This is a genomic window from Alistipes sp. Marseille-P5061 (genome assembly GCF_900290115.1).
Taxonomy (GTDB): domain Bacteria; phylum Bacteroidota; class Bacteroidia; order Bacteroidales; family Rikenellaceae; genus Alistipes; species Alistipes excrementigallinarum.
Genome location: NZ_LT985748.1, coordinates 115,344 through 576,716, shown reverse-complemented (window position 1 = coordinate 576,716; position 461,373 = coordinate 115,344). Strand labels below are relative to the sequence as shown.

Sequence of the window (461,373 nt, the reverse complement as noted above, 5' to 3'; positions counted from 1 at the left end):
TCGACGATGGCGTAGTGGTGCTTGCGCTGCACGAGGTCCTTGGGCGACGAGGCCATGTTGTCGCGCAGGTAGTCGAAGCCGTACTCGTTGTTGGTACCGAAGGTGATGTCGGCCATGTAGGCGCGGCGGCGGGCCGGCGAGTTGGGCTGCGTGTCGTCGATGCAGGCCACCGACAGTCCGTGGAACTCGTACATCGGGCCCATCCACTCGGAGTCACGCTTGGCCAGGTAGTTGTTGACCGTCACCACGTGTACGCCCTTGCGGGCCATGGCGTTGAGGAAGACGGGGAGCGTCGCCACGAGGGTCTTGCCCTCACCCGTGGCCATCTCGGCGATTTTGCCCTTGTGGAGCACCACGCCGCCGAAGAGCTGGACGTCGTAGTGGACCATGTCCCACTTCACGTCGTTGCCGCCCGCCTGCCAGTGGGTGGCGTATATGGCCTTGTCGCCGTCGATGGTGACGAAGTCCTTCGTGGCGGCCAGCTCGCGGTCGAAGTCGTTGGCCGTCACCACGACCGTCTCGTTCTGGGCGAAGCGGCGGGCCGTATCCTTCATGATGGCGAAGGCTTCGGGGAGGATTTCGTCGAGCTTGACCTCGATTTTGTCGTCGATGCGCTTGGTCGTATCGTCAATCTCCTTCGAAATCTTCTCCTTCTCGTCGAGCGAGATTTCGGGCTTCTCCAGCTTTGCCTTCAGCTCCACGATGCGGGCTTCGTCGTCGGCGATGTAGTCGGCAATCTGCTTCATGAGCCCGGCGCTGCGGGCGCGGAGTTCGTCGTTCGAGAGGGCCTCGATAGAGGGGTAGACGGCCTTGATTTTCTCGATGTAGGGTTCGATTTGTTTGCGGTCCTTGTCGGCCTTCGAGCCGAAGACGAGTTTGATTAAACTGGCAAGTATATCCATAAGAGTTTTGTTGTTGTTTTCTGTTGCGTGTGCGGTTATGACCGTAAATCCTACAAAAGTACACATTTTTCGCGAAAAGCGCAAACCTACGGACCAAACTCTGCGAATATCTTTGCGTTTGCCCCTTCGGACGGCCGGCGGCAGCGGCTCTCGGCCGCCGGGCTGTTCCCGCCCGGTCCGCGGTCCCGGAGCGGGCCGGGAGGCCTTTCAGGACAGGATGGAAAGAGCTCTGAGAGCCCTTTGATAGTGGGGCGGAAGGGCTCCGGGGAGGCCTTGCCGGAAGAGGCTGAAAGGGCGTCGGGTAAAAATTTCGGGCCGTGGCGACCGTTTGCCGCCACCTTTCACTATCTTTGTTCCACGATGATACGCAAGGCAAACTGCAAAATCAACCTCGGGCTCGACGTGTTGCGCCGCCGCGAGGATGGATACCACGAGCTCGAGACGGTGATGTTTCCCGTGCGCGGGCTCTTCGACGAGGTGGAGGTCCTCCCCTCGGCCTCGGCCTTCACGCTGCGGAGCGAGGGGCTGACGGTCGACTGCGACCCCGAGGAGAACATCTGCATGAAGGCCTGCCGCCTCATGCAGCGGCACTACGGCATCGCGGGTGCGGAGGTGCGCCTTAGGAAGCGGGTCCCCTTCGGGGCGGGGCTCGGCGGCGGCTCGTCCGACGGCACGGCGGTGCTGCTGGCCCTCGACGAGCTCTATGCCCTTCATCTCTCGGAGGAGGAGCTCATCGCCCGGGCCGCCGAGCTGGGGAGCGATACGGCCTTTTTCGTGCGCAATACGCCCCAGCTCTGCACGGGTCGCGGCGAGGTGATGCACCCCTTCGCGGTCGACCTTGCGGGGCTGACGCTTCTGGTGGTGAAGCCCCGGGAGGGGGTTTCGACGCGCGAGGCCTATGCCGGCATCCGTCCCCGGGTGCCCGAAACGCCCCTTGGCGAGCGGCTGCGGCTGCCCGTTGCGGAGTGGCAGGGGCGCGTGACCAACGACTTCGAGACGACGGTCTTCGCCCGCCATCCCGCCATCCGTGAGGTGAAGGAGCGGATGCTTGCCGCCGGAGCACTCTACGCTTCGATGTCGGGGAGCGGCTCGGCCGTCTTCGGGCTCTTCGAGGAGCCGGCGCCCGACTTTCCGCTGCTCGAGGGCGAGTTCCTCCACCGCGAAACGATTCGCTGAGGCGGCCGCACGCGGCAGACGGAGGCGCTGTCGAGGCTTCGTTCCGTCGCGATAAAAAAGGCGGATGACCTTCCGTGAGGGTCATCCGCCTTTTCGTTGGCTTTCGGGCGGGGTGGAATTACTGCTCCTGCTTCGGAACGGGAATCTTGTCGATGCGGCGCTGGTGGCGTCCCCCTTCGAACTCGGCCGAGAAGTAGGCGTCGAGGATGGCTACGGCCTCGTCGTTGGTGATGAAGCGGGCCGGAAGCACCACGATGTTGGCGTTGTTGTGGCGGCGGATGAGTGCCCCGATTTCGGGAGTCCAGGCCAGACCGGCGCGGATGCCCTGATGCTTGTTGAGCGTGATGGACATGCCGACGCCCGTGCCGCAGAGTGCGATGCCGAGGGGCACCTGACCCGACTCGACGGCCTCGGCCAGCGGGTGGGCGTAGTCGGGGTAGTCGACGCTCTCGGGCGAATCGGTCCCGAAGTCGAGCACTTCGTAGCCCTGGGCACCCAGGTAGCCCACCAGAAACTCCTTCATCTCGTAGCCGGCGTGGTCGCTGGCGATTCCTATTTTTTTCTCCATAATCGTGTGGTGAGTTTTTTTATCGAAGACAAATATAGCAATTATTGGCTCTCGACCGAGGGTCGGGCTCCTGTTTTTTTCGACACGTTCTCGACATGCCGCCGCCCGGCGGGGAGGCCGCCGGACGCCGGCCGACCTCCGGCTTCGTCTCCTTGTGCCCGTTATTTCCGGGTTATCAGCTCGTTGAGGAGCGCTCCCCGGCCGGGACAGCACCGCTCGAACCATGCGGCGAAGTCTTCATACGCGAGCGGATGCCTGCCGCAATATTCCCGGTAGAAGCCGGCGATGGCCTCCGTGAGCCTGTCGTATCCGATGTGTCGGGCGAGGCGGTCGAGCAGCAGCGGCCCCTTGCGGTAGACGACCGTATTGTTGTCGTTGCGGACCATCGCGATGAGCGGCTCGTCGCCGGGCGTCCCCTCGATTGCGCGGTACTCCCGCTCGCACCGCTCCAGCTGTGCGCGGTAGGCCTCCTCCCCGAAGTGGTGGCGGATGAACATCAGGGTCATGAACTCGTTGAGCGACTCCTTGATGAAGTAGGCGCCCGGCTCTCCGTCGTCGATGAGCAGCGTCCATTCGCCCAGCCAGCGGTGGCCGATTTCGTGGACCAGCGGATAGATGTCGGGGTAGGTCGAGAACTTCTCCTGCGAGGCGGAGATGAAGCCTATGTTGTAGCGGTTGCTGAAGCCCTTGCCGTCGTGGAAGAGGAAGGTCGGGAGCGAGGGGATGTTCCTCTGCGGCGCGCGGTACGTTTCGCCGTATATCCGGCCGAAGTAGTCGGTGGCGGCCTGCGTCAGCGTGAGCAGCTCGTTGCGGCGCTCCGGTGTGCACTCCATGCCGGCGAGCTGATAGATATCGATGTCCCCGCCGGCGGTTGCCTCGGCGGAGTGCGTGTAGGCCTCCATGCGGAAGAATGCCAGCGAGAGCGACTGGGCCAGCATCCCCTTCACCGTGCAGGCATGGCGGCCCGCGTCGATGCGTCGGAGCGGATAGGAGCCGAGCAACGAGAGCGAGTCGGGAGTGCGCACTTCGAGGGTTAGCTCCATCCGTCCGTTTGTCGGGATGGGGTAGTAGAACTCGCCGTAGCTGGTCTCCCAGAGCTCGGCGTTACCGGCCCCGTAGATGAAGAAGGCCGACAGGTTCGTGTAGTTGTAGCTCATCCTTACCGGCACGCTTTGCGCTCCGCTTCTGCGCAGAAGGAGCCGTTTGTCGGCCGCGTCGTAGCGCGCTTCGAGCCGGGGGTTCGCTCCGAATGTCAGGTGCTCGACGGAGAGCTCCGGGTCGCCGCCGAAGGTGAGGGCCACGCTGTCGGCCTCCTCAAAATCGAGCCTGAAGGAGCAGTCGACGCGCATGTTGGCCGCATCGCAGCCTCGCTTGTCGATGATGAGCGTGTAGTCGCTGATTCTCTGTGCCCGGGCCTCCGGCAAGGTGCCGAGGGCTGCAGCCAGAAGCAGTGCAAATGCAAGTTTTTTCATCGTGGCCGTTCTCAGGTGTCGAATAAAGATAGGAAAAAATTCCTTCGCACGGAGGGCGCTTCGGCGAAAAGTGTTAATTTTGCCGCAGCCGCCTTCGGGCCGCCGTCGCAACCCTTGCGCGGTTTTTGCCGCGTGAGCCGCCGTACCGAACCGCATGAAAACCCTGCTGGCCATACTGGGCGCCGTGTCGCTTGCGCTGGGCATCGCCGGAATCTTCCTTCCGCTGCTGCCTACCACCCCCTTTCTGCTGCTTTCGGCGGCTCTGTGGGTGCGCAGCTCGCCGCGCCTCTACGCCTGGCTGCTCGCCCATCCGCGGATGGGCCCCTACATCCGCGACTTCCGCGAACACCGCGCCATTCCCCTGCGGGCGAAGCTCCTCTCGCTCACGCTGCTCTGGCTGACCTTGGGGTTCTGCGCCCTCTTCGTCGTGGCGCCGTGCCGTTGGGCGCAGACGGGGCTCCTGCTGCTTGCCGGCGGCATCACGTGGCACATCCTCTCCTACCGGACTGCAAAAAAGAGGTGATTTTTTCGCTCAATATGTCCCGAAAGTTGGTTCGATTTGTCTGCCTCCGTGTCGCAGGTACGGAAATTTCGCTTATCTTTCGTATACCATCAAAAATTAACCCTTAGCCCTATGTATGTACAGCTCTCTCTTTGCAGGAGGCTTGTGCTTTCTGCCTCTGCGCTTCTGCTTTTTGGCTCCTGCAGCGATTCGGACGACTCCGCTGCGGAGCAGCCGCTGAGTTTCCAGGTCTCCGTCTCCGACGCGACGATGACCGGTGCCACCGTCACGGTCGACCCCTCGGGCGAAGGCACCTACTACGTGTCGGTCGACAACCGTGCCGAGGTGGATGCCCTCTGCGCCACCGACGAGGAGTATATCGCCATGAAGCTCGACTTTATCCGCGTGATGGCCGGTGTGAACAAACTCTCGGTCGAAGAGTACCTCCGACGCGAGCTCCGCAGCGGCCGCTCCGTCATTCAGGAGACTGACCTCTACTACGATACGGAGTACTGTGTCGGGGTCTTCGGCCTTGATGCCGACGGTACGGTGACCACCGGCCTGGCGCGCTCCTACTTCCGCACCGAAACCTTCGCCCCCTCGGCCGAGTGTCAGTTCATCATCCAGGAGGTTGCGTGCACCGCCTCGTCGATTGAGGTCGAGGTGGGGGCCTCGGACGCCTCGGTGCGCTACTACGCCTCGGTGATGAGCGCCGACGAGTTCTCTTCCTACGATACGGTGAACGAGGCGGTCTCCGACATCATCTTCTCGGCCGAGCTCTTCGACGACGTCGACTGGTCGGACCCCTCCTATACCCACACGGGCCGCAACCGGCTGCTCTTCGAGGGTCTTGAGGCGTCCACGGAGTATGTCGTCATCGTCTTCGGCATCAGTTCGGAGGGCGAACAGACGACCGAAGCGGCCACGGCGACCTTCTCGACCACGGCCGCATAGGCGCCGCAGCGTTTCACAACGCATCTCTCTCCGGCTTTCTCCATTTGCCGAAGGATGTACCGTCCCAACTCCTTCGGTCCAAACCCCTTCGGCCCAACCCCTTCGGCCCGGCGTACGGCTTCGCATCCGGCTCCATGAACGGAACGGCATGGAACGATGCGGAACAGAGAGGGCTGCCCGACAATTCGGGCAGCCCTCCGTTCTATTTTCGTTTCAGACCGGGCTGATTGGCTGGGAGGCTTCAGCTTCCTTCCATACCTCACCTCTATATCTCTTTACTCCTCCTCGTTTTCGTCCCGGTCCTCCCATCGTCCCGGTCCTCCCATCGCTCCGGCCCTCTCTTCGCTCCGGAGCCTCTCTCCGGCGGCATGTCGGTCGTCGTGGGCCTGCATTACATCCGTTACAACTGGGCGTCGGTCACGTCGAGCAGTTCGAGCATCGTGTACTTTACAACGAAGCGGCCCGGCTCCTCCGGCGCCGGGGTTACCGAGGTACCGATGCGCAGCCGGTAGATATGCCCCTCCTCGTAGTCGAAGCCGTCGATGGGCCACGGCCAGGGCTGCCACTCGGTCACTACGCCGTAGTCGGGCAGGCGGACGCTCAGATAGTCCACCCCGTCGACGTGCGAAAAGCTGGTGCCCACCTCCATCGTGAATTCGGGATAGTATTCCGTCGGGATATTCGAGGAGGCGGGGCGTTTTTCGTAGAGCTCGACCAGTGCGTATTTGGACGACGGAGCGTCGGCCATCGGCTCGGCCACGGGATTGATGCGTACGCGGATGCGGTACTCGTAGCCCGGCTCGTAGGTGAACCCCTCGATGTTGTCGAACATCGGGCGCCAGGCGGCCGACTCGTCGGTGCGAATCATCAGCGCCGGCTGGAGGTTGAAGACTCCGTGGGCAATGCCCATCTCGGAGGCTACGGTCCAGAGCTCGACGCGCTCCTCGTCCCTGGCGCACGAGGCGAAGGCGAGTGCGATGAGCGTGGAGCAGAGTATCAGGATTCGTTTCATGGGCGCGGTTGTTTTTCGGGAAGGCGTGGCCTTGCGTCTGTCGTTAACGTGCTTCTGTCGTTAAAACGCCGGGCCCACTCCCATACTGCGTAAAGATACGAAAAAAACGGGAGAAATCCCGTTTTTTTTCTTGTTTTTAGCATGTTGGACTCTTTTGCCGTCGGTCCGGACGCTTTCGTGTGACCCCCGTCTCCATCGCCGGGTCGGCAGCCCTCCGTGCAGTCCTTTTGCCTCCGCTCCGCCCTTTCTGACGCCGCTCACAGGTAGCGCTCGGCCACGCTGACCAGAAATCCGAGCAGCAGGGCGTTGAGGAGCAGCAGGGGAATCGTCTTGCGCTCCTTGCCCGCCAGCGCGAAGAGCGTCGGGAGCTGCAGCATGAGCATGATGGCCATTCCGTCGGCCCACCAGGGCAGGTAGGGCAGCTTGGCGTAGAAGGTCAGCACCGAAGCGAAGAGGCAGACCAGAAAGGCCGCGATGGCTGCGTGTGCCGCCGCCCGCTGGTAGAACATCGGAATGACGGTCAGTGCGCCGGCCACGGCTCCGACGACGAGCGAAAGGGTGAAGTGGTCCATCGCCGGTTCCTATTTGGCGGCCCGCTTGCGGTCCACCTCGTGCAGCAGAATCTTGCGCAGACGCATGGCGTGGGGCGTCACCTCGACGTATTCGTCCTCCTTGATGTACTCGAGCGCCTCCTCGAGCGTGAAGACCTTCGGCGGCACGATGACCGCCTTGTCGTCCGAACCCGAAGCACGCATGTTGGTGAGCTGCTTGGCCTTGGTGACGTTTACCGTGATGTCGTTCTGGCGCGTGTGCTCGCCGATGACCTGGCCCTCGTAGACCTGTTCCATGGGGGAGATGAAGAAGCGGCCGCGGTCCTGCAGCTTGTCAATCGAGTAGGCGTAGGCCGTACCCGTCTCGCTCGAGATGATGGAGCCGTTGGTACGCATCTCGATGTCGCCCACCCACGGCTCGAAATCCTTCAGACGGTGGGTCATCACCGCCTCGCCGGCCGTGGCGGTCAGCATGTTGGAGCGCAGGCCGATGATGCCGCGCGAGGGGATGTCGAACTCCAGCCGCACGCGGTCGCCGTTCGACTCCATGTTGGTCAGCGTGCCCTTGCGCTTGGTGGCCAGCTCGATGACCGTACCCGAATACTGCTCGGGGCAGTCGACCGTCATCTCCTCGATGGGTTCGCACTTGCGGCCGTCAATCTCCTTGATGATGACGCGCGGCTGGCCCACCTGCAGTTCGTAGCCCTCGCGGCGCATCGTCTCGATGAGCACCGAGAGGTGCAGCACGCCGCGGCCGAAGACGTTGAACGAGTCGGCCGTCGGGCCGGGCGTTACGCGCAGCGCGAGGTTCTTCTCCAGCTCGCGGTCGAGACGCTCCTTGATGTGGCGCGAGGTGACGTACTTGCCGTCCTTGCCGAAGAAGGGGGAGTTGTTGATGGTGAAGAGCATCGACATGGTCGGCTCGTCGATGGCGATGGGGGGCAGCGGCTCGGGGTTGTCGTAGTCGCAGATGGTGTCGCCGATTTCGAAGCCCTCGACGCCCGTGATGGCGCAGATTTCGCCGCACGGCACCTCGTCGACCTTCTTCTTGCCCAGACCCTCGAAGACCATCAGCTCGCGGATTTTGGTCTTCTGCATCGTCACGCCGTCACGGCTTGCGAGCGTAATGTTCTGGCCCGCACGCAGCGTGCCGCGCGTGAGCTTGCCCACGGCGATGCGGCCCGTGTAGGGCGAGTATTCGAGCGAAGTGATGAGCAGCTGGGGAGTTCCCTCGGCCACCACCGGTTCGGGAATCTCGTCGATGATGGCGTCGAGCAGCGGGACAATCGAATTCGTGGGTTCGTTCCACTTGTGGGACATCCAGCCCTGCTTGGCCGAGCCGTAGATGGTCTTGTAGTTGAGCTGGTCCTCGGTGGCGTTGAGCGAGAACATCAGGTCGAAGACCTGTTCGTTGACCACCTCGGGGCGGCAGTTGGGCTTGTCGACCTTGTTGATGACGACGATGGGCTTCTTGCCCAGCGCCAGCGCCTTCTGCAGCACGAAACGCGTCTGGGGCATCGTCCCCTCGAAGGCGTCGACGAGCAGCAGCACGCCGTCGCACATGTTGAGCACGCGCTCCACCTCGCCGCCGAAGTCGGCGTGTCCCGGGGTGTCGATGATGTTGATTTTGTAGTCCTTGTAGATGACCGAAACGTTCTTCGAGAGAATCGTGATACCGCGTTCACGTTCCAGGTCGTTGTTGTCCAGAATCAGTTCGCCGGTCTGCTTGGCGTTGTCGCGCAGAACGTGTCCGGCAAGTATCATTTTGTCAACGAGCGTGGTCTTTCCGTGGTCCACGTGTGCAATAATGGCGATATTGCGTAGTTTTTGCATAGCTATGGATTTAACGCTGCAAAGGTAGCAATTTCTCGGTAAAATATGCTACTTTTGTTTTATTGATGATAAACGGGAATGCGCATGAAGCCAGCTTTTGAAATCCGTGAACGCAGCCGGGTCTACGTGGGACCCGTCGGCGACCTGCTTGCCGGAGCGCTGCCCGAGGGGCGCGTGGTGGTGGTGACCGATGCCACGGTCGAGCGCCTCTTCGCGCCGCTGCTCGCCCCCTACGAGCGGCTGTTAGTCGGTCAGGGCGAGGCCTCGAAGACGCTCCGCACGGTCGGCGAACTCTACGAGCGGCTCATCGACCTGGGGGCCGACCGTTCGACCTTCATCCTGGGGGTCGGGGGCGGCATCGTCACCGACGTGGCGGGGTTCGTTGCCTCGACCTACATGCGCGGCCTGCGCTTCGGCTTCGTGGCCACTACGCTGCTGGCCCAGGTCGACGCGAGTGTCGGCGGCAAGAACGGCGTGAACGTGGCCGGATACAAGAACATGGCGGGCTGCTTCGCCCAGCCCGACTTCGTTGTCTGCGACCCCGCGATGCTGCGCCCGCTGCCCGACCGGGAGTTCCGGGCCGGACTGGCCGAGATGGTCAAGGCGGCGCTCATTGCCGACGGCGACCTCTTCGCCGCGCTCGAGCGGAGTTCCTTTGCGGCGCTGCGCGAGGCTCCGGAGCAGCTCCGCGACCTCATTACGGCCGCCATCCGGGTCAAGGCCGACATCGTCGGACGCGACGAGCGGGAGCGGGGCGAGCGGCGCAAGCTCAATCTGGGCCATACGCTGGCCCATGCCATCGAGAAGTGCTCGGACCGCATGAACCACGGCGAGGCGGTGGCCGTGGGAATCGCCCTCATGGCGGGTGCCGCCCGGCAGCTCGGGCTGCTCGATGCGGCGCAGTGCGACCGCATCGTGAGGCTGCTCGAACGGCTGGGGTTCGACCTGCAGCCCCCCGTTCCTCTGGAGCGGCTGCTCCGCGAGGCGGGACACGACAAGAAGAACGAGCAGGGGACGCTCCACATCGTGCTTCCGGCCGGTATCGGCGACTGCGTGGTGCGCGACATCCCGACGGCGGAGTTTGCGACGCTCTTTACGGATGCCCGGTAGCGAAGGGCTGCCGGGGCTCCGAAGCATGGATGCGCCGGCAAGGGGGCATTGCGAAATATGGAAAAGAGGTCCGGCCGGCACGCATGCCGGCCGGACCTCTTTCTATCCGAAATGTTGTTGCGGAGCCCCGTTCACGAGGCCCCCGTTGAGGCTGCCTACTTCGCTCCCGCCGTCGCTTCGCCCGCAGCCGGCTCTTCGTCCGCGTCGGCATGCCGGATGGCAATCAGCTCGCTGCTGCTCTCCAGCTTCCCCTTTTTCGTCAGCTCCTCCTCGCGGACGACACCGATGCCGGGTGCGTACCAGGCTACGCGCCGGGACGCAAAGCTGAAGAAGAGGAAGCGGAAGCTGAATTTTTCCTGCAGTTTGAAGCAGGAGAAGCGCCCGGCGGGGGTCTCCAGCTCCTCGCGGGCGAGCACCTTGCGGTCGGTGATGTTGATGCGGAAGGAGAGTGACTGCTCCTCCTTGCTCACCTTCAGTTCGAGCCGTATGTCGGGGAGCTCCTCGCCCGGCGTCATGGCGAAGGGAATGCTGTAGGCATCGCCGCCCATGCCGAGGGTCATCCCCTGCAGCATCGAGGGGTCGATTCCCCGCAGCATCTCGTCCAGTTGCAGCACCATGTCGTTCTGCCGGACGAGCGTCGATGTGCTGAGGGCATTGCCGGAAGGTGTGCCCGAAGGGTCGAGCTCCTCTTCGGTGGTGTAGACCTTCAGCCCCTCGTCGGTCTCTTCACAGGAGAGGGCGAGCGTGCGTGTCTGGCCCGTGCGTGTGCCTGAGGCGTCGTATTGGGCATAGGTGAGTTCCGTTCCGGCCTCGGTGCAGCAGAGCGGTTGGGCCGAAGCCGCGGCGGCGAAGAGCAGCGCGGCCGTAAGAAGCAGCAGTCGTTTCATGCGGAGGCGTTTTTCGGGTATTGTGTCGTTTGAAAAACAAAGATAACAAAATGTGCCGGTTTTTCGGGCTGCGGTGCCTCTTTTTTACAGGATTAGCCTATGGCTCCGGCCTCCTGTACGACACGAGGGGCGCTGCCGCACGCGTGCGGCAGCGCCCCTCGGCTTTTCATCCGCTCCGACACTACCGGAGCAGGTCGGCCAGTTCGCGTTCGTAGGCCTTCCAGTCGGTGACGGGCTTCCGGGCCACACCCGACTCCATGGCGGCGCGGGCCACGGCCGTCGAGACGCGGACGAGCAGCCGCGGGTCGAGCGGCTTGGGGATGAAGTATCCGCGGCCGAATTCAAGATGGTCGATGTCGTAGGCCTTCAGAACCTGTTCGGGGACCTCCTCGCGGGCCAGTTCGGCCAGTGCGCGGGAGGCGGCGAGCTTCATCTCGTCGTTGATTTCCGAGGCGCGCACGTCGAGCGCCGCCCGGAAGATGTAGGGGAATCCCAGCACGTTGTTCACCTGGTTGGGGTAGTCCGAGCGCCCCGTGGCGAAGATGATGTCGGGACGCGAGGCGAGCGCCTCCTCGTAGGAGATTTCGGGTACGGGGTTGGCCAGCGCCAGCACAATCGGGTTCTGGGCCATCGTGCGGAGCATGGCTGAGGTTAGCACGCCCGGAGCCGAGACGCCCATGAAGACGTCGGCGTCGAGCAGCGCCTCGGCCAGCGTGGTGATGCGCCGCGAGGTGGCGAACTCGCGCTTCATGGGGTTGAGGTCCGTGCGGTAGGTCGAGACTACACCCTTGCTGTCGCAGAGGATGAGGTTCTGGGCCGGAATGCCCAGCTTGAGGAAGAGCCGCGCCGAGGCGATGGCCGCCGCACCGGCACCGTTGATGACCACGCGCAGCGCCGTCGTCTGCTTGCCGGCGATGCGGGCGGCGTTCATCAGCGCGGCGACGGCGATGATGGCCGTGCCGTGCTGGTCGTCGTGCATGACGGGGATGTCGAGTTCGCGGTGCAGCCGGGCCTCGATTTCGAAGCACTCCGGAGCCTTGATGTCCTCGAGGTTGATGCCTCCGAAGGTGGTGGCGATGTTCCGTACCGTGCGGACGAAGTCGTCGGGGTCGGTCGTGTCGACCTCGATGTCGAAGGAGTCGAGCCCCGCGAAGGTCTTGAAGAGCATCGCCTTGCCCTCCATGACGGGCTTTGCGGCCGCCGCTCCGATGTTGCCCAGCCCCAGAACGGCCGTTCCGTTGGAGATGACGGCCACCAGGTTGCCCCGGCCCGTATAGCGGTAGATGTCGTCGGGCGCGGCGGCGATGGCGCGGCTCGGGGCCGCCACGCCGGGCGAGTAGGCCAGCGCCAGGTCGTGCTGCGTGGTGTGGGGCTTGGTCGGCACGATGCCGATTTTGCCGGGTCTGGGTTCGCTGTGGTAGCTCAGAGCCTCGGCGTCGAGGGTCGTATCTTTTGCGTTCATCGTAGTGTGCGTTTTTTGAATTATATTTATTGAATATCACATAACGTGCCGGAGCCGAATTTATTGTGCGCTCCGTGTCGTTGCGGGAAAGCGCCGCAGCCGCGGCTGGACATCCCTCCATAAATTAGGAAAAGACCCGGAATCCCTTGCGGCCTTCGGCGGGCCGGGCGGGTTTTCCGGGTCATAAGATGCGGCGGACAACGTCGTGGGGGCGTTCCGCCGGGAGCTTTGCGCTGCATTGCGGAGCTCTTCGGAAGGAGCTATCCCCGCGTGCACCGCTCAGAAGAGCGAGGCGTCACCTCCGTGCGAAGAGGCGATGCCGAGGTGTTCGTAGGCCAGCGCCGTGGCTTCGCGTCCGCGGGGCGTGCGCTTGAGGAAGCCCTCCTTGATGAGGAAGGGTTCGTAGACCTCCTCGACCGTGCCGGCCTCCTCGCCGACGGCCGTGGCGATGGTGTTCAGCCCGACCGGACCGCCGTTGAACTTCTCGATGATGGTCCCCAGGATGCGGTTGTCCATCTGGTCCAGCCCGCGCGAGTCGATGTTCAGCGCCGAGAGGGCGAACCGCGTAATGGGGAGGTCGATGTGTCCCTCGCCCTTGACCATGGCGAAGTCGCGGACGCGGCGCAGCAGCGCATTGGCGATGCGCGGCGTGCCGCGCGAACGCAACGCCACCTCGTTGGCGGCCTCGTCGTCGATGGCCACGTCGAGGATGCGCGCCGAGCGTTTCACGATGCCGGCCAGCACCGGAGCGTCGTAATACTCCAGGTGGCACTGGATGCCGAAGCGCGCCCTGAGGGGCGAGGTCAGCAGTCCGCTGCGCGTCGTGGCGCCGATGAGCGTGAAGGGGGCCAGCTCAATCTGGATGGAGCGTGCCGAGGGTCCCTTGTCGAGCACGATGTCGATTTTGTAGTCCTCCATCGCCGAGTAGAGGTACTCCTCGACAATGGGGCTCAGGCGGTGAATCTCGTCGATGAAGAGCACGTCGCCCGGGTTGAGGCTCGTGAGCAGCCCGGCCAGGTCGCCCGGCTTGTCGAGCACGGGGCCCGACGTGACGCGCAGCTGCGCCCCCATCTCGTTGGCGATGATGTTGGCCAGCGTCGTCTTGCCCAGACCCGGAGGGCCGTGCAGCAGCACGTGGTCGAGCGAGTCACCCCGCATGAGCGCCGCCTTGATGAAGATGCGCAGGTTCTCGACGATTTTGTCCTGACCCGAGAAGGCGCCCAGCTCCTGGGGGCGTATCTTGTTCTCGAATTCGAGGTCGCTTTCGGTATTGCGTACGATAGACATGTCGCAAAGATACGAAAAGGTGCGCGCAAAGGCAAACACCGGGCAAAGTTTTCGCGCGGGGGGCTTCGTCTGAAGGCTTGTCCGCACTGCCGGTGGGGATAAGGTGCGGATAACGGGTGCGGATAAAAAAGCGGGCGCGGAGCACGGCTGCGGCCGAACTTCGCACCCGGGATGGTGCGCTGCCTCTCCGAAGAGGTCCCTGTCAGGGCGGTTATCGTCCCGTTCCGGTCGTTTCGGGCTCGATGCTGATGTACTTCACGTCGCCTTCGGGGGTGCGGGTACGCAGGTAGATGCCCTTCCGGCCGGTCGTCTGCGGGTCGAAGTCGCCGAGCCGGAACGAGGCGTACCCGTATCCGTAGTGGCCGTCGAGGTCCTTGCGGGCGTTGTGGCGGAACTCCAGCCCGACATACCCCTCGGGCGCCTCTTCGCCCGTCGTGGCCTCGTTGTTGACCAGATGGACCACGTGGGTCGTGAATCCCTGCGAGCGGAAGGCGAACTGGAGGGTCAGGTATCCGCCTCCGAGCTGCCAGCCGACCAGCTGAATCGGGTCATCGCCCATGAGGGCCAGGTCGGTGGGGGTCGTTACGGTCTCGACCTCCTTGGTCAGGATGTTCTCGATTTTGTAGAGCTCCACGTTGTAGTCGTAGCCCTCGAACGCTACGGGCAGGTAGTTGAACCAGATGAAGGCGCGCTGCCCCTCGACGGGCTCGTAGGCGATGATGCGGCTCTTGTCGCCGGCGTAGATGCTCCGGTTGCTGTCGGTGGTGAAGTAGTAGTTGTTCTCGCCGAGCGGATGGACGGTGGCCACGGCCCAGTAGCGTGCATAGTCGCCGTCCGAGTCGTTGCAGCCCTGAAGCGTCAGCGTCAGGGTGGCGACGAGCAGAAGTGCGAATCGTTTCATGTCTTTCAATTGTTTTTTCACCCCTATAACGGGACTGGGGGCGGAATACTGCATGTCGGATGTACGAAAATAGGAATTTTTTTCGGGACCGCGCAGTATTTTTGCCTCCGAAGCGTTTATTCCATTGGAAAAAGGAATGAAGACCGGGGAGCAGATACTGGCCGAAGGGTGCGGCAGGGGAGACAATGCGGCCCGCAGGGAGCTGTACGACCGTTACGCCGCTCTGCTGCTGGGGCTCTGTCAGCGTTATGTGGGCGACCGCGCGACGGCCGAGGATGTGCTCCACGACGCCTTTCTGAAGATTTTCGGCGCCATCGGCCGCTTCCGCTACCGGGGCGAGGGGTCGCTGCGGGCATGGATGGAGCGCATTGCGGTCAATACGGCGCTCGAGCATCTGCGGCGCGAACGCCGTCTGGGCGAGGTGCGGCTCGAGGAGAGCCGTGCGCTGCCCGCGGCCGCGGAGCCCTCAGACGACGAGGTGGCCCGCATCCCGCGCGAGGTGCTGCTGCGCCTTGTCGGCGAGCTTCCCGACGGCTACCGGACGGTCTTCAACCTCTTCTGCATCGAGGGATACCCGCACCGCGAGATTGCCGCCATGCTGGGCATCAACGAGAAGAGCTCCTCGTCGCAGCTGGCCCGGGCCCGGGCGCTTCTGGCGCGGAAACTCCGCGCGTGGTTGGATACGCATGAACTATGAAACGGAACAGGGATTGGACGGATGAACTGCGGCGCAGCGTGCGCGAAGCGGGGGTGCAGCCCTCCGAGGAGGTGTGGGCACGGTTGGAGCGTGAGCTCGGAGCAGCCCCCCGCCCCTTCGCGCCGGCGGACCTTCGGGACGCATCGGAGCGGAGCGGCCGCGGCGCCGGAGGCTCTCTGCGATGGCTGCGCCCGGCGGCTGCGGCCGCACTGCTGGCGCTGCTGGCCGGAGGAGGCTGGCTGCTTTACGACCGGAGCGGAGCATCCCGAGGCTTGCCTCCCGCATCCGGACCTCGCGACGGCGAGGTTGCGGCACTCGTTGCGGAGCCGGTATCGGGTTCGGCATCCGACGTCCGGTCGGTGCGGGGCGGAGCGGACGGGCAAGAGGATTCGAACCGGGACGTGATGATTTCTGCTGCGGAACGGAGCCCTTCAACGGGTCGGAGCAATCCGTCGCGGCAGGCTGCAGGGGCCGTAACATCCCGGAATGCCGGGATGGCGGAGCGCCTCCGTGCGGCTCTGCATTGGCCCGGGAGCGAGACGGAGTCCGTGCCGGCAGAGGGGGCACACGCGGAGAAGCCGCTTGGGACGGGGAGAGCCCGGGCTGAGCGTTTCATGGAACGGTCCCTCTCGAAGAAGCCGCTTTTGGCCGTGATGAGCCGCGTGGAGGCGCCTGTCGTGGAGCCGCTGCCGGCGCTGGCCGTGCGGAAGCAGGGTAGTGCCGCTTCCCCTGCAGTCTCTCCTGCAGCCTCTCCTGCGGCGGTCCCGGTTGCGGTTGGCCGCCCGACGCAGACGCCTCTGCGTTCCGAACCCTCCCGACGCGTGGAACCGTCCCGTCATCGGGAGCCTGCGGCGGACGGCAGGTCGGGGTATCCGCCCCGGCAGGAGGCGGCGTGGACGGAGCGGGATGCGGCCGCCGAGCGCGGCTCCCGCCGCATGTCGTTCGGCGCCTTTGCCTCGGGTGCGCCCGAGGCTGCCCGGACCACCGGTGCGGCTCCGCTCCCCGCAACCTACGCAGCACTGGTTGCTCCGGTGAGCAACGACGTGGTGTTGGACCACCGTTTCGAATACCCCGATAACTCCACATGTTCGTTCCGCCACCATCAGACGCTGAGCTTCGGCCTCTCGTTCCGCTATGCGCTGCCTTACGGGCTCTCGCTCGGCAGCGGAGTCAACTACTCGCTGCTGCGCTCCGACGTGAAGCTGCGCATCAGTTCGGAGGATGTGGGCCAGCAGCTTCACTTCATCGGCATTCCGCTGCGCCTCGACTGGCGCTTCCTCCAGCGCGGCGGCTTCTCCTTATATATTGGTGCGGGGGTGATGGCCGAGATGTGTGTCGCCGCCCGTTTTGGCTCGACGGCGGTGCACGAACCCGGCCTGCAGTGGTCGGTCGGCGGCGCCCTGGGTGCGCAGTATGACCTGAGCCGCCGCGTGGGGCTCTACTTCGAACCCGACCTGGCGTGGTACCTGACCCGGACGCGCCTTACGACCGCGAGGACCGATTCGCCGCTCGACCTCACGCTTCGTCTGGGCTTGCGCTTTTCATTCTGAAACAGCACACTTGCGTTTCCTTATGCTTTGCACCCCGTCTTCACAGGAGGCGGGGTGTCCGTTTGTGCTTATGATGTGTAAGAAGAGACGAGCAAACCGTACCGAAACTGTTACGGTTCGGATTAAAATTGATATTTTCTATTGCCCGTTCGATTTTTGTTATTATTTTTGTCGTTATAACATACGAAAGAGGCCATAAACGAAAAGCAGGCACTCGAAAGCGCCTGCTGTGTAGTCCCGAAAGGAATCGAACCTTTATCGTAAGAACCGGAATCTTATATTCTATCCATTGAACTACGGGACCGGGACTGCAAAGATGCAAAAAAAATTTTAATTACGCGAAAAAAATGCGAGAAAAAGAAAATAATTGGGAGCGTATCGAAGCCGTCATCAAGTGGGCGAACATGACTACCAACTATTTCGCCCGCTACATCGGCCTCGCGCGCGGAGAGAATCTCTACCAAATCAAGCGGGGCAACAACGGCATCTCGTTCGACGTGGCCAACCGCATCGTGGCCAAGTTCCCCCAAATCGACAAACTGTGGCTGCTTACGGGTGAGGGTCAGATGTTTGCCGACTCGCGCGAGCGGGGCGCCCGGATTCCCTTCTACGACGTCGATGTCGAACAGGGGCTCGCACAGCTCGCGCGGCTCAAGAGCGACGAATGGCTCTGCCTGTCGTTCGCCCGTCCGGTCGAGAGCGACTTCGCGATGGTCTACCGCGGTCGCGCCATGGGAGACTCCATCCCCCCCGAAACGGTCGTTCTGCTCAAGCGCATCGACCCCGAAGCGATTATTCCCGGCGAAGAATATGCGATTGTAAGCCGAAAAATTGTAACTTTGCGCATAGTACGTGCCGCCGAGCAGGAGGGTAAGCTCCGCCTGGTGGCCGTCAACCGCGCGAATTACGACGACATGCTCGTCGACATGAACGATTTGGATGCCGTTTATCGCGTGAACGGCAAGTTGATAATCAATTATTGAGCAAGATATGTTTTCAGGCATAGTGGAGCGTACGGCCGAGGTGGTTGCCATCCGCACGGACCGTCAGAACAAGGACTTTACGCTGCGGGCCGACTTCTGCAGCGAACTCAAAATCGACCAGAGCATCGCCCATAACGGCGTATGTCTGACGGTTGTGGACATCAAGGAGGACACCTATACCGTAACGGCGATGAAGGAGACGCTCGACAGGAGCAACCTCGGGCTGCTCCGTGTGGGTGATTTGGTCAACCTCGAGCGTTCGATGAAGCCCGATGCACTGCTCGACGGCCACATCGTTCAGGGACATGTCGACCAGACGGCCGTCTGCACCGAAAAGAGCGATGCCGACGGCAGCTGGTACTTCAAGTTCGAATACAAGCCCCAGGGCGGCGGTCTCTGCACCGTCGAGAAGGGTTCGGTGACGGTCAACGGCGTGAGCCTGACGGTCTGCGACTCGACCCCCACGTCGTTCCGCGTGGCGATTATCCCCTATACGTTCGAACATACGAACTTCTGCCGTATCGAGCCCGGTTCGGTGGTCAACCTCGAGTTCGACATCATCGGCAAGTATATTGCCCGTCTCATGCAAAACTACATGAAGTCATGAAAATCTGCATCAAAACCAAGGAGGGCGCTTCGCTGATTATTGGTCTGATTTCGGCCCTCTGCGTCGCCGCGTGCATGCTTCTGCTGCACGGGGTGTGGTGGATGGCGCTCTGCGCCGCGCTGATTGTCTTCGTGGTGATGGCGCTGCTGGCACTCTTCATCATCCGCAAATACGTCGCCTACAAGCTCAAGCCGATTTACTCGATTGTCCTCTCGCGCGACGTCCATACGCGCGAGGTGCTCTCTGAACTGCGCGACAAGCACGTGGAGAACATCGGCGAGGAGCTCACCGCCTGGGCCGACACCAACGACAAGGAGATTGCCCGTCTGAAGGAGGCCGAGCGCTTCCGCAAGCAGTATCTGGGCAATGTGGCCCACGAGCTGAAGACCCCGATTTTCAACATCCAGGGCTACATCTCGACGCTGCTCGACGGCGGGCTGGAGGACGAGCTGATTAACCGCAAGTACCTCGAGCGGGCCGAAAAGAGCATCGACCGGCTGATTAACATCGTCAACGACCTCGATACGATTTCGAAGCTCGAGAGCAACATGACGCGCATGAAGATGGAGCAGTTCGACGTGGTGGCGCTGGCCAAGGAGATTGCCGAGCAGGCCGAAATGGAGGCCGACCGCAAGCACATCCGCATCCAGGTCAAGGGGGCCGACAACCTCCCCTCGCCCTTCTGGGTGCTGGCCGACAAGCACTTCATCGGTCAGGTCTTCGTCAACCTGATTATCAACTCGATTCACTACGGCAAGGAGGGCGGTCTGACGCGCATCCGCTTCCGCGACATGCTCGACAAGATTCTCATCGAGGTCGAGGACAACGGCACGGGCATCGCCCGCGAGGACATTCCGCGCGTCTTCGAGCGCTTCTACCGCACCGACAAGGCGCGTTCGCGCGAGCAGGGCGGCACGGGCCTCGGACTGGCCATCGTCAAGCACATCATCGAGGCGCACGGCGAGCGGATATCGGTGCGCAGCGAGCTGGGCGTGGGCAGCACCTTCTCCTTCACGCTCAAGAAGGTCGATGTCTCGGACGTGAAATAAATCGTGCGGGAGCCGGGCGGCGGAGCGCTCCCGAGCTCCCGTTTCCGCAATCTGTCTGTCGGGGGACGCTGTCTCCCTTCTGGATGCGGCCCTTGACGCCGGCCTTGGCCGCAGTCGGGCCTGCGTCCCGCAAAAAAACTAATGTAGCAACTCTAAAACCCCGTTTTCTGTCGTGTTGAGTATCGTTTGGGATTTCAATCCCGTCTTCTTCCGGATTGGCGATTTCGATATCCGGTATTACGGACTGATGTGGGCGCTGGCAATTCTGGTCGGCGCCAAGCTGTTCGACAACTTCTGCAAACGCGAGGGGCTCCCTTCGAAGGTCTCGGAGTCGATTTTCATCTACGGCACGCTGGCCACCATCATCGGTGCACGCCTGGGCCACTGCCTCTTCTACGACACGATGGAGTATCTGAGCCGTCCGTGGACCATCATCACCGGCTTCCGCGACGGCGGCATGGCCAGCCACGGCGCCGCCATCGGCCTGCTCATCGGCTTGTGGCTCTTCTCGCGCAAGAACAAACTGCCCTACATCTGGTCGCTCGACCGCATCATGATTGCCGTGGGCATCGGCGGTGCGATTGTCCGCATGGGCAACCTCTTCAACTCCGAAATTTTCGGCACGGCGACCACCCTCCCGTGGGGCTTCGAGTTCGTGCGTTCGGCCAAGTGGGTGAACGAGTTTGCCCCCCAGGCGGTCCATCCCACCCAGATTTACGAGGCGCTCTGCTATGTGGCCACCTTTGCGCTGCTGGCATGGCTCTACTACCGGCGTGATTTGGTGCGTCGCCGTCCCGGGGTGCTCTTCGGCATCGGTCTGCTCGGCATCTTCCTCACGCGCTTCCTCATCGAATTCATCAAGACCGAGCAGGAGTCCTTCGAGGTGGGCTGGGCGCTCGATATGGGACAGTGGCTCAGCATCCCCTTCATCCTGCTGGGCATCTACATGATTTACCGCGGCTATTCGCGTCCCGAGGTGACGGTGCAGTCGACGAAGAACCCCGCCGCAAAGAGCGCCGCGGCCAAACCCGAAAAGAAGCATAAGCGATGAACGGCAATTCGATGGTCGAGCAGGTCAACCGCCTGGTTGGCAATCTGCTCGCGGCAAACAGCGTGGTCTGGCTTCCCGATGTGGGCACGCTCCGCGTCGAACGTCAGGCGGCCCGGCGGCTCTCGCGCCGGGAGGTGCAGCCCCCCGTGCGGCTGGTCAACTTCTCCTCGCAGCGCAGCGGTGAGTCGCTCGTCGATGCCATTGCCCGTGCCGCCCGGTGCGACCAGGCGACGGCCGAGGATATCTATGCGCGCTGGCTCTCCCGCGTGCGGACCGAGAACGGAGTGGTGATGGAGGGGGTCGGCGAGTTGAAATTCAAGAACTTCACCCCCGACGAAGCCTTCGACCGCCGGCTCAACCCCCAGGGCCGCAGGCCCATGCGGGTCCACACGCCGCGCCGGCTCGACTGGAGCGTCTGGGTGGGGCTCGTTGCGGCGGTGCTGGCCGTCGGAGGGCTCGTCTACCAGTTCGGTCTGGAGCGCAATCCGCTCGATGAGCCCGAAGCGGAGTTCGTCGAGGCCTCCGTGCCGGCCGCCGGCGAGGCGCTCGCTGCCGGCTCCGTTGCGGAAGATGCAGCTGCCGGCGAAGGTGGGGTAGTTGCCACCGGGAACGATGCCGCTGCCGCAACCGGCAATGCTGCCGGAACGAATGCCGCCGTGGCACCCGCCGATGCGGCTGCAAAGGGGGCTCCGACCGGGGCTCCGGCTCCCCGTCCGGCCGAAGTGGCCAACCCTTCGGTTTCCGCACCTGCCGCATCCGCACCCGCCGCATCCGCACAGCCCTCTGCGCAGGTAGCTGCCGCGCCGGAGCCCGCTGCACCGGCCGGCGAGCCGCTCCGCATGACCTCGAAGCGTCACTATGTGGTGCTGGGTGTCTACTCGACGCTGGAGAATGCCGAACGGGCCGCCGCGATTGCCGCCAAAAAGGAGCCGGCCATGCGTTGTACGGTCTATCGCTTCGGCGGCAAGTTCATGGTTTCGCCCTTCGAGTCGGATGACGTCGAGGCGAGCCGTCAGTTCATGCGCGCCGGCCGCAGCGCCTTCCCGGAGATGTGGGTATACTCCGCAAAATGAGCCTTTCGGAGCTGATAATCAAAGTTGTCGACTGGTTTTACGTGAAGCCGGTCGCGGCGATTCTGCCCCGGCAGACCTACCGTTATGCCGTCTGCGGCGCAGTCAACGTCGTCTTCGGATGGGGATGCTACTTCCTGGCCTACAACTATCTGTTCGACAAGCAGCTGCTCGATTTGGGGCTCGTCGTGCTCACGCCCCACGTGGCCACGATGTTCTTCATCTTTCCGTTCACCTTCTTTTCGGGATTCTGGCTCAACCGCCACGTCGCCTTCCGCCGCTCGCCGCTGCCGCGGGACACGCAGCTCTTCCGCTACCTGCTCTCGGTGCTGGGCTCGGTGGTGGTCAACTACCTCTGTCTGAAACTTTTCGTGGATGTGTGCGGCTTCTGGGCAACCCCTTCGCAGATGCTGGCCTCGCTCATCACGATGGTCTACAGCTATCTGGCGGCCAAATACTTCACCTTCCGCCACGCCGCCGAGGAGTGACCTCCTCGCGGCTTCCCTTCTGATCGGATGATTAGGGCCGGTACGACGCGTCGGCCGCCGCTTTAGTGGCTCTTCCGCTCCTCGCGCAGCTTCTGCAGTTCGTACATCCGGTCGCGGAACTTCGCCGCAGCCAGGAAGTCGAGCGACTTGGCCGCCCGCTCCATGTCCGCCCGCGCCTTGTCAATCAGCGCGTCGATGTTCTCGCTCGCCGCGTAGCTCTTCTGGATGTCGGCCGCACTCATGTAGTGCTCCTCCGCAATGGGGTAGACCGTCGGCGTCGATTCGCCCGTGGTTCTGCCCGCCAGCAGCGTGCTCTGTCCCGAGCCGCTCTTCTGCGCCTTGCGGGGCAGCATGCCGTGCTCCATGTTGTAGCGCACCTGGATGTCGCGGCGGCGGTTGCTCTGCTCGATGGCGTAGCGCATCGATTCGGTGCAGGTGTCGCCGTACATGATGACGTTGCCCTGCGCATGGCGGGCGGCGCGGCCCGCAATCTGCGTGATGGAGCGCACGTTGCGCAGAAATCCCTCCTTGTCGGCATCGAGAATCGCCACGAGCGCCACCTCCGGCAGGTCGAGCCCTTCGCGCAGCAGGTTGACACCCACCAGCACGTCGAACATGCCGGCCCGCAGGTCCTCGAGAATCTGGATGCGCTCCAGCGTGTCGACATCCGAGTGGATGTAGCGGTTGCGCACACCCACGCGGTCGAAGTATTTCGACAGCTCCTCGGCCATCCGCTTGGTGATGGTCGTCACGAGAATCTTGTCGTCGTGCTTGACCCGGCGGTCAATCTCCTCCAGCAGGTCGTCTATCTGGTTGAGCGTCACGCGGACCTCGAGCGGCGGGTCCACAAGCCCCGTGGGGCGAATCAACTGCTCGACGACCACACCCTCGCTCTTCATCAGCTCCCAGTCGGCCGGCGTGGCGCTTACGTAGATGGTGGTGCCCTGCAGCTGTTCGAACTCCGAGAAGGTCAGCGGCCGGTTGTCCTTCGCCGCCGGGAGCCGGAATCCGTATTCGACCAGATTCTCCTTGCGGGCACGGTCGCCGCCGTACATGGCGTGCACCTGCGGCAGCGTGACGTGGCTTTCGTCGACCACCATCAGGTAATCCTGCGGGAAGTAGTCCAGCAGACAGAAGGGGCGCGTTCCGGCGGCGCGGCCGTCAAAGTAGCGCGAATAGTTCTCGATGCCGGGGCAGTAGCCCAGCTCCTTAATCATCTCCACGTCGTACTCCACGCGCTGCTTGAGCCGCTGCGCCTCGACCATGCGGCCCGACTGCTCGAAGAATTCGACCTGCTTGCCCAGGTCGAGGTAGATTTGCTGCACGGCCGAGTTGATGCGCTCCTTCGTGGTCACGAAGAGACTCGTGGGGTAGAGCGTCAGCGAGTCGAGCGAGTGGATGCGTTGTCCCGTGACGGGGTCGATGCTCTGGATGGCCTCCACCTCGTCGTCGTAGAACATCACCCGGAAGCACTGGTTGCCGAACTCTCCGAAGGCGGCCATGATGTCCACCGTGTCGCCGTTGACGCGGAACGTGGCGGGCTCGAGCTCCCGCTCGGTGCGCGTGTAGAGCGCCTCGACGAGCTTGTAGAGGAAGTGCTTGTAGCTCACCACCTGACCCACGCGGATGTTGATGGCCGTGGCGTGGAAGTCGGCCGGGTTGCCGCAGCCGTAGAGGCACGAGACGCTCGAGACGACGATGATGTCGCGCCGCCCCGAGAGGAGCGTGGCGACGGTGTTCAGACGCATCTTCTCAATGTCGGCATTGATGGAGAGGTCCTTTTCAATATAGGTGTCCGTCGAGGGGAGGTAGGCCTCCGGCTGATAGTAGTCGTAGTAGGAGACGAAGTACTCGACGGCATTTTCGGGAAAGAAGTTCTTGAATTCGCCGTAGAGCTGCGCCGCAAGGGTCTTGTTGTGGCTGAGCACCAGCGTCGGACGGTCGAGCCGGGCGATGACGTTCGCCACGGTGAAGGTCTTGCCCGAGCCGGTGACGCCGAGCAGGGTGTTGTGCTTCGAGCCGTGCTCGATGGCGCTCACGAGTTGGTCGATGGCCTCCGGCTGGTCGCCCATGGGGGCATAGTCCGATACAAGGTTGAAGTTCATGGGAGCAAAGTTAGTGAAGAATTCATAAAACGGAGACTCGCGCCCCATTATTTTGTCCGCGGCGCCCTCCGGACGGGGCGTCGCAGACGGCGGGCGCAAAGAAATCGGGAGCCGACGGTCGAGCTTTCTGAATTGTTTCGTATCTTTGCCGGTATGATTGACAGGGAAACGGTAGACCGTATCTATGCCGCCGCCAACATCGTGGACATCATCGGCGACTACGTCACGCTCAAACGCAAGGGTGTGAACTATACGGCGTGCTGCCCGTTCCACAACGAGAAGACCCCCTCGTTCATCGTCTCGCCGGCCAAGGGGCTCTTCAAGTGCTTCGGCTGCGGCAAGGGCGGCAATGCCGTCACCTTCCTCATGGAGCAGGAGGGCATCTCCTATCCCGAGGCGCTGAAGATGGTGGCCAAGCGCTACGGCATCGAGGTGCACGAGAAGGAGCTGACGGAGGAGGAGGTGCGGCGCAACGACGACCGCGAGTCGATGTTCGCGCTCAACAGCTGGGCCGCCGCGTACTTCGCCAATTACCTCCACAACGAGCCGGAGGGGCGCAGCGTCGGCTTGAGCTACTTCCGTCAGAAGCGCGGCATGACCGACGCCACGATTCGCAAGTTCGGGCTGGGCTTCTGCCCCGCCCGGGGCGACCGCATGTCGAAGGATGCCCTGGCGGCGGGCTACAAGCGGGAGTTCCTCCTCTCGACGGGCCTTTCGCTGGCGCGCGAGAGCGACGGCTCGCTCTACGACCGCTTCCGCGACCGGGTCATCTTCCCGGTTCACAATATTTCGGGACGCATCGTCGCCTTCGGCGGCCGCACGCTGCGCACCGATAAGCAGGTGGCCAAGTACCAGAACTCGCCCGAGAGCGAAATCTACAGCAAGAAGCGCGAGCTGTACGGCCTCTACTTTGCCAAGAAGGCGATTCAGCAGCAGAACTTCGCCATCATGGTCGAGGGCTACACCGACGTGATTTCGATGCACCAGGCCGGAGTCGAGAACGTCGTTTCGTCGTCGGGCACCTCGCTGACAACCGACCAGATTCGGCTGCTGGGGCGCTTTACGAAGAACATCACGGTCATCTACGACGGCGACTCGGCGGGCATTCACGCCTCGCTGCGCGGCATCGACATGATTCTGCGCGAGGGGATGAACGTGCGGGTGGTGCTGCTGCCCGAGCCCGAGGACCCCGACTCCTTCGCCAGGAGCCATACGGCCGAGGAGGTGCAGGGCTACATCCGCGACCACGAACGCGACTTTCTGGAGTTCAAGGCCGAGCTGCTGCTGAAGGATGCCCAGGGCGACCCCATCAGGAAGGCGGCGCTCATCGGCGACATGGTCACCTCCGTAGCCCAGATTCCCGACCCGATTCAGCGTTCGGTCTACATCAAGGAGTGCGCCCGCATCATGGACATCGACGAGAACCTCCTCATCTCGGAGGTGGCGCGCAAGCGCATCTCGACCACGGGCGACCGCGAGGCCGACGACTTCCTGCGGCGGCAGAGCGCGCGGCAGCGCTCCGAACAGGAGGTGCAGCCCGAGGTGCAGTATGTCCAGCGCGTCGAGGCGGGGAGCAGCACCGAGGCGCTCGAGCGCGAGCTGGTCAAGTACCTGCTCAAGTACGGCCACTGCTCGTTTGACTTCAAGGAGGGGCGCAACATGGTCCCCTGCAACGTGGCCGAGGTGATTTTCGCCGAGCTCGATGCCGACAACCTGAGCTTCCGCAACCCGCTCTACAACCAGATTCTGGCCACCTACCGCGAACACTGGCAGGAGCTGGGCACGGGGGTCGAGGTGCCGGTGCACTACTTTCTCAACCATCCCGACCCGGAGGTGTGCAACGCCTCGGTCGACATCCTCACCTCGGACGACAACTACGTCGCCTCGGAGTTGTGGAAGCGCAAGGAGGTGCATGTCGAGAGCGAGGCGGAGATGCTGGCCGTGGGGGTGCCCAAGGCGGTGATGCTCTACAAGTCGAAGGTTATCGATGGGTTCATCAAGGAGCTGCGCGCGCAGCTGGAAAAGGGAGACCTCAGCGAGGACGAGACCTCCGAAATCATGCAGCGCATGACGCGGCTCAATGCGGCAAGGGTCTCGATTTCCCACAAGTTGCAGCGGACGATTTTGTAGACGGAAGGCCGGGGTGATAAAAAAGGGGCGGAGGCCCGGCGGTGCATGCATTGGAGCACGCGACGTGTGCAAACAGAATAGATAAGGGTAGGACATGTACGGAACATATCCGGTGGGGAGCAGACTCCCCGGGCCGGACATCCGCCCCGAAGTAAAAATGACAACAATTGTGCCGATATGGCGGAACAGAAGAAGATAAACATACGCAACAAGCGCGCGACGTTCGACTACGAGATTCTCGAGGAGTGGGTTGCGGGTGTCGTGCTGGTGGGCACGGAAATCAAGTCGATTCGGGCCGGCAAGGTCTCGATGACCGACTCCTACTGTTATTTCGACAAGGGGGAGCTGTGGATTCGCGGCGTCAACATCGCCGAGTACGACTGGGGCACCTGCAACAACCATGCGCCGCGCCGCGACCGCAAGTTGCTGCTCACGCACCGCGAGCTGGAGAAGCTCGCACGTGCGTCGCAGGACCGCGGACTGACCATCGTCGGGCTGCGGCTTTTCCTCAACGAGCGGGGGCTTGCGAAAATTGTCATCGGACTGGCCCGCGGCCGCAAGTCCTACGACAAGCGCGAATACCTCAAGGAGAACGATGCGCGCCGCGAGATGGACAAGGCGATGAAGGCCTACAAACGGTAGCTGCGCCGCGCGGCGGCGGGGTGCACCCGTCGTCCGCGCGCACGGATGACGACACGGACAGGAAAGGATGACGGAAGATAGACGATTCAAGGCTCTGTTTTTCGATGTCGACGGAACGCTGGTGAGCTTCCGCACGCATCGGGTGCCCGACTCGGCCCGCGAGGCGCTGTGCGAGGCGCACGAGCGCGGCGTGAAGCTCTACATCGCCACGGGACGCGCGGCGAAGGACCTCGAGGTGCTCGAGGGGATTCCCTGCGACGGCGTGGTGGCGCTCAACGGTTCGCACTGCGTGGCGGGCGACGGCCGTACGGTGGGCAGCGTGCCCATCCCCCGCGCGGATTTCGAGCATGCGCTCGCCCTTGCCGGGCAGTGGGGCTTCTCGCTGGCCTTCGAACTCGACGAGGGGCTCTTTGTCAACCGCCTTTCGTCCGCAGCCGAGGAGTGGGCCCGCCTGGTGGCCCATCCCGTTCCGGTGGAGTGCGACCTGAGGGAGCTCTTCGAGCGGTGCGAATGCCGCCAGATGTGCTTCTTCTTCGATGTGGCGACCGAGCGGCGGGTGATGGCCGAGCTTCCGGGACTGGTGGCTTCGCGGTGGTGCCCGATTTTTGCCGACATCAATGTCGCGGGGACCAGCAAGGCGACTGGGCTCGAGCTCTTCGCCCGTGTCGACGGGTTCACCCCGGCCGAGACGATGGCCTTCGGCGACGGGGGCAACGATGCGGCGATGCTGCGCGCGGCAGGTGTCGGCGTGGCGATGGGCAACGGCTGCGAGGAGGCGCTGCGCGCAGCGGACTACGTGACCGCGTCGGTCGACGACGACGGTCTGCGCCGGGCCTTCGAACACTTCGGCATCATCGGCCGGTAGGGGCCGGCGAGTCCGCAACAAAAAAGTGTGAATGAAAACGAAACAATGAATATATGGCACTGATACTCTGTATTGAAACCGGTACCGACATCTGTTCGGTCGGAATCGCCAAGGATGGCGAGTTACTGTCGCTCCGCGAGAGCGACGAGGGGCGCGACCATGCGCGCAAGGTGGGCCTCTTCGTCGATGAACTGCTGCGCGAAACGGGCATTGCGCCCGACGAACTCGATGCGGTGGCCGTCGGCAAGGGGCCGGGCTCCTATACGGGGCTGCGCATCGGCGTCTCCTTTGCCAAGGGGCTCTGCTACGGATTGCAGATTCCGCTGCTGGCTGTCGGTTCGCTCGATGCTCTGACTGAGGTGGCCCGCGAGGATTACGAGGCGGGCATCATCCGGGTCGACGACTGGGACCGTGCGCTGCTCTGCCCGATGGTCGACGCCCGGCGCATGGAGGTCTATGCGCAGGTCTTCGACAGCGAGGGACATCCGCTGAGCGAGGTCTCGGCCGAGGTGGTCGGCCCCGAGAGCTTCGCCCGCTTCCGCAGCGAAGGGCGCCCCTTCGTCATCTTCGGCAACGGCGCCCACAAGTGCGTTGAGGTGCTGCCCGATGCCCGTCTGGTGGAGGTGACCCCCTCGGCGCGCGGCCTGGCGCGGCTGGCGCAGCAGGCCTTCGACGAGGGCCGGCGGGAGGATGTGGCCTACTTCGAGCCCTTCTATCTGAAGGATTTCGTCGTGACGACCTCGAAAAAGAAGCTCTTCTGAGTGCGCAAGCCGGGGCGACGGGCGGACGAGGCTCGGTCCGGAGCGGCGGTAATCCTGCCGCAGGAAATCAAACAAGCGGGAGCAAAACCCATCAGGGTTTTGCTCCCGCTTGTTTATCTGCCGGCTCCGGCTATTCGAGGTCGCTCAGCTGGGCCTTGAGCCGCTCCTTGAACGCTGCGCCGATGTAGGGCAGCGAGTCGACCTGTTCGAGCAGCTGCGCCTTGTTCTGCTCGTAGGCGCGCAGGTGCTCCGCGGCCCGTGTCGGCTCCTCGACGATGAAGTTCGGCGTCTGCGAGACGGTGAGGTACTCGGTGGGAAGCATGATGTAGGGCTCCTGGCGGCCCTGCTCGGCCTTGAACTCGACCGTCAGCGCGAGGCAGCGCCTGAAGATGCCGCTCTTGCCGTAGAGCTCCTTCTGGCGTGCAAGGTCCTGGGGGGCGAACTGCAGCTCGACCGCGAGCGGTTCGCTGCAGGCGACCTCGCCCGTATGGATGACCGGTGCGAGCGTGTAGGGGTCGTAGCTCCAGGTGCCGGCTTCGGGGAAGCGCGAATAGGGGAGTTCGCGTTTGCCGATGCGCACCTTGGCGGGCGGGAACTGGGCCGGGAAGCGCAATTCGTAGCTCCGGCGTGCGGGGGCACCGTCGTAGCTGCCTCGGCGTGCGCCGATGAGCACCCGTATGCCTTGTTCGCTCTGTCTCTGAAGGATGTGCGTCGTGGCGTACTGCCCCTCGGTGTAGGCCGTGCTGTTGCCGTCATCCTCGTAGTAGTCCAGCTCGCCGTCGGCCCCCGGGATGAACTCCAGCACGAGCGTGTCGCACGGCTGCTGGAGGTTTCGGACCGTCGGGGGATTCATCGGCACGATGGACCCGGCGCGGAGATACCACGGATTCTCGGCGAGCGTGTAGTGGAGCGTGTCGCGGCGGTTGCCCTCGTGCATGGCTCCGGTGGCGCAGTCGTACCACCGCCCTGCGGGGAACCAGACCGTGCAGCGCGCCAGCCCCGTGACGCTGTCGACGGGTTCGGTGACGGCCGTGGCCAGAATGTCGTCGCCGAACATGTACTGCCCGCGGGCCCGGTAGGCCTCCTCCTCTTCGGGTGAGTCGTAGTACATCGGGCGGCAGATGCCTACGCCCGTGTCGTAGTTCTGGCGGGCGGCGTTATAGATATAGGGTGCCAGCGTGTAGCGCAGCCGGATGGCGTCGCGCATGGTGAAGAGGTAGTCGGGGAACATCCAGATGCAGCGCTCGATGCGGGAGTCCTTCGTGGCGTGGGTCTTGAAGATGGGGGTGAAGACGCCGTACTGCAGCCAGCGGGTGTAGAGCTCGGGGTCGGTGGCTTGCTGGTTGCGGTGGAACATGTGGCCGCCGATGTCGTGGCCCCAGTATCCGTAGTTGACGTTCGAGGCCGTAGCCGTGAAGTAGGGCAGGTAGGCCAGCATCTGCCACGTGGCGTAGGTGTCGCCCGAGAAGGCCAGCGGGTAGCGGTGGCTGCCCAGCCCGCCCCAGCGGTGGTAGATGAAGGGGCGCTGCGCGGGGTGTGCGAGCCGTGCATGCTCGAAGAAGGTGTGGTTGAGCCAGAAGGTGTTCGAAAGCCCCGGCGTGAAGCGGCTCTCCTTCCACTGCTGCCAGTCGAGCCACCAGAAGTCGACGCCGAGCCGCTCCATCGGCTCCAGCACGCACTTGAAGTAGGTGTCGGCCCACTTCTGCTCGTCGATGTGGAAGGGAATGCCCTTGCCCGGCTCCGTCCAGCCGTACTCCCGGGCAAAGGCGTCGTAGACCTCCTCGTTGGGCTGGATGCCCGACGCCGGATGGAGGTTGAGCGCCGTCTTCAGCTGCTCGCGGTCGGTCCAGCGGAGGAAGTTCTGCGGCGAGGGGAAGAGTTGCTTCTGCCACGTGTAGCCGGTCCAGCCTACCCGCTGCCCGTACTCGTCGAGCGTGGGGTCGTTCTTGCGCAGCCCCCAGGTCTCGTGCCAGTCCATGTCGACAATCAGCACGTCAATCGGGATGTCCAGACTGCGGAGCTTCTGCACCAGGTCGACGAACTCGTTGTCGGAGTACTGCCAGTAGCGGCTCCACCAATACCCGAACGTATACCTGGGGGGCATCGGCGCACGGCCGGCGACGAGCGCATAGTCGGCCAGCGCCTGACGATAGTCGTGGCCGTAGGCGAAGATGTAGAGGTCCTGCCGCTCGCCCTCGGGACGGGGGGCCACCCACCGGCCCCAGGCCGAACTGTCGGGCGTCAGCACGTGGCGTTGGCTGTCGTCCACCACGGCCCAGCCCGAGCGCGAGAGGATGCCCTGCTCGAGGGGCTCCTTGAGGCGGTCACCGTCCGCGCCGTCGAGCGTCCGCGCCGTACCCATCAGGTTGAGCGAATCCTCCATGCCGGGGTGCCAGGCCACCTCCTTCTTGCCGATGCGGAAGGCCACCTCGAGGTTGTCGGCCGTAAAGGGGCCGTCGTCTTTGAGGTAGGTCAGCCGCAGGGCCGAGGTGATGAGCGTGAGGCGCTTCTTGCTCTCGCGCACGTTGAAGTCGGGCACCTTCGTCTCGCGGTTGACGAAGGTGAGCGTGGCGCGGTCCTCGAAGCGGCCGTCCTGGCTCCACTCCATGCGGATGAGGCGGGGTGTGAGCACCGTAAAGCGGGCATTGCCGCAGACGACCACGGCGTTGGGGTCGGCCTTTGGATGCTCGGCCGCCGAGGCTCCAGGCAGGAGCGCCAGCGTGGCGGCAAGCAGAATAAGATGCAGGGGTTTCATGTCGGGAGTATCATTTATCCCTACAAAGATACGAAAAAATAGAAAACGAAACGCATCGCTGCACGTAATTTTGCAGCGATGCGTTGCTGTCTGCCGGTGAAAAGCGGCGGAGCTACCCGCGTTGGGCCGGGTCGGCGTGCGAAGCCTCGTCGGGCAGTGTGCGGAGCTCCTCGTCGGCGGGCTGCTCCTCGTCCGTAGCGCCGGCTGCCTCGAGCGTGCGGGCCGACTGCCGCCGCTTGGTCGGCAGCCCCAGCCGCCGCAGCCGCTCGCCCGTGCGGACGATGTTGTCGTTGCCCGTGTGGAGCCGCTTGTAGGCGTCGTCGTAGGCCTCGCGCGCCTTGCCCAGCGCTGCACCGACCCCCTCGAGCGACGTGGTGAAGGCGACCAGCTGGTCGTAGAGCTTGGTGCCGTAGGTGACGATGTCGGCCGTGTTGCGGCTCTGGGCGTTGCGCTTCCAGAGGTCGTCCACCAGCTTGAGCAGCGCGAAGAGGTTGGTCGGCGACGAGATGATGACCTTCTTTTCGTAGGCGTCCGCCCAAATCGTGGGGTCGTTCTGCAGCGCCGTGAGGAAGGCCGGCTCGTTGGGAATGAACATGATGACGAAGTCGGGCGACTCGACCGGGGGCTGCACCTCCCGGCAGACGAGCCGCTGGTACTCCTTGCGCCCCAGTTCGGTGACGTGCTGCCGCACCGAGGCCAGATGGGCCGCCAGGTGGCGCGCCCGCTCGGCCTCGCTCTCGGCCGAGGTGTAGTTGACGAAGGCCGTCAGCGAGACCTTCGAGTCGATGACGATGCACTTCCCCTCGGGCAGCCGCAGCACCACGTCGGGGCGGCGGTTGTTCCCCGCCTCGTCCTTGATGTTGAGCTGCGTCTGATAGTGCACGCCGCGGATGAGGTTCGAACTGTCGAGAATCGTTTCGAGAATCACCTCGCCCCAGTCGCCCTGCACCTTCGAGTTGCCCTTCAGCGCGTTGGTCAGATTGGTGGTCTCGGTGGTGATGCGGCGGTTGAGCTCCATGAGGTTCTTCAGCTCGTTGTGCAGCGCGCCGCGCTCCTCGTTCTCGTGGCTGTAGATGCGCTCGACCCGCTCGCGGAACTCGGCGATATTCTCCTTGAAGGGCTTGAGCAGCAGGTCGAGCGATTCCTTGTTGGTCTCCTTGAAGCGGCGCGACTGCTCGCCCAGCACCTCGTTGGCCAGGTTCTGGAACTGGAGGCGGAGCCGCTCCTCGCTCTTCTCGCGCTCGGCCTGCTCGGCGGCGCGCTCCTCGGCCGAGCGGCTGCGCAGGGCCTCAATCTCGGCGGCGGCACGTTCGCGTTCGGCCGCAGCCCGCTCGCGCTCGGCGGCCAGCGTGGTTTCGACGCGCATGCGCTCCTCGAAGCGGGTGCGCGCTTCGGCTTCGGCACGGGCGCATGCCTCGAGTGCCTCGGCCTTCTCGCGGTGCAGCCGTGCGACGTCGCGCCGCAGCAGCAGCACCGCCACGGCCAGTGCTCCGGTGGCCAGGCAGAGCACGACGATTGCAATGACAAGTATGGTGTTCATACATGCAAAAGTAGTGAATATTTCGCTTCGGCAACCCCCTCTCCGCCCCTTTTTGTCGCCGCCTCGGCTCCTGTCTCGAGCCTCGGCCTCTACGGCACGCCGGAGCTGCCGCATGCTCTTCGCCGTCGGGCGCAGGTGACCGGTTCGGGTCGTGCAGCTGCCCGAGCTGCACCTTTCCGCCCGCCGGCGGCGGAAAAGCCGGGCGAATCGGGCGGCCGGCACTTGCAGAGCCGGATTTGTTCGCTATCTTTGTAGCAGCAACCTTAAAAAACGACCAACCATGCAAAGAATCATAGCACCCTCGATGCTCTCGGCCGACTTCGGCCATCTGGACCGCGATACGCGGATGATAGACCGCAGCGCCGCCGAGTGGGTCCACATCGACGTCATGGACGGGGTCTTCGTCCCCAACATCTCGTTCGGATTTCCCGTGCTGAAGGCCATCCGCAAGGCCACGGGCAAGTTCCTCGACGTCCATCTGATGATTGTCGAGCCCGAAAAGTACGTTGCCCGCTTCGCCGAGGCGGGGGCCGACCTGGTGACCTTCCACTACGAGGCGACGTGCGACGTGCACGGCTGCATCGAGCAGATTCGCCGCAGCGGCGTTCGGGTGGGCATCTCCATCAAGCCGGCCACCTCGGTCGACGTGTTGTGCGACCTCCTGCCGCTGGTCGACGTGGTGCTGGTGATGAGCGTCGAGCCGGGCTTTGGCGGACAGTCCTTTATCCCCGAATCGCTCGACAAAATCGCCCGCCTGCGCACGCTGGTGCAGGAGCAGGGGCTCGAGACGCTTATCGAGGTCGACGGCGGCATCTCGTCGCGCAACGCCCGTGCGGTGTTCGATGCCGGTGCCGAGGTGCTCGTGGCCGGCAGCGCCGTCTTCGCCGCCGCTGACCCCGAGGCCGAAATCGAGCGGATGCTCTGCGTCTGAGCCTGCATCCCGCCTGCCGGCCTCCGGCCCCGCCTCTCGTTTTGTCGCCTTGCGGGGTGATTTCCGCTTCGCCGGGGGCGGATTGTCGGGAGAAATCGCTACCTTTGCGCTGTTTTTATTCCGATTATGATTTCGCTGGACAATCTTACCGTAAGCTACGGGGGCTGGACCCTCTTCGACAATATCTCGTTCCTGATTAACCCCAAGGACCGCATCGGTCTTGTGGGCAAGAACGGAGCGGGCAAAACCACGCTGCTGCGCATCATCACCGGCGAGCAGCTGCCCACCTCGGGTGCCGTGACCATCAACGGCGAGTGCACTATCGGCTATCTGCCCCAGACGATGCGCGTGGCCGACACCACGACGCTGGTCGAGGAGACGGCCAAGGCCTTCGACGAGGTGTTGCGCCTCGAGGCCGAAATCGCCTCGCTCACGCGCGAAATCGCCGAGCGCACCGACTACGAGAGCGCCGCCTACGAGCAGCTGCTTCACCGGCTCAACGACGCGCAGGACCGCTACCACATCCTCGGCGGCGAGACGCGCGACGCCGACATCGAGAAGACGCTGCTCGGTCTGGGCTTCCGCCGCGAGGATTTCGGCCGCGCGACGAGCGAATTTTCGGGTGGCTGGCGCATGCGCATCGAGCTGGCGAAGCTGCTGCTGCGCCGCCCCTCGATATTCCTGCTCGACGAGCCGACGAACCACCTCGACATCGAGTCGATTCAGTGGCTGGAGGAGTACCTGCGCAACTACAACGGCGCCGTGCTGCTCATCTCGCACGACCGCGCCTTTCTGGACAACGTGACCACGCGCACGGTCGAGCTCTCGATGGGCAAAATCTACGACTACAAGGTTCCCTACTCGAAATACGTCGTCCTGCGCGCCGAGCGCCGGGCGCAGCAGCTGGCCGCCTACGAGAACCAGCAGCGGATGATTGAGAAGACCGAGGAGTTCATCGAGAAGTTCCGCTACAAGCCCACCAAGTCGAACCAGGTGCAGTCGCGCATCAAGCAGCTGGACCGTCTGGAGCGGATTGAAATCGAGGAGGAGGACCTCGCGACGCTCAACATCAAATTCCCGCCCGCCCCCCGCTCGGGGCAGATTGTGGCCGAGGTCCGCGACGCCGGCATGTCGTTCGGTTCGAAGCATGTCTTCAGCGGCGCCAACTTCACCATCGAGAAGGGCGACAAGATTGCCCTGGTGGGGCGCAACGGCGAGGGCAAGACGACCATGGCGCGCATGCTCATCGGTCAGCTCACGCCCACCGAAGGCTCCATCCGTCTGGGTGCCAACGTCAACATCGGCTACTATGCCCAGAATCAGGACGACCTGATGGATGGCGACTTCACGGTCTACGATACGCTCGACCGCGTGGCCGTGGGCGATATCCGCACCCGCCTGCGCGACATCCTGGGCGCCTTCCTCTTCCGCGGCGAGGATATCGACAAGAAGGTCAAGGTCCTCTCGGGCGGCGAGCGGGCGCGTCTGGCCATGGCCCGCATGATGCTCGAACCGCGCAACCTGCTGGTGCTCGACGAGCCGACGAACCACATGGACATGCGCTCGAAGGATATCCTGAAGAGTGCGCTGATGAAGTACGACGGCACGGTGGTGGTTGTTTCGCACGACCGTGAATTCCTCGACGGCATGGTTCAGAAGGTCTACGAGTTCCGCGACGGCGGCGTGAAGGAGTATCTGGGCGGCATCTACTACTTCCTCGAGAAGCGCAAGCTCGAGTCGCTGCAGGAGATTGAGCGGCGCGACGCGCCGGTGGCGAAGACGGTGGCAGCACCCAAAACCGCGAAGGGAGGAACGGAGCCTGCCGCGGCGCCGCTCTCGGGCAAGGCCTCCTACGAGCAGCGCAAGGAGCAGGAGAAGCTGCTGCGCAAGCTGCGCAAGCAGGTGGAGGGCATCGAGGCGGAGTTGGCCGACATCGAGCGGCAGATTGCCGAATACGACGCCCGCTTTGCAGCCGGCGGCGCGTACAACGAGGCCGACTTCAAGGCCTACAACGACCTGAAGGCGCGCTACGACCACCAGATGCACGAGTGGGAGAAGGCCTCCTACGAGCTGGAAATTACCGAAGGCGAGTAGCTCCGCCGGGGGCGCTCATCCCGCACCGCCGCATGCTGCAGGCATCGGAGCGGGCCGCCCCGGAAACTCCATATCCCGAAACCGCGAAAAACACCAAACGACGATGGAAAATATCATTTTCGGAATACGCCCCGTGGCCGAGGCCATCGAGGCGGGCAAGCAGATAGAGAAGCTCTACATCCGCAAGGGTGCCGAGGGGGCGCTGATGACCGAACTGCGCGACCTCTGCTTCCGCCACCGGATTCGGGTGCAGGAGGTGCCCGTCGAGAAGCTCAACCGGCTGGTGCGGGGCAACCATCAGGGGGTCGTGGCGCAGATTGCCGCCATCGAGTATGTCGAGCTCAACGACATTCTGGAGCGGGTGCCCGACGACGAGACGCCGCTGGTGGTCCTCTTCGACGGGGTGACCGACGTGCGCAACTTCGGCGCCATTGCCCGCTCGGCCGAGTGCGCCGGGGCCCACGGCCTCATCGTGCCGCTCAAGAATGCGGCGCCGGTAAATGCCGAGGCGATTCGCTCGTCGGCCGGGGCGCTGACGACCATCCCGGTCTGCCGCGTAGGCTCCATCCGCAATACGCTCAAGCTGCTCCAGACGGAGGGCTTTCAGGTGGTCGCCGCCACCGAGAAGAGCCGCAAGCTGCTCTACGACGCCGACTTCCGCCGTCCGACGGTCATCGTCATGGGGGCCGAGGATACGGGCATCTCGAAGGAGGTGCTCAAGCTCTGCGACGAGCAGCTGGCCATCCCTCTCATCGGCCACATCGAGTCGCTCAACGTCTCGGCCGCGGCTGCCGTGATGCTCTTCGAGGTGGTCCGCCAGCGCATCGGCCAGTAGCCGTTTCCGCGTGCGGACAGTTCGCGTGCGCACGCTTTCGGGTGAGGCCCTTCCGGGTGTATCCTGCCGCTGCGGAGCTGTTGCGGGTAGCAGGGTAGCACACCCATGTGGGCGAGGGCTGTGTATCCCGCACACGAACAGAACATCCGATAACCCATAACCCAAGTGAATATGGAGCTGAAGCAGAAATTCCGAAACGGGCTGAAGGCGCTCCGCGAAGGGGCTGTCTCCGTCGTTCGCCGCCATCCGGTGGAGCTGGTGCTCTTGCTGGCACTCACCGTTACGATGCTTGTCTATCTCGAGCGGGAAGATACGCCCGCCTCGTGGGTGACCCTTCTGGGGTGGAGCGCGCTCGTGCAGCTCATTGTCAACCTGTTGGTCGGGCAGGGCCCCTGGCGCCGCATCTACTGGGTCGTCTGGCTGCCGTTCGTGCCGCTGGCGCTCTGGCCGGGGCTCCCCGAGTGGCTGACCACGCCGCGGGGACTCGTCACGCTGCTGGTGCTCACGCCGCTGGCGCTGCTCGCCTGCCGCCGTGCGCGGGAGAACCGGCAGTTTGTCTCCGACGTGGCGGTCTACCTGCGCTCGGCGGTTCTGGCGATGCTTCTCGCGTATGTTGCATACGGACTCTTCGAGGCGATTCTCTGGTCGACGGTCGTCATCTTCGGCTTCTCGTCCGATTCGGACGCATGGGTCGCCCGCCTCTCCTTGTGGCTCGAGATACTGAACCAGTTCTTCGTGGTGCCGGTGCTCTTTATGATGATGCTCGACCGCTGGCTCCATCGCGGCGTCTCCGGGGGGCGCATCCTTGAGGTGATGCTCAACTACATCTTCACGCCGGCCGTGGTCGCCTATGCGGCCATTCTTTACCTCTACCTGCTCAAGATTCTCTTCACGTGGCGGCTGCCCGACGGCGGTGTGGCCTATCTGGTCTTCGGCTTCACCATTGCGGCGCTGCTGGTCAAGGCGCTGCGCGAACTGCTCGCGCGGCGGACGCTCGACTGGTTCTACGACCGCTTCAGCTTTCTGTCGCTGCCGTTTGTCGCCTTGTTCTGGGTCGGCGTAGCACGGCGTGTGGGTGAATACGGACTGACCGAGATGCGCGTCTGGCTGCTGGCAAGCGGTGCGGTGATGTCGTTCTGCGTGCTGCTCTTCCTTTCGCGCCGGGCGGGACGCTACCTGTGGGTTGTGCTGGCGGCCATGGTCACGGCGGCCATGCTGCTCTACATTCCGCCCCTCGAACCTGCACGCCTTGCCGTTCGTTCCCAGACGCAGCGCGCCGAGCGTGCCGCTGGGCGGCTGGGCATCCTCACCGCCGGGGGACGCATAGACCTGGCCCGGTTTGAGGCCGACACGACGCAGCGCCGCACGTGCCGCGACCTTTACGAGGCGCTCGATTACCTCGAATACCGCGATACGCTCGCCATGGGCCGCTTCGGGGTCACCCCCGACGAGTTCCGCCATGCGGTTCCCTTTGCCCTTGAGGAGGAGTACGTGACGGAGGCCGGAACCGGAGAAGAGGAGTGCTGGGTGACGCCGTCGTCGAGCCGTCGGATTGAGGGAATTGACCGTTTCAGAACCTTCTATGCCGATTTCGACTATGCGAACGGCAGCTCCGGAGGCTTCTTTGTCCAGGATACGCTGCGCCTCGCCTTCGGCGATGACCGTCCCGATTTCCGGATTACGGGCGGCGCGTTGATGGAGCAGATGCTCCTGCGGGTGCACCTCGATGCGGCAAGCGCTACGGAGGAGGACTTCGAGCGTGAGAAGGACCGCATGCTCTTCTACGAGGATGACGACATTCTGATTCTCTTCTCGAGTGCCTGCTTCCGCCGCGATTCGGTCTGGAGGCTCGACCATGTTGCGGTCGACTGCGCCATGACCCGATAACCCTCCGACAACCAGACCGTCCGATGACCGAGCAGTGCACCATCATCCATCCCCGTCTGGGCGAGGTGACCCTCGCCCGCACCTCCCGTGCGCGGCGCGTCACGCTCTCGGTGCGGCCGTCGGGGGCCGTGCGGCTCTCCTATCCGTGGCGTTTCGCCCAGGCCCGGGCGCTTGAGTTCCTCGAGTCGAAGGTTGCGTGGGTCGAGGCGGCGCGCGAGCGGATGGCCCGCCGGCAGCCGGCCCTGTCGCCCGAACTGTCGGACGAGGAGCGTACGGCGCGCATCGAGGAGCTGCGCCGCGCCGCCCGCGAGGACCTGCCGCCGCGCATCGAGCGCTGGTCGCAGCTCACGGGCCTCCGCTATACGAAACTTACCATCCGCGCCTCGCGCTCGAAGTGGGGGAGTTGCACGGGGCAGAACCACATCTCGCTGAGCCTCTTTTTGATGACCCTTCCGGAACATCTGCGCGACTTCGTCATTCTCCACGAACTCTGCCATACGCTCCACCACAACCATTCGCCCCGCTTTCATGCGCTGCTCGACCGTCTGGTCGGCGGACACGAAAAGGCCCTCAACCGTGAGTTGAGGGCCTATACGACCGGTCGTTGAACCGACCCGGCCGGTCTCCCTCCGCCTGCCGGGCCGACCGGCAGGCGGATTGTCTGTTATCGGGTCGAATCTACCGACATCTTTTCGCGGCGCCAGGTCGTTGCGCAGAAGAGCGTGGCGAGCAGCGAGCCGATGACGAAAATCCAGAAGGTGGCGTTCCAGCCTCCCGCGCTGCTTTCGGCCACCGAGCCGATGACGATTTTGGCCAGCAGTGCATCTCCGAACAGATAGCCGAAGAGTCCGACGAAGCCGGCAGCCGTACCGGCGGCATTCTTCGGTACGAGGTTCAGCGCCTGGATGCTCACCAGCGCCACGGGGCCGTAGATGCAGAAGCCGATGACGCAGAGCGCCACGTAGACAATCGTGCGGCAGATGGCCGTCGGGTCGCCTCCGAAGCCGCCGGCGAGCAGCTGGGCCACGGCGGCAGCCTTCCAGTAGAGGAGGATTCCGAGCAGCACCAGCACCATGTAGAGCACGTTGGCCGGAGCGCAGCGCCCCTTGAAGAAGCGGGCCGAAATCCAGCCGCAGATGAGCGTGCCCGGCACACCGGCATAGTTGTGGAGCGAGAAGGCGAGGTTGCTCTGCGAGGCGTCCATGATGTTCATCTCCTGCAGGTAGACCGGAGCCCAGTCGCTGATGCCGTAGCGTACCAGATAGACGAAGGCGTTGGCCAGCGCGATGAGCCAGAGAATCTTGTTCTTGAAGATGTAGTCGACGAAGAGGCGGCGGAAGGGAATCTTCTCCTCCTCACCCTTGGCTGCCTTGACGGGCGAGTAGTCGTTGCGGTACTCGTCGATGGACGGCAGACCACACGACTGCGGCGTGTCGCGCAGCGCCCACCAGCAGAAGAGCGCCAGCAGCAGGGCGATGCAGCTCGGGAAGATGAAAGCGGCGCGCCAGGTGTCACCCCAGCCCAGCGCCACGAAGAGCCCCACACCCAGCGTGACGAGCAGGCCGAGCGACCCGCTGCCAATCGTGTGCGAGGTGTTCCAGACCGACATCTTGAAACTTCGCTCGTTTTGCGAGAACCAGTGTGCCATGATGCGGCCGCAGGGAGGCCATCCCATGCCCGAGAGCCAGCCGACGGCCAGCATCAGGATGAAGACCACCGTGACGTTGAGCCCCGGATTGGTGTGGCTGTAGGGGAAGAGTCCCGTGCCAATCATCAGCAGCGAGGAGAGAATCAGTCCGACGACCAGGAACTTGCGGGCGTCGGAGCGGTCCGAGAGGCTTCCCATGATGAACTTGCTGAAGGCGTAGGCAATCGAGATGGCCGAGCCGGCGATGCCGACGCTTGCCTTGTCGAGCAGCCCCGCCTCAATCATGCCGGGTGCGGCCAGCGAGAGGTTCTTGCGGACCAGGTAGTAGGCTGCGTAGCCGATGAAGGCGCCCAGAAAGACGCGCAGACGCATCTGGCGGTAGCGCTTGTCGATTTTGTCGGCCGGAAGAAGAGGCTTGGCGGCCGGTGGATTGAAAAAGCTGAACATGAGTCGGGTTTTCGTTCGAACGGGTCCGGCGGAACAATCCGGCGGACCCGTATCGGTTAATCGTTAATTGTAGAGGTACGGAAAGGTCGGTTATTTCTGCTCAAAGATATAACCTTTTGCCAATTCCGTAAACTTTTTCACCTGCTCTTCTTCCCAGGCCTTGTCGCGACCCAGCTCGCGGGCTACGACGGCGGCAACCTTCGGAGCGGCAGCCATCGCCTCGCGGGCGTCGACGAAGAGCATGCGCACGCGGCGTGCCAGCACATCCTCGAGCGTCATGGCCATCTCCTCGCGTACGGCCCATACGACCTCGGCCATCGTGTAGTCGAACTTGGGCGAGAGCTTCTCGCCGAGCTCGGGATTCTGACGAATCAGCTCGAGAATTTTCGGCTCGTCGCTTCCGTAGACATACATGTGGTCCTTGAGGTTGGGTTTCGGGCGGTAGCCGTGGATGTGGAGCTTCTTGGTGACGCACTTGCGGGCGGGAAGTCCCGCTACCTCGATGGCGTGGTCGACCGTATCCTCGGCCATGAGGCGGTAGGAGGTCCACTTGCCGCCGGTGATGGTCACCAGACCGTTGTCCGAGACGATAATCTTGTGGCTGCGCGAAATCTCCTTCGTGCTCTTGCCCTCCTTCTTGGGTGCGGCCAGCGGGCGCTGTCCGGCAAATACCGAGAGGATGTCCTTGTAGGTCGGTGCGGGGTTCATGTAGAGGCCAGCCGTTCCCAGGATGAAGTCAATCTCCTCCTTGAGCGGACGGGGCTCCTCCTCGGCCTTCGGGCGCACGATGTCGGTCGTACCCACGACCACCTTGTCGTGCCAGGGCACGGCGAAGAGCACGCGGCCGTCCGAGGTCTTGGGGACCATGATGGCGTAGTCGCTCTTGAGGAACTTCATGTCGAGCACCAGGTGCACGCCCTGGCTCGGGGTCACCATCTTGCGGTGCTCGGGGCTGTCCATGTGCATGATGTCGTCGACGAAGCAGCCGGCGGCATTGACCACGCTGCGGGCATTGAGCTGATAGCTCTCTCCCGTGAGGTTGTCGGTGAAGGTCACTCCGCTGACGCGCCCCTCGGCGTTGTGCAGGATGCCCGTCACGGTTGCCTGGTTGACCACCACGCCGCCCTGCTCGATGCAGGTTTCGGCCAGGTTGACCGCCATGCGCGAGTCGTCGAACTGACCGTCGTGATAGACGACGCCTCCCTTGAGACCCTTCTCGACCGAGGTGGGGAGGTACTTCATCACCTTCTTGGCCGAAATGAACTTCGACCGTCCGTATCCGAAGCCGAACGAGAGCATGTCGTAGAAGGTCAGACCGCAGAAGTAGAGGAAGTTGTCCCAATAGCTGTAGTTCGAGATGACGAACGCCTGGTCCTTGACCAGATGGGGTGCGTTGGCCTTCATGCGGCCGCGCTCGCGCAGCGCCTCGAGCACGAGCATGACGTCGCCGTGCTGCAGGTAGCGGACGCCACCATGGACGAGCTTGGTGCTCCGGCTGGAGGTGCACTTTGCAAAGTCGGTCTTCTCGAGCAGGGCAACGCTGAAACCGCGCGATGCGGCGTCCACTGCGACGCCCAGGCCCGTGGCACCACCGCCCACTACGACCATATCCCAGATTTTTCCTTTTTCGGATAATTTTTCGAGTTGGGTTGATCTTTTCATAGGTTTATGAATTTCGTTTCGGAACAAAAGTAGCTATGATTTTTTATATTTCAAAATATTTGCCCTTTTATTTCAAAATGAAACTGAATTTTATTCCGAAATGTCCGAAGTGTTGTTAATTTTGCTCCCGATGCTTCCATTTCCGAATATATTTTCGTATCTTAGCGTAAATAATCAACGAAAAACGCTTTTGAATGAATAATCAAGTCGGTGAAGAGTCCCTGCTGAGCCTGCCCGAACGGCACAGCCGTATTCTGGCGCTGCTGCAACAGCACGGGTCGATTTCGGTCACGCAGCTGGCCGAGATGTTCAAGGTCTCGGAGGTGACCATCCGCAAGGACCTCTCCTACCTCGAATCGCAAAAGAAGCTCTATCGTACGCACGGCAGTGCGATTCTCATCAGCCCCTACATCAGCGACCGCCACGTCAACGAGAAGGAGAAGCGCAACGTGACCGAGAAGCGTGCCATCGGAGCCGAGGCTGCGAAGCTGCTCGAACGGGACGATTCGGTCATCATCGCTTCGGGTACTACGGTGGCCTTCCTGGCTCATGAAATCAAACCGGTCGGGCGGCTGACCGTCATCACGGCCTCGGTGCCCGTCACCTCGATTCTGTCGCAGAAGTCGAACATCGACGTAATCCAGCTCGGCGGCATCACGCGCAGCAGTTCGGTATCGGTGGTGGGCCCCTTTGCCGAGGAGATGCTCAAACACTTCAACTGCAGCAAGCTCTACATGGGCGTCGACGGCATCGACCTCGAGTGCGGACTGACGACGACCAACCTGCTCGAGGCGGCGCTCAACGGCGTGATGATTAACTCGGCACAGAAGGTCATCGTGCTGGCCGACAGCTCGAAGTTCGGCCGTCGGGGCTTCAGCCGGATTTGCAGCCTCGATTCGGTCGATATGATTATCACCGACAGCGGGGTGCAGCCCCATATCCTCAAGGAGCTTCGCGAGCGGGGCATCGAGGTGCGCGTGGTTGAGGTCTGAACCGCCTCCGTTCCGTCGGAGCGGGTGGTGGCCGCCGCTTTGTGCCGGCCGTTGTGTGCACCTGTCGGAGCGCGCCGTGGGGCAGCTCCCGGATAGAAAAGCAGAAGCGCGTTGCCGACATGCGGCAACGCGCTTCTTTCGTATCGCTCCCGGCCCGGCGCTGCGACGCCGGGGTGCTGAGCTATTTCTCGCCGATGAGCTGCTGCAGCTGCTCGGGGTAGTTGGTGGTGATGTAGTCGACACCCAGGTCGATGAAGTAGCGCATGTCCTCCTCCTTGTCTACGGTCCAGACGTTGACCTCGAGGCCCAGCTTGTGCGCCTGCTCGACCCATTCGGGATGCTTGCGCAGCGCCTCAATCGAGTAGTCGATGCCGGCCAGACCGAGCTTCTTGATTTTCTTGGGCGTGAGGTCGCCGTCGAGGTAGTAGATTTTCGAATCGGGCAGCAGCTTCTTGAAGGCCAGGCAGGCGTTGAGCGAGAAGGCGATGATGTCGGTCCGCTCGACAAGGCCGTACTTGCGCAGCGCCTTGACGATTTTTTCGGCGGCGAGGTCCTCGCGGCTGAGGTCCGAGAGCGACTTCATCTCAAGCACGAGCCGCGTGTCGGGTTTCGTCGTCACCAGCTTCAGATAGGCGTCGAGCGTCGGGATGTTCTCGCCGTTGGCCAGCACGATGTTGCAGATATCGCGCTGTGTCGAGCGCTCCATGTTGATGTCCGTCCCCTTGAAGACGCGGTCGTGGTTGACGATGAGCCGGTCGTCGGCCGTGAGCCATACGTCGATTTCCGAGGCGAAGACCCCAATCGAGTCGGCCTTGGAGAACGAAGCGAGCGAGTTCTGGGCCGAGTTGGGGGCTTTCCAGTAGCCTCGGTGGGCGATGACCTTGGGCTGGGCCAGAGCCGAGCCGGCACCGGCTGCCAGGAGGATGAAAAGAAGCGAAAGTTTTTTCATGGCATTCAGGTTTGAGTGATTACAAAACGAAACTTAAAACAAAGATAGGGAAATTTTGCCAACCTGCAACAAAAATTCTTCGGCCCGGCCGACGTTTCATGGTTTTGTCATCGCCCCGGTTCTTCCCCGTTTCCGCCCGCGGTTCTCTCTATGGCCCTATTTCACCCTCTGTTCTTTGCTGTTCCCGGCCGCCTGCGTCTGCCGTTTTCGCGGCCTGCGGACCTTTCTCTCCACGGTCGGTTACCTTATACTCCACACGTGTACGGGCAGCAGGGTAGGGTGGTGACGGCGGAGCGGTGTGACGGATGCATGAAGCGTAAGTTTTGCGGCTGCCGCTTTCGGATTTCGGAAAAAATGCCTATCTTCGTAAAGTTTGAATCCAACCAAAATATTGACTTATGAATAAGAATATGAAGGAGCAGCTTCTCGCCAAGTTCCGGGAACTCTACGGCGAGGGGGCATCGCTCTTCACGTCACCTGGACGCATCAACCTCATCGGCGAACATACGGACTACAACGGTGGCTTCGTCTTCCCCGGAGCGGTGGACAAGGGTATCATGGCAGCCATCCGTCCCAACGGCACGGAGCGCGTGCGGGCCTGGTCGCTCGACATGAACGAGGCCTCGGAGTTCGGTCTGGGCGAGGCGGACAAGCCCGCACAGTCGTGGGCGCGCTACATCTTCGGCGTCTGCCGTGAGGTGCAGAAGCGCAGCGGCCGCATCGGCGGCTTCGATACGGTCTTTGCGGGCGACGTGCCGCTGGGTGCGGGCATGTCTTCGTCGGCGGCGCTCGAATCGACCTATGCCTTTGCCCTCAACGAGTTGTGGCAGTGCGGCATCGACAAGTTCGAACTGGTGAAAATTGGCCAGGCGACCGAGCACAACTACTGCGGCGTCAACTGCGGCATCATGGACCAGTTCGCCTCGGTCTTCGGCAAGCGGGGCAATCTGATTCGTCTCGACTGCCGCTCGCTCGAGTATGAGTACTTTCCCTTCGACCCGAAGGGATACCGTCTGGTGCTGCTCGATTCGCGCGTGAAGCACGAGTTGGTGGGGTCGCCCTACAACGACCGCCGCGCTTCGTGCGAGCGGGTGGCCCGGGTGCTGGGACAGGAGTTCCTGCGCGGCGCCACGATGGAGCAGCTCGATGCCGTGAAGGGGCAGATTTCGGAGGAGGATTACAAGCGTGCCCGCTACGTCATCGGCGAGGAGTGCCGTGTGCTCGATGTCTGCGATGCGCTGGGGCGGGGCGACTACGAGACGGTCGGCCGTCGGATGTACGAGACGCACTGGGGTATGTCGAAGGATTACGAGGTGTCGTGCGAGGAGCTGGACTTCCTGGTCGAGGTGGCCGAGGCGTGCGGCGTCACGGGTTCGCGCATCATGGGCGGCGGCTTCGGCGGCTGCACCATCAACCTGGTGAAGGACGAACGCTACGACGACTTCATCGCAAAGGCCCGGGAGCAGTTCGCTGCCCGTTACGGCCACGAGCCGAAGGTCTACGACGTAGTCATCTCGGACGGTTCGCGCCGGCTGGAGTAATTATATATATTGGTGAAAAATCCCGCAACCGAAAGGTCGCGGGATTTTTTGTGTCTTGTCGCTGTGTCGGGTCGGGTGGAGCCGTGTCGGGCCCCGGATTGGATGCCCGTTTTGCTTGGGGTGGCTGCACGTCCGGTGCTCCGCATCCGCCTCAGAGCATGCGCTGGAGCATCACCTCGTCGCAGAACCCTTCGGAGCTCCAGAGCCAGTCGCGGCGCGTGCCGGTCTCGATGAATCCCGCCCGGCGGAAGAGGGCCAGGCTGGCCTTGTTGCCGGCGGCGACGCTGCTCCACAGCTGGTGGAGCCCCAGCACCTCGCGGGCGTACTCCGTCAGCAGCTCGAGGGCCTCCGAGGCGTAACCCAGACCCCGGAGCTCCGGGTCATGGACCAGAATGCCGACGCCGGCACGGCGGTGCTGCGGCTCGAATTCGAAGAGGTCGAGCGCTCCGACCGGGCGTCCCGTCTCGAGCGCCTCGATGATGAGGCGCATCTGGCGCGTCTGGTAGATGTCGAACTGCTGCTCGTCGACGAAGCGCTGCAGCTGATGGCGCGAGAAGGGAGCCAGCGTGCCGCTGACGTGCCAGACCGCGGGGTCGTTCTCCCAATGGTACATCGGCTCGACGTCGTCGGGTTCGACGGCGCGCAGGCGGATGAGTTTGCCTTCGAGTCTCATGTTTTTCGATTCGGTGCGGGTCGCGGGGTGCCCGCTGCCTCCGGATGAGCTTTACAGTCCGATGATTTTGTTGCGGATGAGCATCGCTACGCCCCAGGCGTTGGCATTGTCGCTCATCTTCGACAGGCGGAACTTCGTATCCTTGTAGACCAGGTTGAGCGAGTATTTGTTGGTCGAGGATTTGAGCGGCAGCATGATGTAGTCGCCCGCTGCGGCCAGGTTGCCGCCCACGATGACCGTCTCGGGGTTGAACGTGTTGATGAGGAAGGCCACCGCCTTGCCCATCTTCTCGCCCGCCTCCTCGATGAGCTCGATGGAGAGGTTGTCGTCGTTTTTGGCCGCGGCGATGATGTCGTCGATGTGGATGCTCTTCTGCTGGTCGTACTTCTCCTTGAGAATCGTATTGCGCCCGTTCTCAATCAGATGGCACATCTTCTCCTCGATGGCGATACCCGAAACCTCGGTCTCGAGGCACCCCTTCTTGCCGCACGAGCAGATGATTTCGTTGTCGAAGAAGGGGATGTGGCCGAACTCGCCCGCAAAGCCGCTCTTGCCGTAGTAGAGCTTGCCGTCGATGACGATGCCGATGGCCACGCCGCGGCCCAGATGGAGGTACAACACGTCGCTGTCCTCCTTCGATTTGCCGCAGGTGTACTCCGCATAGCAGCGGGCTCGGGTGTCGTTCTCGAGCAGTACGCGGATGCCGATGCGCGACTCGAGAATGTCGCGCAGCGACTGCTCGCTCGTGGTGAAGTACTTGTAGCTGCGCCCCGTGGCGGGGTTGACGCGGCCCGTCATGCAGACGCCCACGCCGAGAATCTTGCTGCGGTCGATGCCGCACGTGGCGATGAAGTGCTCGATGTTGCTGCAGATGCGCTCGAGGCACTGCGGGCGGTCGAGCAGCTCGAACGTGTTGTCGTACTCCTCCTTGATGATGTTGTTCTGCAGGTCGGTAATCAGGAAACTCATCTTGTCGCGGTTGACGCTCACTCCGGCGAAGTAGATGGCCGAGTTGGCCAGGCCGAAGATGTTGGGACGCCGTCCGCCCGGGGTCTCCACCTTGCCCAGGTCCGTCACGATGTTCTCGTCGACGAGCTCCTGGACCAGTTTGGTGATGGTCGGTACGCTGATATGCAGCTCCTTGGTCAACTCCGACAGCGTGCATTCGCCGTTGATGGCCATGTGAGCGATGATGTTACGTTTGATGATGCTGTTCTTGTGCGTGATGCCCTTCAGCTCATCGTCCTCGTGCTTGTTGAAGAATTCTGTCAGCGATGCCATTCCTTTATCTCATTATTTAACCGAACTTCGGCAAATATAATAAGAATTATTAAAAACGCCAATATATTTTAATAAAATTTAATATATTTCGTTCCAAACGGCACAAAAAAAGAGGAAGGGACTGAAAAACAACCCCTTCCTCCTGTGCCGTGCAGTGGTACTACAGCGTCGATTTCGATTCGACAACAGCCTCCTTGTCGACCTTCTTGATGAGGCCCTGGAGCACCGTGCCGGGGCCGAGTTCGGTGAACTCCGTCACGCCGTCGGCGAGCATGTTCTTGACGATGTAGGTCCAGCGTACGGGGGCCGTCAGCTGGGCAATCAGGTTGGCCTTGATGCGGGCGGGGTCCGTATAGGGCTTCGCATCGACATTCTGGTAGATGGGGCAGCTCGGCGTCTGGAAGGGAGCCTCCTCGATGGCCTTCTGCAGCTCCTGCTTGGCGGGCTCCATCAACGGCGAGTGGAACGCACCGCCCACGGGCAGACGCAGCGCACGGCGTGCACCGGCCTCCTTGGCCTTCTCGCAGGCAGCCTCGACGGCCTCGACGGCACCCGAGATAACCAGCTGGCCCGGGCAGTTGTAGTTGGCTGCAACGACCACGCCGTCAATCGACGAGCAGATATCCTCGACAACCTTATCCTCCAGACCGAGGATGGCGGCCATCGTACCGGGCTGCGCCTCGCAGGCGGCCTGCATGGCCATGGCACGTTTCGAAACCAGCTTCAGACCATCCTCGAACGAGAGGGCTCCGGCAACTACCAGTGCCGAGAACTCGCCCAGCGAGTGGCCGGCAACGGCATCGGGCTTTACGCCCAGCGCCTTGGCCATGATGACCGAGTGGAGGAATACGGCGGGCTGCGTCACTTTGGTCTGCTTGAGCTCCTCGTCCGTACCGGCGAACATGATGTCGGTGATGCGGAAGCCGAGAATCTCGTTGGCCTGCTCGAAGAGGGCCTTCGCCTCGGGTACGTGTTCGTAGAGGTCCTTGCCCATGCCTACGGCCTGAGCACCCTGACCCGGAAATACGTATGCGTGTTTCATGATTTCCAAATAATTTTTGTTTGCGTGGGCAAAGATACGAATTTATTTTCTAAATTTGCACCGCAATGGTTCACAAAGAGTTCACAACCACTCCGCGTGATTAAATGGGAATGCCGTGAAATTCGGCAGCAGTTCCCGCTGCTGTAAGTTCCTCAATGGGCGCAATACTCTTTGCCACTGGTCCTTGGGACCGGGAAGGCATTGCGTTCGGAACAAGCCAGAAGACCTGCCTTGCATCCTTCGGAAGAGGACTCTTTTTCGGACACGTTCTGCGGCGAACGGAGGTGTCGGACATCAGGTCGTTTCATCGTTCGATGTCGGATAGGCCGGCGGTCCCGGGTGCGGTCGGAAAAAGGTTCGTTCTCCGAGTGCGGAGGGGCGGAGCCTGCGCTTCGCGTGCGGTTTGCCGAGCATATGTTCAACCAAAATAACAAACAATGATGAAAAAACTTTTCTATTTGGCTTTTGCCGCTCTGGCCTTTGCTGGATGCTCCGATTCGAACGACGAAGAGGTCCCCGGAGCGAAGACGACCGTGATTGATTTCGAAGGTGCCAACCTCGGCGCGGAGGGTTACATCTGGGGCAAGCCCCAGGCCCGTCTGCTGACCGATGACGACGCCGAGAGCGAGACGTTCGGTGCCGGTTCGCTCTTCTTCTACGACGCGCTCTACACCGAGGACGATGCCTCCATCTTCACCTTCTACACGGACTATGCCGGACTGGATTGGAACACCGATACGTGGAACGGATTCGTCATCTCGAACCACACCGACATGACCACGCCGGGCTATGTCAACGACAAGAGCGTCTATGCCACCAGCGGAGCCGACGGTTCGTCGCAGTTTGCCGTTGCCTACTACGGTGCATGGACCGGCGCCCCCTACGGCATTCCGCTCGTGCGCTTTGCAACGGCCGTCCGCCCCAAATCGATTGCCGTAGCCAACACCGCCTATTTCTACCTCTATTATACGAAGGAGGCGACGTCGGTTGCCGACGTGAAGGGTGTCATCACGGGATACAACGGTGAGACGAAGAGCGGTGAGGTGAAGTTCGTGATGGCCGACAAGGCATCGGGTACGGTGCAGTCGGGCTGGGAGACCCTCGACCTCTCGTCGCTGGGAACGGTTACGAGCATGACCTTCACGGTCGAGAGCGAGGATACGATGTGCCCCTACTACTTCGCCATCGACAACCTTGCCTACGAGAAGTAGCCGTGCGATGCCGCCCTGTGGCGGTATCTCGACGGTCCTGAATAGACTCCTGCCGCGTCGGATGCGGCGGGAGTCTTTTTTTGTGTCCGTGCGGAGGGTGCTTTGCCGGGCGTTTTTTGTCCGCTCTGGTGCGGCTCTCATCTTCCTGCGCAGGCCGTGCCGCCGCATCCACTTGAACGTGCGTATTCCGCAGGATATGGCAAAGGCCCCTTTCTTTCTGCGAAGAGAAGGGCCTTTGCTATTTGAACTTGAACGCAGCGAGGCGGCTGCCATCGGCAGCCGCCTCGCTGCTGTGAAGGTGTACCTCCGGGGCGTATCCGCTCGCCTTAAATCAGCGTATCCTTCTCGATGTCCTTGAAGTAGCGGTAGGTCGAGACGCGGAGCTCCTCGGCGGCCGCATCGTCGCAGACGATGATGCCGCTGGGGTGTACCTGCAGCGCCGAGATGGTCCACTGGTGGTTGTAGCCGCCCTCGACACCGTGGCGTACGGCGCGGGCCTTCTTGTGGCCCGTGGCGAGGATGACGACCTTCTTGGCCGAGAGCACCGTCGCTACGCCCACCGTCAGCGCCGTCTTCGGAACCAGACGCGTATCGCCGCCGAAGAAGCGGGCGTTGACCTGAATCGTATCGGTGGTCAGCGTCTTGATGCGCGTGCGCGACTGGAGCGACGAGAAGGGCTCGTTGAAGGCCAGGTGGCCGTCTTCGCCCACGCCGCCCATGAAGAGGTCGATGCCGCCGGCCTCCTCGATGCGTGCCTCATAGTCGGCGCACTCCTTGACCAGGTCCTCGGCGTTGCCGTTGAGGATGTTGACATTCTCGGGAATGATGTCGATGTGGCGGAAGAAGTTGTTCCACATGAACGAGTGGTAGCTCTCGGGATGCTCCTCGGGAAGACCCACATATTCGTCCATGTTGAAGGTGATGACGTTCTTGAACGACACCTCGCCCGCCTTGTAGAGGCGGATGAGCTCCTTGTAGGTCTCCAGCGGCGTCGAGCCGGTCGGAAGGCCCAGTACGAAGGGTGACGAGGTGAGCTTGCTCTTGAGCCGAATCTGCTCGACGATGTAGCGAGCCGTCCACTGCGCTACCTGCTGCGGGGTGTTTTCGATAATTACTCGCATGGTGTTTCCTGTTTGTGGCGGTATGGCCTTTCTGCCGGTGTCCTCCTTCGCATCTTGCCCGTCGGGATGCCGCACGGCACCCCGACGGGGTCCGACGCTGAGGGGTTGCACTCCGGCGGAAGACCCTTCCGCCCGGTTATTAATTGTTTTTTACGTTCGCTTCGGCGGCGCTCAGAACATCTTGACGAAGACCTCGATGGCCTGATACTCGGCCATGCCCAACTGGTCGTAGAGACGTGCCGTGTGCTGCGTACGCTCCTCGGCCCGCTGCCAGAATTCGCGGGTATCGCTGCCCGGGAAGGGAACGATGTCCTTCTGCGAAAGGTGACGGTAGATGGCATGACGCTTCTTGATGAGCTCGTCGGGCGACAGAGGCACGGCCATGTCCACCATGCCGAGGTCCCACTCCATCCAGGCGCCCCGATAGAGCCACAGATGGCAATCTTTGAGCCAATCGTCGTCCTTGACAATCTCCAGCGCGCCCAGAACCGCCTCCATGCAGGTGCGGTGCGTTCCGTGGGGGTCGGCCAGGTCACCGGCGGCGTAAATCTGATGAGGCTTGATTTCACGCAGCAGGTTGACGATGATGTTGATGTCCTTCTCGGTGAGCTGTCCCTTCTTGATGCCGCCCGTCTCGTAGAAGGGCAGGTTGAGGAAGTGGGCGTTGGTGTCGGGGTTCAGACCGAACGAACGTACGGCGGCGCGGGCCTCGGCGCGGCGAATCGAACCCTTGAGGTCGAGCAGTGCGCGCGGCTCGGGCTCGCCCTTCTTCTTGCCGGCGATGATGCGCTTCACCTCCTCGAGGTGGTCGGCATAGCCCAGCTCGCGCGAGGTGTCGATGTTCTGGACCACCACGTCGTCGTGTACGGCCACGTTGCCCGACGTCTCGTAGGCTACGTGTACGTCATGACCCTGCTGTACGAGCCGGATGAAGGTACCGCCCATCGAGATTACGTCGTCGTCGGGGTGGGGCGAGAAGATGACCACGCGCTTGGGGAAGGGCTTCGACGAGACGGGGCGCGTCGAGTCGTCGGCGTTGGGTTTGCCGCCGGGCCATCCCGTGATGGTGTGCTGCAGGTCGTTGAATACGTCGATGTTGATTTGGTCGTAGGTGCGGCCCTGTTCGAGCAGCTCGCCCAGCGAGTTCTCGATGTAGTCCTTGTAGGTGAGCTTCAGAATCGGCTTCTTCACCTCGCCGCAGAGCCATACGACGGCCTTGCGGACGAACTTCGGCGTCCAGTTGCAGGGACCCACCTTCCAGGGGGTCTGCTCGCGGGTGAGCTGGTGGGCCGCATTCTCGTCGATGACTACCTCGATGTTGGGGTGTGCCTGCAGGTTCGAGGCGGGCAGCATCGGGTTGATGTCCCCTTCGACAACCTTCTGGATGACATCGGCTTTGTCCTCGCCCCAGGCCATGAGGATAATCTTCTCGGCGTGCATGATGGTGCCGATACCCATCGTGATGGCCATCTTCGGGGTGTTCTCCAGTCCGAAGAAGGCACCCGACTGCGTCTTGCGCGTGTCGTAGTTGAGCTGTACCAGACGCGTGCGCGACTTGGCGTAGGAGCCCGGCTCGTTGAAGCCAATCTGGCCGTTCTCGCCCACGCCGATAATCATCAGGTCGATGTGGCTGGCGGCGCTGTCGTACGAAGCGCAGTACTCCGAAACCTTGTCCTCGGGAATCGTGCCGTCGGGAATGTGGATGTTCTCGGGCAGGATGTCGATGTGGTTGAGGAAATCCTCATGGATGCGGTAGTTGCGGCTCTGCTGCTCGCTCGACTTGATGGGGTAGAACTCGTCGAGGCTGTAGACGGCCACGTTGCGGAAGCTGACCTCGCCCTCCTCGTAGCGCTTTACCAGCTCGTGGTAGAGGCCCAGCGGCGTGCGGCCGGTGGTCAGACCCAGCACGAAGGGTGCATTCTCGTCGTAGACCTCGTTCGAGCAGTGGCTCTCGTTGTAGTTGCGAATCATCTTCACGATGACGTCGGCGACATACTTTACACCCAGATATTCGTTCTCGTAGACCGAGGTGCGAATCTTCTCGTAGCGATGGATGATGTCGCGGGGGGCGGAGCTTTCGATGAGTCCGCCGTCCTTCGGAAGTGAATACTTGCTGTTGTTCATGGTTGTGACTATTTATGCAGTAACTTTTGTTGTCGTTCTATTGCTCGAACTCCACCTCGGCGAAGAAGCGGGGCAGGTGGAAGTCCGGTTTGGGGTTCTCAATCGGCTGCCACGAGAGGAAGTGCGGGTGGGAGAGCTCGTCGCCGCACTTGTAGAGGTTGGCCGTGGCCCGCACGCCGTTCCACCGCTTCAGCTGGTGGCGGAAGAGGACGTCGGCCGGGATGGCCAGCACGGTCGACCAGCGGTTGTCGCCCACGCGCTCGGCAAAGGGCTCGCGCCCGAGCGAAGGGTAGCGGCCGACGCGGGCGAGCAGCTCCGGTGTGGCATGGGTCGGATGCTCGCGCTCCTTGCGGAAGGCGAGCAGCAGGCGTCCCGTGCAGGTCGTCTCGAAGTTGTAGTAGCCCGTATCGTCGAGCGCGATGAAGAACTCCACGCAGGAGTCGGTCCATACGCGGCCGTTGTCCTCGGTCACTTCGCCCTTGGTGTAGCGCTCCTCCACGTCGAAGCGGAGCCACAGCGTTTCGCCCGTATGGAAGATGCGGAACGAGACCTGCGGCCGGTAGGGGTAGGTGTCGGGCCAGTTGCAGCAGGCTATCGGCTGCGGCTCGATGGCGGCGAAGGCCTCCTCCATGGCCCGGAGGTCGGTCGTGTCGAACGGTTTGAGGTGTCTTATCTTCTTCATGGTCATGTTCAATGTTTCGTTGTTGCGTATCGGTCGGCCAGCCTGCGCACCACGTCGCACATGGCGTCGTATTGCTCCTCCATGCTTTGGAGCAGCCGGTACTGGGCGCGGGTGCGCACCAGGTTGTGGTCGGCGCTGCGGGTCTTGTAGTAGGTGTCGCCGTCGAGGTAGTCCATCAGGAAGCGGAGCACCTGCTCGTAGGTAATATAACGTGCCGAGAAGGCCAGATATTCTCTTTCGGACGGAGAAAGTTCGCGGGCGTGCTGCGAGAGATAGCCCTCCGTGTAGGCCGTGAAGAGCTCCATCGACATTCCGACGCGCCGCAGGTCGCGGTCATCCTCGGCCCCCGTGTTGGTGTAGGTGCGGATGGCGTCGCCGAAGTCGTTGAGCGACGTGGAGTTCATCACCGTGTCGAGGTCGATGACACAGAGCACGTTGCCCGCTCGGTCGAAGAGAATGTTGCTGATTTTCGTGTCGTTGTGCGTCACGTGGCGGGGTATGACCCCCTCCTCGACCAGCCGCCAGAAGGCGAGCATCTCCTCGCGCCGCGATTCAATCCATCCAATCTCCTCGGCTGCGCTGCGGCAGCGGCCCGCGGCGTCGCGCGCGAGCGTCCGGTCCCACTGCGCGAAGCGGTGGCGGATGTTGTGGAAGCCGGGAATGGTCTCGGCCAGCGGCTCGTCGAAGTCGGCCAGCTGCGACTGGAAGTGCCCGATGCCGATGCCGCCCTTGCGGGCCAGCTCGGGCGAGTCTGCGCGGTCGTAGGTGACCGTGTCGTCGATGAAGAGCGTTGCGGCCCAGTGCTCGCCCGACTCGTCGCGGTGCGAGAGGCTGCCGCTGCGGGTGGGAATGACGCGCAGCACTTCGCGGTCGGGGTCGCCGCCCGCGGCAAGCACCTTGCGGCGGATGTGGTCGGTCACCTTGCGGATGTTTTCCATCATGGCCGGAACATCCTTGAAGATGTTGCCGTTCTTGCGCTGGAGGATGTAATCGGGCGTACCGCTTCCGGTGCGGATGCGGTAGGTGTCGTTGATGAAGCCCTCGCCCACGGGGGTGATGTCGAGGATTTCACCGTCCAGTGCAAATCGCGACGCGATTGCTGCAAGTCTTTCTTCCATGCGCTCTTACTCTGTTTGGTTCTGGTTCCGGCGCGGCCCTCACGAGCCCGCACCAATCCGGATTGTCGTTCGCCGCTTCGTACGGGCACTCCTCCCGTATCTCCTTGTTGCGGACATATTTGCGAAAAATCAGCCCGGAGCCTTCCCCGTTCAGGGAAGGTCGAGCTGATTGTAACGCTCTGCGGTTCCGGTCGCTCCGGAAGGAGGGGTTGCAATCCTGTCGTCGTCGGCCGCGCATCTCCGCATCGGGCAGCGGCCCGATGCCCCGGGAACGGATTGCTCCGCGGTGCGGATGCCCTTCGTGCGACGAATCGTGTGGAGGCCGGTGGCAAGACTATCTTTCATCGTTCAATCCCCTTTGGACTCTAAAGATAGCCTTTTTCCGACACTTTACCAAAAATGCGTCCTGTTTTTATGCAATCCAGCTGGTCAGGAACTTGAGTTTCCCTTCCGGCTTGACGCGCAGCGAGCGGGTCGTGGCGGGCAGCAGCAGCGTTTCGCCCTGATGCACCTCCAGCTTGTGGCCCTCGTTGTCCTCGACCGTGCCCCGGCCCTCGACGCAGATGAAGACCACGAACGAGTCGAGCGATGCGAAATCGAAGGTCTTCTCCTCGTCCAGCTCGCAGAGCGAGGTGGTGAAGTAGGGGCAGGAAATCAGCTCCGTGAGCTCGTTCTTCTCGGCCTTGTAGTGGGTGCGGTAGTCGGGCAGCACGGTGTAGTCGATGGCACCCTTGGCCAGCTCGGTATGCAGCTCGCGGGGCTTGCCGTCGGCGCCCTTGCGGTTGAAGTCGTAGATGCGGTAGGTGATGTCCGACGTCTGCTGGATTTCGGCGATGAACGAACCGGCGCCGATGCTGTGCACGCGGCCTGCGGGCAGGAAGAAAAGGTCGCCCGGGTGCACCTCGTAGTCCTTCAGGATGTCGGTGATGGTGTTGTCGGCGACGCTGGCCTCATACTCGGCCGGGGTCACCTGCTTGGCGAAGCCCGAGCGGAGGTGCGCCCCCTTGTCGGCATCCACGACATACCACATCTCGGTCTTGCCCTTCGAGTGGTGGCGCTCCCAGGCCAGCTGGTCGTTGGGGTGCACCTGAATCGAGAGGTCCTGACGGGCGTCGATGAACTTGATGAGCAGCGGGAACTCGTTGCCGAAGCGTTCGTAGTTGGCCTTGCCCAGCAGACGCTCCTTTTCGCGGGCCAGCAGTTCGGGCAGGGTCGTGCCGGCCAGCTCGCCGTTGGCAACGACCGATTCGTTGCCCTTCACGCCCGAGAGCTCCCAGCTCTCGCCGACCTGCTTCTGGTCGGATTCAATCTGCTTGTAGGGAATTATCTTCTCACCGCCCCAGAGTACGGTCTTGAGAATGGGTCTGAATTTGAACGGATACATGGTTTTCTCCTATTGGGTTGTTCTGTTATTGTTCGTTGTTGGTGTCCAGCTGATGGAGCGCATAGGCATAGGCGCCCACCGAGATGGCCTTGCTTGCACCCAGCTTCGAAATCATCACGCCGATGCGCTTCATCGGGTCGTAGGCCACGTAGCGGTCCGTGCCGTAGACCTTCAGCGGACGCTGGTTGCCCTTGGCAAAGGCCTTGAACTCCTCCTCGTTGTCCAGGTCGAAGACCTCCATCTGGACGCGGTTGAGCGTCTCGCCCGAGAGGGTTCCGATTTTGCCGCGCAGCTCCTTCAGAAGGCTCGGCATGATGTACTTGCGTGCTGCGGTGATGCCGCCGCCGATGACGATGAGTCCGTCGATGAGTGTCACGGCCGTAGCCATGGCGTCGCCGGCAACCTCGCCCAGCTCTGCGAAGGCCTTCTTGGCCGCCTCGACATTGCCCGGACGCGTCCCGTCGGCGATTTCGCAGATGTCCTTCGGCTCGAAGTGGTGGTTCACGTCGCCTGAAGCCTCGCCGTAGACGCGCTTGATGGCGCGCACGGCCACGCCGTCCTCGACGATGATGTTGGGCATCTTCTTGTGGCGCAGGCAGAAGGTCTCCACGCAGGAGTTGTCGCCCGTATGGAGCTGGTTGTCGTTGGTGACGATGCCGATGCCGAAGCCCGTGCCGAAGGTGTAGCCGATGAGGTTGTGGTAGCGCTTCGAGCTGCCGAGCGCCTCCAGTTTGGCGTTGACCTCAGGCAGCGCGCCTCCGAGCGCCTCGCCGTAGGCGAACAGGTCGCCGTCGTTGTTGATGAAGACGGGGATGCCGAAGGTGTATTCGAGGAAGGGGCCCAGCGCCACGCCGTCGCGGAACGACGGGAAGTTGGGCAGGTAGCCGCCGATAACCCCGTTGCGGTAGTCGGCCGGGCCGGGGAAGGCGAAGCTGATGGCCACGGGCTTGGTCTCCAGCTTGGAGATGACCTGACGGAAGCCCTCGACCATCGTGGCGAGGCATTTGTCGAGGTCCTGGGCGTTCGACGGCATCGTGATGGGGTCGACGATGAATTTGTTGGCCTGCATGGCGCCGAAGACGAAGTTCGTGCCGCCTGCGTCGAGGGTGATGACCACCCGGCTGTCGTATCTGTACATGCTGTTCCGGTTTTTTGTAGTCGGTTTCGGGGTCGGCGGGCGCTCGTCGCACAAATGCCCGCTCCGGCGTCGCGCGGGGCGGGTGGCCGCCGTGCGGTATCGGACGCGGAAGAGGGGCGAAGGACTCGCTTACGCGCCTTAAGGCGCAACGAAGATACAAAAAATTTGCGAAACGGCCGAGCCTCGTCGGAAAAAGTGGAACGGATTCGTTCCAAAGCGTCGTCGGATTGGTTCAAACGGCAGGATTTTGTTACCTTTGTTCTACGGAATGAACCCGATACAAAAATCGAAACGATGATGAAACGCCTGCTGCTGTGGGTGCTGCTTCTGGGCGGCACGCTGGGAGCGACGGCCCAGCAGATGACCGTCGCCACGTTCAACGTACGTTACCGCAACGAGGGGGATGCTGCGGCCGGAAACGGCTGGGAGCGGCGCCTTCCGCACGTGTGCGGCATTGTCGAGTCACAGGGCTTCGACATCTTCGGCGCACAGGAGGTGCTCGACGACCAGTTGCACGACATGCTCGACCGGCTGCCCGACTATGCCTATATTGGCGTCGGCCGCGACGACGGGGCGACGCAGGGGGAGTATGCCCCGATTTTCTACCTCCGCGAGCGCTTCGAACTGCTCGATGAAGGCCATTTCTGGCTCTCGGAGAGTCCCGGGCGGCCGAGCGTGGGGTGGGATGCGGCGCTGCCCCGCATCTGTACGTGGGGCAGGTTCCGCGACCGGCAGAGCGGCGTTGTCTTCCACTTCTTCAACCTCCACCTGGACCATGTCGGCGTCCGGGCGCGCGCCGAGAGCTGCCGTCTGGTCCTTGAACGCATCCGCTCGATGTGCGCGCCGGGCGAGTGCTGTTTCCTTACGGGCGACTTCAACGTCGACCAGACCGATGCAATCTATGCGCTGCTGGCCCGCTCCGAGGCGCTGCGCGATGCGTACGAGGCGGCCGAACGACGCTACGCCCCCAACGGCACCTTCAACAACTTCGACCCCGAGGCCATGACCTCGAGCCGGATTGACCACATCTTCGTCTCCCCCTCGGTCGAGGTCTGCTCCTACGGGGTGCTGACTTCGACCTACCGCACGCCCGTCGAGGGGAGCGACCAGGAGCTCAAGTCGGGGGCCTTCCCGCGCGAGGTCTCCTTCTACCGCTACAGGGCGCGAACTCCGTCGGACCACTTCCCGGTCTTTGTCCGCGTGAAGCTGGCGACGCCGCTGTCGGAGTGACCCTCCGCTTGCGGTCCGCATGAAGCTCAGGCCGTGCAGCGACGAAAAGCCCCGATGCATCACAGGATGCATCGGGGCTTTGACTTGCGGCGGGGACGGCATGTCGGCCTGTGTCGGGCGAGCTCCGGGTTCCGGATACCTCCCCGCGGGACATCAGTAGGTGAACTCGACGGGCGACTTCTTGAAGCGCAGCAGGCGCGTGTCGTTGTAGCCGGCGGCGTTCTTCGTCATGTAGAGGTTGCCCATGCCGCCGGTGATGTACCATCCACCGCCGTCGGGTGCATGGACCGAGAAGAGCATGTTGTTGTAGTGGCCCGAGTGCTTGATGCCGTCGGCGTTCCACTGTGCTCCGGGGCCGTACCAGGTCACCCCCTCGAGGTCGGGGAAGTCGGGGCTCGTCAACGCTACCGAGAGCAGGTCCTTGACCGCGACCGAGCCGACCGTGAGGTCGTTGCGCCGCTGCTGCGTGCGCCGTACGGTGGCGTGTCCCTCCCAGGGGTTGCGCAGCTGGTGCGAACCGGTCCACATCATCCAGATGTAGTCCGTGGCGTCGAACATCCGGTTGAACTCCTCGAGCAAGGGCAGCTCGTAGCCGTCGGGCGAGAGCGCATCGGCCGGCAGGCGGTTGATGTGGGCCGTGTTGGTGTTGGTGAATCCGTCCATGACCAGCACCCCCTCCTTGTCGACCACGCGCTGCCCGATGCCGCTGTCGCCCTGATAGGCCCAGCACCAGAGTTCGTAATACTCCTCGGGCGAGCAGGTGGCCAGGTAGTTGAAGAGGCTCTTGCCGGCCAGCGCCGCGGGGTCGGTCGAGGGGAGAATCTGGTCGGCGAACTCGCGTGAGCGTCCCCGCGAATTGTACTTGCACCACCATACGCCGTGGAACCACGTGACGGGCAGCCCCCAGTTGCGGCGCATGACGGTGTACTCCTCGCGCTGTGAGTGGTCCGCGGCGTTGCGAATCACCAGCCGCACGGACTGCTCGCGGCCGTCGGCCTTGGGGTCGTTGGGGCGCCAGCCCGCCACCACGCGGGTGAATGCCGGCTCTTCGGTGTCGGGAATGATGCGTACCCAGGGGTCCTCGTCACCGTCGAACTCGGCGATGAGCTCCTTGCCCGGAGCCAGCGCGAAGCGCCCCAGTTCGTTGTCCACGTAACGACCGAAGTCGTACGAGTAGCCGGGGCTCGAGAAGGCGAACGGGCCCTCGATGGCGGTCGGGTTGGCCTCGAGGTGGAGCACGATACAATCCTCGGGGTAGTCGTTGCCGAGCCCCTTGCGGTGGAAGCGCAGCTCGACGCGGTCGGCCGGCATGCCGGGGGCATAGAGCGCCTTGCGGATGCGGAAGCGGTTCATCCCCTCGATGCCGCCGTTGTTGGCCAGAGGCTCGACCGTCAGCGGATAGCCCGCGAGCGGAAGCAGCTCCAGTTCGTCGTTGCAGTCGACGGCGAGCACCATCTCGCTCCGGTAGTAGGGGAAGGTCACCTCGGTGCGTTGCTCCGAGACGGAGACCTCGTCGGGAATCTCCGAACGCTCGAGGTCGACCGTCGGCAGAGCGTCCAGGTCGGGCTCCAGCTCCGTCGAGCCGCCGTCGCGCCACGGCTCGACGGTCAGCTCAACGTCGGCGTCGACGATGTCGCGGCGCAGCGTTACGGTGTAGACCGTATTGCGGCGGATTTCCGCCGGGAGGCTCTTCTCGAAGGTGCAGGGCTTGCCGTCGATGAGCGCCTCGACGCGGAGGGTCAGCTCGGGTGACGCCTGCTCGTGCAGCAGGGCGACGGCGGGCGTGCTGACGGTGAAGGGGCGGTCGGGACGAACCTCCACCTCGCCGGTCGGCGCCCCAGCGGGGGTTGCCACCTGCTCCCCCGGGAAGAGGTAGGCCTCCCGGGCGGCGGAGGTGAAGAGCAGCCGCTCGACGGCCGCCTCGCCCGCCACCAGAATCCGCAGGTCGAAGCGGGCATAGCCGCGTCGGAGCGATACGGGCAGCGTGGTCGTGCCGGAGGGAAGGCTGCCCAGCTCGATGGTACCGGTGAGGTGGCGGGGCTGCGCTCCGTCACCCGACAGGATGCTCCGCGCGAGCCATTCCTGCTCGGAGAGCCCCTCCTCGGGCGTGCCGATGGCCTCCGCCCCGGCGTTGGCCACCAGATAGAGGCGGCCCGAGAGCTGCCCGAGCTGCAGGGCGAAGCCGTCGCCTGCGGCCGTCAGCCCCTCGAAGCGTGCGCTCAGCCGTCCCTGCTCGAACAGGTAGGCGTCGAGCCGGTCGACCGACTCTTCGCCCTGTGCGGTCTGGGCTCCGTCGGCGAATGCCTCGAGCTGCGGGCGGAGCTTCCGAACGCCGGCGCCGGGTGCTGTCGTCCCGTCGTCGGGCGACGTGCAGGCGTGGAGCGTGCCGCCGACAAGCGCAAGTGTCGGGATGAGGCGTATGAAGGTGTTGCGTAGAATCATCGTTTTGGGGTGAATGGTCTGTTTCGGGATAAAGGCTCCCGACTGAAGCCGGGAGCCCTGAAGGGTGTTTGTCGGGTGGCCCTACCGGCGGGCGGGGGTGAGCTCCGTGTCGCCGCCCTCTTCCCACTCGTCGAAGGAGTGGCTGACCTCGACGTCGATGACATCCTTGCGCACGGTGAGCGTGTAGACGGTGTTGCGGCGGATGTCCCCGTCGATGGCCTTCGAGAGGCTCTTCTCCACGCCGTCGATTTCAGCCTCGATGGTCACCTCGAGACCCTCGTTGCTCTGCTCGTAGAGGTACATCACACCCTGGGTGTTTGCCGTCAGCGGCTCGTCGAAGCGCACGCTGCTCTCGGCGCGCTCCACACCCTCAGGCGAGAGGCTGCCGGCGTCGGAGGTGAAGAGGAGACCCTTTCCGGCGGTATTCTTCATCGTGATGCTCTTGATGCGGGCTACGCCGGCGGTCTTGACCTGCAGGTCGAAGCGAGCCACACCGCGCTTGAGCGTAACGGGAATCGTCGTCTGCGAGGAGGACATTTCGTCGAGCTTCACGCTGCCCGTGAAGAAGTGAACGGGTGCCTCGCGGTCGAGCGCCATGGTCTGCTTGAGCCACGTCTGCTCGTCGAGCGACTGGCTCTGGAGCTCGTGGAGGTCAATCTGGTCGCCCGTGTTGGCCAGGACGTAGAGCGTGCCCGAGTGGCTGTCGAGCTGGAGCGCATATCCCGAGCCCGATGCCTGAATGTTGTCGTAGATGTGCGTCATACGGCCCTCTTCGAAGATGCAGGCCTTGAAGTCGGTGATTTCGTTCTCGCCGGCAAGGCTCTGTCCGGCGCCTTCGTAGTCGGCCATGCGGAGCGAGAGCACGGTGCCCGCGGCGGGCATGCCCGGAGTCTGCTCCTTTTCGGCGCAGGCTACCAGGGCCAGGTTCGAGATGAGAAGTGCTGCGGTGGTTGCTTTTGCAATCGTGTTCATGGTCTTTGTTCCCCTTTTTTGAATTGATTAGTACTGCTTTGTATTCCAGGTTTCGGTTCGGATTTGTCCGGTTCCGTTCCGGTTTCTCTTGGTCGGGCGCTTCGGCTGCCGCTAATCGTAGATATACTCCACGGGGGTCTTGATGCAGCGGATGGAGCGCGTCTTGGTGGCGTTCTGACTCACATACTTGAGCCAGTTCTGGTTGGGGCGGTCGCTCTGGGCATAGCCCTCCATCGACCAGGTCTTTCCGCTGTTGCCCCAGGTGGCCATCAGCAGGTTCATGCGGGCGATGTTGCCCGGAGTGGTGTTCCACTGGTGCCCCAGTCCGCAGAGCACCCAGTGGTTGGTGCCGTCGGTGAACTCATAGAGGGAGACGGTGCCGTAGGTTGCCCCGAGAAACTCCGCCTCGCGCTCGATGATGCGCACCCAGACGCGGTCCTGCGTGCGGTTCCAGAAGGGGCGCTCGCCGATGCCGCCGAGGTTGAAGTTGTCGTTGGCGCTGAAGTAGCCGTAATCCGCATGGTCGGGAATCCGGTATCCGTCGGGCGCCATCGCGGTGGGGTCGAGCGTTCCGAAGTTGCCGGCCGTCTCCTGCATCCCTTCGTGGTAGAAGGCCTCGCCGTTGTGGCGCAGCGGGAGCCTGTCGGGGTTGCCGCCCTGGTACTGCTCGCCCATGAGTGCCAGCAGCTGCTCGTTGTCGCATGCGGCCAGGAAGTCGGCCAGCTCGGCCTCGGTGGCGGGGTCCTCCTGAATCGTGACCTGCTCCTCGAAACGCTTCACGTTGCCCCGCAGGTTGTACTTGCACCACCAGTTGCGGCCGATTTCGACCACCGGGAGGCCCCAGTTGCGGCGGCGGATGGTGTAGCGCTCCTCGGGGGAGCCGTCGTTGAGGTCGACGATGAGGCGCGCCTCCTGCACGCGGCCGTCGGCCTTCGGGTCGTTGGGCTTCCAGCCCCCCAGCAGGCGGTATTCATCCTGCGCGGGCTCGAGCTTCATCCAGAGCGCCTCGTCGGCATCGAACTCGAGCCGGGCCTCGGCCCCCTCGGGGAGCGAGAGGGTGGCCAGTTCGCCGTCGATGTAGCGGTCGAAGTCGCAGACTCCCTCGCTGTCGAAGGTGATTTGCCCCCTCATCCGAATCGGGTTCTCCTCGAAGATGAGGACGACGCGTCCCGAGCGGAGGTTGCCGCGCAGCAGGTCGAGGCAGAGGTATCCCTCGCCTTGGCCCGGCATGAAGAGCCGCTTCTCGACCGAGACGGCCGCCACGCGTTCTACGCCGCGGGTCAGCTCTTCGGGCGTTGCCGTGACGCCGTCTATATGCCCCTCGATGCGGAGCTCCGAGTCGGGCTCGGCCAGCAGCACCAGCCGGAAGCGGTTCTCGGCGTGCGCGATGCGGACCGTGTCGCGCAGTTCGTTGACCCGGACGCCGTCGGGCAGCTCCGAGGCCTCGAGGTCGATGAGCCCCCGCAGGTCGGGTCGGCTCTCGACGCTGTCGCCCGTCAGCCAGCCGTCGGCCTCAATCTCCACGCGGAGTTCGCTCCCCTGGCCGCGCACCTGCAGCGTGTAGGTGGTGTTGCGGCGGATTTCAGCGGGCAGTGCCGCCTCCATCCGGTGCCAGCCTCCGCCGAAGCGGACCACCACCTCGGCCGTGAGTGCCGCCTCGCTCTGTTCGGCCAGATAGAGCAACGTCTCGCGTCCGTTGACAAGCGGCGTGTCGCCGTATTCGCGGCGGAACTCCGTCGTCGAGGCCGTCGGCGGCGTGGTCACATCGCTCCGGCCGTTGACGTAGCCCCGGTCGGCCGCGCCGCGGAGCACGATGCTGTGGACCTCCACGCCGGCATCGGTCGATGCGAGGTCGAGCCGGGCCACGCTCCGCGTCAGAGCGACGGTGAGCGTGCGCTCCGCAGCCGAAAGTTCGGCCGAGCCGGTCATCGTGAGGCCGTCGGCCGTCATCGCCGTGACGGGCGCCTCGGCGGCGAGGAACGCCTCGAGGGTGGTCACGTCGGGCTGCATCTCCTCGAAGACTTTTGCCGGCGGGTTGGCGACGAAGTAGATGCTCCCCGAGCGGGCCCGCAGGTGGAAGGTGCGGCTCGAGCCGGTGAATGTCGCCTCGCTTGCGGCGATTTCCCGAAGCCGCCCCTGCTCGAAGCGGAAGCCCACAACGGTACCCAACTGCATGTCGTCGGCCGTGGCACGGGTGGTGCCGAGCGGTGCGGCGGTCGATGCTGCGGCCTCGAAGCGGACCGTCACGCCGCCTGCGGCGCCGTCGGGCGTCGCGAGCTCCTGCCCCGTGTGGCAGCCCGTCAGGAGCGGGAGCAGAAGGCCCCGGAGGGCATATTTCATAAGGGTCGTTTTCATCGTGCGTATCAGTATAGATTCGGGTTCTGCGAACTGTTGAGGTACGAGGGCGAGTCGATGGGCATCTGGTCGATGTGGCTGACGTAGAAGTGGTTCATCAACTCCTGGGCCCACGGGCCGTAGGTGAAGGAGCTGCTGTGGCTGTAACCCATCACGTGGCCCAGCTCGTGGAACATGATTTCGCAGGAGTAGGTGTTGAAGTAGTGCTGCAGCCACGCCTGCTGGTAGGCTCCGAAGGCCGTGCCGCCGCCCAGTCCGACGATGCCGTTGCCCGGGTATACGAGACCGACACTCAGCGTCCGGGCCTGGCGCATCTGGCGCAGAACGGTTTCAGCCGTCACCTTGTCGTTGACGCCGCCGTTGCCGTAGAGACGGTCCTCGTTGGCGCGGAGAATCTCCTCGTGCTCGGGCATGTCAATCATGTAGGTGAAGTTGAGGAAGAGGGCCACCACTTCGCGGCAGTGCACCGGGCGGATTCCCATCCAGTTGCCGTCGGGACCTCCGTCCGGACGGTCGGGGTCGCCGCCGTAGAGTCCGAAGCTGATATTCCAGCCGTGGATAATCCCCTGGAGCTTGGCCCAGTAGGGGTCACTCGATACGATGCGGTACTCGATGGCGGCCAGCTGTTCGGGCGTCATCCGCTCGACGCGCATCAGCCGTCCCGACTCGGAGCGGAAGATGCAGGCGCGCTGCGTGAGCGGCATCTCGCCGTAGAAGTCGGCAAAGGCGGGGATGTGGTCGAAGTAGGCCAGGTCGAGGTACTCGCTGCCGGCTCCCGGAATGAGCGCCCGGACCGTCACGTCGCTCAGCGGGCGGGGCGAGTAGAAGCGGGCGTGAAAGCGCCCGTCATCCGAGACCGAGAGCTGAAGCGGCGCCGCGGTGTTGAACTTGCGCTGGGCCGGGTCGGCGTAGACGCTCTTGGGCTCGTCGTCCTGGAGGATGAGCGAGTGGTCGCTCGTGCGGTAGTACTGCTCCGAGACGAACATCGTGCCCGAAGGGTCGTCGGGGTGGATTACCCCGGTGTGAATCGGGCCGATATGGTTCGCCTCGAGCCGCTCGAGTTCGAAGCCGAAGGTGCGGCGCACCTCGTAGCCCAGATAGTTCCGCGTGAAGAGCTCGATGGTACCGCGCAGCGGCTCCCCGTCGACCGTCGGGGGGAAGAGGTACGACTGCTGCTCGTCGAGCGTCAGTGCGATGTCCGCCCCGTCGCTCTCTCCCGAGAAGGCGCCGCCGCCCGAGAACCGCGTGCGGAAGCGGGGAGCCTCCACCTCGGCCTGTTTCTCAAGGACCGCGGCGGCGACGTAGGGGTTGTTGTAGGTGAACGAGAAGTCCGTGCGGCCGATGATGCGGCGCTGTACGGGCGTCTGCTCGACGACGGCCTCCTGCACCTGGCCCGCGTCGGTCGTCCGCGAGATGACGCTGAAGGGGCTCTGCGAGTAGAAGTATTCGGCCTGAAGCGGGCGGTCGAGCGTCTCGGGGAAGCTCAGCCAGAGGTCGTCCATATGACGCATGCGGTGGAAGCGTACGCCGTCCCGGTCGCTGTTGCCGCGGATGCCCAGAATCAGCAGTTGGTACTCCCCCTCGCGGAGCCCTTCGATGCGCATCTGCGAAGTGGCGGCGTCGTAGATGCCCTTGAGCTCCCCGACGATGTTGCCGTCGCTGTCCGCCACGCCGAACTCCACGCGGTCGTAATCCGTTGCGCGGAGCGATGCCGCACGGCTCTCCGCCGCGGCATACTCCTCACACTGCAGCTCGAAGACCACGCCGCCGCTCTGCTGCGGACGCGGTGCCGGCTGCGGCTCTTCGCTCTGGCACGCGACCAGCATCACGAGGCCGGCCAGAAGGATGGTTATTCTTTTGCTCATTTGTCCTTTTGTTGCGCTGTTTGGTGCGTCGGGCAAAATTTCGGGTCGGGGTTCGTTTCGGCGTCGTACTTTTTCGTATCTTTGCCTCTGTTCCCGGACCCTCTTCCGAAGCGGGTTTCTCCGCTGCGGCGAGCCCTCCGATTCCATTTCGACCGCAAAACTACGACCACGATACGACGAAATCCGTAACAAATGTTACGAAGGGTGTCAAGTTGTTGTAAACCATATTGATATGGAACAAAAAATTTCCGATATGCCTCTTTTCCGCGGCAGCGACCCGGCCGTGGTCACGCGTATTCTCCACGAACTGCCCGGCCGTCTGGCCTCCTACGCCAAGGGCGACCTGATTGCCCTGCAGAACAGCGTCTGCCGCTCGGTCTTCCTCCTCTGCGAGGGGAGCGTCTACGCCCGGATGACCAACGACGAGGGCAAGGAGTTCACGCTCGATGCCCTGACGGCTCCCGACGTGCTGGCCTCGACCTTTGTCTTCGGCACCGAGAGCATCTTTCCCGTGACGATTATCGCCAATTCGGACTGCAAGTTGTGGGTGATGAGCCGCGAGTGTCTGCTCGAACTCATCGAGCAGGACAAGGTCGTGCTGCGCAACTTCCTGACCGTGCTGTCGGACCACAGCCTCTTCCTGAACCGGAAAATCCACGAATTCGCCCTGCAGAGCCTCTCGTCGCGCGTGGTGGGCTACCTGCAGCGCAACCGCGTGATTCAGAATCTGCAGGAGGTGGCCTTCATCCTCGGCGTTGCGCGCCCCTCGCTCTCGCGCACGGTCGCCCAGATGGTGGCGCAGGGGACGCTCCGCAAGGCGGACGACGGGTATGTGCTGGCACGCGGTGTCGGCGCCGGGCACATGGCCGTAAAGTGACCCACCCCTTCAGCCGCGCCATCCCTCGGTTGAAACAAGGAAGCGCATCTCCCCAAAGGGAGGTGCGCTTCCTTGTTTTTGTTCGGTCCGGGTTATTGGGCTGCCGTGCGAATCCGGTAGCTGCTTACCGGGGTGGTGCGGGTTCCCGTATCGCTGTCGTATCCGAAGATGAAGTAGGTGTACTCCGTGTCGGCCTGAAGACCCGAGAAGGGTTCGTCCAGAATGCCGTAGTGGATGTAGAGCGAGATGTACCACGCCTCGTCAATCATCTTCCGGGTGATTTCCTCCTCCGTGAGCCCTTCGTAGTCGGACGACAGTTTCAGGTCGGAGAAGTACCGCATCTGCTTGTCGGCCGGGATGACGTGGATGTCGGCCGAATCGGAGGTGAGGTTCGAGTGCGAAATCTTGAAGAGCTGGCTCGGGTCCTCCCATTCGGGCGAGGTGAAGGTGAGCGTAAAGGGCTTGGTGGTCGGCATGTCGTGCTCGTAGCCGAAGGCTATGGCCGTATATTCGGTCCCGGGCGAGAGCTCCGCGTCGAAGTCCAGCGTTCCGCAGTCGACAAAGGCCAATGCGTAGCCCGGCAGCGAGAGGGCCTTCTCAATCATCGCGTCGTCGTCGAGTCCGGCGAATTCGGCCGAGGGTGCCACGTAGGAGAAGTAGTAGGCCTCGTCGTTGGTCGGGGTGAAGGTTACGGTGGCGGTGTCGGAGGTGAGGTTCGAGACCTTGATGTCGATTCCGAGTTCGGGAACGTCGAGGTGGCCCGAGCGGAACTCGTTTCGGAAGAGCCCCGTGGTAACCTGCATCGAACCGTATTCGAATCCGAAGGCGAAGGCAACGTAGTCCATGTCGGGGTAGAGGTCCTGACGGTAGGCCTCGTCGCCCGAGGTGAGGTAGAAGCTCAGCAGTCCGCTCGCCTTGGCGTTGGCTACGGCCCGGGCGATGAACTCTTCGTCCGTGAGCCCCTCGAATTGGTGAGCCGGCTCGACCGAATAGAAATAGGTGGCGTTCTTGTCCGAAGGGATGAATGCAACCTGTGCCGTCTCGGGGGTGATGTCCTCGACGGTGATTTCCACGGTGAGCTCCGAGAACTCGCGGGCGCTCTTGAAGACCTTGCGCGAGAGCGAGGTGAAGGCCTGTTGCGACTCGGCGTCGTATCCGAAGGCGAAGAGCAGGTATTCGGTATCGGGCGTCAGCATGTCGAAGGTGCGGGTGGCGTCGCCCTTCAGCAGCGATGTGCCGTCGATGCCCTCCTTGACCAGCTCCTCGACCAGCTTTTTGAGGCACTCCTCGTCGCCCAGCTCGAGGTATGCGGCAGCCGGACGCAGCAGTGCGGCATATTCGATGTCGCCGTCCTGCGGTGCGAACGACGCCTCGACCGAGGTGGTTTCAATCGTTCCGAGCGTGATGGCTATCTGGGGCGTCTCGTTGCTCAGCGTGCGGAAGGATTTGCGCACCAGGTTCGAGGTCACCGTGCCGTCGTTGCGCATGCCGTACCCGTAGACGCAGTAGGCCGAGTTGGGGGAGAGTGCCCCCGAGGTGGTGACGGTCGTCCCCTTGTCGAGCCGCAGGTCGAGGTATTCGCTCAGCGTGAATCCGAGCGTGCGGGCCTCCTCCTCGAAGAAGGCGCGGTCGGCGGCGCGGATTTCCTCGTCGGAGCGGCCGTCGACCTGGTCGGCCGAGCTGATTCTCAGGTAGTAGGTCTCCTCGGTCTGCGTCGACGAACTTTCGACCTGCACGCCGATGTCGCTGATGTGCAGAATCTTGATGCTGAGCACATCCTCCAGCCTCCGTTCGCCGGTCGTGAGTGTGATTTCGCTCCATTCCGACGGCAGCAGGCTCTTGTTTTCGGCCGCCGGGCAGGCTCTGACGCGGAGCGTATAGGATGTCGAGGGGGTAAGGTCCGAGGCGAAGAAACTGTGGTTGGTCGTCTCACCGCTGGTGCCGTTGAACTCCCACTCGTAGTGCGCGGCCCGTTCGACCGCCTCCCAGCGCACTTCGAGCGAGGAGTTGGTCGTCTCCCCGGCCGTGAGCACCGGGGCCTTGAGTGCCGTGGGGTCGGGTTCGTCGCTCTTTTCGCACGACGGGGCAGCCAGCATCAGCATCGGCAGCGACAACAGGAATACACTCCGATACGTCAGGGTACGGAGAATTTCTTTGAAAAAGGTTTTCATAGGTTGTTTTTAAGGGTTTATGGGTGAAATCAAATATAGACAAAAAAATTGCTTCGATGCATCACCGGACCTTTCAGCCTATTTTCCCCTCTTTATCGGCATAAAAAATCCCTGCCAGAGACTCTCTGACAGGGACTGCATTTGGCGGGAAGAGTATGGGCTACTTCTTCTGGGCCATGTAGTTCTTCACATAGTGGTGGTGCGAACCGAAGCGCTCGAATGCGGCGCGGTCGAGCTCCTCCTGGGCCGAGGGGTGTGCCACCGAGATAATCAGGCGGGCACGCTCCTGGAGCGTCTTGCCGTAGAGGTCCACGGCACCGTTCTCGGTGACGAACCAGTGGATGTGGTTGCGCGTGGTAACCACACCGGCACCCGGCGTCAGCACGGGGGCAATCTTCGAAACACCCTTGTTCGTAATCGAAGGCATGGCGATGATGGCCTTGCCGCCCTTCGAGAGCGAGGCTCCGTAGACGAAGTCAATCTGACCGCCGACGCCCGAATAGAACTTCGTGCCCAGCGAGTCGGCGCATACCTGACCCGTAAGGTCAACCTGCAGCGCCGAGTTGATGGCCGTCACGCGGTCGTTCTTGGCGATGATGTAGGGGTCGTTCGTGTAGCCGACGTCCATCATCAGCACGCCCGGGTTGTCGTCGATGAAGTCGTAGACGCGCTGCGAACCCATCAGGAAGGTCGATACCATCTTGCCCTTGTCGATGTTCTTAGCCTCGCCGTTGATGACACCCTTCTCAACCAGCGGCAGTACGCCGTCGGCGAACATCTCGGTGTGGATACCGAGGTCCTTGTGGTTGCCCAACTGTGCCAGCACGGCGTTGGGAATGGCGCCGATACCCATCTGCAGCGTAGCGCCGTCCTCGATGAGCGCAGCGCAGTGCTTGCCGATGGCCGTCTCAATCTCGTTGGGCTCGGTGAAGTGTGCCTCCATGAGCGGCGTGTCGTCCTGAACGAAGAGGTCGATTTTCGAGACGTGAATCATCGCGTCACCGAAGGCGCGGGGAACGTGCTTGTTCACGACGGCAATGACGTGCTCGGCCGTCTCGACGGCAGCCAGCGTGGCGTCGACCGACGTGCCCAGCGATACGTAGCCGTGCTTGTCGGGGGCCGAGACCTGAATCATGGCCACGTTGCAGGGAACCACTCCCGAACGGTAGAGACGCTGCGTCTCGCTCAGGAAGATGGGAATGTAGTCGGCATAGCCGCTCTGGGTCACCTTGCGGACGTTGCCGCCTACGAAGAACGAATCGAGCTGGAAGACCCCCTCGAACTTCGGGTCGGCATAGGGTGCCGGGCCCTCGGTGTGCAGGTGGTGGATGTGTACATCCTTCAGCTCGCCCGCCTCGCCGCGTGCGCACATGGCGTTGATGAGGCACTGGGGTGCCGATGCTACGGAGCTCAGGTGGACGTGGTCGCCCGACTTGATGACCTTGACGGCCTCCTCCGGTGTCGTGAATTTGATTTGGGTGTTCATTGTGTGTGTAAATTTTTGGTATTAGGCCTTTAGTTTTGGTTGTTGCCGTTTCCGGGGTGCGGTTCCCGCCGGCGCTGTGCCGCTCCGATGCCCGCTGCACATGCTTGCGGAGTCGGGCGGGGGAGCGCTCTGCGCCGGGTCGGTGCCGCTATTCTCTCTACACGGGTTACTTGGTCCGTTTTACCTCGACCTGCTCGTATCCCTCGATGATGTCGCCAATCTTGACGTCGTTGAACGATTCGATGTTCAGACCGCAGTCCTGACCCGAGGTGACCTCCTTGACGTCGTCCTTGAAGCGCTTGAGCGAACCCAGCTTGCCGGTGTAGATGACGATACCGTCGCGGATGACACGAATCGGGGTGTTGCGCGTGAGCTTGCCTTCGCGGACGATGCAGCCCGCAACGGTGCCCACCTTCGAAATCTTGAAAATCTCCATCACCTCGACCGAAGCCACAATCTCCTCCTTCATCACCGGCTCGAGCATGCCCTCGATGGCATCCTTGATGTCGTTGATGGCGTCGTAGATAATCGAGTAGAGGCGGATTTCAATCTCCTCGCTCTCGGCCAGTTTGCGGGCGGCGGCCGACGGACGCACCTGGAAGCCGACGATGATGGCGTTCGAGGCGGCGGCCAGCAGCACGTCGGACTCCGAAATCTGACCCACGGCGGCGTGGATGACGTTCACCTGGACGCTCTCCTTCGAGAGCTTGATGAGCGAACCCGACATCGCCTCGACCGAACCGTCCACGTCGCCCTTGACGATGATGTTCAGCTCCTTGAACGAGCCGATGGCGATGCGGCGGCCGATTTCGTCGAGCGTCACGTGCTTCTGGGTCATGATGCCCTGCATGCGCTGCAGCTGCTCGCGCTTGTTGGCGATTTCGCGGGCCGAACGGTCGTCGTCCATCACGTTGAATGAGTCACCGGCCTGCGGCGCGCCGTTCAGACCGAGCACCTGGACCGGCGTCGAGGGACCGGCCTCGGTCACCTTCTTGCCGTTCTCGTTGAACATCGCCTTGACACGGCCCGTGTAGGTTCCCGACAGGATGACGTCGCCCACGTGGAGCGTACCGCCCTGCACGAGCACCGTCGAGACGTAGCCGCGCCCCTTGTCGAGCGTCGACTCGATGACCGTACCGACCGCCTTCTTGTTGGGGTTGGCCCTCAGGTTGAGCATCTCGGCCTCGAGCAGCACCTTCTCGAGCAGCTTGTCGAGGTTGATGCCCTTCTTGGCCGAAATCTCCTGGTCCTGATACTTGCCGCCCCACGACTCGACCAGGTAGTTCATCTGGGCGAGCTGCTCCTTGATGTGGTCGGGGTTGGCACCCGGCTTGTCGATTTTGTTGATGGCAAAGACCATCGGCACACCGGCCGCCTGGGCATGGTTGATGGCCTCGATGGTCTGCGGCATGACGTTGTCGTCGGCCGCCACGATGATGATGGCGACGTCGGTCACGGCGGCGCCGCGGGCACGCATGGCGGTGAAGGCCTCGTGACCCGGCGTATCGAGGAAGGTAATCTTCTGTCCGTTGAGCTCCACGCTGTAGGCACCGATGTGCTGCGTGATACCGCCCGCCTCGCCTTCGATGACGTTCGTCTTGCGGATGTTGTCCAGCAGCGAGGTCTTACCGTGGTCGACGTGACCCATCACCGTCACGATGGGCGGACGCGGAACGAGGTCCTCCTCCTTGTCCTCGTCGTTGTGGATGGCCTCCTGAATCTCTACCGATACGAACTCGACCTTGAAGCCGAACTCCTCGGCGACGACCACCAGCGCCTCGGCGTCGAGCCGCTGGTTGATGGATACCATCAGACCCAGGTTCATGCAGGCGGTGATGACCTCCGTAGGCGATACGTTCATCATCGTGGCCAGCTCGCTCACGGTGACGAACTCTGTCACCTTCAGCGTCGAACGTTCCTGTTCCTCGCGTTCGAACTCCTCGTTCATGCGCTCGGCGACCGCCTCGCGCTTGTCCTTGCGGTATTTTGCGCTCTTGCTCTTGGCACCCTTGGCCGTCAGTCGGGCCAGCGTATCCTTGACCTGCTTCGATACCTCCTCGTCGCTCACTTCGGGACGGACGATGGGTTTCGGAGCCTTGTTGTTCTTGTTCTTGTTGCGGCGGCCTTCGCCCGGCTTGGGCTGATTCTGCTGGTTCTGCTGGCCGCCCGGACGGTTCTGGCCGCCCTGACCGTTGCCGCCCCTGTTACCCTGGGCATTGCCGCTCTTCTGGGCGCTCTTCGTCACGTCGACCTTCTCCTTCTGCAGGCGCTTGCGCTTGTGGCGTCCGCCCGGAACGAAGCCCGAGACATCCATCGTGCCGAGCACCTGAGGTCCGGCCAGCGGCGTGATGGTCGGACGGAAAACGTTGTCCTTCGGAGCCTCGGCCGGAGCCGCTTCGGCAGCCTTGGGCGCCGTTTCGGCCGGCTGGGCTGCCGGCGTTGCTACGGCGGGGCGGGGTGTTTCGACCGCCTTGGGTGCCGTTTCAGCGGCGGGGGCAGGGGCCGGTGCCGCAGCCTCGCTCTTCTCAACCTTCGGCTCGGCGGCGGGTGCGGCCGGCTGTGCGGGAGCGGCCGGTTTCGGCGCCTCGGCCTTCGGCTCGGCGGTCTGTACGGGACGGTTTGCGGCAGCGGCAGCCGTTGCCGCGCCTTGTGCAGGCTCGGTATGGGCGACCTGAGCCTTCGGTTTGGGATTCAGGTCGATTTTGCCGAGGAACTTGGGCTGCGGAATCTCATCCTTCACGCTGATGACGTGGCTCTTGATGACCACCTCCTTCTCCTCCTCGCGCTCCTTCTGCTTGGCCGCCTCCAGAGTCACGGTGCCCTGTTTCATCGAAATCCGTTCGCGGACACTTTCACGGGCGTTGCCGGCGTTGCGGTTGGCGCCGAACTCCTTCTCCAGCACGGCATAGGTCTCCGCGTCGACCAGCGTATTGGGCGACCCGTCGCTTTTGATGCCCTTCTTCTGCAGGAAGTCCGTGATGGTGTTGAGCCCCACCTTGAACTCCTTTGCAACCTGAATGAGCCTTAATTTTCTTTCGTTACCCATAATATCTCTTCTCTCCTTTCTTGCTTTAAGTTACTCTTCGAATTCGGCCTTGAGAATCTCGACGACCTTCTGTGCCTGCTCCAGTTCGAGGTCGGCGCGGTTGGCAATCTCCTCGACGGGGAGCTCCAGCACGCTCTTGGCCGTATCGCAGCCGGCGGCCTTCAGCGCGTCGATAATCCATCCGTCGATTTCGTCGGCGAATTCCGTGAGGGCGACGTCCTCCTCCTCGACTTCGCGGTAGACGTCGATGTCGTAACCCGTGAGCATCTTCGAAAGGCGGATGTTCAGACCGCCCTTGCCGATGGCCAGCGAGACCTGGTCGGGCTTGAGGTATACCGAAGCGGTCTTCTTCTCCTCGTCGATGGTAATCGATGAAATCTTGGCGGGGTTGAGTGCGCGCTGAATCATCAGCTGCGGGTTGGAGGTGTAGTTCACCACGTCGATGTTCTCGTTGCGCAGCTCCTTGACAATCGAGTAGATGCGCGAGCCCTTCATGCCGACGCATGCGCCCACGGGGTCGATGCGTTCGTCGTAGGACTCGACGGCCACCTTGGCGCGCTCGCCGGGGATGCGGACAATCTTCTTGATGGTAATCAGACCGTCGAAGATTTCGGGCACCTCCTGCTCGAAGAGCCGCTCGAGGAACTGGGGCGCCGTGCGCGAAAGGATGATGCGCGGCTGATTGTTGTTCATCTCCACGCTCTTGACAATGGCCTTGATGGTGTCACCCTTGCGGTAGAAGTCGTTGGGAATCTGCTCGGCCTTCGGGAGGATGAGCTCGTTCTCCTCGTCGTCGAGGACCAGCACCTCCTTCTTCCATACCTGGTAGACCTCGCCCGTGACGATTTCGCCCACCTTCTCCGAATACTTCTCGTAGAGGTTGGCCTTCTCGAGGTCGAGGATGCGCGAGGCCAGATTCTGACGGAGCGAGAGCACCGTACGGCGGCCGAACGACGAGAGCTTGATTTCGTCGGCATACTCGTCGCCGATTTCGTAGGTCGGGTCGATGGCCTTGACCTCCGAGACGGCAATCTGCATGTTGGGGTTCTCCACGGCGCCGTCCTCGACGACGGTGCGGTTGCGCCAGATTTCGAGGTCGCCCTTTTCGGGGTTGATGATGACGTCGAAATTCTCGTCGGTTTCATACTGCTTCTGCAGCGCGTGGCGGAAGACGTCCTCCAGCACGCCAATCATCGTGCTCTTGTCGATGTTCTTCAACTCCTTGAACTCGGCAAAGTTGCTGATAAGGTTGAGATTGTCCATTGTCGTTCTATGTTTTTTTGTTTTGTTTCCGATTTAGTCTTCATCCGCCTCAATCCGTCTCATGGAGGCGCGGCGGCTCCGGCGCTATTTGAAATCGAGATACTCCTTGGTGTATTTGACCTCGGTGAAGGGGTAGGTGCGGCTCACCGTGACGCTCTGCTTGCGCTTCTTGCCCTCGACGGCCTGCTTCTCCTCGTAGGAGAGGGTGATGCCCTGGTCGTCGGCGGCGTCGAGCCGTGCAAGAATCTTCGTGCCGTTGAGCAGCAGCACCTCGACCGAGCGGCCGATGAGCTTGCGGTACTGGCGCAGCTGTTTGAGCTCCGAGCCGATGCCGGCCGAAGCGACCGTGAGCGAGAAATCCTCGTTGTCGCGGTCGAGCACCTCCTCGATGGCGCGGTTCAGGTCGGCACAGGTGTCGATGTCGACCGACGTGTCGCTGTCGATGAGCAGTTCGATGTCGTTGCCCGCCGTGCAGGTGCAGCTCACCACGAACATGTCCGTTCCAGCGAGCCGGCTCTCGGCCAGTGCGATGATTTTCTGAGTATCTATCATAGTCTCTTGTTGTGCTTCGTTCGGTTTCGGTTTTTCCGCCGGTCTCCCGGTCCATCGGTCTTCCAGCCCCCGGTCCATCGGCCCTTCGGTCTTGCGGTCCTTTGTTCCCCCTGTTTCTCTCGCCCCCCCCTGGCTCCCGTGCTCGCATCCTCCTCCTTGTTCGCTCCGGCCTTGCCCGCTCGGCCTTCTCATTTTTTGTCCGTGCCTGCGGACGCCTCATCGGCCGTTGGGCGGTGGCCCTTTTTCGGGGCGAAAGCCCGGATGGGGTGGGGTATTACTACGAAATAAGGGGACTTTTGCGTCCCCTTACTGCGTGCATTCGTCTTTCGACAATGCAAATATAGGATTAATTTCCGAAGAAACCAACACTTTCTTCGAAAAAACCGTGCAAACTATGCTTTTTCCGCATCGGCCGCATAGGGCTTGATGATTCCGCGCTGCGACGAGCGGATGAATTGCAGCAGTGCGTCGCGGTCGTCGCTCTGGGGAATCTGACGCTCCACCTCCTCGCAGCCGGCCAGATAGTTCAACCCGCTCTGGAAGAGGATGCGGCAGGCGTCGTGGATTTCGCCGATGCGCTGCGGCGTGAATCCGCGGCGCGAGAGACCAATCTTGTTGATGCCGGCGAAGCGCAGCGTATCGTTGCGGACGATGACGTAGGGCGGAATGTCCTTGCCTACCAGCGCGCCGCCCTGGACCATCGCATGGGTGCCGATGCGCACCCACTGGTGTACGGCCACGTGGCCGCCGATAACGCACCAGTCACCCACCTCGACCTCGCCGGCCAGCGAAACGCGGTTGGCGATGACGCAGTGATTGCCCACCACGTCGTCGTGGGCGATGTGCACGTAGGCCATGATGAGGTTGTGGTCACCCACGACGGTCTTGCCGCGCGAGGCGGTGCCGCGGCTGATGGTCACATACTCACGGATGTCGTTGTAGTCGCCGATTTCAGCGGTCGTGACCTCTCCGGCGAACTTCAGGTCCTGCGGCAGGCAGGCAATCGAAGCGGCCGTATGGATTTTGCACCCCTTGCCGATGCGGGCGCCGTCGTGAATCACGGCGCCGGGGCCAATCCAGCAGTCATCGCCGATGACCACGTCGCCGGCAATGCAGGCAAAGGGCTCGACGGTGACGTTGGCACCGAGTTTTGCGTCGGGATGTACGTATGCTAACTTGCTAATCATATATAGGAATATCGTCGTTTGTCCGGCAGCGCATGGAGGCCGGGTGACGGCAGAGGGCCTCCCGCAGCAACCGGCTGCAGAAGGCCCCTCCGTACGGGTTTTACTTCTTGTTCTTGACAATCTGGGCCATCAGCGTAGCCTCGCAGGCGAGCGTCTCGCCGACGAAGGCCTTGGCCTCGACCAGAGCGACACCCCGGCGGATGGGCTCGAGCAGATGGATTTCGAACTGCAGCGTATCGCCGGGAACGACCTTGTGCTTGAACTTCGCGCCGTCAATCTTCATGAAATAGGTCGAGTAGTTCTCCGGGTCGGGAACGCTGCGCAGCACCATGATGCCGCTGCACTGGGCCATCGCCTCGACAATCAGCACGCCTGGCATGACGGGCTCCTCGGGGAAGTGTCCCACGAAGAAGGGCTCGTTCATCGTGACGTTCTTGATACCGGCCACCGACGTGCTGTCGCAGTGGAAGATGCGGTCGATGAGCAGGAAGGGGGGACGGTGGGGCAGCATGCGGCGGATGTCGTTGATGTCGTAGAGCGCCGGCTTGCGGCAGTCGTAGTAGTAACGCGGCTTCTCGCCCGCCTTGCGGATGGTGTGCTTGAGCTGGCGCATGAACTCCGTGTTGGCGAAGTGGCCCGGGCGGGTGGCCCATACGCGACCCTTGATGCGCTGGCCCAGCAGGGCGAAGTCGCCCAGCAGGTCGAGCAGCTTGTGGCGTGCCAGCTCGTTGTTGAAGCGCAGCTCGAGGTTGTTCAGATAGCCCCCCGTGATGCGGATATCGGGTTTGTTGAAGATTTTCTTGAGGTGCTCCAGCTGCTCGTCGGGTACGGGATTCTCCACCACGACGATGGCATTGTCCAGGTCGCCGCCCTTGATGAGGTTCATCTTCATCAGCGGCTCGAGCTCGTGCAGGAAGACGAAGGTGCGGCAGGGGGCGATTTTGGCCGTGTAGTCGTCACCGGGGTTGAAGGTGGCGTACTGGTTGCCGATGATTTTCGAGTTGTAGTCGACGTGGAGCGATACGGAGAATTCGTCGTCGGGGAAGAGGATGATGGCCACGCCCTTCTCGGGAATCGTGTAGACCATCTTCTCGGTCACCTGGAAGTATTTGCGTTCCGCCTCCTGCTCCTCGAGGCCCGTCTGGCTGATGGCCTGTGCGTATTCGCGTGCCGAGCCATCCATGATGGGGGTCTCCGGGGCGTCGATGTCGATGACGGCATTGTCCACACCCAGTGTCCAGAGGGCCGACATGACGTGCTCGATGGTGCTGACCCGGTTGCCGGCATGCTCGATGGTCGTGCCGCGCGAGGTATCCACTACGTAGTCGCAGAGCGCCGGAATCTCGGGGCAGCCCTCGAGGTCGATGCGCCGGAATACGATGCCGCGGTCGGCCTGAGCGGGACGGATGGTCATGTTCACGCTGACGCCGGTATGTAAGCCCTTTCCCGAAAAGGAGATGGGAGCCTTGAGCGTTTGTTGTTTGGTAGACATAGGCGGTGAATTTGTTGTATATTTGCGCGCAAATATATTAATTTTTCGTTAAAAAGCGTTATTTTTGCGGACAAATTTCAGCACAGCGAATGACTCCCAGCCGACAGAATAATCCGGTCGAACCCTCCTCCGGTCGTGAAGCCGCCCCCGCTCCGGAGCGCGGAAAGGGTCCCGCCGGACGGCGTCCCCGGCTCAACCTGCCCTTCGACAACCGGCGCGAGGATGCGGGGTCGTGGGCCTACGACCATCGCGTGGGTCTGTGCGTGACGCTCATCGCCTATCTGGTGGTGATGATTGTCTTTGTCAGCTCGAAAATCGTCATCGGACAGCGTGCCCAGACGCAGGGGATGTTCATCGACCTGCAGACGCTTTCCGAGCTGGAGGAGCAGCGCGAGCAGCTCGAGGAGGAGGTGCGCCAGCGGCAGCAGGATGCGGCCGACTGGGCGAGCATCCGCAACCGCATGTCGAACGAGAATGCCGCGGAAGGGGAACTGCGCGACGACCGCGGCACCGACATGCGTGCGCTCGACGAGGCGGCCTCCGACGCCGAGGAGCGGCTGCGGGCCAACCGCGAGGCCTACGAGCAGGGGCTGGCCGAGGAGCGGGCCATCCGCGAGCGGCGGGGCGGCGGCAAAACGGGCGAGAGCAGCGACGTGAAGGTCAAGGGACGCGTGACGGTCTCCTTCTCGCTGAAGAATCCCGTGCGGACGAAGCGCTACCTCGAGGTGCCGGCCTACCGGTGCGAGGGCGGCGGCGAGGTGGTGGTCGAAATCACGGTCAACCGGGCCGGAGAGGTGACGGCCGCCCGTGTGCGGTCGGGCGGTGACGCCTGCATGCGCGAGATGGCCGAACGTGCCGCGCGCAACTCGCTCTTCAACATCGACGACTCGGCTCCCGCACGTCAGACGGGAACCATCACCTACATCTTCATTCCCCAGTAGCATATCCGGTCCGGGCTTTGCCGCGCAGGGTGTGTCTTGGCATGCCCCGGCGAGCAGCATGCCCTGGCGTGTCCGGAAATATTCCGGCATGCGGGGCGGTGCGCTCCGCACGAACTGTTCGACGGTTTGCGCCCTCTTTTCTTGTCGCCTTTCGCTATCCCGGCTCTCGTTTGCTGTTTGCGAAGGCAGCTTCGGCCGGGCGTTTCACAGGCGGGAATCTCTCCGCAGCGAGACGCCGCTCTCTGCTGCAGGCGGATGAGGACCGCCTTTTCCATTTTTCCCGATTGCTCTCCCATTTTTCGCCAACGACGGGCTTTTTCGGAGCGGGAGCAGCCTCTGGCGGATAATTTTTCCTATCTTTGTAACGTTCCGATGATGCGGTTCCGTCGGGAAGCCGGTCCGGGTGCCTCTTTGTCGGAGGAACCTTCGTCTTGCACCCGGTTGCGCCTCCGCATCGGCGGAGCTGTCTGCGCCGGCTGTGGGACGGCGGAAGACGGCGTGAACCGCAGGCGGGGCACTATGGCCTGAGTTGTGCATCAGTCGGTTATGGCCCGTTTTTTGCGCGCCGCGCCGTGCACGCGGGCGGCATGACCCCGACGGCGGGGCCTTGCCGATGTGGATTTCCGAATTGTAACAAACGAATATCGATGGTTTACTTCAGTACCGAAAATATCGTCTTGATTGGCGCCCTGCTGCTCTTCGTGGCGGTGATGGCGGGCAAGCTGGCCTATCGCTTCGGCGCACCGGCGCTGCTACTCTTTCTGGGGGTCGGCATGCTCTTCGGGTGGCACTTCATCTCGTACCGCTCGCTCGACATGACGCAATTCATCGGCATGATTGCCCTCTGCGTCATTCTCTTCACGGGCGGCATGGATACCAAGTTCTCTGACATACGTCCGGTTATCGGGCCCGGAGTGCTGCTGGCGACGGTCGGTGTGATTGTCACGGCCTTCATCGTGGCCGGTCTGGTCTGGTTCATCGCGCCGTGGCTCGGCATCGAGATGCCCTTTGCCCTCGCGCTGCTGCTCGCCTCGACGATGGCCTCGACCGACTCGGCGTCGGTCTTCTCGATTCTGCGAACCAAAAAGCAGGGGCTGAGCCAGAACCTGCGTCCGCTGCTCGAGCTCGAGAGCGGCTCGAACGACCCGATGGCCTACATGCTTACGGTGCTGCTGGTCGGGGTGCTCACCTCGCCCGATGCCGGCGGTATGGGCATCGGTTCCGGACTGCTGATGCTGGTCGTTCAGTTTGTTGTCGGAGCCCTTTCGGGCTATCTTATCGGACGGCTGGCCGTCTGGACCATCAACCGGATTAATCTGACCAACACGTCGCTCTATTCGGTGCTGCTGCTGGCCTTCATCTTCTTCTCCTTCTCGTTTACCGACCTTTTGCGCGGCAACGGCTATCTGGCGGTCTACATTTCGGGACTGGTCGTGGGCAACTACAAGCTGACGCAGAAACGGACGCTGACGATTTTCTTCGACGGCTTCACCTGGCTGGTGCAGATTGTGATGTTCCTCACGCTGGGCCTCTTCGTCAACAGCCATGAACTCTTCGAGCCGCGCGTGCTGATTTTCGGCGTGGTGGTGGCCGCCTGCCTGATGCTGGTGGCGCGCCCCGTTTCGGTCTTACTCTGCATGGCCCCCTTCCGTCGCTTCTCCGCCAAGGCCCGGCTCTACGTCTCGTGGGTGGGGCTGCGCGGCGCCGTGCCGATTATCTTTGCCACCTACCCGCTCATGGCGGGCGTCGAGCATGCCGAGCTGCTCTTTAATGTGGTCTTCATCGGAACCATCATCTCGCTGCTGGTCCAGGGAACGACCGTGAGCGGCATGGCCAACCTGCTCGGCCTGGCCTTCAAGGAGCGCAAGCCGTCGTTCGACGTCGACATGCAGGACAACATCCATTCGGTGCTCACCGAGGTCGAGGTGAACGAGGGGATGCTCGAGAACGGACATACGCTCAGCCGGATTATTCTGCCCGACAATACGCTGGTGATGATGGTCTGCCGCGACGGTGAATATTTCGTGCCGCAGGGCAAGACCGAGCTGAAGGTGGGCGACAAGCTGCTGGTGATTTCGGACCGGGGCGAGGAGCTGGCCACCACCTACAAGGATATGGGGATAGACGATGTCATGAAGCTCTGAGCGACGTCGTCCGGGAGAGCTGGAGGCAGCCCCGATGAGAGGCGGCCGTCTGTCCGGTCGTGCGCGGTTCCGCAGCGGAGCCGCGCTTTTTGTTTGAGCGCTCGGCCGGTGACTTCTATGTTTCAGACAAAAAAGAGCGGGACACCCTGTGGGGCGTCCCGCCTTTTTTGCAGCGCGGCGGCAAGTTGCCTTTCCGACGCGGCTGCGGTGAACTCGCCGGGCTCAGGCCCGACCGTGCTATTTAACTGCATTAACTATTGCTTCGAATGCCTTCGGCTCGTTCATTGCCAGGTCGGCCAGAACCTTGCGGTTGAGGACGATGCCCTTGGCGTTGATTTTGCCGATGAATTGCGAATAGGTCATTCCCTGCGCGCGGACGGCAGCGTTGATACGCATAATCCACAGCGAACGGAATGTCCGCTTCTTGAGTTGACGGTGTGCATAAGCATACTGCAGACCCTTCTCGACCGTGTTTTTGGCAACGGTCCACACATTTCCCCTTGAACCAAAGTTACCCTTGGCAAGTTTCAAAACCTTTTTTCTTCTTGCGCGAGACGCAACAGCATTAACTGAACGTGGCATAGTGATTAAAGTTTTTGAGAGCTGTCAGCGACGTGTTTCTCTCACGTTCTTCGGGGCTGATTCGCTCTTGATTAGTAAAATTCCGCAGGTCAATTACTTGACGAGCAGGTTCTTGATTTTAGCCTCATCGGCTGCCGAAACGATACCCGAATAGCAGAGGTTACGCTTCTGTTTTTTAGTCTTTTTGGTCAGGATGTGACTGTGATAAGCGTGCTGACGCTTAATCTTACCTGTGCCGGTGAAGGTGAAACGCTTCTTCGCAGCGGCATTAGTTTTCATTTTTGGCATGGTCGTAAACAGTTAATTCGTTAAACATAGCCTGCAAAGATACAAATTTTTTCGTGGAACAATACGTTCGGAACAAATTTTTCGTATTTCGGACGCAAAATCTCCTGCCGGCAACCGCCGCAGAGGGGGTAGGGCGGGGTGGAGCCTGCGCCGTGAGGGTCATATCCCCCCGCAGTAGCCGGCGGGGGTTGGCCGTCCGGCTGTTTTGTACTATATTTGTAGTACGGAAGGGGCTGTCCGTGACGGGGCCTGCCGAGAGGCCCGGCCTGAAGGGCGCGGTTGCTCAGGTGCGAAGAGCTTCGGTGGCGGATGCCTCTGCCGTCCTAAAATAGTGGAAGAGCACATCATGGAGTGGAATTTTGTCTTGAGGCTCTGCGTGGCAGGGCTCTGCGGAACGGTCATCGGACTCGACCGCGAATATCGGGTGAAGGATGCAGGTTTCCGCACCCATTTTCTGGTGGCGATGGGCAGTGCGTTGATGATGCTCGTCTCTCAGTACGGTTTCAGCGACATTCTTTCGGCCGTGCCCGAGGTGAAGCTCGACCCGAGCCGCATCGCCGCACAGGTGGTGAGCGGCATCGGCTTCATCGGTGCCGGTACGATTATCATCCACCGTCAGCTGGTCCGCGGCCTGACGACCGCCGCCAGCCTCTGGGCCTCGGCCGGCATCGGTCTGGCTTCGGGCGCCGGAATGTATCTGGTTGCCGGAGCGGCGACGGTCCTCACGCTGATTGGTCTCGAGGGGCTTAACCTCGTCTTCCGCCGCCTGGGGCAGCGGCGCATCATGCTCGTCTTCTCGGCTGCCGACCGCAACGTGCTCAACGAGGCCTTCAACCGCCTCAAGTCCGAGGATTATACGGTCCTCTCCTACGAGGTGACGGCCGAGCGGAGCGGGGAGGGAATGCTCTACCGCGCGACGCTCGTCATTCGGGCCAAAAGCTCGGCGGGTGAAGACCGCTACCTGGCCGTGCTGCAGAATGACCCCGATATCACGGTCGAACGGATTGTCTGAACGCCCTTTGTCCCGGCTTTCGGCCGTTATCTGTCTCTGAATCTGAAGAAGTGGCCCGTGATGCGGAGTGCGCTGTCGCGTGCCATCTCGTTGGGGTTGGTTCCCGGCACACCCTCCGGCACCTCCTCGCCGAGCCGCTCGTAGAGCTCCCTCCAGTAGCGGGGCAGTTCGCCCTGTTCGTCGCGGAAGTTCATCGGCCGTGCCGGGAAGATGCGCTCGCCCGACGGCCGGCGGTAACTCTCCCATACCAATTTGCTGCAATACATCTTTCCGTTGTCGGGCCGGTACGAGTAGTCGTAGGGCTTGCCCAGATGCTGCCGTGCGCGGTTAAGTGAGGCGGCAAGCCCCGATGTATCCCTCAGTCGCGCTGCCGTGACGGCCGGGGCCCCGTCGATGCGTGCCGCCCCCTCCAGAAACTCTTCGAGCGTCGTCATCCGCACGCCGCCCTCCGAGGTCGCCTCAAGTACCGAATCGGCCCCGCCGTTCACCACGGCGATGCCCACATGGGTGTAGGAGAGCTCCCGAGCGGAGCCCGTTGCCGAGCGAATTGCCTCGCTCATTGCCGAGCCGGCTCCCGCCTCAAAGAGCAAATCGCCGCTCTGAAGCTTCGGCCGGGCCGGGGTACAACTGGCAGCGGCACATGCCATACCTATATATATTAATAAATGTTTCATGCACTTCTCTCTTTGCAGGACAAAGATAATGCTTTCCATGTCATTTTGAAATCTCGCTGATAATCTGTCGATTGCATTTTCGGGTGTAAAAAATCGAAAAAAAGTTGTGAAAAGTTTGTAAAAAAGCTAAAAAAGTCTTTATCTTTGCACCCGCTTTGAGAGAGAAACCCACGAGGGTTTGGAACTTGAGGCGGGAGCAAGGTTCTTTCGAATATCCGGTCTGATTCGGGGTTTGAAAAAAACATCGAAAAAGATTTGGAGGTTTCAAAAAAAGGAATTACCTTTGCACCACTTTCCCACTAAAAACTGGGACGGTTCACCGAGGGGCCGACAAGGCCGGCGGGGGACTGAAAAAAGAGAAAGTTCTTTATAGCAATATAGGAACGGTGTTCTTTGAAGTATTTGAGCAGCTAAAGTTTATCCACTCTTCGGAGTGATTTCAAACAATACCTTTGAGATAGAGCTAAAGATTTAACAAAACATTTTTTACAATGGAGAGTTTGATCCTGGCTCAGGATGAACGCTAGCGGCAGGCTTAACACATGCAAGTCGAGGGGCAGCGAGATTGAAGCTTGCTTCAATTGTCGGCGACCGGCGGACGGGTGCGTAACGCGTATGCAACCTACCCATAACAGGGGGATAACACTGAGAAATTGGTACTAATACCCCATAACATCTCGAGTGGCATCACTTGGGGTTGAAAGCTTCGGTGGTTATGGATGGGCATGCGTTGTATTAGCTAGTTGGAGAGGTAACGGCTCACCAAGGCGACGATACATAGGGGGACTGAGAGGTTAACCCCCCACATTGGTACTGAGACACGGACCAAACTCCTACGGGAGGCAGCAGTGAGGAATATTGGTCAATGGACGGAAGTCTGAACCAGCCATGCCGCGTGCAGGATGACGGCTCTATGAGTTGTAAACTGCTTTTGTACGAGGGTAAACCCGAATACGTGTATTCGGCTGAAAGTATCGTACGAATAAGGATCGGCTAACTCCGTGCCAGCAGCCGCGGTAATACGGAGGATCCAAGCGTTATCCGGATTTATTGGGTTTAAAGGGTGCGTAGGCGGTCAGATAAGTTAGAGGTGAAATTCCGGTGCTTAACACCGGCGCTGCCTCTAATACTGTTTGACTAGAGAGTAGTTGCGGTAGGCGGAATGTATGGTGTAGCGGTGAAATGCTTAGAGATCATACAGAACACCGATTGCGAAGGCAGCTTACCAAGCTATATCTGACGTTGAGGCACGAAAGCGTGGGGAGCAAACAGGATTAGATACCCTGGTAGTCCACGCAGTAAACGATGATAACTCGTTGTCGGCGATACAATGTCGGTGACTAAGCGAAAGCGATAAGTTATCCACCTGGGGAGTACGTTCGCAAGAATGAAACTCAAAGGAATTGACGGGGGCCCGCACAAGCGGAGGAACATGTGGTTTAATTCGATGATACGCGAGGAACCTTACCCGGGCTTGAAAGTTAGTGACGGACTTGGAAACAAGTCTTCCCTTCGGGGCACGAAACTAGGTGCTGCATGGTTGTCGTCAGCTCGTGCCGTGAGGTGTCGGGTTAAGTCCCATAACGAGCGCAACCCCTACCGTTAGTTGCCATCAGGTAAAGCTGGGCACTCTAGCGGGACTGCCGGTGTAAGCCGAGAGGAAGGTGGGGATGACGTCAAATCAGCACGGCCCTTACGTCCGGGGCTACACACGTGTTACAATGGTAGGTACAGAGGGCAGCTACCCTGCGAAGGGATGCGAATCTCGAAAGCCTATCTCAGTTCGGATTGGAGGCTGAAACCCGCCTCCATGAAGTTGGATTCGCTAGTAATCGCGCATCAGCCATGGCGCGGTGAATACGTTCCCGGGCCTTGTACACACCGCCCGTCAAGCCATGGGAGCTGGGGGTGCCTGAAGTTCGTGACCGCAAGGAGCGACCTAGGGCAAAACCGGTAACTGGGGCTAAGTCGTAACAAGGTAGCCGTACCGGAAGGTGCGGCTGGAACACCTCCTTTCTGGAGCTTGTTTCAAAGGTAAGCTGCTCTGAACTTCAAAGACACGCTACAACAGCACCGCTTTAGGCGTAGGTTCGAACCGAGTGCTGTTCATGAGGAACGCAAGTTCCGAAGTTCTTTGACATGATTGAGGTTATGAGATAAGGCCTCCCGAGAACGCAATAGGGTTTTCGGGAAGGAAGAAAGAAAGTAATGAAGGGCGTATGGGGAATGCCTAGGCTCTTGGAGGCGACGAAGGACGTGGTAAGCTGCGAAAAGCTCCGGGGATTTGCAAACAAGAATTGATCCGGAGATCTCCGAATGGGACAACCCGGCAGGTAGAAGACCTGTCACACGAAAGTGGGCCAACCCTCTGAACTGAAACATCTTAGTAGGAGGAGGAAAAGAAAGAAACATCGATTTCCAAAGTAGCGGCGAGCGAAATGGAAGGAGCCCAAACCGTATTTGTTACGGCAAATGCGGGGTAGTAGGACTGCAATATTCAAGTGACTGAGAACTGGAATGATTTGGAAAGGTCGTCCATAGAGAGTGAAAGGCTCGTACAGGCAATCAAGTCATGCGATAGCGGTATCCTGAGTAGGGCGGGACACGAGGAATCCTGTCTGAATTCGCCGGGACCACCCGGTAAGGCTAAATACTCCCAAGAGACCGATAGTGAACCAGTACTGTGAAGGAAAGGTGAAAAGTACCCCGAACAGGGGAGTGAAAAAGAACCTGAAACCATACGCTTACAACCTGTCGGAGCGGCTTTGTGCCGTGACGGCGTGCCTATTGAATAATGAGCCTACGAGTTACTAATCACTGGCGAGGTTAAGTGACAGGAGTCACGGAGCCGAAGCGAAAGCGAGTCTGAACAGGGCGGCTAGTCAGTGGTTGTAGACGCGAAACCTTGCGATCTACCCTTGAGCAGGATGAAGGTTGGGTAACACCAACTGGAGGTCCGCACGAATAAGCGTTGAAAAGCTTCTCGATGACTTGAGGGTAGGGGTGAAAGGCTAATCAAGCTGGGAAATAGCTCGTACTCCCCGAAATGCCTTTAGGGGCAGCGTTGTAATTGAGAGTCTACCGGAGGTAGAGCTACTGATTGGATGCGGGGGCTTCACCGCCTACCAAATCCCGACAAACTCCGAATGCCGGTAGTATGATTTACAGCAGTGAGCGGCCGGGTGCTAATGTCCGGTCACAAAAGAGGAACAACTCAGACCAGCAACTAAGGTCCCCAAGAATATGCTAAGTTGAACTAACGATGTTTTGTTGCAGAGACAGCTAGGATGTTAGCTTGGAAGCAGCTATTCATTCAAAGAGTGCGTAACAGCTCACTAGTCGAGCGACAGAGCGTGGATAATAAACGGGCATCAAGCATATCACCGAAGTTCTGGACACGAAAGTGTGGTAGGGGAGCATTCCATTCGCGTTGAAGTCGGTTCGTGAGAATCGGTGGAGCGTATGGAAAAGCAAATGTAGGCATGAGTAACGATAATGCGGGAGAGTAACCCGCACACCGCAAGACCAAGGTTTCCTGATCAACGCTAATCGGATCAGGGTTAGTCGGGTCCTAAGGTTAAGCCGAAAGGCGATATCGATGGACAATCGGTTAATATTCCGATACTGACATGTGCCTCGATGGAGAGACGAAGGAACGTAAGTGCCGCCACCTGACGGAATAGGTGGTTAAAGGGTGTAGGTATAGGGACAGATTAAGAGTTAGTTCCTGCTGAGACCTGACAGTACGGAGCGGCTACGGCCAATCCGATAGTGCACCCAAGTCGACTTCCGAGAAAATCTTCTAAGTTATAGTGCATGTCACCCGTACCGTAAACCGACACAGGTGGTCGAGGAGAGTATCCTAAGGTGCTCGAGTGAATCACGGTTAAGGAACTAGGCAAATTAACCCCGTAACTTCGGGACAAGGGGTCCCTACGCAAGTAGGGCGCAGCGAAGAGGTCCAGGCGACTGTTTATCAAAAACACAGGGCTCTGCAAATTCGAAAGAAGAAGTATAGGGCCTGACACCTGCCCGGTGCTGGAAGGTTAAGAGGGGATGTCATCGCAAGAGAAGCATTGAATCGAAGCCCCAGTAAACGGCGGCCGTAACTATAACGGTCCTAAGGTAGCGAAATTCCTTGTCGGGTAAGTTCCGACCTGCACGAATGGTGTAACGATCTGGACACTGTCTCAACCGTGAGCTCGGTGAAATTGTAGTCCCGGTGAAGATGCCGGGTACCCGCGACGGGACGAAAAGACCCCGTGAACCTTTACTATAGCTTAACGCTGAATTTGGGTACACAATGTGTAGGATAGGCCGGAGGCTGTGAGACGGGCACGCCAGTGTTCGTGGAGCCGACGTTGAAATACGGCCCTTTGTGTATTTGAGTTCTAACCCCGCAAGGGAGACACCGTTTGGTGGGTAGTTTGACTGGGGTGGTCGCCTCCAAAAGAGTAACGGAGGCTTCCCAAGGTGCCCTCAGTACGAATGGTAACCGTACGAAGAGTGCAATAGCATAAGGGCGCTTGACTGTGAGACCTACAAGTCGACCAGGTACGAAAGTAGGGTATAGTGATCCGGTGGTTCTGTGTGGACTGGCCATCGCTCAAAGGATAAAAGGTACTCCGGGGATAACAGGCTGATCGCCGCCAAGAGCTCATATCGACGCGGCGGTTTGGCACCTCGATGTCGGCTCGGCACATCCTGGGGCTGGAGAAGGTCCCCAGGGTTCGGCTGTTCGCCGATTAAAGTGGCACGCGAGCTGGGTTCAGAACGTCGTGAGACAGTTCGGTCTCTATCTGTCGCGGGCGTAGGAAGATTGAGGGGTCCTGACTTTAGTACGAGAGGACCGAGTTGGACGAACCTCCGGTGTATCGGTTATGCTGCCAAGTGTACCGCCGAGTAGCCGCGTTCGGTTTGGATAAGCGCTGAAAGCATCTAAGCGCGAAGCCATCCCCGAGATAAGTCTTCCCTTGAGGGGCGTAGGAGACGACTACGTTGATAGGCTGCAGGTGTAAAGACAGTAATGTCAAAGCCGAGCAGTACTAATTACCCGAGAGGCTTTCTTTCGCGCACTTTATCTCATAACCGATTTATGTCAAACTTATACCGGGTGCGACGGGTTGTACCGAGAGGTACTCGCACGTAAAAACGTTCTTTTAGGTGGTTATAGCAGTGAGGTTCCACCTCTTCCCATTCCGAACAGAGAAGTTAAGCTCACTTACGCCGATGGTACTGCGGTTCTCCCGTGGGAGAGTAGGTAGCCGCCTCTTCAAGGTCAGACTCACAGGGTCTGACCTTTTTTTGTGCCCATAGGCGAACGGCGCGCGGAAGGCGGGCGTTGGTCTTCGGTCTTCGGTCTTCGGTTTCGGTGTAAAGTGTAAAATGCTATCTTTGCACTCTGTTTCTATCAGTTTTTAGACTTGTATTGATTTAGCATACATGAGCATGAAGCCTATTTTCTATGCGGCGGTGCTGCTTGCGTTCACGACGCTCAGACTGAACGCGCAAAGCTTTTCTGATGTGGCAGATAGCTGCTATTTTTATCTTGAACAGGGCGATACTGCTTCGTTTGGCAGAACCTGCGACCGATTGCCCGATGCGTATGAGAGAACCTATAATGCCGAATTATATTCCATCGCCATGGAGTTGACCGGGATAAGAAACATGGACCAGGGAATTCGGTTGCTGCTGCTCGATGCCCGGAAGAAGGACAGGGATGTCTCCCAAATCAGGCGGATGATGGAGCAGATAGACTGCCGAAATGCCAGCCGTGTCGCTGAAATTATTGACCAATACGGTTGGCTTGCCCCTGAGGAGGTCGGCTATGAAGCCAACGAGGCTCTGTTCCTGTGTATACAGCACACTCAGGACTCGTTGATTCAAAATAAGTACCTGCCGGTTCTGAGAGAAGCGGTCCAAAGCGGTGCGGCCGAGGGGTGGCAATACGCCTTTCTCACGGACCGATGTCTCATGAATCGGGGCGAGCGGCAAATCTATGGAACTCAGCGGATAACCAGAGATGGGGTCGATTATCTGGTGCCGTTGCAGGATGCAGAGCGGGTTGATTCACTGCGTGCGAGCTTAGGTATGGAGCCCTTGCAGGTGTATATGTCGGATTGCGGCTTGGAGCAGGGCTGGAGTATGGAGTACTACAAAACCCATTTGCAACTGCACGAGTCAATCTTTGACTCATGGTACAGGCACCGGCGCGATGCTGTGCGGACTGATAAATAGTCTGCTTTGTGGCTCGTTTTCGGGGGGGGGGGCGTTCGGCTGAATTTGTTGCTGGAACCGCTCTGGAACGAGGAGTCGAGCCGGGGAGTGGTGCAGCTAGCTGGCAGGCGAACGGATGGTCACTGGCCTTTAGGTGCAATTGCTGCTTGACCTTGAAGAATTAATGTGCCACCATGTGTGTAGATAGCCACACCAAACAAGGAGGAGTTTCCGATTAACCGGAGACGAACCGCAGGTCAGATTCACAAGGTCTGATTTCTTGGGGCCAGACATGGGTGCCTCGGTATTTGTTTTGATGATAAAATATCCGTAATTTTACACTTTATTCTTAGAATATGCGAAGCCTTATGCCATGGGCTTGAGCACTTGTCCGTTGTAGTTGTGCTTTGCTTAACAGATATTTGATGAAAGTAATAGAGTTATTCGCTGGAGTTGGTGGTTTCAGAGTCGGTTTGAATCGGGTAGATGAGAACTTTTTTGATACGGTGTGGAGCAATCAGTTTGAACCTGCAACGAAAAGGCAGCATGCATCGGAGGTTTATGTAGCTCGTTTTGGCTCTAAGGGCCATGTAAATGCGGATATTGCAACGGTAAAGACAGAGGATATCCCTGACCATGATATGTTGTGTGGAGGTTTCCCCTGTCAGGATTATTCCGTTGCTCGAAATCTTGGACAGGCTGCAGGACTTGTGGGTAAGAAAGGTGTTCTCTGGTGGGAAATTGAACGGATTGTGCGAGAGAAGGGGGAGCGCGCTCCGCAGATATTATTTTTGGAGAATGTCGATCGCTTGCTGATTTCTCCAGCAATGCAGCGCGGGAGAGACTTTGCCGTGATATTGCAATCTTTGGCGGATAATGGCTACGTAGTTGAGTGGCGAGTGATTAATGCTGCGGATTATGGAATGCCTCAGCGGCGTCGGAGAACCTATATTTTGGCATACAGAAAAGGCAGTCCGATAGCTTCATCTATTGTTGATTCTGCGTCCTGGCTTTTTCGCGATGGAGTATTTGCTTCGGCTTTTCCGGTTGTGAATAAGGATGTTAACGGGTTGTTTGGGGCGCAGCTATTCCCGTTTCGACTGAAAAAGGATGGTGATGATTTGGCTGATTTGAGTCAGAAATTTAATGCGGAGAATAAACTCAGACCATTTGAAAATGCTGGGATTATGATTGATGGTCAAGTATGGTCTGTCAGAGTGGAGAGCAGTTATTCAGGGCCGTATACGACTTTGGGGGATATTTTGGCGTTGGGAAAGGAACACGCTTTGGTAAAGGACGAGTTCTACATTCCTGAGCAGGAATTGTCCAAATGGGAATACCTGAAAGGCGCAAAACATGAAGTTCGCAGGACCAAGGAGGGGTTTGAATTTACTTATAATGAGGGGGGGATGGCTTTCCCAGATGCTTTGGATAAGCCTTCGCGAACTATTATAACGAGTGAGGGCGGTGCTACGGCTTCCCGTTTCAAACATGTAATTCGCGACCCTGAAAATGGACGGCTGAGGAGGCTGATTCCTCTGGAATTGGAGCGATTGAACATGTTCCCCGATGGCCATACCGAAGGTCAGAACGATACAAAGAGAGCATTCCTTATGGGAAATGCTCTCGTGTGTGGAATTGTTACAAGGATAGGAGCAGAAATTTATCGTCGATTGAAATAGAATGAGTTGTGCTGTGTGGTGGTCGTATTTGCCCTATAAGTATTGGTCGATAATTTGGGTAATGGATATTGGCGTCGATGCTGCTGACCTGACTCTTCTCCGACGCTCATTGCATTCAATACCCAATTCAGGGAAAAAGGATGCCATCTCCTGATTGGATATGGGTGATACGCCATAGCTCCTTATTAGTTTGTATATGAAATCAGCCCAGGATGTGTGACCGAGCAGACAACATGCATCGTGTGTATAGGTCTTCATGTTGTTTTCCCGCCCAATGCCGGTCTTCTTTTGTAATTTTCCCTGAGTGAAATATTTGACATCCTCATTGAATCCTATGGCATCCAGGAAATGGATATATACTTCCATCGGAATTCCTTCGTAGGAAGATATTGATGAGCAAATCAGGTCGAGCAGTTGGCGGGGTGGTTCGTAAATATAGTAGTGCTTGTTGTCTATGTTGTCTATGCGGTGGTCAATTAGTAGTGCGTTCCTATAGAAGAGAGTAGCAAAGGCAACCAGGAGGTCTTTGCTGTTTGGCTTTGAAAGACAGGATTCCATGAGGCGGAAAATGTCATCGAATCCACCTCGTACGGAATCAATCACAACACCATCCTTTAGTACTGAAGGGCGCATGTCGTTACAATTCTTCTGATTATTGCCGGTTTGACCGGATTCATAGAACTCTTTTCCGTACTTTCCCAAGCTGACTTTATAGCTTGAATCTTGCGCGTATTCCCATATGTTGTTGAAAATCATTGTGCCTTCTGTCGCCGAACCGGGCCATCCGAGTGCAATGTCAATTAGGTCTAACTGCTTCTCGTATACTTCGCGTTTGAAGGCAGGAGAATCGACCTTTACATTTAGAGCATAATTTGTAAGATTAATCATATAAGGTCTTGTTAAGGATTGGTAATGAGTAAAAAGGGGCTTTCAAGCCCCTTTTTTGTTATTCATGGTCCGGGCAGCCGTCGCCGGGATGGTGCTCGAGCACCGTGTGGGGAACGACGCCGTGGGTCAGCAGCTGAATCGGGCAGTCGTAGTTGCGCAGTTGCTCCTCGGTGATGCGGTTCGAGTGGTGGCGGTGCACCTGACGGTTGACGCAGGCAATCTCCTTGACGACGCTTGTGATGGTTCCGATGTCGTGCGAAACCATCACAATCGCCATGCGGCTGTTCAGCTCATGGAGCATGTGGTAGAGCTCCTTTTCGAACTTGTTGTCGACGAAGTTGGCCGGCTCGTCGAGTATCAGCAGCCTCGGGTCGGAGATGATGGCCCGGCAGAGCAGCGCCCGCTGCATCTGTCCGCCCGAGATTTCGCCAATCGGGTGGTGCGCCACCTCACCGATGCCCGCAGCCTCGAGCAGCGCAAGGGCCTTGGCCCGGTCTTCGCGCGTGTAGCGGGAGCGGAAGCCGCGGCGCCCCTGGAGCCCCGAGAGGGTCGTTTCGACCACCGAAATGGGGAATGAGCGGTCGAAGTTCGAGAGCTGCGGCATGTAGCCAATCAGCCGCTCCTTGCCGTGGAAGAGCTCCGGAGCCAGCGTGATGGTGCCGCGATAGGGTACCGTGCCGAGAATCGCCTTGACCAGCGTGGTTTTGCCGCCTCCGTTGGGGCCGATGATGCCGATGAAGTCGTCGTCGGCGATGTCGAGGTTGACGTTGCGGAGCGCCTCGTAGCCGTCGTAGCTGACGCTCACGTTGCGCATGGAGACAAGGTTCATGGGCGGGCGGTGATTTGGTCGGTGATTTCGGCGATGTTCGCCAGGACATCCTCGCGCAGCGGGTCGATGGCGACGCTCGTGGCATTGAGGTCGCGGGCGATGATTTCGACGGCCGATGCCGGGAACTGGCTCTGGTAGAGGATGCGGGTGATGCCGTCGGCCCGGGCCTGTTTGATGATGCGGGTCAGCTCTCGGGCCGAGGGCTCCTTGCCCTCGTTCTCGATGGCCACCTGGCGGATGCCGTAGTCGCGGGCGTAGTAGGTGAGAGCCGGATGGTAAATCAGGAAATAGCGCGTTCCGGCCGCCTTGAGCCGACTGCCCACCTGGCGGTCGAGCTGTTGCAGGGCCGCCTGCAGTTTGCCGTAATTAAGCGTGTATTTTGTCGAATCGGGATAGGCGGCATGAATGGCTTCGTAGGCGTTTGCTGCCATCTGCTGGAGTGCGCGCGGCGAGGTCCAGATGTGGGGGTCGACGCCGAGGGCATGTTCGTGGCCGTCGTGGTGGTGTGCACAGCTGCCCTCAATCAGCTCGATGCCGCGGCTCAGGTTGACGACGCGCTGGGGCTCCTCGAGCTTCGAGAGCAGCGAGTTCTCGAAGTCGATGAGTCCCACGCTGAAAATCTGTCGTGCGCGGTTCATGCGGGCGAACTGGCGCGGCGTGGGTTCGAAGGTTTCGGGGCTCGCTCCGGCGGGAACAAGCACCTCGATGTCGAAATCAGAGCCGACGATGCCGCCGATGATAGTGCGCAACGGCAGAATCGAGACGACCATCGTGCGGTCGTCCGTCCGGGGTGTTTCGCCGCACGCGGCCAGCAGCAGGGTAGTGACGAGTAGAAGGAGGTATTTTCTCATGGTGGATGTTTCTTGCGACAAAGATAAGAAAAAACCGCGGTTGCCGCACTCCGGGTTGCGTATGTCTTCCGGTTGCATCGCTGGTGTCCCCGGTTTGTGCGCATAGGGTGTAGGTCCTCTTCAATTTCGCCGCGGCTGTGTTTCATGCGGTTGGCGGGTGGGTTCGTGGCGGCTGGCTCCGACGGCGCTCAGTATCAGCCACGGCTCGACGAAGAGGTTGATGAGCACATGTGCCGCCACGGCAGGCAGCAGATTGCGCCCCGCTGCGACGTAGACTACTGCGAGCAGCAGGCCCAGTGCCGCGGTCGATGCCGCCGAGGCTGCCCCTGTACGCAGGTTCCCGCCCAGGAGCGACCACGAGAGGTGTATCAGGCCGAAGGCAAGGGCCGAGAGCACGATTTGCATCAGCGCGCACGCTCCGTTGCCCTGGAGCCAGTCCATCAGTATCTGACGGAAGAGGGCCTTTTCGACGATTCCGCCCGCAAATCCGGCATAGATGCCCAGCCATTTGAGCAAACCTTTGAAACAGAGAAGATTCTGCCGGACTTCGGGAATCATGCGGGCCGTGTAGGCAATGTAACCGGCGGCCGTTGCCGCGGCCAGGAGCCAGGCGTGGGGTAGGACCTCTCCGGAACGGCTGAAGCCCAGATAGTTCAGGAATTTCTCGGGTCCGTTCACGCACCAGATGACAATGAATGTGGTCATGAAGGCCGCTGTTGCAGCGAGTACAATGGCTGCGGTTCGTCTTTGTCGGTTGTCGTTCGATTTTTCCATTTTTTATCGCAATTCGGTGATTTGCTGTGTGGTCCGGTCTTTATGCGGGGTTCAGGTCGCATTCTTATTCGCTAATATAAATAAGTTTATAATATAAACCAAAACATTTTGCTTTTTTTGTTTGAAAGGGGTGTTTTTGTGCTTGCAGCAGCCCTTTGCGCGGTTGGAGAGGGAGCTTTTGCAAGTGAGGACACTCCAGCTCCTTGAGTTTGAACCGTGTAATGCTCATTGTTGCAACCGGGCGCTGTTGAGCGTATAATGGCGGCGTATGTTGCTGTGGATGAGTCTGTTTTGAGCTGTGAGGATTGTGGGGCTTTACCTGTCCGCGGCTGGCGCCATATTTTATACGCGCAATGCTCCTTGTATATATGTGTCCGTCAGCCGTTTTGCGCGATTACGTTCGGGCAAAAAAGTGTTGGTTTTCAATGCATCGGGTTCTCTGCACCTGGTTTGCCAATCCGGAGGGACCGGTGTCGGGTTCGAGTAGGCTATTCCCTATTTACCCGTTAATAATTTAACATAATGTAAATATTAATTCATTCCTCGTCTGCTGCGAATCCCTCCGGCGTTCCGTTTTTGCCGAATCGCATTGTCCCTGGCTGTTGCGTCTCCTGCCAAATATGACATATATTTGTGTATGGATGTTAAATATCCTTGGATTTCTTTTGGCATGACTCTTTATCTTCAACAGCAATAATTCCGACCAATGAAAAGGAACCTGTTTACATCTTCGGCCGTATTTCTCTTTTCGGCTTTGACCCTTGCATGCTGTGGCGGCAGCTCCGTTCAATCGCCTTCGACCGAGGAGGCCCGGGCTGCGTTGGTACTCCCCGAGGCGCCCGACAGCGCGCAGCGCTCCGCGGCGGTACAGGCCGCCCGGATATGGGGCTTTGTCAAGTACCACCATCCGGCATTCGCCAGGAAATCGCTGAATGCCGATGCCGAGTATTTCACGCTGCTGAACCGTATTATAAATGCGCCGGACTCGGCTCGCAACGCGGTGTTCGCGGAGTGGATTGCCGCATTGGGACCTGTTTCCATGCGTTCCGACAGCAGCGTGAAGTGCGAAGTCTTCAACGATTTCGCATGGATTTACGACACGCTGCAGCTGGGTGCGCCCCTGAGCCGCATGTTGGCTGAAATCCGTCAGGCGGAGCCGGGCAAAAACAGATATGTGGAGCAGACCTCCGTCAACGTCTCATACATCGAGCCGGAATATACGGATATTCCGGACGAAGACATCGCATACAGACTGCTCGGTGTGGCTAAATTCTGGAACGCCGTCGACAGCTACTCCCCGAACCGCAATCTGACGGACCGCCCGTGGGACGAGGTGCTTCGCGACTATACGGCCATGGCATTCGACTCCTCGGTCGACTTCATGGCGCTCTACTCCCGCATGGTATCCGAACTGTGCGACTCGCATGTCAATTCGTGGTTTATTCCGCTCTTCGGGGGCCGCTTCGTCCCCGTCGTGTGCCGCTTCGCCGGGGAGCGACTCTTCGTTACGGACACCTGTACGCTTGTGCCCAATGATTTCCGCGTCGGGGACGAGATTCTCCGTATCGACGGCAAAAGCCCGGTCGAACGTTTGGCGGAACTCGCGCCCTACATGTCCTGCTCCAACCGTGCTGCGCTCATGCGCGACGGCTCCTATGCATCGCTGCTCACGGCGAAGGAGGAGGTGCAGCTCGAGTATCGGAGCCGCGGGGAGCTCCGCACGTCGACCCTCTCCACGGTCGATGGCGAGCATTTTGTCGGACGGATATACGCGAATCTGTATTCGCCCCAAAAGCCGACGTTCGAAGAGGTGGCCGACGGCATCGCCTGCATCCGTATCGGCTCGCTTACGTGCGACGATGAACCCGAGCTTGAGGAGCTGCTGAAGAGGTACGACAAGCTGATTATCGACCTGCGTGCATATCCAGCCGAGTACGATGTAATCCACAAGCTGCTTCCGGAGTATCTCTTTCCCGAGGCCCGGGAGGCAGTTGCCGTGCTGCTGCCTCAGGCCGACACTCCGGGAACCGTCGTACGTCGGGTCGAGTCGACGGAGCGGAGCTCCGATTCCGGTCGGCTTTTCCGGGGGCAGGTCGTGCTGTTGGTCGATGCCAGCTCGCAGTCGATGTCCGAGTATTTCACAATGTTCCTGCAGACCATTCCGGGCGTCGTGACCATTGGCAGTCAAACGGCCGGCGCCGACGGAAACGTAACGCGCATCCAGCTGCCCTATGCGTCATTCAGCCTCACCGGTCTCGGTGTCTGCTATCCCGACGGGCTGAACGCTCAGCGTCGCGGTGTGAAGATTGACCGTGTGGTCGAACCGACTGCCGAGGGGTTGATGCAGGGTCGGGACGAACAGATGGAGGCGGCAATCGACTGTCTGAACGGGGCTCGTATCTGAAAAGTGCGCCCGTAACCATAAAATGAAAAGGAGGGAATCATTTCGATTTCCTCCTTTTTTATTATCGCCTCCAGATTGCACCCATCCTGTACGGATTGATGCCTGTACCGTTGTGAGCCGATGTCTGGCCTGCATGAATTTTCTGCCCGGATAATCAGGATGTAACGGGGTTCTTTCCCTGTTTTCCGCCCGATTTTAACCCTCCGTGTTTGCGATATTCAGAGTCGTTCCGACCGGTTGCCGGAATTATCGCTCCGACGGCGTGTAACTTTCGAAGGTGTGGTCGTCGTAGAGGATAACGATGCGGCGCACCGATCCGTGTCCGCGCAGGGCAACCTGCTGCAATGCCTCTGAGGTGAGGGCAGCCGACGATGCTCCGGCTGATGCGGTCGATGGCGTTGCGATGGAGGCGTCTCCAGCCGCCGGACCGAAGAGCGTTGTCCCGGCCGGACTCTTCGCCCTGGTCTGACCGGCCGCTCCGGCTCCTATTCCTGTCCCGACTCCAACTTCGGGCGACCCGCCATTCACCGCCGCATCCGTTGCTGCGGCGGTCGTGTCACTCCGGTACATCGGCCCCTTGTCGAGCAGAAGCCAGTCGGGGCTGAGCCGGGGAAATTTCAGCAGCATCTTTTGCAGAAAATCGAAGCTGGGCTTGTTGCGCCCGGCCAGAATGTGGGAGATTCCCGCCGGATTGATTTCGAGTCTTTCGGCCAGCTGGCTTGGCTTCAAACCTTCACTTTTCATGATATCGAGCAATTTCTCCCTCATCAGCGTAATTTTTTACAAATATAAACACTTTTCATTTGTAAATCAAGAAAATTTGCTATTTGTAAAATGTCAATAACTGTTGATAATGTTTACAAATGGAAACAAATAAATTCCGTTAAAAGTTGCCCTTCGTTGTTACGTTTGTTTTTACTTTATACTGTATTAATTAAAATACTCGTTTTCAGTGTAATATCAATGATAAAACCTTGTTGTGCGCCCTCTACGCCGGCGTGCTTGCATCTTCTATTGTTTTGGTTTATCGTTCGTTGATGTAAATTTCGTAAAATATTGATATTATGAAGTATTTAATGGTGCATGTTTAGTGGTTTAACAGCGGTTGTAGCCGAGAAATTGCACCCGGATGAGCGTTTATCGATAATTTACAAATGTATATTATTAACAGGGCAAGCAGCACTATTCTTTTTACATATGTAATTACAACTGGAAAATATCCCTCTCCCTAATCTTTACAATTGTAAAATAAGCACCTCCCTACCCTACTTTTTGACCGTTTTTGGCGTATTCCGCTCGGCTGTTCATATCTTTTGTTTACAACTCTGTTTGCAGCTCAGATTATGTTAAATAATAAAGAAGCGGAGCAGGATAAAGATATCCTACTCCGCTCAGGAATAATCAGTTACCTGTTTGTTAACAACCTACTCCCTGGAGAGCTTTTCCGCAATTTCGCGGAACTCTTCCGGAGTCAGTTGGAGCTTTTCGCGGTGAAAATCGACGTCGTTTTCGCTGTTCATCGGTATCAGATGGATGTGTGCATGGGGAACTTCGAGTCCCAACACCACTACTGCCACCTTCCTGCAGGCGGTTTCCCGCTTGATTCGGGCTGCAACCTTCTTGGCAAAGAGCATCATGCCGGCAAGGGTCTCGTCATCGAGGTCGAAGATATAGTCGACCTCCTTCTTGGGAACGACGAGCGTATGCCCTTTGGCCAGCGGATTGATGTCGAGGAATGCGTAGTAGCGGTCGTCTTCAGCGACCTTGTAGGAGGGAATCTCCCCCGCAATGATGCGTGAAAAGATGGATGCCATAATCTGAATAGTGTTGAATGTTATCGTTTCTGTTGTCTTGATGCAGTACCGGGCCTCTACTCCCGGCATCTGTCCGGTGCGGTTCGCTCCGGCCGGGGCGGTTAGGCGCGTCGTGTGCTTCGTGTGCCTCTATGTGTTGCCTCTCTATGGGACGGTTTTGTGTCTCGCTTAACGGCTTCTTGCCGCGGGAGATTCTTCGCCGGTCCATCAGGTCGAAGGTCGGCAACCGGGGCTGTAGAAAAGCCCGTGGGCACCTCCCTGCCGAATCATCGGGTGCCGGTCAGCTGCAGGGTGCCTCGCCAGGCGTCGGCGCGCATCCCATGTCTGCGAGCCTCGGTTTTCCGCGCTTCATTCTTCCCGGGCGGTGCACCTCGTTGTTCGCTTCGCTCATCGAAGTCATGTTCATATAGACAGTATGTCCGCGGCTCGGTTGTTTGGTGTTATGTTACTCCTCGAATTTGGGCTTCAGAATCTCGGCGTAAATGACCGCTTTGCGCAGGTCGAACTCCGCGACTATCTCATTGGCCGTCTCCTCCGTTTCCGGCAACCGTACGGGCTCCTTTTCGCGCATTGCCGCCATAACCTGCGGCTGGGCGGCCGATACGCTGCTGTGCCTGCGTTGGAGGCTTTCGCCCGCGTGCTGCAGTCCGTGTTGGGGAGATGCTGTTGCCGGCGTCTGCGACCGCGACGCAGCGGCCTGTTGTGCGGTCGCCCGTTGTGCAGCGGTCTGTTGCGTAGTGGATTTTGCGCCTCCGGTCGAGGGCGAAGTGGCCGGCCGACGGCTGCGTTGTTGCGGCAGAGGAAAACCCTCCGGCAGACCGCTGCCCGGGGTCGGATAGCGTGGAACGGTCGGATGGCCCTGCCCGGCGTTGCGCTCCTGCCCCTCTTCGGTCTCGTCGGCTCGCCGTGCAGCCCGCTTGCGGGCCTTGGAGAGCGCCGAAAAGCCCATCGATACGACGATGAACAGCAGCCAGAGTATGGGCGCGTAGTCTTCCATGGTCTCAGTTCATGGCTCGTTTGACGGTTTCGATGCCCTTGATTTGGCGGATGCGGTCCATGACGGCATTCAGGCCCTCGGCGTCCTTCACGTAGAGGCTGACGCTTCCCTCGAAGATGCCGTCGTGGCTGTGGATGTTCACCTCGCGGATGTTGATGTTGAAGTCGTCGCTGACGACCTTGGCCAAATCGAGCAGGATGCCCATCCGGTCGATGCCGCGGATTTCGGCCGTCACCAGGTAGGACATCGCCTTGTGTTGCGACCACTTGATTTCCTCCTTGACGATGTTGTTGCCGAACTGGCTGGCCAGCCGGTTCAGCTCGTCGCAGGTTGCCTTGTGGACGATGATGTCGCCGCTGGCCGGGTCGCGGTAGCCCACGACCTTGTCGCCCGGAATGGGTTTGCAGCACTCGGCGATGCGGAACTGTGGTTCGGCCTCCACGTCGGGCGAAGGCTGTATCTCACCCGGCGACACGGGAGCATCGCCCTCCTCGGGCTCCTCCTTCTTGGGGATGAAGAGGGTCCAGAACTTGAGTATCTTGCTCTTCGAGTCGACCTTGAGGGTCTTCTCCAGCGTGTCGATGGTGACGATTCCCGCGCCGATTTTGCTGTAGAGCTCCTCCTTGTTGCGGCAGCCGTAGGCCGGGACGATTTTGCGCAGCACGCGGCCGCTGAGCTTGATGTTGAGCTCCTTCATCTTGTCGTCGAGCATCTGCATGCCGTGCTCGATGTTGTGCTGCCGCTCGCGCTTGAGGAAGCTCTTGATGGCCTGCTTGGCCTTGGCCGTCGTGACGATGTCGAGCCACTCAGGCTTGGGTCGGGCGTTGTCGGCCGTGATGATTTCAATCTGGTCACCGCTGTTGAGCGTCGTGGTGATGGGCTCCAGCTTGTGGTTGATTTTGGCGCTGATAGCGTTGTTGCCGATTTTCGAGTGGATGTCGTAGGCAAAGTCGAGCGCCGTGGCGCCGAAGGGCAACTTACGTGATTCTCCCTTTGGTGTAAATACCACTATTTCACTGGTGTACAGCGATAACTTGAAGTTGTCCAGGAAGTCGACGGCATTCTCCGTCGGGCTGTTCAGCGCCGCCCGAATCTGCTTGAGCCACTTGTCGAACTCGTCCTCGTCCTGCGAGATGGTCGCATGCTTGTACTTCCAGTGGGCGGCGAATCCCCGTTCGGCAATCTCCTCCATGCGCTGCGTGCGGATTTGCACCTCGACCCATACGCCGTCAGGGCCCATGACCGTCGAGTGCAGCGCCTCGTAGCCGTTGGCCTTGGGCATCGAAATCCAGTCGCGCAGGCGGTCGGGTTTCGGGGTGTAGGTGTCTGTAATGGAGGAGTAAATCTGCCAGCACTGCGTCTTCTCGGAGGGGAACGGAAGCGGCTTGAAGACAATCCGGATGGCGAACAGGTCGTAGACCTCCTCGAAGGGTATCTGCTTGCGCTGCATCTTGTTCCAGATGGAGTAGACGCTCTTGACGCGGGCCGATATCTCGTAGTTGATTTTGTCGCGGTTGAGCGCCGCGATAATCGGGGCGTTGAACTTGTCGACGAACTCCTGGCGCGAGGCCTCCGATTCGCTCAGTTTGCGGGTGATTTCGGCGTACTCCTGCGGGAAGCGGTACTTCATGCAGAGGTCCTCCAGCTCGCTCTTGATGGAGTAGAGCCCGAGCCGGTAGGCCAGCGGCGCGAAGAGGTAGATGGTCTCGCTCGTGATTTTGATTTGCTTGTTGAGCGGCATCGAGCCGAGCGTGCGCATGTTGTGCAGGCGGTCGGCAATCTTGATGAGGATGACCCGCACGTCGTCCGAGAGGGTCAGCAGCACCTTGCGGAAGTATTCGGCCTGCTTCGAGGTGTCGGCGTTGAAGACGCCCGACATCTTGGTAAGGCCATCGACCATCGAGGCGATTTTGGGGCCGAAGATGCGCTCCATGTCCTCGACGGTGTACTCCGTATCCTCCACCACGTCGTGCAGCAGCGAGGCGACGACCGACTTGACGCCCAGGCCAATCTCCTCGATGACTATTTTGGCTACTGCAATAGGATGCAGGAGATAAGGCTCGCCGGAGCGGCGCCTTACCCCCTGATGGGCCTCTTTGGCGAGGAAAAATGCACGTTTAATCAGATTCCAGTCTTCGTCGTTCTTGCATATTTTGGTGCACGAGAAGAGCAGGTCGTCCCATTTCTCCTTTATTATGAGTTCATCCTCGGCAGTATAATCCATAAGCAAACACTTGGGGTATTACTCCTTTTTCTCCTTCATGGCCTCGCGGACCTTGGCCTCAATCTCGGCGCTGAGCGCTTCGTCCTTCTTGAGCAGCTCCTTCACCGCATCGCGGCCCTGGCCGATTTTGCGGTCTCCGTACGAGAACCACGAGCCGGCCTTCTTGATGATTCCGTAGTCGACGCCCAGGTCGATGATTTCGCCGATTTTCGAGATGCCCTCGCCGAACATGATGTCGAATTCGGCACGCTTGAACGGGGGCGCCACCTTGTTCTTCACCACCTTGACCTTGGTGCGCGTTCCGAGCTGGTCCTCGCCGTCCTTGATGACCGACATGCGGCGGATGTCGATGCGCACCGAAGCGTAGAACTTCAGCGCGTTGCCGCCCGTCGTGGTCTCGGGGTTGCCGTAGACGACGCCAATCTTGTCGCGCAGCTGGTTGATGAAGATGCAGACGGTCTTCGTCTTCGAGATGCTCGACGTGAGCTTGCGCAGCGCCTGCGACATCAGACGGGCCTGAAGACCCATCTTGGCGTCGCCCATCTCGCCCTCGATTTCGGCCTTGGGCGTCAGCGCCGCCACCGAGTCGATGACGATGATGTCGATGGCGCTCGAGCGAATCAGCGAGTCGGCGATTTCGAGCGCTTGCTCGCCGTTGTCGGGTTGCGAGATGAGCAGGTTGTCGACATCGACGCCCAGCTTCTGGGCATAGGCGCTGTCGAAGGCGTGCTCGGCGTCGATGAATGCGGCAATACCGCCCGCCTTCTGCGCCTCGGCGATGGCGTGGATGGCCAGCGTCGTCTTACCCGACGATTCGGGACCGAAAATTTCGATGACACGTCCCTTGGGGTATCCGCCCACGCCCAACGCCATGTCGAGCGTGATGGAGCCCGTAGGGATGACGGGGATGTCGGCAATCTCCGTGCTGTTCATCCGCATGATGGAGCCCTTGCCGAAGTCCTTCTCTATCTTTTCCATAACCGCGTTGAGCACTTTGAGCTTGTCCGCGTTCACCTGAGCTTTTTCTGCCATTGTGTGTAGTTCGTTATCTGAATAAATTGTTCGTTCTTTTTGTTGTTGTGCGCCCCGTTTCGGGGTGCCGTTTCGGGGAGCGCGCTCCCCTGCTTTTGCTTTCGCGGCTGCGTTTGCCCTGGTCTTTGCCGCTGTTTGGAGCTGCGCCGGCTTGCGGGGGCGCCCACCTTCGGCACAACTCCGTTATCGGGGCCTCCTTTGGACGTTTCCCGCTTTCGGACCGTTTCCGCCCACCTTCGGGTCTTCGCGTTTCTGCGCTTTTCCTCGGGTCTTCGGGTCGTTTCCGTTTTTGGGTCGTTCCCGCCCCCCCCCGGAGTCTACCGCCGTGATTTGCGGAGTGCGTCGCGACGCTGCTCAGCCAGCGGCCGCTTGTCGGGACGCATGTCGCGCGGCAGCGGCATGCGGATGATGCGGGCGTCGAGCCAGCGGTCCTCGTAGGGACTCCAGTTGTTCATCGGGAGATACCCTACCGTCATCCGCCACCGGAACCCGGTGCGGTTGACCAGGTCGTTCGACAGGCGCGGTATGGAGAGCACCGAAGCTCGGGCCCGTTCGCGCATCTGCTGCAGCTGCTTCTGCTCGCGCTCCTTCCGCGCAAAGGGGTTGCCGCTTTGGCCGAGCCAGTCGCCCGGAAGGGTCAGCGGCTCGCCGTAGAGCAGCTCCATGAGCGCCAGCGAGTCGTCGAGCGGCCGAATTTCATCCCCGCCGTGCTGTGCGCCGCCCCACTGCGGAGGCTCGCCCTGCGCCGGGAGGGCTTCCCGAGCGGGATGTTCTCCCTGTGCCCGGAGCTCTTCCTGTGCAGCAAGAGGCTGTGGCGCCGGCGCCGGCTGTGGAGTCTGGGCGCCAGGCACCCCGATGCCGCAAAGCAGGCTCATGCCGATGGTAAGCAGTCTCGTCTTCATGTCTCCTCCTTTTGCTTTGTCTCCGTTTATCTCCCTTGAGCTCAAGGGTTCCCGTTACCGAGTATTTCTGCCATTCCGGGGTGTTCCCTACTCCCCCTGGTTCTCCCTCCGTCCGGATGTTCGCCTCCGGATGTCTCCGTCAGCCGTCTCCGGGCGGCTGCGGGTCACTTGTCGTAGGCCTCCAGAATCTGCTGGTAGTGGTCCTTCGTGCGCACCTTCTCGAAAATTTTCTCGATGCGCCCCTCGGCGTCGATGATGAAGGTCGTGCGCAGAACGCCCATGTACTTGCGCCCGTACATCGACTTTTCAGCCCAGACGCCGTAGGCTTCGCAGACCGAGTGGTCGGTGTCGGCCAGCAACGTGAAGTTCAAATCGTGCTTTGCGCAGAAGTTGCGGTGCGACTGCTCGCTGTCGGGGCTCACGCCGATAATCCGAAACCCCCGACGGGCCAGTTCGTCGCGCCCGTCGCGCAGGCTCTTGGCCTCGAGCGTACACCCCGAGGTGTTGTCCTTGGGGTAAAAGTAGAGGATGATGCGCTGGCCGCGAAGGTCCGCAAGCGACAGAGGTTCACCCTCTTGCGTGGTCGATTTGAAGTCGGGAGCCATATCCCCGGGTCGTAATGCAATCATAGGTTTCTCAACGGATGAAATTACCTTTCAAAATTAATATAATTCCGCGGATTTCCATGCATGGGCCCCCACTTTTTTTGCGCCTCAGTCCCACGTGTAGGTCACCTCCACCTGCTCGTTGAACTCTTCGGGCGAGGTGTTCAGCCGGCGGCGGCAGGCCGGGCAGCGGATGGCCGTCTCGGTCTCGACATAGCCTCCGTCACCGCAGCCGATGCAGGAGGGCAGCATGCCGAAATAGGGTTGCGTCGAGTGTTCGAACTGTGCGCCGCAGTGTTTGCAGCGGATTTTGTAGGCTGTTCCCATGGTCGTTTTCTTTTAGGTTCACGATGCAAAGGAACAACCTCCGAGTGACAACTTGTGACACAACCCGAAAGTGCGCAAAAAAATCCTGCCGCCGGGGGCTCCGCTACTGAATCGGCCGCAGTTCGCCGGTGGTCGAGTCCATGATGTACCCCTTGACCACCACGTCGTCGGGGATGAGCGGATGGTTGCGGACCAGGTCGACGGTCTCCAGAACGGCCGCCTCGGTATCGTCGAAGCCGTGGAGCCAGGCGTCGAGGTCGATGCCGCAGTGCTTCATGAGCGTGATGTGCTGCTCGGGAATCCCCCGCTGCTTCATCAGGTGCTGCATCTCGGCGCTGTCCATCCCCTGCACGCCGCAGTTGGTGTGTCCGATAATCATCACCTCGGTGACCCCCAGCTCGTAGATGGCCACCAGCAGGCTGCGTACCGTGCTGTCGAAGGGGTTGGTGATGGTGCCGCCGGCGTTCTTGATGATTTTCACGTCGCCGTTGCGCAGGCCGAGGGCTACCGGCAGCAGCTCCACCAGACGCGTGTCCATGCAGGTGACAATCGCGATGCGCTTGTTGGGGTATTTGTCCGTAATATACCGCTCGTAACCCTTTTCGGCCACGAAGCGGCGGTTGAATGCCAGAATTTCGTCAATCATTTTTCGTCGTGTGTTTTATCCAGATTTTCAGTAATATATCGTCTTATGTATTCGCTCAGCTCCGGGGTGTCGACGATGCGGATATCGTCGAGCAGCCCCACCACGAAGCGGCCCACGCCGGCGTAGTTGGCCACCTCGGTGTCGAGCAGCCAGCGCCCCTCGCCTGCCGGGCGGATGTCGCGTTCGGCGAGCGGGTACTCCTCGCAGAGGAGGTTTCGGGCCAGCATGCCCAGCTCGAGCCGTACGCGGTGCCGCTCCTCGCCGTGCATGCGGAAGGGGTCGATGAAGCCCTCGGCGTGGTCGTCGGCATGCTGCCAGGGTCGGCCGGTCGGAATGACCGACCCGATGCGCGCCGTCTTGAAGAGCTTGCACCGCCCGTCCTCGAGGTCGTAGCACCACACCTGCACGTAGTTGGTCGTGAAGGCGAAGGGCTCGACCTGCCGGTCGCGGACGACTCCTCCGTGGCCCGACTGGTAGTCGCGCAGCGTCACCTGCTGCTGCTCCTCGATGGCCTCGACCAGCCGGCGGATGTTGGGGGCGTTCTTGCCGCGCACGACCGTGTCGGCCAGCGTGCGGTTGTCGTAGACCGAGTAGAGCTTGCGTTTGAGGTTCTGCTTCAGCAGGTTCGTGTCGTCGATGTTCTCGATGGCGCTCTTCAGGATGTGGGCCTCCTCCTCGGTGAAGTGGACCAGCTGCGAGATGTCGCGGAAATGGGGCGACGCCTTGTCGAGCCGGATGCAGTCGCCCGTCTTCTTGATGACGAAGCCCGCCTCGCGGAAGGTGTCGATGTAGCGGTAGATGGTGCGGCGCGACATCTGGAGCCGTTCGGCCAGCTGGTCGACGTTGTAGGTGGTGTTGGCCGTGAGCAGTTTCATGAGGCGCAGCAGCCGTTCGAGCTTGGGTTGGTCCATGTGCGGAGGTCGTTTTTGCCCGGCAAAGATACGAAAAAGCCGTGACATGAGCTGTCACGGTCAAGTTTTGTCTCCGTTGGTGGATGGCGGTCGGCGCAGGTCTATTGCTGCCGTGCCTCTCCCCTTGCTGCGAGGTACTCTTCGAGCACGTGTTCCAACTGTCCGGGTTCTGCATCGAGCAGGCGGTCGTTGATTGTGTACGGCGTGTCGCAGATGCGCAGCGTTAGAGCGATGTTGGCCTTCTCCAGCATTCCGGAACTGTCGTATCGCTGTGCGAGGTCGCGGACATGGATGGCAAGGAGTTCATTCCCGGCAATCCGTTCCCGGCGGAACCCCTCAATCGACTTCCAGGGAAAGAAATAACCCTTTGTCGGTCTGAAAATCGTGTTGACCCGGAGCCCTTCGGGTGATACGACCACCAGCGGGCAGCGCCTGCGGAGTACAAGCAGAATGAAGAGTCCGACGCCGCAGGTGCCGAAAAAGAGGATTGACAGCCACCCTATGGCGGGGATGACGTAGCGGGCTGCCCACGACGGGTCACTCTGGGCGTGGAGAATCATCCATGCCCCCGCGCCGACAAAGGCGATGCTTCCTGCCAGCAGGGGCAGGATTTTGCGGAGGCTGAGGTGAAAAAGGCAGGTTTCGTATTTCGGATTCACGGCGTATGGAGTTGGGTGTATACAAAGATATAAAAAAATCGCGACGTGAGGCTTTGCCGCTTTTCATGTGAAAACCGGAGGGAGGGATGCATGAATCGCATCCCTCCCTCCGGTTTCTCTTTCATCTCTGCCTTCCGGCTCTTTTCTCTGTCCCTCTTTCCGGCTCTTTTTTCTGACCTTCTTTTGCCCTTCTTCTGTCCTTCTTCTGCCCCCCCCCGGCTTCCGGGCTACTGGGCCAGCACCAGCTTCTCAATCTCCTCGACCTGGCGGCGGAAGTTCTTGTCCGTCTCCATCAGATTGGTTACCGCCTTGCACGAGTGGAGCACCGTGGCGTGGTTGCGGCCGCCGATGGCTGCACCGATAGCCGTCAGCGGGGCCTTGGTGTGCTGCTTCGAGAGGTACATCGCAATCTGTCGCGCCTGGGCAATCTCGCGCGTCCGCTCCGTGGAGTTGAAGCGCTCGAAGTCGAGGTTGAGGTACTGGCAGACCACCTCGATGATGTGCTCGATGGTCACCTCCTTCTGGTAGAGCTTCACGTAGGCCTTCAGAATCTCCTTGGCCAGCGCCACGGTCATCTTGCGGCCCAGGAAGGTGGTATTGGCCGCAAGCGACGAGAGGGCCCCCTCGATTTCGCGGACGTTGGCCGAGATGTTGTCGGCCAGGTAGGCAATCACCTCCTCCGAAACCTCCGTGCCGAGCTTCTGCGCCTTGGCGCGGATGATTTTCACCTTCGTCTCGCGGTCGGGCGTGTCAATCTGGGCCGAAAGACCCCACTTGAAGCGCGTCAGCAGCCGCTGCTCGATGTCCTTCAGCTCGACGGGCGGCTTGTCTGAGGTGAGGACGAGCTGCTTGCCGGCCAGCTGCAGGTGGTTGAAGATGTTGAAGAAGGCGTTCTGCGTACCGGTCTTTCCGGTCAGCTCCTGGATGTCGTCGATGAGCAGCACGTCAATCATCTGGTAGAAGTGGATGAAATCGGGGATTTCACCATTCTTGTAGGCCGTCTGGAACTGCGCCTGGAACTTGTTCATCGAGACGTAGAGCACCTGCAGTTCGGGATGGCGCTGGCGCACCTCGTGGCCGATGGCCTGGACGATGTGGGTCTTGCCCAGCCCCGAGTTACCGTATATATACAGCGGGTTGAAGGGGTTGTTGCCCGGATTGAGCGCCACGGACATGCCTGCCGAACGGGCCAGCCGGTTACATTCCCCCTCGATGAAGGTCTCGAAGGTGAGCGCCGGGCTGAGCTGCGGGTCGATGATTATCTTCTTGAGTCCCGGAATGACGAAGGGATTCTTTATATTTGCGGTGTTGGTCTGCGTGCTGAAGTGCGAAATGGCCGTCGTGTCGGCTTCGGGCGGAAGCGGCATCGAGGGCTTGTTGGATTTCGGCACGGCGTAGTGCAGACGGGTCTGCTGCCCGTAGAGCTGCGAGATGATGGGACGCAGGAAGGGGATGTAGTTCTTCTCGATTTGGTCCACATAGCTCGCATTGGGTACGCGCAAACGCAGCGTCGTGCCGTCGAACTCGAGCGGGACGATGGGCAGAAACCACTTGGCAAACTCCTCCTCGGTCGTCTGCTTTTTGATGCGGTCAAGACAGTTCTGCCATATATCGCTATATGCCTGCGCGTTGTTTAACATGGTACGGGTTTGTGACATTTTGACGAGACAAAGTTGTGAATAATTTTGTAAAAAGATTCCCGGATTTTGGTTGCATATTTCCTTTTTTTATATATACGAAAATAGACGTCGGCGGGGTGCGAATTTTAACTCGCTGATATTGAATTGTCGAATAATTTTTCTTATATTTGCGTATAAAATTTTTGGATGTTTTACGAATCAAACTATAAATAAAACAGATAAGCAACTATGGCAAACGAACTGGAACAAATGGTACTGCGCAAGGCGCAGGCATGGCTCGACGGTCCCTACGACGAAGAGACCAAAAAACAGGTCAAATACCTGATGGACAACGATATGAAGGAGCTTGTCGAAAGCTTCTACAAGGACCTTGAGTTCGGTACGGGCGGCCTGCGCGGCATCATGGGCGTGGGTACGAACCGCATGAACGTCTATACGGTGGGTGCCGCCACGCAGGGGCTTTCCAACTACCTGAAGAAGAACTTCGCGGGCGAGCAGATTCGCGTGGCCGTGGGGCACGACAGCCGCAACAATTCGCGCATGTTCGCCGAGCGTGTGGCCGACATCTTCGCCTCGAACGGCTTCACGGTCTACCTCTTCGACGCGCTGCGTCCGACGCCCGAGCTGAGCTTCGCCATCCGCGAGCTGAAATGCCACTCGGGCGTTGTGGTGACGGCCTCGCACAACCCCAAGGAGTACAACGGCTACAAGGCCTACTGGACCGACGGTGCGCAGGTGACGCCGCCGCACGATACGAACATCATCGCCGAGGTGGAGAAGATTACCGACATCAACATGATTCAGACGGGCGCCCACCCCGAGAACATCCACATCCTGGGTCAGGACTTCGATGAAATCTACCTGAACCGCGTGCATGCCCTCTCGCTTTCGCCCGAGTGCATCAAGCACCACCACGACATGAAGATTATCTATACGCCGCTCCACGGCTCTGGCGTGCGTCTGGTTCCCGCCTCGCTCCGCAAGTTCGGCTTCACGAACGTCAAGCTGGTTCCCGAGCAGGCGGTTGTCGACGGCAACTTCCCGACGGTCGAGTCGCCCAACCCCGAGGAGCGCAAGACGATGTCGATGGCCATCGACCTGGCGGCCCGCGAAGGTGCCGACCTGGTACTGGCCACGGACCCCGACTCGGACCGCATCGGTGTGGCGCTGCGCAACAAGAAGGGCGAATACGTGCTGCTGAACGGCAACCAGACCCTCGTGCTGCTGCTCAGCTACCAGCTCACGCGCTGGGCCGAGCTGGGCAAGCTCGACGGCAAGCAGTATGTGGTGAAGACCATCGTGACGTCGCAGATGGCCAATGCCGTGGCCAAGTTCTTCAACGTGAAGTGCTACGACTGCCTGACGGGCTTCAAGTACATTGCCAAGATTATCCGCGAGAACGAGGGCAAAGCGCAGTACATCGGCGGCGGCGAGGAGTCGTTCGGCTATCTGGCCGGCGACTACGTACGCGACAAGGACGCCGTATCGGCCTGCTCGATGGCGGCCGAGGCTGCCGCATGGGCCATGGATACGATGGGCCTGACGCTCTTCGAGTGGTTGCAGCAGCTCTACGTGAAGTACGGTTTCTACCGCGAGGGGCTCGTTTCGGTGGTCCGCAAGGGCAAGGAGGGCGCCGAGCTGATTCAGAAGATGATGGTCGACTTCCGCGAGAACCCGCCCAAGACGATTCTGGGCTCGCCCGTGGTGCGCATCAACGACTTCAAGACGCTCGAGACGCTCGACGTGAAGAGCGGCGTGAAGACCCCCATCGTGCAGGACAGCAGCAACGTGCTGCAGTGGTTCACCGAGGACGGCACGATTGTTTCGGTACGTCCGTCGGGTACGGAGCCCAAAATCAAGTTCTACTTCGGTGTGAAGGCTCCGCTGCGCTCGGTTGAGGAGTACGACAAGGTGCTTGCCGAGCTCGACGCCAAAATCGAGGGCATCAAGAAGGACCTCAAGCTGGAGTAGTCATCTGCTCTACGGCTTTCGGCTCAGCCCCGGAACTTCCCGCAGGGAGGTTCCGGGGCTTTTTTTGCCGAGTCGTCTCGTGGGCTTCTTCATCTCACGCACCTGAGTACTGGGTTTCCGGGCTTCTTCCGTCCGTTTTGCAGCCCGGCTCTCCCCGGCTCTCCTCAGCTCTCCTCGCCTCTGCTTTGTCCGGTTATCGCTGTACGTTGTTCTTTCTGTTCGCTCCAGTTCCCGCCCCTGCTTTTCAGTCCCCGTCCCTGCTTTTCAACCTCGCTCCTTACCCCTTGTTTGCCCTTGTCATGCCTCTGCCCTGCTCCTGCCTCTCCTCCTGTCTCCACGCCCCACACTTGTCTTCGTCCCACGCCTGTCCCCACTTTTGTCTCCGCGCTCGCCTTACCCTTGTCTCTACCCTTGTCTCTACCCTGCCTCTTCCCCTGCGCCTTTCCCTGCCTCTGCCCTTGCTCCCGCTCCTCGCGCGCCCCTGCCTCTGCTTCTCCCCCCTGTCTTCCCTTACTGTCCCTTTTTCTCTGTCCGGCGTGAGAATTATTGTATTTCTAAATTTTTAGTAGTACATTTACGAAAAATTTAGAACGTGATTCGAAAATCGACTTTGACCCGAATTATTCTTCTGCTGGCCGCCCTCGTGCCGGGTCTGTGGAGCGCTTCGGCGCAGGAGCCCGGGCAAGTGGAGGCGGTGCTGCGCTTCGACCAGGCGCAGCGCGATACGGTGGCCGATGCTCCGGCCGCCCTGCCGGTGCTGGCGGACACCACAAGTCGTGTTGCCTGCAAGCTCAACCGCCGGCGGGTCCCCTTTTCGGATGCTTACGATGCCGTGACACTCTGGAATGTGCGGCGCGTGAAGGTCAAGAGGCGGTGCATGCGACTCTCCGACTCGACGGGCCGCGAGCAGGTCCGGTTGCTGAAGTTCCTGACCGAACGCAACCGCCGTAAAGCCGTTGCTCCCCATCTGGTCGGCAACGTGGCCGGGTATACATGGACGGGCGGCGAAGCGACCGACCGGCGTACCGGCAGGCGGCGTTACGAACCGGTGCGGATGAATACCTATTCGCTGCGTGTCGATTACGACTCGCTGCGGCGGCGGGTGGGCTATGTGCAGGTGTCGTGGGAGCCGGAGGGCATCTGGCGCGGCCTGCCGAAAGATGCGGTTTACCTGCTCGACGGCAAGTTCGTTCCGGGGGCCGTGCTCCGCTTTATCGAGGGGCTGACTCTGCGGCGTCTCGATGTCTGGAATCCGGCCGACGGCGTGGAGGCTGCGGCAAGGGCCTCCGCCCTGCTCGATTCGTTGAAAGGGGTTGTGCCGCCGTCCGCTGCTGCACGGCGCGCGGTGGTTGTGGGTGAAACCTACCCCGAGCGGGTGCCGCTTGTCCTGCTCGACGGTCATTTTACGACGGTTGACGCATGGCTGGCGATGTGTCAGGCCAATGCCTTCTCGACAAGCGCCGAGGTCCCGATGTACTACTATTATATTTTACCGGCCGAGGCCGTTCGGCTCTACGGGCCTCGGGGACGCTACGGCGCCGTTTACATCGACCTTGCGGAGTGAGCGCCGGTTGTACGCTCCTCTGCACCTCGGTCTTTGTCCGGCGTGGCGTGTCCTGCCGGATGACACCCCAAGTTCTGTTTTGTAGCGCTGGCGGGTCCATGAAGGAGCCCGCTTTTTTCCTGTCTTTCCCCGTTCGGATATCGCCACCTCTGGGCTACCCTTTCCCGCTTTGACCGACCTTTTATGAAAATAACTAAGAATTTAGTTGTATAATTAATAATTTAGTTATATCTTCGCCGTAGAGAGAACAACAAAATGTATAGTTATGGCGGAAATCGTTAAAAACAGGCCGCAAGAGCTGACGCGGGCCGAACTGGAAATCATGCAGGCGCTCTGGGCGCGGGGGGCCGCCGTGGTCCACGGCATCCTCGACGGGATGGAGGAGCCCAAACCCGCCTACAACACCGTCTCGACCATCGTGCGGATTCTCGAAAAAAAGGGTTTTGTCTCGCACAAGGCCTACGGCAAGACCTACGAGTACTTCCCGCTCGTAACGCGGGACGAGTATGCGCGGCGTTACATGGACGGTGTGTTGAAGAACTTCTTCGGCGGTTCGCTCAGCCGCCTGGTATCCTTCTTTTCGGAGCAGAAGGCCATCTCGCTCGAGGAGACCGACGCGATTCTCCGCATGCTGCAAAACGACACCTCGCAAAACGACGTGAAACAATAGGACGCCATGAAACCCCTGCCGCTCTATCTGCTCGAAGTGCTCTTCTGCAGCGGTCTGCTGCTGGCCTTCTACCACCTGATGCTCGTGCGACGGGTTGCTTTCGTCCATTGCCGGCGTTTTCTGGTGATGGCCATTCTGCTCTCGGCGGCACTTCCGCTTCTGAACATCCCCCTCTACCCTGCCCGCACACGCATCGTTACGGCTACGTTGGTCGGCGAGCCTGCGCCGATAGCTGCTGCGGAGCGCTCTCCGGAGGTTGTGTCTCTGCAGCCGACGGGTGGGGCTGCTCCGAAGCCAGCAGCGGCGGAACCGGACCCCGCGCGGACCATGCGTGCGGTGGCATGGGGACTTTACGGCACGGTGACGGCTCTGCTGCTTCTGGCTCTGCTCCGGCGCATGGTTGCCATCCGGCGGCTGCGGCGTCGTGCAAGGGTGACCGACCGTGGGGATTGCTTCGTGGCCGAGAGCGACGAGGTCGAAACCCCCTTCTCGTTTTGGCGGACGGCCTATCTGGGGTCAGGATACGATGCGGAGGAGCGTGAGGCGGTGCTCGCTCACGAGGCGAGCCACATCCGTCACCGCCATTCGGCCGAATTGCTCGTTGCCGAGCTGGCGCGCTGTCTGCTGTGGTTCAACCCCTTTCTCTGGCTGCTTCAGCGGGCTCTGCGCGAGGTGCAGGAGTGGGAGGCCGACCGCGACGTGCTCGACCGCGGATACGACCTGAACCGATATCGTCAACTGCTTTTCCGTCAGCTTTTCGGTTATAATCCGGATATAACCTGCGGGCTGAACCATTCATTCACCCAAAACCGATTCGTTATGATGACACGACCTGAAACGCATCGCCATGCCCTGTGGCGGCTTGGTGCTGCCATCCCCGTGGTGGTGGGGATGATGATGCTCTGCAGCTTTACCACCCGCGAATCCTCCCCGGCGCCGGACGCCCCTTCGGCTGCCACCTCTTCTGAATCCGCTCCGCAGCGGAGCGAAGTCCGCATTTCCGACGGCAAAATCTGCTTCAACGGGCGGGAAGTCACGGCCGAGGAGCTGCGCACGGCCGTAATTGCATGGCGCGACAGCCTCTCCAGGGAGGAACGTTCAGGCATGACGGTCGTCATCCGCGCCGCCCGCGCGGTGCCGATGGGCTCCGTTACCGATGTCAAGGATTTGCTGCGCAAGGCTGCTGTGCTGCGTGTACGCTATAAGACCATGGAGGGCGAGACCGAAGTCGAGCGGCTTCTTCCGCCCCGAATCGAGGCGCTGCCCGAGGGTGTTGAGGCGGTAACCCCTTGGGAGCGGGTTCCGGGCAATTCGCACTACCCCGATTCGTACCGACTGCGTATGGCGGAGCGCAACTACTTCATGGTGCAGGTCAATGCCCGGGGGACAATCCTTGCGGGAACGCAGGGCAATTTGGAGCAGTGCGGCGTGGAGGAGTTGAAGGCCCGGGCCCGGGAGTTCGTGCTCAACCCTTCGCACGACCCGTCCCTCTCCGAGAGCCGGCAGATGGAGATTGACCTGCCCGACGGCCGCACGGAGCGTTATGAGACGAGCCGGGGCCTTTTCGGCATTCATCTCGCCCGCGAAACGCCCTATGCCGCCTATGCCGAGGTGCAGCAGGCGTTGTCGGAGGTCTATGCCGGCCTTCGCACGGAACTTTCCCGTCGTTGGTTCGGCCGGCCGTTCGAGGAGCTGGACGAGGCGCAGTGCATCCCGGTGCAGCGTGCCCTGCCGATTCGGATTTTCGAGGCCGATTTGCATGCGAGAAATGCACAGCCCGATGTCGCGCACCTCTCCGACGCGCACTGACGTCCGATAAACGGCGTTCTCCCATGAGCCTCCCCCGTGCCGGGCTTGTCCATGCTCCCGGCACGGGCATTTCCGGTGCGGTTGCCCCGCGATGCCAGGCCACAGAGGACGGTATCTTACGAATATGCCCTGCGTTAAGGCTTCCTGCGAGCCGCCGCGCGGGGCTTTTCGTGCGGTGCTGGAGGGGAAAAGGTGCCGCGCGGATGCAGCGCTTCGGGATGGAAAACCGGCAGCGGAGGTTGCCCCGTCGGCGCTTTTTTCGTATCTTTCGGACGCTTAAAATCGCTTGAACAATGGAATTGAAGGAGTTGCAGGAGCGCGTCGACGGGTGGATTCACCAGTACGGCGTGCGCTATTTCAGTGAGTTGACCAACATGGCCGTTCTGACGGAGGAGGTGGGCGAACTGGCCCGCATCATGGCCCGCACCTACGGAGACCAGTCCTTCAAGGAGGGCGAGAAGAGCAACCTTGCCGACGAGATGGCCGACGTGTTGTGGGTGCTGGTCTGCCTGGCCAACCAGACGGGGGTCGACCTCACGGCCGCCATGGAGGCCAACTTCGCCAAGAAGACTGCGCGTGACCACGACCGCCACCGCAACAACCCGAAGCTGTAGAGGCGGCGCCGACGTCGTCGGACGCTGACGGATACTACCCTCTTTGCATGTCGATGCGGCCGATGCGTGTGCCGCGACCGTTTCATGCCGGCCGCGGCACACGTGTCAGGCCCCGGCGCACACGTCGTGCATCCTACCCGACTACTCCTTTTTCAGCACCAGCCGGGCGTTGAAGGCGCGCGAGCGGGCGTCGATGAACTTCCGGTAGTCGTCGAACATCTCGGGGGGATAGAGTCCCGCATGCATCCGCGTGCGGAGCACGACGGTGATGCACCCCTCTTCCGTGGTGATGTGCGTCGAGAAGCTCCCGAAGGGTGACGTTCCGGCGCTCTGCTTCGGTACGGATTCGACGGTCATCCCCTCCGGGATGCGGAGCCGTATGGTCGTGACGTCGTCGTACCCCTCGGCGCGGTAAATCGGATTCTGTCGCTCCCTGTCGGCGAGTGTCCCGTAATCCGCGAAGGGGGTCAGCGGTACGAAGAGCCGGTTGCCCGACAGGGTGCCGTATTTCGGGGCGTCGATATCGTAGGCGAATTCGATGGCGGGCAGCGCCTCCTTCAGCTCCGTGCAGGCGATGTTCGCAAGCCGCACGAGCGGCAGCTTGCGCAGGTCGCTGAGCAGAAAGTCGCTGCGGCGCCGTGCGTCGAGCTTCGCAAACGTCATCACCGATTCGTACTGCCCCACTTCATAGCGCTCGGCGATGTGTCCCCTGGCGCCGCCCCGGTCGTCAAGCGTCACTTCGACGGTCTGCTCCATGCGGTTGAGCGAATCGGCGTAGGTGGGCAGCGTGACGAACTCGGCCGTGTTGTCGTGGAAGGCGATGGCGTCGTGGCCGGCAATCGTATTGTGTACATACCCGAACGGAATCTCGGGATTGGTGCACTCCAGCCAGAGGGTGTCGCCCTCGAGCGGGACGCGCAGAATGACGTGGTCGGCCTGGGCGGGCGAGGCGAAGTCGTGGAACATGCGCGGCCGCTGGGTGTGAATCATCGTGTAGTCGGAGGCGATGCCGCACTCCGCAAGCATGGCCTTCAGGTAGTTGCTCAGCGCCTTGCAGTCGCCGAACTTCGTGCGGAAGACCTCCTCGGCCGGCATGGGCTGCAGCCCTCCGATGCCGAGCTGGATGCTTACGTAGCGGGTCGTTTCACCCAGATAGTCGTAGAGCGCCCGGACCTTTTCGCGAGGTGTGCCGAGCGCGTCGGTGCGTCGGTGCACCTCGGCCCGCAGCTCCTCGGGCAGCAGGTCGCGCCCTTCGAGCAGGCTGCATTGCCAGCGGCCGTAGCTCTCCCAGTTCTCCATGCTGCCCTGCGTCTTCTCGTATTCGAACCGGTGCGGCACGGCGTAGACGACGGGCACGAGGTCGATGAGCGGAGGCGAGGAGGTTTCGCTGCAGACGGCCGGCACCCCCTCCAGCCTCCAGCGGTAGGTCTCGGTCTCCTCCGTCGAGTCGTGCTCGGGCTCGCCCGCACGCAGGCTCTTCCACCCGAAGGGGGTGTTGCGCGGGAGCGTGATGGTGTAGCTTCCGCTGAGCAGCGCCGTTGCCGTGCTGCTTTGAGGCAGGAAGACGGGAAAGGTCAGAATTCCGTTCCGGTGGGCGATTTCATGCTCGAAGCGTACCGTGTAGCAGCTCTGCGGCACGTCGACCTGCAGGTAGTAGACGGCGCCGTCCTGTGCCAGGCTGGAACTCGAGTATTCGGTATACTGCAGGTCCGAGCGCTTGAGCTTGCGGATGAGTTTTCCCTGCTCGTCGTAGACTGCGCCGCTGAAGCTGCGGAGGCTTCTCGTGCGGTCGGTGTAGCAGCTGAAGTAGCTCTTCGAAGCCCCCGATTTGTTGAGAATCGTGATTTCCTGAATGCATTTTTTCGTCGGCCGACGTGGGTGAATGGTAGACGAACTCCTGGTCGTAACGTCGTACCACGGCGTCGCTGTTGCGCAGCAGCGAGTCGGGAATCCCGCCCGCGGGCTCTGCCCGGAGCAGTTGCAGCGTGCCCGTCAGCGCAACGAGCAGCAGTATGTGGCGTCGGAACAAGGCGCTTAGATTTTCTTGAGTACGATTTGACTGTTGCTCAGCTCGGTAACCATGCCCATGAAGGTGTTCAGGTCGGGGAACTCCGTGGCCGGATATACGATGCGCGCAAGCGTGTAGGAGAAGTTGAACTGGATGAGCCGGCCCGTCGTCTGAGCGATGTAGCGGCAGCGAATCCCGTTTTCACACGAGGACATGGCGATGTTGCGCGGCAGCTCCTCGACGGTGTACCCCTCGGGTACCTCCAGCGAGCAGCGGATGTTGTAGGTCTCCGGATAGGAGAACTCGACCGTCAGCTTGCGGTTTTCGGTGTTGAGGCTGTTGGTGCTCATGAAGGGGATGATGGTGGCGTTGAGGTAGAGCATGTCGTCCGTTCCGTCAATCCGTCTGGTCATGTCGTACTGCATGGTCACGCGCGGAGAGCGCTGCCCTTCGATTTTGAAGTTGCTTATCTCCAGGTCGTTTTCAGTCGCAAGTTTGCGGATGAACTCCTCTTCGCTCTGCTCGTCGGCCCACGAGCGGCTCAGCTCGAAGGCCTTCTGGCCATTGGCCGTATCGGTGATGCTGCCCGTAACGACGCCCTGCTCGGGGTCGATGCGGAGAACCATGTTGGTGATTGTTGAGCTGGCCGTGAGCTGCGTGAGGTCGCACCACCCCGAGTCGCCGTTGATGCCGTAGATGCGGGCGCGGTCGGTCAGCAGCTGCGTCGGCAGCAGGTTGGGATACGAGCAGTCGTCGGTGCCGTCCACCACGACGCTCTTGCCGTCGTAGTCCACCTTCACCACGAAGGAGTTGATGCGGCTGATGGTGGCATGGGTATAGGGAAGGCGTCCGAACGAGCGCGGGTTGAGCAGAATGGGGGTGACGGTGAATCCTGCGTCGCGCAGTGCGGCCATCAGGGCGAAGTTGATGTCCGAGCTGCTGCCCGTGCCCTTGTTGGCAGCGGCACGCGGCTGCTCCGAGAAGAGCGTGTAGGAGCCGTCCCACGTGATTTTCGACTGGATGAGCCGCAAGATGGCCACCAGCTTTTCGTCGTTCGTAAGCTGTCGGGCGACAATCTCATCGACCTCCTTGCGGAAGGGGTTGCCCATCCGGCAGTGGCTGTCGAAGGAGGTCTTGCGCAGGGCGTCGTTCACGTCGGCCCACGAGGTCGAGTAGCTCTGGACGGGCTGCATGGGGAAGGCAATCTGCGAAAGTTCGAATTCGAGCATAGAACGGTAGTCGTTCAGACACCATACGTAGGGCTCGCGGCGCAGTGCGGGCAGGTTCTCTCCCGTGCAGACGATGTTGCGGATGGTGTACGTGTAGGGCATGCCGCCCGTGTCGGGAATCGAAGCCGAGGAGAGCGACTCCGAGATGTTGATGCTCAGATACCCCTTCAGCGAGCGGTTGAAGCGGAAGAACTCGGGAATCGCGGCCTTCGCGCTGCAGTGCATGACGGGAATGTCGTGCTGGAAGACGAGCGAGGGGATGGAGGTGACGTAGTCCGACGTGAGTCAGTAGCGGTATTCGATGACCGTGCCCTCGCGGACTTCGGGAATCGAGAACTTGACCACATGGAGATTGTCGCTCACCTGTTCGTCGAAGATGTACTGCTTCTTGAGCGGTGTCTTGACCACCTTGCCGTCGACGAGGTTGTAGGCCGCCGCATTCAGCCCCGAGATGCTCTCCTTCATGGAGGGGGTTGACGTGTAGTCCAGCTCGACGTCGGCCACATCGGTGCCTTCGGGGCGGAGCACCTTGATGCGTACGGTGTATTCGTATATCAAATCGATGCCCGTGGAGATGTCGTACCAGAGGTAGGTATCCTCGTTGAGGATGACGGCCCGGGCCTCGGGGTCGGGCTCGTAACTGCTCATTTCGAGCTCCTCTTTCGATACTTTTCCGAATTTGTAATCGGGAGCTGCAGCAGCAGCAACGGGCTCGCGAGAAGAGCGAGCAGGGCCAGCAGGGTTCGATTTTTCATGGGGCGGTTGGTTTGGGTAGACCAAATATAGCGATTTTTTCGCTGTTTGGTACCGACCGGGCCCGGAGAAGATGGATTTTCAGGGCTTTTTGCCTCGTCCGAATCCGATGTGTGGCCTCCGATTCCGGTTTACCGCACCCGAATCAGATTCAATCCGTCGCGCAGCGGGACGATGACGTTCTCCGTGCGGGGGTCTTCGACCACCATGCGGTTGAATTCGAGCAGCGCCTGCGTGTGACGGTCGTTGTGGGCCACGGGCTGCACCACCTTGCCCGACCAGAGGATGTTGTCGGCGATGAGCACCGAACCCGGGTGGACCAGCGCCGGCGTTCCGCTGTCGCCCATCAGCATCCGGTAGTAGGCCGGATATTCGCGCTTGTCGCCGTCGATGAAGACCAGGTCGAAGCACTCGCTCAGCTGCGGGGCGATGTCGAGCGCCGACCCGATGTGGAGCCGGATTTTGCGGCCGTGGGGACTGCGGTCGAAGAAGGAGCGGGCGAACGACTCCAGCTCGTCGTCCACCTCGATGGTGTGCAGCACCCCGTCGTCGCCCAGCCCGGCGGCCATCGCCAGCGCCGAGTAGCCCGTGAAGGTGCCGATTTCGAGGATGCGGCGGGCCCCCGTCATCCGGACGAGCAGTTCGAGCAGTTTGCCCTGAATGTGGCCCGAAATCATGCGGGGCTGCACCACGCGCAGGTTGGTCCGCCGGTCGAGTTCGTGCAGCAGCGGCTCCTCGGCATCGCTCATCTTGTGGATGTATTGTTCAATGGGCTCCATTCTCTTCACGTTTGGTTGGGGTGAATGTTTCGTTGTCGGGACGCTGCAGCAGGCAGCCGTGCGGGTCGCGGCGGAGCATCGCCGGACGGAACAGCTCCTCGGGGTAGCGCACGTCGCTCAGGAAGAGCCCCTGTGGGGGCGCTCCCCCACTCGACCTGGAGAGATTGCGGCTGCGGACGATTTCGCCGAACTCCTCGGGCGTGTAGCGTCCGCGGCCCACGTCGACGAGCGTGCCGACGATGGACCGCACCATGTTGCGCAGGAAGCGGTCGGCTCGAATCGTGAAGCAGAGCGTTCCCCACGGCTCGACCTCCCAGCGGGCGACGCTCACGCGGCAGATGTTGGTCCGGTTGTTCGAGTTGAGCTTGGCGAACGAGGTGAAGTCGCGCTCCGTGAGCAGCACCTCCGCCGCACGGTTCATCCGCTCGATGTCGAGCGGCACGTAGTACTGCCACGACATCTGGCGGGTGAAGGGGTTCTTCTGCGGCTCGATGTAGTAGCGGTACTCCCGTTCGCGGGCGCTGAAGCGGGCGTGCGCCAGCTCCCGAACGGGGGTCAGCCCCCCGGCTGAGATGTCGTCCGGCAGCAGGAAGTTGAGCTTGTAGAGCGTCTGGGCGGTATCCTCCACGGCAGTCGTCACGTCGAAGTGCGCCACGTAGTAGGAGGCGTTGACCCCCGTGTCTGTCCTCCCGGCGCCCGTCACCTCGACGGGTTCGCGCAGCAGGGTCGACAGCGCCTTTTCGAGCGTCTGCTGTACGGAGGGCATGTCGGGCTGCCGCTGCCATCCGCAGTAGGCGCCCCCGTTGTACCGGAGTTCGATGAAATAACGCATGGGTTGCTCGGTTCGTTCCGGCGACAAAGATACGAAAAGCGAAGCGCAGAGGCAAGCCGGAAACCGAAGTTTTCAGCCTCGCCTCTGCGCTCGGGGTTTTCGCTCAGAGAGGGATGCGGCGGGAAATCAGCGCCGGGGCTTGATGCCCAGCTTCACGGGGCGAATCATGTTCTCGGGCTTGAGTACCTCGTCGAGCTCCTCGCGCGTCAGAATGCCGTGCTCGAGCACCAGTTCGTAGACGCCGCGGCCGGTTTCGAGCGCCTCCTTGGCAATCTTCGTCGAGTTCTTGTAGCCGATAATCGGGTTGAGTGCCGTCACCACGCCGATGCTGTTATGGACATACTGCAGGCAGCGCTCGGCGTTGGCCGTGATACCCTCGACGCAGCGGATGCGCAGCGTGTCGAAGCCGTTCATCAGCAGCTCGGCCGACTCGAAGCAGCACTGGGCCATGACCGGCTCCATGGCGTTGAGCTCCATCTGTGCGGCCTCGTCGGCCATCGTCACGCAGAGTTCGTTGCCGATGACCTTGAAGGCAATCTGGTTCATCACCTCGGGAATCACCGGGTTGACCTTGCCGGGCATAATCGACGACCCGGGCTGACGGGCCGGGAGGTTGAATTCGCCCAGACCGCAGCGGGGACCCGACGAGAGCAGACGCAGGTCGTTGCAGATTTTGTTCATCTTCGAGGCGATGCGCTTCATGGCCGACGAGTAGCCCACCATGCAGACCGTGTCGGAGGTGGCACCCACCAGGTCGTCGGCCAGCTTGACGTCCCACCCCGTGATTTCGCGGATGGCGGCCGTGCAGCGCTCGGCATAGCCCGGCTCGGCGCAGATGCCCGTACCGATGGCCGTGGCGCCCATGTTGATGGAGAGGAATTCGAGCGCTGCGTGGTCGAGGTTGTCGACCTCGCCCTGAAGCACGCTTGCAAAGCCGTGGAAGGTCTGCCCGAGGGTCATGGGAACGGCATCCTGCAGCTGCGTGCGACCCATCTTGAGCACGTCGGCGAACTCCTCGCCCTTGCGGTCGAACGCTTCGATGAGGGCCACGAGGTGCTTCCGCAGTTCGAGGTGCGTGGCGTAGAGTCCCAGATGGATGGCCGACGGATAGGCGTCGTTGGTCGACTGCGAGCAGTTGACGTGGTCGTTGGGCGAGCAGTACTGATATTCACCGCGGTGGTGACCCATAATCTCCAGCGCACGGTTGGCAATCACCTCGTTGGCGTTCATGTTCGTCGTCGTGCCGGCGCCGCCCTGAATCATGTCCACGGGGAAGAACTCGTGGAACTTGCCCGCGCGGATTTCGCGGCAGGCCTGGGCAATGGCTTCGAAGAGCTCGTCGGAGAGCAGCCCCATCTCGTGGTTGGCCATGGCGGCGCCCAGCTTCACGACGGCCAGTCCCTCGATGAAACGGGGATAGTCGCACAGGTGGAACTTGCTGATGGCGAAGTTCTCCAGTCCGCGCATGGTCTGCACGCCGTAGAGCACATCTTCGGGGACCTCCACGCTTCCGAGCAGGTCGCTCTCGGTGCGGGTCTTCTTTTCGTCGGTTTTCATGGTAACGGTTTTTATGGTTTTTGCCTTGATTCGTTTCGGATTGGAATCAATTTCTTCCGAAAGATAATAATTTTTTCGTGTTGTCCGCCTTTTTTTTGAAAAAAGTACGTTTTTTTCTGCGGTTCGCGAACGCAGCCTCCGGCCGCGCCTCTTTCCGGAGTGAAGTCACGGTTGGGGACGCTTCGCGCCGCAGCGCTCCCGAAGGGACAAAAATCGGGTCGGACGTTGTTTTTACAGCGGCGATGTATTATCTTTGCGCACATATATTATAGACACGAAAAAGATGAAGGCAGCAATCATCGGTTACGGCAAGATGGGCCGTGAAATTGAAAAGATACTTCTGGAGCGCGGCCACCAGGTCGCGCTCGTCATCGATGCGGAGAATGCCGCGCAGCTCGACGCGGCCCACCTGGCGGGGGTCGACGTGGCGCTGGAGTTCACCACGCCGGCCACGGCCTGCGACAACATCCGCACCTGCATCGCATGCGGCGTTGCGGTGGTGAGCGGCACGACGGGCTGGACCTCCCGCCTGGAGGAGCTTCAGGCATTCTGCCGCGAGCGCGGCGGCGCCTTTTTCTACGCCTCGAACTACAGCCTGGGGGTCAATCTGATGTTCCGGCTCAACCGCCAGCTCGCCGCGCTGGTCAACCGCGTGGGCGGCTACGAGGTCTCCATCGAGGAGGTGCACCACACGCAGAAGAAGGATGCGCCCAGCGGTACGGCCATCACGCTGGCCGAGGGCATCATCGCCGAACTCGGGACCAAGCACGGCTGGGTGAACGACGCTCCGGCCGCCGCCGACCAGATTGAAATCCACTCCGTGCGCGAAGGAACGACGCCCGGCATCCATACGGTGACCTACGAATCGGAGGACGACCGCATCGAGCTGCGCCATACCATCAAGAACCGCCGCACGCTGGCGCTGGGCGCCGTCGTGGCGGCCGAGTTCCTCTGCGGGCGCCGCGGCGTCTACTCGATGGAGGACCTTCTGAAGTAACGAATAACGCAACCTCCCGCCGGAGCGGCCTGCGGCGCACTCCGCCGTAATGGCTTCGGGGCTGCCGGAGCTGCCGCCGGAGGGGAGCCAACCGAATCTCAAGATGAAAAGACTCAAGGCGATTCTTCGCAACAAGTGGGTGGGCTTCACGCTCGCCTCGCTGCTCTACACGCTCTGGTTCGTCGTCTGGACGGGCAACCTGTGGCTGCTTCTGGGCCTCGTGGTGATTTACGACTTCTACATCTCGCGCCTCTTCTACCGCTACGTGTGGCACCGCAACGCCGAGCTCTGCCGCAAGAGCCGTTGCTACAAGACCATCTACGAGTGGGTCAACGCCATTGTCTTCGCCACGGTCGTGGCGTCGCTGGTTCACATCTTCATCTTCCAGATGTATGTGATTCCCACCTCGTCGATGGAGAAGTCGCTGCTCATCGGCGACTACCTCTACGTGAGCAAGGTGGCCTACGGTCCCCAGATGCCCAATACCCCGCTCTCGTTTCCCTTCGTGCACCACACGATGCCCTTCTCGACCACGCGCAAATCCTTCTCCGAGGCGGTGAAGTGGCCCTACCACCGGCTCAAGGGGCTGGGGCGCGTGCGCCGCGGCGACGTGGTGGTCTTCAACTTCCCGGCCGGAGACACGGTGCTGCTCGAGAAGCAGAACGTCACCTACTACGACGAGCTGCGCGCCTACGAGCAGGCGTACGGCAGGAAGGAGGGACGCCGCCGCCTCTTCGACGAGTATACGGTCATCACGCGCCCGGTCGACAAGCGTGAGAACTACATCAAGCGCTGCGTCGCCCTGCCGGGCGATACGCTCTCGGTGGTCGACGGAGCCGTGTACATCAACGGCCGCGAGACGGACGACGTGCCGGGCAAGCAGTACATGTATCTGGTGCAGACCTCCTCGCCGCTGACCAAGTATGCGCTCGACAACCTCGGTGTGACCGAATACAGCGGCAACGGCTCGGTTTACTACATGACCCTCACGGCCGAGGCGGCCGCCGAGCTGGGCAAGCTGAACAACGTCCTCTCGCTGCGCCGCTATGTCTACGCCCCCAACGACGACGTCTTCCCGCAGTGGGGCGATGCGCGCTGGAGCCAGGACAACTACGGCCCGGTGTGGGTGCCGGCCCGCGGGGCGACCGTCGAACTGACGCCCGAGAACCTGCCCCTCTACCGCCGCATCATCGAGACCTACGAGGGCCACGAGCTGGATGTGCGTGACGGCCGCATCTTCATCGACGGTGCCGAGACGACGCACTACACCTTCGCCATGGACTACTACTGGATGATGGGCGACAACCGCCACAACTCGGCCGATTCGCGCTTCTGGGGATTCGTGCCCGAGGACCACATCGTCGGCAAGGCGTCGTTCATCTGGCTGTCGCTCGACGCTGCCAAAAAGTTCCCGTCGAACATCCGCTGGGAGCGAATCTTCACCAAGGTACGCTGATGGAACAACCTTCGGACAGCTATCGGACCATCGCCGCGCCGGCCGAGAGCCACAGCCGTGAGCGGAGCAGCAAGTTCCTCGCCTTCGCCTATCCGGTCCAAAGCGAGGAGCAGATTCGCACGCTGCTCGATGAGCTGCGCAAGCGTTACTACGACGCCACGCACCACTGCTATGCCTGGCGGCTGGGATCCCGCGGCGAGAGCTACCGCGCCAACGACGACGGCGAGCCCTCGGGAACGGCCGGGAAGCCCATCCTCGGGCAGCTGCTCTCGTGCGAGGTGACGGATTGCCTGGTGGTTGTGGTCCGCTACTTCGGCGGAACGAAGCTGGGCGTGCCGGGGCTGATTGCCGCCTACCGCGAGTCGGCGGCCGAGGTGCTCGCGGCGGCCGAAATCGTCGAGCGGACGGTCGACCGCACGCTGCGCGTCGACTTCCCCTATGCGGCGATGAACGGCATCATGAAGGTGGTCAAGGAGGAGCAGCCGACCGTCGTCGCCCAGCGCTTCGACAACCTCTGCACGCTCGAACTACGCATCCGTGAAAGCCGCGCCGAGCGGCTCGTGGAGCGGCTGCGCAAGGCCGAGGGGAGCGTGGTCGACGAGCCCTGAGCCGTCGGGGGTGCATGACCTCCGCCGCCTCCCGCGTCACGCGACTCGGCCGGGAGGAGGGCGTTTCTTCGGGGCGGAGCCTCCGCCCTGCAGAGCCGCAAACCGAAACGAACGAAATGCAGGAACATTCGATAATCATCAAGGGGGCGCGCGTCCACAACCTCAAGAACATCGACGTGGAAATCCCCCACAACGCGCTGGTCGTCATCACGGGTCTCTCGGGCTCGGGCAAGTCGACGCTGGCCTTCGATACCATCTTTGCCGAGGGGCAGCGGCGCTACGTCGAGAGCCTTTCGGCCTATGCCCGCCAGTTTCTGGGCAAAATCGGCAAGCCCGACGTCGACCTTATCTCGGGCATCGCTCCCGCCATCGCCATCGAGCAGAAGGTCAACACGCGCAACCCGCGCTCGACCGTCGGCACGACGACCGAAATCTACGACTATCTGAAGCTCCTCTTCGCCCGCGTGGGCCACACCTTCTCGCCCGTTTCGGGCCGCGAGGTGCGCTGCTACGGGGTCGACGAGGTGGCTGAGCGGGTGCTGGAGCTCGAAGCGGGGAGCCGTGTGGCCGTGGCCGCCCCGCTGCTGCTCGACAAGGGGCAGGGGCTCATCGAGAAGCTGACGCTGCTGCTGGCCGACGGCCTGCTGCGCCTTCATGTCGACGGGCGGACAATGCTCATCGAGGATTTCCTGCCGACGGTCGATGAGAAGAGCTCGGCCGAGGGGCTGTCGGTGGTCATCGACCGGTTGAAGGTCTCCACCGACGACGATGCCCAGACGCGTCTGCGCGACTCCATCGCGCGGGCCTTCTCCTACGGCGGAGGGGTCTGCCGCATCATCACCGACGCCGGTGTGGAGGAGTACTCCTCGCGCTTCGAGGCCGACGGCATCGAGTTCGAGCCCCCCACCGAGCACCTCTTCAGCTTCAACAACCCACTGGGAGCCTGCCCCCGCTGCGAGGGCTACGGCAAGGTCATCGGCATCGACGAGGACCTGGTCATCCCCGACAAGGGCAAGAGCATCTACGAGGATGCCGTGGCCTGCTGGCGCGGCGAGACGATGCGCCGGTGGAAGGACCAGCTGGTGGCCAACGCCTCGAAATTCGACTTCCCGATACATACGCCCTACTACGAGCTGACGCCCGAGCAGAAGCTGCTGCTGTGGCGCGGCAACGAGTATTTCCACGGGCTCGACGACTTCTTCGCCTACATCGACTCCGAGCGGCGCAAGATTCAGTTCCGCGTCATGAAGGCGCGCTACACGGGCAAGACCACCTGTCCCGAGTGCGGCGGCAGCCGCCTGCGCCGCGAAGCGCTCTACGTGCGGGTCGGCGGCCGCAACATCGCCGAGCTGGTGCGCATGCCCGTCGATGCGCTCATCGACTTCTTCGCCGGACTGGAGCTGGACGAGCACGATGCGAAGACCGCAGCCCGGATTCTGGTCGAAATCCGCAACCGTCTGCAGTATCTGGCCGACGTGGGGCTGGGCTATCTGACGCTCGACCGCCTTTCGTCGACCCTTTCGGGCGGCGAGAGCCAGCGCATCAACCTCTCGACGTCGCTGGGCAGCAACCTCACGGGGTCGCTCTACATCCTCGACGAACCCTCCATCGGCCTCCATCCGCGCGATACGAACCGCCTGATTAAGGTGCTCCGCCAGCTGCGCGACCTGGGCAATACGGTCATCGTCGTCGAGCACGAGGAGGAGGTCATCCGCGCGGCGGACTACATCGTCGACATCGGCCCCAAGGCGGGCTACAACGGCGGCGAGGTGGTCTTCAGCGGAACCTACGACCAGCTGCTCCAATGCAAACGCAGCCTGACGGCCGACTACCTTACCGGACGCCGCCGCATCGAGATACCGGCGTCGGAGCGCGCGTGGCGCAACTCGATTCTCATCCGCGGCGCCCGCGAGAACAACCTCCGCAACATCGACGTGCGGATTCCGCTCGGGGTGATGTGCTGCATCACGGGGGTCAGCGGCAGCGGCAAGTCGTCGCTCGTCAAGGGGATACTCTACCCGGCGCTGCGCCGCCGTCTCTTCGACACGGGGCTCAAGCCGGGCGATTTCGACGCGCTGGAGGGCGATGTGGCGATGCTGCGCTCGGTCGAGATGATTGACCAGAACCCCATCGGCAAGTCGACCCGTTCCAATCCGGTCACCTACATCAAGGCCTACGACGAAATCCGCAAGCTCTTCGCTGACCAGCCCTATGCCCGCCATACGGGCCTCACGCCGGCCCACTTCTCGTTCAACGTGGCGGGCGGCCGCTGCGAGGAGTGTCAGGGCGAGGGGGTCATCAAGGTCTCGATGCAGTTCATGGCCGACGTCGAGCTGGTCTGCGAGTCGTGCGGCGGCAAACGCTTCAAGGACGAGGTGCTCGAGGTGAAGTACCGCGGCAAGTCCATCTACGACGTGCTCGAGATGACCGTCGACGATGCGATTGCCTTCTTCGGCGAGGAGTCCGGGGATGCCACCTGCCGCCGTATCGTCGAGCGGCTTCAGCCGCTGCAGGACGTGGGGCTGGGCTACATCAAGCTGGGGCAATCCTCGTCTACCCTCTCGGGCGGCGAGAGCCAGCGCGTGAAGCTGGCCTCGTTCCTCACGAAGGACGATGCGCAGGGGGGCGTGATGTTCATCTTCGACGAGCCCACCACGGGACTCCATTTCCACGACATCTCGAAGCTCCTGGCCGCCTTCGACGCCCTCATCGAGCGGGGCCATACGGTGGTCATCGTCGAGCACAACATGGATGTCATCAAGTGTGCCGACTGGGTCATTGACCTCGGTCCCGAGGCGGGCGACCGGGGCGGAGAGCTGGTCTACGAGGGCACGCCCCGGGGGCTCGAGTCGTGCGCGGCAAGCCATACGGGCGAGTTCCTGCGGCTGCGCACCAAACTCTGACCCCGGCGCGGGCAGAACCAACGCGGAGGAGCGACTCCGCACCGATGAAGAATCTACCATGCAACGTGAATTTCATACCTACCGTCTCCCCAACGGCATTCGGGGAATCCACCGCCAGGTGAAGGGCAACGTGGCCCACTGCGCGCTGGTGGTCAATGCGGGGAGCCGCGACGAACGTTCCGACGAATACGGACTGGCCCACTTTGCCGAGCACGCCTTCTTCAAGGGGACGCAGCGGCGGCGTGCCTGGCAGGTCAACTGCCGGCTGGAGAATCTGGGCGGCGAGCTCAACGCCTTCACCACCAAGGAGGATACCACCATCCACGCCACGACCCTGCGCGGCGACTTCGCCAAGGCGGCCGAGCTGCTCGCCGACGTGGCCTTCCGCTCGACCTTCCCCGACCGCGAGCTGGAGCGCGAGAAGGAGGTTATCTACGACGAAATCAACACCTACAAGGATTCGCCCGCCGACCTGATATACGACACCTTCGAGGACATGCTCTTCGAAGGCTCCGAGTTGGGTCACAACATCCTGGGACGCAAGGCCGCACTGGCGCGCTACAACGGCGATGCGATTCGCCGCTTCACCGCGCGGACCCATACCACCGACCAGATGGTCTTCTCGACGATTGGCAACCTCTCGGAGCGGAGTGTCGAGAAGCTGGCGCAGCGCTACTTCGGCGACTTCCCGGCCACCGCGCGCAGCTTCACGCGGGCCGTTCCCGCCCCCTGCGCCCCCTTCGAGCGGCAGGTGACCAAACACACCCACCAGCTCCACTGCATCGTCGGCAGCCGCGCCTACGGTATCGACGACCCCCGGCGGCTGCCGCTGGCGCTGGTGACCAACATCCTGGGTGGTCCGAGCGCCAATTCGCTGCTCAACGTCTCGCTGCGCGAGCGGCACGGCCTCTCCTACAACATCGAGGCGAGCTATACCCCCTACGGCGACTGCGGCATCGTGGCCATCTACTTCAGCTCCGACCATGCCAATGCCGACCGCTGCCTCGAGTTGCTCGATGCCGAAATCGACCGGCTGCGCCGCACGCCGCTCAGCAGCCGCCGGCTGTCGATGGCCAAGAAGCAGTTCGTCGCCCAGCTCGCCATCTCGATGGAGAGCAACGAGGGCTACATGCTCGGTGCCGGCAAGAGCTTCCTGACCCACGACGAGGTGGATACCATGGAGCGGGTCTACGCCAAAATCGAGGCGCTCACCGCTTCGCAGCTCACCGAGGTGGCCGAGGAGATTTTCGCCTCCCCGTCGCGTCTGATTTACCGTTAGCGCAGCATCCGGACGGCGCCTCTGCTGTGTCCGGGGCGCGTTACCTGGGTTTCGGCTTTTCGGAGAATAAGAGCTTCTGTGATTATCGGAAAGATACCCGGCCGTACGGCATAATTGTCGTGCGGCCGGGTATCTATTTTGCCTGGAGCTGCTCCGGTTGAGGAGAGCATGCTTAATGCACTGATACGGTGACTGCTGGTTTCGGGTGAGTTCTGTTAAACCATATCGTCGCCCGCCTTGGCGTAGCGTACGCGGATGGTCTTGTGGAAGGGAATGAAGCGCGAGATGACGGCGATGACCAGCGAAACGACGAAGAGCCACCCCAGAATCTCCTTCAGCGCCAGCAGCAGGGCCTGTTGCTGGAGGATGGAGTTGAGCGACGTGACGGCCATCTGCGCCGCCTCCGAATAGCCGTGTCCCTGTGCCATGTAGGAGCTGAGCGCCTGGTTGTAGCGCGCGGCGGCCAGCGGGTCGACCAGCGAGAAGTTCTCCGAGAGCGTATGCACGTAGTGCTGCTGCAGTCGGTAGAGCAGGTTGCTGTAGAACGAGGTGGCCATGACGGGGGCCAGCACCGAACGGAACAGAATCAGGAAGAAGGCGTTCGAGGGGAAGTACTTCGGGTTGAGCTCCTCGACGGCGAAGAGCGCGAAGGCGATGATGAGCGTCAGCATGCCCAGTCCGCGGATGAAAATCGGGAAGAAGAGCATCTCGTAGGTGCTGTCGGGCGAGATGCCGAAGTAGAGCATCCCGAAGAAGAGCGCAAAGCAGGACATGCCCCCGGCGATGAGGAAGCGGAAGCGCCACCGCTGCCAGCGGAACCACCAGAAGCAGATGAAGGCGCCGAGCGCGTAGCCCGGGAGCAGGTAGATGTAGAGCACGTAGGTGCGTGTGGCGTCGACCTGCAGAATCGAGGTCATGTAGTTGGTCAGCAGCGTGGTCGAGGTGCTGAAGAACATGACGAGCATCATGTAGAGGTAGCCGACGATGGCCTTGGGCTGGTAGAGGGGCGCCAGATTGACGTAGGGCGTGCGCGAGTGGTACTGCAGCCAGATGAAGAAGGCGATGAGCATCGGTGCCAGCGCAATGTAGAGGCAGATGCGCGGCGAGGCCATCCAGTCGAGCACCTTGCCGTAGTTGAGCACGTACATGAGCATCAGCACGCCCGTCGAGATGACCAGCATCTCGCGGATGTGCAGCTCCTTGAGGGGGACGCTCCGCAGCGGCTTGTCGTTGCGGAAGCAGATGGCCACGAAGAGGATGGCCAGCAGCAGCAGCGACATCATGAAGTAGTACATGTACTTCCAGTCGTAGTGGTAGGCCAGCTCGGCGGTGATAATCATCGAGAGTTGTCCGCCGCCGTAGACCAGCGGATAGAAGTAGGCGTAGAATTCGCTTCGGACGTTGTTGGGGCTGAACATCTTGTGCATCCGGTGGATGCCCCACATCATGAGGAAGCCCTTCAGAAAACCGATGAAGAAGCTGCAGACAATCAGTACGTCGGCGCTCTGCGAGCGGGCGCAGAGCCAGCTGAGCAGAAACTGGAGCGTCAGGTCGACGAGCAGCATGAGCTTCGACGAGATGACCTTCATCACCTTGGGGATAATCGGATAGGCCATCGCCATGCCGGCCGACGTGGCGTAGAATCCCATCGTGATATCCTCGCTGTTGGTGCCGAGCGTGCTGGAGACCTCGAGCATCGAGCCGGTGTAGGAGCCGTTGAGCATCGTGACGGGCAGGATGACGGCGAACATGCTCACCACACCCAGCCAGTCCGGCACCCACTTGCGCACGGGCAGCTCGAGTTCGGCCATCGTCATCATCGGCGCAGCGCTTCGGTTTCAACCATCATGCCGGCCCGCAGCAGAGCCATCTCCTCGTCGGTAACTCCTTCGAATTCAATCCGCACGGGGATACGCTGCTGCACCTTCACGAAGTTTCCGGCCGAGTTGTCGGTCGGCACGAGCGAGTATTTCGAGCCGGTGGCCTCCGAGATGGCCGTGACGCGTCCGCGGAAACGGCGCCCGGGCAGCGCATCGACCTTGATGATGACCTCCTGCCCGATGAAAATGTGGGCGATTTGCGTCTCCTTGTAGTTGGCCGTCACCCACTTGTCCTTGCTGCGGACCAGATAGGAGATGGTCTGTCCCGACTGTACATACTGCCCCGGTTCGAGCGTGCGGCGGCCGATGTAGCCGTCGTAGGGGGCCGTCAGCACCGTGTAGGAGAGGTTCAGACGGGCGATGTCGAGGCTGGCCTCGCAGCGGAGGATGTTGGCCTCGGCGCCGATGGTACGCTTGCTGGCCTCGGTATATTGCGATACGGCGGCGTTCTTCTGGGCCACCAGCGCGTCGTAACGGGCCTTAGCGGCGTCGTAGGCCGCCTTGGCCTGCTCGTACTGCTGGCGGGGTACCGACTCGTCGCGCATGAGCCGCTCGAAGCGGTGGTAATCCTGCTCCAGCTGCCAGAGCTTGGCCTTGGCCTCGGCGATGTTGGCCTCCTGCACGGCGACGTTCGTGTGCGAGGTCTCGACCCCCGAGTGGATGACATCCTGCGTGCCGTGGGCGTCGAGCAGCGCCGCCTCGGCCTCCTTGACCTTGATGATGTACTCGCGGTTGTCGAGCACGAGCAGCGTGTCCCCCTTGTGGACATATTGATGCTCGCGGAAGCGCACCTCCTGGATGTAGCCCGACACGCGGATGTTGATGGGGGCCACATACTGGTCGACGAAGGCGTCGTTGGTTATCTCGTAGTTGATGTGGCGGCGGAAGTAGTTGAACGTGAACCAGAGTCCCGAGCCTGCCAGAAGGATGCAAATCAGATTCAGTACGATGTTGCGGAGCCGGTGTTTGCGGAGTTTCCGTCGTTTTTCATGCCATTCGTTCATGTTCCTTGCGTGTTGTCAGAGCCGGCCGCAGGCCTTCTGGAGTTGATAATAGGTATAGATGACGCGCGTGCGGGCCGCCGTGAGCTGCAGCTCGACGTTGAGCCGCACGCTGTTGGCGTCGAGCAGGTCGGTCAGAATCGCCAGCTGGTTGAGGTAGCGGTTCTGCATGATGCGGTAGTTCTCCTGGGCCTGTCGGACCGAGAGCTTGAGTGCCTCGACCTGCTGACGCGCCTCCTGGTGCCGCAGGAAGGCGGTGCGCACGCGCACGCGGATGCGCTGCATCTCCTGCTCCTCGGCGTTGCGGCGCAGCGAGACCGCAATGCGGCTTTCGCGCACCTTGTAGCGGTTCTTGTAGAGCGCGAAGAGCGGCACGGAAATCTGCAGTCCGACGTTCCAGTTGTTGTTGTAGAGATCCTCGAGCGTGCGGGCGATGGGTCGGGCCAGCGTGTTGGAGGCGTAGAGCGAGAGTGTCGGAAGCGAGGCCGAGCGGGTCAGCCGCACGTCGTTCTGCGCCAGTTCGGTCTGCATGCGCAGCTGACGCATCGTGGGGTCGTTGGCATAGGCCTCGGCGATGTAGCTCTCGTAGCTCTCCATCTCCAGCCGGCTGTAGAGCAGCGTCGAGTCGGGACGCAGCAGCAGCGTCTCCTCCAGCCCGAGCAGGATGTCGAGCTGCTGCGAGGCCAGCTCGATGCTGTTCTGCGTCTCGCGGAGCGAGAGGCGGTCGTTGGTCAGCTGCATCTCGCTGCGCAGCACGTCGTTGTTGGTGATGAGCCCCTCCTCCTTCATCCGGCGGATGTCGCGCAGGCGGAGCTCCGACTCCTCGATGTTGCGCGTGAGTACCTCCTGCTCGCGGTAGAGCGTGAAGAGCTGCAGATACTGGTCAAGCAGGCTCAGCTTCACCTCGGCGCGGTCCCCCGAGGTGCGGAGCACGGCAAGCCGCTTCTCGAGGTCGGCCTTGCGGATGGTGTAGCGGATGCGTCCGCCCTGGTAGAGCGGCTGGGCGAAGTCCACCACATAGTTCTGCGACCAGTCGGGCGAGTCGGGACGGTAGGCCCCCGTGAGCCCGTGCCGGAAGACGACGGGCTGGCCGACGAAGCCCCCCTTGAGTCCCACCTGCAGGTCTGGATAGCGCTCGGTGCGGGCCGTGCGTTCGCGCTCGCCGGCCGCCAGCTCCTCCATGGCGTCGGCCTGAAGCTGAAGGCTGTGGAGTACACCCTGCTCGAAGAGCTGCTCGACACTCAGAAAGAGCGAGTCGCGATGCTCGATGGCCGCGGTGTCCGCCATGGCCGCCGCGACGGCGCGGTCGTATTCCGTTGCGGCATCCGCGGCCGGCTGCGGAAACGGCTCCTGAGCCCGGCACGCAAGGCCTGACGACAGCAGTGCCGCGAGGATGATTGCTGAGTTGAGTGTTTTACGCATTTTTCAGTATGTTGTGTATCTCTTCCAACTCTTCGGAGAGCGTACGGATGCGTTCCGGTCCGATGATTTGCTCCGCCTGGTTGTAGACGTCGTCGAGAATCGGAAGGAGCCGCTGCCAGAGAGCCTCGCCTGCGGGGGTGAGGTATACCAGCTTGTTGCGGCGGTCCGACGCATCCTCGCGGCGGCAGACGTAGCCCTTGCGCTCGAGGTTGCTGAGCAGATTGCTCAGACTCGCCTTGTCCTTGATGATTCGCTCGGCGAGCGTCTGCTGAGCGATGCCCTGGTCGCGCCACAGGCAGCTGAGCACCTGCAGCATCTCGAAGGTGATGCCGATGCCGTGCTCTTTCAACGTGCGCTGAATGTAGCGGCGGAATGCCATGCGGGCACGTACGATGAGCAGTTGTAGATTCCGGAAATCGGAGCCTGGCCTGTTCATGGAGGAGAGTGTTTGCGGCTGCAAAGATAGCAAATCGCCTGCAAATGGTCAAATATTTGACTAATTTGCGCCCATCGGGGCTCATAGCGAGACCTTTGCGGCGAGTGTCTGCCTCTTGCCGGGTCCTCTTGCCGGCCCGTTTGCTGATAAAATTGCCCTGCGGGCCCTTTCTGCTGCATGCTGTCGCCTTTTTCCCGCTTTGCGCCGTGCAATAAAAGGGGGCTTTTCCCCGTTATAACAGCAGATGCGGCCGGGGTGCCCTACCCCTTCGGCGGGACTCTTTTCCGTAAGGCGGCCGCATGACGTCTGGTGTTGCATGAAATGTGTAGAATGATGTTTAAAATGAAACGTGGAAAAATGTTGTTGGCATTGATTCTGATGCTGGCATTGAGCTTCGGCGCGACGTCGAGTGCACGCGCCGAATCGCCGGCACCGCAGCAGGAGGAGTTGACGCGGGCCCAGAAGCGCAAGGTCCGCAAGCAGCTCGAAGCGATTCAGGATTCGGTCGACTATGCCCAAGCCGTGCAGGCGCTCAACGACCGGAACTTCATACTGGCGGCCGACCAGCTGGTCTTTAAACGGGGCGGAACGGCCTTCGTCACTAATACGACGAACTTCGTCTCGCTCACGAATGACGATGAGGCCGTCGTACAGATTGCCCCCTTCAACAGCGGCGGTCCGAACGGTGTGGGGGGCATTACGGTCGAGGGCAAGGCTTCGAGCGTGAAAATCGAGAAGGACCGGCAGGGTACGACGCTCTTCACGATGACCGTGACGGGAGTCGGTATCTCGGCCATGGTGACCATCTCGCTGCCCGAGGGGACGAACCGCGCCTCGCTGCTTGTCGAGTCCATCTACCGCTCGCAGCGGATTACGCTCAACGGGCGGCTGGTCCCCTATGACCGGCGTCAGGTAGTTCAGGGCGCGTCGCTCTGATGCGCGGCGGAGCGGTTGCGTGACGCGGTCCGCTGTTTAATGTTTGATAAGATGAATTTGCTCCCGGCTGCATCGAGCGGCCGGGATTTTTTATGGTATTTTCTACTCAGATTGTCCGCCCTCTTTGAAAAAAGGCCCTAAAAAACCGTCCCTCCCCCACATGAAAATATTTTCCACTGGAAAATTTGTTCGATAGGAAAATATTATTACCTTTGCTTCCGAATTGATTTGGGATTATGGAACGGATTTGTGTTATCAAGGATATTTATAAGGCGTTGTACCGCTTCGAGCGCGATTTTGCCGACGAGCACGGCATCACCATCAACGAGGCGATGGTGCTCTGCGCCCTCAGGGAGGGAGAGACCCGCACGGCTGGTGCGCTGAGCGAGTATGTCGGTCTCTCCAATTCGCGGGTTTCGAAGGTCATCACGGCGGTCGAGAACAAGGGCTACGTGCGGCGGGAAATCGCTCCGCACGACAAGCGGCAGATGGTCTTCTCGCTCACCGATGAGGGGCGTGCCAAGATTGAGGGGACGATGGCCTCGGGTCTCCCCTGCAAGGCGCTCTTCGATGCCCTCAGGCGTTCGATGGAGCAGGCCTGAGACGCTCTTTTTTACCCGAATATTTTCCAGTAAGAAATATGTATATTGTCAAATAAACAACAAAAAACGAAGACCAACATGAATTATCTGATTGTCGGGGGCGTGGCGGGCGGAGCCACCGTTGCGGCCCGTTTGCGCCGAATGGACGAGCATGCGAACATCGTGCTTTTCGAGCGGGGGAAGTATGTCTCCTATGCCAACTGCGGACTGCCCTACTACATCGGCGGAACGATTGCCGACCGCAACAAACTCTTCGTGCAGAGCGTCGAGGGGTTCACCCGACGCTTCCGCATCGACATCCGCACCGAGCAGGAGGTGGTGCGCATCGACCGTGAAAAGCGGCTGGTCGAGGTGCGGCGCCTGGCCACGGGCGAACTCTATACGGAGCCCTACAACAAACTGGTGCTCTCGGTCGGTGCCGAACCGCTGCGTCCGCCCATCGAGGGCATCGACGACCGGCGCATCTTCACGCTGCGCAGCGTGCCCGACACGGATGCCATCAAGGAGTATCTGCTTCGCGAGCGGCCCCGGCGTGCGGTGGTGGTCGGCGGCGGGTTCATCGGTCTTGAAATGGCCGAGAACCTCCACGAGGCGGGTCTTCGTGTCGATGTGGTCGAGATGGCGCCGCAGGTGATGGCTCCGCTCGACTTCTCGATGGCGGCCATCGTCCACCGTCACCTCCAGGACAAGGGCGTGGGCCTTCGTCTGAGTGAAGGGGTGGTCCGCTTCGAGGATGCGGGGGCCGCCGTTGCGGTGCACCTTCAGAGCGGTGCCCGCATCGAGGCCGACATGGTGCTGCTGAGCATCGGCGTACGGCCCGAGAACCGGCTGGCCCGCGAGGCGGGACTCCGGCTCGGCGCCCGCGGCGGCATCGTCGTCGACGACCGCATGCGGAGCTCCGACCCCGATATCTATGCGCTGGGCGACGTGGTCGAGGTGCTCAACCCCGTGACGGGACGTCCGACGATGATTCCGTTGGCCGGCCCGGCCAACAAGCAGGGCCGCATCGTGGCCGACAACATCGTCTTCGGCGACAAGAGCACCTACTCCGGCTCCATCGGCACCTCGATTGCCAAGGTCTTCGACCTGACGGTGGCCACGGCCGGCATGAATGCCCGCCAGCTGCAGCGCGAGGGCATCCCCTACTGCTCCTCCTATACTCACTCCTCGTCGCACGCCGGCTACTACCCCGGTGCCGTGCCGATGAGCATCAAGGTGGTCTTTGCCCCCGACAGCGGGCGGCTGCTGGGCGTGCAGATTGTCGGTTACGGCGGTGTGGACAAGCGGATTGAGATGGCTGCCCAGGTCATCCAGCGGGGCGGCACGGTCTACGACCTCACCGAGCTCGAACACGCCTATGCACCCCCCTACTCCTCGGCCAAGGACCCCATCAACATGGCCGGCTACGTGGCCGAGAACATCCTCACGGGCAAGTGCCGCACGCTCCACTGGCGCGAGGTGGCCGGGCTTCCGGAAGAGACCGTGCGCATCGACGTGCGGACGCGGGCCGAATACGAGCTGGGCTCCATCCCGGGCTTTGTCAACATTCCGCTTGACGAGCTGCGCGAGCACCTCGACGAACTGCCCCGCAACCGGCCTCTGGTCGTCACCTGCGCCGTCGGCCTGCGCGGCTATCTGGCCTCGCGCATCCTCACGCAGCATGGATTCGACGACGTGCGCAACCTCTCGGGCGGTTACCGGACCTGGTTCGCCGCCACGGCGCCCCTCACCCCTCCCAACGGCGGCGGTGAACAGGGCACGTCGCGGCGTGCGGCCGAAGCGGCTCCGGTCTCGGAGGATGGCTCGGTGGGCAGTGAGGCTCCGGCAACCTCCGCAGCGTGCGGCTGCGGCGAGGTGGTTGAGGTCGACGCCTGCGGGCTGATGTGCCCCGGGCCCGTCATGCAGCTCAAGCGCTGCTACGAGGGTTTGTCGGTCGGCGGACGGCTGCGGATTCGCGCCACCGACCAGGCCTTTGCCCGCGACGTCGTTTCGTGGTGCCGGATGACCGGGGCCCGGCTCGAAGGGGTCGAGCAGCACGGAGGCATCGTCGAGGCGACGGTGAGCAAGGGCGAGGCTGCGGCCGCTCCGGCATGCTGCGGCGCCTCCCCCTCACCCTCCGGTGCGGCTGACGGCAAGACGCTGATTGTCTTCAGCGACGATTTGGACCGGGCGCTGGCCTCCTTCGTGATAGCCAACGGGGCCGCGGCGGCCGGCAAGCATGTGACGATGTTTTTCACCTTCTGGGGACTGAACATCATCAAGAAGCAGCAGAAGCCCTCGGTGGCCAAGGACCTCTTCGGCCGCATGTTCGGATGGATGATGCCTTCGGACAGCCGTCGGCTGAGCCTCTCGAAGATGAACTTCTTCGGACTGGGCAGCCGGATGATGCGCCACGTCATGCGGACGAAGCGCATCGACAGCCTCGAGCAGATGATGCGTCAGGCGGCCGATAACGGTGTGGAGATGATTGCCTGCACGATGAGCATGGACGTGATGGGCATCCGCCGCGAGGAGCTGCTCGACAACGTCACGCTGGGCGGCGTGGCCGCCTACCTCGAGCAGGCCGAGCAGGCGAACGTCAACCTCTTTATCTGACGTTCGGGAGCGGTGCCTGCCGCCGTGCATGAAAAGAGGGCTTCCCCGGTCGGGGAAGCCCTCTCTGTGTTTGGTGTGCAGAGGCTTTACAGCTCCAGCGGCTCGTAGGGAAGTCCCCAGGCCTCGGCAACGGGCTTGTAGACCACCTTGCCCTGTACGACGTTGAGGCCCAGCTCCAGCTCGTGGTTCTCCTTGCAGGCGCGGCGCCACCCCTTGTCGGCCAGCTGAATGGCGTAGGGCAGCGTGGCATTGGTCAGCGCCAGCGTCGAGGTGTAGGGCACGGCGCCCGGGATGTTGGCCACGCAGTAGTGGAGAATGCCGTCGACGTAGTATACGGGCTCCTCGTGCGTGGTGGGATGCGACGTCTCGAAGCAGCCGCCCTGGTCGATGGCCACGTCGACCATGACCGTGCCGGGCTCCATGAGCTTCAGCATGTCGCGCGTCACCAGCTTCGGGGCCTTGGCGCCCGGAATCAGTACCGAACCAATCACCAGGTCGGCCGTCTTGAGTTCCTCGCGGATGTTGTACTCCGACGACATGAGCGTCTTGACGTTCTGCGGCATGACGTCGGCCAGATAGGTCAGACGCGGCAGCGAGATGTCGCAGATGGTCACGTCGGCACCCATTCCGGCGGCCGTACGGGCTGCAGCCGTGCCGACCACGCCGGCGCCGATGACGAAGACCTTTGCAGGCTTCACGCCCGGAACGCCACCGAGCAGCTTGCCCTTGCCGCCGCGCGGCTTCTCGAGGAAGTAGCATCCCTCCTGGGTCGACATGCGGCCGGCAACCTCCGACATGGGAATCAGCAGCGGCAGCGAACGGTCCGGACGCTCGACGGTTTCGTAGGCGCAGCAGACGGCGCCACTCTCAATCATCGCACGGGTGAGCGCTTCGCTGCTGGCGAAGTGGAAGTAGGTGAAGACCAGCTGGTCCTTGCGAATGAGTTTGTATTCGGGAGCAATCGGTTCCTTGACCTTGATAATCATCTCGGCCCGGGTGTAGACCTCTTCGATGGAGGGCAGAATCTCCGCACCGACAGCTACATAGGCCTCGTCGGGGAAGCCGCTGTTGACGCCGGCCGTAGCCTGAATATATACCTTGTGGCCCCGTTTGGTCAGTTCGTGGGCACCTGCGGGGGTAAGAGCAACGCGGTTCTCGTTGTTCTTAATCTCTTTGGGAATACCGATAATCATTGTAGATAGTAAGTTTTGGTTTTTTGGTTACTCTAAATTATAAAAAATTAGCCAAAAGCTCCAAATTCGGCGCAAAAATTTAATATTTACTTAAAATTTGTAAGAGACCGTAAGGTAGAACGTGCGGGGATAGATGTGTAGAAGACGAGTGTCGAACGGCGTGAAGACCTCCGTGTCGCCGCTGTAGCTGCGCCGCACGCGGAGCGATTCGTAGGCCGAGTATACGGCGTTGCGTCCGCCCAGCAGGTTGTTCAGCATGAGCGAGATACTCAGACGCGAGCGGGTGAAGTAGAAACTCTTGAAGAGCGAGGCGTCGAGCGAGCAGACGTCGCCGAGCCGCTCCTGTGTGGTGAAGCGTTCGTAGAGCTCCTCCGAGAGGGCCCCCTGCCGTGCCACGCGCTCCGTGCGGCGCACCTCCGAGGGTTCGACATAGCGTGCGCCGATGTAGCTGCCCGAAAGGCGGAAGCCCCAGCCCCGCGGCCCGAAATAGCGCACCTGGAGGCAGCCGCTCAGTTGCGGAGCTCCGCCCGGCACGCAGCCGCCCATGTGGCTCTCGGCATGGTCGTCGACGAGCCTGTTGTCCACGTCGGAGTAGAGTGTCACGCGCGGATTGCGGATGTACTTGTAGCGTGCGGCCGCCGCCGCGAGCGAGAGGCTCCAGCGCCGGGACATCCGCCACTCGAGCGCCGCCTCTGCTCCGGCCGAGAGGGTCCCGATGCCCGATACGACCAGGTCGCAGTAGGTGGCTGCCAGGTCGTCGTAGTAGCGCCGGGTCTTCAGCCCGTCGAACATCGCCACGGCGAAGAGCGACGCCTGCAGCGAGAGGTAGCGCCCCGTGCGGCGGTAGTTGAGTTCGATGGCATGGAACTGCTCCGTCGAGGGGTTGTCAACCAGGCGGTTGTTGTACTGCGGCTGGAGGAAGAGCGCCTCGCTCTGCGGCGAGCGGGCTCCGGTGGCGAGCACCAGCTCCAGATAGCTGCGCGGCGAGAAGGCCCAGCCCGCGGCTCCCTTGAGCAGATAGGGCGTAAAGCTGCATTCGCGCGAGCGGCCGTAGGAGCCGCTGCCCGCGAAGAGCTCCTTTTCGCAGTATCCCTGCCGGAAGTGGAGGTCGTAGCCCAGCGAGGCGTGGAGCCGTGCCGTCAGCCGGTCGGTGCGGTACTCCGCATCGATGTGGGCGCGGATGCGTTGCGCCTGGAGCGCATAGTCGTATCCGAAGCGGTCTCCCTCGCCGATTCGGCGGTCGGGATGACGCAGGTCGTTCTGCAGCAGGTTGCTGTATGTGTCGTCGTCGACCAGATACTGGTCGATGTCGGTCAGATAGCGGGCGCCGAGCAGGTCGCGCATCCGCTTGTAGTTGCGCCGGTTGTCGATATCCGCGCTCAGACCGTAGCGCAGCGTCAGGCGGGAGTCGACCTCGGTGGTCAGCCGTAGCTCCAGCTGCATGCGGGCCGTGCGCGTCATGCGCTCCTCGAGTGCATAGACGGCCTCGCCGTCGGCCAGCCGGTTGCGGGCGATGAGGCCGTCCCAGTCGATTTGCGTGTAGCGCGTCTCGTTGCGGCGCCAGGCCTCCTCGGTGGCGCGGTCGCCGATATAGGAGGGCAGGTAACGGTAGTTGTCCGGCAGCGGCGTGCGGGCGTTATACCACCCCAGCGAGCTGTAGGACTGCCAGCCGTAGCGCAGACCGAGCGTCGCCTCGAGGCGGGTTGCCCCACTCAGACGGCGCCGGTAGATGGCGGCGGCGAAGGGTTCGAACTGACGCCGTACGTGCGAGTTGCGCACCTTGCCGTCCTGAAAGCCCCAGGCCGGGTTGTAGAGCGGGTCGCCCGTGAGGGTGAAGGCCTCCTCGGTCGACGGGGAGCGCAGCCCCCGCATCGAGGGCGCCGCCACGAGCAGCAGCGTGAGCGAGTGCTCCTCGCCGAATCGCTTCGCGGTCCTCACGCCAATCGACAGCCCGTCGGTGAAGACCCCTTCGGCCCTCAGGTCGCGCCCCGTGCGGTAGTGGAGCGCCGCGGCTCCGCTCCAGCCATGACCCAGCTGCCTCCCGGCCGCGATTTTCGCACCGAAGAGGTAGTTGCGCCCGGTGAAGGTCACCGATGCGCGGTGCCACGGGGCGCTCTCCTCCTCCGGAAGCCGCATCTTGCGGCTGCCGTTCACGGCATCGCCCACCGTGGCCGACATGTGGAGCCCGCCCGTGCGCAACTCCTCGGCCCCCAGATTCCGCAGCGCCGAGAGCGCATCGTAATCGAGCTCGATGCCGTGGAGCGTGTTCCGCTCCGTATCCCACGCCAGACCGCGCCGCCGGTAGCGGACGAACGAGAGGCGGAAGTCTGTGTTCAGACCATAGAGGTCCTCGGCAAGCGCCACACCACGGTAGAACAGCGTCGAGTCGGGGCGGAGCATCGGGCGGGACTCCTCCTCGTAGTCGGGCTGTTCGTAGGGATAGTAGTTGTCGAGCGGCTCCTGGGCCGAGGTTGTTCCGATGAGGAGCAGTCCTGCGGCCAGAAGCGCCGTGTGGCTCCGCTTCATGGCGTGTGGCGGCTTTTGGGGGACGGAGGGTTCGGTTGTCGGGAACGGGCGGCGGGCGAAACCGGCGGGGCGACCTCCCGACGGAGGTCGCCCCGGAGATTCGCCCCTTGGGGCTCAGTGCGTCAGAGGTTCTTCATCACCTCGAGGAGCAGCGCCCAGAACTTGCCGACGGTAGCAATCTCGAGCCGCTCGTCGGGCGAGTGGACGCCGCGGAGCGTCGGTCCGAAGGAGACCATCTCCAGGTCGGGATACTTCTCGAGGAAGAGTCCGCACTCCAGTCCGGCGTGGATGGCGCGCACCTTGGGCTCGGTCGAGAAGAGCCGCTCGTAGCTCTTGACCGTGATGTCGAGCAGCCGCGATTCGGGGTTGGGCGCCCAGCCGGGATAGCCGTCCGAGTGTGCCACGTCGGCGCCTGCCAGCGTGAAGACCGACTCGACCATCTGCATGACGTAGGTCTTGGCGCTCTCGACCGACGAACGCTGCGACGAGGTGACCACGATGCTCTCTTCGCCGACGAACTTCACCGATGCGAGGTTGGTCGAGGTCTCCACCAGCCCCGGAACGGCAAACGACATGGCGATGACGCCGTTGGGCACACCCACCAGCGAGTAGACGAGTCCGGCCTGCGTCCGTGCGTCGAGCACCTTGTCCACCTGCGGCATCTCGTTGAGCGTGATGCGGAGGTTGGGCTCGCGGAAGCGAAACTCGGCCTTCATGTCTTCGGCAAAGAGGGCGAAGCGCTTGCGGAACTCTGCGGCAAAGCGCGTCGGCACGCCGAAGATGGCATAGGCCTCGCGCGGAATGGCGTTGCGCAGATTGCCGCCATTGAAATAGCTGAGTTTCAGCTCGAAGCTCTGCATCCCCTCCCACAGCAGGCGGGCCACAATCTTGTTCGAGTTGGCGCGGCCCTTGTCGATGTCATCGCCCGAGTGTCCGCCCAGCAGGTCCGACACGTCGACGCGGAAGAAGGTGTAGTTGAGCGGCGCCTCCTCGGCGTGGTAGTGGAACGTGGCGATGGTGTCGATGCCGCCGGCGCAGCCGATGAAGAGTTCGCCCTCGTCCTCCGAGTCGAGGTTGATGAGGTATTTGCCCGTGAGCATCCCCTCGCCCAGCTCGAAGGCCCCCGTGAGGCCCGTCTCCTCGTCGACCGTGAAGAGCGCCTCGACGGGTCCGTGCTCCACCGAGGGGTCAATCAGCACGGCCAGCGCAGCCGCCATGCCGATGCCGCAGTCGGCGCCCAGCGTCGTCCCTTCGGCCTTGACCCACTCGCCGTCGATGTAGGGGCGGATGGCATCCTTCTCGAAGTCGAACTCCACGTCGGAGTTCTTCTCGCAGACCATGTCCATGTGCGACTGCAGCACGACGGTCGGCCGCTGTTCGAAGCCCGGAGTGGCCGGCTTGCAGATGACCACGTTGCCGATGGCGTCCTTGCGGTACTCGAGTCCGTGGCGCTTGGCGAAATCGACCAGAAAGGCGATAATCTTGCCCTCCTTCTTCGACGGACGGGGAATTTGCGTGATGGCGTCGAACTGCTCCCAGACGATGCGGGGTTCGAGAGTGGTGATAGATGACATAGCGAATCTGTTTTATGTTGTTTTTCGGTTGTTTCCGTTTCTTCGGACGGACTGCTCCGTTCGGGCGGTCACTCCACGTAAATCATCTTACGGGTCATGCCGCCGTCGACGGTGATGTTCTCGCCGTCGATGAAGTCGTTGGCCTCGGCGCAGAGAAAGAGGCAGAGGCGGGCGATGTCCTCGGGGCGTCCCACGCGGCCCGACGGGGGCTGCGCATGGTCCTCGGGGCGGAGCCCTTCGTAGTTGGCATGCTCAATCCATCCCGGGGCAATAGAGTTGACCGTCACGTGCAGCGGGGCAAGCGAGAGGGCCAGGGCGTGGGTCAGCGAGCGGATGCCCCCCTTCGAGGCGGCGTAGCCCTCGCTGCCGGGTTCGCTCATGAGGTAGCGCGTCGAGGCGATGTTGATGATGCGTCCGTAGCGATTCGCCTGCGGGTGGGCCGTCCGGTGGCGGGCCAGGGCCCGCGAGGTGATGAATGCCGGGCGCAGGTTGGTGGCCAGAATCCGGTCGAACTCCTCCACGGAGGTCTCCACAAGCGGTGAGAAGCGGCTGATGCCCACGTTGTTGATGATGACATCCAGGTCGCCCCACGCTTCGAACAGCTCCGCGATGCAGGCCTCCAGTGCCTCTCCGTTGCAGACGTCCACCTCGGCAAAGCGGGCTCCCGTCTCTGCGGCGGTACGGGCTCCTTTCACCGTATCGATGTCGCAAAAGGCCACCCGGGCGCCGGCCCGGCAGAAGGCTTCGACGATGGAGCGGCCGATGCCCCGGGCACCGCCCGTGACGAAGACGCGCCGCCCCGGAAAGCGGTATTCGACCTGCTTTGTGAGTGGCTCCGTGCCGCGGCCCGCAGGTTGCGTTTCGGGCCCCCTCTCCTCGTTCTGATGTATTGCCATGTGGTCCGGACTCTTTGTTGTATCGTACAAATATAAGAAAAAGTTTGGAATATGTGCACCGTCCGCGGTGTTTCGCCGCTCGGACTGAGGCGGCTCCGCGGCGGAGCTTCGTGCCGTGCGGTGAAAAAGCGGCCCGTCACCGCGTGGATTCCGCTGCAAGTTCGTATCTTTGTTCCGGAATGGACGGAGGTGCGGCTGGCGTGTTGCTGCGCGGTAGCCCCTCCGCAAAAAAAACTGTTTGAAAGATGACGGATTTCAGAATCGGACACGGATACGACGTGCATGCCCTCGGTGAAGGGCTGCCGCTGGTGCTGGGCGGCGTGCGGATTGCCCACACGAAGGGGTGCATCGCCCACTCGGACGGCGATGTGGTGATACACGCCCTGTGCGATGCGCTGCTGGGTGCGGCGGCGCTGGGCGACATCGGGCTGCACTTTCCCGATACGTCGGACGACTATGCGGGCATCGACTCGAAGATTCTGCTGCGCCGCGTAGCGGCGATGCTCCGCGAGCGGGGCTACGAAATCGGGAATGTCGACTGCACGATTTCGATGCAGCGTCCCAAGCTCCGTCCCCACATCGACGCCATGCGTGCGGCGATGGCCGAGGCGATGGGCGTCGACGTCGACCGCGTCTCGGTGAAGGCGACGACGACCGAGCACCTCGGCTTCGAGGGGCGCGAGGAGGGGGTTTCGACCTCGGCCGTGGCGCTGATTTACAAGGCCTGACCCCACGCCGGACGACCTCGGAGCGGGAAGAGGACTACCCTGCCCTGCCCTGCCCCGGCGCTGCGTCGGATGGCGCGGGCGTTGCCCCGCCCCGATATGGAAATCTCCGCGCCCCGATGCGGAAACAAACAAGAGAGAACGCCGTTCATCATGCGTGAACGGCGTTCTCTTTTTCGTGCGGTTTGGTCGGATGGCGACCGCAGACAGCGGCTCAATAGAGCTGCGAGAGCGTGCCGGTGTACTGTACGTCGCTGTACCAGGGGTTCGAGATGGTCAGGTTGGCACCGCCCGTGCGGCTGAAGATTTCGAAGGTGAAGGTGTAGTTCGAGGCCGAGAAGAGCGGCGTCGAGAAGGTCACCATCCACCCTTCGTTCGTCTGCTCGGTGGTGTAGCCCTGCAGGTTGCCCACCGTGTAGTTGAGGATGGTCGTGTAGTAGGGAGGCACATACCCCTTGACGTAGGGAAGGCAGATGTCGGCCGTACCGTCCCAGATGTTGACGCTGAAGTTGGGGTTGAGCAGCTGGCGCAGCGGACCGGCCGGCTGACGCTGCATCGTCTGGGGGTTGAACTGGAAGTTGCGCGAGAGCACGAGCGAGTCGGTCGACTTCTCGAATTCGGCCAGCCGTTCGGCGCGCCGCTTTTCGCGTACTTCGCGTCGCTCCTCCTTGGGCGACAACACTTTCTTCTGACCGATGACGGTCCATGCCGTGACGCAGAGCAGCGCTCCGGCAACGATGAGGATGACTTTTTTCATGGTATATGGGGTTTATGCCCCACTCCCATGCAAAAGCGGTGCCTAAATCCCCATCCGCCGCAAAAATTCTCCGGTGTAACTGCCTTGCGTGCACGCAATTTCATGCGGAGTGCCTGCAGCGACGATTCTTCCGCCCGCAGCGCCACCCTCGGGGCCGATGTCGATGATGTGGTCGGCGACCTTCACCACGTCGAGGTTGTGTTCGATGACCACCACCGTGTTGCCCCGGTCGACGAGCTTGTTGAGCACCTCGAGCAGCTGGCGGATATCCTCGAAGTGGAGACCCGTCGTCGGTTCGTCGAGGATGTAGAGCGTGCGTCCCGTGTCGCGTTTCGAGAGTTCGGCCGCGAGCTTGATGCGCTGGCTCTCACCTCCGGAGAGGGTTGTGCAGGGCTGCCCGAGGGTCAGGTAGCCGAGCCCCACCTCCTGGATGGCGCGCAGCTTCTGGTGGATGGCGGGAATGTTCTCGAAGAACTCCACCGCCATGTTGACCGTCATGTTCAGCACGTCGTCGATGTTCTTGCCCTTGTAGCGCACCTCGAGCGTCTCGCGGTTGTAGCGGTGGCCGCCGCACTCCCGGCAGCGGACGTAGACGTCGGGCAGGAAGTTCATCTCGATGGTCTGCACACCGGCGCCGCGGCACGTCTCGCACCGCCCGCCCTTCACGTTGAAGGAGAAACGGCCCGCCTTGAAACCGCGAATCTGGGCGTCGGGCGTCATTTCGAAGAGCTTGCGGATGTCCGCGAAGACGTTCGAATAGGTCGCCGGATTGCTGCGGGGCGAGCGCCCGATGGGCGACTGGTCGACGACGACCAGTTTGTCGACATGCTCGATGCCCTCGATGGAGTCGTATTCGAGCGGCTGGTCGTAGGAGCGGTAGAGCTCCCGCGCGAGGATGGGACGCAGCGTCTCGTTGATGAGCGTCGACTTGCCCGAGCCGCTGACGCCCGTCACGCAGATGAACTTTCCGAGCGGAAACTCCGCCGTGATGTTCTTGAGGTTGTTGCCCCGTGCGCCGCGGATGATGATGCTCTGCCCCGTCCCCTTGCGGAGCGTCGCGGGAACCTCGATGCGGCGGCGGCCGGTCAGGTAGTCGGCCGTGATGGAGTTGGACTTCAGAATGTCGTCCAGCGTGCCGGCGGCGACGATGTGCCCGCCGAGACGGCCCGCCTTGGGCCCCACGTCGACGATGTAGTCGGCCGCGCGCATCATCTCCTCGTCGTGTTCGACCACCAGCACCGAGTTGCCGGCGTCGCGCAGCTCCTCGAGGCTGTGAATCAGCCGCTGGTTGTCGCGCTGGTGGAGTCCGATGCTCGGCTCGTCGAGGATGTAGAGGACGTTGACCAGCTTCGAGCCGATTTGCGTGGCCAGGCGGATGCGCTGGCTCTCGCCGCCCGAGAGCGAACGTGACGAACGCGCCAGCGAGAGGTAGCCCAGCCCCACGTCCATGAGGAAGCGCAGCCGTTCGCGAATCTCCTTGATGACCTCCTGTCCGATTTTGCGCTCCTTCTCCGACATGTGCTCCTCGATGTGGGCCATCCACTCCGAGAACTCCTCGATGGACATGGCCGAGACCTCGGCGATGTTCTTGCCGCCGATGCGGAACTGCAGCGCCTCCTTCTTGAGCCGCGTGCCGCCGCAGACCGAACACTTGCGGTAGACGAGGAACTGCTCGCGCCACTTCTGGCCGCGTTTCGAATCCTCGTCCTCCGTGCGGCTGATGTACTCGGCGACGCCCTCCCACGAAATCAGGTGGTTGCCGCCTGCCGAGGAGAACTCCGCCAGGTTGACCGTGAGGGGCTCGGAGTCGCCGTAGAGGATGGCGTTGAGCCCCTCCTCGGAGATGCTCTCCACGGGGTCGTCGAGCGTGAAGTCGTAGCGGCGGCCCAGCATCTCGAGGATGGCGAAGAGCATGTTGTTGCGGTATTTGCCCAGCGGCTCGACGGCCCCCTGCCGGAGCGAGAGCGAGCCGTCGGGGATAATCTTCCTCAGGTCGAAGACCGCCTCCTCGCCCAGTCCGTTGCAATGGGGGCAGGCCCCCTTGGGCGAGTTGAACGAGAAGGTATGGGGGGCGGGGTCCTCGAAGGCGATGCCTGTCGAGGGGCACATCAGGTGGCGTGAAAAGTAGCGCAGCTGTTCGGTGCCGTAGTCATAGACGGCCATCGTCCCCTTGCCCTGGTGCATCGCCTCCTTGAGCGAGGCCATCAGCCGGTCGTCGAACGCCCCCGTGATGCTGAGCCGGTCGACGACCAGGTCGATGGTGTGGATTTTGTAGCGGTCGAGCTTCATGCCGGCCGTGATTTCGCGGATTTCACCGTCGATGCGGGCGTAGATGTAGCCCTTCTTGGCCAGGCTCTCGAAGAGCTCGCGGTAGTGGCCCTTGCGCCCCTTGACGACGGGGGCCATCAGCGCAATCTTCCTCCCGGCGAACCCCTTGGCAATCAGTGCGGCAATCTGTTCGTCGGTATAGTGGACCATCTCCTCCCCCGTGACGGGTGAATAGGCGCGCGAGGCGCGGGCGTAGAGCAGACGCAGGAAGTCGTTGATTTCCGTCACGGTTCCTACCGTCGAGCGGGGGTTCTTGTTGGTGGTCTTCTGCTCGATGGCCACCACGGGGCTGAGGCCCGTGATTTTGTCGACGTCGGGACGCTCCATCGTGCCGACGAACTGGCGGGCATAGGTCGAGAGGGTCTCCATGTAGCGGCGCTGCCCCTCGGCATAGATGGTGTCGAAGGCGAGCGACGACTTGCCCGAGCCCGAAAGTCCGGTTATGACCACCAGCTTGTTGCGCGGAATCTCCACATCCACGTTCTTGAGGTTGTGGACCCGTGCGCCGAATATCTGAATCGTGTCGTTTTTCATCTTTGCGGACGAGCCGCCGCACGGTTTTCGGTGCGAGCAGCGGCAATCGTGCAAAGATACGACATTTTCGCGTGATAGCCGATTTTTTCAACGGGAAAAGAAGCTTTGCAGATTCCGAGACGGAGTGCATGTCTCGATGATTCGTCAGTCGTTTTCATGTGCTTATCTTGTTGAAGGGGCATATCTCGGGATTGAATTGGGTTCGGATATGGTTTTGTGCAGCGTTCATTTTTACAAAAAAACACCAGAGTACATTGGATGCATCAAATAATTCACTATTTTTGTAATGATAAAAAAGACTGCCTATGAAGAAATGACCTTGTAAATTAGGGACATATTGACATAAAAAGCGTTAGCTTCTATTCTTGTTTCTGAAAATCGCCAAATTAAAGAAACTCCCAAGAGTAAAAGTTGATGCTCACGTTGTTTACCAACGTGGGCTTTTACTTGTTTGGGAGTAAGGTGTTTGGCGATACCTCAGAAACAAATGAAGTTAAAGGTCCGCGTTTTTTATTTGTCCGAGCCCCTTCCCGAAAACTGCAACGGACCGGAAAATAAAATGAAAACAAAATCAAAAGACAACGTATGAAACGTATTATATTTACTGGAATCATTGCAATTATTTCCCTGTTTGCATTTTCAAGTTGTTCGACATTGGGCAAAACCTGCGCTTCTGCGCCCTTTGCCTATACGGAAGTGCACCCTAACGAGATTCGAGCCGATTTGAATTTCAATACATCCGAAAAGTTGGAAGGAACGGTCCGTGTCGGATATCTGTTCGGCATAAAGGTCAGCGGCGGGCGTAAATATGCCGAGGTCTTGACTACCAACAACAGCAAGTCCATTTTTGGTCTGCGTGGCAAGCGCATTCGTTCGATGGCCATGGCGAAAGCGTTGGAAGGAACGGATTATGATATGGTCATAAATCCGCAATATGAGACCAAACGCAAGAGAGTTCTATTCGGGTTGTGGACTCGTTATACCGTTACAGTCAAAGGTTATGGCGCCAAGGTTTCTCGGCTTTATCAGGCGGATGAACCTTCTGTAAGGCAGGATATTCCTCTGATAAGAGACTAAAGCAATCAAAAACTGCCGCATCCGATGGCGGGGATTCCGCTGACGGATTGTACGCAGTGATTATACTTTGAGTTGGAAAAACCGGGCGCGTGCATTTGCACGCGCCCGGTTCGATTTGGAGGTTGCACATGTTTGTATCGCCATAATGCTGCAATCCTGTGGGTTCTCTTGTAATGCAGGAGCCGAATCTCCCGGATACAACACAGCCCGGAACGGGCCTCAGGCTCGTCCCGGGTGTATCTTTTTTTGCGCGGCACTCCGGCCTCGGGGCGGTGCCTTTGCCCGGCACCCGGCTTCGGGTCAGCGCAGCTCGAAGTTGTCGGCGTCAATCCAGGCGGGGAACTTCTCGCGGAAGGCCGCCATCTGCTCCGTGTCGAGCGTGGCCGTGAGGGTTCTCTCGCTGCAGCCGGCGTCGACCAGCGTCCGCCCCTTGAAGTCGATGATGGCCGAATCGCCCGCATATTCGGCGTCGGGGTCGCGTCCCACGCGGTTGACGCCGATGACGTAGCACTGGTTCTCGATGGCGCGGGCCCGCAGCAGCGTGCGCCACACCTCGCGGCGGTCGTCGGCCCACGAGGCGCTGTAGATAATCGCGTCGTAGTCGCCCCGGTTGCGGCTCCATACGGGGAAGCGCAGGTCGTAGCAGACCAGCAGCAGGAAGCGCAGCCCCATGTACTCCACGATGACGCGCCGTTGGCCGGGTTCGTAGTCGCGCGCCTCGCCGCCCGGACGGAAGAGGTGGTGCTTGTCGTACCAGGTCATCTTGCCCGAAGGCTCGACGAAGAACTGTCGGTTGCGGAAGAGACCCCCTTCCGAGATGACGGCGCTGCCGACCACCGCCTTGCGGTATTCGCGCGCCCAGCGGAGCATCGTGGTCACCACTTCGCCATCCATCGGCTCGGCCACCACGGCGGGCCGGAGCTTGAATCCGGTGGCGAACATTTCGGGCAGGACGACGATGTCGGCCTTGGCCTCGGCAACGGCAGGTTCGAACCGGGCAAGGTTGCGGGAGGTGTGCTCCCACTCCATATCAACTTGGCAAATTGCTACATCTACTTTCATGGTTACTGTTTGTGTGCTAACACAAATATAACAAAAATTCCTGCCGATGGTATCTGTAGCTTAAAAAATAGATGATATTGTGCCGTTTGTTTTAATAAATGAAACCCCCTGTTTTGAAAAATATCGGGTACGGAGCCCCTTTCTTCCCGCCCTCTTGCGTTAATCGTTCGCGACACGGAGCGTAACCGACGAGGCGCGCCCCCGCTCGTGGAGCAGCGTCACCTCGCAGGGCAGAAACTCCTCCGGCCGGCAAGTCCACGGGTTGACGAACTGCTGCGGGCTGCGCTCGGCGAGCGGGAACCATGAGCTCTGCACCTGCACCACGATGCGGTGGCCGGCGCGGAAGGTGTGCACGGCGTCGGGCATCGTGAAGCGCACCTCTTCGACCCGTCCGGGGCGGAACGGCTCGGGGCGGGAGAAGCTGTGGCGGTAGCGTCCCCGCATCACGTCGCCGCGCACCAGCATCCGGTAGCCCGGCAGCGAATCCCCCTCGGGAAACTGGTCAGAGAGGCGGACGACGAAGTCGGCGTCGGTGGTCGAGAGCGTCGCATTGAGCGTCACCTCGACGGGGCCAGCGAGCGTCAGCTCCTCGGCCAGCGGCTCCGAGACGAAGGTGAGCACGTCGCGGCGGCCGTCGGTGAAGCGTTGGTCGGCCACCATGTAGCGCTTGTCGCGTTTGCGGCCGAGCGGCTCCATGTAGGGCACCGGGTCGTTCGGGTCGGAGCGGTAGCTGCTTCGCGAGCGGCGGGCCGTGGGGCGCAGCGTGTCGAGCGCTCCGCCCTCGTGCAGGTAGAGGGTCATCTCGCGTGATGCGGCGGGCGGCCAGCGGTCGAAGCCCTGCCACTCGTTGCGTCCCGGAACGTAGACCCGGACAGCCTCGCTGTCGGACGGAAGCGAATCCCGGACCTCCTCGCGGCCGCGCAGCCAGTGCTCGAAGAAGGGCAGCTCGAAGTGTTCGACGTAGTAGCGTCCCGATGCCTCCACTCCGAAGTCGAAGGGACCGAGCCGGCCGTCGCCGCTGCGCCAGGCGCCGTGCGACCAGGGGCCGATGACGAGTCGGCACGTCGTTGCGGGGCTCTGGCTGCGGATGGTCCGGTAGAGGTTCCATGTGCCGTAGCAGTCCTCGGCGTCGTAGGTGCCGCCGACAATCAGCACCGCGGGGCGGATGTCGCGGCAGCGTTGCCGCACGTCGCGCGCCTGCCACCAGGCGTCGTAGTCGGGATGGGCGGCCATCTCCTCCCAGAAGGGGGTGGGCGGCAGCATCCGGCTGAGGCTGTCGAGCGTGGCGATGCGCAGGAAGAATTCATATTCGGTCATCCCTTCGGGGCAGGTCGGCTGCCCTCTCGAGGGCATGCGCTCGGCCGGGGTATGCTTCCCGGGGCGGCTCATGCCGGGGATGAAGCGGTAGGAGTCGGTGAGCATCAACACGCCGTTGTGGTGCGTGTCGTCGCCCATGAACCAGTCGACCACGGGGGCCTGCGGCGAGACGGCACGCACGGCGGGATGACCGCACAGGGCGCCCATCAGTGCGTAGAAGCCCGGATAGGAGCTGCCGGCAAAGCCCACGCGGCCGTTGTTGTGCGGCACATGACAGACGAGCCACTCCACCGTGTCGTAGCTGTCGGTCGTCTCGTCGACAGCGCCCTTGCCGGCGGCGGGACGGACGTTGACAAACTCCCCTTCGCTCATGTAGCGCCCCCGCACGTCCTGCAGGACGAGGATGTAGCCCCGGTCGAGGTAGGTGCGCAGATAGCCCTCCTCGAGCGACGAGGGGAAGCGCCCGGGGCCGTAGGGGGCGCAACCGTAGGGGGTGCGGAAGATGAGGATGGGGGCCGGTTCGGCGCTGCGCGGCGCGTAGACGGTCGTGTGGAGCCGTACGCCGTCGCGCATGGCGATGCGGTGTTCGGTTTTGGTGCAGAGGCTGTCGAGCGGCTGGGCCGGGGCGATGCGGAGTGCGGCCAGCGCGACGAGCAGCAGCGGTATGAATCGTTTCATCGGAGCGTAGGATGGTTCAAACAGTGGTGAAAGGTAGCAAAAAATAGATGAAAGCGGCAAAAAACGGAGCGAAAAGAGGCAACAGTCGCGAAAAAGACGTATTTTTGTTTGTCTTTTCAACCCATCCCTACAACCTGACTTTGTCATGAAAAAATCGCTGCTTCTGCTCTTTCTGCTACTGCTCTTTGCCCCTGCCGGGGCCGCCGAATCCCGCCCGCGCGAGGTGGTTGAGGCCGAGCAGGTGATTCGCCGCACGTTCGGCCGCCTGCCCGAAGAGCTCCGTCTGGTTCTGACCGCACCCGACGCCTCGGGCTGCGACGGCTATGCCGTGAGCGTCGACGACGGGCTGCTCCGCATCGAGGGGAGCAGCTGCGTGGCCCTCTGCCGCGGATTCTACGACTACATCCTCTCGCATGGATACGGCGTGGCCAACTGGTCGGGCAACCGCCTCGAACTGCCCGACCGTCTGCCCGACATGAAGCGGCGCGAGACCCGTTCGCCCTTCCGCCACCACCTCTATATGAATGTATGCACCTTCGGCTATACGACCCCCTTCTGGGACTGGAAGCGGTGGGAGCAGGAGCTCGACTGGATGGCACTCCACGGCTTCGACATGCCGCTGGCACCGGTGGCCACCGAGGCTATCCTGGCGCGCGTATGGCGCAAAATGGGGCTCACGCAGGAGGAAATCGACGCCTACTTCACCGGTCCGGCCCACATGCCCTGGATGCGCATGGGCAACATGACGGGGCTCGACGGCGCCCCCTCGCAGGAGTGGCAAGAGCGGCAAGTCGAGCTGCAGCACCGGATTCTGGAGCGCATGCGGGCGCTGGGCATGAAGCCCGTCTTCCAGGGCTTTGCCGGCTTCGTGCCCGACGGCATGCGGCGCCTCTACCCCGACCTGGCGCTGACCCGTACCCGCTGGTCGGGATTCGAGAGCAACCTCCTCTCGCCGCTCGACACGCGCTTTGTCGAAATCGGTGCGGCCTTTGTCCGCGAATGGGAGCGGGAGTTCGGCCCGGGCAAATACTATCTGGTCGACTGCTTCAACGAGCTGGACGTCCCCTTCGGCAAGAAGGGTTCCGACGAGCGTGCAGAGACGTTGCGCCGCTACGCGCGGACGGTCTACAGCTCGCTCTCCGAGGCGAATCCCGACGCCGTGTGGATGATGCAGGGGTGGATGTTCGGCTACCAGCGCACCATCTGGGACCCCCACAGCGTCGAGGCGCTGCTGAGCGGCGTTCCCGACGGGCGGTTGTGCATCATCGACCTTGCGGTTGACTTCAACGACTACGTCTGGCGTTCGGAGAGGAGCTGGGACTACTATTCGGGCCTCTACGGCAAGGAGTGGATATACAGCACGGTGCCCAACTTCGGCGGCCGCTCGGCGCTGACGGGCGTGCTCGACTTCTACGCCAACGGCCACCTCGGGGCGCTCGCCTCGCGCAACCGGGGCGAACTGGTCGGTTACGGCACCTCGCCCGAAGGAGTCGAGAACAACGAGGCGGTCTACGAGGTGATTTCCGCCGCCGGATGGAGCTCCCGCCGCATCGACGTGCTGCGGCTGCTGCACGACTATTCGCGGGCCCGCTACGGCAAGTCGGTGCGGGGCGTCGACCGCTTCTGGCGCGGCATGCTCGGCTCGGCCTACGGCGAGTTTACCAACAACGCCCGCTTCCGCTGGCAGCTGCGGCCGCTCTCGCGCCGCATGGCGACGATGGGGGTCAACGAACATTATTTCGAAGCCATCGAGGAGTTCCTCGGCGCGGCTTCCGAACTGGGCAAAGCGCCCAACTACCGCACCGATGCCATTCAGTATGCGGCCTTCTACCTCGCCGGCAAGGCCGATATCCTGCTCGATGCCGCCGTGTGGGCCGCCATGCACGGTGAGACGGAACAGGCTGCCCGCTGCGAGCGGCGCTTCCTCGCCCTGCTGCGCGAAGCTGACCGCCTGCTGGCCTCGCATCCCCTGTTGAGGCTGGAGCGCTGGAATGAGCAGGCCCGTGCGGCGGGCTGTTCGGAGGAGGAGCGCGACCGCTTCGTGCGCGAGCAGCGGCGCCTCATCTCCGTTTGGGGCGGCCCGTCGCTGAGCGACTATTCGGCCCGCATCTGGTCGGGCCCCATCCGCGACTTCTACATTCCGCGCTGGCGTAACTTCTTTGCGGCGCTCAACGAGGGGCGCAGCTTCGACTTTCGTTCGTGGGACGAGGGGTGGCACCAAACCGACACTCTTTCGCGCGTGAAGCCCTTTGCCGAGCCGCTTACGGCGGCCTGCAAGCTGGTCGAAGCGACCCGCGACATCTCGCCCGAGATGGTGCAGCGCCCCGAGCGGGCGGTCTGCTGCTGGCTGCCCTTCGACTTTGCGCAGGAGCGCACCCGGGTCTCCTTCACCATCGGACACGAGGAGTTCCGCCGCATGCGGGGGCTGCGCTTCACCACGCTGCGTGGCTCCGAGCCGGTGACGCTCGAAAAGCTCCGCATCACGGCCAGCCGCCACTGCTGGGCCGAACAGGAGCCCGCGCTGCGGATTGAGCCGGGCAGCGACGGCGTGACGCTCCGTGTGGAGAAGCGCGACGTGGAGGCCCCTCTGGCCAAGGAGTTCACCGTGACGCTCACGCTGCACGGCCGTCCGGCTGCCGACAACTATACGGCTGTAGAGCTGCTCTACTGACCTTCCGCCGGCCGCCGCTCTTATCCGTCCTCGTTTTGCCGGGCTTCGTCCCTCGCTCCTTGCGGCCGGAAAGTTGCACGGCGTGAAAATAAAACGTATTTTTGCGGCGCAAATCCATCGAATACCGAATTTTCGTATGCTCAGAGCCGGACATGTTCAGCAACTCACCGTGAGCCGCATCTCGGAACACGGACTTTTTCTGGCGGACGAGGAACAGCAGGAGGTGCTGCTGCCCAACCGCTATGTTTCGCTTGCCGACAAGGTCGGCGACACGAAGGAGGTCTTCGTCTACCACGACTCAGAGGACCGGCTCGTCGCAACGACCGAAACGCCTCTGCTCAAGGCCGGTGAGGCGGGTTACCTCAAGGTGGTTGACAAGACCGAACACGGCGCCTTCCTCGACTGGGGACTCTACGGCAAGGACCTCTTCCTGCCGAACCGCAACCAGCAGGGGGGCGTGCTTCCGGGACGGAGCTATATCGTCTACCTCTACGAGGACAACATCACGGGCCGCTGCGTGGCGACCATGAAGCTCAAGGGCTTCATCAACAACGATATCATCACCGTGGCTCCCCGCCAGGCGGTCGAGCTGCTCGTTGCCTCGGAGAGCCCCATCGGCTACCGGGTCATCGTGGCCAACCGCCACTGGGGCATGCTCTACCGCAACCAGCTGTTCCGTTCGGTGTCCATCGGCGAGCGGCTGCAGGGCTACGTCAGCCGCATCACCGACGACAACCGCATTGACGTGAGCCTGCAGCAGACGGGGCTGGCCCAGGTGAAGAGCTCGGCCGAGACGCTGTTGGCGCTGCTGCACGACAACGGCGGCTTCCTGCCGCTCAACGATGCGAGCGCACCCGAGGAGGTGGCCGCCCGCACGCAGATGAGCAAGAAGGTCTTCAAGCGTTCGCTGGGCATGCTGCTCAAGCGCGGCGAGGTGGAGATGACGGAACGGGGAATCAAACTGCGCAAGGGAAAATGAGCCGAATCAATACCGCGGAACGGGTCTCGCGTGAGACCTCGGACAACTTTGTCTTCCAGCGCTCGCTGCTGGCCTACCACGCCGCCGCGGAGCGCGTTGGCGGCGACACGCTCGAAATCGGCACCGGTTCGGGCTACGGCATCGAGGTCATTGCTCCCCGTGTCGACCGTTTCGTGACGCTCGACAAGCATGTTCCGGCGCCCGAACTGCTGCAGGTGCCCAACGTGGAGTTCCGCCGGGCGACGGTTCCTCCTCTGCCTTTCGCGGACGAAAGTTTCGACTGCGTCATCTCGTTCCAGGTCATCGAGCATATCAAGGATGATGCCTTGTTCGTGCGCGAGGTGGCCCGCGTGCTGCGTCCGGGCGGCTGCTTCGTGGTGACGACGCCCAACGCCCCGATGTCGCTCACGCGCAATCCGTGGCACGTGCGCGAATACCGCCCCGAAGAGTTGCGGCGGCTGCTCGCGTCCTCGTTTGGCGAGGTGGAGCAGCTGGGCGTCTTCGGCGACGAAAAGGTGATGGCCTACTACGCCGAGAACCGCCGCAGCGTCGAGCGGCTGCTCCGCTTCGACCCGCTGGACCTCCAGCACCGCCTCCCCCGCCGGCTGTTGCAGCTCCCCTACGACCTGCTCAACCGGCTCAACCGCCGCCGGCTGCTGCATGCCAATACGGAGCTGACCACCTCGATTCGCATGGAGGACTACCGCATCGCCCCCGTCTCGGAGGAGTGCTTCGACCTCTTCTACATCGCCCGCAAATAGTCCCGCAGGGGGCTCCGGAAGGTTGCCGCGGAACTTCTAAAAAGGCTGCCGCCGGACAAGTGCGGGATTGCCGCGGCGTCCTTTTCCCGCGTTGCGGCGTCTCGATTCCCGCGCGCCGGTGTGCCGGGTTCCGCCCTCTGGCACCCAGTTTTCCGCGCTCCTGCCCTCCGTTTCCCGCACTTCGGTGTGCCGTCTGCCGCATTGGGCGTCAGGCTGTCCGGGGCCGCGCTCCGAAAATAGGGGGCGGAATGTTTCCCCGTCTCGCCTGCTTTTCGTAAATTCGCAGCCGATAACACCTTTTTCCATGCAACAACGCAGAGTCAATTTCCATACACTCGGCTGCAAGCTCAATTTCTCGGAGAGTTCCACCTTCGCCCGCCAGTTCGAACAGGGGGGCTACGTGCGTGTGGCTCCCGATGAGGAGGCCGACATTTGTGTCATCAACAGCTGCTCGGTCACGGAGCATGCCGACAAGAAGTGCCGCAACCTGATACGCAAGCTTCATCGCCGCAATCCGCAGGCAATCATCGCGGTGACGGGGTGCTACGCCCAGCTCAAGCCGCAGGAGATTGCCGCCATCGAGGGGGTCGACCTCGTGCTGAGCAACAACGACAAGGGCGAGCTCTACCGTCGCGTGACGGAGCTGGCCGGCAAGGGACGTGCGCAGGTCTACAGCTGCGAGACGGACGAGCTGACCAACTTCTTCGCCGCCTTCTCGAGCGGCGACCGTACGCGCGCCTTCCTCAAGGTGCAGGATGGCTGCGACTACTGCTGCTCCTACTGCACGATTCACTATGCCCGCGGCTCGAGCCGCAACATGCCCATTGCCGACCTGGTGGCCGAGGCGCGGCAGATTGCCGCCGCCGGGCAGAAGGAGATTGTCATCACGGGGGTCAACACGGGTGACTTCGGCCGGACGACCGGCGAGAAGTTCATCGACCTGCTCCGCGCGCTCAACGAGGTCGAGGGCATCGAGCGCTACCGCATCTCCTCCATCGAGCCCAACCTGCTGACCGACGAAATCATCGCCTTCTGCGCCGCGTCGCCCAAGTTCCAGCACCACTTCCACATCCCGCTGCAGAGCGGTTCGGACCGGATTCTGGGTCTCATGCGCCGCCGCTATACGACGGCTCGCTTCGCCGAGCGGGTTGAGGCCGTGCGCCGGCTGATGCCCGACGCCTTCATCGGCATCGACGTCATTGTGGGCTTCCCGGGCGAAACGGAGGCCGACTTCCGCACGACGTACGACTTCCTGGAGCGGCTCGCTCCCGCCTTCCTCCACATCTTCCCCTTCTCGGAGCGTCCCGGAACGCCGGCCGTCGATTTCCCCGGCAAGGTGCAGTCGTCAGTGGCGACCCGCCGCGTGGAGGAGCTGGAGGCCCTCTGCGCGCGGCTGCATGGCGATTTCTGCGCCCGCGGAACGGGCACGGAGGCCGACGTGCTGTTCGAAAGCACGCGCCGCGGCGGCATGATGTTCGGCTTCACGGGCAACTACCGCCGCGTGAAGGTCCCCTACGATGCGGCGCGCGTCAATACGGTCTGCCGCGTCCGGTTGGGAAAAATGGATGATTCGCACGACCTCGAAGGGGATATTCTGGGTTAAAATTCGTATATTTGCACTAAAAGTGAATAGGAAGCTATGATGACAGGTTTGCGCAAACGGGTGACCACGGGATTCGTGAGCATCGTCTGCCTGCTCTTCTTTTCGGGTATGGTCTCCTTCCTCGAGCTCAGCCACCTGAGCCGCGATACGGAGGATATCCTCAAGGCCAATGCCCGCAACATCGAGCTGGCCCGCGAGATGCTCGATGCCGCCCACGAGCAGAACATCGCACTGGTGCACCTCTCGGTCTTCGGCGACCGCGAGTATGACTCGCTGTGCCGTGCGAGCATGGAGCGGCTGGAGAGTGCGCTGCTGGTGGCTCAGACCGAGGCGCTCGACAAGTCGTTCCTCGATTCGCTGGCCTTTGCCACCACCGAGCTGCGCCTTCTGACGGACAGCTACCTGACGTGGGCCGAGGAGGCTCCCGCGGGAAAGCCCGCCACGGCCTCGGGACCCGATTCGCTGCGCCACGGCTGGTACGACGGCGAGTACGAGGCGTTATACGGGCGTCTGACCTCGGCCATCAAGAACTACATGACCTCGACCCAGAGCTCGCTGGCGCCCCGTGCCGAGCAGATGAAGAAGAACGCCTACCGGGCCGTCACGCCGGTGCTCATCTCGCTGGCAGTGATGATTGCCATCGTGCTGATGCTCTCCTACTTCATGAACCTCTACTGCGTCGACCCGGTGCTCAAGATGAACAAGGGGCTGGGCGACTACCTCGCCTACCGGGTTCCCTTTGTTGCCAAGGGGGACTTCAAGGACGAGATGCTGCAGCTCAAGGAGAAGATAGATGCGCTCATTGCGCTCTCGAAACAACAGAAAAACTGACGCGCCATGCGGATGGATGTAGTCTTGCGGTATGTGGGCAGCGTGATGCTTTTCATCGCGCTGTTCATGCTGCTTTCGGCCGTAATCTCCTACGTCAGCGGCGTCGACTCGTCGTTCTATCCGCTGCTGCTCTCCTCGCTGCTGACGGCCCTGCTGGGGGTCTTCCCGCTGATTTTCGTCGAGAAGAGCGAGCAGATTACCACCAAGGAGGGCTTCTGCATCGTCGTCGGCTCGTGGCTAGTGGCCTGCGTGGTGGGGATGTTCCCCTACCTGATTTGGGGAGGCGAGTTCAGCCTGGTCAACGCCTGGTTCGAAAGCGTCTCGGGCTTCACGACCACCGGCTCGTCGATTCTTACGGATGTTGAGGCGCTGCCGCGGGGCCTGCAGTTCTGGCGCTTCTCGTCGACGTGGATTGGCGGTATGGGCGTGGTGATGTTCGCCCTGCTGATTCTCCCCTCGCTGGGACGCAGCAAGATGACCCTCTCGAACGTCGAGCTCTCGTCGATGGCCAAGGACAACTACCGCTACCGGACGCAGATGATTGTCCAGGTTCTGCTGGTGGTCTACGTCGGACTGACGGTGCTGTCGACCCTGCTGCTCAAGATGGCGGGCATGAACTGGTTCGATGCGTTGTGCCACGCCATGTCGGCCTGCGCCACGAGCGGCTTCTCGACCAAGAATGCCAGCATCTCGTTCTACAACAGTCCGGCCATCGATACGATTCTCATCCTGGTGATGGCCATTGCCGGTATGCACTTCGGACTGATTTATGCGACGGTGACCGGCAAGCGCAGCAACCTGTTCCGCTCGGAGGTGACGCGTTTCTACGTCGGGATGCTCCTCTTCTGCAGCCTGGCCATCGCCGTGAGCCTCTATGCGGCGGAGCTCTACCCCACGTTCGGCACCTCGTTCCGCCACGCCTGCTTCCAGTTCGTCACGGTGGCCTCGACGACGGGCTTCGCCACGGCCGACTCCAATACGTGGACCTCGTTCGCCATCATCACGCTTCTGTTCGGGTCGATGGTCTGCGCCTGTGCCGGTTCGACGGCCGGCGGTATCAAGGTCAACCGTCTGGTGCTGGCGCTCAAGATGCTGCGGGCACAGTTGCGCCAGCAGCAGCACCCCAATGCGGTGATTCGCTTCAAGCTCGACGGCGTGATGCAGGAGCGCGAGACGCTCCACGCCGTGATGACCTTCATCTTTGCCTACCTGTTGCTGCTGCTCATCGGTACGGTCTTCAGCACGGCCTGCGGGGTTGACCTGCTGACGAGCTTCTCGTCGTCTGTTGCCTCGCTGGGCAACGTCGGCCCCGGATTCGGCGAGGTGGGTTCGCTCGACAACTATTCGGGACTGCCCGCCATGGTGAAGGTTTCCAATACGCTGCTGATGTTGCTGGGGCGTCTCGAGATATTCGGTTTAATCCAGTGGTTCTTTATCAAATGGTGGAGATGATGTTACGTAAGATGTTCAAATACATGTTGTCTGCGGTGGCTCTGTGTACGGTCGGAACGCTCTGTGCGCAGGAGGTGGCCCCCCGCATTGCCGGTCTGGAAGGCAACGAAGAGTACATGTCGCTGCTGCGCGAGGATGCGCGGCTGCAGTTCCGCGAGGACTCCGTCACGCGGGTGATTGAAGAGTCGCGGCGTCTGCTGCGCGAGGAGCCCGAGACGCGGGCCGAGCGTTCGCAGCAGATTCTGGCGCTTGAGAGCGAGGTCTTCGAAATCCGCAGCGCCAAGGGTCGTCTCATCGACCGAATCAATACCATCGAGCAGGATTGGATTCTCTCCAACCTCGGCTCGGAGCCGACGCCCGAGAGCGAGCAGCCGGCGCTGCACGTGCGCAGCGGCCGGGTGCGCTATCTGGTCCAGAGCCCCTATTTCCGCGAGCAGCTGCCCCAGGCCGACTACGCCGCGCTGCAGCAGGCCCAGCGCGAAGAGTATGCGGCGGCGGAGGATGTGCAGCGCTATTTTGAAAACTACCGCGCTCTGGCCGACTCGGTGCAGGCCTACGAGAAGGTCGACAACGAGCAGGCTGCGACGTCGCTTTACGAGCACTGCACGGTGCTGCAGCAGCTCAACCGGACGCTGGCCGATTCGCTCTCGAAGCGTTGGAACTACATCTTCGACAACAAGTCCTACGCCTATTCCTACGTGCTCGAGACGCTGGGCCGCGAGGAGGCGCTGGCCCGCGAAGAGGAGCTGCTGGCCAAGGCAACGCGCCGTCTTGCCGCACTGAAGGGCAGGACCGAATCAGACGAGGTGGTCGACTACTTCCTGCGCAAGGAGGTGCTGCTCGACTACGAGGTCTCGGTGGCCGAGGCGCTCGGACTCGATGCGGCGCGCGACTCGCTGCGTCAGGCCGGCGTCTGGCTCAACGGCGCCGAGTTCCAGTTGCCGAAGATAGAGCTGCGCGAGCGTTACTTCCTCGACTACGACAGCATCACTTTCGCGTCGACGCCCCGCTATACCTACAAGAACCCGATTCCCGAGTGCCCGGTCTATACGAACGGCACCATCTACCGCATCCTGCTCGGAACGTTCAACACCAAGCGGGCCGTCTCGACCTTCCGGGGTGCCGAACCGCTCTTCTATCTGGTCAACGACGAGCACAAGTGGTGCTACTACGCCGGCGGCTTTGCAACGCGCGAAGAGGCGGAGGCTGCCCAGGCGCTGCTCAAGGAGCACGGGTTCCTCCGTCCCGAGGTGGTTGTCTGGGTCGACGGCGTCTACCGCAATCTGGCCCGCGACCCCCAGCCCGCCCTCTCCTATAGGGTTGAAATCGCCGGATTGCCGGCGCTGCCCGACCCCGTAAAGGAGGCGATTGCCGCGACGGCAGGCGGCCGCGAACTCTCGCGCGTGGGTCAGCAGCTCTTCGTCGTGGGGCTCTTCGACGACCGGGCCGAGGCCCAGCGGGTGGCCGACGCCGTGGCGCAGGCGGACAACGCACTTGAAATAAAAGTGGCCGAAATCGCCCAACAAACGGAATAAAGCGTTAACTTTATAGCAGAACCAACAAGCCTCATCCGCCATGTTCTACATCATTCTGCTCATCGTGCTGGGACTGCTGTTCCTCGTTGCGGAAATCGTGCTGCTGCCGGGCGTCTCGGTCGGTGCACTGCTGGCGCTGGTCTGCGATGGAAGCGCCATCTACCTCGCCTTCCGCTACCACGACACTCCGACGGGCATCGTCGTGGTCGTGCTCATCGTCATCCTCTCGCTCGTGGCGACGATTCTCTCGCTGCGCGCCAAGACGTGGCAGCGCTTCTCGCTGCGCCAGAAGATTGACTCGTCGAGCATGCCTTCGCCCCAGACGCGGCTTCGCGTCGGCGAACGCGGCGTCACCCTTTCGCGCCTGTCGCCCATGGGCCGGGTCGAAATCGGAGGCGAACTCTACGAGGCCAAGTCGCTCGATGCCTACGTCGACCCCAGAACCGAGGTCGAGGTGGTCGGCTTCGAGAACTTCAGCGTCATCGTCAAACCAATCCCAAAACAATAACCGTAAAACTCCTCTCTGACCATGGATTTGCAATCGGGTATCATCATCCTCATCGTATTCGTCTGCCTGCTGGCCATCTGGCTGGTTCTCTACTTCATCCCTGTGGGGCTGTGGTTCTCGGCTCTGGTGTCGGGCGTGCGCATCAGCCTGCTGCAGCTGATTCTGATGCGCTGGCGCAAGGTTCCCCCTTCGACAATCGTCTCCTCGATGATTGAGGGGACGAAGGCGGGGCTGCATCTGGACCCCAACGAGCTGGAGGCGCACTACCTGGCCGGCGGCAACGTCACGAATGTTGTGCACGCGCTCGTATCGGCCCAGAAGGCCAACATCATGCTCGACTTCAAGATGGCGACGGCCATCGACCTGGCGGGTCGCGACGTCTTCGAGGCGGTGCAGATGTCGGTCAACCCGAAGGTCATCAATACGCCTCCGGTCGCCGCGGTGGCCAAGGACGGCATCCAGCTCATCGCCAAGGCGCGTGTCACCGTGCGTGCCAACATCAAGCAACTGGTCGGCGGTGCGGGCGAAGAGACCGTGCTGGCCCGTGTGGGCGAGGGTATCGTCTCCTCGATTGGCTCGGCCGAGACGCACAAAATCGTGCTGGAGAATCCCGACTCCATCTCGCGCGTGGTGCTGGACAAGGGGCTCGATGCCGGAACGGCCTTCGAGATACTCTCGATTGACATCGCCGACATCGACGTGGGCAAGAACATCGGCGCCCAGCTCCAGATGGACCAGGCCGAGGCCGACAAGAACATCGCCCAGGCCAAGGCCGAGGAGCGGAGGGCCATGGCCGTTGCGCTCGAACAGGAGAACAAGGCCAAGGCGCAGGAGGCCCGTGCCAAGGTGATTCTGGCCGAGGCGGAGGTGCCGCTGGCCATGGCCGAGGCGTTCCGCAACGGCAATCTGGGCATCATGGACTACTACAAGATGAAGAACGTGATGGCCGATACCGCCATGCGGGAGTCCATCGCGCGCCCCGAGACCAAGAAATAGGCCTGCTGGACCATCGACAGCAAAACGCCGGGCGGATGAGGAGAATCATCCGCCCGGCGCTTTTGTTACGGGCTTATTTGGGCTGCTGTCCGAGTGGACAGCCGCTTTTAGTTGGGTAGCCGGGCCGCTGCCTTTGGGCTGGTCGCTCCGCCTGTCGGCCCGGTTGGCTGGCTGCCATTTTACCGGCAGCTGTCTTTGGACCGGCACGACCGGCACGACAGTCCTGCCCTTCCGCTACCCTTTCGTCGCGGGCTCCAGAACGCGCTCTTCGAGCCCGTCCCGCCATTTGACGGTGGCGTGCGTGCCGTCGCAGAAGGGTTTGTCGGCCGAACGTCCGCAGCGGCAGAGCACGACGCGGTTGCGTGCGGCGTAGGTGCGCCCATCTTCGCGCCGGAGCGTAATGCTGCCGCGCAGCCACAATCCGCCGCTGGCCCCGATGGAGGGGGCCTCAATCAGCCCGAGACTCGGCTCGTAGTGGATTTCGAAGGGCTCGCCGCTCTGACGGTCGCGTGCCGTGAGGCGGCCTCCGGGGCAGAGCTCTGCCTCGTGGATGGCTCGCCGGCGGGACTCCGGCTCGTCGGAGCGCCCGACAAGCGAGCGCACGTCGCCCTCGGCTTGGCAGAAGCGGGCCAGCGTGCAGCGGCGCGGATTATCCTCGAGCGTGAGCGTCGCCCCCTCGATGACGGTGCGTCCCGCCGTGGTCTCCTGCATGGGAGCTGTGAGCGTCGGGTCCCAGGCCGTCGTGGCGTGCGTGCCGTCGCAATAGGGCTTGCGGCGCGAGGCGCCGCAGCGGCAGAGCGCCGTGGGGTCGGTCCGCATCTCGAAGCGGGTCCCCTCTTCGAATCCGGGACCGCCCGGACGCGGCCCGAGGCGGATGCTCTGCAGGTTCAGAGGCGGCCGTCCATAGACCAGATAGGGCCCCTTTTCCGTCACCACGACACCGTAGCGGTCGGCCGGGTTGTCTTTTTTCGTAGGTTCAATTTTGTGGTCCGACATACTATGAGGATTTAGAATTCGTTAGAAGAGAGGCGGCAATAATTGTTCCCGAATGCAAATATTCGGAAGGGGCAGTAGGAAATACGCCGCTTTTTGGTATCTTTGCGTGAATTTTCGAAGTTGAAAAATGATTTTTCCAACGCACATGAAGAGTTTTTTCGAACAGAGTATCCGATGGGTCGTACTGCTTGTCGTTGCGGCGGCATCGTTTGTCTCCTGCAGCAAGGATGGTGATTCGGGCCGTATGGTCCTCAGCCAGTCGGCGCTTTTCATCGAGGAGCCGGGTGGCACCGGAACGGTAGGCCTCACAACCTCGAACGTCAGCTCTATCTCATTTTCCAACCTCCCGGGCGGCTGGACGGCCGAGGCCGACCTCTCGACCGGGACGCTGCACGTGACCGCCCCGTCGGTCATCGACGAGGAGCATGTCGAGTCGGGCAACCTCATCCTCTCGGGTCGTACGACCGGCGGAGGGTATGTCTCGGCGACGCTCTACGTGGCGATTGCCGCTACGGAGGACCTCTCGACGCAGCAGGCCAACTGCTTTGTGGTGACCCGGCCCAATACCAACTACTCGTTCGATGCGACGCTGCGCGGCGAAACCTCCGAGACGATGCCCACGGCCAAGGTGGAGGTGGTCTGGCAGACCGAGTCGGGGCTGCTGCAGTACCTCAATCTGCGTGACGGCAAGGTGAGCTTCTACGTTGGTGCGGAGGACGATGACGAGACGCAAATCAAGCAGGGCAACGTGCTGCTCGGCGCCTACGATGCCGCGGGAACGCTGCTATGGACGTGGCATATCTGGATTACCGGCTACGACCCCGTGGGCAAGGCCGTCACGCTGGCCAACGGTACGACGGTCATGGGCAGCAATCTGGGCGCCATGAACAACTCCAACGCGACGACGGACGAAATCCTTGAATCCTACGGACTCTACTACCAGTGGGGCCGCAAGGAGCCCTTCATCGGCCCGAGCGCCTACAACTTCTCGATGGGCAGCAGCGAGGCGATGTATGACGGCAATGCTAAGCGCGTCTACAATGCGTTCGAAGCCTCCGATGCAACGAAGGGAACGCTGGATTATGCCTCGCGGCAGCCGCTCTGCTTCCTGCTCGGTGTCGAGCAGTCGCGCTACGACTGGCTCTATGCCTCGCACTCCGAGGAGCTGTGGAACTCCTCGTCGAAGAGCCTCTACGACCCCTGCCCCAAGGGGTGGCACGTCCCCTCGGCCGATGCCTTTGCGGGACTTTCGATTGCCGACAAGTCGGGCTCTGCCACGGATTACATGGATAAATACGGCTGGGAGCTGACCGACGGCACGGCGACGATGCTCTTCATGGGCGCCGGACGCCGCGTCTATACCGACGGCAAGTTCCAGAATGTCTACAACCCGCTGCCCGAATCGCGCAACGAGGCGCTCGAGGCGCAGCCCTGGGTGGGTCTCTACTGGACGGCCGATGCGCTGACCAATGCCCAATCGGCGGCCTTCTATTTCTACTTCAACAAGAAGGATGTGGCGGCGAGCGGCGTGGAGCCTTCGGTGGCCCACTACCGTGCCAACGGCATGCCGGTCCGCTGCGTGAAGGAGCAGTAGCCGCTCCGAAGCGACGGAATCGGACAAAACGACGCGGAAGCGGCCCCATGGGGCCGCTTCCGCTTTTTGGTATGACAGTTGCGGTTACGGCCCGAAAATCCCGCAACCATGAAAATCCGAACCGGCAAAGGGCCCATTCCGCTCTCGGCGCTGCTTGCCATCTGGTCCGTCTCGGCCGTCGCCTCGCTGCCGGGGCTGGCCGTCTCCCCCATTCTGGGCGACATGAACCGCATCTTTCCCCATGCCACCGACCTCGAGATTCAGATGCTCACGTCGCTTCCGTCGCTGCTCGTCATCCCCTTCGTGCTGCTGTCGGGTAAAATTTCCGAACGGCGCAACAAGTTCACGCTCCTGGCCACTGGGCTTGCGCTCTTCTTCCTGAGCGGCGTGGCCTGCCTCTTTGCAGGGAGCATGACCGAGCTGATTGTCATCAGTTCGCTCCTGGGCGTGGGTGCCGGCATGGTGATTCCCCTCTCGACGGGACTTGTGGTCGACTACTTCACGGGCGACTACCGCGTCCGGCAGTTGGGTTACAGCTCGGCCATCAACAACCTGACGCTCGTGCTGGCCACGGCGCTGGCCGGCTATCTGGCCAACATCGAGTGGCACCTCCCCTTTCTGGTCTATACGCTGCCGGGCATCTCCTTTGCGGCCGTCTTTCTGCTGCGCCGCACACCGGCGGCCGCCGAGCCGCCGCAGAGCGACCAGCTCAAGCACACCTCCATCGACTGGCGCAAGCTGGCCGGGGTGATGGCGCTCTACTTCGCCATCACCTTCCTGGTGCTTACGGTGACCTACTACGTCTCGTTTCTGGTCGAGGCCCGCGGGCTGAAGGATTCGCTCTCGGGAGTGCTCATCTCGTTGTTCTTTCTGGCCATCATGCTGCCCGGATTCCTGCTCAGACGGACCATCCAGCTGCTTCGGCAGCGGGCCAACGTCGTGTCGCTGCTGCTTATTGCCGTCGGTCTGGCCTGTATCGGCAGCTTCGGCAGCCGGGCGATGCTCGTGACGGGCTGCCTGCTTGCCGGTTTCGGCTATGGGGTGATGCAGCCGCTCATCTACGACAAGGCGGCCATCGTCGGACCGCCCCGCACCTCGACGCTCGCCTTGTCGCTCGTCATGGCGATGAACTACCTGGCCGTCGTGCTCTGCCCCTTCGTGATGGACCCCCTGGAGCACCTCTTCGGGCTCGTGCATCTGGGCGGAGAGCGCTTTCCCTTCCTCTTTAGTGCCGTCGTGGCGGCGCTGCTTGCCGGTGCGGCATGGCGGTGGCGCGACAGCTTCGCCCTCGGCCTCGACAGCTCCTACTACGCAAAAAGGCAGCCCTGAGCCGTCTGTCGCACAACGGAGACAAGGGGGCGGGAATCCCGGTTGTGGATTCCCGCCCCCCTCGTCCGTTTCAGAGCCGTGAGGTGTCCGCCCCACGCTGGCCCCGCAGGGGTCAGTTGTTCTGGAAGAAGAGCGGAATGTTGGCCATGAAGACATCGTGGCCGTTGAGCTGCTCGCGCTTGCGGAGCAGCTCGGCGAGCGTGACGTCGCCGATGACGTAGCTGCTCTCGGCGCAATAGTACTCCTCGTGAATCTTCTCGAAGTCGAGGATATGCGGGATGTTGGTCTCCGAATAGCGGACGTAGATGCGCAGCGGGATGTCGGTCGTGTATTCGGGCAGCTGGAGGTAGTTCTGCTTCTTGTACTCGTAGCGGTAGTCGTGCTGCCGGGCCATGATGTCGCTCAGAATAGACGAGGCGGTCGGAAGGCTTCCCGCTCCCTTGCCGAACATGAACTGGCGGTCGTAGCACTCGCCGCGGATGACCACGCCGTTGTACTCGTCGTCGACGCTGTAGATGTACTTGTCGGGGGTGACGAACTCCGGCATGACGAACATCGTGAAGTGTTCGTCGCTCACCTTGACCACCTGGGCCACCAGCTTGATTTTGACCCCCTTCTCGCGGGCGTAGCGGATGTCCGACTCGTGAATGGTCGAGATGCCGTAGGTGAAAATCCGCTCCGGGGCGACGTAGACTCCCAGTGCGTGGACCGTGATGATGACCAGCTTGAAGAGCGAGTCGTAGCCCTCGATGTCGAACGAGGGGTCGCTCTCGGCGAAGCCGAGCTCCTGGGCCTGCGCCAGCGCGTGGGCGTAGGTGTCGCTGTGGTCGAAGACGCGCGAGAGGATGTAGTTCGACGAGCCGTTGAGAATGCCCTTCACCTCGAGCAGCAGGTCGTTGTCGTAGTACTCCTCGAGGTTGCGGATGACGGGAATCGAGCCGCACGACGAGGCGTCGTAGAGCAGCGCGACGTGGTGCGTCTTCTGGATTTCGATGAGCTCGGGCAGGTGGTGCGCCAGCATCGTCTTGTTGCCCGAGACGACGGGAATCCTCTTCAGCAGCGCCGACTTGACGATGTCGTAGGCAGCCGCCGGGTCGTCAATCACCTCGACGATGAGGTTGATGTCGGGGTTGGAGAGAATCTCGTCGGGCGAGTCGGTGAACCAGGAGCGCTCGATTGAGCGCGGCTTGTCGAGCGAGCGGACGCAGATTTTGACAATCTCGGCATTGGCGTTCTTCGCCTTGCGGACCACCTCGTAGATGCCCTGTCCGACCACGCCGAAGCCGAAGAGTCCGATGTTGATTTTTTTCATATCGTTCTGTTTTTAATTGTTTACAAATGGATAGAGCAGCGCGTTGAGCTGTTCGTGCTCGACCAGAAAGCCGTCGTGGCCGAACTCCGAGACGATTTCGCCGTAGCGGCTGCCGGGTATCCGGTCGGCCAACCAGTGCATCTCGGCGGGCGTGAATACGAGGTCGGTCGTGATGCCGACCACCAGCGTCCGGGCCTTGATGCGCGCAAGGGCGGCCTCTACCCCGCCCCGTCCGCGCCCCACGTCGTGCGTGTCGAAGGCATTGAGGATGGCGTGGTAGGAGTAGGCGTTGTAGCGGCGGCAGAGCTTTTCGCCCTGATAGCGCTGGTAGGTCGAGGCGCGGTGCGGCAGGGTCGTCCCGTCGGGGTCCTGCTGCGTGCGGTTGTAGCCGCTGCCGCCCCGGTAGGTGAGCAGCCCGATGGCGCGGGCGGCCGCCATGCCCGCCCGTCCGGCATCGTCGCGCGGCTGGCCGAACGTCGGGTCGGCCTCGATGGCCATGCGCTGCGTCTCGTCGATGGCGATGCACCACGGCGAGGCCTTGGCCGCTGTGGCTATCAGCGCGAGCCGCTCGATACGCGACGGCTCTTCGACGGCCCACTCCACGGCCTGGAAGCCTCCGACCGAACTGCCGATGAGCGCTGCGATGCCTCCGATGCCCAGCGCATCGGCCAGCAGCCGGTGGGCGCGGACCATGTCGCGGATGGTGAAGTTGGGAAACGTGCCGTAGTAGGGCCGGCCGGTTGCGGGATTTGTGTGGAGCGGCCCCGTCGTGCCGTAGTGCGACCCGAGGATGTTGGCGCAGACAATGAAGTGGCGCGACGGGTCGAGAAAGCGCCCCTGCTCGACCGTGTGGGGCCACCAGTCGGCTACCTCGGAGTTGGCCGTCAGGGCGTGGCAGACCCAGATGACATTGTCCCGCGAGGGAGAGAGCTGCCCGTAGGTGTGGTAGGCAATCGTCAGCCGGGGGAGCGTTGCACCCGACTCCAGCGTGAAGGGGGCGTCGTATTCGAAATGCAGGGCTTCCATCAGAGGTGCTTGAGGGCTTCGTTCAAATCTTCGCGGATATCCTCGACGTGTTCGATGCCGAGCGAGAGGCGCAGCAGGTTGGGATAGACGCCCGAGGAGACGAGCTCCTGCTCGTTGAGCTGCGCATGGGTGGTCGAGGCGGGATGAATCAGCAGCGTCTTCGTGTCGCCGACGTTGGCCAGATGGCTGATGAGATGGAGGTTGTCGACGATTTTCGCCGCCTGCGCCGCATTGCCCCGTACACGGAAGGTCAGTACGCCGCCGAAGCCGTTGCGCAGGTATTTGCAAGCAAGCGCGTGGTATTTGCTGCTCTTGAGTCCCGGGTAGCTCACCTGCTCGACCTTGGGATGGCGCTCCAGCCACGAGGCGATTTCGAGCGCGTTGTCCACGCAGCGCTGCACGCGCAGCGAGAGGGTCTCCAGCCCTTGCGTCAGCAGGAAGGCGTTGAAGGGGCTGATGCAGGAGCCGATGTCGCGCAGCCCCTCGCAGCGCGTCCGCACGGCGAAGGCCTTCGGTCCGCATTCGCGCCAGAAGTTGTAGCCGTGATACCCCTCCGAGGGCTCGCTCAGCGCCGGGTAGCGGCCGTTGCCCCAGTCGAAGTTGCCGCCGTCGATGACCACGCCGCCCAGACTCGTGCCGTGGCCCCCTATCCACTTGGTGGCCGAGTGCGTTACGACGTTGGCTCCCCACTCGATGGGCCGGCAGAGGTAGCCTCCGGCGCCGAAGGTGTTGTCGACCACCAGCGCGATGCCGTGGCGGTGGGCCAGCTCGGCAATCGGCTCGAAATCCGGAATGTTGAATTCGGGGTTGCCGATGGTCTCCAGATAGATGGCCTTCGTACGCTGGTCGATGAGCGAGGCGATGCTCTGCAGCGAGTCGCCCGAGGCGAAGCGCACCTCGACGCCCATGCGTGAGAGCGTATGTTTGAACTGGCTGAAGGTGCCGCCGTAGAGGAACGACGTGCTGACGATGCTGTCGCCCACCTCCGCCAGATTGGCCAGGGCGAGGTACTGCGCCGCCATGCCCGACGCGGCCGCCACGGCATCGGTTCCCCCCTCGAGTGCGGCCATGCGCCGCTCGAAGACCTCGGTGGTGGGGTTGCTCAGGCGGGTGTAGATGTGGCCCTCCTCCTTCAGCGCAAAGCGGGCTGCTCCCTGCGCTGCGCTGTCGAAGACGTAGGAGGAGGTCTGGTAGATGGGCAGGGCGCAGGCTCCCGTCGTCGGGTCAGGCCGTTGGCCGGCGTGCACCTGCAGGGTTTCGAATCGGTAGTTTTGCTTGGACATGGCGTGTCGTTTTTGTGTTTGCAAAAAAATATCCGGCCTTTTCGGGGCCGGATGTTATCGTTCATATGGATATGCGAACAACCTACCCCCGGCACCGTCGGCGGAACATGCACATCGAGTGCATCATCATCGAGCGCATTCGGAGTGCGCTGCCGGTCGTAAGGTTCGTACGCATGGTTTTTCTCTTGTTTGTTGACAAAGATACTCTTTTTTTGGTATGATTGTCCACTTCGGAGCATTTTTTTGTCGCGAAGCCCCGAAAAACAGCGTTCCCGGACGGAATCAAATCCGTCCGGGAACGCTGTGTCCGGTATGTCGGAGCATCAACTCCGGTCGATGAGGTCGATGCCCTCCTGCGTGGCGACGCCCCGAAGCAGGGCCCGGCAGATGAGCTGCAGCTCCTCGCGCGATGCCTGGTTGATGCGCATCTCGTAGAGCGAGCTTACAAGCCTTCCGGCAAAGGCCTCGGCATTGAGGTCCGTGAGGATAAATCCGTCCTGCTGGCAGCTTTCGAGCATGGAGGTCAGCTCCTTGTCCCAAACCACGCGGTGTTCGGCATACTGCTCGGCATAAGCGAGCTTCTGCTTCACGTCGTTCAGGAAACAGCTGTCCACCAGGTAGAGGCTGTCGATGTATTCGTTCGTCAGGCGGAAGGTCTTCTGGAGCGACGTGGCGCGCAGCCGTCGGTAACCCGAGATGCGGCGCCGAATCGAGCGGCCCATCTCGTCCAGACAGGCGTTGACCAGTTCGTTCTTGTCGGCGAACATGGTGTAGAGCGTCCGTTTCGAGATGCCGAGCGTCTGCGCAATCTCATCCACCCGCACGGCACGGATGCCGTTGCGGGAGATGAGTTCCTGCGTCGTGCGGATGATTTCCTCTCTGGTAGCTCCCCGCTTCATGACTACTCCTCCTCGGTGAGGTCGCGGCCGCCACCAAGTGCCTGGTAGAGGTTGACAACACCCTGAATCTCATCGAAGCGGTCGGCAATCTGCGAGAGCTGGGCCGACAGCAGCGACTGCTGTGCGGTCAGCACCTCGAGATAGGTCGTCGAGCCGTGCTGCATGAGCAGTTCGGTGCTCTCCACGGCGCGGGCCATGGCCTCAATCTGGTTGATGCGCAGGTCGGTCTTTGCCCGTGCGTTCTGATACTGCGTCAGGGCGTTGTTCACCTCGGCACCGGCGTTGAGCAGCGTCTGCTGGAACGAGAGCTTGGCCTCCTCCTGCTGTGCCTTCATGATTTTCACCTGGGCGCGGTTGGCTCCGGCGTTGAAAATCGGCTGGAGCAGCGAGCCGGCTGCCGTGAGCAGCAGCTTGCCCGGGTTGACAATCATGGCACCGGCGCTGTTGGTCCAGCCGGCCGTACCGCTCAGCGTAATCGACGGGTAGAGGGCCGAACGGGCCTGGCTCGTTGCGTAGTAGGCCTGCATGAGGGCATACTCGGCGCTGCGTACGTCGGGACGGTTCGAGAGCATCTGAACCGGAACGCCGACGACAATCTGCTCGGGAAGCTGCTGTGCGTCGAGGCTGCCGCGCTCAATCTGCTGCGGGGCGATGCCCAGGATGGAGCAGAGGCTGTTCTCCGTCTGACGAATCGAGGTCTCGATGTCGCGCAGCGATGCCACCACGGCGAAGTAGTTGCCCTCGTACTGGGCAACGCCCGCCTCGTTGGTCATGCCGGCAGCCTTCAGCGCGCGCATCGTCTCGACGCTCTGCTCCCACTTCATGGCCGTCTCACGCGTCACCTCCTGCTGGCTGTCGAGCATGAGCAGCGTGTAGTAGAGGTTGGCGATGTTGGCGATGAGCTGCGTCTTGACCGCCTGCTCGTACTGCTGGCTCTGGGCGTAGAGCGCCTTGGCCTTGCGCTTGGCGTTGGTCAGACCGTTGAAGATGTCGATTTGCCAGCTTGCCGTGACGGGGATGCTGTAGGTCTTCGTCGTATTCTGGTTGTCGAAGCTGCTGATGCTCCCCTGCGGTGCGAAGTTGAACGACGGCAGGTAGGCCAGGCGTGCCGACTTGAGCGTCGCCTCGGCCTCCTTCACGCGCCACTGTGCCGACTGCAGGTCGGTGTTGTTGGCAAGACCCTCCTCGATGAGGCTCTGCAGGGCCGGGTCGGTGAAGACCTCCTGCCAGCGGAGATTGCCCAGAGTCATCGTATCGGCGCTCTCCGCGTCGCCGTAGAGTCCGTCGGTCTGGATTTCGGGACGGGTATAGGGCTTGTAGATGCCGCAGCCGGTCATGGCGACTGCCAGGCAGATGATAACTATCTTTTTCATGTGTTACTCCTCCTTCTCATTTTTGACCTCTTCCACTTCGGCGCGAACGGACCACTGCGGATCGGGATCGAGCTCGAGGGGTTTAACCTTCTCCTGAAGGGTTTCGAAGACGATGAACAGCGTCGGTACGAGGATCAGCAGCGCCAGCGTACCCACAATCATACCGCCTACGACACCCGTACCGAGGGTCGCGTTACCGTTGGCACCGGCACCGGTCGAGAATACCAGCGGGAGCATACCCAGCACGCAGGTGAGCACCGTCATCAGAACCGGGCGCAGACGGGCCTTGGCGGCCGATACGGCGGCCTGCGTGAGGCTCATGCCGGCGCGGCGGCGGTCGGCGGCGTACTCCGTAATCAGGATGGCCGTCTTCGACAGCAGACCAATCAGCATGATGATACCCGTCTGCAGGTAGATGTTGTTCTCGAGACCCATGATTTTGGCGAGAAGGAACGAACCCATCAGACCGCACGGTACGGCCAGGATGACGGCGAACGGAATCAGGTAGCTCTCGTAGAGGGCGCTCAGGATGAGGTAGATGAACAGAAGGCAGATACCGAAGATGATGAGCGTGTTGCTCGTCGTCTGGGCCTCCTCGCGGGTGATACCGTCGAACTCGTAGCCGTAGCCCTTCGGGAGCACCTGGTCGGCAACCTCGCGGATGGCGTTGATGGCGTCACCCGACGAATAGCCCGAGGCGGCGGTGCCCTGTACCGAGATGGCGTTGTAGAGGTTGAATCGGTTCAGCACGTCGGAGCTGTAGACCTTCGTCAGTTCGACGAACTCTCCCACGGGCGCCATCTCACCGCTGTCGGTGCGGACGTAGATGTTGTTGAGCGACTCCACGTCGAGTCGGTCCTCGGGACGGGCCTGCAGCGTTACGTAGTACATCTTCGAGAAGCGGTTGATGTACGATGCGTACTGGCCGCCGTAGTATCCCGCGATGGTCGACAGAATCGTCGAGGGCGAGACGCCGGCACGTTTGGCCTTCGCCGCGTCGATGCTTACCATGTACTGCGGGAAGTTGATGTTGAACGACGAGTAGGCTCGCTCGATTTCCGGACGCTGGTTGAGCGTGCCGATGAACTGCTGGAAGATGCCGTAGAAGTCGGTGAGCTCACCGCCGGCGCGGTCCTGCAGATACATCGAGAAACCGGACGTCGAACCGTAACCCGAAATCATAGGGGGTGCCACGGCGAAAATCTGGGCATTCTTGATGTCGGCCGTGCGGGCGTAAATCTGACCGATGACGGCGTGTACCTCGTCCTCGGGATTCGGACGCTCGTCCCAGTTCTTCAGCTTGACGATACCCATGGCGTAGGAGGAACCTGCGGCCGAGGCAATCATGTTGAAGCCGGCGGTCTCCATGGCGTTCTCCACCTGCGGAATGTCCGCGATGCGGTTGGCAACCTGCTCGAGCACCTTGTAGGTCTCCTCGAGCGACGTACCGGGCGAGGTGGTCACGTTGACCATGATGGTACCCTGGTCCTCGTCGGGCACAAGACCCGTCTTGGTCGAGTTCATCAGCAGTACGAGCGCCGCAATGGCGATGGCGAAGGTCGACCACATCAGCCACTTGTGCTTGATGAAGACCATCACGCCGCGCTTGTACTTGTTAATCAGTGCATTGAAAATCGTATTGAAGGCCTTGCGGAAGCGTGCGGCGAAGTTGTCGCGCATCTCGCCGTTCTCATCCAGGTAGGGCTTCAGCAGCAGGGCGCAGAGGGCCGGCGACAGCGTCAGTGCGTTGATGGCCGAGATACCGACGGCCACGGCCATCGTAATACCGAACTGCGTGTAGAAGACACCGGACGTACCGCCCATCATGGCCACGGGGATGAACACCGCCATGAAGACCAGCGTCGAGGTGATGATGGCAGACGTAATACCCGACATGGCGTCGATGGTGGCCATGTACGAGGATTTGTAACCGGCATCGAAGCGCGCCTGCACCGCTTCGACCACAATGATGGCATCGTCGACGACCGTACCGATTGCCAGCACCAGCGCGAAGAGCGTCAGCAGGTTGATGGAGAATCCGGCAACGGAGAGGAAGGCGAAGGTACCGATGAGCGACACGAAAATCGAGACCGTAGGAATCAGCGTCGAGCGTATATCCTGCAGGAAGACGTATACCACCAGCACCACGAGGATGATGGCCTCGATGAGGGTCTTGATCACCTCGTTGATGGAGGCGAAGAGGAAGTCGTTCACACTGTGCAGGTGGGCGATGGCTATGCCCTTCGGCATGTCGGCCTCCACCTCGTCGAGCAGCTCGTTGATTTGGTTGACGACCTCCGTAGCGTTCGAACCGGCCGTCTGGAAGACCATGGTGCTGACGCCCGGGTGGCCGTTCGTCTTGCCGACGTAGGCGTAGGACTCACGACCCAGCTCGATGTCGGCGACATCCTTCAGACGGAGAATCGTACCGTCGTCCTGAGCCAGGATGACGATGTTCTCGAACTCCTCGGGCTGCGTCAGACGACCCGTATACTTCATCGTATACTGGAAGGCGTTCTTCGAGTTCTCACCCAGCGAACCGGTCGAGGCCTCGAGGTTCTGCTCGGCCAGCACGGCCGTAATGTCCGAAGGCATGAGGCGGTACTGCGCCATGACGTCGGGCTTGAGCCAGATACGCATCGAGTAGTCGGCGCCCAGCGTGAAGGCCTCACCTACGCCCGGGATGCGGACGATACGGGGCTCGATGTTGATTTTCGAGTAGTTGGCCAGGAAGCCTTCGTCGTAGGTGTCGTCGGGGCTGTAGAGCGAGAAGATTTTCACCATCGAGGTCTGGCGCTTCATGGTGGTCACACCAATCTGCGTTACCTCGGAAGGCAGCTGTCCGGTGGCCGTCGAAACCTTGTTCTGCACGTTCACGGCCGCCATGTCGGGGTCGGTGCCCTGCTTGAAGTAGATGGAAATCGAGGCGGAACCTGCGGCGGCGGCCGAGGTGATGTAGGTCATGTCCTCCACGCCGTTGATGGCCTCCTCAAGCGGGATGACAACCGATTTCTGAATCGTTTCGGCGCTGGCGCCCGGGTACGAGGCATGCACCATCACCGTCGGAGGTGCAATGTCGGGATACTGCTCGACCGGAAGCGTGGCCAGGCCGATGATACCGGCAATGACAATGACGATGGAGATGACCGACGCCAGTACGGGCCGTTCTATGAAATTTTTGAGTGTCATGGGTTATTCCTCCTTTGCATTTTGGGTTTGGGCGGCAGCCTCTTCCGTCTGGGCGGCCGTCTGGTTCATCTCGGCAGCCTGTCCGTCCTCCGTCGTCTGTGCGGCGGCAGCGGCAGCCTGGCCCTTCGGCACGACGGGCGTACCCTCGCGCATCAGACCTACGCCCTCGGTGATGATGACCTCACCCGGCGTCAGACCGGCGGTGACGATGTACTCCCGACCGTTCGAAATCTTCTCGACCTCAATCATCGACGAGGTGGCCTTGCCGTCCACGAGCTTGTAGACGTAGACCTTGTCCTGAATCTCGAAGGTGGCCGTCTGGGGAACGACGATGCAGTCCTTGTAGAGGTTCGGCATGATGATGTTGCCGGTGCTTCCGCTCAGCAGCAGACCGTTCTCGTTGGGGAATACGGCACGCAGCTGGACGCTGCCCGTCGAGGTGTCAACCACGCCGCTGATGGACTCCACGCGGCCCGTCTGGTCGTAGACCGTACCGTCGTTGAGCTGCAGCTGCACGTCGGGCATGTTCTTGAGCGTCTCGGCAATCGAGCCGTAGCGGCGCGTCAAGTTGAGCTGCTGCTTGGCCGTCATCGAGAAGTAGACATACATCGTCGAGTTGTCCGATACGGTGGTCAGCGGCTGGGGAATCGAAGCGCTGACCAGCGCGCCGACTCGGTACGGCAGCGTGCCGACCACGCCGTTCGACGGAGCCTTGACAACCGTATAGGAGAGGTTGTTGGCGGCGTTGACCAGGGCGGCGTCGGCCTGGGCGAGCTGAGCCTTGGCCGTCAGCAGGCTGTTCTCGGCCGTCGAGAGGTCATACTGCGAAACGACGTTGCGCGAGAAGAGCTCCTTCTTGCTGTCGTAGGTCAGCTGTGCGGTGGCTACGGCAGCCTTGGCTGCTTCCACATTTGCTTCGGCCGTGCGCAGGGCGGCCTTGTAGGGCACCTGGTCGATGATGAAGAGCGTCTGACCCTTGGTCACGCGCTGACCCTCGGTGATGCAGACCTGCGAAATCGTACCCGAGACCTGCGGATAGATGGCGATGTCCTGCCGTCCCCGAATCGTTGCCGAGTAGTTGGTCGGAATCGTACGGTCGGTCGTGGTGATGGTTTGCACGGAATACTCCGCGGCTCTTTGCTGAGTCGGTGCCTGTCCGCACGAAACGACTGCCATACAGCAAGCGACGAGCGCTGCCTGTACAAATGTTTGCTTCATAGTTTCTTCTTATTTTATACTAAAAAACTTTTTCAGGTGCAAAAGTATCGTATTTTCTTCCGGTTTATCCTTATATATTGCGAATAGTGTTGGTACTTTTCGGAACAACAAGGCGCGTATATGCTTATTTATCCCTATTTTTGTTCGAAAAAAGCAACGAACCCCATGCCTGCAACAAATCCCATTGTCACTACCGATACCGAACAATTCGTAGTCGGAGACTCCGATTTGCGCTACTTTTACAACTACCCCGCGCGCTGCGAATGCGGAGCCATCATCCTCTGCCGCAGCGGAAATGCCGAGGCGACGGTTAATCTGCGCCGGGGGCGCATCGAGCCCAATACGATTCTGCTGATGCTGCCGGGCAGCATCCTGATGCTGACAGACGTGTCGGACGATTTCCAGGTCACCTACTGCGCCTATTCGCGAGACATCTTTGCCGAGGCGAGCTTCCGCATGGAGCCTGCCTTTTTCCGCTTCCTGAGCGAGAATCCGATTTGCTACCCGCACGGGAACGAGAACGGCATCCACATCTGGTTCGACATTGCCACCTATACTTATCAGGACCGCGAGAACATCTTCCGCAACACGATTATCAAGAACCGGGTTCAGAACATCCTACTCGAAATCTACGACAAGCTCCAGCGCTTTGCCGAGCGCGACCGCCCGGCTCCCGGAACGACCAACCGTCAGGCGGAACTTTTTCACCGCTTTCTGGCTCTGGTGCACGACCATTGCTCCGAGCAGCGCGACGTGGCCTTCTATGCCGACAAGCTCTGTATCTCGACGCGCTACCTGTCGACCATCGTGCAGAACGTCTCGCATTCATCGGCCAAGGAGCTGATAGACAAGTCGGTCATCCTTGAAATCAAGATGATGCTCCAGTCGACCGACCTCTCGGTGCAGGAGATTGCCTATCGTCTCCACTTCCCCGACCAGTCCTATCTGGGGCGCTATTTCAAGAAGCGTACGGGGGTCTCGCCGACGGGATACCGTCGAAAATCCTGAGCCGTTGCATACCATGCGCTCCCAAACGTGCGTTTGTTGTATCACAGGACTAAAAGGACAAAGGGATGAAAGTAGTATTTTTCGGAACGCAGCCCTACGACAGGGAGTCGTTCGATACCATTAATAACAACGGAGCCTATGGCTTCGATATTGTCTACCACCACAGCCATTTAACCCCCGATAATGCGGTTTTGGCACGCGGAGCCGAGGCCGTATGCATCTTCGTCAACGATACGGCCGATGCTGCGGCCATCCGGCGGCTGGCCGACGAGAGGGTGCGGCTCATTGCGCTGCGCTGCGCGGGCTTCAACAACGTCGACCTCAAGGCGGCGGCCGCGTGCGGCATCGGCGTGGTCCGCGTACCGGCCTATTCGCCCCATGCCGTGGCCGAACACGCCGTGGCGCTGCTGCTGGCGCTCGACCGCAAGGTGCACCGGGCCTACTGGCGGACGCGCGACGGCAACTTCTCGCTGCACGGACTGCTGGGCTTTGACCTTTACGGCAAGACGGCGGGTGTCGTCGGCACGGGCCGCATCGCCCGGGCGCTGATTGGCATTCTGAAGGGGTTCGGCATGGAGGTGCTGGCCTACGACATCTGTCCCGACGAGGAGTATGCCCGGACGGCGGGCATCACCTACGTCACGCTCGACGAGCTGTACCGCCGCTCGGATGTCATCTCGCTCCACTGCCCGCTGACCGAGCAGACGCGCTACATGATTAACGCCGACTCGATTGCCCGCATGAAGCCGGGGGTTGTGCTGCTCAACACGGGCCGCGGACAGCTCATCCATACCGAGGCGCTCATCGAGGGGCTGAAGCAGCGGCGCATCGGTGCGGCCGGTCTCGATGTCTACGAGGAGGAGGCCGCCTACTTCTACGAGGATACCTCGGACCGCATCATGAGCGACGACGTGCTGGCGCGTCTGCTGTCGTTCAACAACGTGCTGGTGACCTCGCATCAGGGCTTCTTCACACGCGAGGCGCTTGACAACATCGCCCGCACGACGCTCGACAACATCCGCACCTTCGCTTCGGGGGCTCCGCTGGTTAATGAGGTGCGCTTCGAAGCCTGAGTGCCGGGTCGGGATTCGCTTCAAGGTGGCTGCTCCTGTTTTCGTCGGGACGGGCCCGGCGGCTGCGGGACGACTGCTTTTGGATGCGTTTGAGGTCCGCAGCTCTTGCAACAGAGAAAACCGAATCAATCGAAACGGTATGAAAAAGATACTGGTGATATCGTCGAATCCGCGTCGGGACGACAACTCCGACACGCTCTGCGCCCGGTTCCGGGCCGGGGCGGCCGAGGCGGGCCACGAGGTGGCCGAGGTGCTTCTCGGCGACCTTCGAATCGACCCCTGCCTGGGGTGCGGCAACTGCAGCTTCGAAGGCGGTGTCTGCCCGCTGCAGGACGATATGGCCCATCTGGCCTCGCGGATGGTCGACTCGGAGGTCATCGTGCTCGATACGACGCCGCGGGCCTGCGCAATGGGCGGCCCGATGAAGAACTTCATCGACCGCTGCTGTGGCTGCCGTCACGAAATCCGTGCGAAGGAGTTCTGCATCCTCCTTACGGCTGCGGGGCGGGATGTGTGGCAGGCGGAGCGCACCGTCAATCGGCTGCGTGGCTTTGTCGGCAGTTTCGACTCTTCGCCTCTGAAGGGGATAGTCTGCGACGCCGCCCGGCAGCCGGGAGCCTCCGGGTCGGAACAGCTTCTGCTGGAGGCCTGCGAGCTGGGTCGGAGTTGCTGATTGGCAGTCTCTGCCGGACATAACAAAGCAAGCCGCCGCAACGGAATTTTGGAACCGTTGCGGCGGCTTCTTTTTTGGAGGGGCGCTACCCTGCTGCTCCTGCCCTTAGGCGGCTTTGGCCGTAGAACCGGCAACCCTGCCGGCAGAGCTGCCCGCCCTGTCGGTTACTCTTCGCTGTCTTTCTTGTCGGGAATGGGATATGGCAACTCGGCCGCTTTGTCGCCCATCTGCTCGAGATAGGCATCGTATATGTCGAGAATCCAGGCGTCGTTCTCCTCGGCCTCCTTCTTGTGGACCTTGCCTTCGGAGCCCTTGAACCACATCTTGCAGAACTCCTTCAGACCGGGATAGCGGTCCTTCATCAGCACCGAGTTGACCAGCATGTAGGGATAGACAATCCCTTCGGGGTCGTTGTGGAAGCGGACGCCGTAGTTGGTCTGGAGCGAGCGGCCCATGCCGTTGAATCCCGATGCGACCCAGATTTTCCACCAGTAGGTTGTGGCGTTCTTACCCACCTTGTCGACGCAGAAGAGCCTCTGCATCGTGTGGTAGCGGCTTGCAAAGTTGGGCCGGGCGAGCGGATGCGACTCCCAGCGCAGACCGTCGGGATGGTCCGCCGTGGTCTCCACGTAGTCGATGCTCACCACATCGTCGGCCGTATATTGAATCGGCTCCTTGTCATCGGGTGTCCGGGTCACCTTGAACGAGTAGTTCTCCTTCTTGAAGACCGAATTTTCGGCATGCCAGCCCCTGTGGACATAGCAGTCGACCTTTTCGCCCGACTTGAGGGTGACAATCACGTGGTCCGACTCCGCATCCGCGGGTTTCCGGGCTTCGGCATGCGTCGCGATGCCGACGGTGGCCGCCAGGGCCAGCGCACAAAGGAAAAACGATTTCATACGGCACTATTCTTTTACAGGTTTTTCTTCGTCTGCGGGACGGTAGTTTTCGAGCATCAGAATCGTCCGGCTGCGGTCGCGGCTCTCCGACCGGAGAATCTCGGCGGACAGTGCGGGGTCATCGGCCACGTAGGCGGCCACCGACTCGCGGAAGCGCCCCTTGCCCTGACGGCTGGCCGACCCCGCGTCGTAGAACTCCTCCTCGCCTGCCTTGCGCAGGTAGTAGGCCGTGCGCGAACGGCTCAGCGAGCGGTACTTGACCAGCACCTCGATGCCTCCGTTCGAGTCGATGCCGTAGCCCTTCTGCGCAAAGACTCCGACGCAGATGTACGGCGTCTCGAAGTAGACCCACAGCCAGCCGACCCCGGGTGCAGGAATGAACTTCTGCCGGTGTTCGGGCGCCGTGGCGTGCCAGCAGACCATCGAGTCAATCTCCTCGTAGCGGTAGACCTCCTTGCTCTTGTCCTTGTAGAAGGCACGACGCAGCAGTTTGACGTCCTGTGCGTGTTTGGGGAGCTTGATGCGGTCTTTTTCACCGCATTCGATGATGCGTCCGTCCTTGAGATAGATGCGCCCCTGGACGGTCGAGGCGGCGTTTACTGAACTGATTGTAAGGACGCTAAGAAGCGTCAACAGCGTGATGCGAAAAATCCGGATGTTCATGGCTTGACGTGTGGTTGGATATCGGGTCGGTCGAGGCGTCGGGTGTGGCGGCAGCTCTCTGCAGCTGCGGATGCACCATCCGTCTGGGTGCGGCGTTTCGGCCGATACGTAAAGATAGAAAAAAATGAGTATTTCGGCAAGCCCGACCCCGCATAATTTTACTGCCGGGCGGTTTTTGCCGGCCTGCCGCTGCTTTGTCGGGCTTGGCTTTGCGGCTTGGGGATGGTTCTTGCGTGGTGTCGGACCCCACACAACCACTGATGCAGAAAAAAGGAGGAGCATCCCCTTTTTCGGGAAAACTCCTCCTTCTGGAGCGGAAAGCGGGATTCGAACCCGTGACCCTCAGCTTGGGAAGCTGATGCTCTACCGACTGAGCTATTTCCGCATTCGGAGTACAAAGATACTCCGATTTTCCGATATTTCAAGCATTCCGCGCCGGAATTTTCATCATCCCAGCACTTTTTGCAGCGAGGCGAGGTTGCGCTCGTTCTGAAGTTTGCGCCCCTCGGCCGTATAGAGGTAGTCGATTCTGTCGCGGAAGTGCTCCTCGACCTTGCCGCGGACAACCTTCATCGTGCTGTTGACCAGTCCGTTGCGTTCAGTAAAGGGTTCGTCGACAATGGCCAGACCCGCCGGAAGCCACCGCTCGGGGAATTCGCCTGCGAAGATGCCGCCCGAGCGGTAGCGGTCGATTTCCCCGCCGAGAATCGCGGCCGCGGTGGCGGCCCGCTCGGCTGGAGCCGTGCCGCGCGCCTCCAGCTCGCGGAGCAGCGCGTCGCGGTTGGGCACGACGATGGCACCCGTGAAGGGGCTCTGGTTGTTGTAAATCAGAATCTGGTCGATGAAGGGCGACTTGTCGACGATGGCCTCCTCCATCCCCTCGGGACTGTACTTTTCGCCGTCGGAGGCGATGAGCAGGCTCTTGAAGCGTCCCAGCACGTAGAGGAACTCGTCCTTAGAGACGTAGCCCATGTCGCCCGTGTGGAGCCATCCGTCGCGCACGGTGGCGGCCGTCGCCTCGGGATTCTTCCAGTAGCCGGCCATGACATTCTCGCCGCGGATGATGATTTCGCCCTTCTCGCCGTGCGGAAGCTCGTGCCCCTGCTCGTCGACGATTCTCAGGTCGAGCGGGATGAGTATCTTGCCCGACGAGCCGAAGCGGTGCCAGTGGTATTTGGGCGAGTTGGTCGAGATGACGGGCGTCGCCTCCGAGAGGCCGTAACCCTGGAACATCGGGATGCCGATGGCGTAGAAGAAGCGCTGCAGCTCGGCGTCGAGCAGCGCACCGCCGCCGACGAAGAACTTCAGGCTGCCGCCGAAGGCCTCGCGGACCTTGCGGAAGAGGAGCAGGTCGAAGAGCTTGACCGCGGGCCAGAGCACGAAGCGCCACCCCTTGCCGCGGCTGTAGCCGTCCTGGTTGTAGCAGTAGGCCGTGCGGAGCGCCAGTTCGAAGAGCCGCTCGGCGGCGGGTCCCTTGGCGCGGATGGAGCTCTCGATGTTCTTGCGGAAGTTCTTGGCCAGCGCCGGTACCGAGAGCAGGAAGTGCGGCCGCACCTCGCGGATGTTGAGCGGGATGTTCTTGAGCGTCTCCATCGGCGTGGCGCCCACCTGTACGGTAGCTACCGAGGCGCCGCAGGCTATCATGATGTAGAATCCCACGACGTGGGCGAAGCAGTGGTCCAGCGGCAGGATGATGAGCGTGCGGTACCACGACGGGATGTCGATGCGCGAGAGCGACTGCTCGACGTTGGCCGTATAGTTGCGGTGCGTCAGCACGACCCCCTTGGGGTCCGAGGTGGTGCCCGACGTATAGGTGATGGTGGCGTAGTCGTCGTTCTGGATAGCCTGCCCGATGGCAAGGAAGCGGTCGCGCTGGTCGGCCAGGTAGGCGCGGCCGAGCCGCTTGAGGGTTCCCAGCGCCATCTCCCCCGCTTCGAGCGGAATGTGGCCGAAGACGATGATGTGCTGCAGCTCGGGCAGCTGGCCGACGATGCGGCGGATTTTCGGCAGCTGGTACTTCGAAACGAAGATGGTCTTCACCTCGGCGTGGCGCAGCCGGAACAGCAGGTCGTTCGACTCCTCGAGCTTGACCGAGAGCGGCACGCTGATGCAGCCGGCATAGAAGAGGCCGAGCTCCGAGATAATCCAGGCGTTGCACCCCTCCGAGAGGATGGCTACCTTCTCCTTGGGACGGATGCCGATGGCGGCCAGGCCGGCTCCCACCTCGAGTGCCTGCTCGCGGGTCTCGGCATAGGTCGTCGGTTCGAACTTGTGGTGGCGCTTCTCGAGCAGGAAGGTCTTCTCCCCGTACCGGGCGACCGATGATTCAAAGAGGTCGATGATGGTTTTCTTCATGGGGTTAATCCATTTTGAGGACGGCGAGAAAGGCCGACTGGGGAACCTCGACGTTGCCGATTTGACGCATGCGTTTCTTGCCTCGCTTCTGCTTCTCCAGAAGTTTGCGCTTGCGCGTGATGTCACCGCCGTAGCACTTGGCCGTCACATCCTTGCGCACCGCCTTGACCGTCTCGCGGGCGATAATCTTGGCGCCGATGGCCGCCTGGATGGCGATGTCGAACTGCTGCCGGGGGATGAGCTCCTTGAGCTTTTCGCACATCTTGCGGCCGAAGTCGTAGGCGTGGTCGGCGTAGATGAGCGATGAGAGGGCGTCGACCGGTTCACCGTTGAGCAGGATGTCCAGCTTGGCCAGCTTCGAGGGCTGGTAGCCCGTGCGGTGGTAGTCGAACGACGCGTAGCCTTTCGAGATGCTCTTGAGCTTGTCGTAGAAGTCAAAGACAATCTCCGAAAGCGGCATGTCGAAGTTGATTTCCACGCGGTCCTGCGTGATGAAGGTCTGGTTCTTCATCACGCCGCGCTTGTCGATGCAGAGCTTGATGACGTTGCCCAGGAAGTCCGCCTTGGTGATAATCTGGGCGAGGATGTAGGGCTCCTCGATTTTGGCAATCTTCGTGATTTCGGGCAGTCCCGAGGGGTTGTGCACCTCGAGCACCTCGCCTTGCGTGGTGGTGATGCGGTAGGAGACGTTCGGCACGGTGGTGATGACGTCCATGTCGAACTCGCGGTAGAGCCGCTCCTGGATAATCTCCATGTGGAGCAGTCCGAGGAAGCCGCACCGGAAGCCGAAGCCGAGCGCCAGCGAGCTCTCGGGCTCGAACGTCAGTGAAGCGTCGTTGAGCTGCAGCTTCTCGAGCGAGGCGCGCAGGTCCTCGTACTGGTCGGCCTCGACCGGGTAGACGCCGGCGAAGACCATCGGCTTGACATCCTCGAAGCCGGCGATGGCCTCGTGGGCGGGGTTCTCCACCGAGGTGATTGTGTCGCCGACCTTGACGTCGGACGAGGTCTTGATGCCCGAGCAGATATACCCCACGTCTCCGGCGCAGACCTTGTCGCGGGGCTGCATCTTGAGCTTCAGTACGCCCACCTCGTCGGCGTCGTACTCGCTGCCCGTGTTGAAGAACTTGACGTGCTCGCCCTTGCGGAGCGTGCCGTTGAAGATGCGGTAATAGGCGATGATGCCGCGGAAGGGGTTGAACACCGAGTCGAAGATGAGCGCCTGCAGCGGGGCATTCTCGTCGCCCTTGGGGGCGGGAATGCGCTGGACGATGGCTTCGAGCACCTCTTCGATGCCGGCACCCGTCTTGCCCGAGGCGAGCAGAATCTCCTCCTCCTTGCAGCCCAGCAGGTCGACGACCTGGTCCTTCACCTCGTCAATCATCGCCGACTCCATGTCGATTTTGTTGAGCACGGGGATAATCGTGAGGTCGTGCCCCACGGCCAGATAGAGGTTCGAGATGGTCTGTGCCTGGATGCCCTGCGTGGCGTCGACGACCAGCAGCGCCCCCTCGCACGAGGCTATGGCACGCGAGACCTCGTAGGAGAAGTCGACGTGCCCCGGCGTGTCGATGAGGTTGAGCGTATAGAGTTCTCCGTCGCTGGCGCAGTACTCCATCTGGATGGCGTGGCTCTTGATGGTGATGCCCTTTTCGCGCTCGAGCTCCATGTCGTCGAGCACCTGGGCCTGCATCTCGCGCTGGTTGAGCGTGTTGGTCTTTTCGAGCAGGCGGTCGGCAAGCGTACTCTTGCCGTGGTCGATGTGGGCTATGATGCAGAAGTTGCGGATGTTTTTCATGTCGTGGCGGAAAAATTCATGCAAATATACGAACTTTTTCGGAAACCGAAGGGACTCCGTGCCCGCAGCGGCGCGATTTTCGGCGGCTTGTTCGCCGTGCAGGGGCTTTTTGCGGGTCGGTGGTGTCGGAACCGGTGTCGGAACTGGTGTCGTGCGGCGGGCGGAATCGGTGCGGCCGGCTTCGCGGCGGAGGGTCGGGGCTGGGAGGCTGCGGAAAGGTTTGCGGGACGGAAGCGTGGATTTTGTCGTCTGAACGGAATTTTTTATCTTTGCCCTTCGGTTAAGGTTAAACAGGTTAATTAAATCACATAACATGCTGAGCAGACAGATTGCTCCCCGGCTGAGGGAGTTCGAGACCCCGTTCTATCTCTACGACATCGCGCTGCTGCGTCAGACGCTAGAAAGCGTCGTCTCGGAGTCGAAAAAATACGATTACAAGGTTCACTACGCCATCAAGGCCAACTACGACGACCACCTGCTTGCGGTCATCCGCGAGTACGGGCTCGGCATCGACTGCGCCTCGGGCAACGAGCTGCGCAAGGCCGTAGAGGCGGGCTTCGACCCCCGCGGCATCGTCTATGCCGGCGTGGGCAAACGCGATAAGGAGCTGCGCTACGCCATCGAGCAGGGCATCATGGCCATCAACTGCGAATCCATCGAGGAGCTGGAGCTGGTCGACCTGCTTGCGGCCGAGGCGGGGCGTGTGACCGACGTGGCGCTGCGCATCAACCCCGACATCGACCCCAAGACCAACCACTGCATCGACACGGGACAGGCCGACAGCAAGTTCGGCATCTCGTACGAGGAGGTGCTGGCCCATGCCGAGTGGATTAAGTCGCTGTCGCACATTAGCATCGTCGGCATCCACCTGCATATCGGCTCGCAGATTCGCGAGCTGCACGTCTTCGAGAACATGTGCCACAAGGTCAACGCCATCGTGGCCAACCTCGAGGCGCAGGGCTTCTCGTTCCGCTTTGTCGACGTGGGCGGCGGCCTGGGCATCAACTACGACGTGCCCGAGAACGAGCCGATTCCCAACTTCGCCTCCCTCTTCTCGATTGTCCACACCCATCTGCAGGTGGGCGGCCGCGAGGTGCACTTCGAGTTCGGCCGTTCGATTGTCGGCGAGTGCGGCGAGTTGATTACCTCGGTGCTCTTCAACAAGACCACGGCCACGGGCCGCAAGCTGGTGATTGTCGACGCCAGCATGACCGAACTGATTCGTCCGGCGCTCTATGGCTCCTACCACAACATTGAGAACGTCACCTCCGAGGCCGAGACACGCGAGAAGTATACGGTGGTGGGTACGGCCTGCGAATCGACCGACGTCTTCGACGAGAACGTGACGCTGCGCACGACCCGCCGCGGCGACCTGCTCTCCATCAAGTCGGCCGGCGCCTACGGCATGTCGATGGCCTCGCGCTACAACCTGCACGACCTGCCCGGCGCGGTCTATAGCGACGAACTGTAGCCGGGACTTGTAGCCGGTCGGCCGAATCGACCGGGCGCCTGCTACCCTGCCGGGCCGCCAGTTCTACCGTCGGTCCGCCCGCTGCCCCGCCGGCAGCCGGCTCTTTTGCGGGTGGTCGGCTCTCCTGCCGGTGGCCTGCTTCATGTCGGCCTCACCCCTATCGGCGGCCTGCTTTTTCTGTCGGGTTGCCGGCTGAACTCCGGCCGGTGACGTAATCCGACCCCAAAACCGTGAACGAATCATGTGGCTGACTCTTGCCTTTACCTCTGCCGCCCTGCTGGGCCTCTACGACGTGGCCAAAAAGCGGGCGCTGACGGACAACGCCGTGTTGCCCGTCCTGCTGCTCAATACGCTCTTTTCGAGCCTGCTCTTCGTCCCGGTCATCGTGGCTGCGGAGTGCGGTCTGGGATGGTTCGACGGGACGTTGCTCGAGAGTGTCCCGGGTGATGCACATGCTCACGCGCTGGTTGCGCTCAAGTCGGCCATCGTGCTGGTGTCGTGGGTATTCGGATACTTCGCCATGAAACATCTCCCGCTCACCATCGTGGGCCCCATCAACGCCACGCGTCCCGTCATGGTGCTCGTCGGCGCGATGCTGCTCTTCGGCGAGCGGCTCAACGGCTACCAGTGGGTCGGTGTGGCACTGGCGCTGCTGTCGCTCTTTCTGCTGAGCCGTTCGGGACGGCGCGAAGGGGTCGATTTCGCCCACAACGTCTGGATACTCTGCATCGCGGCCGCCGCAGTCATGGGGGCCGTCAGCGGTCTCTACGACAAGTACATCATGGCGCGGCTCGACCCGGTCTTCGTCCAGAGTTGGTACAACTTCTACCAGCTGCTGATGATGGGCACGGTGGTCGGCCTGCTCTGGTGGCCCCGCCGCCGCACGACCACCCCGTTCCACTGGAGCTGGGCCATTCCGCTCATCTCAATCTTCCTCTCGCTGGCCGACTTCGCCTACCTGACGGCGCTGGGCGAAGAGGGGGCGATGATTTCGGTGGTCTCGATGGTGCGCCGCGGCTCGGTGGTGGTTTCGTTCTGCTGCGGGGCGCTGCTCTTCCACGAGCGGAATCTGCGGGCTAAGGCGCTCGACCTGCTCTTCATTCTGGTCGGCATGTTCTTCCTCTGGCTCGGCTCGCGCTGAGCGGAGCGGTGACCGGACCGTTCGCCGGCGGACAAAAAAAGTGAGCGGACTGCCTCGGGGCGGTTCGCTCACTCATTTTGTTGTTAGAGGTGCTCTTCAGATGAGCTTCTCCAGCTGGGAGAGGGTCTTCGAAATCTCGGCATCCGAGGGCGAGTAGTCCTTCAGCGCTCCGGCCAGATACTGCTCGTAGGCATAGAGGTCGATGACGCCGTTGCCCGAGAGGTTGAAGAGGATTGTCTTTGCGCGCCCCTCCTCCCTGGCCCGAAGGGCTTCGCGGATGGTGGCGGCGATGGCATGGGTCGACTCCGGAGCCGGGATGATGCCCTCGGTTCGGGCGAAGAGGATGCCGGCGGCCAGCGTCTCGTTCTGCGGAATGGACTGGGCCTCGATGAGCCCGTCCTTGAGCAGCTGGCTGACGATGGCTCCTGCACCGTGGTAGCGCAGTCCGCCGGCGTGGATGTCCGAGGGCTGGAAGTTGTGCCCGAGCGTATACATCGGAATCAGCGGCGTGTATCCGGCCACATCGCCGAAATCGTACTGGAATGCTCCGCGGGTGAGCTTCGGGCAGCTTTCGGGTTCGACGGCGATGGCCCGTATCTTCTTGCCCTCGACGAAATTCCTGCGCAGGAAGGGGAAGCTGATGCCGGCGAAGTTGCTGCCGCCGCCGAAGCAGCCAATCACCATGTCTGGCTCGGCGTCGGCCATCTCCATCTGTGCGACGGCCTCCTGTCCGATGACCGTCTGGTGGAGCAGCACGTGGTTCAGTACGCTGCCCAGGCAGTAGCGCGTATCCTCGGGGCTGCGCAGCGCCACCTCCACGGCCTCCGAGATGGCCAGTCCGAGGCTTCCCGAGCAGTCGGGGTCGCGCTTGAGGGCGGCCCGGCCCGATTCGGTGAGCGTCGAGGGCGATGCCACGCATTCGGCGCCCCACGTGTTCATCATCAGCCGTCGGTAGGGCTTCTGGTTGTAGCTGACCTTGACCATGAAGACCCGAAGGTCGATGCCGAAGTGCTTGGCCGCGAAGGCGATTGAGGCTCCCCACTGTCCGGCTCCGGTCTCGGTGGTCAGATGCTTGATGCCCTGCTTGTGGTTGTAGTAGGCCTGCGGTACGGCCGTGTTGGGCTTGTGCGAGCCGGCCGGCGAGACGCTCTCGTTCTTGAAGTAAATCCTGGCGGGGGTGTCGAGGGCCTTTTCGAGCGCCGTGGCGCGGACGAGCGGCGTGGGTCTCCAGATTTTATAGATTTCCTGCACCTCTTCCGGAATATCGATGAAGCGCTCGGTCGACATCTCCTGGTCGATGAGCTCTTCGGCGAAGATGGCCGACATCTGCTCCTTGGTGACGGGCTCCTTGTTGACGGGCTCCTTGGTGGCGGGATTCAGGGGCGGCAGGGGCTTGTTGGGCATGTCGGCCACGATGTTGTACCATTGGGTGGGCATTTGACGCTCGGAGAGGCAGATTTTTTTCGTTTCCATGGCGTTGAAATTTTAGAAGATTTTGAGATTGAGTTTTGATACGGATATGAAAAAACCCGTTGCTTACGATTCGTAAACAACGGGTTTCAAGTGTGTATCCTTGGGGTTTCACCACACATGCGACGGGGCGCACTCATTGTTCACGAGCGTCAACGGGTGCCACCACCAAGCCTGTATGTTGAAATTGCAGAACATTCTTTCGAATTGCTTGAAACAAAAGTAATGTTTCGAAACGAAAAAAGCAACCGTTTCGCGGATTATTTTCGCAAAAAAAGCAGACACCTATTTATAGAATTTGTGGCAGGAGGCGCTTATGCCCCACCTTTGGACCGTATCCGCGGCGGTCGCGGATGTTGACGCCTTCTGCAGCGGGCGGATTGGCGTCCGGACCGCGCGTGACGCTGCGCGACGGAGGGGTTACCTGCTCTCGGAGAACTGTTTCCGCGTGAAAACTGCGGAAAAAGCCGCCGAGTTCCGGAAAAATTTGTATTTTTGCATGATAATCTGCAAAATCAAAACACAACGATATGAATATTTCGTATAACTGGCTTAGACGTTACCTCGACACTTCGCTGACGGCGGAGCAGATTTCCGTGATTCTGACGGACATCGGCCTCGAGGTCGAAGGGTTCGAGAAAATCGAAACCATACGCGGCGGTCTGAAGGGCGTCGTGGTCGGCGAGGTGCTGACCTGCGTCGACCATCCCGATTCGGACCACCTCCACATAACGACGGTCGACGTGGGAAGCGGCGAGCCGCTCCAGATTGTCTGCGGCGCCGCCAACTGCCGTGCGGGGCTCAAGGTGCTCTGCGCCACCGTAGGTTCGGTGCTCTACCCCAACGGTGGCGAGGAGGAGTTCAAAATCAAGCGCAGCAGGATTCGCGGCGTGGAGTCGCTCGGCATGCTCTGTGCCGAGGACGAGCTGGGTGTCGGCTCGTCGCACGCGGGCATCATGGAGCTTCCGGCCGATGCCGTCGTGGGTACGCCGGCCAAGGAGTTCCTCCACATCGAGGATGACTATCTGATTCAGATTGGTCTGACCCCCAACCGGGTCGATGCCGCCTCGCACATCGGCGTGGCACGCGACCTGGCGGCCTACCTGCGCAGCCGCGGCGAACAGGTCGAGGTGAAGTGGCCCGACGTTTCGGCCTTCGCTCCGGACAACCACAACCTCGAGATGCGCATCCGCGTCGAGAATGCGGAGGCGGCCCCCCGCTATGCCGGCGTGACGGTGACGGGATGCAAAATCGGCCCCTCGCCCGAGTGGATGCAGAACTGCCTCCGCGCGGCGGGCATCAACCCCAAGAACAACCTGGTCGACATCACCAACTTCGTCCTCTTCGAGCTGGGGCAGCCGCTGCACGCCTTCGATGCCTCGAAAATCGAGGGGCATGAAATCGTCGTGCGCACCTGCGCCGAAGGGACCCCCTTCGTGACGCTCGACGGCGTGGAGCGCAAGCTCACGGCCAACGACCTGATGATTTGCTCGGCCGAGCGCCCGATGTGCATCGCCGGCGTCTTCGGCGGTCTGGATTCGGGCATCAGCGAGACGACGACTGACGTCTTTATCGAGAGCGCCTACTTCAACCCCGTATCGGTGCGCAAGACTGCCAAGCGGTTCGGTCTGAATACCGACTCGTCGTTCCGCTTCGAGCGCGGCGTGGACCCCAACCTGCAGATTTATGCAGCCAAGCGCGCCGCCCTGCTGATGAAGGAGCTCGCCGGCGGCACCATCTCGAGCGACATCACGGACATCTGCCCCGTTCCGGCCCGCGACTTCACCTTCGACGTCTCCTTCGCCCGCATCAATGCGCTCATCGGCAAGGAGCTGTCCGAGGAGACGGTCCGCACGATTCTCGATGCGCTGGAGGTGAAGATTCTCGCCGAGCACGACGGCGTGATGACGGTGGCCGTACCGCCCTACCGCGTTGACGTGCAGCGTGAGGCCGACCTCATCGAGGATATTCTCCGCATCTACGGCTACAACAACGTCGAGATTCCCGCACGCGTGCGCTCGACGCTCTCCTATGCGCCCAAACCCGACCGCAACCGGCTGGTCAACCTGGCGGCCGACTTCCTGACCGACCGCGGCTTCACGGAAATCATGTCCAACTCGCTCACGAAGGGGGCCTACTACGAGGGGCTGACGAGCTATCCGGCCGAGCACTGCGTGCGGATTCTCAATCCGCTGAGCACCGACCTGAACGTGCTGCGTCAGACGTTGCTCTTCAACATGATGGAGGCCATCCAGCTCAACGTCAACCGCAAGAACGGCGACCTGAAGCTCTACGAGTTCGGCAACTGCTACTTCTACGATGCGTCGAAGCGCGGCGGCGAGCAGGCGCTGGCCCCCTACTCGGAGGGTTACCGCCTGGCGGTGGCCGTGACGGGTCTTGCCACGGAGCCTTCGTGGAACGTCAAGGCGGAGCATACCTCCTTCTTCACGCTGCGTGCTGTGGCCGAGTTGCTGCTGCGCCGCTTCGGCATCGACATCTACACGCTGAAGTGCGAGACGCTCGACAGCGACCTCTTCAGCGAGGCGCTGAGCATGTCGCTCAACGGCAAGGAGCTGCTGCAAATCGGTTCGGTGAGCGCCCGGGTGCGCCGCGCAACCGACGTCAAGCAGCCGGTCTACTTCATGGAGCTGAACTTCGACCTGCTGGTCAAGTCGACCCGGAAGCATCGCATTGCAGCCGAGGAGCTGTCGAAATACCCCGAGGTAAAGCGCGACCTGGCGCTGCTGGTCGACAAGTCGGTCACCTTCTCGGCGCTGCGCGACGTGGCCTTCGCTGCCGAGCGCAAGCTGCTCAAGAGCGTCTTGCTCTTCGACGTCTACGAGGGCGACAAGCTGCCCGAGGGCAAGAAGTCCTATGCGCTGAGCTTCTTCCTGGAGGACAAGAGCCGGACGCTCGACGAGAAGAGCATCGAGCGGGTGATGACCACCCTCGCGAAGCAGTTCGAGCAGCGGTGCGGCGCGCAGATTCGCGCCTGAAGCCTCTGACCGGGGCGGCGGCTCCGGCGGCCGTTCCGCGGTCTAGCGGGCCTCTGTCCGAAACAGTCCAAGAAAAAATCCTGTCGCAGATGGTGCGGCAGGATTTTTTTGTGTGCATGGATGCACGGCCCTCTTCCGGCTGAGGGGTCAGAGCACCGGCTTCACGACGGGCGGCTGGATGACGACGAAGGGGGTGCTGTTACCGCGGCAGGTCGCCACGAGCCGCACGGCCCTCACCGGCCGGTTGGGACGGAGCGTGATGCACCCCTTGTCGAGCGCTCCGGCCCGCTCGAAGCGTACGCCGTCGTAGGAGACCTCGGCATAGCCCGTGACGATGTGGGCGTTGGGCAGCTGCCGGTATCCCGTCTGGAGGAAGAGCTCGCGGCAGCGCAGCGGCATGTCGAAGGTGTAGAGCAGCCAGTCCTTCGGCCGGCAGGTGCGGCTCGTGCGGCTCATGCCGCGGTAGTGCTCGGCGTTTGAGGCCGGGAAGCGCTCGCTCAGGGGCATCGACGAGGTGAGCTTCCACGAGGGGGTAACGGTGCGGTAGAAGGAGCGGTCGGCCGCCTCGGGGCTGCGGCCCGTGCCGCGGCGCGTGAAGAAGCGGTAGCGGTACGGCTGCGTGGTGGCGATGGGGCCGGTATAGGAATGCTCCTCGGGCGACGAGTCGACGAGGTAGCAGAGCGTCGAGCCGTCGTCGGTCGAGGCCGTGAGCTCGCCGTTGCGGCAGGAGACCGTCGGCGGGAAGAGGCGGAAGCGGATGCCCATGGCCGTCATGCGGTCGTAGTGCTCCCCGACCAGTTCGCGGTAGTAGGACTCCCACCCCTCCTCGTTGCCGCTCCAGGCCAGGCGCGAGAGGGCGCACAAGCGAGGGAAGGTCATGTAGTCGAGGTAGTCGGGCTTTTCGGGCTCGTGCGAGACGTAGGCCTCGCTCCAGAAGGCCGACTCGAGGCCCTCTACGTGGCGCATCCGCTCGGCATTGAAGCCTTCGCGGGCGAAGTCGAAGTTGTAGGTGGTGCGGGCATCGAAGACGGCGGCCCAGCTGTGGCCCTCCTCGTGGGGCGACTGCCGCATGTCGAAGTAGAAGCTCGTTGCGGGCATCACCACCGTCGGATACCCCTTGTCGACGGCATCGAGGCAGGCCCGGACGCTCTCCCAGCCGTGGACGCGGCTCGTGCGCGCCGGTCCGCCGCGCTTGACCGCTTCGTTCCAGAGTGCCGGCCTCTTGCCGTGGGCGGCGAGGATGTCGCTCATGCGCTGCATGAAGATATCCTCGAGCCGGTGCGGGTCGGTGATGCCGCGGCGCTCCATCAGCGCCCGGCAGTCGGGACAGCGCTCCCATTGCGAGGCATCGACCTCGTCGCCGCCGATGTGGATGTAGGGCGAGGGGAAGAGCGCGCAGAGCTCGCCGAGGATATCCTCGAGCAGACGGTAGTTCTCCTCGCGGGCCACGCACCATGCCGAACGGTAGTCGTAGCCGCATGTCGAGACCGTATCGGGACGGTAGTTGCAGCGAATCTCGGGATGGACCGAGGCGATGTTGCGGCTGTGTCCCGGAAGGTCGATTTCGGGGATGATTTCGATGTTGCGTGCCGCGGCGTAGGCAATCAGCTCGCGCATCTGCTCCTGGGTGTAGTAGCCGCCGTACTTTTCGTCCCACTTTCCGTAGATGGGCCGCACGGGCGAGTCGCCGCCTCGGAAGCCGCCGATTTCGGTCAACTCGGGGTGCGATCGGATTTCGATGCGCCACCCTTCGTCATCGCTTAGATGAAGGTGCAACTTGTTTATGTTATGATACGAAAGCAGGTCTATGTAACGTTTCACATGAGGTGCATCCACCCACGTGCGGGCTACGTCGAGCATCATGCCCCGGTAGGCGAAGCGCGGAGCATCCTCGATGTGCAGCGTCGGCAGCCGGAGCGGCAGCGTGCACTCCCGGGCATAGACCTCGGGCGGCAGGAGGCGGAAGAGCTGCTGGATGCCGTTGAAGACGCCGCCGTAGGCGCCGCCCTCGATGGCGATGTGGTCGGGGAGGATGTCGAGCCGGTAGGCCTCCTCGCCGAGCGAGGGGTCGAGCGCCAGCACGAGCGCCGCGTCGGAGGCGTACTGCTCGCTTGCGCCCGCCAGCGGGAGGTACGAGCGCAGGTAGTCGGCCAGCGCCTCGAGCCCCTGTTCGTAGGTGACGAGCGTCGCTCGCGTGAGGAGAAACTCGCCTCCGAGGTCGGTACGGTGGGCCGGTGCGGGTTGTGCCTGGGCCGTCAGCGTGAGGAACCACAGGGCGGCCGCAGAGAGCAGATGACGTATTTTCATGGGGAAAATGGGTGTTTTTGTCTCGTGCAAAGTTATATTTTTTCCGCCGAATTCGTAACTTTGCCTCAATTATGGAGCGAAGGAGCGCTCCGGCCGTCATGCGGACGGCAGCCGCACGGAGACCTCCCGGCGGAGTGCGTCCGGATGCGGACAGGAAGTGTGAAACAGACGATTCAAAGATATTCAATCCTATGGAAGACAAACGTTTGGAGGCCACGGCCCGGCTGCTGGAGGTGATGAACACCCTGCGCCGCGAATGCCCGTGGGACCGCGAACAGACATTCGATTCGTTGCGGAGCAACACGATTGAGGAGACCTACGAACTGGCCGATGCGATTCTCGACCACAACATGGAGGGCATCAAGGAGGAGCTGGGCGACCTGCTGCTCCACGTGGTCTTCTACTCGAAACTGGGCGAGGAGCAGGGCGCGTTCGACTTTGCCGACGTGGCCAATGCGCTGTGCGACAAACTCATCTACCGCCATCCGCACGTCTACGGCGACATCCACGCCAATACGCCCGACGAGGTGAAGGAGAACTGGGAGGCGCTCAAACTGCGCAAGAAGAAGCGCAAGAGCGGCACGCTGGGCGGCGTGCCCCGTTCGCTGCCGGCGATGGTCAAGGCCTACCGCGTGGGCGAAAAGGCCGCCGCGACGGGCTTCGACTGGGAGCGCCGCGAGGATGTCTGGGCCAAGGTCAAGGAGGAGACCGCCGAGGTCGAGGCCGAAATCAACTCGAAAGACCACGAACGGCTCGAGGGCGAGTTCGGCGACCTCTTCTTCGCGCTCATCAACGCCTGCCGTCTCTACGGCGTCGACCCCGAGGCGGCGCTCGAACGGACGAACAAGAAGTTCATCCGCCGCTTCAACTACATGGAGGAGCACGCCGCCGCCGAGGGCCACATGCTGCACGACATGACCCTCGACCAGATGGAGGCGCTCTGGCAGCAGGCCAAGAAGGAGGAGTAGTCCGCTACCCTGCCCGATGCGGCCGGGCCGCCCCCCTCCGAAAGACATGAAACGAAACACGTATACAAAAACGACATTTTCAATATGGCACTGATTCGAAAAGTACGCGGGCACGAGCCCGTCATTGGCGAGAACACCTTTGTGGCCGAGACGGCCGTCATCCTGGGCGATGTGACCATCGGTCACGACTGCTCGATTTGGTACAACACCGTGCTGCGCGGCGATGTGAACAAAATCGTCATCGGCGACCGTACGAACATCCAGGACGGTGTGGTGCTCCACACGATTTACGACAAGGCGAAGCACCCCTCGCAGACCATCATCGGCAACGACGTCTCGGTGGGTCACAACGCAACCATCCACGGAGCCATCATCGAGGACAACTGCCTCATTGGCATGGGCTCCACCATCCTCGACAATGCCCACGTCCCCTCGGGCTGCATCATTGCGGCCAATGCGCTGGTGCTCTCCAACGCCCAGCTGGAGCCCAACTCGGTCTACGCCGGTGTCCCGGCCCGCAAGGTCAAGGAGGTGACGCCCGAGCAGCGTGACGAAATCATCCGCCGGACGGCCCACGACTACATGCTCTATGCGTCGTGGTACACGAAGGAGGAGTAACCCCGCAGACGGAACGACATGGGGCTCCATCCGAAATATTCGGCCGTGATTCTCAACCTGCTGGTTGCTGTGGCAATCAGCCTGGTGGTCAATTTCTCCTACCTGCTGCTCTATCTGGTCGACCAGCGCGAACTCGGCAAGCCGCAGCCCGGCAAGGCGCGGATTGTCGAGCGGCGCGAGACCGGACGGCTCTCGGTGAGCCCCGACGGACACGGCTATCTGGTCTATGAAAACGGCGACAGCGTCTACGTGCCGCAGACGCGCATCCGGAGGCTCGGGCTCGAAGACGGCGACCGCATCGTCGCCGACCTCTCCGTCCGGGGACGCGAGGGGGGCCATCCCCTCATCTCCGACATCCGCTACCGCAACGGCGTGGAGTTCGACTACAGCGCGCTGTTCAACCGGCCGTCGCGGACGGTCGAGATGCTGCTCCAGCTGCTCTACTACCTGGTCGTGTCGTTCATCCTGCTCTCGATTCTCACCTCGGCCCGTCACCGCTACACCTCGCGCGGCTTTGTCAAACGCTCGCTCTGGTGCCTCGTGGCGGCGGTGCTGCTCTACCTGATTGCCCCCGTCACGCAATGGCATACGGGGCGCATCATGTTCAACTTCATGAGCGGGCGGATGCTCGACTACCTGCTGCTGCTCAAGTGTTCGTTCGCCGTGGTGGTCTCGGTGCTCTACGGCCGCATCTACGTGCTCATCTCGCAGCGGCAGGCCGTCGTGCTGGAGAACGAACGGCTGAAGAACGAGAATCTGACGACGCGCTACAACATGCTCGTTGGTCAAATCAACCCCCACTTCTTTTTCAACTCGCTCAACTCGCTGGCCATGCTCGTGCGCGAACGCGACGGAGAGAAGGCGCTGACCTACATCGACCAGCTCTCCTATACGTTCCGCTACATCATCCAGAACGGTCAGAGCACGCTCGTGCCGCTGAGCGAGGAGCTGCGGTTTGCCGAGGCATACGGCTATCTGTTCAAAATCCGCTATGCCGACAAGCTCTTCTTCGATGTCGACGTGGCCGACGAGTACCGCTCGTGGCTGCTGCCGGCCCTCTCGCTGCAGCCGCTCATCGGCAATGCCGTCAAGCACAACGCCATCACGCGCAACCGACCCTTCCACATCTCCATCCGCACCGAAGGGAGCGTGCTGGTGGTGTCGAATCCCCGCATCCCGAAGCTCGAGCAGGAGCCCTCGACGGGCATCGGTCTGCGCAACCTGCGCAGCCGCTGGATGCTCATCACGGGGAGCGACATCGAAATCATCGAGACCGAAGCGGAGTTCACCGTGCGTCTGCCGCTCCGCAAAAACGAGACAAAGGCATGAAAACACTCATCATCGAAGACGAAACCGCCGCGGCACGCAATCTGGAGGCGATTCTTGCCGACATCGAGCCCGACGCCGAGGTGCTGGGTGTGCTGGAGAGCGTGAGCGAGAGCGTCGAGTGGCTGCGCACGCATCCGTCGCCCGACCTGCTCTTCATGGACATCCACCTGGCCGACGGCGACTCGTTCCGGATTTTCGAGGCGGTCGAAGTGACCGCTCCGGTGGTCTTCACTACGGCCTACGACCGCTATGCGCTCGAGGCCTTCAAGGTCAACAGCATCGACTACCTGCTCAAGCCGCTCAACGAGCGGGACGTCCGCCGGGCGCTCGACAAGCTGCGCCGGCTGACGGGCGACGAGCGCCGCGCCTACGGCTCGCGTGTGCAGCGGATGGCTGACCAGCGGCGCGAGGATGTCTTCCTGGTTCATGTCCGCGACCGCATCATCCCGTTGCGTCGCGAGGAGATAGCCTTCTGCTACACCTCCAACGAGCGGGTCACGGCCCATACGTTCGGCGGCGAGGTCTACACGCTCGACAGGACGCTCGAGGCGCTGCAGGCGCAGCTGCCCGGTGACAACTTCTTCCGGGCCAACCGCCAGTTCATCGTGGCACGCCGCGCCGTGAAGGACATCGTCGTCTGGTTCGGCAGCCGGCTGGCGCTCAACCTGCAGGTGGAGACCCCCGAGCGAATCATCATCTCGAAGGCCCGCGTGCCTGAATTCAAGGCGTGGCTCACGTCGGCTCACCCCGCCGGGTAGTCGTTTTGCCGGCGCAAAAAGGCGTTTGACCAGCTGCCCTGCCCTCAATCTTTCACTCTGGCCCTACCTTTGCACTGTGACGAACACGGAAACAGTAACCGGCCGCACGGCGGCCCCAAAAAACAAAGGAACCATGAAAAAGAGATTATTTGCAGCCCTCGCAGCAGTTTGCATGCTGGCCGGCACGAGCGCATTCGCGCAGCAGACCGAAGCTCCCCGCACCAAGGCCAAGCAGCGCCCCACTCCCGAGCAGATGGCTCAGCGCATGAGTGACCGCATGGCCCAGCGCTACGAGCTGACCGATGCCCAGAAGCAGCAGGTCTACTACCTGAGCCTGCAGCAGGTGCAGAGCATGCAGGAGCACCGCCGTCAGATGGTGGCCGAGCGCAAGGCCGCCGACGAGAAGATGAAGGGCATCCTCACCGAGAAGCAGTACAAGCAGTGGAAGGAGGACCAGGCCAAGATGATGCGTTCGGCCAAGCACGACCGCGGTGCGAAGCATGCCGGGAAGCATCATGGCGACAAAAAGTAGCTCTTCGGAGGAAAATCCTCGTCGATGACGCCTTCTGCGTCGTACGAAAAGAGGTGTCGGCAGTCGGCTGACACCTCTTTTTTGTCGTTTCACCCCCGCGGGATGGGAAATCCGAAATAAAAGCGTTAATTTCGCATGCGATACGTGCAAACGACGCAAAATAGAAATACTCGAACCTCTACACACAAACATGAAAAGAATCATACTGACCTTACTGTCGAGCCTCCTTGCGGTAGCGGCCTTTGCCCAGAAGGGAAGCGTCACGGCGACGATTGTCGATGCCGAGACGGGCGAAACCATCCCGGGCGCCGTGCTGCAGGTCTCTCCGACGAAGTCTCCCGATACGAAGAGCTTTTTTACATCGGGCTACAAGGGTGCGGTGACCATTTCGGGGCTCTCCTACGGGGAGTACAGTGTCGAAGTCTCCTTCCTGGGTTATAATAACGAAACGCGTACGTTCACCGTCTCGTCGGCGCGCCAGAGTCTGGGCGAAATCGCGCTGAAGGCCGGTGTGCAGATTGCCACGGTGGTCAAGGAGGCGAAGGCGCTCCGGACCTCGCAACGGGGCGATACGCTGAGCTACAACGCCAGCGCCTTCAAGGTCGCGACCGATGCCGACGTCGAGGGTCTGCTCAAGAAGATGCCCGGTATCACGATTTCCGACGGCGCGGTCGAGGCCCAGGGCGAGGAGGTGCAGAAAATCTTCGTCGACGGCAAGGAGTTTTTCGGCGAGGATGTCACGACGGCCATCAAGTCGCTGCCGGCCGAGGCCGTGAAGAGCATCGAGGTCTTCGACAAGCTGAGCGATGCGGCCGAATTCTCGGGCATGGACGACGGCGAGGGCTACAAGGCCATCAACATCGTGACGCACGAGAACATGCGTCAGGGCCAGTTCGGCAAGTTCTACGGCGGCTATGGATATGAACCCGACGCCCAGACCGGCACCTCGCACAAGTACATCATCGGCGGCAACGCCAACATCTTCAGCGGCGACAGCCGTGTCTCCGTCATCGGCCTGTTCAACAACGTCAACCAGCAGAACTTCTCGTTCGAGGATATCCTCGGCGTCTCGGGTTCGACGGGCGGCGGCGGTCCCCGTCGGGGCGTGGGCCAGTACATGGTGCGCCCTCAACCGGGTGTCGCGCGGGTTAATGCCATCGGCGTGAACTACTCCGACACGTGGGGCAAGCGCGACCAGGTCTCGTTCCAGGGCAGCTACTTCTTCAACAATACCCGCACCATCAACCATGCGACGACCGACAAGTGGTACGAGGCTCCCATGCCGCTCGATACCCTCGCGACGCGCGGCTACTCCAACACGCTGGGCAACAACCACCGCTTCAACGCCCGCATCGAGTGGAAAATCTCGGAGAACCAGAACCTGATGATTCGTCCGGGCTTCAGCTATCAGGCCAATGACCCCTACAGCTGGACGCGCGGCTGGCAGTACGGAGCTCCGGCCGACGGCGGCAGCGGATACAGCTATACGAACAACCTCGAGGATGCGACGCGTCAGGGCTACAATGCCCGCCTGTCGGCCGTCTACCGGGCCAAACTGGGCAAGGCGGGCCGTACGATTACGCTCGACGGCAGCGCCAACTATTCGAGCCGTACGGACGATGCGGACTCCTATTCGAACGTGCTGCCCACCAGCGACATCCGTCCCGAGGTGGACCCCGAAACCGGGGAGTGGAATCCCGACGACTACATGCGTCTGCGCTATCTGCGCGACGAAGCCCCTTCGAGCAGCTACCGCCTGCGTGCGAACTTCACCTATACGGAGCCCATCTCCAAGATTTCGCAGCTGAGCCTCCAGTACCGCTTCAAGTACGACTTTCAGGAACGCGACAAACGCTCCTATGCGGGCTATACGCTGGATGACCTCGAGTTTGATAGCGACCTTTCAAACTCCTACGAGAGCGGTTACCAGACCCATGCCGTCGGCCCGGGCTTCCGTCTGGCCAAGGAGCGCAACACGCTGGTGGCCAACGTCTACTACCAGCGTTCGATGCTCGACGGACAGGTGATTCACGGGCAGAGCGACAAAATCAGCCACGGGTACGACAACGTGACCTACTTCCTGATGGGTCAGTTCAACTTCAACCGCGAGAACTCGCTGCGCATGTTCATCTCCTCCTATACGGACAACCCCCAGATTACCTCGCTGCAGAACGTGCCCGACGTGACGGATGCGCAGAACATCACCAACGGTAACCCCGACCTCAATCCGTCGTACAACCACCGCATCCGGCTTCACTACGTCAATTCGAACGTGACGAAGGGGCGCACCTTCATGTGGATGTTCATGATGAACGCCACGCAGGACTACAACGCCACGCACATGGTCGCCTCGCCGGGTACCATCACCCTCAACGGCCAGAGCTATACGCCCAACTACTACTCGCGTCCGGTCAACATGGACGGCTACTGGAACCTGCGCACCCACCTGAGCTACGGCTTCCCCATCGGTTTCCTGAAGAGCAACTTCAACGTGATGGCGGGTCTGACCTATACGCTCACGCCGAGCATGCTGGGCGGCGTGGTGCAGAACGACGGCTCGATTACGGGCGGTTCGCGCAACGATACGAGCACTATAGGCTACGACTTCAACGCCGTGCTGGGCAGCAACATTTCGGAGAACGTCGACTTCACGCTCGGTTGGAACGGAACCTATTCCGAGGCGACCAACTCGCTGGTTGAGGGGGGCTCGAAGAACCGCTACTTCAACCACTCGGCCATTGGCAACATGAAGTTTGTCCTGCCGCTCGGCTTCACCTTCACGGCAGCGGTCTCCTATACGCAGTACCTCGGTTTCACGAACGACTACAACGACTCGTTCCTGCTCTGCAACGCCTACATCGGCAAGAAGGTCTTCCGCAACCAGCGCGGCGAGATAAGCGTCGGTGTGAACGACATCTTCAACCAGAACAAGGCCTTCGTCCGTACGGTGGGCTCGGGCTGGACGCAGAACGCCACCAACAGCGTCATCGGGCGCTACTTCATGGTGCAGTTCACCTACAACCTGCGTCGCTTCGGCAAGAAGGGCTCGCGCAACATCCAGGATTACGAAGGTGTCGAGCAGCCGCGCCGCCGCGGTCCGGGCATGATGCCCCCTCCCCCGCCGGGATTCCATTGACGGCCGGGGCGCGCACCTGAAAAGAACGGGCGGGAAAGGTTTGTGAACCTTTCCCGCCCGTCGTTTGTTGTCCGTGGGGCGGTTACTCGCCGAGCGTGCGGCGCGTGTCCTCCATGAACCGCTCGTATTGCGCCCGGACGGCGGGTGCCATCGGGAGCGTGTCGCCCACCTCGGGCGGCACAATCCGGTAGCCGGGGTGCAGCACCCAGACGGGAACGGGCCTTGCCGTGTAGCTCATGCGGCCCGAGGGGCGGCGCGTTGCCGTCACCTCGGCCATCAGCCCGCCGTCGGAGTAGCGCCAGCGCTGGTTCGAGACGAAGTTGCCCAGCGAGTAGAAGACGGCGTGGAGCGAATCGGCCCGGAAGGGCTGCACCACGTGGGGGTGGCTCCCGATGATGATGTCGGCGCCGTGGCGGCGCAGCAGGTCGGCCAGGTGGCGCTGCGAGCCGTTCTCGCGCCGTTCGTACTCCACGCCCCAGTGGATGCAGACAATCGTGCAGTCGACCGAGTCGCGGCGCACGCGTTCGAGGTCGCGCACCATGAGGGCCGAGTCGATGCGGTTGACGATAACCCCTTTGGGAACGGGATTCCCGTTGGTCGAATAGGTGTAGTTGAGCAGGGCGAAGCGGATGCCGCGCCGCTCGAAGAGGAGCGGGTTGCGCGCCACAAAGTCGATGCTGTCGGCGAAGACCCCCGTATGGCGGATGCCGCAGCGCTCCAGCTCGCGGGCCGTGCGGCGGATGCCCCTTTCACCGGCGTCGCAGCAGTGGTTGTTGGCCAGCACGGCCATGTCGACCCCCGCGTCGCGCAGCGCATCGGCCATCGAGGCCGGCGTGCGGAAGCAGGGATAGCCCGAGAAGGGGGGCTCGGGAGAGAGCGTCGTCTCGAGGTTGACAATCACGGCGTCGGCCTCGGCGAAGCGGGGCTTGAGGTAGGAGAAGACGGGACGGAAGTCGTATTGTCCGTCGGCCGTGCGGGCGGCGGTGAGCTGCGGTGTGTGGGCCATCACGTCACCGGCAAAGAGCAGACGCACGCGGACGGGACGGGCCTCGGACGGTGCCGTTGCCGCGTCGGCCGCCGCGCCGTTTTGAGTCGGTGTCGCGCATCCGGCCAGCACTGCCGTGCAGCAGAGTGCGGCCACCCAGCGGCGAAGCCCCGAAAGGTGCCGCACGCGGGGTTGCATCCGGATGTCGGTCGCAGTCCGGGTGCTGTTGTGCCGAGCCGGGTGCGGCGTGACAATGTGGCGTGTTCCGGCCTGTTGCCGTGCAGCGAGGCGCGGCCTTGCGGCCGGGAAAATGTGCAGCGGGTGTTTCATGGATGAGGGTCAGAAGTTGTATTGGACCTGCAGGCTTACCCGGTTGGCCGCCCCTGCGGCTCCGTCCATGTTCCGGCGCGTGCCGTGGAGGTATTCGGCGGCAACGCGGCAGAGCGGCGTCAGCGTGCAGAAGATGTTGCAGAAGATGTACTGCCCCTGCCGGTATCGGTCGGCCGGGAGGGGGCCGTTCTCATGCTCGACGCGGACGGTCGAGTAGCCGCCCGTGACGGAGAGGCGCTTCGAGAGGTCGGCCTGCAGGGCTGCCTGTCCGCCCCACGTGGGAATGGTCCGCATGCGGTCGGGATTTGCGGGGTCGGGTGCGAAGTCGAGCCCCGAACCAATCAGGTCGAGGATGTAGGGGGTGATGCCGCGGCCGTAGACACCGTTGAAGAAGAGGCGCAGGGGGCGTCCCATGCGGATGGTGCCGCTCAGCTGGGCGCCCCACCCCGGCAGCGAGGTGTTGTTGCCCGTGCGCAGGTTGTGCAGGTAGAGGTTGCGGACGATGCCCGTGGCGCGGATGTGGCTGCTGCGGTCTGGACCCCAGGCATAGAGCAGGTAGAACGGGAAGTCGGGCATGCGCTGCGGAATCGGGGCGAAGCTGTCGTTGTAGGTGCCGCTCACCCGCGGAAGTTCGCACGCCAGGCCGAAGCGCATGTGGTTGCGGGCGAAGTCGACCTCGTAGCGGAGCACCGTCGCGAAGTCGAAACTGTAGGCGTTGGGGCACTGGAAGTCGATGGTCGTCGGGGCGGCCTGCAGGTCGCAGAAGGTCGTCACGTCGCGTCCCAGCGTGAAGCCCAGTGCCGAGACGTGGGCCGTGCGGATGCGGGGCGTGTAGCTGCCCGGCGCGCCGCCGCGGAAGTCGGCGTCGATGGTAATCGTCACGGGGCCCAGCTTCGGGGAGCGTGCCACGGCCTTCATGATGATGTGCGACGTGGAGGCATCCATCGAGATTTTCTGGCGGGAGGCGTAGTTGCCCGGAACGGGGATTTCATAGGGAATGAAGTCGATACTGTTGACCACGCCCTTGAAGTCGTAGCTGCCGCGCACGATGAGCGAACCGCCGAACGAAAAGGTGAAGCGTTGGTTGGGCGACGTATAGCTCACGAGGGCCTTTTCGGCCTGCTGGAATCCGGCATGCTGCGTCTCCGTATAGTCGGCAAGGGGCTCCTCGGCCGGCGGAGCTGTCCAGTGTAGCTGTGTTGTATCCGTTCGGCCGGGCGGCATATCCCGTACGGCGGAAGTCTCCTCCGCATGCGGCATTTCACCCATGGAGGGCCGCTCCGGCGACGGAGGAGCTCCGTAGCCGGTCAGCACCGCTGCACAGCAGAGTGCCGAGGTCCACATGCGGAGTCTCATGAGCGTCGGCGTTTCGGGTTTTCGGGAAACCAGCCGCGGGCAACCCGCTTGCGCTGCTCGAACAGCTCGCCGATGCTCCAGAGCGAGGAGGCGCCCCAGACGGCCAGCAGCGTCGACCAGAGGATGTGGCGGATGGCGATGGAGGCGGCAATGGCGGCGAGGCCCATCACGAGGAAGACCCACCAGCAGCGCGTGCCGAAGTGGTATTCGCCCTTGATGACCAGCGGATGGAAGAGTCCGATGATGAGGAAGGTCGCGATGCCGATGACGAGCCCCGTGAGGTTGTAGTGCGAAAGAAATTCCATAGGCTGAAACGGACGCACCGTATGGGGCGCGCTGTGTCAAAGATACGATAAAACCCCGAACCGAACAAGCAAAGCGGCGGAGAACTCCCGCAGGAGTCTCCGCCGCACGGTTCCGCAGTCGGACGGAACCTTAGAAGTTGTACTGTACCAGCAGGTTCATCCGGTTGGCCGTTCCTTCGATGCCGTCCATGTTCTCGCGCGAACCGCGGAGGTATTCGGCAGCGATGCGGCAGCGCGGCGTCAGTGCGTAGAAGATGTTGCCGAAGATGTACTGCCCCTGGCTGTACTCGTTGGCCGAGATGTAGCCGTTCTCCTTCTCGACGTGGACGGTCGAGTAGCCGCCCGTGACGAAGAGACGCTTCGAGAGGTTAATCTGCAGCGCGGCCTGCCAGCCCCACATGGGCATTGTCTGCATCTTGGCGGGGTTCTCGGGGTCGGGTGCAAAGTCGAGGCCCGAGCCGGTCAGGTCCTGTATGTAGGGGGTGATGCCCTCGCCGTAGACGCCGTTGAAGAAGAGGCGGAACGGACGGCCCATGCGGATGGTACCGCTCAGCTGGGCGCCCCAGCCCAGACGCGAGGTGTTGTTGCCCGTGCGCAGGTTGTGCATGTAGAGGTTGCGGATGACGCCCGTGGCACGGATGTGGCTGCTGCGGTCGGCGCCCCAGGCGTACTGCAGGTACATCGGGAAGTCGGGCATGCGCTGCGGAATCGGGGCGAAGTAGTCGTTGTAGGTGCCGCTCACGTTCGGAAGCTCGCACGCCACGCCGAAGCGCATGTGGTCGCGGGCGAAGTCAACCTCGTAGCGGGCCACCGTGGCGAAGTTGAAGTTGTAGGCGTTGGGACCCTGGAAGTCGATGGTCGTCGGGGCGGCCTGCAGGTCGCAGAAGGTCGTCACGTCGTGGCCCAGCGTGAAGCCCAGCGCCGAAACGTAGGCCGAACGCAGCCGGGGCGTGTAGCTGCCCGGCGCGCCGCCGCGGAAGTCGGCGTCGATGAAGATGACCACGCGTCCGAGGGCTCCCGAATGGGCGATGGCCTTCATGAAGAGGCGCGACGTGGAGGCGTCCATCGAGATTTTCTGGCGGGTGTCGTAGTTGCCCGGAACGGGGATGTCGTAGGGCACGAAGTCGGTGTTGTTGACCACACCCTTGAAGTCATAGCTGCCGCGTAGGGCAATCGAGCCGCCGAGCGAGAAGGAGAAGCTGTTGTTGCGCGTCGTGAAGACGAACTGCGGCTTCTCGGCCTGCTGGAATCCGGTGCGGTGGGTCTCCATGTAGTCGTTGATGGCGTTGTCGACGGCCGCCTGGTTCATGGCCGCGAGCCTCTGCGCCGCGCCGCAGCATTCGTAGACGGTGTCCACCTCGCGTGCCGAGACCAGATAGACCGTCGGTGCGTACTTCTCGCTGCGGGCGTTGCCGCGGTAGCGTTGCGCCGTCGCAGAGGTTGCGAGCAGCAAGGTTGCAATCAAAAGTTGGAATGTTTTTTTCATAAGCCGAATAGATTAAAAAAGATGTTTACTTGTTCAACATGGCTGTTTCGGAGAGCAATCCGTTCATTTACCGCCGAATCAAGCAAGGAGTATGCCAAAAGCCGCCGGAAGGCGCTGCGATGGCCTGTGTGCGTGCGCTGGCCGATGCAGGGGGCGTTGGAGCGTAATCGGAGTATAATCGGACCGGAATCGGGAGCGGGACGGAAAACCGCGTCGTGCATTTGTGCCGGCCCGCTCCTTTTCGTATCTTTGCAGCGTATCGCCCTCCGGACCCGACGGAGGCTGCAATCTTTTATAAATAGGTATGCTGATAACCGTAACCTTTCTGCTGACGCTCGGCACGATTGCCGCCGATATCTTCGTGTGGCTCCGGCGTGTGCGGCGCAGCGGCTCCGTCCTGCGTCGGCGGCTCTTTGCCGCGTGGTGCATTCTTTCGGACCTGCTTCCCTTTGCCATTGCCGTTGTCAACTGGACGAGCAGCGACAATACTACCCCGGTGATGTCCTTTTCGATGTGGTGCTTCTGGCTCTACCTGCTGCTGGTGCTGCCGCGTCTGCTCTACTACGTATTCCGCCTCTGCCGGCTGCCGCGCGTGGGTGCGGTTGCGGGCGTGGCGCTTGCGGCAGCACTCGTATGGGGCGCTACTTACGGACGCACCACGCTGGTCGTCAACCGGGTGGCGGTGCGGTCGGAGCGGCTGCCGGCATCGTTCGACGGCTTCCGCGTGGCGCAGTTCTCCGACGTGCATGTGGGGTCGATGGTGCATCCCGAACGGGAACTACGCCGATTGGTGGCGGCACTCAACGCCCTGCAGCCCGATGTGGTGCTCTTCTGCGGCGATTTGGTCAACATCCGCTCCACGGAGCTGACCGACAGCGTGCGGAGGATTCTCTCCGGGCTGAAGGCCCCCTGCGGCGTCTACTCCGTCACGGGCAACCACGACGTGGGGGTCTACATCCGCAACACGCTCTCGCTGCCGGCGGACGAGAATCTGCGTCGTCTGGTGGCGGCCCAGCGCTCCATGGGCTGGTACGTGCTTGAGGATACGACGGCCTACCTCGTCCGCGGAGGGGACAGCATCGCCCTGACGGGCATCTCGTTCGACAAGGAGCTGCAGGAGTTCCGCCACTCGTTCCACCTCCCGACGCTCGACCTCTCGGATGCCTACCGCGGCGTTCCCGATTCGCTCTTCAACATCACGCTGAGCCATCTGCCCCAGCTCTGGCCCAACATCACGGCGCTCGGCCGCGGCGATTTGACCCTCTCGGGCCATGTCCACAGCATGCAGCTCCAGCTGCACCTCTTCGGCCGCCGCTATTCGCCCGCGCAGTGGCTCTACGACCGCTGGAGCGGCCGCTACGACTGCCCGGGCAGCACGCTCTACATCAACGACGGCATCGGCTATGTCGGGTACCCGATGCGTCTGGGTGCCTATCCCGAAATTACCCTTTTCACCCTCACGCGATGAACATCTACGCATCTGTTGCCGTCACGGCCGACGGCTATATGGACGACGCCTCGCCGGAGCGTCTCATCATCTCGACGCCGGAGGACTTCATGGAGGTGCAGCGCCTCCGTGCCGCCTGCGACGCCATTCTGGTCGGCGCCGAGACCCTGCGCCGCGACAACCCGTCGCTGCTCGTGCGCGACGAGTCGCTGCGCGCCCGGCGCCGCGCCGAGGGCCGTCCGGAGGATATCGACAAGGTGACCTTCACCGCCTCGGGGCGGTTAGACCCCTCGATGAACTTCTTCACGCAGGGCGCCGGCCGCAAGTTCGTCTTCTCCACGCGGCCGCTGCCCCAACTGGCCGGGGTGGCCGAGGTCGTCGTCCCGGAGGAGCCGCTCACGGCGCAGCTGCTCGTCACCGAGCTTGAGAAGCGCGGCATCGAGCGGCTCCTTGTCGAGGGCGGTCCCCGCACGCTGCGCCTCTTCGCCCGTGCGGGGCTGATTGACACGCTGCGGCTGGCTGTCAACCGCAGCATGCGGCTCGGCGTGGAGGCCGACGCGCCCCGTCTCTGCTTCGACGAGGGGTATCTCGACGTGCCGCACACCGATGCGATGCTGGACGACCGGATGGAAATCCGGACGTGGCGGTTCCATCCCAACACGCGCGAGGAGGACCTCTGCCTGCTGCGCCGGGCCATCGAGCTGAGCCTCCAGTCGCCCCCCAGTCCCACCTCGTACCGGGTCGGGGCCGTGGTCCGCACCGCGCGGGGCGAACTCTTCACGGGTTATACCCACGAAACATCGCCGACGCACCACGCCGAGCAGGAGGCTGTCGCCAAGGCGCTGGCGGCGGGCGCCGAACTGCGCGGGGCGGCCATGTACTCTTCGATGGAGCCCTGCTCGCGCCGCAGCAGCGAGCCCGAGAGTTGCTCGACCATGATGCTGCGGCTGGGCTTTGCGCGGGCGGTCTTCGCCCTCTACGAGCCCGACCGCTTCGTCTGCTGCCGCGGCGCGCTCAATCTGCGCGAGGGGGGTGTCGACGTGCGCGCCTACCCTTCGCTCGGCGGCGAGGTGCTCGCTGTCAATGCCCATCTTTTCCATTGAATGTTGCGGCTGGTCCCCGAGGGTTGGAAAAACGGGCCTTTTTATGCACCCTTTATACCTAATATTGGTCTAAATAACCTTTTCGGCGGACAACTTTGCGGGAATACGTTTATATTTGCCGCAAAAGTTGTTTCGTCATGAAAATCGCACCCCGGATTTTAGCTGCCGCTCTGCTCCTGTCGGGCCTTTCGGCCTACGGGCAGCAGGCCAAGCAGACGCTTTCGTTCGACGAGGCGCTCGCTGCGGCTCTTCAGAATAACCCGGCGCTCGAGGCGGCCGTCTACGAGGAGAAGGCCGCCATGCAGGAGCGCCGCGCGGCCATCGGTCTGCGCATGCCCCAAATCAACCTCTCGGGCGCCTATGCCTATCTGGGCAAGGACATCGGACTGGACCTCAACGACAAGAAGGGAGCCCTGAAGGGGGCTGCAGAGACCATCCTCGGCAGTGGCGTGGTGCCGCCCGAGATGATACCCACCATCAGCGGACTCATCAACCCCCTGTTCAGTGCCGACTGGAAGCTGACGCTGCAGGACCGCAGCCTGGGATTCATCGGCGGCGAGGTGACCCTCCCGCTCTATCTGGGCGGCAAAATCAATACGGCCAACCGCGCGGCCCGCATCAACGAACAGACGGCCGTCGAGCAGAGCAACCAGACGCGCAACGCGCTGGTTTCGGAGCTCGTCGAGCGCTACTTCGGTCTGACGCTGGCGCGGCAGGTGGTCGAGGTGCGGCAGCAGGTGGTCGACGGCGTAAGGCGCCATCTGGAGGATGCCGAGGCGCTCGAGAAGAGCGGCATGATTGCCCACAGCGAGCTGCTCTACGTGCAGTTCAAGATGACCGAAGCGGAACGCGAATTGCAGAATGCGCGGCTGCAGGCCGAGACGGTTGCCTCGGCGCTCAACAACACGCTGGGCGAGGAGACCGCATGCCAGCCCGTGACCTCGATGTTTATCCTCGACGAGCTGGAGGGGGTCGCCTACTACCAGGACCTGGCCCGGAAGTACAGCCCGCTGCTCAACCAGGTGTCGCTCAAGCGGAAGCTGGCCGAGGAGGGGGTGAAGCTCCAGCGTTCGGCCTTCCTGCCGCAGGTGGCGGCCATGGGCGGCGCCATGTTCTACAACTACCAGGTCTCGGGGCTCGTGCCGCGCTGGGCCGTGGGCGTGGGGGTCAACTTCAAGCTCTTCGACGGTCTGAACCGCGAATACAAGTACTCCGCCGCGCGCCATACGGCCCGCCGCGTCGGGGCGCTCGAGCAGAAGGCCGGGCAGGATATCGCCGTGCTGGTCGAGAAGCTCTACAACCAGATGGAGAACTACCGCAACCAGATGGCCTCCATCGACGCCTCGCTGGACTTCGCCTCGGAGTACCTCAAGGTGCAGAACGCCGCCTTCCTGGCCGGAATGGCCTCCTCGTCGGAGCTCATCGACGCCGAACTCAACCTCGCGAAGGTGCGCACCGAGCGGCTGCAGGCTGCCTACAACTACGACCTGATGCTGGCCCGGCTGCTTGAGGCGGCGGGCGTCAGCGACGAGTTCGCGAGCTACATCCGCCGTCCGGATGCCCGTCAGGTGCTCTTCGTCCGTGAAAAATAAAAGCCATACGATATGAAGAAGAATTACGTCATCGGAATCATTGCCGCCGCCGTGGTCATCATCGCCTCGGTGCTGCTCATCAGCTGGTACATCACCCGCAAGACCCCCACGCTGATTCAGGGTACGGTCGAGTGCACCACCTACAAGGCCTCGTCGAAGGTCCCGGGAAGGATTGTCGACATGCTGGTCGAGGAGGGTGACTCGGTGGCCCTCGGACAGCTGCTCTATACCCTCTCGACGCCCGAGCTCGACGCCAAGCTGCGTCAGGCCGAGGCGGTCCGCAGTGCCGCTTCGGCAATGGACCAGGCGGCCATTGCCGGTGCGCGCGTGCAGCAGATTGAGGCCGCGATGAACATGTGGCAGAAGGCTCAGGCCGGGCTGGAACTGGCCCGCAAGACCTACGAGCGGGTGAAGGGCCTCTACGAGCAGGGCGTCCTCCCGGCCCAGAAGCTCGACGAGGCGACGGCCAACTTCCACGCCATGGAGGCGACGGCACAGGCCGCCAAGGCGCAGTACGACATGGCGGCCGACGGTGCCCGCAAGGAGGAGAAGGAGGCTGCGGCGGCCCGCGTCCGTCAGGCCGAGGGGGCCGTGAGCGAGGTGGAGTCCTACATCAGCGACGCGATGGTCTATTCGCCCGTTGCGGGCGAGGTCTCGACGATTGTCGCCGAGCAGGGCGAGCTGGTCGGAAGCGGCTACCCCGTGGTGGCGATTCTCGACATGAGCGACATGTGGGTCACCTTCAACATCCGCGAAACGCTCCTGCCCCGCATCCGGATGGGGACGCGCATGCAGGGCTACGTTCCGGCGCTCGACCGTACGCTGACCTTCCGCGTGAGCTACATCGCCCCGCAGGCCGACTTTGCGACCTGGGCCGCAACGCGTACGCAGGGCGGCTTCGACATCCGCACCTTCGCCATCAAGGCCCGTCCCGAGGGGGAGACCTCGGGGCTGCGTCCCGGCATGAGCGTTCTGGTCGACTGGGATAAAATCGAGTAGTCATGCCGTCGCTGCTGCACCATACGGCCGCCGTGCTGCGGCGCGAGCTGGGAAGAATCGCCCGTCAGCCCATGTATGTGGTGCTGATGCTGCTTCTGCCCGTGCTCTCCTTCTCGTTCTTTGCGCTGCTCTTCGAAAAGGGGGTGGCGCACGACATCCCCATCGCCGTATTCGACGAGGACGGAACGACGCTCTCGCGCAAAATCGTCGACATGATTGACGCGACGCCGACGGCACTGGTGGCCTACGAGGTGCAGGACATGCCGCAGGCCGAGCGGCTCATGCGCGAGGGGCGCATCATGGCCATCGTGCAGGTGCCCGACTTCTTCGAGAAGAACATCCTGAGCAACCGCCAGACCCACGTCGAGGCCTACATCACGGGTACGAACATCACGGTCAACGGCCTGCTCGCACGCGACATCCAGACCGCCGTGACCACCTTCTCGGCCGGCATCCAGCTCCAGCTGCTCACCAAGCAGGGGCTGACCGACCGCCAGGCCATGGCGCAGCTGATGCCCGTACGCTTCAGCAAGCACGTGCTCTTCAACCCCTACACGAACTACGGCTACTACCTCTCGCCGAGCTTCATGCCGATGATGCTGCTCATCTTCGTCATCATGACGACCATCTTCGCCGTGGGCACGGAGCTCAAGCGCGGCACGGCCGGCGAGTGGCTCGCAACGGGCGGAGACTCCGTTGCGGCGTCGGTGGCGGGCAAACTGCTCCCCATCACGGTGGTCATGTTCCTGGTGGCGATGGCCATGCTGTGCATCATCTTCAAGGTGGTGGGCGTGCCGCTCAACGGCTCGCTGTGGGTCATCCTGCTCGCCACGCTGCTCTTCATCGTCAGCTATCAGGCCATCGGACTCTTCATTGTCGCGCTGCTGAGCAACCTGCGCCTCTCGCTCTCCATCGGCGGCGGATACTCGGTGCTGGCCTTCACCTTCTCGGGACTGACCTTCCCCGTGATGGCCATGTGGCCGGCGATGCAGTACCTCAGCCGCCTGTTCCCGTTCACCTACTATACCGACATCTTCGTCGACCAGATGCTGCGGGGCGCCCCCGTCGTCTGCTCGCTGCCCGACCTGGGCTACATGTCGCTCTTTATTCTGTTACCGTTCCTCTGTCGCCGGCGTCTGCGCCGCATCTGCACGGAGGAGAAATTCTGGGGGAGACTTTGACATGACGCGCCTTTCACGACAAATACGCTCCTACTGGCACCAACTGCTCGTCGTCATGCGCAACGAGTACCGCACCATCTTCACCGATGCGGGCGTGCTGCTCATTCTGGTGCTGGCCATCTTCATCTATGCGACGCTCTACTCGAGCGCCTATGGTGCGCAGGTGCTGCGCAACGTCCCGATTGGCGTGGTCGACGAGTGCCGCACGCCGACGAGCCGCAGCCTGATTGACCTCTTCAACGCGGGTCCGAACACCTATGTGGCCTACGAACCCACCGACATGGAGGCGGCGCGGCGGCTCTTCTTCGACCGCAAAATCTACGGCATCGTCTACATCCCCTCCGACTACGAACGGCATCTGCTCGGGGGCGAGCAGGCCAACGTGGCGATATACGTCGATGCCAGCTACTTCCTGATGTACCGCCAGGTCTTCCAGGAGGTGGTCACCTCCATCGGCGCCACGGGGGCGATGGTCGAGTTTCAGCGGCTGGTGGCCAAGGGGGCTAACATCCCGCAGGCGCAGGCCACCACGCAGCCCGTGATTTACGAGTCGCACAACCTCTTCAACCCCTATCTGGGCTACGGCACCTTCGTCATGCCGGCCATCATCATGGTGATTATCCAGCAGACGCTGCTCATCGGCATCGGCATGATTGGCGGCACGTGGCGCGAGTTCGGCCTCTACACGAAGCTCTGCCCCGAGGGGCGCTGCCGGCTCTCGACCCTGCCGGTCGTCATGGGCAAGGGGCTGGTCTACGCCAGCATCTACGCCGTGACGTCGCTCTACATCCTCGGACTGCACTACCGGCTGTTCCACTACCCGATGAACGGTGCGACGGGAACCCTCGTGCTCTTCATGGCAGCCTACCTGGCGGCCTGCATCGCCATGGGCATCGCCGTCTCGACCCTCTTCCGCTACCGCGAAAATTCGCTGCTGCTGTTGCTCTGGACCTCAATCCCCTTCCTCATGCTGAGCGGCGTTTCGTACCCCGCCGAGGCGATTCCCGGGTGGCTGCTCGACTTCGGGCGGATTCTCCCCTCGACGCACGGCGTCAATGGCTTCATCCGCATCCAGAGCATGGGGGCTTCGCTTGCGGAGGTGCTGCCCGAAATCAAGATGCTCTGCATCCTCACGCTGCTCTACGGCGGTCTGGCCTGCATCAGCACCCATCTGGTCATCGGACGCGAATGGCGCATGCAGCAGAAGCGGCGGAGCGATGCCGAAGAGCCCTGTTCGTGCGACGGCAGCGGTAGGTGATGCGGTCCGGCGGAGGGAGGCTGCTGCTTCCGTTCGGAAGGCCGGGACGGGCGCGACGGTCGACTCTCTCCTCTTCGGCTGGCTGGGACGGACGAGGCTGCCCGGCGGTTTAGTTAGATGGTTTAAATGGCTTCCGATAGTTTCGGACCGCACTATAAGTCCGACAAATAACGCTATCGGAAAAAACGATGGAATTTTTGTTGGAAGGATGCGGAATTTGCATACCTTTGCCTCAGACGAAAACCTCATTAAACAATACAACCATGAAAAGCATCAAGGGAACCAAGACCGAGCAGAATCTGCTCAAGGCATTTGCCGGCGAAAGCCAGGCCCGCAACCGCTACGTATTCTTTGCAAGCGTGGCCAAGAAGGAGGGCTACGAACAGATTGCAGGCGTCTTCACTGAGACGGCCGAGCAGGAGAAGGAGCATGCAAAGCGTTTCTTCAAATTCCTCGAGGGCGGCGAGGTGACCATCACCGCCTCCTACCCTGCCGGAAAAATCGGCACCACGCAGGAGAATCTGCTGGCTGCGGCCAAGGGCGAGAACGAGGAGTGGGACGTGCTCTACCCCGAGTTTGCCCGCGTGGCCGACGAGGAGGGCTTCCCCGAAATCGCCACGGCGTTCCGCATGATTGCAACTGTCGAGGCTGAGCATGAGAAGCGCTACCTGAAGCTGCTGAGCCGCCTGACCGACGGCAACTTCTTCAAGCGTGACGGCGAAATCTGGTGGCAGTGCCGCAACTGCGGTTATGTCTGCAAGGCTTCGGAGGCTCCGCAAATCTGCCCCTCCTGCAAGCATCCGCAGGCCTACTTCGAGCCCAAGAAGGAGAACTATTAGTCGGTTTACCGCCGCGACCGGGCCGTGACGGATAACCTGCAAGCCATCGCCCCGATGCCTCGAGCATCGGGGCGATTTCGTTTTGTTGGACGCGCGGGCGGAGGCGAGCGTGAGCTGTGGCCGGATGGATGGGCAGGGAAGACCGACAGAGAGCGGGCGGCGGACAGAAATTGCAGACGATTTCTACCGCCCGTGCGGCGGTGCGCGGGCGGAGGCATTCGGCGGCGAGAATATGCCGGCGGCAAGGGGCTTGCCCGGTGGATTCAGAACCCCGTCTGGGCGCTCTCGTGGTCCGTTCCTTGGGGCAGAACGGAGCGGGCAGGCGCCTCCGAGTGTTAAAATTATCGGCTTCGGTGCGGCGGAGGCGGATTCTCGGCGAAAAATTCGTATCTTTGTCGAATCATGCGAAACTAGTAAAACCCCAAATATGGCAGACGAAAAAATCATCTTCTCGATGGTGGGTGTGAGTAAGACCTTCACCAACCAGAAAAAAGTGCTGAACAACATCTACCTCTCCTTCTTCTACGGAGCCAAAATCGGCATCATCGGTCTGAACGGCGCCGGAAAGTCGACCCTCATGAAGATTATTGCCGGCATCGACAAGAACTTCCAGGGCGAGGTGGTCTTTTCGCCCGGCTATACGGTGGGCTATTTGGAGCAGGAGCCCAAGCTCGACGATACGAAGACCGTCCGCGAGGTGGTCGAAGAGGGGTGCGCCGCCACGGTAGCCCTGCTCAAGGAGTACGAGGATATTAACATGAAGCTCTGCGAGCCGATGGACGACGACGCGATGGCGCGCCTCATCGAGCGCCAGGGCGAGCTCTACGAGCAGATTGACCACGTGAACGGCTGGGAGTTGGACAGCGTGCTCGAGCGTGCGATGGACGCCCTGCGCTGCCCCGACCCCGACCAGTCGGTCAAGGTGCTTTCGGGCGGTGAGCGGCGCCGCGTGGCGCTGTGCCGTCTGCTGCTGCAGCAGCCCGACGTGCTGCTGCTCGACGAGCCGACGAACCACCTCGACGCCGAGTCGATTGACTGGCTCGAGCAGCACCTCCAGCAGTACAAGGGTACGGTCATCGCCGTGACGCACGACCGTTACTTCCTGGACAACGTGGCCGGTTGGATTCTGGAGCTCGACCGCGGCGAGGGCATCCCCTGGAAGGGCAACTACTCGGGCTGGCTTGAGCAGAAGACCAAGCGTCTGGAGATGGAGGAGAAGCAGGAGTCGAAGCGCCGCAAGACGCTCGAACGCGAGCTGGAGTGGGTGCGCATGTCGCCCGCCGGCCGCCACGCCAAGTCGAAGGCCCGACTGTCGGCCTACGACAAGATGCTCAACGAGGATGCCAAGCAGAAGGAGGAGAAGCTCGAAATCTTCATCCCCAACGGTCCGCGTCTGGGCGACGTGGTCATCGAGGCGCACGATGTCTCGAAGGCCTTCGGCGACCGCGTGCTCTACGAGCATCTGAACTTCTCGCTGCCGCCCGCCGGCATCGTCGGCGTCATCGGCCCCAACGGTACGGGCAAGACGACCCTCTTCCGGATGATTATGGGGCTCGAGCAGCCCACGTCGGGAACCTTCCGCGTCGGGCCGACGGTCAAGCTGGCCTACGTAGACCAGCAGCACAAGTCGATTGACCCCGAGAAGACGGTCTACGAGGTCATCTCGCAGAACAGCGACCTCATCACGCTGGGCAACCGCCAGGTCAACGCCCGCGCCTACGTGGCCCGCTTCAACTTCACGGGTGCCGACCAGGAGAAGAAGTGCGGCATGCTCTCGGGCGGTGAGCGCAACCGGCTCCATCTGGCCATCGCCCTCAAGGAGCAGGGCAACGTGCTGCTGCTCGACGAGCCGACGAACGACATCGACGTCAACACGCTCCGCGCGCTGGAGGAGGGCCTCGAGAACTTCGCCGGCTGCGCCGTGGTCATCTCGCACGACCGCTGGTTCCTCGACCGCATCGCCACCCACATCCTCTCGTTCGAGGGCGACTCGAAGGTGGTCTTCTACGAGGGCTCCTACAGCGAGTACGAGGCGTGGAAGCGTGCCCAGGGCGGCGATACGACGCCCCACCGCGTGAAGTACAAGAAACTGATTGAAAACTGACGGAGCGCCTCGCGTTGCCGCGAGCGCCTCTCCGTTTGAACCAGAGACAGAATTCAACAAGATACGGTTATGCAGAAACCTTCGATTCCCAAGGGTACGCGCGACTTCTCCCCCGCGGAGATGATGCGCCGCCAGTATATTTTCGACACCATCCGGGGCGTCTTCCGCCTCTTCGGCTTTGCGCCACTCGAGACGCCCGCCATGGAGAACCTCTCCACGCTGCTGGGCAAGTACGGCGACGAGGGAGACAAGCTCCTCTTCAAGATTCTCAATTCGGGCGACTACGCCGCCGGACTTTCCGACGACGAGGTGCGCCAGGCCTCGCGCATCTGCGAGAAGGGGCTGCGCTACGACCTCACGGTCCCCTTCGCCCGCTACGTCGTGCAGCACCGCGACGAGCTGTCGTTCCCCTTCCGCCGCTACCAGATGCAGCCCGTATGGCGGGCCGACCGTCCGCAGAAGGGTCGCTACCGCGAGTTTTACCAGTGCGACGTCGACGTCATCGGCACCCGCTCGCTGCTGTGCGAGGTGGAGCTGGTCGAGATTGTCGAGCGGGTCTTCCGCGCATTGGGCATCCGCGTGGTGCTCAAGATGAACAACCGCAAGATTCTCTACGGCATCGCCGAGGCCATCGGCCATGCCGACAAGATGATGGACATCACGGTGGCCATCGACAAGCTGGAGAAAATCGGGCTGGAGCAGGTCAAGGCCGAGCTGCTCGAGCGCGGTCTTACGGAGGAGGCCGTGGCACGGCTTCAACCGATTCTCGAGCTGAGCGGAGATAATGCTCAGAAGCTCGCATCGTTGCGCGAGGTGCTCTCGGCATCGGAGACCGGTCTCAAGGGCATCGAGGAGATGGAGACCATCTTCGGCCATGTGGCCAGCCTGGGGCTGGAGCTGCCCGTTGAGCTGGACCTCTCGCTGGCGCGCGGTCTGAACTACTATACGGGGGCCATCTTCGAGGTCAAGGCGCTCGATTTCGCCCTCGGCTCGATTTGCGGAGGCGGCCGCTACGACGACCTGACGGGCATCTTCGGCATGCCCAACACCTCGGGTGTCGGCATCTCGTTCGGTGCCGACCGCATCTACGACGTCATGACGGGGCTCAACCTCTTTCCCGAAGGGGTCGGCTGCTCGACGCGCGTGCTCTTCGTCAATCTGGGCGAGGCCGAGCAGGCCGCGTCGCTCGGTCTGCTCCGCACGCTGCGCGATGCGGGCATCGCCGCCGAGATTTACCCCGAGGCTGCCAAGATGAAGAAGCAGATGGAGCACGCTAACCGCCGTGCGATTCCCTACGTGGCGATTGTCGGCAGCGATGAGCTTGCACGCCGCGAGGTGACGCTCAAGGATATGCGCTCGGGCGAGCAGAGCTCGGTGCCCTTCGGTGAATTGGTTTCGCACATCCACTGAAACGCAGGGAACGGATGATGAGCCGCGCGGTCGCATGTCGCTTTGTGCTGCTGTTGCTTGCAGCCTTGTGGGGGCTTGTGTCGTCGGCGCAGGCCCAGGCCCAGGGGGATGCCGTTGTGCAGCAGCAGAAGCTCAACCGGGTCTACCAGCTGCTCGAGCGGCTCTACGTCGATGACGTGGAGATGGCTCCGCTGGTCGAGAGCGCCATTACGGCCATGCTCGAGGAGCTTGACCCCCACTCTGCCTACCTCGGCGCCGAGGAGATGAAGGGGGTGCAGGCGAGCTTCGATGGCGAGTTCAGCGGCATCGGCGTGGAGTTTTCGCTGTTGCGCGATACGATTGTCGTGGCCAACACCATTGCGGGCGGTCCGGCCGAACAGGTCGGCGTGCTGCCCAACGACCGCATCGTCCGCATTGATACGCTCGATGCCGTGGGGATGCGCATGGGCGATGTCCCCCGCTACCTGCGCGGTGAGCGTGGTACGAAGGTCGGAATCGACGTGATGCGCCACGGCGTGGCCGGGCAGCTGCACTTCGTCATCACGCGCGACCGCATTCCGCTCAACACGGTCGATGCCGCCTACATGCCGGCCGAAGGCATCGGCTACATCAAAATCAACCGCTTCGGGCGGACGACCATGACGGAGTTTCTGGAGGCCTTCCACGGCTTCGACCGCTGCGAGGGGCTGATTGTCGACCTGCGCGGCAACGGCGGCGGCCTGCTCGAGCAGGCCATCCTGCTGGCGGAGTTCCTGCTTCCCCGCGGTTCGACGATTGTCTCGACCGAGGGGCGCGCCGTCACTCCGACGAGCTTCGAGGCGCGCGGCGGCGAGAAGTTCCGCGGAAATCTGGTGGTGCTCATCGACGAGTCGTCGGCCTCGGCCAGCGAGATTGTCTCGGGTGCGGTGCAGGACTGGGACCGCGGCGTGATTGTCGGCCGGCCGAGCTTCGGCAAGGGGCTCGTGCAGCGGCAGATTCCGTTGGGTGACGGCTCGACGGTCCGCATCACCATCGCGCGCTACCACACCCCCTCGGGCCGCGTCATCCAGCGCCCCTATGAGAACGGCAAGCGGCGCGAGTACTACCTCGACCATCTGCGGCGCTACGACGACCGGGTGCGCGACTCGCTTGACGCCGGGGCTCCGCTCTATGAGACGCTCCGGAGCCATCGCACGGTGCGGTGCGGCGGAGGCATCACTCCCGACGTGATTGTTGCCGAGGATACGACGGGCGTGACGAACTACTATGCCGAGCTGGTGCGCCGCGGTGTGGTGAACGAATTCGTGCTCTCCAGTCTGGATGCCCGCCGGGCGGAACTTGAACGCCTCTACCCCGATTTCGAGACCTTTGCGGCGCAGTTCGAGCCCGACGAGGCGATGCTCGACGAGCTGGTGACGCTCGGCTGCGGGCGCGGTGTACCCTACGACGATGCTCAATACATTGAATCGAAGTCGTTTATCCGGCTCCACCTCAAGGCGCTCCTCGGACAGCGTCTCTACGGCGTGGGGGCTTTCTACCGCGTGATGAACGAGGGACGGCCTGGAAGTTACTCGCGGGCGCTCGAGATTTTGAGCGATTGGGAGACGCAGGGCCGCTTGTTGCTTGATATCAGAAATTAAGCACTCTTTTTTTGCATAGTCGTCGTTTTTGTATACCTTTGTGGGCGAAATCAATCCCTCGTAAAGGTATATAGGTTATGACATCTCAAACCTCGTTTCGCAAAGAGAATGAAGACTTTGGCGAACAAATCATGACGAAGGCCGTGAAGGCGGGTCGTCGTACTTATTTTTTTGATGTGCGTGCCACACGCGGTGACGATTATTTCCTGACCATCACCGAGAGCCGCAAGAAGAGCAATCCCGACGGGACGGTGGTCTTCGACCGCCACAAGATTTTCCTCTACAAGGAGGATTTTGTCAAATTCAGCGACGGTCTTGCCGAAGTGATTGCCTTTATCCGCAAGGCCAAGCCCGAGTTCTTCGAACAGCAGGAGCGCGCCGAAGAAGAGCGGGTAGCGGCAGAGTTGTAACGCGGCGGCGGTTTGTAAATCCTTTGGGACGGGGTGCGTGGCGTACCCGGGAAACGCAGCAGAGAACAGGAGAGCGAGCGTGGAGTGGATGGAGAACGGACGATGAGAGGGAGAAAGAGGATGAAGGGATGATGGAGGAAGAGATGATGAGAGGTGCGAGGTGAAGAAGGAGCGATGAATGGCAGAGAGATGAAGGAGAGAGGGGACGGATGAAGGATGAAGACGGGAGCGTGAGGCGTGAGATGGAGGATAAGCGAGGATGCAGAGAGAGAATGCAGAGAAGAGTGAGGAAAAGCGAGAAGGTGCAGCGAGGAAGAGAGTGAGAGGAAGAGGAGGTGAGAAGTGGAAGTGAGTGAGGATGCTGTTCCCAAATAAGGATTTGTCAAATCGTATGCGGTTGCCCGTGGGCAGCCGTTTGTCGTATATGGCCGGTCCGGTTGTGCGTTGAGTGGCAGCCGGCCCGGTCTGTCTGCTGTATTAAGGCCCGGCCTGCCTGCTGCGGTACGGGCCGGACGGGCAGCCGGTGGCGGATAACAGGGCGGGTGCGGTCTCGGAAGGCGGCAACTCGCTCGATTTTATTGCGCAGACAGCTCCTCCACAAGGGGCATAATCCCGAATTTTGCGTAAATCTGTATAAGGAATATACCTCGTTGAAATTAAGAGAGTTAGAATAATTACCTCGTTTTGGAGTAATGAGTTGGCAACCGTTCCAATTGCCGTGGTCTGCATCGCTTTGCTTGTTCGGGAAACTCTTACGGTACAAAGGTATGAAAAATATTCAGACTGAAAGGATCATTCCAAAAATTATTTTAGTCAGAATATTGAGCATTCATCCTTATGCAGTCTTGGTTGGAAGCAATTAACGAACAAGGAAGCCACGGTAAAGGCAACTCCTACTCCTACCACGCCTGCCCATCCGTAATGTTGCCAAAACAGACTTGAAACGAACGTACCAGCAGAACCGCCCAGAAAGTAGATGGTCATATAAACGGTATTGACTCGGTTGATGGCGGATGCGTCAAGGGAGACCACGCTGGTCTGATTTGACAAATGGATGCATTGCATTCCTGCATCAATCAAAAGGATGGCGATTATCATCCACAAGTAGCTGTCATTTCCAAAAAATGCCAACAACCATGCAGCCAAGATAACACATCCCCCGACAATGGAGAAGAACCTTACGCCGTACTTCTGGATATAGCCGCTAATGAATACAACCGTAGACGCACCTGCCAATCCGCACAAACCGAGTGCCCCGATAATATCGTCATCCGCAAAGAATGGCTCTTGCTTCATCCGGAAAGCAAGGCAACTCCACAACGCAAAGAACGAGCCATAAGCCAATGCCGCCCTCAACGAAGCGATACGCAAGTACGGGTATTGGGAGAGCAGACGCAACAAGGATTTCATCAGCCCTGCATAACTTTCTTGAGAGCGGGCAGACAGCACGGGCAGCATCTTGTAAATCATCAGAAAACATCCGAGCATAAACACGCAAGCCACGAAATAGACGGAACGCCATCCCCACACATCAGCCAGAAAGCCACTGAAGACCCGCGAGCCGAGAATGCCTATGAGCAAGCAGGATTGTATAATGCCCACATTGCGCACCTTGTGTGCAGGTGCTGAATGGTAAGACACCAACGGGATGAAGAACTGCGGCATGACCGAAGATGCGCCGGCAAGCAAGGATGCGCCCCACACCCAGTAGATGTTCGGGGCAAGGGATATGGCAAGCAAGGCGCACGCAGAAACGATATAATTGGTCAATATCAGCTTCTTTCGTGAAACCAAATCACCCAGTGGGATGACAAATACAAGTCCGGTCACATAGCCTATCTGGGTCAATGTCGCAACCATGCTGGCAGAAAAGTCGCTTACCCCAAAATCCTTTGCCATGCTGCCCAACAAAGGCTGGTTGTAGTAGCAGTTGGCAACGGAAAGCCCGGTAGCGACTGCCATCAGAGCCAGCAGAGGTGCCGGAATGCCGTGGTTTTCTCTCAATTCATATTTCATCATTTATTCCTCCTTTCAGTATGACACAACTTTCAATCCAATCAAGGAGGCAATGAGCGTGAACAGGAAGAAAAGCCGTATGGGAGTGGCCGGCTCTTTGAAAACGAATATCCCAATCAAGACCGTGCCGACCGCTCCGATACCCGTCCAAATGGCGTATGCCGTGCCCAAAGGCAAAGTCTGAACCGCTTTGGCAAGTAATGCCATACTCAATACCGTGGAAGCCAAGAAACCGCTTCCCCACAGATAAAAACCAATACCTGATGCCTCTCTCGTTTTTCCCAAGCAGAATGTAAGGCTTACCTCAAACAATCCTGCCAAAAATAAAATTATCCAATTCATACCTATGATTTATTAAATTCGGGTGCAAAAGTAAGCAAGTAATTTCTAACCGTTTTTTACATTTGGTAAAAACGGATTTTGCATTTGACAAAAAAACAGCCGTTAGCAGCTGTTTCTGTGCGCTATTTTATAATTTTGTACCACAACAAAATGACTTATGGATATAAAGGAAATCATCAACCAGAGATATGCCATGCCGGATGCGTCTTTGGACAAGTTGCGGCAATGCCTGACGGAAGTCTCATACCCAAAAGGATTCCAAGTGTTGGAATATGGCAAGATAGAAAAAGACATCTTTTTCATCAAGAAAGGCATTGTCCGCGCCTATACTTCGGTAGAGGGGAAAGAAATTACCTTTTGGGTCGGCAAGGAAGGGGCGACTATTGTTTCCATGAAAGGATATGTGAATGACGAACCGGGGTATGAAACAATGGAGCTGATGGAAAATTCTGTCTTATATGTATTGGAAAGGAAAAAACTGAAAGAGTTATTCTTGAAGGATTTGCACATAGCCAATTGGGGACGGCGTTATGCGGAAATGGAACTGCTTGCTGCCGAGGAACGGCTGATTTCCATGTTGTCAGCCGTCGCCTCGGAACGGTATCACGAGTTGTTGGAGAAAGAGCCTGATTTGTTACAGCGGTTGCCGTTAGGAAGTATCGCCACCTATTTAGGCATCACACAGGCAAGTTTGAGTAGGATTCGGGCACAAATAAAATGACGTTTCACCTAACGAAAGCCAAAGCATTTGTCTGTCTTTTCGCAAGCACAGCCTTTCCAGCAAGACATTACGCACTCTTGCGGCATTGGATGTGTTGATACGGAAAGCCAGTGCCATTACCATTGGCAGCGCATACACTTCCAAATAATAACCGTTTGGCAGCCTGATGCGCCTTTCCACTTCGCAAGATTGCAACACTCCGCTCCTATACACGGCTCGGACAGCGGCACGGAGTGTCGGGGCGATTACATCAAACAGCGTTACCAACTCCATTTCGCTCATCCACACATTGGCTATATCGGACGGTACGGCAACCCTGCCGCTTCCGTCCATCGTGATTGTTGCCCGTTTCATATCCCTGCCACCTTGATGTTACCGAATGACTTGCTCAACTTGTCGCCCAGCATCGTGAGGTCGTTATCCAGCTTCTCCACGGTTATCTTCGCATAGATTTGGGTCGTTTCGATGTTCGTATGTCCCAAAATGCGGCTTACGCTCTCTATCGGCATACCCTTGCAGAGAGCCAGGGTTGCGAATCCATGACGTGAGCAATGGAAGCTGATGTCCTTATTCACGCTGCATTCCCGTATCATCTTCTTCAACGGCTTGCAGATTGACCAATAGTTCAGATTGGGGAATACGAAGTCGTTTTCTTGGAACGGTCGGTAACGCTCGATTATCTGCAAGGGGATGTCCAGCAGCTTCACTTGGAAAGGTACGCCCGTCTTGTGACGCTTGGAGATAATCCACTTCTCGCCGTTCACCTCCACGATTCGGTCGTTGGTCAGTTCCTTGATGTCCACGAAAGAGAGGGCGGTGAAACTCGCAAACACAAACAGGTCACGGATATATGCCAGTTTCGGGTCTGAGAACTCGTGCGTCATCACCGCCTTCAACTCATCCTCCGTCAGAAACTCACGCTCCTTGACATTCGGGCTGATGTGGAATTGCGCAAACGGGTTTCTCGGTATCAGTCCGTTGAAGTGCGCACGCATCACCACGCCTTTCAGCCACATGCACTTCTCCCATATAGTGCCGTTGCGCAATCCCGCTTCCGTGGAGAGATAGACCGCAAACTCCTTGATGAAGTCGGGCGTAAGTTCCAGCATCGACATGTCGCTGCGCTTGTAGAACGACTTGATGAATGCCGCCACATAGTTCCTTGCCACTACCCTTGACTGATAGGTCGCCAACTTCCTGTCCTTGCCGACACGCTTCTTGAACACCTCGTTCTCACGGTCGAAGGCTTTGAGCAGCGTTTCATACTCGCCGCCTATGCCCTGATAGGCGTTGCGTACCATCTCTGCCGTCACAAACGCCTCACGGTCGGAAATGCGCTGGTAGTGCTTGATGATTTGCGCCTTGATGTTGTCAAGCGCAAGGTTCGTCTCCCTCGCTTCCACGCTCTTGCCTTTGGCACGGTTGCCCTTTGCATCCCAAAGCTCCTTTGTGATGCTCCGCTTGCAACTGAACTGCGCTACCGTCCCGTTGATTGTAACCCGTCCCATGATGGGGACAATTCCGTTCTTCTCCTTGCTGCCGTTCGTATAGAACAGCACGCGAAATGTGCTCCTTGTCATACTCGTCCTTTTTTGGTTGCAAAACTATAAATCAACGAGTTAAACCTTGACAAGCAAACCTATGCAGAACGGCACAAACGGGACGAAAAGTGTTAAATCTGCATTTCTGACGGGTAACGAATAGGAAACCGTTCTCTTTCTCCAATCCGCTTTGAAACGCTATTCAGCCCTCTATCCAACTTCCGCGATTTTCTCCTAACTACTTAATTCACAGATTACATTGCGTTAATCTGCCGAATTTTGGAGGTTTTTCCATAGATTTTGATTAACTTTGCGCAAATTCTGCTGACGATGAAATTTCATCAATACCTTATTCTGACCCTCAAGGGGTGTGCCATGGGAATGGCCGATGTCGTTCCCGGTGTCTCGGGCGGAACCATCGCCTTCATCTCGGGCATCTACGAGGAGCTCATCGACTCCATCAAGAGCATCAATATGCAGGCGCTCAAGCTGCTCTTCACCTTCCGCCTGGCCGAATTCTGGCGCCACATCAACGGCCGCTTCCTCTGCGCCGTGCTGCTGGGCATCGCCATCTCCATCTTCTCGCTCGCGCGGCTGATGATCTATCTGCTCACGCACCACCCCATCGCCATCTGGTCCTTCTTCTTCGGACTGATTGTCGCCTCGGCGCTGCTGGTCGCCCAGCAGGTGGGCAAGTGGAACGTGCAGAACGTGCTGTCGATGCTCGTCGGCGTCGTCGTGGCGTGGTGGATTACGGTTGCTTCGCCCACGGAGACGCCCGATACGTGGTGGTTCATCCTCCTCTCGGGTGCGATTGCCATCTGCGCGATGATTCTGCCCGGCATCTCGGGCGCCTTCGTCCTGCTGCTGCTCGGCAAGTACCAGTTCATCATGCAGGCGGTCGGCGACCTGAACATCCCCGTGCTGCTGACCTTCGCCGTCGGCGCCGTTGCGGGCATCATCAGCTTCTCGCACCTGCTCTCGTGGCTGCTCAAGCACTGGCACGACATCACGGTGACGTTGCTCATGGGCTTCATGCTCGGGTCGCTCAACAAGGTGTGGCCCTGGAAGGAGGTGACCGAGATGTATGTCGACAGCCACGGCGAGCTGCAGCCGCTCGTCGAGCGCAACGTCCTGCCGGGCCGCTTCGAGGCGCTCACGCAGCTCGATGCCCAGGTGGCCGAGGCCGTCGTGCTCTGCATCGTGGGATTTCTGCTTATCTATGCCATCGAACTGGCGGGCCGCATCATCATGAAGCGGCAGGGAAAGGAGGAGTAGCCCCATGCGACGCTTCGGACTGGTCGGGCGTACCCTCGCCCACTCCTTTTCGGCAGCCTATTTCGCGGAAAAGTTCCGCCGCGAGGGGCTCGACGACTGCTCCTATGCGCTTTACGAACTTCCGTCGGTCGACGGGGTGCGCGATTTGCTGGAGCGCGAGCCGGAGCTTTGCGGCTTCAACGTGACGATTCCCTACAAACGGTCTATCCTCCCGCTGCTCGACGAGCTCAGCTTCGAGGCGCAGTGCATCGGAGCGGTCAACTGCGTGAAGCGCACGGCCGGGGGTCGGCTCTGCGGCTACAACACCGACGTGGAGGGGATATATGCCTCGCTGACGCAGCTGCTTGACGGCGAGCTGCCCGACGAGGCGCTCGTGCTGGGTACGGGCGGGGCGTCGCAGGCCGTACAGTATGCGCTTGCGCAGTGGGGAATACCCTACCGTCTGGTGTCGCGCGATGCGGCGCGGGGTGATTATACGTATGATAATCTTCCGTGTGAGGTGGTCGAGCGTTCGCACTTGATAATCAATGCAACGCCTGTAGGCACCTACCCTGCCGTCAACGAGGCTCCGCGCATCCCCTACGGCTATGTAACGCCGGCGCACCGCCTCTTCGACCTGGTCTACAATCCCCCGCTCACGCAGTTTCTCGATTACGGCCGCCAGCGCGGGGCACGGACGCTCAACGGCGAGCTGATGCTCCACGTGCAGGCCGAAGCCTCGTGGCGCATCTGGAACGAGTAGACGTGGTCGGGCCCGGCCCGCGGCCGGGGTGAACGATAATAATGATGTAGCGGGTGCAAACGATGACGCCGGTGCGGCCCGAGACCGGGCAAATGCGGAGAACGAATCAAACCATCACAGGTACATGAACTTGAAAATTCGGATTTCGATTCTGGCGGCGCTGCTCCTTTCGGGCGGTGTCGTGACGGCGCAGCAGACTGAAGCGTCTGCTCCCGAGCAGACGCCTCCCCTCTTCCAGGGGACGGCTCCCCAGCGCTTTATCGTCCGTCTGGTGAGCGAGGCCGAGCAGATTGCGCTGGCAGAGGAGGTCAAGGCGGCCGACCTCTCGCCGGTGGTCTACGTGCGGACGGTCATCGATACGACGGGGCGTCCGACGGCGTGGCGCTACATGGACCGGACGTGCCAGGGGCGCGATTTCCGCGACGTGGAGCCGGCTACGGAGGCTACGCGCCGCGTGCTGGAGCAGGCGCTCGACAGCCTCGAGGCCTGGACCCCCGCAACGCGCGGCGGCCGTCCGTGTGAGGCGGAGCTGGGGCTGCAGCTGCGCCTGCCCGTCGAGAAGATTGCCCGCAAGCAGGATGGCGACCCGCTGCTCTTCATGGGAGAGACGCCCGACAAGAGCTTCCATCAGTGGGCGCGCACGCACATGCGTTACTTCGCCAATGCGGGTTCGTCCAAGGCCGAAGGGCAGCTCGTGGTTCGCTTCCGCGTCGAGTCCGACGGTCGCATCACCATCCTCGAGGCGTCGGATTTCCCCGACCAGAAGCTGGTGCGCGACGTGGTGCGCGTCATCCGCAAGAGCGAGGGCAAATGGACGCCGCGGCGCATCGACGGCAAGCCGGTGGCCAGCGAGTACTCCTATCGGGTCTATTATACGGGCAGCTGATGGAACGAACATCGAGGGCGGAGGGCCCTCGACGCGATATCCCGCCGGCGGAGGCGGGCTGAAACGACGGCGGGACGGGGGCAAACAGCGAACCTTCGCCCCGCCGTGCGCAATACGGGGCGTGTCGGAGAGTGCCGGTCGCGCCGTGAAGTGTGAAGGGAGCCGTTCACTGCAGAACGGCTCCCTTGGTCTGTGCGGCTAACGGTGGCGCAGCAGGTCCTGCGCCCGCTCGAAATCCTCCTTGCGGACGACGAGCTGGGCGGGCATCGTGCCGATGGGATAGATGGTCGACATGTATTCGTTGCGGATTGTCGACTCGATGCCGGCACTGTCGAGCATTGACTTGGCTATTTCGGCCTCCATGAGCGTGTTGTACTCCGCCAATACAATCTGCGATTCCTCTTTCATGGCTGTTCGGTTTTAGGTTTGCTGCCTTTTCGGCTATTTAAAGATAAGCAATTTGTTGATAAAATGCAACAGCGGCTCCCGATTTTGTCGGGAAAATGAGTTATCTTTGTTCACGAAAAATCTGAAGTGAAATGCCCCAGTTCGTCCATCTGCACGTACACTCCCAATATTCGATTCTCGACGGTCAGGCGAGCATCCAGCGCCTCGTTGACAAGGCCATGGCCGACGGTCAGCCCGGAATCGCCATCACGGACCATGGCGACATGTTCGGTATCAAGGAGTTCTACAACTACGTCAAGAAGGTCAAGGGCAAACTCAAGGACAAGGCTGTCGAGTGCGAAAAACGTTTGGCGGAGCTTCGCGAAGGGACGGCGGAGGCGGCCGGCGGCGACGCTTCGGCCGAAATCGCCGCGTGCGAGCGGCAGCTCGAGGAGCTGCACCGCAAGATGGCCTTCAAGCCCATCATCGGCTGCGAGGTCTACGTCGCGCGCCGCCGGCTGAGCGACAAGGAGGGCAAGCCCGACCAGAGCGGCTACCACCTCATCCTGCTGGCCAAGAATCTGAAGGGCTACCACAACCTGATAAAAATCGTCTCGAAGGCGTGGACCGAGGGTTTCTACATGCGCCCGCGTACCGACCGCGCCGAAATCGAGAAGTACCACGAAGGGCTCATCTGCTGCTCGGCCTGTCTGGCGGGCGAGGTGCCGCGCGCCATCACGGCCGACGATTTCGAGAAGGCCGAGGAGTCGATTCGCTGGCACAAGGGTGTCTTCGGCGAGGACTATTACCTCGAGCTGCAGCTGCACAAGGCCACCGTCGAGCGCGCTAACCACGAGGCCTACCCCATGCAGCTGAAGGTGAACGAGCATCTGCGCCGCCTGGCGGCCAAGTACGGCGTGAGGATGGTCTGCACGAACGACGTGCACTTCGTCGACGAGGACAATGCCGAGGCGCACGACCGCCTCATCTGCCTCTCGACGGGCAAGGACCTCGACGACCCCAAGCGCATGCTCTACTCGAAACAGGAGTGGCTGAAAACGACGGCCGAGATGGCCTCCATCTTCGGCGAGAGCGACCCCGAGGCGATGGCCACGACGGTCGACATCTGCAATCAGGTGGAGTGCTACTCGATTGACCACGCCCCCATCATGCCGACCTTCGAGATTCCGGCCGAATTCGGTACGGAGGAGGAGTACCGCGCCCGCTATACGGAGCAGGACCTCTACGACGAGTTCACGCGCGACGAGCACGGCAACGTGGTGATGTCGGAGGAGGAGGGCCGCAAGAAAATCGAGAAGCTGGGCGGCTATGACAAGCTCTACCGCATCAAGCTCGAGGCCGACTATCTGGGCCATCTGACGATGATTGGCGCCCACAAGCGCTACGGCGAGCAGCTGACCGACGAACAGTCCGAGCGGCTGAAGTTCGAGCTGCACATCATGAAGACGATGGGTTTCCCGGGCTACTTCCTCATCGTGCAGGACTTCATCCGCGCGGCGCGCGAGGAGCTCGACGTATCGGTGGGTCCGGGCCGTGGTTCGGCGGCCGGTTCGGCCGTAGCCTACTGCCTCGGCATCACGCAGATTGACCCGATTGCCTACGACCTGCTGTTCGAGCGTTTCCTCAATCCCGACCGTATCTCGCTGCCCGATATCGACGTCGACTTCGACGATGACGGCCGCGGCCGCGTGCTCAACTGGGTGACCCAGAAGTACGGCAAGGAGAAGGTGGCCCACATCATCACCTACGGTACGATGGCCACCAAGCTGGCCATCAAGGATGTGGCGCGCGTCGAGAAGCTCATGCTCGCCGAATCGGACCGTCTGTGCAAGCTGGTGCCCGACAAGACGCCCGACGGCAAGGCGGTCAAGAACCTCTCGCAGGCCATCGAGCTGGTGCCCGAGCTGAAGGCGGCCGAGCAGTCGGACAACCCCGTGCTGCGCGATACGATTCGCTATGCCAAGATGCTCGAGGGCAACGTCCGCAATACGGGCGTGCATGCCTGCGGCACCATCATCTGCCGTGACGACATCACCGACTGGGTACCCGTCTCGACGGCCGACGACAAGGTGACGGGCGAGAAGATGCTCGTCACGCAGTACGAGGGTTCGGTCATCGAGGATACGGGCCTTATCAAGATGGACTTCCTCGGTCTGAAGACCCTCTCCATCATCAAGGATGCGCTGGAGAACATCCGCCAGACGAAGGGCATCAAGGTCGACATCGACGATTTCTCGATTATCAACGACCCGGCCACCTACAAGCTCTACAGCGAGGGCCGCACCGTCGGCACGTTCCAGTTCGAGTCGGCCGGCATGCAGAAATACCTGCGCGAGCTGCAGCCCTCGACCTTCGAGGACCTCATCGCCATGAACGCCCTCTACCGTCCGGGCCCGATGGACTACATTCCCGACTTCATCGCCCGCAAGCACGGACGCAGCCCGATTGTCTACGACATCCCCGTCATGGAGAAGTATCTGAAGGATACGTACGGCGTGACGGTCTACCAGGAGCAGGTCATGCTGCTGTCGCGTCTTCTGGCCAACTTCACCCGCGGCGAGTCGGACACGCTGCGCAAGGCGATGGGTAAGAAGCTCAAGGACAAGCTCGACGCGCTGAAGCCCAAGTTCATTGCCGGCGGTACGAAGAACGGCCACGACCCCAAGGTGCTCGAGAAAATCTGGGCCGACTGGGAGAAGTTCGCCTCCTACGCCTTCAACAAGTCGCACGCGACGTGCTACTCGTGGGTCGCCTTCCAGACGGCCTACCTCAAGGCCAACTACCCGTCGGAGTACATGGCGGCGGTGCTGAGCCGAAACCTGGCGAACGTCGACCAGCTGACCATCTATATGAACGAGTGCAAGCGGATGGACATCCGCGTGCTCGGGCCCGACATCAACGAGTCGATGCGTACCTTCTCGGCCAATGCGGCGGGCGACGTGCGCTTCGGCATGGCGGCCGTGAAGGGTGTCGGCGAGGCGGCCGTCGACAGCATCATCGCCGAGCGCGAGGCGAACGGCCGCTTCAAGGATATCTACGACTTTGTCGAGCGGGTCAACTTCAGCCTGGTCAACCGCAAATGCCTCGAGAATCTGGCCTATGCCGGAGCCTTCGACTCGATTTCGGGCTTCCCGCGCTGCAAGTTCTTCGGTGCGGATGCCCGCGAGAGCAGCGGCATGACCTTCCTCGAGCAGCTGATGCGCTACGGACAGCGCTTCCAGGTCGAGAAGAACAACGCCCAGCAGAGCCTCTTCGGCGGGGACGACCATGTCGACATACAGCATCCGCTCGTGCCGGCCTGCGCCGACTGGAGCCAGCTCGAGACGCTCAACAAGGAGCGCGAGGTCATCGGCCTCTACCTCTCGGCCCATCCGCTCGACGACTACGCCATCATCATGCGCAACATGTGCAAGACGCAGCTCTCGGAACTGCAGAACCTCGAGGCGCTCAAGGGGCAGGAGATTGCGGTGGCCGGCATGGTCATCAGCGTGCAGAACCTGCTGACGAAGAACGGCAAGCCGTGGGGCAAGTTCACGCTCGAGGACTACAACGGAACGCACGAGTTCGCCCTCTTCGGCAAGGATTACGAGAATTTCCGCAAGTACCTCTATACGGATTACTTCCTCTTCATACGGGGCAAGGTGCAGCCGCGCCCCTACAACGACAAGGAGCTGGAGTTCAAGATTGTCTCGATGATGCAGCTCTCGGAACTGAGCGAGTCCATCAAGGAGATGCACGTCCAGCTGCCCGTCGAGGAGGTGACGCGCACGCTCATCGACGAGCTGGCGGCGCGTGTGCGGGAGTCGAAGGGGCAGACCGTCCTGCGGCTGAACCTCTACGACCGCGAATCGCAGGTGTCGCTCAACCTCTTCTCGAAGAGCTACAAGGTGGGCATCACCCGCGAACTGGTCTCCTATCTGGATGACCACAGCATCAGGTATTCCATTATGTAAACAAACCGATAAAACTAAAATTCATACAGTTATGGCATTAGCAATCAACAAGGAGAATGTTCAGGAAGTTCTCTCTTCGGAACTTCCGGTAGTAATCGATTTCTGGGCCGAGTGGTGCGGTCCCTGCCGCATGATGTCGCCCATCGTCGACGAACTGGCCGCCGCATACGAGGGCCGCGTGCTCGTCGGCAAGTGCGACGTCGAGGAGAACGACGAGCTGACGATGAAGTACGGCGTGCGCAACATCCCGACCATCATCTTCCTCAAGAAGGGCGAACTGGTCGACAAGCAGGTGGGCGCCTGCTCGAAGGAGGCGCTGGCCGCCAAAATCGAAAAGCTGCTCTAGGCGATGCTGCGCTGTATCGACTGGCACGGGCTGCAGGCCGTGGAGTTCGGCAAGGGCGACTACGAGGCGCTGCTCATTCCGGGCTTTGGGGCCAACCTTGTGCGGCTGGCCAACGTGCGGCTCGGCGTGGAGATTCTGCGTACCCCTGCGGCCGATGAAATCGAGACCTTCAAGGGGCGTCCCCACGTCTTCGGCCTGCCGGTGCTCTTTCCGCCCAACCGCATTGCGGACGGCACCTTCACCTTCGGCGGACGCACCTACCACCTGCCCATCACGCAGGTCAAGGAGCACCATTACCACCACGGAATCCTCAAGAGTCAGCCCTTCGCCGTCTCGAAGGCGTGGGAGACGGACGAGGAGGTATTCCTCGAGTGCCGCTACTACTCCAATGCGGGCAACGACGCGATTTTCCGCGACTTCCCGCACGAGTTCAAGTGCAAGATATCCTTCCGCCTGACGGCCGATGGCCTCGAGCAGGAGGTCTTCTTCGCCAACCGGAGCCGGGAGGCGATGCCCATAGGTGTGGGGTTCCATACGCCGATGCGGATTCCCTTCGCCGACGGCGGAGCCGAGGATTACGTACTCCGCATGGCCGTCGGCGAGCAGGTCGAGCTCAACGGGCGCAACATCCCGACGGGGCGCACCTTCGCCCTTCCCGAGAACTTTGCCCGGCTGCGCAGCGAAGGGCTGCGCGTGACGGAGTGCGACCCCATCGAGGCTGCATTCACCGTGCGTGAAATCGACGTCGACGGACGCCCCTTCCGCGGAGCGCTGGTCGAGAACCTCCGGACGGGGGTACGGACCTTCTACGAAGCCGACGAACAGACCATCTACTGGACGCTCTGGAACAACGGCGGGCATGTACCCTACTGCTGCCCCGAGCCGCAGTCGTGGTGGACCGATGCCCCCAATGCCGCCAATCCGGCCGAGCACGGCTTTCGGGCCATCGAACCCGGCGGCAAGTGGCGGATGCGCTTCCGTCTGTGGGCCCGGTAGTCGGTGTGAGCCCGTATGGTAATTGACCGCCCGGCAGGAGTAACGGCCTGCATCGGGTCGGACCCCGGCAATCAAACGCAAACCCCGCCTTTCTGGAAAGAAGGCGGGGTTTGTTGCGTTCTGATGCTGCGGCGTGCGGCTTATTTCGCGCCGTAGGTCTCGTGGAAGACCGTTTCGCAGAGCGGCTTGCGCGTCTGGTCGTGCCGTTCAGGAGAGGCCGGCTCGCCGGCTCCGTAGCCGATGAAGAGGATGTTGACCGGCTCGACGTGGGGCGGCAGCGCAAACTCCTCGCGCACGGCGTCGGGCTTGAACATGCAGACCCAAAGCGTGTCGAGGCCGAGGCTCGCCGCCATGAGCATCATGTGGTCGGTGACGATGGAGGCGTCGATGTCGCCGATTTTCTTGCCGTCGTATTTGCGGCACCACACCTCGTCGGTGTCGGCGCAGACGATGATGGCGCAGGGGGCCTTGAAGTCGCGCGTGCAGCGCGCCAGGTGCTCCATGCCCTCGGCCGATTCGACGACGATGAGCCGCTGCGGCTGCCGGTTGGCTCCCGTAGGGGCGACGCGGCCCGCCTCGAGAATCGCCTCGAGCTTCTCGGGTTCGACCTTCCGGTCCTGATATTGGCGGCATGCGTACCGCCGTTTGGCAATTTGCAGAAAATCCATGGTCGTATCGTTTGATTGGGTTGTCATGCAAAGATACTCGTTTGTTCGCATCCGGTCAATATGCTGTGCGCTTTTGGCAGTCGCGGCTGACATTCTGTCATGGAAAGGCTGCTGGCATACAGTTTGAAGCATGTCGGGTCGACGAAAAAAATATAATTCAACGATAAAGCTATGAAAAACGGAAAAATCGGAGTTACGACGGAAAACATATTCCCCGTAATCAAGAAGTTCCTCTATTCGGACCATGAAATCTTCCTGCGCGAGCTGATTTCCAATGCGGTGGATGCCACGCAGAAGCTCAAGACCCTCTCGTCGATTGGCGAGGTGAAGGGTGAATTGGGCGATTTGACGATTCGCGTGGCGGCCGACAAGGCGGCCAAGACCCTCACGGTAACCGACCGCGGCGTGGGCATGACGGCCGACGAGGTCGAGCGCTACATCAACCAGATTGCCTTCTCGGGCGCCGAGGAGTTCATGGAGAAGTACAAGAATCAGGCGATTATCGGTCACTTCGGACTGGGCTTCTACTCGTCGTTCATGGTGGCCGACAAGGTCGAAATCTTCACCCGCTCCTACCGCGAGGGTGCCAAGACCGTGCACTGGAGCTGCGAGGGCTCGCCCGAGTTCGAGATGGAGGAGACCGACGAGCAGCGTGACCGCGGTACGACCATCGTGCTCCATCTGGCCGACGATACGCTCGAGTATGCCGAGGATTCGAAGGTCGAGGAGTTGCTGCGCAAGTATTGCCGCTTCCTGCCCGTGCCCATTGCCTTTGGCAAGGTCAAGGAGTGGAAGGACGGCAAGTACGTCGACACGGAGAAGGACAACATCATCAACGATACCGACCCGCTGTGGACGCGCAAGCCTTCGGACATCACGCCCGAGCAGTACAAGGAGTTCTACCACGAGCTCTACCCCACGGGCGAAGACCCGCTCTTCTACATCCATCTGAACATCGACTACCCGTTCCACCTGACCGGTATCCTCTACTTCCCGAAGATTCGCAACAACTTCGAGATTCAGAAGAACAAGATTCAGCTCTACTCGAATCAGGTCTACGTGACGGACCAGGTCGAGGGTATCGTTCCCGAGTACCTGACGCTGCTGCACGGTGTCATCGACTCGCCCGACATCCCGCTGAACGTATCGCGCAGCTACCTGCAGAGCGATGCCAACGTGAAGAAGATTTCGAGCTACATCACCCGCAAGGTGGCCGACCGTCTGAAGGAGCTCTTCACCACGATGCGTGCCGACTACGAGTCGAAGTGGGACGACCTGAAGATTTTCATCGAGTATGGAATCCTCACGGACGAGAAGTTCGCCGAGAAGGCGCAGGAGTTCATGCTCTGGAAGAATGTCGACGGCAAGTACTTCACCGCAACGGAGTATACCGACCTGGTCAAGAAGAACCAGACCGACAAGAACAAGACGCTCATCTTCCTCTATGTGGATGACCCCGAGGAGAAGCACGCCTTCCTCGAGTCGGCCAAGAGCAAGGGCTACGACGTGCTGGTGCTCGACGGACAGCTCGACAGCCACTACATTAACTGGTACGAGTCGAAGCACACCGACTGCCGCTTCGAGCGTGTGGACAGCGACGTTGTGGAGAAGCTGATTCAGAAGGAGGATGCCCTCAAGATGTCGCTCACCGAGGCGCAGCAGGAGCTGATGCGTCCCGTCTTCGAGAGCCAGATGCCCAAGGACGAGAAAATTCACTACAACATCTCCTTCGAGGCGATGTCGCCCGACGAGGCGCCTGTGGTCATCACCCAGAACGAGTTCATGCGTCGTATGAAGGAGATGGCCCGCGTGAGCGGCGGCGGCATGAGCCAGTTCTACGGCCAGATGCCCGACTCGTTCACCATTGCCGTGAATGCCAACCACCCGATTGTCATCGACATCCTGGCCGATGTCGAGAAGGCCTACGGCGACAAGCTCAAGACGACGACCAAGAAAATCGACGCCGCCGTTGCCGAGGAGAAGCGCTTCGAGGAGGTCATCAAGGAGAAGAAGGAGGCCGACCTCACGGCCGAGGAGAAGTCGATGCGCGAGGAGCTCTCGAAGAAGGTCGTCACGCTGCGTGACGAGCGCGACGAGCGGCTGCGCGAAATCGGTGCCGGCAACAAGCTCGTAAAGCAGATTATCGACCTGGCGCTGCTGACCAACGGCATGCTGAAGGGCAAGAACCTGACGGACTTCATCCAGCGTTCGATTTCGCTCATTGAGAAGTAGTTCCCGGTCGGGACATATGTAAAGGAGACGTTCACCTGCGGGTGAACGTCTCTTTTTTTTGTGCGGTTACGGCCGGCTGCCCTCCCGGGTTACTCTTCGACCCAGCGGCTGCGCAGCAGGTCGAGGTACCACTCCGGACAGCGGCACGGACGGCGCGTGTCGCTGTGGATGAAGCCCAACTGCGTCATGCCCGTGTTGATGAGTTCGCCCCGCTCGTTGTAGATTTCGTAGAAGAAGTTGACGCGCGTCGAGGGGAGCTCGCGGAGAATAATCCGCACGGTGAGCAGCTCGTCGTAGTAGGCCGGCTTGCGGTACTTCGACTGCACCTCGAGAATCGGCATCATGATGCCGCGCCGCTCCACCTCGGCAAAGGACATGCCCAGCGCCCGCATCAGTTCGCTGCGTGCCGCCTCGTAGTAGCAGATGTAGTTCGAATGGTGGCAGATGGCCATCTGGTCGGTATGCTTGTACCAGACCCGGATTTGACAATCGTGTGAAAGCATTGATTTATCGTGTGTTGTTCGTCTTGCGTAGGAATGTATCGCCCGCCGGCTCTATGCCTACGGCTTTTGTGCGGGGCGCGGCGTAACCTGTACCGGATGTCCGAGCAGCCGCTCCGCCTCGGCCGTATCGCCCGCGTCGAGCAGCCGCCGGATGACCGTCGAGCTGACGTGGTGTCCCTCCACTTCGCGCTCGTCCACCTGGACAATCCTCAGTCCGCAGTCCGCTGCCGTACGGCAGTCGTAGCGGTCGTGGCCGAAGCGGTGGTTGTAGCCGACGACGAGCGTCCGCGTGCCGATGCGCCCCTTGAGGTAGCGCTCGATGAACTCCCGGCCCGAGAGGGCGCTGAAGGCGCGGTCGAAGGGGATGACAATCACGTCGTCAATGCCCAGACTCTCGAGCAGCGCGAGCTTTTCGTCGAGCGTCGTCAGCTGGCGGAACCCGTTGGTGCGCCCCAGCGTGATGCGCGGATGGGGGTCGAACGTCAGCACGATGCTCTCGCCGCCCGTGGCGCGGGCCTCCTCGCACAGCCGTGCAAGCAGCGCCTGATGACCCAGATGAACACCGTCGAACGAACCCACCGTCACGGCCGGCTCGCGGAATCGCGGCAGTGCATCGAAACCGTAGAATACCCTCATCGTGCCGTTCAGCTGTTGTTGCTGTTCTCCTCGGACTCCTTGACGAAGTAGGCGACCTTTTCGAGCAGTGTGGTGATGTCGTAGTTCTCGACGATGATGCCCTGCGGGAAGTTGAGCGGCGTGGAGGTGAAGTTCAGCACGCCGCGGATGCCCGCATTGATGATGGGCAGGACGAGCTGCGGGGCCACCTTCGTCGGCGAGGAGACAATCACGATGCTGATGTCGCGCTCCTCGGCAATCTCCTCGAACGAATCCATGTGGTAGCAGGGAATGCCGTCGATGGTCTTGCCCACCTTCTCGGGGTCGACGTCGAAGGCGGCCGTGATTTTCAGATTGAGCCCCTTGCCGTTGAAGTACTTGGTGATGGCCTGGCCCAGATGGCCCATACCCAGCACGGCGATGTTCATCGGCGACGGGCTGTCGAGAATCTTGCCGATGTATTCGATGAGCACCTGCACGTCGTAGCCCTTCTTCGTGTCGCTCGAGAAGCCGATGAGCATCAAATCGCGGCGCACCTGCACGGCCGTGATGCCGTGGATGCCCGCAAGCACGTGGGAGAAGATGTGCGTGATGCCCTGCTTGTGGCACGAGAGCAGCGTGCGGCGGTATTCGCTCAACCGCTCGATGGTCTTTTCGGGAATGCCGTTCGTCAGTGAGGCCATGGCGTTATTCGATGGTGATGGTATAGTCGCTGTTGTAGTTGACCCGGGTCCAGTTGCGGTTCACGTGGCTGCCCCCCTCCTCGCGCTGGAAGCGGTAGGTCGTCTGCAGCGGCGTGTAGGTGGTATTCTCCAGGTCGTTTTCGATGTCGCCGTACATGGCGGGGCAGAAAATCATCGCCGCGTCGTACCCACGGTAGGAGTAGAGCGTCGGCAGTGCCCCGAAGGCACGGATGTAGTCGCTGTCGAACGAGGCGATGACCTCGGCGTCGCGCTTGGCGTGGTAGGTCGAGACGAAGACCAGACGGTCCTTGAAGAACATCGTGCGGTCGATGTTGCCGAAGCGGTGCCAGCGGGCGTTGCCCAGCACGACGAACGACGGCGCCGTCAGGCCGCGGCTTGTGATGCTCGTATCGGCCGAGGCGATGGCCGCCAGGATGCGGTCGACGTCGACCTCGTTCTCGGCCATGATGACGAAGACGTTCTCCTCCTTGTTCTGCAGCAGCGGCGTGAGGTCGCTCGGGCTGTTGGCCCCGCGGACGGAGGGGTGTTCGTAGCGGTAGTTGTAGCGCGTGAAGGGTCGGTCGCCCAGCAGCGCGAGCACCTCCTGCTCGAACTCCTTGTCGGTGCTGCCCGCGTAAATGAGCGTCACGCGGCGGTTGCCGTTGAGCAGTTCGGCCACCTTGTTGTACTTGAGCGCCGGGTCGGCCGCCATCTGGAAGAGGGCGTCGCTGTGGAGCGCCTCGATGTTGGCCAGCGGCGTGACCACCGGGACGTCGTGCTCCTCGGCGTAGCGGACCACGGGATAGAGCTCATCCTCGTAGACCGGGCCCACGATGAGCCGGTTGCGGGCGAAGTCGGGCGAGGAGACGATGCGGTCGATGGCGGCCGAGTCGCGGCCCGTATTATAGAAGGTGAGCTCGACCGAGTATCCGTAACGCTGCTTCACCTGCTCGAGCCCCAGCAGGAAGCCCTGGTAGAATTCGAGGTAGTTGCTGTTGGCGCGACCCTTGACCGAGATGGGGAGCATCAGGGCGACATCGAGCGGCTCGGAGCGGCGCAGGGCGCGGAACGTGACCTCGGGAAGCTGCCGTGCGGCGGCCGAGTCGGGGTGCGCAACGCTCAGCGAATCGACGGCCGGGGCCGGGGCTGCCGGCTCGTCGCTCGGAATCTTGAGCATCGCTCCGGCCTTCAGGTCGGCGGGCTGCAGTCCGTTGTTGAGCCGCGAGAGCTCCTCTTCGGTCGTGCCGAAGCGGCGCGAGAGCGAGTAGAAGGTTTCGCCCGGGCGCACGATGTGGTAGGCATAGCCCTTTTCGGCGACGCTGTTCAGCGCCGTGCGGTAGGCTTCCCACTCGGCCTGCCGTTGTGCTTCACTCCCCTTGCCGCTCTCCTTGCGGCGAATCAGAATCCGCTCGTCGGGGCGCAGATGGGTGGGGTCAAGGTTGGGGTTGTCCTCGAGGATGGTCTGGATGGAGATGGCGTAGCGGCGCGAGATGGCGTAGAGCGTCTCGCCCTTGCGGACGTAGTGCATGTCGAAGGTCTTCTTCAGCTTGCGCTCCGAGGGTTTGGCCTCCGGGGCCTCGGCCATGAACGGTATCTTGAGCCGCGCGTCGGCCTTCAGCCCCTGGGCAACCGAGGGGTTGTTCTCGACAATCACCTGCTCCCCCACTCCGTATTCACGGGCGAGCGAGTAGAGCGTCTCGCCCGCCTGCACGGTGTGGATGTAGTACTTCGAGCCGTTGATATAGACGATTGTCGGCGATTTCTCGGCCGCGTGGGCGCAGCAGAGGGTGCCTAACAGCAGCAGGGTCGCACAAAGTCGCTTCATCTTCCTGTTCATTTCGTTTTTTCGCGGCAGCGGATTTCGGTGATGACCCGCTTGGTATAGAGCGGAAAGTCGCCGTTCATCATCCAGGCGTAGTAGCTCGGTTCGTGGGCGAAGACCTCCGCCACCGAACGCCCCTTGTACTTGCCGAACCCGAAGACCTCCTCGCCCTTCTCGTTGTAGAGAATGCGGCCCGCATAGTCGGCCGATTCACCCCGCGAGGAGTATTCGGCCAGAGCATCGACGTCGTTCTCCAGGTCGGGATAGCGGTCCAGCTGCGCCTGCAGCACCTCGTAGGTCGCCCGCGTGTCGGCTTCGGCCGAGTGGGCGTCTGTAAGGTCCTTGTCGCAGTAGAACTTGTAGGCGGCCACCAGCGTGCGCTGCTCCTTCTTGTGGAAGATGTTCTGCACGTCGATGAAGCGGCGGCGCTTGAAGTCCACCTCGACGCCCGCACGCATGAACTCCTCGACGAGCAGCGGCAGGTCGAAGCGGTTGGAGTTGAAGCCGCCGAAGTCGCACCCCTGTAGGAACTGCGCGAGCGACTTGGCCACCTGGGCAAAGGTCGGGCAATCCTTCACATCCTCGTCCGTGATGCCGTGGATGGCCGTCGCCTCCTCGGGGATGTGCATCCCCGGGTTGAGCTTGCGCGTCTTGCAGATTTCCTCGCCGTCGGGCATAATCTTAATCATCGACACCTCGACGATGCGGTCCTTCGAGGCGTCGACCCCCGTGGTTTCGAGGTCGAAGAAGACGATGGGCCGTTTGAGCTTGAGTTTCATCGGCGCCCTCCCTATGCGTTAATCATCATCGGCATGAGCAGCATGAGCGACGTGTTGCTCTGCTTCTCGTCGTATACGGGCTTGAAGACGCCGGCGCGCGTCGAGTCGGCCAGTTCGATGACCACCGTCGGAGTCTCGATGTTGGAGAGAATCTCGACCAGGAAGGTCGACTTGAAGCCGATGGTGATGGGCTGTCCGTCGTAGCTGCACGAAATCGTCTCGTTGGCCGACACCGAGAAGTCGATGTCCTGTGCCGTGAGGTTGATGCGGTTCTCCTCGATGTCCATGCGGATGAGGTTGGTCGTCGGGTTCGAGCAGACGGCCACGCGCTTGATGCCGTTGACCAGTTCGATGCGGTCGACGAGCACCTTGTTGGGGTTGTTGGCCGGGATGACGGCGTTGTAGTTCGGGTAGTTGCCCTCGATGAGCCGGCAGACGAGCGTGTGGTTCTTGAGCGTGAAGAGGGCGTTCTTCGAATCGAAGGCCACCTTGATGGCATCCTCCTCCTTGAGCAGCACCGACTTGAGCAGGTTGGCCGGCTTCTTGGGCAGGATGAACGAGGCGTTGATGTCGGTCTCGCGCTCCGATTCATACTTCACCAGCTTGTGGGCGTCGGTTCCGACGAAGGTGAGCGCCGTGGGGCTGAAGTTGATGAAGATGCCGTTCATGACGGGACGCAGCTCGTCGTCGGCCGTGGCGAAAATCGTCTTGTTGATGCCGTTGACCAGCACGTCGACGTCGAGCTCGAGCTCCTTCTTCTCGGCGCTGAGCGTCGGAACGGCGGGATAGCTCACGGCGCTGGCGCCGGGAATCGACAGGGAGCCGCTCTTCCAGTTGATTTTGATTTCCCAGCTCTTGTCGTTCACGTCGATGGTCAGCGGCAGCTCGGGGAACTCCTTCAGCGAGTCGAGCATCAGTTTGCCCGGGGCGGCGATGGTGCCCTCGCTCTCGACGCTGTCGACCGTGATGGAGCCGATGAGCGTGGTTTCGAGGTCCGAGGTGGTGACTTTCAGTTCGTTGCCGTTGAGCTCCATGAGGAAGTAGTCGAGAATCGGCAGCGTATTCTTGTTGCTGATGACCTTGCCCGTGGTTGCGAGCAGCGAGAGCAGGGCCGAACTTGATACGGTGAATTTCATGTCTTGCGTGTTTTTACTTATTTCTTTTTCTACTTGCTTCTTGTCTTTTGGGGCGGGGCCCCGGCGGCTGCGCGGACGGCGCGCATCGGGGCTATTCCAGCTCGGCGAGCTTGTCGAGCGCCATGGCGACCATCTTCCGTACGAAGGGCTTGTAGTCCGTGCAGGCGTCGAGCGCCACGCGCTGGGCGATAATCGTGCAGATGGTGGCGGCGCGGTGGCCCATCAGGGCGGCGAGTCCGGCCAGCGCCGAGCCCTCCATCTCGAAGTTGGTGATGCGGCGCCCCTCATACTCGAACGACTCGATTTTCTCGTTCAGGTGGATGTCCTGTGGTTCGAGCCGTACCCAGCGCCCCTGCGGTGCATAGAAGCCCGGGGCGGCGATGGTGATGCCCTCGCGCGTCGTGTCGCGGAAGTGCTCGAAGAGCGTCCGGTCGGCATCGATGAAGTAGGGCTTCGGCAGCAGTTCGTTCCAGCCGGTGTGGCGCATGAAGGCCTGCTCGATGGCCAGGTCGCAGACGTCGTTGCGTCCCTTGTAGTAGTTGAGCAGTCCGTCGAAGCCGACCGACGTGCGCGAGAAGACGAACTCCCCTACGCGGATGTCGGGCTGCAGCGCCCCCGAGGTGCCCAGACGCACGAGCGTCAGCCGCTGCTTTTCGCTCTTCTCCTGGCGGGTGGCGAAGTCGACGTTGACCAGCGCGTCGAGCTCCGTGACCGAGATGTCGATGTTGCCGATGCCGATACCCGTCGAGAGGACAGTCATGCGCTTGCCGCGGTAGGTGCCCGTCACGGTGTGGAATTCGCGGTTGGTTACTTCGCACTCGCGCGAGTCGAAGAACTCGGCCACCATGGCCACGCGGCCCGGGTCGCCGACCAGGATAACGGTGGGCGCAACCTGTCCGGGATGCAGATGAAGGTGGAAAATCGAGCCGTCGTCGTTGATAATCAATTCGGAAGGTGGGATTGTTCTCATGGTAGCCTCTTTTTTTATTTTTATAATTGGCATAAAAGTAATAATTTTACCTCGAATAACAAAACAATCAACCGGCAAATTCTTGCAAATACGTATAACATATTTTAATAAACTCTCAGAGAATCATGACTTTGATTAAATCCATCTCCGGCATTCGGGGAACCATCGGAGGACATGCGGGCGACAACCTCACGCCGCTCGACGTGGTGAAGTTCACGACGGCCTACGCCCGTCTGATTGCCGAGCGCAACCCCGGTCGGAAGCTGACCATCGTCATCGGCCGCGACGCCCGCATATCGGGTGAAATGGTGGCCAATCTGGTCGAGGGAACGCTGCTCGGCTGCGGCGTCGACGTGGTGAACGTCGGGCTCTGCACCACGCCCGGAACGGAGCTGGCCGTCACGGCGCACAAGGCCGACGGCGGCATCATCATCACCGCGTCGCACAACCCGCGCCAGTGGAACGCCCTGAAGCTGCTCAACGGCGAAGGTGAGTTCCTGAGCGACGCCGAGGGCAAGCGTGTGCTTGCGATGGCCGAGGAGGAGGATTTCGCCTATCCCGAAATCGACGGCATCGGTCACGTCGTTTCGCGCGAGTCGTACAACGAGCGCCACATCGAGCAGGTGCTGGCGCTGCCGCTGGTCGACGTGGAGGCGGTCCGTGCCCGGAAGTTCAAGGTGGTCGTCGACGCCGTCAACTCGGTGGGCGGCATCGTGATGCCCGAGCTGCTGCGCCGTCTGGGGTGTGAGGTGGTCGAGCTCAACTGCGAGCCGACGGGCGAATTTGCCCACAACCCGGAGCCGCTGCCGCAGAACCTGACCCAAATCGCACAGGTCATTGTCCGCGAAAAGGCCGACCTGGGCATCGTGGTCGACCCCGACGTCGACCGTCTGGCCTTCGTCAACGAGGACGGCACGATGTTCGTCGAGGAGTATACGCTGGTGGCCGTGGCCGACTACGTGCTGTCGCACAAGGTGGGCAATACGGTCTCGAATCTCAGCTCGTCGCGTGCGCTGCGCGACGTGACGGAGCGTCACGGTGGTCGTTACTACGCTTCGGCCGTCGGCGAGGTGAACGTCGTGGCGAAGATGAAGGAGGTCGGCGCCGTCATCGGCGGCGAGGGCAACGGCGGAGTCATCTATCCCGAGCTGCACTACGGCCGTGACGCACTGGTGGGTGCGGCCCTCTTCCTGACCCATCTGGCCAAGTGCGGCATGACCATGACGCAGCTGCGCGCCACCTATCCGGCCTACTACGCCTCGAAGAACAAAATCGAGCTGACGCCGGCCATCGACGTGGATAAAGTGCTGCGTGAGATAAAGGCCCGCTATGCCGGTGAGAAGGTGAACGATATTGATGGCGTAAAGATTGATTTCGCGGAGAACTGGGTGCACCTGCGCAAGTCGAATACCGAGCCCATCATCCGTGTCTATACCGAGGCGAAGTCGATGGAGGAGGCCGATGCGCTGGCGCAGCGGTTCATCGGCGAAATCAAACAAATCTGCAACCTGTAAAACTCAAATCAACGAATGACGACCATGAATCGGAGACGAATCTGGATGTGGAGCGCTGCGGCGCTCCTGTTGGTCGCCTGCGGAGGCAATGCGACCAAAAAGAGTGCGGCGACCAAGGCTGCTCCCGCTGCGGAGACCTCGGCTGCGGAGGCGCCCGCCTACTGCGGCACCTACCGGGGAACGGTACCTGCGGCCGACTGCCCGGGCATCGAACTGACGCTCACGCTCTCCCCCGACGGCCGCTACGAGCAGACGTGGAACTACATCGAGCGCGAAGGCATCTTCACGGACCGTGGCCCCTATATGGTCGAGGGCGATGTGCTGACGCTCCAGCCCGAGGACGACGGCGTTGCCCTCTATTACAAGCTGGACGGGGAGCGTCTGCTCAAGCTCGATGCCGACCGCAAGCCGCTTGACGGGGAGCAGGCACCCTACTACGAACTCCGTAAAATCGCAAAATAACACACGAGTATGGATAAAGCAAAGAAGTATGTCGAGGAGCACAAGGAACAGTTTCTCAACGAGTTGTTCGAGCTGCTGAGGATTCCTTCCATCAGCGCCCAGTCGGAGCACAAGCCCGACATGCGCCGCTGCGCCGAGTGGCTGGCCGCATCGCTCAAGCGTTCGGGCGCCGACCGTGCCGAGGTGATGGAGACGGCTGGCAATCCGGTGGTCTATGCCGAGAAGCGGGTGTCGGATGCGGCGCCCACCGTGCTGGTTTACGGCCACTACGACGTCATGCCGGTCGACCCGCGCGAGGAGTGGAACACCGAGCCCTTCGAACCGGTGATTCGCGACGGCCGCATCTGGGGCCGCGGTGCCGACGACGACAAGGGACAGCTCTTCATGCACGCCAAGGCCTTCGAGGCGATGTGCGCCACGGGAACGCTCCCCTGCAACGTGAAGTTCATGCTCGAAGGCGAGGAGGAGATTGGTTCGGCAAGCCTCTACGCCTTCTGCGAGCAGCACCGCGAGCTGCTCAAGGCCGACATCATTCTGGTCTCGGACACCTCGATGCTCTCGATGGATACGCCGTCGATTACCTGCGGTCTGCGCGGTCTGGCCTACATGGAGGTCGAGGTGACGGGGCCCGACCACGACCTGCACTCGGGCCTCTACGGCGGTGCGGTGGCCAATCCGGCCAACGTGCTGGCGCGGCTGGTAGCCGACCTCATCGACGACCAGGGCCGGGTGACGATTCCGGGATTCTACGACGACGTGCGCGAACTGACCCCCGCCGAGCGTGAGGCCTTCAACCGCGCGCCGTTCGACGCCGAGGCCTACAAGCGTGCGCTCGATGTCGAGGAGCTGGCGGGTGAGGCCGGCTATACGACTCTGGAGCGTACGGGCGTGCGCCCCTCGCTCGACGTCAACGGCATCTGGGGCGGATACATCGAGGAGGGAACCAAGACGATTATCCCCTCGAAGGCTTCGGCCAAGATTTCGATGCGTCTGGTGCCCCACCAGGATTACCACAAAATCGGCGAGCTGTTCCAGCGTCACTTCGAGGCCCTGGCCCCCAAGTGCGTGAAGGTGCGCGTCAAGGCGCTGCACGGCGGCATGCCCTATGTGGCTCCCACCGACATGCCCGCCTACAAGGCGGCCGAGCGGGCCGTCGAGGAGACCTTCGGCAAGAAGCCGCTCCCCTTCTACTCGGGCGGTTCGATTCCCGTCATCAGCGGCTTCGAGTCGATTCTGGGCATCAAGTCGCTGCTCATGGGCTTCGGTCTGGGCCAGGATGCGATTCATTCGCCCAACGAGAGCTACGGCCTCGACCAGTTCTTCCGCGGCATGGAGACCATTCCGCTGTTCTACAAGTATTTCGCCGAGTTGCGGTAGCGCGCCATGTTCGAGGAGTATCTGGATTTTGCCGTAGGGATGGCCCGCGAGGCGGGACGCATCCAGCTCTCCTACTTCCGCGGCGACGACCTGGCCATGAAGACCAAGTCGAATGTCTCGGATGTGGTGACGCGTGCCGACCGCGAAAGCGAGGCGTTCATCGTCCGGAGCATTCTGGAGCGCTACCCTACGCACGCGATTCTGGGCGAAGAGGGCGGCGCGCGCGGCGATGCCGCGAGCGAGTGGCGCTGGGTGGTCGACCCGTTGGACGGCACGACCAACTACAGCCAGGGGCTGCCCGTCTTCTGCGTCTCGATTGCGCTGCAATACCGGGGCGAGACGGTAGTCGGGGTGGTCTATGCCCCCTACCTGCGTGAGCTCTTCACGGCCGTGCGCGGCGGAGGGGCCTGGTGCCGGCGCGGCGACGGCGAGCCCGTGCGGCTGCACGTCTCGACGAAGCAGCGCCTTGACTGCTCGGTCGTTGCAACGGGATTCCCTTACGACAAGAGCGAGAATCCCGACAACAACAGCGACAACGTCGCCCGAATCCTCCCCCATGTGCGCGACGTGCGCCGGATGGGGGCTGCGGCTTACGACCTGTCGTGCGTGGCGGCGGCGATGCTCGACGGTTTCTGGGAGCTGAACCTCCACGAGTGGGATGTCTGCGCGGCGTCGCTGCTCGTCATCGAGGCAGGCGGCGTTGTCGAGTCGCTGCGCGCCGACCGCGGCGTCTCGCCCGTGGCGGGCAGTGCGGCACTGGTTGAGCAGATGAAGCGCTACGTGCGCTGACCGTGCCTTGCGGGACGGCGGGCGGAGGTCCTGTCGGGTCGCGCATCGGATGTGGATATATGCAACGAGGGCGGGGTCGAAACCCCGCCCTCGTTCTCTTTGTGGTGACCTGTTTGCCGCGTCAGCGCATCTCCTCGAAGGCGTAGCGCACCGCCCGGTTGAGCAGCGCCACGAAGGGCTGCGTCTGGCGCATCCGCTCGAGCGTGAACTCCAGCAGCCGCCCGTCGAGCAGCTCGCGCTCCGTCATGCGCCGTTCGAGCAGGAACTCCTTGAGGCGCAGCAGCTCGTCGTAGGGGCTGCCCGACGGGAAGCCCTTCGGCGTGCGGCGCAGCGCGTTGTCGCGGCAGAGCGTGAATGCGTCGGCCTGGCGGATGGTCCGCTCGACCTCGGCGCCGTTGTCGAAAATCTCGTCGCGCACCGAGCGCAGCACCACCGGCTCGGGGCAGTAGAGCCCCACGGCCAGCATGTGTCCGTAGGTAGAGCCTTCGCCGGTGTCGGGCTCCACATGGAAGTAGTAGCCGGCATAGCCCGACTTCTTGCCGCCCGGGGCGATGTAGGCGCCGATGTGCTCCTTGTAGGGCCTCTTGTCGGGGCTGAAGCGCGTGTCGCGCGCAATGCGGTAGGTGCAGTCCTGCACGCGCAGCCCGCGAACGGAGGGGTCGAACGACGAAATGCCGTCGATTAGCTGCTCCGTAAAACCGGCGAAGCGCGTTTTCACGCGCTTCCACTCGGCCCGGTGAGCGTCGAACCACTCCCGGTTGTTGTTGTCGTGCAGCTCCCTGAGGAATGCAATGACCTCCTTCATGCTACCACGCGAAGAGCGGATAGTTGGCCATCAGTGCGTTGACGTCGCGGCGCACGGCTGCGATGTTCTCCTCATTCTCGGGGTCGTTGAGCACGCGGTCAATCAGCCCGACGATGTAGTCCATCTCGTTCTCCTTCAGTCCGCGGGTGGTGATGGCCGGCGTACCGAAGCGCAGACCCGAGGTCTGGAACGGCGAACGGGTGTCGAACGGAACCATGTTCTTGTTGGTCGTGATGTCGGCCGCCACGAGGCACTTCTCGGCCAGCTTGCCGGTCAGCTCGGGGAACTTGGTGCGCAGGTCGACCAGCATCAGGTGGTTGTCCGTGCCGCCCGATACAATCTTGTAGCCGCGCTTGATGAAGGCCTCGGCCATTGCGCGGGCGTTCTTCTGCACCTGCGTCTGGTACTCCTTGTAGCTGGGTTCCAGCGCCTCGCCGAAGGCTACGGCCTTGGCGGCGATGACATGCTCGAGCGGACCGCCCTGGATGCCCGGGAATACGGCCGCGTTGATAATCTGCGACATCTTCTTGATGACACCCTTCGGCGTGGTGAGGCCCCACGGATTGTCGAAGTCCTTGCCCATGAGGATGATGCCGCCGCGCGGACCACGCAGCGTCTTGTGGGTGGTCGAGGTGACGATGTGGGCATACTTCACGGGGTTGTCGAGCAGCCCGGCGGCGATGAGGCCGGCCGTGTGGGCCATGTCGACCATCAGCAGCGCACCTACCTTGTCGGCGATTTCGCGCATGCGCTTGTAGTCCCATTCACGCGAATAGGCCGAAGCGCCGCCGACGATGAGCTTGGGCTTGCACTCCAGCGCCTTGCGCTCCATGGCGTCGTAGTCGATGCGGCCCGTGGCCTCGTCGAGCTGGTAGCCCACGGCCTTGAAGTACTTGCCCGACATGTTGACCGGCGAACCGTGCGAGAGGTGGCCTCCGTGTGCGAGGTCGAGTCCCATGAAGGTGTCGCCCGGATGCATCACGGCGAAGAATACCGCCATGTTGGCCTGCGCTCCCGAGTGGGGCTGGACGTTGGCGTATTCGGCGCCGTAGAGCCGGCAGATGCGCTCGATGGCCAGCGACTCGACCTTGTCGACCACTTCGCAGCCGCCGTAGTAGCGGGCGGCGGGATAGCCTTCGGCATACTTGTTCGTGAGGACCGAGCCCATGGCCTCCATGACCTGGTCGCTGACGAAGTTCTCCGATGCGATGAGTTCGATGCCGCGCATCTGACGACTGCGCTCGGCGGCAATCAGGTCGAAAATCTGGGTGTCTCTTTTCATGTCTGTTTTTATTTGAAAGGATTTCAATGCGTTCCGTTTCGTCGCTCGCTCCGGCGGCCTGCCTCCTGTCGTCCGGTTCCAGCCATCCGGCCTCTGTTTTCTGCCGTCCGGTCTCCGCCGTCCGGCTTTACGGTCCTGCCGTCCAGCCCTCGCCTTTCGGCCCTCCGGCCCTCCCCGTCCGGCCCTCCGGTGTTCGGCCCGAAGAGGTTGCCGAGCGATTGTACAAAGATAGTAATATTCGGCAATTTCCCGCTCGGAGAAAGCGCATTAAAATATTTTTCTTATCTTTGTCGTGCAAAATCGGATTTTACCAAAAACAAAATAACTATGAAATTACTCGAAGGCAAGGTCGCCGTCATCACGGGTGCAGCCCGCGGTATTGGCAAGGCCATCGCTCTGCAGTTCGCCAAGGAGGGTGCGAACATCGCGTTTACGGACCTGGTAATCGACGAGAACGGCAAGGCTACCGAAGCCGAAATCGCCGCCCTGGGTGTCAAGGCCAAGGGCTATGCGTCGAACGCCGCCAACTTCGAAGAGACCCACAAGGTCATCGACGAAATCGTGAAGGAGTTCGGCCGCATCGACATTCTGGTCAACAACGCCGGCATTACGAAGGACGGTCTGATGATGCGCATGTCGGAGGCTCAGTGGGACGCCGTGCTGACGGTGAACCTCAAGTCGGCATTCAACTTTATCCACGCCGTTGTGCCCGTCATGGCACGTCAGCGCAGCGGTTCGATTATCAACATGTCGTCGGTTGTGGGCGTGAGCGGCAATGCCGGTCAGTGCAACTACTCGGCCTCGAAGGCCGGTATGATTGGCCTGGCCAAGTCGATTGCCAAGGAGATGGGTCCCCGCGGCATCCGTGCCAACTGCATCGCCCCGGGCTTCATCATCACCGACATGACCAACCAGCTTTCGGACGAGGTGAAGGAGAACTGGTGCAAGCAGATTCCGCTGCGTCGCGGCGGTACGCCGGAGGATGTCGCCAAGGTGGCGCTCTTCCTCGCATCGGACCTCTCGTCCTACGTGAGCGGCCAGGTCATCCACTGCTGCGGTGCGATGAACTGCTAAACGCACGGCGGGCTCCCGACTCTTCGGAGGTCGGCTCAGGAGCAACGGGACATCCTCGGCGGATGCCCCGTTTTTCGTCGGCGGGAGGCTTTCGGCAGTCATTTGCTGCATGCAGTATGGCTTTCATCGCATTTTTTCAGCCTTTTGGAGCTATTGTGACCGGATTGGACTAAATTGATGCATGAATTGAGCTGTTTTTGTGTGGGAGGAATGACGTAACACCGAATATTTTTATATATTTGCAAAGAAAATAATCTAACTCTCAATTTAATTAACGTAGTTATGGAAGCTTTAGTAGCAAAAATCAACGAAGAGTTCAAGGCATTCCAGGAGAATGCAACGGCTCAGCTGGAGAAGGGCAACAAGGCCGCCGGTACGCGTGCGCGCAAGGCCGCTCTGGAACTGTCGAAGCTGATGAAGGAGTTCCGCAAGGCATCTCTGGAGGCTGCTGCAAAATAGTTGCAGGCTCGTGCCAAAAAAGAGGCTTTCCTCCGCAGGGGAAAGCCTCTTTTGTTTTGCGGCCGGTGCATGCAGGTGTTTTGCCGCCGGTACATGCAGGCGTTTTGCGGCCGGTGCATGCAGGCGTTCAGAAGTGCACGCCGTGGCGGGCGAGCACCTGCAGGTCCTCCTCCGTCAGACCCGTCCGCGGGAAGGGGCGCGCCTCGTTGTGGTCGTTCAGATAGAAGCGCGGCGCATCCCAGTCGTAGGCGTCGTTGACGAGCGAGACCGACGGGTCGAGGTACTCCGTCCGGATGGAGGCCATGTCGGCCATCGTATGGAACAGGGCGTGCGTCGTGGCGGGCGCCTTGCCGTTCCGTTCGGCGGCAGCCACCTTCTCGGGGAAGTTCTTCCGGTACTTGTCGGAGAACCAGCCCAGCGAGGCGACGTAAATCTGATAGGCGGTCGTCGTCGGCGAGGCGTGCAGGAAGCGGCCCCGGCGGTCGTCGAGGATATCCTCGCCGTGGTCGGCGCAGTAGAGCAGCGCCACGCTGGCGTCGAGCGAATTGAGGTAGCCTACGGTGCGGGCCAGGAAGTAGTCCGTATAGCGGATTGAGTTGTCGTAGGCGTTGCGCAGCATCGTCACGTGCTCGGGGTTGATGGCCACGTCGTCATCGGGCCGGAAGTGGGCGAATTCGCGCGGGTAGCGCTGGTGGTAGCTGAAGTGCGACCCGTAGCAGTGGAGGACGATGAAGAGCTTCTGTGCCTTGCTGTTGGCAACGATGCGCTGGATTTCGTCGAGCAGCTGCATGTCATGCCGCGGCGAGTGGATGTAGACCAGATGCTCCGACTGGCGGGCCAGCTTGTCAATCATGGCCCCCTGGGGCGCCTGGTTGGAGATGAACCACGTCTCGAAACCCGCTTCGCGGAAGAGTGCCGCGATGCCCTTGCGGCGGTAGAGCTCCTCGTGCTGGTCGGTGGCGATGGAGGAGAGAATCAGCGGAACGCTCTTGTGGGTCGTATTGCTCTGGGTGAGCATGTTGCGGAACGGGATGATGCCGTGGGTCCGCAGCAGCATGGGGTTCGTTTCGCGGTCGTAGCCCCACAGCTGCCAGTTCATGGCGCGTGACGCCTCGCCGACGATATAGACGTAGATTTCGCGTCCCGGAGCCTCGGCCGTACGCGTGGCGTGGAACGTGAAGCCGTCCGACGTCTGTTCGTAGTTGTGCATCTTGCGGAACTCGACGGCGCTCAGCCGCATGTTGTAGAGCACGTTGAGCGGGAAAATCTCGTCGCGCAGCACGTGGCGCTCCTCGCTCACACGGTAGGCCGGCCAGAGGGCCAGCAGTCCCAGACAGAAGAGCGCCGCGCCGGTCAGACCGACGCTCATGCGGGTCGTGCGCGAGATGATGCGGCGGTGGGCGATTTCACGGGCGCCGAGCCACAGCAGCGGAATGTAGATGAGGCAGACGGTGATGACCGCGGGATAGATGTTGCTGAGCAGTTCGGAGGCCTCGCCGGGGTTGGTCGTCAGCAGGTTGGTGAACATGTCCGTGGCAATAATCGAATTGCCGAACAGGTAGAGCAGCACCAGCTGAAAGGCGCAGAAGAAGATGAAGGCGAATCCCAGCCAAATCATGATGCCCGAGCGTTTGAGCAGCACGCTCCACATCATGTAGAAGCCCAGCGGCAGCAGGATGAGCGCCTCGACCGTCCAGCCCGAGTAGGGCTCCGTAATGGCCAGCACGCAGTTCGGGATAATCAGCGCAACGAAGAAGTAGACCGTGACCAGAATGGTGAACCGGCTTCTGGTCAGCGGCTTTTTCGGTTTGAGTCGCTTTTTCTTCTTGGTGTTATCGTCTGTCGTTGTGGCCATGGTTCGTTTCGTTTAGAACGCCTCGTTGATGTTGAGCATGAAGCCGCTCGTCTTGCGGCCGAAGCCGTAGTCGAGGCGTACGTTCGTACGTTTTTTAAGTTCCCAGCGCAGGCCGATGCCGTAGTTGGGCAGCGTCTCCGACCAGTTGAAGGTCGAGAGGCGGTGGAAGACGTTGCCGGCACCGCCCCACACCGTGCAGCCGATGCGGCGCCAGATGCGCTGGCGCAGTTCGACCTGGAACGTAATCATGCCGTTGTCGGTATACTGACCCTCGTAGTAGCCGCGCATGCGCTGACTGCCGCCCATGCGGGCAAGCATCGGCCACGGCGTACCGTCGGAGTTGAATTCACCGTAGAGGTCGATGGCCAGGATGCCGTCGCGCCACACCCGCTGGTAGAAGTCGGCCGTGAAGTTGGTGCGCCAGAGCGACTGTCCGCAGTTGCCCAGCGGCTTGGGATAGAAAGTCTCCACGAGGCTGATGTAGATACCCCGGAAGGGGTTCGGGATGAAGTCGCGCGAGTCATACTCGATGATGGCGCCGATGCCCGTGGCCGTGTAGCCGGTCTTCTGCTGCACGCCGTCGAAGGTGATGTAGCTCAGGTCCGAGAACTTCTTGCCCTTGGTATAGTCGAAGCCGAGCATGCCGCCGATGAAGGTGTTGGGCAGCACGCGATAGAGGTAGCGCACGTCGACGTTGTAGCGCTTCTCGACGAAGTTGCCCTTTTCACCGTAGGCTCCGGCCCGATACCCTACTCCCCAGATGTCGCGCGGCTGCGACTTGAAGTCCACCGAGTAGTCGATGCGGCTGCGGTTCTGCGCGAAGATGTTGTTGCCCGTGACGCCCACGGCGTAGAAGCCCGTGATGGAGACGCTGGCGAAGATGGAGACGTTCGAGGGCGAGGTGACCGAGTCGCTCCGGTCGAGCCGGTAGAGTCCGGCGGCCAGTACGCCGATGCCCAGGCTGGTGTTTTTCGAGTAGCTGGGACCGCCGGCGAAGGTGAAGTCGATTTTCTTCTCGAAGGTCTTGTCGGTGGTCGACTCGCCGAAGTAGTTGACAATCCGGCGCAGGAACGACGGCCGTCGTCGGGGCAGGGAATCGGATGCGACCGGTACGGACGCTGTGGCTGCTGCCGGCGCCGGGGTATAGGTATAGTGCAACGTATCGGTGCCGCGTACATAGATGCTGTCCACCGGGACCGCCTCTGCCGCACCGTTCATGCCGTTCATGCCGTTCATGCCGTTCGTGTTGTTCGTGCTGTCCTGCTGCGCCAGCGCCGGAAGCAAACCTCCGGAGAGCAGGCAGACGAGTAGGGCCGTACGCAACATGCGGTTGTTATTTGTAGTTTTCGAGTACCTTGTAGAATTCGTTGATGTCCGCCTGCGAGAGCTCGCCCTTGCGCATGAAGACCAGTTCGCCCTCCTTGGAGACCAGCAGCAGCACGAACTTGTTGTTGCAGTCACCCAGCCCCCAGGCCGTGCTCAGCGTACGGCTTTCGTCGGCGAGAACAATCGCTCCGTTGCTTTCGGTGCGCTTGCGGGCCATCATGCGGGCCATGTTGTTGGGAATCAGCGGTGCATCCATGAGGTTCATGACGCCGAATCCAACGAGGTTGTCGCCTTCGGCGCGGTGGTTCTTCTCCATGTCGGTGGTGAACGCCTCGTTCTGCTTGTGACGGTCGGGGTCCACGTAGAATATCATGAGGTTCTTCTCGCCCCAGTACGGCAGTTTCGCGGGTTTGCCATTGAGGTCAACCAATCGTACATTTTCCACTTTGCGGGGCAGCTCCTGAGCCTGGACAACCGAAAGGGTCAGGGCACATGCCGCGAGAGTCATCAATGCTTTCAACTTCATTGTCACACAAATTAAAGAACTGCGCAAAGGTATAATTTTTTTGCCGGATATGCACCATCGAATGGCCGCATTTATGTCCTGAAAGTTCAATATGAGGCTCTTGACTCCGCCTAAAGCGCATCCGGAACGGGTTGGGTTCCGTTTCAGCGTTCGATTGTTCCGCATGTGCGGTGCATGCAAAACGGGGCGCGGCGTGCCCTATCCAAAACGGTTTTTCGCTATCTTTGTCCCGCTATGAAACAGAGGATACTTTTCGTTTGCCTCGGCAACATCTGCCGCTCGCCGGCCGCCGAGGGTATTTTGCGCAGCCTGGCCGAGCGGAGCGGCATGGCCGGGGAGATTGAGGTCGATTCGGCCGGAACCTACGGTGGTCATGCGGGCGATTTGCCCGATGCGCGCATGCGCCGGGCCGCCGCGCGGCGCGGTTACGAGCTTACGCACCGTGCACGCCGCCTCCGCGAGTCTGATTTCGAGGCGTTTGACATGATTGTGGTGATGGACGACATGAACTACGAGGCGGCCCACCGCATGGCTCCGTCGCGGAGCGAGGCCGCAAAGATTTTCCGCATGGTGGAGTTCTGCCCGTCGTTCCCCGACCGGAGCTACGTGCCCGACCCCTACTACGAGGGGCATGAGGGGTTCGAGCTGGTGCTCGACATGCTCGAGGAGGGGTGTCGCAACATCCTGGAGCGCTGCCGGGATGAGGCTCAGAAGTCGAGTCCGAAGCTGATGCAGTAGGTGTCGCGCAGCGGCGAAGAGTCGGCGGCGAAGAGGTAGGCGAAGTCCAGCCGCAGGTGCATGAAGCGGACGCCGGCGCCGACCGAGGCGAAGTTGGGCGAGTAGATGCGGTCCTCGCCGTAGTGGTAGCCGGCCCGCAGCTGGAAGAGCTGCATGAGGTTGTATTCGGCACCGACCGAGAGCTCGAAGCCCCGGGTCTGCTGCGGCGTGAAGCAGTATCCGAGGTCGGTTCCGACAGTCACCTCGTGGGCGTCGGTGATGTAGGTGTCGAGTGCCACGCCGGCCGTGGCGCTCATCGGCAGGCGGAGCCCCGAGTGGTCGAGATAGCCGCCCAGATTGGCCAGCTTGCCGCCCACGCGTAGCGTCGAGTAGCTGCCGAGGTTTTCGAGCGGCAGCGCATAGAGCATGCTCAGGTCGACGGCAAGGGCGTCGAACGTCACTCCGGCCGGACGCCGCAGATGGAGGTAGCGCCCCGCGAGGCCGACGGCCCACCGCTCGTTGATGCGGTAGGCGTAGCCCAGGTCGAGCGCCATGTCGCTGTTGCTCTTTTCACGCAGGTACTGCCGCCAGCCGGCCTGGATGGCGTGCACCTGACCGAGGCGCCAGAAACCCGAGACGGAGTAGAAGTCATCGCCTTCGGGTGCGAGGTAGGTCGAGGAGAGCTGGCCGGGGGTGGTGGCGAAGACGGCCGCCGCCGCATTGGTATAGATGGTGTGGGAGCCTGCGAGGAGCGTGGTCGAGAGTCCGCCCATGGCCATCGCCTTGGCGTCGGAGAGCGGGAGCGAAGCCTCCTGGGCGCGGAGCGTCCCGCCGAGGGTCAGAAGCACGATGAGCGCCGAAATCCGTTTCATCATAAAGCGTTGTGTTCGTGGCGGGTGGTGAGCTCCGCCGGGTTCAGGACAAATATACGACATATCCGCCAGACTCCCAAATGCCTCGGGGTGAAAGTGCGGCAAGGCGCGTTGCACGACCGCCGTTACTCCCCTGCGGGGGAGGATGCGACAGCATGCGACGCGCCTTTGTGCGTGCGGCGGCTTCACCGGGGGGCTACTCCTCGACGATGCGGATGGAGAGAATCCGGTCGCCGCGGCGGATTTCGTCGATGACGTCGAGCCCCTCGACCACCCGGCCGAAGCAGGTGTGGATGCCGTCGAGGTGCTTCGTATTTTCGCGATTGAGGCAGATGAAGAACTGCGAGCCGCCCGTATCGCGGCCGGCGTGGGCCATCGAGAGCACGCCCCGGTCGTGGTACTGGAGCGGGGCCGAGGTCTCGCACTTGATGCAGTAGCCCGGGCCGCCCGTTCCGTCGCCGCGGGGGCATCCGCCCTGGATGACGAAGTCGGGGATGACGCGGTGGAAGGTCAGCCCGTCGTAGAAGTTGTGGTTGGCCAGGTCGATGAAGTTGGCCACCGTGCCGGGTGTCGCCTCGGTGTAGAGTTCGGCCTTCATCACCCCTTTCTCGGTCGAAATGACTGCGTATTGTTTCATGTGTGTCGGGTGTATTGGTGCGGGACGTGCGTCCCGGCTGTTTTTTCGTTTCGGGGGCGGGATGGATGCCGCTACCCCGCTCTTCCCTATCTTAATAGAGGTAGTGCTCCATGAGCGGCGTGAGCAGCGCCGTGGCCAGCCCCATCAGCGCCATGGCCAGACCGCTGAGGGCCCCCTCGACGGCTCCGATTTCGATGGCGCGCGCCGTGCCGATGCCGTGGGCCGCCGAGCCCAGCGCAAAGCCGCGGGCCTGGGGGTCGGTAACGCCGCACCGGCGGAGAATCCACTCTCCGAAGATGCTGCCGAAGATGCCCACGCAGAAGACCACCACCGAGGTGACCGTCGCGATGCCGCCCAGAGGGCCTGCCACCGAGACGGCGATGGGCACGGTGACCGATTTGGGGGCCAGCGAGTTGACAATCGCCCGCTCGGCACCGAATGCCATGGCGATGTAGACCACGCTCAGCACTCCCACGACGCAGCCGGCAAGCGTCGAGATGATGACCGGGGTGAGCCGGCCGCGCAGTTGGTCGATTTGCTCGTACATCAGATAGCCCAGAGCGACGACCGACATGCCCAGCACGAAGTTCAGGATGCTCGTGGCCTCCTGATAGCGCGGGTAGTCGATGCCCGTGCAGCGCAGAAAGACGATGACGGCGATGAAGGTGAGCAGCACGGGGTGGAGCAGCGGCGTGTGGACGCGTCGGTAGAGGCGCATCCCGACGCAGTAGAGGCCGACGGTGAGCGTCAGCAGGAAAAGGTCCGAAGCGATGATGTCATACCACATGGCGGAAAGGTGTATGTTGCTGGTTGCGTGTTGTCTGGGTGATGAAAATTATCGGGCTTCCGCGTCGCTCGGCCCGTCGGGCGTTTCGCTCCGCAGAACGGTTGCGGGTTCCGCCTCGGCACCGGCAGTTGCGGAGGCACTCGCTCCGGACGCCTCTTCGGGCATCTCCTCGCCCGGCAGGGGCGGAATCTCCTCTTCGGGCTCGGCCACGGGCGGCAGCGGGGCTCCGTAGCGGCGGTTGAGACTCTGGAAGGTCTTGCCGGCCACGAGCAGCACGGCGACCGTCGAGACGACGCCCGAGACCACCACGGCCCACAGATTGTCGAGAATCACCCGGTAGGAGTCCATCAGCCCCACGCCGAAGGGGACGAAGAAGAGCGCCATGCCGGCCAGCAGGAAACGGGCTGCCGGCCGCACGGTCTCGGCCTTGACCCAGTGCAGGCAGAGCGAGGCGAAGAGCAGCACCATGCCGATGATGTTGCCCGATACGATGTTCCCGGTCAGGCGGCTCAGTACGTTGCCCACCAGCCAGAAGAAGAGGATGTAGAAGAGTCCTGTCATGATTCGGAGCTTTGTGCGCGGAGCGGCGGCTTTGTGAAACCCCATCCGGCGTGCCGTTTGCCCTGCCGGAGCGGCTCCCCGTCCGGTTTGGCGCGGCAAATATAGGGCTTTCCCCGTGACATTGCGCCGCAAGAGGGGAAAAATTGCCTGCGCGGGCCCCTTTTGGCCCGGAATACCTATCATTTGGGATTGATAAGCGCATGGAAATTTCGTATCTTTACGTCCAAAAACTCGAAAATACCTATGCGTCTATCGGATTTGAAGACCGGCGAATCGGCAACGATTCTCAAGGTGCACGGTCACGGCGGCTTCCGTCGCCGAATCATGGAGATGGGCTTCGTGCGGGGGCAGCGCGTCGAGGTGCTGCTCAATGCACCGCTGAAGGACCCCATCGAATACAAGGTCATGGGTTACGACATCTCGCTGCGGCGCAGCGAGGCCGACATGGTGGAGGTGCTCTCCGACAGCGAAGCAAAGCAGTTGGCCGACGAACAGGCCCGTCAGGTGGTTGACGATGCGTCGGGACGTGCCCCTAAAGGGGATGCGCTTCCCGAAACGGGCAGTGTCGAGCGGGTGATTCACGAGCGCAGCCGCCACATCGAAATCGCCCTGGTGGGCAACCCCAACAGCGGCAAGACCTCTCTGTTCAACGCCATCTCGGGCGGTCACGAGCATGTGGGCAACTACAGCGGCGTGACGGTCGATGCCAAGCGGGGGCGCTGCACCTACCGCGGCTATACGTTCGGGGTGACCGACCTGCCGGGCACCTACGCCCTCTCGGCCTATACGCCCGAGGAGCGCTACGTGCGCAGCCACATCGAGAAGAACAGCCCCGACGTGATTGTCAACGCGGTGGTGGCCTCGAACCTCGAACGCAACCTCTATCTGACTACCGAACTGATTGATATAAACCCGCGCATCGTAGTGGCGCTCAACATGTACGACGAGCTGGACGCCAGCGGCGCCACGCTCGACTACGACAGTCTGGGCCGCATGCTCGGTGTGCCGATGGTCCCCGTCGAGGCGCGCAACCACAAGGGCATCGAGACGCTGCTCGACACCGTGATTGCGGTCTACGAGAACCGTGACGAGCGGGTGCGCCACATCCATATCGGTCTGGGTCCCGTGGTCGAGGAGAGCGTCCGCCGGCTCCACGACGACATGAACGAATACCGCAGCCAGCTGCCCAAGGCCTTTCCGCCGCGCTACTACGCGATGAAGATGCTCGAGGGCGACCACCAGGTCGAGGAGTGGCTGCGCGGCTGCGAACGCTTCCCCAAGTGGGTGGAGATTCGCGACCGCGAGGCGCAGCGCATCTCCGAGGCGCTGGGCGAGGATGTCGAGACGGCGATTGCCAACCAGAAGTACGGCTTCATCTCCGGAGCGCTCAAGGAGACGCTCACCCCCGGCATGGGGGCCGAACGCTCCGCAACGGCGCTCATCGACACGCTGGTGACCCACAAGCTGTGGGGCTTCCCCATCTTCTTCTTCCTCATGTGGCTGATGTTCTGGTGCACGTTCAGCCTCGGCGCCTACCCCCAGGGGTGGATTGAGACGCTCGTCGGGTGGATTGGCGAGGGCATCAACGCCCTGCTGCCCGCCGGCCCCATCCGCGACATGCTGGTCGACGGCGTCATCGGCGGCGTGGGCAGCGTGATTGTCTTCCTGCCGAACATCGTCATCCTCTACCTGTTCATCTCCTTCATGGAGGATTCGGGCTATCTGGCGCGTGCGGCCTTCATCATGGACCGCATCATGCACCGCATCGGCCTGCACGGAAAATCGTTCATTCCGCTGGTGATGGGCTTCGGCTGCAACGTGCCGGCCATCATGGCGACGCGAACCATCGAGAGCCGCAGCAGCCGTCTGATAACCATCATGATAACTCCGTTCATGTCGTGCAGCGCGCGAATACCCATCTACCTGCTTCTTGCCGGCACCTTCTTCCCCGGCCGGTCGGGGCTGGTGATGTTCTGCCTCTATGTGCTGGGCATTCTGCTGGCCATCGTCACCGCACGGCTGATTCGGCGCTTCTTCTTCCCGGTGGACGAAACCCCCTTTGTCATGGAGCTGCCACCCTACCGGCTGCCGACCTGGAAGACGACGCTCCGCCACATGTGGGACAAGTGCGCGCAGTACCTCCGCAAGATGGGCGGCATGATTCTGATAGCGTCGGTCATCGTCTGGCTGCTGAGCTACTATCCGCGCACCGAGGAGCCCGTGCCGGCCTCCGTACATTATGAGAACTCCTATCTGGGCCGGATTGGCAAGGCCTGCGAGCCGGCCTTTACGCCGATGGGTCTCAACTGGAAGGCGGGTGTATCGCTGCTCTCGGGCGTGGCGGCCAAGGAGATTGTCGTCAGCACGCTCGGCGTGCTCTATGCCGAGGCGCCCGTAACCGGTACTGAGACGTCGGTTGCCGCCGGTGCGGCGCCGGAAGCAACTCCTGTAACTGAGCCGGCATCGGAAACGACCGCAGCTCCGGCATCGGAGCCTGCCGCCGAAGCAGCCGCAATGTCCTCTTCGGAGCCTGTGGCAGGAACGGCCGCCGTACAGGTGAACGAGCCCTCTGCCGCAACGACCGCTTCGGAGGAGGTTGCCGCAAGCCGGGCATCGGCCACGGCCGAGCTGGCCGAGTCGGACGATGAGGAGGCCGAGATGGCCAGCCTTTCGAAGCGGCTGCTTGCGAGCGGCGATTTCAACACGGCTTCGGTCATTGCCTTTCTGGTCTTCATCCTCATCTACTTCCCCTGCATCGCCACCATTGCGGCCATCGCCTCGGAGGCGGGCTGGAAGTGGGCGCTGACGTCGGTGGTCTACAACACGGCGGTGGCCTGGCTGGTGTCGTGGGTCGTCTATCACCTCGTAAACTGGTTGTAGCATGACGTGGCAGGACGGCATTGTCTGGCTCTTCGGAGTGGTGCTGGCGGCGGTCGTCGTCTGGCGGCTCGTGCAGACGCTGCGCGGCAAGCGTGTGCCCGCGTGCGGCAGCTGCAGCCGCGAGTGTCCAATGCGGAACAAGGGCAAGGATGCCCGGTGCCCCGGCGAGCCGAAGTAGCGGAGCGGGACGGGAGTTTCATTGCGGCGTGAAGCGCTCGTTGCGGCACGGTTGTCTTGTCGATGCTGGTGCTGGTGCCCTTGTTACGATGCTGCTCTCGCCGCGGCGTGGTGGCTTTGCCGATGAATGGCCTCCTTGTTGCGGAGCCCGGGCCGAATGACTCTCCCTCTGTGCGGCACTCCGCGCCGAAGCGTGAATGCCTGAAGCAGATATGAAAGAAGCGGACCGACCCCGACGGGTCGGTCCGCTTCTCGTATACAGGGCTGGCGGCTACTTGTGGAGCCGGGCCTTTACGTTGTCGGTTGCACGCTTGAGCAGCTCCTCGGGGCAGCAGAGCGTGATGCGGATGTAGCGCTTGCCCTCCGAACCGAAGATGCCGCCGGGGGTCAGGAAGACGTCGCACTTCTCCATCACCTCGTCCGAGAAGGCAAAGCTGTCGCCCTCGTAATCCTCCGGAAGCTCGGCCCAGACGAAGAGTCCGGCCTGGTGCGGGCGGTAGGTGCATCCCAGCGCATCGAGCAGTGCGTAGGCCTGCTTCTCGCGGCCGTAGTAGATGTCGTTGAGCTGCTTGTACCAGTCGGCACCGAGCGACAGCGCCGTGTCGGCAGCGGCCTGAATCGGATAGAACATGCCCGAGTCCATGTTGCTCTTGAAGGTCAGAATCGAGTCAATCCACTCCTTGCGGCCCAGGATGACGCCCACGCGCCAGCCGGCCATCGAGTGTCCCTTCGAGAGCGAGTTCATCTCGAGCGCCACTTCACGTGCACCGTCTACCGACATGATGCTCATCGGCTTGTCGCTGTTGCGGATGAAGCTGTAGGGATTGTCGTGCACAATCAGGATGTTGTGCTTGGCACCGAACTCGATGATTTTCTCGAAGAGCTCGCGCGTCGGCGTCTGGCCCGTCGGCATGTTGGGATAGTTGACCAGCATCATCTTGACGCCGTCGAGACCGGCACGCTCGATGGCCTCGAAATCGGGATAGAAGTTGGTCTGCTTGTTGAGCGCATAGGGAAGCATCTCACCGCCCGAAAGGCGTACGGCGGCCGAATAGGTGGGATAGCCCGGGTTGGGGACCAGCACCTTGTCGCCCGGATTGAGGAACGTCATGCAGATGTGCATGATACCCTCCTTCGAACCGATGAGGGGCAGAATCTCGGAGTTGTAGTCGAACTCCACGCCGTACCACTTCTTGTACCAGTCGGCAAAAGCCTTGCGCAGAATGGGTTCGCCCTTGTAAGACATGTATTTGTGTACGTCGGGACGCTGAGCCTCCTTGGCCAGACGGTCGATGACCGACTGATGGGGCGGCAGGTCGGGGCTGCCCATTGCGAGTTTGACAATCTGGCGGCCGGTGGCTGCCTCGATGTCGGCAATTTCGCGCAGACGACGCGAAAAATAGTACTCTCCAATCCCGTCCAGACGGTGTGAACGTTCGATGTTTACTGCTTTTGCCATTGTTGATAGAGATGATGTTTGATTTGTCGGGGCAAATTTACGAAATAATTTGGGAAATGCGAAATCGTGGGAGCAGGGGTTGCCGGCCGGTTTTTTCGGTGGTAGGTGTTGCGGGGTGCAGGAACTCGGCGGCCCCCTGTGGTGCCTCTGGACGGTGCTTCCGTGTGGTGCCGGGGTGCATGCGCTGGCCGGTCCCCGGCATGTGGCTTTCCGTCGGAGCCGGGGCGCGGGCTCCCCTTCCGGCGGCGCGGCTCGTCGCTTCGGAGGTCGCAAAAAAAAACCGGAACGGAGCCTTGCGTGCAGTATCCGTTCCGGGTGAACCGACGGCAGGTTTTACCCTGCCGTTGAGAGGAATGTGTTAGTGTACCTTGACCTTTGCGGCAGCTGCCTTGGCGCGGTTGCGCAGCGTCTCGAGGTCGCTGCCCAGCGGGGCGTGGCACACCACGACGCCCATGCGGCGGCCGGGGCGCATGGTGGGTTTGCCGAAAATCCGCAGGTCGGTGGCCGGGTCGTCGGCCAGCGCCTCCTTCAGTCCGTCGTACTGCGGAGCTCCGCTGCCGACGACTTCGGGGGAGAGAATCACGGCGCTGGCACCCATACGCTCGAAGGTGATGGCCGGGATGGGCAGTCCGAGGACGGCGCGGGCGTGCAGCTCGAACTCGTTGAGATTCTGCGTTCCGGCGAGCGTTACCATACCCGTGTCGTGAGGTCGCGGCGAGAGCTCCGAGAAGTAGACGCCGTGCTCGTGGCTGAGGAAGAACTCCACGCCCCACAGACCGGCGCCGCCCAGCGCCTCGGTCACCTTGGCGGCCATGCGCTGCGCCTCGGCCAGATGCTCGGGGGCGATTTCGGGCGACTGGAAGCTTTCGCGGTAGTCGCCGTTCTTCTGGACGTGGCCCACGGGCGGGCAGAAGAGCGTCGGCCCCTGCTGCTGGGTGACGGTCAGAAGGGTGATTTCGCTGTCGAAGCGGATGAATTCCTCGACAATCAGCTCGCGGATATCGCCGCGGCTTCCGGCGCAGCCGTACTCCCATGCGTGCGGCAGCTCCTCGGCCGAGCGGACGACCGACTGACCCTTGCCCGAGGAGGACATGAGCGGCTTGACGACGCAGGGAAATCCGATTTGATGCGCCGCTTCGTATAACTCGTCCAGCGATTTGGCATAGAAGTATTTGGCCGTGCGCAGACCGAGCTCCTTGGCTGCCAGGTCGCGAATCGCCTTGCGGTTCATCGTGAAGTTGACGGCACGGGCGCTCGGTACGACCTGGATGCCCTGGCGTTCGAAGTCGTAGAGGCGCTCGGTGCGGATGGCCTCGATTTCGGGAACGATGATGTCGGGCTGGTGCTTGGCCACGGCGGCGGCCAGCGCGTCGCCGTCGAGCATGCTGAAGACCTCGCACTCGTCGGCCACCTGCATGGCGGGGGCCCCTGCGTAGGAGTCGCAGGCGATGATGTGCTGGCCCAGTCGCTGGGTGGCGATTACGAACTCTTTGCCCAGCTCTCCGGAGCCGAGCAGCAGGATTTTCTTAGTCATGGGCGTAGATTTTGGTGGGACAAAGATAGTGAAATGGGGGCTTGGTGGCAAATGTGGCGAAGAGTTTTTCACGGGATACCGCCATCGGGACCGAACGCAGCGCCGCAAGTTGCCGAAAACGTCCGGCGGCGGCTCTTTTTCGTTCCGGGGGCTTGCCGCTTCGGACGATATTTCTTATCTTTGAACCGGAAAGAAACTCAAACTACCCTGCCATGCGCTTTTTGAAACCCTGTCTGCTCCTGATGGCCGTGCTGCTGTCGGGAGCGCTCTCTGCGGCGGCTCAGACGACGCTCGCCCGCAAGGGAAAGCCCGTCGCGCGGATTGTCGCGGCCGACGGGTCGTCCGTCAACCGGCGTGCCGCCGCCCTGCTGCAGCGCTTCGTGCGCGAAGCGAGCGGTGCGGAGCTGCCGCTGCTCGAAGGAGCCGCCCCCAGACGCGGCGATGTGGTCATCGGTGCGGGCGACACGACGTCGCTTACGGAGGACGGCTTCCGGCTGCAGAGCCGCGACGGCGTGCTCTACGTCTCGTCGGGCGGCGACAAGGGGGCGCTCTACGGCGTCGTAACGCTGCTCGAGCGCTACCTCGGTGTAGATTACCTGGCGGCGAACACCTATACGATTGACCGCAGACCGACCATCGTGCTGCCCGCGATGGACTGCTTCGAGAATCCGGCCTTCCGCTACCGCCAGAGCCAGGGCTACGGCATGGCTCTGGACGAGACCTACCGCGACTTCCTGCGGCTGGAGGAGCCCCGCGACATCTTTGCCGGAGGGATGTGGGTTCATACCTTCAACCAGCTGCTCCCCGCCTCGGTCTACGGCCGGGAGCATCCCGAATACTACTCCTTCATCAACGGAGAGCGCCGGCCCGGAAAGGCCAGCCAGTGGTGTCTGACCAACCCCGAGGTGCTGGAGCTGGTTGCGGCCAAGGTGGATTCGGTCTTCAAGGCGAACCCGGGGATGAACATCATCTCCATCAGCCAGAACGACAGCAACTTCACCTACTGCCGTTGCGAGGAGTGCGAGCGGGTGAACCAGTATGAGGGGGCGCCTTCGGGCAACTACATCCGCTTCCTGAACAAGCTCGCCGAGCGCTTCCCCGACAAGGAGTTCTCGACGCTGGCCTACCTCTTCACGATGGAGCCGCCGCTCCATGTCAAGCCGCTGCCCAACGTTAACATCATGCTCTGCGACATCGACTGCGACCGCGAGGTGCCGCTGACGGACAACGCGTCGGGACAGAAGTTCGTCCGCGCCCTCGAGGGGTGGTCGGCCATTTCGGACAACATCTTTGTCTGGGACTACGGCATCAACTTCGACAACATGGTCTCGCCCTTCCCCAACTTCCCGGTGCTCAAGCCCAACATCGAACTCTTCCGCCGCAACCACGTGACGATGCACTTCTCGCAGATTGGCGGTTCGTACGGCGGCGACTTCTCGGAGCTGCGTACCTATGTGGTGAGCAAGCTGATGTGGAATCCCGACCAGGATACCGACGAGCTGATGCTCCGCTTCATGACTGAATACTACGGTGATGCGGCTCCCTACATCTACCAATACGAGAAGCTGCTCGAAGGTGGTCTGCTCGCTTCGGGACAGCGGCTGTGGATTTACGACTCGCCCGTCTCGCACAAGGACGGCATGCTCAACGACGCCTCGCGCAAGCGCTACAACGAGCTCTTCGACCGGGCCGAGTCCTCCGTGGCCGGGGACTCCACGCTGCTGGCCCGCGTGCGGATGGCGCGCCTGCCGCTGATGTATTCCGACCTCGAGATTGCCCGTACGAAGCGTGAAAAGGATGTCGATGCGGTAGTGCGCGAGCTCGACACCTTCGAGCGTTACGTCTCCGGGTTCGGTGTCGAGACGCTCAACGAGCGGCACAACAGCCCGCTGGATTACTGCAAGCTCTACCGCGAACGCTATCTCCCCTCGGAGCGGCAGAGCAAGGCGCTGGGCGCCCGCATCATCTGGCTCGACGAGCCGGCGGCGCGTTACAGGGAGGTCGGCGAGCGGACGCTCACCGACGGCCTCTTCGGCGGGGCCTCCTTCGTCGAGAGCTGGACGGGCTGGGAAGGCTGCGATGCCGCCTTCATCGTCGACCTGGGCGAGGAGAAGGAGTTCACCTCTGTCGAGGCGGACTTCCTCCACCAGTTGGGACAGTGGGTGCTGCTGCCCAAATCGGTCACCTACGCCCTCTCGTCGGATGACGAGACGTGGAGGGAGTTCGGCCGCGTGGAGTTTCCCGAGGACCAGTCCGTGCAGGTGAAGTTCGTGCCGGCGCGGGTCGAGTCGCCCCAGCCGGTCCGCGCCCGCTACATCAGGGTGTCGGTCGAGGGGACCAAAATCTGCCCGTCGTGGCACTACGGCGTGGGCTGCCCCTGTTGGTTCTTCATCGACGAGGTATCGGTCTTCTGATGACGGACGGGCGGAGCTCTTCCGGAGCTTGATAAAATGAATCGCACCGGTCTGATAACAAGACCGGTGCGATTCGTCGTTTTGTGGAGGTGGCGGGAGTCGAACCCGCGTCCAAACAAGGAGCCCGAAAGCTTTCTACACGCTTATCCGCCGTTTGGTCCTTCTCCCGGGGTCTGGCAGGCGGCAACCTAACCCCAAGCCCAGTTCCTTTGATTTCGCACGCCGGCCGGAACCCTCCGTCGCACTATCTCCAAATTGATGATACCCCATATGGACAACCGTTAAGGAGCGGAACAGTCGCCCGGGATACTCGTCGCCAAGCCGCCTTGGACCCGGCGATTAAGCTAATTTTCCTTGAAAATTAGGCAGCGAGTGCATAGCTGTTATTGCCATTTGATTGTCGAGTGTCGGGATTTACGAGCCGCCACACAGCGCTCGACGTGCTTACAATCCGACTCTGCCTGCTGTCAAAACCGGGCACCCCCGGATTTGTTCCGCACGGGACGAGTCCTCATGGAAACCGGAGGCAAAGATAACTCTTTTCGGGAAAATACAAAAGCGCGGCGTGCAAAATGGCCCGCCGGGGGCGGAATAATCGGGATTTTTGCGTACCTTTGGCAGAAAATCCGGCAATAACCAGATATGAGCGATTACGTAGTAAAACTCGAGAATGCGGCAATCTACCACGCCGATGCCTCTTTCGGACGCAGGTCGGAGGCCAAACAGCTCCGCGAGGGCGAAATGGTGCTTTCGGAGGTGAGCTTCACCGTCGCCGAGGGCGAGTTCGTCTATCTGCTCGGGCGCGTGGGCAGCGGCAAGAGCACGCTGCTCAAGACGCTCTACGCCGAGGTGCCGCTGCTCACGGGTGAGGGCTATGTGGCCGGATTCGACCTGCGCCGGCTCCGACGCAGGGATATCCCCTACCTGCGCCGCAAAATCGGCATCGTCTTCCAGGACTACCAGCTGCTGACCGACCGCAACGTCTTCATGAACCTCTATTACGTGATGAAGGCGACGGGCTGGAAGGAGGAGAGCGCGATTCGCCAGCGGATTGACAAGATTCTGAAGATTGTCCACCTCGAGTCGAAGGCCTACAAGATGCCCTTCGAGCTCTCGGGCGGCGAGCAGCAGCGCCTGGTCATCGGTCGCGCCCTGCTCAACGACCCCAAGGTGCTGCTGGCCGACGAGCCGACGGGAAACCTCGACCCGGTGACGGCCGAGGGCATCATGCAGCTCTTCCGCGACATTGCCGCGCGGGGCTGCGCCGTGGTGATGTCGACGCATAACACCGCGCTCATCGAGAACTACCCTGCCCGCGCGCTCCTCTTTGCCAAGGGGCACATCCGCGAGGTGGACCTGCTCTCGGAGCTCGGTTAGCATTCGGCGGAGTGCTTGGCGGAGTGCACGGCGTCGCGGGGTCCCGGGACGCCTTTTTCTTTTGCGGCGGATGTACGGACCGTCGGTGTCGGACGCCGGCTTGCGGAACGGATGCTGTAATGCCCGGGGCACGGACGAGTGCCGCCCGTGGACTGGAACAGATGCTTTCCAGGAACCGGGAGCCGCGGTCGGATGCGGGGGCGCATGCGGTATCGGTTGGCGCTCCCGGGGTGTGCCGGCGGCGTGGCCTCCGCTCTTCGGGGCGGCGGGGCTGCGTGCCGCCCGCCGTGCTCTTTTCGGGCCGGTGCGGGATACGGCGGACCCCTCGACCGGATGCTTCCGGCGCAATCCTCCCTTTGTATGATTTTCCCCGTAAAAACGGCATAATGCCCCGGCCGGAGTGTTTGAAACTCCGGAAATTTTTCGTACATTTGTACGATATTTCAAACGCGACAAATGAGTACTGAACAAGAAAACGTAAAGAAGCAGACCGAAGAGTATTCCGCTTCGAATATTCAGGTCCTGGAGGGGTTGGAGGCCGTGCGCAAGCGTCCGGCCATGTACATCGGCGATATCGGAGAGAAGGGTCTTCACCATCTGGTGTACGAGGTCGTGGACAACTCGATTGACGAGGCGCTGGCGGGCTTCTGCACCCATATCGAAGTGACCATCAACGAGGACAACTCCATTACGGTGCGCGACAATGGCCGCGGTATCCCGACCGACTTCCACGAGAAGGAGGGCAAATCGGCACTCGAGGTCGTGCTGACCGTGCTGCATGCCGGCGGCAAGTTCGACAAGGGCAGCTACAAGGTCTCGGGCGGTCTCCATGGTGTGGGCGTTTCGTGCGTCAACGCGCTTTCGACGCTGCTCATCGCCGAGATTCACCGCGACGGCAAGATTTTCCGTCAGACATACAGCAAGGGTACCCCCACCTCCGAGGTTGAGATTGTGGGCACCTGCACCGACCGCGGTACCATCATCACCTTCAAGCCCGACGCGAGCATCTTCACCCATACGACCGAGTACAAATACGACATTCTGGCCAACCGCCTGCGCGAGCTGGCCTTCCTGAACAAGGGAATCCGCCTCACGCTGACCGACAAGCGTCAGAAGGACGAGGAGGGCAACTTCCTCTGCGAGCGCTTCTACTCGGAGGAGGGCCTCAAGGAGTTCGTGCGCTACCTCGACGCCACGCGCGGCGAGCCGATTACCTCGATTATCTACCTCGATACCGAGAAGAACGGCGTGCCGGTCGAGGTGGCCATGCAGTACAACGACTCCTTCTCGGAGAACGTGCATTCGTACGTCAACAACATCAATACGATTGAGGGCGGTACCCATCTGACGGGCTTCCGCCGTGCGCTGACCCGCACGCTGAAGAAGTATGCCGACGACTCGGGCATGCTCGCCAAGCTGAAGTTTGACATCAACGGCGACGACTTCCGCGAGGGTCTGACGGCGGTGGTATCGGTTAAGGTGGCCGAGCCGCAGTTCGAAGGTCAGACCAAGACCAAGCTCGGCAACGACGAGGTGGCCGCAGCCGTCGACCAGGCGATGTCGGCCGCCCTGGCCCACTATCTGGAGGAGAATCCCAAGGATGCTAAGGCCATCGTGCAGAAGGTGATTCTGGCGGCTCAGGCCCGCCATGCGGCCCGCAAGGCCCGTGAGGCGGTGCAGCGCAAGACCCCGCTGTCGGGTGTCGGACTGCCGGGCAAGCTGGCCGACTGCACGAGCCGCGACCGCTCGATTGCCGAAATCTTCTTCGTCGAGGGTGACTCGGCAGGCGGTACGGCCAAGTCGGGTCGCGACCGCAACTACCAGGCCATCATGCCGTTGCGCGGTAAGATTCTCAACGTCGAGAAGGCGCAGGAGCACAAGATGTGGGACAACGAGGAAATCAAGAACATGTTCACGGCACTGGGCGTGACCATCGGCACGGAGGAGGACTCGAAGGCCCTCAACCTCGAGAAGCTCCGCTACGACAAGATTATCATCATGACCGATGCTGATGTCGACGGCAGCCACATCGCCACGCTGATGCTGACCTTCTTCTTCCGCAAAATGAAGGAGCTCATCGAGAACGGCCACGTCTACATCGCCACCCCGCCCCTCTACCTGGTCAAGAAGGGCAAGCAGGAGCGTTACTGCTGGACCGAGAAGGAGCGCGACACCATCACGGCCGAGTTCGGCAAGGGTGCCCACGTGCAGCGCTACAAAGGTCTGGGTGAGATGAATGCCCACCAGCTGTGGGAGACGACGATGAACCCCGACACGCGCATCCTGCGTCAGGTCAACATCGAGAATGCCGCCGAGGCCGACCGCATCTTCTCGATGCTCATGGGTGACGACGTGCCGCCCCGCCGCGAATTCATCGAAAAGAACGCCCATTACGCCAACATCGACGCGTGATGCAGGTATGCAATGAAAAGGATTGTCTCCCTCAGCGGCGGCAATCCTTTTCTTTAGATAAAAACTCCTAAAAACTGACCGTATGGAAGTTACCGTTATCGGAGTGGCCGGAGGAACCGGCTCGGGAAAGTCGACGCTCGTCAAGCGTCTGCAGGAGGCCTTTCAGGGTGACGACGTCGCCACGCTGTGCCACGACTACTACTACAAGGCGCATCCCGAATTGACCTACGAGGAGCGCACGAAGCTCAACTACGACCACCCCCAGGCGTTCGATACGCAGATGCTGGTCGAACACATCAAGGCGCTGAAGGACAACGTGCCCATCGAGCATCCGGTCTATTCGTTCGTCGAGCACGACCGCACCTCGGAGACGGTCTGCGTCAAGCCTTCGCGCGTGATTATCGTCGACGGCATCCTGATTTTCGAGAACAAGGAGCTGCGTGACCTGATGGACATCAAGGTCTACGTCGATACCGACGCCGACATCCGGCTGGCGCGCCGCATCCTGCGCGACGTCTGCGAACGGGGCCGGACGATGCAGTCGGTCATCACGCAGTATACGACAACGGTCAAGCCCATGCACGAGGAGTTTGTCGAGCCGTCGAAGAAGTATGCCGACGTCATCATTCCCGAGGGCGGCTTCAACTCGGTAGCCGTGTCGATGCTTATCCAGAACATCCGCTCGCTGATAGAGAACAAGTGACGGGAAGATGGTGTGCCGGAGGCGCTCCGCCGGTCGCGGGCGATACGTTCTGGTGATACCGAAACAGGCCGAAGGGCGGGACCCATTGGGGTCCCGCCCTTCGGGCGTTTTTGCGGCTGCCGGAGGCCTCAGCTTTCCGGCGGGCCGTGTCCGGCGGCTGCGGCACAGTGACCGTTGCCGGATGACAGGGTGCCCGGCCGGCGATGCCGCAGGACTTTCCGGCGCTAATCCTCCGCAAGGTCGGCGAACATGGTGGTGCTGAGGTACTTCTCGGCCCGGTCGGGGAAGATGACGACGATGTTGCCGTGGTCAATCCGCTCGGCGATGTGCAGGGCCGCAATCATGGCGGCGCCGCTGCTCATGCCGGCGAAAATCCCCTCGCGGGCGATAATCTGACGCGCCATGGCAATGGCCTCCTCGCTCTCGACCATAACCTGCAGGTCGATGCGCGAGGGGTCGTAGATGGCCGGTACGATGGCCTCCTCCATGTTCTTCAGCCCCTGGATGTAGTGGCCGCGGACCGGATGGGCCGAGACAATCCGGATGTCGGGGTTGCGTGCCTTCAGAAAGCGGGAGATTCCCATGATGGTGCCCGAGGTACCGAGTGCGCTGACGAAGTAGTCGATGCGCCCTTCGGTCTGTTCCCAGATTTCGGCGGCCGTCTTCTCGTAGTGCGCCTGGTAGTTCTGCGCGTTGCTGAACTGGTCGGGCATGAAGTACTTGCCGGGATGCTCGGCAACCAGCCGCCGGGCCAGACGAATGGCTCCGTCGGTCCCCTCCTCGGCCGGGGTCAGGGTGACCTTCGCCCCGTAGGAGCGGATGATTTTCCGCCGTTCGACCGAGACGGCGCGGCTCATCACGATTTCGACGGGATAGCCTTTGACGATGCCGATGACGGCCAGTCCGATGCCCGTATTGCCCGATGTTGGCTCGATGATGGTCTGCCCCGGGCGGAGGCGCCCTTCGCGTTCGGCCTGCTCAATCATCTGGAGCGCGATGCGGTCCTTGATGCTGCCCGTGGGGTTGAATCCTTCGAGTTTGGCCCATATTTCGACGTTGGGTTTGCTGTTCAGCCGGTTGATGCGTACCATCGGCGTATTGCCGATGGTTTCCAGAATGTTATTCTTCACCATTGGATACGATGAGTTTGGGTAAAACCTTGATTATGTAAAAAGCGGAAAAAAGAGGAGCCGCATGGACGGGCCTTAAGCCCGCTCCTTCGGGATGAGCTTTAACAACAGCAACAACAAGCCGCGATGCACCAGCCGGCGTATGCGGAACGCATCCGGAGGTTCATGGTTGCAATCTGTTGTTTCTGGCTCCTCATAGTCTCGATGAATGCCGAAAGGCAATTCAGCGGACAAAAATAGAAAACGAAACGAAAAAAAGCAAATCCCAAGTGCGAAAATTTCGGGGGGGGCTACTGCCGGCGCGGCCGGAGGAAGCGAGCCGTGAGGAGGCGACGCAGCGGTTCGTCGTAGATTTTCAGCACGAACCACGCCAGCAGGATGTTGCCCGCAAAGAGCGCTGCGGCGACGGGCCACACCTCGGAGAAGGTGTATCCGTGGTTCCATACCCAGGCGTAGAAGAGGTACATCGAGGGATAGTGTACCATGTAGAGCGGATAGGAGATGTCGCCCAGAAAGCCGCAGATGCGGGCCGTTGCCGCATCCGTGGCATGGCCCGAGGCGCCGAGCCAGAGCAGCAGCGGGAAGAGCAGCAGCGTGCTGAGCGTGTCGTAGAGGCCGTTGAAGAGGTGGTTCTGCTCCGAGCCGACATAGGGCATGGCGAGCAGCACGGCCAGCGAGAGGCTGCAGAGCCAGAAGGCGCCGCGGATGCGCACCGGGCGGAAGCGCCGTGCGAGGAGCAGTCCGGCGGGGAAGGCGAAGAGCAGCCGCAGCATTCCGCCCGGGAAGTTGCTGCCGGCGAGTGTCCACCCTACCCCCAGATGGCCGTATCCCGACAGGTCGCCGATGGCAAAGGCCGCCAGCGCCGCACCCGTGAGGGCGACGAGCAACGTCAGCCAGCGCGTCGGCAGCCGCCGGAGCAGCAGCATGTAGAGCAGGTTGCCCAGATACTCAAAGAAGAGCGACCAGCCGGGGCCGTTGAGCGGATACATCTCGCCGTTGCCGCGCACCTCGTGCCCGGCGCCGGGCCATGCGGGGATGAGCAGCAGGCCGCAGAGCAGTGCCGCAAGCACCATGCCGGTCGAGACCGGCTCGCCGTTCCAACGCACGCTTCCCTGCACGAAAAAGGCTGCGGCACCCAGCAGCGCCCCCAGGACGACCATCGGGTGGAGGCGGATGAGGCGCCGCTTGATGAAATCGCGCATGCGCAGCCCGCGGCCCCACCGCTCGTCGTAGGCGTAGCCAATCACGAATCCCGAAAGGAGGAAGAAGAAGTCGACGGCCAGATAGCCGTGGTTGAAGCGCTGGTCGACGGGGCTGGTGGCGAAGGCCTCGAAGAGGTGGTACCAGACCACCAGCAGAGCGGCGACGCCGCGCAGGCCGTCCAGCAGTTCGTAGTGGGGTTTCGAATCGGAGAATGCCGTATGGGGGGTGAGCATGGTGCGGTCGTTTTCGGAGTTCAGTGACGCTGCAAAGTTAAGGAGCGGCGGGTGAATAAAATTTGCGCTGCGTCAAATTCCTGCACCGCGCTTCGCCTTTTTTGCCCGCAGCCGGCTCAGCGTCGAGAGCGAGATGCCCAGGTAGGAGGCGATGTAGCCCAGCTGGGCCCGTCGGCAGACGTCGGGAAACTGACGGCAGAAGGCCTCGTAGCGCTCCTCGGCCGGGAGCGTGAGGCGCTCCTTGTGCGAACGGTGGAGCCGCCGGTACTCGTTCTGGTGGATGATGAGCCCCCAGTTGGCCAGTTCGAGGTTCGTGCGGAAGAGTGTGCGCAGGTCGTCGAGTGCAATCCGTCGCGCGGAGGTCTCCTCGAGTGTCTCGACCACCTCCTCGCTGCGCCGGCCGTAGTAGAGCTCGTCCATGCTGAAGACGATTCCGCCCTCGCTCGAGAAGGAGGTGGTAACCTCCTCGCCGTCGACGACCCAGAACGAGCGGGTCATCCCCTGCTCGAGGAAGTAGGCCGAATGGCAGAACTCCCCGTCGCGGACCAGCTGGTAGCGCTTCGGGAAGCGGCAGGGGGTCGTGACCTCGACAAGGCGGCGTTCGCTCTCGGCGGAGAGCGGGCAGAGCATGCGTATGGCGTCGATGAAGTACATGTCGGGAGGCGGGCCGCGGTTGCGCGGCTGTACAAAGGTACCGAATTCCGCCGGAAAAGCCAAATCCCTGCGTCGTGCGGACGGCGCAGCTGCGTCGTGGCGCGGCGCTGTCGGAAAAAGGGACGGGCGTCGGTGTCCGGAGAGCGCCGGGAACTCGGCCTGCGCCCTGCGGAGAGGGCGTAATGCGAAAACGCACCTCGCCGGGCAGAAGGTGCGTTTCAGCGCGGGCGATGCGGTCGGGCGCTCTATTTTGCCACTCTGTTGCGGACGTCGGTCGGAGTCTCCCCGTAGACGTCGCGGTAGCATTTCGTGAAATAGGATGGAGCGGAGAAGCCCGTTTCGTAGGCAATCTCGCTGATGCTCTTGTCCGTGGTGGTGAGGAGCGTGCGGCCCCGCTGCAGGCGCAGCAGACGGATTAGCTCCACGGGGGCGTAGTTGGTGAGCGACTTGATTTTGCGGTAGAACTGCGAGCGTTCGAGCCCCATCCTGGCGGCAATCGAGTCGATGCTCAGGTTGGCATTCCCCATCTCCTCCTGGAACAGGGCGAGGAAGCGGTTGTAGAATTCGTTGTCCGGTCCCCGGCCGGGGCATTCGGGCCGGACGTCGGGCGCTCCTGCTTCCGGCCGCCTGCCGGGAGGGAGGAGCTCCACAGCTCACGGATTCGTTTCCGGTTGGCGATGAGGCTCGCGCAGCGGGACTTCAGCACGGCGCTGCTGAACGGCTTGGAAAGATAGCCGTCGGCTCCGCTGTCGTATCCCTGTGCCCGCTGTTCGTCCATCGAGCAGGCCGTCAGCATCAGAACCGGGATGTGCGAGGTCGAAAGCTCGTTCTTGATGCGCCGGCAGCACTCCAGTCCATCCATGACCGGCATCATGACGTCGCAGATGACCAGGTCGGGCACGTATCTGGCCGCCAGCCGCACCCCCTCCCGGCCGTTCGATGCCGTGAGGATGTTGTAGTCGGCGCTCATCAGCTCCTTGATGAGCAGCCGGATGTCCCGGTTGTCGTCGATGACGAGGATGATGGGCTTGTCGGCGTCGAAGGAGGTGTGGTCGTCAATCGTCTCGAACTCGGCCTCGACGTTGTGCTGCCCTGTTGCCGAGTCAACGTCTTCCGCTCCGGTCTCCGTGGTGGCCGGGGCGACGTGACGGACGGGGAGCGTCACCGTGAAGCGGGCTCCCTTGTGCAGCTGGCTCTCGACCGAGATGGTGCCTCCGTGGAGCTCCACGAAGGCCTTGGCCAGCGACAGACCGATGCCCGAGCCGCGGGGGTGGATGCGGTCGGCCTGGTAGAACCGGTCGAAGATGTTGCCGATGTCGTGCTCGCTGATACCCTCGCCCGTGTCGGCGACCTCGAAGGTCAGCTGCCGGGCATCGCAGCGGCAGCGGACGGTGATGGAGCCGTTGCGGGGCGTATATTTCAGCGCGTTGGAGAGCAGATTGAAGAATACGCGCTCGATTTTCTCCACGTCGATGGCCAGCGGGAGGGACTGCCCGGCCGCGGGGGCCTCCAGCTCCAGTTTGATGCCCCGCTTGCAGGCAACCGCATGGAACGACTCCATCCATTCGCGGATGCATTGGTTGAAGTCCACCTCCGAGCGATGGACCTCCAGCTTGCCGTTTTCGTATTTGCGGAAGTCGAGTATCTGGTCAATCAGGCGGCGGAGTATCCGCACGTTCTTCTCCGCAATCTTCATGAGGGTGTGCTGCTGCGGGGTGAGGTTGTCGGCTGCGGCGAGCTGCGCAACGGGCTCCGAGATGAGCGTCAGCGGCGTGCACAGGTCGTGCGACACGTTGGTGAAGAACATCAGTTTGGACTGGGTGGCGTTCTCGAGCTGTTCGTTGAGCCGCTTTTGCTTGTCGCGCTCCTCCTCCAGAAGGCGGTTCTGCTGCATGAGCTCCTTCTGGTGGCGGCTGTGCTGCCACCAGGCTCTCAGCAGGAGGAATCCGACGCCGCAGAGCAGCAGGATGATGGCGATGCCGGCGTATAAGAGCGACTTCTGGGCGGAGTATTCGGCCTGGAAGAGGTCAATCCGGGTCTTGAGCAGTTCGATTTTGCGGGTCTCCTCCTTAAGCATCTCGTTCTGCCGCAGCAGGATGTCGGCGTTGCTCCGGTCCACGGCTGACGAGACGGGCAGGATGGTCTCCCGCTCATAGGGCTCGTGCTTCAGAATGGCGAGCGCCGTGCGGACGAGGCGGTGCCCCTCCGTGGGATAGAGGAACGTCGCATCGATGATGCCGTCGGCCACCGCCCGGATGCCGATGTCGGGGGCGGCGTCAATACCTATTATCTTTATGTCGTCGCGTCCGAGGCGGCGGGCAACCTCCGACGCCCCGATGGCCATGCGGTCGTTGTGGGCATAGATGAGGTTCGTTTCGGGATGGATGCTTAGCAGGGAGTCCACGACGGGGACGGCATCCTCCTTGTTCCAGTTGCCCGGGGCGCTGGCCAGCAGCGTGCCGCCGGCCGATTCGAGCTCGCGGACGAATCCCCGATGGCGCGCCGCGGCCGGCGTGGAGCCCCTCAGTCCGGATATCTCGATGGCACGGGCCTTACCCCCGAGCAGGTGCATGGCGTAGCGGGCCGCGGCGCGCCCGGTCCCCTCGTCGTCCGCGCCGATGCGCGCCGTATAGCTGCGGCTGTTGATGTTGCGGTCGAAGATGACGACGGGAATCCCCGCTTTGTATACCTCGTCGATGACGGGCGTCAGGGCCGCCGCCTCGTTGGGCGACACGATGAGGATGTCGAAGCCGTTTTGGACAAAGTAGCGGATGTCGTCGATTTGTCTGGCGCTGCTGTCGTCGGCCGAACGAATCTCCACCACGGCATCCTTGTGAAGCATGATTTCACGATTGATTTCGTCGTTCATCTTCGTGCGCCAGTCGTCCTGGCTGCATTGCGAGATGCCGATTCTGTAGACTTTGTCCCGATGGCATCCGGAGAGCCCCGACAAGAGCAGCAGGCATAGAGCGAGAGGAAGGATTCTGTGCATAGGTTCGTTTTGGCGTCCCAAATTTAATTCATATTCTTCGCCCAAAATGCGGATGTAATCATAAAACAAACGCTTCGCGCCACAATTTTGACAGACAATGCACGATATTTTATAGGTTCGGAACCGGTTCGTTGCTAACTTTGCAATACCGTATGCGCCTCTCCGGAGTTCCGGAGATGGCCGTGCAGGATACCAACCGAAGAACTCATACGCAGTGGAGATGAACATCGACAAGAGCCCGTCTGTGGTCATGCAGCGGGAGCTGACGCCGCCGGCATCGGCCTCCGTGAGGTGCGGTGTCGGGTTGCGACGCCCGATTGCGGGCCATGCCCCTTTCCGGACGACGGGCGAGGCCTGCCGCCTGCAGTTGCCGCTGCAGGGGCGTTCCGACGATGCGGAATCTGTGCGTATGTCCCCTGCTTGAAGTCTAACCTAAATAATACCTGACCATGTCACAATCGCTTATCACCCGCCGCAAATCGTTTTTGCTCCGGATTATCCCGGTGATGCTCTGCTTCTTTGCCATGGGGTTTGTCGACCTCGTGGGCACGGCCTCGAACTACGTGCAGCAGGACCTCGGGCTGACCGATGCACAGGCGAATCTCTTTCCCTCGCTTGTCTTCTTCTGGTTCCTGATTTTCTCCGTGCCGACGGGCATGCTGATGAATAAAATCGGACGGAAAAACACGGTGCTCATCAGCCTCGTGGTCACGGCCGTATCGCTCTTCATCCCGACCTTCGGTGACAGCTATCTGATTATGCTGGCTTCGTTCTCGCTGCTCGGCATCGGAAACGCCATCATGCAGACGTCGCTCAATCCGCTGGTTACGAACCTTATAAGCAGCGACCGGCTGGCTTCGACCCTCACCTTCGGCCAGTTCGTCAAGGCCATCGCCTCGTTCCTGGCTCCGATTATTGCGGCGTGGGGCGCCACTACCCTCCTCCCCGTCTTCGGCCTGGGCTGGCGGGTGCTGTTCGTCATCTATGCCGTCATCTCGTTGCTGGCCATCTCGCTGCTGGCCGCTACGTCCATCGAAGAAGACCGCCCCGTTGCGGCGTCGAGCATCGGCCAGTGCCTCAAGCAGCTCGGCAGGCCCTTCATCCTGCTCTCCTTCCTCGGAATCATGTGCCATGTCGGAATCGACGTGGGAACCAACACCACCGCTCCCAAAATCATCATCGAACGGCTGGGTCTTCCGCTCGAGGATGCCGGATTTGCCACCGGAATCTACTTCATCTTCCGTACCATCGGCTGCTTCCTCGGGGCATTCATCCTGCGCGCCATCTCGCCGAAGCTCTTCTTCGCCATCAGCGTGCTGATGATGCTCGTCGGCATGAGCCTGCTGGCTCTGTGCGACACCCTTGCACCACTCTACACGGGCATCGGACTGATTGGATTCGGCAACTCGAACATCTTCTCGGTCATCTTCTCGCAGACGCTCGTCTATGCCTCGGACAAGAAGAACGAGGTGTCGGGCCTCATGATTATGGGCCTCTTCGGCGGTACGGTCTTCCCGCTGGCGATGGGCTACGCGGCCGATGCCGTCGGACAGATTGGCGCCGTTGCCGTCATGACCGTCGGAGTGCTCTACCTTCTTTACTATACGTTGAAAATCAAAAAGATATAGTTCAATCTAAAATACCGATTCAATGAACGCAAATGATGTTGTCGTAGGAATGGGCGAAGTCCTGTGGGACATGCTCCCCGAAGGGAAAAAGATTGGCGGCGCACCGGCCAATTTCGCCTATCATGTCTCCCAGTTCGGATTGCCGAGTTGCGTGGTGAGCGCCGTGGGTGAGGATGCGCTGGGAAAGGAGATTCTGGATAACTTTACCTCGAAGGGGCTCAACTGCCACATTGCCACGGTGCCCTATGCCACGGGAACCGTGCAGGTGAGCATCGACCAGGCGGGGGTTCCCCAATATGAAATCAAGGAGAATGTGGCGTGGGACAACATCCCCTACACTCCTGCGCTCGAGGCGCTCGCCCGCCGGACGAAGGCGGTCTGCTTCGGCTCGCTGGCCCAGCGCAGCGTGGTGTCGCGCAACACCATCGGCAGCTTCCTGGATGCCATGCCCGAGAATGACGAGACGCTGGTAGTCTTCGATGTCAACCTGCGTCAGGGCTTCTACAACAAGGAGATTCTCTGCAACTCGATGAAGCGCTGCAACATCCTGAAGATAAACGACGAAGAGTTGATTCAGGTAAGCCGCATGTTCGGCTATCCGGGCATCGACCTTCAGGACAAGTGCTGGATTCTCCTGGGAAAGTACAATCTGAAGATGCTGATTCTCACCTGCGGAATCAACGGCAGCTACGTCTTCACGCCGGGCAACATCTCGTTCCTGCCCACCCCCAAGGTGGAGGTGGCCGATACGGTGGGTGCCGGCGACAGCTTCACCGCTGCCTTCATCTCGTCAATCCTGAAGGGCAAGAGCGTCGCCGAGGCGCATGCCCTTGCGGTCCAGACCTCCGCCTATGTCTGCACCCAGAAGGGTGCCATGCCGGTGCTGCCTCCGCAGTTGACGGGACAGCTGCAGTAGCTGTGGCACGGATGTGATTCTTTTATGCGGCAATCGGTCGGGAGTATCGTCTCCCGACCGATTGTTTTTGGGACCGCGCCGCGATGGAATGCTCCGGGAAGAGGGCTCTTCGGGACCCTTCTTCCGCCTCAGGCCGACAGGACGCTTGAAGTACGCGCCGAATAAAGCGTCCCGATGCCGCTCCAGGCCATGCGGTAGCGGGCATTGCTCATCCGGCTGCCGGTTGACTGCCGGGAACTGAATAATGCCTTCGATGGCTACGCCTCAGACCTGCTTTTGAGGCGTGGCCTGTTACGGCGCGCAATCGGTTCCAAGGTTTGGATGCGAAAATCTCGATTACGTGCCTGGAAAGAGATTCATCTCCTTGCCACCTCCGAACGGTTGTATGCATGGCGCGAAGAGTGATGGCTTGCAGAGTCGTTCTTTGTATTCGATGTGGCGGTCTTCGCTCCTGTACTTCAATTCCGGACGGCACGAAAACTTGGATTGGTCGGAATATATACGCATCCTGGTTTTTCCATTCGGAACACGTTTAGTGTACATGCCAAGGTGGCGAGTGGCCGAAAGAGACAGCCGCCGGGGACCGGAACGGCCGGGAATGTGATTCTCATCCGACCGTACTCTACCCTCCCCCGAGTATCCGGCAGGTAACATTGTCCCCGCAATCATCGGCAGGAACGTGTAGACCTACATCTCCTTGTAGGCAGTCGGCGAACAGCCGACCGCCTTCTTGAAGTAGACCCCGAAAAACGATTGATTGGCGAAATTCAGCAGGTCGGCGACCTGCTGAACCGTATATTGGCCGCTCTTCAGCAACGCTTTGGCCTCGAGAACCACATAGTCGCGAATCCAGTCGCCGGCATGGCGTCCGCTGACGGCATAAACCACCTGCGAGAGGTATTTCGGGGTCAGGCAGAGTCGGTCGGCATAGAACTGAACGCTGCGCTGCGAGGCGTAGTGCTGCCGCAGCTCCTCGAGAAAACGGTCAAAAATCTGCCTTTTGCGCGACCCCTGTCGGGAGTCCTGCTCCTCGACCAGCGGGGCCATCAGCTGACAGATTTCACCGTAGAGCACCTGCAGGTAGCCCTTCAGGACCTCGTGCTTGAACCGGAAGTCTGGCTGGCGGAGCTTTTTGCGCAGGGCCCGGCAGAGTTCCAGTATCTCGGACGTCTGCTCCTCGGTGAGCTCGAGCAGCGACTGCTGCGAAAGGAACTTGCGCACGATGAGCGCCCCTTCGCTGTTCTGCTCCGAAATGATGTAGCTGTTCGACAGGGCGATAAGCACTATGCGGCAGTCGGCCGAAATGTCGAGGCATTGGCCGATGGACCCCGGAGTGACTATCAACAGCGAGTTGCGGTGCAGCTCGTATTCATTGAGGTTTAGCCGCACGCGCATCCTCCCGCCCAGACACAACTGCATCATGGCTGCCTGAATCTTGAAGGGATACGGTGCCGTGAGTATGGAAACCATCGACGGGTCGCTCGAATAATTGCGCGAAGGCCCCGCTTCGCCGAAATCGCCGGCCAGAAAGAACTGATTGTCGACGATGCAGTCCTGCTCGTCGAAGGGTATCATCGCCAGATTGAGTGCATTGAAGTCCCGGAGTTCATCCATTGTCGTTCGCTTTATGTCGACAAATATACGGATTCAAACAGGAAAATCGGTTGTTTTTCACTCAAAAGGTCTGTTTTGCCATCCTTTCGAACAACATGACGGCAGCATGTGACAAAAGCCTTCACGGAAAAATCTGGAACTTTGCCGGTGAAAATTTCAAAAATGATGGCAATGAAGACAGCAGTAAAGAGCGTCGGGCTTGCACTGGTTGCAGCCCTGACGTGCGGCTGTGCGGGGAGTCCGTCCAACGAACCCTACGTACAGAGGGTGAGCCTGACGCGGCCCGAGCTTCTGGGCGGCGAAACAATCCGCACCTTTTCGGGCGTCGTCCGTGCGGCCCACGAGGTGAACCTGGGATTCAAGACGGCCGGACAGATTGCCCGGATTCACGTGGAGGAGGGTGACTACGTGCGGCGCGGAGAGCTGCTCGCCGAACTCGACGACGCCGACTACCGGCTGGCGGTCGAGGCGTTGCAAATCCAGTACGACCAGCTCAAGGATGAGGTCGAACGCACGAAGCAGCTTTTCGAGCAGAAGAGCGTCTCGGCCAATGACTTCGAGAAGGCCAGCGCCGGGCTGCGGCAGCTGGGCGTACAGCTGCAGGCCAACCGCAACAAACTCAACTATACGAAGCTCTACGCTCCGACCGACGGCTATATCCAGAAGGTGAACTTCTCGCCGGCGGAGATGGTCGATGCCGGGACGGCGCTTTTCTTGCTGCTCGATGTCTCGCGCATGGAGGTCGAGGTCGACATTCCGCCCGTCGAGTACCGTCGCCGCGACCGCTTTACGCACTTCGCCTGCCGTGCGGCGGGTATCGACGGGGAGATGCCGATGCGCCTTTCGGGCATGCCGCCCCGGGCCGACGGCAACCAGCTCTACCATGTGACGCTCGCCTTTGCGGGACAGCCCGACCGGCGGCTGACGGCCGGCATGAATGTCGAGGTGCTCATTGGCGTGGCCGATACGACGGGCCGGCAGGGTTACGCTCTCCCGTTCGGGAGCATCTTCCTCGAGGGGGAGACGCCCAGCGTGTGGGTCTTCGGCGCCGATTCGACCGTGCGGCGCCGGGCCGTTGTGCTCGGCAATACCGATGCTGAAGGCCGGGCCGTCGTTGTCGGAGGGCTCGATGGCGGCGAATGGGTTGTTCGGGCCGGAGTGTCGGCTCTTGAAGAGGGCGAGAAGGTCCGTGTGGTGGCCGAGCCGAGTCAAACCAATGTGGGAGGGCTGTTGTGATGAAGATGAAGCTGACCGAATTTTTCATGCGGCGGCCGGTGTTGTTCTGGTCGCTTGTGGGAGCCATCCTCATCGCCGGAGTGCTGTCGTTCCTCTACATGCCCAAGCTCGAGGACCCGGCCGTGGCGGTCAAGCAGGCGATGGTCGTGGTTCCCTGCCCCGGAGCGAGCGCCCACGAAGTGGAGCTGAAGGTGGCCCAGCTGATGGAGGACGAGCTGCGGGCGCTGCCCAACGTCAAGAAGGTGAAGAGCGAGTGCCGCAACGGCTCGGTGCTGCTGACTGTTGAGTTCCAGATGACGGTGCTGAACCGGGACCTGGAGCAGCACTTCGACCTACTGCGCCGCAAGGTGAGCGACGTTGCGTCGCGCCTGCCCCAGGGGTGCTACGACCCGGTGGTCATCGACGACATGATGGATGTCTACGGCATCTTCTATGCGCTGACGGCCGACGGATACGGCTATCCCGAGATGTACCGCTATGCCAAGTATCTGCGGCGTGAACTGCTCGACGTGAAGGGCGTCAAGCGGATTAACATCGCCGGCAACCGCGACGAGGTAATCAACATCATCCTCTCGAAGGAGCAGATAGCGCGCAACGGAGTGATTCCGACGCAGATAACCTCGGCGCTGCAGCAGGCCGGCAAGACGGTCAACGCCGGGGCCTATCTGAGCGGCGACGAACGCATCGCCCTCTATGTCGATTCGGCGGCCGACGACGTGGAGGAGATTCGCAATCTGGAAATCCGCACGATGGACAGCCGTCAGATGCGCATCGGCGATGTGGCCCGTGTCGAGCGGGGCTACGCCTCACCGCAGCGCAACGGGTTCTTCGTGGACGGAAAACCCGCCCTGGCCCTTTGCATCGCCATGGAGTCCTCGGCCATCGTTCCGGATGTGGGCAAGGCGGTCGATGCACGGCTCGAGGAGGCCATGAAGCAGCTTCCGGCCGGCTTCCGTACGGAGAAGATTTTCTTCCAGCCCGACAAGGTTTCGGAGGCCATCTCGTCGTTCATGTGGAACCTGCTGGAGTCGGTCGTGATAGTCATCCTGGTGCTCATCTTCACCATGGGATTCCGCAGCGGTTTGATTATCGGGTTCGGACTGGTGCTGACGGTGGCCGTCTCATTCCCGATTCTGCTGACGTGCGGCACGACGCTGCAGCGCATCTCGCTCGGTGCCTTCATCGTGGCGATGGGCATGTTGGTCGACAATGCCGTGGTGATTATGGACGGCATCCTGATTGACAAGAAGCGGGGCCTCTCCCCGAAAACATACCTCTACCGCATCGGCCGCAATACGGCCCTGCCGCTGCTCGGGGCGACCGTCATCGCCGCCTCGACCTTTCTGGGCATCTACCTCTCGCCCGATTCGGCGGGCGAATATGCCGGCGACCTCTTTCTGGTGCTGTGTGTGAGTCTGCTGGCCAGCTGGGTGCTGGCGCTGGTACAGGTGCCCGTATGTGCCAAGTCGTGGCTTCCGGCCCGCGAAAAAGCTCTGCCCGGAGCGCAGAAGCCGGCCGTGATGAACTCGCCGGTCCACCGCTTCGTGCGCCGCACAATCGCCTTCCTCATCGGGTACAAGCGGGCGACGATTGTCGTGGCCTTTGCCGTGCTGGCCCTTGCGCTCTTCGGCATGACGCGTGTCAAGAACCTCTTCTTCCCCGACTTCGACTACAAGCAGTTCGTCGTCGAGTGCTTCTTCCCCTCGGCCACGGATGCCGACCGGGTGCGTGACCGTCTGCTCGAGATGAGCGACAGCGTGCGGCTCCATCCGGGCGTCGACCGTGTGGCTGTCAGCCAGGGCAGCGCCCCGGCACACTATTGCCTGGTGCGTCCGATGACCTCGGGCGGCGACTGCTACGGTGAACTGATTGTCGACTGCCCCGATTACAAGACCGTTCTCAAGACGATTCCCGACATCCGTCGGCAGTTGCGTGAGGAGTTTCCCGAGGCCTATGTCCGCATCCGCAAGTACAACTTCTCGATTTCGACGTCGCATACCGTCGAGGTGGAGTTTGCGGGTCCCGACCCGGCCGTGCTGCGCGAGCTGAGCGCGCAGGCCGAGGCCATCATGCGCCACTCGCCCTATGTCGATGTCTACTCCGTGCAGAACAACTGGAAACCGAAGGGCAAGGCGCTCGTTGCCGAGTTCAACCAGCAGGATGCCCTGCGGGCCGGAATCGGCCGTGGAGATGTGGCCAACGCCCTGCTGGCTGCCACCGACGGCATGCCGGTCGGCGTGCTGAACGACCAGGAGCGGATGGTGACGTTGAACCTCCAGGTGCGCAACGACGACGGCAGCCGCATCCGCAACCTCGACGAGATACCCGTCTGGAGCATGATGAACCTGCGTATGAGCAACGAGGAGCTGCAGGGTGCGTTGGCCGGCGGTCGCGGGATGAGCGAGCTGCAGGAGCGCATGTTCCGCGCCATGCCGCTCGGAAATGCCGTGCGCGACATCCGCCTCGACTGGGACGAGGATGTGGTGCTGAGGATGAATGGACGGAGGGTTATCGAGGCGGAGTGTGACCCCAACCCCGACTGCGACGAGGCGACGCCGGCCCGCGTTGTCGAGTCCATCCGTCCCGAAATCGAGGCCATCGCGCTGCCCGACGGTTATACGATGCGCTGGGTGGGCGAAGGCGAGCTGCAGGGTGAGGCCATCGGCAATCTGATGAAGTACCTGCCGCTGACCATCTTCCTGATTCTGGCCATCCTGCTGGCGCTGTTCAACAGCTGGCGCAAGGTGCTGCTCATCCTCCTTTGCTTCCCGTTTGTCTTCTGCGGCATCACCCCCTCGCTGCTCCTGACGGGACAGCCGCTCACCTTCATGGCCATCATCGGCATGATGGGACTCATCGGCATGATGGTCAAGAACGCCATCGTGCTGGTCGACGAAATCAACCGGCTGCAGACCGAGGAGTACCAGTCGCCCTATACGGCCGTCATCGAGGCGACCGTCTCGCGTGTGCGGCCCGTGCTGATGGCCTCACTGACGACCATCGTCGGAATGATACCGCTGGTCGGCGACCCGATGTACGGCTCGATGGCCCTGACCATCATGGGCGGCCTTACGGTCGGTACAATCATCACGCTGGTGCTGCTGCCGCTCTTCTATGCGGCCATGTTCCGGATTCGCAAACCTCAAAACGCTTAAGAGATGAAAATCAAACCCATATATGCACTTCTGGGAGCAGCCCTGCTGTCGGTCCTTGCGACGCGGGCCCAGCAGCCGCTGCCGCTCTCGCTGGCCGAGTGCCGCGAACGGGCGCTTGCCCACAGCGAGGAGCTGCAGCAGGCCGATATCCGCCTCGAGCAGGCGCGTCTGGACCGTCGCATCGCCTCGGCGGCCGCTCTTCCGAAAATCGAAGGTTCGGCGACGGGTGCCTATGTCATGCCTGATATCGACATGATGGGCATGGAGCTGCGCATGCGCGGCACCTACATGGCGGGACTCACCCTCACGCAGCCGCTCTATGCCGGCGGCAAGATTTCGGCCGCCCGTCGTATGGCGCGCATCGGTGAAGAGGTGGCCGGCGAGCAGCAGCGCATGACGCGCATGGATGTGCTGGTCGAGGCCGACAACGCCTACTGGACACTGGTGGCCGTCGACCGCAAGGTGTGCATGCTCGAAAGCTACGCCGCGCAGATGGATACGCTCTATGACCAGGTATCGGTGGCTTTCCAGACCGGCATGGCCATCGAGAACGACCGGCTGCGCATCGAAGCCAAGCGCAGCGAAATCCACTACCAGCTCCAGAAGGCCCGCAACGGAGCCGACTTGTGCCGCATGTCGTTGTGTCGGGTGATTGGCGTGGATAGCGACCAGCGTCCCGTGCCGACCGATACGCTCTTCCAGCCGTCGGCGCCCGGTCTCCTGTCGGCCGAGCTCGATGCCCGGCCCGAATTGCGGATGCTCGAACAGCAGGTGGCCATCGGCGAGCAGCAGATTCGCGATGCCCGTTCGGCGATGCTCCCCACGGCGGGGCTTTCGCTCGGTTATACCTACTACGGCAACATCAAGCTGCATAGCATGGTCGATGCCGGAGGCGGCAACTACCTTCCCTATACGCAGGAGTTTCGCGACGGACTGGGAATGGCGATGGTGGCCGTGAAGATTCCGATTTTCCACTGGGGCGCGAGCCGCAAGAAGGTTCGCAAGGCGCGTTACGAGCTGCAGAACGCGCAGCTCGACCTGCAGAAGAATACGCGCCTGATGACGCTCGAGGTCGAGCAGGCAATCCGCAACGTCGAGGACGGTTACCGGATGATTCAGACGGCCGGACTGGCCTTGCGGCAGGCCGAAGAGAACCTGCGCGTGATGCGTAACCGGTATGCTGCGAAGATGGCACCGCTGACTGACCTCCTCGATGCCCAGTCGCAGTGGCAGCAGGCCGAGAGCAATCTCATCGAGGCGCAGACGCAGTACCGAATCTACGAGACCGAATACCTCAGAAGCACCGGAGCGTTGGAGTAATCGCAAAGGGTGAGCGTTTAAGGGGCGTGGCCGGAATTCCGGCCACGCCTTTTTATGCCCTTTCTCATCATACGCCGCAAATCATGATGATACGCATTGTGCTGAATATCTCCTTGATAAACTCCCCACCCGGTTGTTTTTTGCTTTCTCTTGCAGAGAATCCTAAAATAAAAAAAGCCTTGTAAACGATAGTTTACAAGGCTTTCATCTGTTTCTACGGAACTTCGGGCTTTCTTACTGCCCTTCTCTTCTCCTTCTCCGGCCCCCTCTCTGGCGGTGCGTAGGGGAAATGAACATTTGCCCACACCAGAAAGATTATCAGCAAGATACGCAATTACAAAACGTTGTCCACCGATTAGGTGTCTTCACAATCGCATCGAATTACATTTTGCTTGCCTTGTGCTCTTTTACGACCTAAAAGTAATCGTTTTTTCAGAAAAAAGCAACTGCCGCTATCTTGGTGCGCAGGTGTAAGAAATACAGCCCACTGACCTTGCGGTAGCGGGCTGCGGTGTCTGTATGATGTTACCGGGCACAATACTCCCGCCCGGAATGGGAGTTCCTTTCTTTATTGGGGTTATACTTCGGTTTTTTTCCGTTTCAAGCGGAACTTTTCCCGCCCGACGGTTTACTGTTCTTTCTTCAAGGTAGGCAGGCTGTTTCCGTCTTTGAGTTCGTACTGCCAGCCTTTACCGCTCAGGGCGGCGTTCATGTGGGCAAGGGCATTCTGCCAGAGGCCGTCCGTCACCTGTGTGGTTCCGCCGGTACCTACCTGGTCTTCACCGATGCCTTGTTCCTGACCGTTGCCTCCCCAGTAGCAGGCGGTGATGATACCGCCACCAGACATGGAGCCCTTGAAGTTCCTTCCCGCCACGCCGCCTGTGGTTCCGGTCGGGCCGCTGACATCTCCCTTGGCATGGTAGCAGGCAGTCAGGATGCCTAAATTGTTGCTTCCCGTTACGCCGCCTACATAGATGGTGCCGCTTCCGCTACCGGTCACGCTGCCCGTGGCATAGCAGGCGGTCAGGGTGCAACCTCCGTTGTATCCCACCACGCCGCCGGCATGGGAGTTGTTCGTACCGTCGTTTTCAACGGTCACGTCACCCGTGGCGTAGCAGCCGGTCAGGGAGGCCCCACTATTCGTTTCTCCCGCTATGCCGCCGGCAAAGATCACGCCCTTCACTGTGGCCGAGGAGTTGCACCCGGTGATGGAACCGCCCCATTGAGAGCCCACCACGCCACCTGCGAACGTTGTGCCGCTGACGCTGCCCGACACCGAGCAGTTTTCAATGGTACCCCAGCTATCTCCTGCCACGCCGCCGGCATAGCCCGAACTGTTGTCGCTTGTTATCTGTACGCCCTCCAGCACCACGTTCTTCACCGTGCCGTTCTCGTCGATATCTCCGAACAGGCCTGCATATTTATAACTTCCCGTAACGGTCAGCCCCGTGATGGTCTTGCCATTGCCGTCGAAGGTGCCGGTGTATGCTTTGTTATCATCTTTGCCTATCGGTGTCCAGTCGATGCCCGTCAAGTCGATGTTGTCGGTCAGGGTGATATTGATGCCTAACTTCCATTCTTCGTTCACCAGTTCGGCGATGTTCTTCAGGCCCTCGGCGTTGTAGACCTCGTAGGTCTTGCCGTCCTCAGATACGGTGTATCCCGGGTCTTTTGCCGCGGCGAGGGAGACGGTGTAGGTATATTCCTCGCCCGCCTGCCAGTGGGTATCGCTCTGCATCTTATAGACGAAGACCTTGCCGTTGGTGAAGGCGCAGGTGATGAAGGCCGTGCCCGTTGCCACACTTTGCGGGGCTACGAGGGCGGTGTAGGTGTCACCGCCCTTGTCATACGGGGCGATTTCGGCCGGGTTGCCGTTCTCGGTGGAGAGGCCGGTCAACTTGACGGACGCCATCCCCTCGGTGTAGTCCGTCAGGATGACGGTGACCCGCGCCGTGCGGTGGGTGAAGCGGAGCGTGGGGTTGCCGTAGCTCACCGGCTGGTTCTCGGCGGAAATAAAGTCGCTTCCCTCGAAGTCAGTCGGCGAACTTTGGTCGGCTCTTACCACCACGGCAGGCGGGGTGGTCTCGCCTTCGGTGTAGGGCCACCACGCCGTGACGGTGATGTCATCGTGGTTGGTCCAGTAGTGCGGGTCATCGGAGGTCAGCATGGCGCCGGTGCGGTCGGTGGTGGGCGTCACGTCGTACGCCTTCACCGTGCCGTCCATCCTGACTGCCACGCTCTGCACGCCCTCCCAGTCGCCGTCCACCGGGGCACGGGTGCCGGCGGTGGCGGTCGCCGCGGGGTTCAGCCCCGTGGCGGTGAAGACGATGGGTGTGCCTTCCGCCCCTTCCGGCAGGAAGCCCGCTTCGTCCCGCGTGCAGGCGGTAAAGCCGAGCAGCAGGGCGAGGGCTGCGGATATATGGATGGTTGTTCGTTTCATGATGCGTGTTGTTTAGGGGTTGTTATTGTTTCTTTTGCAGTACGGGCAGGCCGTCGGTGCCGCGTGCCCACTGGTAGTCGTTGCCGGTGAGGGCGGCGTTCATGCCATCCACGGCTGTCTGCCATTTCACGATCACGCCGTCCACCTTCGTAACATCTACCGTTCCTCCTTGATTATGATATACACCTTGCCCGGCATTGCCTCCCCAATAACAGGAAGTTATAGTACTGTAGTTATAATCTACTATAGCTCCACATTCATTCTCTTTCAATGTGCCGTCGAACCAGCAAGCGATGATACTGCCATAATTTGAATTGGCTATACCACAAGTTGTACTATATGCGGAAATATTTCCCGTCACGGAGCAGGCAATGATTTGACCATTATTTTGAGACACTATTCCAGCTGCTCCTCCACTATTGCCATACAGATTCACATCTACGAGTTGTAGGTTCTTTATCACTCCATCTTCATTTAATAGACCAAAAAGCTCAGTACAACTTGCTGATAAGCTTAATCCCGTAATGCTGTGCCCTTGCCCATTAAAGATGCCGGAGTAACCTGGCCATATGCCTATCCTTGTCCATTCCTTACCCGCCATGTTGATGTCGGCGGAGAGGGTACAATTTATCGATTGGTCTTTTTGTGCAGCTTCGTTCCATGCCAGCAGGCCGTCTGCGTTATAGACCGTGTAGGTCTTGGTGGTGGTGTCGTAGATGTAGCCCAAATCCTCGGCTGCGCCGCTCTCGCCTTGGCCGGGTTCCCAGCCGCCGATGGTGCAGCCCTCCAGCGTCAGGCCGGTGGCGTTCACCTTGACGGTGTAGGTATAGCGGTTGCCCGCCTCCAGCACGACGTCGTTCTGCGGGCGGAAGTAGAAGTTGCCGCCGCCAAGTTCCACGCGGATGAACGGCTCGCCTTTCGCAACGGTCTGCGGGGCGGTCAGTGCCTCGTAGCTGTTGCCGCTTGCGTGGTAGGTCTGGATGGCGGTCGGGTTTTCGTTATCGGTGGACAGGCTCACGAGGCTCACCGTGGCACCGTCCACGCTCGTGAATCCCGTACCGGGTTTCAGTTCGATGGCCATGCGTGCCGTGCGGTGGGTAAATTCAAGAGTCGGGTCGTCAAATTCCACCGTTTGGTCGATGGCGGAGATGAAGTCGCTGCCTTGGAACGCGGCCAGCGTGCTCTGGTCTCCGGTCACCTTCACGGCAGGCATCCGTGTGATGTCTGTATCATCGAGGGGCCACCATGCCGATACGGTAATCGGGTCGCGGCTGGTCCAGTAGTGCGGGTCGTTCTCGCATGAGAGCGTGGCGCTCTTGTATCCGTCGGCATCCGTAGCCGTTACGGTGTATTCCTTTACTGCGTCGCCCGTCTTGAGTGCTACGGTCTGTACGCCCTGCCAGTCGCCGTCCACGGTGGCACGGGTGGATGGAGCTGCCTGTGGCGTTGCCTCTACGGACAGTCCGGTGGCACGGATGACTACGGGATATTCACCTTCGGGCAGACGATTGTCGTCAGCCGGTTCGTCCTGTGTGCAGGCGGCCAGTGAGAGGGCGAGTGCTGCAAGTGCAAAAAATCTTGTCTTCATTATATCGGTCATTTTATCAGTTACAAATCTGCGTCTACTTCACCATTATCTATTTCTTCCCAACCTGATATGGTGGCCCCTTGGATTTCCACTTCATCTGGTGTTTCCAGCGTTCCGCCGAGGGTCATCGGTTCGCTCTTCGCGGTGTTGAAGGCCGCGAGGGCTTCCGTAAGGTCGCTCTCCAGCGTGGTGGGGGCCGGGTTGCCGTCAGCATAGCGGATTTCACCCGTCAGCAGCTGCTCGCCGCCCGTGATGCCCAGCAGCCGCACCGTGGCTTTCCACTTGCCGGCATCGGCCCCCGAGGTAATCCTGGTGAAGGGCAGCACGACGTTCGAAGCGGCTCCGTAGGTATCGGTTGCGAAGTCGAGCGTTCCGGCCACGCCCGAGATGCTGGCCTCAATCTCCGTGATGCGGTGGGCGGCGTCGCCCGTTGGTTCGACGACAAGCGTCAGTTCGCGCACCTGCTGCCGCATCGCGGCGGTAAACGGGTAGTCGGTGTCCTTCTCAATCGACACCTGTTCGGCATGGGTGAAGAACCACCCCGGGGCGTTGTCGATGAAGGTGCCCGTCGTCTGGCTGCCCGAGGCCGGGGCGACGGTGGCCGTGGTGCCGCTCACGGTGATGCCCTCGGCGGGGTTCCACGCCACGAGGGTGTAGCTGCCCGGCGCGAACAGATGGTCGGGGGCGTGGGTGGCGGCGGTCTCCGTACCCGTATAGTCGCCCATGGCGATTGTCCACGTGGCGGGGATGTCGATACCCTCGCCGCGGGCCGACCAGTCGGCCGTGACGGTAATCTTGCCGTGGTTGGGGTGCGGCGTGTTGTAGAGCGTGTCCTTGACGCAGGAGGCGGTCAGCAGCGCGGTGGCTGCGGCGGCCAGAATCGGAATATATCGTGTTGGTTTCATATCGTCGTCCTCCATGGTTTAGAAAAGGTTCCACTTCAGGGTGATGCCGGCATGAACGGGGCCCCACCAATCCCTGGTCTCCGAGCCGTGGCGCACGCGCACGCCGTCGATGACCGTGTATTTCTCATAGTCGGCGTTCAGGTATCCGAGCCCGAGCGAGAAGTCGAGCGAGAGGCGCTTGCCGAGCGGCAGGATGTAGCCTCCGGTCAGCCCGCCGCCCAGAAGGTCGCCCTGGCGTCCCGTCTCGGAGAACTTGAAGTTGAAGGCGCCGGTCTTGAACATCAGGCCGAGGTAGCCGCGCCGCGCCTTACCCATATAATAACGCACCTCGGGAGCCACCTCCCAGAGGGCGTAGCGGCGCTGCTTGTTGTTCCACGACCACGAGGTCCACGAGCCGCCTACGCCCAGGCTCCAGCGGTCGGAGATGCGCCACTCCAGCCCGAGGTCGGGCGTCAGCGTCGCCCAGCGCAGCAGGTTGGCCCGCAGGTCGAGGCCCATGGCGCAGCATTCACTCTCCTCGGGCTCTTCGGCCGCGGGGGCGGCAGCGGCAGCCTCCTCGGCGGCCCGGCGTGCCTCTTCTTCTGCTCTGCGGCGCTCTTCGGCGGCGGCCCGCTCGGCGGCAAGGCGCTCCTCTTCGGCGCGCTTCGCGGCCTCCAGACGCTCGGCTTCGGCCTTCTCGGCAGCGCGGCGGGCTGCAAGCTCGGCCTCCGACGGAGTGGCGGGGATGACGAGGCGCACGGTGACGAAGTTGCCTTTGTCGGCATGGTTTTTCGTTGTGAAGCACTCCTCGGTGAGCCCGCCGCGGAGAATCATCTCCGTCTTCACGCGGTTGGAGCGCGTCTTGGCCAAGGCGAGGTTTTCGGCCTCCGAGGGCTGCGAGGTGCAGTAGCCGTCGACCAGAACGGGAACGGAGCCCTCCGTGATGGCGGCCTTGTTTTGCGCGATGCAGGCCAACAGACGGTCGAGCTCTTCGCCGTTGCCGTTCCACGGGATGTAGAACATGTCGTCGCCCGCCACGAAGCGGAAGGTATACTCGGCCGGGGCAGGGTCGGAGGGGTTGTCTGCCGTCTGGCCGAAGGTTGGGCCCGCGAGGAGGCCCAACGCAAACAATAGGGTCAGCAATCTATTCATGGTATTGGAAATTTTGTTCGGATGGAAGCCGGGAAGCCTGGTTTCGGGACATGGTTCGAGAACAAAATTAACAGAAAAACCGGAACTGGAAAGTTCCGGCCGCCAATTTTGTCGTTTAGGCAAGAAAAATTGTTGTTTAGGCAAGAATTCGGGGCCGTCAGAGGCCGGCCGGAGTTACCAAATGGAGTTCTCTCCACCCTGCGTCTTGCGCCAGTTGGATGGGTGAGCCCCCCCGGGTCTTGAACATGCGGGTGAAATGGCTGGGCGAGACGAAGCCTGCGGCCTCGGCGATTTCGGTGATGTTGAACCCGGGGGGGCAGGAGCATCACAGTAGAAGATTCCCGAAAAGGATTATGGCCTTGCATGGCCGACAACCGCGCTTTTTAATCCCTGAAGATTCTCGTAATATTGCAGCGGAGAATCCGCCCGTGATTTTTCGTTTCGGAGATGCTCTTTCGGGAGAGGAATTGTCCTCTGCGAATGCCGGAGCAGTACCCGCCGCCTGACGGGAGCGAGGTGTACCTTTGTCCGACAACCGGCGGTTTGTCCGACAAAGGTCCTCGCTCTGCGAGGCGGGCGGTGTTCTCCCAAGTCGAACCCCAAATCATCCATCGAATAACCTGTCAGCGAAAGCACAACCCTCTATCTCAAACTCCGAGTTACAAATACTCGTTCCGGCTCAACGAGGAGCCAAGTTAACCGGAAACAGCCGAGGTACTACGTTGGAATAAAAACCGGGATATTTCCCGTTGGTTCAGCTCTCCGTCATTGGGCTACAACGCCATATTTTCGGCGACGACTTCCATGTCGCGCATAATCGACGAGTCGAGGACCTTCGCATAGCGGCGCGTCATGTTGACGTTGGCATGGCCGAGCATCTTGGCAACGTTGTCGATCGTCGCGCCGCTGGCCAGCGTCAGGGTTGCGAACGTATGGCGCGCACAATGAGTCGACAGATTTTTGGGGATGCCGCAGATGTCGGCCAGCTCCTTCAAGTAGGAGTTCATCTTCTGGTTGCTGCATACGGGAAGCAGCACGCCGCGCGTCTGGCAGTAGGGGTGTTCCCTGTAACGGTCGAGGATCTTTTGCGCCTCGTCGAGCAGCGGAATGTTGCACATGTTCTTGGTCTTCTGCCGCGCCTTGCGAATCCAGATCTTGCCGTGGATGTCCACCACGAGATGCTCCGCCTTGAGCTGTTGCACGTCCGTAAAGGCCAGCCCCGTCAGACAGCAGAAACAGAAGATGTCGCGGACCTGCGCCAATCGAGGGATCGAGATCTCCTTGTGGAGCATCGACAAAAACTCCTGTTTCTCCAAAAAAGGTCGGTCGACCGGCTCCATGTGGATATGTTTGCCGTGAAACGGGTCCTTCGGAACCCATCCGTTGCTTTGCGCAATGCGGATGATCTTCTTGAAGTTTTTCAGATTCTTCATCACCGTATTGTGAACGCATCGTCTCTCGGTCTTCATGTAGAACTCATAATCCTCGACCAAATGGACCGGCAATTCGTCCAGATAGAGATCCTCGGAGCCATACTCCTTTAGCAGAAACTCCCCCGTGATGCGCATCAGACTCTCGTAACGCTGTACGGTCGATGCGGTGAAGTCGATTCCGATCAAAGCCCGGCACCGTTTGTTGTGTTCCCGAAAGACCTCCATCAGGGTATGGCGTTCGGGAAGGTCCTTGCCCAGGTAGCGATCCATAATCCCCGTAGCCGTAATCTCTTTCCCTTCTGCCTCCAGCGTGCGTCGCGTTTGCGCAATATTGAACGAGATGGCCTCCAGCAGCCGGTTAATCTCACGGCCTTCCCGGTTGTTTTCCACAGCCTTGCCTCGGGATTGATTCCAATACCGGGGCAAGATGCGGGCCCGAGCACAAACTTCGGCACGTTGGCCGTTGACTGTGAGGCGTACATAAATCGGCGCTTTCCCTTCCTTGTCGATCCGGGTCTTGCGCAGGTAGTAAATCAGCGTGCAGGTTGTCCTTTCCATAACATCGTATTTACAGGTTGCAAAATTACTTTCAAGAGCCTTTTGCGTCAAGATGAAATACGATGCAAATCAATGAGTTAAATGCTTATTCGGTGGACGATTCGGCCCTCGGAAAAAGTCCACCGATTTGGACACCAGAAACCGGTTGTTTTTTGCTTTCTCATGCAGATAATCCAAAAACAAAAAAACCTCGTAAACTGCTCGTTTACAAGGCTTTTGCTTTTGTAGGACCTTCTTTGGCCCTCTCTCTGGCGGTGCGTAGGGGACTCGAACCCCTGACCCCGTGCGTGACAGGCACGTATTCTAACCAGCTGAACTAACGCACCCCTTTCGGTATTGCGAGTGCAAAGGTAATGCATTTTTTCAATTCTGCAATACCTTGCTACGCTTTTTTGAAGAAAGAAAACTGCACGCTTCCGTAACTCCTTAACTGCCAGAAGCAGGGATGTGCGGAAAAATCGTGCTGCTTCGAGTGTTCGAAAATCAGCATTCCCCCTTCGCGCAGCAAATCGCCGCCGAGCACCAGGTCGATGACCCGTTCGCTCCCCTCCAGGTCGTAGGGGGCGTCCGAGAAGATGATGTCGAAGCGCTTCGTGCAGCTCTTCAGGTAGAGGAAGACATTGGCCTTGACGACATACATGTTGTCGATGCCGAGCTGCGCGGCCGTCTGACGGATGAAGTTGTAGTGCACCGGATTGATTTCGACCGACGTGACGCTCCGTGCTCCGCGCGAGGCAAACTCGTAGCTGATGGAGCCCGTGCCGGCGAAGAGGTCGAGTACGTCGCACTCCTCGAAGTCGACCAGATTGCCCAGCACGTTGAAGAGGTTCTCCTTGGCAAAATCGGTGGTCGGCCGTGCACGCAGGTTGCGCGGCGGGTTGATGGCACGTCCCTTGTATTTTCCGCTGACTATTCGCATACGATTCGTTTGTAGTATCCCTTGAGCAGTTTGCGCAATGCGGCGCCGCCCTCCCCCTCTACGTGCAGCTCGTAGTCGGCCGGCGGGAAGATGCCGGCAAGGCGTTCAACGAAGTAGAGCACGTCGGCGTCGTTTTCGGCCCGTATGACCTCGGCCAGCTGCAGGATGGTGCGGTAGACCTTCACGTAGAGCAGCGAGCCGCAGCGCATCATCCAGACGGCGTTGCCCGAGAATTTCGGCTGGTGGAGCAGCGGCGAGGTGAAGCTGAGCCGCTCGCCGTACTTCGCATGCAGGGCGTCGAGCACCGCGCGGTCGATGGCCATCACGGCCACCGTCTGCTGCTGCGTATCGCTCCACACCGCACACTCGCCCTCGAGTGGTGCGAGCCCCTCGGCGGCAAGATAGCTTGCGGCCAGCTCCCCGGCAAAGGCCTCGCGCGGGACGAGCATCGTGCGCGGGGTGAGCGGCTCGAAGCCGAGCCCTCCGGCCTCTTCGGCCGCAGGAAGGCTCTCTACCGAAAAAGAGTGTCCATCCAACATGAGCTGAATGGACACTGTCTTATCGGGAGAGTTTCCGTTATTCCCAGTTACCTGCCTCATTGTTACCGGTTTCCATCGAACCGAACTTGATGCCCGGGTAACGCTGGAGGTTGTGGACATCGTTGTCGATGAGGTTGATGATATCCTGACGGAACTCAACCGTGTCGAGATACATCTTGTAGGGAGCGCGGCACTCCACAACGGGAATCATCACCTTCGACTCGGTCGTGATGATGCCGGCCTCCATGATGAACTGGGCCTTGTTGTCCGTGCCGGGGATGTAACGGAGGTTCTCCACATCGGCGCGTGAGAGCTTCTTGGGTGCGAATACGGTATCGATGACTGCGACCTTGAACTTCTGGACGTTCTTGCGGCCGGACTTCTTCAGCATGGCCATGGCAACCGAGTCGTCCTCGTCGACAATCTTGCGCTCGAGCTCGAGGGAGTCGTTGAGCACGAAGGAAATCAGCGTATCAAAGCTGCCGGTAAAACGCTGGTACTTCGACTTGAAGGAGCGCTGAGCCGTACGGATGTCCTTGATGCGGTCGATGACCTGAGCATTCCGAACTTTCACTTCGTCGTCAAAGCGAATCGGGGTCGAAATCTGGTCGTAGATTACATAGACCAGTCCCAGGATGACTACCCCCAGAATAATTTGAGCAATTCTTTTCATTTTAAATATTTGTTATTAAGTTTGTCGCAAATATGCCGGTAAATGCTTAATACACGTATTGCGACCCAAATTTACGCCAAAATTTGTTTTGAAGCAACTTCTGGGCAAAAAAAAATCGTAGAAAAGTTATCCGATTATCTTGCAGATGACGATTTTTCGAAGATTTTCGTGCTCAACGGATATGCGGGAACCGGCAAGACCACGCTCATCTCGGCATTGGTCGGAGCGCTCCACGAAATGGGGATGAAACCCGTCCTGCTGGCCCCCACGGGGCGTGCCGCCAAGGTCCTCGCGCAGTATGCCCACGAGAAGGCGCTGACCATCCACAAGCGCATCTACCGGCAGCGGACCAATGCCGACTACGAATCGAAATTCTCGCTCAATCCCAACCCAGAACGGGGGGCCGTCTTCATCGTTGACGAGGCCTCGATGCTGGCCGACATGCCTGGCGGCGATGCGCTGTTCGGCAGCGGCTCGCTGCTGCAGGACCTGGTCGACTATGTCCGCAGCGGGCGCGGCTGCCGGCTCATCCTGGTGGGCGACAACGCGCAGCTGCCGCCCGTGGGGTGCGATTTCAGTCCGGCGCTCGACCCGCAGGCGATGTCCTCCTACGGCGAGGTGGTCTACGGCACGATGGACGAGGTGGTCCGCCAGGAGGCGCAGTCGGGTATCCTCTTCAATGCCACGCTCGTACGCTGCATGCTCGAGCAGGGAATCTACGAGATTCCGCGTTTCAACATGGATTTCCCGGATATCGTCGCACTTGAGGGCGGCGACTTCCTCGAGACGCTGCAGGACTGCTATGCGCGCTACGGGCGCGACGAGTGCATCGTCATCACCCGTTCGAACAAGCGTGCGAACCGTTATAATAATGGTATCCGCTACAACGTGCTCTACGCCGAGGAGGAGATTGAGAGCGGCGACATGCTGATGGTGGTCAAGAACAACTACTACTTTACCGAGCACGACAAGGAGTGTCCGATGAGCTTCATCGCCAACGGCGACATCGCCTGCCTGAAGCGGCTGCGGCGCTTCGAGGAGCTCTACGGCTTCCACTTCGCCGAGGCTACCCTCTCGTTCGGCGACTACGACGATACGGAGCTCACCTGCAAGGTGCTGCTCGACACCCTCTCGTCGGAGTCCCCCTCGCTGACGCGCGAGGAGAGCACGCGGCTCTTCTACGAGGTCGAAAAGGACTACCTCGACATCCGCAGCAAGCTGAAACGCTTCAAGGAGATTCGTGAAAATCCCCACTTCAACGCCCTGCAGGTCAAGTTCGCCTATGCGGTTACCTGCCACAAGGCTCAAGGCGGGCAGTGGAAGGCGGTCTTCGTCGACCGCTGCATCTTCGGCGACGAGCCGATGACGCGCGACATGCTGCGCTGGCTCTACACGGCTCTCACGCGGGCAACCGAACGGCTCTACCTGGTCAACTTCGACGAACGCTTCTTCGAATAGAAAAGGTGCATTTGCGCGCAATATATTGATAAACAATGAATAAACAGGATATACCTCAATCCGCGGAACAGGCCTCGGAGCCCGTCGTCGAGCGCCATCCGCTCGAACCCTTCCTGCCCGAAAATGCCCGGCTGCTAATGCTGGGGAGCTTCCCGCCGCCCCGCCGGCGCTGGTCGATGGAGTTCTACTACCCCAACCTCCAGAACGACATGTGGCGCATCTTCGGCTACCACTTCTTCGGGGAGCGCGACCACTTTCTGACCCCCGACCGCAAGGCCTTCGACCGCGCACGGCTCGAGGAGTTCCTCCGTACGAAGGGGGTCGCCCTGTACGATACGGCCTGCGAGGTGATTCGCCTGAAAGGCAACGCATCGGACAATTTTCTTCAAGTTGTGCGTGAAACTGACATCCCGGCCCTTATACGCCGGCTGCCCCACTGCTGCGCGGTGGTGGTGACGGGTCAGAAGGCCGCCGAAACCCTCTGCCGCAAGCTCGGCATCGCGACGGTTCCCGAGGTAGGCGGTTCGCAGCCCTTCACGCTTGACGGTCGCCGGCTGCAGCTCTGGCGCATGCCCTCCTCGTCGCGCGCCTATCCCCGTCCGCTGGAGTGGAAGACCGCCCACTACGCCCGCATGTTCGACGAGGTCTTCCGGTAAGATATCTTCCAACAGGTATTTACTTCCGATTATCTAAAGCTTCGGTTCGATGCGGTCGGCGTCGCGCACAGCCGGCCGATGCCGGGTGGCGCGTTCCGATGCGCCGGGAGGAAGCGGCTTTTCGTGCAATTTTTCGGCGGGGCATTTTGACCGGCCGGCAAAATCCGCTATCTTTGTAGGAACTATTTTTTGAAGAAAAAGACCGTGGCAAAGAGCGAAAAAACGAAGGCCGACAACAAGCAATATGTCGAAACCCCGCTGATGAAGCAATACTACTCCATCAAGGCGGTGCACCCCGATGCAATCCTGCTGTTCCGCGTGGGTGACTTCTACGAAACCTTCGGCGAGGATGCAATCCGTGCCAGCGGCATTCTGGGCATCACCCTCACGCGGCGGGCCAACGGCGCGGCGTCGTATGTCGAGCTGGCCGGCTTCCCCTACCACGCCATCGACACCTACCTGCCCAAGCTAGTGCGTGCGGGCGAGCGCGTCGCCATCTGCGAACAGCTGGAGGACCCAAAACTGGTCAAGGGGCTGGTCAAGCGCGGCGTCATCGAGCTGGTGACCCCCGGCGTGGTCCTCGAGGAGAACATCCTCTCGAACAAGGAGAACATCTATCTGGCCTCCATCTATTTCGGCCGCCAGTCGACCGGCGTCGCCTTCCTCGACATCTCGACCGGCGAGTTCTACGTCTCTGAAGGGAGCGATTCGTACGTCGACAAGCTGCTCTCGAACTTTGCTCCGAAAGAGATTATCTACCAGCGTGGTTGCGAGGAGCACTTTACGCAGGCCTTCGGGTCGAAGTACTACACCTACCGCCTCGACGAGTGGGTCTTTTCGGAGGAGGTGAACCGCGAAAAGCTCTGCCGCCAGTTCGGCACGCAGTCGCTCAAGGGCTTCGGCGTGGAGCACTTCACCACGGGCATCTCGGCGGCGGGAGCCATCCTCCACTACCTCGAATTCACCGAGCACAAGAACATCGGCCACGTCACCTCCATCGCCCGCATCGACCAGAACGACTACGTCTGGATTGACAAGTTCACCATCCGCAACCTGGAGCTCTTCTCGACCAACGGCGCCGCGGGCCGCAAGAACGGCTTTGCCGACGTCATCGACCGGACGCTGACCCCCATGGGCGGCCGTCTGCTCAAGCGGTGGGTGGCCATGCCCATCAAGGAGCCGGCGCGCATCAACGAGCGGCTCGACATCGTGGAGCTGCTCACGCGCGAGGGGGAGTTCGCCGAGGCGCTTCGCGAGCAGCTGGAGGCCGTGGGTGACCTCGAGCGCATCGGTTCGCGCATCGCCGCCGCGCGCATCACCCCGCGCGAGCTGGTGCAGCTCAAGAATTCGCTCTCGGCGGTCGAGACGCTCAAGGTGCTGCTGCAGTCGACCGATGCCGACCGGCTCCACCAGCTTGCCGAGCGCATCGACCCCCTCACGGAGGTGCGCGACCGTCTGGCGCACGACATCTACCCCGACCCGCAGAACAACCAGATTCAGAAGGGGGGCGTCATCGCCGACGGGGTCGACGCCGAGCTGGACGACCTGCGCCGCATCGCGCTCCACGGCAAGGACTACCTCAATCGCATCCAGCAGCGCGAGAGCGAGGCAACGGGCATTCCGTCCCTCAAAATCAGCTACAACAACGTCTTCGGCTACTATATCGAGGTGCGCAACACCTATAAGGACAAGGTTCCCCCGACGTGGATTCGCAAGCAGACGCTCACCAGCGCCGAGCGCTACATCACCGAGGAGCTCAAGGAGTACGAGGAGAAGATTCTGGGGGCCGAGGAGCGCATGCTTGTCATCGAGCAGCGCATCTACTCCGAAATCGTTGCCTATGTGGCCCGTACGCTGCCCCAGCTGCAGCGCAATGCAGCCACCATCGCCGGCATCGACTGCCTGCAGTCCTTTGCGCGCATCGCCTGCGAGCGTCACTACGTGCGTCCGGTATTGGACGAGGGGCGCCGCATCGACATCCGGCAGGGGCGTCACCCGGTCATCGAGACGCTGATGCCCGTCGGCGAGCAGTATGTCCCCAACGACGTGATGCTCGACGACAAGGAGCAGCAGATAATGATGATTACGGGTCCCAACATGTCGGGTAAGTCGGCGCTGCTGCGCCAGACGGCGCTCATCGTGCTGATGGCCCAGATGGGCTCGTTCGTCCCGGCCGAGTCGGCCCATATCGGCATCGTCGACAAGATTTTCACGCGCGTCGGCGCTTCGGACAACATCTCGCAGGGCGAGTCGACCTTCATGGTCGAGATGCTCGAGTCGGCCAGCATCCTGAACAACATCTCGGACCGCAGTCTGGTGTTGCTCGACGAAATCGGCCGCGGTACGAGCACCTACGACGGAATTTCGATTGCGTGGGCCATGGTCGAATACCTCCACAACCACCCTACGGCCCGCGCCAAGACGCTCTTCGCCACCCACTACCACGAGCTCAACGAGATGGAGCAGATGTGCCCGCGGGTGAAGAACTACCACGTGGCGGTCAAGGAGATGGGCAATACAATCGTCTTTCTGCGCAAGCTTGAGCGGGGCGGCACCGAGCACTCGTTCGGTATCCACGTGGCCCGCATGGCGGGCATGCCCCTCTCGGTCGTCGCCCGCGCCGAGGAGATTCTGCGCAACCTCGAACTGGTCTACGGCAACAACGAAATTGTTCCCAGCCGCAGCCTCAAGGAGCGGGGGCGCAAGGCCTCGGCCCATGCCGTGCGCGAGGCGGCCGAGAGCCCTTCGCCGCAGAACATGCAGCTCTCGATGTTCCAGCTCGACGACCCGGTGCTGGTGCAGATTCGCGACCAAATCAAGGGGTTGGACATCAATTCGCTGACGCCCATCGAGGCGCTGAACAAGCTCAATGAAATCAAGAAGATAACGGGTCTTTGACGCTCGTTGTCAGCGGGTTGCCTTTGGTGCAATGCAAAAAGAGAGGAGTCCGGCCTGTTTGGCTGGGCTCCTTTCTTTTTTGAAGAATGGCATCTGGCGGCCTGCGCGACGTCGGGCCTGCGCCTTGCGGCTTTGTGGGGCTGTTTTGCGCCTTGCGGTTTTGCAGGGGGGGGTATCCCGATGCTTCGGGGGCTCCGACGTTTCGGTACCCTGGCTTCCTGATATTCCGAGTTCCCGGTTTAGCGGAAATCCCGTTGCACTTCGGTGCTCCGGTGCTCCGGCGTTCCGCTTCCCGGCTCTTCAGCCCGCGGCCCCTGTTATCTCCCCTCCGGTACCCCGGAGGCCTCAGAACCGCCGTACGCGGCTGTGGCAATAGGGCTGCTGCCCCTTGCGCTCGTAGTAGTTCTGGTGATAGGCCTCGGCCGGCCAGAAGCGCGATGCCGGGGTGATGCGCGTCACCACGTCGTACCCCTTTGCGCGCAGCTCGCCGATGAGCCGCTCGCCCACTTCACGCTGTTCGGGCGTCGTGTAGAAGAGCTCCGAGCGGTATTGGTCGCCGATATCGGGACCCTGGCCGTCGGCCTGCGTCGGGTCGTGGATTTCGAAGAAGAGGCGCGCCAGCGTCTCGTAGCTCACCTGTGCAGGGTCGAAGCGGATGCGTACCGCCTCGGCATGGCCCGTCGTGTGGCTGCAGACCTCCTCATAGGTGGGGTTCTCGGTGTGGCCTCCCGTATAGCCCGCCTCGATGGAGCGAACGCCCGGCACGCGCGAGAACATGTACTCGACGCCCCAGAAGCAGCCGCCGGCAAAGATGGCCGTCTGTTCGTGCTGCTCGGCTGACTTCGGTTCGAAGGTGAGCGATATGGAGTTGACGCAATGCCTTAGGTTCTTGGGCGTAAATCCCTCTCCGGCAAATACATGTCCCAGGTGCGCGCCGCAGCGGGCGCAGAGAATTTCGGTCCTCCGTCCGTCGGCGTCGCGTTGGCGGCGGATGGCTCCGGGCAGCTCGTCGTCGAAGCTGGGCCAGCCGCAGCCGGCGTCGAACTTGTCCTCCGAGCGGTAGAGCGCGGCACCGCACTGGCGGCAGCGGTAGGTGCCCTCCTCGTCGAAATCGTAGTAACGGCCCGAGAAGGGGGCTTCGGTCCCCTTCCCGATGATGACCCGCCGCTCCTCGGCTGTGAGCGGGGCGGGCTTTTGTGCGGTTGCGGTCATGGCGGTAAGCAACAGGCTTGTGATGAGTGCAAAACGGGTCATGTCGTAACGGCTGTGGCAAAAACTACGCCACTATTTCCTTGCCGCGCAGGAAGACGCGGCTGACGAGCGGCGTGGTGTAGGCATAGGGGAAGAAGGCGACCGAAGGCATGGGAGGCGTGAGGAAGAAGTTGGCCAGCTTGCCCACGGTGATGGAGCCTGCGTCGCGGCTCAGCCCCATGGCATAGGCGCCGTTGAGCGTCGCGGCGTTGATGGCCTCGGCCGGTGTCATCCTCATGCGAATGGTGGCCAGCGAGAGGACCATCTTCATGTTGCCCGAGGGGGTCGAGCCGGGGTTGTAGTCCGAAGCCAGCGCGACACCCAGACCTGCGCGGAGCATCTCGCGGGCGGGCGGATAGCTCATCCCGAGGAAGAAGGCGGCGCCGGGGAGCATCGTGGGCATCGTGCGGCTGCCGCGCAGCGCCTCGATTTCGGCCTCGCCCATCCGTTCGAGGTGGTCCACCGAGAGCGCGCCGTGGGCCACACCCACCTGCACGCCGCCCGAGACGGCCAGCTCGTTGGCATGAATCTTCGGCACAAGTCCGTAGCGGGCGGCCGTTTCGAGGATGCGGGCCGTCTCCTCGACCGTGAAGAAGCCCTGGTCGCAGAAGACATCGACATACTCGGCCAGCCCCTCGCGGGCCACGGCCGGGAGCATTTCGCGGCAGATGAGGTCTACGTACTCTGCCTGGCGCCCGACGTAGGCGCGCCCAACGGCGTGCGCCCCGAGGAAGGTGGCGCGCACCTCGAGCGGTGCCGTCTGGCGGATGCGGCGGATGACGCGCAGCATCTTCAGCTCGTCCTCGGTCGTAAGGCCGTAGCCGCTCTTGATTTCCACGGCGCCGGTGCCCATGCGGATGATTTCGCGGATGCGCTCCATCGCCTGGCGGTAGAGCTCCTCCTCGGAGGTGGCGTGGAGCCGGTCGGCGGAGTTGAGAATACCCCCGCCGCGGCGCGCTATCTCTTCGTAGCTCAGGCCGTTGATTTTGTCGAGGAACTCCTGCTCGCGGCTGCCGGCATAGACCAGATGGGTGTGCGAGTCGCAGAACGACGGGAAGAGCATCCCCCCGGCGGCATCCACCACCTCTGCGGCGTCGGGACACCCCTCGGCCATCGACCCGAAGGCGGCGATGCGCCCCTCCTCGGCCAGCAGCCAGGCGGCATCGAGCGTCTCCAAACGCCCCATCTGCTCGCCACACAGACGTTCGATGCCTTCCGGCTGGATTCCGACAATCGTTCCGATGTTTTTAATCAGCAGTCTCATGATGCGTCCTTTGTTTTGCGGATGCTGACGACGGCTACTCCTCCACCTGCTCGGTGCGCAGGAAGCGGACCGAGGCGTCGATGAGCGGATACATCACGCGGTCGATGTCGACGAAAGGCACCACGCGGCGGTAGTCGGCGAAGAGGCGTTCGATGCGCTCCGACGAGCGGGCCGGGCGGCGGAACTCAAGCGCCTGGGCGGCGTTGAAGAGCTCGATGGCCAGCACGCGTTCCGTGTTGTTGACCACGCGGTAGAGCTTCGTGGCGGCGTTCGAACCCATGCTCACATGGTCCTCCTGACCCTGCGACGAGGGAATCGAGTCGACCGATGCCGGCATGCAGAGCCCCTTCGACTGGCTGACAATCGAGGCGGCCGTGTACTGCGGAATCATGAAACCGCTGTTGAGTCCCGGCTTGGCGACCAGGAAGTTGGGCAGGCCGCGCTGGCCCGAAATCAGCTTGTAGATGCGGCGCTCCGAGATGTTGCCCAGCTCGGCCACGGCGATGGCCAGGAAGTCCATGGCCAGCGCGATGGGCTGCCCGTGGAAGTTGCCGGCCGAGACGACCATGTCCTCGTCGGGGAAAATCGTCGGGTTGTCGGTCGTGCTGTTGATTTCGGTCGTGATGACGCTCTCGACATAGTCGATGGTATCTTTCGAGGCTCCGTGCACCTGCGGGATGCAGCGGAACGAGTAGGGGTCCTGGACATGCTGCTTGGGGCGGGCCAGCAGTTCGCTGCCCTCGAGCAGGCGGCGGAACGCACGTGCCGTGGTGAGCTGACCCTTGTGGCCGCGCACCAGGTGCACCTCGTCGCAGAAGGGTTCGATGCGGCCGTCGAAGGCGTCGAGCGACATGGCGCCGATGCGGTCGGCCCAGGCGCTCAGCCGCTGCGCCTGCATGACGGCCCAGACGCCGTAGGCGCTCATGAACTGCGTGCCGTTGAGCAGCGCGAGGCCCTCCTTCGACTGCAGCTCGATGGGAGCCCATCCCTTTTCGGCCAGCACCTCGGCAGCGGGGCGCACGCGTCCCTCGTACTCCACCTCGCCCAGTCCGATGAGCGGCAGCGACATGTGGGCCAGCGGCGCCAGGTCGCCCGACGCTCCGAGCGAGCCCTGCTGGTAGACCACCGGCAGGATGTCGGCGTTGAAGAAGTCGATGAGCCGCTCGACCGTCGCCAGCTGAACGCCCGAATGGCCGTAGGAGAGCGACTGCACCTTGAGCAGCAGCATCAGCCGCACAATCTCCGAGGGGACGCGCTCGCCCGTACCGCAGGCGTGCGACATCATGAGGTTCTTCTGCAGCTGGGCCAGGTCATCGTGCCCCACCGAGATGTTGCAGAGCGAGCCGAAGCCCGTCGTGATGCCGTAGATGGGGCGTTCGGGGTGCTCCATCTTGCGGTCGAGGTACTCGCGGCAGCGGACGATGCGGCGCTTGGCGTCGTCGCTCAGTGCAAGGGTGATGTGACGGTCGAGAATTTCGCGGACGCGGCCAATCGAGAGGTGCTCCGCCGAGATATGGTGAATTTCCATGTGAAGATGATTCGTTTTTTGTGGTTGGTTGGTGGCGTTTGTTTCCCGGCTGCGGCCGGAGCGGAGGGAACTCCCCCGCCCCGGCCCTTGCCGAAGAATGTGATGCGCGCGGCGGAGGGGTTACTCCTCCTTGAGCGCATTGCGGACGAGCTCCTCGTCGGCGATGTTGGGCATCGTGACCTGCAGGCCGGGCGTGCGCTCCATCTCGCGGCGGATGGCCGACATGGCGCCCTCGTTGCGGGCCCAGCTGCGGCGGGCGATGCCGTTGTTGACATCCCAGAAGAGCATCTCGCGGATGTGGCGCTCGGACTCCTCCGTACCGTCGATGACCATGCCGAAGCCGCCGTTGATGACCTCGCCCCAGCCTACGCCGCCGCCGTTGTGGAGCGATACCCACGTGGCGCCGCGGAACGAGTCGCCGATGACGTTCTGCACCGCCATGTCGGCCGTGCGCGACGAGCCGTCGTAGATGTTCGACGTTTCGCGGTAGGGCGAGTCGGTGCCCGAGACGTCGTGGTGGTCGCGGCCCAGTACGACGGGTGCCGAGAGGCGACCATCGGCGATGGCGCGGTTGAAGGCCAGCGCGATTTCGGTGCGTCCCTGGCAGTCGGCATAGAGGATGCGGGCCTGCGAGCCTACGACCAGCTTGTTGCGCCCCGCCTCGCGAATCCAGTGGATGTTGTCGTCGAGCTGCCCGGCAATCTCGGCGGGCGCCGTCCGGCGAATATTCTCGAGCACCTCGGCCGCGATGCGGTCGGTCGTCTCGAGGTCCTCGGCCTTGCCCGAGGTGCAGACCCAGCGGAAGGGTCCGAAGCCGTAGTCGAAGAACATCGGGCCCATGATGTCCTGCACGTAGGAGGGATAGCGGAAGCGTCCGTTCTCGCCGTTGACCGCCGCGCCGGCGCGCGAAGCCTCCAGCAGGAAGGCGTTGCCGTAGTCGAAGAAGTACATGCCGCGGGCCGTCAGCTTGTTGATGGCGTCTACCTGGCGGCGCAGCGACTCCTGGACGCATTCGCGGAAGCGCACGGGCTCCTCGACCATCATCTTGTTCGAGGCGTCGTAGCTCAGCCCCACGGGGTAGTAACCGCCCGCCCAGGGGTTGTGCAGCGAGGTCTGGTCCGAACCGAGGTCGACATTAACCTCCTCGGCGGCGAGGCGCTCCCAGAGGTCGACGACGTTGCCCACGTAGGCCAGTGAGACCACCTCGCGGTCGGCCACGGCGCGGCGGATGCGCGGCAGCAGCTCGTCGAGCGAGTCGTGCAGCTCGTCGACCCACCCCTGGTCGTAGCGCTTCTGCGCCGCCTTGGGGTTGATTTCGGCTACGACCGAGACCACGCCCGAGATGTTGCCCGCCTTGGGCTGGGCACCCGACATGCCGCCCAGTCCCGACGAGACGAAGAGCATGCCGCGGGCATCCTTGCGCTCGGCGTTGAACCGCTTGCGGGCGGCGTTCATGATGGTGATGGTCGTACCGTGGACGATGCCCTGCGGACCGATGTACATGTAGGAGCCGGCGGTCATCTGACCGTACTGCGAGACGCCCAGCGCATTGAAGCGCTCCCAGTCGTCGGGCTTCGAGTAGTTGGGCACCACCATGCCGTTGGTCACAATCACGCGCGGAGCGTCGGGATGCGAGGGGAAGAGCCCCAGCGGGTGGCCCGAATACATGACCAGCGTCTGGTGGTCGGTCATCTCCGAGAGGTACTTCATCGTCAGGCGGTACTGCGCCCAGTTCTGGAAGACGGCGCCGTTGCCTCCGTAGGTAATCAGTTCGTGGGGGTGCTGCGCCACGGCCTTGTCCAGATTGTTCTGAATCATCATCATGATGGCGGCCGCCTGACGGCAGCGGGCGGGATACTCGTCGATGGGACGGGCATACATCTCATAGCCGGGGCGCAGACGGTACATGTAGATGCGGCCGTACTTGCGCAGCTCCTCGGCAAACTCCCTGGCCAGCAGCGCATGGTGCTTCTCCGGGAAGTAGCGCAGCGCGTTGCGGATGGCCAGCACGCGCTCTTCGGGCGTCAGAATCTCCTTGCGCTTCGGGGCGTGGTTGATTTGCTTGTCGTAGGGTTTCGGTGCGGGCAGCTTGTCGGGAATGCCGGCCCGGATGTCGTTCTGGAATTCTTGCAGTGTCATATCGTTCGGCTATTTTATCTTCTGTTCCACAATGGCGAGCACCTCCGCCTCGAGGTGGCAGGCTTCGGCCGCCAGCGCATCGGCTTCGGCGATGAGGCGGTCGGCCGTCGCACGGTCCTTGAGTCCGGCGGCGTTGATTTTGACGTTGAGACAGGCACCCATCACGGCGCTGCGGGCGGCCAGAGCGCCCACGCCGGCATCCGATACCGAATTGGGGTTGCCCGTCTGGGCCATCGCACGCACGAGCTCGAAGACGCGCGACGAGGCCTTCATCGTACGCAGCGGCACCTCGGTGGCGTAGAGCGTCGCCTCCTGCAACGCGGCGCTGCGGGCGGCCTTCTCCTCGTCGGTCGTCTTGGGCATGGTGAAGACGGCCATGATGCGGTTGAAGGCGGCCGTATCCTCGTCCACCAGATGCAGCAGCTCGGTCATCACCTCCTGGCCCTTGTCGGCCCAGTCGGAGAACTCCTCCCAGCGGGCGTCCCAGCCGGCCTTGTGGGCCGAGAGGTTGGCCACCATCGTCCCCAGGGCCGCACCCAGCGCACCCATGTAGGCCGAGATGGAGCCGCCGCCCGGAGCCGGCGATTCGCTGGCCGTCTCCTCGGCAAAGTCCGTGCAGGTCATGTCGACGAGCCGCTTGGTGCGGTTGTCGGCCTCGAGCAGATACTCGATGACCTTCTCGTCGGGGTTGAAGGGCTTCAGGTCGTCGAGCCCCATCGACTTGATGGCGATGCGGATGATTTCACGCTCCGAGATGCCCGTCGAGCGCTGCTGCTTGCGCAGGAAGTAGCGCCCTGCGTCGACCAGCGCCCGCTTGGGGACCAGACCCACAATCTCGGTTCCGGTGACGCGCACGCCCCGGGCATCGGCCTTGCGGCACACCTCGTCGAAGGCGATGTGGAGCGGCGTGACCGAAATGTCGGTGATGTTCATCGAGACCTGGGCGATGCCGTACTCCTCGATGAACCAGCCGATGGCTTTCGTCGCCTTGAGCGTACCGGGCTGCATGAGCGTGTTGCCGTGCTCGTCCTTGAGCGGCTTGCCCACGGGCGAACCGCCCTCGCGCACGGGGCGTCCCTTCTCGCGCACGTCGAAGGCGATGGCGTTGGCGCGGCGCGTCGAGGTGGTATTGAGGTTGAAGTTGACGGCGATGAGGAAGTCGCGGGCGCCGACGGTCGTCGCACCCGTGCGGGCCACACCCTCGTCGAAGGGGCGGGCGCCGAAGTCGGGCGCCGTCTCTGCATGGGCCAGCTTCTCGGGCAGCGCCTCATACTCGCCGGCGCGGCAGACGGCCAGATTCTTCCGCTCGGGCTTCAGGGCGGCCGCCTCGTAGCAGTAGGTCGGAATATGCAGCTCGTCGGCGATGCGGCGGGCCAGACCGCGCGACAGTTCGGCGCACTCCTCGAGCGTGATGCCCGCAATGGGGATGAGCGGCAGCACGTCGGTGGCGCCCATGCGCGGGTGAGCGCCGTGGTGGTTGCGCATGTCGATGAGCTCCGAGGCGCATTTGACACCGGCAAAGGCCGCCTCGAGCACGGCTTCGGGCTCGCCGACGAAGGTCACCACCGTGCGGTTGGTCGCCTCGCCGGGGTCCACGTCGAGCAGTTTGACCCCTTCGACCGCCTCGATGGCCGAGGTAATTTCGTGAATTACGGCCTTGTCGCGTCCCTCGCTGAAGTTGGGAACGCATTCTACGATACGTTTCTGCATATTCGGAAGTTTTAGGATTATCTCTTATCAAAGGTAAGAAAAATTCGGAGAACATTTGCAAATCCGTAATCAAAAAAGCAATTTCTCCTTTGAAACGGGAAGTTTTGCCCCCGCTTTTCGAGCGGAACGACACTTTGCGGCCGTTTTTCACTCTCTGCTCGGACGTATTCGTTCACTTCGCCGGGCCTCCGGCGGGCGGGGGTGCTGCCCTCCCCCGCTGCCGGGCATTGGACGGCCCGGGTGCGGCCCTTTCCTTCCCCGCTGCCGGGCGCCGACGAACAAGATTCTTCCTCTCCTGCCGCCAACGAAAAAAGAGGTCCCCGCACGTGCGGAGACCTCCGAAGTCATACAGCCGGTCCGGCCCCTATCGGCCGATGGTGAGCACGATGCCTCCCGTCACCCACGCTCCGGGACGGCGTATGCCGCCCATCTCGCAGTAGTCGGTGTCGGTGATGTTCGTTGCGTCGACATAGAGGCGGCAGATGCCCTTCTCCCACGACAGGCGTCCGTCGAGCAGGAAATAGGGGTCGTAGCTGCGCCGCTCCGAGAGGGAGGAGTCGCCCGCAACGGGATAGAAGAGGTAGCTGCCCGCACGGTCGTAGAGCGCTCCGGTGAGCGAGAGCGTGAGGCGGCGCAGGAAGCGCACCTCGACGTTGAGTGCCGCCTTGTGGCGCATGTAGTCCATGGCGTTCTTGGTGACCAGGCGGTTGTCCTGACTGGTGGTGACGTAGGCGTAGAGCAGCGTGGCGCGCCGCAGGAACCCCTCCTCGGAGCGGTAGCCGCCCGAGAGTTCGACCCCGAAGGTCGCAAGGCGGCTGCTCTGCTCGGAGTGCCACTTGCCCCCCATATCCTCGCGCAGCACCCAGTCGATGATGTCGCGCCCGGCGCGGTAGTAGCTCTGCAGCGCGACGTGCCAGCGGGCTCGGGTGTAGTCGGCCCCGAGGCGGTAGGTAATCGCATGCTCGGGCGTGAGGTCGAGGTTGTTGATTTGGGCCGGCGACGAGTAGTAGAGGTCCGTGAAGGTGGGCAGGCGCATCGACTGCGCGATGCCGGCACCCACGTGGAGCCCCTCCGCGGGCCGGTAGTCGGCCGAGACGTTCCACAGCGCCGAGGTGCCGTAGGGCGTCAGGCTCACGCCGCCCGAGGCGGCCGCCTCCCAGCGGCGCCACTGCTTGACGTGGCGCAGCCAGATGTTGCCCACGTGGCGCGCCTTGGCATGGGTGTAGAGGCCGTGGGGACGGTCGAGCGGCTCGCCCAGATTGGTGCTGTAGATGTGGTTGTAGGTGTAGTCGCCCCCGAGCGAGGTGGTACCGGCCGCCCAGCGCAGGTCGCTCCACAGCCGGGCGCCGACGTTGTCCGTGTTGTGGCGGTTGAGCGGCGTGCCGCGCGTCCAGTCGTAGCGGTCGAAGTTTTTGCGGTAGCTGACCGAGCTGCCCAGCTTGAAGCGTCCGAGCGGAACGCTCCAGCGCAGCGAGGCGAGCGCCGTCGAGGTCTGCTCCCACTGGTCGGGGTTGTAGGCCGCATAGAAGCCGTTCGAGCCGAAGGAGCGCTCCTGATAGCCGGCCTGGAACTCGAAGCTGCCGGCCCTCGACGCCTCGTAGGTGGCCCTCAGGAAGGCGTTGTAGTTGGCAAAGTCGGTGTTGTGCATGTAGCCGTCGCTGCGCCGGTAGGAGGCGGCCGTGAAGAGCGTCAGCCGCTCACGGGTGGCTGCCCCCGAGATGTTGCCGTAGGCGTAGCCGTACTGGCCGCCCGCCCCCTCGAAGCGCAGGTAGTCGGGCATGAGCGGCGCCGTGCGGATGTTGACCGCCCCGGCATAGGCGCCTACGCCCGGCACACCCTCCACCAGGTCGATGCCCGATACGCAGTCGATGTCGACGGGCAGCGAGTGGGATTGATGGCCCGTGCGGGCATCCGTGAAGTCGATGCCGTTGAGCATCACCATGGTCTGGTCGAAGGAGCCTCCCCGTACGGAGATGTCCGCCTGGATTCCCTTGCTGCCACGCTCCCGGATGTCGACCGAAGGGGTGAGGCGCAGGGCGTCCTCCAGCGTCTGGAGCGGGGCGGGACCCTGCTCCTTTCGGTCGAAAAGCGTGACTTGCGACACGGCGTTCGGTGTCGGGGCCGCTATGCGCCCCGATATGCCCACCTCGTCGATGGCCATCTCGCGGTAGATGGCAACCGAGTCGGACTGCTGGGCATGGACCGTCTGCGTCGCAAGCAAGAGAATGGACATCCCGACGGCCAGCACTCCGATGGTCACGCAGCGGTGGAGGCTCGCAAAAGCTGCCCAGCTGTTGCGGCTCCAACGGCTCCAGCGACAACTCCTCGGAGTCTTGTTCATCTGGAAATCATTCATCTTGTAACGAATTTGAGTTGGTAGTTGATAAATTGAATAAAAAAGCGGCAACCCGGAGCGGGCCCGGCTGTACCGCCTCGCTCCGAATCGCCGCAAAGATACGCTTTTCGGTCGAATCGGCAAGTCGACCGAAAGAAATCCGCAAAAAAGTCCGTCGCTACTCGAACAGCGCCTCGACCGTCGCGATGACCTCGGCGGGGTCGGGGTTGAGCGGGAAGACGTGTGCCGGCTTGAGGTAAGAGAGCTCCTTGCCCTCCTGGAAGTGCTCCTCGCCGCCGCCCGTCACGTTGAGCATGACGACCGCATCCTTGGCGATGTGTCCGGCCGCCACCTCCTTGATGAGCGAGGCGAGTGCGATGCCGGCCGCCGAGTAGATGTCGACACCCTCCAGCTCCTTGAAGAGCTGACGCGCCTTGCGCGCCTGGGCGTTGGTCGCCACGAGCATCTCGCCGCCGGTGGCCTTCAGCGCGTCGTAGAGACCGCCCGCAAGGCTGTAGGGGGGACGACGGTTCGAAAGCACCTTGGCGTCGATGATTTCGGCGTCGCGGCGCGCCTTGTCGTCGTCGTAGGGCAGCATCTGTCGCGAATTGGCCCGCCAGGCGTCGTACATCGGGACGAACGGAGCGTTCTGGGCCACCATCAGCTTCATGAGGTTGCTGCCGAAGCGGCCGTCCTCAATCAGACGCAGGTTGGCCTCCCAGGCGGCAATAGCACCCGTGCCGCTGCCGACGGCCTGGAAGTAGTAGTCGGGAATCCGGCCGATGGTCGTCGTGGCCGAGAGCACGGTCGTCGCCATGCCGTCGCGGCGGGCGATGTTCTTCGCGCCGCCCTCGGCGTAGAACTTGCCGCTCTTGAGCGCCAGATTCGAGAGGTGGATGGCATCGAAGTAGTCGCCGCCCCGCTCGCACGAGATGAGCTTGACGCAGGGGTCGAGCTCGTGTTCGAACCAGAGCGCCCTGATGTTGTCGTAGGGAACCGAGAGCAGCAGCGGAATCCGGTTGTCGGAGCATACCTTGGCGAAGGCGCGGGCCGTGTTGCCGGCCGAGGCGACCACCAGCACCCGCTTCTCGCCCTCGGGAATGCGGGCGCAGACCGAGAAGGCCTCGGTCTCCTTGAACGAGCAGGTCGACATCTTCGCCCCGATGGCGGGATACCAGCCGTTGAAGGTAATCCAGAGATTCTCCAGACCGAGGTGCCGGGCCAGTCCGCTGCTGCGGTAGGTCACGGGTGCCGAGGAGCCCTTGAGCATGCGCCGGACGGGCAGCCAGTCGCAGAACTTGTAGAATCCGTAGGAGTCGGGCTTCACTTCGAGCTGCTTGCGGGCATAACGGGCCCTCACCAGCGAGGGTGTGGGCGACGTATGGTCCTCGAGCGTCCAGCCGTCATCCTCGAATTCGCGTCCGGTGGCCACGCACTCGAGGGTGTAGCGGGTAGGGGTAAATTCTTCCATGTATCTATGTTTGATTAGTTACGACATTCGGTTCTTGAAGTCCTCGTAGCCGAAGCGGCGGATGACGTCGAGTCTGCCGTCGCGCCGTGCGATGGCGATGGCGGGATGGGCCACGCCGTTGAACATCGTGGTCTTGACCATCGTGTAGTGAATCATATCCTCGAAGACAATCCGCTCGCCCACCTTCAGTTTGTGGTCGAAGGCCCAGTCTCCGTAGTAGTCGCCCGCCAGGCAGCTGTTGCCGCCCATGCGCCAGCGCGCTTCGCCCTCGGCGGGTTCATGGGCGCCGAGGATGGCCGGCTTGTAGGGCATTTCGAGGCAGTCGGGCATGTGGCAGGCGAACGAGACGTTGAGCATCGCCGTACGCACGCCGCCGTTCTCGACGATGTCCTCGACGGTCGAGACCAGATAGCCCGTGCGCCACGTAAAGGCGCTGCCCGGCTCGAGAATCAGCCTCAGGTGGGGATAGCAGGCGTGGAAGTCGCGCAGGATGGCAATCAGCTCGTCGCAGTCGTATTCGGCGTGCGTCATCAAATGGCCGCCGCCCATGTTGAGCCACTTGAGCTGCGGCAGCAGCTGGCCGAAGTTCCGCTCGAGCGCCTCGAGCGCCAGACGCAGATGCTCGGGCCGCGATTCGCAGAGGACGTGGAAATGGAGCCCCTCGATGCCGGCCGGCAACTCGCGCAGCTGCTCGGGCACGATGCCCAGCCGCGACCCGGCCACGCAGGGGTTGTAGAGTGCCGTCTCGACGGGCGAGTAGCGCGGGTTGACGCGCAGTCCGCACGAGATGCCGCGGATGAGCGCCTGCTGTCCGAAGCGCTCGTACTGCGCCACGGAGTTGAAGGTGATGTGGTCGCTGTAGCGGAGAATCTCCTCGATGTTCTCATCCGTGTAGACCGGGGCGTAGGTGTGGGCCGGGCGGCCGTACTCCTCGTAGACGAGCCGCGCTTCGGCGGCCGACGAGGCGGTGGCGCCGTCGGAGTGGCGCGCCAGCTCCGGGAAGATGCTCCACATGGCGCAGGCCTTGAGCGCCACAATGATTTCGGCACCCGACTCGCGGCGCACGCGGTCGATTACCTCCAGGTTGTGGTCCAGCAGCGTCTCGTCCAGGACGTAGCACGGAGAGGGCAGTTTCAGAAAGTCAATCATCGAGCGGTTTTCCAGTAAATTCCAACCAATGTTTCCGTTGCTTTTCGGGGGAAAGCCCATACGGGTCATCGTGTCAACGGAAACGTTCAAAACAGATGCAAAAATAGGAAAATCATTGCGAAAAGCCTACGTTTGCGTTTCGCTTTTTGGAGAAATAGGTATTTATACGTAGCGGCTCTGCCGCATGCGGTCGCACGGCGGAAAGAGCGGGGCTGGCCGCGGGTCCGGTCGGGGGATGAAAACCCGCAAGCGGGTCGGACGGCGTCCCGGCTGCGGCGCGGAAAACTTCTCGGCAGGCCGAGGACGCTCGGCTGTGGCGCGGAAAACATCTCGGCAGGTCGGGCGCGGAAGCGGCGTCTCAGCGGTGCGGGAACCACGGCTGCCGCGCGGAAAATCTGTCGGCGGAGCTCCGGCATTCCGGCCGCAGTGCGAACGATACGGCAGCTGGCCGGACGCTGTTTCGGCGGCACGGAAAATATGGCGGGAATCGTCACCGTCCCGGCTGCGGCAAACCTGTCGGCGGGGCTCCGGCATTCCGGCCGCAGTGCGAACGATACGGCAGCTGGCCGGACGCTGTTTCGGCGGCGGTGCGGAAAATATGGCGGGAACCGTCACCGTCCCGGCTGCGGGAAACCTGTCGGCGGGGCTCCGGCCCTGTCCGAAGCTCCCGTTGCCCCCCCCCTTCCGGTGATGGCAGCTACTCCGCCTCGGTGAAGGCGATGCCCTGCAGCGCGTCGTCCGAGTAGACGTGCAGGCTGTGGCCCGTCGGACTGAGGCAGGTGATGCGGTGGAGGTGGTTGTCGAAGCGGCCCGGGGTCCCGATGGCAAAGAAGCCTTCGCGGCCGTCAATCACCTGCTCAGCAATGCGTCGTGCGCGGCCGTCGCCCGTCGGTTCGAAGACCTCGACCCGGAAGCGGCCGTCGGCAAAGTGGTAGCCGGCAAAGGCCGGGTGGCCGTGGATGGTCGTCCGGTTACCCTGCTTCCAGCTCATGACGAGCGCCTCCCAGTGGGTGCGGGGGCAGCGGCCCAGATAGCTGCGCACGTAGTTGCGGTCGGAGTATCGGTCGAACGACTCGAGCGGGTGCCTCTCGAGCCACCCCATCACGTAGTTGCGGATGCGCTCCCCCGTTTCGTCGGTCAGCGGTCCGGCGGCAACGGCCAGCAGGCCGTCGAAAAACGGGGCGTAGTCCGTGCGCTCGTCGCACGGTTCATCGTATCGGGTTGCGAGTGTTGCGGTTGTGTCGGGTTGCATGGTTCGGTTCTGTTTCGGTTTTCTTCCATGGGCAAAAGTAACGGAATCCTTCCGTGCGGAGGTCAGTAGAAATACCTAAATCCGAAGCCGAGCCGAGCAAAAAACAAAACGGACGGGATGCCGTCCCGTCCGTTTTTCCGGTTGTGCGTCGTGCGCAAGGCCTCAGACCTCGATGTCGACGTCGAACAGCTCGTGCCAGGGAAGGCCCTGGGGACCCAGCTCCGCCAGGAAGGGGTCCGGGTCGAACTCCTCGACGTTGAAGACGCCGGCGCCGCGCCACAGCCCCTTGGCCCACATGGCGGCACCCAGCGCGGCCGGAACGCCCGTGGTGAACGACACGGCCTGCGTGCCGGTCTCCTTGTAGGCCTGCTCGTGGTCGCAGTTGTTGTAGATGTAGTAGGTGTGCTCCTTGCCGTCCTTGATGCCCCGGATGCGGCAGCCAATCGAGGTCTGGCCGTGGTAGTTCGCGCCCAGCGACTTGGGGTCGGGAAGCACCGCCTTGAGGAACTGAATCGGCACAATCTCGACGCCGTTGTACATAATCGGGTCGATGCGCGCCATGCCGATGTCCTGAATCACGCGCAGGTGCGTCAGGTACTCCTGTCCGAAGGTCATCCAGAAACGGGCGCGCTTGATGGTCGGATAGTTCTTGACGAGCGACTCCAGCTCCTCGTGGTAAATCACATACGACTCACGCTCGCCGATGCCGGGATAGTGCAGCGGACGGTGAATCTCGTGCGGCTCGGTGACCACCCACTCGCCGTTCTCGTAATAGCGGCCCTTCTGCGTCACCTCGCGGATGTTGATTTCGGGGTTGAAGTTGGTGGCGAATGCCTTGCCGTGGTTGCCGGCGTTGCAGTCCACGATATCGAGGTAGTGAATCTCGTCGAAATGGTGCTTGGCGGCGTAGGCCGTGAAGATAGCCGTAACGCCCGGGTCGAAGCCGCAGCCGAGGATGGCCGTCAAACCGGCCGCCTTGAAGCGGTCCTGGTAGGCCCACTGCCACGAATATTCGAAGTGCGCCTCGTCGCGTGGCTCGTAGTTGGCCGTGTCAAGGTAGTTGCAGCCGCACTCGAGGCAGGCGTCCATAATCGTCAGGTCCTGATAGGGAAGCGCCACGTTGACCACGATGTCGGGCTTGAATGCGCGGAACAGCTCGCACAGCTCGGCCACGTTGTCGGCATCGACCTGGGCCGTCTTCACCCGCTCGCCGCCGATGGCAGCGGCCACGGCGTCGCATTTGGATTTGGTACGGCTGGCCAGCATCACATCCGTAAAGACCGGATTGGCGGCGATTTTCTGGGTAACGACCGTTCCGACGCCTCCGGCGCCGATAATCAGAGCTCTACACATAGTTTATTTTAGAGTTAAGAGTTTTGTTTATTTTCCGGCTAAGTGTTTTTGGCTTTTGCCGGAACAAAAATATCATTTTATTTTGGTAAAACAAAAATAATCTCTACATTTGCACCACCAAATCGGGACGCAGTTCCGTTTGGCCGGAGAATCCGTAGCTCAGCAGGTAGAGCACAACACTTTTAATGTTGGGGTCCTGGGTTCGAGCCCCAGCGGGTTCACCAGAAAAGAGCTGACAGTCAATCGATTGTCGGCTCTTTTTGTTTTCTCTACCCTATCACGATTTCGGGTTTTGAACCTCAAAAAACGCCCTTTTTCGGGCGCAGGGTACGCATAGGGTACGCATTAGGGTATGCATTGAGCCTGTCCGTCCTCCGACTGCATATAACACACAATCAAATGACATTCAAGGTTATATGCCGAAAGAACATCGTTTATAGGGATTCCACCTCTCCCCTATGCCTCCTCTTCTTTCAGGGAAAGCGCAAAAAGAGTATCGGGTTGGGCGTCTCCGTTGCCCCAGCACATTGGGATGCAGAGGCGCAAAAGGTGACCGATGACTGCCCCGACAGGGACAATATCCAGTTCCAGATAACAGCCAAAATTAAGGAGTATGAGAAGCGAATCCAGCGTCTGGAAATCATGGAGCTCCCCGTCACGTTTGAGAATCTATTCGGGCAAAACGGCAAGCGGGTTAACTGTACAGTTGGCGACTATCTGAAGCAGATAATCGAACGGTTGGAAGCACTCGGCAAATACGCGTCGGCCAGCAAGCATCGGGTGCTGTGTTCTCATCTGTCTCGATTCCGTTCTCTCAATATCCGTTTCGATGAGATTGACCATACCTTCTTGCGGGATTTCGAACTGTTCCTGCGGAAGAACGGCAATGCCAGCAACAGCATAGCCACAAAATTCGCCATATTCAAGGCCGCCTACAACAAGGCTCTTGCCGATGGCATCTTTATCCAAAAGGTCAATCCGTTTGCCAAGTACAAGGTCGGCAGTTTATGGACACGGACAAGAAAGCGTGCCATCACGAAAGGAGACATTCAGAAGTTGATGGCATTGGAAATAGAGCCAAGCCACAAAACCGAATACACCCTATTTACAAAGGACATCTTCCTGTTCTCCTACTTTAGGGACTGTCGTAAAAAGAATAAAAACTTTATAACGAATTGATTGCCAATGTAATATAAAATTTGTATCTTAGCTAAAGATAAAAAGAATACCTCCAATTGCCCTAGAAAAGCCAAATTTGGAGGTATCGCAAAAATTAATCTGCATGGCTAAGGTACAAAATTTCTCTGAAATATCACCCGATCTTCCTTTCACGGAGTTCGATTTTTATGAATTGTATAGGCGGACGTTCGAGACTAGCGAGCTGGGAAAAATCAGGAAGAGGCTGCCGCTTGGTGAGATGGCAGAGAACTTTGGACTGATAAGCAAGAGCATGAGAGCGAAGAAAGGGCGAAAAACATACTTCACCCCGGAGGGCAAGGTTGCGCTGATGTTCCTGAAGATGTACACAGGTCTGAGCAGCCCGAGGTTGATGGAGCATCTTAACGGCAACGTCCACTATCAGCTCTTCTGCGATGTGAGAATAGACCCGATGCATCCTCTGACGAACTACAAACTTCTGGACGACGTGTTTTCGGAGCTGGCCCGCGGGCTGAAGATCCAACAGCAGCAGGAGATACTGGCAAGAGCCTGGAAACCGTACATGAAGGACCTGGACACGATGTATACGGATGCGACCTGCTACGAGAGCGAGATGCGCTATCCTACGGATGCGAAGCTTCTGTGGGAAGGAATAGAGAAGTCATATGAGATAATGTGCACTCTGAGTGCCAAGCTGAATGTGCACCGTCCGAGGACGAAGTACGTAGACGTAGAGAAGGCCAACCTGTCGTACAGGAAGCGGCGCAGGCATACGAAAGTCCAGACCAGGAAACTGACCAGACGCCTGCTCAACCTTTTGGGGAAGATACTGAAGCAGACCCGCACACTGGAGAGGGAGAATGCAGGCGCGGAGAAATTGCTGACAGCCAGACAGAAGAGCGATATTGAAATCATCACAAGAGTGTACCGCCAGCAGAAGGCCCACTTCGAGAACAACAATCCTCGCGAGAGTGTCAAGGACAGGATAGTGAGCATCAGCAAGCCGTATGTGAGGCCGATCGTGAGAGGCAAGGAAGTGAAGAGCGTAGAGTTTGGTGCGAAGTGCAACAACATCCAGGTTGACGGACTCTCATTCATCGAGAAGCTGTCATTCAATGCCTTCAACGAGGGAACCAGGCTTACGCACTGCCTGAAGATGCACCGAAAGCTCTTCGGTGTGGAGGCGAAGAAGGTCGGAGGAGATGCAGGCTATGCCGGCAGCGCCAACAGGGGGTACTGCAAGGATAGAGGAATACAGACGTCATTCGTCAAGCGTGGCCGTCCGTCCTTGGAAAAGAAAGAGAACGACATCATCCGCAACGAGCTGGCGAGGGTGAGGGCAACGAGGATGGAAGGCTCGTTCGGAACGCAGAAGGAACACTATGGCCTGAAACGCATCAAGGCAAGGACGAAGTTGACCGAAATCCTGTACATCTTCTTTGGCATCCACACGGCGAATGCAGTACAGCTCGTCCGGCGGGAAGTCAACGAAATTGCCCAGGCTGCCTGATGTTCGAGGTGAGTGAGAAACGGCCCTTTCACTGGAGTATTGGCTCCAGTTGGGTCCAAAAATGAAAAAAGGGGCTCCGAAACGGAGCCGAAAATATAAAAAGATGAGTTCGATCGGAAAAATTACCGGGACAGTCTGCCGATTGACTCATAATGACGGAATTAAACGACTGTCCCTAATTAACCATATCACTTTCAATAACAGTCTCTGCCAACGAAAGAATCCAAGGTTATCGATGGGAATATTGACGAGAATTTCAGGCTCACAGGGAACTCCGTTTTTATTATGCAAGCAGAACTCTCATGATACTGGAAAATACCTAAAACTCGGGATTGTTTCTCTTTTCCCTTGAAAGTACTTTTGTCCCCGTATTTGAAAATGCGAGTCACAACGCAGCTAATGATGTTTTTCAGTCTAAATAGATTTAAATCTGCAAAAACTCTTGAGAATGTGTTCCGAACTCCATAAGCGAGCAAGCTACAGTCCTATCGAGCACATCTCCATATCCAACATAATGTTATATATACGAACAAACCTGCTCTGAATGAAAAAACATTACCTCGCAATTCTCTTCTCCTGGATACTGCTAGTGTTGCCAAGCATGGGTAGCTGGGCTCAAGAAAAAACTATCAAGCAACATTGCGAGTTGAGCGGCACTGTCACCGACAACCACGGGCAACCCCTTCCGGGCACCACCGTACGCATCAAAGGTACCATGCAGGGAACCGTTACCGACACCAACGGGCACTATACGTTGCGCGGAGAATGGGCCATGGGAGACATCGTGCTCTTCACCTTCATCGGCATGAAGGAAGTATCTGTAAAGTATACCGGACAGATAGTTCAGGATGCCGCCATGCAGCAGGATGCTACCGATGTGAGTGAAGTGGTCGTGGTTGCCCGCCGCAACATCAACGAAATCGACATCCGTGCCAAATCGGGCGTCGTACAACGCGTAGACATGGAACGTCTGAACGACAAACCGATGATCGACATGTCGCTCGCCCTGCAGGGTGCCGTGCCTGGACTCATCGTAACCAATACGGGCGATCTGGGATCCAAACCGCAGATCCGTCTGCGCGGGAACTCATCGTTCCGAGCCGGAGATACGGCCAACGAACCCCTCTACGTCATGGACGGACAGATCATTTCTTCGGATGCCTTTCTAACGCTCAATCCTGCCGACATCGAAGAGATCAAGGTCCTCAAGGATGCTGTGGCATGCGCCCTCTACGGCGTAAAAGCCGCAAATGGAGTCATCGAAATTACCTCCCAACGGGGAAATCCCGATGGAGTACTCAAAGTTAACTACGACTTCAGCATCGGCATCACCCTGCGCGGTCGCCGCGGCGTGGAGATGATGCAGAGCGACGAAAAGCTGGAGCTCGAACGTCTGTTGCAAAACCCATCTACCCCCGGGTATCGCTACAGCGCCGACTATTACCGCAAATACTACCCCAACGATCCGAGTCTCACCGAAATGATCGCCGAGGGGGCCCGCGTGCTCGACTCGCTGCGAGGGATCAACACCGACTGGTTCCGCGAGCTCATCCGCCCGAACATCTACCAGCGCCACAACCTCAGCATCCGCGGCGGAAACGAAAACACCTCCTATTTCATCTCGGCCAACTACTCGCAGCAGGGCGGCCGCGTCCCGGGCAACGACGTACAGCGCATCTCCACACGCATGAGCCTCGATCAACGACTGGGCCGCTGGGGCTACCTCTCGCTGGCCAGTGACGCCGGATACTCGATCACGAACACCCCGAACGGCAGCTCCTTCTCGCCGACGGACCTCGTCTATCAGCTCAACTCGTACGAGACCAAAACCAGCCCGCTGGTCTCCTTCTCGAACGAATCCTCGGAGTACACCTACAACGACCTGCTGAGCCAATACCAGAGCAAATCCACCGACAAGCATGCCGGCATAAGCGGATCGCTCAACCTCCACCCGGTCGAAGGTCTCGACGTCGATGCCGTAGCGGGTGTGGATTTCATGTTGGACGAAGGTCTCACGTTGCTGCCCTCGACCTCGATTGAGGAGCGCAAGTCGGGCGCGGCCATCAACGAACGGGGTCGTCTGACCAAGAACAAAAATGTTACGACCAACGTGTCGTCGAACATCCGTCTGACATATAATCGGGTCTTTGCGGAACGCCACGACCTGACCGTCGGCGGCAACATGGATTACTACCTGACGGATCAGGACAACGTCTCGATCACGGGCTACGGCGTCGGTACGCAGATGTCACCGGCGGCCATCAACCAGTCGATCACCGGCAACCGCAAACCATCGGTCGGCTCACTCAAGGAGAAGAGTGCCCAGATGGGATTCGGATTGGTGTTCGGATACTCGTTCGACTCGACTTACGACCTGTTTGCCACCTACAAGATCGACGCCTCGTCGATCCTCCCGGCCGACAAGCGGTGGAACGCCGCCTGGGCCGTCGGTGTGGGCTGGACGCCGACCCGCTACGGATTCCTGCGCGACAGCCGTGTCATCACGTCACTCAACCTCAAGGCTTCGTATGGCAAGATGGCCAATCTGGCCGGCGTATCCTCGGCTTCGGCAATCGGAACCTTCTCCTATTCGACGGATTTCTATGGAGATGCCCGTCTGCTGGAGCTCCTGGCCTTCTATAATACGGACCTCAAGCCCGAGCAGACCGAATCAATCGATGCGGGGCTTTCGCTCGAACTCTTCAAGCGAGTGACTTTCGGCGTGAACTTCTACCGCCGGGATACCGAGGATGCGCTGCTGTCGGTCCCCATCCCCCTCTCGAACGGGTTCTCGACCATGCTGCGCAACATCGGCGTACTGCGGAATGAAGGATACGAACTCTCCGCCTCGGTCAAGGTTGTGGATCGTGATCCCTGGCGTCTGTGGTTGCGCGGATCGCTGGCCTACAACCGGAACAAGGTCATGGACCTGTACTATGCCGACCGGATCTACGCCAACGCCGAGTCGATCATACCCGACTACGAAGTGGGAAAGGCGTACGACATGCTTTACGGTCTGGAGTCGCTGGGGATTGATCCCATTACGGGACTTCCGGTTTTCCGAGGGGCTGACGGTCGCGAGATTCCCGCCACGGAGACCCCCTCCAAAGAGAATATCGTGGCATTGGGTCACAGCACGCCGCCCTACAGCGGATCGATCAACGTGAGTCTGTCGTACCGCAGTTTTGATCTGGACATGGACTTCTACTATGTCTTCGGAGGCGTGCGCCCCTACAACTACACTTATGTCCGCAGCACGGACGACGCCAACAAGAATGCGATCCGCGGTCAGGTCGACAACATGTGGTTTAAGCGCGGCGACGAGGACAAGATCTACCACTCGCCCTTCTTTAGCTCCTCGGCAATCGCCTCGCTCAACTACGCCAATACGATGACAGTCGGCAAGAGCGACTACTTCAAGATGTCGATGCTGTCGCTTCGTTACCGGCTCTCCTCGGCGTGGCTCGAACGCAACTGCGGCGGGGTGATCAAGTATGCCAGTGTGGCGTTCCAGGCCTCGAACCTCTTCATGATCACGCCCTACAAGGAGTCGGACCCCGAAACCGGATCACTAGCCGGGACGATGCAACCCGTACTGACCTTCAACCTCAGTCTCACCTTCTGACACGATGACGACCATGCGAAATACTCTCCGATACGCTCTTGCAGTCCTTTTCGCCGCCGTGGGCGGCTCGGCCTGCACGCTGGACATTCCTTACGAAAACCAGCTCTCCGACCCGTCGGCCATCACCTCCGTGACGACGGCCCGTGAGTTGTTGGCCTCGGCCTACGACCGACTTCCCAACCCGGAGTTTGAACTGTCTGTGTTGAGCGACGATTTCGAAACCACCTCGCTCATTTCGCGCAATAGCGACCTGGGCAACCTCTACAAATGGCAAACATTGCCCATGACGAATCTAGCCCTCACGCTCTGGCAGGGCTACTACGAATCGATTGCCATAGCCAATGCCGTGCTCGAACGCACGGTTGCGCTCTCACCGCAGAACGAAAGCGAGCAGGCCAACCTTGCGGTTGTGAATGCCGAAGCCAAGGCTCTGAAGGCCTACTGTTACTTCGACCTGCTGCGCCTTTTTGCCCCGGACATCTCCGAGGGCGGCAGCCGCGACGGGGTGATCCTCAAGGAGCAGTTCGAGTTGGGATTCCTGCCCCGTTCGAGCATCGATGCTTGTGTGAGCTACATCCGCACCCTGCTGACTGAAGCCGTTGCCACGGAGAATAGTCCAGAAACAGCCTATTGGATTTCCCAGCAAGGGGTGCGGTGCCTGCTTGCCGAACTGGAGCTCTATGCCGGGCAGTATGAAAAGGCGGTCGAGTGGGCCAATCTCGTGCTGACCACGGCTGGAGGGTACGATCTTTTCACGGAGACGAACTACCGGCAGCTGTGGAACGGCGGAGCCGGTCCCGAGAGCCTCTTCTCGCGTCACACGACCGTCCCGTTCTATCTGGATCTGCGTTACGACACCGAAAAGGGCGATTTTCTGGAGGTTTCCGAGGACCTTGCGGGGAGTTACGACGCGGAGGATCTGCGCGGCGCAGAGAGCCTCTATCCAAAGGAGTTTCCGGGCGAAACCGTGGGCGAGACGATCACAATGCGCTGCTTGGGCAAATACAACCGTATGAACTGGGACGCCACGGAGATCTCGTGCATCCACAAACTGCGCACGGTGACGGCCTGCTTCGTGTTGGCCGAGGCCTACTGCCTCCAGGGCAGCCACGACGGCGAAGCCCGCACGGCGATCAACGAATACCTTACACGGCGCAAGGCCCAGCCGCTCGACGAGTCGCTTACGGGCGACAATCTGTTGCGTGCCATCCTTGCCGAGAAGCAGAAGGAGTTTGTCGGCGAGGGAGAGCGGTGGTTCGACCTAAAGCACTACCGTAAAGGGGTGCTCTCTTCCTGGAGCCAGGGCAACAGCGACAAGCGCATCGACGCAACGGATTACCGTTGGACACTCCCCATTCCGCAGGAGGAGTATTTCTACAACGAAAACGTCTCCCAGAACGAGGGGTGGCCCAAGATTGAAAACTGATCCGGCAGGGCAACCGCACCGGGCAAAATAGTTGAATATTCACCATTAAAAAACAGCGTAAAATGAAACACTTATTTTTCTGGGGGGGGGTTCTGCTGACGGCAGCCGTTGCCATGACCTCCTGCAACGAGAAGAAAGAGACCGGTTACTCCGGTACGAATAAGATCTATCTGACGGCCGAAAACAACAATGCCGTCATCGTGGAGTCAGATGCCACACCGCTTGAGGTAGAAGTGATGCTCACCTCGACCGTCGAGACGGCCACGACGCTGACCTTCCGTCTGGAGGACGACACACAGGAGCTGCTCAGCCTGGAGGGGAACCCCGTAACGATCGCCGCCGGTGAGAAGAGCGCCACCTTCCAGGTCGTATCGAACGTCAAGAATCTCCTTACGGAAAGCACCTATATCACCGTGGGAATCGATGCTGCACAGCTGCCCGCAGGCATGGAACTTGCCGAGGCCCTGCGCATCCGTGTCAATCCCAACCCAGCCATTCCCGAACTGACCGAGGAGCAGAAAACGCTGATCGATGGCTACAAGGAAAAGTTCGGCATCGACCTCTACGAATTCCTCGGCGTGATGAAGTGCACGACGACCCTCAACATTCCGGGCAACGGCATGACCACCGACTTCTCGACCCCCAAGACCGAGGAGATCCCGGGTCAGACGATCATCACTCTCAGCGAGGAGTCCACGGCCGAGCAGCCCGTACTGAAGATGGTTGACAATCCGATGGGACTGACCGAACACCTCTACTGGGTCTTTCGTCAGAATACCATCGATGATGACGAATATTGGAATAGCACGGATGAAGATTACGCCTCTCCTAGCAACAAAAAACTGATGGAGATCATCGATTGGACCCCGACCAGTGAAGAGACCTTCAACGTCTCGCTCGACGGAATCAAGTGCACGAACCTCTCCGCAACAAGTGCTGACCTCGACATTCTCGGTGAGGTAGAGGACTCCTACGGCGACCCGATGACCGTCGTTCCGTTCTGTTACTCCTTCTCGGCCTGGGATCGACAAAAGAAACTGCTCGACGAGGGAGATGCCGAGATGCAGGAGATCTACGACCAGGGAGGAATCGCCAATCCGGCCTACTATCTCTTCTCCTACGGTATCAACGAGGATGGTTACGGAAACGGCAACTGGATCGAGAGCAAGGGTCATATCGACTTCGAGAAGGGCGAGATGACCTTCCAGTTCGTCATGGACCACTACTACGCCGGCGACTATACAATCGTACACGTCACCTACACGAAATAAGAACACCGTTAACCCCAAACAATCATGGGCGAACGTATTCAGATAATCATCCGGAACTCGGCTGCTGGCATGCTGGCAGCCCTGTTTCCGGCTTTATTACAAGCTCAACCGAAGCCTCTGCCATTGCCCCAGGGGACCTGCGAAGGGGTGCTCCCCAACGGGTTACACTACATCCTTCGCCAAAATGACATCCCGGTCTCGCGCATCGAATTCCGACTTGTATTGAGGACCGGGTCGGTCCAGGAGCTTGATTGGGAGACGGGTTGTGCGCATTTTCTGGAACACGTCGCCTTCGGCGGTTCGCGTCACTTCCCCGACAAGTCGCTGCAAAGCTACCTCGAAACGCTCGGAATGAAGTACGGCGTGGATATCAACGCCTTTACGAGTCAAGACCGCACGATCTACCTCTTCGCCGTGCCGACCGACTCCCAACGCAAAGGGGTCATTGACAGTGCTCTGCTGATCCTGCGCGACTGGATGGACGGACTGAAAATCTGCCCCGAACGGGTTGAGACCGAGCGCGGAATCATTCTCGAAGAGTTACGCGGATACGATGTTGGAGACCCGTTCTACGATCTGAAAATCGGCGAGGGAATCCATGCCCGGCGATTGCCGCTCGGCACGATCGGGGACATCCGGCGCATCACGCCGGCCACACTCAAAAACTACTACCGGAAATGGTATGTGCCGGAACTGGCGACAATAGTGGCCGTGGGAGACTTCGACACGGCGGAATTGGAGCGTAAGATCCGCGAACGATTCTCATCGCTCCCCCCCCGTAAGGCCCGCGACTTCAAGGTTTATCCGCTCGAATACACCCCGGGAACCCGAGTGTTCGAGATCCGCGATTCGCTCTACAACCGCACTCAACTCGAGGTGATGATCCCCCACCGGAGCATCACGGTCCGAACGCTGAACGACGCCGTGGCCAAAGCCCGCGAGGAGTTGCTCATCGAGGCCGTCTCGGCCCGGATGCGCGGCCGCGACATCCGGACGACGATCTCCGACACGTGGTATCTGAGCGACAAGAGCCACTTCACGGTGACAACGGCCGGTTCTTCGCGCGAAGAGTTGCTCGACGCTCTTGCGCATCTCTCCTCGGCCCTGCACGATTTGGTAACGGTCGGCTGGAATGAGGCAGAGCTCGCCGATATCCGTACTCGCCGCTGCAACCGGATGGCGCACTTCGAGGTCGATGCCCCGCAAAGCTCCTCGGCCTGGTGCGACGACTTCGCGGATTACATCCTGGCCGGCGACCGCACGATCCGAGACACGCTCCTCTACCGCCGGATCATCGACTCCGTGGCGGCAACGCCCGGCGCACTGCTGCAGGAGATGCTCCGCCAACGCCTGGCCGGTTACGACTCCGTAGCCCGAATCGCCTGCCACAGCCATCCGGGACTCGGAGCCCCGCTGACAGCCGAAGAGGTCGACGATGCCTGGCACAAGGGTGCGGCAACTCCCTGCAAGCGCTATGTCTATGAGCCGCGGGAAAGCAGCGAAACAGAGATTCCGATCGAGACTCCGAACTGTCTGGCCGTCCGGCCGCCGTTCGATCAGGCCATAATCGTCTCGACCCGGGAATACCCCGGTCTCGGCGTTCGCGAAGCCGTTCTGCAGAACGGCATGCGGGTCATCATGCGTCCCACGCCCGGAGGCGGCAATGTGCTCTTCACGCTGATCGCCCCCTATGGCACCTCTGCGATCCCCGACGATCAATACCCGCTGCTCGAAGGGACAGCCGGGTACCTGGAAATGGGCGGCATCGCCAAGGCCGACCAGCAAAAGCTCTCGGAATACCTCTACCAAAACGACATCGCGCTGTCGATGACGCTGGAGAACCATTGGCACGGATTCATCGGCACGACCCCGGCTCAGACCGCACCGGTATTCTTCAACCTGATCCGTGAAAAGATCTTCGATCCGGAACTCAGATACGACGAATTCGAGGAGCTCCGCCAGGAAATGCTTCAGGAAAAGGAGGAGGAGTCGCTGCTGAGCCGTATGCTGCAACGTGCCTCCGACCGTCAACTTTCGGCACGCATGGACGAACTCACCGGATCGGCCATTCCGCGTCACGCCACGAAGCTCTCGAACAAGGTGATTGCCCAACGACTCAATCTCGACAGCATCGCGGCATTCTATCATCGACTCTACACCCCGACAGAAGGGAGTTGCGCGGTAATTACCGGAGAATTTGATCCCGATACGCTTTTGACCCAGTTTGCCGCCACATTTGCTCCAATCCTGGCTCAAGCCTACGGTCCCGAGTTCGGATATCGGCAGCACCATCTCCCGGGACAACGGTCGGTCGAAGGGTTCGATAACGACAACGAAACCCAGACCCTGTTCGATTACATCTATCCGGGATATTACGAACCATCACTGCGCAGCAGTTTGAAACTCAAGCTCATGCGAGACATTCTGCGCAACCGATTAATCTCCATTCTTCGAGAGCGGGAGTCGCTGGTCTATTCACCCTATATTGCTCTCTTCTACGAAGGCATTCCAACACGCAGTTTCTGTTTCGACATCAATGCTTCAGCCGACAACCGCAACATGCCGGCCATAGACACGCTGCTGCGCACGATCATCACCGATCTGCAGATTCGGGAGGTTCCGGCTCAAGAGCTGGAAAATCTCAAACGTTCCTTCCAAATAGCCAAACGAGAAACGCTGACCGACGATGCCGCATCGAACTGGCGAAACGTTCTGGTGGGCATTATTCGGAATGGGGAGACGCTTTCCGATTTCGAGGAGTACGACCGGATCCTCGAAACCATTACCCCCGCAGAGTTGCGAGAATCCTTTTCGCAACTCCTCGATCCGGAATATTACGTATTGTTGTATTTGAGCAAAGAAAAACTGAAAGATGACACGTCCGATCGTTAACATGCTATTGAGCATGATGTTCCTGGCATCTGCCGGAACGGTTTCCGGGACCCCTCACCAGGATAGCGACAGGTCGAAAGAGCCAGGTTCTGTTCATACCCCCGAGACGTACACCGCAGAGGAGGCGCAGAAAGTATCGAAAGTCGAACCTCAGACAGAAGAGTTGCGTGCCTATGCACTTTTCGATGCTGCGGGCCGTGAAATCACCTTTGCGGAGTTGATCAATCTGCTTGCACCGAGCGAGGTGGTCTTCGTTGGCGAGGTCCATAACTGCCCGATCACCCACTGGCTCGAACTGAAGATTGCCCAAGCACTCTACGAACGCCACGGCAATAGTTTGGTTATGGGCGCCGAGATGTTGGAAAGTGACATCCAGCTGATACTCGATGAATATATGCAACGACTCATCTCGCCAGACCGTTTCGGCGCCGAGGCCCGGCTGTGGGACAATTACGAGACGGATTATCATCCGATCGTCTTTTTTGCCAAGGAGCATGGCATTCCGTTCGTGGCCACGAACGTTCCGCGGCGCTATGCCAACAGTGTCCGCAACCACGGTCTCGGCATCCTCGATTCGCTCTCCGATGAGGCCAAACGCTACCTAGCTCCGCTGCCCATACCCTTCGAATATGACGAAGAGCAGAGTCAGGCTGCTTTCGGCATGATGGCCATGCTTGGACACGGCAGCGACACACGTCGGCTGGCCGAGGCTCAGGCTGTCAAGGATGCTACCATGGCCTGGTTCATCTCCCGCAATTTGAAGGAGGGGTGCCAATTTCTTCACTTCAACGGCAATTTCCACTCCGACTTCCACAACGGTATCATCGCCTACCTGGAGCGTTATCGACCCGGCACGCAGGTGGTCACAATCGCCTCGGTCCGACAGTCGGAGATCGACAAGCTCTCCGAGGGGCAATACGGACGTGCAGATTTCTACATTTGCGTCCCCGAAGAGATGACCAACACCTACTAATCCGAAATAAAGAACAGTAAACTGCATTTTTTCAGCAATGAGGAAGTGGCATGTCTTAAAGTATGGTAGGGAAGCAATCTTCTACTCATTCGACTATGCCAATATAGTGTTTATTGTTTTCAAGTCCAACCCACTGCAGCGAGTTGGACTTATTTTTTTCTTTAGTCTCCAATCGAGGGATAATTCCTAATCCAGATCGATACAGCGTAACATCAAGTAGGATTCCTTATACATGGCTGTTTTACGCCCACAGAGGACCAACGCCCCGCATCCAATTTTCCATCGCTCACTCTTCTGCTGAAATAGCATTACAAGCCGGGGCGTACACCTATTGAACTTTGATATGCAGCGCAAAGAACAACCCGCTAAGATCTGTTTACTGTCTGTCTAAACCAATCGTATACCGAAATGAGGTTCATCCAGAGCATCAATCTCGTGTTTAGGGCTTTGAAGATCTAAATAATAATAGGAAATCATGTTAATGACATTAAATGAAAACTCATAAACATCTATATTCCACTTATCTCTTTTACGGATAATTTTACAGTGCAATCTAGTACCATTCGTATATACCCTCAGAAGGATTCGATGCATTAATAAATGCGAAAGAACTCTCTCCTCCCTGCACGGCCTGAATTAAGGATTCCTTATCATCTGCAATAAGCAAATGAATATTACGTAGAGCTACTATTTTTTCACGCTATCACTCATCATAGCGCTTGCTAATCGGCTGTACCTTGCTTCCATTAAAAGCAAAAATCCTAAAAAATGGGTATTTGATATTTCTCGGCGACCTACTTCCTTTGCATTATCAATGAACCTGGTTCATCCATATATGCGACCGCTTAAAGACAAAACATACAAGGCTATCCTTGACGCAGCCCGAGGCGAATTTCTCCTCCATGGTTACAAAAATGCATCCATGCGGACGATTGCCCGTAGGGCCGGAGTAGGAACCAGCAATTTATATAACTATTTCGAAGGGAAAGACAGTATTTTCCGGGCGATTGTCACTCCAGTCCGGAATCGTCTGTTTTCATTCATTGCCGAGCAACACAGCAAAGAGCATGTATCCTGTAGCCGGATTGCCCCTTTTGGTCATGACATGGAGGTCGTGGAAAAATATATTGATTTGGTTTGGACATGTCGGGAGGAAATTTGGCTGCTGCTTTACGGCGCAGACGGCTCTTCGGAATCCGACTTTCGGAACGCATTGACCGATCACATCACGCGCATCAGCCACGAATATCAAAAACTGGAAATTTCGTATTTCCACCGAACAAAATCCGTATCACCGTTTTTTATCCATATCATGGCGGCCTGGATGGTCAGCGTACTGGGAGAGATTGTTACACACCGCCTGGACCGGCCAGGAATCCGGGAGTTTTTTCGGGAATTTTTCCAGTTTGAATATGCGGGTTGGTTAGCCCTGACCGAACCGACCGAACAGAGGAGAGCTTAACAGTTCTCCTCTTTTTTTTGAACAAAATGAAACATTGTTCATTAAAAATAAAAGATGTATGAAACAGACGTATGATTTTAAGAACGTGGTCGCCGAGACCTTGCTGATTCCTCTTTACATGCGGGCCAAGGAGAGCCGTCGCGGCGATGCAGCCATCCTGCGCGACAGTGAGGCTGAACGCCTTATACAAAGTATCAGGTACGATTACAGCCGTTTTGACGAAGCGCCATTAAGTGAGGTAGGCTGTGTGGTGCGGGGATGGTATTTCGACCAGGCGGTCCGCCGGTTCATCGACCAGCATGACTACCCGGTTGTAATCAATGTGGGATGTGGACTTGATACGCGGGCCCAACGCCTCGGGAACAATCCGAAAGCGGTTTTCTGCGAACTCGACCTGCCAGAAGTAATCAGCTTGCGGCGGGAACTGATTCCCGAAACCGAGCATGACCGCTATATCTCTGCCTCGCTGACGGATACGGAGTGGATGGATACATTGAAAACGAACTACCCTGACGGGGAGTTTATCTTTGTCGCTGAAGGGGTGCTGATGTATTTCTACGAGTACCAGGTCAAGGAGTTCGTGCACCGCATTGCCGACCGTTTCCCGGGAAGCGAGCTGTGGTTCGATGTCTGCGGAACGATCATGTTCCGGCGCGGAATCAAACCCGATTCGCTGCGTGGACACAAAGCCGAAATTCGTTCGGGAATCAGCGACGGACATCTGCCCGAGCGCTGGGACGCACGGCTGGCACTCATCGAACAGGCCAACTACATGAAGTTCTTCCGGTCACGCTGGGGCTTCCTGTTCGGGCAGATTCTGGGACGCCTGCCCCGGCTTTGTTTCGGATTCAGTTCCATGCTGGGATATAGAATCAAATAGGATTGTCTAAAAGATAAATACGGATATCCATGAAAATTCTGAGAAAACTGCAGCACTATATGGGGCCTCGCCGAGGGTTACTGCCTCTTGCCATGATACTCTCTGGATTGAGCGCATTGACAGGAATAATTCCATATGCACTGATTTGGTTGATTGTTAGAGACCTATTAATCAGCGGCGGCATGCCGACTGATATGGAGCGAATCTCCGCCTTCGCATGGTGGGCTGTCGGGACATCCGTTGTCGGCATAGTCTTTTATTTTGCAGCATTAATGTCTTCACATTTGGCAGCCTTCCGGGTGGAATCGAACCTGCGCAAAGAGGCTATGCGCCGTATCGTCGATATGCCGCTTGGATTCTTTGACTCGACTACCAGCGGCCGCATCCGCAAGATCATTGACGACAATGCGAGCATCACGCATAGTTTCCTGGCTCATCAGATGCCCGACCTGGCAGCAACCGTATTGGTGCCGGTCGCGGCTCTCGGATTGATTTTCTTTTTTGATTGGCGACTCGGAGCGGCCAGTCTGGTCCCGATGCTCTTCGCAGGTGGATTGATGGCGGTCATGATAGGCGGCAAATCGCAAAATTTCATGCGGGAATACATGAATGCATTGGAAGAGATGAATACCGAAGCCGTAGAATATGTACGAGGCATCCCCGTAGTGAAGGTATTCCAACAGACCCTCTTTTCATTCAAGAATTTTCACCAGAGCATTCTGTGCTACAAGGAGATGGTCACCCGATATACGCAGGCTTGGAAGCATCCCATGTCAGCGTATACGGTCCTTATCAACAGTTTCGTCTACATATTGGCCCCGGTGGCGATTCTGCTTATCGGCCGGACCGGGGAGTATATGGATATTTTACTCGATTTCTTCCTTTTTGTCCTCGTGACTCCACTCTTCTCGCAATGCATCATGAGAAGCATGTATCTGAGCCAAGCGGTAGGCCAGGCCTCCGAAGCCATTGCCCGCCTCGACGAACTGACGGCTGTCGCCGGATTGCCGGTTCCCGAAGCGGTCCAATCACCACAGTATTTCGATATTGACTTTGACAGGGTCACTTTTACCTATCCGGGGGCTCGACAAAGAGCCGTCGATGGCGTCAGTTTCAAAATCCGGGAAGGAGAGACCGTCGCTTTGGTCGGAGCCTCGGGAAGCGGGAAGACGACGCTCGCCCGACTCGTACCACGATTCTGGGATGTGGATGCGGGTCGCATCTCGATTGGCGGGGTGGATGTCCGGAAGATCCCCCCAGCAGAGCTGATGCAGCGAATTTCCTTCGTCTTTCAGCGCCCACGGATGTTCAAGGCCACCCTGCTCGAGAATATCCGCTACGGACATCCGGATGCCTCGATCGACGAGGTGATGCAGGCCGCGGACGCGGCGTGTTGCCGGGAGATTATCGAACGGCTGCCGAATGGGTTGAGGACCGAGATTGGCGTGAACGGCACCTTTCTCTCCGGAGGTGAACAACAACGGATAGCTCTCGCCCGGGCCCTGCTTAAAGATGCCCCCATTGTGCTTTTGGACGAGGCAACAGCCTTCTCCGATCCCGAGAACGAACACCTGATCCAGTCGGCCTTGCGTAATCTGATGCATGGAAAAACGGTACTGATGATTGCCCATCGTTTGTCAAGTATTACGGATGCAGACCGTATTCTTGTGATGGATCGGGGGCGTCTGGTCGAACAGGGGACACATGAGAAACTGCTGTCCGAAAACAGAATTTACCGGCGGATGTGGGATGAATACCAGCAATCCACCGAATGGACCCTTAAAAAGAATTGACATATGTTCAGAATCATTCAACACCGCTTCGCCCTTTCGAAACAGGGCGCCAAAGATCTGTGCAAGGGAATTTGCTGGACGACAGGAATAGATCTCGCCCTGATGCTGCCGGCGGTCTACCTGTTTGTCTTCCTCAGAGATTATCTGCGACCTGTTCTCACCCCGGGGAGTTCGCCGCTGCTGGGGCTATGGTATTATGTCGCGCTGGGCTTTTCGTTTCTGGCGGTCATGTATCTTGTGGCCCTGCGGCAGTATCGGAGCACCTATACGAGTGTCTATGCAGAGAGCGCCATCCGGCGAATCTCGCTGGCCGAGAAACTGCGTAAACTGCCACTGGCCTTTTTCGGCGAGAAAGATCTTTCTGATCTGACAGCCACAATCATGGACGACTGTACCGATCTTGAACACACTTTTTCCCATGCAGTGCCGCAGCTTATCGCCTCGTTGATTTGCCTGGTGCTTATTGCCGCCGGCATGTCTGTTTATGACTGGCGATTGTCCCTGGCGCTTTTCTGGGTAGTCCCCGTAGCACTGGCTATCGTCCTGCTGGCGAAACGGGTTCTACATCGGAACAATCGCAAAGCCTACTTCACCCGGCGGGATGTCAGCGAACAGATTCAAGAAGGGCTGGATGCAATCTGTGAGATCAAGGCCTGCAATCGTGAAGCGGAATTTTTGCGAGAACTCAACGAACGGATTGATACGAATGAGCGGGTTCAGACCCGCGGTGAGTTGTTGATCGGAGTTTTGGTAAATGGGGCACAGAGCCTTCTGAAGCTCGGCTCTGCGAGTGTCATCCTGGTTGGGGCTGGACTGCTTGGGGCTCAAGAGACGGATTTGCTTACCTACCTTCTCTTTCTGGTCGTAGGATTCCGAGTCTATGCCCCGGTCAATGAGGTGTTAAACAATCTGGCAGCGCTCTTTTACCTCGATGTGCGCATCGATCGCATGAACGAGATGGAAGCGATGCCCATACAGCAGGGACGGACAGACTTTCACCCGAAGAATTTTGATATTGAATTCGACGACGTGGACTTTTCCTACGAATCGGGGAAACCGATCTTGAAGCAAGTGTCGTTCACGGCCCGCCAAGGAGAGATTACGGCATTGGTCGGACCTTCGGGCGGAGGCAAGAGCACCGCAGCCAAACTCGCCGCCCGTTTTTGGGATATTCAGCACGGCACAATCCGTCTGGGAGGAGAGAATATAAGCGGGATCGACCCTGAAACCCTGCTGAAGAACTACTCGGTCGTTTTTCAGGATGTCGTGTTGTTCAATGCTTCGATTCGAGACAATATCCGCATCGGAAGACAGAACGCATCGGAAGAAGAAATCCTGCGGGCTGCACGTCTGGCCTGCTGCGACGAATTCGTCCGACGAATGCCGCAAGGTTACGATACGGTAATCGGTGAAAATGGAGAAACGCTGTCCGGCGGAGAACGACAACGCATATCAATCGCCCGAGCTTTACTCAAAGATGCTCCAATTGTGCTGTTGGATGAGGCTACGGCCTCACTCGATGCAGAGAATGAAACAAAAATTCAAGCGGGAATATCTGAGTTAATTCGCAACAAGACCGTACTGGTTATTGCTCACCGCATGCGGACCGTAATCCATGCCGACCGGATTGTGGTTATGGACAACGGTCATATTGCGGAATCCGGGTCTCCCGATGATTTACTGCAGCAAAATGGGATCTTTGCCCGGATGGTCAACACACAACAAGGTAAATAATCTTAATGTGATAATCTTGTCAACATGATCTTGTAATTGACTGTTTGAAAAAGCTCTACACCAAAACATATGGTTCAGATTGCGCATTAACAATACCTAATATACATCAAGAACAGGCTATAATAAATCATAAAAAGTAGGTATTGCCCGACCACAACAACTCCAGTAATTTTGCTCCCGGAAAAATAACAATCAGCCCTATGAAAATCAAATCTGTACTTATGATGTTATCCGCCGCAGTCTTTATGATGGCGTGTGACAAGGATGAAAACGGTTCGAAAACGGTCGACTTTGCAGGCCGCTACAACGGCTATACGCTGGCCAGTTGCAACTATTTCCAGAACATGATCTCGGCGGATGAGACCGTCGTCCTCACGAAAAACACGGACGGCACCGCCTCCGTATCGTTCACCTCCGCCACGTGGGGTACATTCACCATCACCGATGCACAGGCGACTGTAAACGGAGACCTCTGCACACTCTCGGGCAGCGGGCAGACGCAGATGGGCATGGGTGGAAGCACCTCGGCCTACGACTGCACTTTCACGGCCGAGATCAAGTCACAGACCGATGCCCGGATGGAGTTTTCGATACCGGCCGTCATGGGCGGCATGACCCTTACGTTCCAGACGGGAGAAGCCCCGGCCGACCTGCTGCTGGCCGGAACCTACGAAGGATATACGGATGCCGACTGTGCGATGTTCCAGGATCGTTATACCGATGGCGAAAGCGTAAAACTGACGGCCAACGGCGACGGAACTCTGAAGGTTGTCTTCGAATCCGCCTCGTGGGGAACCTTTACTGTTGAGTCGGCCACTGCGACCAAAGAGGGCGAAGAGTACGTCTTTACGGGCAGCGGCAGCGTGGCCATGGGAATGGGTGACTCGACCAGCAACTACGACTTCACGCTCAGTGGCCGCACAAATGCCGCCAAGGACGACTTCTCGATTGCGTTCAACGTACCGGCCGTCATGGGCGGACTGACCATCACGCTGCTGCCGGGAACGGCTCCCGCCACGGAAGAGTAACTCTACGGAAAAAGCGAGATTGGCCATGAACTGCAAACAGGCTGGGCTGTTCCTGTCGGGAGCGACACTGCTGCTGTCGCTCCCGGCCTGCAACGGCATCTTCGAGGGTATCTATGATATGCCCACATCCGGGACCGGGAACGAATATGGGTTTATCCTCATCGACGAAGGAACCCGCACGGGACGGATCTATATCGACGCCACGGATTATACCGAATGGCATTATGTCGATTTGCACGGCAAACAGGTAACAACGACACCGGTGGGTGAAGCGGCTCCCGAAACGTGGGATTTTGCCGTACACCGATACGACACGAAGACCAACGGCGGCACCGTCTGGGAAAGCCAGGCAGGGTCTTTCGATGCGCTTCCCGCTCCCGGGACTGTCGCCGAAGACCAATGGGCCGCTGACGAGTGGACCACCGACCGCATTACGATTGACATGTCGCAGATGATGGACGGCATCATCCTCTATGCCGAGGATTATTGGAACCCCACTCTTTCGCGCTGGCTCAATGTAGACACCTCGACCATGCCGCCAATCTACACCCTCTCGGGGAAGATCTATCTGCTTCGTCTGAAGGACGGTACCTGTGCGGCCCTGCGCCTCGCAAACTTCATGAACGACGCCGCCGTAAAGGGTTACATGACCATTGACTACCTCTATCCCGTTGAATAAGGATGAAACTGCTGGTACTATCTCTTTTCGGATTGCTGTTTACGCTGCAGACGCAGGCCCAATACAAAATATCCGGCACGGTTTCGGATGTTGCGGGGCAGCCGCTCGCCGGGGCCGTCGTTACCGTGAAGGAGCAGCCGTCGCTCGGTACCGTGGCCGACACGGAGGGACACTATGAAATTACGCTTCCAGGCAAAGAGACGTATACGCTTTGCGCCTCGTTTGTCGGGTACGAACCGGCCAGCGAAAAGATCGCTGCCGGCCAGACCGGGCCCTTGAATTTCCGGCTTGCGGAGCGCTCCACGATGATGGATCAGGTGGTGGTGACGGCCACACGCACCCCGAAACTGTTGAAGGATGTCCCGATTGTCACCCGTGTCATCTCCGAGGCCGATATCAAACAGGTCGATGCGACGCATGTCGGCGACCTGCTGCAAAGCGAACTGCCGGGCATCGAGTTCTCCTACTCGATGAACCAGCAGGTTTCGCTCAACATGTCGGGATTCGGCGGCAATTCGGTGCTCTTCCTCGTCGACGGTGAGCGCCTGGCGGGCGAAACGCTCGACAACGTCGATTACAGCCGCCTGAACCTGGACAATGTCGGGCGCATCGAAATCGTCAAGGGGGCCGTTTCATCGCTCTACGGATCGAATGCCATCGGCGGCGTGGTGAACCTCATCAGCCGCGAATCGCGGGAGCCGTGGTCGGTCAATCTGAACGGCCGTTACGGTGCCCACAACGAGCAGCGTTACGGAGGATCGGTCGGATTCAACCAGGGCCGGTTCAACTCGACGACCAACGTGCAGTACACCTCGATTGACGCCATCGACCTCTCGAAGGGGACCGACAACGCGGAGGTGGGCGATTACAGCACCATCTACGGACACACGGCGCTCAATATCAAGGAGCGGCTCGTCGTCACGGCGACCGAAGGCTTGAAGTTCACGGCCCGGGCGGGATATTTCTTCCGCGAGCGCGACGCCTCGGAGAGCATCAAGGACCGCTACCGCAGCTTCTCGGGCGGACTGAAGGGCAACTGGGCGATTACGCCGTCCGATGATCTGGAACTCTCCTATGCCTTTGACCAGTATGACAAAAGCGACTATCTGGTCCCCACGTCACGCGACGTACGCGACTACAGCAACGTACAGCACACCCTGCGCACGCTCTACAACCATACCTTTGCCGGGAAACATATTCTCACCGTCGGCGGCGACTACATGCGTGACTACCTGATGTCCTACCAGTTTACGGACAACGGCAGCCATACGCAGCATACGGCCGATGCCTTCGCGCAGTTCGACTGGAACCCGCACCGGCGGTTCAACCTCATTGCGGGCCTGCGCTTCGACCATTTTTCGGCGGCAAACCTCTCGCACCTTTCGCCAAAACTCGGCGTGATGTATAAGGTTGCAAACTGCTCGCTTCGGGCATCATACGCAGGCGGATTCCGTGCCCCGACCCTCAAGGAGATGTACATGGACTTCTATATGGGCAATATCTTCATGATCTACGGAAATCCGGAATTGAAAGCCGAGACGAGCCACAACTTTTCACTCTCGGCTGAGTATCTGAAAGGACAGCACAGTTTCACCGTAACGGGATTCTACAATTTGGTGGACAGCCGGATCACCACGGTCTGGAACCAGGAGCTTGACGGGCAGGTCTACACGAACATGTCGCCTCTGCAGGTGGCCGGAGCCGAGGCCAATGCGTCGGGACGATATACGTGCGGCATCTCGTGGCGCGTGTCGTATGCCTACACGCGCGAGATGATCGAGCGGGGACAGCCGCTGCTCTCCTCGACCCGTCCCCATGCGGCCACAGCGCGCCTGGCCTATGACAAGCAGTGGAAGAACTACGGTCTGAATGTGTCGCTGTCGGGACGCTGGCTGTCGGCAGTCACGTGCGACGTCTATACCGAGGTGACCTCCTACGAGCAGACCGTGCGGCAGACCTATCCGGGCTACACGATCTGGAAACTGAGCCTCACGCAGCATCTGTGGCGCGGGATGGACCTCACGCTGGCCGTGGACAACCTCTTCAACTACCGCCCCGACTACTATTACAGCAACTCGCCCACGACCGTCGGTACGACCTGCTCGGTGGGCCTTTCGCTGAATCTCGAACAATTTTTCAAGAGCAAATAAAGGATGAAACAGAAGATACCAATAATCTGGGCAGGCGTGATCCTGCTTGCCGTCCTATTGGGCGTCGCAGCGTGGAACCACTGGTTCTCGGCCACGCGCATCGCCTTCGTGAACTACCAGGCCACGACGCTCGGCCAGATCGCCCGGGCCAATGACCATGCGCGGATCCGTCTTGCCTCGGTCGAACCGTCGGAGTTCGACCGCCTGGGCCGTTACGACGTGGTGCTGATGAACGGCATGGGGCTCCGCATCACGGCCGAGCAGCGGGCCGCACTCCAACGGGCCGCCGACCGCGGGCTTACGGTCATCACGACCATGGCGACCAACCCGGCCAACGAGATCATCTCGGCGGACTCCGCGACGCTGGCTGCCGTCAAGGGCTACCTCAGCGGCGGCGGCCGGAAGAACTACCGCAACCTGCTCGTCACCCTGCGCCGCACGGTCGACGGCAAGCGGTTCGATACGGATGAGCCCGAGCCGCCCGTCGTACGCGACCTGCGGCAATTTTACCACGCCAATCCGTCGGATCCCGAGGCGGAGGAGCTGGATTTCGACAGCGTGGAGGCCTACGAGGCCTTCCTCGCGCGGCACGGCCTGCTGAAAGCGGATGCTCCGCGGGTGATCGTGACGGGACAGATGGGTGAACCGGCTGAACTGATTGCCCGGCTCGAGGAGACCGGCAACGCGGTCTATCCCCTCCGCAACCTGCAGGCGGCGATTCAGAGCGGACAGGCCGATTCGATCCGTCCGTCGGCCGTCATCAACATGGCCCACGGACGCCTGGGCGATGCCATTGTGGAGTACCTGACGCGCCAGAACATTCCGCTCTTCTCGCCGCTGAACGTCAACCGGATGGTCGACGAATGGGAGGCCGACAAGATGGGCATGAACGGCGGTTTCCTGTCGCAGAGTGTAGTGATGCCCGAGATTGACGGAGCGATCCGCTCCCAGGTGTTGTTCGGTCACCGCCTCGACGGCGAAGGGCTGCAGCAGGTCCATGCCATTCCCGAACGACTGGACCGGTTCGTCGAGACGGTGAATCGCCACATCGCCCTGCAACGCATGCCCAACAGCGAAAAGCGCGTAGCAATCTACTACTACAAGGGCCCCGGGCAGAATGTCCTGACGGCCTCCGGCATGGAGGTCACGCCATCGCTCTACAACCTGCTCGTGCGGCTCCGCAGCGAGGGTTACCGCGTGGAGCGTCTCCCCTCGACGCCCGAGGGGTTGGCAGCCCTCATCCAGCAACAGGGGGCCGTTTTCAACGACTATGCCCACGGAGCCAAGGCCGAATTTCTGAAAAAGGGCCAACCGGCGCTCATCTCCTCCGAGGAGTACGCCGCGTGGACCGCTGAAGCAATACCTGCGGAGCGGATGGAGGAGGTAGTTGCACTCGACGGCCCGTTCCCGGGCCACTACCTCTCCGACGACGAGGGACGGCTGGCGCTGCCGCGCATCGAGCTGGGCAACATCGTGCTGCTGCCGCAGCTGGCCGCCGGAGCGGGTGATGACGACTTCGCCATCGTTCACGGCACCGATGCCGCACCGCCTCACGCCTATATCGCTTCATACCTTTGGGCGCGTTACGCTTTCCGCGCTGATGCCATCGTCCACTTCGGGACGCACGGCAGCCTGGAGTTCACCCCCCGCAAACAAGTAGCTCTGAGCCGCAACGACTGGCCCGACGCACTGATTGGGGCCACACCGCACCTCTATGTCTACTCGATTGGGAACGTCGGCGAGGGTATGATTGCCAAGCGCCGCGCGTATGCCACGCTGCAGTCGTATCTGACCCCACCCTTCATGGAGAGCGGCGTGCGCGGCATCTATCGTGAACTGAATGCGGCAATCCAGGCCTACAACGACCTGCTCTACACCGACGGACAGCCCGACACGCGGGCCGCGGCACTGCGCGTCAAACGGCTGACCGTCGAACTGGGCATCCACCGCGAACTGCGGCTCGATTCCCTGCTGACCGAACCCTATACCGAGGCCGAGATCGCCCGCATTGAGACGTTTGCCGAAGAGCTTGCCGCGGAGAAGATCACCGGTGAACTCTATACGATGGGCCAGCCCTATTCGCCGGGACGCATCCGCAGCAGCGTCTTCGCCATGTCCACCGAGCCGATCGCCTATTCGCTGCTGGCGCTGGACAAATTCCGGGGCCAGACCTCTGCCGATCTCGAAAAACACCGCACGCTCTTCACGCGCCGCTACCTCGAACCGGCCCGCGAACTGGTCGGACGCCTTTTGAGCGGGACGCAGCAGCCGACCGATGCTTTTATCTGCTCGACGGCGGGCATCTCGGCCGCGGAGTTGGAGAAGGCCCGCGAAATTCAGCGGTCGCTCACCGCTCCGCAGGAGATGATGGCGCGGATGATGGCGATGGCTTCGTCGAGTTCACCGATGCAGCATCCGGCCGGTACTTCCAAGTCGGGCAAAGGGGCCCCGAAACACCCCTCGTGGATCCCGAAAGTGGGCAAACGCCCCGCAAACGCCGGACCGTCGGAGGAGAAGAAACCCGCAGCCATGCCGGCCGATGCGATGGCTGCCATGATGGGCCTCGGCAAGGAGTACACAAAGGAGGAGCGCGAGTTTGCCCGGGTGGTGACCGAACTCGAACGCACAATCCGCAACGTCGGCAACTACCGACACGCGCTTGAAGAGAGCCCCGAAGCGGAGCTTTCGTCGCTCACCAGCGCTTTGAACGGCGGCTACACGGCCCCTTCGCCGGGCGGCGACCCGATTGCCAATCCCAATACGTTGCCCACGGGTCGTAATCTCTATGCCGTCAATGCCGAGGCGACGCCGAGTGAACGGGCTTGGGAACGCGGCCGCGAACTGGCCGACGAGACCATCCGCCTCTACCGCGAACGCCACCACGACTCGCTGCCCCGCAAGGTGAGCTACACGCTCTGGAGCGGCGAATTCATCGAGACCGAGGGGGCAACCCTTGCGCAGGTATTCTACATGCTGGGCGTCGAGCCCGTCCGCGATGTTTTCGGTCGGGTGAGCGACCTGCGGCTCATCCCCTCCGAGGAGTTGGGGCGTCCGCGCATCGATGTCGTCGTACAGACCAGCGGCCAGCTGCGCGACCTGGCGGCTTCGCGGCTGTTCCTCATCTCGCGGGCCGTCGAGATGGCTGCCGCAGCGAAGGACGACCGCTACGAGAACTTCGTGACCCGGGGTGTCGTCGATGCCGAGCAGGCGCTCATCGACAAGGGACTTTCGCCACGGGAGGCGCGCGAGATCTCGACCCGCCGGGTCTTCGGCGGCGTCAACGGCAACTATGGCACGGGCATTACCGGTATGGTGCAGAGTGGCGACCGTTGGGAAAACTCCTCGGAGATTGCCGCGGTCTACCTGCAGAACATGGGAGCCTATTACGGCAGCGAGCAGGCTTGGGAGCAGGTGCAGCAATATGCGTTGGAGGCAGCCCTGGTCAACACCGATGCCGTCGTGCAGCCCCGCCAGAGCAATACGTGGGGAGCCTTGAGCCTCGACCATGTCTACGAATTCATGGGCGGCATGAATCTGGCCGTGCGCAACGTCACGGGCCGGGAGCCCGATGCCTACCTGAGCGATTACCGCAACCGGAACCGCGTGCGGATGCAGGAGCTCAAGGAGGCAATCGGCGTCGAGAGCCGCACGACGATCTTCAATCCGAACTACATCCGCGCGAAGATGCAGGGCGGGGCGAGTGCCGCTGCGGGCTTTGCCGCGGTGGTGCAGAACACCTACGGCTGGAACGTCATGAAGCCCGACGTGGTGGACAACGAACTCTGGGACGAGATCTACGATGTCTACGTGCAGGACAAGTTCGGCATGGGGCTCCGCGGCTATTTCGAGCGGCAGAACCCCGCGGCGCTGGAGGAGATCTCGGCCGTGATGCTCGAAACGGCCCGCAAGGGGATGTGGCAGGCCTCGGACGAGCAGCTCGCTGCCCTCGCCGCCCTCCACACCGAACTGGTCGACAAGCACGGCCCCTCGTGCTCGGGATTTGTCTGCGACAACGCCAAACTGCGCGACTTCATCGCCTCGAAGAGTGCGCCCGAGGCTGCCCGGAACTACCAGCGGCAGATCCGCGAGGTGCGCGAGGTTTCGCTCGACACGAATGCCGGCACGGTGCTCAAACGCGAGGAGTTCACCGCCTCCGACCGCACGACCACGCTGGTCAGCAACACCGTTGTCGCCGTGCTCGTCATCGGCCTCATCGCGGTGCTGGTTCTTGTGGTTCGCCGCCGGCGCAAAAAGATGGAAGAGTAATGGACACCGTCGTATTGGTCATGATGATTGTGGTCTGCTTCAACTACCTGTTGAAGCAGACCTGGCGCAAGCCCCGGTTTGTAGCCCTTTCGGCCGTTGTCTGCGCCCTGTTCGTCGGACTGGCGTGGCCCTGGGCCATCGAGCAGTCGAAAAACCAGATTGCGGACTGGCTCGCCGACTCCGCGCTGATGCTCGACCTGGCGGTTCTCCTCACGCTGGAGGTCGCCTTGCAGATGACCTTCTGTGTCGTTGCGGCACACATCCACACGGCGGGGCGCGTAAAACCCTCCGTCGTGTGGCTCTACCGCCTGCTGCGCTGGTTCCCGGGGCTGCTCATTTTCCCGGTGCTGTTCAGCCTGCTGGTTGCCGCCATCTTCTCGCTTCCCGGGATGTCGTTTCCGTTGGTTGCCTGGTCGCTGGCCGCGGTTGTGGCGGCGGTGATTCCTCTGGGGCGTTGGGCGTTGAAGCACCTCCTGCCCGAACGGGAGATCCGCCTTGAACTGCTCTTCCTTGCCAATGCATTGATTGCCATTCTGGGCGTCATCGCCACGGTCAACGGCCGCACGGCCGTTGCCGGTATCACAGCTGTCGACTGGCCGTCTCTGGGTGGAGTGATGGCCTTTGTCGCTGCTGGATTGCTGCTTGGCATGGCGGTTTTCCGCATCAAACAGAAACTTATGAATAAAAAACAGAAATAAAACCATGAATTACATCTCCGACATCCTCTATTGGATCTCGACCGGTCTGCTCGTTCCGGACATCGTCCTGCTGATCTTTTTCTTCGGGCGCTCGCTGCTGCTGATCGGCAGCTTCTTCGGGCAGTATCTCTCCATCCGCCGTACGGCCTCGCTCATCGGGCGCGAACTGGATGGGCTCACTCCGCAGACGGTCGCCACGCTTGCCGAGCGTCTTCCCAAAAAGAATCCGTCGCTGCTCGTGGTCTACCTGAACCGCCTGCTTGAGGCCCGCGACAATGCCCCTCTCCGCCAACGGCTGCTTGCCGATTTCGAGATCGAAGCCGACCGCGACCTCGCCACCTCAAAGACGCTCTCGAAGATGGGCCCCATGCTCGGGCTGATGGGTACGCTCATCCCGATGGGCCCGGCGTTGGTGGGGCTCTCGACGGGCGACATCGCCTCGATGGCCTACAACATGCAGGTGGCCTTTGCCACAACCGTCGTGGGGCTGTTCGCCGCGGCCATCGGCTTCATCACCCAGCAGGTCAAGCAACGCTGGTACCTGAAGGATCTGTCCAACCTGGAGTTCGTAGCGGAGTTGTTGAATGCCCAAACCGAGAAGCGATGAGACGCAATTTACTGAAGCACGACGGGGAGAATGACCCGATGAGCGTCGTCGGCAACCTGTTCGACGTGGCGATGGTCTTCGCCGTGGCGCTGATGGTGGCGCTGGTGAGCCGATACAATATGACCGAGGTGTTCAGCCAGGAGGATTTCACGATGGTGAAGAACCCCGGCAAGGAGAACATGGAGATCATCACCAAGGAGGGTGAGAAGATCAACCGCTATACTCCTTCGGAGGATCAGGATTCTCAGAGCGGCAAGCGAGGCCGCAAGGTTGGCGTAGCCTACGAGCTCGAAAACGGTGAGATCATCTACGTCCCTGAGTGACCTCCCCTCCCCCTTGTCCCGATAGCCAAACGCCTTCGAAACCGAGTTTCGAGGGCATTTTTGTCATCCACCCATCTCTCTCTACCAATAGCTACCAACTTGTCTGGTGTACTCTTCGATCAGGAATCAAGGACTTAAATCGAAAACATTACCTCTGTTTACGAAATTACGAGAGCAGAATTAAGTTTTGGCGGATAGCCATCAGAGACGGCAGCCCGATCGAGCATTCAAATCGAGACTACTCCACAGAGGTGTCCATAAAATGTTGATAAAAGACTAATTAGGGACAGTCGTTTAATACCGTCATTATGAGTCAATCGGCAGACTGTCCCGGTAATTTTTCCGATCGAACTCATCTTTTTATATTTTCGGCTCCGTTTCGGAGCCCCTTTTTTCATTTTTGGACCCAACTGGAGCCAATACTCCAGTGAAAGGGCCGTTTCTCACTCACCTCGAACATCAGGCAGCCTGGGCAATTTCGTTGACTTCCCGCCGGACGAGCTGTACTGCATTCGCCGTGTGGATGCCAAAGAAGATGTACAGGATTTCGGTCAACTTCGTCCTTGCCTTGATGCGTTTCAGGCCATAGTGTTCCTTCTGCGTTCCGAACGAGCCTTCCATCCTCGTTGCCCTCACCCTCGCCAGCTCGTTGCGGATGATGTCGTTCTCTTTCTTTTCCAAGGACGGACGGCCACGCTTGACGAATGACGTCTGTATTCCTCTATCCTTGCAGTACCCCCTGTTGGCGCTGCCGGCATAGCCTGCATCTCCTCCGACCTTCTTCGCCTCCACACCGAAGAGCTTTCGGTGCATCTTCAGGCAGTGCGTAAGCCTGGTTCCCTCGTTGAAGGCATTGAATGACAGCTTCTCGATGAATGAGAGTCCGTCAACCTGGATGTTGTTGCACTTCGCACCAAACTCTACGCTCTTCACTTCCTTGCCTCTCACGATTGGCCTCACATACGGCTTGCTGATGCTCACTATCCTGTCCTTGACACTCTCGCGAGGATTGTTGTTCTCGAAGTGGGCCTTCTGCTGGCGGTACACTCTTGTGATGATTTCAATATCGCTCTTCTGTCTGGCTGTCAGCAATTTCTCCGCGCCTGCATTCTCCCTCTCCAGTGTGCGGGTCTGCTTCAGTATCTTCCCCAAAAGGTTGAGCAGGCGTCTGGTCAGTTTCCTGGTCTGGGCTTTCGTATGCCTGCGCCGCTTCCTGTACGACAGGTTGGCCTTCTCTACGTCTACGTACTTCGTCCTCGGACGGTGCACATTCAGCTTGGCACTCAGAGTGCACATTATCTCATATGACTTCTCTATTCCTTCCCACAGAAGCTTCGCATCCGTAGGATAGCGCATCTCGCTCTCGTAGCAGGTCGCATCCGTATACATCGTGTCCAGGTCCTTCATGTACGGTTTCCAGGCTCTTGCCAGTATCTCCTGCTGCTGTTGGATCTTCAGCCCGCGGGCCAGCTCCGAAAACACGTCGTCCAGAAGTTTGTAGTTCGTCAGAGGATGCATCGGGTCTATTCTCACATCGCAGAAGAGCTGATAGTGGACGTTGCCGTTAAGATGCTCCATCAACCTCGGGCTGCTCAGACCTGTGTACATCTTCAGGAACATCAGCGCAACCTTGCCCTCCGGGGTGAAGTATGTTTTTCGCCCTTTCTTCGCTCTCATGCTCTTGCTTATCAGTCCAAAGTTCTCTGCCATCTCACCAAGCGGCAGCCTCTTCCTGATTTTTCCCAGCTCGCTAGTCTCGAACGTCCGCCTATACAATTCATAAAAATCGAACTCCGTGAAAGGAAGATCGGGTGATATTTCAGAGAAATTTTGTACCTTAGCCATGCAGATTAATTTTTGCGATACCTCCAAATTTGGCTTTTCTAGGGCAATTGGAGGTATTCTTTTTATCTTTAGCTAAGATACAAATTTTATATTACATTGGCAATCAATTCATTATAAAGTTTTATTCTTTTTACGACAGTCCCTACTATAAAACACTACCTATTTTTTTGAGATTTTATTTTATAGAAAAAGCATCTATTAGGATTATAAACAAAAAGGGCGATTTAATCACAATCGCCCTTTTGTAACAAATAAAAAAATAAGTTCACATAAAAACGTATCAAGGATTTTGAATAATACTCCTCATCAAATCAATAGAAGTCTGTAGTTGAGAATAAGAATATGTGTCGCTTGGATTAGGGTGGTCAATACGATTTCTTATAAAAGTAGGTAAGTAGGTAAGGTCATATAAGTTGTTGTATGCAGACTCCGTGGATTTGTAAAATTATCTCGACGTTCGTGTATTGCTGCATCATATAACCGATGATTCAAAATATAATCATCGGTTTCTTTTACGTTCAATTCTCTTGAAGCAGTAGCATTACGTTGAATGTATGAAAATAATTCAATATGGTAATCAACAGTAGCAACTTCATAGGCAAGATAAATAGTCTCTGCTGATGTTACAGATGGTAACACTCCTGGCGCATTAACAGATGCTGCGGAAACTACACCATCATTATTTTTTAATATGAGGACTCCATTGCTATTTATATCTTTAAAAGCAGAAGAAAGTATACGTTCTGAATGAGTTGCAACTATTAATTGAACTTGCATATTATTTGTTGTGGGATCTGTGAATAGAGTCTGATAATACTTTAGTATTTTATTCTGCCATTTAGGATGAAGACTAAGTTCAGGTTCATCTATTAATAAAACACCTCCTATTAAACGATTGAAATTACGTAGCAAATATATTCCTCTAAAAACTATTTGCTTCTCTCCGGTACTCAATGAATCAATAGGTATTTCTTTGCCAAATTTTTCAAAATAAATTTCTTTTTGTCCATTTTCTCCTTTCACATATGAATAGGCTATATCTTCAAAGAAATTATTAAATGCTTTTGTAAAACGTGACATTCGTGATCTTTCATCAAATTCTTCTATTGTTATAGGTGTACCTTTTCGATGTAGCTCAGTAAAATCCTCTGCATCAAGACTACTCAAGTCTACAAGTAATTGTTTTAGGGATGTAAAATCATTATTTACATCTTTTTCATGGTTATTTGTATCTAATTCTGAAACACCAACTGTATTAATCTTCTCTGTTTGAAAAATCTGAACGTGGAAGCGAAATAGCACTTCCATAATGACGAGGATCAAGTGCATCTTGCTCCATACGCTCTATATTAGCCCCATTATTTTTACTCCATCCATAAGAAAGCGTTTCATCTTCACCATTTTTTCTACGAATAAATTTATGAGAGTCCTGCTCTCCCAGAATAGAGGACATGGTAATAATTTCATCATCAATAGTATATTCAATCGAATTAAAACATCTGGAAAGATCCTGTCCACTTAAAAAATCGCTTATTCCTGTTAAAATAGTAGTTTTCCCAACCCCATTCTCACCAACTAATAATATTGTATCATAAGGAACATTTGTTGTCGGATTGATAAAATTCAATTCAAGATTTCCCAATATCTTATTGTTATTAAATTGTAATTTCCTAATTTTCATAACTATACATTTAGAAAGTTTATAAATACATTCGAAGATAATACTTCTTCGTTTATAATAATCAAAATAGGCAACAAATTACAGTTGAAATTAAATCCGAACAAAATTAATCGTAATTCGCTATATAAAATTTTTAAATCAATCAATTTGTGTTTTATCTATATTCAGTTTTTCCATTAAATCCGAATATTTGGATTTAATGGAACGAATCAAGAACGATCCGGTGCTGTGTAAGCTACTACCGGAGAATAATCAATAAGATAAACTGCCGCAATTTTGCGGCGGACTGTATGCCGGCAACTCCGCCGACGTTGGGCTCGAGTGTGTTTAGCAGTACTTCGGTTGCATCCATCCATGTCCCGAAGGCTTCGGTCGAGGCCTACAAATCAGCGGACGGGTGGAGCAGCTATGCCGCGCAGATTGTCGGTTACGACTTTTAGCTGAAACCGGTTGTCGCATCATCCTTCGAACGGCAGGCTCTGCAGCGGGTTACTCCCTGCGGGGCCTGCTTCTTTTTTATATCCCGGCTGCTTGGCTGTCCGCAACCCCTCTTCGTGCGTAATTCGCTCCGCAGACCTTACGCCGCACAACCGACCGCACTCCCCTACCCGCACGTCCCGCTTTGCGGGCAAAAAAAATGCGGACGGCAGTGCGACTGCCGTCCGCGTCCAACGGATTTTCGGACGAGGCCGTTATTCGAGCGGCGTCCAGCTGTAGAAGTAGTTCTCGACGTAGTCGGCTGCCGACTTAATCTCCTTCGTCACACAGTTCTTCTCGTCAAACTCGTAGGTGAGCGTCGACGGGGTGTCCGAATAGTCCCAGCCGTTGCTCTCACACAGATACTTGGTCGGCTTGCCGAAGAAGCCCAGCTCCTGAAGCCAGCGGCCGGCGCCCTTCTCAACGTAGATGTTGTGGATGCCTGCAACATTCTTCATGTTCGAGTAGATGTGCTCCTTCCAGCACTCCTCGGCTACACCGTCTTCGTTGCGGTCCTCGAATTTCGACCACTTGGTGATACATCCGTCCTCGATTACGGCATTGGCGCATACCACACCGTTCTTCTTAACCTGCGTCACATAGCCGTTGTTGTCGTACGTGTAGGTGAACGTATCCCATTCGTCCTTGTACTCCGAAGCATATCCGTTGGCACCGAGCGTGATGGTGAAGGCCGAATAACCCGTGGCCTCAATCTTGTCACCCGAGTAGGTGAAGTCCCATTCGCGCTCGCCGTTGTTGCGGCTTACCTTGATTACCTTGCCCTCGGCGTCGAACGTGTAGGCGTAGGTGTCCCAGTCGTCGGCCCAGGTGGCGATGCGTACGTTGGCCGTGCCGCCGCCGCCGTTGCCGCCGCCGTTGTCGTCGCTTTTCGAGCAGGAGGTGTTGCAGGCAGCCACCATGGCGACTGCCGCCAGAATTCCAAAAATCTTTTTCATATCAGTCGTTTTTTGTTGGTTGAACATAATTTCGTTTTTCAGCGCTCCTCCGGCATCAGTTTCCGGCGGCAACAATCAGGGCAAGGCCTCCGATGAAGAGGAGGAACATGAGAGCCAGCAGACGGTTGACCGACTTCGGCGCACCTTTGAATTCACGCCAGATGAAGACGCCCCAGATGGCGGCAATCATCGGCGCACCCTGTCCGAGGGCATACGAGACGGCCGGGCCGGCCTCCCCCGAGGCGATGTAGCTGAACGCCGTGCCGAGGCACCAGATGGCGCCGCCCAGGCAGCCCGTCAGGTGCGTGGAGAGCGAGCCGCGGAAGTACTCCGCATAGCGGACGCGCTCGCCGACGAAGGGATAGCGCATAACCAGCGTGTTGAAGAGGAAGTTGCTGGCCAGAACGCCCAGCGAGAAGATGAAGATGGCCGAATAGGGGGTGAGCATGCCCGGAGCCGGAGTCTCGAAGTTGCTGATGTCCATACCCTTGACCACGAAGCGGTAGAAGAGCGACATCAGCACGCCGGCCAGCACGGCCAGCATCAGGCCCTTGCGGTTGTTGACCGCCGCGTCCGAGCCGCTCTGCTGCTTGCCCGAGGCGATGCCGTTGCAGATGATGGCCACCACAATCATCGCCACGCCGAGGAAGAGCATGACGGGATTGCCCGACGGTGCGCCGAGGTAGTTGACAATCACGCCCAGCACCAGGGCGATGCCCACGCCGAGCGGGAAGGCCACCGAGAGTCCGGCAAGCGATACCGAGGCCGAGAGCAGGATGTTTGAGGCGTTGAAGATGACGCCGCCGAGCAGCACCCAGCCGATGCTCTTGCCGGCCGCCTGCGCCAGGTCCGTGACGAAGGGACGGCCCCCGTCGCCGAAGCTGCCCATGGTGAAGCCCAGCAGTGCGGCGAAGAGCACCATGCCGATTACATAATCCCAATAGAAGAGCTCGTAGCGCCAGCTCTTCGACGCCAGCTTCTGGGTGTTGCCCCACGAGCCCCAGCAGAGCATCGTGACGAAGCAGAACACCACGGCCAGAAAATAGTTGTCTACGATAAACATGGTTGTGAGTTTTTAGGTTTCATTCGGTTCAGTTACGGATGCGGTCCATCAGATTGCTCTTCGAGGCCTGGAAGCCGCCCATTGCGGCATCGGCACCGCTCTGTCCGTTGCGCACACGGTAGTCGTAGGGTACGCCGTCGGCCTTGCAGCGCTCGTAGAGCTCGCCCGCCTCGACGTAGTGTTCGCCCCCGTCGGTGGTGTCGATGTAGTAGTAGGTTCCGGAGCAGGGGGCCGTCGCCTCGACATCCACCTCTCCGTCGAAGAGGTAGAGGGCCGCCAGACGTGCCTCCTCCCCTGCCGCATAGCGGTAGAGCAGCCCGGCACCCGAGCCCAGCCCGGCGCCGAAGTGGCGGTCGGCACCCCCGGCGGTGGCATACTTTGCGTCGATGGCCCGCGCCAGCGTGGCGAAGTCGCTGCCAGCCTGCGCGGAGGGGATGCAGACGACGATGAAGGGCTTGGTGTTAACCGCGACGTTCCACAGATTCATCATGCGGTGCAGGTCGTCCTTGGCGAGTCCGTCGTGGAGCAGGTATACGACCGAATTGCTCTTCGACTCGTCGTACCCGGCCGAGGGATAGGCCACGACCTCCGCCCCGCCGACCGTCTCGCTCAGCTCAGCTCCCGCATAAGAGGGGTCGGTCGCGATGTTCTGAGCGTCGGGCCACGTGCCGCCGTTGAAGCAGCACTCGATGTAGTCGAGCCCCTCGCGCATGGCGTCGTGCCAGTAGTCCGAGGTGTGGGCGCCGTTGCGTACGCGGTACTCGTGGGCGATGCCCAGCTCGCGCAGCTGGCGGTGGAGCCGGTCGTTGGCGATGAGCAGCTGCTCCTCGTCGTCACCACAGTCGAAGTAGTAGTGCAGGTCGGCGAACGACGCCGCGCTCTGCTCGTTGAAGAAGTAGAAGGGGCAGTACTCCTTGTAGTACTCCGTCAGACGGCCTTCGCCCGCGAGGCCGACGCCGCCGAAGATGCTCCCCCACTGTCCGTCCCAGCCGCTCTGCGGCTCGGCCATGTACTGCTCGTCGGTGCGGAACGACATGCTCAGCGGAATCGAGACCGAGAAGAGCTCGGCATGCTTCGAGGGGAGAATCATCGCCCCGAAGCCGCCCATCGAGTAGCCCGCCACGGCGCGCGAGGAGCGGTCGGCTCGGGTGCGGTAGGTGCGGTCGATGTAGGGCACGAGCTCCTCGGTGAACATGTCCATGTAGTTGAAGCTGCCGTCGTAGCGGTTCACGTAGTAGCTGTTGAAGCCCTGGGGCATGACGTAAATCATCGGCGTAATCTCACCGGCAGCCTCCTTGCTGTCGATGAGCGTGGTGATGTGGAGCCACTGGTCGTTCCACGCACCCCAGTTGTCGCCGAAGCCGTGCAGCAGGTAGACCACGCCGTAGCGCTTGTCGGTAGCCGTCGTATAGTCGGCGGGCAGATAAATCGAATAGTGAATCGTCTCGCCGAGGATGTCGCTGTACATCGTCAGGTCGGTCGTGTAGCGTTCGAACCGGGAGGGCGGCGTTTCAGGCAGCGACCGCTCCTTGTCGCACGACGTGTTGGCCGACGAGAGCATCAGCGTGAGAAGTGTCAGTAACTTAATCATGACTGTACTGTTTTGTAGCTTTAACATTGTCCGTTACTTTTTAGCCGAATAGACCACCATCTCCTTGGCCTCGATGACATAGTTCGGGTCGGGGTTCGTCCACTTGAGGTTCAAGGTGTGGGGACCGTCCACCGGCAGTTCATAGGTGTAGAAGATGTCGTACTTGCGCTTGATGTAGTCGTAGGGCATCTCGATGTTCTCCACCAATTTGCCGTCGATGGAGGCCTCGATGCGGGCCAAGTAGCCGTCGTCGCCGCCGAGGCCCAGGCGGCGCACCTGCCCCATTACGACGACGCTGTTGCCCGTGAAGCGGAGCGTAGCCTCGTCCGTGATGTCGAGCTTCAGCACGCGGCGCTCGGTCGGCTCCACCGTTGCGAAGGACTCCTCGTAGGGAAGCTCCTCGGGGCGCTGGAGCACGATGCGGTAGACACCATCCTCGACGCTGCCTCCCTCACGTCCAATCATCTGCGTCAGCAAATCGAGGTTGATGTCGTAAATCTTGTTAAGCGAGATGGAGGTGTAGGGGAAGTCGATGTCGACGACCTTCTCCATGGCGGGCTTCCACTTGTCGGGAATCGCGTCGTAGCCCTTCATCACGCCGAGAATGCCGGCCGCCGATGCGGGGTTGCAGTCCGAATCCTGGCCGCAGCGCGTGGCCACGTCCATTGTCCGCTCGAAATCGCCGTTGCCGTAGAGCAGACCCATCACGACGTAGGCCGAATTGATGGTGGCGTCGATGTTGAATCCGTTGAAGACACCCTCGGGGCACCCCTTCTCATAGGCGTAGCGGCGCTCGATTTCGAGCCAGCAGCGGCGCCAGTCGTCGGGGAACTCCTCGTGGAAGCGGATGACGTCCTCGATGCAGCGGCGGTACTTGCTCTGGGGCGGAATCGTCCGCAGCGCCTCGCGCACGATGGTCGGGATGTCGTCGCAGACGAAGGCCAGCGAGTAGAGCGCACCGATGTAGATGCCGCCGTAGAAGCCGTCGCCGTAGTTCATGATGTGGCCGATGTGGTCGCCGATTTCCGAGGCGGCGTTGGGCATTCCGGGGCAAATCATGCCGATGAAGTCGGCCTCAATCTGGAAGTCGATGTCGTCGGCGTGGGGGTTGTTGTGCCAGTGGCCCGAGGCGGGCGGCATGATGCCGTGGAGGATGTTGTAGCGCGCCGCCTGGTTGGCATGCCAAAGCTTGTAGTCGGCATTGGCAAAGGCACGGGCGTAGACCTCGGCCGGAGCGTCGATGCCGTAGCGCTGCATTACCTCGACGAACGTGAGGTCCATGTAGACGTCGTCGTAGAGGCCCGGGTCGTCGCGGAAAGTGTCGTAGGCATAGTCGTCGTACCAGACGATGGGCGCCTCGTCGCTGATGAGCGCCCCCTTGTACTTGAATTCGGTGGGGCCGCCGTAGGTGCAGCCGATGGTCTGGCCGGCCCACCCTCCGCGAATCTTGTCGCGGAGGGTCGCCTCGTCGATTTCGAAGGTCGAGCCGTAGTCAATCGACGGAGCGGTCGGGGTGCAGGCCGTAGCCGCCGTAAGTGCGGTGAGCAGTATGAGCGTTTTGTTCATTGCAGCTTCAGTTTCAGTTGTGGTAGTATGGGTCGGTCGAGGGGGTCGACGAGTAGTACATGATGTCGTTGATGCGCAGCAGGTACTCCTTGTCGGGGTTGAGCCACTTGAGGCGGACGGTGTGGTGTCCCTCCTCGAGGCCGTATTTCCAGGCCGGCTCGAGCTTGCGGTCGGTGTTCTTCATCGGGAGACGCGACACCTGGTCGAGCTTGCCGTCAATCCACACCTCGAACTCGGCCACGTAGGGGTCGTCCGCCTCGGCCAGAGCGAAGACCTCCGAGCCGATATGGCGCGTCGACACGCGGTTGACGTAGTCGGGCGTGATGCTGCGCAGGCAGACCATGTTGCCCCAGATGACGAAGCCGTTGCCCTTGAAGTCGAACTCGTACTCGCCGTCGACGAAGCAGTCCTTGCGGTCACGGTAGAGCGGATAGGTGTCGGTGAAGTTCTGCTCGAGCGGCAGCACCCCGGCATCACGCACGGGGATGGTCACCTGCCCGTCGGCCACCTTGCCTCCGGCGCGGCGCACCATCTCGAGCGCCTGCCTGAAGCTCATCGAATAGGCCTTTTCGAGCGAGACGTCGGTGCCGCTGAAGTTGAGCGACTCGATTTCGCTCAGCGGCGCACGCCAGAACTCCGGGATGTTCGAATAGCCCTTCATCACGCCCAGCACGCCGGCGACGGTTGCCGGGTTGCAGTCCGAATCCTGCCCGCAGCGCGTGGCGATTTCCATCGACCGGGCGAAGTCGCCCCCGCCGTAGAGCAGGCCGATGGCCACGTAGGCGGCGTTGATTTTGGCGTCGATGTTGAAGCTCAGGAAGACACCCTTGGGGCAGCCCACGTCGCGGTTCCAGCGCTTGTGCATCTCGAACCAGCACTGCTGCCAGTCGTCGGGATACTCGCGGTAGAGACGGCGCACCTCGTCGACGCACTGATAGAAGGTGCTCTGGTGCGGGATGGGCTCGAGCGCCATGTCGAGCACCTCGGCCGGGTCGTTGCTTATGAAGGCCGCGGCGTAGAGCCCCGCCACGAAGGCGCCGCCGTAGAAGCCGTCGCCGCTGTTCATGATGTGGCCCACGCGCGAGGCGATGTCGAGCGCCTCGGGCATCAGCCCGGGGGCCATCAGTCCGATGAAGTCGGCCTCAATCTGGAAGTCGAGGTCGTCGGCGTGGGGGTTGTTGACCCAGTTGCCCGAGGCCGGCGGCATGATGCCGTTGCGGATGTTGTAGCGTCCCGCCTGGTTGGCGTGTGCCAGATGGTACTCGGCAAAGGCGAAGCGGCGCGCCAGCGTCTCGGTCGTGCAGTCGAGCCCCTCCTGCTCGAAGGTCTCGACGAAGGTCAGGTCGTTGTAGATGTCGTCGAAGAGTCCCGGCTTCTTGTCCCACCAGTACTTGACGTAGTGCTCCGACCAGGGGATGGGCTGGTAGTCCTGGATGGTCGTACCGGTGAACTTGAATTCGGTCGGGGCGCCGAAGACGACGCCGATGGTCTGGCCGGCCCAGCCGCCGCGAATCTTGTCGTAGAGCTCCTGCTCCGTGAGCGAGACCTCGACGGCGCGCTGCGGTGCGCTGCAGGCGGCAAGCGAGAGGGCCAGCGCCAGAATGGGAAATATGCGTTTTGTCATTGCTTGCTATTGCTTTTCGTAAACACTCAGTTCGGTGATGGAGATGAAGCTCGAGCAACCCTTCGTGGGCTTGTTCCAGTGCTCCTGCACCTTGCAGTCGAGCAGCATGCGGATGGCGGTGGTCTTCACCGGCTCGAACTCGAAGAGGTACTCGACGAAGTGGGGCTGGATGAAGACATCGTCGCTCTCGGGCAGCTCGGGCGTCGAGCGGAACTTGCCCACGTCGTACCAGCGTCCGTCCTCGCCGCGGTACTGGATGGCAACCGACGAGAACCAGCCGCCGAACTCCTCGAGGCAGCCCGTATGGAAGGCCAGCATGTCAATCGTGCGCGGCTCCTTCCACTCGTAGCCGAACCAGTCGATTTTCGGCAGGTCGGCATGTGCGGCCAGCGAATAGAAGACCGAACCCTCGCCGTTGAGCCGTCCGTCGCGGATGACATCGACGCTGTGGGCGTACATCGGCTTGCCGAAGGTAATCCAGCACTTGTAGAGCGCCTCCTCGTTCATCGTGCGGATGTTCGTGAGGATGCTGTCGGCCTCGGGGGCGATGTTCTTCGTGCGCACGAGCAGCTCGAAGTGCTTGGTCAGCGTCTTCTTTCCGTCGCTCAGCGTGAGGGTGACGGGATAGCGGCCCGCACGCTGCGGCGTACCCGTGATGCGGCCGTTGTCGAATGCGACGCCCTCGGGCAGCGCACCCTCGGTAAGCGTCCAGGTGTAGTCGCGGTTGGCAGCGCAGCTGAAACTGTAGTCCACCGGGCAGCCCACCTCCATGCGGGGCATCGGGCCGACGCAGAACTCGAGCGGAGCCTTGAACTCGGCCTTCGGGTTGATGACCAGATACCTCTTGCCGCCGCGCTCCACCACGCGGCCGCCCTTCTCGCAGACGAGCTTGACGGCCATATCCACCGTGCGGTCAATCATGTCGTCAATCGATGCGTCGGGCATGTCGTAGCGCGTGATGTTGATGTAGCGGTCGTTGAAGGGCTTGGTCCACCCCTCGAAGGGCATCAGCAGCTGGTCGGGCAGCGAGGCGCCGCCGTTGATGACACCCAGGATGCCGCCCACGGTCGCCGTCTGGTTGTCGGCGTCGAAGCCCATGGCGCAGCCCAGGTCCATCGTGCGCTGCAGGTCACCCTTGCCGTAGAGCAGCGTCAGGATGCCGCACGCGCCGTTCAGGTTGGCGTTCCAGATGGTCCGCGTCATCTCGGGCTCCTGCTCGTAGTAGGCCTCGGCCATCTCGGCGCGTGCCTTCTGCCAGTCGTTGGGATACTTCTTGTAGAGCTCGCACATGTGGCGCACGGTGGCTGCATAGCGGTCGTCGGCCGGGAGGTACTTCAGCGCGTCGAGCACCAGCTTCTCGATGTTGCTCTCGAAGAAGGCCTCGGCATACATCGCACCGTAGTGAATCGTCGGCGAGATGGCCCAGCCGTCGCTGGTGATGCGGGCCGCCCAGGCCGACTTGCCGGCCGCATAGCGGACCATGCCGGGGGCGGTGTAGCTCCAGATTTCGTTGATGAGCTGGGGGTCAATCTGATACCAGTGGGGATTCGACTCCATGCTGCCCGTGAAGGGGGGCGTATATCCGTAGTGCATCAGCCCCAGCGCGGCACGGTTGGCCAGCCACACGCGGTCGCGGATGTGGTACATCCACCCTTCGCGCATCTGGGCATAGGTCGGTTCGGTGCCGTACTTCTCCATGAGCATCAGATAGAGGTACTCGACGTCGGTATCGTCGTCCGAGAAGGCGCCGTCGTACTGCTCCATCTTCGCCAGACTCTTGGAGTATCCATAGGGGAAGTCGGCCTCGTTACCCTCCTTCTCGATGAATTTGTTCTCGAAGGGCAGGCCATACATGTTGCCCACCATCTGGCCGAGCCATGCACCGGCAATCTTGTCGCGCAGTTCGTCGAGCGCAATGCGCTTCTGCTGCGCCGCCGCCGTACACAGTGCCATGCAGGCAAGCAACGTCACTACAATCTTTTTCTTCATTTTCTGTTATCGGTTGGGTTTAATCGGTTCATTGTGCTGCGGCCGCTCATCAATAGCCGGGGTTCTGGCTCAGACGGGGGTTGGCCGCAAGGACGGTCGTCGGAATCGGGAAGAGCCGCTTGGTTGCGGGACTTGCCGTGGGTTTTGCCCACCATGCGTCGTTGTACTTGCCGAAGCGGATGAGGTCCTGACGGCGCCATCCCTCCCATGCAAGCTCGCGTCCGCGCTCGTCGAGCAGCTCGTCGAGCGTCAGGTCGGCAGCCGAGTATACGGGCAGTCCGGCACGCGTGCGGATTTTCTGCAGGTCGGCCAGCTGGACGGCCTCCGCAGCGCGGTTCTGGCGTACGAGCGCCTCGGTGTACATCAGCACCACGTCGGCGTAGCGGAACAGCACGAAGTCGTTGTCCATGCTCGTCTGGTCGCTGATGAGCTGGCCGTCGGTCTGGTAGTGCCACTTCCAGATGCGGGCGCCGTCGTAGAGGGCGCGGCGCGTCGAGTAGAGCGACTCGTCGAAGACGGGGTTATAGGGGGCGTCCGTCACGTCGTATCCCCCACCGTTGGTCTGGTTGCCCTTGTAGAGCCACGTGGCGTCACGACGCTTGTCGGCCGCATCGTACTTCTGGAAGAAGTCGGGCTGGCAGACGAAACCGTCCCAGGCGCTGGCCGGAATGTTGAACTTCTCGGTGGCCCAGCTGTCGAGCGCCATGATGTAGATAATGAAGGAGTTGTGGTCCGACTCGGTGTAGGTCGTGCTGTAGGGGATGACGAAGATATTCTCGACCGAACCCTCGTTGTTGGCCGAGAAGTTCGACGCGTAGTCGTCGGCAATCGAGTAATGACCCTTCGAAATCACGTTGTAGCATGCCGCCTCGGCCTCTGCCCACATCGGCGTGCCGAGCCACTCCTCGGCATTGAGGTAGAGCTTGGCCAGCAGCGTGTAGGCTACATCCTGCGTCACGCGGCCGTAGGTCGACGTCGATGGCTCGGCATCGAGCAGCGGCAGGTTGTCCTTGATGCTCTTCTCGATGAACGAGAAGAGGAACTTGCGGTCCTTCTGCTCGGGGTACGACGTGTCGGTGTAGTCAATCGAATAGGGAACGTTGCCCCAGCCGTCGATGGCCATGAAGTAGAAGAAGGCGCGCAGCACCTCGACCTCGGCCGTGATTTTCTCCTTGGCCTCGAACTCGGCGGTCGAGAGGCCCAGTTCGTAGAGAATCTCGTTGCACGAGGCGATGCCGTCGAAGCAGAAGTTCCATCCCTTGAGCACGAGGGTGTTCGAGGGGGTGTACTGCTGGCGCTGCAGCTCGCCGTAGCGCTCCTCGGCCCACGAACCGTTGGAGTTGATGGGCACGGCGCACTCGTCCGCGACCTGGAGCGAGAGCGTCCACAGGCTCTGCTCGGTGCAGTAGTTCTGGAGCTGGGTGTAGGCACGGCCGGCCGTGGCGATGAGCTCCTGTTCGGTCTTTCCGAAGTTGTCCATCGGGATTTCGGAATAGACTTCCTCCTTGAGGTCGAAGCAGCTGCTCAGCATCATGGCCGAGAGGAGCGCAAGACCCGTATTTCGCATGAAGTTTTTCATATCGGTTTGGAGTTGAAGGTTAGAAATTGAGGTTTACCCCGAACGTGAAGCTCGTCGTCGAGGGATAGTAGCTGATGTTCTCGATACCGGGGGTGATGCCCGAGAGCGACACCTCGGGGTCAACGCCCTTGTAGCCGGTGATGCAGAGCAGGTTCTGGCCCGTGAGCGAGAGACGCATGCTGCGGATGTACTTCGACTTGAAGTTGAAGGTGTAGCCAATCGAGAGGTTGTCCAGCTTGAGGAACGTGGCGTCCTCGATGTACTTCGACGAGTACTTCACACCGCCCGTGTAGCGGCTGTCGAGCCACGACGAGCTGACGTTCTTCAGACCGAACTCCGAGAGGTTGTCGTAGTAGAGGGCGTAGGTATTGAGGATATCGCCGCCGATGGAGGCGCGCAGCGTGAAGCTCACGTCGAGGTTCTTGCGGATGCGGAACATGTTGCTCCACGCCAGCGTGAAGTCGGGATAGGCGCAGCCGATTTTCTCCCAGGCCGACTCGGGAACGTTGCCCGCAATCGAGTTGGCGTAGATGTCGTTGCCCTCCTCGTCGACGCCCAGATAGCGCGGGCCGTAGAACGTACCGAGCGACTCACCCTCGACCAGACGCTGGCAGTAGGCCGCAACGGGCGAGTTGAGCCACCCCACCTTGTACTCGCCGTCGGTGAACTCCTCGTTGGTGAACTTCACCAGCTTGTTGGTGTTGCGCGAGAAGATGAAGGTCGAGTTCCATACGAGGTTCTTCGTGCGGACGGGGGTGCCGCTGAGCGTAATCTCGATACCCGAGTTCTTGATTTCACCCACGTTGGTGAACAGCTCGTTGTAGACGTAGGGAGGCGTGGGGACCTGATAGGTGTAGAGCAGGTCGGTCGTACGGCGCTGATAGTAGTCGAGCGTCAGCGAGAGACGGTTGTCCAGCACCGAGAAGTCGACTCCGACGTTCCACTCGGCCTTCTTCTCCCAGCCCAGGTTGGGGTTGGCGTTGCTCGAGGGGGCGTAGGTGTTAATCCACTTGCCGTTGTAGTAGAAGCGGCCCGAGGTGCTCATCAGCAGCAGCGACTTGTAGTTCGAGAAGTCCTGGTTGCCCGTCACGCCATAGCCGGCACGCAGCTTGAGTTCGTTAATCCAGTCCACGTCGCGCAGGAACTCCTCCTGGCTGATGCGCCAGCCGAGGCTTACGGCGGGGAACCAGCCCCACTTGTTGTCGGCACCGAAGCGGCTCGAACCGTCGCGGCGCAGCGAGACCGAAAGCAGGTAGCGCTCGTCGTAGTTGTACATCACGCGGCCGAAGAGGGCGATGTAGGTGTTCGACTCCTTGTAGGAGGACATCGTCGCCTGTCCGTCGGGCAGGGCGCTTCCCGAGCCGATGTTGTCGGTGCCCCAGTCGTCCGTATCGAAGCCCTTGTTCTCCATCGAGGAGCTCTCGTAGTAGCCGCGCTGCCACGTGTAGCCCAGCACGGCCTGCAGCGAGTGGCGGCCGAACTGGCGCGAGTAGTTGAGCGTGCTCTCCCACTGGATGTCGCGTGTCAGCTCGTTGGCGATGTCGGCCACGCCGTCCTGTCCCAGAGCGCCGGGATAGTAGCGCGTCTTGTAGTCACGCGACTCGAAGTCCTGCTGCGTGTAGGAGAAGAAGTTGTCCCACTTCAGACCCTCGACCGGCAGGATGTTGAGCGTTGCGCGCACGTTGCCGCCCAGGTCGTCGGCACGGTAGTCCTGACGGCGCTCGTTGAGCATGGCCACGGGATTGTAGTAGGCCATCGTGTTGTCGACGCGGAAGTAGCCGCCCGAGGTGGTGTTCGAGGGGTCGTAGACCGGCTCGGTGGGGTTATGATAGAAGGCCTGCTCGAAGACCGAGTAGTCGGCCGGCGAGTAGACGCGCTTCGAGAAGTAGGCGTTGTAGTCCAGGTCGAGCCACCCCTCGAAGGCCTTCTGATGGATGTTGGTCTTGAAGAGGTACTTCTCGGCGTCGTTCTTGCGTTGCAGACCCTGGTTCTGCTCGACGTTGACGACCGTGCGGTGCGAGAACTTCTCCGAACCGCCCGAGACGGCCAGACTGTGCTTGTGGCTGATAGGGGTGCGGGTCACCTCGTCGAACCAGTCGGTCTCGGCGCCGTAGAGCGACCCGGCGCTCGAGGGACGGTAGTTGTTCACCACCCATTCGAACTCCTTGGCCGTCAGCGGCTCGGCGCGGCGCGCAACCGTTTGCACGGTGAATTGACCGTCGTACTCGACGTGCGTCTCGCCCGAGCGTGCACGCTTGGTCGTGATGATGATGACGCCGTTCGTGCCGCGCGTACCGTAGATGGCGGCTGCCGAACCGTCCTTCAGCACGTCGATGGACTCGACCTCCTGGAAGTTGATGTTGCGGATGTCGGCACCCACCACGCCGTCGATGATGAGCAGCGGGCCCTGGCCTGCGCTCAGCGTGTTGGCGCCGCGCAGCAGAATCTCATACGAGGCGTTGGGGTCACCGCCGTTGGGGTTCACGACGCTCAGACCGGCCACCTTGCCCTGGAACAGACCGGCGGCATTGGTGAACGAACCCGTATTGAAGTCGTTGCTCTTGAGGCTGGCCACCGAACCGGTCACCTCCTTCTTGGTCGTCTTGCCGTAACCGATGACGACCACCTCGTCAATCGACTCCTGGTCCTCACGCAGTGCAACGTTGATTTCCGTGCGGCCTGCCACCGCAATGCTCTGGGCGACGTAGCCCAGGTAGGAGAAGTTCAGCACGGACTCTTCGCCGTCGGCCTCGATGGCGTAGTGTCCCGCCTCGTCCGATACAACACCGCGGGTCGTACCCTCGACGACGACCGACACACCGACCAGAGGGGCCTTCGTGCCGGCATCGACAATCTGTCCGCTGACCGTTTTGGGACCGTTCCCCTGCTCCCGGGCAACGGCCACCGATGCTCCCGTCGCGAAAAGCAGCACGCAGACGATGTTGAGCATCAAGCGTTGGTAAAGTTTGCAGTTCATAGTAGTTTGTTTGTTAGGTTCTTCGTTGGTGGGGTGTTAGCGTTCGAGTTCCGCACGGTAGGGAATCGACGACTGCGCCCCCATGCGCGTTACGGAGATGGCCGACGCGCGGCTTGCAAAGCGGGCCGCCTCGACCAGCGTGCGGCCCTCGGAGAGCGCCACGCAGAGCGCTCCGTTGAATACGTCGCCGGCGGCCGTGGTATCGACCGCTTCGACGCGGCAGGCCTCGACGAGGGTGCATCCGTCGGCCGTGCAGACCAGCGAGCCGCGCGAGCCGAGCGTGATGATGACGTTGCGCGCCCCCATCTCCATCAGCCGGGCTGCGGCGCGCCGGGCATCCTCATCGCTGTCGATGCGAAGGCCCGAGAGCAGCTGGCACTCGGTGCGGTTGGGGGTCACGAGGTAGAGATTTGCAATCAGCTTTTCGGAGAGTTTGGCGGCGGGCGCCGGGTTGAGAATCACCTTCGTACCGCTGGCGGCGGCAATCTCGGCGGCATGCTCGACCGTCTCCATCGGCACCTCGAACTGCATGAGCAGGTATTCGGCCGCCTCAATCTCGCCGCGCACGACGTCCACGTCGGCGGGCGAAAGGGTGTTGTTGGCTCCCGGGGCCACAACGATGCAGTTTTCGCCCTTGGCGTCGACGGTGATGAGCGCCATGCCCGAGGGCGTCCCCTTCTCCACCAGCAGGAACTTCTCGGGCAGCCCCTCCTTCACGTAGCGGGCGCGCGACTCGTCGCCGAACATGTCGTCGCCGACCTTGGTCACGAAGGCCACGTCGCCGCCCAGTCGGGCAGCCGCAACGGCCTGGTTGGCGCCCTTGCCGCCGGCCGTCATCATGAATTTCCCGCCGATAACGGTCTCGCCGGGCTCGGGAATCGAATCGGTCTTGATGGCAAGGTCGGTGTTCGAACTTCCTATTACGATTATTTTACTCATATTTATGATAGGTTAGTGTTGTTTCAGCAGCTCATTCGGGCCTTTTTGCGGCACATATTTTACGCAAACGTTTGTGCAAGTATAATAAAAATTCAAAACTTTAGCAATTATTGTGGATTTTTTTGAAAAAAAATAGTACATTTGATGTAGAAATTAAAATGCTCCATGAAGAAAAAAAGCACGATTGTCTCCATTTCGGAGCGCACCGGATTCTCTGTATCAACGGTTTCGCGCGTATTGAACGGAAAGGCCGAACTTGCACGCATCAGCAAGTCGACCGTAGAGGCGATTCAGGAAGAGGCCAAACGGTGCAACTACAGACCCAGCCTGCTGGCTAAAGGTTTGCGCACGAGCAAAACCGACACGATAGGGCTCGTCATTCCGAGCATGGAGAACCTCTACTTCGCCAATCTGGCGAGCACCATCATACGGGACGCGCGCGCGTACGGATATACAACCGTGACGGTCGACACGATGGAGGACGAGCACAACGAGCGCAACGGCATCGAATCGCTGCTGGCGCGCAACGTCGACGGCATCATCGTCACCCCCTGCGGCCAGGACCCCGAATGGCTCGAAAACATCAACCGCAACATCGCCCCCGTGGTGCTCATCGACCGCTACTTCAACGCGACGGAGCTCTCCTACGTCTGCACGGACAACTACCAGGGTGGCTACGAAGCGACGCGCTACCTGCTCAACAACGGCCACGAGAACATCCTCTGCATACAGGGCACCCCCTACTCGATGCCGGTGCGCGAGCGCGTACGGGGCTATATCGACGCACTGCGCGACAAGGGGCTCGACGCCCGGGCGAGGATTGTCGGCGACAGCTTCTCGATACAGAACGGCTACCTCGAGACGAAGCTGGCGCTCAACTCGCCGTCACGCCCCACGGCCATCTTCGCCCTGAGCAACACGATTCTGCTCGGGGCCATCAAGGCCATCAAGGAGTCGGAGCTTGTGATGCCCGACGACATCTCGGCCGTCACGTTCGACAACAACACCTTCCTCGACTTCATCGACCCGCCCATCACGCGCATGAGTCAGCCGGTGAATGAAATCGGTACGCTGGCCGTCAAGCTGCTCCTGCAGAGCATCAACGAAAAGCAGCCCATGGGGACCCACATGCAGCTTCAGCCGCAACTGATTGTCTGCGATTCGGTTGCCAACATCCTTCTGAAGGCCGAACAGACTGCATAGCGGCCGCCGCTGCCGTTTGCGGGCGCAACCGATTGAGCAGAGAGTCAGGCAGCCACAACAGGGCGCACGACAGAACGCCGGCAGCACGATAATGAGGCAACGCGACAACACAATCATACGCACAGGCAAAAAAACGCAAACAACATGCACGACAAGCGCACGACACCCGACTGGATTGAGGAGCTCCGTCCCGGTGAAATCTTCGTCTTCGGAAGCAACCTGGAGGGCATGCACGGCGGCGGTGCCGCACGGCTCGCCTGCAGCCGGTTCGGCGCCCGCTGGGGACAGGGGGTCGGGCTGCAGGGGCGAAGCTACGCCATCCCCACGATGCATGGAGGCACGGAGCGCATCGCCCCCTACGTAGACGCCTTCATCGACTTCGCACGGCGCAATCCGCAGCTGAGGTTCCTCGTGACGGAAATCGGATGCGGCATCGCCGGCTTCACCCCCGCACAGATGGCGCCGCTCTTCGCCCGGGCCCGCGAGGTGGAGAACATCTGCCTCCCCGCCCGCTTCTGGGCGGTGCTGGAGCGGCTGTAAATGCGCGTCCCGGGAACGGCGGCGGCAGTGCGGCACGAAAATGGCTCCTGAACGAGGTCCGGAACGGTTGTGGGAACACAGTTCGGGAGTGACCCTTCGGCATGAAGCAAACGGAGGGAAGGGGCGCAGAGACGACAGGCATAACCGATAAACAACAAGGCAGCCCGCGGCAAAGCGGGACGGAACAAAAGCGGGGCATCCACCGATGATGGATGCCCCGCTTCGATTTCAGCTGCAGCTAACTATTGCTCCTGCACGGCCGGCTGGTCGAACGCCTCGCGGTAGAAGGAGGCGATGCGGTCGAAGGGAATCACCTTCAGATTGTCGTAGAGGTCGACGTGGCAGGCCCCGGGGATAATCACCAGATGCTTGTTGTCGCCCTTGAGCCGCTTGAAGGCATCCTCGCTGAAGTAGCGCGAGTGAGCCTCCGAGCCGTGGAGCATCAGCACGGCGCTGCGGATTTCGCCGATGTAGGTGAGCAGCGGCATGTTGACGAAGGCGAGCGCATTGGTGCGCAGCAGTCCGTCGTTGGAGTTGGGCGAGCGGTGGTGGTAGCCGCGCGAAGTCTTGTAGTAATCGTGGTACTGACGCACGAAGAGCGGCGCATCCTCCGGCACGGGGTCGACTACCCCGCCGTCGCGCTCGCCCACGCCCGAGCGGTAATCCTTCAGCCGCTGCTCGTTGAGCCGCACGCGCAGCGCCTGGCGGTCGTCCGGGGTCATCGCGTCGAAGTAGCCGTTGGCGCTTACGCGGCTCATGTCGTACATCGTCGAGGTGACCGTGGCGCGGATGCGCGGGTCGATGGCCGCGGCGTTGAGCGCAAAGCCGCCCCAGCCGCAGATGCCGCAGATGCCGACACGCAGCGAGTCAACGTCGTCGCGCGTGAGCAGGCAGTCGACGGCGGCGCTGAAGTCATCGGTGCTGATTTCGGGCGAGGTGAGGTTGCGGGGCGTGCCGCCGCTCTCGCCGCAGAAGGAGGGGTCGAAGGCGATGGCGAGGAAGCCGCGCTCGGCCAGCGACTGGGCGTAGAGGCCCGAGACCTGCTCCTTGACGGCGCCGTAGGGGCCGCAGACGGCGATGGCCGCCAGACGGCCTTCGGCCCCGCGGGGCTTGTAGAGGTCGGCCGCAAGGGTGATGCCGTAGCGGTTGTGAAAGGTAATTTTCGAGTGTTCGACCTTGTCGCTCTGCGGGAAGGTCTTGTCCCATTCACGGGTCAGTTCCAACGTCTCCATATCGTATGTTTTTACAGGTTCGGGTATATCCGCCTCACAGGCGGTGCGGGCCGCAGCCGGCGTGAGGCTCACGGCGGAGAGCAGCAGCCAGGCGTGCAGACTCATCTTCTTCATTGGGTGGTCCGTTTTGCGGGGTTCAACATGGGGCGGCGGCACCGCCCCTTTTTCCGATACAAAGGTAACCGTTTTGCCGCGAAATGGAGATAGCCGAATTACGGTTGGAGTTACCATTTTCCCGGTTTCCGCGCCCGAAGCCTTGTTGAAGAAGAGAGCCGGAGCCGGCCCGGGGCAGGCGCCGGCAGGAGGTCGGGCGGCATTGGGCAGGGAGCCGCGCCGCACGGCGGGGAGGGGGCTCGCGCTGAACGGAGGGACGCACGGAGAACGGACGGTCGTCAGTACGGGAGCAATGTTGCAGCCACGGCGCAGCCGCACAGCGGACGGGACCACCCTTCGCGGAGGCAGGGGAAAGGCACGCCGCAAAGATTTTTCGGGCCGGGAGGTACACCGTTCGGAAATTTTCGTATCTTTGTCTGCACAACACAAGAGGGGTGCCCCGCTGCTGGCGCAGAGAGGCTGAGATTATACCCTATGAACTTGATGCGGGCAATACCGCCGAAAGGACTTGTTCATAGACCGTAACGCCGTCCGCTCGGGCACACCTCTGGCGTAAAACGGAATTCACATGGAGATTCAAATCAACCACAAGCCCTTCGAGGTGGGCGCCGGTGCGTCGCTCGAAGAGGCGCTCGCCAAGGCCGGGGTTCCCGCCGAAGGGGTCGCCGTCGCGGTGAACAACCGCGTGGTGGCGCGTCGCGACTGGGCCTCGACGCAGCTCGAGGAGGGGGCCAAAGTCACGGTCATCCGGGCCGTCTGCGGAGGATGATGCATCTGTACGTCATCACGCCCGAGACCTTTCCCGAAGGGGAGGCCGATGTCATCGCCGCGCTGCTGCGCGGAGGCATCGACCGCGTCCACCTGCGCAAGCCCCATTCGCGCGAGGAGGAGATGCGCCGGCTGCTTGAGGCCATTCCGGCCAACCTGCACCGACGCCTCACGCTGCAGGACCACCTCCACCTGGCGTCGGAGTACGGCGTCGGGGGCGTCCACCTGAACAGCCGCAACCCGCAGCCGCCCGCCGGCTTCGACGGGCTGGTCAGCCGCTCGTGCCACACGCTCGACGAGGTGGCGGCCGACCGCACGAGCGACTACCTCTTCCTGAGCCCCATATTCGACAGCATCTCGAAGGAGGGCTACCGCTCGGCCTTCACCCCCGCCACGCTGCGTGAGGCGGCCGCACGCGGTCTGCTCGGCGAGCGGGTCGCGGCGCTGGGAGGCGTCCGGCCCGAGCTGCTTCCGACGCTGCGCGACCTGGGCTTCGGCGGAGCTGCCCTGCTGGGGTGCATCTGGCGCGACGTCTCCTCAGCGGGGCTGCGCGAGACGCTGCAACGGATTCAACAATACAACAGGCCATAGACAGAACGATATGTTGCAATTCATCACACACCATAACGACCGCTTCGACTACCTCACGGGGACGCAGGCCGTACTCGAGGGGGGCTGCCGCTGGGTGCAGCTCCGCATGAAGGGGGCCACCGACGAGGAGGTGCTCCGCACGGGGCGCGACGTGGCGGCCTGCTGCCGGGCCTGCGGCGCCACCTTCATCCTCGACGACCGCGTGGCGCTGGTCGGACTGCTCGGCGCCGACGGCGTCCATCTGGGCAAAAACGACATGCCCGTGGCCGAGGCGCGGCGCATTCTGGGCCCCGGCCGCATCATCGGCGCAACGGCCAACACCTTCGACGACATCGCCCGCGCGGCGGCCGACGGCGCCGACTACATCGGGCTGGGCCCCTTCCGCTTCACGCGGACCAAGAGCAACCTGAGCCCCATCCTCGGGCTCGAGGGCTACCGCACAATCCTTGACCGCTGCCGCCGCGAAGGCATCACACTCCCCGTGGTGGCTATTGGAGGCATCACGGCGGCCGACATCGCCGACCTCTGCGCCACCGGCATCGGCGGCATCGCCCTCTCGGGCGCGCTGCTCTCGGCCGGGTCGCCCGCGCAGGAGACCCGCACCATACTGGAACTCATCAACAAAAACCAACATTAATCCGCAATATGAAAAACGAATTGGTAATCGGCGGACGGACGTTCCGTTCGCGTCTGTTCGTCGGCACGGGCAAGTTCAGCTACAACGAGCTGATGGCCAGCGCCATCGAGGCTTCGCAGACCGAAATGGTCACCGTAGCCATGAAACGCATCGACATGAACAACCCCGAGGACGACATGCTCGCCCACGTACGCCGTCCGGGCATCCAGCTGCTGCCCAACACCTCGGGCGTGCGCGACGCCGAGGAGGCCGTTCTGGCCGCCCAGCTGGCCCGCGAGGCCTTCGGCACGAACTTCATCAAGCTGGAGATTCACCCCGACCCCAAATACCTGCTGCCCGACCCCGTCGAGACGCTGCGCGCCACCGAGCAGCTCGTCAAGCTGGGCTTCGTCGTGCTGCCCTACATCCAGGCCGACCCCGTGCTCTGCAAGCGGCTCGAGGAGGCCGGTGCGGCCACCGTCATGCCGCTGGCCGCCCCCATCGGAACCAACAAGGGGCTCGTGACGCGCGAGCTGCTCGAGATTATCATCGAGCAGAGCAACGTGCCGGTGGTTGTCGACGCCGGTCTGGGCGCTCCGTCGCACGCGGCGGCCGCCATGGAGCTGGGAGCCGACGCCGTGCTGGTCAATACGGCCATCGCCGTTGCGGGCGACCCCGTCCGCATGGCACGCGCCTTCGCACGCGCCGTCGAGGCGGGCCGCGAAGCCTACGAGGCAGGTCTGGGTGCCCAGTCGCGCCATGCCGACGCCAGCAGCCCCCTCACCTCGTTCCTCGACTGACACGAAACGACAAACAAACCAATGACCCCAATCCGGCCATGAAAGAACAGGAGCAGAGAGCATACGCCCATGCCGAGAAAGCCTACATGCAGGGCACGCTTTACCCCGACATCCGAGTAGGCATGCAACGGGTGAACCTCACCCCCACCGTCCGCATCGTCGACGGGAAGAAGGAGGTCACCCCCAACGCCCCCGTCTACGTCTACGACACGAGCGGGCCGTTCAGTGACCCCGACGTGGTCGTAGACCTCAAAAAAGGGCTGCCGCGCATGCGCGAAAGCTGGATTGTCGCCCGCGGCGACGTGGAGCGGCTCCCTGCTGTCAGTTCCGAATACGGCCGGATGCGGCGCAACGACCCGAGCCTGGACCACCTGCGCTTCGAGCACATCGCCCTCCCCTACCGCGCCCGGGCCGGCCGGTGCATCACCCAGATGGCCTATGCCCGCGCAGGCATCATCACCCCCGAGATGGAGTATGTCGCCATCCGCGAGAACATGAACTGCCGCGAGCTGGGCATCGAGAGTCACATCACGCCCGAGTTCGTCCGCGACGAGCTCGCCGCCGGACGGGCCGTCCTGCCGGCCAACATCAACCACCCCGAGAGCGAACCGATGATTATCGGACGCAACTTCCTGGTGAAAATCAACACCAACATCGGGAATTCGTCCACCACGTCGAGCATCGAGGAGGAGGTCGACAAGGCGGTGTGGAGCTGCCGCTGGGGCGGCGACACGCTGATGGACCTCTCGACGGGAGCCAATATCCACGAGACGCGCGAGTGGATTATCCGCAACTCGCCCGTGCCCGTAGGGACGGTCCCCATCTACCAGGCGCTGGAGAAGGTCTCGGGGCGGGTCGAGGATTTGTCGTGGGAGCTCTACCGCGACACGCTCATCGAGCAGTGCGAGCAGGGCGTCGACTACTTCACCATCCACGCTGGCATCCGCCGGCAGAATGTCCACCTGGCCGACGGGCGCCTCTGCGGCATCGTCTCGCGCGGCGGAAGCATCATGAGCAAGTGGTGCCTGCTCCACGACCGCGAGAGCTTCCTCTACGAGCACTTCGACGACATCTGCGACATCCTGGCGCAGTACGACGTGGCCGTATCGCTGGGCGACGGGCTGCGTCCCGGCTGCATCGCCGACGCCAACGACCGCGCGCAGTTCGCCGAGCTCGACACGATGGGCGAGCTGGTGCTCCGCGCCCGCGCGAAGAACGTGCAGGCCTTCGTCGAAGGTCCCGGGCATGTCCCCATGCACAAAATCCGCGAGAACATGGAGCGTCAGATTGACCACTGCCACAACGCACCCTTCTACACGCTGGGGCCTATCGTCACGGACATCGTGCCGGGCTACGACCACATCACCTCGGCCATCGGCGCCGCGCAAATCGGCTGGCTGGGAACGGCCATGCTCTGCTACGTCACGCCGAAGGAGCACCTCGGGCTCCCCAACCGCGAGGATGTGCGCACGGGCGTCATCACCTACAAGATTGCCGCCCATGCCGCCGACCTGGCCAAGGGACACCCCGGGGCGCAGATTCGCGACAACGCGCTGAGCAAGGCGCGCTACGAATTCCGCTGGCGCGACCAGTTCCACCTGAGCCTCGATCCGGAGCGTGCGCTGGAGTACTTCAACGAAGGCCGCCACACCGACGGCGAATACTGCACCATGTGCGGCCCCAACTTCTGCGCCATGAAGCTGAGCCGCGACCTGGCGAACATCAAATGCTGAACCGTATACGTACGTAAAAAGAGTATCAAGAATACATGTTTTCCGAAGAATTAGCCAAATACGACTGGGAGGAGACCACCCGTCGCATCCAGTCGAAACGTCCGGCCGACGTCGAAGCGGCCCTCGGACGCGAGCACCTCACGCTCGACGACTTCATGGCGCTCATCTCGCCGGCTGCGGCCGCCTACCTCGAGCCCATGGCCCGTCTGAGCCGCCGCTACACGCAGGAGCGTTTCGGCAAGACCATCTCGATGTACATCCCGATGTACATCACCAACTCGTGCACCAATTCGTGCATCTACTGCGGCTTCAACCGCCACAACGCCATTCCGCGCGTGATTCTCACCCCCGAGCAGATTGAGGAGGAGTGCCGCGCCATCCGCGAGCTCGGTCCCTTCGAGAACCTGCTGCTGGTCACGGGCGAGAATCCCCGTGCGGCGGGTGTCGACTACATCGAGCAGGCGCTCCACATCTGCCGCCCCTACTTCAACAACCTCACCATCGAGGTGATGCCGCTGGCGGCCGAGGAGTACGAGCGGCTGACCCACTCGGGGCTCAACGGCGTGGTCTGCTTCCAGGAGACCTACAACCGCGCCAACTACAACATCTACCACCCGGCCGGCATGAAGTCGAAGTTCGAGTGGCGCGTCAACGGCTTCGACCGCATGGGACAGGCCGGCGTCCACAAAATCGGCATGGGCGTGCTCATCGGCCTTGAGGAGTGGCGCACCGACGTGACGATGATGGCGCTCCACCTGCAGTACCTGCGCAAGCACTACTGGAAGACGCGCTACAGCGTCAACTTCCCCCGCATGCGCCCGTCGGAGGGTCACTTCCAGCCCAACGTGGTGATGAGCGACCGCGAGCTGGCGCAGCTGACCTTCGCTTTCCGCATCTTCGACCACGACGTCGACATCTCCTTCTCGACGCGCGAGCGGGCCGAGTTCCGCAACCACATCGCCACGCTGGGCGCCACCTCGATGAGCGCCGGCTCGAAGACCGACCCGGGAGGCTACCGCGTCTACCCCACGTCGCTCGAGCAGTTCGTCGTGAGCGACGAGCGCACGCCGGCGCAGGTCGAGGCCGACATCCGTCGCGAAGGGTACGAAGTGGTCTGGAAGGACTGGGACAAAATCTTCGACTGACGATGTTCGACGAACGCTACGCGCGGCAGGTCATGCTGCCCGAAATCGGCGAGGAGGGGCAGCGGCGGCTGGCCTCGGCGTCGGTGCTGCTCGTGGGTCTGGGCGGTCTGGGCTCGACGGTGGCCCCCTCGCTTGCGGGGGCCGGCGTGGGGCGCCTCGGCCTCTGCGACCCCGACGTGGTCTCGTGGAGCAACCTGCCGCGGCAGACGCTCTATACCGAGGAGGAGGTGGGCCGTCCCAAGTGCGAGATGGCCCGCCGCCGGCTTGCGGCCCTCTCGTCGGCGACGCGCTTCGACTGCATCGCCGAGGGGCTCACGCCCGAAAACGCCGAGCGGCTCGTGGCCTCCTACGACCTGGTGGTCGACTGCTGCGACAACTTCGCGACGCGCTACCTCATCGACGACGCCTGCGCCGCCGCGGGGCGGCCGTGGGTCTACGGCTCGATTGGCCCCTTCGACGGGCAGGTGAGCCTCTTCAACCACCGCCGCGGGGTCCGCTACGCAACGCTCTATCCCGACCGCGAGGCGCTGTGCAGCGCACCGCGCCGCACGCTGGGGGTGCTTGGCGGCGTCCCGGCCGTCATCGGGGCCATCGAGGCCACGGAGGCGCTCAAGCTGCTCGCCGGCATGGAGCCCTCGCTCGACGGACGGCTGCTCCTCTTCGACCTCAAGACGATGCATTGCGAAACAATCGATATCTGAACACAAAAAATTCACCTACCGAAAACACCACACCATGGGAAAAGGATTTGACGAATACGCATCGGCCTACGATGCGTGGTTTCTCGAAAACCGGAACGTACTCTACTCGGAGGTCAACCTCGTTGCCTCGACACTCCGCGATGCGGGACGCATCCTCTCGGTGGGCTGCGGCAGCGGCCTCTTCGAGAAGATTCTCCGCGAGGAGTACGACATCCGCATCACCGACGGCATCGAGCCCTCGACCGGCATGGCCGACATCGCCCGCAAGCGGGGCCTCGAGGTAACCGTCGCAACGGCCGAGGAGGCCGACTTCGGCCGCGAACGCTACGACACGCTGCTCTTCAACGGCACGCCGAGCTACATCGGCGATCTGGCGGGCGTGGTCCGCAAGGCCTACGACGCGCTGCCCGAGGGGGGACGCATCGTGCTGATTGACGTCCCGAAGGAGAGCTCCTACGGCATCATGTACAACCTGGCCAAGGCGCTCGGGACGTGGAACCATCCGCTGCTCGAGGGGGTCTACCCGCCCAACCCCTACCCCATCGAGTTCGTCGAGGTGGCCGCCTGGCGCACGACGGCCGAGAAGGTGGAGCTGCTCGAGAAGGCCGGTTTCCGCGACCTGCACTTCTCGCAGACGCTCACCACCCACCCGCTCTATTCGGACCGTGCCGAGGAGCAGCCCGTCGAGGGGTGCGACCGGGGCGACTACGTGGCCGTCGTGGCCTACAAGCGATGAACACCGCGGACAAGGCCATGAAACGCTGGAGTGACGAAGCCTGGGAGGCCGCCGAACCGGTCTACCGCAGGATACTCGAGCACCCCTTCGTCGGGGAGCTCGCCGCCGGAACGCTCTCCGCGGAGCGCTTCCGCTTCTACATCCGCCAGGATGCCCTCTATCTGGACGGCTACGCACGACGGCTGGCCCACATCGCCTCGCGCCTCGTGCGCAAGGAGCACACGGAGGCCTTCCTGCACTTCGCCCTCGAGGGGATAGAGGTCGAGCGGGCGCTTCACGAGCAGTTCCTCGAGGGCAGCCACCTCGAGCCCGGGGAAATCTCGCCCGCCTGCCTGCTCTACACCTCGCTGCTCGAGAGCCAGGCGATGGCTCCCGTCGAGGTCGAGGCGGCCGCCGTGCTCCCCTGCTTCCGCGTCTACCAGCGGGTCGGCGAGCAGATTTACGCCCGGTTAGGGGATGCGGAGAACCCCTACCGCCGCTGGATTGAGACCTATGCCGACCCCTCGTTCGCCGAGGCTGCCGACCGCGCCACGCGCATCTGCGACGAGCTGGCCGCCGAGGCCGGCTCGGCGACGCGGCAGCGGATGACCGAACTCTTCGTGCGCTGCACCCGGATGGAGTGGCTCTTCTGGGAGAGCGCCTGGAGGCTTGAAAACTGGAAAATCTGAAGCTATGAACAGCGACATGAAAACCTACAAACGCGCCCTGACCATCGCCGGCAGCGACCCGAGCGGCGGTGCGGGCATTCAGGCCGACCTGAAGACCTTCTCGGCCTGCGGATGCTTCGGCACTTCGGCCATCGTCGCCGTCGTGGACGAAAACACGGTCGGCGTCACGGGCGTACACCCCGTGCCGGTCGACTTCGTGGTGGGGCAAATCCGCTCGGTGCTCGACGACATCGGCGCCGACGCCATCAAAATCGGCATGCTCCACTCCTCGGAGCTGATTCTGGCCGTGCGCGACACGCTCGCGGGCTACGACATCCGCAACGTGGTGCTCGACCCGGTGATGGTGGCTACGTCGGGCGACCCGCTGCTGCAGCGCGAGGCCGTCGCAACGCTGCGCGACGAGCTCATTCCCCGCGCCCGGGTCATCACGCCCAACATTCCCGAGGCCGAAATCCTGCTGGGCCGCAGGCTGCCCCGCCAGGAGGAGCTTCCCGACGCCGCGCGAGAGCTCTCGCAGGGGGGCTGCGTCTCGGTCTTCCTCAAGGCGGGACACCTCGACGACGAGGAGCTGGTCGACATCTTCTACGACGCCGAGAGCGACCGGATTGTGCCGCTGCGCTCGAAGCGCGTCGCGACGGTGAACACCCACGGCACGGGCTGCACGCTCTCGTCGGCCATCGCCGCCTTCCTGGCCCGCGGATATGCGCTCGACGACGCCGCGGCCGCAGCCAAGGAGTACATCGCCGGGGCCATTGCCGCCGGCGCGCACTACCGCATCGGCCACGGCCACGGTCCCGTGCACCACTTCTACCGCTTCTGGGAGTAGGCTCCGCGACGAACCTCACACCCGATTGCAGGGCGGTGCTTCCCTATACGGGGGAGGCGCCGCCCTGCCTCGTTTTCGGGTGTGCCGGGAATGTTTGCCGCTCCTCGCTGCACTCTCGGCAAACTCGGCGGACATCTCCACGCCGCGTCCTCTGCGGGCCGCGAGGAGCGCCGCGACACCCTCTTCGGAGGTCCGAACCGCCCCGCAATGCGCAAAAAAGCCATCCGAAAGGCGGCAAGTTGTCCTCGGCGATGACAAGCTGACCGGAAAATCGGTATCTTTGAGGCCTGAAAACGACAAAGCGATGAACGTGACGAAAATCAACAAGGTGGAAATCCGCAACCTCCAGCGTGAGGACTACGACCAGCTGGCCAAATCCTTCACCCGCGTCTATGCCGACGGCAGCGACGTATTCTGGACGCCGGAACAGATTGACAAACTCATCCGCATCTTCCCCGAAGGACAGATTGTGGTGGTGGTCGATGACAAAATCGTGGGCTGCGCCCTCTCGATTATCGTGGACTACGACCTGGTCAAGGGGGACCATACCTACGCCCAGGTGACGGGCAACGAGACCTTCGACACCCATACGCGCAAGGGCAACATCCTCTACGGCATCGAGGTCTTCATCCATCCCGACTACCGCGGTCTGCGGCTCGGCCGGCGCATGTACGAATACCGCAAGGAGCTCTGCGAGAAGCTCAACCTGAAGGCCATCATGTTCGGCGGGCGCCTGCCCAACTACCACAAGTATGCCGACAAGATGCGCCCCAAGGAGTACATCGACAAGGTGCGCAAGCGTGAAATCTACGACCCGGTGCTGCTCTTCCAGCTCTCGAACGACTTCCACGTGCGCAAGGTCATGCGCAACTACCTGCCCAACGACGAGGAGTCGCGCCACTATGCCTGCCTGCTCCAGTGGGACAACATCTACTACCAGGCTCCCACCGAGGAGTATGTCCAGCCCAAGACAACGGTCCGCGTGGGTCTGGTGCAGTGGCAGATGCGCAGCTACCATACGCTCGACGACCTGTTCGAGCAGGTGGAGTTCTTCGTCGACTCGGTGAGCCGCTACCAGAGCGACTTCGTCCTCTTCCCCGAATACTTCAACGCCCCGCTCATGGCGCGCTTCAACGACGCCGGCGAGTCGCAGGCCATCCGTGGCCTGGCGGGCTACACGGACGATATCCGCGAGCGCTTCATCGGGCTGGCCATCAAGTATAACATCAACATCGTCACGGGCAGCATGCCCTACATCCGCGATGACGGGCAGCTCTACAACGTGGGCTTCCTCTGCCGCCGCGACGGCACCTACGAGATGTACGAGAAGCTGCACGTCACCCCCGACGAGATGAAGTGCTGGGGTCTGAGCGGCGGCCACGCCATCCGCACCTTCGAGACCGACTGCGCGCGCATCGGCGTGCTGATTTGCTACGACGTGGAGTTTCCCGAGCTCTCGCGCATCATGGCCGACGAGGGGATGCAGATTCTCTTCGTCCCCTTCCTGACCGATACGCAGAACGCCTACTCGCGCGTGCGGGTCTGCGCCCAGGCACGCGCCATCGAGAACGAGTGCTTCGTGGCCATCGCCGGCAGCGTGGGTAACCTGCCGCGCGTCCACAACATGGACATCCAGTATGCGCAGTCGGGCGTCTTCACGCCGTGCGACTTCGCCTTCCCGACCGACGGCCGCCGCGCCGAGGCGACGCCCAACACCGAGATGATTCTCATCTCGGACGTTGACCTCGACCTGCTCAACGAGCTGCACACCTACGGCAGCGTCCGCAACCTGAAGGACCGCCGCAAGGACCTCTACGAGCTGCGCATCCGCAACAAGTAGGGATTCCGGTTCCGGACGGTTTTCCCGGGGCCGCGTCGATTTGCACCGCCCCTCCGTTCCCGAAGCCGGTACGCCCCACGCAACGCGACACGGACAATACGACCATCGCCCCACGGTTTGGTGCCGCGGGGCGATGTTGTTTTATGCTCCCTGTGCGCTCCGACGTGAGCTCCGGTACGGAAATGCTGCCTCCGGTCGGTCATGTGGATGCGCCCCACGCGTCTGCCCCGGAATTGGCTGCCGACCTTGCCGCAGAAAGACCGACACGTCCAAGCATCCGTCGGCCATCCCTAGTCTGTCTGCCCTACCCGCCTTGTCGGCCTCTCTTTGCCGAACAGAATCTTCATCCCCTCGTCAGCCACCTCTCGACAAACCGCCCCTCTTCGTCCCGTTGTCGCCTTTTCCCGCCGAACAGTTCACACCCCGCCGACCCGGCCGGGGCACGAAGAAGGCTCATCCGCCCCAACGAATCTGGTTTCCTGTTCGCAAAAAACTCCTGTCTGCTGTTCTGTTCGTAATAATATGCAAAATATATTTGGTATAAAAAAGAGACTATTGATATCTTTGCAGACCGACGGACCGACGTGGTTTGCCAAACCGAGCAAACCGAGCAAACCGAGCAAGCCGAGCAAACGAAGCGAAACGTCGGACAGAACAAACAAGGAGAAACAAGAACACACAACCCAATCAGACTGCAACAATGAAACGGTCAACCATCGAGGATGCCATGTTCCCGGCCTGCCCGGTGAGAAACATTCTGGCGCGGCTCTGCGACAAGTGGGCGCTGCTGGTCCTCTACCTGCTGGCACGCTCTGAGCAGGGCAAGCTGCGCTTCACGGAGTTGAAGCAGGCCATGCCCGACATCTCGCAGAAGATGCTATCGACGACCCTGCGCACGCTCGAGGAGGACGGCTACATCTCACGGAGGCTCCACGCCGAGGTTCCGCCCCGGGTGGAGTATGCACTCACGGAGCGCGGCCAGACGCTGCGCCCGATTCTCGAAGAGCTGCTCGCCTGGGCTGTGGAACAGATGGATGACATCATGAAGGAGCGCAAAAGGGCTCATAACGCAGCCAACGGGTCGAATCAAGCAAACGAACACAAGAAAGGAAAGGAATGAAAGCTGCACAGTTAGACCGTTATTCAAGGGAGGGACGGCTCACCGTACGGGAGGTCGCCGTACCCGAACCGGCTGCCGATGAGGTACTCATCAAGGTACGCGCGGCGGCCGTCAATCCACTGGAGCAGCTCATCGTCCGGGGAAGCATCCGGCTGATACAGGATTACCGTCTGCCGCAGACGCTGGGCAACGAGTGCTCGGGCGTTGTCGAGCAGGTCGGAAGCCGCGTCGGGAAGTTCCGACCGGGCGATGCCGTCTATACACGCCTTCCGCTGGAGCGGATTGGCGCCTTTGCCGAATACGTCGCCGTAAGGGAGCAGGTGGTGGCGAAGATGCCCGCCGGATATGCATTCGACGTGGCGGCCGCCATCCCGCTGACCGGTCTGACGGCCTGGCAGGGGCCGGTCGAGGAGCTGCAGGTGCAATCGGGACAGAGGTTGCTCATTCCCGGCGGGTCGGGCAGCTTCGGGCAGATGGCCGTACCGATAGCCCGGTCGCTGGGACTCCGCGTCGTGGTGACGGGCAACGAACGGTCGCGCGAAGCATTTCTGGCCATGGGCGCCGAGCGTTACATCGACTATCGCAGGGAGAACTACTGGGAAGAGCTCTCGGGGGTAGATGCGGTCATCGACACGCTCGGAGCCGGCGAATTCTAACACGAGCTCTCCGTACTAAAGCCGGGCGGACGGCTGCTGAGCCTGCGGACCGCCCCCAACGGGGAGTTTGCCCGACGCAACGGTTTCCCCTGGTACAAGCGGGCCCTCTTCACGCTGGCCGGAATAAAATACGACCGGGCGGCCCGCCGTCAGGGCAAAGAGTACCGCTTCCTCTTCGTGCATGCCGACGGAGAACAGCTCCGCCGAATCACGGAGCTTGTCGAGCGCGAACACATCGTCCCGGCCATTGACCCGCACTGCTTCTCGCTCGAGGAGATTAACGACGCCCTGCGTCTTGTGGCCGAAGGGCCGCTCAGGGGGAAGGTAATCATTCGGATGTAAAACTTTTCAGAGCATGAAAATTCATGAAATCTGCTTCAGCCCGACGGGTGGGACGAAGCGTGTGAGCTCGATGCTGAGCCGTGCACTGACCGACGAGACGGTCGAGGTCGACTTGACGGCTCGCGAGGTCGATTTCGGGCAGGTGGAGCTGAGCCCCGAGGAGGTGGCGCTGATTGCCGTGCCCTCCTACAGCGGACGGGTGCCGACCGTCGCTGCGGCACGTCTGGCCGCGATGCACGGCAACGGAACCCGGGCCGTCCTGCTCTGCGTCTATGGCAACCGGGCCTACGAGGATACGCTGGTGGAGCTGCGTGACAAGGCCTCCGGGGCAGGGTTCAAGGTGATTGCCGCCGTAGCGGCCGTTGCCGAACACTCAATCGCCCGCCAATACGCCGCGGGCCGACCCGATGCGGAGGACGAAGCGATGCTGCGCAGCTTTGCCGCACGGATTCGCCGCAAGATTGACGACGGCGGGCTCGATGAACCGGTGATTCCGGGCAACCGCCCCTACCGCAAGGCTGCAGGTGCCGGCATCGTTCCCAAGGCAACGCGCGCCTGCGTGAAGTGCGGCCTCTGTGCGGCGAAGTGCCCCGTCGGGGCCATCGATGCTAAGGAGCCGGCACGGGTGGACAAAAAGCGCTGCATCTCCTGCATGCGCTGCGTGGCCGTATGCCCCCACCATGCCCGACGCGTCAACAGGCTGCTGCTGGCCCTCGTCGGCCGGATGCTCAAGAAGGCCTGCTCGCAGCGAAAGGCGTGCGAACTCTATCTCTGACGCTGAGTCGGGGTTGGCAGGCTGTCGATGGGTAGCTAACCATATACCAGGACAGGGATGACGAATTGCCCTACTCGCCTGCCCCGCGTCGGTAGTCGGAAAGGTATGCCGTACAGGTCTTTCCGGTCTGTTGCTTGAAGAAACGCATCAGGTGGCTCGGGTCCGAGAAACCGTACGTTTCGGCCAGCTGGCTGACGCTGCGCCCCTCGAACAGCAGGTCGTTCTTCACAGCCTCCAGCAGCCGCTGTTTCAGCAGGTGTACGGCCGTGACACCGAACTGCTCCACGACGGCCCGATTCAGAGTCACGCGGCTCACGCGCATCATCGCGGCATACTCCCCGACGCGCTGGACGGTGCGGATATGCTCCTCGAGCAGCGCCTTGAAGCGGAACGCGCAGTTGTTGCGCGGCAGCGCGACGGGCAACCCGTAGGCGGTGGCGTAGTCGCGGTTGAGCGTTACCAGCAGGTAGTAGAGCACCGCGACAATCAGGTTGTAGCTGTCCGAGGTCGGGGCCTGCAGCTCCGTCTTGATTTTGGCCAGCAGCCGGAGGTACTCTCCGAAGCGCTCCCGAGGGGCGTCGAACCAGGGCGGCGTATCGCTCTGGTAGCAGTAGAGCAGGCGGTAGACGAAGAGCTTGTCGGAGAGGAACGTGCGCATGAAATTCTCACGGAAAATCAGAAACGTGTAGTCGAGCTCCTCTTCGTCGACGAGCCACTGCTGCTGCTCGTGGGGCGAGAGGAGCAGCACCATGCCGTCGTGCAGCTCGATGCGGCGTCCGCCGAGCAACAGCACGCCTCGGGCCCTGTGCAGGAAGAAGAACTCGAAGAAGTCGGTCCGGAAGAGCGGATTCTCGGTCAGTACGCCGCGGATCTCTTCGCTGCGGCCCGTATTGATGTAGAAGTCGACGCCGCACTGCGTCTTGCTGAACGGCACGGTGACCAGCCGTCGGGGATTTGTCGTTGTCTTCATCGCTCGCATCCGGTTTGTCCGAAGACAAAGATACGACATCATTTATCAAAATGGCATACATTACCCCCTTTCGGGCATAGTTTTGCGCAAAAAATCTTCGGACCTTTGCCGACGGAGGATCCGATACGGATTCGTCTGTGAAAAAACATCCGTCCATGAGTGTCTGCATCAAATCGTTGATCCGCAATCTGAATCTGGTAGTCGGCTGCACCGTTGGCTGCACTTACTGCTATGCCCGCAACAACTGCCGACGCTTCCACATGACCGACGATTTTTCCGTCCCGGAGTACATGCCCCGCAAGCTCCGCATTCTCGAAAGCCGCGACCCGCGGGTCTTTCTAATGACCGGCATGAGCGACTTCTCGGACTGGCGGCCCGAGTGGACGACGGAAGTTTTCGATCGCATGGCCCGTAATCCGCAGCACGCCTACCTCTTTCTGACCAAACGACCCGAACGGCTCGACCTGCAGACCGACGACGACAACGTCTGGATGGGTGTCACCGTGACGTGCGAGGCGGAGAAGGGACGTATCGCCACACTGCGCCAACACGCTAGGGCCCGTCACTACCACGTGACCTTCGAACCGCTGTTCGGGCCGATCGAAGGGCTCGACCTGACGGGCGTGGAGTGGATCGTCGTCGGCACCGAGACCGGACGACGCCGCGGCAAGGTCGATGCCCGGCCCGAATGGGTGAGGGGCATNTACCACGTGACCTTCGAACCGCTGTTCGGGCCGATCGAAGGGCTCGACCTGACGGGCGTGGAGTGGATCGTCGTCGGCACCGAGACCGGACGACGCCGCGGCAAGGTCGATGCCCGGCCCGAATGGGTGAGGGGCATCATCGCCCAGGCCCGGGCGCAGGGGGTGGCGGTCTTCATGAAGGAGGATCTGTTGCCGATCATGGGTGAGAGCGGCATGATACAGGAGTTACCCGAAGCATTCAAACAAAGAGTATGGAACAGGAACTGATTCGCGACATCGACGTGCAGAGCGTCATGACCCGTTCGTCGCTGCCCGTGGGCGGCTATTCGGTCAACCCCTACGTGGGGTGTCCCCACGCCTGCAAGTATTGCTACGCTTCGTTCATGAAGCGCTTCACGGGCCACACCGAACCGTGGGGCTCGTTTCTCGACGTCAAGCATTGGAAACCCGTCGGCGATCCGCACCGCTTCGACGGCCAGCGCATCGTCATCGGCTCGGTAACCGACGGCTACAACCCCTTCGAGGAGCAGTTCCGGCGCACGCGCCGACTGCTCGAGGAGCTGCGCGGCACGACGGCCGAGATTATGATTTGCACCAAGTCGGACCTTGTGCTGCGCGACCTGGAGCTGTTGCGCGAATTTCCGCGCGTGACGGTCTCGTGGTCGGTCAACACGCTCGATGAGACCTTCCGCGCCGACATGGACCGTGCGGTGAGCATCGAGCGGCGGCTCGAGGCCATGCGTCAGGTCTACGAGGCGGGCATCCGCACCGTCTGCTTCATATCGCCGATTTTCCCCGGCATCACCGACCCGAAGGCCATCATCGAACGGGTGCGGGAGTTTGCCGACCTCGTCTGGCTCGAGAATCTCAACCTGCGCGGGCAGTTCAAGGGGACCATCATGGCCTACATCCGGGAAAAGCACCCCGAGCTGGTGCCTTTATACGAGGATATCTACAACCGCCGCCGGACAGACTACTGGCAGGCGCTCGAGCGGGAGATGGCCGACTACGCCGCCGCCAACGGAATGCCCTACCGCGTCAACGACCTCCCCTACGGCCGTTCCGAGAAGGGGCATCCGGTCGTGGTCAACTACTTCTATCACGAAAAAATCCGCCGCACCAACCGGTAGCAGGCGGAAGCGACACACCCGGGCGAGGTGCGGCAAGACCGGAGGCTGAAGGCAGCCCCGGAACGGCAAGGTGGGCCCGGAACGTGAGGTAAGAACCGGAGCAGGATGCGGCAAGGCTGGCGGCAGGAGGTGTACCGAAACGGCGAGGCAAGAGCCGGAGCGGCAGGCCGCTCACCGGGTCGGAGCTGACCTTCTTAGGCAGGTCCTACCCGCGGCGGCCGTACTTGCGCTCGAAGAGGTCCGCATGGCTCTGCCCCCACGCAATCATGGCGTCGATGAGCGGCAGCAGCGAGGCCCCCAGCTCCGTGAGCGAGTACTCCGAGCGTGGAGGGAGCTCGGCATAGATGGTCTTGGCCACCAGCCCGTCCTCGACCAGCTCGCGGAGCTGGAGGTCGAGCACGCGGGGCGTCGCCTCGGGCAGCTGACGGTGGAGTTCGCTCGGCCGCAGCGGCCGGTGGCGCAGTTCGTCCAGAATGCAGGACTTCCACTTCGAATCGATAAGGCTCATGGTCAGCCGCAGCGGGCAGTCCAGGTCGACGGGAATCTTTCGTTCGTACATGGTGCGGATGGGTTTGGTCACACAAAGATAGGGATAACCCCCGAAAAGAGGGGTATACCGAAAAAATTTTCGGTACGTGAATCATTTTTCGGTACTTGCGCAGCCGCACGGCGCGTCGTAATTTTGCGGTTGAACGAAAAACCCCTAAAACACCAAGCGTATGAGAGCAAGCATCGAAGAGTACAAGGCCGTCGAGCAGGCGGCCATGAAGTTCGTCAGGAGCGTGGCCGAGGGCGACAGCACGCCGGCCCGCGAGCTGTTCATCGACGAGGCCGTGCTGTTCGGCTATCTGGACGGCCGTCTTGAGCACGGCAGCATCGAGCAGTTCTACCACAACGTCGACACGGTCGCTGCCGGGCAGGAGTTCCGGGCGCGCGTCGACGTCCTCGACGTCGAGGAGACGCTGGCCGTCGTCCGCGTGCTCGAGGAGCGGTGGGGCGGCCGCATCGACTTCACCGACTATCTGCTGATGATGAAGATGGATGGCCGGTGGCGCTGCGTCGCAAAGGCCTACAACCAGAATTCCGATACCATTAAAAAATAACAAGGGAGATACCACCATGAAGATTACGGTCATTACGGGCAGCCCCCGCCGCAAGGGCAACAGCTTTGCCATGACGGAGGCATTCATCCGGGCTGCGGAGCAGCGCGGCCACACCATCGAGCGGTTCGACGCCGCCTTTCTGAAGATTGGCGGCTGCCACGCCTGCATGACGTGCTACAAGACGGGCAAAGCCTGCTCGTTCGACGACGATTTCAACCGCATCGCGCCGGCCATTCTCGAGTCGGAGGCCGTCGTATTCACCATGCCGGTCTACTGGTACTCGATTCCGGCGCAAATCAAGGGGGTCATCGACCGCCTCTTCTCACTGGTGGTGGGCGGCAAGGCGTATGCTGGCAAGAAGTGCGCGCTGATTGCCTGCTGCGAAGAGGAGGAGATGACGGTGTTCGACGGCGTACGGGTACCCATGGAGCGCACGGCCGCCCTGCTCAAGTGGGAGATGGTCGGACAGGTGCTCATCCTCGGCGTGCTGAACGAGGGCGACATCGACCGCACGGAGGGCTGCCGGCAGGCTGCCGCTCTGGCAGAGCGCTTCTGAGCCACACGCCGCAGCCGCTCCGCTATCGCTGTAGAGGCGGGAAGGGCGTCGCGTTCCGGCCCCGCGCAACAGACGCAGCGGAGGTCGCCGCGCTTCGGCCTCGCACAACGGAGGCGGCGGAAGGCGTCGCACGACAACCCCATCGGGACAATCCCGGGCTTGTGAACGAGCCCGGGATTTTTTTGCCCCCGGCGCAGGCAGCGGAAGGACCGTCCGGCCGGAGCTCCGCGCGCCCCGGCGGTCCAGAAACGGGCGGATGACGGCGCGTCGCCTCGGCGGAGCATGGCCCGGCGCTCCCGCGGCAAAGGCGGCACCGGCCGCCGTTCAGACCGCCATACGGACCGTTCATCCCCCGAAAAGGCGAGTTCGGAGGATTCTCATCCCGGGGCCGCGGCGCCCGCGCTATTTTTGTACCGTTAAAAACTGTACAAAAAACTATCAATCTTCGCATACCATATTCCAATCCATCGTCCGCTTTGCGGTCACGAAAAAACTCTTCGTCGGATTGACCACCCTCTTCCTGCTGGCGGGAGGAATCTATTCGATGATGACGCTTCCGGTCGACGCCGTGCCGGACATCACCAACAACCGGGTGCAGATTGTGACCGTCTCCCCCACGCTCGCTCCGCAGGAGGTCGAGCAGCTCATCACCTTCCCCATCGAGGTGGCGATGAGCAACATCATGAACGTCCAGGAGATTCGCTCCGTGTCGCGCTTCGGTCTGTCGGTCGTCACGGTGGTCTTCAAGGAGAGCGTGCCGATTCTCGACGCCCGGCAGCTCATCAACGAACAGATACAGACCGTCGCCGGAGAGATTCCCTCCGAGCTGGGCACCCCCGAGATGATGCCCATCACCACGGGTCTGGGCGAAATCTACCAGTATACGCTCGACGTCGAGCCGGGCTACGAGAAGCGCTACGACGCCATGGAGCTGCGCACCATCCAGGACTGGATTGTCAAGCGGCAGCTGTCGGGCATCCCGGGAATCGTCGAAATCAACAGTTTCGGAGGCTACCTCAAGCAGTATGAGGTGGCCGTCGACCCCGACGCTCTCTACTCGCTCAACATCACCATCGGCGACGTCTTCGAGGCGCTGAGCCGCAACAACGAGAACACGGGCGGCAGCTATATCGAGAAGATTAACCGCGCCTACTACATCCGCTCCGAGGGTATGATTTCGTCGCTCGACGACATCCGCCGCATCGTGGTGGCCAACCGCGGCGGCATCCCGATTCACGTGAGCGACGTGGGCACCGTGAAGTTCGGCTCGGCCAAGCGCTTCGGCGCCATGACGCGCGACGGCAAGGGCGAGTGCGTCGGCGGCATCGCCATGATGCTCAAGGGGGCCAACGCCAACGTGGTCACCCGCGAGCTGGAGTCGCGCGTGGAGAAAATCCAGAAGATGCTGCCCGAAGGGGTCACCATCAACCCCTATCTGAACCGCTCGGAGCTGGTCAACCGCAACATCTCGACCGTGATTCGCAACCTCATCGAGGGGGCCATCATCGTCTTCATCGTGCTGATGCTCTTCCTGGGCAACGTCCGCGCCGGCCTGATTGTCGCCTCGGTCATCCCGCTGGCGATGCTCTTCGCCTTCATCCTCATGCGCATATTCGGCGTCTCGGCCAACCTGATGAGTCTGGGCGCCATCGACTTCGGCATCGTCGTCGACGGCTCCATCGTCATCGTCGAGGGAATCCTCGCCCACCTCTTCGTGCGGCAGAACCTCGGCCGCACGCTCTCCCGCCGCGAGATGGACGAGCAAATCATCGCCGGTGCCGGCAACGTGGTCCGCTCGGCCACCTTCGCCGTCATCATCATCCTCATCGTCTTCTTCCCGATTCTCACGCTGACGGGCATCGAGGGCAAGTACTTCACCCCGATGGCCAAGACGCTCGTATTCTGCATCATCGGAGCGCTGCTGCTCTCGCTGACCTACGTGCCGATGATGTCGTCGCTCGTACTGCGGCGCCGCATCAGCGACCGTCCGACCTTCGCCGACCGCTTCTTCGCCTGGCTCAACCGCATCTACCAGCGCTGCCTGGCCTTCTGCCTGCGCTTCAGCTGGGGGACCGTCGCCGTGGCCGTGGCGGCCTTCATCGGCAGCCTCATGCTCTTCACGCGGCTCGGTGCGGAGTTCATCCCCACGCTCGACGAGGGTGACTTCGCCATGCAGATGACCCTGCCGGCCGGAAGCTCGCTCACGCGCAGCATCGCCGTCTCGGAGCAGGCCGAGAAGATTCTGATGGAGAACTTCCCCGAAATCAAGCATGTCGTGGCCAAAATCGGTACGGCCGAGGTGCCGACCGACCCCATGGCCGTCGAGGATGCCGACGTGATGATTGTCATGAAGCCCTTCGAGGAGTGGACCAGCGCCTCGTCGCGCGCCGAACTGGTCGAGAAGATGAAGGCGGCGCTCGATACGATTCCCGACGTGGAGTTCAACTTCAGCCAGCCCATCCAGCTGCGCTTCAACGAGCTGATGACGGGCGCCAAGGCCGACATCGCCATCAAGCTCTACGGCGAGGACATGGCCGAGCTCTACGACAAGGCGCGCGAGGCGGCCCGCTACGTCGAGCAGGTGCCCGGAGCTTCGGACGTGCTGGTCGAGCAGGCGATGGGTCTGCCGCAGCTCGTAGTGAAGTACAACCGTGCCAAGATTGCCCGCTACGGCATCAACATCGAGGAGCTCAACAGCATCATCCGCTCGGCCTACGCCGGCGAGACGGCCGGTACGGTCTTCGAGAACGAGCGCCGCTTCGACCTGGTCGTACGCCTCGACCAGCGCAAGGTGGCCGACCTGAACCTCGACCGGCTCTTCATCCGCACCTCCGAGGGGGTTCAGATTCCGGTGAGCGAGGTGGCCACCATCGACCTGGTGAACGGCCCGCTGCAGATTAACCGCGACGCCACCAAGCGGCGCGTGGTCATCGGCGTGAACGTCCGCGACGCCGACATCCAGCAGGTCGTCGAGTCCATCCGCCAGACGCTCGAACAGCACGTCACGCTCAAGCCGGGCTACTACTTCGAGTACGGCGGTCAGTTCGAGAACCTCCAGAACGCCATCCGCACGCTGCTGGTCGTGATTCCCGTGGCGCTGATGCTCATCCTGCTGCTGCTCTTCTTCGCCTTCAAGAGCGTGACCTACTCGCTGGTGGTCTTCTCGACGGTTCCGCTCTCGATTATCGGCGGCATTCTGGCGCTGTGGCTGCGCGGCCTGCCCTTCAGCATCTCGGCCGGCGTGGGCTTCATCGCGCTCTTCGGTGTAGCTGTATTAAACGGTATTCTGATGATAAACCACTTCAATGCTCTGAGAGAGAGCACCACACATCGTCTCTCGACCGGCCGCGTCATCGCCCGCGGCACGCAGCACCTGCTGCGCCCCGTCTTCCTGACCGGACTGGTCGCCTCGCTGGGCTTCGTGCCCATGGCCGTCGCCACCTCGGCCGGGGCCGAAGTGCAGCGCCCGCTGGCAACGGTCGTCATCGGCGGACTCTTCGTCTCGACGCTGCTCACGCTCTTCGTCGTCCCGGTATTCTACAGGCTGGTGGGCTCGGCTCCGCTGCTGCTGCGCCGTCCCCTGCTGCGCCGCCTGCTTCCCGTGCTGATGCTCCCCGCACTGATGCTGCTGCCGCTCGAAGGACACAGCCAGCAGCGCGTGACGCTCGACGAGGCGGTTGCGATGGCCCTCGAAAACCATCCCCGCCTCAAGTCGGCCGACGCGGCCGTCGAACGGACCCGCGCCATGCGCGGCGAGTCGTGGGAGCTGGCCCCGACGACGGTCGACTACTCCTTCGGACAGCTCAACGGCACGGAGCGCAACGACCGTGAAATCAGCATCACGCAGTCGTTCGGCTCGCTGCTCACCCCCTTCTACAAGAATGCGCTCGTGCGGCGCGAGGTTGTCGCCGAGGTCAAGCGCGCCTGGTCCTACTACCTCTACACGCAGGAGCTCTGCCGCCTCTACGCCGACCAGAATGCGCTGGCCGCCGAGCTCTCGCGCACGAGCGAGCTGCGCTACCAGCAGGGCGACATCACCCGCCTCGAGCAGAGCATGACCGCGACGATGGCCGCCGAGATGCGCAACCGTCTCTTCCAGGCGCAGGAGGAGCAGAAGGTCGCCGCCGCACGGCTCCAGTGGGCCTGCTATGCCGATGCGCCGCTCATGCCCTCCGACACGCTGCTGACCCGCTTCGATGCGCCGAAGGAGATTTCGGCCGACCTGCAGCGCAGCTACTTCCAGTCGCAGGTGCGCGAGGCCGAGGCCCGCACGCGGGTCGAGAAGAGCCGCTTCTTCCCCGAGCTCTCGTTCGGATACCAGCGGCAAAACATCCTCCCCGACAAGGGGCTGAACGCCTACGTCATCGGCGCCTCGTTCCCCACCTTCTTCAACACCCGCCACAGCCGCATCCGCCAGGCCAAGGCCGACGCCTACATCGCCCGCAACGATGCGGCGCTCAACCTGCGCAACGTCGACAACCGCATCACCGAGCTGCAGGCCAACCTGCGCCGCTACGAGGAGAGCCTGCGCTACTACGTCGAATCGGCGCTTCCCGAGGCCGAGACGCTCGTGCGCGCCGCCCGGCTGCAGCTGGCCAACAGCGAGACGACCATCGCCGAATACATCATGAGCCTCAATACGGCGCTCGAAATCCGCCGCGGCTACATCGAGACGCTCAACCAGTACAACATCACCGCACTCGAATACGAACTCTACCGATAAACACATCCAGTCATGAAAAAGATACTTCTTCCCATCGCGGCGCTTCTCTGCGCCTGCTCGTCGGCTCCGACCGCACCGGCCTCGACGGCTGCATCCGAAGCCGCCGCCACCGACAGCATCGCGGCCGCCCCGGCCGAAGAGCCCGCCTCCGAGGTCGACGCCGCATCGGGCGCCACGTCGGTGCCCAACGAACCCACCTTCAACGGCATTCTGGTCCTCCCGCCCCAGAGCCGCGCCACGGTGACGCTGACCATGGGCGGGTCGATTCGCTCCACCACGCTGCTGCCCGGCGCCTACGTCAAGCAGGGCACCGTGCTGGCGACGCTCGAGAATCCCGAGTTCATCGCCCTGCAGCAGTCCTACCTCGACAGCCATGCGCAGTATGAGTTTCTGCGCACCGAGTTCCTGCGCCAGCAGACCCTCGCGCGCGAGGAGGCCTCGTCGCAGAAGCACTTCCAGCAGAGCAAGGCCGAGTACCTCTCGATGCGGAGCCGCATGGATGCCGCCGCAGCCCAGCTCGCACTGCTGGGCGTCGACACGACGCGCCTGCTCGCCGGGGGCATCATCCCCTACCTCGACATCAAGGCCCCCATCAGCGGCTATGCGGCCGACGTGAAGATGAACATCGGCCGCCACTTCGACGTCGGCGAGCCGCTCTGCGAGATTGTCAACAAGAGCGACATGATGCTGCGTCTGACCGCCTACGAGAAGGACCTCGCCAACCTGCGGGCGGGCGACCGGGTCGAGTTCCGCGTCAACGGCATCGAGGGGGAGACCTTCCACGGGGTCATCACCATGGTCGGCCAGCAGGTCAACAACGAGAACCGCTCGATTGACGTCTACGTCCGCATCGAGGGGCAGAATCTGCAATTCCGCCCGGGAATGTACGCCATGGCGCGCATCGCGCGGAAATAATGCTATTTTTGCACCATGAAAGCCTCCGTTCCGTTCAAGAACCGCTATCTGCTCTCCACGCTCCTGGTCTCGGCCGTGGTGGCCGTGCTGATACACTTTCCCGAGGTGCTGTCGCTCTCGGACAGCTTCGAACGCGAGCAGCTCTTCACGGGGATGGAGCCCAAGGATGTCTTCAACGAGATACTCTTCACCTTCATCTCGCTGCTGCTGCTCTTCGGCTTCAATGCGCTCATCTTCCACTTCAATTCGCCGCTGGTGCGGGTGACCGGGTGGAAGATGGTGCTCTCGTTCCTGCTGACGTGGGCGGCGAGCAACCTTCTGGGGCAGCTCTTCGTCTGGCTCCACCACCAGTTCGACATCCCGGCCATCGACGCCATGGTGCACCACTACCTGCACCCGCTGCGCGACTTCATCATGTCGAGCATCGTCTCGGGCAGCAACTACATCTTCCACCTCATCGTGCGGCAGCAGCGCATCGTCGTCGAGAACGAGGAGCTGCGCACCGAGAGCCTGCGCCACCAGTTCGAGTCGCTCAAGGAGCAGCTCAACCCCCACATGCTCTTCAACTCGCTCAACACGCTCCAGTCGCTGATTCGCGAGTCGCCCGCCCGGGCGCTCGACTACACGCAGGAGCTCTCGCGCGTGCTGCGCTACACGCTCCAGGACAACGACCGGCAGAGCGTGACGCTGGACGAGGAGATGCAGTTCGCCGAGGCCTACATCTACCTGATGAAGATGCGCTACGAGGAGAATCTGCGCTTCGAGGTGGAGATTGACGAGTCCACAAGGGGGATGCTGCTGCCGCCCATGTCGGTGCAGCTGCTCGTCGAGAACGCCATCAAGCACAACGAAATCAGCAACCGCAATCCGCTCACCATCACCATCCGCACCGAGGGCCGGACGCTGCTCGTCGAGAACCGCATCCAGCCCAAGCGGCAGGCTCCGGCCGGCCCCGGCATCGGGCTCGACAATCTGGCCAAGCGTTATCTGCTGCTCTGGCAGAAGGAGATAGGGATTACGGCCGACCGGGGGCTCTTCTGCGTAAGGCTTCCCCTGCAACAACCCGACAAGAACCATGAAAGCGTTAATCATTGAGGATGAAAAGGCGGCCGTGCGCAACCTGCAGGCCCTTCTGAAGGAGGTCGCTCCCAGCACCGAGGTCATCGACACGCTGGACAGCGTCACGGAGAGCGTCGCCTGGTTCGAGAGCCACGCGGCGCCCGACGTCGTCTTCATGGACATCCATCTGGCCGACGGCTCGGCCTTCGAGATTTTCGAACACGTGCGCATCGCCAGCCCCGTCATCTTCACCACGGCCTACGACGAGTATGCGCTGCGGGCCTTCAAGGTCAACAGCATCGACTACCTGCTCAAGCCCATCGGCGCGGCCGACCTCCGACGGGCGCTCGACAAGCTGGAGACGCTGCACGGCGCAGCCGGTGCCGGCGCATCGGCCGCATCGGGCGAGTCGCTTGCCGAACTTATCCGCGGCCTGCAGCGGCAGGGCCACTACAAGAGCCACTTCCTGATTCCCTGCAAGGGGGACAAGCTGCTGCCGCTGGCCGTCGAGCAGGTGCAGTACTTCTGCATCGCCGACGGGGTGACGAAGGCCGTCGTAAGCGACCGCGAGCGCTACGTGCTTCCCAACACGCTCGACGAGCTGACCGACAGCCTCGACCCGGCGCGCTTCTTCCGCGTCAACCGGCAGTACCTCATCTCGCGCGGCGCCGTGCAGGACATCGACCTGTGGTTCAACAACCGGCTGGCCATCAACCTCAAGGTGCCGACCGACGGCAAGATTCTGGTCAGCAAGCTCCGCGTCAACGACTTCAAGAACTGGTTCTCGGGCTCGTGACGGCGCCCGGCGCAGGCGGAAAACGGCCCCTGTCGCTCCGTCGCACAACACCGCCCCGCTACCCTGCCATCCAGCAGCCCCGTTCCCTCTACCCCGCGGCCACGCCACGCAATAACCTGAGCCGCCCGGCAGGCCCTCCCCGCAGCCGGCAAAACGTCGGGCAACACGCAACGAAACGCCCCGTGACGAGTATCCGTCACGGGGCGTTTCATTCGATGCGCCGGGAGGGGGCTACATCCGGTTGGTGAGGTCCTTGACCAGCTCACCGTCGAAGAGGTGCAGCACGCGGTGGGCAAAGGTCGAGTCGTACTGCGAGTGGGTTACCATGATGACGGTCGTACCTTCGCGGTTCAGCTCCGAGAGGAGCTCCATCACCTCGCGGCCGTTCTTCGAGTCGAGGTTACCGGTGGGCTCGTCGGCCAGAATCAGCTTGGGGTTCGAGACCAGGGCGCGGGCAATGGCCACGCGCTGCTGCTGACCGCCGGAGAGCTGCTGCGGGAAGTGCTCGGCGCGGTGCGAGATGTTCATGCGGCTCAGCATCTCGTTGACGCGGCGCTTGCGCTCCGAGGCCTTCACGCGCAGATAAATCAGCGGCAGCTCGACGTTCTCGAAGACGTTCAGCTCATCGATGAGGTTGAACGACTGGAAGACGAAGCCGATGTTGCCCTTGCGGTAGCGCGTGCGCTCCTTCTCGCGCAGCGTCGCCACCTCACGGCCCAGGAGCTGGTAGCTGCCCGAGGTGGGGTTGTCGAGCAGCCCCAGGATGTTGAGCAGCGTCGACTTGCCGCAGCCCGAGGGGCCCATGATGGCGACAAACTCGCCTTCGTTGACTTCGAACGACACGCCGTTCAGGGCGATGGTCTCAATCTCTTCGGTTCGGAAAATCTTGTGGAGATTCTCCACTTTCAACATAGCCATAACAGATATTTTTTAGTTTAGTTAAGTTTTACGATTTCGGGGTTTGTATTCCGCCTATTCGGACTTGACCGATTCGGCGGGGTTCTCGTTGGCCGTACGCCACGAGCAGAAGGTCACCGTGGCAGCCGTAACGAGGAGCACCGCGGCGAGCGCCGCCACGGGAATCCACACCGTGAAGGGGGCGCGGTAGGCGAACGAGGCCATCCAGCGGTTGACAATCCAGAGGCTCAGCGGCAGGGCGATGACGAAGCAGATGACGACCATCCAGAGGTAGCGGCGGTTGAAGAGGCGGAGCACCTCGCCTGTGGTGGCCCCCATCACCTTGCGCACGGCCACCTCGCGGCGGCGGTACTGCGTCTCGAACAGCACGATGCCGAAGACACCCATCAGGGCGATGACCACGGCCAGCACCGTGAAGAGCCCGACGACCGTCGCCAGACGCCGCTCCTTCGCATATTCGAAGCCCAGCTCCTCCTCGAAGGTACGAATCTCGATATCGCCCGGCGTCAGATGCGGGTCGGCCTCGGCGATGCACTGCCGCATGTAGTCGGCCACCTCCGCGACGTTGGCCTCGGGACGGTAGCGCAGGTAGAGGACCCGCGATGAGCGCTGCGACCACTTATCGGGAACGACATAGAAGACGAAGGGGATGATGCTGTACTGCATCGGCCGGAAGTTGAAGTCGGCGCAGACACCCACGAGCGGGTCCGTATCCAGGAATCCGCCGATTACGTCGTTCAGCTCGAGTTTGTATTCGTCGCGGGCCGTCTCGTTGCAAATCAGCATGCCGGTCTCCTTGTGCTCGTCCGATTCGAGGAAATCGCGGCCGTCGACAATGGGGATACCCATCATCTTGAGGAAGTTCCACCGCACGATATAGGCCTGCAGGGCGATAGCTTCATCCTTGTACCGGCGGCCCCAACCCATGCGGCTTACATTCACCAACTGTCCTTCAGCCGCCGTGACGTCGACCACGCGCGGGTCGGCCAGCAGCCGGCTACGCAGGGCATCATAGCCCTGTGCCGCCTTTCCGGAGAGCTGTGCAGCCATCAGGTTGCGGCGGTCGAAGCCCATATCCTGATGCAGCATGAAGTTGTGCTGGCGGAGGATGAATCCCGTGGCGATGATGAGCCCCATCGAGATGGTGAACTGGAAGCCCAGCAGCAGCGTGCGCAGCCGCCGGCCGCCGGCCGTACCGGAGAACGACCCCTTGACCACCATGGCGGGCGGGAACGAGGTGATGTACCATGCCGGATAGAGGCTCGCCACAAGGGCCATGACCACCGCCACGGCGAGCAGGATGCCGATGACCGGGAGGTTCTGCGCCACGCTCAGCGATGCGGAGATGTAGCTGGCCAGCTCGGTGCCCTGGATGGCGAAGGAGAGGTACCAGGCCAGCAGCAGGGCGATGAGGACCAGCCCCACGGCCTCGAAGACGAAGCTGAAGCGCAGCGAGGAGTTCGGGGCGCCGAAGACCTTGAAGGTGTTGACCGTACGGATACGGACGGGCACCAGCGCCAGGAAGAAGTTGACGAAGTTGATGAAGGCCAGCGCAATGACCAGCAGGGCGATGCCCAGCAGCGTGTAGGTCGTCACGAGCGACCCCTGCGCGCACGGCACGCGGCTGTCGGGCTCGAAGTAGAGGTCGCGGATGCACGACAGACGGACGGGGGCCGTGTCGAGATGCCCATCCTCGTTTGCCGCGCTGGGATTCATCTCGATGAAGAATTTTTCCCATCCATCGGCTATCGCTCCGGGGTCGGCTCCGGGCTGGAGCCGGACGTAGTAGTTATAGCTCCACTCCGAAGGGTCGTCGAGCGACTTATCGCCCAAATCCATGGCCATGTGGCACTTGCTCATCAACGAGTTCTGGGGAAAATCCTCGAAGATGGCCACCACCTCGCGGGCGTTCTCGGCCGAAGGCTGGTCGATGTCGCACCAGAGCATGTCGCCGACACCGACACCGAGCTGTTCGGCCGTCGAGCGCGAGATGATGACGCTCTGCGCCCGTTTCAGCTCGTGAACATCGCCCGCGACGGGCTTAAAGTCGAAGATGTCGAGCAACGGCAGCGAGATGGAGCCCGCATAGATGTTGTTGAAGCGGTCATACCCCATCTTCGAAGCATTCTCGCGCAGCACGGTCATGGGGCCGAAGCCGCCCCAGGAGCAGCCGCCGGCCTCGATGGCCGAGGTCGAGGAGATGAGCCGCTCGGAGAGAGGCCTGCTGAGCCATGCCTGCCACCTGCCCGGAGTGTACCAGTCGGTGGTTTCAATCAGATAGATGCGCTCCGAATCGGGAAGCGTGCGGTTGTAGGTGAGCTCCCAGCGCACCTGCGCCAGAATGATGTAGCAGGCCGTAAAGGCGAGCGTCAGACCCACGATGTTGAGCAGCGACGAAGCCTTGTAGCGCCGCAACGTGGTGAGGAAGTTTCTCAATGCGATTTTCATATACAGCGGTATTTTGATTATTCAGTTTTCACGCAGTCGGCGGGATTCTCGTTGGCCGTGCGCCACGAGCAGAAGGTGACGGTGGCAACCGTGACGGCAAGCACCACGACATAGGCCGCGGCGAAGAGCCACCAGTGCAGCGGCACGCGGTAGGCAAACGCACCCAGCCAGCGGTCGACGGCCCAGTAGCCCACCGGCGCGGCGATGAGGAAGCAGACCGTAACGAGCAGGACGTAGCGGCGGTTGAAGAGGCGGAGCACCTCCTGCGTGGTGGCGCCCATCACCTTGCGGATGGCCACCTCGCGGCGGCGGTGCTGCGTCTCGAAGAGCACGATGCCGAAGACACCCATCAGGGCGATGACGACGGCCAGCACCGTGAAGAGCCCCACGATGGTCGTAATGCGCCGCTCGCGGGCGTACTGGGCATTGATATCCTCGTCCAGGAAGCGAATCTCGAGCGGTTCGCAATCGGGGTCGAGACGTTCGACGCACCTCCGGATATGGTCGCAGACCGCCTCGAAATCGGCTCCGGCGGCCATGCGCACAAAGAAATACTTCATGTCGCCCGGGATGGTCACGAAGGCGAACGGTGCGACGGGATACTGCAGCGGCCGGAAGTGGAAATCGGGACAGATGCCGACCACATTGCCGTCGTCGAGCCGGAATCCGAGCCCGGCCCCCTTGCGGGCGAGCAGGTCGTTGACGATGTAGTGCAGCGTCGTGTCGCGGTCGTATCCGGGCTTGAAGTCTTCGCCGGCGATGACCGGAATGCCCAGCACGTCGAGGAAGTTGCTGCGCACCGGACGCACGTGAATCATCACCTCTTCGCTGGCGACCTCCCGTCCCCAGAGTGAGAGGTTTCCGGCGACGAGCGGGCCCTGGCCCGCGGTAACGCCGACAATCTGCGGATTCTGCTCGAGGGCCGAGGCAAACTCTTCGAAGCGGTCGGCACGGACCAGTCGCTGCGAAGCGGTCCGGAAGGTCAACACCCGCTCGTGGTTGAATCCCAGGTCGTAGCGGCGGACGTAACGCTGCTGCAGGAGCGTAAAGGCCGAGAAGACAATCAGCGCGATGGAGATGGTGAACTGCACGCCGAGCAGCGCCGTGCGGAAGCGGCGTCCGGCCGTCGAACCGACGAACGACCCTTTGGCGGCCATCGCCGGGTTGAACGAGGTGATGTACCACGCCGGGAAGCTGCCGGCGACGAGCGCCGCAACGAGCGAGATGCCCAGCGAGATGGCCAGCACCGGGAGGTTGTCGCCCAGAGCGAGCGAGCTGCTGACATACGACGCGAACTCGGAGCCCTTCAGCGCCACGGCGACATACCAGGCGCAGAGCTGAGCGATGAGGACGAATCCGAGGGCCTCGAACAGAAAGCTGAAGCGCAGCGAGCGGGTCGGGGCGCCGAAGACCTTGAAGATGTTGACCGCCCGCAGCCGCACGGGGACGAGGGCGAAGAAGAAGTTGACGAAGTTAATCAGCGCAATGAGGATGACGAGCACCGCCACGCTCAGCAGCGCGTAGGTCAGCGTCGTGGAGCCGCCGGGGAAGGTGCCCATGCCGTCGAAGACCCGACGGTCGAAATAGATTCCATCGAGCGGCACGAGCAGGCAGTCGCACGGGTCCTCCATCTCCTCCTCGGTCAGCTCCTCGCCCCAGATGGGGGCCATGCGCTCCATGTAGTCGCGGTAGTTCTTCCGGTGAATCTGCTCCCAGCGGCGGGCCAGGACGTCGGGGTCGGCCCCCGCATGCAGGCGGACGAAGTAGCAGTCGTTCCAGTAGGAGGGGGTCATGTCCCGGTCGCCGACATCGGTCACGGCGACGATGTGCGCGAAGGAGCTGTTCGTGGGGAAATCCTCGTAGAGGGCCACCACCTCGTGCTGCGTATCGACACGTTTCTCCTCTTGGTCGCCGAGCCAGAGGATGTCGCCTGCATGCACGCCGAGCCGCGCGGCCTGCGAGCGCGAGAGGGCGATGCTGTTGGGCTGACTGAGCGCTGCGAGATTCCCCTCGACGGTGCGCAGCCCCACGGTCTCGAGAAAACCCTTCGAGACGGTGTTGAGCGACATCCGGAAACGGAGGAACTCGCCGTGGCGCTTTACCCACACGGGTTGGTCCCAGCGCCAGGGGCGAATGCAGCCGCCGGCCTCAATCTCGGGTGAGCCGGCGATGAGCTGTTCGCCGTCGGGACGTGTCGAGCAGATTGAGTATCCCGTTTCGTCGAACGGCGAGCGGGGGGCCACCAGATAGATGCGTTCGGCCTCGGGGATGGCGCGGTTGAAGGTGAGCTCCCAGCGCACCTGCACCAGAATGACGTAGAAGGCCGTGAAGACCATCGTCAGCCCGACGATGTTGAGCAGCGACGAAGCCTTGTAGCGCCGCAGCGTGGTGAGGAAGTTATGAAGGGCGATTTTCATGGAAAACGGGTTCAATCAGTTCTTGAGCGATTCGACGGGGTCGGCATCGGCGGCGCGACGGCTCTGCCATCCAACCGAAAACAGCGCCACAACCGCAGCAAAAAGGCCGGCGGCGAGGAAAATCCATGGCGAGAGGGCGATGCGCACGCTGTACTCCTCCAGCCAGCGCCGGAGCCCCCAGACGGCAATTGGCACGGCGATGACGAAGGCCACGCCCACGAGCGCCATGAAGCTGCGCACCAGACGCGTGAGCATCTCACGGCGCGAGGCCCCGAAGACGCGGCGCACGGCAATCTCCTGCCGTTTCTGCTGGATGTAGTAGGCCGCCATGGCGAAAAGCCCCAGCGAGGAGATGAGCAGCGCCACGAGGGTGAAAATTCCGACAATGTGCAGCAGGCGCCGCTGTGCCGCGAAGTCGTCGGCAATCTCATCGGTGACGTAACGCCCCGTGAAGGTGGCGCCGTCGGTCGTCCGCTGGAAGAGCTCCTCGACGGCCCGGTAGGCTGCGGCGTGGTCCCCGTGTGTCTTCACGAGGATGTTCCAGGGCTGGAAGTCGTCGGGGTTCTTCACCACGCGCAGCAGCACCGAGGTCGGGGCATCGAGCGCCGAACCGACCTGAAAGTCGCGGTAGATGCCCGCAATGACAATCGGTTGGGAGAGGTTCTCACCCACCTTGAATTCGGGTGCATCCTCCGCGATGCCCAGTTCGCGCAGGGCGTACTGGTTGATGTACCAGACATTCGAGGCCCAGAAATCCCGCGACGCGGCACTTCCGTCCGCATCGGCCACGTGGTTGTCGCGCAGCCGTTCGAGCCCCAGCATGCGGAAGTAGGTCGAGTCGCCGATAAAGACCTGGAACGAGACCATCCGGTCGGGGCCATACAGGACGGTGTTGTTGTTGCCGCGGTCGTGGGGCGTGCCGCATCCGAGGCCGACGGCCTCGACCTCGGGCAGCGAGCGCAGTTCGTCGCAGAAATGACGCATCGCACTCCGGTCGGGAAAGATGCTGGTTTCAATATCGAGGATATCGTGCGTTTCGTATCCGAGCGGGGCGTTGACCAGATGGCGAATCTGGAGTCCGATGGTGATTGAGACGGCGAGCAGGACAATCGTAATGACGTTCTGCAGGGCGATGAGCACCCGTCCGTAAACCGTCTTGGCATGACGGCGGAAGGTGCCGCGTACGATGTCGATGGGCTGATAGCGCGCCACGAGCAGTGCCGGCACCAGTCCCGAGATTACGCCCAGCACGACAACGGCCAGCAGGCACCAGCCTGCAACCGGCACCGAGAAGTCGTTCCAGACGGCGACCTTCGTGCCGAGGAGTTGCGAGGCCCACGGCACGAACAGCTCCGCGATGCTCGAGGCGAAGAGCAGCGCCGCGGCGCAGAAGAGCGTCGATTCGAGCATCCACTTGAAGAAGATGTCTCCGCGCGAGGCGCCGAGTAGCCGCCGGGCCGCCATCTCGCGGGCCCGGAATCCGGCCTGCGCCACCGTGAGGTTGATGTAGTTCATCACGGCGAAGACGAGCACCACGAGCCCCACACCCAGCAGGATGTAGAGGAACGACCGGCTGCCGTGAGCCAGTCGGTAGGTGTTGTTGGTCGGCTCGAAATAGAGTTGGCGCAGCGGGATGAGCCGCACCTGCTGGACGACATTGCCTATATAGGGCCAATAAATCTCCTTGAAGAAGGCGAGCATGTCGGGAACCTTGGCCTGCAGGTTGGCCCCCTTGCGGGCGAGCAGGAACGTAACGCCGGCCCCGCTGTTGGACATGCGTTCGTCGTTGGCCGCATTGGTCTCGGTGATGCGCTCGGCCCGCATGACGATGTCGGCCGCAGGAATCGTCGAGCGCTCGATGTCGCGCATGACGCCGCTGACGACATAGACGCGCTCGTCGTTGTCCACGCGGAGCGTCTGACCCAGCGGGTTGAACGTCCCGAAGACCTTGCGGGCGAACGACTCCGAGAGGACGACGTTCTCGCGGGCGGCAAGCGCCTCTTCACGCGAACCCTCGAGCAGCGTGAAGTCGAACATCCGGAAGAAGGTCGTGTCGGCATGGAGCACCGAGGCGAGGAACTTCTGCCGGCCAATCTCCACGGGGGTCGTACCCGCATCCGCACCCTCGCAAATGGCCACCACGGCACAGGTCGATTCAATCTCGGGATAGCGGTCGCGCAGATACTTCTGGAGGTAGTAGCCGCTGGCGACCGACTCCTCGGAGCAGACGGCATAGATGCGGTCGGCCTTGGTCTGGTAGCTGTCGACCGTGAGCTGGCGGGCCGTGTAGTCGGCCACAAGCAGCACGAAGGCCAGCGCCAGAGCCAGTCCGATGAAGTTGACGGCCGTGTAGAGGCGGTTGCGGCTCAGAAAGGTGAGCCACGAGCGGATATCGAGTTGGCGGAACATCTGCAACAACGATTATTATTTGTTGAGAATCAGCACGTCGTTGTCACCGTAGTTCTCGTAGCCCGAGACGATGACCCGCTCGCCCGGCTCCAGCCCTTCGAGCACCTCGTAGTACTGCGGGTTCTGACGTCCGATGCGAATCTGACGCTTGTAGGCACGGTCGCCCTCGGGGGCCAGCACGTAAATCCAGGCGCCGCCCGTCGACTGGTAGAACGAGCCGCGGGGGATGATGACCGCATCGGTCGGCTGTCCCAGCTCGAGGTGCAGGTAGTAGGTTTGGCCGCTGCGGATGTTGCGCGGATGGGCCCCCACGAAGGTGAAGTCGGCGCGGAACTGACCGTTGCGCACCTCGGGATAGACCTTCCTCAGACGCATCGTGAAGGCGGTGTCCTGCCGCTCGAAGGTGGCATCGAGCCCTGCACGCACGCGGTCGATATAGCTCTCGTCAATCTGCGCCTCGACCTTGTAGTCCGACAGGTCGTTCACCTGGCCGATTTTCTGTCCCGAGGTGACCGACTGTCCCAGCACGACGTCGAGCAGCCCCACTTCGCCGTCAATCGGCGACTTGACCTGCAGGTTGCCGATGCGCTGGCGGATGAGCTCCATGTTGCGCTTCATGTTGGCCAGGTTGTCCTCCATCTGCTCAATCTGCACCGTGCGGTAGAGCGAGTCCTGCACCTGCCGCTCGATGTTCAGCTCGCGCTTCTTGGCGGCCAGCTCGTAGTCCTCCTTCGACTGGAGCCAATCCTCGCGGGCTATGAGGTTGTTGCGGTAGAGCTCCTCGTTCTGCTGCCAGGTGCGGCGCTTGCGCTCGACGTCGAGGTCCAGCTGCACCTTGTCGAGCCGCAGGTCGAGCTTCTGCTGCTCCATCGATATGAGCGTGTTGCGCAGGATGTTCTGCTTCTCGGCCAGCTCGGCCTCGCTGTTGAGAATCTCGAGCGTGAGCGACGTGTTGCTCAGCTCCACGAGCACGTCGCCCTTGTGGACCGAGGCACCCTCCTCGACCACGAGCCGCTCGACGACGCCCGCCTCGAGGGGACTCAACTGCACGGTCGTGATGGGCTGCACCTGCCCCGTGACGCGGATGTAGTCGTTGAACTCGCCGCGGGCGACCTCGCCCACCGAGATGGTGCGGGCGTCGATGCGCAGCCTCGAAGAGTTGCCGCGCACGAGCAGCCAGACGACGAAGATGAGGAGCACGGCTCCTGCGAGATAGGGAATGCCCCGTTTGGTGAAGAGGGCACGCAGCCCCTTTTTCTTTTCAATGCGAATATCCATGGTGTGTATCGGTTTTTTCAATTTGTGGGATTCGGGTTATCGGATGAGCGGCTCGCCGTTGTAGTAGGCTACCAACCGCACCTTGATGATGTACTGCAACCGGGCGCGCAGCCGCTCGGAACGGGCCTGGAGCAGCTTGTCGGCCGCCGTCTGCAGGTCGAGAGCCGAGACCATGCCGCGCTCGTACTTGCCCGCAACGGCCTCGTAGGCCAGCCGCGCGGCGTCGCTCTTCTTCGAGGCCTGGACGAACTCCTTGCCGTAGCCCAGCATCTGCTGGTAGGCCTGCGCCACCTCGCTCTGGAGCGTGCGGAGGGTCTCCGTGCGGGTCTGCTGGGCGATGCGCCAGTTGTTGCGGGCGCGGTTGCGCGCCGTGCGGCGCGAGAGCCCTCCGAAGATAGGGATGTTCAGCTGCGCCGAGACGTAGAAGCCGCGGTTGTCGCGGAACTGGCTGGGGAACGAGGCATAGAGCGAACGGTTGTCGAGGCTCATGAAGAAGTTGGTCGAGTAGCCGCCCCCGACGTAGAGCGAGGGATAGAGGTTGCCCTTGGCCACGGAGAACTGCAGCTTCGAATGGCGCACGTCGTACTGCGCCGCCACCGCCTTGGGGTTGTTCTCCAGCGCATTGCCGAGCACCTCGTCGAAGGGGGCGACACCGGCCGGCGTCTCGATGGCCACCGCCGTATCGACGCGCAGCGGCCGGTCGGCCGGGTAGTTCATCGCCTCGCCCAGAGCGATTTCGGCCAGCGCGAGGTTGTTCTCCTGCTGCGTCAGGAGGTAGTCGTCCGAGGCCTGCTGCGACTCGACCTCCGCCACGTCGGCGGCGCTCTTCAGCCCCAGCTCGAAGAGCTTGCGGCTCTTCTCGAGCTCGGCCGTGCTGGTCTTGAGCTGCTCGCGGGCCAGCCGCACGCTCTCGGTGTAGTAGACCACGTCGAAGTAGGCCTGCATGGTCTTCAGCGCAATCTCGTCGCGGGCCAGCTGCAGCTCCTCGACCCCCTGCAGGCGCATGACGCGGGCGGCACGCACGGTGTTGATGCCGGTAAGTCCGGCAAAGAGGGGCAGCTGCCCCGAGAGGGAGTAGGAGTTGTCGAAGTTCGAGACGTCGGTATAGGTATTGGTCTCGGGGTCTACCGAACGGCCGAAGCTGGTCGAGGCGCCGACCGTGCCGCTCACCGAGGGGACCAGCGCGGCGACGGATTCGATATAATTCTGGCGGTAGTTGCGGTTGGTGTAGGCCTGGCGCCGCACGGCGGGGCTGTGCTCGACGGCGTAGCGCATGCACTCCTCGAGCGTCATCGGCGCCGGCTCCCCTTCGGCCGTGGAGACCGCGTTATCGGCAGCGGAAGCGGCCGGAGCAGCCGGGACGCTCTTTACCGAGTCGGCTCCGCCCGGAGCAGCCTGCGCGGCTGCCGCACCCTGCATGTCCGACGGCACGGGTGCCGCCGCAAGCAGGGACATCAGACCGAGTGTCCAGAAAATAGACAGCAGAGGGATTAAAACTGTTCGTTTCATACGAATTTCAGACTTTTGTTCTTTTGCCCCCAAACGATGCCAACCCCGTGCCAAAACATACAATACGCTGATTAACAACGTAAAGCACAGAACACTCGCAGCGCCGCCTGTAAAATATTTTTACACTCCCGTAAAAATTCTGGACAGGATGGACCGTTTTTCGCGGCGAAAAGCGTAATTTTAGCGCACCGAACACCGGAATCGCCCGCCGGGAGCAGCCGCCATCGCCGCGAACATCCCAGCCGGAGCGCCCCAACGACATTCGTATATATGGCCAAAGAGAAAGAGGGTACGCTGCTTGTCGTCGACGACAACCGCAGCATTCTGGCAGCCGTCCAGCTGCTCATGGGCAACTACTTCGCCCGCGTGGTGACGCTTCCGTCGCCCAATCAGCTGCTGACGACGCTGCGCCGCGAGCCGGTCGACGTCATCCTGCTCGACATGAACTTCTCGGCCGGCATCAACACCGGCAACGAGGGCTTCTACTGGCTGCAGGAGATTCACCGCAACTATCCCGACATCAAGGTGGTGCTCTTCACGGCCTATGCCGACATCGACCTTGCGGTGAGGGCCATGCGTGACGGAGCGGTCGACTTCGTGGTCAAGCCGTGGGACAACGAGCGTCTGGTGGCCGCCCTGCAGGGCGCCTACAACCTCTCGCGCTCGCAGCGCGAGGTGAAGCAGTTGAAGGAAATCAAGCGCGAGCTGACCAACGAAGAGCCGATGTTCTGGGGTACGAGCCCGGCCATGGCGCGCATCCGCGAGCTGGTCGAGAAGGTGGCCGCAACGGACGCCAACATCCTCATCACGGGCGAGAACGGCACGGGCAAGGAGATGCTCGCGCGCGAGATTCACCGCCGCTCGGCCCGCCGCCGCGAGCTGATGGTCCCGGTCGACATGGGTGCCCTGCCCGAGACGCTCTTCGAGAGCGAGCTCTTCGGCCACGTCAAGGGGGCCTTCACCGACGCCCGGGCGGACCGCGCCGGCAAGTTCGAGGTGGCCAACCACGGCACGCTCTTCCTCGACGAAATCGGCAACCTGCCGCCGCACCTGCAGTCGAAGCTGCTGACGGCGCTCCAGAGCGGCCGCATCTTCCGCGTGGGGAGCAACACCCCCGTTACGGTCGACATCCGTCTCATCTCGGCCACGAACCGCGACCTCTACAAGATGGTCGAGCAGGGCGCGTTCCGCGAGGACCTGCTCTACCGCATCAACACGATTCACATCGACCTGCCGCCCCTGCGCCAGCGCCGCGAGGACATCCTTCCGCTGGCCGGTGAGTTCCTGCACCGCTACGCCGCCAGGTATGCCAAGCACATCGATGGGTTCGATGCCGAGGCCGCGCGTGAGATGGAGGCCTATCCCTGGGCGGGCAACATCCGCGAGCTGCAGCACACCGTGGAGAAGGCCGTCATCCTCTGCGACGGCCCCATGATTACCCCCTCGACGCTGCTGCTGCGCCCCACCGAGGCGCCCTCCCCTGCCGAGTCCGACGTTACGACCCTCGACGAGATGGAGCGCTCGATGATTGCCCGCGCCATGGAGCGCTGCGGCGGCAACATGACCGAGGTGGCCCGCCAGCTGGGCATCACGCGCCAGACGCTCTACAACAAAATCAAACGCTACGGATTATGAAACTCCCCAAAGGCATCGCATACGGTCCCATCATCACCTGGAGCGTGGTGCTTGCGCTGGCCTCGGCTGCCTGCGGGTGGATTCTCGCCCGGAGGCTCTATCCCTTCATGCTGCTCGACCTTCCCGTCATGGCGCTCGCCATCGCGCGGATTCTCCACCACTACGGCGATTCGGTGCGGCGCGTCACCTTCATGTTCAACGCCATCGACAGCGACGACCTCACCTTCCGCTTCAACGAGGACCCCTCGACGGTCGACAACACAATGCTCAACACGGCGCTCAACCGCATCAAGGAGATTCTCGCGCGGACCAAGCTGCAGGCCGAGGAGCGCGAACGCTACTACCAGCTCATCATGGAGAGCGCCCAGACGGGGCTCATCACGGTCAACGACACGGGCAGCGTCTACCAGGCCAACGGCGAGACGTTGCGCATCTTCGGTCTGCAACGCCTCACCCACATCCGGCAGCTCGAGCAGTCGGCTCCCGAAGCGGCGCGGGCGCTGGCCGCCATCCGCCCCGGCGAGAAGCTACGCATCTCGTACACGACCGAGACGGGCGAGATGACGCTGACGCTGGGCTGCGCCGAAATCACGCTCGAAGAGAGGCACCGCCGGGTCATCTCCGTGAGCGACATCAACAGCGAGGTGAGCGAAATCCAGGTCGAATCGTGGAGCAAGCTCTCGCGCATCCTGACCCACGAAATCATGAACTCGCTGGCGCCGGTCACCTCGCTCAGCCAGACGCTGCTCGACATCGACCGGCCGATGGACCCCGACGTCAAGCGCGGGCTGGAGACCATCTCGGCGACGAGCCGGCGGCTGGTCTCCTTCGTCGACAGCTACCGGCGCTTCACGCGGATTCCGGCGCCGCAGCGCGAGCCGTTCGAGGTGCGCGAGCTTATCCGGCAGGCCGAGGTGCTGACGGCGGCCAGCGAGGATGCCCTGCGGATTCGGGTCGACATCGAACCGGCCGACACGATGATTTACGCCGACAAGGTCCAGCTGGGACAGGTTGCCGTCAATCTGCTCAAGAATGCCCGCGAGGCGATTGCCGGACGGCCGGATGGCGAAATCGAAATCCGCTCGCGCATCGACGCGGCCGAGCACGTCGTCATCGAGTTCAGCAACAACGGCGGGGCCATCCCTGCGGAGGTTGCCGAGAACATTTTCACCCCCTTCTACACGACCAAGCCCGACGGTTCGGGCATCGGGCTGAGCCTCTCGCGGAGAATCATGCAGCTGCACGGCGGCTCGCTGCGCCTGACATGCAACACCGACCGCCGGGTGACCTTCACACTGCAAATCGGGTAAGAATAGGGCGTGTGTCGCATGCAAGACCACCGGATGTAACAAAAGAGCAATTCCATGATGGAATTGCTCTTAATCTTAACGGTAGTGTGAGGAGTTAACTTACCTTTTGTCGATCGTCTGCGTCGACTTGCATGACGATCATTTTCTGCTGTGGTCGGTAAAGCAGCCATTTCCGGAAGGCTTCGGATTCCATACTGCCCACACGGAATGACAAAGCGGCAATCATCTCCAGATTGTAGAGATCTACATAGCCGGACATTCGATGCGTGCGGTATTCGTTCACATGCTTTGACTTGTAGATTGAACGAATATTGTTGTTGATGGCTGCCACAAAAACTCCGAACAGTCGCGCAATTTGCCATTGCGACATCCAGACCGTTCCATCTGATGAAAGCTCGATGGTCACGTTCCCGTTTTCAATGCTCAATGAGCCGAATTCGTTTGTCATGACTGTTTAGTTTTGTGGTTTACATCAGCAAATGTAAGAATTTTTTTATATTGCAAAAAGTTTTCGTCTTATATGGAAGCCTATTCTGCTGCTCAAAATGGATGGAGAGCTACTTTATTTGTACGATAAAATAGCGATCTATTGGGGGAGGAAGATCCTGAGAGAAGAATCAAGAAGGATATTATAGTTTCTTGATTTTTGGGTGTAAAATTGGGTGTAAATCTCGTAACTACTTGATTTACACCCTTGTTTGCGGTGCGTAGGGGAAATGAATATTTACGCGCACCAGAAAGATTATCAGCAAGATACGCGATTACAAAACGTTGTCCACCGATTAGGTGTCTTCACAATCGCATCGAATTACATCTTGCTTGCCTTGTGCTCTTTTACGACATAAAAGTAATCGTTTTTTCGGAAAAATGCAAATGCGTTTTTTTGCCTTGCATACTTGCGACTTTTCGCTTGAACATCCTATTTTCACAGGCACATATCGGATATATTAACGGGATATTTGTCCCGCTATTAGCGATTTTAATGAAATGGTGTCGTTGCTCTCTAGCTCCTCGTGTTGAGACATGTACTGATGTTCACGGCGAAACACAGTCCCAAGTGAGGTAAAGACCTTATTTCCCACATATCTGTATATTCACCCTAAAAAGGCAGGCCCGACAAGATGCATCTTATATCATTTTGGATGATGAGAAGGACACTCTGTTGCAACAAGATTCCCCGCTTCGTCAGAACAAATCCGGAAATAGGCCTTACGGCAGCGAATGTCCGAAAAGCTATATAAACTAAATACAATGCAAGCAACCATTTATTCAATCAGTTTATCAATTCTCTTCTGTTCGTATTTGACAAATTCAGTCAATTCCCGATTCAATTCCATTTGTTGCTGTTGAATATGACGGGCCATCTCAGTCTGAAATATGTTCAGTATCTTTTTCGCTTTCTCTATTGCAATATCTTCCTGACCGATTATTGTTGCAATGGTTTGTTGATAATGAGGTGCTATTTTCTGACATCTGCTTGCCATCTCTATTGTCATTTGATGGATAGCCTTTTCAATAAGAGGATTTGATAACTCTGCACTACCCAGCATTTTGGATAGAGTTGTGACCGTACTCGACCATAAGCCATAATCTTGGTGAATCTGCTTGAGCTGTTTCAATAAGGATTTTGCCGATTGATAGTTGCCTAACCGATCAGTCTGTATTGCAAGATTCGTTTGATTATAATAATTATCAACTGTTAACTTTTCCAAAATATACCGGTCTTCTTCCGTGAAATTGTTGTTTGCCAGTTTGGACGAATATTCAAGAATATGAAAAGGATTCATGTTGCGGCATATGGTCATGATATTAGTAGCCATGTCATCCAGTTGTTGTCGGGCTTGCTGCTGCCGGAGTAGTTTGATCTGAAGATCCCTATCCTTTTCGCCCTGTCTGACTGAAGAATATATAGTAGCAAACGCGGCAATGGTCATCAAGAAGGAGGTTATAGCACTTATTGCCGTCCAATCTATTGTACAGAGAGAAAAATCCATATTTAAGCAAGTTCGGTTTTTAAAGGTAGTTACTATTTTGTAATTATAAAAGATGGATGTTGTGTAGTGACCATTTTATATTCACTTATTCCGACATCTACTTGGCGGGGTGCTGTTATGATACATTTGGGTGTATTGAAAAATATGTAAATAATACGGATGGTTTATGTTACTTTAACCATTAAAAGTAATCAAAATCCATTATTTATGAGTATCTTTCGTAAATTATTATAGATACCGCAATGCCCATTCTCTATTTTATATTAGCTATTATACTCCTTATTACGTGGTTGGGGCCATACATTCTAATTGGCGTTATTGTCTTGCTCGTGAGTCGTTTTCTCTATATGTTAATCAAGGAACGGGACTCGATTTACGATGCAGGAGGAGAGCGCTCATCGGCCAAAAAACAAGTCAGAAAAGAAAAAGCTGCGTGTCGCGATTATCCGGGACGTAAAAAAAGCAGCCAATTACCGAAGCATCTTCAGAAGGCACGTAGCCAGCATGCAGAGCTAACTAATTTTATAGAAAATTTAGGAGGGACTGGCTCTGCTCAAAGAATTGTCAAACTGTTGTTGTCGTACCAAACGAGCTATTACAAGCAAAAGAATAGTGACAAATCGGATTTGTATGATTATATATTAAAAGCGGCCCAAAAAGAGTCGATTTCTGCTCAACAACATGTTAAACAAGATTATCTGGCCATTGTTCAGATTATTCAGGATCTAAAACAACATGTTAAATTTAATGATATCATACATTCTATATCTTCCGACACAACAGCGGATGTCGCCTCTAATATACCACAAGCCTCTGGCTTAAAATCAGACGATCAACTTGCTCAAACAAGGCAGGAACCGATTCCCCTCAAAGAAACTGGGGAGGATACAACTTCTTTCCGTAGCACCAAACAAAGCCAGGATATTGACAACAAGTCTACTCAAGTTATCAAAGAGAGTACAGAGCCACCTCTTAATCTGTCAAGGGCCAAAGATATTGCCCGGACGCTTCACGCAAGAGGTGATCTTGAATCAGAAATCACCTATATTGAGAACGTTATCCAACAATGCCACAATGCAGGTCAGCCATGCAATTATTGGGAGTTGCTACTAAAGGTGCGCAAATCCTACGTGCAAAGACAAAAATCATCCGTAATCTCCCAGATCATCACTGCATTACAGCAGAGAACGGCATTTTATTCGAAGTGTGAGCAAGATTCCAATTCCGCAATTAATCAACCAGCATTACAAGCCAATCAACCTCACTCTGCTCTTTTGCAAAATGCCGAATATTGTAAACAACTAAGAGTTCCCTATTGGGCTCCGACGTATATATATTTGGCGTCTGAACTTTCATATGCCAATAGCGCTCAGAAACGTTTTTATAATCATTTCAAAGAGCAATTCTTAAAAAACATATTCATAGATGTCAAAGGAAATCTAAATTATGTCTACATATTGATGTATGATTTGGCTGATGACTATATGTGTCATCGCGATTATACTCTTCTGAAGCAACAACTTGATACGCTCGCAGAAAAATACAATATAGAGGAGCGATACATTGACAATGCGATCAGGCAGGCTGTTATAACTGTTAAACAGAATGACGCATCGGAATCCTTACATCACTATGATAAAGCCTTTGGGCAACGTTGTAGATGGATTGCTTCGGGCGAAACTATGGAAATACAAGGCATCAAACTTGAGCGAGGTAATTTTTATGTGGGAGAATGTTTTTTGCTGCCGACTAAATTAATCAAGGCAAACGAATGCTCACATATATATGGATCTGTTGTAGATCCTGAGTTACCGATCCAAAAGGATGCCATGGAACCTCAAATCCCTTTCTGTACATATCGGGATATGACTCCACATCAACGGTATGAGTATCTCATGTGGTTGTCGGGTGGCATAAAGACTTCTGATGCGCCAGCGGAAATACTGTTGTTTTATCTATATGGATGTGAAATCCGGATGTTTATAGATCCGGAGACAAAGAAAGCAGATCGCCGATCCATCCTTTCAGATATAATATCGATCAGACATTCGCTTAATGAGGAACAATCGGACAGGTCGTATCAGTCAAATTGTTCAATTCGATATGCATTGGACGATTTTATTGGAAGTGCGTATTCTAAATATTTCAAGAATGATAAGTGTGAATTCGATCATGTTGAAATCTTGAAGCAGAATGCAGCATATCAAAGAATGGTGATATATCGTTCTGTCAAAGATATACAAGCCCTTTCAGCAAAAGTTATTTATGAGACAGCATTAAAGCTATACGATCTCGATCAGAAAATTCCAGGAAAATATCAGCCTGTATTGAGTCGTTTTTTTGCGGATTATTTTGCAAAAGAATACCACGATGTGTCTATTACCCGAATTTCACAGTCTTCGTATAATAATCGCTATATAAAACACGATAATGCAAGCCTGTTTAATTCAGAAGACGTAACATTATCATATACAATACCCTCAATTGACATAGACGTCTACTCAATACAGACAATCGTTTATGATTGTTATCATTATTCAATAAGTTTTTTCAGAGAATACTGCGATATTGTAAAAAGAGCCGATGGGAAAGAATCGGTTGAAGCTCTCTTTGCATTACCACAGGAAATCGACATTCTGGAAAATCCCCAAATCAAGGCTTTAGTCGATACTCTCCATGAGACGATTGAACGGGATCCATATGCCGTAATGAATATAGACGACTTGTTACGTCTTTGTGAGTGTCAATGCGAAAATGAATCAAGTTTGTACAAAAGCCATATCGAATCTATTCAAAATGGGCTTCGTCGTTTGGGGTATGGGATAGCTCCAGACTATGAACTTGATAAAAAGCGGCTCAACTTTCACAATAATTGTGTTGTTTACAGAAGTTTAGACCGAAATCAGATTCAACACCCGACGGAAGAGTATTTGAGGATAGATCTGTTTATTAAATTAGCCGCATATATAGTCCAGGGGGATAATATCCTTGATTCCGATATAGCCGCCATATTTGACTATATTCGAATCCATGGAACCAAACTTGAGAATGTCGAGCATCTATATGCGGTTGCCAAGTGGAGATTCTCATCTGTCAAGCAGATTCTTGACCAGCAAATTAAAAAATCTATTCAGGAGAATCTGACACAAAAGCAACAAGAAATATTTGGCCACGAATTGATACTCTATTCATGCACGAATGGGGATGTCCGTCCCAAACGAGCAGAGCGGCTAAAAAAAATATTACCGCTATTGGGCATAAATGCTGATAATATCCATGTTCTGATACACCGTACTCTTACTGATGATGAAGGTTTTGCTGTGGTGGAAAGGAAATCGGATGCCGTAGAATATCAAATTGGCCAAGCCAAACCAGCAGAAGCCCCTAAAGTTGTCATTAATCCCGAAAAACTCCGTATCTTTGAACAGCAGACCAAAGAAGCTCAAGAACTGCTGTCGGATATATTTGTTGAGGATGAAGACCAACAGCAGGCAAATACCCCGTCAAACAAGCCGGCCGGAACCTGGGTCGATATTCTGAAGTTGCTTCTGACCAAGGAGATTTGGGACCGGGTGGACATAGAACAAGAATGCAGGGAAAGAGGAGTAATGTTAGGTGCCGTATTGGAGCAGATCAATGATTTTGCATACTCCAGGGTCGATGATGCTGTTGTGGAAGATGACGGAGAGAAGCTATATATAACATTGGCTTATAAAGAACAATTAATATGATAAGACCTATCAAACCGAAGGAACGAGAGACCATTATTCAATCATTGCGAAGTGGAGTCGTGCCACGAGTGGGTTTACAGCACATCCAGGTTGGACGGGATAAAGAACTCAAATCTTTTGTCAAGGATGTCGCTACCATCGCAGACGGAGGGACCTCCTTTCGCCTTGTCATTGGTGAATACGGATCAGGTAAAACCTTCTTCCTTTCGTTGGTCAGAAGCATTGCCCTGGAAAAGGGCCTTGTAACAATGAATGCGGACTTATCTCCAACGAAACGTCTGCATGGAAGCGACGGTCAGGCCCGACTCTTGTTATCAGAGTTGATTTCATCGTTATCTACGCGAACCAAGCAGGATGGGAATGCGCTACCCAATATTCTTGAGAAATTTATTTCTACGGCCCGCGATATAGCAACTCAAAAAGGGCTGGATATTTCTTCCGCCATATACGAGCAATTGAATGAACTGAAAGAATATCCTGGTGGTTATGCATTTGCTCAGGTCGTCAATAAATATTGGACGGCATATGAAACCGGCGATGAAGAGTTAAAGGACAAAGTACTACGTTGGTTAAGGGCAGAGTATACAACAAAAACCGACGCCTTGAGAGATCTTGGTGTTCGTGAATTTATTAATGATGCAACATTCTTCAATACTCTGATTCTCTATTCTATTTTTGTCAGAAAGGCTGGATACAACGGACTGCTTATCTGTCTTGACGAAATGGTCAACTTATATAAGATCTCCAATAGCAGCTCTCGTAAAGCCAATTATGAAGAAATCCTATCCATACTGAACAACACGTTGCAAGGTACATTGTCTCATATTGGCTTTATCATGTCTGGGACCCCTGAATTTTTAACGGACGGGAATAGAGGCTTGTATAGCTATGAAGCATTAAAATCCCGGTTGAGTGAGAATTCGTTTTCGAAGGATCTCGGATTGACTGATTACAACACGACCGTATTAAGATTGGCCAATCTGACAAAAGAAGAAATGTTCATTCTGTTGAAGAACCTCCGGAATGTTTATGCAAGCGGGCATGAAGAACAATACCTGATTCCAGATGACGGACTCCTGGCTTATTTGAATCATTGTGCCAATAAGATAGGAGACAGTTATTTTAGAACACCACGGAATACAATCAAAGGCTTTTTGGATCTATTATCCATGCTTGAGCAATACCCGGATTTACAATGGTCCAGCATGATTGATCAGATAGAGGTTACTCAAGATGTCGAACCCACAGAAATAAGTGCGATTATTTCGCAGCAGGCAGATAAACAAAATGCAATTCATGAAGATGAATTTGCATCTTTCAGGTTATAATGAACAAGACTTCGAATTCATATTCTCTTCTTGATGAAAAGGTCCGTAAATGGATCTGGAGACAGGGCTGGACTTCTTTGAAAGACATTCAGGAAAATGCCATTCCTCTCGTTCTTGCTGGAGATCGGGATGTCATCATCAGTGCATCAACGGCTGGAGGAAAGACTGAAGCTGCATTTTTACCAATTCTCACCTCCATATTGCGAGATCTGGCACCAAAAGGTTGTCAGGTTTTGTATGTCAGCCCATTGAAAGCTCTGATCAATGACCAGTATAAACGCCTTGTCAATATGACTTCTGGAATGGATCTCAGCGTAACCCCGTGGCATGGTGACATTGATTTTTCCCGGAAAAAACGCTCCTTAAAAGAGCCCAATGGTATTATTATCATTACCCCGGAGTCGCTTGAATCTTTTTTCATCAACAAAAAAGAATATGTACTATCTGCATTTTCCTCGTTAAAGTATGTAGTAATAGATGAGTTGCATTCATTCATAGGAACGGAAAGAGGGAAACAGTTGCAGTCACTATTATGTCGTCTGGAACAAATCGTACGTCGGCATATTCCTCGTATTGCAATGAGTGCGACATTCTCTGATTATGACTCTGTCAAACAATTTTTACGCAATGATGGAGCTTTACCTTGTGCTATTCCTCCACAAGGGGACAGTAACCATGAAATCAAAGTCCTGGTCAAGGAGTATATTCGTCAAAAAGACAAGGATGTTACAGCGTCTATATCGGAGGAGATATATACACAATTGAGAGGAAGTAATAATCTGGTGTTCACGAATACTCGGGCAGAGGCCGAAATTTATGCTTTAAAAGCGATTGATTTGTGTGAGGCAAACGGAGTTCCCAATGAATTTAGAGTGCATCACGGAAGTTTGTCAAAAACAGAGAGAGAATCCGTCGAACGAGATCTGCAATGTGGAAAATATCCTGTGACAGCGTTCTGTACTTCCACGATGGAATTGGGTATAGACATTGGGAAAGTAAAATCCATTGCACAAATTGGTACTGCAAATTCTATATCTGGATTAAGACAGCGTCTGGGACGTTCAGGACGTCGTAATGAGCCTTCTACATTGCGGGTGTTTTCCATTGAAGACAAGAACAGCGGATTATTGTATGATCTGCATACCAATCTTGTGCAAAATATTGCAGTGATAGAATTAATGCGTGAGCACAGATACGAAGTGCCGGCCACAGGCAGCTATCACTTGTCTACACTCATTCAGCAGATTCTTGCCGTTATTGCACAGTTCGGTAGTTTTTATCCCAAAGAGGGGTGGTTACTTCTATGCGATAAAGGAGCTTTTAAAAATATTTCGCCTGAGTTATTCCTGAAAGTTCTTCGATCCCTTGGTGCAAACAAAGTCATTTCTCAATTAAATACCGGACAAATCGTAATAGGAGAGAAAGGCGAAGAATTGTTAAAGACCCCCGATTTCTATGTGGCGTTCAATTCCCCTGTTGATTTGACTGTTGTTGATAAATCAACATCAAAACGTATCGGGACTATTCAGTTCAAGCCAGCAACAAACACCGTAATTATTCTTGCAGGCAAAAGATGGATGGTTGACAGTTGGGATGAAAAGGTTGCTACAATTTATGTATCTCCTATCAAACATGGTGGAATAGCACAATTTAATGGTGATGGCATCGATACAGATCGTCTTATTACACTAAAAATGCGAGACATATATATGTCCGATACCATATATGCCTATTTGGATAAGCGCACAAAATGCAGAGAGGCTTTGGAAGATGGTCGGTTGTTCTTCCAAAAAAATAATGTAGCAAAAAACTCATTCATACAATACGGTAATAATATATACTTTTTAACCTGGGCTGGATCAAAAGTCAACCGTACAATATCGTTAATTGCTGAGTATCGCTTAGGGAAGTCTTGCCCGTACGGAAGTTTTTTCGTTGAGAATATCACATCACAAGATATAGAGAAGATAAAATCAGCAGATAAACCCAATGGAGAGGAATTGGTAAAGTTAAAATCCCGTCCTGTTAAAATAGCTCAAAAATACGACTATTTATTATCGGAAGATTTATTAGATAGCGAATATGCTAATTCATATTTGGATGTAGAATTGGCATGGGCTGTATTAATAAATAGATATTCTTCATAATTACAAATGCTGAATTCAACTTGCAAATGCAACAGAATTCTGATTAATAATTTGTTTAAATTTTTCGTTTGGCGTGAGGTATCCAAGTCTTTTACGAGGTCGATTATTGAGTTTATTTTCAATCCACTTAATCTGTTTGTTGGTTACTTCACTAAAGTCCTTACCCTTTGGGATATACTGCCTGATAAGCCCGTTGGTGTTTTCATTGGCACCACGTTCCCATGAGTGGTATGGTTTGCAAAAATAGAATTTTATTTCCAATTTTTGCGCAATTTCCTCGTGCTTTGCAAACTCCTTTCCATTGTCAGCCGTAATTGTGTGTATTAAGTTTTTCACTTTCCGCAGTGCCCATACTGCAATCTTAGCTACCGGGATGGCTTCTTTTCCCGACAACTTGCGTATCCAGACCCTGCTTGTTGCTCTGTCGTTAATGGTAAGAATGGCACCTTTGTGGTTCTTACCAATAATTGTATCTATCTCTAAATCACCAAATCTCTCCTTCAGTTCCACTATCTCGGGACGCTCATCAATATCCACCCTGCCTGGGATAAATCCTCGCCCTGCATTTTTAGAACCACGTTTGGCATACCTGCGACCTTGTCTGCGAAGATATTTGTGCAGTTTGCCACCCCGCCGCTTATCCTCCCAAATCCAGCGATATATCGTTTCGTGAGATACCATCGCAATTCCCTCCAAGCGGCTCCTGCCGACAATCTGCTCCGGGCTGAATCCTTTCTTCAACAGCTTTATTATCCGTTTTCTCATTGCCGGTGTAAGCACTTCCTTGCGATGTTTTTGCTGCTTGCGCCTGTCTGCTTTTCGCTGGGCAAGCTCCATGCTATAGCTACCACTTCGGGCGTCGCAATTGCGCTTTATCTCCCTGTAAACAGTGCTTTTATCTACTCCGATAGCTTCCGCTATTGCTTTTTTGCTCATCGGTATTTGCAACATCATAGAAATTGCATACCTTTGTTCCTCGGTTATATGTTTGCTCATCTGCAACTTTTTTTTCTTTGGACGGACAATTAAAGCAAAGATAGCAAACTTTATCCATTCAGAGTGAGAGAAAGGGGGACATTGTCTCTCTTTCCTCTCTGAAAAATAAATGTTTTTATTGCTTATTATCCGCACCCAAAAAGTTGCATTTATAAGTTGAACTCAAGAATATTTATTAATCAAACCATATATGGCATTTACACGAGCTCTTTATTATCCCACAATTGATATTACTAATGAAACTTGGCTTAAAACAGCTATTTTGTATTGGGATGAAATCAATACAATTGTTCCATCATCAATATCTCATCCGTATAAACAACCTGCCACTCAATTTTTATCAGAAGAGGGTGTTATAAAACCACTTTTGGTCGATCCTGATATGAATCTAATCGAGGATTTGGTTGATGATGTCTCCAAATATTTAGATAGTGAAGAGGGGCACCAGGTCCTAATGCATGCGAAAGATGATGTTACAAAACATTCCCAAAAAACATCGAGGAAGATTCATCAAATTCATCCAGAAAAGTTTGCGCACGAGATATGGCATCAACTACAAAACTGTAGAGGCGAAGATGGTTGGCTTTATGTAGATGAAGGGTTTGCTAATTTTTATATGACATTACTCACGAATCGATTATGTGAGCAGTATAGCATTGCTCCTCTAACGGATAATACATGCACTTCTAATCTTAGTAATTTAACTAGACTTGATAATCAAGTAGCCATCTGCAATCATAGGAATTATCCGTGGGGAGATTCTCATATTCGTAATAGAGGACATCAACTATCACAAGGCATTCTTATGGATCTATCTTTTAAAGGGATAAGCATTTCTAACGAGGTGTCTATTCATGATATACTCGAATTTAAAAGAAAACATCAAGATGAATTAGGGTTATTTAGAATGAATCTTGAGAAACTTACTAAAAATATTTCAGCAGATGCGACTATCGAACAAATACGGCAACAAGTCTATGATATATATGTAAACCAATTTTTGCCTGGATATGATGATTTAAAAGAATCATTGAGCGGAGCTGGGATAAAGTGGGTTGCTAATAATTTTATGAAAATATCATTTTTTTCGACCGGAGGAACAGCCATTCCAACCGCATTGCTTGGATTATCAATTCCCTCTGCTTTGCTAGCAGGCGCTGTTGTATCAGTAATATCATCTGCTGTTTTATATAATATTGAGAAGCGTGATATTTTGAGGCGTAATCCATATTCATATTTGTTGGCTATAAACAAGAATTGTAGATAGTTAGGTAGCTCTATCTCAAAATTGAGTTTGGAAAGTACATTCTGATTCTCTTTTTAGGCCTGTATCTTTTTTGCGGACGCCTAATGTGCATTCCAAGAGAAAGGCTATTGGGCGGTAAAGTCTCAAATTAAAACCTTACCGCCCAACACCTTCGAAGAACCGGTTTGAACAAACTGAAGTTAAAACATCCGGCGACAGTTCTTCTTTTCGTGAAGATCGTTCAATTCATCACCATACAGATCGAGTACGAAGCACAACATGTTATCCACGAGTGCCGTCAACCTCGCGCCGTCCCCACCCAGCAGGTGGAGGACTGCCATCACCCGTCGTCTGGTCGAAAGGCTGACATAGATAGCCGAACGTTCACAACCGCATCGAACCGGTTTGAAAAAGGTTTCCTGGAAATCGGGAAGCTGGACTCGCTTCCGACGGGTGACCGTTGGCACCGTATCCGGCCCAGAGGCCGCTGTCTTCTCTCCGTGGGGCAAAGTCGCCGGAGTGGGCCGAGCCTCCGGGAGGTTCAGAAGCGCATCATCCGGAGCGACCTTTGCCGGCACAGCATCTACCGTTACGGGAAGGAGATTCGGGAGAAGCTGCGCAAAGGTCTCATCAATAGAAGCTTTCTTATGTGCACTTTGTTTGGATGTTGGCTTTGAAGTTTGCTTGGTTCGGTTCATGAGTACAAATATTAAAGGTGAAACGACAAATTGACTACATCCATTCATAGACGATTAATTTCATGTGCGGATCTTCTCAAAACACCATTCTCGCATGTTTTCATTTCGGCCTCTTCACATGAATAAACGAACTGATGGAGAGTTTCCGCCACAAGATACGACAAGACTCCTAATTCCCGCCCCGGTGTCCTCCGGAGGCCTTGCATGGCCGACAATCGTGCTTTTTAATCCCTGAATATCCTCGTAATATTGCAGCGAAGAATCCGCCCGAGATTTTTTGTTTCGGAGATGCTCTTTCAAGAGCGGAGACACCCTTTTTGGATGCCGGAACTGTACCCGTCGCCTGACGGGAGCGAGCTGTGTTTTTGTCCGACAACCGGCGGTTTGTCCGACAAAAACGCTCGCTCTGCGAGGCGGGCGGTGTTCTCCCAAGTCGAACCCCAAATCTTCCATCGAATGACTCGTCAGCGAAAACACAACCCCCAATCTCAAACTCCGAGTTACAAATACTCGTTCCGTCTCAACGAGGAGCAGGAGATCCGCTTCCGGCAGATGCTTGCAGCCGCCGGATTGGAGCACAATCGCAGCCGGTTCATCGTCAAACGACTCTTTGCCGAGCGCTTCGAAGTCATCCGCCGTGACCCTTCAAAGGTGGAGTTTCTGACACGACTCAATGACCTTTACTTCCAGTTTCAGCGCGTCGGAAACAACTACAACCAGGTGGTCCGAGCCATCAACAGCCACTTCTCCAATGTCTCGATTCCGCGCCAGATCGCTGCGTTGGAACAGCATACCAGCGAGTTGAAAGCGTTGAGTATAGAGATTCTGAATCTTACCAAACAGGCCGAAGGATGGTTGCGAATATAAGGACGGGAGCAACTGTCGGCGGAGCTGTCCGCTACAACGAGGAGAAGGTTAACCGCGGGCAGGCAGAGGTGCTCTTCTGGAATCGGATGCTCGATCCGTTCGATACCGCAGGCCGCATGAGCCACGAACGGTGCATGGCCAGTTTCGAACCCTTTCTCCAGGCTAACCGGCGAACGACCAACACGGTCTTCCATGTCTCGCTGAACCCCTCGCCCGAGGACCGTCTGACCGATGAGCAACTGGGCGAGATCGCCCGCGAATATATGGAGCGGATGGGCTACGGCGAGCAGCCCTATATTGTCTTCAAACATGGAGACATCGCACGCGAACATCTGCACATTGTCTCATTAAGGGTTGATTCGACGGGCCGGAAGATCTCTGACTCGCATGAGTATGATCGTTCGATGTCGATTCTGCGGGACCTCGAGCAAAAATACGGGCTACACCCGAGCATCAAGGGACAGGAACTGCAGGATTGGGAAGGCTTGCGCAAGGTGGATTATCAGAAGGGAGACGTCAAGCAGCAGGTCTCCTCCACCGTAAGGTCGTGCCTGCGGCATTATCGCTGCGCCTCTTTTGGGGAATGGCGGACGCTGCTCGAAACCTTCAATGTCTCGGTCGAGGAACGAACCGGGACCATCGAAGGACGTGATTATGCCGGGATGATTTACGGCGCGCTGACCGATGATGGCTATGGCATCGGGACGCCGTTCAAGTCGAGCCGGATCGGGAAGGATGTCGGTTATGAGGCCCTGCAACGCTATTACGAGCGATCGAAAACGGCCTTGAAGGAGCCCGGAGCACTTGATGAGTTGCGGGAAAAGATTGCGGATGAAATGGCGCGGTGTTCAAGCCGGGCGGAGTTCTGCAAGCGGCTGCACGACAAGGGCGTTGATGCTGTATTCCGCCTCAATGCTGCAGGACGAATCTACGGCGTGACCTTTATCGACCACAAGCAGGGAATCGTAGCCAACGGCTCCCTGCTGGGCCGTAGTTTCTCGGCCAATGCCTTCGAACAGTTGTTCCATGCTGAAGCAAAGGAGCGTGGAGTCTCTTGGGAATCCTCAGCGCAGGCGCAGTCTTCCTCAAAGAGCCCTTCCTGTCCGAATCAGTCGTACCATCCGTTGGACGCTGTTCTGGAATTAGTCGATGTACAAACCTACGAAGAGCAACAACAGCAGATTCGGAAAAGGAAGAAAAGGTCCATGAATCGGCACTGATCCAACCTCATATTATACTACACAGGCACAATGAACACCCGTCACTGCCGCCCGGTCAGCAAGATAGCCACAACATGCAAAGAGGCCAAGAGAACTGCTCTTGTCCTCGTTTGCATAGGGCGGCTTTGTCTCTTTTGCTGTCCGGGCGTTCCGAAAATTCCTCAAATGTTCCGACGGGCTACAACGCCATATTTTCAGCAACGACCTCCATGTCGCGCATGATCGACGAGTCGAGGACCTTCGCATAGCGGCGCGTCATGTTGACGTTGGCATGGCCGAGCATCTTGGCAACGTTGTCGATCGTCGCGCCGCTGGCCAGCGTCAGGGTTGCGAACGTATGGCGCGCACAATGAGTCGACAGATTTTTGGGGATGCCGCAGATGTCGGCCAGCTCCTTCAAGTAGGAGTTCATCTTCTGGTTGCTGCATACGGGAAGCAGCACGCCGCGCGTCTGGCAGTAGGGGTGTTCCCTGTAACGGTCGAGGATCTTTTGCGCCTCGTCGAGCAGCGGAATGTTGCACATGTTCTTGGTCTTCTGCCGCGCCTTGCGAATCCAGATCTTGCCGTGGATGTCCACCACGAGATGCTCCGCCTTGAGCTGTTGCACGTCCGTAAAGGCCAGCCCCGTCAGACAGCAGAAACAGAAGATGTCGCGGACCTGCGCCAATCGAGGGATCGAGATCTCCTTGTGGAGCATCGACAAAAACTCCTGTTTCTCCAAAAAAGGTCGGTCGACCGGCTCCATGTGGATATGTTTGCCGTGAAACGGGTCCTTCGGAACCCATCCGTTGCTTTGCGCAATGCGGATGATCTTCTTGAAGTTTTTCAGATTCTTCATCACCGTATTGTGAACGCATCGTCTCTCGGTCTTCATGTAGAACTCATAATCCTCGACCAAATGGACCGGCAATTCGTCCAGATAGAGATCCTCGGAGCCATACTCCTTTAGCAGAAACTCCCCCGTGATGCGCATCAGACTCTCGTAACGCTGTACGGTCGATGCGGTGAAGTCGATTCCGATCAAAGCCCGGCACCGTTTGTTGTGTTCCCGAAAGACCTCCATCAGGGTATGGCGTTCGGGAAGGTCCTTGCCCAGGTAGCGATCCATAATCCCCGTAGCCGTAATCTCTTTCCCTTCTGCCTCCAGCGTGCGTCGCGTTTGCGCAATATTGAACGAGATGGCCTCCAGCAGCCGGTTAATCTCACGGCCTTCCCGGTTGTTTTCCACAGCCTTGCCTCGGGATTGATTCCAATACCGGGGCAAGATGCGGGCCCGAGCACAAACTTCGGCACGTTGGCCGTTGACTGTGAGGCGTACATAAATCGGCGCTTTCCCTTCCTTGTCGATCCGGGTCTTGCGCAGGTAGTAAATCAGCGTGCAGGTTGTCCTTTCCATAACATCGTATTTACAGGTTGCAAAATTACTTTCAAGAGCCTTTTGCGTCAAGATGAAATACGATGCAAATCAATGAGTTAAATGCTTATTCGGTGGACGATTCGGCCCTCGGAAAAAGTCCACCGATTTGGACACCAGAAACCGGTTGTTTTTTGCTTTCTCATGCAGATAATCNGCCTTTTGCGTCAAGATGAAATACGATGCAAATCAATGAGTTAAATGCTTATTCGGTGGACGATTCGGCCCTCGGAAAAAGTCCACCGATTTGGACACCAGAAACCGGTTGTTTTTTGCTTTCTCATGCAGATAATCTAAAAACAAAAAGCCTCGTAAACTACTCGTTTACAAGGCTTTTGCTTTATTTAACCCGACTCTTCGTCGGTCTCTGGCGGTGCGTAGGGGACTCGAACCCCTGACCCCGTGCGTGACAGGCACGTATTCTAACCAGCTGAACTAACGCACCCCTTTTCGGTATTGCGAGTGCAAAGATACAGCCATTTTTGAAAACCGCAAATTTTTTCGCCACTTTTTTTCTTCCAGCAGCGGTTGCCGGGCAAAATTCCGTCGCTGCAGCCGCCTGTCACAAGGGTGCAGCACCGCAGACACCCCGGCAATGAAGGGGCTGACACGAGTTCGCGACAGGATGGCCTGGTCTGAACAGGGCTGTCGCATGGACGGGGCAGGACCGGGCGAGACTGGCGCACGGGTGCGGCACAATGGACAGAGCCGGCAAGGGCTAGTGCATGGGCACGGCTCGATAGGCGGAGCCAGGCGGGACTGCCGCACGGGCGCGGTACGATGAGGAGAGCCGGGCGGGGCTGGCCGTTAGCCTACAACACGGCGGACGCGGCAGGTTCGATACCGACCGTTTTCCCGGCTGGGAAGGAAGAGGCTATGCGGAAAAATCGTATCTTTGCGTCAGGACCCGACCGGGGTAAGGCCGCATGCCGGACGCAACGTGCTCGGCAAAAAAGCACGTCCTGTAAGGAGGCCGGAGGCACTGCCGAAAGCATAGTCCGAAGGCGCAACTCGGAGATACTGCCCAGAGCAGCAACCCGGAAACATAGTCCGGAGCCGTTGCCCGGAAACGGGTCCGAGGCAAAAGAGACAAAAGAATCTGAATCTGAATTATGGAACAACACCTTTTGGAAAGTCCGACCGACGTGGAGGAGCGCTGTCTGGAGCTCGGCTTCCTCCCCTTCTTCCGATGCGGCATCCCCGGCTTCTCCATCGAGGAGATGGTCGCCCGCGAGTACTGGTTTACCGACGAGGAGGGGGCCTGGGAGTGGAAGGGTCCCATCATCCGCGACGGGCAGTGCGCCTACGGCAAGTTCTTCAACCGCAAGGCGGGATTCGTCAGCCGCGCATGGCTGCCCGACTGGGCCAACTACCGCCGCTCGCTGCATCTGGCGCCGAACGACGACGCGGCGGCGCTCGACGACGTGGTGCTGCAGACGATTCTGGCCGAAGGGTCGGCCACCATCAAGGAGCTGCGCCGGATGCTGGGCTTTGCCAAGGGGCGCGGACGGCGGACGGCGACGGACCTCGAATCGGAGGTGGCCGAGGATGAGAAAATATCGCTCGACCCAATTCTCACGCGGCTGCAGATGGAGGCACGGCTGGTCATCGCCGACTTCGAATACAACATCGACCGCCACGGCAACCCCTACGGCTGGGGCGTGGCGCGCTACATGGCACCCGAATCGCTCTACGGCCCGCTTCGGACCGAGCGTACGCCCGAGGAGTCGTTCGAGCGCATCCGCGACCACTTCCGGGAGCTCTTTCCCGCCGTTCCCGAGAGCCGCCTGCGGAGGCTGATTGGCTGACGCGGGCCGCCCGGCAGGCGGCAGGAGTCAGGTGCCGGGCGGTGCGGCCATCCGCTGCCTTGCGGCGGCTGCGCGACCGTTTTTTCATTATCTTTGTTCCCTCTACCCCACGTCCGAAACAATGAAAATCCTCGCCATAGTGATTGCCGCGCTCGGCTGTCAGCTCTGTCTGGGACAGAGCCTGACGATTTCGGGGCGAATCGTCGACGAACAGCATCGGCCCGTTCCGTTTGCCAACGTTGTCCTGCTCCACGGCAGCGACACGCTGAGCATGGTGCAGGGTACGGCCTCGGACCTCTCGGGCCGATACGCATTCGAGGGGGTCGCCCCCGGAGCGTATCTGCTGAAGGCTTCGTTCGTGGGATACAAAACCGCCTCCGCACGGCTGCAGGCCGCGAGGAGCCGGAGCTGCGACCTGCTCCTGCAGCGCGACTCCATGTCCATCGGCGAGGTGGTTGTCGAGGGGGAACGGAGCATTCGGAGCATCGACAAAAGCTCCTACCTCTTCTCCGAGGCCCAAATCGCGCAGGCATCCGACGGCCGCGAGCTGGTCGCCACGCTGCCCAATCTCCGCATCGACAGAACCTCCGACGCGCTGGCAACGGTCAACGGGAAGAGGCTGCTGCTGCTCATCAACGGCATCAAGGCCTCGGACGAGGATTTGAGGCTGATTCCGGCCGACAAGATACGCAAGGTCGAACTCTACGACGTCCCGCCGATTCGCTACATGAACGATGCCGAACGGGTGGTCAACATCCTCACCAAACCGCTCGATGCGGGTTGGAGCGGCAACCTCTACGGAACACTGGGACAGATGTTCTCGAATGCCTCCGTCACACTCTCCCACGTCAGAGGCGACAATCGCTTCACGTTCCACTACGGCGCCCACATCAACATGAAACGGGAGGTCCGGAACCGGGAAACGGGCCGCTACGCCTACCGAATCGGCGAGGAGAACTACCTCTACGACTATCTGCGCGAGAGCCTGAAGTGGGGCCACCAGCACAACTTCGGGTTGACCTATACGCGCAGCAGGGAGCAGAGCTACGACCTGCAAATCAAGGCATCGGCCCATACGGACAACGAGTGGATGGAGGCCGACAAACGCATCTCCTTTGCACGGAACACGCTGCAGGAGGAGCGCACGGGGCGTCTGACCGACCGCACCGAAAGCCTCGTACCGACGCTCGACCTCTATTTCGCGAAATACTTCTCGGAGCGCAGCACGCTGGTTGTCAACCTTGTGGGAAGCTATTTCGACAACCGTCAGCGAACCCGTTCGACGGAGAGCGGCACCACGGGATTCGACGACCTGATGCTGCTCGACAACCGGAAGAGCAGCCTGATTGGCGAGGCGGCCTACCTCCACCGCTTCTCCCGCGCCCAGCTCACGGTCGGCTACCGCAGCCAATGCAACTTCCTGTCGAACCGGCTGCGCAACTCGGTCTCCGGGCAGCCGCAGAGCGAAAGAATCAACACGCAAAAGCACTACCTCTATGCGGAAATCAGCGGCAAGCTCCATTCATGGCTCTACCGAGCCAGTCTGGGCGCCACGGCTGACATCCGCTCGGGTGAGGACGGCTTCCGCCACCTCACCTTCACGCCGGTCGTGATGCTCGGCTACGCCATCGACCGGGCCAACACGCTGCGCCTGGCCTACCACTCCGACACCCGGATGCCGAAGATGCAGCAGATGTCCGAGGCGCGGATTCTGCTCATGAGCGATTTCTACCAGACGGGGAATGCCGAGCTGAAAAACGCACACCGCCAGAGCTGGAGGCTGAGCTACGACCTCCAGCTGCGCAGGTTCTCGCTGCAGGCGGCGCTTTTCCACGAACAGACGCGCAACAGCCTGTTCGACTCCTACCGTTCGGGCGACGGCTGCATGCTGCTCCAGACCGACAACGCCAAGCGGGACATCCGCCGCGGCTTCGAGCTCAATCTGGACTGGACGCCCTGGAAGTTCCTGCGCATCGGCGGCAGCGCAGAGGCCGCACAGCAGCATTTCCAGCCGTCGGAGGCATCCGCGACCTATCGCTGCTGGAGCTTTCCCGTCACGCTCTACCTCTCGGCCAATTACCGGAACTTCTCGTTCGACCTATACCAGAAGCTCGGGGGCACCTATCTTTCGGGGCTCTACAAGAGCGGCATCGAGAAGGCCTCCTACGTCAGTCTGGGATATACGCACGGCTCCCTGCGCGTTGCGCTTCAGTGCTTCTTCCCCTTCATGCAGGACCAATACTCGAACCGCACCATTCCCGAAAGCGTGGTACGCCACAACACGGACTACCACCTGAGGAGCAAGGACCACGCCGTGGCGCTGAGCCTTTCGTGGAGCTTCGGAACGGGACGCAGACGGGCCGCCATGCGGCAGCGCATCGAGAACCGCGACGACGACAGCGGCGTGTTCCGCATCAAATAGGCCGCTACCCCACCCCCGGCCGGGCGTCCGGACCAGAGCGGCGGCACCACGGACCCAGGCGGAGGGAGCAGCCCAATCCCGGGCGGAAACGCAATCCCGGTCCGGGCGGCGGCACAACCCAGTCCAAGCGGCGTCAGTCCGGGCCCACGCCCCGGCGTCGTTGCGGCGCGGCTTTTGCCCGACCCGCAAAGAGGCAAAGAGATAGAAAAGGCAAGAAAAAGCGGATAGAGCCACGAGGCGCCGAAAGAGCATCGGAAAAGGTGCTGAGGAGGCGGCCGAAAGGGGCAAAGGAGGAGGCTGAGTCGGCAAAAGCGCGGAAAAGAGGCGAGAGAACACGGCAAAGCGCAAAAAACCGAAGGAGAGCCGCAGAAAGAGAAAAGATAAAAAAGACAAACGTGATGCAGAATAAGAGATGAACGAAAAGAGAGACAAGACCTTGACCTTCCACGCTCCCGACCTCACCACGCGGCAGGAGCTTCCCGTGGCGGGCAGCACCGTTCGGGCGGGCTTTCCCTCGCCGGCCGACGACTTCCTCGACACTCCGCTCGACCTGAACCGCGAGCTGGTCCACAACCCCGCGTCGACCTTCTTCGTGCGCGTGGCGGGCGACAGCATGGCCGGCGACGGCATCGGCGACGGCGACCTGCTCATCGTCGACCGGGCGGTCGACCCCTACGACGGCTGCATTGCCGTCTGCTACGTCGACGGTGAATTCACAGTCAAGCGCGTGCGGCTCGAAAAGGGGTGCGCATGGCTCATGCCTTCGAACCCGAAATACCGCCCGCTCCGGGTCGACGCCGGCAACGAATTCCTCATCTGGGGCGTTGTCCGCCACGTCATCAAGAGCTTCAAATAACCGCTGCAATGTACGGACTCTGCGACTGCAACAACTTCTATGCCTCCTGCGAGCGGGTCTTCCGGCCCGACCTCGTGGGACGCCCCGTCGTGGTGCTCTCGAACAACGACGGCTGCATCATCGCCCGCTCGAACGAGGCCAAAGCCCTCGGCATCGGCATGGGGCAGCCCTTCTACCAGGTGCGGCCGCTCATCGAGCGGGGGCAGGTGGCAGTCTTCTCGGCCAACTTCGCCCTCTACGGCGACATGTCGCGGCGGGTGATGGCGACGCTGCGCGCGCTGGTTCCCGGCATCGAGGTCTACTCGATTGACGAGGCCTTCTTCGACCTGCGGGGCGTCGACGGCCCCTTCGACGAGCTGGGCCGCAGCATCGGGCGCACCATCCGCCGCAACACGGGCATCCCGGTCAGCATCGGCATCGCCCCGACCAAGACGCTGGCCAAAATCGCCTCGAAGCTGGCCAAGCAGTACCCGCGGCTCGAGGGATGTTGCTACATGCACCGCGCGGAGGATATCGACAAGGTGCTGGGCTGCTTCCCGCTGCGGGATGTCTGGGGCATCGGGCGCCGCTACGGGCGGATGTTCGACCGCATGGGGCTCGTCACGGCCCGTCAGTTCGTCGAGCTGCCGCAGGAGTGGGTCCGCGCACGCATGGGCATCACGGGGCTGCGCACCTGGAATGAGCTGCGGGGAGTCGAGTGCATCTCCTTCGAGCAGATGCCCCAGCGCAAGCAGCAGATTACCGTCTCGCGCAGCTTTCCCCGCGAAATCCACACGCTCGAAGAGCTGGAGCGCATCGTGGCCGAGTTCGCCTCGATGTGCGCCGAGAAGTTGCGCGCCGAGCACTCGGTCTGCCGCGAGGTGCAGTGCTACCTGCTCACCAACCGCCACCGCGAGGAGCAGCCCCAGCGCTGCGTGACGGGGCTGTCGCTCATCCCCGACCCGACCGACAGCTCGCTCGAGCTGGTGCGGCAGGCCCGCATCGCCCTGCGGCAGATTTTCCAGCCGGGGTACGGATACAAAAAGGCCGGCGTGCTGCTCGCGCAGATTACGCCGGCTTCCGAACTTCAGGGTTCTCTCTTCACACCGGCCGAGCACGAGAAACACGCACGGCTGATGAAGGTCCTCGATGCGGTCAACAAGAGCTGCGGCAAGGGAAGGCTCGTCGTTGCGGCACAGGGCACCGAGCCCTTCCGCATGAACCGCGAGCACCTCTCGCCCCGCTATACGACCGACTGGAGGGAACTGCTCGTGGTCAAGGCGACAAAGTGACGGGGAGGGGCGCCTTCGGCCACGCCCGCTGCATGGCTGCATGCCGCGTGTCAGCGGCACAACAGTGCGCGTCGCGGGGCGGAAGCAGAACGGCAGCACGGCACGGGACGTCCGTTGCGCCGCGCAGTGCGGGTCAGTTGCGTCCGGCCGCGGCGCTGCGTGCCCAGTCGGCGACGGCTTCGCGGCTCATGCCGTTGAGCAGCCGCCCGGCCGACCACTCCAGCTCGGGATAGCTGCGCCGCAGGGCGGCGACACTGCCCGCGATGCTGCTGCTTCCCGAGGTAGCGAAGGGGATGATGCGCTTGCCGCTCAGGTCGTGCTGCTCGATGAAGCTGTTGACGACCCGCGGCGCGAGGTTCCACCAGACGGGATAGCCCAGAAAGACGACGTCGTACTCCTCGACACGCACCCCTGCGGGACGAATCGCGGGGCGCGCCTCGGCGTCGTTCATCTCCCGGAAGCTGCGCGAACGGTCATCGCGCCAGTTCAGGTCGGCCGACGTGTAGGGCTTCTCGGGCACAATCTCGCAGAGGGTGCCGCCCGTGGCGGCCGCGATGTTGCGGGCCGCAGCGGCCGTTGTTCCCGTCGCCGAGAAGTAGACGACGAGCGTACGCGGCGAGGCGCCGCCGTGTGCCGGGGCGCTCTGCCCCGAAGCCTGCGCTCCCGCGAAGAGGAGCATGGCAAGCGTGGAGAGGGTTTTGGCTTTCATGATATAATCGGTTTGGTTATAGACGGAGGTATTTCCGGCCGACACCGGCACCCGTCAGAGACAGCGGCACCGTGCGCAGCCGGCATCATTTACTCGGTGCGCCCGGCAAGGGCTGCGGCGCCGGCAATCTCCTCGTCGCTCAGGCGGCGGATAAGCCGGGCGGGGTTGCCTGCCACAATCGTATTGGGCTCGACGTCGTGCGTCACGACGCTTCCGGCCCCCACCACGCTGTTCTCACCGACGGTCACGCCGGGCAGAATCGTCGCCCCGGCGCCAATCCAGACGCGGCGGCAGATGTGGACCGGACGGCAGGTGATGACCATCCGGTCGACCAGGTCATGGTTGTTCGAGACCAGCTGCGCGTTGGCGGCAATCTGCACGTCGTCGTCGATGGTGATGCCGCCGGCGGCCATCATCAGCGCACCGTTCATGACCGTCACCCGGCGGCCAATCGTCACGCAGTGGGGCCGCACCACCGTCAGCGGCGTACGCACGACGCTCCCCTCGCCCATGCGGGGAAAGAGTCGGTGCATGAGTTGGTCGTACTCTTCGGTCATCGGCATCGTCTGGTTGAACCGAAAGAGCAGCTGCGCCTGCTCGCGTGCCAGCGCCAGCTCCTCGGCGCTCTGATGGGCACAGTCGATGCGGAGCTCTTCGTAATCCGTTTTCATCGTTGCATTCATTTTTTACGATACAAAGATACACCGCCGCGCACAAAGAGCGCCTAACCCGATTCCGGATTTACATACCCCATTTACCGATTCCGCGCGGAGCGCATGCAGCCATAACGCCGCCCGGGACGGCGCTCTTCGGAGCGGATGACCCGTAAAAAGACGCATCCTCCGCACTCCCGCACAGGAAGGAAGAGGATGCTCTTTCTCGTTTGCTGCAAGCGGATTGCAGCCAGTGTGCTCATGCAAAGCTTGAGTCTTCCGCGAACTCAAGCACCGCGTGAGGTGCGCTATGCCGGATGGCTCAGTTCGGCCACGGTCGCACGGACGTAGGCGATGAGCTCCGCCGGGGCGACCTTGAGCTGGAGCCCCCGCACGCCGGCGCTGATGTAGATGAAGGGGTGGTCGAGGACCGTGGAGTGGATGTAGGTCGGGAAGGCCTTCTTCATCCCCACGGGCGAGCAGCCGCCCCGGATGTATCCCGTCACGGGAAGCAGCTCCTTGACCGGAATCAGGTCAACCTTCTTGTTGCCCGAGACGCGGGCCGCAGCCTTGAGGTCGACCTCGTGGTCGCCCGGCACGACGCACACGAAGTATCCCGTGCGGTCGCCCTTCAGCACCAGCGTCTTGAAGACGCAGGCGATATCCTCGCCCAGCTGTTCGGCCACGTGCGTGGCGGCCAGATGCTCCTCGTCCACCGCGTAGGGAACCAGTTCGTAGGCGATTTTGGCCCGGTCGAGCAGCCGGGCGGCATTGGTCTTTTCAACCTTGGAGTGTCCCATCTCTCAAAAACAGTATAAAACAGTCGTTGTTCCGTTAATCTACGAAATTCGCCGCAAAGGTAGTTTATTTTTTGTCGTTTCGTTCCTTTTTGTATCTTTGTATTTATATGCTGAGATGCCGAACCTCATACCTCATCGGACTCATCGTCCTGATGGCCGGTCTGCTCGGCTGCCGCGAACTCCACGCCCAGAGCACCCGGGTTCGCGGCCAGGTGACCGACGCCGCTACGGGGGAACCGCTGCAGTTCGTCAGCGTTGTCTTTCCGGGCACCACCGTGGGCATCACCACCGACAAGCAGGGCATCTACTCGCTCGAGACGCGCGACACGGTGAGCCGCGTCGAGGCCTCGATGGTGGGCTACGTCAGCCGCACGCAGCCCGTCACCCCGAGGCAGTACAACCAGGTCGACTTCGCGCTCGAGGCGGCGCAGTTCGGCATCGACAACGTGGTCATCACCCCGGGCGAGAACCCGGCGCTGCCGATTCTCAAGGGGGTCATTCGCAACCGCTCACGCAACAATCCCGCTGAGTATGAGCGTTACAGCTGCGCCACCTACACCAAAATGGAGCTCGACCTGACCAACATCAAGCCGCACTTCCGGAACCGGCGCATGCAGAAGAACTTCGGCTTCATCTTCGACCACATCGACACCTCGGCCCTCACCGGGCAGCCCTACCTGCCGGCCATGATATCGGAGGCGGTGGCCGACTACTACCACAGCCGCCAGCCCGCACTCAGCCGCGAGGTGATTCGGGGCAGCCGCGTCTCGGGCGTCGAGGACAGCTTCACCGTCGCCCAGTTCACCGGCCAACTGCAGGGCGACATCAACTTCTACGACAACTTCATCGCGCTGTTCAACGTCCGCTTCGCCAGCCCCCTCTCCTCGATGGGCGAGTCGTTCTACAACTACTTCCTGGTTGACAGCCTCGAGGTCGACGGCCGCAAGACCTACAAAATCCGCTTCCACCCCAAGCGCCTCTCGACGGCCGTGCTCGACGGCGAGGTGAACATCGACTCGGCCACCTATGCGCTGCAATCGGCCTCGGCCCGCATGCCCAAGGGGGTCAACGTCAACTGGATAAACCACCTGCTGCTCGAAAACGAGAACCAGCTGCTCGACGAGGGGGTCTGGTTCCGCAAGCGGGACAAGGTCTCGGCCGAGTTCTCGGTCACGCAGGCCGACTCCTCGAAGCTCGTCTCCTTCATCGGCACGCGCGAGGTGGCCTACTCCGACATCCGCATCGGTGCGCCCATCCCCCGGGAGGTGCTGAGCATGGACAACGACGTGGTCATCGCTGACGACGAGGCCGGCTCGCGCGACGAGCGCTTCTGGGAGGAGGCGCGCCCCTACCGGCTGAGCGACCAGGAGCGGGGCATCTACGCCATGGTCGACTCGATTCAGAAGGCGCCGCTCTACCGCAACATCTACACGATTCTCAACACCATCATCGGCGGCTACTACAACACGAAGTACATCGGCATCGGCCCCTACTACAAGATGGTGAGCTTCAACCGCCTCGAAGGGTTCCGCATGCAGCTGGGCGGCCGCACGACGACGGAGGTGAGCCGCCGCATCCGCCTCTCGGCCTACGTCGCCTACGGTACCCGCGACGAGGATGTCAAGGGGGGCGGAGGCGTGGAGCTCTCCTTCAACCGGCGGCTTACGCGCAAGCTCTCGCTCACGGCCTCGCACGACGTGCGGCAGCTGGGTGCCGGACAGAACGCGCTGGCGGACAACAACCTGCTCAGCTCGATTTTCTCACGCGGGGACAAGCGCCTCTCGATGGTCAACCGCGCCGAGGCGCTCTACGAGCACGAATGGATACACGGACTGAGCAACACGCTCGGCGCCCGCCTCCAGCGGGTCTACGGCAACCGCTACGTGCCGCTGCTGCGCCCCGACGGCAGCGCCGTCGGCTCGATTTCGAGCACGGCGTTCCATGTGGGCATGCGCTTCTCGTACCACGAGAAAATCTACCGCACGGCCTTTGACAAGCAGTATCTGGGCTCGCGCTACCCGATTCTCGCGGTCGGCTTCACAGCCGGAGTGAAGGGGCTCATGCACAACGACTACAATTTCTACCGTCTCGAGGGGCGTCTTCACTACAAGCTCGACCTGCCGCCCATCGGCTACTCGCGCATCACGGTCGAGGGGGGCCGCATCTTCGGCAAGGTTCCCTATCCGCTGCTCAAGCTGCACGAGGGCAACGGCACCTACTTCTACGACGCCTACGCCTTCTCGTGCATGAACTACTACGAGTTCGCGTCGGACACGTGGCTCGCGTTCTTCTACGAGCACCACTTCAACGGCTACCTGCTGGGGCGCATTCCGCTGCTCAAGCGGCTCAAGTGGCGCGAGGTGCTGGTCTGCAAGGGGGTCTGGGGCTCGCTCCGCGACGAGAACAACGGCAGTCTGCCCGCCACGCAGGCCGTGCTGCTCTTCCCGCGCGGCATGTCGTCGGTCACCGAGCCCTATATCGAGGCGGGCTTCGGCATCGAGAACATCTTCCGCCTGCTGCGCATCGACTGCATCTGGCGGCTCACCCACCGCTCGCCCGTCGAGGGGCAGAACATCCAGAACTTCGCCGTCAACCTGAGTCTCAACCTCAAATTCTGACCCGCCGCCCATCCGCCGTCCCGGGGAATTGACTACCTTTGCGGAAAATTTCCGAAGACGATGATACAGGGAGCCATTTTCGACATGGACGGCGTGCTGGTCAACAACACGCCGGTCCACATCCGGGCCTTCGAAATCTTCTGCGACCGCTACGGGGTCCGCGACTGGCAATCGAAGCTCGGCAACGCCTACGGCATGGGCAACGACGACATCATGCGGCTCATTCTGCCCGAGGAGCTGATTCGCACGCGGGGCCTCGCGGCGCTGGCCGACGAGAAGGAGGCCATCTACCGCGAAATCTACGCTCCCGAAATCCAACCCACGCCGGGTCTGGTCGAGACGCTCGGCCAGCTGCGCGCGGCGGGCATCCGCTGCGCCGTGGGGTCGTCGGGCTGCCGCGCCAACGTCGACTTCGTCCTCGACGCATGCCGCATCGGCGACTTCTTCGAGGCGCGCATCTGCGGCGACATGGTGACCCGCTGCAAGCCCGACCCCGAAATCTACCAAACGGCCGCCGCCGCACTCGGACTCGACCCCGCCGCGTGTCTGGTCTTCGAGGATGCCCCGGCCGGCATCGAGGCGGCCCGCCGCGCCGGCATCGGCCGCATCGTGGCGCTGGCCACCACCCTGCCCCGCGAGCAGCTCGAGAAGGCCGAGGGTCTCTACCGCATCGTCACCGACTTCCGGGACATCACGAACATCCATCAAATACTCGAATAACCATGTGGAAAGCCGTCGCAACCGTCGGGTTGCTCGTCGTATCGAATGCATTCATGACCCTGGCCTGGTACGGGCACATCGCCTTCAAGTCGAAGCTCGAGCGCTTCGGGCTGGTGGCCATCGTCCTCATCAGCTGGGGAATAGCCCTCTTTGAGTACTGCTTCCAGGTCCCTGCCAACCGCATCGGAAGCGCCCAGTTCGGAGGCCCCTTCACGCTCTGGCAGCTCAAGGTCATCCAGGAGGTGGTGTCGCTCTCGGTCTTCACCGTCTTCGCGCTGGTCTTCATGAAGTCGGACACGCTGCGCTGGAACCATCTGGCAGGCTTCATCTGCCTGATTATGGCCGTCTACTTCATCTTCCGCAAGTAGCTCCCCCGCGGCAACCGCCGGCAGCCAACGCCACCGCAGCAACTACCGGCATCATCCGCCGCCTGCCATAAGACAGCGTCCGGAAAGCAGCCGCCCACGGCAACACGCCGCCCGAAAAGTCGCGGCCCGAAACACAGGAGCGCCTTCCCCACCCCGGGGAGGCGCTCTTTTTTGTACCCGTCGCTCAAGGAGAGGAAAAACGGACGAGGGGCATGAACGGCTGACGCGGAACGGGGCCCGGAGGCGCAGGGAGGGCCCTCCGGCGCGGAATTTTCGTCGGACAAAACAGCCCGTTGGTCGAGGGATTCGCCCTTCCGGTCTATTGTATTTGCACGCGTGTGCACCTTCGGGTAGCTTTGCGGCAAAACGAACGACCATGAAGCGCACGCTGATATGCACCCTCCTCGCAACGCTCGCCCTCGGACGGGCGGCTGCGGAGTCCGACTCCCTGCGGGTCTGGACGCTGAACGACTGTCTGAACTATGCGCTCGAGCACAACATCCAGCTGCAGCAGAGCCGCAACGACTACCTCTCGGGCGTCGAGGATACGAAGGAGGCCCGGGCGGCACTCTTCCCCTCGCTGACCGCCTCCACCTCGCAGAGCGTGACCAACTACCCCTCGTCGAACGCCGTCGACCGCACCAGCTATACGGGCACCTACGGCCTCGAGGCCGGCATGACGCTCTACAACGGCGGCCGGCTGCGCACGGCCGTCAAGCGGCAGCAGCTGCAGAACCGCATCGACGAACTCTCGGTCGACGAGGCGGCCAACGACATCCGCATCGCCATCGTGCAGGCCTACATGCAGTGCCTCTATGCCGCCGAGGCGGTGACGGTCAACCGCAGCACGGCCGACGCCTCGAAGGCGCAGCGCGACCGTGCCGAGGCGATGTGGCAGGCCGGCTCCATCAGCCGCGTCGACTTCGCACAGCTCGAGAGCCAGTATGCAAGCGACGAATACCAGGTCGTCGTGGCCCGCTCGACGCTCGACAGCTACAAACTCCGGCTCAAGCAGCTGCTCGAACTGGGCATCACCGACGAGATGACCCTCGCCGAGCCGGAGGTCGGCCAGGAGGCGATCCTTGCCCAACTGCCCGCCAAGACCGACATCTACGCCACGGCACTGGAGAGCATGCCCGAAATCGCCCGCGGCGAACTGGCCGTCGAGGCGGCCGAGCTCGAGGTGCGCGAGGTCCGGGCGGGCTTCCTGCCGACGCTGGCGCTGACGGCCGACATCGGAACGGGCCACATGTCGGGCGGCAGCTTCGAGAGCGGCACCCAAATCTGGAACCGCTTCAACGAAAACGTCGGCCTAACGCTCAGCATCCCCATCTTCTCCAACCGCCGGAACCGCACGGCCACCAACAAGGCGCGGCTGACGGCCGCCAACATGCGGCTCACGTGGCTCGACCTGAAGAAGACGCTGCTCGAGGAGGTCGAGGGGGCCTACCTCGACGCCCTGTCGGCCCAGTCGCAATACGTCGCGGCCGTCGAGAAGCAGCAGTACGCCCGGCGCAGCTACGAGCTGACGAGCGAGCAGTTCGCCGTCGGGATGAAGAACACCGTCGAGCTGCTGACGGCCCAGAACGAGCTGACGGCCGCCCGCCAGGAGGTGCTGCAGGCCAAGTACATGTCGCTGCTCAACATCGAGCTGCTCAACATCTACCAGGGACGGGGTACCAACGCCGAATATTGACAAAACGAACGATAAGACCATGAACATGAAACGGAAAAAGACGCTTCTTGCGGCGCTGGCCGCCGTGGCGGTCGTCTGCGGAGCGTGGCTCTGGCTGCGCTCGCCCCGCACGGACGACATCACGCTGCAGACGGCCGCAACCAGCCGCATCACGATTCGCAACTCGGTGATGGCCACCGGTACGGTCGAGCCGGTCACCGAGGTCGAGGTGGGTACCCAGGTTTCGGGCATCATCGACCGGCTCTATGTCGACTACAACGACGTGGTGAAGGCCGGACAGCTCATCGCCGAGATGGACAAGGTGACACTGCAGGCCCAGTTGGAGCAGTCGCAGGCCGAGCTGGCGAGCTGCAAGACCGAGTACGAGTACCAGATGAAGAACTACACCCGCACGCGCACGCTCCACGAAAAGCAGCTGGTCAGCGACGCCGAGTACGACGAGGCCCTCTACCTCTACGAGAAGGCGCGCAACGCCTACGAACAGGCCAAGGCCGCCATCGTGCAGGTGAAGCAGAACCTCGACTACGCCACCATCACCTCGCCCATCGACGGCGTGGTCATCAGCCGGGCCGTCGAGGAGGGGCAGACCGTGGCCGCCGGCTTCGAGACGCCTACCCTCTTCACCATCGCCAACGACCTGACGCAGATGCGCGTCATCGCCGACGTCGACGAGGCCGACATCGGCCAGGTGAAGGATGGCCAGCGGGTCGAGTTCACCGTCGACGCCTACCCCGACGACACCTTCGAGGGGACGGTGCAGCAGGTGCGGCTTGAGGCGACGACCGAGTCGAGCGTGGTCACCTACGAGGTGGTCATCTCGGCCTACAACCCCGACTTGAAACTCAAACCGGGTCTGACGGCCAACGTCACCATCTATACGCTCGAGAAGGAGCATGCGCTGGCCGTTCCGACCAAGGCGCTGCGCTTCGTGCCCGACGCCGAGCTGCTGTCGCGCATCGGTATCACCGTCGACGGGCAGAGCGCCCCCGCCCAGACGGGCAAGCGCGAGTTGTGGGTAAAAAACGGGGATACGCTGGTGCCGCGTACTGTGAGCGCCGGCGCATCAAGTGGCGAGCTGACCGAAATTACCGAGGGACTTGCCGACGGCGAGGTGGTCGCCATCGGGCTGAGCGCCGCATCCGAAGAGCCGGCGGCAGCCTCGGTCGAGCGTAGTCCCTTCATACCCTCGCCTCCGGGCGGCGACAAGGGGAAAAAGCAACAGGCCCGGTAGCGGCCGCACGGGACGTGGCGGAGGGCCCCGGAAAGGAGGCCCGCCGCACCTCCCGGCCGCCTGACATGAATAAAACGAAGAATATGGAAACCAGCAACAAGGAGGTCATCCGTCTGGAGCACATACGCCGCGACTTCCACGTCGGCGACGAGGTGGTGCACGCCCTGCGCGACGTCTCGTTCACCATCCTCGAAGGCGAATTCGTCACCATCATGGGCACCTCGGGCTCCGGCAAGTCGACGCTGCTCAATACGCTCGGATGCCTCGACACCCCGACGTCGGGCGAATACTACCTCGACGGCGTGGCCGTGCGCACGATGGACAAGAACCAGCGGGCGACGCTCCGCAACCGCAAAATCGGCTTCGTCTTCCAGAACTACAACCTGCTGCCCAAGACGACGGCCATCGAGAACGTCGAGCTGCCGCTCATGTACAACCCCACGTGTTCGGCCGCCGAGCGCTACCGCCGTTCGGTCGAGGCGCTGCGGGCAGTGGGGCTCGGCGACCGGCTGCTCCACCGCAGCAATCAGATGTCGGGCGGCCAGATGCAGCGCGTGGCCATCGCCCGGGCGCTGGTCAACAACCCGGCGGTCATCCTCGCCGACGAGGCGACGGGCAACCTCGACACGCGCACCAGCTTCGAGGTGCTGGTGCTCTTCCAGCAGCTCCATGCCGCCGGCCGCACCATCATCTTCGTAACGCACAACCCCGACATCGCGCGCTACAGCAGCCGCAACATCACGCTGCGCGACGGCCGCATCACGGGCGACGTGCGCAACGACCGGATTCTGAGCGCAGCCGAGGCGCTGGCGCGGCTGCCCAAAAACGACGATTGAGCCATGAACTTTGCGAACCTTTTCAAAATCGCCTTCAAGGCGCTGTGCAACAACAAGCTGCGCGGATTCCTCACCATGCTGGGCATCATCATCGGCGTGGCGTCGGTCATCACGATGCTGGCCATCGGCCAGGGGTCGAAGCGGAGCATCCAGGCCGAAATCAGCGAGATGGGCTCCAACATGATTATGATTCACCCGGGCGGCGACATGCGCGGCGGCGTGCGGCTCGACGCCGACGACATGGAGTCGCTCAAGCTGAAGGACCTGGAGGATATCCGCAACAACACGCGCTTCGTCACCTACGTCTCGCCCTCGGTCAACAGCGCGGGACAGGCCATCGTCGGGGCGAACAACACCCCGACGACCATCTACGGCGTCAACACCGACTATCTGGAAATCCGCCGCTACCGCATCGCCGACGGCGACACCTTCTCCGAGCAGGACATCCGCACCGCGGCGAAGGTCTGCCTGGTGGGCCAGACGGTGGTCGACGAGCTCTTCCCCGACGGCACGAACCCCGTAGGGCGTATGATTCGCTTCGGGACCATTCCGCTGCGCATCGTCGGCGTACTCGAAAGCAAGGGCTACAACAGCATGGGCATGGACCAGGACGACCTGATTCTCGCCCCCTACACCACCGTCCAGAAGCGCATCCTGGCCATCACCCACCTTCAGGAGATTGTCTGCTCGGCGCTGAGCGAGGCCTACACCGAGGAGGCCATCGACGAAATCTCCGCCATCCTGCGCACCAACCACAAGCTGAAGGAGGGCGACGAGGAGGACTTCACCATCCGCTCGCAGCAGGAGCTCTCGTCGATGCTCACCTCGACGACCGACATGATGACCATGCTGCTGGCCGCCGTGGCCGGCATCTCGCTGCTCGTGGGCGGCATCGGCATCATGAACATCATGTACATGTCGGTCACCGAGCGCACGCGCGAAATCGGACTCCGCATGTCGATTGGCGCCAAGGGGCGCGACATTCTGGCACAGTTCCTCATCGAATCCATCCTCATCAGCGTCACGGGCGGCCTCATCGGCGTGCTGCTGGGCATCGGCGCCGCCGTGGTGGTGAAGGTTGTGGCCTCGTTCCCGATTTACATCCAGCCGTGGAGCGTCTTCCTCTCGTTCGCCGTCTGCACGCTCACGGGGGTCTTCTTCGGCTGGTACCCCGCACAGAAGGCGGCCATGCTCGACCCCATCGAGGCCATCCGCTATGAATAATTCCCGAAAAAGGTTATCTTTGCATACCATGAACGCCGTACAGTCGAAATACGCCGCATGGCTCATCCACCTGACCGCCTGGGCCGTCATCTTCGGGATGCCGCTCTTCTTCACCGGTCCGGACCGCCCGCTCATGACCGGTCCGCAATACGTTCGCTTCCTGCTGGTGCCGCTCTCGTTCATGCTGGTCTTCTACACGAACTACTTCGTGCTCATCGACCGCTACCTCACCACCCGGCGCGGCGGCCGCTTCGCCCTCTCGAACCTGCTGCTCATCCTGCTGGTCATGGTGAGCGTCCACCTGCTCTTCCGCTACGTGCTGCCGCCCGACCCGGGGCACCACCCGCCCGCCGACCGTCCGTGGCAGGACGGCGTGCGCTTCTTCCTGGGCAACGCCACGCTCTACGCGCTGGTTGTCGGCGTGGGGGTCGCCATCCGGATGACGGGCGGCTGGTACCGCGCCGAGGCGGCCCGCAAGGAGCTGGAGCACAGCCACACCGAGGCCGAGCTGCAGAACCTCAAGAGCCAGTTGAACCCCCACTTCCTCTTCAACACGCTCAACAACATCTACTCGCTCATCCAGCTCGACACGACCCGTGCCCAGCAGGCCGTCCACGACCTGAGCCGCATGCTGCGCTACGTGCTCTACGACAGCAGCCGCGCCACCGTCCCGCTCGCGGCCGAGATTGACTTCCTGCGCGACTACATCGAGCTGATGCGCATTCGCCTGCCGCGCCACGTGCGGCTCTTTGTCTCGCTGCCCGACGCTCCCTCGTCGACCCCGATTGCGCCGCTGCTCTTCATCTCGCTGGTCGAGAACGCCTTCAAGCACGGCGTGAGCAACGAAAAGCCCTCCTACATCACCATCGACATCCACGAACTGGAGGGGCAGCTGATTTGCAGCATCAAGAACAGCCGCTTCCCCAAGAGCGACTCCGACCGCAGCGGCTCGGGCATCGGGCTGAGCAATCTGACCAGGCGGCTCGACATGATATACCCCGGCCGCTACATCCTCGAATACGGCCCCGCAGGCGAGACCGACTACCGGGCGCTGCTCTGCATCAAATTCGACGAACCATGAAACTGTCCTGTGCCATAATCGACGACGAGCCGCTGGCCGTCGAGTTGATGGAATCCTACGTGCGCAAGACGCCGTTTCTCGAACTGAAGGCCTCGTTCGGGAGCGGCGTTGCGGCCTGCGAGGCGCTGCGCGAGGCACCCGTCGACCTGCTCTTCTGCGACATCCAGATGCCGGGGCTCAACGGCATGGAGCTCTCGCGCATGCTGCCCGAGGAGACCCGCGTGATTTTCACCACGGCCTTCACCCAGTATGCCGTCGAGGGGTTCCGCGTGCGGGCCCTCGACTACCTGCTCAAGCCCATCAGCTACGCCGACTTTCTGGAGGCGGCCGACAAGGCGCTCGGCTGGTTCGAGATGAAGCGGCGCGCCGAGGCGCTTCCTCCGGCCGGGAAGGAGCCGCAGAGCATCTTCGTGCGGACCGAGTACCGGCTGCAGCAAATCGAACTGGAGCGCATCACCTACATCGAGGGGCTGAAGGACTACGTCAAAATCCACGTCGACAACCAGCCCGGTCCCATTCTCTCGCTCATGAACCTCAAGGCGCTCGAGGAGCAGCTGCCTCCGGACCGCTTCGTGCGGATTCACCGGTCGTACATCATCCAGCCGTCGAAGATGCAGGCCATCGAGCGCAACCGGGTTGTCATCGGCAAGGAGTACCTGCCCGTCTCGGAGAGCTACCGCCAGACGTTCTACACGTTCCTGGCCGCCCACTCGCTTCTTTTCTGACCCGCCGGAGAAGCCGGGCCCGGCGAACGGCTCCGAGAAGAGCCCCCACCATCCCCCAAGCCCCCCACCCGACACAAAGCGGGCGTCAAGGTGTCTTACGGCATCCTGACGCCCGCTTTCCGTATCCCGCGCCGGAAGCGTCACGCCTGCTGTCTGCGACGCTCGCGGTCCCGGCGGTAAATCTGATAGGAGTTCACGAAGTTCTGCCAAACGATGTAGGCCGTCGGGGCAATCGACGAAATCGGATTGAGGAACGACTGCGCCATCCAGACGGCCAGCACCGTATTCTTCTGGCCGAGCGACTGGCCGCCCGCCACCGCATCGCCGTAGCGGCGACCCAGCATGCGGCCGATTTTGAACTGCACCAGACAGATGACCAGCGCCGCGAAGGCCAGCCAGAGCTCGATGCCCGGCGAGACGTCGCGCAGGTCGATGATGAAGGCCGTCGTGCGTCCGATGATGACGACAAGCGACAACAGCCACATGTAGAAGGAAATCTGGCTGTGGTCGGCAATCCACCGCGAGGCGCGGTGGAAGAGGAAGCGGCAGCACTGCGCCGCGGCGAAGGGCATGATGAGCAGCGGTGCCACGCGCGAAAGAATCTCGACGAAGGAGCAGTGGCCGCTCCCGGTCAGGGCGATGACGACGGGCGCCACCAGTGCGATGACCATGTTGCAGAGCAGGCTGTAGGTGGTCATCGTTGCGACGTTGGCCCCCAGCATGCCGCCGATGACCACGGCGGCCATGGCGATGGGCGCCAGCACGCAAATCATCGCCCCCTGGGCCACGATGCCGTTCAGCGGCTCGAGCAGCAGGTAGACCGCCACGCTCGCGACCACCTGGAAGAGCAGCAGCCAGAGGTGGAGCATGCTCAGATGCATCTGCTTGGGGGTCACGCGGCAGAAGGTGACGAAGAGCATCAGGAAGATGAGCGTCGGGGTAATCATCTGGTGCGATGCGGCCTCGAGCGCCGAAACGGGACGGCACAGCAGCGCCCCGACCACCATGGCCGAAGGCATGGCGATGGTCTTGACGTTGCGGTGCAGGGATTCCAGTACGTTCATGATTCCTTGTGCTTTAACCTATTTATTGAACCCGGCGGTTGAGCTGGCTGGGCGGGGTGCTGCGGAGCGTCATCAACAGGCGAAATGGCCGGGCGGAGGGCATCGGAGCCTCTCCGGCGGGAGAACCGTCAACTGGTGCGCCGGCCGCCAAACGGCAATACCGGCCATCTCACGACGAGACCCGGACCGCCGCCGGGCTATTCCGGGCAGCTCCGACCGCCGCCGGGCAGCACTGGCCGCCCTACGAGAGCAGCTCCTTGACCTTGGCCGAAATCTCCTTGCCGTCGGCCTGGCCGGCCAGCCGCTTCGAGGCGACGCCCATCACCTTGCCCATCTCCTTCATCGAGGTGGCGCCCACCTCGGCGATAATCGCCCGCACGGCCTCGGTCAGCTCCTCGGCCGTCAGCTGCTTGGGCAGGAACTCCTGCAGCACGGCAACCTGCGCCAGCTCCTCGTCGGCCAGGTCCTGACGGTGCTGCTCGGCATAGATGGCCGCCGAATCGCTCCCCTGCTTGGCCAGCTTGGAGATGATTTTAATCACGTCGGCATCGGGTAGCTCGGCGATTTCGGGACCCGCCGTCTTGGCCTCGATGATGTACTTCTTGACGTTGCGCAGTGCGCTCAGGCGCACGGGATTCTTGGCCTTCATGGCCTCCATGATTCCGGTGGAAATCTCTTTTTCGAGTGACATGATTGTTTGTTTTTATAGTTTTTACACAATATGTTGCATCGTTTATCTACTCCGCAGCTTCATCCCTGCGTCCCTGCGTCAGAAAGCGCAGCACGTCGCCCATCAGCCGCTCGCGCTGCTCCTCCGAACGAATCGTCTCGAAGGGGAATCCCGCCACGAAGGTGCGCCGGCTGCCGTCGTTGGCCACGGCGGCCGTACGGCCCGAATCGCCGTAGCGCATCACGGCAAACGACCGCTCTCCCACGGGTCGCAGGGCATCGGCGGTCTCGACGCCGTAGCAGCTGCGCGACGGGCGGGTGCGGAACTCATACTCCCCGCGCGAAAAGAGCGTGGGGGCCACGACGCGTACATCGCCCCGACGGGCGGTCTGCTCCTGCTCCAGTGCGCAGTGGAGCACCTCGCGCACGAAGGCCCGCTCCGTCTCGCCGGCTTCGGGTCCCGTCGTAAGGTCCGAGGCGACGTAGCTGCCCGAGACGAAGAGGCTGCCGCCGCACTCGAGGTAATCGGCCAAAACACGCTGCATGTCAGTCGTGAAGGTCTTGAACGTATAACCGACCGTACCCCGGCCAAGCAGCGTCGAGCGCTGCTTGCCCAGAATCAGGTCGACCGCGTCGCAGGCCTCCGGGTCGATGCCGCTCCGCTCGACCGCGGCGGCCGAGGCCGAGCAGAAGGAGTAACCCGCGCGGGCAATCGCACGCCCGTGCATGCTGGCATAGTCGAACGTATTGCCGGCCACGACCTCCGCCTCGCCGTCGCTGCGGCAGGCGCCGAGGGCCTTCGTCTCGTCGCTGTTGCGCGCCTCGGCCAGGTCGTAGACATACTGCTCGCCGACGAACGAGCTCTCCTGCAGGTAGGGAACCCCCGCGTCGAGGCGGGGATAGAATCCGGCGGTCGAGTCGCTGCGCATGCTCAGCGGCGCGCTCACGCGGTCGAAGCCGTTCACCACCAGCACCCGCCCCCGCTCCTCCGAGGCGCGGCAGGCGGCCAGCGTCTCGCTCGGGAAGCTTTCGCCGCCGTCGTTGAGCGCCGTGATGCGGTAGCTGTAGAGCACGTCGGGCTCCTGCTCCGTCACGAAGCGGGGCTCGGCCGTGTAGCGGCCGTTGTCGAAGCCTTCGTCGCCGCGGCGCGTGTAGACCATGTAGCCCGAAGGTGCGGCCGTCGGCTCGAGCGAATCGACGGTCGGGAGCCACGAGAGCTCGACTTGGTCCCCGTCGCCCAGCCGCACGGCGAACGACGAGACGGGGAGCGGCTGCACGACGTACGGCCGTCCGTACTGCGCCGCAACGTGCTTGAGGATACCCTTATAGACGGCCCGGCTCACGAGGAACTTGAAGCGCGGGTCGTTGCCGTAGCGCATGTCGGCGAAGTTCTGGTGGGAGAGCAGTTCGAGCAGCATGGTCGGCACGTTGGGCACCCGTGCTTCGTAGTAGGAGCGGTTCCACAGCCCGCGGCGGCGCCACTCGGGTTCGCACGTGCGGCGGATGTCGCCGACCACCTGCGTCATCACCAGGTCGGTCAAATCGCGCGAGCGGTAGCGGTCGGCGCCCCCCTCGAAGCGGCCGTTCTTGTCGCGCGTGAAGAAGATTCCGAGCGTGCCAATCGTCTCGTCGCCGTCGCGCACCCCCGAGTCGGAGTGGAACGCCAGCGCCAGGTCGAGCGGAATGCCCAGTCCGGCCGAGTCACGCAGCCGCTCGGAGCCCCCCATGAGGGCATTGACCCACAGTGCGCGCGACATGAAGTCGTCCTTGTAGTCGTCGCGGTCGCCCTTGGGCGTATAGACCGACTCGTCGAAGCCGGCCCACTGCAGCCAGTAGCGCGCCCCCTCGCAGAAGCGGGGCATGCCGCTCGTCTCGGCGCGGTAGAGACCACCCGGACGGGCCAGCGTATCGGCCGCCGCGCGGGCGACGTTGCCGTAGCCGCCGCCGATTTTCACGGCATCGGCCGAGACGATGCCTCCGGCGCGCCGCGAACGGTTCGAAAGCACGACGGCCTCCTGCTCACCCGCATCGAAAAGGAAGCGCCCGAGGTAGACCCACGTCCCGCCCCCCATCGTCTGGTTGACGGCAAAGCGGCTCTCGCCGCCCAGGTGGCGGACCGTATAGAGGGCGTCGTCGACGCTCCCCGGCGTCGAGTCGTAGCTCACGTAGAGGGCATACTCCCCGCGTTCGGGGATGTCGACCCGCCACACGGCGCGGCTCTCGGCCCCGGTCGTGATGCTCCGCACGTGGCGCGTCGTGCCCTGCAGGAAGGGGTTCTCGCCCGTCAGGTAGACCTGCTGGCGGTGTGCAAAGCCCACATCGCCTCCCGACCATCCGGCGTCGCCGTTCTCCTCGCGGTAGCTCTCGGCGGCGTCGTTGTCGGCCAGCACCTCGTGGCTCTGCCAGTCCCGCTCGCGGGGCAGCAGGACGCACGCCCCCGCATTTTCGAGCATGGGGACCAGGAAGGGCAGCACGTAGCTCTGCGTATAGAGGTCCTCGCACGTCTGCCAGAAGCGGGCCCGCTGCCAGCGCCAGCGCCCCTCGCGCTGGTCGAAGTAGCGGCCGTGGCTCTGCCAGAGGGCGATGTGACGTCCGGCGAGCCCCGCCGAGGGGGTTCTGCGGTCGAGCGGCGAGACGAGCGGCCGCGCCGAAGGGTTGACGAAGGGGACCACACGGTCGCGCCGGCGCCGGGGCTGCACGGTGCGGCAGGCCAGCGGGATGAGCTCCTCGATGAGCCGCCCGTCGGTATAGAGTTCGATGCGCGCCTTGCGGAAGGATGCGGGGAGCAGCGCGCGCACCGAGTCGTAGATGGCCTGCACGTTCTCCTCGCGGAAGGGATAGTACGACAACCCCACCGAGGCGTAGAGCTGCACGCGGCTGCGCGACGACTTGACGCGCTGAATCCGCACCCAGCTGCCGGCCACCTCGCGCCCCGTGATGCGGGTCAGCGCGCTGCCGATTTGCCGGCGCGTCGCGGCGCCGATTTCGGCCGCCCGGGCCGGGGCCGCCGGGGCCGCTCCCGTCAGGAGCGCCAGCGCCAGCAGCGCCATGCACATATAATGTCTGTATGCGTGTCGTTTCATGACTGTATCCGTTTTTTGCGCCCCAGGAGCCACATGCCGCCCATCGTGAGCAGGGCGTTGTAGAGCAGCAGCTCGAATCCGATGCGATAGCCGAAGAGCTCCCCGGCGGCATACTGCAGCAGGGCGCTCAGCAGCGGTGCGGCGACGGCCACCAGCGGCAGCCAACGGCCGTCGATGCGGCGGCGGGTGCAGATGCCGAAGAGGAACATCCCCAGAATCGGGCCGTAGGTATAGCCCGCCACCTTGAAGAAGAGGTTGATGACGCTGTCGTTGCCGAAGCGGCCGAACAGCAGCACGAGCAGCGTCAGGCCGAGGGCCATGAGCGCATGCACGCGTCGGCGCGTCCGCGTCAGCTGCGCCTCGTCGCAGCGGCGCGTGGCGTCGAGCAGGTCGACCGTGAAGGAGGTGGTGAGCGCCGTGAGGGAGGAACCGGCCGACGAGTAGGTGCTCGCCATCATCCCCAGCACGAAGAGCAGCCCGACGTAGAGGGGCAGGCCGCCGTTGACGGCCACCTGCGAGAAGACCTGGTCGCTCTTCGGGGGGAGCGGCATGCCGACCCGCGCCATGTAGAGGTAGAGCAGCGCGCCGAGCGTCAGGAAGAGGAGGATGACGGCAATCTGGCAGAGGGCCGTCAGCACGATGTTCTTCTGCGCGTCGCGCGGCGTGCGGCAGCTCAGGTTGCGCTGCATCATCTCCTGGTCGAGCCCCGTCATGGCGACCAGCAGCACGATGCCCGCCACGAACATCTTCCAGAAGTAGCGCTCCGACGAGGGGTCGTCGAAGAAGAAGATGCGCGCGTATTCCGACGCGGCCACCTCGCGCAGCGCCTCGCCCGTCGTGAGCCCCAGTCCGCGCACCAGCGCCAGAATCGTCAGCACGAGGCTCGCCACCAGGCAGAGCGTCTTGAAGGCGTCGGTCCAGATGAGCGACTTCACGCCGCCGCGCCGCGTGTAGAGCCAGACGAAGAGCACCGTCACCACGGCATTCGCCGCAAAGGGGAGCCCCACGCGGTCGAAGACCAGCAGCTGCATCACGGCGCAGACGATGTAGAGGCGCAGCGCCGCGCCGAGCATCTTCGAGAGGAAGAAGAACCACGCCCCGGTCCGCTGCGCGGTGACGCCGAAGCGATGGTCGAGGTACTGGTAGAGCGAGATGACCCGCATGCGGTAGAAGAGCGGGACAAGGAGGAAGGCGACGACGAGCTGCCCCACCGTGAAGCCCAGCACCATCTGCATGTAGGAGAAGGAGTCGGCCGCCACCGACCCCGGCACCGAGAGGTAGGTCACGCCCGACATGGCGGCCGTAATCATCGAGAGGGCGGTTACGAACCACGACGAGCGGCGGTTGCCCGTGAAGAAGCCTGCGTTGTCGGCATGACGCCCCGAGAGCCATGCGATGAGGAAGAGCAGGGCGATGTAGGCGAGCACTACGGCTGTGACGGCTGCGGGCGACATGTTTCCGGGTTTTAGGCGGGCCGCCGAACCCCCTCTTCCGTGCGGATGGAACCCGCCGGACGGAGCTTCGCGACACGCGACGCCGGCAAAGATACGAAAATCTCACGGGAAGGAGGAAGAATATTTTTCGATTTTCCGGCCAAAATTGTTGTAAATTAAAATTCTTTTCTATCTTTGTTATTCGAATAACAATAGCAAACGACACCAAAGAACCTAATTTTAATAGCATCATGGCAAGAAATCTTAAAATCAGAGACCTCACGTTGCGCGACGGGCAGCAGTCCTCGTTCGCCACGCGAATGAACCAGGCCCAAATCGACCGCTGTCTTCCCTACTACAAGGATGCGAACTTCTATGCGATGGAGGTTTGGGGCGGCGCCGTACCCGACTCGGTGATGCGCTATCTGAACGAGAACCCCTGGACCCGTCTCGAAACCATCCACAAGGCCGTAGGCAACGTCTCGAAGCTGACGGCTCTCTCGCGCGGCCGCAACCTCTTCGGCTACTCGCCCTACACGGATGAAATCATCGACGGTTTCTGCCGCAACGCCATCGAGAGCGGACTGGGTATCATGCGTATCTTCGACGCGCTGAACGACGTGGACAACGTCAAGTCGACGGTCAAGTACGTGAAACAGTACGGCGGCATCGCCGACTGCGCCGTCTGCTACACGGTCGACCCGAAATATCCCGAGCTGGGTTTCTTCGCCAAGCTGATGGGCAAGAAGAACCCGAAGCCCGTCTTCACGGATGAATACTTCCTGGACAAGGCCAAGCAGATGGCCGCTCTGGGAGCCGACATGATTACCATCAAGGACATGTCGGGCCTCATCCCGCCGCGCCGCGTGGCCACGCTGGTGCGCCTCTTCAAGCAGCATCTGTCGATTCCCGTCGACTTCCACACCCACTGCACCCCGGGCTACGGTCTGGCATCGGTTCTGGCAGCCATCGTTGCCGGCGTCGACATCGTCGACACCAACTGCTGGTACTTCGCCGGCGGTACGGGCGCTCCGGCCATCGAGCTGGTCTACGTCTTCTGCAAGAAGCTGGGCATCGACCTGGGCGTGAACATGGAGGCCGTGGCCAAAATCAACACCCAGCTGCGTGAAATCCGCAAGGAGCTCAACATGTCGGTATTCGGTGTCGAGAAGCCCGAGCCCAAGGCGTTCAACCCGCTGACGGATACGATTCCCGCCGAAATCGACGCCCTGTTCGACCGCGCCATCAAGGCCGCCCAGGCCGACGACGAGGAGGGCACCATCGACGCCTGCCGCAAGATTGAGGCCTACTACGGCTTCCCCGCACCCAACGAACTGGTCCAGAAGGCCGAGATTCCGGGTGGCATGTACTCCAACATGGTGGCCCAGCTCAAGCAGCTCAAGGCCGAGGAGATTCTGCCGCGCGCCATGGAGCTCATCCCGTCGGTGCGTCTGGCCGCAGGTCTGCCGCCTCTGGTAACCCCCACCTCGCAGATTGTCGGTGCACAGGCCGTGAACTGCGCCCTCGACGAGAAGGCCGGCCGTCCGATGTACACCAACAAGTCGTCGCAGTTCGTCGGTCTGGTCAAGGGCGAATACGGCAAGACGCCCGTCAAGATTGACCCCGAGTTCCGCTTCAAGATTTGCGGCGTACGCGAGGAGACTCCCTACGATACGTCGAAGTATCAGATGCAGCCCAACCCCGTACTGCCCGAGGCAGGCGGCGTGAAGCTGGCGGCCAACGAGAAGGAGGTGCTGCTGCTCGAGCTCTTCCCGCTGGTGGCCAAGAACTTCCTCACCGAGCAGAAGAAGAAGGCCTACGCCGCTTCGAAACCCGCCGAGCCGAAGGTCGAGGAGAAGAAGGCCGAGGAGAAGAAGGCTGCCGCCATCACGGGTCACACGGTCAACGCTCCGCTGCCGGGCCGCGTCATCGACTTCAAGGTGAAGGTCGGCGACGAGGTGAAGGCCGGACAGGAGGTTGCCGTGCTCGAGGCGATGAAGATGGAGAACTCCATCACGTCGGATGTCAGCGGCAAGGTCAAGCAGGTGCTGGCCCAGGTCGGCGAGAATGTTCCGACCGACGCTCCGCTGCTCGAAATCGAGTAATCACGCATCACTCCCCACGGCGGAGGAGCCCGCTCCCCCACCGCTGAAAGGAAAAACCCCTGCAGTTGATGTTCGACTGCAGGGGTTTTCGTGTTCGGTGCTCCGAGAGGAGGCAGGCTTCGGCACCGCCGGGAAGGTTGATGCAAACATCTCCGGGTCGGGCGGAGCAAGAGTGCACCTCGGGCCGGCGGAAGAAGGCAAGAACGGCAGAGCAAAAGCGCGCTCCGGACCGGACGAGGCAGGACCGGCGGAGCAAAAGCGTGCCCCGGGCCGACAGATTCGGACTGCGCCGCGCCCCTCCGGGCTGTTCCATGCGGCGGACCAACCGCAGGGCGTCAGCGCGGCAGCGTCTCCTCGTCGCAGACGCCGCACTCGCAGAAGTGGAACTCCTCGCGGGCCCGCTCCTTCGGGAAGAGGAAGTAGACGCAGGTGGCCTCGGTGCAGAGTTCGCCCCGCTGGTCGAAGATTCGGACGCCGATTTCGACCAGATTGCGCCGCTGCTGCCGCACGACGGCCCGCAGCGTGATGCGCTCGTCGGTGGTGTGGATGGGACGGTGGTAGCGCACCTCCATCTTCGTCGTCACGCCGCTGGTCTGGTACTTGCGGAAGACGACCCAGCTGCTGATTTCATCGGCCAGCGTCGCCTGGATGCCGCCGTGCAGCGTATCGACCCACCCCTGAAATTCGGGGCGCGGATGCCATACGCTCACAATCTCGTCACCGTCCTCGTAAAACTCCATCCGCAGACCGCGTTCGCTGTGGGGGTCGCAGCCGAAGCAGCGATACCCCTCCATCCCGCTCCAGGGATTGGTAATCTTCTTCATATCGAATCTCTTTTTTGCTGTCCGTTTTCACACTCGGGCAAACTTTTGCACCCGCAGCCTCCGGCCGCGAAGGTTGTCCCGAAGGTCGGGGGTGCACCCCGCCCATCCGACAAAATTACGCAAATAGCCGGAGAAAACCAACCCCGGGGCGGGCGGCCGTTCTGCCGTCCGGCGCCAAAACAGGTCGGAAGGTTGGATATGCGCCCGATTTTTCGTACCTTCATACGGCCGTAAAGCGGACACAACACAAAAACGCACAAGAGCATGAAATTTTTACAGGAATTCAAGGAGTTCGCCCTCAAGGGCAACATGGTGGACATGGCCGTCGGCGTCATCATCGGCGGCGCATTCGGCAAAATCGTCTCGTCGCTGGTCAACGACATCATCATGCCGCCGATTGGCATGCTGCTCGGCAAGACCGACTTTTCGAACCTGCGCGTCAATCTGAGCGGCCTGCGCGACAGCGTGTCGGGCGCAGCCGCCGGAGCCGAACCCGTCTACTGGAACTACGGCGCCTTCATCCAGCAGTGCATCGACTTCGCCATTCTGGCCTTCTGCGTCTTTCTGATGGTCAAGCTGATGAACCGTCTGATGCGACGCAAGGCTGCGGCTCCCGCCCCGGCGACGCCTCCCGCACCGACGAAGGAGGAGTTGCTGCTCACCGAAATCCGCGACCTGCTGCGCGAGCAGCAGAAGCAGGGCCGCTAACCGCCACCCCGGGAAGACGGAACCGCCGGGAAGAACGGCGTCGTACAAGGGCCGCGGCAGAGAGGCTGGACCGACAAACGCACACACCGCACCACCCCGTTACGGGATGTCATGCCGTGTGTGCGTTTTATCTTGCCGCACAGGCCCGGCCACAAAAAGGCAGCGCAGTCGGACCGCAGAGCCACTCTGCACCTGCTCCGCACCCACCCTGCGCCCGCTCCGCCACCGCGGCCGCTCGCCGAGCGTCAGGAGTCGGACTCCCGCTTGCGGGGGGCGTACTCCTGCAGGATGTAGCTCGTAAATATCGGGAACATCATCATTCCGAGCGACGGCAGCAGCACGGTGACCACCTTGCCGACGGCCGTCACAGCGAAAATCTCGGCCCCGACGGTCGTCACATTCATCCAGGCCCACCACAACGCGTCGCCGAAGCCGTCCAGCTTTGGATTGACGCCGATTTCATAGTCGTAGAAGATCAGCGCCGAGAGGTAGGTGAAGACCAGCACGGTGAAGAGGTAGGAGACGAAGAGCTGGCGGATGCGCCCCGTCACGAGCCAGTGCGCCACGATGCCCAGCACGCCGAAGGCCCGGATGAGGGGCATCAGCCCGAGCAGCATCGCCCAGTAGCGCGGCAGCTGCGCGTGGCTCCAGACGGCGATGTTCAGATAGGGAATCGAGATGAGCAGAAAGAACAGGTTGCGCAGCAGGAAGAGCCCCTTGCGGCCGGCCAGACGCCAGCGGATGAAGAAGTCACAGAGGAAGAGCAGGCAGACAACCAGCTGCACGGCCAGATAACCGCGCGAGAAGGCCTGATGGTGCCCGGCGAGGATTTCCCACGAAATGGCCACCAGCAGGACCAGCCCGGCCAGCACCTTGAGCTCGGAGAGGCGCCGCATGAGTCTGTTTTCCGAAAGTTCAGAACGTTCCATCGATTGAAAAGTGTTTGGGGTGGAGCGTGCAAATCCGCTGCCAGAGGGGTCCGGACGGAGGTTCGGACTCTTTTTTTGCACTTTTTTTTGGTAGTTCGGAAAATTGTACTACCTTTGCACTCGCTTTGAAACCCCAACCGACAGCGGTTCACCGCCCGAGGATTGAGACGAAGCCATGGCGGGATAGCTCAGCTGGTTAGAGCGCATGATTCATAATCATGAGGTCGAGAGTTCAAGTCTCTCTCCCGCTACCAGAAAATCAAGGAGTTACGATGATTCGTAGCTCCTTTTTTCTTTTCCCGGCAGACAATTTGCACACCGGACCGGCGATTTCCGCCACCTCCCCGCATCGGCGGAGCCACGGGCTACCCCACCCCGAAGCCGACCCTACACGCACGCATCCCCGCGCATCCACTCAGCCATACCCGCGCAAACATCCGGGAAACCCCGTCCTGATACTGTTCCCACACGGCATGCCCTTTTGCCCGCTCCGGCCTGATACGCTCCCGCTCCAGCCAGAGCCTCCCGACCAACACAATCCTCCCCACTCAACCCGCCCTACCTGCGCTGCCCCGTTTCGTCCTCCCGGAATAAAGATACCGACCATTAGAACAGGAGCGCTGAATCAAGCACCTCTTTTCCCCTCTTCATGAGGACAAAATGGAGAAAATACGAACACATTGCACGAAATCCCGGAAACAGGATTTCCCGACAAATGATGAATTTTGTCCATGGAATCCGGATGGAGCAGAACGGCTCGGGAACGACGCGAAACGGCGCGGAGAAAACGACGCAAAACGGCGCGGAGAAAACGACGCAAAACGGCGCGAAGAAAACGACGCAAAACGGCGCGAAGAAAACGACGCAAAACGGCGCGAAAAAAACGACGCAAAACGGCGCGAAAAAAACGACGCAAAACGGCGCGAAGAAAACGACGCGAAACGGCGCGAAGAAAACGACGCAAAACGGCGCGAAGAAAACGACGCAAAACGGCGCGAAGGAAACGACGCAAAACGGCGCGAAGAAAACGACGCAAAACGGCGCGAAGGAAACATCGCCCAAAGGTGCGGAGGAAATGGTGCGAAGGAAGCGATGCAACGGTGCGGAACGGTGCGACTGCCCGATTACCGTCCCCTTCCGGCGGATTCTGGAACGAACACCCAATGAAAAGGCCCATGACACCCACTCCTCTCTGCGGAACGGACTCCGGACGTCGCTCGCCCGGCGGCTCCGCCTCGCCGTGCGCGCCGTCGGCTGCCGCGGGATGCCCCATCCGCCGGCGCAGCCACCCGGCACCCAAGGGGTGGACCCGCAAAGGAGCCTCCGCATGTCTTACCCTCTCCCGCCTTCTCCTCGCATGCCTTGCCCTCACGGCGGCATCGTGCCAGGTTAACTACCACCCCTACGACACCCGCGTCGAGGGCGAATGCGACATCAACGCGAAAAACATCGCCCGCATCGAGGCCGCAACGGCCGGCCGGGATGCCATCCGCTTCGCCGTCATCTCCGACACGCAGCGCTGGTACGACGAGACGGAAGACGCCGTGCAGGCGCTCAACAACCGCGACGACATCGACTTCGTGCTCCACGCGGGAGACATGTCGGATTTCGGGATGAAGGTCGAGTTCGAACGTCAGCGCGACATACTCAACCGCCTCCGGGTGCCGTACGTCGTTCTGCTCGGCAACCACGACTGTCTGGCCACGGGCGAAGAGATTTTCCAAAAGGTCTTCGGAGCCTTCAACTTCGCCTTCACGGCCGGTGACATACGATTCATCTGCCTCAATACCAACGCCCTGGAGTTCGACCTGCGGGAACCGGCTCCCAACTTCGAATTTCTCGAATCGGAGCTGGCGGATTTTCCGGCCGAAGCCACGCGGACCATCGTCACCATGCATGCGCGCCCCTATACGGAGCAGTTCGACAACAACGTGGCCCGGGTCTTCCAGTTCGTCATCAGGGAGTTTCCCCGACTGCTCTGCTGCATCAACGGCCACGGACACAGCTACAACGTCACGGAGCTCTTCGACGACGGGGTGCTCTACTACGAATGCGACAACATACACAAACGGAGCTACCTGCTCTTTACGGTAAACAGCGAGGGATATGAGTGCACGCGCGTCGAGTTTTAGGAGGCTTCTTCTGCTGCTTACCGGGATGCTGTGGGTCTCGGCCGTATCGGCGCAGATGCAGGCGCAGACACAGGCGCAAGCGGAGCCGTCGCCGGAGGGACGCACTCCGCTCCGGCTCGATTTCAGGGAGCATCGTGGCTACCGCTCCTGGAAGCGGCTGCTGCCGACCCACGTCAAGGTCCAGTATGCCGGCGGCATGGGGGTCGTCTCCGCAGGCTACGGCTGGGACTACGGCCGCAAATGCCGCTGGGAGACCGACCTGATGATTGGCCTGCTGCCGGGAGCCTATGCCGACAAGACGCACACCACCTTTACACTCCGTCAGAACTACATCCCGTGGAGCATCCGCTGCTGCGAACGGCTCGCCATCGAACCCTTCACCTGCGGACTCTACATGACGCTCATCTCGGGCGAAAAGTTCTGGATTCACGAACCGGACCGCTATCCGGGCGACCAGTACTACAGCTTCACCTCGCGGCTGCGGCTGCATCTCTACGCCGGGCAGCGCGTCACCTGGTATCTGAAGGGGGACTCCCTGCTGCGCAACATCACGCTCTACTACGAACTCTCGGCCAACGACCTGGATATCATCGCGAAATGCGGCAACCGGACGCTGCATCTCTCCGACATCGTATACTTTTCCTTCGGAATCAAGTTCCAGCTGTTGGGCGACCTCTGACACCGAAGCCGGCTTCAGCAGAGGGAGCAACCCCGCGCGAACAGACAAAAAAGGGGGTCGGACCTCCCCCTCATTTGGTCCGACCCCTCTCAACGACAGAATCTGCTCTGCCGCTTCTCATTTGGAATTAGAATGCCAGGATGGCACGCGTACGATAGATGGGATACGACTCGTACTTGTAGCAACGGGGCATCTGCCCGTTGGTGGTGGTCATCGAGATGGCCATCGAAGGGAAGTCATCCGCTGCAATGACCTCGGTGCTGGTCCAGTAGAGCATGAAGCCTACCGGAATGGCCGTGCCGATGGTCTGGGCACCCGGAATCAGCGCGATGCTCTCGTTCACCGTCTTGAGGTTCCGGACCGAAGCGCCCGAATCGCGGATATCCCAGATGTTGCCGTTGTATTCGCCCGTGGCGAGCAGCGACATCTCCTTGGCCGAGCCGAGGTACCAGTCGCTCGATGCCTCGGGAGCGGCGACCGTCTCGCGGTAGTTGTCCACAAACTCGACTACACCGACGGGCCATTCACTGTTCTCGGCCGCAGCGTTGAAGGCCTCGATGGCCTTGGTGTTGTTGTAACCCATCGGGATATTGAGGTTATCCTCCAGGCCGAAGTCCGTTATGGGCGTTTCGTAGTCGGTCACATTGGCATCGACCCATTCGCCAATCGTCTTGCCGTAGGCCTCCGACTGGCTCTGCCATGCGAGCTCCTCGGTCGACTCCTGAAGTGCGACGACCAGTCCGTGCGTGCAGTCGGGGTGTTCGCGGGCCAGGGCCGGGTCGCTCTGGGTCACGTCGCCCACATAGAATACGACGCCGATTGCCGTCTTGCCCGAGTCGTAGGTTGCCGACCATGAGCCGTCCGAATAGTAGAAGTGACCCACGGCCAGCGGCAGCGCATTGACCGTCACACGACACTCGGCCGTGCAGTTGCCGGCACGTGCGGTGATGACCGCCTCACCCGGACGCTTGCCGTAGACGGCACCCGTGCCGCTGACGGTGGCAATCCGCTCGTCGGACGACGACCAGGTGATGCTCTTGTTGTCGGCCGATGCCGGCAGTACCGTAGCCGACAGCGTATGCGTCTCGCCCTCGTCAATCTCGATGCTGGTCTCGTTGAGTGTCACCGACTCGACGGGCGTACCTACGACCGAAATCATGGCAGTACCCGTAACACCACCGGCCTCGGCCATGACAATCACCGTACCCGTTGCGACGCCCGTTACCACGCCGTCATCGCTCACCGTGGCGATGTCCTCGTTGGTCGACAGCCACGTCACCGGAGCGTCGATTTCGGCGGGCGTCACCTCGGCCTCGAGGCTGAGCGTCTGGCCGATGAGCACCTCACCCGTCGACGGGGTCACGGTCACCTTGTCGACGGCCTCCGTCACCGTCACCCGACATTCGTCCCTCTTGCCCTGGCACGACACCGACACGACGGTCTGACCGGGAGCTACCGCGAGAACGACACCGTTTTCGCTCACACTTGCGATTTCGGGATTGGCGGATGCCCACTCGAACATCAGCCCTTCACTCGTTCCGGGAGAGACGACAGCCGTCAGGGTCTGCTCTTTACCGACCGAAAGGTTGAGTTCATGCGTATTGAGGGTTACGGACTGGAGCGAGGAGTCCGAGTCCGACTCCTGGCATCCGCACATCACCAAACCGCTCAAAGCGGCAAGGAACAAAGCAGAAAATCTTTTCATGGTACTTTTGGGTTTTTGGGGTTCGCAACTGTATGAATCGTTCAAATCAGAAGGCAAGGATGGGACGCAGCTTGAGCGCCTCGGTCTTCGGGCTGGCCGAAGCCTGTGCCGTGGAGGTCAGCACCTGGTAGAAGTTGTCGGCATCGACCTCGGACGAAGTCTGGTAGACGCCCGGGATGATGGAGAAGATGCCCTGAATCAGCGTGCCGCCGACGGTCTCCAGCACCGTGTTCACCGCCCTGCGGTTGTCGTCCGAGGAGGCCTCCTCGAAGTTGCCGTCGACCTTGCCCGAGATGAGCAGCGACATTTCGCGTACCGACGGGATGTACCATCCGCTGGTGGAGGAGGGTGCGGCATTCGAGGCGCTGAAGGTCTCCAGTCCGTCGACCGACTCTACGGGCCATGCGCTGTTCTCGGCCGCTGCGTTGAAGGCCTTGAGGGCCATCGTGTTATTGTATCCCATCAGGTTGCCGGCATTGGCTGCGGTGCCGCTGGTGAGAATGGGCTCGTAGTCGGGTGCGTTGGCCTCAATCCACGACGAGACGGTCTTGCCGTACTGGGCGGCCTGCGACTGCCAAGTGATGGTCACCTCGCTCAGCGAGACGGCCAGGCCGTGCGTGCAGTCACCGTGGTCGCGGGCCAGAGCCGCGTCGGTGGCCGTTGCATCGCCGGCATGGAATACGATGCCGACAACGGTTTTGTCCTCCTGGAGCTCCGTCGACCAGGTGCCATCGGAGTAGAAGTAGTCACCCACGTTGACCGACGAGGTCGAAGGGGGCGTCTCGGAGGCCGTCACGACGACCTTGCACTCGGCCGTGCAGGCGCCGGCCGTTGCGCGGACGGTGGTATTGCCCGCCTTGAGGGCCTTCACCATACCGGTCTGGTCGACCGTAGCCACCGTCTCGTCGAGGCTCGTCCAGGTGACACCCTTGTTGGTGGCATCGTCGGGCTTGACCGTTGCGATGAGCACCGAGTAGCCGCCCTCCTCGAGTTCGAGCTCCGTCTGGTTGAGCGTGATGCTCTCGACGGCCACTTCGGTCACCACGACGACGCACTCGTCGGAGTATTCGCCCGCCGTGACGGTCACGGTCGCCTCACCGGCGGCCAGCGCCTCGATTGAACCCGTGTCGCTGACCTTGACAATCTGGTCGTCGGAGGACTCCCACGTCAATTCGTATACGGCATCCTCAGGCTCGACGATGGCCTCCAGCTTGTAGGTCTCGCCCACTTTCAAATCGAGGTTGTGGGTATTGAGCGTGACCGACTCGACATCGACGATGCCGTCATCGACCGTTACCCGGCAGCTTGCCGAGACATTGCCCGAGCTGACCGTGACGACAGCCTCGCCGTAAGCCAGCGCCGTGACGGTGCCCTCCTCGACCGAGACCGTCTCGGGGTCGCTCGAGCTCCAGGTCAGCACGACGTTTTCAATACCCTCGGGAAGCAGCGTGACTTCGAACGTATACCGGTCGCCGACATCGAGCGTTACAGCCTCCTTGTCGAGGATTATCTCTTCCAGTGTAGGTTTCGGTGTGACCTTGTCGGTGTTTTCATCATCGGAACACCCGGCAAACAGGAC

Annotated in this window: 355 protein-coding genes, 6 tRNA genes, 3 rRNA genes, 1 other RNA gene, 2 pseudogenes and 2 riboswitches (2 of these 369 running past the window's edge); of the genes and pseudogenes, 185 read left to right on the top strand and 182 right to left on the bottom strand. The window is 60.8% G+C overall.

Annotated elements, in window-relative coordinates; genetic code table 11:
* Positions 1 to 902, bottom strand: partial view of a preprotein translocase subunit SecA gene (secA, locus tag C8267_RS02295; protein WP_106633492.1) — the beginning only. The gene continues 2,401 nt to the left of window position 1, outside the view; only the first 902 of its 3,303 coding nucleotides appear in the window; the start codon lies at positions 900 to 902; its stop codon lies beyond the left edge, outside the window.
* Positions 903 to 1,262: 360 nt separating this feature from the next.
* On the opposite strand from secA, the gene ispE reads away from it, so the two are divergent.
* Positions 1,263 to 2,078, top strand: a complete 816-nt coding sequence (gene ispE, locus C8267_RS02290) for a 4-(cytidine 5'-diphospho)-2-C-methyl-D-erythritol kinase (protein ID WP_087360804.1) — start codon at positions 1,263 to 1,265, stop codon at positions 2,076 to 2,078.
* A gap of 118 nt (positions 2,079 to 2,196) precedes the next feature.
* Here the strand turns inward: ispE and rpiB are convergent, their stop codons facing one another.
* Positions 2,197 to 2,646 carry a ribose 5-phosphate isomerase B gene (gene rpiB / locus C8267_RS02285; RefSeq protein ID WP_087360802.1) on the bottom strand — a complete coding sequence of 150 codons (450 nt, stop codon included), beginning with the start codon at positions 2,644 to 2,646 and terminating at the stop codon, positions 2,197 to 2,199.
* Positions 2,647 to 2,807: 161 nt separating this feature from the next.
* Positions 2,808 to 4,118 carry a hypothetical protein gene (locus C8267_RS02280; RefSeq protein WP_106633491.1) on the bottom strand — a complete coding sequence of 437 codons (1,311 nt, stop codon included), beginning with the start codon at positions 4,116 to 4,118 and terminating at the stop codon, positions 2,808 to 2,810.
* A gap of 154 nt (positions 4,119 to 4,272) precedes the next feature.
* On the opposite strand from C8267_RS02280, the gene C8267_RS02275 reads away from it, so the two are divergent.
* Positions 4,273 to 4,641 (top strand): YbaN family protein, encoded by a 369-nt coding sequence (locus C8267_RS02275; RefSeq protein WP_106633490.1) that lies wholly within the window; start codon positions 4,273 to 4,275, stop codon positions 4,639 to 4,641.
* A gap of 111 nt (positions 4,642 to 4,752) precedes the next feature.
* Positions 4,753 to 5,574: a hypothetical protein gene (locus C8267_RS02270; RefSeq protein ID WP_158699669.1), complete on the top strand. Its 822-nt coding sequence runs from the start codon at positions 4,753 to 4,755 to the stop codon at positions 5,572 to 5,574.
* A gap of 400 nt (positions 5,575 to 5,974) precedes the next feature.
* On the opposite strand, the gene C8267_RS02265 is transcribed toward C8267_RS02270, so the two are convergent.
* The 3 genes from C8267_RS02265 to typA all read right to left on the bottom strand — a co-directional run bounded on the left by C8267_RS02265 (position 5,975) and on the right by typA (position 8,970).
* Entirely contained in the window at positions 5,975 to 6,586 is a 612-nt protein-coding gene (locus C8267_RS02265; RefSeq protein ID WP_106633488.1) for a DUF4377 domain-containing protein, read from the bottom strand.
* A gap of 257 nt (positions 6,587 to 6,843) precedes the next feature.
* Entirely contained in the window at positions 6,844 to 7,158 is a 315-nt protein-coding gene (locus tag C8267_RS02260) for a hypothetical protein (RefSeq protein ID WP_087360793.1), read from the bottom strand.
* Between the two features lie 9 nt (positions 7,159 to 7,167).
* Entirely contained in the window at positions 7,168 to 8,970 is a 1,803-nt protein-coding gene (gene typA / locus C8267_RS02255; protein WP_087360791.1) for a translational GTPase TypA, read from the bottom strand.
* Between the two features lie 84 nt (positions 8,971 to 9,054).
* Here typA and aroB point away from each other — a divergent pair, with 84 nt between their 5' ends.
* Positions 9,055 to 10,080: a 3-dehydroquinate synthase gene (gene aroB / locus C8267_RS02250; protein ID WP_106633739.1), complete on the top strand. Its 1,026-nt coding sequence runs from the start codon at positions 9,055 to 9,057 to the stop codon at positions 10,078 to 10,080.
* Between the two features lie 155 nt (positions 10,081 to 10,235).
* On the opposite strand, the gene C8267_RS02245 is transcribed toward aroB, so the two are convergent.
* From C8267_RS02245 to C8267_RS02230, 4 genes are all read right to left on the bottom strand, one after another.
* A complete protein-coding gene (locus C8267_RS02245; protein ID WP_087360789.1) occupies positions 10,236 to 10,967 on the bottom strand; it encodes a TapB family protein in 732 nt (243 codons plus the stop codon).
* Between the two features lie 181 nt (positions 10,968 to 11,148).
* Positions 11,149 to 12,429 (bottom strand): malic enzyme-like NAD(P)-binding protein, encoded by a 1,281-nt coding sequence (locus C8267_RS02240; protein ID WP_106633487.1) that lies wholly within the window; start codon positions 12,427 to 12,429, stop codon positions 11,149 to 11,151.
* A 279-nt stretch (positions 12,430 to 12,708) separates the two neighbouring features.
* Complete coding sequence (gene ruvB / locus C8267_RS02235; RefSeq protein WP_106633738.1) at positions 12,709 to 13,716, bottom strand: Holliday junction branch migration DNA helicase RuvB; 1,008 nt, start codon at positions 13,714 to 13,716, stop codon at positions 12,709 to 12,711.
* 211 nt (positions 13,717 to 13,927) lie between these two features.
* On the bottom strand, positions 13,928 to 14,617 hold the full coding sequence (locus C8267_RS02230; protein ID WP_158699668.1) for a NigD1/NigD2 family lipoprotein: 690 nt from the start codon (positions 14,615 to 14,617) through the stop codon (positions 13,928 to 13,930).
* Between the two features lie 136 nt (positions 14,618 to 14,753).
* Here C8267_RS02230 and C8267_RS02225 point away from each other — a divergent pair, with 136 nt between their 5' ends.
* Together C8267_RS02225 and C8267_RS02220 are read left to right on the top strand one after the other, a co-directional pair.
* Positions 14,754 to 15,314 carry an RNA polymerase sigma factor gene (locus tag C8267_RS02225; RefSeq protein ID WP_087360782.1) on the top strand — a complete coding sequence of 187 codons (561 nt, stop codon included), beginning with the start codon at positions 14,754 to 14,756 and terminating at the stop codon, positions 15,312 to 15,314.
* Between the two features lie 821 nt (positions 15,315 to 16,135).
* Positions 16,136 to 16,864 carry a hypothetical protein gene (locus C8267_RS02220; RefSeq protein ID WP_158699667.1) on the top strand — a complete coding sequence of 243 codons (729 nt, stop codon included), beginning with the start codon at positions 16,136 to 16,138 and terminating at the stop codon, positions 16,862 to 16,864.
* A gap of 232 nt (positions 16,865 to 17,096) precedes the next feature.
* On the opposite strand, the gene C8267_RS02215 is transcribed toward C8267_RS02220, so the two are convergent.
* Positions 17,097 to 17,168, bottom strand: a tRNA-Arg gene (locus C8267_RS02215).
* A 43-nt stretch (positions 17,169 to 17,211) separates the two neighbouring features.
* On the opposite strand from C8267_RS02215, the gene C8267_RS02210 reads away from it, so the two are divergent.
* From C8267_RS02210 to C8267_RS02185, 6 genes are all read left to right on the top strand, one after another.
* Positions 17,212 to 17,847 carry a S24 family peptidase gene (locus C8267_RS02210; RefSeq protein ID WP_106633484.1) on the top strand — a complete coding sequence of 212 codons (636 nt, stop codon included), beginning with the start codon at positions 17,212 to 17,214 and terminating at the stop codon, positions 17,845 to 17,847.
* Between the two features lie 7 nt (positions 17,848 to 17,854).
* Positions 17,855 to 18,454, top strand: a complete 600-nt coding sequence (locus C8267_RS02205; RefSeq protein WP_087360776.1) for a riboflavin synthase — start codon at positions 17,855 to 17,857, stop codon at positions 18,452 to 18,454.
* Complete coding sequence (locus C8267_RS02200; protein WP_087360774.1) at positions 18,451 to 19,503, top strand: sensor histidine kinase; 1,053 nt, start codon at positions 18,451 to 18,453, stop codon at positions 19,501 to 19,503. Before C8267_RS02205 ends, C8267_RS02200 begins: the two co-directional genes overlap by 4 nt.
* A gap of 172 nt (positions 19,504 to 19,675) precedes the next feature.
* On the top strand, positions 19,676 to 20,554 hold the full coding sequence (gene lgt, locus C8267_RS02195) for a prolipoprotein diacylglyceryl transferase (protein WP_106633483.1): 879 nt from the start codon (positions 19,676 to 19,678) through the stop codon (positions 20,552 to 20,554).
* Entirely contained in the window at positions 20,551 to 21,627 is a 1,077-nt protein-coding gene (locus tag C8267_RS02190; RefSeq protein ID WP_106633482.1) for a hypothetical protein, read from the top strand. Before lgt ends, C8267_RS02190 begins: the two co-directional genes overlap by 4 nt.
* The gene (locus C8267_RS02185; RefSeq protein ID WP_106633481.1) at positions 21,624 to 22,112 is read left to right on the top strand and encodes a GtrA family protein; all 489 of its coding nucleotides are present in this window, start codon (positions 21,624 to 21,626) and stop codon (positions 22,110 to 22,112) included. The genes C8267_RS02190 and C8267_RS02185 overlap by 4 nt, the downstream gene beginning before the upstream one ends.
* A gap of 62 nt (positions 22,113 to 22,174) precedes the next feature.
* Here the strand turns inward: C8267_RS02185 and uvrB are convergent, their stop codons facing one another.
* A complete protein-coding gene (gene uvrB, locus C8267_RS02180; RefSeq protein ID WP_087360766.1) occupies positions 22,175 to 24,217 on the bottom strand; it encodes an excinuclease ABC subunit UvrB in 2,043 nt (680 codons plus the stop codon).
* A gap of 153 nt (positions 24,218 to 24,370) precedes the next feature.
* On the opposite strand from uvrB, the gene dnaG reads away from it, so the two are divergent.
* The 4 genes from dnaG (at position 24,371) to tsaB (ending at position 28,615) form a co-directional block, all read left to right on the top strand.
* Positions 24,371 to 26,347 (top strand): DNA primase, encoded by a 1,977-nt coding sequence (gene dnaG / locus C8267_RS02175; protein ID WP_087360764.1) that lies wholly within the window; start codon positions 24,371 to 24,373, stop codon positions 26,345 to 26,347.
* Positions 26,348 to 26,524: 177 nt separating this feature from the next.
* Positions 26,525 to 26,989 (top strand): SsrA-binding protein SmpB, encoded by a 465-nt coding sequence (gene smpB, locus C8267_RS02170; protein WP_087360762.1) that lies wholly within the window; start codon positions 26,525 to 26,527, stop codon positions 26,987 to 26,989.
* A 67-nt stretch (positions 26,990 to 27,056) separates the two neighbouring features.
* Positions 27,057 to 27,854, top strand: coding sequence for an HAD hydrolase family protein (locus C8267_RS02165; protein WP_106633480.1), 798 nt, complete (start codon positions 27,057 to 27,059; stop codon positions 27,852 to 27,854).
* Between the two features lie 53 nt (positions 27,855 to 27,907).
* Complete coding sequence (tsaB, locus tag C8267_RS02160) at positions 27,908 to 28,615, top strand: tRNA (adenosine(37)-N6)-threonylcarbamoyltransferase complex dimerization subunit type 1 TsaB (RefSeq protein ID WP_106633479.1); 708 nt, start codon at positions 27,908 to 27,910, stop codon at positions 28,613 to 28,615.
* Between the two features lie 130 nt (positions 28,616 to 28,745).
* Here the strand turns inward: tsaB and C8267_RS02155 are convergent, their stop codons facing one another.
* Both C8267_RS02155 and C8267_RS02150 read right to left on the bottom strand, forming a co-directional pair.
* Positions 28,746 to 31,370: a glycoside hydrolase family 31 protein gene (locus tag C8267_RS02155; RefSeq protein WP_106633478.1), complete on the bottom strand. Its 2,625-nt coding sequence runs from the start codon at positions 31,368 to 31,370 to the stop codon at positions 28,746 to 28,748.
* A 112-nt stretch (positions 31,371 to 31,482) separates the two neighbouring features.
* Positions 31,483 to 32,910 (bottom strand): DNA recombination protein RmuC, encoded by a 1,428-nt coding sequence (locus tag C8267_RS02150; RefSeq protein ID WP_106633477.1) that lies wholly within the window; start codon positions 32,908 to 32,910, stop codon positions 31,483 to 31,485.
* A 280-nt stretch (positions 32,911 to 33,190) separates the two neighbouring features.
* Here C8267_RS02150 and rpe point away from each other — a divergent pair, with 280 nt between their 5' ends.
* From rpe to C8267_RS02125, 5 genes are all read left to right on the top strand, one after another.
* A complete protein-coding gene (gene rpe / locus C8267_RS02145) occupies positions 33,191 to 33,841 on the top strand; it encodes a ribulose-phosphate 3-epimerase (protein WP_087360752.1) in 651 nt (216 codons plus the stop codon).
* Positions 33,842 to 33,967: 126 nt separating this feature from the next.
* Positions 33,968 to 35,935, top strand: coding sequence for a ribosomal protection-like ABC-F family protein (gene abc-f, locus C8267_RS02140; protein WP_106633476.1), 1,968 nt, complete (start codon positions 33,968 to 33,970; stop codon positions 35,933 to 35,935).
* Between the two features lie 103 nt (positions 35,936 to 36,038).
* Positions 36,039 to 36,770: a 23S rRNA (guanosine(2251)-2'-O)-methyltransferase RlmB gene (gene rlmB, locus C8267_RS02135; RefSeq protein WP_087360748.1), complete on the top strand. Its 732-nt coding sequence runs from the start codon at positions 36,039 to 36,041 to the stop codon at positions 36,768 to 36,770.
* Positions 36,771 to 36,941: 171 nt separating this feature from the next.
* Positions 36,942 to 38,657: a DUF4153 domain-containing protein gene (locus tag C8267_RS02130; protein ID WP_106633475.1), complete on the top strand. Its 1,716-nt coding sequence runs from the start codon at positions 36,942 to 36,944 to the stop codon at positions 38,655 to 38,657.
* Positions 38,658 to 38,680: 23 nt separating this feature from the next.
* A complete protein-coding gene (locus C8267_RS02125; RefSeq protein WP_087360744.1) occupies positions 38,681 to 39,265 on the top strand; it encodes a M48 family metallopeptidase in 585 nt (194 codons plus the stop codon).
* 56 nt (positions 39,266 to 39,321) lie between these two features.
* On the opposite strand, the gene C8267_RS02120 is transcribed toward C8267_RS02125, so the two are convergent.
* Entirely contained in the window at positions 39,322 to 40,752 is a 1,431-nt protein-coding gene (locus C8267_RS02120; protein WP_106633474.1) for an MFS transporter, read from the bottom strand.
* 90 nt (positions 40,753 to 40,842) lie between these two features.
* Entirely contained in the window at positions 40,843 to 42,414 is a 1,572-nt protein-coding gene (locus tag C8267_RS02115) for a glycerol-3-phosphate dehydrogenase/oxidase (RefSeq protein ID WP_106633473.1), read from the bottom strand.
* 194 nt (positions 42,415 to 42,608) lie between these two features.
* Between C8267_RS02115 and C8267_RS02110 the strand changes: the two genes are divergently transcribed.
* A complete protein-coding gene (locus tag C8267_RS02110; RefSeq protein WP_087360738.1) occupies positions 42,609 to 43,406 on the top strand; it encodes a DeoR/GlpR family DNA-binding transcription regulator in 798 nt (265 codons plus the stop codon).
* A gap of 181 nt (positions 43,407 to 43,587) precedes the next feature.
* Here the strand turns inward: C8267_RS02110 and C8267_RS02105 are convergent, their stop codons facing one another.
* Entirely contained in the window at positions 43,588 to 44,355 is a 768-nt protein-coding gene (locus C8267_RS02105; RefSeq protein ID WP_087360736.1) for a glycerophosphodiester phosphodiesterase family protein, read from the bottom strand.
* 410 nt (positions 44,356 to 44,765) lie between these two features.
* Between C8267_RS02105 and galK the strand changes: the two genes are divergently transcribed.
* Positions 44,766 to 45,896 (top strand): galactokinase, encoded by a 1,131-nt coding sequence (galK, locus tag C8267_RS02100; protein ID WP_106633472.1) that lies wholly within the window; start codon positions 44,766 to 44,768, stop codon positions 45,894 to 45,896.
* A gap of 151 nt (positions 45,897 to 46,047) precedes the next feature.
* Here galK and C8267_RS02095 read toward each other — a convergent pair whose 3' ends face one another.
* The 3 genes from C8267_RS02095 to fabD form a co-directional block, all read right to left on the bottom strand.
* Positions 46,048 to 46,569, bottom strand: coding sequence for a GNAT family N-acetyltransferase (locus C8267_RS02095; RefSeq protein ID WP_106633471.1), 522 nt, complete (start codon positions 46,567 to 46,569; stop codon positions 46,048 to 46,050).
* A gap of 51 nt (positions 46,570 to 46,620) precedes the next feature.
* Positions 46,621 to 47,850, bottom strand: coding sequence for an ROK family transcriptional regulator (locus C8267_RS02090; RefSeq protein WP_087360732.1), 1,230 nt, complete (start codon positions 47,848 to 47,850; stop codon positions 46,621 to 46,623).
* 160 nt (positions 47,851 to 48,010) lie between these two features.
* Positions 48,011 to 48,892 carry an ACP S-malonyltransferase gene (gene fabD / locus C8267_RS02085; RefSeq protein WP_087361265.1) on the bottom strand — a complete coding sequence of 294 codons (882 nt, stop codon included), beginning with the start codon at positions 48,890 to 48,892 and terminating at the stop codon, positions 48,011 to 48,013.
* A 48-nt stretch (positions 48,893 to 48,940) separates the two neighbouring features.
* Positions 48,941 to 49,140: riboswitch (cobalamin riboswitch) on the top strand.
* 189 nt (positions 49,141 to 49,329) lie between these two features.
* Between fabD and C8267_RS02080 the strand changes: the two genes are divergently transcribed.
* Positions 49,330 to 50,103, top strand: coding sequence for a DUF4465 domain-containing protein (locus C8267_RS02080; protein ID WP_234025656.1), 774 nt, complete (start codon positions 49,330 to 49,332; stop codon positions 50,101 to 50,103).
* Positions 50,104 to 50,429: 326 nt separating this feature from the next.
* Here C8267_RS02080 and nagB read toward each other — a convergent pair whose 3' ends face one another.
* The 6 genes from nagB to C8267_RS02045 form a co-directional block, all read right to left on the bottom strand.
* A complete protein-coding gene (gene nagB / locus C8267_RS02075) occupies positions 50,430 to 51,224 on the bottom strand; it encodes a glucosamine-6-phosphate deaminase (RefSeq protein ID WP_087360730.1) in 795 nt (264 codons plus the stop codon).
* 171 nt (positions 51,225 to 51,395) lie between these two features.
* The gene (locus C8267_RS02070) at positions 51,396 to 53,348 is read right to left on the bottom strand and encodes a PIG-L family deacetylase (protein WP_087360728.1); all 1,953 of its coding nucleotides are present in this window, start codon (positions 53,346 to 53,348) and stop codon (positions 51,396 to 51,398) included.
* 37 nt (positions 53,349 to 53,385) lie between these two features.
* A complete protein-coding gene (locus C8267_RS02065) occupies positions 53,386 to 54,030 on the bottom strand; it encodes a carbohydrate-binding family 9-like protein (protein WP_317046016.1) in 645 nt (214 codons plus the stop codon).
* 8 nt (positions 54,031 to 54,038) lie between these two features.
* The gene (locus C8267_RS02060; protein WP_106633469.1) at positions 54,039 to 55,148 is read right to left on the bottom strand and encodes a phosphotransferase enzyme family protein; all 1,110 of its coding nucleotides are present in this window, start codon (positions 55,146 to 55,148) and stop codon (positions 54,039 to 54,041) included.
* A 412-nt stretch (positions 55,149 to 55,560) separates the two neighbouring features.
* Positions 55,561 to 56,532, bottom strand: coding sequence for a type I phosphomannose isomerase catalytic subunit (locus C8267_RS02050; RefSeq protein ID WP_106633467.1), 972 nt, complete (start codon positions 56,530 to 56,532; stop codon positions 55,561 to 55,563).
* 25 nt (positions 56,533 to 56,557) lie between these two features.
* On the bottom strand, positions 56,558 to 57,670 hold the full coding sequence (locus C8267_RS02045) for an ROK family protein (protein ID WP_087360720.1): 1,113 nt from the start codon (positions 57,668 to 57,670) through the stop codon (positions 56,558 to 56,560).
* 294 nt (positions 57,671 to 57,964) lie between these two features.
* On the opposite strand from C8267_RS02045, the gene C8267_RS02040 reads away from it, so the two are divergent.
* Complete coding sequence (locus C8267_RS02040) at positions 57,965 to 58,900, top strand: endonuclease/exonuclease/phosphatase family protein (protein WP_374045517.1); 936 nt, start codon at positions 57,965 to 57,967, stop codon at positions 58,898 to 58,900.
* Between the two features lie 153 nt (positions 58,901 to 59,053).
* On the opposite strand, the gene C8267_RS02035 is transcribed toward C8267_RS02040, so the two are convergent.
* The 4 genes from C8267_RS02035 to C8267_RS02020 all read right to left on the bottom strand — a co-directional run bounded on the left by C8267_RS02035 (position 59,054) and on the right by C8267_RS02020 (position 66,534).
* The gene (locus tag C8267_RS02035; protein WP_106633466.1) at positions 59,054 to 61,342 is read right to left on the bottom strand and encodes a hypothetical protein; all 2,289 of its coding nucleotides are present in this window, start codon (positions 61,340 to 61,342) and stop codon (positions 59,054 to 59,056) included.
* 81 nt (positions 61,343 to 61,423) lie between these two features.
* Positions 61,424 to 62,314: a FimB/Mfa2 family fimbrial subunit gene (locus C8267_RS02030; RefSeq protein WP_106633465.1), complete on the bottom strand. Its 891-nt coding sequence runs from the start codon at positions 62,312 to 62,314 to the stop codon at positions 61,424 to 61,426.
* Between the two features lie 111 nt (positions 62,315 to 62,425).
* Positions 62,426 to 64,654: a hypothetical protein gene (locus C8267_RS02025; RefSeq protein WP_106633464.1), complete on the bottom strand. Its 2,229-nt coding sequence runs from the start codon at positions 64,652 to 64,654 to the stop codon at positions 62,426 to 62,428.
* Between the two features lie 23 nt (positions 64,655 to 64,677).
* Positions 64,678 to 66,534: a hypothetical protein gene (locus C8267_RS02020; protein WP_158699666.1), complete on the bottom strand. Its 1,857-nt coding sequence runs from the start codon at positions 66,532 to 66,534 to the stop codon at positions 64,678 to 64,680.
* Between the two features lie 232 nt (positions 66,535 to 66,766).
* Here C8267_RS02020 and C8267_RS02015 point away from each other — a divergent pair, with 232 nt between their 5' ends.
* The gene (locus C8267_RS02015; protein ID WP_158699665.1) at positions 66,767 to 67,411 is read left to right on the top strand and encodes a Crp/Fnr family transcriptional regulator; all 645 of its coding nucleotides are present in this window, start codon (positions 66,767 to 66,769) and stop codon (positions 67,409 to 67,411) included.
* Positions 67,412 to 67,503: 92 nt separating this feature from the next.
* Here C8267_RS02015 and C8267_RS02010 read toward each other — a convergent pair whose 3' ends face one another.
* The 7 genes from C8267_RS02010 to C8267_RS01980 form a co-directional block, all read right to left on the bottom strand.
* Positions 67,504 to 69,582, bottom strand: coding sequence for a fibronectin type III domain-containing protein (locus tag C8267_RS02010; protein ID WP_158699664.1), 2,079 nt, complete (start codon positions 69,580 to 69,582; stop codon positions 67,504 to 67,506).
* Positions 69,583 to 69,742: 160 nt separating this feature from the next.
* A complete protein-coding gene (locus C8267_RS02005; RefSeq protein ID WP_106633460.1) occupies positions 69,743 to 71,068 on the bottom strand; it encodes an acetyl-CoA hydrolase/transferase family protein in 1,326 nt (441 codons plus the stop codon).
* Between the two features lie 166 nt (positions 71,069 to 71,234).
* Entirely contained in the window at positions 71,235 to 74,114 is a 2,880-nt protein-coding gene (gene infB / locus C8267_RS02000; protein ID WP_106633459.1) for a translation initiation factor IF-2, read from the bottom strand.
* A gap of 30 nt (positions 74,115 to 74,144) precedes the next feature.
* On the bottom strand, positions 74,145 to 75,377 hold the full coding sequence (gene nusA, locus C8267_RS01995; protein WP_087360702.1) for a transcription termination factor NusA: 1,233 nt from the start codon (positions 75,375 to 75,377) through the stop codon (positions 74,145 to 74,147).
* Positions 75,378 to 75,461: 84 nt separating this feature from the next.
* Positions 75,462 to 75,929 carry a ribosome assembly cofactor RimP gene (gene rimP / locus C8267_RS01990; protein ID WP_087360700.1) on the bottom strand — a complete coding sequence of 156 codons (468 nt, stop codon included), beginning with the start codon at positions 75,927 to 75,929 and terminating at the stop codon, positions 75,462 to 75,464.
* A gap of 392 nt (positions 75,930 to 76,321) precedes the next feature.
* Positions 76,322 to 77,116: an acyl-ACP--UDP-N-acetylglucosamine O-acyltransferase gene (gene lpxA, locus C8267_RS01985; protein WP_106633458.1), complete on the bottom strand. Its 795-nt coding sequence runs from the start codon at positions 77,114 to 77,116 to the stop codon at positions 76,322 to 76,324.
* A gap of 100 nt (positions 77,117 to 77,216) precedes the next feature.
* Complete coding sequence (locus C8267_RS01980) at positions 77,217 to 78,608, bottom strand: bifunctional UDP-3-O-[3-hydroxymyristoyl] N-acetylglucosamine deacetylase/3-hydroxyacyl-ACP dehydratase (RefSeq protein WP_087360696.1); 1,392 nt, start codon at positions 78,606 to 78,608, stop codon at positions 77,217 to 77,219.
* Positions 78,609 to 78,697: 89 nt separating this feature from the next.
* Here C8267_RS01980 and C8267_RS01975 point away from each other — a divergent pair, with 89 nt between their 5' ends.
* Entirely contained in the window at positions 78,698 to 79,549 is an 852-nt protein-coding gene (locus tag C8267_RS01975; RefSeq protein WP_234025655.1) for an energy transducer TonB family protein, read from the top strand.
* A gap of 647 nt (positions 79,550 to 80,196) precedes the next feature.
* The gene (locus C8267_RS01970; protein ID WP_106633457.1) at positions 80,197 to 81,693 is read left to right on the top strand and encodes a potassium/proton antiporter; all 1,497 of its coding nucleotides are present in this window, start codon (positions 80,197 to 80,199) and stop codon (positions 81,691 to 81,693) included.
* 237 nt (positions 81,694 to 81,930) lie between these two features.
* Here C8267_RS01970 and rplT read toward each other — a convergent pair whose 3' ends face one another.
* Positions 81,931 to 82,275 carry a 50S ribosomal protein L20 gene (gene rplT / locus C8267_RS01965; RefSeq protein WP_087360691.1) on the bottom strand — a complete coding sequence of 115 codons (345 nt, stop codon included), beginning with the start codon at positions 82,273 to 82,275 and terminating at the stop codon, positions 81,931 to 81,933.
* A 93-nt stretch (positions 82,276 to 82,368) separates the two neighbouring features.
* Positions 82,369 to 82,563: a 50S ribosomal protein L35 gene (rpmI, locus tag C8267_RS01960; protein WP_087360689.1), complete on the bottom strand. Its 195-nt coding sequence runs from the start codon at positions 82,561 to 82,563 to the stop codon at positions 82,369 to 82,371.
* Between the two features lie 346 nt (positions 82,564 to 82,909).
* Between rpmI and C8267_RS01955 the strand changes: the two genes are divergently transcribed.
* Positions 82,910 to 83,575 (top strand): MgtC/SapB family protein, encoded by a 666-nt coding sequence (locus C8267_RS01955; protein WP_087360687.1) that lies wholly within the window; start codon positions 82,910 to 82,912, stop codon positions 83,573 to 83,575.
* A gap of 26 nt (positions 83,576 to 83,601) precedes the next feature.
* On the opposite strand, the gene C8267_RS01950 is transcribed toward C8267_RS01955, so the two are convergent.
* Entirely contained in the window at positions 83,602 to 84,222 is a 621-nt protein-coding gene (locus tag C8267_RS01950; RefSeq protein ID WP_262494563.1) for a YiiX/YebB-like N1pC/P60 family cysteine hydrolase, read from the bottom strand.
* A gap of 515 nt (positions 84,223 to 84,737) precedes the next feature.
* Here C8267_RS01950 and C8267_RS01945 point away from each other — a divergent pair.
* The 5 genes from C8267_RS01945 (at position 84,738) to dcm (ending at position 92,147) form a co-directional block, all read left to right on the top strand.
* Positions 84,738 to 86,265 (top strand): 16S ribosomal RNA (locus tag C8267_RS01945).
* A 183-nt stretch (positions 86,266 to 86,448) separates the two neighbouring features.
* Positions 86,449 to 89,319 (top strand): 23S ribosomal RNA (locus tag C8267_RS01940).
* An 89-nt stretch (positions 89,320 to 89,408) separates the two neighbouring features.
* Positions 89,409 to 89,522 (top strand): 5S ribosomal RNA (rrf, locus tag C8267_RS01935).
* Together the 16S, 23S and 5S rRNA genes form the textbook arrangement of a ribosomal RNA operon.
* A 175-nt stretch (positions 89,523 to 89,697) precedes the next feature.
* Positions 89,698 to 90,486 (top strand): DUF6624 domain-containing protein, encoded by a 789-nt coding sequence (locus C8267_RS01930; protein ID WP_158699663.1) that lies wholly within the window; start codon positions 89,698 to 89,700, stop codon positions 90,484 to 90,486.
* Positions 90,487 to 90,890: 404 nt separating this feature from the next.
* Positions 90,891 to 92,147: a DNA (cytosine-5-)-methyltransferase gene (gene dcm / locus C8267_RS01925; RefSeq protein WP_162607752.1), complete on the top strand. Its 1,257-nt coding sequence runs from the start codon at positions 90,891 to 90,893 to the stop codon at positions 92,145 to 92,147.
* 33 nt (positions 92,148 to 92,180) lie between these two features.
* On the opposite strand, the gene C8267_RS01920 is transcribed toward dcm, so the two are convergent.
* The 4 genes from C8267_RS01920 to C8267_RS01905 form a co-directional block, all read right to left on the bottom strand.
* Complete coding sequence (locus tag C8267_RS01920; protein WP_106633455.1) at positions 92,181 to 93,035, bottom strand: hypothetical protein; 855 nt, start codon at positions 93,033 to 93,035, stop codon at positions 92,181 to 92,183.
* Between the two features lie 58 nt (positions 93,036 to 93,093).
* On the bottom strand, positions 93,094 to 93,864 hold the full coding sequence (locus C8267_RS01915; RefSeq protein ID WP_087361728.1) for a metal ABC transporter ATP-binding protein: 771 nt from the start codon (positions 93,862 to 93,864) through the stop codon (positions 93,094 to 93,096).
* Positions 93,861 to 94,715, bottom strand: coding sequence for a metal ABC transporter solute-binding protein, Zn/Mn family (locus C8267_RS01910; protein WP_087361729.1), 855 nt, complete (start codon positions 94,713 to 94,715; stop codon positions 93,861 to 93,863). Before C8267_RS01910 ends, C8267_RS01915 begins: the two co-directional genes overlap by 4 nt.
* A gap of 120 nt (positions 94,716 to 94,835) precedes the next feature.
* Entirely contained in the window at positions 94,836 to 95,420 is a 585-nt protein-coding gene (locus C8267_RS01905) for a CPBP family intramembrane glutamic endopeptidase (RefSeq protein WP_158699662.1), read from the bottom strand.
* 1,108 nt (positions 95,421 to 96,528) lie between these two features.
* Between C8267_RS01905 and C8267_RS01900 the strand changes: the two genes are divergently transcribed.
* Positions 96,529 to 97,893: a S41 family peptidase gene (locus tag C8267_RS01900; protein WP_158699661.1), complete on the top strand. Its 1,365-nt coding sequence runs from the start codon at positions 96,529 to 96,531 to the stop codon at positions 97,891 to 97,893.
* 246 nt (positions 97,894 to 98,139) lie between these two features.
* Here the strand turns inward: C8267_RS01900 and C8267_RS01895 are convergent, their stop codons facing one another.
* The 12 genes from C8267_RS01895 to dnaA form a co-directional block, all read right to left on the bottom strand.
* Positions 98,140 to 98,661, bottom strand: a complete 522-nt coding sequence (locus C8267_RS01895) for a helix-turn-helix domain-containing protein (RefSeq protein WP_106633452.1) — start codon at positions 98,659 to 98,661, stop codon at positions 98,140 to 98,142.
* A 656-nt stretch (positions 98,662 to 99,317) separates the two neighbouring features.
* Positions 99,318 to 99,707, bottom strand: a complete 390-nt coding sequence (locus C8267_RS01890) for an HIT family protein (protein WP_106633735.1) — start codon at positions 99,705 to 99,707, stop codon at positions 99,318 to 99,320.
* A 445-nt stretch (positions 99,708 to 100,152) separates the two neighbouring features.
* The gene (locus C8267_RS01885; RefSeq protein ID WP_106633451.1) at positions 100,153 to 100,704 is read right to left on the bottom strand and encodes a hypothetical protein; all 552 of its coding nucleotides are present in this window, start codon (positions 100,702 to 100,704) and stop codon (positions 100,153 to 100,155) included.
* Between the two features lie 4 nt (positions 100,705 to 100,708).
* Entirely contained in the window at positions 100,709 to 102,928 is a 2,220-nt protein-coding gene (locus C8267_RS01880) for a RelA/SpoT family protein (RefSeq protein ID WP_087361734.1), read from the bottom strand.
* 18 nt (positions 102,929 to 102,946) lie between these two features.
* Complete coding sequence (gene recA, locus C8267_RS01875; protein ID WP_106633450.1) at positions 102,947 to 103,960, bottom strand: recombinase RecA; 1,014 nt, start codon at positions 103,958 to 103,960, stop codon at positions 102,947 to 102,949.
* A gap of 317 nt (positions 103,961 to 104,277) precedes the next feature.
* The gene (locus C8267_RS10820; RefSeq protein ID WP_158699660.1) at positions 104,278 to 104,862 is read right to left on the bottom strand and encodes a hypothetical protein; all 585 of its coding nucleotides are present in this window, start codon (positions 104,860 to 104,862) and stop codon (positions 104,278 to 104,280) included.
* A gap of 164 nt (positions 104,863 to 105,026) precedes the next feature.
* Positions 105,027 to 105,491 (bottom strand): thioredoxin-dependent thiol peroxidase, encoded by a 465-nt coding sequence (gene bcp / locus C8267_RS01865; protein ID WP_106633448.1) that lies wholly within the window; start codon positions 105,489 to 105,491, stop codon positions 105,027 to 105,029.
* A gap of 84 nt (positions 105,492 to 105,575) precedes the next feature.
* Positions 105,576 to 105,794, bottom strand: a complete 219-nt coding sequence (locus C8267_RS01860) for a hypothetical protein (RefSeq protein ID WP_087361738.1) — start codon at positions 105,792 to 105,794, stop codon at positions 105,576 to 105,578.
* Between the two features lie 103 nt (positions 105,795 to 105,897).
* Positions 105,898 to 106,440, bottom strand: coding sequence for a beta-class carbonic anhydrase (locus C8267_RS01855; protein ID WP_106633447.1), 543 nt, complete (start codon positions 106,438 to 106,440; stop codon positions 105,898 to 105,900).
* Entirely contained in the window at positions 106,437 to 107,351 is a 915-nt protein-coding gene (locus tag C8267_RS01850) for a helix-turn-helix transcriptional regulator (protein ID WP_106633446.1), read from the bottom strand. The genes C8267_RS01855 and C8267_RS01850 overlap by 4 nt, the downstream gene beginning before the upstream one ends.
* A gap of 101 nt (positions 107,352 to 107,452) precedes the next feature.
* The gene (locus tag C8267_RS01845; RefSeq protein ID WP_158699659.1) at positions 107,453 to 108,010 is read right to left on the bottom strand and encodes an STM3941 family protein; all 558 of its coding nucleotides are present in this window, start codon (positions 108,008 to 108,010) and stop codon (positions 107,453 to 107,455) included.
* 227 nt (positions 108,011 to 108,237) lie between these two features.
* Positions 108,238 to 109,650 (bottom strand): chromosomal replication initiator protein DnaA, encoded by a 1,413-nt coding sequence (gene dnaA / locus C8267_RS01840; protein ID WP_087361742.1) that lies wholly within the window; start codon positions 109,648 to 109,650, stop codon positions 108,238 to 108,240.
* 228 nt (positions 109,651 to 109,878) lie between these two features.
* Here dnaA and C8267_RS01835 point away from each other — a divergent pair, with 228 nt between their 5' ends.
* From C8267_RS01835 to C8267_RS01815, 5 genes are all read left to right on the top strand, one after another.
* Positions 109,879 to 111,621, top strand: a complete 1,743-nt coding sequence (locus tag C8267_RS01835; protein WP_106633444.1) for a phospho-sugar mutase — start codon at positions 109,879 to 109,881, stop codon at positions 111,619 to 111,621.
* Between the two features lie 610 nt (positions 111,622 to 112,231).
* Entirely contained in the window at positions 112,232 to 113,185 is a 954-nt protein-coding gene (locus C8267_RS01830) for a hypothetical protein (protein WP_106633443.1), read from the top strand.
* Positions 113,186 to 113,450: 265 nt separating this feature from the next.
* Positions 113,451 to 113,855 carry a BlaI/MecI/CopY family transcriptional regulator gene (locus tag C8267_RS01825; protein WP_106633442.1) on the top strand — a complete coding sequence of 135 codons (405 nt, stop codon included), beginning with the start codon at positions 113,451 to 113,453 and terminating at the stop codon, positions 113,853 to 113,855.
* 6 nt (positions 113,856 to 113,861) lie between these two features.
* A complete protein-coding gene (locus C8267_RS01820; protein ID WP_106633441.1) occupies positions 113,862 to 115,664 on the top strand; it encodes a M56 family metallopeptidase in 1,803 nt (600 codons plus the stop codon).
* A gap of 293 nt (positions 115,665 to 115,957) precedes the next feature.
* Entirely contained in the window at positions 115,958 to 116,278 is a 321-nt protein-coding gene (locus C8267_RS01815) for a nucleotide pyrophosphohydrolase (RefSeq protein ID WP_087361747.1), read from the top strand.
* A gap of 141 nt (positions 116,279 to 116,419) precedes the next feature.
* Here the strand turns inward: C8267_RS01815 and C8267_RS01810 are convergent, their stop codons facing one another.
* Positions 116,420 to 118,117 carry a transglutaminase-like domain-containing protein gene (locus C8267_RS01810; RefSeq protein WP_234025684.1) on the bottom strand — a complete coding sequence of 566 codons (1,698 nt, stop codon included), beginning with the start codon at positions 118,115 to 118,117 and terminating at the stop codon, positions 116,420 to 116,422.
* A 43-nt stretch (positions 118,118 to 118,160) separates the two neighbouring features.
* On the opposite strand from C8267_RS01810, the gene C8267_RS10815 reads away from it, so the two are divergent.
* Positions 118,161 to 118,316, top strand: coding sequence for a hypothetical protein (locus C8267_RS10815; protein WP_158699658.1), 156 nt, complete (start codon positions 118,161 to 118,163; stop codon positions 118,314 to 118,316).
* Here the strand turns inward: C8267_RS10815 and C8267_RS01805 are convergent.
* From C8267_RS01805 to C8267_RS01785, 5 genes are all read right to left on the bottom strand, one after another.
* Positions 118,313 to 119,740 (bottom strand): hypothetical protein, encoded by a 1,428-nt coding sequence (locus C8267_RS01805; RefSeq protein ID WP_106633439.1) that lies wholly within the window; start codon positions 119,738 to 119,740, stop codon positions 118,313 to 118,315. The genes C8267_RS10815 and C8267_RS01805 overlap by 4 nt on opposite strands.
* Positions 119,741 to 119,800: 60 nt before the next feature.
* Entirely contained in the window at positions 119,801 to 120,163 is a 363-nt protein-coding gene (locus tag C8267_RS01800; protein ID WP_106633438.1) for a DUF3857 domain-containing protein, read from the bottom strand.
* A gap of 236 nt (positions 120,164 to 120,399) precedes the next feature.
* Entirely contained in the window at positions 120,400 to 121,047 is a 648-nt protein-coding gene (locus C8267_RS01795; protein WP_106633437.1) for an O-methyltransferase, read from the bottom strand.
* Positions 121,034 to 121,879: a tRNA pseudouridine(38-40) synthase TruA gene (truA, locus tag C8267_RS01790; protein WP_087361754.1), complete on the bottom strand. Its 846-nt coding sequence runs from the start codon at positions 121,877 to 121,879 to the stop codon at positions 121,034 to 121,036. Before truA ends, C8267_RS01795 begins: the two co-directional genes overlap by 14 nt.
* Positions 121,880 to 122,005: 126 nt before the next feature.
* A complete protein-coding gene (locus C8267_RS01785) occupies positions 122,006 to 123,436 on the bottom strand; it encodes an aspartate ammonia-lyase (RefSeq protein ID WP_106633436.1) in 1,431 nt (476 codons plus the stop codon).
* Positions 123,437 to 123,719: 283 nt separating this feature from the next.
* Between C8267_RS01785 and dapB the strand changes: the two genes are divergently transcribed.
* The 5 genes from dapB to C8267_RS01760 all read left to right on the top strand — a co-directional run bounded on the left by dapB (position 123,720) and on the right by C8267_RS01760 (position 130,679).
* Positions 123,720 to 124,433 (top strand): 4-hydroxy-tetrahydrodipicolinate reductase, encoded by a 714-nt coding sequence (dapB, locus tag C8267_RS01780; protein WP_087361756.1) that lies wholly within the window; start codon positions 123,720 to 123,722, stop codon positions 124,431 to 124,433.
* Between the two features lie 103 nt (positions 124,434 to 124,536).
* Positions 124,537 to 125,889, top strand: coding sequence for a signal peptidase I (gene lepB / locus C8267_RS01775; protein ID WP_106633734.1), 1,353 nt, complete (start codon positions 124,537 to 124,539; stop codon positions 125,887 to 125,889).
* A complete protein-coding gene (locus C8267_RS01770) occupies positions 125,889 to 126,497 on the top strand; it encodes an IMPACT family protein (protein ID WP_087361757.1) in 609 nt (202 codons plus the stop codon). The genes lepB and C8267_RS01770 overlap by 1 nt, the downstream gene beginning before the upstream one ends.
* A gap of 116 nt (positions 126,498 to 126,613) precedes the next feature.
* On the top strand, positions 126,614 to 129,400 hold the full coding sequence (gene uvrA, locus C8267_RS01765; protein WP_106633435.1) for an excinuclease ABC subunit UvrA: 2,787 nt from the start codon (positions 126,614 to 126,616) through the stop codon (positions 129,398 to 129,400).
* A 58-nt stretch (positions 129,401 to 129,458) separates the two neighbouring features.
* Complete coding sequence (locus C8267_RS01760; RefSeq protein ID WP_087361759.1) at positions 129,459 to 130,679, top strand: M16 family metallopeptidase; 1,221 nt, start codon at positions 129,459 to 129,461, stop codon at positions 130,677 to 130,679.
* Positions 130,680 to 130,894: 215 nt separating this feature from the next.
* Here C8267_RS01760 and C8267_RS01755 read toward each other — a convergent pair whose 3' ends face one another.
* The 4 genes from C8267_RS01755 to C8267_RS01740 form a co-directional block, all read right to left on the bottom strand.
* The gene (locus C8267_RS01755; RefSeq protein WP_087361760.1) at positions 130,895 to 132,499 is read right to left on the bottom strand and encodes an MFS transporter; all 1,605 of its coding nucleotides are present in this window, start codon (positions 132,497 to 132,499) and stop codon (positions 130,895 to 130,897) included.
* On the bottom strand, positions 132,496 to 133,563 hold the full coding sequence (locus C8267_RS01750; RefSeq protein WP_087361761.1) for an HlyD family secretion protein: 1,068 nt from the start codon (positions 133,561 to 133,563) through the stop codon (positions 132,496 to 132,498). Before C8267_RS01750 ends, C8267_RS01755 begins: the two co-directional genes overlap by 4 nt.
* 15 nt (positions 133,564 to 133,578) lie before the next feature.
* Positions 133,579 to 134,847 carry a TolC family protein gene (locus C8267_RS01745; RefSeq protein ID WP_106633434.1) on the bottom strand — a complete coding sequence of 423 codons (1,269 nt, stop codon included), beginning with the start codon at positions 134,845 to 134,847 and terminating at the stop codon, positions 133,579 to 133,581.
* A gap of 127 nt (positions 134,848 to 134,974) precedes the next feature.
* A complete protein-coding gene (locus tag C8267_RS01740; protein ID WP_106633433.1) occupies positions 134,975 to 135,418 on the bottom strand; it encodes a MarR family winged helix-turn-helix transcriptional regulator in 444 nt (147 codons plus the stop codon).
* Between the two features lie 342 nt (positions 135,419 to 135,760).
* Here C8267_RS01740 and C8267_RS01735 point away from each other — a divergent pair, with 342 nt between their 5' ends.
* The 3 genes from C8267_RS01735 to C8267_RS01725 all read left to right on the top strand — a co-directional run bounded on the left by C8267_RS01735 (position 135,761) and on the right by C8267_RS01725 (position 139,551).
* Positions 135,761 to 136,354 (top strand): DUF4251 domain-containing protein, encoded by a 594-nt coding sequence (locus C8267_RS01735; protein WP_158699657.1) that lies wholly within the window; start codon positions 135,761 to 135,763, stop codon positions 136,352 to 136,354.
* A gap of 236 nt (positions 136,355 to 136,590) precedes the next feature.
* Positions 136,591 to 136,956, top strand: a complete 366-nt coding sequence (locus C8267_RS01730) for a MarR family winged helix-turn-helix transcriptional regulator (protein WP_087361764.1) — start codon at positions 136,591 to 136,593, stop codon at positions 136,954 to 136,956.
* 78 nt (positions 136,957 to 137,034) lie between these two features.
* Positions 137,035 to 139,551, top strand: coding sequence for an FAD-dependent oxidoreductase (locus C8267_RS01725; RefSeq protein WP_106633431.1), 2,517 nt, complete (start codon positions 137,035 to 137,037; stop codon positions 139,549 to 139,551).
* A gap of 86 nt (positions 139,552 to 139,637) precedes the next feature.
* Here C8267_RS01725 and ald read toward each other — a convergent pair whose 3' ends face one another.
* From ald to C8267_RS01705, 4 genes are all read right to left on the bottom strand, one after another.
* Positions 139,638 to 140,744, bottom strand: coding sequence for an alanine dehydrogenase (gene ald, locus C8267_RS01720; protein WP_106633430.1), 1,107 nt, complete (start codon positions 140,742 to 140,744; stop codon positions 139,638 to 139,640).
* 90 nt (positions 140,745 to 140,834) lie between these two features.
* On the bottom strand, positions 140,835 to 143,270 hold the full coding sequence (locus C8267_RS01715) for a TonB-dependent receptor (protein WP_106633429.1): 2,436 nt from the start codon (positions 143,268 to 143,270) through the stop codon (positions 140,835 to 140,837).
* Positions 143,271 to 143,392: 122 nt separating this feature from the next.
* On the bottom strand, positions 143,393 to 144,844 hold the full coding sequence (locus C8267_RS01710; protein ID WP_087361768.1) for an aminoacyl-histidine dipeptidase: 1,452 nt from the start codon (positions 144,842 to 144,844) through the stop codon (positions 143,393 to 143,395).
* A 68-nt stretch (positions 144,845 to 144,912) separates the two neighbouring features.
* A complete protein-coding gene (locus tag C8267_RS01705; protein WP_106633428.1) occupies positions 144,913 to 145,740 on the bottom strand; it encodes an SDR family NAD(P)-dependent oxidoreductase in 828 nt (275 codons plus the stop codon).
* A 245-nt stretch (positions 145,741 to 145,985) separates the two neighbouring features.
* Between C8267_RS01705 and ispF the strand changes: the two genes are divergently transcribed.
* A complete protein-coding gene (ispF, locus tag C8267_RS01700) occupies positions 145,986 to 146,468 on the top strand; it encodes a 2-C-methyl-D-erythritol 2,4-cyclodiphosphate synthase (protein ID WP_106633427.1) in 483 nt (160 codons plus the stop codon).
* Between the two features lie 211 nt (positions 146,469 to 146,679).
* On the opposite strand, the gene C8267_RS01695 is transcribed toward ispF, so the two are convergent.
* Positions 146,680 to 147,222, bottom strand: coding sequence for a DUF4251 domain-containing protein (locus C8267_RS01695; RefSeq protein ID WP_106633426.1), 543 nt, complete (start codon positions 147,220 to 147,222; stop codon positions 146,680 to 146,682).
* A 42-nt stretch (positions 147,223 to 147,264) separates the two neighbouring features.
* Complete coding sequence (gene uvrA, locus C8267_RS01690) at positions 147,265 to 150,084, bottom strand: excinuclease ABC subunit UvrA (RefSeq protein WP_106633425.1); 2,820 nt, start codon at positions 150,082 to 150,084, stop codon at positions 147,265 to 147,267.
* Positions 150,085 to 150,669: 585 nt separating this feature from the next.
* On the opposite strand from uvrA (C8267_RS01690), the gene C8267_RS01685 reads away from it, so the two are divergent.
* The gene (locus C8267_RS01685; protein WP_106633424.1) at positions 150,670 to 151,161 is read left to right on the top strand and encodes a hypothetical protein; all 492 of its coding nucleotides are present in this window, start codon (positions 150,670 to 150,672) and stop codon (positions 151,159 to 151,161) included.
* 300 nt (positions 151,162 to 151,461) lie between these two features.
* Here the strand turns inward: C8267_RS01685 and C8267_RS01680 are convergent, their stop codons facing one another.
* Together C8267_RS01680 and C8267_RS01675 are read right to left on the bottom strand one after the other, a co-directional pair.
* Complete coding sequence (locus tag C8267_RS01680; protein WP_106633423.1) at positions 151,462 to 152,223, bottom strand: nitrilase-related carbon-nitrogen hydrolase; 762 nt, start codon at positions 152,221 to 152,223, stop codon at positions 151,462 to 151,464.
* A gap of 159 nt (positions 152,224 to 152,382) precedes the next feature.
* A complete protein-coding gene (locus tag C8267_RS01675) occupies positions 152,383 to 154,218 on the bottom strand; it encodes a CocE/NonD family hydrolase (protein WP_106633422.1) in 1,836 nt (611 codons plus the stop codon).
* Positions 154,219 to 154,363: 145 nt separating this feature from the next.
* On the opposite strand from C8267_RS01675, the gene C8267_RS01670 reads away from it, so the two are divergent.
* The 9 genes from C8267_RS01670 (at position 154,364) to floA (ending at position 165,554) form a co-directional block, all read left to right on the top strand.
* The gene (locus C8267_RS01670; protein WP_106633421.1) at positions 154,364 to 156,889 is read left to right on the top strand and encodes an alpha-N-acetylglucosaminidase; all 2,526 of its coding nucleotides are present in this window, start codon (positions 154,364 to 154,366) and stop codon (positions 156,887 to 156,889) included.
* 136 nt (positions 156,890 to 157,025) lie between these two features.
* Positions 157,026 to 157,868, top strand: coding sequence for a CvfB family protein (locus tag C8267_RS01665; protein WP_106633420.1), 843 nt, complete (start codon positions 157,026 to 157,028; stop codon positions 157,866 to 157,868).
* The gene (locus tag C8267_RS01660) at positions 157,865 to 158,629 is read left to right on the top strand and encodes a class I SAM-dependent methyltransferase (protein WP_087361778.1); all 765 of its coding nucleotides are present in this window, start codon (positions 157,865 to 157,867) and stop codon (positions 158,627 to 158,629) included. Before C8267_RS01665 ends, C8267_RS01660 begins: the two co-directional genes overlap by 4 nt.
* 304 nt (positions 158,630 to 158,933) lie before the next feature.
* Positions 158,934 to 160,232 (top strand): tRNA (N(6)-L-threonylcarbamoyladenosine(37)-C(2))-methylthiotransferase MtaB, encoded by a 1,299-nt coding sequence (mtaB, locus tag C8267_RS01655; protein WP_106633419.1) that lies wholly within the window; start codon positions 158,934 to 158,936, stop codon positions 160,230 to 160,232.
* Positions 160,233 to 160,271: 39 nt separating this feature from the next.
* Positions 160,272 to 161,063, top strand: a complete 792-nt coding sequence (locus tag C8267_RS01650) for a hypothetical protein (protein WP_106633733.1) — start codon at positions 160,272 to 160,274, stop codon at positions 161,061 to 161,063.
* Between the two features lie 6 nt (positions 161,064 to 161,069).
* Positions 161,070 to 162,515, top strand: a complete 1,446-nt coding sequence (locus C8267_RS01645) for a TrkH family potassium uptake protein (RefSeq protein ID WP_234025653.1) — start codon at positions 161,070 to 161,072, stop codon at positions 162,513 to 162,515.
* A complete protein-coding gene (locus C8267_RS01640) occupies positions 162,515 to 164,050 on the top strand; it encodes an SPOR domain-containing protein (protein ID WP_106633732.1) in 1,536 nt (511 codons plus the stop codon). Before C8267_RS01645 ends, C8267_RS01640 begins: the two co-directional genes overlap by 1 nt.
* Before the next feature lie 40 nt (positions 164,051 to 164,090).
* Positions 164,091 to 164,558, top strand: coding sequence for an NfeD family protein (locus C8267_RS01635; protein ID WP_087361780.1), 468 nt, complete (start codon positions 164,091 to 164,093; stop codon positions 164,556 to 164,558).
* A gap of 21 nt (positions 164,559 to 164,579) precedes the next feature.
* Positions 164,580 to 165,554: a flotillin-like protein FloA gene (floA, locus tag C8267_RS01630; protein ID WP_106633418.1), complete on the top strand. Its 975-nt coding sequence runs from the start codon at positions 164,580 to 164,582 to the stop codon at positions 165,552 to 165,554.
* A 234-nt stretch (positions 165,555 to 165,788) separates the two neighbouring features.
* Here floA and C8267_RS01625 read toward each other — a convergent pair whose 3' ends face one another.
* The gene (locus tag C8267_RS01625; RefSeq protein ID WP_106633417.1) at positions 165,789 to 166,550 is read right to left on the bottom strand and encodes a CDGSH iron-sulfur domain-containing protein; all 762 of its coding nucleotides are present in this window, start codon (positions 166,548 to 166,550) and stop codon (positions 165,789 to 165,791) included.
* Positions 166,551 to 166,695: 145 nt separating this feature from the next.
* Between C8267_RS01625 and C8267_RS01620 the strand changes: the two genes are divergently transcribed.
* Positions 166,696 to 168,144 (top strand): FISUMP domain-containing protein, encoded by a 1,449-nt coding sequence (locus C8267_RS01620; protein WP_106633416.1) that lies wholly within the window; start codon positions 166,696 to 166,698, stop codon positions 168,142 to 168,144.
* Positions 168,145 to 168,252: 108 nt separating this feature from the next.
* Entirely contained in the window at positions 168,253 to 169,473 is a 1,221-nt protein-coding gene (locus tag C8267_RS01615) for an MFS transporter (RefSeq protein ID WP_106633415.1), read from the top strand.
* 112 nt (positions 169,474 to 169,585) lie between these two features.
* Here C8267_RS01615 and C8267_RS01610 read toward each other — a convergent pair whose 3' ends face one another.
* From C8267_RS01610 to C8267_RS01580, 7 genes are all read right to left on the bottom strand, one after another.
* Positions 169,586 to 170,785: a homoserine dehydrogenase gene (locus C8267_RS01610; protein ID WP_106633414.1), complete on the bottom strand. Its 1,200-nt coding sequence runs from the start codon at positions 170,783 to 170,785 to the stop codon at positions 169,586 to 169,588.
* A gap of 12 nt (positions 170,786 to 170,797) precedes the next feature.
* Entirely contained in the window at positions 170,798 to 171,811 is a 1,014-nt protein-coding gene (locus C8267_RS01605) for a homoserine O-acetyltransferase family protein (protein WP_106633413.1), read from the bottom strand.
* Positions 171,811 to 173,094, bottom strand: coding sequence for an O-acetylhomoserine aminocarboxypropyltransferase/cysteine synthase family protein (locus C8267_RS01600; RefSeq protein ID WP_106633412.1), 1,284 nt, complete (start codon positions 173,092 to 173,094; stop codon positions 171,811 to 171,813). Before C8267_RS01600 ends, C8267_RS01605 begins: the two co-directional genes overlap by 1 nt.
* 323 nt (positions 173,095 to 173,417) lie before the next feature.
* Complete coding sequence (locus C8267_RS01595; protein ID WP_087361788.1) at positions 173,418 to 173,993, bottom strand: TetR/AcrR family transcriptional regulator; 576 nt, start codon at positions 173,991 to 173,993, stop codon at positions 173,418 to 173,420.
* 2 nt (positions 173,994 to 173,995) lie between these two features.
* Complete coding sequence (locus C8267_RS01590) at positions 173,996 to 175,366, bottom strand: efflux transporter outer membrane subunit (RefSeq protein ID WP_087361789.1); 1,371 nt, start codon at positions 175,364 to 175,366, stop codon at positions 173,996 to 173,998.
* A 3-nt stretch (positions 175,367 to 175,369) separates the two neighbouring features.
* The gene (locus C8267_RS01585; protein WP_106633411.1) at positions 175,370 to 178,555 is read right to left on the bottom strand and encodes an efflux RND transporter permease subunit; all 3,186 of its coding nucleotides are present in this window, start codon (positions 178,553 to 178,555) and stop codon (positions 175,370 to 175,372) included.
* A 3-nt stretch (positions 178,556 to 178,558) separates the two neighbouring features.
* Positions 178,559 to 179,773, bottom strand: a complete 1,215-nt coding sequence (locus tag C8267_RS01580) for an efflux RND transporter periplasmic adaptor subunit (RefSeq protein ID WP_106633410.1) — start codon at positions 179,771 to 179,773, stop codon at positions 178,559 to 178,561.
* 165 nt (positions 179,774 to 179,938) lie between these two features.
* On the opposite strand from C8267_RS01580, the gene C8267_RS01575 reads away from it, so the two are divergent.
* From C8267_RS01575 to C8267_RS01565, 3 genes are all read left to right on the top strand, one after another.
* Entirely contained in the window at positions 179,939 to 180,781 is an 843-nt protein-coding gene (locus C8267_RS01575; protein ID WP_106633409.1) for a helix-turn-helix domain-containing protein, read from the top strand.
* Positions 180,782 to 180,846: 65 nt separating this feature from the next.
* Positions 180,847 to 181,854: a 2-hydroxyacid dehydrogenase gene (locus C8267_RS01570; protein ID WP_106633408.1), complete on the top strand. Its 1,008-nt coding sequence runs from the start codon at positions 180,847 to 180,849 to the stop codon at positions 181,852 to 181,854.
* A 139-nt stretch (positions 181,855 to 181,993) separates the two neighbouring features.
* Positions 181,994 to 182,527, top strand: coding sequence for a flavodoxin family protein (locus C8267_RS01565; RefSeq protein ID WP_158699656.1), 534 nt, complete (start codon positions 181,994 to 181,996; stop codon positions 182,525 to 182,527).
* A 164-nt stretch (positions 182,528 to 182,691) separates the two neighbouring features.
* Here the strand turns inward: C8267_RS01565 and C8267_RS01560 are convergent, their stop codons facing one another.
* The 5 genes from C8267_RS01560 to lepA all read right to left on the bottom strand — a co-directional run bounded on the left by C8267_RS01560 (position 182,692) and on the right by lepA (position 188,239).
* On the bottom strand, positions 182,692 to 183,426 hold the full coding sequence (locus tag C8267_RS01560; protein WP_106633406.1) for a hypothetical protein: 735 nt from the start codon (positions 183,424 to 183,426) through the stop codon (positions 182,692 to 182,694).
* Between the two features lie 6 nt (positions 183,427 to 183,432).
* Positions 183,433 to 184,089 (bottom strand): hypothetical protein, encoded by a 657-nt coding sequence (locus tag C8267_RS01555; RefSeq protein WP_106633405.1) that lies wholly within the window; start codon positions 184,087 to 184,089, stop codon positions 183,433 to 183,435.
* Between the two features lie 309 nt (positions 184,090 to 184,398).
* A tRNA-Gly gene (locus C8267_RS01550) sits at positions 184,399 to 184,474 on the bottom strand.
* 62 nt (positions 184,475 to 184,536) lie between these two features.
* A complete protein-coding gene (locus C8267_RS01545; RefSeq protein ID WP_106633404.1) occupies positions 184,537 to 186,444 on the bottom strand; it encodes an AMP-dependent synthetase/ligase in 1,908 nt (635 codons plus the stop codon).
* A 4-nt stretch (positions 186,445 to 186,448) separates the two neighbouring features.
* Positions 186,449 to 188,239: a translation elongation factor 4 gene (lepA, locus tag C8267_RS01540; RefSeq protein ID WP_106633403.1), complete on the bottom strand. Its 1,791-nt coding sequence runs from the start codon at positions 188,237 to 188,239 to the stop codon at positions 186,449 to 186,451.
* A 313-nt stretch (positions 188,240 to 188,552) separates the two neighbouring features.
* On the opposite strand from lepA, the gene lysA reads away from it, so the two are divergent.
* Entirely contained in the window at positions 188,553 to 189,710 is a 1,158-nt protein-coding gene (gene lysA / locus C8267_RS01535) for a diaminopimelate decarboxylase (protein ID WP_106633402.1), read from the top strand.
* A 241-nt stretch (positions 189,711 to 189,951) separates the two neighbouring features.
* On the top strand, positions 189,952 to 190,851 hold the full coding sequence (locus tag C8267_RS01530; RefSeq protein WP_087361800.1) for a DMT family transporter: 900 nt from the start codon (positions 189,952 to 189,954) through the stop codon (positions 190,849 to 190,851).
* A gap of 96 nt (positions 190,852 to 190,947) precedes the next feature.
* Here the strand turns inward: C8267_RS01530 and C8267_RS01525 are convergent, their stop codons facing one another.
* A complete protein-coding gene (locus tag C8267_RS01525; protein ID WP_106633401.1) occupies positions 190,948 to 192,324 on the bottom strand; it encodes a TrpB-like pyridoxal phosphate-dependent enzyme in 1,377 nt (458 codons plus the stop codon).
* Positions 192,325 to 192,851: 527 nt separating this feature from the next.
* On the opposite strand from C8267_RS01525, the gene pheT reads away from it, so the two are divergent.
* Positions 192,852 to 195,317, top strand: a complete 2,466-nt coding sequence (pheT, locus tag C8267_RS01515; protein ID WP_106633399.1) for a phenylalanine--tRNA ligase subunit beta — start codon at positions 192,852 to 192,854, stop codon at positions 195,315 to 195,317.
* Between the two features lie 147 nt (positions 195,318 to 195,464).
* Here the strand turns inward: pheT and C8267_RS01510 are convergent, their stop codons facing one another.
* Entirely contained in the window at positions 195,465 to 197,624 is a 2,160-nt protein-coding gene (locus C8267_RS01510) for a beta-N-acetylhexosaminidase (protein WP_106633398.1), read from the bottom strand.
* Between the two features lie 191 nt (positions 197,625 to 197,815).
* On the opposite strand from C8267_RS01510, the gene mazG reads away from it, so the two are divergent.
* From mazG to C8267_RS01480, 6 genes are all read left to right on the top strand, one after another.
* Positions 197,816 to 198,592 carry a nucleoside triphosphate pyrophosphohydrolase gene (gene mazG / locus C8267_RS01505; protein WP_087361804.1) on the top strand — a complete coding sequence of 259 codons (777 nt, stop codon included), beginning with the start codon at positions 197,816 to 197,818 and terminating at the stop codon, positions 198,590 to 198,592.
* Positions 198,593 to 198,676: 84 nt separating this feature from the next.
* Positions 198,677 to 199,210, top strand: a complete 534-nt coding sequence (locus tag C8267_RS01500; RefSeq protein ID WP_087361805.1) for a gamma carbonic anhydrase family protein — start codon at positions 198,677 to 198,679, stop codon at positions 199,208 to 199,210.
* A gap of 45 nt (positions 199,211 to 199,255) precedes the next feature.
* Positions 199,256 to 200,539: a histidine kinase gene (locus C8267_RS01495; RefSeq protein ID WP_234025652.1), complete on the top strand. Its 1,284-nt coding sequence runs from the start codon at positions 199,256 to 199,258 to the stop codon at positions 200,537 to 200,539.
* Complete coding sequence (locus C8267_RS01490) at positions 200,536 to 201,297, top strand: LytR/AlgR family response regulator transcription factor (RefSeq protein ID WP_106633397.1); 762 nt, start codon at positions 200,536 to 200,538, stop codon at positions 201,295 to 201,297. Before C8267_RS01495 ends, C8267_RS01490 begins: the two co-directional genes overlap by 4 nt.
* 133 nt (positions 201,298 to 201,430) lie before the next feature.
* The gene (locus tag C8267_RS01485; protein ID WP_106633396.1) at positions 201,431 to 201,829 is read left to right on the top strand and encodes a DUF4890 domain-containing protein; all 399 of its coding nucleotides are present in this window, start codon (positions 201,431 to 201,433) and stop codon (positions 201,827 to 201,829) included.
* Between the two features lie 190 nt (positions 201,830 to 202,019).
* Complete coding sequence (locus C8267_RS01480) at positions 202,020 to 204,965, top strand: outer membrane beta-barrel protein (protein ID WP_106633395.1); 2,946 nt, start codon at positions 202,020 to 202,022, stop codon at positions 204,963 to 204,965.
* An 82-nt stretch (positions 204,966 to 205,047) separates the two neighbouring features.
* On the opposite strand, the gene C8267_RS01475 is transcribed toward C8267_RS01480, so the two are convergent.
* From C8267_RS01475 to C8267_RS01460, 4 genes are all read right to left on the bottom strand, one after another.
* A complete protein-coding gene (locus C8267_RS01475; RefSeq protein ID WP_234025651.1) occupies positions 205,048 to 206,136 on the bottom strand; it encodes a CapA family protein in 1,089 nt (362 codons plus the stop codon).
* 153 nt (positions 206,137 to 206,289) lie between these two features.
* Positions 206,290 to 207,636, bottom strand: a complete 1,347-nt coding sequence (locus C8267_RS01470; RefSeq protein ID WP_158699655.1) for a DcaP family trimeric outer membrane transporter — start codon at positions 207,634 to 207,636, stop codon at positions 206,290 to 206,292.
* Positions 207,633 to 207,941: a DUF4491 family protein gene (locus tag C8267_RS01465; RefSeq protein ID WP_087361811.1), complete on the bottom strand. Its 309-nt coding sequence runs from the start codon at positions 207,939 to 207,941 to the stop codon at positions 207,633 to 207,635. Before C8267_RS01465 ends, C8267_RS01470 begins: the two co-directional genes overlap by 4 nt.
* A 130-nt stretch (positions 207,942 to 208,071) precedes the next feature.
* Positions 208,072 to 209,406: a DcaP family trimeric outer membrane transporter gene (locus C8267_RS01460; RefSeq protein WP_106633392.1), complete on the bottom strand. Its 1,335-nt coding sequence runs from the start codon at positions 209,404 to 209,406 to the stop codon at positions 208,072 to 208,074.
* A gap of 325 nt (positions 209,407 to 209,731) precedes the next feature.
* Between C8267_RS01460 and C8267_RS01455 the strand changes: the two genes are divergently transcribed.
* The 11 genes from C8267_RS01455 to C8267_RS01405 all read left to right on the top strand — a co-directional run bounded on the left by C8267_RS01455 (position 209,732) and on the right by C8267_RS01405 (position 223,389).
* Positions 209,732 to 210,895 (top strand): metallophosphoesterase, encoded by a 1,164-nt coding sequence (locus C8267_RS01455; RefSeq protein WP_106633391.1) that lies wholly within the window; start codon positions 209,732 to 209,734, stop codon positions 210,893 to 210,895.
* Positions 210,892 to 211,977: a dihydrofolate reductase family protein gene (locus C8267_RS01450; RefSeq protein WP_106633390.1), complete on the top strand. Its 1,086-nt coding sequence runs from the start codon at positions 210,892 to 210,894 to the stop codon at positions 211,975 to 211,977. Before C8267_RS01455 ends, C8267_RS01450 begins: the two co-directional genes overlap by 4 nt.
* Before the next feature lie 137 nt (positions 211,978 to 212,114).
* The gene (locus C8267_RS01445) at positions 212,115 to 213,569 is read left to right on the top strand and encodes a TolC family protein (protein ID WP_087361815.1); all 1,455 of its coding nucleotides are present in this window, start codon (positions 212,115 to 212,117) and stop codon (positions 213,567 to 213,569) included.
* A 12-nt stretch (positions 213,570 to 213,581) separates the two neighbouring features.
* A complete protein-coding gene (locus tag C8267_RS01440) occupies positions 213,582 to 214,568 on the top strand; it encodes an HlyD family secretion protein (protein WP_106633389.1) in 987 nt (328 codons plus the stop codon).
* A gap of 2 nt (positions 214,569 to 214,570) precedes the next feature.
* A complete protein-coding gene (locus C8267_RS01435; protein ID WP_106633388.1) occupies positions 214,571 to 215,749 on the top strand; it encodes an ABC transporter permease in 1,179 nt (392 codons plus the stop codon).
* Position 215,750: 1 nt separating this feature from the next.
* Positions 215,751 to 217,007 carry an ABC transporter permease gene (locus C8267_RS01430; RefSeq protein ID WP_106633387.1) on the top strand — a complete coding sequence of 419 codons (1,257 nt, stop codon included), beginning with the start codon at positions 215,751 to 215,753 and terminating at the stop codon, positions 217,005 to 217,007.
* A gap of 263 nt (positions 217,008 to 217,270) precedes the next feature.
* Positions 217,271 to 217,846: a rubrerythrin gene (gene rbr / locus C8267_RS01425; protein ID WP_087361819.1), complete on the top strand. Its 576-nt coding sequence runs from the start codon at positions 217,271 to 217,273 to the stop codon at positions 217,844 to 217,846.
* 427 nt (positions 217,847 to 218,273) lie between these two features.
* Positions 218,274 to 219,950, top strand: a complete 1,677-nt coding sequence (gene ettA, locus C8267_RS01420; protein ID WP_087361820.1) for an energy-dependent translational throttle protein EttA — start codon at positions 218,274 to 218,276, stop codon at positions 219,948 to 219,950.
* Positions 219,951 to 220,019: 69 nt separating this feature from the next.
* Positions 220,020 to 221,360 (top strand): histidine--tRNA ligase, encoded by a 1,341-nt coding sequence (gene hisS, locus C8267_RS01415; protein ID WP_106633386.1) that lies wholly within the window; start codon positions 220,020 to 220,022, stop codon positions 221,358 to 221,360.
* Positions 221,361 to 221,374: 14 nt separating this feature from the next.
* Complete coding sequence (locus C8267_RS01410) at positions 221,375 to 222,979, top strand: S41 family peptidase (protein WP_234025650.1); 1,605 nt, start codon at positions 221,375 to 221,377, stop codon at positions 222,977 to 222,979.
* 77 nt (positions 222,980 to 223,056) lie between these two features.
* Positions 223,057 to 223,389, top strand: a complete 333-nt coding sequence (locus C8267_RS01405; RefSeq protein WP_087361822.1) for a DUF3276 family protein — start codon at positions 223,057 to 223,059, stop codon at positions 223,387 to 223,389.
* A gap of 813 nt (positions 223,390 to 224,202) precedes the next feature.
* Here C8267_RS01405 and C8267_RS01400 read toward each other — a convergent pair.
* Both C8267_RS01400 and C8267_RS01395 read right to left on the bottom strand, forming a co-directional pair.
* Positions 224,203 to 225,405 carry an MFS transporter gene (locus C8267_RS01400; protein WP_106633729.1) on the bottom strand — a complete coding sequence of 401 codons (1,203 nt, stop codon included), beginning with the start codon at positions 225,403 to 225,405 and terminating at the stop codon, positions 224,203 to 224,205.
* A gap of 15 nt (positions 225,406 to 225,420) precedes the next feature.
* Positions 225,421 to 225,747: a DMT family transporter gene (locus tag C8267_RS01395; RefSeq protein WP_021928755.1), complete on the bottom strand. Its 327-nt coding sequence runs from the start codon at positions 225,745 to 225,747 to the stop codon at positions 225,421 to 225,423.
* Positions 225,748 to 225,904: 157 nt separating this feature from the next.
* On the opposite strand from C8267_RS01395, the gene C8267_RS01390 reads away from it, so the two are divergent.
* Positions 225,905 to 226,468, top strand: coding sequence for a Crp/Fnr family transcriptional regulator (locus C8267_RS01390; protein ID WP_021928157.1), 564 nt, complete (start codon positions 225,905 to 225,907; stop codon positions 226,466 to 226,468).
* On the opposite strand, the gene C8267_RS11000 is transcribed toward C8267_RS01390, so the two are convergent.
* Positions 226,418 to 226,822: a hypothetical protein gene (locus C8267_RS11000; protein ID WP_087361824.1), complete on the bottom strand. Its 405-nt coding sequence runs from the start codon at positions 226,820 to 226,822 to the stop codon at positions 226,418 to 226,420. The genes C8267_RS01390 and C8267_RS11000 overlap by 51 nt on opposite strands.
* The gene (locus tag C8267_RS01380) at positions 226,819 to 228,048 is read right to left on the bottom strand and encodes a site-specific integrase (RefSeq protein WP_106633385.1); all 1,230 of its coding nucleotides are present in this window, start codon (positions 228,046 to 228,048) and stop codon (positions 226,819 to 226,821) included. Before C8267_RS01380 ends, C8267_RS11000 begins: the two co-directional genes overlap by 4 nt.
* A 291-nt stretch (positions 228,049 to 228,339) precedes the next feature.
* Between C8267_RS01380 and C8267_RS01375 the strand changes: the two genes are divergently transcribed.
* The 3 genes from C8267_RS01375 (at position 228,340) to C8267_RS01365 (ending at position 230,915) form a co-directional block, all read left to right on the top strand.
* Positions 228,340 to 229,287, top strand: coding sequence for a DUF368 domain-containing protein (locus tag C8267_RS01375; protein ID WP_106633384.1), 948 nt, complete (start codon positions 228,340 to 228,342; stop codon positions 229,285 to 229,287).
* 4 nt (positions 229,288 to 229,291) lie between these two features.
* Complete coding sequence (locus C8267_RS01370) at positions 229,292 to 230,029, top strand: shikimate dehydrogenase family protein (RefSeq protein ID WP_087361825.1); 738 nt, start codon at positions 229,292 to 229,294, stop codon at positions 230,027 to 230,029.
* Between the two features lie 124 nt (positions 230,030 to 230,153).
* Positions 230,154 to 230,915, top strand: coding sequence for an energy transducer TonB (locus C8267_RS01365; RefSeq protein ID WP_106633383.1), 762 nt, complete (start codon positions 230,154 to 230,156; stop codon positions 230,913 to 230,915).
* Between the two features lie 198 nt (positions 230,916 to 231,113).
* Here C8267_RS01365 and C8267_RS01360 read toward each other — a convergent pair whose 3' ends face one another.
* Positions 231,114 to 231,323, bottom strand: coding sequence for a putative signal transducing protein (locus C8267_RS01360; protein ID WP_087361827.1), 210 nt, complete (start codon positions 231,321 to 231,323; stop codon positions 231,114 to 231,116).
* 131 nt (positions 231,324 to 231,454) lie between these two features.
* Between C8267_RS01360 and dnaE the strand changes: the two genes are divergently transcribed.
* From dnaE to C8267_RS01345, 3 genes are read left to right on the top strand one after another with little or no spacing between them, the layout of a single operon-like run.
* Positions 231,455 to 235,276 carry a DNA polymerase III subunit alpha gene (dnaE, locus tag C8267_RS01355; protein WP_106633382.1) on the top strand — a complete coding sequence of 1,274 codons (3,822 nt, stop codon included), beginning with the start codon at positions 231,455 to 231,457 and terminating at the stop codon, positions 235,274 to 235,276.
* Between the two features lie 31 nt (positions 235,277 to 235,307).
* Complete coding sequence (trxA, locus tag C8267_RS01350) at positions 235,308 to 235,622, top strand: thioredoxin (RefSeq protein ID WP_087361829.1); 315 nt, start codon at positions 235,308 to 235,310, stop codon at positions 235,620 to 235,622.
* Positions 235,623 to 235,625: 3 nt separating this feature from the next.
* Positions 235,626 to 236,618 carry an aldose 1-epimerase gene (locus C8267_RS01345; RefSeq protein ID WP_106633381.1) on the top strand — a complete coding sequence of 331 codons (993 nt, stop codon included), beginning with the start codon at positions 235,626 to 235,628 and terminating at the stop codon, positions 236,616 to 236,618.
* A gap of 140 nt (positions 236,619 to 236,758) precedes the next feature.
* On the opposite strand, the gene C8267_RS01340 is transcribed toward C8267_RS01345, so the two are convergent.
* Complete coding sequence (locus tag C8267_RS01340; RefSeq protein WP_106633380.1) at positions 236,759 to 237,286, bottom strand: nitroreductase family protein; 528 nt, start codon at positions 237,284 to 237,286, stop codon at positions 236,759 to 236,761.
* Between the two features lie 171 nt (positions 237,287 to 237,457).
* Between C8267_RS01340 and htpG the strand changes: the two genes are divergently transcribed.
* Positions 237,458 to 239,518 (top strand): molecular chaperone HtpG, encoded by a 2,061-nt coding sequence (gene htpG / locus C8267_RS01335; protein WP_106633379.1) that lies wholly within the window; start codon positions 237,458 to 237,460, stop codon positions 239,516 to 239,518.
* An 89-nt stretch (positions 239,519 to 239,607) separates the two neighbouring features.
* Here htpG and C8267_RS01330 read toward each other — a convergent pair whose 3' ends face one another.
* The 7 genes from C8267_RS01330 to C8267_RS01300 form a co-directional block, all read right to left on the bottom strand.
* The gene (locus C8267_RS01330; RefSeq protein ID WP_087361833.1) at positions 239,608 to 240,021 is read right to left on the bottom strand and encodes an acyl-CoA thioesterase; all 414 of its coding nucleotides are present in this window, start codon (positions 240,019 to 240,021) and stop codon (positions 239,608 to 239,610) included.
* Between the two features lie 57 nt (positions 240,022 to 240,078).
* Positions 240,079 to 240,657, bottom strand: coding sequence for an FAD synthetase family protein (locus C8267_RS01325; protein WP_106633378.1), 579 nt, complete (start codon positions 240,655 to 240,657; stop codon positions 240,079 to 240,081).
* An 8-nt stretch (positions 240,658 to 240,665) separates the two neighbouring features.
* The gene (locus C8267_RS01320; protein WP_087361835.1) at positions 240,666 to 241,319 is read right to left on the bottom strand and encodes a redox-sensing transcriptional repressor Rex; all 654 of its coding nucleotides are present in this window, start codon (positions 241,317 to 241,319) and stop codon (positions 240,666 to 240,668) included.
* Between the two features lie 4 nt (positions 241,320 to 241,323).
* On the bottom strand, positions 241,324 to 243,144 hold the full coding sequence (locus C8267_RS01315; RefSeq protein WP_106633377.1) for a LysM peptidoglycan-binding domain-containing protein: 1,821 nt from the start codon (positions 243,142 to 243,144) through the stop codon (positions 241,324 to 241,326).
* 8 nt (positions 243,145 to 243,152) lie between these two features.
* Positions 243,153 to 243,920, bottom strand: a complete 768-nt coding sequence (locus C8267_RS01310; protein ID WP_087361836.1) for a 3'-5' exonuclease — start codon at positions 243,918 to 243,920, stop codon at positions 243,153 to 243,155.
* Between the two features lie 11 nt (positions 243,921 to 243,931).
* Positions 243,932 to 245,056 (bottom strand): DNA polymerase III subunit beta, encoded by a 1,125-nt coding sequence (gene dnaN / locus C8267_RS01305; RefSeq protein ID WP_087361837.1) that lies wholly within the window; start codon positions 245,054 to 245,056, stop codon positions 243,932 to 243,934.
* Between the two features lie 91 nt (positions 245,057 to 245,147).
* On the bottom strand, positions 245,148 to 246,026 hold the full coding sequence (locus C8267_RS01300; RefSeq protein ID WP_087361838.1) for a nucleoside phosphorylase: 879 nt from the start codon (positions 246,024 to 246,026) through the stop codon (positions 245,148 to 245,150).
* Positions 246,027 to 246,151: 125 nt separating this feature from the next.
* On the opposite strand from C8267_RS01300, the gene glmM reads away from it, so the two are divergent.
* From glmM to C8267_RS01280, 4 genes are read left to right on the top strand one after another with little or no spacing between them, the layout of a single operon-like run.
* Positions 246,152 to 247,540, top strand: a complete 1,389-nt coding sequence (gene glmM, locus C8267_RS01295; RefSeq protein WP_106633376.1) for a phosphoglucosamine mutase — start codon at positions 246,152 to 246,154, stop codon at positions 247,538 to 247,540.
* A gap of 15 nt (positions 247,541 to 247,555) precedes the next feature.
* Positions 247,556 to 248,002: a copper resistance protein NlpE gene (locus C8267_RS01290; protein ID WP_234025649.1), complete on the top strand. Its 447-nt coding sequence runs from the start codon at positions 247,556 to 247,558 to the stop codon at positions 248,000 to 248,002.
* A gap of 9 nt (positions 248,003 to 248,011) precedes the next feature.
* Positions 248,012 to 249,379 (top strand): dipeptidase, encoded by a 1,368-nt coding sequence (locus C8267_RS01285; RefSeq protein ID WP_106633374.1) that lies wholly within the window; start codon positions 248,012 to 248,014, stop codon positions 249,377 to 249,379.
* A gap of 6 nt (positions 249,380 to 249,385) precedes the next feature.
* Entirely contained in the window at positions 249,386 to 250,168 is a 783-nt protein-coding gene (locus C8267_RS01280; protein ID WP_106633373.1) for an inositol monophosphatase family protein, read from the top strand.
* 121 nt (positions 250,169 to 250,289) lie between these two features.
* Here C8267_RS01280 and C8267_RS01275 read toward each other — a convergent pair whose 3' ends face one another.
* Both C8267_RS01275 and glyA read right to left on the bottom strand, forming a co-directional pair.
* Positions 250,290 to 250,973 (bottom strand): DUF2461 domain-containing protein, encoded by a 684-nt coding sequence (locus C8267_RS01275; protein WP_106633372.1) that lies wholly within the window; start codon positions 250,971 to 250,973, stop codon positions 250,290 to 250,292.
* A gap of 1 nt (position 250,974) precedes the next feature.
* Positions 250,975 to 252,255 (bottom strand): serine hydroxymethyltransferase, encoded by a 1,281-nt coding sequence (gene glyA / locus C8267_RS01270; protein ID WP_106633371.1) that lies wholly within the window; start codon positions 252,253 to 252,255, stop codon positions 250,975 to 250,977.
* 327 nt (positions 252,256 to 252,582) lie between these two features.
* Here glyA and fabG point away from each other — a divergent pair, with 327 nt between their 5' ends.
* Positions 252,583 to 253,329: a 3-oxoacyl-[acyl-carrier-protein] reductase gene (fabG, locus tag C8267_RS01265; protein ID WP_087361845.1), complete on the top strand. Its 747-nt coding sequence runs from the start codon at positions 252,583 to 252,585 to the stop codon at positions 253,327 to 253,329.
* A gap of 282 nt (positions 253,330 to 253,611) precedes the next feature.
* Positions 253,612 to 253,788, top strand: coding sequence for a histone H1 (locus tag C8267_RS01260; RefSeq protein ID WP_087361846.1), 177 nt, complete (start codon positions 253,612 to 253,614; stop codon positions 253,786 to 253,788).
* 127 nt (positions 253,789 to 253,915) lie between these two features.
* Here the strand turns inward: C8267_RS01260 and C8267_RS01255 are convergent, their stop codons facing one another.
* The 3 genes from C8267_RS01255 to C8267_RS01245 are packed head-to-tail and all read right to left on the bottom strand — an operon-like array spanning position 253,916 to position 257,399.
* The gene (locus tag C8267_RS01255) at positions 253,916 to 255,643 is read right to left on the bottom strand and encodes a lipid A phosphoethanolamine transferase (RefSeq protein WP_106633370.1); all 1,728 of its coding nucleotides are present in this window, start codon (positions 255,641 to 255,643) and stop codon (positions 253,916 to 253,918) included.
* Positions 255,644 to 255,655: 12 nt separating this feature from the next.
* Positions 255,656 to 256,969 carry a hypothetical protein gene (locus C8267_RS01250; RefSeq protein ID WP_442778173.1) on the bottom strand — a complete coding sequence of 438 codons (1,314 nt, stop codon included), beginning with the start codon at positions 256,967 to 256,969 and terminating at the stop codon, positions 255,656 to 255,658.
* A 7-nt stretch (positions 256,970 to 256,976) separates the two neighbouring features.
* Positions 256,977 to 257,399, bottom strand: a complete 423-nt coding sequence (locus C8267_RS01245) for a hypothetical protein (RefSeq protein ID WP_234025648.1) — start codon at positions 257,397 to 257,399, stop codon at positions 256,977 to 256,979.
* Positions 257,400 to 257,729: 330 nt separating this feature from the next.
* Here C8267_RS01245 and C8267_RS01240 point away from each other — a divergent pair, with 330 nt between their 5' ends.
* A complete protein-coding gene (locus C8267_RS01240) occupies positions 257,730 to 258,233 on the top strand; it encodes a low molecular weight protein-tyrosine-phosphatase (protein ID WP_087361849.1) in 504 nt (167 codons plus the stop codon).
* Here C8267_RS01240 and C8267_RS01235 read toward each other — a convergent pair.
* From C8267_RS01235 to C8267_RS11115, 4 genes and pseudogenes are all read right to left on the bottom strand, one after another.
* Positions 258,203 to 259,087 (bottom strand): PorV/PorQ family protein, encoded by an 885-nt coding sequence (locus tag C8267_RS01235; RefSeq protein WP_234025647.1) that lies wholly within the window; start codon positions 259,085 to 259,087, stop codon positions 258,203 to 258,205. The two genes, C8267_RS01240 and C8267_RS01235, sit on opposite strands and share 31 nt — an antisense overlap.
* 193 nt (positions 259,088 to 259,280) lie before the next feature.
* Positions 259,281 to 259,721: a peptidylprolyl isomerase gene (locus C8267_RS01230; RefSeq protein ID WP_087361851.1), complete on the bottom strand. Its 441-nt coding sequence runs from the start codon at positions 259,719 to 259,721 to the stop codon at positions 259,281 to 259,283.
* Between the two features lie 91 nt (positions 259,722 to 259,812).
* The gene (locus C8267_RS01225; RefSeq protein WP_087361852.1) at positions 259,813 to 260,508 is read right to left on the bottom strand and encodes an LrgB family protein; all 696 of its coding nucleotides are present in this window, start codon (positions 260,506 to 260,508) and stop codon (positions 259,813 to 259,815) included.
* A gap of 231 nt (positions 260,509 to 260,739) precedes the next feature.
* Positions 260,740 to 261,069: pseudogene (locus C8267_RS11115) on the bottom strand (CidA/LrgA family protein); the annotation flags it as partial.
* 243 nt (positions 261,070 to 261,312) lie between these two features.
* Here C8267_RS11115 and feoB point away from each other — a divergent pair.
* Both feoB and C8267_RS10810 read left to right on the top strand, forming a co-directional pair.
* On the top strand, positions 261,313 to 263,949 hold the full coding sequence (gene feoB / locus C8267_RS01215) for a ferrous iron transport protein B (RefSeq protein ID WP_106633369.1): 2,637 nt from the start codon (positions 261,313 to 261,315) through the stop codon (positions 263,947 to 263,949).
* A 1-nt stretch (position 263,950) separates the two neighbouring features.
* On the top strand, positions 263,951 to 264,127 hold the full coding sequence (locus tag C8267_RS10810) for a hypothetical protein (protein ID WP_158699654.1): 177 nt from the start codon (positions 263,951 to 263,953) through the stop codon (positions 264,125 to 264,127).
* Positions 264,128 to 264,397: 270 nt separating this feature from the next.
* Here the strand turns inward: C8267_RS10810 and C8267_RS01210 are convergent, their stop codons facing one another.
* Entirely contained in the window at positions 264,398 to 265,585 is a 1,188-nt protein-coding gene (locus C8267_RS01210) for a pyridoxal phosphate-dependent aminotransferase (protein WP_087361854.1), read from the bottom strand.
* Between the two features lie 358 nt (positions 265,586 to 265,943).
* On the bottom strand, positions 265,944 to 267,119 hold the full coding sequence (purT, locus tag C8267_RS01205; protein ID WP_106633368.1) for a formate-dependent phosphoribosylglycinamide formyltransferase: 1,176 nt from the start codon (positions 267,117 to 267,119) through the stop codon (positions 265,944 to 265,946).
* 212 nt (positions 267,120 to 267,331) lie between these two features.
* Here purT and C8267_RS01200 point away from each other — a divergent pair, with 212 nt between their 5' ends.
* Positions 267,332 to 269,533 (top strand): DUF4838 domain-containing protein, encoded by a 2,202-nt coding sequence (locus tag C8267_RS01200; RefSeq protein WP_106633367.1) that lies wholly within the window; start codon positions 267,332 to 267,334, stop codon positions 269,531 to 269,533.
* A gap of 81 nt (positions 269,534 to 269,614) precedes the next feature.
* Here C8267_RS01200 and ssrA read toward each other — a convergent pair.
* Positions 269,615 to 270,018: a transfer-messenger RNA gene (ssrA, locus tag C8267_RS01195) on the bottom strand.
* Between the two features lie 157 nt (positions 270,019 to 270,175).
* On the opposite strand from ssrA, the gene C8267_RS01190 reads away from it, so the two are divergent.
* The 3 genes from C8267_RS01190 to udk all read left to right on the top strand — a co-directional run bounded on the left by C8267_RS01190 (position 270,176) and on the right by udk (position 274,025).
* Positions 270,176 to 270,910: a cell division ATP-binding protein FtsE gene (locus C8267_RS01190; protein WP_087361857.1), complete on the top strand. Its 735-nt coding sequence runs from the start codon at positions 270,176 to 270,178 to the stop codon at positions 270,908 to 270,910.
* A 456-nt stretch (positions 270,911 to 271,366) separates the two neighbouring features.
* Positions 271,367 to 273,322, top strand: coding sequence for a DNA topoisomerase (ATP-hydrolyzing) subunit B (gyrB, locus tag C8267_RS01185; RefSeq protein WP_106633366.1), 1,956 nt, complete (start codon positions 271,367 to 271,369; stop codon positions 273,320 to 273,322).
* Between the two features lie 82 nt (positions 273,323 to 273,404).
* Complete coding sequence (udk, locus tag C8267_RS01180; RefSeq protein WP_087361859.1) at positions 273,405 to 274,025, top strand: uridine kinase; 621 nt, start codon at positions 273,405 to 273,407, stop codon at positions 274,023 to 274,025.
* Between the two features lie 224 nt (positions 274,026 to 274,249).
* On the opposite strand, the gene C8267_RS01175 is transcribed toward udk, so the two are convergent.
* The 5 genes from C8267_RS01175 to C8267_RS01155 all read right to left on the bottom strand — a co-directional run bounded on the left by C8267_RS01175 (position 274,250) and on the right by C8267_RS01155 (position 280,237).
* Positions 274,250 to 275,158 (bottom strand): PLP-dependent cysteine synthase family protein, encoded by a 909-nt coding sequence (locus C8267_RS01175; RefSeq protein ID WP_106633365.1) that lies wholly within the window; start codon positions 275,156 to 275,158, stop codon positions 274,250 to 274,252.
* A 287-nt stretch (positions 275,159 to 275,445) separates the two neighbouring features.
* Positions 275,446 to 276,591: an acyltransferase family protein gene (locus tag C8267_RS01170; protein ID WP_106633364.1), complete on the bottom strand. Its 1,146-nt coding sequence runs from the start codon at positions 276,589 to 276,591 to the stop codon at positions 275,446 to 275,448.
* 72 nt (positions 276,592 to 276,663) lie between these two features.
* On the bottom strand, positions 276,664 to 277,245 hold the full coding sequence (locus C8267_RS01165) for a Crp/Fnr family transcriptional regulator (RefSeq protein WP_087361862.1): 582 nt from the start codon (positions 277,243 to 277,245) through the stop codon (positions 276,664 to 276,666).
* Positions 277,246 to 277,490: 245 nt separating this feature from the next.
* The gene (locus tag C8267_RS01160; protein ID WP_106633363.1) at positions 277,491 to 277,772 is read right to left on the bottom strand and encodes a helix-turn-helix domain-containing protein; all 282 of its coding nucleotides are present in this window, start codon (positions 277,770 to 277,772) and stop codon (positions 277,491 to 277,493) included.
* Positions 277,754 to 280,237, bottom strand: coding sequence for a substrate-binding domain-containing protein (locus tag C8267_RS01155; RefSeq protein ID WP_158699653.1), 2,484 nt, complete (start codon positions 280,235 to 280,237; stop codon positions 277,754 to 277,756). The genes C8267_RS01160 and C8267_RS01155 overlap by 19 nt, the downstream gene beginning before the upstream one ends.
* A gap of 449 nt (positions 280,238 to 280,686) precedes the next feature.
* Here C8267_RS01155 and C8267_RS01150 point away from each other — a divergent pair, with 449 nt between their 5' ends.
* Entirely contained in the window at positions 280,687 to 281,865 is a 1,179-nt protein-coding gene (locus C8267_RS01150; RefSeq protein WP_106633361.1) for an MFS transporter, read from the top strand.
* 22 nt (positions 281,866 to 281,887) lie between these two features.
* The gene (locus C8267_RS01145) at positions 281,888 to 282,781 is read left to right on the top strand and encodes a carbohydrate kinase family protein (protein WP_106633360.1); all 894 of its coding nucleotides are present in this window, start codon (positions 281,888 to 281,890) and stop codon (positions 282,779 to 282,781) included.
* 687 nt (positions 282,782 to 283,468) lie between these two features.
* Here the strand turns inward: C8267_RS01145 and C8267_RS01140 are convergent.
* Positions 283,469 to 284,395, bottom strand: a complete 927-nt coding sequence (locus tag C8267_RS01140; protein WP_106633359.1) for a helix-turn-helix domain-containing protein — start codon at positions 284,393 to 284,395, stop codon at positions 283,469 to 283,471.
* Between the two features lie 171 nt (positions 284,396 to 284,566).
* Here C8267_RS01140 and C8267_RS01135 point away from each other — a divergent pair, with 171 nt between their 5' ends.
* The 3 genes from C8267_RS01135 to C8267_RS01125 are packed head-to-tail and all read left to right on the top strand — an operon-like array spanning position 284,567 to position 290,106.
* Positions 284,567 to 285,631 carry an efflux RND transporter periplasmic adaptor subunit gene (locus C8267_RS01135; RefSeq protein WP_087361881.1) on the top strand — a complete coding sequence of 355 codons (1,065 nt, stop codon included), beginning with the start codon at positions 284,567 to 284,569 and terminating at the stop codon, positions 285,629 to 285,631.
* Entirely contained in the window at positions 285,631 to 288,786 is a 3,156-nt protein-coding gene (locus C8267_RS01130) for an efflux RND transporter permease subunit (protein ID WP_234025683.1), read from the top strand. Before C8267_RS01135 ends, C8267_RS01130 begins: the two co-directional genes overlap by 1 nt.
* Before the next feature lie 3 nt (positions 288,787 to 288,789).
* Positions 288,790 to 290,106: a TolC family protein gene (locus C8267_RS01125; RefSeq protein WP_106633358.1), complete on the top strand. Its 1,317-nt coding sequence runs from the start codon at positions 288,790 to 288,792 to the stop codon at positions 290,104 to 290,106.
* Positions 290,107 to 290,734: 628 nt separating this feature from the next.
* On the opposite strand, the gene C8267_RS01120 is transcribed toward C8267_RS01125, so the two are convergent.
* The 10 genes from C8267_RS01120 to C8267_RS01075 form a co-directional block, all read right to left on the bottom strand.
* The gene (locus C8267_RS01120) at positions 290,735 to 292,546 is read right to left on the bottom strand and encodes a fimbrillin family protein (protein WP_106633357.1); all 1,812 of its coding nucleotides are present in this window, start codon (positions 292,544 to 292,546) and stop codon (positions 290,735 to 290,737) included.
* 22 nt (positions 292,547 to 292,568) lie between these two features.
* A complete protein-coding gene (locus tag C8267_RS01115) occupies positions 292,569 to 294,134 on the bottom strand; it encodes a fimbrillin family protein (protein WP_106633725.1) in 1,566 nt (521 codons plus the stop codon).
* Between the two features lie 20 nt (positions 294,135 to 294,154).
* On the bottom strand, positions 294,155 to 295,039 hold the full coding sequence (locus C8267_RS01110) for a FimB/Mfa2 family fimbrial subunit (RefSeq protein WP_106633724.1): 885 nt from the start codon (positions 295,037 to 295,039) through the stop codon (positions 294,155 to 294,157).
* Between the two features lie 18 nt (positions 295,040 to 295,057).
* Positions 295,058 to 296,170, bottom strand: a complete 1,113-nt coding sequence (locus C8267_RS01105) for a DUF3575 domain-containing protein (protein WP_106633356.1) — start codon at positions 296,168 to 296,170, stop codon at positions 295,058 to 295,060.
* Positions 296,171 to 296,327: 157 nt separating this feature from the next.
* Positions 296,328 to 296,471 (bottom strand): AraC family transcriptional regulator, encoded by a 144-nt coding sequence (locus tag C8267_RS11150; RefSeq protein ID WP_106633355.1) that lies wholly within the window; start codon positions 296,469 to 296,471, stop codon positions 296,328 to 296,330.
* A gap of 472 nt (positions 296,472 to 296,943) precedes the next feature.
* On the bottom strand, positions 296,944 to 298,161 hold the full coding sequence (locus C8267_RS01095; RefSeq protein ID WP_106633291.1) for a site-specific integrase: 1,218 nt from the start codon (positions 298,159 to 298,161) through the stop codon (positions 296,944 to 296,946).
* A gap of 249 nt (positions 298,162 to 298,410) precedes the next feature.
* A tRNA-Asp gene (locus C8267_RS01090) sits at positions 298,411 to 298,487 on the bottom strand.
* A 56-nt stretch (positions 298,488 to 298,543) separates the two neighbouring features.
* Positions 298,544 to 299,080, bottom strand: coding sequence for an RsmD family RNA methyltransferase (locus tag C8267_RS01085; RefSeq protein ID WP_087360375.1), 537 nt, complete (start codon positions 299,078 to 299,080; stop codon positions 298,544 to 298,546).
* Positions 299,071 to 299,619: a hypothetical protein gene (locus tag C8267_RS01080; RefSeq protein ID WP_106633354.1), complete on the bottom strand. Its 549-nt coding sequence runs from the start codon at positions 299,617 to 299,619 to the stop codon at positions 299,071 to 299,073. Before C8267_RS01080 ends, C8267_RS01085 begins: the two co-directional genes overlap by 10 nt.
* A 37-nt stretch (positions 299,620 to 299,656) precedes the next feature.
* Positions 299,657 to 300,292, bottom strand: coding sequence for a hypothetical protein (locus C8267_RS01075; protein ID WP_106633353.1), 636 nt, complete (start codon positions 300,290 to 300,292; stop codon positions 299,657 to 299,659).
* Between the two features lie 42 nt (positions 300,293 to 300,334).
* Between C8267_RS01075 and C8267_RS01070 the strand changes: the two genes are divergently transcribed.
* From C8267_RS01070 to mutS, 3 genes are all read left to right on the top strand, one after another.
* Complete coding sequence (locus tag C8267_RS01070) at positions 300,335 to 301,750, top strand: ATP-dependent DNA helicase (RefSeq protein ID WP_106633352.1); 1,416 nt, start codon at positions 300,335 to 300,337, stop codon at positions 301,748 to 301,750.
* A gap of 35 nt (positions 301,751 to 301,785) precedes the next feature.
* The gene (locus C8267_RS01065) at positions 301,786 to 302,406 is read left to right on the top strand and encodes a uracil-DNA glycosylase family protein (protein WP_106633351.1); all 621 of its coding nucleotides are present in this window, start codon (positions 301,786 to 301,788) and stop codon (positions 302,404 to 302,406) included.
* 261 nt (positions 302,407 to 302,667) lie between these two features.
* Entirely contained in the window at positions 302,668 to 305,304 is a 2,637-nt protein-coding gene (gene mutS / locus C8267_RS01060; RefSeq protein ID WP_106633723.1) for a DNA mismatch repair protein MutS, read from the top strand.
* Positions 305,305 to 305,649: 345 nt separating this feature from the next.
* On the opposite strand, the gene C8267_RS01055 is transcribed toward mutS, so the two are convergent.
* From C8267_RS01055 to C8267_RS01010, 10 genes are all read right to left on the bottom strand, one after another.
* Complete coding sequence (locus C8267_RS01055) at positions 305,650 to 306,558, bottom strand: bifunctional methionine sulfoxide reductase B/A protein (RefSeq protein ID WP_106633350.1); 909 nt, start codon at positions 306,556 to 306,558, stop codon at positions 305,650 to 305,652.
* A gap of 22 nt (positions 306,559 to 306,580) precedes the next feature.
* Positions 306,581 to 307,819, bottom strand: coding sequence for an imidazolonepropionase (gene hutI / locus C8267_RS01050; protein ID WP_106633349.1), 1,239 nt, complete (start codon positions 307,817 to 307,819; stop codon positions 306,581 to 306,583).
* Between the two features lie 34 nt (positions 307,820 to 307,853).
* A complete protein-coding gene (gene hutH, locus C8267_RS01045) occupies positions 307,854 to 309,347 on the bottom strand; it encodes a histidine ammonia-lyase (protein ID WP_106633348.1) in 1,494 nt (497 codons plus the stop codon).
* Between the two features lie 120 nt (positions 309,348 to 309,467).
* Complete coding sequence (locus C8267_RS01040; protein WP_106633347.1) at positions 309,468 to 311,486, bottom strand: urocanate hydratase; 2,019 nt, start codon at positions 311,484 to 311,486, stop codon at positions 309,468 to 309,470.
* Positions 311,487 to 311,495: 9 nt separating this feature from the next.
* Positions 311,496 to 313,196, bottom strand: a complete 1,701-nt coding sequence (gene ftcD / locus C8267_RS01035; RefSeq protein ID WP_106633346.1) for a glutamate formimidoyltransferase — start codon at positions 313,194 to 313,196, stop codon at positions 311,496 to 311,498.
* Between the two features lie 364 nt (positions 313,197 to 313,560).
* On the bottom strand, positions 313,561 to 315,552 hold the full coding sequence (locus C8267_RS01030) for a TonB-dependent receptor (protein ID WP_106633345.1): 1,992 nt from the start codon (positions 315,550 to 315,552) through the stop codon (positions 313,561 to 313,563).
* A 157-nt stretch (positions 315,553 to 315,709) separates the two neighbouring features.
* Positions 315,710 to 317,002: a cysteate synthase gene (locus tag C8267_RS01025; RefSeq protein ID WP_106633344.1), complete on the bottom strand. Its 1,293-nt coding sequence runs from the start codon at positions 317,000 to 317,002 to the stop codon at positions 315,710 to 315,712.
* An 18-nt stretch (positions 317,003 to 317,020) separates the two neighbouring features.
* Positions 317,021 to 318,151 (bottom strand): carboxynorspermidine decarboxylase, encoded by a 1,131-nt coding sequence (gene nspC, locus C8267_RS01020; RefSeq protein WP_106633343.1) that lies wholly within the window; start codon positions 318,149 to 318,151, stop codon positions 317,021 to 317,023.
* A gap of 697 nt (positions 318,152 to 318,848) precedes the next feature.
* Positions 318,849 to 319,403: a cysteine dioxygenase gene (locus tag C8267_RS01015; RefSeq protein WP_106633342.1), complete on the bottom strand. Its 555-nt coding sequence runs from the start codon at positions 319,401 to 319,403 to the stop codon at positions 318,849 to 318,851.
* A 162-nt stretch (positions 319,404 to 319,565) separates the two neighbouring features.
* On the bottom strand, positions 319,566 to 320,756 hold the full coding sequence (locus tag C8267_RS01010; RefSeq protein ID WP_087360414.1) for a saccharopine dehydrogenase family protein: 1,191 nt from the start codon (positions 320,754 to 320,756) through the stop codon (positions 319,566 to 319,568).
* Positions 320,757 to 320,904: 148 nt separating this feature from the next.
* Between C8267_RS01010 and C8267_RS01005 the strand changes: the two genes are divergently transcribed.
* The 19 genes from C8267_RS01005 to C8267_RS00915 all read left to right on the top strand — a co-directional run bounded on the left by C8267_RS01005 (position 320,905) and on the right by C8267_RS00915 (position 349,231).
* Positions 320,905 to 320,980, top strand: a tRNA-Lys gene (locus C8267_RS01005).
* A 175-nt stretch (positions 320,981 to 321,155) separates the two neighbouring features.
* Positions 321,156 to 321,935: a phage integrase SAM-like domain and Arm DNA-binding domain-containing protein gene (locus C8267_RS01000; RefSeq protein ID WP_106633341.1), complete on the top strand. Its 780-nt coding sequence runs from the start codon at positions 321,156 to 321,158 to the stop codon at positions 321,933 to 321,935.
* Positions 321,936 to 322,038: 103 nt separating this feature from the next.
* The gene (locus C8267_RS00995; RefSeq protein WP_199792055.1) at positions 322,039 to 323,424 is read left to right on the top strand and encodes a transposase; all 1,386 of its coding nucleotides are present in this window, start codon (positions 322,039 to 322,041) and stop codon (positions 323,422 to 323,424) included.
* 601 nt (positions 323,425 to 324,025) lie between these two features.
* Positions 324,026 to 327,049 (top strand): SusC/RagA family TonB-linked outer membrane protein, encoded by a 3,024-nt coding sequence (locus C8267_RS00990; protein WP_442778174.1) that lies wholly within the window; start codon positions 324,026 to 324,028, stop codon positions 327,047 to 327,049.
* A gap of 13 nt (positions 327,050 to 327,062) precedes the next feature.
* Positions 327,063 to 328,475 (top strand): RagB/SusD family nutrient uptake outer membrane protein, encoded by a 1,413-nt coding sequence (locus C8267_RS00985; protein WP_106633721.1) that lies wholly within the window; start codon positions 327,063 to 327,065, stop codon positions 328,473 to 328,475.
* Positions 328,476 to 328,537: 62 nt separating this feature from the next.
* Positions 328,538 to 329,746, top strand: coding sequence for a DUF4929 family protein (locus C8267_RS00980; RefSeq protein WP_106633339.1), 1,209 nt, complete (start codon positions 328,538 to 328,540; stop codon positions 329,744 to 329,746).
* Between the two features lie 24 nt (positions 329,747 to 329,770).
* Positions 329,771 to 332,638 (top strand): M16 family metallopeptidase, encoded by a 2,868-nt coding sequence (locus C8267_RS00975; RefSeq protein WP_106633338.1) that lies wholly within the window; start codon positions 329,771 to 329,773, stop codon positions 332,636 to 332,638.
* On the top strand, positions 332,619 to 333,611 hold the full coding sequence (locus C8267_RS00970; RefSeq protein WP_234025645.1) for a ChaN family lipoprotein: 993 nt from the start codon (positions 332,619 to 332,621) through the stop codon (positions 333,609 to 333,611). The genes C8267_RS00975 and C8267_RS00970 overlap by 20 nt, the downstream gene beginning before the upstream one ends.
* A gap of 814 nt (positions 333,612 to 334,425) precedes the next feature.
* On the top strand, positions 334,426 to 335,073 hold the full coding sequence (locus tag C8267_RS00965; protein WP_106633337.1) for a TetR/AcrR family transcriptional regulator: 648 nt from the start codon (positions 334,426 to 334,428) through the stop codon (positions 335,071 to 335,073).
* A gap of 58 nt (positions 335,074 to 335,131) precedes the next feature.
* Positions 335,132 to 335,953 (top strand): class I SAM-dependent methyltransferase, encoded by an 822-nt coding sequence (locus C8267_RS00960; RefSeq protein ID WP_106633336.1) that lies wholly within the window; start codon positions 335,132 to 335,134, stop codon positions 335,951 to 335,953.
* Positions 335,954 to 335,982: 29 nt separating this feature from the next.
* On the top strand, positions 335,983 to 337,746 hold the full coding sequence (locus C8267_RS00955; RefSeq protein WP_106633335.1) for an ABC transporter ATP-binding protein: 1,764 nt from the start codon (positions 335,983 to 335,985) through the stop codon (positions 337,744 to 337,746).
* Positions 337,747 to 337,749: 3 nt separating this feature from the next.
* The gene (locus C8267_RS00950; RefSeq protein WP_106633334.1) at positions 337,750 to 339,480 is read left to right on the top strand and encodes an ABC transporter ATP-binding protein; all 1,731 of its coding nucleotides are present in this window, start codon (positions 337,750 to 337,752) and stop codon (positions 339,478 to 339,480) included.
* A gap of 200 nt (positions 339,481 to 339,680) precedes the next feature.
* Entirely contained in the window at positions 339,681 to 340,508 is an 828-nt protein-coding gene (locus tag C8267_RS00945) for a calycin-like domain-containing protein (protein WP_106633333.1), read from the top strand.
* Positions 340,509 to 340,533: 25 nt separating this feature from the next.
* Positions 340,534 to 341,187 (top strand): HmuY family protein, encoded by a 654-nt coding sequence (locus C8267_RS00940; RefSeq protein WP_106633332.1) that lies wholly within the window; start codon positions 340,534 to 340,536, stop codon positions 341,185 to 341,187.
* Between the two features lie 2 nt (positions 341,188 to 341,189).
* On the top strand, positions 341,190 to 343,337 hold the full coding sequence (locus C8267_RS00935; protein ID WP_106633331.1) for a TonB-dependent receptor: 2,148 nt from the start codon (positions 341,190 to 341,192) through the stop codon (positions 343,335 to 343,337).
* Positions 343,338 to 343,340: 3 nt separating this feature from the next.
* A complete protein-coding gene (locus tag C8267_RS00930) occupies positions 343,341 to 347,603 on the top strand; it encodes a cobaltochelatase subunit CobN (RefSeq protein WP_106633330.1) in 4,263 nt (1,420 codons plus the stop codon).
* Positions 347,603 to 348,301, top strand: a complete 699-nt coding sequence (locus C8267_RS00925) for a hypothetical protein (protein WP_106633329.1) — start codon at positions 347,603 to 347,605, stop codon at positions 348,299 to 348,301. The genes C8267_RS00930 and C8267_RS00925 overlap by 1 nt, the downstream gene beginning before the upstream one ends.
* A gap of 4 nt (positions 348,302 to 348,305) precedes the next feature.
* The gene (locus C8267_RS00920; RefSeq protein ID WP_106633328.1) at positions 348,306 to 348,908 is read left to right on the top strand and encodes a MotA/TolQ/ExbB proton channel family protein; all 603 of its coding nucleotides are present in this window, start codon (positions 348,306 to 348,308) and stop codon (positions 348,906 to 348,908) included.
* Positions 348,905 to 349,231, top strand: a complete 327-nt coding sequence (locus C8267_RS00915) for a DUF2149 domain-containing protein (RefSeq protein WP_106633327.1) — start codon at positions 348,905 to 348,907, stop codon at positions 349,229 to 349,231. The genes C8267_RS00920 and C8267_RS00915 overlap by 4 nt, the downstream gene beginning before the upstream one ends.
* Before the next feature lie 459 nt (positions 349,232 to 349,690).
* Here C8267_RS00915 and C8267_RS00910 read toward each other — a convergent pair whose 3' ends face one another.
* From C8267_RS00910 to rbsK, 12 genes are all read right to left on the bottom strand, one after another.
* A complete protein-coding gene (locus C8267_RS00910; protein ID WP_199792054.1) occupies positions 349,691 to 351,076 on the bottom strand; it encodes a transposase in 1,386 nt (461 codons plus the stop codon).
* 378 nt (positions 351,077 to 351,454) lie between these two features.
* Positions 351,455 to 352,384 (bottom strand): AAA family ATPase, encoded by a 930-nt coding sequence (locus C8267_RS00905; protein WP_158699652.1) that lies wholly within the window; start codon positions 352,382 to 352,384, stop codon positions 351,455 to 351,457.
* Entirely contained in the window at positions 352,332 to 352,757 is a 426-nt protein-coding gene (locus tag C8267_RS00900; RefSeq protein WP_106633325.1) for an ATP-binding protein, read from the bottom strand. The genes C8267_RS00905 and C8267_RS00900 overlap by 53 nt, the downstream gene beginning before the upstream one ends.
* Positions 352,758 to 353,449: 692 nt before the next feature.
* A complete protein-coding gene (locus C8267_RS00895; RefSeq protein ID WP_158699651.1) occupies positions 353,450 to 354,190 on the bottom strand; it encodes a DUF4595 domain-containing protein in 741 nt (246 codons plus the stop codon).
* A 55-nt stretch (positions 354,191 to 354,245) separates the two neighbouring features.
* Positions 354,246 to 355,253, bottom strand: a complete 1,008-nt coding sequence (locus C8267_RS00890) for a GRP family sugar transporter (RefSeq protein WP_087360420.1) — start codon at positions 355,251 to 355,253, stop codon at positions 354,246 to 354,248.
* Positions 355,254 to 355,281: 28 nt separating this feature from the next.
* Positions 355,282 to 356,844, bottom strand: coding sequence for an alpha/beta hydrolase (locus C8267_RS00885; protein WP_158699650.1), 1,563 nt, complete (start codon positions 356,842 to 356,844; stop codon positions 355,282 to 355,284).
* Positions 356,845 to 356,877: 33 nt separating this feature from the next.
* Positions 356,878 to 358,410: an ADP-ribosylglycohydrolase family protein gene (locus C8267_RS00880; RefSeq protein ID WP_106633322.1), complete on the bottom strand. Its 1,533-nt coding sequence runs from the start codon at positions 358,408 to 358,410 to the stop codon at positions 356,878 to 356,880.
* 13 nt (positions 358,411 to 358,423) lie between these two features.
* On the bottom strand, positions 358,424 to 360,034 hold the full coding sequence (locus C8267_RS00875) for an ADP-ribosylglycohydrolase family protein (RefSeq protein WP_106633321.1): 1,611 nt from the start codon (positions 360,032 to 360,034) through the stop codon (positions 358,424 to 358,426).
* Positions 360,035 to 360,040: 6 nt separating this feature from the next.
* Positions 360,041 to 362,023: an ADP-ribosylglycohydrolase family protein gene (locus C8267_RS00870; protein ID WP_106633320.1), complete on the bottom strand. Its 1,983-nt coding sequence runs from the start codon at positions 362,021 to 362,023 to the stop codon at positions 360,041 to 360,043.
* 49 nt (positions 362,024 to 362,072) lie between these two features.
* Complete coding sequence (locus tag C8267_RS00865; protein ID WP_234025643.1) at positions 362,073 to 363,602, bottom strand: RagB/SusD family nutrient uptake outer membrane protein; 1,530 nt, start codon at positions 363,600 to 363,602, stop codon at positions 362,073 to 362,075.
* A gap of 19 nt (positions 363,603 to 363,621) precedes the next feature.
* Complete coding sequence (locus C8267_RS00860) at positions 363,622 to 366,579, bottom strand: SusC/RagA family TonB-linked outer membrane protein (RefSeq protein ID WP_199792053.1); 2,958 nt, start codon at positions 366,577 to 366,579, stop codon at positions 363,622 to 363,624.
* A gap of 36 nt (positions 366,580 to 366,615) precedes the next feature.
* Entirely contained in the window at positions 366,616 to 367,518 is a 903-nt protein-coding gene (rbsK, locus tag C8267_RS00855; RefSeq protein ID WP_106633318.1) for a ribokinase, read from the bottom strand.
* A gap of 165 nt (positions 367,519 to 367,683) precedes the next feature.
* Between rbsK and C8267_RS00850 the strand changes: the two genes are divergently transcribed.
* Positions 367,684 to 368,721 carry a LacI family DNA-binding transcriptional regulator gene (locus C8267_RS00850; protein WP_106633317.1) on the top strand — a complete coding sequence of 346 codons (1,038 nt, stop codon included), beginning with the start codon at positions 367,684 to 367,686 and terminating at the stop codon, positions 368,719 to 368,721.
* Between the two features lie 144 nt (positions 368,722 to 368,865).
* Positions 368,866 to 369,261, top strand: coding sequence for an A1S_2505 family phage non-structural protein (locus tag C8267_RS00845; RefSeq protein WP_106633316.1), 396 nt, complete (start codon positions 368,866 to 368,868; stop codon positions 369,259 to 369,261).
* A gap of 242 nt (positions 369,262 to 369,503) precedes the next feature.
* On the opposite strand, the gene C8267_RS00840 is transcribed toward C8267_RS00845, so the two are convergent.
* Positions 369,504 to 370,607 (bottom strand): alpha/beta hydrolase, encoded by a 1,104-nt coding sequence (locus tag C8267_RS00840; RefSeq protein WP_442778172.1) that lies wholly within the window; start codon positions 370,605 to 370,607, stop codon positions 369,504 to 369,506.
* Between the two features lie 420 nt (positions 370,608 to 371,027).
* A riboswitch (TPP riboswitch) is annotated at positions 371,028 to 371,131 on the top strand.
* 44 nt (positions 371,132 to 371,175) lie between these two features.
* Between C8267_RS00840 and thiS the strand changes: the two genes are divergently transcribed.
* The 15 genes and pseudogenes from thiS (at position 371,176) to C8267_RS00770 (ending at position 383,924) form a co-directional block, all read left to right on the top strand.
* Positions 371,176 to 371,376: a sulfur carrier protein ThiS gene (gene thiS, locus C8267_RS00835; RefSeq protein ID WP_106633315.1), complete on the top strand. Its 201-nt coding sequence runs from the start codon at positions 371,176 to 371,178 to the stop codon at positions 371,374 to 371,376.
* Positions 371,373 to 371,966, top strand: coding sequence for a thiamine phosphate synthase (locus C8267_RS00830; protein ID WP_234025642.1), 594 nt, complete (start codon positions 371,373 to 371,375; stop codon positions 371,964 to 371,966). Before thiS ends, C8267_RS00830 begins: the two co-directional genes overlap by 4 nt.
* 10 nt (positions 371,967 to 371,976) lie before the next feature.
* On the top strand, positions 371,977 to 372,603 hold the full coding sequence (locus tag C8267_RS00825) for a thiamine phosphate synthase (protein WP_106633314.1): 627 nt from the start codon (positions 371,977 to 371,979) through the stop codon (positions 372,601 to 372,603).
* An 8-nt stretch (positions 372,604 to 372,611) separates the two neighbouring features.
* Positions 372,612 to 373,382, top strand: a complete 771-nt coding sequence (locus C8267_RS00820) for a thiazole synthase (RefSeq protein ID WP_106633313.1) — start codon at positions 372,612 to 372,614, stop codon at positions 373,380 to 373,382.
* Positions 373,383 to 373,420: 38 nt separating this feature from the next.
* Positions 373,421 to 375,115 carry a phosphomethylpyrimidine synthase ThiC gene (gene thiC, locus C8267_RS00815; RefSeq protein WP_106633312.1) on the top strand — a complete coding sequence of 565 codons (1,695 nt, stop codon included), beginning with the start codon at positions 373,421 to 373,423 and terminating at the stop codon, positions 375,113 to 375,115.
* A gap of 35 nt (positions 375,116 to 375,150) precedes the next feature.
* Positions 375,151 to 376,260, top strand: a complete 1,110-nt coding sequence (gene thiH, locus C8267_RS00810) for a 2-iminoacetate synthase ThiH (RefSeq protein ID WP_087360457.1) — start codon at positions 375,151 to 375,153, stop codon at positions 376,258 to 376,260.
* A gap of 2 nt (positions 376,261 to 376,262) precedes the next feature.
* Positions 376,263 to 376,961: a HesA/MoeB/ThiF family protein gene (locus C8267_RS00805; RefSeq protein WP_106633311.1), complete on the top strand. Its 699-nt coding sequence runs from the start codon at positions 376,263 to 376,265 to the stop codon at positions 376,959 to 376,961.
* Between the two features lie 34 nt (positions 376,962 to 376,995).
* A complete protein-coding gene (locus tag C8267_RS00800) occupies positions 376,996 to 377,697 on the top strand; it encodes a class I SAM-dependent DNA methyltransferase (RefSeq protein WP_087360463.1) in 702 nt (233 codons plus the stop codon).
* Positions 377,698 to 377,714: 17 nt separating this feature from the next.
* Positions 377,715 to 378,365, top strand: coding sequence for a TenA family protein (locus tag C8267_RS00795; RefSeq protein WP_106633715.1), 651 nt, complete (start codon positions 377,715 to 377,717; stop codon positions 378,363 to 378,365).
* A 4-nt stretch (positions 378,366 to 378,369) separates the two neighbouring features.
* The gene (thiD, locus tag C8267_RS00790; RefSeq protein WP_442778171.1) at positions 378,370 to 379,191 is read left to right on the top strand and encodes a bifunctional hydroxymethylpyrimidine kinase/phosphomethylpyrimidine kinase; all 822 of its coding nucleotides are present in this window, start codon (positions 378,370 to 378,372) and stop codon (positions 379,189 to 379,191) included.
* A 304-nt stretch (positions 379,192 to 379,495) separates the two neighbouring features.
* A complete protein-coding gene (locus tag C8267_RS00785) occupies positions 379,496 to 381,031 on the top strand; it encodes a bifunctional GNAT family N-acetyltransferase/carbon-nitrogen hydrolase family protein (RefSeq protein WP_087360466.1) in 1,536 nt (511 codons plus the stop codon).
* A gap of 700 nt (positions 381,032 to 381,731) precedes the next feature.
* Entirely contained in the window at positions 381,732 to 382,151 is a 420-nt protein-coding gene (locus C8267_RS00780; protein WP_087360469.1) for a winged helix-turn-helix transcriptional regulator, read from the top strand.
* A complete protein-coding gene (locus C8267_RS00775) occupies positions 382,148 to 382,807 on the top strand; it encodes an NADP-dependent oxidoreductase (RefSeq protein ID WP_199792052.1) in 660 nt (219 codons plus the stop codon). Before C8267_RS00780 ends, C8267_RS00775 begins: the two co-directional genes overlap by 4 nt.
* Positions 382,808 to 382,825: 18 nt before the next feature.
* Positions 382,826 to 383,149, top strand: a pseudogene (locus tag C8267_RS10970) (zinc-binding dehydrogenase); the annotation flags it as partial.
* Positions 383,150 to 383,162: 13 nt separating this feature from the next.
* On the top strand, positions 383,163 to 383,924 hold the full coding sequence (locus C8267_RS00770; RefSeq protein WP_106633310.1) for a 4Fe-4S binding protein: 762 nt from the start codon (positions 383,163 to 383,165) through the stop codon (positions 383,922 to 383,924).
* A 70-nt stretch (positions 383,925 to 383,994) separates the two neighbouring features.
* Here the strand turns inward: C8267_RS00770 and C8267_RS00765 are convergent, their stop codons facing one another.
* Positions 383,995 to 384,894 carry a helix-turn-helix domain-containing protein gene (locus C8267_RS00765; RefSeq protein ID WP_106633309.1) on the bottom strand — a complete coding sequence of 300 codons (900 nt, stop codon included), beginning with the start codon at positions 384,892 to 384,894 and terminating at the stop codon, positions 383,995 to 383,997.
* A gap of 155 nt (positions 384,895 to 385,049) precedes the next feature.
* Between C8267_RS00765 and C8267_RS00760 the strand changes: the two genes are divergently transcribed.
* On the top strand, positions 385,050 to 385,865 hold the full coding sequence (locus tag C8267_RS00760; RefSeq protein WP_106633308.1) for a DUF5131 family protein: 816 nt from the start codon (positions 385,050 to 385,052) through the stop codon (positions 385,863 to 385,865).
* The gene (locus C8267_RS00755) at positions 385,850 to 386,728 is read left to right on the top strand and encodes a radical SAM mobile pair protein B (RefSeq protein WP_106633307.1); all 879 of its coding nucleotides are present in this window, start codon (positions 385,850 to 385,852) and stop codon (positions 386,726 to 386,728) included. The genes C8267_RS00760 and C8267_RS00755 overlap by 16 nt, the downstream gene beginning before the upstream one ends.
* A 205-nt stretch (positions 386,729 to 386,933) precedes the next feature.
* Here the strand turns inward: C8267_RS00755 and C8267_RS00750 are convergent, their stop codons facing one another.
* Positions 386,934 to 387,287 (bottom strand): winged helix-turn-helix transcriptional regulator, encoded by a 354-nt coding sequence (locus C8267_RS00750; protein WP_106633306.1) that lies wholly within the window; start codon positions 387,285 to 387,287, stop codon positions 386,934 to 386,936.
* A gap of 160 nt (positions 387,288 to 387,447) precedes the next feature.
* Between C8267_RS00750 and C8267_RS00745 the strand changes: the two genes are divergently transcribed.
* The 6 genes from C8267_RS00745 to C8267_RS00720 all read left to right on the top strand — a co-directional run bounded on the left by C8267_RS00745 (position 387,448) and on the right by C8267_RS00720 (position 395,880).
* A complete protein-coding gene (locus tag C8267_RS00745; protein WP_087360671.1) occupies positions 387,448 to 387,831 on the top strand; it encodes a nuclear transport factor 2 family protein in 384 nt (127 codons plus the stop codon).
* Between the two features lie 16 nt (positions 387,832 to 387,847).
* The gene (locus C8267_RS00740; protein ID WP_199792051.1) at positions 387,848 to 388,387 is read left to right on the top strand and encodes a flavodoxin family protein; all 540 of its coding nucleotides are present in this window, start codon (positions 387,848 to 387,850) and stop codon (positions 388,385 to 388,387) included.
* Between the two features lie 454 nt (positions 388,388 to 388,841).
* Entirely contained in the window at positions 388,842 to 393,110 is a 4,269-nt protein-coding gene (locus tag C8267_RS00735; protein WP_106633713.1) for a CusA/CzcA family heavy metal efflux RND transporter, read from the top strand.
* A gap of 12 nt (positions 393,111 to 393,122) precedes the next feature.
* Positions 393,123 to 394,025: an efflux RND transporter periplasmic adaptor subunit gene (locus C8267_RS00730; RefSeq protein WP_106633304.1), complete on the top strand. Its 903-nt coding sequence runs from the start codon at positions 393,123 to 393,125 to the stop codon at positions 394,023 to 394,025.
* Positions 394,026 to 394,040: 15 nt separating this feature from the next.
* Complete coding sequence (locus C8267_RS00725; RefSeq protein ID WP_106633303.1) at positions 394,041 to 395,120, top strand: sensor histidine kinase; 1,080 nt, start codon at positions 394,041 to 394,043, stop codon at positions 395,118 to 395,120.
* Entirely contained in the window at positions 395,101 to 395,880 is a 780-nt protein-coding gene (locus C8267_RS00720) for a LytR/AlgR family response regulator transcription factor (RefSeq protein ID WP_087360502.1), read from the top strand. The genes C8267_RS00725 and C8267_RS00720 overlap by 20 nt, the downstream gene beginning before the upstream one ends.
* Positions 395,881 to 396,111: 231 nt before the next feature.
* On the opposite strand, the gene C8267_RS00715 is transcribed toward C8267_RS00720, so the two are convergent.
* From C8267_RS00715 to C8267_RS00690, 6 genes are read right to left on the bottom strand one after another with little or no spacing between them, the layout of a single operon-like run.
* Positions 396,112 to 396,792 carry an ABC transporter ATP-binding protein gene (locus C8267_RS00715; protein ID WP_087360505.1) on the bottom strand — a complete coding sequence of 227 codons (681 nt, stop codon included), beginning with the start codon at positions 396,790 to 396,792 and terminating at the stop codon, positions 396,112 to 396,114.
* 60 nt (positions 396,793 to 396,852) lie between these two features.
* The gene (locus C8267_RS00710; RefSeq protein WP_106633302.1) at positions 396,853 to 399,246 is read right to left on the bottom strand and encodes an ABC transporter permease; all 2,394 of its coding nucleotides are present in this window, start codon (positions 399,244 to 399,246) and stop codon (positions 396,853 to 396,855) included.
* A 17-nt stretch (positions 399,247 to 399,263) separates the two neighbouring features.
* Positions 399,264 to 401,663 (bottom strand): FtsX-like permease family protein, encoded by a 2,400-nt coding sequence (locus C8267_RS00705; protein WP_106633301.1) that lies wholly within the window; start codon positions 401,661 to 401,663, stop codon positions 399,264 to 399,266.
* 15 nt (positions 401,664 to 401,678) lie between these two features.
* Complete coding sequence (locus C8267_RS00700; RefSeq protein ID WP_106633300.1) at positions 401,679 to 404,072, bottom strand: FtsX-like permease family protein; 2,394 nt, start codon at positions 404,070 to 404,072, stop codon at positions 401,679 to 401,681.
* A gap of 15 nt (positions 404,073 to 404,087) precedes the next feature.
* Complete coding sequence (locus tag C8267_RS00695; protein ID WP_087360517.1) at positions 404,088 to 405,350, bottom strand: efflux RND transporter periplasmic adaptor subunit; 1,263 nt, start codon at positions 405,348 to 405,350, stop codon at positions 404,088 to 404,090.
* Between the two features lie 36 nt (positions 405,351 to 405,386).
* Positions 405,387 to 406,859 (bottom strand): TolC family protein, encoded by a 1,473-nt coding sequence (locus C8267_RS00690; RefSeq protein ID WP_234025641.1) that lies wholly within the window; start codon positions 406,857 to 406,859, stop codon positions 405,387 to 405,389.
* Between the two features lie 270 nt (positions 406,860 to 407,129).
* Between C8267_RS00690 and C8267_RS00685 the strand changes: the two genes are divergently transcribed.
* Positions 407,130 to 408,494, top strand: coding sequence for a sigma-54-dependent transcriptional regulator (locus tag C8267_RS00685; protein WP_106633299.1), 1,365 nt, complete (start codon positions 407,130 to 407,132; stop codon positions 408,492 to 408,494).
* A complete protein-coding gene (locus C8267_RS00680) occupies positions 408,491 to 409,804 on the top strand; it encodes a sensor histidine kinase (protein ID WP_106633298.1) in 1,314 nt (437 codons plus the stop codon). Before C8267_RS00685 ends, C8267_RS00680 begins: the two co-directional genes overlap by 4 nt.
* Before the next feature lie 94 nt (positions 409,805 to 409,898).
* Here the strand turns inward: C8267_RS00680 and C8267_RS00675 are convergent, their stop codons facing one another.
* Both C8267_RS00675 and C8267_RS00670 read right to left on the bottom strand, forming a co-directional pair.
* Entirely contained in the window at positions 409,899 to 410,252 is a 354-nt protein-coding gene (locus tag C8267_RS00675; protein WP_106633297.1) for a protein-tyrosine kinase, read from the bottom strand.
* Between the two features lie 817 nt (positions 410,253 to 411,069).
* Positions 411,070 to 411,798 (bottom strand): hypothetical protein, encoded by a 729-nt coding sequence (locus C8267_RS00670; RefSeq protein WP_106633296.1) that lies wholly within the window; start codon positions 411,796 to 411,798, stop codon positions 411,070 to 411,072.
* Positions 411,799 to 412,145: 347 nt separating this feature from the next.
* On the opposite strand from C8267_RS00670, the gene C8267_RS00665 reads away from it, so the two are divergent.
* Genes C8267_RS00665 through C8267_RS00655 form a run of 3 tightly spaced genes read left to right on the top strand, consistent with a single transcriptional unit; the run spans position 412,146 to position 419,004 of the window.
* The gene (locus tag C8267_RS00665; RefSeq protein WP_158699649.1) at positions 412,146 to 415,529 is read left to right on the top strand and encodes a TerB N-terminal domain-containing protein; all 3,384 of its coding nucleotides are present in this window, start codon (positions 412,146 to 412,148) and stop codon (positions 415,527 to 415,529) included.
* The gene (locus C8267_RS00660) at positions 415,526 to 416,857 is read left to right on the top strand and encodes an ATP-binding protein (RefSeq protein ID WP_106633294.1); all 1,332 of its coding nucleotides are present in this window, start codon (positions 415,526 to 415,528) and stop codon (positions 416,855 to 416,857) included. Before C8267_RS00665 ends, C8267_RS00660 begins: the two co-directional genes overlap by 4 nt.
* Positions 416,857 to 419,004 carry a DEAD/DEAH box helicase gene (locus tag C8267_RS00655; RefSeq protein ID WP_106633293.1) on the top strand — a complete coding sequence of 716 codons (2,148 nt, stop codon included), beginning with the start codon at positions 416,857 to 416,859 and terminating at the stop codon, positions 419,002 to 419,004. Before C8267_RS00660 ends, C8267_RS00655 begins: the two co-directional genes overlap by 1 nt.
* Before the next feature lie 15 nt (positions 419,005 to 419,019).
* Here C8267_RS00655 and C8267_RS00650 read toward each other — a convergent pair whose 3' ends face one another.
* The gene (locus tag C8267_RS00650; RefSeq protein ID WP_005794072.1) at positions 419,020 to 420,000 is read right to left on the bottom strand and encodes an IS30-like element IS4351 family transposase; all 981 of its coding nucleotides are present in this window, start codon (positions 419,998 to 420,000) and stop codon (positions 419,020 to 419,022) included.
* A 190-nt stretch (positions 420,001 to 420,190) separates the two neighbouring features.
* Between C8267_RS00650 and C8267_RS10805 the strand changes: the two genes are divergently transcribed.
* On the top strand, positions 420,191 to 421,267 hold the full coding sequence (locus C8267_RS10805; RefSeq protein WP_158699648.1) for a DUF6236 family protein: 1,077 nt from the start codon (positions 420,191 to 420,193) through the stop codon (positions 421,265 to 421,267).
* A gap of 179 nt (positions 421,268 to 421,446) precedes the next feature.
* Here C8267_RS10805 and C8267_RS00645 read toward each other — a convergent pair whose 3' ends face one another.
* Entirely contained in the window at positions 421,447 to 421,944 is a 498-nt protein-coding gene (locus C8267_RS00645; RefSeq protein ID WP_106633711.1) for a DUF3408 domain-containing protein, read from the bottom strand.
* Positions 421,945 to 422,265: 321 nt separating this feature from the next.
* Between C8267_RS00645 and C8267_RS00640 the strand changes: the two genes are divergently transcribed.
* Together C8267_RS00640 and mobB are read left to right on the top strand one after the other, a co-directional pair.
* Complete coding sequence (locus C8267_RS00640) at positions 422,266 to 422,811, top strand: mobilization protein (protein WP_234025640.1); 546 nt, start codon at positions 422,266 to 422,268, stop codon at positions 422,809 to 422,811.
* Complete coding sequence (gene mobB, locus C8267_RS00635) at positions 422,796 to 424,031, top strand: conjugal transfer protein MobB (RefSeq protein WP_106633292.1); 1,236 nt, start codon at positions 422,796 to 422,798, stop codon at positions 424,029 to 424,031. Before C8267_RS00640 ends, mobB begins: the two co-directional genes overlap by 16 nt.
* A 178-nt stretch (positions 424,032 to 424,209) precedes the next feature.
* Here the strand turns inward: mobB and C8267_RS00630 are convergent, their stop codons facing one another.
* Positions 424,210 to 425,427 (bottom strand): site-specific integrase, encoded by a 1,218-nt coding sequence (locus tag C8267_RS00630; RefSeq protein WP_106633291.1) that lies wholly within the window; start codon positions 425,425 to 425,427, stop codon positions 424,210 to 424,212.
* Between the two features lie 386 nt (positions 425,428 to 425,813).
* A tRNA-Asp gene (locus C8267_RS00625) sits at positions 425,814 to 425,890 on the bottom strand.
* Positions 425,891 to 426,557: 667 nt separating this feature from the next.
* Here C8267_RS00625 and C8267_RS00620 point away from each other — a divergent pair.
* From C8267_RS00620 to C8267_RS00605, 4 genes are all read left to right on the top strand, one after another.
* Entirely contained in the window at positions 426,558 to 427,253 is a 696-nt protein-coding gene (locus tag C8267_RS00620) for an AlkZ-related protein (RefSeq protein WP_106633290.1), read from the top strand.
* A 121-nt stretch (positions 427,254 to 427,374) separates the two neighbouring features.
* The gene (locus C8267_RS00615) at positions 427,375 to 429,675 is read left to right on the top strand and encodes a TonB-dependent receptor (RefSeq protein ID WP_106633289.1); all 2,301 of its coding nucleotides are present in this window, start codon (positions 427,375 to 427,377) and stop codon (positions 429,673 to 429,675) included.
* A 412-nt stretch (positions 429,676 to 430,087) separates the two neighbouring features.
* The gene (locus C8267_RS00610; RefSeq protein ID WP_106633288.1) at positions 430,088 to 430,531 is read left to right on the top strand and encodes a LexA family protein; all 444 of its coding nucleotides are present in this window, start codon (positions 430,088 to 430,090) and stop codon (positions 430,529 to 430,531) included.
* An 8-nt stretch (positions 430,532 to 430,539) separates the two neighbouring features.
* The gene (locus C8267_RS00605; protein WP_106633287.1) at positions 430,540 to 431,802 is read left to right on the top strand and encodes a Y-family DNA polymerase; all 1,263 of its coding nucleotides are present in this window, start codon (positions 430,540 to 430,542) and stop codon (positions 431,800 to 431,802) included.
* Positions 431,803 to 431,935: 133 nt separating this feature from the next.
* On the opposite strand, the gene C8267_RS00600 is transcribed toward C8267_RS00605, so the two are convergent.
* The 3 genes from C8267_RS00600 to ybaK form a co-directional block, all read right to left on the bottom strand.
* Positions 431,936 to 432,511 (bottom strand): flavodoxin, encoded by a 576-nt coding sequence (locus tag C8267_RS00600; RefSeq protein WP_106633286.1) that lies wholly within the window; start codon positions 432,509 to 432,511, stop codon positions 431,936 to 431,938.
* A gap of 89 nt (positions 432,512 to 432,600) precedes the next feature.
* Positions 432,601 to 433,182, bottom strand: a complete 582-nt coding sequence (locus C8267_RS00595; RefSeq protein ID WP_106633285.1) for an acyltransferase — start codon at positions 433,180 to 433,182, stop codon at positions 432,601 to 432,603.
* 290 nt (positions 433,183 to 433,472) lie between these two features.
* The gene (ybaK, locus tag C8267_RS00590) at positions 433,473 to 433,964 is read right to left on the bottom strand and encodes a Cys-tRNA(Pro) deacylase (RefSeq protein WP_106633284.1); all 492 of its coding nucleotides are present in this window, start codon (positions 433,962 to 433,964) and stop codon (positions 433,473 to 433,475) included.
* A 107-nt stretch (positions 433,965 to 434,071) separates the two neighbouring features.
* Here ybaK and C8267_RS00585 point away from each other — a divergent pair, with 107 nt between their 5' ends.
* The 9 genes from C8267_RS00585 (at position 434,072) to C8267_RS00545 (ending at position 444,463) form a co-directional block, all read left to right on the top strand.
* Positions 434,072 to 436,582 (top strand): DUF5686 and carboxypeptidase-like regulatory domain-containing protein, encoded by a 2,511-nt coding sequence (locus C8267_RS00585; RefSeq protein ID WP_106633709.1) that lies wholly within the window; start codon positions 434,072 to 434,074, stop codon positions 436,580 to 436,582.
* Between the two features lie 60 nt (positions 436,583 to 436,642).
* Positions 436,643 to 437,302 carry an HAD family hydrolase gene (locus C8267_RS00580; RefSeq protein WP_087360546.1) on the top strand — a complete coding sequence of 220 codons (660 nt, stop codon included), beginning with the start codon at positions 436,643 to 436,645 and terminating at the stop codon, positions 437,300 to 437,302.
* A gap of 2 nt (positions 437,303 to 437,304) precedes the next feature.
* Positions 437,305 to 437,670: a DMT family protein gene (locus C8267_RS00575; RefSeq protein ID WP_087360549.1), complete on the top strand. Its 366-nt coding sequence runs from the start codon at positions 437,305 to 437,307 to the stop codon at positions 437,668 to 437,670.
* 376 nt (positions 437,671 to 438,046) lie between these two features.
* Complete coding sequence (locus C8267_RS00570; protein WP_106633283.1) at positions 438,047 to 439,366, top strand: TolC family protein; 1,320 nt, start codon at positions 438,047 to 438,049, stop codon at positions 439,364 to 439,366.
* A 25-nt stretch (positions 439,367 to 439,391) separates the two neighbouring features.
* On the top strand, positions 439,392 to 440,597 hold the full coding sequence (locus C8267_RS00565) for an efflux RND transporter periplasmic adaptor subunit (RefSeq protein ID WP_106633708.1): 1,206 nt from the start codon (positions 439,392 to 439,394) through the stop codon (positions 440,595 to 440,597).
* Between the two features lie 83 nt (positions 440,598 to 440,680).
* Complete coding sequence (locus C8267_RS00560; RefSeq protein ID WP_106633282.1) at positions 440,681 to 441,433, top strand: ABC transporter ATP-binding protein; 753 nt, start codon at positions 440,681 to 440,683, stop codon at positions 441,431 to 441,433.
* 3 nt (positions 441,434 to 441,436) lie between these two features.
* Positions 441,437 to 442,657 carry an ABC transporter permease gene (locus C8267_RS00555; protein ID WP_106633281.1) on the top strand — a complete coding sequence of 407 codons (1,221 nt, stop codon included), beginning with the start codon at positions 441,437 to 441,439 and terminating at the stop codon, positions 442,655 to 442,657.
* A gap of 28 nt (positions 442,658 to 442,685) precedes the next feature.
* A complete protein-coding gene (locus C8267_RS00550; RefSeq protein WP_106633280.1) occupies positions 442,686 to 443,738 on the top strand; it encodes a sensor histidine kinase in 1,053 nt (350 codons plus the stop codon).
* Positions 443,735 to 444,463: a LytR/AlgR family response regulator transcription factor gene (locus C8267_RS00545; protein ID WP_106633279.1), complete on the top strand. Its 729-nt coding sequence runs from the start codon at positions 443,735 to 443,737 to the stop codon at positions 444,461 to 444,463. Before C8267_RS00550 ends, C8267_RS00545 begins: the two co-directional genes overlap by 4 nt.
* Before the next feature lie 140 nt (positions 444,464 to 444,603).
* Here C8267_RS00545 and C8267_RS00540 read toward each other — a convergent pair whose 3' ends face one another.
* The 4 genes from C8267_RS00540 to C8267_RS00525 all read right to left on the bottom strand — a co-directional run bounded on the left by C8267_RS00540 (position 444,604) and on the right by C8267_RS00525 (position 450,733).
* Positions 444,604 to 445,527: a transporter gene (locus tag C8267_RS00540; RefSeq protein ID WP_106633278.1), complete on the bottom strand. Its 924-nt coding sequence runs from the start codon at positions 445,525 to 445,527 to the stop codon at positions 444,604 to 444,606.
* A gap of 241 nt (positions 445,528 to 445,768) precedes the next feature.
* A complete protein-coding gene (locus tag C8267_RS00535; RefSeq protein ID WP_087360569.1) occupies positions 445,769 to 446,218 on the bottom strand; it encodes a GatB/YqeY domain-containing protein in 450 nt (149 codons plus the stop codon).
* Positions 446,219 to 446,264: 46 nt separating this feature from the next.
* The gene (locus C8267_RS00530) at positions 446,265 to 449,279 is read right to left on the bottom strand and encodes a golvesin C-terminal-like domain-containing protein (RefSeq protein WP_234025639.1); all 3,015 of its coding nucleotides are present in this window, start codon (positions 449,277 to 449,279) and stop codon (positions 446,265 to 446,267) included.
* Positions 449,276 to 450,733 (bottom strand): sodium:solute symporter, encoded by a 1,458-nt coding sequence (locus C8267_RS00525; protein WP_106633277.1) that lies wholly within the window; start codon positions 450,731 to 450,733, stop codon positions 449,276 to 449,278. The genes C8267_RS00530 and C8267_RS00525 overlap by 4 nt, the downstream gene beginning before the upstream one ends.
* Positions 450,734 to 450,963: 230 nt before the next feature.
* Here C8267_RS00525 and C8267_RS00520 point away from each other — a divergent pair, with 230 nt between their 5' ends.
* A complete protein-coding gene (locus C8267_RS00520; RefSeq protein ID WP_106633276.1) occupies positions 450,964 to 452,817 on the top strand; it encodes a biotin/lipoyl-containing protein in 1,854 nt (617 codons plus the stop codon).
* A 335-nt stretch (positions 452,818 to 453,152) separates the two neighbouring features.
* Here C8267_RS00520 and C8267_RS00515 read toward each other — a convergent pair whose 3' ends face one another.
* Positions 453,153 to 453,641: a PaaI family thioesterase gene (locus tag C8267_RS00515; RefSeq protein ID WP_087360582.1), complete on the bottom strand. Its 489-nt coding sequence runs from the start codon at positions 453,639 to 453,641 to the stop codon at positions 453,153 to 453,155.
* 264 nt (positions 453,642 to 453,905) lie between these two features.
* On the opposite strand from C8267_RS00515, the gene mscL reads away from it, so the two are divergent.
* Positions 453,906 to 454,349, top strand: coding sequence for a large-conductance mechanosensitive channel protein MscL (mscL, locus tag C8267_RS00510; RefSeq protein ID WP_087360585.1), 444 nt, complete (start codon positions 453,906 to 453,908; stop codon positions 454,347 to 454,349).
* Between the two features lie 245 nt (positions 454,350 to 454,594).
* Here mscL and C8267_RS00505 read toward each other — a convergent pair whose 3' ends face one another.
* Positions 454,595 to 455,278, bottom strand: coding sequence for a potassium channel family protein (locus C8267_RS00505; protein WP_106633275.1), 684 nt, complete (start codon positions 455,276 to 455,278; stop codon positions 454,595 to 454,597).
* A 177-nt stretch (positions 455,279 to 455,455) separates the two neighbouring features.
* Here C8267_RS00505 and C8267_RS00500 point away from each other — a divergent pair.
* The 4 genes from C8267_RS00500 (at position 455,456) to C8267_RS00480 (ending at position 458,089) form a co-directional block, all read left to right on the top strand.
* Positions 455,456 to 455,532 (top strand) — tRNA-Met (locus C8267_RS00500).
* Positions 455,533 to 455,938: 406 nt separating this feature from the next.
* Positions 455,939 to 456,445, top strand: coding sequence for a hypothetical protein (locus C8267_RS10800; RefSeq protein ID WP_158699647.1), 507 nt, complete (start codon positions 455,939 to 455,941; stop codon positions 456,443 to 456,445).
* Between the two features lie 8 nt (positions 456,446 to 456,453).
* Entirely contained in the window at positions 456,454 to 457,410 is a 957-nt protein-coding gene (locus C8267_RS00485) for a metallophosphoesterase family protein (RefSeq protein WP_106633273.1), read from the top strand.
* On the top strand, positions 457,385 to 458,089 hold the full coding sequence (locus C8267_RS00480; RefSeq protein ID WP_106633272.1) for a hypothetical protein: 705 nt from the start codon (positions 457,385 to 457,387) through the stop codon (positions 458,087 to 458,089). The genes C8267_RS00485 and C8267_RS00480 overlap by 26 nt, the downstream gene beginning before the upstream one ends.
* Positions 458,090 to 458,216: 127 nt before the next feature.
* Here the strand turns inward: C8267_RS00480 and C8267_RS00475 are convergent, their stop codons facing one another.
* Both C8267_RS00475 and C8267_RS00470 read right to left on the bottom strand, forming a co-directional pair.
* A complete protein-coding gene (locus C8267_RS00475; RefSeq protein ID WP_106633271.1) occupies positions 458,217 to 459,794 on the bottom strand; it encodes an Ig-like domain-containing protein in 1,578 nt (525 codons plus the stop codon).
* Between the two features lie 46 nt (positions 459,795 to 459,840).
* Positions 459,841 to 461,373: the 3' portion of an Ig-like domain-containing protein gene (locus C8267_RS00470; protein ID WP_106633270.1), read on the bottom strand. It continues 54 nt past the right edge of the window; 1,533 of the gene's 1,587 nt are visible here — the last part of the coding sequence; the start codon falls outside the window, past its right edge; it ends in the stop codon at positions 459,841 to 459,843.

What these genes read in the sequence shown, in the direction of transcription:
- ispE (WP_087360804.1), top strand. Translation starts at nt 1,263, where the DNA reads ATGATACGCAAGGCAAACTGCAAAATCAACCTCGGGCTCGACGTGTTG.
- rpiB (WP_087360802.1), bottom strand. Translation starts at nt 2,646, where the DNA reads ATGGAGAAAAAAATAGGAATCGCCAGCGACCACGCCGGCTACGAGATG.
- C8267_RS02280 (WP_106633491.1), bottom strand. Translation starts at nt 4,118, where the DNA reads ATGAAAAAACTTGCATTTGCACTGCTTCTGGCTGCAGCCCTCGGCACC.
- C8267_RS02275 (WP_106633490.1), top strand. Translation starts at nt 4,273, where the DNA reads ATGAAAACCCTGCTGGCCATACTGGGCGCCGTGTCGCTTGCGCTGGGC.
- C8267_RS02270 (WP_158699669.1), top strand. Translation starts at nt 4,753, where the DNA reads ATGTATGTACAGCTCTCTCTTTGCAGGAGGCTTGTGCTTTCTGCCTCT.
- C8267_RS02265 (WP_106633488.1), bottom strand. Translation starts at nt 6,586, where the DNA reads ATGAAACGAATCCTGATACTCTGCTCCACGCTCATCGCACTCGCCTTC.
- C8267_RS02260 (WP_087360793.1), bottom strand. Translation starts at nt 7,158, where the DNA reads ATGGACCACTTCACCCTTTCGCTCGTCGTCGGAGCCGTGGCCGGCGCA.
- typA (WP_087360791.1), bottom strand. Translation starts at nt 8,970, where the DNA reads ATGCAAAAACTACGCAATATCGCCATTATTGCACACGTGGACCACGGA.
- aroB (WP_106633739.1), top strand. Translation starts at nt 9,055, where the DNA reads ATGAAGCCAGCTTTTGAAATCCGTGAACGCAGCCGGGTCTACGTGGGA.
- C8267_RS02245 (WP_087360789.1), bottom strand. Translation starts at nt 10,967, where the DNA reads ATGAAACGACTGCTGCTTCTTACGGCCGCGCTGCTCTTCGCCGCCGCG.
- C8267_RS02240 (WP_106633487.1), bottom strand. Translation starts at nt 12,429, where the DNA reads ATGAACGCAAAAGATACGACCCTCGACGCCGAGGCTCTGAGCTACCAC.
- ruvB (WP_106633738.1), bottom strand. Translation starts at nt 13,716, where the DNA reads ATGTCTATCGTACGCAATACCGAAAGCGACCTCGAATTCGAGAACAAG.
- C8267_RS02230 (WP_158699668.1), bottom strand. Translation starts at nt 14,617, where the DNA reads ATGAAACGATTCGCACTTCTGCTCGTCGCCACCCTGACGCTGACGCTT.
- C8267_RS02225 (WP_087360782.1), top strand. Translation starts at nt 14,754, where the DNA reads ATGAAGACCGGGGAGCAGATACTGGCCGAAGGGTGCGGCAGGGGAGAC.
- C8267_RS02210 (WP_106633484.1), top strand. Translation starts at nt 17,212, where the DNA reads ATGCGAGAAAAAGAAAATAATTGGGAGCGTATCGAAGCCGTCATCAAG.
- C8267_RS02205 (WP_087360776.1), top strand. Translation starts at nt 17,855, where the DNA reads ATGTTTTCAGGCATAGTGGAGCGTACGGCCGAGGTGGTTGCCATCCGC.
- C8267_RS02200 (WP_087360774.1), top strand. Translation starts at nt 18,451, where the DNA reads ATGAAAATCTGCATCAAAACCAAGGAGGGCGCTTCGCTGATTATTGGT.
- C8267_RS02190 (WP_106633482.1), top strand. Translation starts at nt 20,551, where the DNA reads ATGAACGGCAATTCGATGGTCGAGCAGGTCAACCGCCTGGTTGGCAAT.
- C8267_RS02185 (WP_106633481.1), top strand. Translation starts at nt 21,624, where the DNA reads ATGAGCCTTTCGGAGCTGATAATCAAAGTTGTCGACTGGTTTTACGTG.
- uvrB (WP_087360766.1), bottom strand. Translation starts at nt 24,217, where the DNA reads ATGAACTTCAACCTTGTATCGGACTATGCCCCCATGGGCGACCAGCCG.
- dnaG (WP_087360764.1), top strand. Translation starts at nt 24,371, where the DNA reads ATGATTGACAGGGAAACGGTAGACCGTATCTATGCCGCCGCCAACATC.
- smpB (WP_087360762.1), top strand. Translation starts at nt 26,525, where the DNA reads ATGGCGGAACAGAAGAAGATAAACATACGCAACAAGCGCGCGACGTTC.
- C8267_RS02165 (WP_106633480.1), top strand. Translation starts at nt 27,057, where the DNA reads ATGACGGAAGATAGACGATTCAAGGCTCTGTTTTTCGATGTCGACGGA.
- tsaB (WP_106633479.1), top strand. Translation starts at nt 27,908, where the DNA reads ATGGCACTGATACTCTGTATTGAAACCGGTACCGACATCTGTTCGGTC.
- C8267_RS02155 (WP_106633478.1), bottom strand. Translation starts at nt 31,370, where the DNA reads ATGAAACCCCTGCATCTTATTCTGCTTGCCGCCACGCTGGCGCTCCTG.
- C8267_RS02150 (WP_106633477.1), bottom strand. Translation starts at nt 32,910, where the DNA reads ATGAACACCATACTTGTCATTGCAATCGTCGTGCTCTGCCTGGCCACC.
- rpe (WP_087360752.1), top strand. Translation starts at nt 33,191, where the DNA reads ATGCAAAGAATCATAGCACCCTCGATGCTCTCGGCCGACTTCGGCCAT.
- abc-f (WP_106633476.1), top strand. Translation starts at nt 33,968, where the DNA reads ATGATTTCGCTGGACAATCTTACCGTAAGCTACGGGGGCTGGACCCTC.
- rlmB (WP_087360748.1), top strand. Translation starts at nt 36,039, where the DNA reads ATGGAAAATATCATTTTCGGAATACGCCCCGTGGCCGAGGCCATCGAG.
- C8267_RS02130 (WP_106633475.1), top strand. Translation starts at nt 36,942, where the DNA reads ATGGAGCTGAAGCAGAAATTCCGAAACGGGCTGAAGGCGCTCCGCGAA.
- C8267_RS02125 (WP_087360744.1), top strand. Translation starts at nt 38,681, where the DNA reads ATGACCGAGCAGTGCACCATCATCCATCCCCGTCTGGGCGAGGTGACC.
- C8267_RS02120 (WP_106633474.1), bottom strand. Translation starts at nt 40,752, where the DNA reads ATGTTCAGCTTTTTCAATCCACCGGCCGCCAAGCCTCTTCTTCCGGCC.
- C8267_RS02115 (WP_106633473.1), bottom strand. Translation starts at nt 42,414, where the DNA reads ATGAAAAGATCAACCCAACTCGAAAAATTATCCGAAAAAGGAAAAATC.
- C8267_RS02110 (WP_087360738.1), top strand. Translation starts at nt 42,609, where the DNA reads ATGAATAATCAAGTCGGTGAAGAGTCCCTGCTGAGCCTGCCCGAACGG.
- C8267_RS02105 (WP_087360736.1), bottom strand. Translation starts at nt 44,355, where the DNA reads ATGAAAAAACTTTCGCTTCTTTTCATCCTCCTGGCAGCCGGTGCCGGC.
- galK (WP_106633472.1), top strand. Translation starts at nt 44,766, where the DNA reads ATGAAGGAGCAGCTTCTCGCCAAGTTCCGGGAACTCTACGGCGAGGGG.
- C8267_RS02095 (WP_106633471.1), bottom strand. Translation starts at nt 46,569, where the DNA reads ATGAGACTCGAAGGCAAACTCATCCGCCTGCGCGCCGTCGAACCCGAC.
- C8267_RS02090 (WP_087360732.1), bottom strand. Translation starts at nt 47,850, where the DNA reads ATGGCATCGCTGACAGAATTCTTCAACAAGCACGAGGACGATGAGCTG.
- fabD (WP_087361265.1), bottom strand. Translation starts at nt 48,892, where the DNA reads ATGAAACACGCATACGTATTTCCGGGTCAGGGTGCTCAGGCCGTAGGC.
- C8267_RS02080 (WP_234025656.1), top strand. Translation starts at nt 49,330, where the DNA reads ATGATGAAAAAACTTTTCTATTTGGCTTTTGCCGCTCTGGCCTTTGCT.
- nagB (WP_087360730.1), bottom strand. Translation starts at nt 51,224, where the DNA reads ATGCGAGTAATTATCGAAAACACCCCGCAGCAGGTAGCGCAGTGGACG.
- C8267_RS02070 (WP_087360728.1), bottom strand. Translation starts at nt 53,348, where the DNA reads ATGAACAACAGCAAGTATTCACTTCCGAAGGACGGCGGACTCATCGAA.
- C8267_RS02065 (WP_317046016.1), bottom strand. Translation starts at nt 54,030, where the DNA reads ATGAAGAAGATAAGACACCTCAAACCGTTCGACACGACCGACCTCCGG.
- C8267_RS02060 (WP_106633469.1), bottom strand. Translation starts at nt 55,148, where the DNA reads ATGGAAGAAAGACTTGCAGCAATCGCGTCGCGATTTGCACTGGACGGT.
- C8267_RS02050 (WP_106633467.1), bottom strand. Translation starts at nt 56,532, where the DNA reads ATGTATCCGTTCAAATTCAGACCCATTCTCAAGACCGTACTCTGGGGC.
- C8267_RS02045 (WP_087360720.1), bottom strand. Translation starts at nt 57,670, where the DNA reads ATGTACAGATACGACAGCCGGGTGGTCATCACCCTCGACGCAGGCGGC.
- C8267_RS02040 (WP_374045517.1), top strand. Translation starts at nt 57,965, where the DNA reads ATGATGAAACGCCTGCTGCTGTGGGTGCTGCTTCTGGGCGGCACGCTG.
- C8267_RS02035 (WP_106633466.1), bottom strand. Translation starts at nt 61,342, where the DNA reads ATGATTCTACGCAACACCTTCATACGCCTCATCCCGACACTTGCGCTT.
- C8267_RS02030 (WP_106633465.1), bottom strand. Translation starts at nt 62,314, where the DNA reads ATGAACACGATTGCAAAAGCAACCACCGCAGCACTTCTCATCTCGAAC.
- C8267_RS02025 (WP_106633464.1), bottom strand. Translation starts at nt 64,654, where the DNA reads ATGAAATATGCCCTCCGGGGCCTTCTGCTCCCGCTCCTGACGGGCTGC.
- C8267_RS02020 (WP_158699666.1), bottom strand. Translation starts at nt 66,534, where the DNA reads ATGAGCAAAAGAATAACCATCCTTCTGGCCGGCCTCGTGATGCTGGTC.
- C8267_RS02015 (WP_158699665.1), top strand. Translation starts at nt 66,767, where the DNA reads ATGGAACAAAAAATTTCCGATATGCCTCTTTTCCGCGGCAGCGACCCG.
- C8267_RS02010 (WP_158699664.1), bottom strand. Translation starts at nt 69,582, where the DNA reads ATGAAAACCTTTTTCAAAGAAATTCTCCGTACCCTGACGTATCGGAGT.
- C8267_RS02005 (WP_106633460.1), bottom strand. Translation starts at nt 71,068, where the DNA reads ATGAACACCCAAATCAAATTCACGACACCGGAGGAGGCCGTCAAGGTC.
- infB (WP_106633459.1), bottom strand. Translation starts at nt 74,114, where the DNA reads ATGGGTAACGAAAGAAAATTAAGGCTCATTCAGGTTGCAAAGGAGTTC.
- nusA (WP_087360702.1), bottom strand. Translation starts at nt 75,377, where the DNA reads ATGGACAATCTCAACCTTATCAGCAACTTTGCCGAGTTCAAGGAGTTG.
- rimP (WP_087360700.1), bottom strand. Translation starts at nt 75,929, where the DNA reads ATGATAGATACTCAGAAAATCATCGCACTGGCCGAGAGCCGGCTCGCT.
- lpxA (WP_106633458.1), bottom strand. Translation starts at nt 77,116, where the DNA reads ATGATTAGCAAGTTAGCATACGTACATCCCGACGCAAAACTCGGTGCC.
- C8267_RS01980 (WP_087360696.1), bottom strand. Translation starts at nt 78,608, where the DNA reads ATGTCTACCAAACAACAAACGCTCAAGGCTCCCATCTCCTTTTCGGGA.
- C8267_RS01975 (WP_234025655.1), top strand. Translation starts at nt 78,698, where the DNA reads ATGACTCCCAGCCGACAGAATAATCCGGTCGAACCCTCCTCCGGTCGT.
- C8267_RS01970 (WP_106633457.1), top strand. Translation starts at nt 80,197, where the DNA reads ATGGTTTACTTCAGTACCGAAAATATCGTCTTGATTGGCGCCCTGCTG.
- rplT (WP_087360691.1), bottom strand. Translation starts at nt 82,275, where the DNA reads ATGCCACGTTCAGTTAATGCTGTTGCGTCTCGCGCAAGAAGAAAAAAG.
- rpmI (WP_087360689.1), bottom strand. Translation starts at nt 82,563, where the DNA reads ATGCCAAAAATGAAAACTAATGCCGCTGCGAAGAAGCGTTTCACCTTC.
- C8267_RS01955 (WP_087360687.1), top strand. Translation starts at nt 82,910, where the DNA reads ATGGAGTGGAATTTTGTCTTGAGGCTCTGCGTGGCAGGGCTCTGCGGA.
- C8267_RS01950 (WP_262494563.1), bottom strand. Translation starts at nt 84,222, where the DNA reads ATGGCATGTGCCGCTGCCAGTTGTACCCCGGCCCGGCCGAAGCTTCAG.
- C8267_RS01930 (WP_158699663.1), top strand. Translation starts at nt 89,698, where the DNA reads ATGAAGCCTATTTTCTATGCGGCGGTGCTGCTTGCGTTCACGACGCTC.
- dcm (WP_162607752.1), top strand. Translation starts at nt 90,891, where the DNA reads ATGAAAGTAATAGAGTTATTCGCTGGAGTTGGTGGTTTCAGAGTCGGT.
- C8267_RS01920 (WP_106633455.1), bottom strand. Translation starts at nt 93,035, where the DNA reads ATGATTAATCTTACAAATTATGCTCTAAATGTAAAGGTCGATTCTCCT.
- C8267_RS01915 (WP_087361728.1), bottom strand. Translation starts at nt 93,864, where the DNA reads ATGAACCTTGTCTCCATGCGCAACGTGAGCGTCAGCTACGACGGCTAC.
- C8267_RS01910 (WP_087361729.1), bottom strand. Translation starts at nt 94,715, where the DNA reads ATGAGAAAATACCTCCTTCTACTCGTCACTACCCTGCTGCTGGCCGCG.
- C8267_RS01905 (WP_158699662.1), bottom strand. Translation starts at nt 95,420, where the DNA reads ATGACCACATTCATTGTCATCTGGTGCGTGAACGGACCCGAGAAATTC.
- C8267_RS01900 (WP_158699661.1), top strand. Translation starts at nt 96,529, where the DNA reads ATGCGTTCCGACAGCAGCGTGAAGTGCGAAGTCTTCAACGATTTCGCA.
- C8267_RS01895 (WP_106633452.1), bottom strand. Translation starts at nt 98,661, where the DNA reads ATGAGGGAGAAATTGCTCGATATCATGAAAAGTGAAGGTTTGAAGCCA.
- C8267_RS01890 (WP_106633735.1), bottom strand. Translation starts at nt 99,707, where the DNA reads ATGGCATCCATCTTTTCACGCATCATTGCGGGGGAGATTCCCTCCTAC.
- C8267_RS01885 (WP_106633451.1), bottom strand. Translation starts at nt 100,704, where the DNA reads ATGGAAGACTACGCGCCCATACTCTGGCTGCTGTTCATCGTCGTATCG.
- C8267_RS01880 (WP_087361734.1), bottom strand. Translation starts at nt 102,928, where the DNA reads ATGGATTATACTGCCGAGGATGAACTCATAATAAAGGAGAAATGGGAC.
- recA (WP_106633450.1), bottom strand. Translation starts at nt 103,960, where the DNA reads ATGGCAGAAAAAGCTCAGGTGAACGCGGACAAGCTCAAAGTGCTCAAC.
- C8267_RS10820 (WP_158699660.1), bottom strand. Translation starts at nt 104,862, where the DNA reads ATGAAGACGAGACTGCTTACCATCGGCATGAGCCTGCTTTGCGGCATC.
- bcp (WP_106633448.1), bottom strand. Translation starts at nt 105,491, where the DNA reads ATGATTGCATTACGACCCGGGGATATGGCTCCCGACTTCAAATCGACC.
- C8267_RS01860 (WP_087361738.1), bottom strand. Translation starts at nt 105,794, where the DNA reads ATGGGAACAGCCTACAAAATCCGCTGCAAACACTGCGGCGCACAGTTC.
- C8267_RS01855 (WP_106633447.1), bottom strand. Translation starts at nt 106,440, where the DNA reads ATGATTGACGAAATTCTGGCATTCAACCGCCGCTTCGTGGCCGAAAAG.
- C8267_RS01850 (WP_106633446.1), bottom strand. Translation starts at nt 107,351, where the DNA reads ATGGACCAACCCAAGCTCGAACGGCTGCTGCGCCTCATGAAACTGCTC.
- dnaA (WP_087361742.1), bottom strand. Translation starts at nt 109,650, where the DNA reads ATGTTAAACAACGCGCAGGCATATAGCGATATATGGCAGAACTGTCTT.
- C8267_RS01835 (WP_106633444.1), top strand. Translation starts at nt 109,879, where the DNA reads ATGGCAAACGAACTGGAACAAATGGTACTGCGCAAGGCGCAGGCATGG.
- C8267_RS01825 (WP_106633442.1), top strand. Translation starts at nt 113,451, where the DNA reads ATGGCGGAAATCGTTAAAAACAGGCCGCAAGAGCTGACGCGGGCCGAA.
- C8267_RS01820 (WP_106633441.1), top strand. Translation starts at nt 113,862, where the DNA reads ATGAAACCCCTGCCGCTCTATCTGCTCGAAGTGCTCTTCTGCAGCGGT.
- C8267_RS01815 (WP_087361747.1), top strand. Translation starts at nt 115,958, where the DNA reads ATGGAATTGAAGGAGTTGCAGGAGCGCGTCGACGGGTGGATTCACCAG.
- C8267_RS10815 (WP_158699658.1), top strand. Translation starts at nt 118,161, where the DNA reads ATGGTAGACGAACTCCTGGTCGTAACGTCGTACCACGGCGTCGCTGTT.
- C8267_RS01805 (WP_106633439.1), bottom strand. Translation starts at nt 119,740, where the DNA reads ATGCACTGCAGCGCGAAGGCCGCGATTCCCGAGTTCTTCCGCTTCAAC.
- C8267_RS01800 (WP_106633438.1), bottom strand. Translation starts at nt 120,163, where the DNA reads ATGAGCAGTTACGAGCCCGACCCCGAGGCCCGGGCCGTCATCCTCAAC.
- C8267_RS01795 (WP_106633437.1), bottom strand. Translation starts at nt 121,047, where the DNA reads ATGGAGCCCATTGAACAATACATCCACAAGATGAGCGATGCCGAGGAG.
- truA (WP_087361754.1), bottom strand. Translation starts at nt 121,879, where the DNA reads ATGCGTTATTTCATCGAACTCCGGTACAACGGGGGCGCCTACTGCGGA.
- C8267_RS01785 (WP_106633436.1), bottom strand. Translation starts at nt 123,436, where the DNA reads ATGAAAACCGACGAAAAGAAGACCCGCACCGAGAGCGACCTGCTCGGA.
- dapB (WP_087361756.1), top strand. Translation starts at nt 123,720, where the DNA reads ATGAAGGCAGCAATCATCGGTTACGGCAAGATGGGCCGTGAAATTGAA.
- lepB (WP_106633734.1), top strand. Translation starts at nt 124,537, where the DNA reads ATGAAAAGACTCAAGGCGATTCTTCGCAACAAGTGGGTGGGCTTCACG.
- C8267_RS01770 (WP_087361757.1), top strand. Translation starts at nt 125,889, where the DNA reads ATGGAACAACCTTCGGACAGCTATCGGACCATCGCCGCGCCGGCCGAG.
- uvrA (WP_106633435.1), top strand. Translation starts at nt 126,614, where the DNA reads ATGCAGGAACATTCGATAATCATCAAGGGGGCGCGCGTCCACAACCTC.
- C8267_RS01760 (WP_087361759.1), top strand. Translation starts at nt 129,459, where the DNA reads ATGCAACGTGAATTTCATACCTACCGTCTCCCCAACGGCATTCGGGGA.
- C8267_RS01755 (WP_087361760.1), bottom strand. Translation starts at nt 132,499, where the DNA reads ATGATGACGATGGCCGAACTCGAGCTGCCCGTGCGCAAGTGGGTGCCG.
- C8267_RS01750 (WP_087361761.1), bottom strand. Translation starts at nt 133,563, where the DNA reads ATGAACGAATGGCATGAAAAACGACGGAAACTCCGCAAACACCGGCTC.
- C8267_RS01745 (WP_106633434.1), bottom strand. Translation starts at nt 134,847, where the DNA reads ATGGCGGACACCGCGGCCATCGAGCATCGCGACTCGCTCTTTCTGAGT.
- C8267_RS01740 (WP_106633433.1), bottom strand. Translation starts at nt 135,418, where the DNA reads ATGAACAGGCCAGGCTCCGATTTCCGGAATCTACAACTGCTCATCGTA.
- C8267_RS01735 (WP_158699657.1), top strand. Translation starts at nt 135,761, where the DNA reads ATGAAACGTGGAAAAATGTTGTTGGCATTGATTCTGATGCTGGCATTG.
- C8267_RS01730 (WP_087361764.1), top strand. Translation starts at nt 136,591, where the DNA reads ATGGAACGGATTTGTGTTATCAAGGATATTTATAAGGCGTTGTACCGC.
- C8267_RS01725 (WP_106633431.1), top strand. Translation starts at nt 137,035, where the DNA reads ATGAATTATCTGATTGTCGGGGGCGTGGCGGGCGGAGCCACCGTTGCG.
- ald (WP_106633430.1), bottom strand. Translation starts at nt 140,744, where the DNA reads ATGATTATCGGTATTCCCAAAGAGATTAAGAACAACGAGAACCGCGTT.
- C8267_RS01715 (WP_106633429.1), bottom strand. Translation starts at nt 143,270, where the DNA reads ATGAAGCGGAGCCACACGGCGCTTCTGGCCGCAGGACTGCTCCTCATC.
- C8267_RS01710 (WP_087361768.1), bottom strand. Translation starts at nt 144,844, where the DNA reads ATGTCATCTATCACCACTCTCGAACCCCGCATCGTCTGGGAGCAGTTC.
- C8267_RS01705 (WP_106633428.1), bottom strand. Translation starts at nt 145,740, where the DNA reads ATGGCAATACATCAGAACGAGGAGAGGGGGCCCGAAACGCAACCTGCG.
- ispF (WP_106633427.1), top strand. Translation starts at nt 145,986, where the DNA reads ATGACGGATTTCAGAATCGGACACGGATACGACGTGCATGCCCTCGGT.
- C8267_RS01695 (WP_106633426.1), bottom strand. Translation starts at nt 147,222, where the DNA reads ATGAAAAAAGTCATCCTCATCGTTGCCGGAGCGCTGCTCTGCGTCACG.
- uvrA (WP_106633425.1), bottom strand. Translation starts at nt 150,084, where the DNA reads ATGAAAAACGACACGATTCAGATATTCGGCGCACGGGTCCACAACCTC.
- C8267_RS01685 (WP_106633424.1), top strand. Translation starts at nt 150,670, where the DNA reads ATGAAACGTATTATATTTACTGGAATCATTGCAATTATTTCCCTGTTT.
- C8267_RS01680 (WP_106633423.1), bottom strand. Translation starts at nt 152,223, where the DNA reads ATGAAAGTAGATGTAGCAATTTGCCAAGTTGATATGGAGTGGGAGCAC.
- C8267_RS01675 (WP_106633422.1), bottom strand. Translation starts at nt 154,218, where the DNA reads ATGAAACGATTCATACCGCTGCTGCTCGTCGCGCTGGCCGCACTCCGC.
- C8267_RS01670 (WP_106633421.1), top strand. Translation starts at nt 154,364, where the DNA reads ATGAAAAAATCGCTGCTTCTGCTCTTTCTGCTACTGCTCTTTGCCCCT.
- C8267_RS01665 (WP_106633420.1), top strand. Translation starts at nt 157,026, where the DNA reads ATGCTCAGAGCCGGACATGTTCAGCAACTCACCGTGAGCCGCATCTCG.
- C8267_RS01660 (WP_087361778.1), top strand. Translation starts at nt 157,865, where the DNA reads ATGAGCCGAATCAATACCGCGGAACGGGTCTCGCGTGAGACCTCGGAC.
- mtaB (WP_106633419.1), top strand. Translation starts at nt 158,934, where the DNA reads ATGCAACAACGCAGAGTCAATTTCCATACACTCGGCTGCAAGCTCAAT.
- C8267_RS01650 (WP_106633733.1), top strand. Translation starts at nt 160,272, where the DNA reads ATGACAGGTTTGCGCAAACGGGTGACCACGGGATTCGTGAGCATCGTC.
- C8267_RS01645 (WP_234025653.1), top strand. Translation starts at nt 161,070, where the DNA reads ATGCGGATGGATGTAGTCTTGCGGTATGTGGGCAGCGTGATGCTTTTC.
- C8267_RS01640 (WP_106633732.1), top strand. Translation starts at nt 162,515, where the DNA reads ATGTTACGTAAGATGTTCAAATACATGTTGTCTGCGGTGGCTCTGTGT.
- C8267_RS01635 (WP_087361780.1), top strand. Translation starts at nt 164,091, where the DNA reads ATGTTCTACATCATTCTGCTCATCGTGCTGGGACTGCTGTTCCTCGTT.
- floA (WP_106633418.1), top strand. Translation starts at nt 164,580, where the DNA reads ATGGATTTGCAATCGGGTATCATCATCCTCATCGTATTCGTCTGCCTG.
- C8267_RS01625 (WP_106633417.1), bottom strand. Translation starts at nt 166,550, where the DNA reads ATGTCGGACCACAAAATTGAACCTACGAAAAAAGACAACCCGGCCGAC.
- C8267_RS01620 (WP_106633416.1), top strand. Translation starts at nt 166,696, where the DNA reads ATGAAGAGTTTTTTCGAACAGAGTATCCGATGGGTCGTACTGCTTGTC.
- C8267_RS01615 (WP_106633415.1), top strand. Translation starts at nt 168,253, where the DNA reads ATGAAAATCCGAACCGGCAAAGGGCCCATTCCGCTCTCGGCGCTGCTT.
- C8267_RS01610 (WP_106633414.1), bottom strand. Translation starts at nt 170,785, where the DNA reads ATGAAAAAAATCAACATCGGACTCTTCGGCTTCGGCGTGGTCGGACAG.
- C8267_RS01605 (WP_106633413.1), bottom strand. Translation starts at nt 171,811, where the DNA reads ATGGAAGCCCTGCATTTCGAATACGACGCCCCCTTCACGCTGGAGTCG.
- C8267_RS01600 (WP_106633412.1), bottom strand. Translation starts at nt 173,094, where the DNA reads ATGTCCAAGCAAAACTACCGATTCGAAACCCTGCAGGTGCACGCCGGC.
- C8267_RS01595 (WP_087361788.1), bottom strand. Translation starts at nt 173,993, where the DNA reads ATGAAGCGGGGAGCTACCAGAGAGGAAATCATCCGCACGACGCAGGAA.
- C8267_RS01590 (WP_087361789.1), bottom strand. Translation starts at nt 175,366, where the DNA reads ATGAAAAAGATAGTTATCATCTGCCTGGCAGTCGCCATGACCGGCTGC.
- C8267_RS01585 (WP_106633411.1), bottom strand. Translation starts at nt 178,555, where the DNA reads ATGACACTCAAAAATTTCATAGAACGGCCCGTACTGGCGTCGGTCATC.
- C8267_RS01580 (WP_106633410.1), bottom strand. Translation starts at nt 179,773, where the DNA reads ATGAAGCAAACATTTGTACAGGCAGCGCTCGTCGCTTGCTGTATGGCA.
- C8267_RS01575 (WP_106633409.1), top strand. Translation starts at nt 179,939, where the DNA reads ATGCCTGCAACAAATCCCATTGTCACTACCGATACCGAACAATTCGTA.
- C8267_RS01570 (WP_106633408.1), top strand. Translation starts at nt 180,847, where the DNA reads ATGAAAGTAGTATTTTTCGGAACGCAGCCCTACGACAGGGAGTCGTTC.
- C8267_RS01565 (WP_158699656.1), top strand. Translation starts at nt 181,994, where the DNA reads ATGAAAAAGATACTGGTGATATCGTCGAATCCGCGTCGGGACGACAAC.
- C8267_RS01560 (WP_106633406.1), bottom strand. Translation starts at nt 183,426, where the DNA reads ATGAAATCGTTTTTCCTTTGTGCGCTGGCCCTGGCGGCCACCGTCGGC.
- C8267_RS01555 (WP_106633405.1), bottom strand. Translation starts at nt 184,089, where the DNA reads ATGAACATCCGGATTTTTCGCATCACGCTGTTGACGCTTCTTAGCGTC.
- C8267_RS01545 (WP_106633404.1), bottom strand. Translation starts at nt 186,444, where the DNA reads ATGAAGAAAACCATCATCGACCTCTTTGAATCATCGGTCGCCCGGTAC.
- lepA (WP_106633403.1), bottom strand. Translation starts at nt 188,239, where the DNA reads ATGAAAAACATCCGCAACTTCTGCATCATAGCCCACATCGACCACGGC.
- lysA (WP_106633402.1), top strand. Translation starts at nt 188,553, where the DNA reads ATGCTGAGCAGACAGATTGCTCCCCGGCTGAGGGAGTTCGAGACCCCG.
- C8267_RS01530 (WP_087361800.1), top strand. Translation starts at nt 189,952, where the DNA reads ATGTGGCTGACTCTTGCCTTTACCTCTGCCGCCCTGCTGGGCCTCTAC.
- C8267_RS01525 (WP_106633401.1), bottom strand. Translation starts at nt 192,324, where the DNA reads ATGGAAACGAAAAAAATCTGCCTCTCCGAGCGTCAAATGCCCACCCAA.
- pheT (WP_106633399.1), top strand. Translation starts at nt 192,852, where the DNA reads ATGAATATTTCGTATAACTGGCTTAGACGTTACCTCGACACTTCGCTG.
- C8267_RS01510 (WP_106633398.1), bottom strand. Translation starts at nt 197,624, where the DNA reads ATGAAAATACGTCATCTGCTCTCTGCGGCCGCCCTGTGGTTCCTCACG.
- mazG (WP_087361804.1), top strand. Translation starts at nt 197,816, where the DNA reads ATGGAAGACAAACGTTTGGAGGCCACGGCCCGGCTGCTGGAGGTGATG.
- C8267_RS01500 (WP_087361805.1), top strand. Translation starts at nt 198,677, where the DNA reads ATGGCACTGATTCGAAAAGTACGCGGGCACGAGCCCGTCATTGGCGAG.
- C8267_RS01490 (WP_106633397.1), top strand. Translation starts at nt 200,536, where the DNA reads ATGAAAACACTCATCATCGAAGACGAAACCGCCGCGGCACGCAATCTG.
- C8267_RS01485 (WP_106633396.1), top strand. Translation starts at nt 201,431, where the DNA reads ATGAAAAAGAGATTATTTGCAGCCCTCGCAGCAGTTTGCATGCTGGCC.
- C8267_RS01480 (WP_106633395.1), top strand. Translation starts at nt 202,020, where the DNA reads ATGAAAAGAATCATACTGACCTTACTGTCGAGCCTCCTTGCGGTAGCG.
- C8267_RS01470 (WP_158699655.1), bottom strand. Translation starts at nt 207,636, where the DNA reads ATGAGACTCCGCATGTGGACCTCGGCACTCTGCTGTGCAGCGGTGCTG.
- C8267_RS01465 (WP_087361811.1), bottom strand. Translation starts at nt 207,941, where the DNA reads ATGGAATTTCTTTCGCACTACAACCTCACGGGGCTCGTCATCGGCATC.
- C8267_RS01455 (WP_106633391.1), top strand. Translation starts at nt 209,732, where the DNA reads ATGCTGATAACCGTAACCTTTCTGCTGACGCTCGGCACGATTGCCGCC.
- C8267_RS01450 (WP_106633390.1), top strand. Translation starts at nt 210,892, where the DNA reads ATGAACATCTACGCATCTGTTGCCGTCACGGCCGACGGCTATATGGAC.
- C8267_RS01445 (WP_087361815.1), top strand. Translation starts at nt 212,115, where the DNA reads ATGAAAATCGCACCCCGGATTTTAGCTGCCGCTCTGCTCCTGTCGGGC.
- C8267_RS01440 (WP_106633389.1), top strand. Translation starts at nt 213,582, where the DNA reads ATGAAGAAGAATTACGTCATCGGAATCATTGCCGCCGCCGTGGTCATC.
- C8267_RS01435 (WP_106633388.1), top strand. Translation starts at nt 214,571, where the DNA reads ATGCCGTCGCTGCTGCACCATACGGCCGCCGTGCTGCGGCGCGAGCTG.
- C8267_RS01430 (WP_106633387.1), top strand. Translation starts at nt 215,751, where the DNA reads ATGACGCGCCTTTCACGACAAATACGCTCCTACTGGCACCAACTGCTC.
- rbr (WP_087361819.1), top strand. Translation starts at nt 217,271, where the DNA reads ATGAAAAGCATCAAGGGAACCAAGACCGAGCAGAATCTGCTCAAGGCA.
- ettA (WP_087361820.1), top strand. Translation starts at nt 218,274, where the DNA reads ATGGCAGACGAAAAAATCATCTTCTCGATGGTGGGTGTGAGTAAGACC.
- hisS (WP_106633386.1), top strand. Translation starts at nt 220,020, where the DNA reads ATGCAGAAACCTTCGATTCCCAAGGGTACGCGCGACTTCTCCCCCGCG.
- C8267_RS01410 (WP_234025650.1), top strand. Translation starts at nt 221,375, where the DNA reads ATGATGAGCCGCGCGGTCGCATGTCGCTTTGTGCTGCTGTTGCTTGCA.
- C8267_RS01405 (WP_087361822.1), top strand. Translation starts at nt 223,057, where the DNA reads ATGACATCTCAAACCTCGTTTCGCAAAGAGAATGAAGACTTTGGCGAA.
- C8267_RS01400 (WP_106633729.1), bottom strand. Translation starts at nt 225,405, where the DNA reads ATGAAATATGAATTGAGAGAAAACCACGGCATTCCGGCACCTCTGCTG.
- C8267_RS01395 (WP_021928755.1), bottom strand. Translation starts at nt 225,747, where the DNA reads ATGAATTGGATAATTTTATTTTTGGCAGGATTGTTTGAGGTAAGCCTT.
- C8267_RS01390 (WP_021928157.1), top strand. Translation starts at nt 225,905, where the DNA reads ATGGATATAAAGGAAATCATCAACCAGAGATATGCCATGCCGGATGCG.
- C8267_RS11000 (WP_087361824.1), bottom strand. Translation starts at nt 226,822, where the DNA reads ATGAAACGGGCAACAATCACGATGGACGGAAGCGGCAGGGTTGCCGTA.
- C8267_RS01380 (WP_106633385.1), bottom strand. Translation starts at nt 228,048, where the DNA reads ATGACAAGGAGCACATTTCGCGTGCTGTTCTATACGAACGGCAGCAAG.
- C8267_RS01375 (WP_106633384.1), top strand. Translation starts at nt 228,340, where the DNA reads ATGAAATTTCATCAATACCTTATTCTGACCCTCAAGGGGTGTGCCATG.
- C8267_RS01370 (WP_087361825.1), top strand. Translation starts at nt 229,292, where the DNA reads ATGCGACGCTTCGGACTGGTCGGGCGTACCCTCGCCCACTCCTTTTCG.
- C8267_RS01365 (WP_106633383.1), top strand. Translation starts at nt 230,154, where the DNA reads ATGAACTTGAAAATTCGGATTTCGATTCTGGCGGCGCTGCTCCTTTCG.
- C8267_RS01360 (WP_087361827.1), bottom strand. Translation starts at nt 231,323, where the DNA reads ATGAAAGAGGAATCGCAGATTGTATTGGCGGAGTACAACACGCTCATG.
- dnaE (WP_106633382.1), top strand. Translation starts at nt 231,455, where the DNA reads ATGCCCCAGTTCGTCCATCTGCACGTACACTCCCAATATTCGATTCTC.
- trxA (WP_087361829.1), top strand. Translation starts at nt 235,308, where the DNA reads ATGGCATTAGCAATCAACAAGGAGAATGTTCAGGAAGTTCTCTCTTCG.
- C8267_RS01345 (WP_106633381.1), top strand. Translation starts at nt 235,626, where the DNA reads ATGCTGCGCTGTATCGACTGGCACGGGCTGCAGGCCGTGGAGTTCGGC.
- C8267_RS01340 (WP_106633380.1), bottom strand. Translation starts at nt 237,286, where the DNA reads ATGGATTTTCTGCAAATTGCCAAACGGCGGTACGCATGCCGCCAATAT.
- htpG (WP_106633379.1), top strand. Translation starts at nt 237,458, where the DNA reads ATGAAAAACGGAAAAATCGGAGTTACGACGGAAAACATATTCCCCGTA.
- C8267_RS01330 (WP_087361833.1), bottom strand. Translation starts at nt 240,021, where the DNA reads ATGCTTTCACACGATTGTCAAATCCGGGTCTGGTACAAGCATACCGAC.
- C8267_RS01325 (WP_106633378.1), bottom strand. Translation starts at nt 240,657, where the DNA reads ATGAGGGTATTCTACGGTTTCGATGCACTGCCGCGATTCCGCGAGCCG.
- C8267_RS01320 (WP_087361835.1), bottom strand. Translation starts at nt 241,319, where the DNA reads ATGGCCTCACTGACGAACGGCATTCCCGAAAAGACCATCGAGCGGTTG.
- C8267_RS01315 (WP_106633377.1), bottom strand. Translation starts at nt 243,144, where the DNA reads ATGAAGCGACTTTGTGCGACCCTGCTGCTGTTAGGCACCCTCTGCTGC.
- C8267_RS01310 (WP_087361836.1), bottom strand. Translation starts at nt 243,920, where the DNA reads ATGAAACTCAAGCTCAAACGGCCCATCGTCTTCTTCGACCTCGAAACC.
- dnaN (WP_087361837.1), bottom strand. Translation starts at nt 245,056, where the DNA reads ATGAAATTCACCGTATCAAGTTCGGCCCTGCTCTCGCTGCTCGCAACC.
- C8267_RS01300 (WP_087361838.1), bottom strand. Translation starts at nt 246,026, where the DNA reads ATGAGAACAATCCCACCTTCCGAATTGATTATCAACGACGACGGCTCG.
- glmM (WP_106633376.1), top strand. Translation starts at nt 246,152, where the DNA reads ATGACTTTGATTAAATCCATCTCCGGCATTCGGGGAACCATCGGAGGA.
- C8267_RS01290 (WP_234025649.1), top strand. Translation starts at nt 247,556, where the DNA reads ATGACGACCATGAATCGGAGACGAATCTGGATGTGGAGCGCTGCGGCG.
- C8267_RS01285 (WP_106633374.1), top strand. Translation starts at nt 248,012, where the DNA reads ATGGATAAAGCAAAGAAGTATGTCGAGGAGCACAAGGAACAGTTTCTC.
- C8267_RS01280 (WP_106633373.1), top strand. Translation starts at nt 249,386, where the DNA reads ATGTTCGAGGAGTATCTGGATTTTGCCGTAGGGATGGCCCGCGAGGCG.
- C8267_RS01275 (WP_106633372.1), bottom strand. Translation starts at nt 250,973, where the DNA reads ATGAAGGAGGTCATTGCATTCCTCAGGGAGCTGCACGACAACAACAAC.
- glyA (WP_106633371.1), bottom strand. Translation starts at nt 252,255, where the DNA reads ATGAAAAGAGACACCCAGATTTTCGACCTGATTGCCGCCGAGCGCAGT.
- fabG (WP_087361845.1), top strand. Translation starts at nt 252,583, where the DNA reads ATGAAATTACTCGAAGGCAAGGTCGCCGTCATCACGGGTGCAGCCCGC.
- C8267_RS01260 (WP_087361846.1), top strand. Translation starts at nt 253,612, where the DNA reads ATGGAAGCTTTAGTAGCAAAAATCAACGAAGAGTTCAAGGCATTCCAG.
- C8267_RS01255 (WP_106633370.1), bottom strand. Translation starts at nt 255,643, where the DNA reads ATGGCCACAACGACAGACGATAACACCAAGAAGAAAAAGCGACTCAAA.
- C8267_RS01250 (WP_442778173.1), bottom strand. Translation starts at nt 256,969, where the DNA reads ATGTTGCGTACGGCCCTACTCGTCTGCCTGCTCTCCGGAGGTTTGCTT.
- C8267_RS01240 (WP_087361849.1), top strand. Translation starts at nt 257,730, where the DNA reads ATGAAACAGAGGATACTTTTCGTTTGCCTCGGCAACATCTGCCGCTCG.
- C8267_RS01235 (WP_234025647.1), bottom strand. Translation starts at nt 259,087, where the DNA reads ATGATGAAACGGATTTCGGCGCTCATCGTGCTTCTGACCCTCGGCGGG.
- C8267_RS01230 (WP_087361851.1), bottom strand. Translation starts at nt 259,721, where the DNA reads ATGAAACAATACGCAGTCATTTCGACCGAGAAAGGGGTGATGAAGGCC.
- C8267_RS01225 (WP_087361852.1), bottom strand. Translation starts at nt 260,508, where the DNA reads ATGTGGTATGACATCATCGCTTCGGACCTTTTCCTGCTGACGCTCACC.
- feoB (WP_106633369.1), top strand. Translation starts at nt 261,313, where the DNA reads ATGCGTCTATCGGATTTGAAGACCGGCGAATCGGCAACGATTCTCAAG.
- C8267_RS10810 (WP_158699654.1), top strand. Translation starts at nt 263,951, where the DNA reads ATGACGTGGCAGGACGGCATTGTCTGGCTCTTCGGAGTGGTGCTGGCG.
- C8267_RS01210 (WP_087361854.1), bottom strand. Translation starts at nt 265,585, where the DNA reads ATGGCAAAAGCAGTAAACATCGAACGTTCACACCGTCTGGACGGGATT.
- purT (WP_106633368.1), bottom strand. Translation starts at nt 267,119, where the DNA reads ATGACTAAGAAAATCCTGCTGCTCGGCTCCGGAGAGCTGGGCAAAGAG.
- C8267_RS01200 (WP_106633367.1), top strand. Translation starts at nt 267,332, where the DNA reads ATGCGCTTTTTGAAACCCTGTCTGCTCCTGATGGCCGTGCTGCTGTCG.
- C8267_RS01190 (WP_087361857.1), top strand. Translation starts at nt 270,176, where the DNA reads ATGAGCGATTACGTAGTAAAACTCGAGAATGCGGCAATCTACCACGCC.
- gyrB (WP_106633366.1), top strand. Translation starts at nt 271,367, where the DNA reads ATGAGTACTGAACAAGAAAACGTAAAGAAGCAGACCGAAGAGTATTCC.
- udk (WP_087361859.1), top strand. Translation starts at nt 273,405, where the DNA reads ATGGAAGTTACCGTTATCGGAGTGGCCGGAGGAACCGGCTCGGGAAAG.
- C8267_RS01175 (WP_106633365.1), bottom strand. Translation starts at nt 275,158, where the DNA reads ATGGTGAAGAATAACATTCTGGAAACCATCGGCAATACGCCGATGGTA.
- C8267_RS01170 (WP_106633364.1), bottom strand. Translation starts at nt 276,591, where the DNA reads ATGCTCACCCCCCATACGGCATTCTCCGATTCGAAACCCCACTACGAA.
- C8267_RS01165 (WP_087361862.1), bottom strand. Translation starts at nt 277,245, where the DNA reads ATGTACTTCATCGACGCCATACGCATGCTCTGCCCGCTCTCCGCCGAG.
- C8267_RS01160 (WP_106633363.1), bottom strand. Translation starts at nt 277,772, where the DNA reads ATGGGGAATGCCAACCTGAGCATCGACTCGATTGCCGCCAGGATGGGG.
- C8267_RS01155 (WP_158699653.1), bottom strand. Translation starts at nt 280,237, where the DNA reads ATGCACAGAATCCTTCCTCTCGCTCTATGCCTGCTGCTCTTGTCGGGG.
- C8267_RS01150 (WP_106633361.1), top strand. Translation starts at nt 280,687, where the DNA reads ATGTCACAATCGCTTATCACCCGCCGCAAATCGTTTTTGCTCCGGATT.
- C8267_RS01145 (WP_106633360.1), top strand. Translation starts at nt 281,888, where the DNA reads ATGAACGCAAATGATGTTGTCGTAGGAATGGGCGAAGTCCTGTGGGAC.
- C8267_RS01140 (WP_106633359.1), bottom strand. Translation starts at nt 284,395, where the DNA reads ATGGATGAACTCCGGGACTTCAATGCACTCAATCTGGCGATGATACCC.
- C8267_RS01135 (WP_087361881.1), top strand. Translation starts at nt 284,567, where the DNA reads ATGAAGACAGCAGTAAAGAGCGTCGGGCTTGCACTGGTTGCAGCCCTG.
- C8267_RS01130 (WP_234025683.1), top strand. Translation starts at nt 285,631, where the DNA reads ATGAAGATGAAGCTGACCGAATTTTTCATGCGGCGGCCGGTGTTGTTC.
- C8267_RS01125 (WP_106633358.1), top strand. Translation starts at nt 288,790, where the DNA reads ATGAAAATCAAACCCATATATGCACTTCTGGGAGCAGCCCTGCTGTCG.
- C8267_RS01120 (WP_106633357.1), bottom strand. Translation starts at nt 292,546, where the DNA reads ATGAAACGAACAACCATCCATATATCCGCAGCCCTCGCCCTGCTGCTC.
- C8267_RS01115 (WP_106633725.1), bottom strand. Translation starts at nt 294,134, where the DNA reads ATGAAGACAAGATTTTTTGCACTTGCAGCACTCGCCCTCTCACTGGCC.
- C8267_RS01110 (WP_106633724.1), bottom strand. Translation starts at nt 295,039, where the DNA reads ATGAAACCAACACGATATATTCCGATTCTGGCCGCCGCAGCCACCGCG.
- C8267_RS01105 (WP_106633356.1), bottom strand. Translation starts at nt 296,170, where the DNA reads ATGAATAGATTGCTGACCCTATTGTTTGCGTTGGGCCTCCTCGCGGGC.
- C8267_RS01095 (WP_106633291.1), bottom strand. Translation starts at nt 298,161, where the DNA reads ATGGAAAGGACAACCTGCACGCTGATTTACTACCTGCGCAAGACCCGG.
- C8267_RS01085 (WP_087360375.1), bottom strand. Translation starts at nt 299,080, where the DNA reads ATGCGAATAGTCAGCGGAAAATACAAGGGACGTGCCATCAACCCGCCG.
- C8267_RS01080 (WP_106633354.1), bottom strand. Translation starts at nt 299,619, where the DNA reads ATGTTGGATGGACACTCTTTTTCGGTAGAGAGCCTTCCTGCGGCCGAA.
- C8267_RS01075 (WP_106633353.1), bottom strand. Translation starts at nt 300,292, where the DNA reads ATGAAAAGAATTGCTCAAATTATTCTGGGGGTAGTCATCCTGGGACTG.
- C8267_RS01070 (WP_106633352.1), top strand. Translation starts at nt 300,335, where the DNA reads ATGCTTAATACACGTATTGCGACCCAAATTTACGCCAAAATTTGTTTT.
- C8267_RS01065 (WP_106633351.1), top strand. Translation starts at nt 301,786, where the DNA reads ATGAATAAACAGGATATACCTCAATCCGCGGAACAGGCCTCGGAGCCC.
- mutS (WP_106633723.1), top strand. Translation starts at nt 302,668, where the DNA reads ATGAAGCAATACTACTCCATCAAGGCGGTGCACCCCGATGCAATCCTG.
- C8267_RS01055 (WP_106633350.1), bottom strand. Translation starts at nt 306,558, where the DNA reads ATGACCCGTTTTGCACTCATCACAAGCCTGTTGCTTACCGCCATGACC.
- hutI (WP_106633349.1), bottom strand. Translation starts at nt 307,819, where the DNA reads ATGAGACTGCTGATTAAAAACATCGGAACGATTGTCGGAATCCAGCCG.
- hutH (WP_106633348.1), bottom strand. Translation starts at nt 309,347, where the DNA reads ATGGAAATTCACCATATCTCGGCGGAGCACCTCTCGATTGGCCGCGTC.
- C8267_RS01040 (WP_106633347.1), bottom strand. Translation starts at nt 311,486, where the DNA reads ATGACACTGCAAGAATTCCAGAACGACATCCGGGCCGGCATTCCCGAC.
- ftcD (WP_106633346.1), bottom strand. Translation starts at nt 313,196, where the DNA reads ATGCAGAAACGTATCGTAGAATGCGTTCCCAACTTCAGCGAGGGACGC.
- C8267_RS01030 (WP_106633345.1), bottom strand. Translation starts at nt 315,552, where the DNA reads ATGAATGATTTCCAGATGAACAAGACTCCGAGGAGTTGTCGCTGGAGC.
- C8267_RS01025 (WP_106633344.1), bottom strand. Translation starts at nt 317,002, where the DNA reads ATGGAAGAATTTACCCCTACCCGCTACACCCTCGAGTGCGTGGCCACC.
- nspC (WP_106633343.1), bottom strand. Translation starts at nt 318,151, where the DNA reads ATGATTGACTTTCTGAAACTGCCCTCTCCGTGCTACGTCCTGGACGAG.
- C8267_RS01015 (WP_106633342.1), bottom strand. Translation starts at nt 319,403, where the DNA reads ATGCAACCCGACACAACCGCAACACTCGCAACCCGATACGATGAACCG.
- C8267_RS01010 (WP_087360414.1), bottom strand. Translation starts at nt 320,756, where the DNA reads ATGTGTAGAGCTCTGATTATCGGCGCCGGAGGCGTCGGAACGGTCGTT.
- C8267_RS01000 (WP_106633341.1), top strand. Translation starts at nt 321,156, where the DNA reads ATGACATTCAAGGTTATATGCCGAAAGAACATCGTTTATAGGGATTCC.
- C8267_RS00995 (WP_199792055.1), top strand. Translation starts at nt 322,039, where the DNA reads ATGGCTAAGGTACAAAATTTCTCTGAAATATCACCCGATCTTCCTTTC.
- C8267_RS00990 (WP_442778174.1), top strand. Translation starts at nt 324,026, where the DNA reads ATGGGTAGCTGGGCTCAAGAAAAAACTATCAAGCAACATTGCGAGTTG.
- C8267_RS00985 (WP_106633721.1), top strand. Translation starts at nt 327,063, where the DNA reads ATGCGAAATACTCTCCGATACGCTCTTGCAGTCCTTTTCGCCGCCGTG.
- C8267_RS00980 (WP_106633339.1), top strand. Translation starts at nt 328,538, where the DNA reads ATGAAACACTTATTTTTCTGGGGGGGGGTTCTGCTGACGGCAGCCGTT.
- C8267_RS00975 (WP_106633338.1), top strand. Translation starts at nt 329,771, where the DNA reads ATGGGCGAACGTATTCAGATAATCATCCGGAACTCGGCTGCTGGCATG.
- C8267_RS00970 (WP_234025645.1), top strand. Translation starts at nt 332,619, where the DNA reads ATGACACGTCCGATCGTTAACATGCTATTGAGCATGATGTTCCTGGCA.
- C8267_RS00965 (WP_106633337.1), top strand. Translation starts at nt 334,426, where the DNA reads ATGAACCTGGTTCATCCATATATGCGACCGCTTAAAGACAAAACATAC.
- C8267_RS00960 (WP_106633336.1), top strand. Translation starts at nt 335,132, where the DNA reads ATGAAACAGACGTATGATTTTAAGAACGTGGTCGCCGAGACCTTGCTG.
- C8267_RS00955 (WP_106633335.1), top strand. Translation starts at nt 335,983, where the DNA reads ATGAAAATTCTGAGAAAACTGCAGCACTATATGGGGCCTCGCCGAGGG.
- C8267_RS00950 (WP_106633334.1), top strand. Translation starts at nt 337,750, where the DNA reads ATGTTCAGAATCATTCAACACCGCTTCGCCCTTTCGAAACAGGGCGCC.
- C8267_RS00945 (WP_106633333.1), top strand. Translation starts at nt 339,681, where the DNA reads ATGAAAATCAAATCTGTACTTATGATGTTATCCGCCGCAGTCTTTATG.
- C8267_RS00940 (WP_106633332.1), top strand. Translation starts at nt 340,534, where the DNA reads ATGAACTGCAAACAGGCTGGGCTGTTCCTGTCGGGAGCGACACTGCTG.
- C8267_RS00935 (WP_106633331.1), top strand. Translation starts at nt 341,190, where the DNA reads ATGAAACTGCTGGTACTATCTCTTTTCGGATTGCTGTTTACGCTGCAG.
- C8267_RS00930 (WP_106633330.1), top strand. Translation starts at nt 343,341, where the DNA reads ATGAAACAGAAGATACCAATAATCTGGGCAGGCGTGATCCTGCTTGCC.
- C8267_RS00925 (WP_106633329.1), top strand. Translation starts at nt 347,603, where the DNA reads ATGGACACCGTCGTATTGGTCATGATGATTGTGGTCTGCTTCAACTAC.
- C8267_RS00920 (WP_106633328.1), top strand. Translation starts at nt 348,306, where the DNA reads ATGAATTACATCTCCGACATCCTCTATTGGATCTCGACCGGTCTGCTC.
- C8267_RS00915 (WP_106633327.1), top strand. Translation starts at nt 348,905, where the DNA reads ATGAGACGCAATTTACTGAAGCACGACGGGGAGAATGACCCGATGAGC.
- C8267_RS00910 (WP_199792054.1), bottom strand. Translation starts at nt 351,076, where the DNA reads ATGGCTAAGGTACAAAATTTCTCTGAAATATCACCCGATCTTCCTTTC.
- C8267_RS00905 (WP_158699652.1), bottom strand. Translation starts at nt 352,384, where the DNA reads ATGGAAGTGCTATTTCGCTTCCACGTTCAGATTTTTCAAACAGAGAAG.
- C8267_RS00900 (WP_106633325.1), bottom strand. Translation starts at nt 352,757, where the DNA reads ATGAAAATTAGGAAATTACAATTTAATAACAATAAGATATTGGGAAAT.
- C8267_RS00895 (WP_158699651.1), bottom strand. Translation starts at nt 354,190, where the DNA reads ATGAAAAAGATTTTTGGAATTCTGGCGGCAGTCGCCATGGTGGCTGCC.
- C8267_RS00890 (WP_087360420.1), bottom strand. Translation starts at nt 355,253, where the DNA reads ATGTTTATCGTAGACAACTATTTTCTGGCCGTGGTGTTCTGCTTCGTC.
- C8267_RS00885 (WP_158699650.1), bottom strand. Translation starts at nt 356,844, where the DNA reads ATGATTAAGTTACTGACACTTCTCACGCTGATGCTCTCGTCGGCCAAC.
- C8267_RS00880 (WP_106633322.1), bottom strand. Translation starts at nt 358,410, where the DNA reads ATGAACAAAACGCTCATACTGCTCACCGCACTTACGGCGGCTACGGCC.
- C8267_RS00875 (WP_106633321.1), bottom strand. Translation starts at nt 360,034, where the DNA reads ATGACAAAACGCATATTTCCCATTCTGGCGCTGGCCCTCTCGCTTGCC.
- C8267_RS00870 (WP_106633320.1), bottom strand. Translation starts at nt 362,023, where the DNA reads ATGAAGAAAAAGATTGTAGTGACGTTGCTTGCCTGCATGGCACTGTGT.
- C8267_RS00865 (WP_234025643.1), bottom strand. Translation starts at nt 363,602, where the DNA reads ATGAAAAACTTCATGCGAAATACGGGTCTTGCGCTCCTCTCGGCCATG.
- C8267_RS00860 (WP_199792053.1), bottom strand. Translation starts at nt 366,579, where the DNA reads ATGAACTGCAAACTTTACCAACGCTTGATGCTCAACATCGTCTGCGTG.
- rbsK (WP_106633318.1), bottom strand. Translation starts at nt 367,518, where the DNA reads ATGAGTAAAATAATCGTAATAGGAAGTTCGAACACCGACCTTGCCATC.
- C8267_RS00850 (WP_106633317.1), top strand. Translation starts at nt 367,684, where the DNA reads ATGAAGAAAAAAAGCACGATTGTCTCCATTTCGGAGCGCACCGGATTC.
- C8267_RS00845 (WP_106633316.1), top strand. Translation starts at nt 368,866, where the DNA reads ATGCACGACAAGCGCACGACACCCGACTGGATTGAGGAGCTCCGTCCC.
- C8267_RS00840 (WP_442778172.1), bottom strand. Translation starts at nt 370,607, where the DNA reads ATGAAGAAGATGAGTCTGCACGCCTGGCTGCTGCTCTCCGCCGTGAGC.
- thiS (WP_106633315.1), top strand. Translation starts at nt 371,176, where the DNA reads ATGGAGATTCAAATCAACCACAAGCCCTTCGAGGTGGGCGCCGGTGCG.
- C8267_RS00830 (WP_234025642.1), top strand. Translation starts at nt 371,373, where the DNA reads ATGATGCATCTGTACGTCATCACGCCCGAGACCTTTCCCGAAGGGGAG.
- C8267_RS00825 (WP_106633314.1), top strand. Translation starts at nt 371,977, where the DNA reads ATGTTGCAATTCATCACACACCATAACGACCGCTTCGACTACCTCACG.
- C8267_RS00820 (WP_106633313.1), top strand. Translation starts at nt 372,612, where the DNA reads ATGAAAAACGAATTGGTAATCGGCGGACGGACGTTCCGTTCGCGTCTG.
- thiC (WP_106633312.1), top strand. Translation starts at nt 373,421, where the DNA reads ATGAAAGAACAGGAGCAGAGAGCATACGCCCATGCCGAGAAAGCCTAC.
- thiH (WP_087360457.1), top strand. Translation starts at nt 375,151, where the DNA reads ATGTTTTCCGAAGAATTAGCCAAATACGACTGGGAGGAGACCACCCGT.
- C8267_RS00805 (WP_106633311.1), top strand. Translation starts at nt 376,263, where the DNA reads ATGTTCGACGAACGCTACGCGCGGCAGGTCATGCTGCCCGAAATCGGC.
- C8267_RS00800 (WP_087360463.1), top strand. Translation starts at nt 376,996, where the DNA reads ATGGGAAAAGGATTTGACGAATACGCATCGGCCTACGATGCGTGGTTT.
- C8267_RS00795 (WP_106633715.1), top strand. Translation starts at nt 377,715, where the DNA reads ATGAAACGCTGGAGTGACGAAGCCTGGGAGGCCGCCGAACCGGTCTAC.
- thiD (WP_442778171.1), top strand. Translation starts at nt 378,370, where the DNA reads ATGAACAGCGACATGAAAACCTACAAACGCGCCCTGACCATCGCCGGC.
- C8267_RS00785 (WP_087360466.1), top strand. Translation starts at nt 379,496, where the DNA reads ATGAACGTGACGAAAATCAACAAGGTGGAAATCCGCAACCTCCAGCGT.
- C8267_RS00780 (WP_087360469.1), top strand. Translation starts at nt 381,732, where the DNA reads ATGAAACGGTCAACCATCGAGGATGCCATGTTCCCGGCCTGCCCGGTG.
- C8267_RS00775 (WP_199792052.1), top strand. Translation starts at nt 382,148, where the DNA reads ATGAAAGCTGCACAGTTAGACCGTTATTCAAGGGAGGGACGGCTCACC.
- C8267_RS00770 (WP_106633310.1), top strand. Translation starts at nt 383,163, where the DNA reads ATGAAAATTCATGAAATCTGCTTCAGCCCGACGGGTGGGACGAAGCGT.
- C8267_RS00765 (WP_106633309.1), bottom strand. Translation starts at nt 384,894, where the DNA reads ATGAAGACAACGACAAATCCCCGACGGCTGGTCACCGTGCCGTTCAGC.
- C8267_RS00755 (WP_106633307.1), top strand. Translation starts at nt 385,850, where the DNA reads ATGGAACAGGAACTGATTCGCGACATCGACGTGCAGAGCGTCATGACC.
- C8267_RS00750 (WP_106633306.1), bottom strand. Translation starts at nt 387,287, where the DNA reads ATGTACGAACGAAAGATTCCCGTCGACCTGGACTGCCCGCTGCGGCTG.
- C8267_RS00745 (WP_087360671.1), top strand. Translation starts at nt 387,448, where the DNA reads ATGAGAGCAAGCATCGAAGAGTACAAGGCCGTCGAGCAGGCGGCCATG.
- C8267_RS00740 (WP_199792051.1), top strand. Translation starts at nt 387,848, where the DNA reads ATGAAGATTACGGTCATTACGGGCAGCCCCCGCCGCAAGGGCAACAGC.
- C8267_RS00730 (WP_106633304.1), top strand. Translation starts at nt 393,123, where the DNA reads ATGAAAAAGATACTTCTTCCCATCGCGGCGCTTCTCTGCGCCTGCTCG.
- C8267_RS00725 (WP_106633303.1), top strand. Translation starts at nt 394,041, where the DNA reads ATGAAAGCCTCCGTTCCGTTCAAGAACCGCTATCTGCTCTCCACGCTC.
- C8267_RS00720 (WP_087360502.1), top strand. Translation starts at nt 395,101, where the DNA reads ATGAAAGCGTTAATCATTGAGGATGAAAAGGCGGCCGTGCGCAACCTG.
- C8267_RS00715 (WP_087360505.1), bottom strand. Translation starts at nt 396,792, where the DNA reads ATGTTGAAAGTGGAGAATCTCCACAAGATTTTCCGAACCGAAGAGATT.
- C8267_RS00710 (WP_106633302.1), bottom strand. Translation starts at nt 399,246, where the DNA reads ATGAAAATCGCATTGAGAAACTTCCTCACCACGTTGCGGCGCTACAAG.
- C8267_RS00705 (WP_106633301.1), bottom strand. Translation starts at nt 401,663, where the DNA reads ATGAAAATCGCCCTTCATAACTTCCTCACCACGCTGCGGCGCTACAAG.
- C8267_RS00700 (WP_106633300.1), bottom strand. Translation starts at nt 404,072, where the DNA reads ATGTTCCGCCAACTCGATATCCGCTCGTGGCTCACCTTTCTGAGCCGC.
- C8267_RS00695 (WP_087360517.1), bottom strand. Translation starts at nt 405,350, where the DNA reads ATGGATATTCGCATTGAAAAGAAAAAGGGGCTGCGTGCCCTCTTCACC.
- C8267_RS00690 (WP_234025641.1), bottom strand. Translation starts at nt 406,859, where the DNA reads ATGAAACGAACAGTTTTAATCCCTCTGCTGTCTATTTTCTGGACACTC.
- C8267_RS00685 (WP_106633299.1), top strand. Translation starts at nt 407,130, where the DNA reads ATGGCCAAAGAGAAAGAGGGTACGCTGCTTGTCGTCGACGACAACCGC.
- C8267_RS00680 (WP_106633298.1), top strand. Translation starts at nt 408,491, where the DNA reads ATGAAACTCCCCAAAGGCATCGCATACGGTCCCATCATCACCTGGAGC.
- C8267_RS00675 (WP_106633297.1), bottom strand. Translation starts at nt 410,252, where the DNA reads ATGACAAACGAATTCGGCTCATTGAGCATTGAAAACGGGAACGTGACC.
- C8267_RS00670 (WP_106633296.1), bottom strand. Translation starts at nt 411,798, where the DNA reads ATGGATTTTTCTCTCTGTACAATAGATTGGACGGCAATAAGTGCTATA.
- C8267_RS00665 (WP_158699649.1), top strand. Translation starts at nt 412,146, where the DNA reads ATGTTAATCAAGGAACGGGACTCGATTTACGATGCAGGAGGAGAGCGC.
- C8267_RS00660 (WP_106633294.1), top strand. Translation starts at nt 415,526, where the DNA reads ATGATAAGACCTATCAAACCGAAGGAACGAGAGACCATTATTCAATCA.
- C8267_RS00655 (WP_106633293.1), top strand. Translation starts at nt 416,857, where the DNA reads ATGAACAAGACTTCGAATTCATATTCTCTTCTTGATGAAAAGGTCCGT.
- C8267_RS00650 (WP_005794072.1), bottom strand. Translation starts at nt 420,000, where the DNA reads ATGAGCAAACATATAACCGAGGAACAAAGGTATGCAATTTCTATGATG.
- C8267_RS10805 (WP_158699648.1), top strand. Translation starts at nt 420,191, where the DNA reads ATGGCATTTACACGAGCTCTTTATTATCCCACAATTGATATTACTAAT.
- C8267_RS00645 (WP_106633711.1), bottom strand. Translation starts at nt 421,944, where the DNA reads ATGAACCGAACCAAGCAAACTTCAAAGCCAACATCCAAACAAAGTGCA.
- C8267_RS00640 (WP_234025640.1), top strand. Translation starts at nt 422,266, where the DNA reads ATGCCGGAACTGTACCCGTCGCCTGACGGGAGCGAGCTGTGTTTTTGT.
- mobB (WP_106633292.1), top strand. Translation starts at nt 422,796, where the DNA reads ATGGTTGCGAATATAAGGACGGGAGCAACTGTCGGCGGAGCTGTCCGC.
- C8267_RS00630 (WP_106633291.1), bottom strand. Translation starts at nt 425,427, where the DNA reads ATGGAAAGGACAACCTGCACGCTGATTTACTACCTGCGCAAGACCCGG.
- C8267_RS00620 (WP_106633290.1), top strand. Translation starts at nt 426,558, where the DNA reads ATGGAACAACACCTTTTGGAAAGTCCGACCGACGTGGAGGAGCGCTGT.
- C8267_RS00615 (WP_106633289.1), top strand. Translation starts at nt 427,375, where the DNA reads ATGAAAATCCTCGCCATAGTGATTGCCGCGCTCGGCTGTCAGCTCTGT.
- C8267_RS00610 (WP_106633288.1), top strand. Translation starts at nt 430,088, where the DNA reads ATGAACGAAAAGAGAGACAAGACCTTGACCTTCCACGCTCCCGACCTC.
- C8267_RS00605 (WP_106633287.1), top strand. Translation starts at nt 430,540, where the DNA reads ATGTACGGACTCTGCGACTGCAACAACTTCTATGCCTCCTGCGAGCGG.
- C8267_RS00600 (WP_106633286.1), bottom strand. Translation starts at nt 432,511, where the DNA reads ATGAAAGCCAAAACCCTCTCCACGCTTGCCATGCTCCTCTTCGCGGGA.
- C8267_RS00595 (WP_106633285.1), bottom strand. Translation starts at nt 433,182, where the DNA reads ATGAAAACGGATTACGAAGAGCTCCGCATCGACTGTGCCCATCAGAGC.
- ybaK (WP_106633284.1), bottom strand. Translation starts at nt 433,964, where the DNA reads ATGGGACACTCCAAGGTTGAAAAGACCAATGCCGCCCGGCTGCTCGAC.
- C8267_RS00585 (WP_106633709.1), top strand. Translation starts at nt 434,072, where the DNA reads ATGCTGAGATGCCGAACCTCATACCTCATCGGACTCATCGTCCTGATG.
- C8267_RS00580 (WP_087360546.1), top strand. Translation starts at nt 436,643, where the DNA reads ATGATACAGGGAGCCATTTTCGACATGGACGGCGTGCTGGTCAACAAC.
- C8267_RS00575 (WP_087360549.1), top strand. Translation starts at nt 437,305, where the DNA reads ATGTGGAAAGCCGTCGCAACCGTCGGGTTGCTCGTCGTATCGAATGCA.
- C8267_RS00570 (WP_106633283.1), top strand. Translation starts at nt 438,047, where the DNA reads ATGAAGCGCACGCTGATATGCACCCTCCTCGCAACGCTCGCCCTCGGA.
- C8267_RS00565 (WP_106633708.1), top strand. Translation starts at nt 439,392, where the DNA reads ATGAAACGGAAAAAGACGCTTCTTGCGGCGCTGGCCGCCGTGGCGGTC.
- C8267_RS00560 (WP_106633282.1), top strand. Translation starts at nt 440,681, where the DNA reads ATGGAAACCAGCAACAAGGAGGTCATCCGTCTGGAGCACATACGCCGC.
- C8267_RS00555 (WP_106633281.1), top strand. Translation starts at nt 441,437, where the DNA reads ATGAACTTTGCGAACCTTTTCAAAATCGCCTTCAAGGCGCTGTGCAAC.
- C8267_RS00550 (WP_106633280.1), top strand. Translation starts at nt 442,686, where the DNA reads ATGAACGCCGTACAGTCGAAATACGCCGCATGGCTCATCCACCTGACC.
- C8267_RS00545 (WP_106633279.1), top strand. Translation starts at nt 443,735, where the DNA reads ATGAAACTGTCCTGTGCCATAATCGACGACGAGCCGCTGGCCGTCGAG.
- C8267_RS00540 (WP_106633278.1), bottom strand. Translation starts at nt 445,527, where the DNA reads ATGAACGTACTGGAATCCCTGCACCGCAACGTCAAGACCATCGCCATG.
- C8267_RS00535 (WP_087360569.1), bottom strand. Translation starts at nt 446,218, where the DNA reads ATGTCACTCGAAAAAGAGATTTCCACCGGAATCATGGAGGCCATGAAG.
- C8267_RS00530 (WP_234025639.1), bottom strand. Translation starts at nt 449,279, where the DNA reads ATGAAACGACACGCATACAGACATTATATGTGCATGGCGCTGCTGGCG.
- C8267_RS00525 (WP_106633277.1), bottom strand. Translation starts at nt 450,733, where the DNA reads ATGTCGCCCGCAGCCGTCACAGCCGTAGTGCTCGCCTACATCGCCCTG.
- C8267_RS00520 (WP_106633276.1), top strand. Translation starts at nt 450,964, where the DNA reads ATGGCAAGAAATCTTAAAATCAGAGACCTCACGTTGCGCGACGGGCAG.
- C8267_RS00515 (WP_087360582.1), bottom strand. Translation starts at nt 453,641, where the DNA reads ATGAAGAAGATTACCAATCCCTGGAGCGGGATGGAGGGGTATCGCTGC.
- mscL (WP_087360585.1), top strand. Translation starts at nt 453,906, where the DNA reads ATGAAATTTTTACAGGAATTCAAGGAGTTCGCCCTCAAGGGCAACATG.
- C8267_RS00505 (WP_106633275.1), bottom strand. Translation starts at nt 455,278, where the DNA reads ATGGAACGTTCTGAACTTTCGGAAAACAGACTCATGCGGCGCCTCTCC.
- C8267_RS10800 (WP_158699647.1), top strand. Translation starts at nt 455,939, where the DNA reads ATGGAGAAAATACGAACACATTGCACGAAATCCCGGAAACAGGATTTC.
- C8267_RS00485 (WP_106633273.1), top strand. Translation starts at nt 456,454, where the DNA reads ATGACACCCACTCCTCTCTGCGGAACGGACTCCGGACGTCGCTCGCCC.
- C8267_RS00480 (WP_106633272.1), top strand. Translation starts at nt 457,385, where the DNA reads ATGAGTGCACGCGCGTCGAGTTTTAGGAGGCTTCTTCTGCTGCTTACC.
- C8267_RS00475 (WP_106633271.1), bottom strand. Translation starts at nt 459,794, where the DNA reads ATGAAAAGATTTTCTGCTTTGTTCCTTGCCGCTTTGAGCGGTTTGGTG.